This window comes from Streptomyces sp. NPDC096324 (assembly GCF_044763015.1).
In the GTDB taxonomy this organism is placed as follows: Bacteria; Actinomycetota; Actinomycetes; order Streptomycetales; family Streptomycetaceae; genus Streptomyces.
On the sequence record NZ_JBIWFK010000003.1, the window covers coordinates 383,015 to 784,760 of the forward strand.

The 401,746-nt window shown below is 71.2% G+C and carries 316 protein-coding genes, 7 tRNA genes and 2 pseudogenes; 182 read left to right on the plus strand and 143 right to left on the minus strand.

Going from position 1 to position 401,746, the window contains the following annotated elements; translation table 11 throughout:
* Together ACIQ7M_RS09125 and ACIQ7M_RS09130 are read right to left on the minus strand one after the other, a co-directional pair.
* On the minus strand, positions 1-1,545 hold a 1,545-nt coding region (locus tag ACIQ7M_RS09125), incomplete at its 3' end, for an Ig-like domain repeat protein (protein ID WP_403641580.1).
* A 531-nt stretch (positions 1,546-2,076) separates the two neighbouring features.
* Positions 2,077-3,009 (minus strand): hypothetical protein, encoded by a 933-nt coding sequence (locus tag ACIQ7M_RS09130; RefSeq protein WP_403641583.1) that lies wholly within the window; start codon positions 3,007-3,009, stop codon positions 2,077-2,079.
* A gap of 342 nt (positions 3,010-3,351) precedes the next feature.
* Here ACIQ7M_RS09130 and ACIQ7M_RS09135 point away from each other — a divergent pair, with 342 nt between their 5' ends.
* Positions 3,352-3,966: a hypothetical protein gene (locus ACIQ7M_RS09135; RefSeq protein ID WP_403641586.1), complete on the plus strand. Its 615-nt coding sequence runs from the start codon at positions 3,352-3,354 to the stop codon at positions 3,964-3,966.
* 301 nt (positions 3,967-4,267) lie between these two features.
* Here the strand turns inward: ACIQ7M_RS09135 and ACIQ7M_RS09140 are convergent, their stop codons facing one another.
* The 7 genes from ACIQ7M_RS09140 to ACIQ7M_RS09170 form a co-directional block, all read right to left on the minus strand.
* Positions 4,268-5,491 (minus strand): tyrosine-type recombinase/integrase, encoded by a 1,224-nt coding sequence (locus ACIQ7M_RS09140; protein WP_403642213.1) that lies wholly within the window; start codon positions 5,489-5,491, stop codon positions 4,268-4,270.
* 6 nt (positions 5,492-5,497) lie between these two features.
* Positions 5,498-5,692 (minus strand): hypothetical protein, encoded by a 195-nt coding sequence (locus tag ACIQ7M_RS09145; protein WP_403641589.1) that lies wholly within the window; start codon positions 5,690-5,692, stop codon positions 5,498-5,500.
* Between the two features lie 14 nt (positions 5,693-5,706).
* A complete protein-coding gene (locus ACIQ7M_RS09150) occupies positions 5,707-5,898 on the minus strand; it encodes a mobile element transfer protein (protein ID WP_389284958.1) in 192 nt (63 codons plus the stop codon).
* Between the two features lie 266 nt (positions 5,899-6,164).
* Positions 6,165-6,785: a DUF2637 domain-containing protein gene (locus tag ACIQ7M_RS09155; protein WP_403641593.1), complete on the minus strand. Its 621-nt coding sequence runs from the start codon at positions 6,783-6,785 to the stop codon at positions 6,165-6,167.
* A gap of 83 nt (positions 6,786-6,868) precedes the next feature.
* Positions 6,869-8,245, minus strand: a complete 1,377-nt coding sequence (locus ACIQ7M_RS09160; RefSeq protein WP_403641596.1) for an FtsK/SpoIIIE domain-containing protein — start codon at positions 8,243-8,245, stop codon at positions 6,869-6,871.
* Positions 8,245-8,601, minus strand: a complete 357-nt coding sequence (locus ACIQ7M_RS09165) for a hypothetical protein (protein WP_403641599.1) — start codon at positions 8,599-8,601, stop codon at positions 8,245-8,247. Before ACIQ7M_RS09165 ends, ACIQ7M_RS09160 begins: the two co-directional genes overlap by 1 nt.
* 155 nt (positions 8,602-8,756) lie before the next feature.
* Positions 8,757-9,542: a GntR family transcriptional regulator gene (locus tag ACIQ7M_RS09170; protein ID WP_151472681.1), complete on the minus strand. Its 786-nt coding sequence runs from the start codon at positions 9,540-9,542 to the stop codon at positions 8,757-8,759.
* Between the two features lie 107 nt (positions 9,543-9,649).
* On the opposite strand from ACIQ7M_RS09170, the gene ACIQ7M_RS09175 reads away from it, so the two are divergent.
* The 5 genes from ACIQ7M_RS09175 to ACIQ7M_RS09195 all read left to right on the plus strand — a co-directional run bounded on the left by ACIQ7M_RS09175 (position 9,650) and on the right by ACIQ7M_RS09195 (position 16,429).
* Entirely contained in the window at positions 9,650-10,057 is a 408-nt protein-coding gene (locus ACIQ7M_RS09175; protein WP_129813871.1) for an NUDIX hydrolase, read from the plus strand.
* 46 nt (positions 10,058-10,103) lie between these two features.
* On the plus strand, positions 10,104-10,532 hold the full coding sequence (locus ACIQ7M_RS09180; protein WP_403641603.1) for an ATP-binding protein: 429 nt from the start codon (positions 10,104-10,106) through the stop codon (positions 10,530-10,532).
* Positions 10,526-10,909, plus strand: coding sequence for a hypothetical protein (locus ACIQ7M_RS09185; protein ID WP_403641606.1), 384 nt, complete (start codon positions 10,526-10,528; stop codon positions 10,907-10,909). Before ACIQ7M_RS09180 ends, ACIQ7M_RS09185 begins: the two co-directional genes overlap by 7 nt.
* A 547-nt stretch (positions 10,910-11,456) precedes the next feature.
* The gene (locus tag ACIQ7M_RS09190) at positions 11,457-15,719 is read left to right on the plus strand and encodes a tetratricopeptide repeat protein (protein WP_403641609.1); all 4,263 of its coding nucleotides are present in this window, start codon (positions 11,457-11,459) and stop codon (positions 15,717-15,719) included.
* A gap of 179 nt (positions 15,720-15,898) precedes the next feature.
* Positions 15,899-16,429, plus strand: a complete 531-nt coding sequence (locus tag ACIQ7M_RS09195; RefSeq protein WP_403641612.1) for a hypothetical protein — start codon at positions 15,899-15,901, stop codon at positions 16,427-16,429.
* A gap of 553 nt (positions 16,430-16,982) precedes the next feature.
* Here the strand turns inward: ACIQ7M_RS09195 and ACIQ7M_RS09200 are convergent.
* On the minus strand, positions 16,983-17,777 hold the full coding sequence (locus tag ACIQ7M_RS09200) for a DUF1883 domain-containing protein (RefSeq protein ID WP_403641615.1): 795 nt from the start codon (positions 17,775-17,777) through the stop codon (positions 16,983-16,985).
* A gap of 267 nt (positions 17,778-18,044) precedes the next feature.
* Positions 18,045-18,302: a hypothetical protein gene (locus ACIQ7M_RS09205; RefSeq protein ID WP_403641618.1), complete on the minus strand. Its 258-nt coding sequence runs from the start codon at positions 18,300-18,302 to the stop codon at positions 18,045-18,047.
* Positions 18,303-18,734: 432 nt separating this feature from the next.
* On the opposite strand from ACIQ7M_RS09205, the gene ettA reads away from it, so the two are divergent.
* From ettA to ACIQ7M_RS09220, 3 genes are read left to right on the plus strand one after another with little or no spacing between them, the layout of a single operon-like run.
* A complete protein-coding gene (ettA, locus tag ACIQ7M_RS09210; RefSeq protein ID WP_389838702.1) occupies positions 18,735-20,399 on the plus strand; it encodes an energy-dependent translational throttle protein EttA in 1,665 nt (554 codons plus the stop codon).
* Between the two features lie 2 nt (positions 20,400-20,401).
* Complete coding sequence (locus ACIQ7M_RS09215; RefSeq protein WP_355763110.1) at positions 20,402-20,812, plus strand: thioesterase family protein; 411 nt, start codon at positions 20,402-20,404, stop codon at positions 20,810-20,812.
* Positions 20,809-21,552 (plus strand): hypothetical protein, encoded by a 744-nt coding sequence (locus ACIQ7M_RS09220; protein WP_403641621.1) that lies wholly within the window; start codon positions 20,809-20,811, stop codon positions 21,550-21,552. The genes ACIQ7M_RS09215 and ACIQ7M_RS09220 overlap by 4 nt, the downstream gene beginning before the upstream one ends.
* A gap of 58 nt (positions 21,553-21,610) precedes the next feature.
* Here ACIQ7M_RS09220 and ACIQ7M_RS09225 read toward each other — a convergent pair whose 3' ends face one another.
* The gene (locus ACIQ7M_RS09225) at positions 21,611-22,015 is read right to left on the minus strand and encodes a globin (protein ID WP_355763104.1); all 405 of its coding nucleotides are present in this window, start codon (positions 22,013-22,015) and stop codon (positions 21,611-21,613) included.
* A 158-nt stretch (positions 22,016-22,173) separates the two neighbouring features.
* Here ACIQ7M_RS09225 and ACIQ7M_RS09230 point away from each other — a divergent pair, with 158 nt between their 5' ends.
* Positions 22,174-23,169: a methyltransferase domain-containing protein gene (locus tag ACIQ7M_RS09230; protein ID WP_355763101.1), complete on the plus strand. Its 996-nt coding sequence runs from the start codon at positions 22,174-22,176 to the stop codon at positions 23,167-23,169.
* Positions 23,170-23,217: 48 nt separating this feature from the next.
* Here the strand turns inward: ACIQ7M_RS09230 and ACIQ7M_RS09235 are convergent, their stop codons facing one another.
* The 14 genes from ACIQ7M_RS09235 to ACIQ7M_RS09300 form a co-directional block, all read right to left on the minus strand.
* Positions 23,218-24,567 carry an FHA domain-containing protein gene (locus ACIQ7M_RS09235; RefSeq protein WP_403641625.1) on the minus strand — a complete coding sequence of 450 codons (1,350 nt, stop codon included), beginning with the start codon at positions 24,565-24,567 and terminating at the stop codon, positions 23,218-23,220.
* 83 nt (positions 24,568-24,650) lie between these two features.
* Positions 24,651-25,997, minus strand: a complete 1,347-nt coding sequence (locus ACIQ7M_RS09240) for a VWA domain-containing protein (RefSeq protein WP_355763095.1) — start codon at positions 25,995-25,997, stop codon at positions 24,651-24,653.
* Positions 25,998-26,097: 100 nt separating this feature from the next.
* Positions 26,098-27,519: a protein phosphatase 2C domain-containing protein gene (locus tag ACIQ7M_RS09245; RefSeq protein ID WP_403641628.1), complete on the minus strand. Its 1,422-nt coding sequence runs from the start codon at positions 27,517-27,519 to the stop codon at positions 26,098-26,100.
* A 3-nt stretch (positions 27,520-27,522) separates the two neighbouring features.
* On the minus strand, positions 27,523-30,027 hold the full coding sequence (locus ACIQ7M_RS09250; protein ID WP_403642218.1) for a tetratricopeptide repeat protein: 2,505 nt from the start codon (positions 30,025-30,027) through the stop codon (positions 27,523-27,525).
* An 85-nt stretch (positions 30,028-30,112) separates the two neighbouring features.
* Positions 30,113-31,447: a hypothetical protein gene (locus ACIQ7M_RS09255; protein ID WP_403641631.1), complete on the minus strand. Its 1,335-nt coding sequence runs from the start codon at positions 31,445-31,447 to the stop codon at positions 30,113-30,115.
* Positions 31,448-31,515: 68 nt separating this feature from the next.
* Complete coding sequence (locus ACIQ7M_RS09260; RefSeq protein WP_355763086.1) at positions 31,516-32,544, minus strand: glutamate ABC transporter substrate-binding protein; 1,029 nt, start codon at positions 32,542-32,544, stop codon at positions 31,516-31,518.
* 14 nt (positions 32,545-32,558) lie between these two features.
* Entirely contained in the window at positions 32,559-33,995 is a 1,437-nt protein-coding gene (locus ACIQ7M_RS09265) for a hypothetical protein (RefSeq protein WP_403642220.1), read from the minus strand.
* 342 nt (positions 33,996-34,337) lie between these two features.
* Positions 34,338-35,351 (minus strand): N-acetylglucosamine kinase, encoded by a 1,014-nt coding sequence (locus tag ACIQ7M_RS09270; RefSeq protein ID WP_403641634.1) that lies wholly within the window; start codon positions 35,349-35,351, stop codon positions 34,338-34,340.
* On the minus strand, positions 35,348-36,613 hold the full coding sequence (locus ACIQ7M_RS09275; RefSeq protein WP_355763081.1) for a 6-phospho-beta-glucosidase: 1,266 nt from the start codon (positions 36,611-36,613) through the stop codon (positions 35,348-35,350). The genes ACIQ7M_RS09270 and ACIQ7M_RS09275 overlap by 4 nt, the downstream gene beginning before the upstream one ends.
* Before the next feature lie 2 nt (positions 36,614-36,615).
* Entirely contained in the window at positions 36,616-37,509 is an 894-nt protein-coding gene (locus ACIQ7M_RS09280) for a carbohydrate ABC transporter permease (RefSeq protein ID WP_403641638.1), read from the minus strand.
* Between the two features lie 3 nt (positions 37,510-37,512).
* Positions 37,513-38,454: a sugar ABC transporter permease gene (locus tag ACIQ7M_RS09285; protein ID WP_355763075.1), complete on the minus strand. Its 942-nt coding sequence runs from the start codon at positions 38,452-38,454 to the stop codon at positions 37,513-37,515.
* A 10-nt stretch (positions 38,455-38,464) separates the two neighbouring features.
* Complete coding sequence (locus tag ACIQ7M_RS09290; protein ID WP_355763072.1) at positions 38,465-39,802, minus strand: ABC transporter substrate-binding protein; 1,338 nt, start codon at positions 39,800-39,802, stop codon at positions 38,465-38,467.
* A gap of 82 nt (positions 39,803-39,884) precedes the next feature.
* Positions 39,885-41,096 (minus strand): ROK family transcriptional regulator, encoded by a 1,212-nt coding sequence (locus ACIQ7M_RS09295; RefSeq protein WP_403641642.1) that lies wholly within the window; start codon positions 41,094-41,096, stop codon positions 39,885-39,887.
* A 254-nt stretch (positions 41,097-41,350) separates the two neighbouring features.
* The gene (locus tag ACIQ7M_RS09300; RefSeq protein WP_403641645.1) at positions 41,351-42,187 is read right to left on the minus strand and encodes a hypothetical protein; all 837 of its coding nucleotides are present in this window, start codon (positions 42,185-42,187) and stop codon (positions 41,351-41,353) included.
* A gap of 288 nt (positions 42,188-42,475) precedes the next feature.
* Between ACIQ7M_RS09300 and ACIQ7M_RS09305 the strand changes: the two genes are divergently transcribed.
* Positions 42,476-43,084, plus strand: a complete 609-nt coding sequence (locus tag ACIQ7M_RS09305; protein WP_403641648.1) for a hypothetical protein — start codon at positions 42,476-42,478, stop codon at positions 43,082-43,084.
* Between the two features lie 257 nt (positions 43,085-43,341).
* On the opposite strand, the gene ACIQ7M_RS09310 is transcribed toward ACIQ7M_RS09305, so the two are convergent.
* The gene (locus ACIQ7M_RS09310; protein WP_355763061.1) at positions 43,342-44,454 is read right to left on the minus strand and encodes a mechanosensitive ion channel family protein; all 1,113 of its coding nucleotides are present in this window, start codon (positions 44,452-44,454) and stop codon (positions 43,342-43,344) included.
* A 273-nt stretch (positions 44,455-44,727) separates the two neighbouring features.
* Between ACIQ7M_RS09310 and ACIQ7M_RS09315 the strand changes: the two genes are divergently transcribed.
* Positions 44,728-45,264, plus strand: a complete 537-nt coding sequence (locus tag ACIQ7M_RS09315) for an HNH endonuclease (RefSeq protein WP_037618871.1) — start codon at positions 44,728-44,730, stop codon at positions 45,262-45,264.
* 173 nt (positions 45,265-45,437) lie between these two features.
* Here ACIQ7M_RS09315 and ACIQ7M_RS09320 read toward each other — a convergent pair whose 3' ends face one another.
* The 4 genes from ACIQ7M_RS09320 to ACIQ7M_RS09335 all read right to left on the minus strand — a co-directional run bounded on the left by ACIQ7M_RS09320 (position 45,438) and on the right by ACIQ7M_RS09335 (position 51,455).
* Complete coding sequence (locus ACIQ7M_RS09320; protein ID WP_403641653.1) at positions 45,438-46,778, minus strand: FtsX-like permease family protein; 1,341 nt, start codon at positions 46,776-46,778, stop codon at positions 45,438-45,440.
* Complete coding sequence (locus ACIQ7M_RS09325; RefSeq protein WP_403641656.1) at positions 46,775-47,488, minus strand: ABC transporter ATP-binding protein; 714 nt, start codon at positions 47,486-47,488, stop codon at positions 46,775-46,777. The genes ACIQ7M_RS09320 and ACIQ7M_RS09325 overlap by 4 nt, the downstream gene beginning before the upstream one ends.
* The gene (locus ACIQ7M_RS09330) at positions 47,485-48,018 is read right to left on the minus strand and encodes a PadR family transcriptional regulator (protein ID WP_403641659.1); all 534 of its coding nucleotides are present in this window, start codon (positions 48,016-48,018) and stop codon (positions 47,485-47,487) included. The genes ACIQ7M_RS09325 and ACIQ7M_RS09330 overlap by 4 nt, the downstream gene beginning before the upstream one ends.
* 179 nt (positions 48,019-48,197) lie before the next feature.
* Positions 48,198-51,455, minus strand: coding sequence for a beta-N-acetylglucosaminidase domain-containing protein (locus ACIQ7M_RS09335; RefSeq protein WP_403641662.1), 3,258 nt, complete (start codon positions 51,453-51,455; stop codon positions 48,198-48,200).
* A gap of 298 nt (positions 51,456-51,753) precedes the next feature.
* On the opposite strand from ACIQ7M_RS09335, the gene ACIQ7M_RS09340 reads away from it, so the two are divergent.
* Genes ACIQ7M_RS09340 through ACIQ7M_RS09350 form a run of 3 tightly spaced genes read left to right on the plus strand, consistent with a single transcriptional unit; the run spans position 51,754 to position 54,475 of the window.
* On the plus strand, positions 51,754-52,023 hold the full coding sequence (locus ACIQ7M_RS09340; protein ID WP_355773774.1) for a hypothetical protein: 270 nt from the start codon (positions 51,754-51,756) through the stop codon (positions 52,021-52,023).
* Positions 52,023-54,179, plus strand: coding sequence for a 4-alpha-glucanotransferase (malQ, locus tag ACIQ7M_RS09345; protein ID WP_403641665.1), 2,157 nt, complete (start codon positions 52,023-52,025; stop codon positions 54,177-54,179). Before ACIQ7M_RS09340 ends, malQ begins: the two co-directional genes overlap by 1 nt.
* A 56-nt stretch (positions 54,180-54,235) precedes the next feature.
* A complete protein-coding gene (locus ACIQ7M_RS09350; RefSeq protein ID WP_339129379.1) occupies positions 54,236-54,475 on the plus strand; it encodes a hypothetical protein in 240 nt (79 codons plus the stop codon).
* 79 nt (positions 54,476-54,554) lie between these two features.
* Here ACIQ7M_RS09350 and ACIQ7M_RS09355 read toward each other — a convergent pair whose 3' ends face one another.
* Positions 54,555-55,031, minus strand: a complete 477-nt coding sequence (locus tag ACIQ7M_RS09355; protein ID WP_403641668.1) for a DUF1203 domain-containing protein — start codon at positions 55,029-55,031, stop codon at positions 54,555-54,557.
* 112 nt (positions 55,032-55,143) lie between these two features.
* Between ACIQ7M_RS09355 and pepN (ACIQ7M_RS09360) the strand changes: the two genes are divergently transcribed.
* Positions 55,144-57,723, plus strand: a complete 2,580-nt coding sequence (gene pepN / locus ACIQ7M_RS09360) for an aminopeptidase N (RefSeq protein WP_403641671.1) — start codon at positions 55,144-55,146, stop codon at positions 57,721-57,723.
* A 110-nt stretch (positions 57,724-57,833) separates the two neighbouring features.
* Here the strand turns inward: pepN (ACIQ7M_RS09360) and ACIQ7M_RS09365 are convergent, their stop codons facing one another.
* Positions 57,834-58,853, minus strand: a complete 1,020-nt coding sequence (locus ACIQ7M_RS09365) for an aspartate-semialdehyde dehydrogenase (RefSeq protein ID WP_389838765.1) — start codon at positions 58,851-58,853, stop codon at positions 57,834-57,836.
* A 311-nt stretch (positions 58,854-59,164) separates the two neighbouring features.
* Here ACIQ7M_RS09365 and ACIQ7M_RS09370 point away from each other — a divergent pair, with 311 nt between their 5' ends.
* Both ACIQ7M_RS09370 and ACIQ7M_RS09375 read left to right on the plus strand, forming a co-directional pair.
* Complete coding sequence (locus ACIQ7M_RS09370; protein ID WP_403641676.1) at positions 59,165-59,686, plus strand: RNA polymerase sigma factor; 522 nt, start codon at positions 59,165-59,167, stop codon at positions 59,684-59,686.
* 1 nt (position 59,687) lies between these two features.
* Positions 59,688-60,467, plus strand: coding sequence for a hypothetical protein (locus ACIQ7M_RS09375; RefSeq protein ID WP_403641679.1), 780 nt, complete (start codon positions 59,688-59,690; stop codon positions 60,465-60,467).
* A gap of 147 nt (positions 60,468-60,614) precedes the next feature.
* Here ACIQ7M_RS09375 and ACIQ7M_RS09380 read toward each other — a convergent pair whose 3' ends face one another.
* Both ACIQ7M_RS09380 and ACIQ7M_RS09385 read right to left on the minus strand, forming a co-directional pair.
* Positions 60,615-63,923: a S8 family serine peptidase gene (locus tag ACIQ7M_RS09380; RefSeq protein ID WP_403641682.1), complete on the minus strand. Its 3,309-nt coding sequence runs from the start codon at positions 63,921-63,923 to the stop codon at positions 60,615-60,617.
* A 244-nt stretch (positions 63,924-64,167) separates the two neighbouring features.
* Positions 64,168-64,737, minus strand: coding sequence for a CGNR zinc finger domain-containing protein (locus ACIQ7M_RS09385; protein WP_403641685.1), 570 nt, complete (start codon positions 64,735-64,737; stop codon positions 64,168-64,170).
* A gap of 235 nt (positions 64,738-64,972) precedes the next feature.
* Here ACIQ7M_RS09385 and ACIQ7M_RS09390 point away from each other — a divergent pair, with 235 nt between their 5' ends.
* The 3 genes from ACIQ7M_RS09390 (at position 64,973) to ACIQ7M_RS09400 (ending at position 69,287) form a co-directional block, all read left to right on the plus strand.
* Positions 64,973-65,884 (plus strand): pyridoxamine 5'-phosphate oxidase family protein, encoded by a 912-nt coding sequence (locus ACIQ7M_RS09390; protein WP_403641688.1) that lies wholly within the window; start codon positions 64,973-64,975, stop codon positions 65,882-65,884.
* 298 nt (positions 65,885-66,182) lie between these two features.
* Entirely contained in the window at positions 66,183-67,967 is a 1,785-nt protein-coding gene (locus ACIQ7M_RS09395; RefSeq protein WP_403641691.1) for a TIGR03767 family metallophosphoesterase, read from the plus strand.
* A gap of 90 nt (positions 67,968-68,057) precedes the next feature.
* Positions 68,058-69,287 carry a serine hydrolase domain-containing protein gene (locus ACIQ7M_RS09400; protein WP_403641694.1) on the plus strand — a complete coding sequence of 410 codons (1,230 nt, stop codon included), beginning with the start codon at positions 68,058-68,060 and terminating at the stop codon, positions 69,285-69,287.
* On the opposite strand, the gene ACIQ7M_RS09405 is transcribed toward ACIQ7M_RS09400, so the two are convergent.
* The 3 genes from ACIQ7M_RS09405 to pepN (ACIQ7M_RS09415) form a co-directional block, all read right to left on the minus strand.
* Entirely contained in the window at positions 69,284-69,850 is a 567-nt protein-coding gene (locus ACIQ7M_RS09405; RefSeq protein ID WP_386982828.1) for a cysteine hydrolase family protein, read from the minus strand. The two genes, ACIQ7M_RS09400 and ACIQ7M_RS09405, sit on opposite strands and share 4 nt — an antisense overlap.
* 169 nt (positions 69,851-70,019) lie before the next feature.
* Complete coding sequence (locus tag ACIQ7M_RS09410) at positions 70,020-71,078, minus strand: hypothetical protein (RefSeq protein ID WP_403641697.1); 1,059 nt, start codon at positions 71,076-71,078, stop codon at positions 70,020-70,022.
* Between the two features lie 484 nt (positions 71,079-71,562).
* Positions 71,563-74,157, minus strand: coding sequence for an aminopeptidase N (gene pepN / locus ACIQ7M_RS09415; protein WP_403641700.1), 2,595 nt, complete (start codon positions 74,155-74,157; stop codon positions 71,563-71,565).
* A gap of 193 nt (positions 74,158-74,350) precedes the next feature.
* Here pepN (ACIQ7M_RS09415) and ACIQ7M_RS09420 point away from each other — a divergent pair, with 193 nt between their 5' ends.
* On the plus strand, positions 74,351-75,019 hold the full coding sequence (locus ACIQ7M_RS09420; protein WP_355775187.1) for a DsbA family protein: 669 nt from the start codon (positions 74,351-74,353) through the stop codon (positions 75,017-75,019).
* A 115-nt stretch (positions 75,020-75,134) separates the two neighbouring features.
* Positions 75,135-75,761, plus strand: coding sequence for a histidine phosphatase family protein (locus ACIQ7M_RS09425; protein WP_403641703.1), 627 nt, complete (start codon positions 75,135-75,137; stop codon positions 75,759-75,761).
* 84 nt (positions 75,762-75,845) lie between these two features.
* On the opposite strand, the gene ACIQ7M_RS09430 is transcribed toward ACIQ7M_RS09425, so the two are convergent.
* The 6 genes from ACIQ7M_RS09430 to ACIQ7M_RS09455 all read right to left on the minus strand — a co-directional run bounded on the left by ACIQ7M_RS09430 (position 75,846) and on the right by ACIQ7M_RS09455 (position 82,849).
* On the minus strand, positions 75,846-76,739 hold the full coding sequence (locus ACIQ7M_RS09430) for a TauD/TfdA dioxygenase family protein (RefSeq protein WP_403641706.1): 894 nt from the start codon (positions 76,737-76,739) through the stop codon (positions 75,846-75,848).
* A gap of 83 nt (positions 76,740-76,822) precedes the next feature.
* On the minus strand, positions 76,823-78,235 hold the full coding sequence (locus ACIQ7M_RS09435; protein WP_403641709.1) for an LLM class flavin-dependent oxidoreductase: 1,413 nt from the start codon (positions 78,233-78,235) through the stop codon (positions 76,823-76,825).
* Positions 78,232-79,086: an ABC transporter ATP-binding protein gene (locus ACIQ7M_RS09440; protein WP_403641712.1), complete on the minus strand. Its 855-nt coding sequence runs from the start codon at positions 79,084-79,086 to the stop codon at positions 78,232-78,234. Before ACIQ7M_RS09440 ends, ACIQ7M_RS09435 begins: the two co-directional genes overlap by 4 nt.
* Positions 79,062-80,033, minus strand: coding sequence for an ABC transporter permease (locus ACIQ7M_RS09445; protein ID WP_403641715.1), 972 nt, complete (start codon positions 80,031-80,033; stop codon positions 79,062-79,064). Before ACIQ7M_RS09445 ends, ACIQ7M_RS09440 begins: the two co-directional genes overlap by 25 nt.
* Before the next feature lie 5 nt (positions 80,034-80,038).
* Positions 80,039-81,139, minus strand: a complete 1,101-nt coding sequence (locus tag ACIQ7M_RS09450) for an ABC transporter substrate-binding protein (protein ID WP_403641718.1) — start codon at positions 81,137-81,139, stop codon at positions 80,039-80,041.
* 507 nt (positions 81,140-81,646) lie between these two features.
* The gene (locus tag ACIQ7M_RS09455) at positions 81,647-82,849 is read right to left on the minus strand and encodes an ROK family protein (RefSeq protein ID WP_403641721.1); all 1,203 of its coding nucleotides are present in this window, start codon (positions 82,847-82,849) and stop codon (positions 81,647-81,649) included.
* A gap of 562 nt (positions 82,850-83,411) precedes the next feature.
* Here ACIQ7M_RS09455 and ACIQ7M_RS09460 point away from each other — a divergent pair.
* The gene (locus ACIQ7M_RS09460) at positions 83,412-83,996 is read left to right on the plus strand and encodes a biotin transporter BioY (protein ID WP_403641724.1); all 585 of its coding nucleotides are present in this window, start codon (positions 83,412-83,414) and stop codon (positions 83,994-83,996) included.
* A gap of 96 nt (positions 83,997-84,092) precedes the next feature.
* Here the strand turns inward: ACIQ7M_RS09460 and ACIQ7M_RS09465 are convergent, their stop codons facing one another.
* Positions 84,093-84,812: an LPXTG cell wall anchor domain-containing protein gene (locus tag ACIQ7M_RS09465; RefSeq protein ID WP_403641727.1), complete on the minus strand. Its 720-nt coding sequence runs from the start codon at positions 84,810-84,812 to the stop codon at positions 84,093-84,095.
* Positions 84,813-85,044: 232 nt separating this feature from the next.
* On the opposite strand from ACIQ7M_RS09465, the gene ACIQ7M_RS09470 reads away from it, so the two are divergent.
* Positions 85,045-86,736: a protein kinase gene (locus ACIQ7M_RS09470; RefSeq protein ID WP_403642223.1), complete on the plus strand. Its 1,692-nt coding sequence runs from the start codon at positions 85,045-85,047 to the stop codon at positions 86,734-86,736.
* A gap of 61 nt (positions 86,737-86,797) precedes the next feature.
* On the opposite strand, the gene ACIQ7M_RS09475 is transcribed toward ACIQ7M_RS09470, so the two are convergent.
* Positions 86,798-88,285 carry an amino acid permease gene (locus tag ACIQ7M_RS09475; RefSeq protein WP_403641730.1) on the minus strand — a complete coding sequence of 496 codons (1,488 nt, stop codon included), beginning with the start codon at positions 88,283-88,285 and terminating at the stop codon, positions 86,798-86,800.
* A gap of 259 nt (positions 88,286-88,544) precedes the next feature.
* Between ACIQ7M_RS09475 and ACIQ7M_RS09480 the strand changes: the two genes are divergently transcribed.
* Positions 88,545-89,030, plus strand: a complete 486-nt coding sequence (locus tag ACIQ7M_RS09480; RefSeq protein WP_403641733.1) for a ribose-5-phosphate isomerase — start codon at positions 88,545-88,547, stop codon at positions 89,028-89,030.
* Between the two features lie 87 nt (positions 89,031-89,117).
* Positions 89,118-89,927, plus strand: a complete 810-nt coding sequence (locus ACIQ7M_RS09485; RefSeq protein ID WP_386982856.1) for an Fpg/Nei family DNA glycosylase — start codon at positions 89,118-89,120, stop codon at positions 89,925-89,927.
* 54 nt (positions 89,928-89,981) lie between these two features.
* On the opposite strand, the gene ACIQ7M_RS09490 is transcribed toward ACIQ7M_RS09485, so the two are convergent.
* Entirely contained in the window at positions 89,982-91,211 is a 1,230-nt protein-coding gene (locus ACIQ7M_RS09490; RefSeq protein WP_403641737.1) for a GNAT family N-acetyltransferase, read from the minus strand.
* 171 nt (positions 91,212-91,382) lie between these two features.
* Here ACIQ7M_RS09490 and ACIQ7M_RS09495 point away from each other — a divergent pair, with 171 nt between their 5' ends.
* Both ACIQ7M_RS09495 and ACIQ7M_RS09500 read left to right on the plus strand, forming a co-directional pair.
* On the plus strand, positions 91,383-92,555 hold the full coding sequence (locus ACIQ7M_RS09495) for a PP2C family protein-serine/threonine phosphatase (protein ID WP_355770017.1): 1,173 nt from the start codon (positions 91,383-91,385) through the stop codon (positions 92,553-92,555).
* Between the two features lie 49 nt (positions 92,556-92,604).
* On the plus strand, positions 92,605-93,060 hold the full coding sequence (locus ACIQ7M_RS09500; protein WP_355770015.1) for an HD domain-containing protein: 456 nt from the start codon (positions 92,605-92,607) through the stop codon (positions 93,058-93,060).
* 109 nt (positions 93,061-93,169) lie between these two features.
* Here ACIQ7M_RS09500 and ACIQ7M_RS09505 read toward each other — a convergent pair whose 3' ends face one another.
* Entirely contained in the window at positions 93,170-94,342 is a 1,173-nt protein-coding gene (locus ACIQ7M_RS09505) for an acyltransferase family protein (RefSeq protein ID WP_403641741.1), read from the minus strand.
* A 637-nt stretch (positions 94,343-94,979) separates the two neighbouring features.
* On the opposite strand from ACIQ7M_RS09505, the gene ACIQ7M_RS09510 reads away from it, so the two are divergent.
* Entirely contained in the window at positions 94,980-95,174 is a 195-nt protein-coding gene (locus tag ACIQ7M_RS09510) for a hypothetical protein (RefSeq protein WP_189314022.1), read from the plus strand.
* A gap of 214 nt (positions 95,175-95,388) precedes the next feature.
* Here ACIQ7M_RS09510 and ACIQ7M_RS09515 read toward each other — a convergent pair.
* Positions 95,389-95,462, minus strand: a tRNA-Gly gene (locus ACIQ7M_RS09515).
* A gap of 151 nt (positions 95,463-95,613) precedes the next feature.
* On the opposite strand from ACIQ7M_RS09515, the gene ACIQ7M_RS09520 reads away from it, so the two are divergent.
* From ACIQ7M_RS09520 to clpX, 5 genes are all read left to right on the plus strand, one after another.
* A tRNA-Pro gene (locus tag ACIQ7M_RS09520) sits at positions 95,614-95,690 on the plus strand.
* Positions 95,691-95,890: 200 nt separating this feature from the next.
* On the plus strand, positions 95,891-97,264 hold the full coding sequence (gene tig, locus ACIQ7M_RS09525; RefSeq protein WP_355775063.1) for a trigger factor: 1,374 nt from the start codon (positions 95,891-95,893) through the stop codon (positions 97,262-97,264).
* Between the two features lie 479 nt (positions 97,265-97,743).
* Positions 97,744-98,349: an ATP-dependent Clp protease proteolytic subunit gene (locus tag ACIQ7M_RS09530; RefSeq protein WP_037618823.1), complete on the plus strand. Its 606-nt coding sequence runs from the start codon at positions 97,744-97,746 to the stop codon at positions 98,347-98,349.
* A 118-nt stretch (positions 98,350-98,467) separates the two neighbouring features.
* A complete protein-coding gene (locus ACIQ7M_RS09535) occupies positions 98,468-99,148 on the plus strand; it encodes an ATP-dependent Clp protease proteolytic subunit (protein ID WP_339129346.1) in 681 nt (226 codons plus the stop codon).
* A 160-nt stretch (positions 99,149-99,308) separates the two neighbouring features.
* Positions 99,309-100,595 (plus strand): ATP-dependent Clp protease ATP-binding subunit ClpX, encoded by a 1,287-nt coding sequence (clpX, locus tag ACIQ7M_RS09540; protein ID WP_151471405.1) that lies wholly within the window; start codon positions 99,309-99,311, stop codon positions 100,593-100,595.
* A gap of 186 nt (positions 100,596-100,781) precedes the next feature.
* Here clpX and ACIQ7M_RS09545 read toward each other — a convergent pair whose 3' ends face one another.
* The gene (locus ACIQ7M_RS09545; RefSeq protein ID WP_403641747.1) at positions 100,782-101,744 is read right to left on the minus strand and encodes a hypothetical protein; all 963 of its coding nucleotides are present in this window, start codon (positions 101,742-101,744) and stop codon (positions 100,782-100,784) included.
* Between the two features lie 137 nt (positions 101,745-101,881).
* Here ACIQ7M_RS09545 and ACIQ7M_RS09550 point away from each other — a divergent pair, with 137 nt between their 5' ends.
* The 14 genes from ACIQ7M_RS09550 to ACIQ7M_RS09615 all read left to right on the plus strand — a co-directional run bounded on the left by ACIQ7M_RS09550 (position 101,882) and on the right by ACIQ7M_RS09615 (position 121,559).
* Positions 101,882-104,506 (plus strand): valine--tRNA ligase, encoded by a 2,625-nt coding sequence (locus ACIQ7M_RS09550; RefSeq protein WP_403641750.1) that lies wholly within the window; start codon positions 101,882-101,884, stop codon positions 104,504-104,506.
* Between the two features lie 337 nt (positions 104,507-104,843).
* Entirely contained in the window at positions 104,844-106,379 is a 1,536-nt protein-coding gene (locus ACIQ7M_RS09555; RefSeq protein ID WP_355776124.1) for a folylpolyglutamate synthase/dihydrofolate synthase family protein, read from the plus strand.
* A 5-nt stretch (positions 106,380-106,384) separates the two neighbouring features.
* Entirely contained in the window at positions 106,385-106,750 is a 366-nt protein-coding gene (locus ACIQ7M_RS09560) for a DUF4233 domain-containing protein (RefSeq protein WP_355776122.1), read from the plus strand.
* Between the two features lie 187 nt (positions 106,751-106,937).
* Positions 106,938-107,351, plus strand: a complete 414-nt coding sequence (ndk, locus tag ACIQ7M_RS09565) for a nucleoside-diphosphate kinase (protein WP_045557536.1) — start codon at positions 106,938-106,940, stop codon at positions 107,349-107,351.
* 440 nt (positions 107,352-107,791) lie between these two features.
* Entirely contained in the window at positions 107,792-108,811 is a 1,020-nt protein-coding gene (locus tag ACIQ7M_RS09570) for a rod shape-determining protein (protein ID WP_339129341.1), read from the plus strand.
* Between the two features lie 217 nt (positions 108,812-109,028).
* Positions 109,029-109,967: a rod shape-determining protein MreC gene (gene mreC / locus ACIQ7M_RS09575; protein WP_355770168.1), complete on the plus strand. Its 939-nt coding sequence runs from the start codon at positions 109,029-109,031 to the stop codon at positions 109,965-109,967.
* Between the two features lie 19 nt (positions 109,968-109,986).
* On the plus strand, positions 109,987-110,658 hold the full coding sequence (gene mreD / locus ACIQ7M_RS09580; protein WP_389838909.1) for a rod shape-determining protein MreD: 672 nt from the start codon (positions 109,987-109,989) through the stop codon (positions 110,656-110,658).
* A 137-nt stretch (positions 110,659-110,795) separates the two neighbouring features.
* Positions 110,796-113,054: a penicillin-binding protein 2 gene (gene mrdA / locus ACIQ7M_RS09585; protein ID WP_403641757.1), complete on the plus strand. Its 2,259-nt coding sequence runs from the start codon at positions 110,796-110,798 to the stop codon at positions 113,052-113,054.
* Positions 113,055-113,088: 34 nt separating this feature from the next.
* Complete coding sequence (gene rodA, locus ACIQ7M_RS09590; protein ID WP_355770177.1) at positions 113,089-114,285, plus strand: rod shape-determining protein RodA; 1,197 nt, start codon at positions 113,089-113,091, stop codon at positions 114,283-114,285.
* 163 nt (positions 114,286-114,448) lie between these two features.
* Positions 114,449-115,960, plus strand: a complete 1,512-nt coding sequence (locus tag ACIQ7M_RS09595; protein WP_403641760.1) for a CHAD domain-containing protein — start codon at positions 114,449-114,451, stop codon at positions 115,958-115,960.
* Positions 115,961-116,162: 202 nt separating this feature from the next.
* Positions 116,163-118,133 (plus strand): TIGR03960 family B12-binding radical SAM protein, encoded by a 1,971-nt coding sequence (locus ACIQ7M_RS09600; RefSeq protein ID WP_355770183.1) that lies wholly within the window; start codon positions 116,163-116,165, stop codon positions 118,131-118,133.
* 465 nt (positions 118,134-118,598) lie between these two features.
* Positions 118,599-119,018, plus strand: a complete 420-nt coding sequence (locus ACIQ7M_RS09605) for a hypothetical protein (RefSeq protein ID WP_403641764.1) — start codon at positions 118,599-118,601, stop codon at positions 119,016-119,018.
* A gap of 505 nt (positions 119,019-119,523) precedes the next feature.
* Positions 119,524-120,264, plus strand: coding sequence for a hypothetical protein (locus ACIQ7M_RS09610; protein WP_403641767.1), 741 nt, complete (start codon positions 119,524-119,526; stop codon positions 120,262-120,264).
* A gap of 455 nt (positions 120,265-120,719) precedes the next feature.
* Positions 120,720-121,559, plus strand: a complete 840-nt coding sequence (locus ACIQ7M_RS09615; RefSeq protein WP_355770195.1) for an RNA polymerase sigma factor SigF — start codon at positions 120,720-120,722, stop codon at positions 121,557-121,559.
* Between the two features lie 183 nt (positions 121,560-121,742).
* On the opposite strand, the gene ACIQ7M_RS09620 is transcribed toward ACIQ7M_RS09615, so the two are convergent.
* The gene (locus ACIQ7M_RS09620) at positions 121,743-122,423 is read right to left on the minus strand and encodes a DUF4328 domain-containing protein (RefSeq protein WP_403641770.1); all 681 of its coding nucleotides are present in this window, start codon (positions 122,421-122,423) and stop codon (positions 121,743-121,745) included.
* A gap of 269 nt (positions 122,424-122,692) precedes the next feature.
* Between ACIQ7M_RS09620 and ACIQ7M_RS09625 the strand changes: the two genes are divergently transcribed.
* Positions 122,693-123,199, plus strand: a complete 507-nt coding sequence (locus ACIQ7M_RS09625) for a hypothetical protein (RefSeq protein WP_403641773.1) — start codon at positions 122,693-122,695, stop codon at positions 123,197-123,199.
* A 397-nt stretch (positions 123,200-123,596) separates the two neighbouring features.
* Here the strand turns inward: ACIQ7M_RS09625 and ACIQ7M_RS09630 are convergent, their stop codons facing one another.
* Positions 123,597-124,067 carry a VOC family protein gene (locus ACIQ7M_RS09630; RefSeq protein ID WP_403641776.1) on the minus strand — a complete coding sequence of 157 codons (471 nt, stop codon included), beginning with the start codon at positions 124,065-124,067 and terminating at the stop codon, positions 123,597-123,599.
* A 334-nt stretch (positions 124,068-124,401) separates the two neighbouring features.
* On the opposite strand from ACIQ7M_RS09630, the gene ACIQ7M_RS09635 reads away from it, so the two are divergent.
* The gene (locus ACIQ7M_RS09635) at positions 124,402-124,755 is read left to right on the plus strand and encodes a DUF1330 domain-containing protein (RefSeq protein ID WP_355773008.1); all 354 of its coding nucleotides are present in this window, start codon (positions 124,402-124,404) and stop codon (positions 124,753-124,755) included.
* Between the two features lie 160 nt (positions 124,756-124,915).
* On the opposite strand, the gene ACIQ7M_RS09640 is transcribed toward ACIQ7M_RS09635, so the two are convergent.
* Positions 124,916-125,089, minus strand: a complete 174-nt coding sequence (locus ACIQ7M_RS09640; RefSeq protein WP_403641779.1) for a hypothetical protein — start codon at positions 125,087-125,089, stop codon at positions 124,916-124,918.
* A gap of 456 nt (positions 125,090-125,545) precedes the next feature.
* On the opposite strand from ACIQ7M_RS09640, the gene ACIQ7M_RS09645 reads away from it, so the two are divergent.
* Positions 125,546-126,727 carry an APC family permease gene (locus ACIQ7M_RS09645; protein ID WP_403642227.1) on the plus strand — a complete coding sequence of 394 codons (1,182 nt, stop codon included), beginning with the start codon at positions 125,546-125,548 and terminating at the stop codon, positions 126,725-126,727.
* A 388-nt stretch (positions 126,728-127,115) separates the two neighbouring features.
* Here the strand turns inward: ACIQ7M_RS09645 and ACIQ7M_RS09650 are convergent, their stop codons facing one another.
* Positions 127,116-127,877, minus strand: coding sequence for a hypothetical protein (locus ACIQ7M_RS09650; RefSeq protein ID WP_403641782.1), 762 nt, complete (start codon positions 127,875-127,877; stop codon positions 127,116-127,118).
* Between the two features lie 341 nt (positions 127,878-128,218).
* On the opposite strand from ACIQ7M_RS09650, the gene ACIQ7M_RS09655 reads away from it, so the two are divergent.
* The 9 genes from ACIQ7M_RS09655 (at position 128,219) to ACIQ7M_RS09695 (ending at position 143,285) form a co-directional block, all read left to right on the plus strand.
* Entirely contained in the window at positions 128,219-129,472 is a 1,254-nt protein-coding gene (locus ACIQ7M_RS09655) for a hypothetical protein (protein ID WP_403641785.1), read from the plus strand.
* A gap of 48 nt (positions 129,473-129,520) precedes the next feature.
* Positions 129,521-130,309: a TIGR03936 family radical SAM-associated protein gene (locus ACIQ7M_RS09660; protein ID WP_403641787.1), complete on the plus strand. Its 789-nt coding sequence runs from the start codon at positions 129,521-129,523 to the stop codon at positions 130,307-130,309.
* Positions 130,310-130,571: 262 nt separating this feature from the next.
* Positions 130,572-134,627 carry a ribonuclease E/G gene (locus ACIQ7M_RS09665; protein ID WP_403641790.1) on the plus strand — a complete coding sequence of 1,352 codons (4,056 nt, stop codon included), beginning with the start codon at positions 130,572-130,574 and terminating at the stop codon, positions 134,625-134,627.
* A 409-nt stretch (positions 134,628-135,036) separates the two neighbouring features.
* Positions 135,037-136,152, plus strand: a complete 1,116-nt coding sequence (locus ACIQ7M_RS09670) for a DegT/DnrJ/EryC1/StrS family aminotransferase (RefSeq protein WP_355773958.1) — start codon at positions 135,037-135,039, stop codon at positions 136,150-136,152.
* A 44-nt stretch (positions 136,153-136,196) separates the two neighbouring features.
* Positions 136,197-137,174: a Gfo/Idh/MocA family protein gene (locus ACIQ7M_RS09675; RefSeq protein WP_386985440.1), complete on the plus strand. Its 978-nt coding sequence runs from the start codon at positions 136,197-136,199 to the stop codon at positions 137,172-137,174.
* Positions 137,164-138,747, plus strand: coding sequence for a glycosyltransferase family 4 protein (locus ACIQ7M_RS09680; RefSeq protein ID WP_403641794.1), 1,584 nt, complete (start codon positions 137,164-137,166; stop codon positions 138,745-138,747). The genes ACIQ7M_RS09675 and ACIQ7M_RS09680 overlap by 11 nt, the downstream gene beginning before the upstream one ends.
* On the plus strand, positions 138,744-140,423 hold the full coding sequence (locus tag ACIQ7M_RS09685; RefSeq protein ID WP_403641797.1) for a glycosyltransferase family 2 protein: 1,680 nt from the start codon (positions 138,744-138,746) through the stop codon (positions 140,421-140,423). Before ACIQ7M_RS09680 ends, ACIQ7M_RS09685 begins: the two co-directional genes overlap by 4 nt.
* A gap of 9 nt (positions 140,424-140,432) precedes the next feature.
* Positions 140,433-141,716: a nucleotide sugar dehydrogenase gene (locus ACIQ7M_RS09690; protein ID WP_403641799.1), complete on the plus strand. Its 1,284-nt coding sequence runs from the start codon at positions 140,433-140,435 to the stop codon at positions 141,714-141,716.
* 180 nt (positions 141,717-141,896) lie between these two features.
* The gene (locus ACIQ7M_RS09695) at positions 141,897-143,285 is read left to right on the plus strand and encodes a hypothetical protein (RefSeq protein ID WP_403641802.1); all 1,389 of its coding nucleotides are present in this window, start codon (positions 141,897-141,899) and stop codon (positions 143,283-143,285) included.
* A 397-nt stretch (positions 143,286-143,682) separates the two neighbouring features.
* On the opposite strand, the gene ACIQ7M_RS09700 is transcribed toward ACIQ7M_RS09695, so the two are convergent.
* Positions 143,683-144,285 (minus strand): acyltransferase, encoded by a 603-nt coding sequence (locus ACIQ7M_RS09700; RefSeq protein WP_355770442.1) that lies wholly within the window; start codon positions 144,283-144,285, stop codon positions 143,683-143,685.
* A gap of 1,626 nt (positions 144,286-145,911) precedes the next feature.
* On the opposite strand from ACIQ7M_RS09700, the gene ACIQ7M_RS09705 reads away from it, so the two are divergent.
* From ACIQ7M_RS09705 to obgE, 7 genes are all read left to right on the plus strand, one after another.
* Positions 145,912-147,309 (plus strand): integrin alpha, encoded by a 1,398-nt coding sequence (locus ACIQ7M_RS09705; protein ID WP_403641805.1) that lies wholly within the window; start codon positions 145,912-145,914, stop codon positions 147,307-147,309.
* 50 nt (positions 147,310-147,359) lie between these two features.
* Positions 147,360-151,010 carry a LamG-like jellyroll fold domain-containing protein gene (locus ACIQ7M_RS09710; protein ID WP_403641808.1) on the plus strand — a complete coding sequence of 1,217 codons (3,651 nt, stop codon included), beginning with the start codon at positions 147,360-147,362 and terminating at the stop codon, positions 151,008-151,010.
* Positions 151,011-151,344: 334 nt separating this feature from the next.
* On the plus strand, positions 151,345-158,235 hold the full coding sequence (locus ACIQ7M_RS09715) for an RHS repeat-associated core domain-containing protein (protein WP_403641811.1): 6,891 nt from the start codon (positions 151,345-151,347) through the stop codon (positions 158,233-158,235).
* Between the two features lies 1 nt (position 158,236).
* Positions 158,237-158,632, plus strand: a complete 396-nt coding sequence (locus ACIQ7M_RS09720; RefSeq protein ID WP_403641814.1) for a hypothetical protein — start codon at positions 158,237-158,239, stop codon at positions 158,630-158,632.
* Positions 158,633-159,123: 491 nt separating this feature from the next.
* Positions 159,124-159,444 (plus strand): 50S ribosomal protein L21, encoded by a 321-nt coding sequence (gene rplU, locus ACIQ7M_RS09725; protein ID WP_164320786.1) that lies wholly within the window; start codon positions 159,124-159,126, stop codon positions 159,442-159,444.
* A gap of 16 nt (positions 159,445-159,460) precedes the next feature.
* Positions 159,461-159,715, plus strand: a complete 255-nt coding sequence (gene rpmA, locus ACIQ7M_RS09730; RefSeq protein WP_037618784.1) for a 50S ribosomal protein L27 — start codon at positions 159,461-159,463, stop codon at positions 159,713-159,715.
* Between the two features lie 216 nt (positions 159,716-159,931).
* On the plus strand, positions 159,932-161,368 hold the full coding sequence (gene obgE / locus ACIQ7M_RS09735; RefSeq protein WP_386985427.1) for a GTPase ObgE: 1,437 nt from the start codon (positions 159,932-159,934) through the stop codon (positions 161,366-161,368).
* Here the strand turns inward: obgE and ACIQ7M_RS09740 are convergent.
* Complete coding sequence (locus ACIQ7M_RS09740; RefSeq protein WP_403641817.1) at positions 161,365-161,595, minus strand: hypothetical protein; 231 nt, start codon at positions 161,593-161,595, stop codon at positions 161,365-161,367. The genes obgE and ACIQ7M_RS09740 overlap by 4 nt on opposite strands.
* Positions 161,596-161,833: 238 nt before the next feature.
* On the opposite strand from ACIQ7M_RS09740, the gene ACIQ7M_RS09745 reads away from it, so the two are divergent.
* From ACIQ7M_RS09745 to ACIQ7M_RS09765, 5 genes are all read left to right on the plus strand, one after another.
* Positions 161,834-163,384 carry an alkaline phosphatase D family protein gene (locus ACIQ7M_RS09745; RefSeq protein ID WP_403641820.1) on the plus strand — a complete coding sequence of 517 codons (1,551 nt, stop codon included), beginning with the start codon at positions 161,834-161,836 and terminating at the stop codon, positions 163,382-163,384.
* A 107-nt stretch (positions 163,385-163,491) separates the two neighbouring features.
* Positions 163,492-164,700 (plus strand): hypothetical protein, encoded by a 1,209-nt coding sequence (locus tag ACIQ7M_RS09750; protein WP_403641823.1) that lies wholly within the window; start codon positions 163,492-163,494, stop codon positions 164,698-164,700.
* A gap of 192 nt (positions 164,701-164,892) precedes the next feature.
* Entirely contained in the window at positions 164,893-166,392 is a 1,500-nt protein-coding gene (locus tag ACIQ7M_RS09755) for a bifunctional cytidylyltransferase/SDR family oxidoreductase (protein WP_355771240.1), read from the plus strand.
* 167 nt (positions 166,393-166,559) lie between these two features.
* Entirely contained in the window at positions 166,560-168,656 is a 2,097-nt protein-coding gene (locus tag ACIQ7M_RS09760; protein WP_403641826.1) for a hypothetical protein, read from the plus strand.
* A gap of 288 nt (positions 168,657-168,944) precedes the next feature.
* On the plus strand, positions 168,945-170,114 hold the full coding sequence (locus ACIQ7M_RS09765) for a glycosyltransferase family 2 protein (RefSeq protein ID WP_389839702.1): 1,170 nt from the start codon (positions 168,945-168,947) through the stop codon (positions 170,112-170,114).
* 61 nt (positions 170,115-170,175) lie between these two features.
* On the opposite strand, the gene ACIQ7M_RS09770 is transcribed toward ACIQ7M_RS09765, so the two are convergent.
* A complete protein-coding gene (locus tag ACIQ7M_RS09770; protein ID WP_403641829.1) occupies positions 170,176-171,525 on the minus strand; it encodes a polysaccharide pyruvyl transferase family protein in 1,350 nt (449 codons plus the stop codon).
* 307 nt (positions 171,526-171,832) lie between these two features.
* Here ACIQ7M_RS09770 and proB point away from each other — a divergent pair, with 307 nt between their 5' ends.
* From proB to ACIQ7M_RS09795, 5 genes are all read left to right on the plus strand, one after another.
* On the plus strand, positions 171,833-172,939 hold the full coding sequence (gene proB, locus ACIQ7M_RS09775; protein WP_355771260.1) for a glutamate 5-kinase: 1,107 nt from the start codon (positions 171,833-171,835) through the stop codon (positions 172,937-172,939).
* A gap of 285 nt (positions 172,940-173,224) precedes the next feature.
* The gene (locus ACIQ7M_RS09780) at positions 173,225-173,683 is read left to right on the plus strand and encodes a hypothetical protein (RefSeq protein WP_389839706.1); all 459 of its coding nucleotides are present in this window, start codon (positions 173,225-173,227) and stop codon (positions 173,681-173,683) included.
* A gap of 61 nt (positions 173,684-173,744) precedes the next feature.
* The gene (locus tag ACIQ7M_RS09785; RefSeq protein ID WP_355771252.1) at positions 173,745-175,031 is read left to right on the plus strand and encodes a glutamate-5-semialdehyde dehydrogenase; all 1,287 of its coding nucleotides are present in this window, start codon (positions 173,745-173,747) and stop codon (positions 175,029-175,031) included.
* Between the two features lie 210 nt (positions 175,032-175,241).
* On the plus strand, positions 175,242-175,886 hold the full coding sequence (locus ACIQ7M_RS09790; protein WP_403641832.1) for a hypothetical protein: 645 nt from the start codon (positions 175,242-175,244) through the stop codon (positions 175,884-175,886).
* Positions 175,887-176,009: 123 nt separating this feature from the next.
* A complete protein-coding gene (locus tag ACIQ7M_RS09795; protein WP_403641835.1) occupies positions 176,010-177,080 on the plus strand; it encodes a hypothetical protein in 1,071 nt (356 codons plus the stop codon).
* A 163-nt stretch (positions 177,081-177,243) separates the two neighbouring features.
* On the opposite strand, the gene ACIQ7M_RS09800 is transcribed toward ACIQ7M_RS09795, so the two are convergent.
* Positions 177,244-178,413 (minus strand): M48 family metallopeptidase, encoded by a 1,170-nt coding sequence (locus tag ACIQ7M_RS09800; RefSeq protein ID WP_403641838.1) that lies wholly within the window; start codon positions 178,411-178,413, stop codon positions 177,244-177,246.
* Positions 178,414-178,483: 70 nt separating this feature from the next.
* On the opposite strand from ACIQ7M_RS09800, the gene ACIQ7M_RS09805 reads away from it, so the two are divergent.
* The 9 genes from ACIQ7M_RS09805 to ACIQ7M_RS09845 all read left to right on the plus strand — a co-directional run bounded on the left by ACIQ7M_RS09805 (position 178,484) and on the right by ACIQ7M_RS09845 (position 184,498).
* Positions 178,484-178,675 (plus strand): hypothetical protein, encoded by a 192-nt coding sequence (locus ACIQ7M_RS09805; RefSeq protein WP_403642250.1) that lies wholly within the window; start codon positions 178,484-178,486, stop codon positions 178,673-178,675.
* Between the two features lie 186 nt (positions 178,676-178,861).
* Positions 178,862-179,023, plus strand: a complete 162-nt coding sequence (locus ACIQ7M_RS09810; RefSeq protein ID WP_355774590.1) for a hypothetical protein — start codon at positions 178,862-178,864, stop codon at positions 179,021-179,023.
* A 68-nt stretch (positions 179,024-179,091) separates the two neighbouring features.
* Complete coding sequence (nadD, locus tag ACIQ7M_RS09815; RefSeq protein ID WP_386977403.1) at positions 179,092-179,823, plus strand: nicotinate-nucleotide adenylyltransferase; 732 nt, start codon at positions 179,092-179,094, stop codon at positions 179,821-179,823.
* 17 nt (positions 179,824-179,840) lie between these two features.
* Positions 179,841-181,724 carry a LytR C-terminal domain-containing protein gene (locus tag ACIQ7M_RS09820; RefSeq protein WP_403641842.1) on the plus strand — a complete coding sequence of 628 codons (1,884 nt, stop codon included), beginning with the start codon at positions 179,841-179,843 and terminating at the stop codon, positions 181,722-181,724.
* Positions 181,725-181,850: 126 nt separating this feature from the next.
* Complete coding sequence (gene rsfS, locus ACIQ7M_RS09825; RefSeq protein WP_403641845.1) at positions 181,851-182,294, plus strand: ribosome silencing factor; 444 nt, start codon at positions 181,851-181,853, stop codon at positions 182,292-182,294.
* Positions 182,291-182,974, plus strand: a complete 684-nt coding sequence (locus tag ACIQ7M_RS09830; RefSeq protein ID WP_355774601.1) for a histidine phosphatase family protein — start codon at positions 182,291-182,293, stop codon at positions 182,972-182,974. The genes rsfS and ACIQ7M_RS09830 overlap by 4 nt, the downstream gene beginning before the upstream one ends.
* 117 nt (positions 182,975-183,091) lie before the next feature.
* Positions 183,092-183,164: transfer RNA gene (locus ACIQ7M_RS09835), tRNA-Ala, on the plus strand.
* 639 nt (positions 183,165-183,803) lie between these two features.
* A complete protein-coding gene (locus ACIQ7M_RS09840) occupies positions 183,804-184,037 on the plus strand; it encodes a hypothetical protein (protein ID WP_355774604.1) in 234 nt (77 codons plus the stop codon).
* Between the two features lie 388 nt (positions 184,038-184,425).
* A tRNA-Ala gene (locus ACIQ7M_RS09845) sits at positions 184,426-184,498 on the plus strand.
* 141 nt (positions 184,499-184,639) lie between these two features.
* Here ACIQ7M_RS09845 and ACIQ7M_RS09850 read toward each other — a convergent pair.
* Together ACIQ7M_RS09850 and ACIQ7M_RS09855 are read right to left on the minus strand one after the other, a co-directional pair.
* Positions 184,640-186,256: an NADH-ubiquinone oxidoreductase-F iron-sulfur binding region domain-containing protein gene (locus ACIQ7M_RS09850; protein WP_403641850.1), complete on the minus strand. Its 1,617-nt coding sequence runs from the start codon at positions 186,254-186,256 to the stop codon at positions 184,640-184,642.
* Positions 186,253-187,530 (minus strand): cytochrome b/b6 domain-containing protein, encoded by a 1,278-nt coding sequence (locus tag ACIQ7M_RS09855; protein WP_403641853.1) that lies wholly within the window; start codon positions 187,528-187,530, stop codon positions 186,253-186,255. The genes ACIQ7M_RS09850 and ACIQ7M_RS09855 overlap by 4 nt, the downstream gene beginning before the upstream one ends.
* 406 nt (positions 187,531-187,936) lie before the next feature.
* On the opposite strand from ACIQ7M_RS09855, the gene leuS reads away from it, so the two are divergent.
* From leuS to holA, 8 genes are all read left to right on the plus strand, one after another.
* Positions 187,937-190,825, plus strand: coding sequence for a leucine--tRNA ligase (gene leuS / locus ACIQ7M_RS09860; RefSeq protein ID WP_403641855.1), 2,889 nt, complete (start codon positions 187,937-187,939; stop codon positions 190,823-190,825).
* A gap of 143 nt (positions 190,826-190,968) precedes the next feature.
* Positions 190,969-191,700, plus strand: coding sequence for a hypothetical protein (locus tag ACIQ7M_RS09865; RefSeq protein ID WP_355764501.1), 732 nt, complete (start codon positions 190,969-190,971; stop codon positions 191,698-191,700).
* A gap of 72 nt (positions 191,701-191,772) precedes the next feature.
* Complete coding sequence (locus ACIQ7M_RS09870) at positions 191,773-192,618, plus strand: DegV family protein (protein ID WP_355764503.1); 846 nt, start codon at positions 191,773-191,775, stop codon at positions 192,616-192,618.
* A gap of 138 nt (positions 192,619-192,756) precedes the next feature.
* A complete protein-coding gene (locus ACIQ7M_RS09875; RefSeq protein ID WP_403641858.1) occupies positions 192,757-193,851 on the plus strand; it encodes a ComEA family DNA-binding protein in 1,095 nt (364 codons plus the stop codon).
* Positions 193,852-194,048: 197 nt separating this feature from the next.
* Positions 194,049-196,754 carry a ComEC/Rec2 family competence protein gene (locus ACIQ7M_RS09880; protein WP_403641861.1) on the plus strand — a complete coding sequence of 902 codons (2,706 nt, stop codon included), beginning with the start codon at positions 194,049-194,051 and terminating at the stop codon, positions 196,752-196,754.
* Between the two features lie 4 nt (positions 196,755-196,758).
* Positions 196,759-197,589, plus strand: coding sequence for an arylamine N-acetyltransferase (locus ACIQ7M_RS09885; protein ID WP_403641864.1), 831 nt, complete (start codon positions 196,759-196,761; stop codon positions 197,587-197,589).
* An 84-nt stretch (positions 197,590-197,673) separates the two neighbouring features.
* Positions 197,674-197,919 (plus strand): hypothetical protein, encoded by a 246-nt coding sequence (locus ACIQ7M_RS09890; protein WP_386977430.1) that lies wholly within the window; start codon positions 197,674-197,676, stop codon positions 197,917-197,919.
* 187 nt (positions 197,920-198,106) lie between these two features.
* Positions 198,107-199,093 carry a DNA polymerase III subunit delta gene (gene holA, locus ACIQ7M_RS09895; protein WP_386977433.1) on the plus strand — a complete coding sequence of 329 codons (987 nt, stop codon included), beginning with the start codon at positions 198,107-198,109 and terminating at the stop codon, positions 199,091-199,093.
* Between the two features lie 283 nt (positions 199,094-199,376).
* Here the strand turns inward: holA and rpsT are convergent, their stop codons facing one another.
* Entirely contained in the window at positions 199,377-199,643 is a 267-nt protein-coding gene (rpsT, locus tag ACIQ7M_RS09900) for a 30S ribosomal protein S20 (RefSeq protein ID WP_355764513.1), read from the minus strand.
* Between the two features lie 314 nt (positions 199,644-199,957).
* Here rpsT and lepA point away from each other — a divergent pair, with 314 nt between their 5' ends.
* On the plus strand, positions 199,958-201,826 hold the full coding sequence (gene lepA, locus ACIQ7M_RS09905) for a translation elongation factor 4 (RefSeq protein WP_389839029.1): 1,869 nt from the start codon (positions 199,958-199,960) through the stop codon (positions 201,824-201,826).
* A 225-nt stretch (positions 201,827-202,051) separates the two neighbouring features.
* Positions 202,052-203,923, plus strand: a complete 1,872-nt coding sequence (locus ACIQ7M_RS09910) for an AMP-dependent synthetase/ligase (protein ID WP_403641869.1) — start codon at positions 202,052-202,054, stop codon at positions 203,921-203,923.
* 83 nt (positions 203,924-204,006) lie between these two features.
* On the opposite strand, the gene ACIQ7M_RS09915 is transcribed toward ACIQ7M_RS09910, so the two are convergent.
* A complete protein-coding gene (locus ACIQ7M_RS09915; protein WP_403641872.1) occupies positions 204,007-204,600 on the minus strand; it encodes a two-component system response regulator in 594 nt (197 codons plus the stop codon).
* Between the two features lie 294 nt (positions 204,601-204,894).
* On the opposite strand from ACIQ7M_RS09915, the gene ACIQ7M_RS09920 reads away from it, so the two are divergent.
* Positions 204,895-207,051, plus strand: coding sequence for a SpoIIE family protein phosphatase (locus tag ACIQ7M_RS09920; RefSeq protein WP_403641875.1), 2,157 nt, complete (start codon positions 204,895-204,897; stop codon positions 207,049-207,051).
* Between the two features lie 56 nt (positions 207,052-207,107).
* Positions 207,108-208,346 carry a radical SAM family heme chaperone HemW gene (gene hemW / locus ACIQ7M_RS09925; protein WP_355764526.1) on the plus strand — a complete coding sequence of 413 codons (1,239 nt, stop codon included), beginning with the start codon at positions 207,108-207,110 and terminating at the stop codon, positions 208,344-208,346.
* 151 nt (positions 208,347-208,497) lie between these two features.
* On the opposite strand, the gene ACIQ7M_RS09930 is transcribed toward hemW, so the two are convergent.
* Positions 208,498-209,304, minus strand: a complete 807-nt coding sequence (locus ACIQ7M_RS09930; protein WP_403641879.1) for a DUF3097 domain-containing protein — start codon at positions 209,302-209,304, stop codon at positions 208,498-208,500.
* 31 nt (positions 209,305-209,335) lie between these two features.
* On the minus strand, positions 209,336-210,058 hold the full coding sequence (locus tag ACIQ7M_RS09935; RefSeq protein ID WP_403641882.1) for an MBL fold metallo-hydrolase: 723 nt from the start codon (positions 210,056-210,058) through the stop codon (positions 209,336-209,338).
* Positions 210,059-210,234: 176 nt separating this feature from the next.
* Here ACIQ7M_RS09935 and hrcA point away from each other — a divergent pair, with 176 nt between their 5' ends.
* From hrcA to ACIQ7M_RS09985, 10 genes are all read left to right on the plus strand, one after another.
* Entirely contained in the window at positions 210,235-211,251 is a 1,017-nt protein-coding gene (gene hrcA / locus ACIQ7M_RS09940) for a heat-inducible transcriptional repressor HrcA (protein ID WP_355764533.1), read from the plus strand.
* A complete protein-coding gene (gene dnaJ / locus ACIQ7M_RS09945; RefSeq protein ID WP_355764535.1) occupies positions 211,252-212,388 on the plus strand; it encodes a molecular chaperone DnaJ in 1,137 nt (378 codons plus the stop codon). It begins immediately after the preceding gene.
* A gap of 109 nt (positions 212,389-212,497) precedes the next feature.
* On the plus strand, positions 212,498-213,592 hold the full coding sequence (locus ACIQ7M_RS09950; protein ID WP_403641886.1) for a nitronate monooxygenase: 1,095 nt from the start codon (positions 212,498-212,500) through the stop codon (positions 213,590-213,592).
* Positions 213,589-214,338 (plus strand): 16S rRNA (uracil(1498)-N(3))-methyltransferase, encoded by a 750-nt coding sequence (locus ACIQ7M_RS09955; RefSeq protein ID WP_403641889.1) that lies wholly within the window; start codon positions 213,589-213,591, stop codon positions 214,336-214,338. Before ACIQ7M_RS09950 ends, ACIQ7M_RS09955 begins: the two co-directional genes overlap by 4 nt.
* Before the next feature lie 49 nt (positions 214,339-214,387).
* The gene (locus ACIQ7M_RS09960) at positions 214,388-214,780 is read left to right on the plus strand and encodes a VOC family protein (protein WP_386977452.1); all 393 of its coding nucleotides are present in this window, start codon (positions 214,388-214,390) and stop codon (positions 214,778-214,780) included.
* Positions 214,781-214,925: 145 nt separating this feature from the next.
* Positions 214,926-215,483, plus strand: a complete 558-nt coding sequence (locus ACIQ7M_RS09965; RefSeq protein WP_386977455.1) for a hypothetical protein — start codon at positions 214,926-214,928, stop codon at positions 215,481-215,483.
* A gap of 73 nt (positions 215,484-215,556) precedes the next feature.
* Positions 215,557-218,769 (plus strand): S41 family peptidase, encoded by a 3,213-nt coding sequence (locus ACIQ7M_RS09970; RefSeq protein WP_403641893.1) that lies wholly within the window; start codon positions 215,557-215,559, stop codon positions 218,767-218,769.
* 101 nt (positions 218,770-218,870) lie between these two features.
* Positions 218,871-219,248, plus strand: a complete 378-nt coding sequence (locus tag ACIQ7M_RS09975) for a histidine triad nucleotide-binding protein (RefSeq protein WP_403641896.1) — start codon at positions 218,871-218,873, stop codon at positions 219,246-219,248.
* Positions 219,249-219,254: 6 nt separating this feature from the next.
* Complete coding sequence (locus tag ACIQ7M_RS09980) at positions 219,255-220,160, plus strand: ribonuclease Z (RefSeq protein WP_355764551.1); 906 nt, start codon at positions 219,255-219,257, stop codon at positions 220,158-220,160.
* 187 nt (positions 220,161-220,347) lie between these two features.
* On the plus strand, positions 220,348-221,340 hold the full coding sequence (locus ACIQ7M_RS09985; protein ID WP_403641899.1) for an adenosine deaminase: 993 nt from the start codon (positions 220,348-220,350) through the stop codon (positions 221,338-221,340).
* A gap of 83 nt (positions 221,341-221,423) precedes the next feature.
* On the opposite strand, the gene ACIQ7M_RS09990 is transcribed toward ACIQ7M_RS09985, so the two are convergent.
* Complete coding sequence (locus tag ACIQ7M_RS09990; protein WP_403641902.1) at positions 221,424-222,749, minus strand: MFS transporter; 1,326 nt, start codon at positions 222,747-222,749, stop codon at positions 221,424-221,426.
* 880 nt (positions 222,750-223,629) lie between these two features.
* Between ACIQ7M_RS09990 and ACIQ7M_RS09995 the strand changes: the two genes are divergently transcribed.
* The 5 genes from ACIQ7M_RS09995 to ACIQ7M_RS10015 all read left to right on the plus strand — a co-directional run bounded on the left by ACIQ7M_RS09995 (position 223,630) and on the right by ACIQ7M_RS10015 (position 228,135).
* Positions 223,630-224,733 carry a carbohydrate kinase family protein gene (locus tag ACIQ7M_RS09995; RefSeq protein WP_386977467.1) on the plus strand — a complete coding sequence of 368 codons (1,104 nt, stop codon included), beginning with the start codon at positions 223,630-223,632 and terminating at the stop codon, positions 224,731-224,733.
* A 176-nt stretch (positions 224,734-224,909) separates the two neighbouring features.
* The gene (locus ACIQ7M_RS10000) at positions 224,910-225,968 is read left to right on the plus strand and encodes a PhoH family protein (RefSeq protein WP_355764486.1); all 1,059 of its coding nucleotides are present in this window, start codon (positions 224,910-224,912) and stop codon (positions 225,966-225,968) included.
* A gap of 12 nt (positions 225,969-225,980) precedes the next feature.
* Positions 225,981-226,478 carry an rRNA maturation RNase YbeY gene (ybeY, locus tag ACIQ7M_RS10005; protein ID WP_326787904.1) on the plus strand — a complete coding sequence of 166 codons (498 nt, stop codon included), beginning with the start codon at positions 225,981-225,983 and terminating at the stop codon, positions 226,476-226,478.
* On the plus strand, positions 226,475-227,779 hold the full coding sequence (locus ACIQ7M_RS10010) for a hemolysin family protein (protein ID WP_355764433.1): 1,305 nt from the start codon (positions 226,475-226,477) through the stop codon (positions 227,777-227,779). Before ybeY ends, ACIQ7M_RS10010 begins: the two co-directional genes overlap by 4 nt.
* Positions 227,776-228,135 carry an MmcQ/YjbR family DNA-binding protein gene (locus ACIQ7M_RS10015; RefSeq protein WP_355764430.1) on the plus strand — a complete coding sequence of 120 codons (360 nt, stop codon included), beginning with the start codon at positions 227,776-227,778 and terminating at the stop codon, positions 228,133-228,135. Before ACIQ7M_RS10010 ends, ACIQ7M_RS10015 begins: the two co-directional genes overlap by 4 nt.
* Positions 228,136-228,179: 44 nt before the next feature.
* Here the strand turns inward: ACIQ7M_RS10015 and ACIQ7M_RS10020 are convergent, their stop codons facing one another.
* Positions 228,180-229,712 (minus strand): MFS transporter, encoded by a 1,533-nt coding sequence (locus ACIQ7M_RS10020; RefSeq protein ID WP_403641909.1) that lies wholly within the window; start codon positions 229,710-229,712, stop codon positions 228,180-228,182.
* Between the two features lie 141 nt (positions 229,713-229,853).
* On the opposite strand from ACIQ7M_RS10020, the gene ACIQ7M_RS10025 reads away from it, so the two are divergent.
* Both ACIQ7M_RS10025 and ACIQ7M_RS10030 read left to right on the plus strand, forming a co-directional pair.
* Positions 229,854-230,675: a helix-turn-helix transcriptional regulator gene (locus tag ACIQ7M_RS10025; protein WP_386977616.1), complete on the plus strand. Its 822-nt coding sequence runs from the start codon at positions 229,854-229,856 to the stop codon at positions 230,673-230,675.
* Between the two features lie 43 nt (positions 230,676-230,718).
* Complete coding sequence (locus ACIQ7M_RS10030) at positions 230,719-231,072, plus strand: cytidine deaminase (RefSeq protein ID WP_355764421.1); 354 nt, start codon at positions 230,719-230,721, stop codon at positions 231,070-231,072.
* Positions 231,073-231,135: 63 nt separating this feature from the next.
* Here the strand turns inward: ACIQ7M_RS10030 and era are convergent, their stop codons facing one another.
* A complete protein-coding gene (gene era / locus ACIQ7M_RS10035; protein ID WP_403641913.1) occupies positions 231,136-232,128 on the minus strand; it encodes a GTPase Era in 993 nt (330 codons plus the stop codon).
* A gap of 235 nt (positions 232,129-232,363) precedes the next feature.
* Between era and ACIQ7M_RS10040 the strand changes: the two genes are divergently transcribed.
* Both ACIQ7M_RS10040 and ACIQ7M_RS10045 read left to right on the plus strand, forming a co-directional pair.
* Positions 232,364-233,671, plus strand: a complete 1,308-nt coding sequence (locus ACIQ7M_RS10040) for an ammonium transporter (protein ID WP_403641916.1) — start codon at positions 232,364-232,366, stop codon at positions 233,669-233,671.
* A complete protein-coding gene (locus ACIQ7M_RS10045) occupies positions 233,668-234,006 on the plus strand; it encodes a P-II family nitrogen regulator (protein ID WP_355764412.1) in 339 nt (112 codons plus the stop codon). The genes ACIQ7M_RS10040 and ACIQ7M_RS10045 overlap by 4 nt, the downstream gene beginning before the upstream one ends.
* Here the strand turns inward: ACIQ7M_RS10045 and ACIQ7M_RS10050 are convergent.
* From ACIQ7M_RS10050 to ACIQ7M_RS10065, 4 genes and pseudogenes are all read right to left on the minus strand, one after another.
* Positions 233,903-234,925, minus strand: a pseudogene (locus ACIQ7M_RS10050) (WxL protein peptidoglycan domain-containing protein); the annotation flags it as partial. The gene ACIQ7M_RS10045 and the pseudogene ACIQ7M_RS10050 overlap by 104 nt on opposite strands.
* A gap of 127 nt (positions 234,926-235,052) precedes the next feature.
* Positions 235,053-236,381: a beta-xylosidase gene (locus ACIQ7M_RS10055; protein WP_386977479.1), complete on the minus strand. Its 1,329-nt coding sequence runs from the start codon at positions 236,379-236,381 to the stop codon at positions 235,053-235,055.
* A gap of 316 nt (positions 236,382-236,697) precedes the next feature.
* A complete protein-coding gene (locus ACIQ7M_RS10060) occupies positions 236,698-237,174 on the minus strand; it encodes a hypothetical protein (protein ID WP_355764407.1) in 477 nt (158 codons plus the stop codon).
* A 324-nt stretch (positions 237,175-237,498) separates the two neighbouring features.
* On the minus strand, positions 237,499-238,341 hold the full coding sequence (locus ACIQ7M_RS10065) for a helix-turn-helix transcriptional regulator (RefSeq protein WP_403641920.1): 843 nt from the start codon (positions 238,339-238,341) through the stop codon (positions 237,499-237,501).
* Positions 238,342-238,460: 119 nt separating this feature from the next.
* Between ACIQ7M_RS10065 and ACIQ7M_RS10070 the strand changes: the two genes are divergently transcribed.
* Complete coding sequence (locus ACIQ7M_RS10070) at positions 238,461-239,339, plus strand: NAD-dependent epimerase/dehydratase family protein (protein ID WP_403641923.1); 879 nt, start codon at positions 238,461-238,463, stop codon at positions 239,337-239,339.
* Positions 239,340-239,404: 65 nt separating this feature from the next.
* Here ACIQ7M_RS10070 and ACIQ7M_RS10075 read toward each other — a convergent pair whose 3' ends face one another.
* The 4 genes from ACIQ7M_RS10075 to ACIQ7M_RS10090 form a co-directional block, all read right to left on the minus strand.
* Positions 239,405-240,667, minus strand: a complete 1,263-nt coding sequence (locus tag ACIQ7M_RS10075; RefSeq protein ID WP_355764399.1) for an MFS transporter — start codon at positions 240,665-240,667, stop codon at positions 239,405-239,407.
* Positions 240,664-241,968, minus strand: a complete 1,305-nt coding sequence (locus tag ACIQ7M_RS10080; protein WP_355764396.1) for a GH1 family beta-glucosidase — start codon at positions 241,966-241,968, stop codon at positions 240,664-240,666. Before ACIQ7M_RS10080 ends, ACIQ7M_RS10075 begins: the two co-directional genes overlap by 4 nt.
* Before the next feature lie 160 nt (positions 241,969-242,128).
* Positions 242,129-242,395 (minus strand): protealysin inhibitor emfourin, encoded by a 267-nt coding sequence (locus tag ACIQ7M_RS10085; RefSeq protein WP_389839096.1) that lies wholly within the window; start codon positions 242,393-242,395, stop codon positions 242,129-242,131.
* Between the two features lie 55 nt (positions 242,396-242,450).
* Positions 242,451-243,521 (minus strand): M4 family metallopeptidase, encoded by a 1,071-nt coding sequence (locus ACIQ7M_RS10090; RefSeq protein ID WP_403641929.1) that lies wholly within the window; start codon positions 243,519-243,521, stop codon positions 242,451-242,453.
* 320 nt (positions 243,522-243,841) lie between these two features.
* Between ACIQ7M_RS10090 and leuA the strand changes: the two genes are divergently transcribed.
* The 6 genes from leuA (at position 243,842) to ACIQ7M_RS10120 (ending at position 252,332) form a co-directional block, all read left to right on the plus strand.
* Entirely contained in the window at positions 243,842-245,593 is a 1,752-nt protein-coding gene (leuA, locus tag ACIQ7M_RS10095) for a 2-isopropylmalate synthase (protein ID WP_386977493.1), read from the plus strand.
* A 185-nt stretch (positions 245,594-245,778) separates the two neighbouring features.
* Positions 245,779-246,474 carry a TerB family tellurite resistance protein gene (locus ACIQ7M_RS10100; RefSeq protein WP_355763926.1) on the plus strand — a complete coding sequence of 232 codons (696 nt, stop codon included), beginning with the start codon at positions 245,779-245,781 and terminating at the stop codon, positions 246,472-246,474.
* Between the two features lie 166 nt (positions 246,475-246,640).
* Positions 246,641-248,722 carry an MMPL family transporter gene (locus tag ACIQ7M_RS10105; protein WP_403641934.1) on the plus strand — a complete coding sequence of 694 codons (2,082 nt, stop codon included), beginning with the start codon at positions 246,641-246,643 and terminating at the stop codon, positions 248,720-248,722.
* Positions 248,723-248,796: 74 nt separating this feature from the next.
* Positions 248,797-250,245, plus strand: a complete 1,449-nt coding sequence (locus tag ACIQ7M_RS10110) for a sensor histidine kinase (RefSeq protein WP_403641937.1) — start codon at positions 248,797-248,799, stop codon at positions 250,243-250,245.
* Entirely contained in the window at positions 250,242-250,919 is a 678-nt protein-coding gene (locus ACIQ7M_RS10115) for a response regulator (protein WP_403641940.1), read from the plus strand. Before ACIQ7M_RS10110 ends, ACIQ7M_RS10115 begins: the two co-directional genes overlap by 4 nt.
* A gap of 201 nt (positions 250,920-251,120) precedes the next feature.
* Positions 251,121-252,332: an exo-alpha-sialidase gene (locus ACIQ7M_RS10120; RefSeq protein ID WP_403641943.1), complete on the plus strand. Its 1,212-nt coding sequence runs from the start codon at positions 251,121-251,123 to the stop codon at positions 252,330-252,332.
* A 14-nt stretch (positions 252,333-252,346) separates the two neighbouring features.
* On the opposite strand, the gene ACIQ7M_RS10125 is transcribed toward ACIQ7M_RS10120, so the two are convergent.
* The 5 genes from ACIQ7M_RS10125 to ACIQ7M_RS10145 are packed head-to-tail and all read right to left on the minus strand — an operon-like array spanning position 252,347 to position 258,929.
* Positions 252,347-253,282 carry a dihydrodipicolinate synthase family protein gene (locus tag ACIQ7M_RS10125; RefSeq protein ID WP_403641946.1) on the minus strand — a complete coding sequence of 312 codons (936 nt, stop codon included), beginning with the start codon at positions 253,280-253,282 and terminating at the stop codon, positions 252,347-252,349.
* Entirely contained in the window at positions 253,279-254,349 is a 1,071-nt protein-coding gene (locus tag ACIQ7M_RS10130) for an oligopeptide/dipeptide ABC transporter ATP-binding protein (RefSeq protein ID WP_403641949.1), read from the minus strand. The genes ACIQ7M_RS10125 and ACIQ7M_RS10130 overlap by 4 nt, the downstream gene beginning before the upstream one ends.
* Complete coding sequence (locus tag ACIQ7M_RS10135; RefSeq protein WP_403641952.1) at positions 254,346-256,322, minus strand: dipeptide/oligopeptide/nickel ABC transporter permease/ATP-binding protein; 1,977 nt, start codon at positions 256,320-256,322, stop codon at positions 254,346-254,348. Before ACIQ7M_RS10135 ends, ACIQ7M_RS10130 begins: the two co-directional genes overlap by 4 nt.
* Positions 256,319-257,281: an ABC transporter permease gene (locus tag ACIQ7M_RS10140; protein WP_403641955.1), complete on the minus strand. Its 963-nt coding sequence runs from the start codon at positions 257,279-257,281 to the stop codon at positions 256,319-256,321. Before ACIQ7M_RS10140 ends, ACIQ7M_RS10135 begins: the two co-directional genes overlap by 4 nt.
* Positions 257,282-257,300: 19 nt before the next feature.
* Positions 257,301-258,929, minus strand: a complete 1,629-nt coding sequence (locus ACIQ7M_RS10145; RefSeq protein ID WP_403641958.1) for an ABC transporter substrate-binding protein — start codon at positions 258,927-258,929, stop codon at positions 257,301-257,303.
* A 270-nt stretch (positions 258,930-259,199) separates the two neighbouring features.
* Here ACIQ7M_RS10145 and ACIQ7M_RS10150 point away from each other — a divergent pair, with 270 nt between their 5' ends.
* Together ACIQ7M_RS10150 and ACIQ7M_RS10155 are read left to right on the plus strand one after the other, a co-directional pair.
* Positions 259,200-259,940, plus strand: coding sequence for a FadR/GntR family transcriptional regulator (locus ACIQ7M_RS10150; protein ID WP_355764008.1), 741 nt, complete (start codon positions 259,200-259,202; stop codon positions 259,938-259,940).
* A gap of 112 nt (positions 259,941-260,052) precedes the next feature.
* Entirely contained in the window at positions 260,053-260,529 is a 477-nt protein-coding gene (locus ACIQ7M_RS10155) for a protein phosphatase (RefSeq protein ID WP_403642233.1), read from the plus strand.
* Positions 260,530-260,596: 67 nt separating this feature from the next.
* Here the strand turns inward: ACIQ7M_RS10155 and ACIQ7M_RS10160 are convergent, their stop codons facing one another.
* A complete protein-coding gene (locus tag ACIQ7M_RS10160) occupies positions 260,597-260,818 on the minus strand; it encodes a DUF397 domain-containing protein (protein ID WP_355763956.1) in 222 nt (73 codons plus the stop codon).
* Positions 260,800-261,633: a helix-turn-helix domain-containing protein gene (locus ACIQ7M_RS10165; RefSeq protein ID WP_403641961.1), complete on the minus strand. Its 834-nt coding sequence runs from the start codon at positions 261,631-261,633 to the stop codon at positions 260,800-260,802. Before ACIQ7M_RS10165 ends, ACIQ7M_RS10160 begins: the two co-directional genes overlap by 19 nt.
* A gap of 319 nt (positions 261,634-261,952) precedes the next feature.
* Here ACIQ7M_RS10165 and ACIQ7M_RS10170 point away from each other — a divergent pair, with 319 nt between their 5' ends.
* From ACIQ7M_RS10170 to ACIQ7M_RS10185, 4 genes are all read left to right on the plus strand, one after another.
* Positions 261,953-262,177 carry a hypothetical protein gene (locus tag ACIQ7M_RS10170; protein WP_403641964.1) on the plus strand — a complete coding sequence of 75 codons (225 nt, stop codon included), beginning with the start codon at positions 261,953-261,955 and terminating at the stop codon, positions 262,175-262,177.
* Between the two features lie 68 nt (positions 262,178-262,245).
* The gene (recO, locus tag ACIQ7M_RS10175) at positions 262,246-262,992 is read left to right on the plus strand and encodes a DNA repair protein RecO (RefSeq protein WP_339129238.1); all 747 of its coding nucleotides are present in this window, start codon (positions 262,246-262,248) and stop codon (positions 262,990-262,992) included.
* Positions 262,993-263,102: 110 nt separating this feature from the next.
* Positions 263,103-263,948, plus strand: coding sequence for an isoprenyl transferase (locus ACIQ7M_RS10180; RefSeq protein ID WP_355763965.1), 846 nt, complete (start codon positions 263,103-263,105; stop codon positions 263,946-263,948).
* 74 nt (positions 263,949-264,022) lie between these two features.
* On the plus strand, positions 264,023-264,589 hold the full coding sequence (locus ACIQ7M_RS10185) for a hypothetical protein (protein WP_403641968.1): 567 nt from the start codon (positions 264,023-264,025) through the stop codon (positions 264,587-264,589).
* 22 nt (positions 264,590-264,611) lie between these two features.
* Here the strand turns inward: ACIQ7M_RS10185 and ACIQ7M_RS10190 are convergent, their stop codons facing one another.
* Genes ACIQ7M_RS10190 through ACIQ7M_RS10205 form a run of 4 tightly spaced genes read right to left on the minus strand, consistent with a single transcriptional unit; the run spans position 264,612 to position 267,733 of the window.
* On the minus strand, positions 264,612-265,028 hold the full coding sequence (locus tag ACIQ7M_RS10190; RefSeq protein WP_326787939.1) for a transcriptional repressor: 417 nt from the start codon (positions 265,026-265,028) through the stop codon (positions 264,612-264,614).
* A 58-nt stretch (positions 265,029-265,086) separates the two neighbouring features.
* Complete coding sequence (locus tag ACIQ7M_RS10195) at positions 265,087-265,986, minus strand: metal ABC transporter permease (protein ID WP_403641972.1); 900 nt, start codon at positions 265,984-265,986, stop codon at positions 265,087-265,089.
* Entirely contained in the window at positions 265,986-266,771 is a 786-nt protein-coding gene (locus ACIQ7M_RS10200; RefSeq protein WP_403642236.1) for a metal ABC transporter ATP-binding protein, read from the minus strand. Before ACIQ7M_RS10200 ends, ACIQ7M_RS10195 begins: the two co-directional genes overlap by 1 nt.
* Positions 266,771-267,733, minus strand: a complete 963-nt coding sequence (locus ACIQ7M_RS10205) for a metal ABC transporter solute-binding protein, Zn/Mn family (RefSeq protein ID WP_355763977.1) — start codon at positions 267,731-267,733, stop codon at positions 266,771-266,773. Before ACIQ7M_RS10205 ends, ACIQ7M_RS10200 begins: the two co-directional genes overlap by 1 nt.
* 197 nt (positions 267,734-267,930) lie before the next feature.
* Between ACIQ7M_RS10205 and ACIQ7M_RS10210 the strand changes: the two genes are divergently transcribed.
* Positions 267,931-269,313 (plus strand): glycine--tRNA ligase, encoded by a 1,383-nt coding sequence (locus ACIQ7M_RS10210; protein WP_386977530.1) that lies wholly within the window; start codon positions 267,931-267,933, stop codon positions 269,311-269,313.
* A 174-nt stretch (positions 269,314-269,487) separates the two neighbouring features.
* On the opposite strand, the gene ACIQ7M_RS10215 is transcribed toward ACIQ7M_RS10210, so the two are convergent.
* The 4 genes from ACIQ7M_RS10215 to ACIQ7M_RS10230 form a co-directional block, all read right to left on the minus strand.
* Entirely contained in the window at positions 269,488-270,540 is a 1,053-nt protein-coding gene (locus tag ACIQ7M_RS10215; protein ID WP_355763983.1) for a chitinase, read from the minus strand.
* Positions 270,541-270,670: 130 nt separating this feature from the next.
* On the minus strand, positions 270,671-270,877 hold the full coding sequence (locus ACIQ7M_RS10220; RefSeq protein ID WP_355763986.1) for a hypothetical protein: 207 nt from the start codon (positions 270,875-270,877) through the stop codon (positions 270,671-270,673).
* A gap of 116 nt (positions 270,878-270,993) precedes the next feature.
* On the minus strand, positions 270,994-272,268 hold the full coding sequence (locus tag ACIQ7M_RS10225; protein WP_355764010.1) for a M14 family zinc carboxypeptidase: 1,275 nt from the start codon (positions 272,266-272,268) through the stop codon (positions 270,994-270,996).
* 283 nt (positions 272,269-272,551) lie between these two features.
* On the minus strand, positions 272,552-273,982 hold the full coding sequence (locus tag ACIQ7M_RS10230) for an MFS transporter (protein WP_403641977.1): 1,431 nt from the start codon (positions 273,980-273,982) through the stop codon (positions 272,552-272,554).
* Between the two features lie 101 nt (positions 273,983-274,083).
* Between ACIQ7M_RS10230 and ACIQ7M_RS10235 the strand changes: the two genes are divergently transcribed.
* The gene (locus ACIQ7M_RS10235) at positions 274,084-275,091 is read left to right on the plus strand and encodes a helix-turn-helix transcriptional regulator (RefSeq protein WP_403641980.1); all 1,008 of its coding nucleotides are present in this window, start codon (positions 274,084-274,086) and stop codon (positions 275,089-275,091) included.
* A gap of 157 nt (positions 275,092-275,248) precedes the next feature.
* Here the strand turns inward: ACIQ7M_RS10235 and ACIQ7M_RS10240 are convergent, their stop codons facing one another.
* Positions 275,249-276,712 carry an MFS transporter gene (locus ACIQ7M_RS10240; RefSeq protein WP_355763994.1) on the minus strand — a complete coding sequence of 488 codons (1,464 nt, stop codon included), beginning with the start codon at positions 276,710-276,712 and terminating at the stop codon, positions 275,249-275,251.
* A gap of 96 nt (positions 276,713-276,808) precedes the next feature.
* Between ACIQ7M_RS10240 and dusB the strand changes: the two genes are divergently transcribed.
* On the plus strand, positions 276,809-277,975 hold the full coding sequence (dusB, locus tag ACIQ7M_RS10245) for a tRNA dihydrouridine synthase DusB (RefSeq protein ID WP_403641984.1): 1,167 nt from the start codon (positions 276,809-276,811) through the stop codon (positions 277,973-277,975).
* A gap of 92 nt (positions 277,976-278,067) precedes the next feature.
* Here the strand turns inward: dusB and ACIQ7M_RS10250 are convergent, their stop codons facing one another.
* Positions 278,068-280,005: a glycogen debranching N-terminal domain-containing protein gene (locus ACIQ7M_RS10250; RefSeq protein WP_355763999.1), complete on the minus strand. Its 1,938-nt coding sequence runs from the start codon at positions 280,003-280,005 to the stop codon at positions 278,068-278,070.
* Positions 280,002-281,561, minus strand: a complete 1,560-nt coding sequence (locus tag ACIQ7M_RS10255) for an MGH1-like glycoside hydrolase domain-containing protein (RefSeq protein WP_403642240.1) — start codon at positions 281,559-281,561, stop codon at positions 280,002-280,004. Before ACIQ7M_RS10255 ends, ACIQ7M_RS10250 begins: the two co-directional genes overlap by 4 nt.
* A gap of 284 nt (positions 281,562-281,845) precedes the next feature.
* On the opposite strand from ACIQ7M_RS10255, the gene ACIQ7M_RS10260 reads away from it, so the two are divergent.
* The 4 genes from ACIQ7M_RS10260 (at position 281,846) to ACIQ7M_RS10275 (ending at position 289,563) form a co-directional block, all read left to right on the plus strand.
* Positions 281,846-283,072, plus strand: coding sequence for an ROK family protein (locus ACIQ7M_RS10260; protein WP_355764002.1), 1,227 nt, complete (start codon positions 281,846-281,848; stop codon positions 283,070-283,072).
* 700 nt (positions 283,073-283,772) lie between these two features.
* Positions 283,773-286,514 (plus strand): pyruvate, phosphate dikinase, encoded by a 2,742-nt coding sequence (ppdK, locus tag ACIQ7M_RS10265; RefSeq protein WP_386977555.1) that lies wholly within the window; start codon positions 283,773-283,775, stop codon positions 286,512-286,514.
* Between the two features lie 346 nt (positions 286,515-286,860).
* A complete protein-coding gene (locus ACIQ7M_RS10270; protein ID WP_403641989.1) occupies positions 286,861-288,558 on the plus strand; it encodes an LCP family protein in 1,698 nt (565 codons plus the stop codon).
* Positions 288,559-288,633: 75 nt separating this feature from the next.
* Positions 288,634-289,563 carry an oxidoreductase gene (locus ACIQ7M_RS10275; protein ID WP_403641992.1) on the plus strand — a complete coding sequence of 310 codons (930 nt, stop codon included), beginning with the start codon at positions 288,634-288,636 and terminating at the stop codon, positions 289,561-289,563.
* Positions 289,564-289,644: 81 nt separating this feature from the next.
* On the opposite strand, the gene nirD is transcribed toward ACIQ7M_RS10275, so the two are convergent.
* The 3 genes from nirD to ACIQ7M_RS10290 are packed head-to-tail and all read right to left on the minus strand — an operon-like array spanning position 289,645 to position 293,887.
* On the minus strand, positions 289,645-290,007 hold the full coding sequence (gene nirD, locus ACIQ7M_RS10280) for a nitrite reductase small subunit NirD (protein WP_355769088.1): 363 nt from the start codon (positions 290,005-290,007) through the stop codon (positions 289,645-289,647).
* On the minus strand, positions 290,004-292,610 hold the full coding sequence (nirB, locus tag ACIQ7M_RS10285; protein WP_403641996.1) for a nitrite reductase large subunit NirB: 2,607 nt from the start codon (positions 292,608-292,610) through the stop codon (positions 290,004-290,006). Before nirB ends, nirD begins: the two co-directional genes overlap by 4 nt.
* Positions 292,610-293,887, minus strand: a complete 1,278-nt coding sequence (locus ACIQ7M_RS10290) for an NAD(P)/FAD-dependent oxidoreductase (protein WP_403641999.1) — start codon at positions 293,885-293,887, stop codon at positions 292,610-292,612. The genes nirB and ACIQ7M_RS10290 overlap by 1 nt, the downstream gene beginning before the upstream one ends.
* A gap of 455 nt (positions 293,888-294,342) precedes the next feature.
* Here ACIQ7M_RS10290 and ACIQ7M_RS10295 point away from each other — a divergent pair, with 455 nt between their 5' ends.
* The 4 genes from ACIQ7M_RS10295 (at position 294,343) to ACIQ7M_RS10310 (ending at position 297,712) form a co-directional block, all read left to right on the plus strand.
* Complete coding sequence (locus tag ACIQ7M_RS10295) at positions 294,343-294,840, plus strand: hypothetical protein (protein WP_403642002.1); 498 nt, start codon at positions 294,343-294,345, stop codon at positions 294,838-294,840.
* Between the two features lie 30 nt (positions 294,841-294,870).
* Complete coding sequence (locus tag ACIQ7M_RS10300; RefSeq protein WP_403642005.1) at positions 294,871-296,169, plus strand: sensor histidine kinase; 1,299 nt, start codon at positions 294,871-294,873, stop codon at positions 296,167-296,169.
* Positions 296,170-296,189: 20 nt separating this feature from the next.
* Positions 296,190-296,837 (plus strand): response regulator transcription factor, encoded by a 648-nt coding sequence (locus ACIQ7M_RS10305; RefSeq protein ID WP_386977576.1) that lies wholly within the window; start codon positions 296,190-296,192, stop codon positions 296,835-296,837.
* Between the two features lie 92 nt (positions 296,838-296,929).
* Complete coding sequence (locus ACIQ7M_RS10310; RefSeq protein ID WP_403642009.1) at positions 296,930-297,712, plus strand: sulfite exporter TauE/SafE family protein; 783 nt, start codon at positions 296,930-296,932, stop codon at positions 297,710-297,712.
* Positions 297,713-297,776: 64 nt separating this feature from the next.
* On the opposite strand, the gene ACIQ7M_RS10315 is transcribed toward ACIQ7M_RS10310, so the two are convergent.
* Together ACIQ7M_RS10315 and ACIQ7M_RS10320 are read right to left on the minus strand one after the other, a co-directional pair.
* The gene (locus ACIQ7M_RS10315; protein ID WP_403642012.1) at positions 297,777-298,400 is read right to left on the minus strand and encodes a class F sortase; all 624 of its coding nucleotides are present in this window, start codon (positions 298,398-298,400) and stop codon (positions 297,777-297,779) included.
* A gap of 170 nt (positions 298,401-298,570) precedes the next feature.
* Positions 298,571-299,089 carry a hypothetical protein gene (locus ACIQ7M_RS10320; protein ID WP_355769067.1) on the minus strand — a complete coding sequence of 173 codons (519 nt, stop codon included), beginning with the start codon at positions 299,087-299,089 and terminating at the stop codon, positions 298,571-298,573.
* Positions 299,090-299,628: 539 nt separating this feature from the next.
* On the opposite strand from ACIQ7M_RS10320, the gene ACIQ7M_RS10325 reads away from it, so the two are divergent.
* Positions 299,629-300,228 (plus strand): dihydrofolate reductase family protein, encoded by a 600-nt coding sequence (locus tag ACIQ7M_RS10325; protein WP_403642015.1) that lies wholly within the window; start codon positions 299,629-299,631, stop codon positions 300,226-300,228.
* Positions 300,229-300,347: 119 nt separating this feature from the next.
* On the opposite strand, the gene ACIQ7M_RS10330 is transcribed toward ACIQ7M_RS10325, so the two are convergent.
* Positions 300,348-301,991 carry a M4 family metallopeptidase gene (locus tag ACIQ7M_RS10330; RefSeq protein WP_403642018.1) on the minus strand — a complete coding sequence of 548 codons (1,644 nt, stop codon included), beginning with the start codon at positions 301,989-301,991 and terminating at the stop codon, positions 300,348-300,350.
* Positions 301,992-302,176: 185 nt separating this feature from the next.
* Here ACIQ7M_RS10330 and cutA point away from each other — a divergent pair, with 185 nt between their 5' ends.
* Both cutA and ACIQ7M_RS10340 read left to right on the plus strand, forming a co-directional pair.
* On the plus strand, positions 302,177-302,503 hold the full coding sequence (gene cutA, locus ACIQ7M_RS10335) for a divalent-cation tolerance protein CutA (RefSeq protein ID WP_355764984.1): 327 nt from the start codon (positions 302,177-302,179) through the stop codon (positions 302,501-302,503).
* Positions 302,500-302,964 carry a gamma-glutamylcyclotransferase gene (locus ACIQ7M_RS10340; protein ID WP_403642022.1) on the plus strand — a complete coding sequence of 155 codons (465 nt, stop codon included), beginning with the start codon at positions 302,500-302,502 and terminating at the stop codon, positions 302,962-302,964. The genes cutA and ACIQ7M_RS10340 overlap by 4 nt, the downstream gene beginning before the upstream one ends.
* On the opposite strand, the gene ACIQ7M_RS10345 is transcribed toward ACIQ7M_RS10340, so the two are convergent.
* From ACIQ7M_RS10345 to ACIQ7M_RS10355, 3 genes are all read right to left on the minus strand, one after another.
* The gene (locus ACIQ7M_RS10345) at positions 302,949-303,182 is read right to left on the minus strand and encodes a twin-arginine translocation signal domain-containing protein (protein ID WP_355764990.1); all 234 of its coding nucleotides are present in this window, start codon (positions 303,180-303,182) and stop codon (positions 302,949-302,951) included. The two genes, ACIQ7M_RS10340 and ACIQ7M_RS10345, sit on opposite strands and share 16 nt — an antisense overlap.
* Before the next feature lie 364 nt (positions 303,183-303,546).
* Positions 303,547-305,850 carry a molybdopterin oxidoreductase family protein gene (locus ACIQ7M_RS10350; protein WP_403642026.1) on the minus strand — a complete coding sequence of 768 codons (2,304 nt, stop codon included), beginning with the start codon at positions 305,848-305,850 and terminating at the stop codon, positions 303,547-303,549.
* Between the two features lie 118 nt (positions 305,851-305,968).
* Positions 305,969-306,682 (minus strand): vancomycin high temperature exclusion protein, encoded by a 714-nt coding sequence (locus tag ACIQ7M_RS10355; RefSeq protein WP_403642029.1) that lies wholly within the window; start codon positions 306,680-306,682, stop codon positions 305,969-305,971.
* A 210-nt stretch (positions 306,683-306,892) separates the two neighbouring features.
* Between ACIQ7M_RS10355 and ACIQ7M_RS10360 the strand changes: the two genes are divergently transcribed.
* The 5 genes from ACIQ7M_RS10360 (at position 306,893) to ACIQ7M_RS10380 (ending at position 314,300) form a co-directional block, all read left to right on the plus strand.
* Positions 306,893-307,822 carry a sirohydrochlorin chelatase gene (locus ACIQ7M_RS10360; protein WP_403642032.1) on the plus strand — a complete coding sequence of 310 codons (930 nt, stop codon included), beginning with the start codon at positions 306,893-306,895 and terminating at the stop codon, positions 307,820-307,822.
* 82 nt (positions 307,823-307,904) lie between these two features.
* The gene (locus ACIQ7M_RS10365) at positions 307,905-309,359 is read left to right on the plus strand and encodes a deoxyguanosinetriphosphate triphosphohydrolase (protein ID WP_403642035.1); all 1,455 of its coding nucleotides are present in this window, start codon (positions 307,905-307,907) and stop codon (positions 309,357-309,359) included.
* A gap of 93 nt (positions 309,360-309,452) precedes the next feature.
* A complete protein-coding gene (locus ACIQ7M_RS10370) occupies positions 309,453-310,718 on the plus strand; it encodes an FAD-dependent oxidoreductase (protein WP_355765001.1) in 1,266 nt (421 codons plus the stop codon).
* Between the two features lie 135 nt (positions 310,719-310,853).
* On the plus strand, positions 310,854-312,758 hold the full coding sequence (dnaG, locus tag ACIQ7M_RS10375) for a DNA primase (RefSeq protein WP_355765003.1): 1,905 nt from the start codon (positions 310,854-310,856) through the stop codon (positions 312,756-312,758).
* A gap of 237 nt (positions 312,759-312,995) precedes the next feature.
* Positions 312,996-314,300: an RNA polymerase sigma factor gene (locus tag ACIQ7M_RS10380; protein ID WP_403642038.1), complete on the plus strand. Its 1,305-nt coding sequence runs from the start codon at positions 312,996-312,998 to the stop codon at positions 314,298-314,300.
* Positions 314,301-314,447: 147 nt separating this feature from the next.
* Here ACIQ7M_RS10380 and ACIQ7M_RS10385 read toward each other — a convergent pair whose 3' ends face one another.
* The 4 genes from ACIQ7M_RS10385 to ACIQ7M_RS10400 form a co-directional block, all read right to left on the minus strand.
* Positions 314,448-316,376 (minus strand): ABC transporter ATP-binding protein, encoded by a 1,929-nt coding sequence (locus tag ACIQ7M_RS10385; RefSeq protein ID WP_403642041.1) that lies wholly within the window; start codon positions 316,374-316,376, stop codon positions 314,448-314,450.
* A complete protein-coding gene (locus ACIQ7M_RS10390; protein ID WP_403642044.1) occupies positions 316,376-318,109 on the minus strand; it encodes an ABC transporter ATP-binding protein in 1,734 nt (577 codons plus the stop codon). The genes ACIQ7M_RS10385 and ACIQ7M_RS10390 overlap by 1 nt, the downstream gene beginning before the upstream one ends.
* Before the next feature lie 169 nt (positions 318,110-318,278).
* Entirely contained in the window at positions 318,279-319,733 is a 1,455-nt protein-coding gene (locus tag ACIQ7M_RS10395) for an FGGY family carbohydrate kinase (protein ID WP_355765014.1), read from the minus strand.
* A 239-nt stretch (positions 319,734-319,972) separates the two neighbouring features.
* Positions 319,973-320,278 carry a YtxH domain-containing protein gene (locus tag ACIQ7M_RS10400; RefSeq protein ID WP_355765017.1) on the minus strand — a complete coding sequence of 102 codons (306 nt, stop codon included), beginning with the start codon at positions 320,276-320,278 and terminating at the stop codon, positions 319,973-319,975.
* Between the two features lie 144 nt (positions 320,279-320,422).
* Here ACIQ7M_RS10400 and ACIQ7M_RS10405 point away from each other — a divergent pair.
* The 5 genes from ACIQ7M_RS10405 to ACIQ7M_RS10425 all read left to right on the plus strand — a co-directional run bounded on the left by ACIQ7M_RS10405 (position 320,423) and on the right by ACIQ7M_RS10425 (position 323,037).
* Positions 320,423-320,495 (plus strand) — tRNA-Asn (locus tag ACIQ7M_RS10405).
* A 5-nt stretch (positions 320,496-320,500) separates the two neighbouring features.
* Positions 320,501-320,573 (plus strand) — tRNA-Asn (locus ACIQ7M_RS10410).
* Between the two features lie 165 nt (positions 320,574-320,738).
* Positions 320,739-320,815 (plus strand) — tRNA-Ile (locus tag ACIQ7M_RS10415).
* Positions 320,816-320,928: 113 nt separating this feature from the next.
* Positions 320,929-321,678 carry a WD40 repeat domain-containing protein gene (locus ACIQ7M_RS10420; RefSeq protein ID WP_403642048.1) on the plus strand — a complete coding sequence of 250 codons (750 nt, stop codon included), beginning with the start codon at positions 320,929-320,931 and terminating at the stop codon, positions 321,676-321,678.
* Positions 321,679-321,861: 183 nt separating this feature from the next.
* A complete protein-coding gene (locus tag ACIQ7M_RS10425; RefSeq protein WP_403642051.1) occupies positions 321,862-323,037 on the plus strand; it encodes a helix-turn-helix domain-containing protein in 1,176 nt (391 codons plus the stop codon).
* A gap of 161 nt (positions 323,038-323,198) precedes the next feature.
* On the opposite strand, the gene ACIQ7M_RS10430 is transcribed toward ACIQ7M_RS10425, so the two are convergent.
* The 7 genes from ACIQ7M_RS10430 to ACIQ7M_RS10460 all read right to left on the minus strand — a co-directional run bounded on the left by ACIQ7M_RS10430 (position 323,199) and on the right by ACIQ7M_RS10460 (position 329,989).
* Entirely contained in the window at positions 323,199-323,978 is a 780-nt protein-coding gene (locus tag ACIQ7M_RS10430) for a D-Ala-D-Ala carboxypeptidase family metallohydrolase (protein ID WP_403642054.1), read from the minus strand.
* A 44-nt stretch (positions 323,979-324,022) separates the two neighbouring features.
* A complete protein-coding gene (locus tag ACIQ7M_RS10435) occupies positions 324,023-324,436 on the minus strand; it encodes a hypothetical protein (RefSeq protein ID WP_403642057.1) in 414 nt (137 codons plus the stop codon).
* A gap of 33 nt (positions 324,437-324,469) precedes the next feature.
* Complete coding sequence (locus ACIQ7M_RS10440) at positions 324,470-324,853, minus strand: hypothetical protein (protein WP_403642060.1); 384 nt, start codon at positions 324,851-324,853, stop codon at positions 324,470-324,472.
* A 38-nt stretch (positions 324,854-324,891) separates the two neighbouring features.
* Positions 324,892-326,232: a GH25 family lysozyme gene (locus ACIQ7M_RS10445; RefSeq protein ID WP_403642063.1), complete on the minus strand. Its 1,341-nt coding sequence runs from the start codon at positions 326,230-326,232 to the stop codon at positions 324,892-324,894.
* 206 nt (positions 326,233-326,438) lie between these two features.
* Positions 326,439-326,675, minus strand: coding sequence for a hypothetical protein (locus ACIQ7M_RS10450; protein WP_355765037.1), 237 nt, complete (start codon positions 326,673-326,675; stop codon positions 326,439-326,441).
* Positions 326,676-327,221: 546 nt separating this feature from the next.
* Entirely contained in the window at positions 327,222-328,898 is a 1,677-nt protein-coding gene (locus ACIQ7M_RS10455) for a GAF domain-containing protein (protein ID WP_403642067.1), read from the minus strand.
* A gap of 53 nt (positions 328,899-328,951) precedes the next feature.
* Positions 328,952-329,989, minus strand: a complete 1,038-nt coding sequence (locus ACIQ7M_RS10460) for a rod shape-determining protein (RefSeq protein WP_355765043.1) — start codon at positions 329,987-329,989, stop codon at positions 328,952-328,954.
* A gap of 438 nt (positions 329,990-330,427) precedes the next feature.
* On the opposite strand from ACIQ7M_RS10460, the gene ACIQ7M_RS10465 reads away from it, so the two are divergent.
* Positions 330,428-334,054: a S8 family serine peptidase gene (locus tag ACIQ7M_RS10465; RefSeq protein ID WP_403642071.1), complete on the plus strand. Its 3,627-nt coding sequence runs from the start codon at positions 330,428-330,430 to the stop codon at positions 334,052-334,054.
* Between the two features lie 217 nt (positions 334,055-334,271).
* On the opposite strand, the gene ACIQ7M_RS10470 is transcribed toward ACIQ7M_RS10465, so the two are convergent.
* A complete protein-coding gene (locus ACIQ7M_RS10470; protein ID WP_403642074.1) occupies positions 334,272-335,657 on the minus strand; it encodes a carboxyl transferase domain-containing protein in 1,386 nt (461 codons plus the stop codon).
* Positions 335,650-337,239 (minus strand): acyl-CoA synthetase, encoded by a 1,590-nt coding sequence (locus tag ACIQ7M_RS10475; RefSeq protein WP_403642077.1) that lies wholly within the window; start codon positions 337,237-337,239, stop codon positions 335,650-335,652. Before ACIQ7M_RS10475 ends, ACIQ7M_RS10470 begins: the two co-directional genes overlap by 8 nt.
* Positions 337,240-337,537: 298 nt before the next feature.
* Between ACIQ7M_RS10475 and ACIQ7M_RS10480 the strand changes: the two genes are divergently transcribed.
* Positions 337,538-338,182, plus strand: a complete 645-nt coding sequence (locus ACIQ7M_RS10480) for a toxin-antitoxin system, toxin component (RefSeq protein ID WP_355775289.1) — start codon at positions 337,538-337,540, stop codon at positions 338,180-338,182.
* Between the two features lie 54 nt (positions 338,183-338,236).
* Here ACIQ7M_RS10480 and ACIQ7M_RS10485 read toward each other — a convergent pair whose 3' ends face one another.
* Positions 338,237-339,334 carry a MerR family transcriptional regulator gene (locus ACIQ7M_RS10485; protein WP_403642243.1) on the minus strand — a complete coding sequence of 366 codons (1,098 nt, stop codon included), beginning with the start codon at positions 339,332-339,334 and terminating at the stop codon, positions 338,237-338,239.
* Positions 339,335-339,571: 237 nt separating this feature from the next.
* Here ACIQ7M_RS10485 and ACIQ7M_RS10490 point away from each other — a divergent pair, with 237 nt between their 5' ends.
* Positions 339,572-340,459: a RimK family alpha-L-glutamate ligase gene (locus tag ACIQ7M_RS10490; RefSeq protein WP_403642080.1), complete on the plus strand. Its 888-nt coding sequence runs from the start codon at positions 339,572-339,574 to the stop codon at positions 340,457-340,459.
* 34 nt (positions 340,460-340,493) lie between these two features.
* On the opposite strand, the gene ACIQ7M_RS10495 is transcribed toward ACIQ7M_RS10490, so the two are convergent.
* On the minus strand, positions 340,494-341,123 hold the full coding sequence (locus ACIQ7M_RS10495) for a hypothetical protein (RefSeq protein ID WP_386983579.1): 630 nt from the start codon (positions 341,121-341,123) through the stop codon (positions 340,494-340,496).
* A gap of 111 nt (positions 341,124-341,234) precedes the next feature.
* Here ACIQ7M_RS10495 and ACIQ7M_RS10500 point away from each other — a divergent pair, with 111 nt between their 5' ends.
* From ACIQ7M_RS10500 to ACIQ7M_RS10510, 3 genes are all read left to right on the plus strand, one after another.
* The gene (locus tag ACIQ7M_RS10500; RefSeq protein WP_386983581.1) at positions 341,235-342,008 is read left to right on the plus strand and encodes an IclR family transcriptional regulator; all 774 of its coding nucleotides are present in this window, start codon (positions 341,235-341,237) and stop codon (positions 342,006-342,008) included.
* Positions 342,005-342,922, plus strand: a complete 918-nt coding sequence (locus ACIQ7M_RS10505; protein ID WP_403642084.1) for an SMP-30/gluconolactonase/LRE family protein — start codon at positions 342,005-342,007, stop codon at positions 342,920-342,922. Before ACIQ7M_RS10500 ends, ACIQ7M_RS10505 begins: the two co-directional genes overlap by 4 nt.
* Before the next feature lie 314 nt (positions 342,923-343,236).
* On the plus strand, positions 343,237-344,739 hold the full coding sequence (locus ACIQ7M_RS10510) for an alpha-N-arabinofuranosidase (RefSeq protein WP_403642087.1): 1,503 nt from the start codon (positions 343,237-343,239) through the stop codon (positions 344,737-344,739).
* An 11-nt stretch (positions 344,740-344,750) separates the two neighbouring features.
* Here the strand turns inward: ACIQ7M_RS10510 and ACIQ7M_RS10515 are convergent, their stop codons facing one another.
* The 10 genes from ACIQ7M_RS10515 to ACIQ7M_RS10560 form a co-directional block, all read right to left on the minus strand.
* A complete protein-coding gene (locus ACIQ7M_RS10515) occupies positions 344,751-347,732 on the minus strand; it encodes a beta-galactosidase (protein WP_403642090.1) in 2,982 nt (993 codons plus the stop codon).
* A 210-nt stretch (positions 347,733-347,942) separates the two neighbouring features.
* Complete coding sequence (locus ACIQ7M_RS10520; RefSeq protein ID WP_403642093.1) at positions 347,943-348,722, minus strand: intradiol ring-cleavage dioxygenase; 780 nt, start codon at positions 348,720-348,722, stop codon at positions 347,943-347,945.
* A 255-nt stretch (positions 348,723-348,977) separates the two neighbouring features.
* Positions 348,978-350,678, minus strand: coding sequence for an aminotransferase class I/II-fold pyridoxal phosphate-dependent enzyme (locus tag ACIQ7M_RS10525; RefSeq protein WP_355773560.1), 1,701 nt, complete (start codon positions 350,676-350,678; stop codon positions 348,978-348,980).
* Between the two features lie 161 nt (positions 350,679-350,839).
* On the minus strand, positions 350,840-351,985 hold the full coding sequence (locus tag ACIQ7M_RS10530; protein ID WP_403642097.1) for an aldose epimerase family protein: 1,146 nt from the start codon (positions 351,983-351,985) through the stop codon (positions 350,840-350,842).
* 56 nt (positions 351,986-352,041) lie between these two features.
* Positions 352,042-353,286 carry a multiple monosaccharide ABC transporter permease gene (gene mmsB, locus ACIQ7M_RS10535; RefSeq protein ID WP_355770672.1) on the minus strand — a complete coding sequence of 415 codons (1,245 nt, stop codon included), beginning with the start codon at positions 353,284-353,286 and terminating at the stop codon, positions 352,042-352,044.
* Entirely contained in the window at positions 353,283-354,833 is a 1,551-nt protein-coding gene (gene mmsA, locus ACIQ7M_RS10540; RefSeq protein WP_403642101.1) for a multiple monosaccharide ABC transporter ATP-binding protein, read from the minus strand. The genes mmsB and mmsA overlap by 4 nt, the downstream gene beginning before the upstream one ends.
* A 32-nt stretch (positions 354,834-354,865) precedes the next feature.
* On the minus strand, positions 354,866-355,978 hold the full coding sequence (gene chvE, locus ACIQ7M_RS10545; protein ID WP_355770666.1) for a multiple monosaccharide ABC transporter substrate-binding protein: 1,113 nt from the start codon (positions 355,976-355,978) through the stop codon (positions 354,866-354,868).
* Between the two features lie 139 nt (positions 355,979-356,117).
* Positions 356,118-357,119, minus strand: a complete 1,002-nt coding sequence (locus tag ACIQ7M_RS10550) for a hypothetical protein (RefSeq protein ID WP_389839292.1) — start codon at positions 357,117-357,119, stop codon at positions 356,118-356,120.
* An 84-nt stretch (positions 357,120-357,203) separates the two neighbouring features.
* Entirely contained in the window at positions 357,204-358,208 is a 1,005-nt protein-coding gene (locus ACIQ7M_RS10555; RefSeq protein WP_403642106.1) for a zinc-binding dehydrogenase, read from the minus strand.
* Complete coding sequence (locus ACIQ7M_RS10560) at positions 358,205-359,362, minus strand: mandelate racemase/muconate lactonizing enzyme family protein (RefSeq protein WP_384796938.1); 1,158 nt, start codon at positions 359,360-359,362, stop codon at positions 358,205-358,207. Before ACIQ7M_RS10560 ends, ACIQ7M_RS10555 begins: the two co-directional genes overlap by 4 nt.
* A 265-nt stretch (positions 359,363-359,627) precedes the next feature.
* Here ACIQ7M_RS10560 and ACIQ7M_RS10565 point away from each other — a divergent pair, with 265 nt between their 5' ends.
* Positions 359,628-360,389 (plus strand): hypothetical protein, encoded by a 762-nt coding sequence (locus tag ACIQ7M_RS10565; RefSeq protein ID WP_403642110.1) that lies wholly within the window; start codon positions 359,628-359,630, stop codon positions 360,387-360,389.
* Between the two features lie 199 nt (positions 360,390-360,588).
* On the opposite strand, the pseudogene ACIQ7M_RS10570 reads toward ACIQ7M_RS10565, so the two are convergent.
* Positions 360,589-361,017, minus strand: a pseudogene (locus tag ACIQ7M_RS10570) (MarR family winged helix-turn-helix transcriptional regulator); the annotation flags it as partial.
* Between the two features lie 139 nt (positions 361,018-361,156).
* Between ACIQ7M_RS10570 and ACIQ7M_RS10575 the strand changes: the two are divergent.
* The 3 genes from ACIQ7M_RS10575 to ACIQ7M_RS10585 all read left to right on the plus strand — a co-directional run bounded on the left by ACIQ7M_RS10575 (position 361,157) and on the right by ACIQ7M_RS10585 (position 365,759).
* Positions 361,157-362,179 (plus strand): NADP-dependent oxidoreductase, encoded by a 1,023-nt coding sequence (locus tag ACIQ7M_RS10575; protein WP_386983604.1) that lies wholly within the window; start codon positions 361,157-361,159, stop codon positions 362,177-362,179.
* Between the two features lie 123 nt (positions 362,180-362,302).
* Positions 362,303-363,112, plus strand: a complete 810-nt coding sequence (locus ACIQ7M_RS10580; RefSeq protein ID WP_403642113.1) for an EI24 domain-containing protein — start codon at positions 362,303-362,305, stop codon at positions 363,110-363,112.
* A 145-nt stretch (positions 363,113-363,257) separates the two neighbouring features.
* Positions 363,258-365,759, plus strand: coding sequence for a glycoside hydrolase family 3 protein (locus tag ACIQ7M_RS10585; protein ID WP_403642115.1), 2,502 nt, complete (start codon positions 363,258-363,260; stop codon positions 365,757-365,759).
* 169 nt (positions 365,760-365,928) lie between these two features.
* Here ACIQ7M_RS10585 and ACIQ7M_RS10590 read toward each other — a convergent pair whose 3' ends face one another.
* Together ACIQ7M_RS10590 and ACIQ7M_RS10595 are read right to left on the minus strand one after the other, a co-directional pair.
* Positions 365,929-366,903, minus strand: a complete 975-nt coding sequence (locus ACIQ7M_RS10590; RefSeq protein ID WP_403642117.1) for an aldose epimerase family protein — start codon at positions 366,901-366,903, stop codon at positions 365,929-365,931.
* Between the two features lie 10 nt (positions 366,904-366,913).
* Positions 366,914-367,801, minus strand: a complete 888-nt coding sequence (locus ACIQ7M_RS10595) for an SGNH/GDSL hydrolase family protein (protein ID WP_403642120.1) — start codon at positions 367,799-367,801, stop codon at positions 366,914-366,916.
* 309 nt (positions 367,802-368,110) lie between these two features.
* On the opposite strand from ACIQ7M_RS10595, the gene ACIQ7M_RS10600 reads away from it, so the two are divergent.
* On the plus strand, positions 368,111-368,605 hold the full coding sequence (locus tag ACIQ7M_RS10600) for a DUF3145 domain-containing protein (RefSeq protein WP_261702513.1): 495 nt from the start codon (positions 368,111-368,113) through the stop codon (positions 368,603-368,605).
* Between the two features lie 122 nt (positions 368,606-368,727).
* Here the strand turns inward: ACIQ7M_RS10600 and fabF are convergent, their stop codons facing one another.
* The 5 genes from fabF to ACIQ7M_RS10625 all read right to left on the minus strand — a co-directional run bounded on the left by fabF (position 368,728) and on the right by ACIQ7M_RS10625 (position 373,708).
* Complete coding sequence (gene fabF / locus ACIQ7M_RS10605; protein WP_355771956.1) at positions 368,728-369,999, minus strand: beta-ketoacyl-ACP synthase II; 1,272 nt, start codon at positions 369,997-369,999, stop codon at positions 368,728-368,730.
* 127 nt (positions 370,000-370,126) lie between these two features.
* On the minus strand, positions 370,127-370,375 hold the full coding sequence (locus tag ACIQ7M_RS10610; protein WP_028800941.1) for an acyl carrier protein: 249 nt from the start codon (positions 370,373-370,375) through the stop codon (positions 370,127-370,129).
* A 75-nt stretch (positions 370,376-370,450) separates the two neighbouring features.
* Positions 370,451-371,482, minus strand: coding sequence for a ketoacyl-ACP synthase III (locus ACIQ7M_RS10615; protein WP_355771959.1), 1,032 nt, complete (start codon positions 371,480-371,482; stop codon positions 370,451-370,453).
* 13 nt (positions 371,483-371,495) lie between these two features.
* The gene (locus ACIQ7M_RS10620; RefSeq protein ID WP_403642125.1) at positions 371,496-372,413 is read right to left on the minus strand and encodes an ACP S-malonyltransferase; all 918 of its coding nucleotides are present in this window, start codon (positions 372,411-372,413) and stop codon (positions 371,496-371,498) included.
* Positions 372,414-372,502: 89 nt separating this feature from the next.
* Complete coding sequence (locus ACIQ7M_RS10625) at positions 372,503-373,708, minus strand: PucR family transcriptional regulator (RefSeq protein WP_389839319.1); 1,206 nt, start codon at positions 373,706-373,708, stop codon at positions 372,503-372,505.
* A 95-nt stretch (positions 373,709-373,803) separates the two neighbouring features.
* On the opposite strand from ACIQ7M_RS10625, the gene ACIQ7M_RS10630 reads away from it, so the two are divergent.
* On the plus strand, positions 373,804-374,460 hold the full coding sequence (locus ACIQ7M_RS10630) for a pirin family protein (RefSeq protein WP_355771987.1): 657 nt from the start codon (positions 373,804-373,806) through the stop codon (positions 374,458-374,460).
* Between the two features lie 15 nt (positions 374,461-374,475).
* On the opposite strand, the gene ACIQ7M_RS10635 is transcribed toward ACIQ7M_RS10630, so the two are convergent.
* On the minus strand, positions 374,476-375,297 hold the full coding sequence (locus ACIQ7M_RS10635; RefSeq protein ID WP_403642128.1) for a serine hydrolase domain-containing protein: 822 nt from the start codon (positions 375,295-375,297) through the stop codon (positions 374,476-374,478).
* A gap of 161 nt (positions 375,298-375,458) precedes the next feature.
* Here ACIQ7M_RS10635 and ACIQ7M_RS10640 point away from each other — a divergent pair, with 161 nt between their 5' ends.
* Positions 375,459-375,929 carry a MerR family transcriptional regulator gene (locus ACIQ7M_RS10640; RefSeq protein ID WP_386987517.1) on the plus strand — a complete coding sequence of 157 codons (471 nt, stop codon included), beginning with the start codon at positions 375,459-375,461 and terminating at the stop codon, positions 375,927-375,929.
* A gap of 28 nt (positions 375,930-375,957) precedes the next feature.
* On the opposite strand, the gene ACIQ7M_RS10645 is transcribed toward ACIQ7M_RS10640, so the two are convergent.
* From ACIQ7M_RS10645 to ACIQ7M_RS10655, 3 genes are all read right to left on the minus strand, one after another.
* On the minus strand, positions 375,958-376,821 hold the full coding sequence (locus tag ACIQ7M_RS10645; RefSeq protein ID WP_403642247.1) for a DUF4429 domain-containing protein: 864 nt from the start codon (positions 376,819-376,821) through the stop codon (positions 375,958-375,960).
* A 66-nt stretch (positions 376,822-376,887) separates the two neighbouring features.
* Positions 376,888-378,096, minus strand: coding sequence for an alpha/beta hydrolase (locus ACIQ7M_RS10650; protein WP_355771973.1), 1,209 nt, complete (start codon positions 378,094-378,096; stop codon positions 376,888-376,890).
* Between the two features lie 294 nt (positions 378,097-378,390).
* Positions 378,391-379,158: a TetR family transcriptional regulator gene (locus tag ACIQ7M_RS10655; protein ID WP_403642132.1), complete on the minus strand. Its 768-nt coding sequence runs from the start codon at positions 379,156-379,158 to the stop codon at positions 378,391-378,393.
* Positions 379,159-379,279: 121 nt separating this feature from the next.
* Between ACIQ7M_RS10655 and ACIQ7M_RS10660 the strand changes: the two genes are divergently transcribed.
* Together ACIQ7M_RS10660 and ACIQ7M_RS10665 are read left to right on the plus strand one after the other, a co-directional pair.
* Entirely contained in the window at positions 379,280-380,899 is a 1,620-nt protein-coding gene (locus ACIQ7M_RS10660) for an MFS transporter (protein ID WP_355771979.1), read from the plus strand.
* A 117-nt stretch (positions 380,900-381,016) separates the two neighbouring features.
* Positions 381,017-381,319: a small hydrophobic protein gene (locus ACIQ7M_RS10665; RefSeq protein WP_355771982.1), complete on the plus strand. Its 303-nt coding sequence runs from the start codon at positions 381,017-381,019 to the stop codon at positions 381,317-381,319.
* 187 nt (positions 381,320-381,506) lie between these two features.
* Here ACIQ7M_RS10665 and ACIQ7M_RS10670 read toward each other — a convergent pair whose 3' ends face one another.
* Positions 381,507-382,289 carry a potassium channel family protein gene (locus ACIQ7M_RS10670; RefSeq protein ID WP_403642136.1) on the minus strand — a complete coding sequence of 261 codons (783 nt, stop codon included), beginning with the start codon at positions 382,287-382,289 and terminating at the stop codon, positions 381,507-381,509.
* Between the two features lie 83 nt (positions 382,290-382,372).
* A complete protein-coding gene (gene aceE / locus ACIQ7M_RS10675) occupies positions 382,373-385,120 on the minus strand; it encodes a pyruvate dehydrogenase (acetyl-transferring), homodimeric type (RefSeq protein WP_355775746.1) in 2,748 nt (915 codons plus the stop codon).
* Positions 385,121-385,584: 464 nt separating this feature from the next.
* Between aceE and ACIQ7M_RS10680 the strand changes: the two genes are divergently transcribed.
* The 6 genes from ACIQ7M_RS10680 to ACIQ7M_RS10705 all read left to right on the plus strand — a co-directional run bounded on the left by ACIQ7M_RS10680 (position 385,585) and on the right by ACIQ7M_RS10705 (position 390,135).
* On the plus strand, positions 385,585-386,013 hold the full coding sequence (locus ACIQ7M_RS10680; RefSeq protein WP_326788028.1) for a DUF3052 domain-containing protein: 429 nt from the start codon (positions 385,585-385,587) through the stop codon (positions 386,011-386,013).
* 184 nt (positions 386,014-386,197) lie between these two features.
* Positions 386,198-386,656 carry a peroxiredoxin gene (locus tag ACIQ7M_RS10685; protein WP_403642140.1) on the plus strand — a complete coding sequence of 153 codons (459 nt, stop codon included), beginning with the start codon at positions 386,198-386,200 and terminating at the stop codon, positions 386,654-386,656.
* A gap of 114 nt (positions 386,657-386,770) precedes the next feature.
* Positions 386,771-387,346, plus strand: coding sequence for a TerD family protein (locus tag ACIQ7M_RS10690; RefSeq protein WP_386984399.1), 576 nt, complete (start codon positions 386,771-386,773; stop codon positions 387,344-387,346).
* 101 nt (positions 387,347-387,447) lie between these two features.
* Positions 387,448-388,023 (plus strand): TerD family protein, encoded by a 576-nt coding sequence (locus ACIQ7M_RS10695; protein ID WP_355776141.1) that lies wholly within the window; start codon positions 387,448-387,450, stop codon positions 388,021-388,023.
* A gap of 136 nt (positions 388,024-388,159) precedes the next feature.
* Positions 388,160-389,308 (plus strand): DUF475 domain-containing protein, encoded by a 1,149-nt coding sequence (locus ACIQ7M_RS10700; protein ID WP_386984401.1) that lies wholly within the window; start codon positions 388,160-388,162, stop codon positions 389,306-389,308.
* An 89-nt stretch (positions 389,309-389,397) separates the two neighbouring features.
* Complete coding sequence (locus ACIQ7M_RS10705) at positions 389,398-390,135, plus strand: Tellurium resistance (protein ID WP_389839339.1); 738 nt, start codon at positions 389,398-389,400, stop codon at positions 390,133-390,135.
* A 64-nt stretch (positions 390,136-390,199) separates the two neighbouring features.
* Here ACIQ7M_RS10705 and ACIQ7M_RS10710 read toward each other — a convergent pair whose 3' ends face one another.
* Positions 390,200-391,105, minus strand: coding sequence for a TerD family protein (locus ACIQ7M_RS10710; RefSeq protein WP_403642145.1), 906 nt, complete (start codon positions 391,103-391,105; stop codon positions 390,200-390,202).
* Between the two features lie 180 nt (positions 391,106-391,285).
* Here ACIQ7M_RS10710 and ACIQ7M_RS10715 point away from each other — a divergent pair, with 180 nt between their 5' ends.
* From ACIQ7M_RS10715 to ACIQ7M_RS10725, 3 genes are read left to right on the plus strand one after another with little or no spacing between them, the layout of a single operon-like run.
* A complete protein-coding gene (locus ACIQ7M_RS10715; protein ID WP_403642148.1) occupies positions 391,286-392,455 on the plus strand; it encodes an HpcH/HpaI aldolase/citrate lyase family protein in 1,170 nt (389 codons plus the stop codon).
* 44 nt (positions 392,456-392,499) lie between these two features.
* Positions 392,500-395,049: a phosphoribosyltransferase gene (locus ACIQ7M_RS10720; RefSeq protein WP_403642151.1), complete on the plus strand. Its 2,550-nt coding sequence runs from the start codon at positions 392,500-392,502 to the stop codon at positions 395,047-395,049.
* Complete coding sequence (locus ACIQ7M_RS10725) at positions 395,049-395,882, plus strand: HAD family hydrolase (protein WP_403642154.1); 834 nt, start codon at positions 395,049-395,051, stop codon at positions 395,880-395,882. Before ACIQ7M_RS10720 ends, ACIQ7M_RS10725 begins: the two co-directional genes overlap by 1 nt.
* 364 nt (positions 395,883-396,246) lie before the next feature.
* Here the strand turns inward: ACIQ7M_RS10725 and ACIQ7M_RS10730 are convergent, their stop codons facing one another.
* On the minus strand, positions 396,247-396,474 hold the full coding sequence (locus ACIQ7M_RS10730; RefSeq protein WP_355772071.1) for a zinc ribbon domain-containing protein: 228 nt from the start codon (positions 396,472-396,474) through the stop codon (positions 396,247-396,249).
* A 321-nt stretch (positions 396,475-396,795) separates the two neighbouring features.
* On the opposite strand from ACIQ7M_RS10730, the gene ACIQ7M_RS10735 reads away from it, so the two are divergent.
* From ACIQ7M_RS10735 to ACIQ7M_RS10745, 3 genes are all read left to right on the plus strand, one after another.
* A complete protein-coding gene (locus ACIQ7M_RS10735; RefSeq protein ID WP_403642157.1) occupies positions 396,796-398,877 on the plus strand; it encodes a transglycosylase domain-containing protein in 2,082 nt (693 codons plus the stop codon).
* Between the two features lie 92 nt (positions 398,878-398,969).
* Positions 398,970-400,265: a hypothetical protein gene (locus ACIQ7M_RS10740; protein ID WP_403642160.1), complete on the plus strand. Its 1,296-nt coding sequence runs from the start codon at positions 398,970-398,972 to the stop codon at positions 400,263-400,265.
* A gap of 207 nt (positions 400,266-400,472) precedes the next feature.
* Positions 400,473-401,570, plus strand: coding sequence for an amidase domain-containing protein (locus ACIQ7M_RS10745; RefSeq protein WP_403642163.1), 1,098 nt, complete (start codon positions 400,473-400,475; stop codon positions 401,568-401,570).
* The last annotated feature ends 176 nt before the right edge of the window (positions 401,571-401,746 follow it).

Below are 401,746 nucleotides of genomic sequence, written 5' to 3' on the forward strand. Positions count from 1 at the left end.
GGTGGGGGTGTCGGTGAAGGTGAACGTGCCGTCGTCGGTGGTTGTCACGGGGGCGAGTGTCTTGCCTGTCGGCGAGTCCGCGTCGGTGCGGGTGACGGTGAGTGGGGTTCCGGCGGGGAGCGGGTCGCCGCCGGTGATCTTCCCCGTGGCGGTGAGCGGTTTGCCGGGGACGACCGAGGAAGGTGCGGTCACCGTCAGTGTGGTGGTGCTGCGGGAGACGGTCACGGTTCGTGTGGTGGAGGCCGGGGCGTGGCTGGTGTCGCCCGTGTAGGAGACGGTGTATTTCGCGTCGCCTTCGGTGGTGGGGGTGTCGGTGAAGGTGAACGTGCCGTCGTCGGTGGTTGTCACGGGGGCGAGTGTCTTGCCTGTCGGCGAGTCCGCGTCGGTGCGGGTGACCGTCAGCGGGGTTCCGGCCGGGAGCGGGTCGCCGCCGCTGATCTTCCCGGTGACGGTGAGCGGTTTGCCGGGGACGACCGTGGCGGGCGCGGTCACCGTCACCGTGGTGGCGGCCTTGGTCGGCGCGTTCAGCGTGTTGAGGTGGTACGTGCTGCCGCTGCCGGTGACCGCGAAGAGGTGGTCGCTGTCCGGCTCCCAGGCCAGGCCGTCCGGAACGAGAGTGCCGGTACGGGTGTCCGCGAAGTCGTACTTCCGGACCGGCTGGGTGGTGCCGGGCTTGAAAATGTAGACGTCAGGGTCGTACAACCCGTCGATGCCCGCGGCGACGGTGCCGTCCGCGGCGATGTCGACGGCGTTCGGATAGGCGTCGGTCGGGTAACTGCCGACTTCCTTCAGGTCGGTGGTGGACAGGACCTGGTGCCTGTAGGGCGAGCCGCTGGCCGTGACGACCTTGCCGCCGTCGGGCGTCACCGCGATGTCGCGCAGGTTGCTGCCGGCCTCGCCCTGGGCCAGGCGCTGCGGCGCTTCCGGGCCGGAGACGTCGTACGTCGCCACGGCGGCGGGGCTGATGCCCGGCTCGGCGGCGGCCAGCACGCCGGGCGCGGCCGGGTTGGACGCCAGTCGGGGCGCGTAGTACCAGCGGCGGCCGCTGTCCTGGGCCACGGCGAGGACGGGATCCGGGCCCGAGAGGTCGAGGGAGCCGATGTTGCCGTTCGACGCCGTGCCGTAGCCGAACCACAGCTTCCCGCCCGCGCGGGCGAGGGTCGCCGGGGCGTCGGCGGTGCCGGTCGAGTAGCGCGCGGACTCGATGAGGCCCGCCGTGTCGATCGCCGCGATCTCGTCGCTGCCCGCGACGGCCACGTACAACGTCTGCGAGTCGGCCGAGAGTTCCAGGCCGTTGGCCCCCGGCAGCGAGCCGAACGTTCCGACGACGTTGCCGCTGTAGTCGGTGGCGACGACCTTGCCGCCGGCCTGATCGCTGACGAAGACGTGCTGGTGCACGCCGTCCACGACGACATCGGAGACGGAGGCGACGGGCAGGACGGCGTTGCCGTCGGCCTGGGCGGCCGTGGACCCGAGGCCCGTCAGGGCCACAGAACTGAAGAGGACGGCGAGTGCCGTCGCAGTGGAGATTCTGCGGTTGCGCAAGGTGGTTCAAACCCCCGTGAGCCGTGGAAGGCCGCGCGTCACCGGAGCTCGGAAGGCGCCGGGCGCGGCATGCTTCGGATGCCTATGACATGAGTGTGACAACGGAGCCGTCGGAATGGTTGTGCGCCGGAAGGGGGGACTCCGGGGCTTCTCCCACGAGGATGTCCGTTCCTCGCGGGCTCGGACCCAGGGCGTCGCGCCTGACGAAGCGACAGGTCACGCGGCCTGCCCGGCAACACAACCGATGGGAGCCGGGCCTTGTCCGGGCCGCCGTCGACGGGGTCCGGGCGAAGCCGATGGTGTGCGGCGCGGGGACGTGCGGCGTGCACCGCGGCGGCCTGCGGCGTGCACCGCGGGGTGGGGCCCGTGGCGCGCGGCGCGGTCTGGGTTCGCGGCGTACGGCGCGGTGTGGAGTCCGCGACATGAGGCCTGAGGTGCGGTCCGTCGGCGCTGCCGGTCCCACCCCCGGCCGACGCCGGGAGCGGCACCGGAAGCGGCACCGGAAGCGGACCAGGCGGAGCGGCCGCGTCGTCAGCGGGCGCTCGTGGTGCGGATGTCGTTGACGTCTCCCGACACCGGCTCCAGCTCCGCGACGAGGTCGGTCGTGACCGTCGGCGATTCCCCGCCGCCGTAGGTCAGGGTGACGGCGACCTCACGGCTGTTGCGCCCCTCGCTCACCGTCCACTGGACCGGGACGTTCTGGGCCCGCAGGACGCCGTCGGCCTGGTTCTTCTTCTCCCAGGCCGCCAGCTTCTTGGCGAGGGCGGGCGTGAGGTAGTGCGCGCGCAGGGCCTTGGACAGTGCGGTGTCCGGGCCCGCGGGGGCGTCCTTCGCGTCGACGTACGCGCCGTAGAAATCGGCGACCTGGGTCACCGAGTCACCGGTCGTGCCACTGATCGACCGCACCGCCGCGGCCGCCTTCGCGGATGCCTTGACGGGGGCGCCGCTCGTGGTGCGGATGTCGGTGATGTGGCCGGTCGGCTCCTGCGTCACGACGAGCCTTGTCGTCGTAGTCGGCGATTCCCCGCCCCCGTAGGTCAGGGTGACGACGACTTCGAGGCCGTTGCGCCCCTCGCTCACCGTCCACTGCGCCGGGACGTTCTGGGCCCGCAGGACGCCGTCGGCCTGGTTCTTCTTCTCCCAGGCCGCCAGCTTCTTGGCGAGGGCGGGCGTGAGGTAGTGCGCGCGCAGGGCCTTGGACAGCGCGGTGTCCGGGCCCGCCGCGTCGTCCTTCGCGTCGATGTACGCGCCGTAGAAGTCGGCGACCTGGGTGACCACGTCACCGTTGAAGCCATTGACCGACCGCAGCGCGGCGGACGCCTTCGCGGATGCCTTGGCGGGGGCGGGGACGGCGGCCTGTGCCGCCGCCTGCGTCACCACACCGAGCCCGACGGCCAGGACGAGACCGGCGGCGAAGGCCGCGCGGCGGCCCGGACGACGACGTGCGTGGGTGTTCATGGTCATGTCGTGTCTTCCTTCTTCATCAGTGGTCCGTAGGTGGTCGCTCCCGGCCCGCGCCGGCTCTCCCGCCGAACGCGCCCGCCGACGTCTCACCACCCGTCCGCGTCCGATCCGAGGACATGACGGCCTGACCGCCCGAGCGGGCGGACGGATGCCCGGTCCGCGGGGACGAGCAGGAACAGGGGGAGTCGTCACCCGGCTGCTACCGGAGCCTCAACCCACCCCGGCCGGTGCGACACCAACAGCTTCGAAGACACCGAGAACCCACCGCAACCACCACCGCCGAGCCCGCAACGACGCAACCGTCCCACCCACCCTGACCTGCGCGAACAAGCACTGCCTGGGATGCCGTCCTGGGACGCGGAGACGCCCTCGCGCCGTCTCGGGCGCCGCCTGCCGGGCGTTGAGGAATCCTCCCAAGCTCTGCGTGCATCGCCCGTGGTGAGCTCCGCCGGGTTCTTGCGGGCCCACGTACTGACTGTCAAGATCATCGCCATGACCGCTCCAAGAGCTGCCCGGCGTGCCGCCGGTACGCAGAACGTCACCGATGTCCTTCTCGCCATGACCTTCATCAGGCGTCGTACTCCCGAACGGGACGCCGCCGACCTGCTCCGGGGCCAAGTCTTCGAAGTGGCCGCACTCAGCAGAACCATCGGCCGAACAGTTCTGTTGAACATCGGCAGGGGCCGACAGGTGCAGCACCTCAAGATAGGCAGCCTGTTCGTTGCCCAAGGGCAGCCGCTGATGTGGCGGGAGCGCCGTACCGGCCAAGAGACGGTACTCAACGGTCCGTTCACGCTCACGCGGCTCGACAAGAAGGTCCCGCTGAACGGCAGGCTTTCGTTCTACGAGCTGACCACGGTCGACGGAAGCCATGAGGTGGCGCTGCCGAAGAAGGACGCCCCCCTGGTTCTGATCGCGATAGGCCAGGATTCGCTGGAGCCGCAGGCCCTCAGCTGACTCCTTCCGGAGAGCAAGTACGGCAGCACGCCCGGACCGGCGGCGATGCCGGCCGTCACAGCGTGGGGAGCCGAGAGTTTCGGGTCGTCTCCGGGTCGTCCGAGGCCGCTCGGCGGTGACGGGCGGCGACCGTCGGTGACGGATCGGCTATCAGGGCGGTCGGTGAACCGCCAGGTCACAGCCCCCCGACCGAACGCGTTTCCCCCGAGGGGTAGCCGTCAGGCAAGATGGGGTGTTACTTGCCGAACGATGGCATGAAACAGCCCCTCACCAGCGGTTTTCCCGCAGATAAGGGGCCGTGTCAGGCGGCTTGGGCCGTCTCTGGGCCGTCATGGGCGTGACCGGCGGCCCGGTACATCGCGCTGATGGCTTTCCGAGTCCTGGCCTCGCTGCTCGGCATCAGATGCGTGTACACGCGGAGCGTGAAGCCCGGGTCACTGTGGCCGAGGTAGAGGCTCAGCGCCTTGATGTTCTCCCCGGCGTCCAAGAGAACCGAGGCGTAGAAGTGCCTCAGGGCGTGCATTCCGTGCTCACGGGCCGCCGCGTACCGCTGGCCCTTCTCGGGGGCCGGGATGATGCCGGCCGCGGCAAGCGCGGGCTTCCACCGCTCGTCGTTGAAGCCATTGCTCCAGAGGGCCGTGCCGACGCTGCTCGTGAAGAGGAGCCGATGCGTCACCTTGGGCCCCGTGGGCGTCATCCACGGCAAGGTCACCTCGACCGGCGGGAAGCGCTTCATGTGCTCGGTCAACGCCGCGGACACCTCGGGATCGAGCGGAACGTCCCGGAGATTGCCCCGCTTCGGGGGAGCGAAGACGAGGGAGCCGCGGACCTTCTTCACCTGCTGCCGCACGTACAGCCAACCGAGATCCCCAAGGTTGTCGACTGCGAGCCCGAAGATCTCGCCTTGACGCAGTCCGCACCCCGCGCCGACGTCCGTCATGGCCTGGTAGCGCCCGGGCAGTCCCGCACGTACGGCGAAGACCTGCGAGGCCGACCAGGGGTGCACGCGTGACGGCGCGGGACGAGGCGCCTTGACCGAGCGGGCACGGCAGGGATTCGATGCCAGCAGGCGGTCATCCACGGCCGCGGTGAGAACGGAGGAGACCGCGTCGAAGATCAGGCGCCGGTACGAGGCCGACGTAACGGACTCTTCCAGCCGACGGCTCCAGTCCCGGATGTGCTCCGGCTGGAACGAACCGATCGGCCGAGTGCCGAGGTGGGGCAGGGCGTGAAGACGGAGCCGCCCCTCGACCGCGGCCCGGCTCGTGAGGTCGGTCGTCAGCGCCGCGATCCAGCGGTCCGTGTACTCACGGAAGGTCGTCCGTGCGGCGCGAGGATCGATGTACTGGCCGCGCGCCATGTCGGCTTCGATGTTGGTCAGCCAGGCGTCGGCCAAGCGCTTCTGCTTGTCCGGGAAGCTCTTGGACTTCTCGGTCCCGTCAGGGCCGATGTAGCGGGCCCGGTAGCGGAGACCGAGGCCGTACCGGTCGCTCTTCGTCTTGCGAGTCTTGCCATCCGCGCCGATCTCGACTTAGTTGTGTGAGCCGTTTATGACGTCCACGCCGGAGCGCGTGCCGGAGTCGATGGCCGGGGCCATGAAGGTCTGTGAGAGCAGGAAGCCGAAGAGTGCGACCACGACGACGACCCAGGTGCGGACGCCGAGGAACTTGATCGCTCCCCAGGCGATGAGCCCGAGGACGAAGACGAGCGGCAGGCTGACGGTCACGGGGGTGGGTCCTTTCAGCGGACGGGGCAGCGGTGAGTACGGGCGGCCAGTTCGGCGGCGGCGCGGCTGTCGTAGTCGGCGGAGAAGCCGCAGCGCGGAGCGGTGCAAGCGGCGGTGTGCTTCTCTCGGCCACGACCGTCGTACGACGTGCCGACCTGAACGGGGCCGATGCGGGTGACGGAGCGGAAGCGGCGGTTGGCTGGCACAGCTGGATTCCTTTCCTTCGTTTGCTTGCCTGGGGCGCGCAGGCGTGCGTAGATGACCGGCATGTCACAAGGGGCGCGGCAGCTGGCCGCCTTCGGTTCGGCCGCGTTGGTACTTGGGCTCGCGTGCGTCGGGGGAAAGTGGTGGTTGGGCGAGTCCTGGGCCACCGTGATCACCACGTGCTGCCTTGAGGTACTGATCATTTCGGCCGTGGTCGGAACCCGGCGAGTGTTGCGGAAGCCGTAGGGCCTCCCGGCGGAGTCCGCCGTCAGAGCTGAGCAGCGATGGCGTCGGCCATGGGGGCTGGGACGCCGAGTCGGGCGCGGAGGGTCGGGGTGTCGATGGCGGCTCCGGTCCGCGTCTGGTGTTCGGCGGCGACCTTTCGGGCGTGCTCGACCAGGGCGGCCGGGACGGATACGGCGGGAGGAGCCGGGGTCGGTTCGGGCGCCGGTAGTGCAGGGAGCTCCGGTACGACTCCGGGCGCGTCCTCCTGGTCCTCGGCGTCCTCGGTCTCCTCGTGCGGCGCTGGAGTCGAGTGGGCGAGCAGTGTGCCGCCGAGGAAGGCGACCGCGGGCCAGCCCGCGACGAGAATGCGGAGCCAGGCCGGCACCCGGTCCAGGTCGAGGAGTCCCGCGGTGGCCACGTTGGCGCCGAGGGAGGCGACGAGGGCGATGACGAACCAGCACCACCCGGCGGCTTTCGCGTCACCGGTCCGCAGCCGTCGCCACGCGGCGACGAGCAGCAGGTCGACCGAGACGGGATATGCCCAGGCCTTCCACCCGTCCTGACCGGCCGCCGAGGCGACGTCGTGCAGGTGGGCGAAGGACAGCGCGGCGGCGATGACCGCTTGGACGAGGACCGCGTCGATACGGGCCAGTTGGGCGCGCATGCTGCGGTTCCTTCCGGATTCAGGCATGGCAGGGGTAGGGAAGTGGCGCGAGACGGTCACACCGGCCGAGGGAGAAGGAGGGTTCAGTCGGCCACGGGTCGAGGCTGTACGACCGGGGCCGGAATCTCGAGGGGCGGTACGGGCACGTCGGGCCGGAAGGGCTTGAGCGCGGGCAGGTCAGGGACCATGTGCGCCGACTCGCGGCAGATCTCGGCGGCGTCGCCGAGGGAGAGGTAAGGCGTGCGAATGCGGGACCAGCCGCCGGAGGAGTCGCCCGCGACGGCGAGGCCGGGCCGTTCGGGTGCGATGGCGCAGGCGGCGGAGCCCGCTTCGGGGGCGATGTCGCCGAGGGCCATTTTGGCGGAGGCTTCGTCGTTGACGCGGTGGCAGACGCGGCCGGTCAACTGGGCCCGGAGCATGGTCGCTCCCTTGCCGAGTTCGGCGCCGAAGCGCTGGCCGCAGACCTCCAGGTAGATACCGGCGGCGCGGCCGAGCTGGGCGAGGCGGATGAGCTGGGTGACCATCTCGTCGCGCCGTTCCTCGTCCTTGCGGGTGGCGACGAGGAAGAGTTCGGCCACCTCGTCGACGAACAGCACGATGGGGACGGGGCGTTCGTCCTCGGGGAGCCCCCAGACGTCCGAGGTGATCTCCTCGTCGGGTGTCCCCGGGGCGATCCCCTGGCGGGTCTTGATCAGTTCGTACCGGTCCTCCATTTCCTCGATGAGCACGGGCAGCAGTTCGGCCGCCTGCTCGGGGTCGGTGGCGAGAGCGGAGAGCCGTGCGGCGAAGGGCGAGAGCTCCACACCGCGCTTGCAGTCGATACCGACCAGGGCGACGGGCTGAGGGGCGAGTCCGGCGACGAGGTGGCGCAGGTACATGGACTTGCCGGAGAGCGTTGCGCCGAGGGTGAGTTGGTGAGGGATGGCACGGTAGTCGCGTACGAACGGGGTGGCGTCCTCGCGCAGGGCCACGGGCACTTTGAGAAGCCCGGACGCGAGCTTGCGAGGCATCCGCACGCGCCGCAGAACGTCGAAGCCGACAAGCCGCAGTTCGACCACGCCGGGCTTGACCGTGCTGACGTACACGGCGTGAACTCCCCAGGCGTGCCGCAGCCGTTCGGCCGATGCGGCCACGTCGGCCGGCTCCTGCCCCGGTGCGAGCCGAAGCCGGATGCGTAATCCGGTCGACGTGGGGCGGATGATGCCCCGGCGGGGCGGTACCGGCCGAACCTCACGGCGGGTGGTGGCCTTGACCGCCAAGGCCCGCAGCCGGGACGGAGCCACGGTCAGCCCGCACGCTTCCATGACCGAGCCGTACGAGCCGAGCAGCCGTGCCGTGGATAACGGCAGGCCGACCGTGGACCAGTAGACGCCCGGGTGCTTGGCCCGGGCGTAGGCAGCCCCGCCGCCGAGTGCGGCGACAGGACCACCCACCTCCAGGAGCGTTGTCAGGTCGGTCATCAGGCCGTGGCCCCCATGGCGGCCGGGAACGCGGCCGGAGTGACGGCGGCGGAGCGGTAGGCGATGCCGTGCCGCTGCTGACCGTTGAACACGCTCTCCCACGGACGGGCCACCAGTCCCGGCAGCGAGACCGGCGCCCCGAGCGCGAGCCCTTCGGACACTCCGCTCTCCGGGACGGTGACCTTGATCAGGGACGACTCCCCTTCCTCGATGTAGACGACGCCGATCGTCATCAGGGCCTCGCCACTGACGGCGTCCTTCGCGATCTCGCCGGTCTGACGGTCACGGACCTTGGGCTCGGGCGCCTCGGTCAGAAGGATCGTCGCGGCCGAGGTCTCCACACGGATGGTGCGCAAGGTTTCTTCCTATCTACTCGTCTAGACAAGATGCAGTCTTCGAACCCGATGACTTCGGGAACGCCAACCACAGTGCCACACAACTTGCCCACTCGTCTATACGAGTAGGGCTGTTGGGGTGTACGAGTCCGAAAAGAGGCCTCGCGCACCGCCGATCAGGTCGCCGGAAGCTGGTAGTTGAGGACGTACGCGTCCGCCGCCATGACGGTGTCGCAGACCTCCACGGCCCGCTTCTCCGTGTCGAAGGCGGTGCGGATGAGGTGGATCACCGGTACGCCGGAGGCGAGTCGAAGCGTCTTGACCTCGGCGGGCGAGGGCATCCGGGCGCGGATCTCCTCCTCGAAGTGGTCGAGGTGATGGCCCAGCTCCTCAAGACGGGCGTAGATGCCGCCGGGGCCCGGGTTGGGTTCGGCGATCTGCGTACCGCGCGCGATGTCGAGCGGCAGATACGAGGTGGCGAACTCGACCGGCCGGCCATCGAGCAGGTACCGGCGGCGCCGGGCGAGCACGCGCCGTACGGACCCGAGCCGGGTGGAGATGTCCTGGCTGGCCTTCTCCTCCTTGACCTCAAGACTGTCCACCTGCGGGTGACTGCCCGCGGCGTCCGCCTCGACGATGAACGCCGACTTCCCCTGCTCACGGTGACGCCGGGCGAACCGGTCCGAGGCCAGCCGGCGCACGGGCGGACGCGGCCGGACGAAGACGCCCTTGCCGTGCTCGGCAGCGACCAGGCCCTCGCCCTGGAGAATGGAGAAGGAGTTGCGGACGGTCATCCGGGAGACGCCGTAGTGCTCGACGAGTTCGGCCTCCGAGGGGAGCTTTTCGCCCTCCTTGAATCGCCCACGGTCGATGGCCTCGCGCAGCTGGTCAGCGATCTGCCGGAACACCGCACGATCGCTCGTGGGGTCCAGATCGCCGAGCAGGGACGGAAGTGAGGTCACGAGTACTCCTTTAGGTATCTAGACGAGTGGGCGAGTGTTGTTGCTACGGTGGAGAGCCTAGCCAGCCGAGAGGGCCGAGGAACGTGAGCACTGACCGTCCGCACTCCGTGAGCGTTGCCGGAGTCATCGTCGACGACCAGGGCCGGGCCCTCTTGATCCAGCGGCGCGACAACGGCCAGTGGGAACCCCCGGGTGGCGTCGTCGAGCGGGAGGAAACCCTCCCCGAGGCGCTTCAGCGCGAAGTCCTCGAAGAAACCGGCATCAAGATCACGCTTCCCGCGACCCTCACCGGCGTCTACAAGAACATGACGGGCCTGATCGTCTCGCTGGTCTTCCGCTGCGAAGCCGCCGACGGCTCGCCCACCACCGGGGACGAGACCCGCGCACTGCGTTGGGCCACCCGCGAAGAAGTCACCGACCTCGCCGACGAGGCGTACGCGATCCGCGTCCTGGACGCACTCGACGCGGCATCCCCGCCAGCCATCCGCGCCCACGACGGCGTGAAACTCGTCTAGCCCGAACCCGCTGCACATGGCGGCCTACCAGCACGAAGGAACTTGTATGCACGAGTATACGAGCACTGCGCGGGTCTGGGGACTCACTTGCCCAGGTTTTCCGGAAGAGGTGAGCCGGGCCCGCCGCTGGACCCGCGACATCCTGCGCGACTCGCCCTTAGCCGAGGACGCGGAGCTGATCGTGAGCGAGCTGAGCGCGAACGCGATCCTCCACACGGCCAGCGGCAAGGAGTCGGGCAGCTTCCATCTCGCGCTCGCGGTCTCCCCGCAGGTGATCGCACTGTCGGTCACGGACGACGGAGGCGCGGGATCGGCTCCGGCCGTCGAGCACCAGGACCAGGAGGCCGAGCACGGCCGGGGGCTGGGCATGGTCAGCGTGATCGCACACCGCGTCGTCGTCCACGACAGCGACGGCGGCCACACGGTCACCGCGGAACTCTTCACCGGGGGCCGCAGGGGAGGCCACCCGTGCTGACGGACAAGCCGCGGCGCGGCTACTGGTGCGAGTGCTGGACCGAAGAACTCACCGGAGGCGAACCGCCAGAGCTCCGGGCATCCTTCGACGCCTATACGGCACCACAGGCTGACCGATGGGTAGCGGTCGCTCTCCGCACCATCTCCCCGGCACTCGACGCCGACGCATCGGACGAAGCATGGGCCTGGCTGTACGAGGGACGCATCCGGACCCGGAGAGCCCTCGCGCGCATGGAGCCCTGCACAGTCTCAGTGACCCACGCCGGCACACGCATCACCTGGACGATCCGCCCAGTCCTCTTCGTGCCACTCGCCCACCGACAGGGCATTGAACTCCCACCCTGCGCATACGACTTCAAGCCCCAGCAGACCTACTGAGTTACAACTTTCTCTACTGGTTCAAGGCGGCTCGCTCCGCTCCCCGCGTGCGGCACGGCCCCCGGCCGGGCCTGCGCTCCTGTCTCCGCCCCGCTCCAGCCCGGCCGGCGCCCGTGCCGCGCCGTTGGTGATCAGCCGCCAAGGCCGGAGGAAGGGTGCATCGTGGCTGGGGCGGTCGGTTCCGCGGCTTTACGGAGCCACTTTGGCGCGAGCCTCGAAGATCATGGCCCCAACGTCGTGCTTTACCGGGCAGGTCCACAGACTGCCCGACGCGCCGGAAGCTTACGGGGCCATGATCACTCGCGCCAAAGCAGCGCCACCCCAAAGCCGCTGCACCGACCTCGTGTGACCTGCCTGGCGGGTCGTTGCGTTCCGTTCAGGCAGATGGGCAGGGTTGCGGATCTTATCACCGGGTGTCGGTGGGTATGAGGGAACCAGGCCATTACCGGCGTGGGGTCCTGTGGGTTGCCCTACGGTGTGGTCGGCGTGAAGAACAGTTGCGGGGGCGCTCAGGTGCTGCGGGAGTGCCCCGTTCGGGGGGTGCGGTGTGACGGGTGCCGGGCGGTTCGACGTGTTCGTGTCCTATGCACATGAGGACGAGCCGTGGGCCAGAGTGTTGGCGGAGAATCTGCATCGGCTGGGTCTTGATGTGTGGCTGGATCAGTGGGAGGTCGCTGGGGGCGGCCTGGTGGCGTCTCGCTTGCAGGACGGACTGGCGAAGGCCGGGGCTGTGGTGGCGGTCGTCAGCCGGCACTGGGTGGATTCGGGCTGGTGCGGTGAGGAGTTCGCGGCTGCCGTGACGGCTGCGGTGGAGCGGGGACAGCGCCTGATTCCGGTCCTGCTGGGAGAGGTGGCGCTGCCGCCGTTCATCGCCTCACGGCTGTACGTCGACTTCCGTCATGTGGCATCCCCCCAGCAGTACGAAGAGCTGGTCAATAGGCTGGAGCGGGCGGTTCGGGGGCTGTCATCGGGGCAGCGTCCGGAGCGGGGCGGGCCGTTGGTGGTGCCGCCCACGGCCTACCGGCCGGACGGGCCCACGCACGTGGAGTTACGGATCGGCGCGGAATCGGTGGTGTTCTCCACGGCGAACGATGAAACGTCCTGTGCGCCGCAGGGCGTTGACCATGATCTTGAACAGAAGCTGTGGGGGCTGCAACGGGCCCGCGCGCGGGCGGCGGGCGGGATGATCTTGCGGCGGCCAGCGGTGCCGGAGGTGGAGGCCGCTCCCGCAGAGCTGGCGGGGGCATTGGTTGCTGTGGGAGAGGCGCTGGGAAAGCGGTTCGTTCACGGCGATACGGCGCACGGACTGGCCGGGCAGGAAGAGCTGGCCCGGGCGCGGAACGCGTTGTTGCAGATCGGGCTGGCGGTGGATGATCCCAGGTGGGTGGATCTGCCGTGGGAGAGCCTCGCCGTTCCCGGGACGGCGGGTCCGCTGGTGCTGTCGGAGCAGGTGGAGTTGTACCGCACCGTGGGACGGGACAGCGAGCCGGTGGCGGTACAGGTGCCGGGGCCGTTGCGGATCCTGGCGGTGGTGGCTAGCCCTGAATCCGGCGGAGGCGAACTCCTCGACTACGAGCGAGAACTGGGCCGGATCCTGGACGCGGTCTCCCCGGCGCGCTCCGGGCAGGGCGCGTATGTGCGGGTGCTGAACTGGGGCAGCCTGGCCGAGATCCGTGCGGCCCTGGAGCAGGAGCGTTTCCACATCCTGCACCTTTCCTGCCACGCCGCCCCCGGGGTGCTGGTCCTCGAGGACGAACAGGGGCACGCCGACGAGGTCGACGCGCAACGATTCATGGGGGCACTGCCCGCCGACCGGGGCGTCCCGCTGGTGGTGCTGGCTGGCTGCTCCACCGCCCGTACCTGTGCGCCCCATGACACGCAGGCAGCACGGGAGCGGCCCCCGGCCGAGGACGAGGGCGCCCCAAATGCGGGCGGCGCGGGCCCCGACGACACGGCTGATGCCGATGCGGAGGGCAGGATCCGGGCGGGGCTGGCGCGTGCGTTGCTGGAGCGGGGGGTGCCGGCGGTGCTGGCAATGACCGAGGCCGTCACCGACCGCTACGCCACCGAACTGGCCGCGGACATGTACCAGACGCTGGAGCGGGCGGAGCATCCCAACCCGCTGACCGCGCTCTCCAATGCCCGCCGCACTCTGGAACAGCGGCGCCGCAAGCTGCTGAAGGAGCGGGATCCGCGGGCCGGGTGGCCGGAGTGGGCCACCCCGGCCCTGTTCTTGGCAGGCCCCCCACTGCCTCTGTTCGACCGAAACCACTGTGACGAGCGGGTGGCGGTCGTGCCGGAGGCAGTGCTGGAGGAGGGCATGGTGGTGCGCAAGGTCGGCGAGTTCGTCGGCCGCCGCGCGGAGCTGCGCCGGCTGCTGGCCGTGCTGCGGGACCCGAAGCAGGCTGGGGTTTTGGTGCACGGGATCGGCGGGGTCGGTAAGTCCACCCTGGCCGCCGAACTGCTGCATCACTACGGCACCTCGGGCCGGCTGGTCGTGCCAATCGCGGCTGCTACGACCCGGACCGTCGACGCCGTGCTGGAAACCCTGCGGCAGTCTCTGAACGCCCACTGTCTGGACGAGGATCTGCCAGAGACGGACCCGTTGCGGCGGGTCACCGTGGCCTTGGCGGACGCCCGCATGCCATGGCGGGACCGGTGGGAGCTGGTTCGCCGGATCGCGCTGCGCCGCCTGCCAGCCTTGATGATTGTGGACAATGCTGAGGATCTCCTGGCCCCCGCGCCGTCGGGCGAGGGATGGGAACTCGCCGACGGGGACCTTGCCGAGCTACTGGCCGCATGGGTTGGTGCAAGCCCTGACGCCCGACTGCTGGTCACCAGCCGCCACCCCTTCCGTCTCCCCCGACGCACACACAAGCGGCTCACCGCTCACCATCTGGGGCCGCTGTCGCTGGCGGAGACCCGCAAACTCATCTGGCGGCTGCCCGGCTTGGACGCCCTCACCCCGACCGACCAGCGGCGCGCTTACGCCGATGTCGGAGGTCACCCGAGAGCGTTGGAATACCTCGACGCGCTGCTGCGCGGCGGCCAGGCACGCTTCCCCGACATCGCAGACCGTATGGAAACCGCACTGGAGGCCCGCGGGGTCGCCGATCCGGAGCGCTGGATGGCAGGTGTCGAGGGTGATCTGGACACGGCGCTGGCCGAGACCGTCACCCTCGCGGTCGACGACGTCCTCCTCGACACCCTGCTCGGCCAGCTCGACGGCGTGCCAGGAGCGCGGCAGCTGCTGGACGGGATGGCCGTCTACCGCACCCCGGTCGATGCCACCGGGGCCGCCTGGCAGCTGTCGGATCTCACCACACCTCCCGAACCCGACCCCGCCCTCCGCCAGCGCATCCAAGCGGTGAACGCCCAGATCGCGGAAGCCCGCGCGGCCGGAGTAGGGCCGGACAACGGCGAAGGTCTACCGCCCGAGACGATCATCGAATACGCAGCTGTCTCAGAGGAGTTGCGGCAGCCGCCGGTCGTCCTGGACGCCCAGGCCGAAAAGGCGTTGAAGCGGCTGCTGGACCTCGGGCTGCTCTCACCGGCCCCCGCACCCCAGGACGAGCAGGGCAGCCCACCCAGCGGTCTGACCGTGCATCACTGGACCGCCGACGCCCTCCGCAGGCGCGCCCACCCCGACACCCTCCTAGCCGCCCACCAGCGGGCCGCCGCCTACTGGCAGTGGCGTGTCAACCTCTGGCCCCAGCCACGCACCGACGACATCACCCAACTCATCGAGGCACGCCATCACCACCACCAGACGGGCGACCTCGACCAAGCCGCCACCGTCACCCAGCAGGTGTGCCAGCAACTGCATACCTGGGGCGCGTGGGACTGGGAACAACGCCTGATCGAAGAGACCCTCACCTGGCTCCCGGCCCGCTCCCGCCCAGCCGCCGCTCACACCCACCAGCTCGGCATGATCGCCGAGGTGCGGGGGGACTATCAGCAGGCCGAGGAACGCTACCGCGCCTCCCTCACCATCCTGGAGGAACTCGGCGACCGCGCCGGCATCGCCGCCAGCTACCACCAGCTCGGCAGGATCGCGCAGCTGCGGGGGGACTACGCGCAGGCCAAGGAACGCTACCGCGCCGCCCTCACCATCCGGGAGGAACTCGGCGACCGCGCCGGCATCGCCTCCAGCTACCACCAGCTCGGCATGATCGCGCAGGAGCGGGGGGACTACGCGCAGGCCGAGGAACGCTACCGCGCCGCCCTCACCATCAAGGAGGAGCTCGGCGACCGCGCCAGCATCGCCTCCAGCTACCACCAGCTCGGCATCATCGCGCAGCTGCGGGGGGACTATCAGCAGGCCGAGGAACGCTACCGCGCCTCCCTCACCATCCTGGAGGAGATCCGCGACCGCGCCGGCATCGCCTCCAGCTACCACCAGCTCGGCATGATCGCGCAGACGCGGGGGGACTACGCGCAGGCCGAGGAACGCTACCGGGCCTCCCTCACCATCGCTGAGGAGCTCGGCGACCGCGCCGGCATCGCCACCAGCTACGGTCAGTTGGGCATGCTCCGTACCGAGCAGCAACGCCCCGCCGACGGCGTGCCGTACACCCTGCAGGCCCTGGCGCTTGAACTGGAGACCGGAAGGCCGCCTGGCACAAGCCTCTACTGGCTCGGCCGGCAGAGGGCTCTCCTTGGCGACGACGCCTTCCGCTCTCTCCTCGACGAACTGCTGCCGGACGAAGCAGCAGGATCAATCATGGACGTCACGCAACCCCAGGACGAAGCAACGCCACATGACCGGGCAGCCGCCCCAGACGAGCCCACCAGTACAGACGCGACATAGGACGCAGTGCGGCACACCACTGGAGAATCCACGGATCCCTCCGACTCGACACCCCTGCATCGGCCATGCCGTCACAGCACCCCGTAGTCCTCCACATCCCGCGATGTGATCCATCCCAGTAACGTGAGGCAAGGAAACCGAGGACAGGACAAACCGTCGGCAGCCGAAGGGGAACAGTCATGGTGCGTGCACCCAAGAGCGTGGATGTGAAACTGAACCTGCACGTGCTGGAGATCTCCGGCACCTGGGAACCCAACGACGCCGAACGCCGCGCAGCCTGGGAAGTCTACGTAGAACTGGTCACCCGGATCTCCGTCGTCCCCCTGCGCTCCGACGAGGGCCTCCTGCGGGAAGCACTCAGCAGCCTGTACTCCCTGTTCGCCACGACCCGCGACGTCCTGCGCCACCACGGCCCCGACGTGGCCGAGCCCAAACGCAACGGGCAGTACAACTTCGGCTACCTCGCCGTCGCCATGCTCAACTTCGGCATCCGCCCCCTCCTCGCCCGCTGGCACCCGGCACTGGAGGACTGGGAACACCGGCGCCCCGCCGACCGCTCACGCCGCGACCACGAACAACTCTGGCCCCACACCGATGAACTGCGCGCAGCCCTCACCGACACCCGCAGCATCCTCACCGCCTACGCCGACCTCCTCGCCACCGCCTGCGGCGTCCCCAACCTCCTGCAAGCCGTGCCCACCGACAACTGACCCATCGCCGCAATACCGCTCTCGCTGCTTCGACGAGACCGCTGCACCCTTTCGCAATGAAGGGCATGCCGCACAAGAGCGGTTCGCGGCAGCACCGCAGCCGCGGTTGACCAGTCGGAAGAGCAGAGTTGGCCGGCGGCCTGCTCGATGGGACCGCCACGCCTCCACTGGCCCAGCCCGCTCTGGTCACCGCCAAGGCAGCGCGGCTGAGGCCAGTGGGGCACGCCAGACACACGCGCGGGTCGTCGGTCGGCGCACCCGCCATCGTGGCCGACTGTCGTCAGCCGAAGCTCAGAGACTCCAAGCCCTAGCTCCGCCAAGGAACGTCGGAGGCGAAAGGGCCGTGCCGTTCACGTGCCAGATCCTGCGGGGAACCACGGGGAACAGTGGGGACTGGCCACAGGTGCGATCAGGGCTCCAACCCACCCCACCTCAGGTCAGCCCAGCAACCGCCGCCAAGAAAACCGAGCTTCCCAAGCTCAAGGCGCAAGCTAGGCCGGACCATCTGGATCTGTGGGCACCGCTCCCCTTCTACAGCGACACGGGGGCGTGGTCACTCAGCGGCGCCCGCCCCGCCCTGCACCACGTCTGCGATCTGCTCCGCGATCTCATCGATGGAGAAGACCGTGGTACTCACTGCCACCTTGTCAGCGAGGGAGGGGCTGTACCGTCTGACGCCCTCGGCACTCAGGTTGTGCCAGATCGGCAGGAGAGACTGCTCTCCGGCAACGTCGCGGGTCACTAGCCCATCAAGTTCGTGGTTCGTCCAGCCCTTAGCGAAGAAGGATTCCGACAGGACGACGACTCCATACCGACTGGCCCTGATTCCCTCGTCGATCTTGCGGCGAAGACTCTGCCCGATCCGCATCTGCGCCTCATCGAGCCAGACGGTCACGCCAAGCCGAGTCAGCGCATCCCGGAGTGGACGAGCAACGGCAACTTTGTCCTCGGAGGCGTGCGAGATGAAGACATCCCAGGTCTGCCCTCCCAGCGCGTCGCCGTCGGGTTCCTCCGGTTCGTGAACTGCGACGGCTCTGGCCGGATTGCTCTGTGTTTCACGCGCCGGGGGCAGGAAGCCCCTGGGCGGGGGTTGGACGGTGACCGATGCAGCGATCCGCCCGGCGTAGCCTCCGAGGTCGACGGCAACTACCCAATGATCGTTGCTAGGGATGGTCACTTGGAACGGAGTCTGAGTGGCACGGCCACCTAGGTACCGGTATCTCCGGCCTGCCTTGTAGTTGTTGTACTGGCTGCGTGTCATTACCTGAATGTTGGCCTGATTGCGCAATGTAACGCTGACCGTGGAACCCTTCTTGAGGTTGCCAAGGTCCGTGTAGAGGTGTTCCACGGGGTCTCCAGAGCCTCCGTACTGCATGTCCGTCTCAGGGTAAGGAGCACCACTGACAGTCGGGGGGAAGCAGGGAAGTTGACCCTTCATGGCACGCCGGCCGATCGCACCACAAGCGCACCAGACACGGCGGTGAACGGCGGGGAATCACGGTGAAGGCAGCCGGGGCCGTCGGGCCAACGACCCACCCGTTTCGTCCAGGTCAGAGCGCGATCCGGCCCAAGTGCCCGCAGCTTCCCAAGCTGATGGCTCAGCGGTTTGGACAGCTCAGATCGATTGGGACGCCTGTGGCCCCTCGGCGTCCCTGCGGCTGGATACGACATGCCGCGCGATCGTGGACAAGGCCAACTCGTGCTCCTCGTCGACCACAAGCCAACCCTTGTCCAGGAGCGATTGCAGCACTGGGCGAATCTCTTCACCCAGCTCCTTCGCCAGGTCGTCATCGGTGGGGGAGGGGCCATCCTGGACGAGGCTCGCCACGTGGAACACGACGGCTTCTTCTCCCGCGGTGATGTTGAAGTCCATGACGTGAAGGTATGCGAGCTCCTTGGCCGTAACACGCCGAGGGCCCTGTCGTAGCGGGCCGGCCGTCGCGGCTTGCTCTGGTCGACGGCGCCGATGGCGTGGCTGAGGCCAGTGGGGGTGCAGCGAGGCCACGCGTGCGTGGTCCGTCGGCGCGCCCGCCGTCGTGGCTGACTGTCGTCGGCTGAGGTTCAGACGGGGCGGGTCGAAGGTGTCGCCGTCAGCGGGTGCCTCAGGGCTGGGCCGTCTCTGGGCCGTCCGAGGGGCGCCGAGGCCGACCGATGGCGACCGACAGTGACAGGCGATCTACAGACGCCAACAGCAGAACCCCAGGTCACAGGCCCCCCGCCGAACGGGTTTCCCCCAGGGGCTAGCCGTCAGGCAAGATGGGGTGTATCTGCCCACTGCCGATTTCAAGCGTCCGGACGGTTTCTCTTGGCTGAGTTCATTTACACCATGCGCAAGACGCGCAAGGCGCACGGCGACAAGGTGATCCTCGACGACGTCACCTTGAGCTTCCTGCCTGGCGCCAAGATCGGTGTGGTCGGTCCCAACGGTGCCGGTAAGTCCACCGTTCTCAAGATCATGGCGGGCATCGAGCAGCCCTCCAACGGCGACGCGTTCCTGTCGCCCGGCTTCAGCGTCGGCATCCTCATGCAGGAGCCGCAGCTGGACGAGTCCAAGACGGTGCTGGAGAACGTCCAGGACGGTGCCGCCGAGCAGATGAGCAAGCTCAACCGCTTCAACGAGGTCGCCGAGCTGATGGCGACCGACTACTCGGACGCGCTCATGGAGGAGATGGGGAAGCTCCAGGACGACCTGGACCACTCCAACGCCTGGGACCTCGACGCGCAGCTCGAGCAGGCCATGGACGCGCTGGGCTGCCCGCCCGGCGACTGGCCGGTCACCAACCTCTCCGGTGGCGAGAAGCGCCGCGTGGCGCTCTGCAAGCTGCTGATCGAGGCTCCGGACCTGCTCCTCCTCGACGAGCCCACCAACCACCTCGACGCCGAGTCGGTGAACTGGCTGGAGCAGCACCTCCAGAAGTACGCGGGCGCCGTCGTCGCCGTCACGCACGACCGGTACTTCCTGAACAACGTCGCCGAGTGGATCCTCGAACTGGACCGCGGCCGCGCGATCCCCTACGAGGGCAACTACTCCACGTACCTCGACAAGAAGGCCTCCCGCCTCAAGGTCGAGGGCCGCAAGGACGAGAAGCGCGCCAAGCGGCTCAAGGAAGAGCTGGAGTGGGTCCGGTCCAACGCCAAGGGCCGTCAGACCAAGTCCAAGGCCCGCCTCGCCCGTTACGAGGAGATGGCGGCCGAGGCCGACAAGATGCGGAAGCTGGACTTCGAGGAGATCCAGATCCCGCCGGGCCCGCGACTGGGCTCCATCGTCGTCGAGGTCCAGAACCTCTCCAAGGCGTTCGGCGACAAGGTCCTCATCGACGACCTGTCCTTCACCCTGCCGCGCAACGGCATCGTGGGCGTCATCGGCCCGAACGGCGCGGGCAAGACCACGCTGTTCAAGATGATCCAGGGCCTGGAGACGCCGGACACCGGCGCGATCAAGGTCGGCGAGACGGTCAAGATCAGCTACGTCGACCAGAGCCGCGCCAACATCGACCCCAAGAAGACGCTGTGGGCGGTCGTCTCCGACGAGCTCGACTACATCAACGTCGGCCAGGTCGAGATGCCGTCGCGTGCCTACGTGTCCGCCTTCGGCTTCAAGGGCCCGGACCAGCAGAAGCCCGCGGGTGTCCTCTCCGGCGGTGAGCGCAACCGGCTGAACCTGGCGCTGACCCTCAAGGAGGGCGGCAACCTGCTGCTCCTCGACGAGCCCACCAACGACCTCGACGTGGAGACCCTGTCGTCGCTCGAGAACGCGCTCCTGGAGTTCCCCGGCGCGGCCGTGGTCATCTCCCACGACCGCTGGTTCCTGGACCGGGTCGCGACGCACATCCTCGCGTACGAGGGTGAGTCGAAGTGGTACTGGTTCGAGGGCAACTTCGAGTCGTACGAGAAGAACAAGATCGAGCGACTCGGCGCCGACGCCGCGCGCCCGCACCGCGCCACCTACAAGAAGCTGACCCGGGGCTGATCTTGCGGCACATCTACCACTGCCCGCTGCGCTGGGCGGACATGGACGCCTACGGTCACGTCAACAACGTGGTGTTCCTCCGCTACCTGGAGGAGGCCCGTATCGACTTCCTGTTCCGCCCGGAGAAGGATTTCAAGCAGGGGTCCGTGGTGGCGCGCCACGAGATCGACTACAAGCGGCAGCTCGTCCACCGGCACGCGCCGGTGGACATCGAGCTCTGGGTGACGCAGATCCGGGCGGCGTCCTTCACGATCACGTACGAGGTCAAGGACCCCGACCAGGTCTACGTCACCGCCTCGACGGTGATCGTGCCGTTCGACTTCGAGCGGCAGCGCCCTCGCCGGATCACCGCCGAGGAGCGCGACTTCCTGGAGTCGTACCGCGACGACGAGGACGAGGCCGTCGCGGCATGACGGTCCTGCACCTCGCCGACGCGGGGGAGGCGGCGGATCTCGCCGCCTTCCTCTCCCGGCTCGTCCACTACGACCGCGCGGCCGCCGTGCGCCTTCAGGCGCACGGCACCACGCTCGCGGTCTTCGGACGGCCGCCGTCGTTCGAGGTCCTCGCCATCCGTACGGCACGGCTCGCCAAGCCGTACGAGCACGGGCTCGACGTCACCCTGGACGTGACCGTCTCCGCCGGTGAACTCCTGGAGTCCGTCGAGGAGTCGGCGGCCACCGTCGGTGTCCCGGCCGCCGTCACCGGGCCCCCGTGGGCCGGGGTCCTGCCGCCGCGCGGCGGCTGGCGGGTGGAACCGGGTCTGCCGGGACCGGACGCCGTGCGGGCGAAGGTCGCCGAGGCGGTGGCCGAATTCCGGTCGCGCACCGAGGAGTTGGCTCCCGAGCTGCGGACCCGGGCCGAACTCGACCGGGTCGGGCGGGAGATATGGTCCCGGCCGATCGGCGACACCGGGCTTCCCGTGCGGGCCGCGCACGCCGCGCAGGCCCTGGGATTCCTGCGGCCCGCGCCGGTCGCGCCCGTCGCGGTGGACACGTCCGTCTCCGCGGAGGGGCGGGCCGGGGGACAGCTCCCGCCGGGCGACAACCCGTTGGCGCTGTACTCGTCCGGTCCTTGGCTGCGCCTGCGGACACCCTTCGGGTCGGTCGCCGTCCGCCGGGCGGGACTCGGCTCGCTGGGCGTCAGCGTCAACTGACCCCCGCTTCCCGGCCCCCGCCTTCCGACCTCGCGCATCCGCCCCCGCGGGCCGGCGGTCAGCCCGCCGTGTTCACCATCGACGCGGCCGCGTACGCCAGGTAGTTCCACAGCGTGTGCGTGTGCTCCTCGGAGAGGCCGAGCTCGTCGACGGCCACCCGCATGTGCTTCAGCCACGCGTCGTGCGCCGCCTGGTCGACCTTGAACGGGGCGTGCCGCATCCGCAGCCGGGGGTGGCCGCGGTTGTCGCTGTACGTCGTCGGGCCGCCCCAGTACTGGATCAGGAACAGCGTGAGGCGCTCCTCGGCCGGGCCCAGGTCCTCCTCGGGATACATGGGCTTCAGCAGCGGATCCCCGGCGACACCCTCGTAGAAGCGGTGCACGAGGCGTCGGAAGGTCTCCTCGCCGCCGACCTGCTCGTAGAAGGTCTGCTCCTGAAGCGTGCCGCGCCGAATCTCTTTCACGCCCCCATGTTCTCAGACGGGGCGACCGAGGACTCCGGGCTTAGGACCACTCCCGTTCCGGAGGGTGCGGTGAGGGGTCGGGACGGGAGTGGGGGAGGGGCTCGGGGGCGTCCGGTGCGGCGCTCGCCTCGCGGGCCGTTCGGCAGCACAGTGGAGGTATGGGCGCGCACGCTCTCGAAGAATCCGGCCCCGGCCCCGATGACCTCGCCGCCTCGGCGCGGGCGTCCCTGGTGCGCGAGATCGAGCGGAGCGGTGCCTGGGAGGGCGATCCCGTCTGGCGTGCGGCCTTCGAGGCCGTACCGCGCCATCTGTTCGTGCCGTACTACTACCTCGGCGTGATCGGCGGCTACGAGCGCCTGTGGGGCGAGGACCCGGATCCGCGGGTCCGGGACCGCTGGCTGCGCGGCGCGTACGCGGACGCCCCGCTGGCCACCCGGGTACGCGACGGGGAACTGGTCTCCTCCAGCAGCCAGCCGTCGCTGATGGCGAAGATGCTGGCCGAACTGGAGGTACGGGACGGGGACGCCGTCCTGGAGATCGGCGCCGGAACCGGCTACAACGCGGCGCTGCTCGCGTACCGTCTCGGCGACGGTCTGGTCACCACGGTCGACCTCGACGTGGAGATCACGGAGGCGGCGCGGCGGCATCTGGCCGTCGCCGGGTACCACCCGACCGTCGTCACCGGGGACGGAGCACGCGGGGTACCCGGGCGCGCTCCCTTCGACCGGATCATCGCCACCTGCACGCTGACCACGATCCCGCGCTCCTGGCTGGTCCAGTCACGCCCCGGAGCCCGCGTCCTGGCGCCGCTGGCCACCGGCCTGATCACGCTGGAGGTGCGGGACTCCGGTCACGCCGAGGGACGCTTCCTGCACACGTCCGCCTTCTTCGTGCCGCTGCGCGGTGCCACCAGGCCCGGACCGGAGCAGGAGCCCGCCAGGGTCGTCGGGGTGCCGCGCCGGGCCCGCGGTCACGATCTGTTCCGTTTCCTGCTCGCCCTGACGGCGGGCCGCCTGGACCCGCACGACGCCTACGCGCTGTGGGAGCGCGAGGGACAGCCGCAGCGCGAGCGGTACGGGGTCACGGTCGGCGCGGACGGCGCCTGGGCCTGGCTGGACGACCCCGAGGGGCCGTACACCTGGCCGCTGCCCTGAGTACCCTCCGGGCCGCTCCGGACCGCCGAGCGCGTCCCGTGGCGGAGCTCAGCCCCGGCGGATCGTGATCGTCGTCCAGGCGCCCACGTGCACCCGGTCGCCGTCCTGGAGCGGCACCGGCACGAACGGCTGGATGGGCTCCTCGCCGCCGTTGACCGTGGTCCCGTTCGTCGAGTTCTGGTCGACGACCGCCCAGGTGCTGTCCGGCTGCTGGACCAGGACCGCGTGCTGGTGCGAGACGCCCGGGTCCTCCGGCGGCACCGACAGGTCGATGTCCGGGGACTCGCCGGTGGAGTGCCGGCGGCGGCCGATGGTGATCTGGTTGCCGAGGAGCGGACGCTGGAGCTCCGGCGAGTACGCGGGCAGGTTCAGGCCCGCCGCCTCGGGTCCGGAGCGCTGCATCATCGCCATGAAGTACTCGCGGTCCGGCGCGATGGTCGCGCTCCAGGACAGCGACTGTTGTTGCTGCTGCTGAGGCGGCGGCTGCTGCTGGTAGCCGGGACCGGGCGGGGCCTGGGTGGCGCCGGGCTGCGGGTAGCCGTAGCCGGCCTCCTGGGCCGGGCCGCCCTGAGCGCTCGGGCCGCCGGGGCCGCCGTGGCCACCGGGCGCGCCGGACGACGGCGGGGGGATCACCCAGTCGTCGTCAACGCCGCCGAAAGCCTGGCCGCCCTGCTGCGGGCCGCCCTGTCGCGGCGGTCCGCCCTGGGTGTAGGGCGGCGGGGAGGGCTGCTGGGTGTAGGCCTGCTGCGGGGCGCCGGGACCGCCGGGCGCGGACGGCGCCGCCTGCCGCGACGGGTCGCCGAAGCCCTGGTCGCCGAAGCCCTGGGGGCCGCCGTACGGCTGGGCACCCGGGCCCGGCGGGATCGGTTCGGCGGGCCGGTTCATCTGTGAGGGCCGCGAGCTCTGGTACTCGAACGGGTCGTGACCGGGGCCACCGGGACCCGGACCGCCCGGCTGTCCCTGCCCGGGCTGCGGGAAACGCTGCCCCGGATTCTGGCCGCCGGGACCACCAGGACCACCGGGACCGCCGTACGGCGACTGCGCGCCGGGACCGCCGGGAATGCCCGGAACGCCGGGGCCGCCCGTCGCGCCGGCCGGCGGACGCGGTGCCGCCGGTGTGTACGAGGTCGCCGTGTTCGTGAGGAAGTTCCACCGGCACTCCTCGCAGAACGGCGCCGCGCCCTCACGGGGCGTGCGGCACTGCGGGCAGAGCTCGGCCCCCGGGTCCGGCACACCGGAACGGCCGCCGGGCGCGGGCGGCGGCGAACCGGGCGCCGGGTAGCTGTAACCGCCGCCGGGCGGCGGGGGAGGGAGCGGGGGAACACCGGCCATGCGGTGACCGCAGACCTCGCACCAATCGTCGGAATTCGACTGGTGTCCGTTCGGGCATGTCGGCATGTCGGTCCTTCCCCCTTCCCTTTTCCGGTCGTCATGACCGGGTTTCTCCGGATCCCAGCGGGAACCGGGCTCGCTGCTTCCCACTACTTCTTTACACGAACAGTCTTTGTGGACCGTGTCTCGAGGGTCATCTCGTCGGCCTCCGCGACACGCGCTTTCAATCGCACAGTACCTGCCGCGACGTCGACGACGTCCACCACCTTCGCGAGCAGTTTCGCAGTATCGGCGTTTCCGGAGGTTCCGGCGAGTTGAACGGCCCGTCCCAGCTTGGCCGTTGCTCCATCGACATCTCCCGCTTTGCGAAGGTCGAGACCCTGTTGGATGACTTGTGCCAGTTCGGCCTGACCCGTGTAGTGCGCGACCTGCGGATTGATGGTCGTCGAGGCGGCCATGTCGTCGGTCCACACGGCCCGTACGAGCCCCTGCGCCCCGAGGTTCTGCACGCTGCCGTCGCCCTGCGGGATCACCAGCGACACGCGGGCGGCGAGCATCTCCTGGCCGATGCCCGCCGTGGGGACCTGGACGCACACGTGGTAGTCGCGGGACTCGTCGCCCCAGGAGCCGGTCGGATAGTCGCCGGCCCGGGGTCCGGCACCGGTGCGACGGTCCGTCAGTTCCTCGACCGTGGGCGCCACTTGCTTGACGAACTTGATCTCGGTGCCGACCGGCGTCCACACCCGCAGGGCCACGTCGGCGACCTCCTTGCCCATGGCCGTCTCCATCATGTGCGTGAAGTCGGCGGCGAGGGCCGCGGGGTCGGCGACGATGTCGGCGGTGCCGAGCAGCGCCGAGGCGATCCCGGTGACCTCCTTGACCTCCCAGTCGGTGCCGACCCCGCGGGCGTCGCAGGTGAAGCGTCCGGCACAGGAGTCCAGCGCGGCCCGCAGGTCCTCGGGCGACTCGTGCTCGTTGCGGCCGTCGGTCAGCAGGATGCCGTGCCGGATCGCCACCTCAGCGGAGGACAGCAGCCGGTCGGCCAGCCGCAGCCAGGTGCCGATCGCCGTGCCGCCGCCCGCGCTCAGCTTGCGCAGCGCCTGCTTGGCCTGGTCACGGGTGGACGCGTCCGCCACGGCGAGCCGTCCGTTGCCCGGGTAGACCTCCTTGGCGACGTGTGTGCCGCCGATCACGGCGAAGTGGACCCCGTCGCGCAGGGTGTCGATCGCGGCGGCCGTCGCGTCGCGGGCGTTGCGCATCTTGGCCGACGGGTAGTCCATCGAGCCGGAACAGTCGACCATGATCGCCACGGCGGCGTCCGGTCCCTGGCCCGCCGTGTACAGGTGCGGCGCTGTGACCGCGGTTCCGATGGTGCCGCCGCCGGTGGCGCTCACCGTGACGATCGCGTTGACCTCGCGGCCGCCCTCCGGCAGGTACTCGTTCTGGTACACGTCGACCGAGAACTGCGGCGCGTTCGACTTCGAGAAATTGGCCATGCCTTCTCTGTCCCCCTCGGGCCTCCGCCCCCTGCGGAGGTGCTGACTGTGTGCGGACCGGTCCCCTCCGGTCCGCGGCCGCCCCCGTTCGCTTGCGGCCTCAGGCCGATCCTGCCCCCTGGGAGGGGGCGGGGAACGGCAGGACGGCCACTGTTACGTTGTCGTGGCCCCCGCCGTCCAGGGCGTGACCGACCAGGACCCGGGCGCTGTGCAGCGGCCTCTCGGCGGCGTCGAGGGGTACGGCCTCGGCCATCTCCTCCGCCGTCTCCGCGTAGTTCCACAGTCCGTCGGTGCACACCACGACCACACCGGGCCGGTCCGGCTTGAACGAGACGGTGTGCGGCTCCAGTTCGTAGGCGTCGGCGCCGAGCCAGCCGGTGATCGCGTGGGCGCGCTCGTCGGCGTACGCCTCCGCCTCGTTCATCAGGCCCGCGGCGACCATCTGCGCGGCCCACGAGTCGTCCTCGGTGAGCCGCGCGGGCGTCGAGGTGCGGTCCACGGGAACCCAGTAGACGCGGCTGTCGCCGACCCAGCCGACGATCAGCAGGGAGGGCGTCACGAGGGCGCCGACGATGGTGCAGGCGGGCGCGTTCACGTGCGGCGCGTGCTCGCCCTCCGCGGTGGACGGGCCGGCCAGCGCGTTGACGGCCTCCGAGGCCGCGACGATCGCCTCGTGCATGGCCTGCTGCGGATGCGTGCCCAGCGGAAGAGCCGCGAGGAGCGACTCGTTGGCCGCGTGGGAGGCGGCGAGCGACGCCTCGTCGGGGCGGGTCGCGGAGGAGACCCCGTCGCAGACGATCGCGACGACCGCGGGAGAGCCGTCGGGCAGCGCGGTCGAGGAGACCGCGAACGCGTCCTCGTTGCGGTGGTGGCGCAGACCCCGGTCGCTGACCGCGGCGACCGCGCCCAGCTCCTGCTCCATGTGGTCCCGTTCCCGTGGCTGCGCGTGCCCGCAGTTCTCGCAGTAGCCGTCGGTGTCCACCTGGCCCGCACGGCAGGCCACGCACAGCTTGGCGCCCGCCGCGGGCACCGGGAGGTCGCCGGTGCGGGGATCGGCGGGGACCTCACGGTCCGGGCCGTCGGCCGGAGGGGCGAGCGGGTACTCGTCGGGCTCCGAGGGCCGGTCGAACCGTACGCCCGAGGGCTGCCCGGCGGGCCGCTTGGCGCCGGCCGGCCGGACGGCCGCGGGGTCCCCCTGCGGATGTCCGGGGTGCTCCGGGTGCTCAGGATGGGGCAGTTCGGAACCACCCGAATCGGTGCCCGGGATGTCGGCGGCACGGTGCACCGGCGCGGGCGTGTCCGTACTGCCGGTCTGCCGCGGCCGTGGCCAGTCCACGGACGGGGCGGCCGGCGGCAGGTCGGGCGACGTGCCGTTCATGGCGATCGTGGGGTGGTCCTGCGGCGGTGCGGCCGCCGTCGACAGGTCGTAGCCGCACGCACCGCAGAAGCGGTCGGCCGCGTCCAGCGGCTCCTCGCAACTGGGGCACCGCGAAAGGGCCGTCGGCTGGGGCATCTGGGACATCAATCACACCCACGTCCGGGGGCGGTAACGGTTTGCACGTTCCACCAGGTCGATCCTCTCCTCGCCGCCCCGCGCGAGCCGGGCCAGCGTCCGGTACGAACGTTCGAGGCCGAAACGGAGGCCACGTTCGTCCAACTCACTGCCGAGCAGCGCGGTTCCGCCTCCGGAAGCCGGAGCGGAACCCTGGCTACCGGAGAGTACCCAGTCCAGCGCGCAGCCGAGGACCTCCGTCGACAACTGCTCGCGGCGCACCGCGTCCAGACCGAATCCGTCGAGCGCCTCCACCTGCCCGGCCGCGGCCGTCAGATCGTCGAGGAACGGCGCCGCCGTGTCCGTGACCGGCCGCTGCCGCAGCCGCGCCCGCACGGCGGCGACACGCGCCGCCGTGTAGTGGATCGACGACTCCGGCACGGACTCCAGGGTGCGTACGGCACCACGGCGGTCCCCCGCCGCGAGCTGCACCCTGGCCAGCCCGAACGCCGAGCTCACATAGCTGGGGTCGGTCGTCCACACCAGCCGGTAGTACTCGGCGGCGTTGTCGAGCTGACCGAGCACCTCCGCGCACACACCGAGGGCCAGCTTGGGCGCGGGCTCGCCTGGGAAGGCGTCGTAGACCGCGTCGAAGGACAGCGCCGCGGTCTCGTTCTCGCCGGTCGCCAGCGCCGTGACACCGCGGTACCAGACCACCCGCCAGTCGTCCGGGTGATCGGCCTCCAGCGCGTCGACGGCCGAGCCGGCGCCGCCGAGCTCACCCATCTCCAGGCGGGCGCGCAGCTCCCGCAGCCGCAGCTCCGGCGAAGCGGCGGGCGCGGCCCGCAGCGCGGCGATCAGCTCCGCGGGCGCGGACGCCATGAGCCCCGCGAGGAAACCGGCGTTCGGGTCGGCCGGGTCCACCCGCGGCACCGGCAGGGCGAGCGCGGTGGCCGCCGCCGGGACGGGTCTGACCAGGGCGGTGGAGGGCGGCGGACCGGGCGGCAGCGGCCGGCCTCCGTTGACCGCCGCGGGCGGCCGGGACGCGCCCTTCTTCCCCCGTACGGGGACCACGCGGGCCCCCAGCCGTGACACGTCCGCGGCGGCCTTCCCGAACAGCTCGGTGTCGGTGACCCTGGTCTCGGGTCCGAACAGCGTCGACAGCGCGGGCCGCGCCCGCCCCGTCTGGAGCGAGACGACCTCGCGCAGCACGCCCGTGAGCTGCTCGGACATCTCCTGCGCCGAGGAGAACCGGCGGGCCGGGTCGGGATCGGTGGCGCGGACGAGCAGCCGGTAGAACGACTCGTACTGCCGGAAGACCTCGATGTTGTCGGGGTCGGGCAGGGAGTCCACGAAGACGTTCGTGTAGCCCTGGAAGTCGAAGGCGAGGACGGCGAGCGTCCGCGCGACGGTGTAGAGGTCGGAGGCGACCGAGGGGCCCACCTCGGCCACCTCGGGGGCCTGGTAGCCGACCGTGCCGTAGATGGCCGACTCGTCGTCGTCCATCCTGCGCACCGCGCCCATGTCGATCAGCTTGAGCTGGTCCTCGGTCTGGATCGCGTTGTCGACCTTGAAGTCGCAGTACAGCAGGTTGCGGCTGTGCAGATGGCCGAGCGCCTCCAAGGCCTCGATGCCGTACGCGCAGGCCTGCTCCACCGGCAGCGGATCGCGTTTGCCGTCCGGGGTGCGGCGCCCGTTGGCGAGCTCCTTCAGCGACTTGCCGCCCACGTACTCCATGACGATGTACCCGTCCAGCGAACCCGTCCGCTGGTCGAGGTGCTCGACGAAGTTGTAGATCCGCACGATGTTGGCGTGCTCGATCTCCGCGAGGAAGCGCCGCTCGGAGATCGCGGCCGCCATCGCGTCCTGGTCGCCCGTGTCGAGCAGACCCTTGAGGACCACCCAGCGGTCGGACACCGCGCGGTCGACGGCGAGATACACCCAGCCGAGCCCGCCGTGCGCCAGACAGCCCATCACCTCGTACTGGCCGTGCACCACGTCACCGGTGCGCAGCTTCGGCACGAACGAGTACGGGTGGCCGCACTTCGTGCAGAACCCCTCGGTGCGGCCCGGCAGGTCACCGCGCGAACGCCCCACCGGGGCACCGCAGTCGGAGCGCGAACAGAACCGCTTGCGCTCGGGCACCTCCGGGTTCTCCAGCACCATCTCGCGGGGATCGGGCCGCGGGACGCCCGGCACCTCGACGAGCCCGGCGCCGAGCCGGCCCCGCCCCGAGGACGCCGTGGACGAACCGGAGCTGCGCACCGACACCGACCGGCCCGTCGACCGGCCCGACAACGACCGCGACAGCCGTCCGGAGACCGAGCGCCGCGACTGCGAGGAGCGCGACGTACGCGTACTGGAGCGTGAACCGCCGCGCACACTGCCGCTGTCGGAACCGCCCGCGCCACGGGCGGAGGAGCCGGACGACGCCGCACCCGCGCCGGACCCGGGCACGCCGGCGGACCGGGCGGATCCCGGTACGGGTTCGGCGGGGGCGAGGCCGCAGGTGTCGCAGTACAGCTCGCCGCCTCCCATGTCCTCGTACGACCCGTCGCAACCGGGCCGGCCGCACGTCCGCTCACTCACCGGCTGCTCGCTCACACCGCATCCCCTTCAACGCTCACGCGTCGGGCCCCCTCCGGTCCACACGGTCATGAGGACCGCCCTGCTCCGGCACCTGCGGACTCAGCACCTCGGCCGCCGCCCGCTGATAGCGCAGGACCGCCTCCTCCGCCACCCGCAGATCACAGGGCGCGCTCCACAGCATGCGCCGGGCCGCGTCGTAGCGCTCCACGAGGAACGGGTCCTCGGCGAAGCCGAGCCGGGCGGCCTTCGCCTTGTACGCGTCGAGGCGGCCGCGCAGCTCGGCGCGGACCGCCAGTGGCTGGGTGACCGCCGTCAACGACTCGCGGGCGCGCAGGAGTTCGTCCTCGGCCTTCTCCTCCAGCGCCTCCAGCAGCGGCGAGAGGCGGTGCCACTGCGCGTGCCTGCGGTACTCCGCGGCCGTCGCGAGCTGCTCCTGGAGCGCCGTCGGCGGACCGCTGACGGCCGGCACCTCGGACGCGGCGATCTTCGCGAGGACCTCGCCGCGGGCACTGCGCGCCTCGGCGAGCGTGCGGTCCGCGCGGCTGAGCACGTCCCGCAGCTTCACCAGCCGCGCCTCGGCGTCCTGGCGCACCGTCAGGACCGCGTCGATCTCCCGGCGCACCTCTTCCAGGGCACGCGCCTCGCGGTCGTACACCGTCGTGTCCGGGCGGCCGCCGCCCGGCGCCGAACTCCCCTGCGCGGGAACCCAGAAGTCGAGCGGGTCGGAGACCACACGCTCGCGCAGGGCGGTCAGGGTCCGGGTGATGCGCTCCAGGTCGTCGCCCGAGGGGTGCTCGCCGGGGCGCACGCCCACGGAGTGCGCGAGCGCCCGGGTGCGCTGGAGCTCCGCGGCCAGTAAATCTATGCGGGCGGGCAGCGCGGACCACACGGCGTCCGCGGTCACGACCATGTCGAGCGAGGCCGCGTACAGCTCGTTCATCCGGTCCACCAGGCCCGCCAGCGAGAACCGCTCGCTGAGCTTGCCGGTGCCGGCCAGGGTCGGCGCGTTCGCGGTGGCCGTGGTGGAACCGGCGACCGTGATGCCCGAACCGCGCAGCAGCTCGGTCAGCTCGACCAGGTCCTCACGGCTGGACCAGCGCCTGCGGGAGCGGATCTCGCGCGCGGAGCGCAGCGCGTCCGCGTACGCGTCGAAGTACGCCCACAGCAAGGTGATCGACGCCTCCGCGGATGCCCAGCGCTCCTTGGTCGTGCCGGTGAGTTCGGCGCCTTCCAGGAGTCTGCGGCCCGCGTGGTCCTGGAGGGCGAGGAGCGAGGTCTCGATGGCCTCGTGCTCCGCGTCCAGGCGCGCCAGCGCACGGTCCGCCTCGTCCCGGTCCATCACCGGCCCGGGGGGTCCCGTGACGCCCATCGATCACCTCTCGTTCTCGTGCGTTCCCGGCGGCTCGGTGTGTGCCGCCGGACAACTCTCCAGTCGTATCAGGTCGTTTGCTTGTACTGGGCGACCGGCGGGTTCTCCGAGGGGGAGTCGGGCCCGAGGGTCGGAGCGAGCCACTTGTCGTACGACTTCCGCCAGCCGTCCTTGACGTAGTCGGCGAGGATCCGGTTGACCCGGCGTACCAGGTCGTCGTCCGAGCCCTTCTTCATCGCCACGCCGTAGAACTCGGTGGTGAAGGTGCCGCCCTTGAGCGCGACCGTGGGGTCCTGGGCGGCCTGGCTCGCGGCGAGCGCCCCGTCCGTCACCACCGCGTCGGCCTCGCCGAGCTGGAGCCGCACCAGGCAGTCGAGCTGGTTGGGCACGGGAGGGGAGACCTTGGCACCGGAGGCGAGTCGGCCCGCCTTCCGGTCGGCCGTCAGTCGTTCGTAGGCGGTGGAGCCCGACGCCGAGCAGATCCTCTTGTCGGCCAGGCTCTTGTCGTACCCCGTGACGGAGGACCGCGCCGGGGCCAGCACCTGCTGGCCGGTCTTGAAGTAGGGCGCGGAGAACGCGACCTGCTTCAGGCGGTCGCAGTTGATCGTCATGGTGCGCACGACCATGTCGACCTTGCCCTTCTGGATCGCGGGGATGCGCTGGCTGGTCGGAATCGCCCGGAACTGGACGGCGTCCGGATCGCCCAGGATGTCCTTGGCGATCGCGTGGACCAGGTCGATGTCGAAGCCCTCCAGGTTGCTGCCGGCCTCCGGATTGTTCGGATCGCGGTAGCCCCAGTGGTAGCTGTTCTGGTCGACGCCGACGATCAGCCGCCGGTCCGAGCGGTTCTTGATGGCCTCGATCGTCGGCCCGTCCGCGCCCGAGGGGGCGGGACTCAGGTTCTGCGGGTCGGTGCACTCCGCGGCCCTGGCCTGGGTGCCCCGGGCCAGGCCCTGTCCGCCGGCACCCGTGACGCCGTCCCCGTGCGCGGAGTTCGGCAGCAGCAGCGCGAGGACGAGGGCCGTCGCACAGGCGAGCGCCATCGCGCCCACGCCGCCCCAGCCCCTCAGGCTCGCCCGCAGACGTCGTGCGTTCATCGCCGCTCCCCCTCTCACCGGTACTCCGAAAGCCTGCGGCCGATGCCGAGCACCGCGCCCGCGGCGGCCAGCACGGCGAGGACCGCCGCGCCGAGCGGGAGGCCGGTCATGGCGTCCAGGCCGCCGCCCGCGGCCCGCTGGAACTCGTCCTGCTCGTGCGTGAGCGCGATCCCCAGGTTCTTGTCGACGCCGTCGAAGCACTCACCCGTGGGCTTCTTGTCGGGGGAGCCGATGACCCGGTCCAGCGCGAGCTGGTACTCGCCGTTGTTGTCGGCCTCGCGGGCCTCCGCGTGACGCTGCTTCCAGACCTTCATGTTGGCGGTCGCGGCCTCGACGGGCCGCTCGCCCGAGCCGTCGTTCGCGAGGTCCGCCGCCACGGCGAGACCTCGGGTGAGCGTATTCATGTCCTGGTCGAAGTCGTAGTCGTACACGTCGACCGTCGTCTTGTCGGCCAGCGTCTTGGTCTCGGCGCCCCGGCTGACCAGGGTGAGGTTCTCGTTGCCCCGCGCCTTCAGGGACGCGATCTGCGCGTCGTGCAGCACGTTCAGGGAGCGGACCCCGTGGTCGTACGACTCGTTCAGCCCGGACCGGGCGACCGTGTGGCCGACGGTGAGCCACAGCAGCACGGCCAGCGACGCCGCGGTGGCGGCGGCCATGCCCTGGTTCAGCACCCGGTTCGTACGGTGGTAGTTGCGCCGCTGGGCCCAGGCGAGGGCGCCGAGCGCGACGACTCCGAGCGCGATCGCGGCCCACGGGTAGGGCTTCGCGTCGGCGTAGTCGGCGTTCAGCCGCCGGTTCTCACTCTTGTAGAGCTGCTCGGCCTTCGGGAGCATCTCGTGCTGCATCGTGTCGTTCGCGTACCGCAGATACGCGCCGCCCAGCGGGTAGCCCTGCCGGTTGTTGGCGCGGGCCCGCTCGATCAGGCCCTTGTACTCGGGCAGCAGTTCGTTGAGCCGGGAGATCGTCCTGGCCGCGGAGGAGCCCGGCTCGGAGCTGTTGGCCGCGGTGATCAGCTTCGCGGCCGCCGTCCTGATGTCCTCCTCGTAGCGGTCGCGGGTCTCCTGCGACTCCTGACCGCCCGCCAGGAAGCCGCTGGAGGCGGCGGTGTTGGCGTCGGCGAGCGAACGGTAGATGTCCGCGGCGCTCGCGCTCAGCGGCTGGCTGCTGTGCAGCACGTTGTCCGCTGCGGCCGAACGCTCCGTCATCTGCCAGGCGGTGATCGCGCCGAACGCGACGACCAGCAGGGCGAGGAAGGCGCCGATGATCCGCAGCCGCCCCGGCTCCGTCGTCGCCGCGGCGCGCAGCCGGTCCACACCCTCCGCCCACGCCGTGCGCCGCGGTGCGGCTTCGGGAGCCGGCGGGGAACCCGTCGGGGCGCCGAACCCGCCCTGGGCCAGGGGGGATCCACCCGGCGGCCGAGGAGGCCCGGACTGGGCCGGCACGGCCGGCATCGTGGGCGCGCCCCGCCCCGGTGGCGCCGCGCTGCCCTTCGGCGGGTGTGTCACTGTCGACCTCCCCCATGGTCATCCGCTCGGGCACGCTCACCGCGGACGCGGTGGGCGCGCGGCCGACCGGCGTACGTGCACGGCGGCAAGTATCGCCGCCCTTACCGGCATCCGCACAGGCCTTGCCTGGATCTTGTTCGGATCACGGCGCAGCACGATTCCCCCGTGCCACCCCCCTTCTCATGAACACGTGTTCCGGATCGGTTTGGTTCCCGCCCCTCCGCGCCAGGTCATGGCGGTCCCGGAGCCCCGGGCGCCGCCCCCGGCGCCCGGGTCCCGCGGGCCTCCTCAGACCCGTTCGTAGAAGGCCCGCACGCGCGCGTGGATCTCGCCCGCGGCCCGGACGTGGTCCAGACCCAGGAGCGCGGCACCCAGGACCGGCGGGGCGGTGACCACCCGGGGGACCGCCTTGGGCGCGCGGACGGCCAGGAGTTCGCGGACCCGGTCGTCGAGCCGGGGATGGCGGGCGGCGAGGATGCTGCCGCCGAGGAGGACCGGGGTCTCCTCGGTGAGCAGACCGAGGCGGTTCAGGGCGACCGTCGCCATCGCGACCACCTCGTCCGCGAGACGGTCGACGAGCGCGCGGGCCACCGGGTCGCCGTCCGCCGCCGTGGCGAACAGGACCGGGGTCAGCTCGTGGCGCCGCGCGTTCGGGATGTGCTCCAGGTGCAGTGCCTCGATGAGCGCGTACATGGAGTCCAGGCCGAAGTGCGCGGGCAGGGTGCGGGCCAGCGCGGTCTCCCCGCCCCGGCCGTCCTCGGCCCGTGCCGCGTGCCACAGGGCCTCCTCCGCGAGGCCCCAGCCGCCGCCCCAGTCGCCGGAGATGCGGCCGATGGCGGGGAAACGGGCGGTGCGGCCGTCGGGCCGCATGCCGACACAGTTGATGCCGGCCCCGCAGACCACGGCGACACCGCGCGGCTCGGCGATCCCGGCCCGCAGGATCGCGAAGGTGTCGTTGCGCACCTCCACCCCCGCGCCCCACGCGCGCGCGTGCAGCGCGGCGGCCAACTGCTCCTCCTCCACCGGCAGATCGGCGTTGGCGAGACAGGCGGAGACGTGGGCGACGGAGGTGACGCCCGCCTCGTCGAAGGCCCGTCGCACGGCGTCGGCGACGGCGTCCACCGCCGTCTCGACGCCGACGGCGGGGGGCCGGAACCCGCCCCCGCGCGCGGTGCCCGCCACCGTGCCGTCCGCGGCCACCACGGCGACGTCGGTCTTGCTGTTCCCCGCGTCGATGGCCAGTACGAGACCCGCGGGACCGGACCCGGCGGCCGTCCCGGCCCCGGTTTCCGTTGACGTCATGCCCACGCGAGGTGCTCCCGGTTGTGCGCGATCAACTGGTCGGTCAGGGTGTCGGCCAGGGTGTACTGGCCGACCAGGGGGTGGGCGAGCAGTGCCCGGAAGACCCGGTCGCGCCCGCCGCGCAGGGCGGCGTCCAGGGCGAGATCCTCGTACGCGGTCACGTTCGCCATGAGTCCCGCGTAGAGCGGGTCGACGGCCGGCACCGGCAGCGGGGCGGTCCCCTTGGCGCCGACCGCGGCCTGCACCTCGATCACGGCGTCGTCCGGCAGGAACGGCAGGGTTCCCCGGTTGTACGTGTTCACCACCTGGTAGGGGCTGCCGCCCCCGCCGAGCAGCGCGGCGGCGAGGTCGACGGCCGCCTCGGAGTAGTACGCGCCGCCCCGTTTCGCCAGCAGCTCCGGCTTCTCGTCGAGCGCCGGGTCGCCGTACATGGTCAGGAGCTGCCGTTCCATCTCCGCCACCTCGGCGGCGCGGGAGGGCTTGGTGCGCAGTTCCCGGACGACCTCGTCGTGCGCGTAGAAGTAGCGCAGGTAGTACGAGGGGACCACGCCGAGGCGCTCGACCAGGGTGAGGGGCAGACGCAGGTCCGCGGCGACGGAGTCGCCGTGCTCGGCGAGCAGCCGGGGCAGGACGTTCTCGCCCGCGGGGCCGCCCAGGCGCACACCCGTCTCCCAGGTGAGGTGGTTGAGGCCCACATGGTCGAGATGCACATCGGTGGGGGAGACCCCGAGCAGCGCGGCGAACTTCCGCTGGAAGCCGATCGCCACGTTGCACAGGCCGACCGCCTTGTGGCCGGCCTGGAGCAGGGCGCGCGTCACGATGCCGACCGGATTGGTGAAGTCGATGATCCACGCGTCCGGGTTGGTGCGGCGGACCCGCTCGGCGATGTCCAGGACCACCGGAACCGTGCGCAGCGCCTTGGCCAGTCCGCCCGCGCCGGTCGTCTCCTGTCCGACGCAGCCGCACTCCAGCGGCCAGGTCTCGTCCTGCTCGCGGGCCGCCTGGCCGCCGACGCGCAGTTGGAGGAGCACGGCGTCGGCGCCCTCGACCCCCGCGTCCAGGTCGGAGGTGGTGACGATCCTGCCGGGATGGCCCTGCCGGGCGAAGATCCGGCGGGCCAGGCCGCCGACGAGCTCCAGGCGTTCGGCGGCCGGGTCGACGAGGACGAGTTCCTCGACGGGCAGGGTGTCCCTGAGCCGGGCGAAGCCGTCGATGAGTTCGGGGGTGTAGGTCGACCCTCCGCCGACCACGGTGAGTTTCATGGTTAGCCCTTCACTCCGGTGAGCGTGACGCCTTCGACGAACGCCTTCTGCGCGAAGAAGAACACGAGGATCACGGGGGCCATGACCAGGACGGTCGCGGCCATGGTGAGATTCCAGTCGGTGTGGTGCGCGCCCTTGAACGACTCCAGGCCGTAGCTGAGCGTCCAGGCGCCCGGGTTCTCGGACGCGTAGATCTGGGGGCCGAAGTAGTCGTTCCAGGCGTAGAAGAACTGGAAGAGCGCGACGGCCGCGATGCCGGGCTTCGCCATCGGCAGGACGATCCGCAGCAGCGTCCGCAGGTCCCCGCAGCCGTCGACCTTGGCGGCGTCCAGGTACTCGTTCGGGATGGTCATCAGGAACTGGCGCAGCAGGAAGATGGAGAACGCGTCCCCGAACGCCATCGGGATGATCAGCGGCCACAGGGTGCCGGACAGGTCGAGCTGCTTGGCCCAGAACAGGTACATGGGGATGATCACGACCTGCGGCGGCAGCATCATCATCGAGATGACCAGCATCAGCGACAGATTCCGGCCGCGGAAGCGGAACTTGGCCAGGGCGTAGGCGACGGGGATCGACGAGACGACCGTCAGGACCGTGCCGACACCGGCGTACAGCAGTGTGTTCTTCCACCAGGTGAGGAAGCCGGGGGTGTCGAAGACCTTCTTGTAGTTGCCCCACTCCCAGGTGTGCGGGATCAGGTCGCGGCTGAGTGCCTGGGTGTCGCTCATGAGCGAGGTCAGGAACACGAACACGAAGGGCAGCACGAAGAAGAGGGCGGCCGCGACGCCGAGGGAGTGGACCGCGACCCACTCCAGGAGGGCCCTGCGCCGGGCGGTGCGTTCGGCGGGGGAGACGGCCTTCGCCAACTCCACCGGCTTGTCGAGTACTTGGGTCATCGGTCAGTCACCTGCCTGGATGAGACCGCCCCGGCGCCGCATCAGGAACGCGGTGAACACCATGGACAGGGCGAACAGCACGAGCGCGACCACACAGGCGGAGCCGTAGTCGAAGCGCTGGAAGCCGAGGTTGTAGACGAGCTGGGGCAGGGTGAGCGTCGACTTGTCGGGGTAGCCGGGCTCGAACTGCGTGCCGGCGCCCTGGATGACGCCCGAGGCGACCTTCCCGGCGATCAGCGGCTGCGTGTAGTACTGCATGGTCTGGATGACCCCGGTGACCACGGCGAACATCACGATGGGCGAGATGTTCGGCAGCGTGACGTACCGGAAGCGCTGCCAGGCCGAGGCGCCGTCCAGTTCGGCGGCCTCGTACTGCTCGGTGGGCACGTCGAGGAGCGCGGCCATGAAGATGACCATCAGGTCGCCGATGCCCCACAGGGCCAGCAGGGTCAGGGCGGGCTTGGACCAGGAGGGGTCGTTGAACCAGCCGGGGGCGGTGATGCCGGCCTTCTCCAGGATCGAGTTGACGGGTCCCGTACCGGGGTTGAGGAGGAAGGCGAAGGCCATGGTGGCGGCCACCGGCGGGGCGAGGTAGGGCAGATAGAAGAGGGTGCGGAAGACACCCGTGCCCGTCCTGATCTTCGTGATCAGCAGTCCGACGCCGAGCCCGAACAGCACCCGCAGGGTCACCATGACGAGGACCAGCCACAGGGTGTTGCGCAACGCGGGCCAGAACAGTGGGTAGTTCTCGAAGACGTAGCGCCAGTTCTGCGTCCCGCTCCACGTCGGCGCCCTGAAGCCGTCGTAGTGCATGAAGGAGAAGTAGACGGTCGAGATCAGCGGGTAGGCGAAGAAGACCGCGAAGCCGATCAGCCAGGGCGACATGAAGGCGAGGGTCCGCAGCGCCGACCTGCGGCGCTTCGAGGCGAGCGTGACAGTACTCATGTCCGTGCGGCTACTTCGCCTGCGCGATGTCCGTGTCGATCTGCTTGGCCGTGGCCGCGAGGCCCGCCTTCAGATCCTTGGCCCGGCCGCTCTCGTAGTCGTATCCGAACTGCTGGAGCGTCACGAGGTAGGTGCCGCCGTTGATGGACGCCGGGGTCGTCGTCGAGTTCGGGTTCGAGGCGATGTCCAGGAACGTCTTGAAGCGCGGGTCGTACTTCAGCTTCGGCGACTTGAGGGCGGCGAGGGTCGAGGGCACGTTGTGGATGTCGTTGGCGAAGCCGACCACCGCGTCCGTGTTCGTGGTCATGTACTTGACCAGCTCCCAGGCCGCGTTCTGCTTCTTGCTCGTGGACGGGATGCCCGCGATCGTGCCGGTGATGTACCCCTTGCCGTACTGGTCCGCCTGGTCGTCCGGGACGGGCAGCGGGGCGACACCGATCTCGAAGTCCGGCTTGGCCTCCTCGGCCATGCCGAGCCGCCACTCGCCGTCGAGCTGCATGGCCACCTGGCCGGTGTGGAAGGGGTGCTTGGGGCCCCACTCGTCACCGAGCTTGGAGCGGTAGGTCTCCAGCTTCTTGAAGCCGCCGAGTTCGTCGACGAGCTTCTTCTGGAGGGTGAACCCGGCCGTGAAGGCGGGGTCCTTGGCGATGTTCGACTTGCCGTCGGCGTCGAAGTACGTCGGCGAGAACTGCCCGAAGTAGTGCTCGGTGGTGGACTCCCAGCCGTGGTAGTTCGGCATGAAGCCGAGCTGGGAGTACGAGTCGCCCTGGGCGATCGTGAGCTTCTTGGCGTCCTTCGCGAACTCGGACCAGGTCTTCGGCGGGGAGGCGATGCCGGCCTTCTCGAACGCGTCCTTGTTGTAGTAGAGCCCGTACGCGTCACCGAGGAGGGGCACCGTGCAGCGGTTGCCGTCGAACTGGGTGTACTCGTTCATCGCCTTCGGGAAGGCCGTCTCGGGGTCGATGTCCGCCTTCTTGAAGAAGGGGTTCAGATCGACGAACGCGCCGGACGAGCAGAACTTGCCCACGTTGTTGGTGGTGAAGGACGAGACCACGTCGGGGGCCTTGTCGCCGCCCGCGCGCAGCGCCTGGTTGATCTTGTCGTCGGTCATGTTGCCGACGATGTTCACGTGGATGTTGGGGTGCGCCTTCTCGAAGCCGGCGACCATCGTCTTCACGGCCTTGACCTCGTTCGGTGCGCTCCAGCCGTGCCAGAAGTTGATCGTCTGTTCCTTGGAGGCGTCGTCGCCCCCGCCGCTGTCGGACTGGCCGGTACAGGCGGTGGCGAAGAGGGCTATCGAGGCGGAGGCGGCGAGTGCGACAGCCACCTTTCGTGACATTCCGGGCATGACGGGATCTCCCTGCGAAGGACGGGGCGGGACATGACGGGGTGTGGGCTCGGGAAGGGGGAGCGGCGGGGGTGGGGCGGACTCAGCGGGAGGTGTCGAAGACCTCGTCGCGGGTGGCCGCCAGGGCGCTCTCCAGCGCCCCGCGCAGCACGGGGTGTTCGTGGACGTCGCCGACGACGAGACGCGGCCGGGACGCGGCCAGCTCCTCCAGTTCGGCCTGGACCAGGGCGCGCAGCGGTTCGCCGCCCGCGGTGAGCGAGGCTCCGCTGAGGACGACCAGTTCGGGGTCGAGCACGGAGACCAGGGAGGCCAGACCGGTGGCGAGTCCGGTCGCGTACCGCTCCAGGAGCTGCCGGTAGGGGCCCGTGTCGACGGCGGCGGCCCGTTCGACGAGGGTCGCCGCGACCTCGGTGCAGGGGCCGGTGGGCAGGTCCTGGACGCCGAGTTCGCGGGCCAGCGCGGGGAGGGCCTGGGAGCCGGCGAGTTCCTGGTAGCCACCGCTGTTGGCGCGGGTCACCTGGCGCACCAGGGGCGCGCCGGGCACCGGCAGGAAGCCGACCTCGCCCGCGCCGCCGGTCCAGCCGCGGTGCAGCCGGCCGCCGAGGACGAGGGCGGCGCCGAGGCCGCCCTCGTTCCACAGCAGGACGAAGTCCTGGTGTCCCCGGGCGGCGCCGAGCCGCTGCTCGGCGATGGCCACGAGGTTGACGTCGTTCTCGTACTCGACGGGCATCGGCAGGGCCGCGGCCAGTTCGTCGAGGAGGGTGGGGGAGTGCCAGCCGGGCAGGTGGGAGGCGTAGCGCAGCCGGCCGGTGTTGGGGTCGAAGGCGCCGGGGGTCGCGATGACCAGACGGCGGACGTCGTCGCGGGCGAGCCCGGCGGCCTTCACCGCGCCGTCGAGGGCGTCGGTGACCTGTCGCACGACGGGCTGGGACGGACGGCGACCGGGGGTGGGCAGTTCGTACGTGCCGATCGTGCGGCCGGTGATGTCGGCGACGGCGGCGAGGACCCGCTCGGGGGTGACGTCGAGGCCCGCGGCGTGGGCGGCGCCCGGATTGACCTCGTAGAGCTGGGCGCTGGGGCCCGGCCGGCCCTCGCTGGTGCCGGTGGCCAGGACGAGCCCGGCGGCTTCCAGACGGGCGAGGAGCTGGGAGGCGGTGGGCTTGGACAGTCCGGTGAGCTTCCCGATCCGGGTCCGCGAGAGCGGCCCGTGCGCGAGCAGCAGATCGAGGGCGGCGCGGTCGTTCATCGCGCGCAGGACGCGCGGGGTGCCCGGCGTACCGGCGGATCCTGCCATGTCTGTCGCCACCTGCCCTTCGTCGACCGACCAGCTTCCCAGGGGTGCCTCGGGGAAGTCCACCCAAGATCATTGTTAGGAAAGTTTCCTATTGCTGGTGCGAGGAAAGTAGGCCGCAGGTGGTGCGGGCGTCAAGAGCAACCGCCGTCCGGTTCGCGGAGTTGTCGCCGGAACGCGCGAAGCCGCCCCCGCCGCGGACGAGTTCGTCTGCTGCGGGGGCGGCTCGGGTGGGACGGGAGAGGCCCTGGCCTCGGCTACTTCACGTCGACGTAGTCGCCGGTGGCCGTGGCGGTGCCCGTGGTGGACGTGCCCGCGAACGAGTAGCGGTACGAGCCGTCGGCAGAGGCCTTGACCGTGGTGCTCAGGGCGCCCGCGGTGCCGGAGGTCACCGTCTTGACCGTCTTGTAGGCGCCGGCGCCCTTGGCCTTGAACTGGAGGGCGGCCGCCTGGCCCTTGTAACCGGTGTACCTGCCGGACGCCCAGTCGGCGCGGGTCAGCGTGCCCTTGACGGTGAGAGTTGCGCCCTTCTTCACCGGCTCGGGAGTGGCGTTGACGGTGAGCTTCGCTGCGCGCTTGACCTGGGCGGAGCCGGGAACTCCCCACATGTCGTAGCCGAACTGCATGCTGATGTGGTTGTCGGAGTCGTCGTTGTCCGAGGTGCTGCTGCTGTAGAAGCCGGCCACCTTCCAGGTGCCGGCGTCCGCCGCCTCGTACAGGTACTCGTCGGGCTCGACGTAGATGACCTCGGTGCAGGACTGCGTGACCGTCGTGGCGGTCGTGGCCGTCGTGGTGCAGATCGGGGCGTCGTCCGGCCCCAGCTCGTTCTCCTGCCGCGAGAGCGACGCCCCGCGGTACAGGAGGATGCCCGCGACGCTCTTCATGTCGTCGATGACGAGGTCGGCCGGGCGGACGAAGGTGTACGTGACCGGGACCTTCACCGTGTTGGTGGTGCCGACGACGATCGCCTTGCCGTGGTTGACCACCACGTTGGAGAAGGAGAGGTCCGGCGTGGCGGCCGACGCGGACGGCACGGCCAGGGCGGACAGGGCCAGGGCGCCGGACACGGCGGCACCTATGGCGTACTTGCGCATGGTTCCCCACATTCGAGGCGGGCCCCTGGGCGTTGAGCTCCAGAACAAGGGCCCGCTGTTGGGGCGACAGTAGACGGTTGAATCATGTGGCCGGAATGCGGGGGCCTTGTGAAGACGATCAGTCGCATGCCGGTGTGTGCGGTGGGGGCCGCGGGTAGGAATCGCGTGTCGGTGCGTCAGTAGCGTGATCGCCCAGGCCCATGACGGCTTCGTCACGATCGGCCGGCCGCGGACGGGGTGGGGTGCGGGACTTTGTGCCGATGCGCACCTCTCGGGGAGGGGTCGCTCGTGAAGCTGCTGATGGCGTGCTGGCGCGCGGCCGGGGCCAGGTGCGTGCCGGTGGCGCTCCCCCTGATGGCCGTCGAATTCGTGGACGGCGGCTTCGGGCGGGACTCGGTGGCCCTCGTGCTGGTCGGCAGGCCGTCGATATGGGCGGTCCTGGCGCTCGGCTGGGCGGCCGTCGGGGTGCGGTCGCTGCGGCGGCGGGCCGGTACGGCCGGAATCACGCTCTCCGTCGCGGTGCTGGACGACCGGCAGAAGCACGTGCTGCGTCCGGTGCGGAACTCGGAGGGGTGGCAGGAGCGGGTCCGCGGGGAACTGCTGGCCTCGGAGCGGTCGTTCCTCGTGGCCGAGAAGGGCCGCGAGGAGGTCCACTTCCGGTGGCGTCCCGGGCGCAAGGACCGGTCGGTCCGGGGATCGATGACTTTTGACGAGCCCTCGGGAGACGTCGTCCTCGACGTCCGGGGCGGCGAGGAGTTCCCGGGGGTGGCCGCCCTGGGCAACGGGACGGCGTTCACCGCCGTGTGCCAGATAGCCGCGGCGACCGGGCTGGAGGCGGCACCGCTCGCGGAGGAACACCCGAGGAACACGAGCGGCGGACCGGCCGAACAGCGCTGAGGACGACGGGGCGGCCAAGGACGACCCGGCGGCTGGGGATGAAGCAGCGCCTGACGGCGAGGGCGCGCCTGACAGCGAGGGCGTGCCTGACGGCGAAGGTGCGACTGGCGACGAGGGCGCGGCTGGGGATGAAGTAGCGCCTGACGGCGAGGGTGCGACTGGCGGCGAAGGTGCGGCGGAGGACGAAGCAGCGGCTGACGACGAAGGGGCGGCGCCCGGATGTTCCGGGCGCCGCCCCTTCCTCGTACCGCCGCGTCCTACTTCGGCACGCTCGACGGAGCCGGAGCCGCCGGAGCCGGGATGGGCGAGCTCGCCACCGACTGGGGGGACTCCGCGTTGGCGAACACCGACGGGGCCGCCACCGCGGCCGACGGGTCGAGGGGCTCCTCCTCCGCGGGCGCGGTGGGGCCGCCCACGATGCGGATCTCCGCGGCGTCGAAGGCGCGCTTGATGCGCCAGCGCAGCTCGCGCTCCACGGACATGGCCTTGCCGGGCATCGTCTTGGCCGAGACCCGGACCACCATGGAGTCGAGGAGGACGCTGTCCAGGCCCAGGATCTCGATCGGGCCCCACAGCCGCTCGTTCCAGGGCTCTTCCTTGCTGATGGTCTCGGCGACGTCGCCGATGACGGACCGGACGTGGTCCAGGTCCTCCGAGGCGCGGACCGTGACGTCCACACCGGCCGTCGCCCAGCCCTGGGAGAGGTTCCCGATGCGCTTGACCTCGCCGTTGCGGATGTACCAGATCTCACCGTTGTCGCCGCGCAGCTTGGTCACGCGCAGACCCACCTCGATGACCTCGCCGGAGGCCACACCCGCGTCGATCACGTCACCGACGCCGTACTGGTCCTCCAGGATCATGAAGACACCGGAGAGGAAGTCCGTGACCAGGTTGCGGGCGCCGAAACCGATGGCGACACCGGCCACACCCGCGGAGGCGAGCAGCGGGGCCAGATTGATCTCGAACGTGCTGAGGATCATCAGCGCGGCCGTGCCCATGATCAGGAAGGACGCGACGGAGCGCAGCACCGAGCCGATGGCCTGGGAGCGCTGACGGCGGCGTTCCACGTTCACCAGCAGACCGCCGAGCGCCGTGCCGTCGACCGCCTCGGCGGTGCGGCCCATCCGGTCGATGAGCTTGGTGATCGCCCGGCGCACGAACACTCTCAGTATCGCCGCGATCACCAGCACCAGCAGGACGCGCAGACCTATGGCCAGCCAGGTCGACCAGTTCTCCTCGACCCAGCTCGCGGCATGGGTCGCCTTCTCCTGGGCGTCCTGGAGCGTGGGGGTCACCACACCGGTCGTCGTCGAGGGGGACGGCGACGGGGCCGGAGCGGCGGCCAGGGCCGATAGGACGGGCAGGGACACAGCAGGTACCTCCAGGCGTAGCGGTCTGCCCGCGGCGGGGACACGGGAGGGGTTGCCGTCCGGGCAGAACCACCACACTAACGGGGCATCGTGTGTGGATCGTTGTCATCTCCGGGGGAGAGACCGTGCTCACCTGGGGATGTAGGGGGTGTGGTCGAAAACACTCCCAGCCCGTTACCGGGACATGGTGGCGCCACCACCAGGCATGAGGGGAGACTGACTGCAGATCGTCCCGGCGCGAGCCACGCGCCGCCGGCGTACAAGGAGGCATCCGTGCCGCACGTCCTGGTCCTCAACGCGTCGTACGAGCCGCTCGGCGTCGTACCGCTCCACCGCGCGCTCGTCCTCGTCCTTGAGAACAAAGCCGTCTGTCTCGAGGAATCCGGCGCCTTCATGCACAGCGCGACCGTTACTGTCCCCGCACCCAGCGTGGTCCGGCTGAAGAGGTTCGTCCGGGTCCCCTACCGAGGGCCCGTCCCGCTGACCAGGCGAGCTCTGTTCGCCCGCGACGGCGGCCGGTGCATGTACTGCGGTGGCGTCGCAACCAGCGTCGACCACGTCATCCCGCGCTCCCGCGGGGGTCAGCACGCCTGGGACAACGTGGTGGCGTCCTGCCGCCGCTGCAACCACACCAAGGCCGACCGCCACCTGGTCGAGATCGGCTGGCGCCTGCGCCACAAACCCGCCCCGCCGACGGGGCTCGCCTGGCGCATCATCGGAACCGGGCACAGGGACCCGCGCTGGATGCCCTACCTGCAACCGTACGGCGCGGACGACGCCATGGCCCGGATCGACGGCATCTCAGCCTGACGATCCGGGCCTTTGTGATGGTGGCGCCGGCCGCCATCACTTCCGGCGTCGGGAGGACCCCCGTGCTCCCGACCGCCGGCACCCGTGCCGCACGGGCGTCCGGGCCTGCCCGGCACCGCCCGCCCGCGGGCTTCACGGGCGCTCGGGGCTGCCCACGGGCCGGACGCGGGCGGTCACGCCTGACGCAGCTCCGCGGGCCGCACCGAGCGGCGCAGCAGGGGCAGTGACGTGGCCGCGGCCAGCAGAGAGGCCGTGTAGACGGCGACGGGGACGACCAGCGGCAGCACCGGCACGAATCCGCCGCCCGCGAGCTGCCCGTACCAGACACCGATGCCGAGGCCCCCGGCACCGGCGAGCGCGGTCGCGGGGGCGAGCGGCAGGGCCGTCTCCAGCAGCAGGGCACGGCCGAGCACCGCCCGGGGCACCCCTGCGGCGGTCTGCGCGGCGAGGCCGCGGCGGCGGGTCGCCAGCGATTCGGCGGTTCCCACGGCCAGTCCGGACAGGGCGATCGCGAGGGCGAGCAGGATCGCGGCGCCCGCGAGATCGATGCCGGTCGTGTAGAAGGAAAGGTCGGCGGGCAACGAGGCGCGGTCCCGCCCGGCGAGGGCGTCGAGCAGCACCTGACGTACGCCGACGAAGCCCGTCCCCACGACGGTCACCAGCAGGACCGCCGCATGGGTGCGGGCACCCGCCCAGGGGTCGTCCCGCAGTCGCTCGGCCGCGATCAGGACCGCCGGGCTCCCGGTCCGCCCGGCCAGCACGCGGCCCGTCAGCCGGGCACTCGCCCCGGCCGCCCAGACGGCGCCGACGCCCGTGACTATCACCACGCCGAACACGAACGCCGGGGCCGTCTCGAACCCGCCGAAGGTGCGCGGAGCGAGGGCGAGCCCGGTGAGAAGCGTCACGAGAGCCGTCAGGAGGACGGCGGGACCCGGCCCCCGCCCGCGGTCCGGGCGCACCCGGCGCACCCAGCCGAGCGGCGAGGCCACCACCCGGCGCAGGGCCAGCGCGCTCACCAGCGCGCCCAGCACGGGCACGGCGAGCGCGATTCCCGCGAAGCCGGCCCAGACGACGGCCGGCGGGTTGTGCCACTGGCGCAGCAGGACCGGGACACCGACGGCGGTGGCGACGGCCGAGCCGGTCAGGCACGCGAGGCCCGCCTCCAGGGCGGCGATCCGCCGCACCTGCGCCGGGCCGGCCCCCGCCAGGCGCAGCGTGGCCAGCCGCCGGTCGCGGTGCACGGCCCCGACGCGGGCGCACTGGCCGAGGAAACCGAGCACCGGCACCAGTAGGAGCAGCAGGGCGAGCACCACGCCCGCCCGCTCGCCGGGCTGTCGCAGCAGGCCGTGGGCCAGGGGCAGGGAGTACTGCCCCTGGAGCGAGGCGATGGCGACGGCCGCCAGGCAGAGCCCGGTGGCCAGGGCCGCCCCGACGGCCGTCAGCGCGACCCGCCACACCTCGCGCCGGTCGGAACCGCGGGTCAGGAGCAGGGCGATACGGAGATCGGTCCTCACCGGGACACCTCCGTCGTGGCCGCCGGTGCCGTCGCCGGGGTGCCGGAGCCGGTCACGACCCCGTCCCGCAGCGCGACCTCACGGTCCGCGTACGCCGCCACCTGGGCGTCGTGCGTGATCAGCAGGACCGCCGTGCCGGCCTCCCGGGCGGTGTGGATCAGGGCGGTCATCACCCGCTCTCCGGCGAGGGAGTCCAGCGCGCCGGTCGGCTCGTCCGCGAAGACGGCCTTCGGATCCGTGACGAGGGCCCGCGCCAGCGCCACCCGCTGGGCCTGGCCGCCGCTCATCTCGCCGGGCCGCAGCGCCTCCTGACCCCGTACGCCGAACCGCTCCAGCCACTCGCCCGCCCGCTCGCGCGCCGCCGCCCGGGAGGCACCCGCGAGCAGCAGGGGCAGCGCCACGTTGTCGGCGGCGGTCAGTTCGGGGATGAGCTGCCCGAACTGGAACACCACGCCGAAGTCCGTGCGGCGCAGTTCGCCGAGCCGCTTCTCGGGGAGCAGGTCGAGGCGCTCGCCGCCGTACTCCACCGTTCCGCCGTCGGGCCTGACGATGCCCGCCAGGCAGTGGAGCAGGGTGGACTTGCCGCTGCCGCTGGCCCCGGTGACGGCGAGGACCTCGCCCGCGGCCAGGTCCAGTGAGACGCCGCGCAGCGCCCGGGTCGGGCCGTGCGCCTTGACCAGGTCCCTGGCGGTCAGAAGGGGGGTGCTCATACGGGGTCGACCTCCGCGGTCAGGGGGGTGAGCCGGGCCGCTGTCGTCGTCATCCAGCGGAGGTCGGCGTCGAGGTGGTTGAGGGCGTAGTCGGCCGACAGGACGGTCGCGAGATCGGCGCCGGGTGCCGTCTTCACCGCCGTGAGCTCGCGCATCCGCGCCATGTGCGCCGCGCGCTGTGCCCGCAGATAGCCGGCCGGGTCCGCCGAGGCGAGGATCGAGACGACGACCTTGGCGAAGATCTCGTTCGTCACGAAGGGCGCGGGCGGCGCGATCTCGCCCGCCCAGCGGGTCAGTTCGCGCGTTCCGTCGCCGGTCGAGCGGTGCAGGGTCCGCTCGGGGCCTCCGTCCGAGTCGGTGCCGTCGACCGCGGCGAGACCGTCGCGGACCAGCCGCTGCAACGTCGTGTACACCTGCCCGTACGCCAGCGGGCGGGCCTGCGGGAAGCGTTCGTCGTGCCGTCGCTTGAGGTCGTACCCATGGCTGGGTCCTCCGGCGAGCAGCCCCAACAGGATGTGACGGGTACTCATGGAGATCAGTATGCACTCAAGATATGTACTGAGTGAATAGTTGACTGCGAAAAGCTGATCACGCGGGGCCGAGGAGCGCGGGGAAGCGCAGAGGGCGGGGGCGCCGATGAGTGCCTGGGGTGCTTGGGGCGCCGGGGAGCGCAGGAGGGTGCCGAGGGGCGCGAGGAGCGCCGAGGGTCTCAGTCCGCGACCGCGTACGCCTCCGCCGACCACAGCGAGTACCCGTACTCCGTGGCCCGCCGCATCCCCTGGACGCGGACGTACCGGACGTCGCGTTCGTCGAAGCGGAGGGACTCCCGGCCGCCGCGGCCGTCGGTCACGGTCGTCGCCGTGCGCCACACGCGTCCGTCGGTGGAGACCTGGACGCGGTACGCGGACGGGTGCGCGTCCTGCCAGGTCAGCACGAGTCCGCCGAGGCGCACCGGCTCGGCGAACCGCACCTGCCACCAGGCGCCGTCGTCCACCGGGGAGGACCAACGGGTCGCCGGATCGCCGTCGTTGGCCGCCGAGGCGGGGAAGTCGGGGGTCTCGTCGGCGGACGAGGAGGCCGTGCCGGTGCGGGCGAGATCGGGGCCCGCCGTACGCGGGAAGGCGCGGACGGTCAGGGTGCGGGTCCGGGCGCCGAAGGCGACCGTCACCTCGTACGAGCCCGACGGCGTCCCCGGCGGGACCGTGACCTCGACGACGCTGTCGACGACGGCGCCCCGCGCCAGGGTCGGCGAGGGCCGCGAGACCTTGACCCGGATGCCCTCGGGAGCGCGTGCGGTCAGCTCGCCGCTGACGCCGGTGGGCCGCAGGGACGTCAGCCGGGCCGTGATCCGCTCGGTGCCGCCGATCTCCACGTCCGTCGTGGAGCGGGCCAGGTCCAGGGCCGCGGCGGGCGTGTCGGCGAACCACGGCACGAGATAGCGGACCTGGGAACGCTCGGGCCCGACGACCCGCAGCGCGTCCACACGCACGCCCGCCATGCCGATCTCCGTCGCGCCGATCTCCGTCGCGCCGCCGGCGGTGAGGGCGCCGAGGTACCGCCAGCCCTCGCCCGGCACGCGCGCCTCGACGAAGCCCGTCGCGCCGGGGTCGGTGAGCACGCTGACGTCGGTGAGGGTGCGGGGGCGCGGGAGCAGCACGACGCGGCCGTCCTGCCCGCCGCCGTCCCGCGTGGTGCCGTCGTCCGGCGTGGTCCCCGCGCCGTCCGCGCCGCCGCCGCCCCGTCCGCCCGTGTCCGCCGTGCCCGCGCCGCCGGTCCCCGTGCCGCCGTCCCCGGTCGCGCCGGGGTCCTTCGGGGCTCCCCGGCCGGTGGAGGACTCGTTGCCGAGGCCCGCCCACTGCTCGTACGCCGTGCGGGCCCGCGTCAGGAACGGGTCGAGCACGCCCGTGCCGACCTTCACCTGGCTCGCCGCGAGCTCGCCGCGCAGCCGGTTCAGCGCGCGGTACGCCGTCCACGCCGCCGTCGCGTCACCCCTCGACTGGGCGTCGAGGAGCGCGACGGCCGTCTCGCCGGCCTCGCCGTAGCGCGCCAGCTGCCCGGTCCAGGGCTCCACTTCGGTGGCGATCGGCCGGCCCGCCAGCCGTTCCGGCGTCTCGCGCATCACGGTGAAGGCCGCGCGCAGCCGCCCGGCCGCACGCTCGCCCGCGGCGCGGTCCGTGCCCGTCCACGCCTGCCAGAACGCCTCCAGGAGCGGGCGCAGGTACGCCGACTCCTCGCCGCCGAGGACGGAGGACGCCTCGTTCCCGGCCAGCGCGCGCAGCGCCTCCGCGTCCTGGGCGTTCCCGCCCGCGAGATCCTCGATCGCGGCCTCCCAGGACTCCTGGGGCCGGTAGTCCCGCGGGTTCCACGCGTAGTCGGCCGTCGTGAACAGCGGGATGCGGGAGGCCTCCGCCTGGGGCATCGCGTTGGCGAGCAGCGCCGCCGAACCCGTAGCCACCGCCGGGTCGCGCCCCTGGTAGGGGCCGAGGAACACGCGGTCCTGCGCGTAGTCGTTGACGGGGTAGTTGTCCATGGTGACGAGCCGATGGCTGCCGAACACGGCCTGGGTGCGCGCCAGTTCGCCGCCGGTGATGGTCTTCGGCACGACGCCGATGCCCGTCCAGGCGACCTCGACGCGCTTGTCCAGCGCGGCCGCCAGCTTCCGGCGGTAGTCGGTCGAGCCGTCCTCGTAGTACTCCGTCGGCATCAGGGACAGCGCGGCCACCTCCGGGTGGCGGGCGGCGAGATGCCGGGCCACGGCGTTCGCCACCCGCGCCTGCGCCCTCGCCGCCGCCCCGGGGCCGGAGCCGAACGCGACCGCGTCCTCCTCGCAGTGCCACTCGGTGTAGCTGACGTCCTGGAACTGGAGCTGGAAGGACCGGAATCCGAGCGCCCACATGGCGTCGAGCTTGCGTGTCAGGGCCTTCACGTCGGCGTCCGAGGAGAAGCACATCGCCTGTCCCGGGGCCACCGCCCAGGTCAGCGTGACGTGATTGCGGAGCGCCCGTTCCGCCAGGTCCCGGAAGCGGGCGCGCTCCCCGGCCGGGTAGGCCTCACGCCAGCGCGCCTGTCGGAAGAGGTCGTCGCCGGGCGCGTACACATAGCGGTTCTGCTTGGTCCTCCCCATGAAGTCGAGCTGTGCGAGCCGCTGTTCAGGGGTCCACGGGCTGCCGTAGAACCCCTCGGTGACGCCCCGCGCGGCGGTGCCGGGCCAGTCGCGGACGACGGCACCGGCGATCCGGCCGTCGGCGCCGAGGAGTTGGCCCAGGGTCTGCACTCCGTGGAACAGGCCGTCCTCGCCGACCCCCGCGAGCGCGACCGTGTCCCGGCCGTCGGCGCGGCCGACGGCCAGCCGGTAGCCGCCGGAGGGGAGGTCGGCGCGCGGCGCGGCGCCGAGCGCCGTGAGCGCCCGCTCCAGGGAGCCCGACGCGGCGCGCGTGAGGCCGAAGGTCCCCGCGTCCCGCCCGCCGGTGTCCGCGGCGTCCGTCCCCAGGCGCACCACCAGGGCATGCGCCGGGAGCGCGTCACCGTCGCGCGCCGTCGTGATCGTGCGCGCGCCGGCCCGTCGCAGCAGCGCGCGCAGTGCTTCGAGGGCGTACGGGTCGAGATCGCCGGCCGGGGCGTACGCGTCGACGCTCACGCCGGGGGCGTACGAGGTCAGGGGGACGCCCGGGCCGTACGAACCGGCCGGAGAGCCCGGGCCACCGGAGGTGTCCGGCGCCGGGGTGACCAGGACGACCTCGTCCGTGACGGTGACGGCGGCGCCGTTCGCGCGCAGCGACTGGGGGCGGGGCCAGACGGCGGGCACGGTGCTTCCGGTGGGTTCCTGGTCGCTCCCGGCGGGCACGCGGTCGTCCGCGGAGGCCGCCGGGCCGTGGGGCGCCGCGAGGGCCGCGGGGGCCGTGACGAACGTGCTCGCGACCACGGCGAACGCCAGTGCGGTCGCTCCTTTTCCACGCCCGAGTCGCACGGTTCCCCCTCGTAGCCCGCCATCCCGGCTGCGGCTTCGGTGTGCCGTCGAGCCCACCATTCGGGTGGTGAAGGTGTCAACGAGAGTGGCCGAAGTGCCGGGATTACCCCAGCCTGGAGGCGTGGCCCGGCCCCGCGGGACGGCGACGGAATGTGACCAGGAGCACGTTGTCCGTCCGTGAGCGTCTGCCGTCGCGCCCACGGGGTAGGGCTGCGATGACCGCCCGGTGCATCCGTTTCCGGCACGAACCGCCGGAATGCCCCCGGTCGCCGTATCCGACCTCGACAAGGAGGCCCCCGTGGCCGCATCGGCACACCTGCTCCTGACGGCCCTGTCCGAACGCGCGGCCCAGGCGGCCGTCCCCGGCCCGCGCGCCGGCCGGGCGTCCGCCGAGCCCGAGACCGCCCACCTGTGCCCGCTCGGCTCGGAGAGTGCCTGCTCCGCGGCACCCCTGACCAGCGAACCCCCGCTGCCCGACGCCGAGCCGCTGACCAGTGAGCCGCCGCTCGCGGACGCCGCGCACCTCACGAGCGAGCCCACCTCGACCGGCGCCGCGTCGGGGGTCTGATGGCACCCACCGGGCCCGCCGACCCGCCGCGGACGGCCTCGGAGTCGGCGCCGCGGACGCCCCTGTCCCAGCTCGCCGAACTGCACGGTGTCGCCCCCGAGTACAGCCCGTCCCCCGGCCGCACGGTCGCGGCGCCGGACACCGCGCTCGTCGCGATCCTGGCCGCGCTCGGCGTCGACGCGAGCACCCCGGAAGCCGTCCGGGCGGCTCTCGCGCTGCACGAGGCCGAGACGGCGAGGCGACTGCTGCCGCCGACCCTGGTGTGCTGGGGCGGTCTCGTCCCCGCCGAGGTCGCCGCACTGCCGGACGGCACCCGTCTGAGCGTCACCACCGAACAGGGCGAGTCCCGCGCGTCCGCCGAGAACCTTCCGCCCGGTGTCCACACGCTGCACGCCACCGCCCCCGACGGCCGCGCCGCCGAGACCCACCTCGTCGTCGCCCCCACCCGGCTGCCCGCGCCGCCCGGACGCGCCCACGGCCTGCTCGTCCAGCTCTACTCCCTGCTCTCCCGCCACTCCTGGGGCATGGGCGACCTCGGCGACCTCGCCGAGCTGACCGCCTGGGCGGGACGGGCGCTCGGCGCCGGATTCGTCCAGGTCAACCCGCTGCACGCGGCCGTGCCCGGCGACCCCACCGACCCCTCCCCGTACCGGCCCTCCTCCCGCCGCTTCCCCGACCCGGTGCACCTGCGCGTCGAGGACGTCCCCGAATACCCCTACGCCGAGGACCAGGACCGGCTGCGCACCCTGCGGGAGCGCGCCGAACGGCTGCGCGACTCCGTTCTGCGCAAGGGCGCGCTCATCGACCGCGACGCCGTGTGGGAGCTCAAGCGCGAGGCGCTCGCCGCGGTGCGCGCCGTACCGCTCGGGCCCGGACGGCAGGCCGCGTACGCCGACTTCCTCGCCGAGGAGGGCCGGGCGCTGGAGGACCACGCCACCTGGTGCGCGCTCGCCGAGGTGCACGGCTCCGACTGGCGGAACTGGCCCGTGGCCCTGCGCGACCCCCGCTCGCAGGCGACCGCCCGCGCCCGGGGCGAACTGATGGACCGCGTCGACTTCCACAGCCGGCTCGCCTGGCTCACCGAGGCCCAGCTCGCCCGCGCCCAGCGCTCCGCGCGCGACGCGGGCATGTCCATCGGTCTCGTGCACGACCTCGCCGTCGGCGTCCACCCCGACGGAGCCGACGCCTGGGCCCAGCAGGAGTACTTCGCGGCCGGCATGTCCGTCGGCGCGCCCCCCGACGCCTTCAACGCGCGCGGCCAGGACTGGGGCCTGCCGCCCTGGCGGCCCGACCGGCTCGCCGCCTCGGGCTACGCCCCCTACCGCCGGCTGCTGCGCGCGCTCCTGCGTCACGCCGGCGCCCTGCGCATCGACCACGTCATGGGCCTGTTCCGGCTCTGGTGGATCCCCGAGGGGCAGCCGCCCACCGAAGGCTCGTACGTCCGCCACGACGCCGAGGCGATGCTCGCGATCCTCGTCCTGGAGGCCTCGCGGGCCGGAGCCCTGGTCATCGGCGAGGACCTCGGCACCGTCGAACCCGGGGTGCGCGAGAAGCTCCAGGAACGCGGCGTGCTCGGCACCTCGGTGCTGTGGTTCGAACGCGACTGGGACGGGGACGGCCTGCCCCTGCCGCCCGAGGGCTGGCGCGCCGACTGCCTGGCCACCGCCACCACCCACGACCTGCCCTCCACCGCGGCCCGGTTCACCGGCGAGCATGTCGAACTCCGCGACCGCCTCGGCCTGTTGACCGGCTCCCTCGACGAGGAACGGGCGGCCGCCGCCGCGGACGTCCGGGAGTGGCTGGCGCTGCTCTCCCGGCTCGGGCTGCTGCGCGGTCCGAGCGGCGGGGCGCCCGCCTCGGTGGAGGAGGCCGAGATCCAGGCCGTGCACCGCTTCCTGCTGCGCACCCCGGCCCGGCTGATCGGCGTCTGGCTCCCGGACACCGTCGGCGACCGCCGCCCGCAGAACCTTCCGGGCACCTGGGACGAGTACCCCAACTGGCGGCTGCCCGTCGCCGACGCCGAGGGCCGCCCGGTGACCCTGGAGGAGCTGGCCGCGTCACCCAGGCTGCACGCCCTCATCGACGTGGTGCGGGCGGAGAGCGAGCGCACGGGCGCGTCCGGGAGCCCTCCGGAACAGCCGCCCCGTGCCCCGTGACCTCCGTACGGCACCCCGGGCGCGCGTCCCCGTCGGGTGTTCGCTACGTTTGCACCGTGGACAAGAAGAACGCCCTGCGCGCCGGTGCCCTGGCGGCCGGCACGACGCTGATGATGCTGCTCATGTCGTCCCCCGCGCTCGCGCTGACCCGCGACGACGGCGACGACCCCGGCTCCGGCCTGAGCGTGATCGAGACGCTCGGCCTGTATGTCGCGCTGCCGCTCGTGCTGTTCGGGGGCATCACCGCCCTCGTGATGGTCCTGGACAAGTCCCACAAGCAGCCGAAGCAGGGCTGAGCCCCGCGCACCGACTCTGCGCCGAGGGAGTCCGCGTACCCACGGGTGCGCGGACTCCCTCGCCGCGTTTTCCGGGCCCTCAGCCCCGCCGTACCTCGTACAGGAAGCAGCCGTACTCCACCGCCCGAACGTGGACCAGCGCCACCTCCGGGTCCGCGAACGCCTCCGTGAAGGCCTCGCCGATCGCGGAAGGTGTCCCGACCAGCCGCCCGCCCAGGATGCGTCCCCGGGCCGAATAGCGGCGGACCGTGCGGTGGGCGTTCGTGAACGGGAGGGCGTCCGTGGCCGGGCCCGCGCACTCCTCCGCGTGGATGAAGACCGGGCCCGTCTCGTCGTAGGGACCCGGCTCCGCGCCGGTTTGTGCCGCCCAACGGCGCAACGGGGCGTAGGAGACCAGGCGGACGCGCTCTCCGGGCTCGCTGCGGCGCAGACAGCACCGCAAGGGGGACCCGCCCTCCTCGTCGGTCAGCGGCACGGGCCGGCGGCCCGCGTCGTCGGTGTCGCGGAGCTCCTTCAGAGCGGACGCGCCGATGGGCTGTGCGGTGTACGTCGTCATGTCCCAAGGCTCACGCCCGCGACAGCCCGGCACCGGCGGGAAACGGACATCGCGCTGTGCGCGGGTCCCGTGGAAGGATGGCGCAACCCACACATAACGAGGAGATGACCGCGTGCCTGGCACAAACCTGACCCGCGAAGAGGCGCAGCAGCGGGCGAAGCTGCTCACCGTTGACTCGTACGAGGTCGAACTCGACCTCTCCGGCGCGCAGGAGGGCGGCACCTACCGGTCCGTGACCACGGTGCGCTTCGACTCCGCCGAGACCGGCGCGGAGTCCTTCATCGACCTGGTCGCCCCGGCCGTCCACGAAGTCACCCTCAACGGCGACCCGCTCGACCCCGCCGAGGTCTTCGAGGACTCGAGGATCGCGCTGCCGGGCCTCCTGGAGGGGCGCAACGTCGTCCGCGTCGTCGCCGACTGCGCCTACACCAACACCGGTGAGGGCCTGCACCGGTTCGTCGACCCCGTCGACCAGCAGGCCTACCTCTACACCCAGTTCGAGGTGCCGGACGCCCGCCGCGTCTTCGCGTCCTTCGAGCAGCCCGACCTCAAGGCCACCTTCCAGTTCACCGTGAAGGCGCCGACCGGCTGGACGGTCATCTCCAACTCGCCGACCCCGGAGCCCAAGGACGACGTCTGGGTCTTCGAGCCCACACCGCGGATCTCGACGTACATCACCGCGCTGATCGTCGGCCCGTACCACTCCGTGCACAGCGTGTACGAGAAGGACGGCCAGACCGTACCGCTCGGCATCTACTGTCGCCCCTCGCTCGCCGAGTTCCTCGACTCGGACGCGATCTTCGAGGTCACCCGGCAGGGCTTCGACTGGTTCCAGGAGAAGTTCGACTACGCGTACCCCTTCACGAAGTACGACCAGCTCTTCGTGCCCGAGTTCAACGCGGGCGCCATGGAGAACGCGGGCGCGGTCACCATCCGCGACCAGTACGTCTTCCGCTCCAAGGTCACCGACGCCGCGTACGAGCTGCGCGCCGAGACGATCCTGCACGAGCTCGCCCACATGTGGTTCGGCGACCTGGTCACCATGGAGTGGTGGAACGACCTCTGGCTCAACGAGTCGTTCGCCACCTACACCTCCATCGCCTGCCAGGCCTACCACCCCGACAGCCGCTGGCCGCACTCCTGGACCACCTTCGCCAACTCCATGAAGACGTGGGCGTACCGGCAGGACCAGCTGCCCTCCACCCACCCGATCATGGCCGAGATCCGCGACCTCGACGACGTGCTCGTCAACTTCGACGGCATCACGTACGCCAAGGGCGCCTCCGTCCTCAAGCAGCTCGTCGCCTACGTCGGCATGGACGAGTTCTTCCGCGGCGTCCAGGCCTACTTCAAGGCCCACGCCTTCGGGAACACGCGCCTGTCCGACCTGCTCGGCGCCCTGGAGGAGACCTCCGGACGCGACCTCGGCACCTGGTCGCAGAAGTGGCTCCAGACCGCCGGCATCAACATCCTGCGCCCGGAGATCGAGACCGACGCCCAGGGCGTCGTCACCGCGTTCGCCATCCGCCAGGAAGCCCCCGCGCTGCCCGCCGGCGCCCAGGGAGAGCCCACACTGCGCCCGCACCGCATCGCGGTCGGCCTCTACGAGTTCGACGGCGGCAGCGGCAAGCTGGTGCGCGACGAGCGCATCGAGCTGGACGTGGACGGGGAGCTGACCGCCGTACCGCAGCTCCTCGGCAAGCGCCGCCCCGACGTGATCCTGCTCAACGACGACGACCTGTCGTACGCCAAGGTCCGCCTCGACGAGGACTCCCTCGCCTTCGTCACCGAGCACCTCGGCGACTTCGAGTCCTCCCTGCCGCGCGCCCTGTGCTGGGCCTCGGCCTGGGACATGACCCGCGACGCGGAACTCGCCGCCCGCGACTACCTGGCCCTGGTGCTGTCCGGCATCGGCAAGGAGTCCGACATCGGTGTCGTGCAGTCGCTGCACCGCCAGGTCAAGCTCGCGATCGAGCTGTACGCCGACCCGGCCGCCCGCGAGGCGCTGCTCACCCGCTGGACGGACGCGACGCTCGCCCACCTGCGCGCGGCCGAGGCCGGCGGCGACCACCAGCTCGCCTGGGCGCGCGCCTTCGCGGCGACCGCGCGCACGCCGGAGCAGCTCGACCTCCTGGAGGCGCTGCTCGAAGACCGCGAGACCATCGAGGGCCTCGCCGTCGACACCGAGCTGCGCTGGGCGTTCGTCCAGCGGCTCGCGGCCGTCGGACGCTTCGACGAGGCGGAGATCGCCGCCGAGTACGAGCGCGACAAGACCGCCGCCGGCGAGCGGCACGCGGCCACCGCCCGCGCCGCCCGGCCCACCGAGGAGGCGAAGGCCGAGGCGTGGGCCTCGGTCGTCGAGTCCGACAAGCTCCCGAACGCCGTGCAGGAAGCGGTCATCGGCGGCTTCGTGCAGGCCGACCAGCGTGAGCTGCTCGCCCCGTACACGGACAAGTACTTCTCCGTGGTCAAGGAGATCTGGGACGCCCGCTCGCACGAGATCGCGCAGCAGATCGCGACGGGCCTCTACCCGGGCATCCACATCTCCGAGGAGACCCTCGCCAGGACGGACGCGTGGCTGGCCTCGGCCGAGCCCAACGCCGCCCTGCGGCGCCTCGTCTCGGAGTCCCGCTCGGGTGTCGAGCGCGCCCTGAAGGCGCAGGCGGCGGACGCGCGCGCGGCCACCGCCTAGGAACGGACGGGAACGGACAGACCCCGAGGGGGCGGGCACCGGCCGGTGCCCGCCCCCTCGGGCGTGTGGCGGACACGACCGCCCCCTCGGGCGGGTCGTGGACGCGGGTGTCAGCCCTCGTTGAGCTCGGCCGCCACCAGCTCCGCGATCTGGACCGCGTTCAGCGCGGCACCCTTGCGGAGGTTGTCGTTGGAGATGAACAGCGCGAGACCGTTCTCGGCCGTCTCGTCCGTCCGGATGCGGCCGACGTACGAGGCGTCCTTGCCGGCGGCCTGGAGCGGGGTCGGGATGTCCGAGAGGACGACGCCCGGGGCGCCGCCGAGGAGCTCGGTGGCGCGCTCGGCGGAGATCGGGCGGTCGAAGCGGGCGTTCACCTGGAGGGAGTGGCCGGAGAACACCGGGACGCGCACGCAGGTGCCGGAGACCTTGAGGGCGGGGATCTCCAGGATCTTGCGCGACTCGTTGCGCAGCTTCTGCTCCTCGTCCGTCTCGTTCAGACCGTCGTCGACGATCGAACCCGCGAGGGGGAGCACGTTGAAGGCGATGGGGCGCTTGTAGACCTGCGGCTCGGGGAAGTCGACCGCCTCGCCGTCGTGGGTCAGCCCGTCGGCCTCGCCGACGACCTTCAGCGCCTGGCCGTGCAGCTCCGCCACACCGGCGACACCCGAACCGGACACCGCCTGGTAGGTGGCGACGACGAGCGCCTGGAGGCCCGCCTCCTCGTGCAGCGGCTTCAGGACCGGCATCGCGGCCATCGTCGTGCAGTTCGGGTTGGCGATGATGCCCTTGGGACGGTCGGCGATCGCGTGCGGGTTCACCTCGGAGACGACGAGGGGGACCTCGGGGTCCTTGCGCCAGGCGGAGGAGTTGTCGATCACGACGGCGCCCTGGGAGGCGACCTTCTCGGCCAGCGCCTTGGAGGTGGCCCCGCCCGCCGAGAACAGCACGATGTCCAGGCCCGAGTAGTCCGCCGTGGAAGCGTCCTCCACCGTGACCCCGTCGACGACCGTCCCGGCCGAACGGGCCGAGGCGAACAGACGCAGCTCCTCGACCGGGAAGTCCCGCTCGACGAGGATCTTGCGCATGGCTGTGCCGACCATACCGGTGGCTCCGACGATTCCGACCCTCACGGCGACTCCCTTGACGTGCGTTCTTCGTGGTCCAGCGCTTCCATGATGCGTCTCACCCGGGCCCGCGTGTCCAATCCTTTCGTCGCGCGGCTCACAGCGTGGGACACGGACCCACGCGCCCGGGAGCCCGATCCTGCGGCGGCCGGGCGCGTGGGTACGAAGAAATCGCCCGGTGACACGGGGGAACCGCAAGCCGTACGGTGCGTCCCGGTCACGGATCCGGACCCGGTGTGACGTACGACTCGAACGCGGCCGAACGTTTTCACCCGCGCCGGCGTCGTAGAGGGGACGCGGGGAGGGGAGGGGTGGCTGTGCTGCGCAGAAAGCCACGTCGGGCATCGGGGGCGGACGATCCCCTGGACGCGACGCAGGAACGCCGGGTGCGGGCGGTGCTCGCGCTCGGTGGGGTGCCGCAGACGGACCTGCCGGACGGGGTACAGCAGGTCCGGCTGCGGCTGCTGGAGCGGGCCGCCAAGGGGGACGAGGCGCCGCGCGACGTGTCGGCCTGGGCGGCGGTCGTCGCCTCGAACCTTGCGATGGACTGGCACCGGGCCAAGCGCCGGCAGGAGCGGCTGGGCGAGCGGCTCGCCTCGCTGCGCCAGTTGGAGCAGCCCTCCGACGAGGAGTCCAGCGTGCTCTCGCTGGCCGTCGCCCAGGGCCTGGACGAACTGCCCGACGCCCAGCGCCAGGTCCTCGTCCTGCGGTTCTACGCCGACCTGCCGGTGCGGGACATCGCCGACGAGCTCGGCATACCCGAGGGCACGGTCAAGAGCAGGCTGCACACGGCGGTCCGCGCGCTGCGCGCCCGCCTGCACGAGGACGAGGTGGTGTGACGTGGCCGAGTACGAAGGTGTGGACGCGCTGCTGGCCGCGATCACGGACGCCGAACTGCCCGAGGGCGCTCGCGACGACGTCGTGTTCATGGCCGAGCACCGGTCGGCCGCCGCGGACGTGGACGTGCTCCGGGAACAGTTGGTCGTCATCGGTGACGCGCTGGCGGACGCCGGGAGGACCGCCGATCCGGCCCGCGGGGCCCGGAACTCCAGGGGGGCCAGGAGGCCCCGGGGGCCGCGGAGGTCGGGCGACGGGCGTCCGGGCGGCGCCCCGGGGAAGCGCTCCGGGTATCGGCGCGCGCTCGTCGTCGGGGCCGGCGCCCTGGCCGCGGCCGCGGTGGCCTCGATGGTCGTCGGGCTGGGCTGGCTGGTCACGCAGGGCGGAGCGGGCGGGGCGGACAAGACGAACTCCGCGGACGCCAAGGTGCAGGACAGCGGCGGCTCGGGCTCGCTCAGCGCCCCCGGCTACATCGCCTGCTCCCGGCTCATCGCGGAGGGCACGGTCACGAAGGTGGCCGCGGTCCCCGGCACCGCGCGGGACCGGATCACCCTGGACGTCTTCCACTACTACAAGCCGGCCACGGGCGAGAAGGAGGTCACCTTCCTGATGGACCGGGACGTCGACCCGCGGCTGCGCCGGGGCGACGAGGTGCTGGTCGCCATCCAGCGGCACGCCTCGACACCCGACATCTGGACCACGGGGGAGCAGCAGATCGCCCGCGACCGCTCCTGGATCGTCAAGGCGCTGCCCGAGTCCCGGGGCATGACGTGCGAGCAGTGACACCGGGCGCCGGCCGGTCCGGGTGAATGCCCGGCTCCCGGGCCGGCGGCCGGTCCGGCGGGCCGGGGGCACGCGAGAGGGCGGGCGTCCGTCGCCGGACGCCCGCCCCGGGTTCCCGGGCCGCTCGCGCGGCCGGGGGTCACACCGTTACGGCGTGACCTTCTCGATCTTCACGCTGCCGATGCCCGCGGCCGTGCCGCGCGCGTTCACGAGCTGGACCTGACCGAAGAACTCGCGTCCCTCGGGCGCCGCCGCGGCGGCGGTGACCGAGCCGGACACCGTGGCCGAGGCGCCGGTGGCGAGCTTCACCGGGGTGGAGTCGTCGACCGTGACCGTGCCGAGCGCGCTGGAGAAGAACACGTCCCGGTAGTCGTAGGCGGTCGAACCCGACGGGACCGCGTAGCCCGCGACCTCGATGGTGTACGTCCCGGCGGCCGGGTCGGCGATGGAGACGGCCTCCTCCGAGTCACCGTCCGCGGACTGTCCGACGACGGTCCCGGCGGCGTTCTTCACCGTCAGGTCGAGGTCGGCGGCGTTGTCCGAGACGTTGCCGATGGCCACGTCGAGCGACGCGGCGCCCGCGGGCACCTCGACCGTGGTGGTCTGGGTCACGCCCTCGGTGATGGTCGGCCGCGCGTTCTTGGAGGAGCCGAGCGGACCGCCCCGCAGCTTGCCGTCGATCGCGGCGAAGTTGTTCGTCACCTTCCAGGAGGCGGTGGCCGGGGTGCCGACCTTGGCCTCGGGGACGGTCACGACCGCCGGGTCGAAGGCCGCGCCGAGCACGGCGACGTCCAGCTTGTACGGGTTGTCGAGCAGCGGCGAGGTGCGGCGCGCCTCGACCTCGATCTCCCAGACACCGGGCTGCGGGTCGGCGTACGAACGCACGTCGGGCTTGCAGCCGTTGCCGTCGAGGTAGTTGTTGTAGCAGTACGGGGTGCTGGTGTTGTCGACCGGGACGCCGTACGGGTGGATCGCGATGAACCGGGTCTGGCTCTTGTCCTTGAGCCCGCCGATCGCGACCTCCAGGGACGTGGCGCCCTCGGGGACCGTCACGAAGTACGAGGTGGTGCTGTTGCGCTGCACCGAACTCGACTTGGCGTAGGTGTACTTGAGCGGCGACGAGACGACGACGGTCGACAGGATCTGCTTGTCGACGCCCTCGGTGCGCGGGTCGTCGACCTCGAGGATCGCGCTCTTGAGCCCGGCGGACTCCGGCGCGGCCTGGACCTTGACGGTGACCGGCTGGTTCAGCGGGAGGTTCACCTCGTCCTTGCCGAGGATCCGGAAGGTGCCGGAGGCGTTGTTCGCGAAGGACAGCTCGTGCCGGACCGGCCGGTCCGCGCCCGAGGTACGCGTGACGGTGATGTCGTACGTCTTGCGCTGCCCGGCCTTGAGGCCGCCCTCGCGGTCGTACAGGCCGGTGCCGAAGCCCGGCGTCTTCAGCGCGTAGTCGATCGCGGTGTCGACCGGTGCCTTCACGGTGTAGTCGTGGGCGGTGGCGCCGTCCTTGATCGAGTCCCAGGCGTCACCGATGTTGATGAGGCCCGCGCCCTCCTCGTACGCCTGAACGCCCTTGATGTGGTCGGCGGTCGACGTCAGCGCGGTGCGCAGGGTGGCCGGGGTGAGGCTGATGCCCTTCTGCTTCGCCGCGCTCAGCAGCAGCGCCGAGGCGCCCGCGGCCTGCGGGGAGGCCATCGAGGTGCCCTGGAGCATCGAGTAGCCGGCCGGAAGGGTGTAGCCCGCCTCGGCGACCGGGGAGCCCGGCAGCCAGGTCTGGGTGGAGTTGATGGAGGCGCCGGGCGCGCTCAGGGTCGGCGTGAAGCCGCCGTCCTCACGCGGGCCGCGCGAGGAGAAGGGCAGCATCGCGTACTTCTTCTCCACCTGCGAGCCGTAGTTGGCGGCCCACGTCTCCTTGGAGATGGTCGCGCCGACCGAGATGACCTTGTCGGCCAGGCCGGGGTCGCCGATGGTGTTCGCGCCGGGTCCTGAGTTGCCCGCGGAGATCACGAGCTGGACGCCGTAGGTGTCGATGAGACGCGTGTAGAGCTCGGAGCGCGCGTTGTTGCCGTCGTTGAGCGCGGGCAGGCCGCCGATGGACATGTTGACGATGTCCACACCGCGGTTGGCGACGAGGTCGATCATGCCCTCGGTGAGCGCCACGTTGGTGCAGCCGCCGGTCCAGGTGCAGGCACGGGAGGAGACGATCTTCGCGCCGGGCGCGGCGCCGTTCATCTTCCCGCCGAACAGGCCGTTGGCGGAGGTGATGCCCGCGACGTGCGTACCGTGCTCGGACTCGATGACGCCGATGTTGACGAAGTCGGCCTTCTTGCCGACCCAGGTCCCGCCGTACGGGTCCATGGGTACGTCCTTGCGGATCTCCACGACGAACGGCTGCCGCTCGACGACGTCCGTCGCCGGGTTGTCGGTGCCGAAGTAGCCGATCTGGAAACCGTCCTTGTACGGCTTCATCGGCGTGTCGTCGGTGAAGTCGCCGTTGTTGTTCAGGTCGACGGTGACCGTGCCGCCCGCCGGGTCGTAGAGCACGCCCCACACGTCGGTGGTGTCGCCGTCGCGGTTCGCGTCGCCCGCGGCGTCGCCGCCCGCGGTCGCCGACTCCCGGAACGTGCTGATCTCGTACGAGCCCGCCGGCGCCGTCCACGTCCGGCCGCTGTACGTGAAGGTGGGCCCGGCCACGGGGGTGACCATCGGGCGCCAGGTCGCGTCGCTGTCGAGGATCGGGTCGGTCGAGGTGACCCAGTCGACGATCTTGCGCTCTCCGGTGGTGGTCTTCTGGAGGGCGGGGTGGCCCAGGTCGACGCCGGAGTCCAGGATGCCGATGGTGATGCCCCGGCCGTCCGCCTTCGGGTGGTCCTTGACGAAGTCGACCGCGCCCGTCTCGAAGGAGGGGTTGTACGGGTTCTCGGCGGGGGTCTTCTTGCCGGGACCCGAGTAGGTGGCGGCCGTGGAGGTGTTGCTGCCGTGCTTGGCCGTGTCGGCGCTCGGGGTCGGGTCGTCCAGCGCGATCTCCTGGCGCAGGTCGATCCCGTGCACCGAGGACAGCTTCGCGGCGGCGGCGATGGCCGAGTCCGCCCTGCTCGTCGGGACGGTGGCGCGGACGTAGCCGAGCTTGTCGTAACTGCGGCCCACCGAGCCGCCCTTGACCGCGTCCAGCTCCTTGGCGACCTGCTCGGTCTGGCCGGGAGCCGTCGCGATCATCATCGTGACGTTCTTGTCGCCGTTGGCCTTGGCCTCGGCGAGGAGGTCGGCGTCGGTCGAACCGAGTTTGGCGGCGGCGGACTTGGTGCCCGGGTCGGCCGTGGGCGCGCCCGTGTCCGCGGAGAAGGCCATGGGTATCGGCCCGGCCGCGGAGAGCGCGGCCACCAGGCCCGCTGCCATGGCCAGACGGGCCACGCGTCTCGCGCCCGATATAGGTGCGCGCTGAGGGTCGGAGGTCATCTGCATCCCTTGTAGGTAAAGGAACGAGCGTGGAACGGCCGGTTCCGGCGGTTCTTGTGGCACCGGTCGCATCAGTCCGGAATGTGGACCCGGATGACCGCTCAGCTTTGCTCAAGGGGCAGTTGTTTGGGGAGAGTTGACCAAGCAAGGATGGACGCATGGCGTACTCCCGCCATGCGTCATGCCGTCGATGGCGGGCTATGAGGGCATATCCCGGACGGCTCGGATGTCTCTCTTTGTCGATTCAGCTCTCTTTTGTGCGCGCGTAGTGGCGGGACGCCTTCGCGCGGTTACCGCAGGCCGCCATCGAGCACCAGCGGCGGGTGCCGTTGCGCGAGGTGTCGAAGAAGTGCAGGACGCAGGCCTCGTGGGCGCAACGGCGAATGCGGTCCGGGGCGGCCTGGAGCAGCTCCAGGTAGTCGCGCGCGGCGAGCCAGGCCGGGCCCCAGGAGGGGTCGTCGAACTCCGGTGTCCCGCCGGGTCCCCGGCCGGTCAGGGTCAGCCGGACGCGTCCGTGCGCGAGGACGGCGTCGACGCGGGCGACGGCCTCGGCCGGGAAGCGGGAGTCCTCTTCGCCGGCCTGTCCGTGGGGGGTGTCGACGGCGGCGCGCAGGGCGTCGCGGGCTTCGAGCGTGTGCCGCAGGACGGTGTCGTCGGCCGGGAAGTCGAGCCCGTTGCCCGTCAGCCACACCGCGAGACCCCCGGTGTCGGCCAGCAGGTCCCGCACCGCGCCCTCGTGGACCCAGCGGGTGTTGAGCAGGTCGAGCGAGACCGGCTCGCCGGTGAGCGGGCGGGGGTCGGGGCTGGTGGACATGGGGTCTCCCTTCACGGCTAACTACTCAAGGGTAGGTCACCGGTTGACGCGCTCGATTCTAACCTCTAATGTCGATAGCAAGGGTTAGTTTCTCGATGGGGCTGCCAACGGCGGAAGGCACTGCCGTGACGCCGCGCACCGGACTGGAGATCTTCGAGGCGAGCGGCGCCGGGGAGGCGCCGGCACCGAACGCGTCCCCACCGACCTGCGGTTTCTTCCAGTACCTGGAGTCGTCATGACGTATCACTCCGGTTCGCGGGCCGTCCAGGACCGGGTCGGCGTCCGGGACCTCGCCGATCATGTGGGCCGGGCCGTCGGCCAGGGCATCCGGCCCGTGGCCGCCGCGTTCCTGGAACTCCAGCCCATGCTGGTCGTCGGCGCGGCGGCCCCGGAGAGCGGCACACCGCCCGAGCGCGAGGCCGCCCCGGCGGGAGGCGGCGGTGTGTGGGCCTCGCTGCTCACCGGCGAGCCGGGATTCGTGCGGGCCACCGGCGCCCGGCGGATCTCGGTCGTGGGCGGCCTCCCGGCCGGCGATCCGCTCACCGGCGCGCTCGCCACCCCGGGCACCGCCGTCGGCACCATCGCGCTCGACCCGCGCACCCGTCGCCGCTTGCGCCTCAACGGCCGGGTCCGGCCGACCCCGCGCGGCTTCGCCGTCGAGGCCGACCAGGTCTTCGGCAACTGCCCCAAGTACCTCCAGCAGCGGCGGACGTACGAGACGGTGACCGGCCGGGCGCCGGGCGTTCCCCGGCGCGGCAGGGAACTCACCCCCTCCCAGCGGGAGTTCGTCGAGACCGCCGACACCTTCTTCCTCGCCACGGTCCACGCGCACGGCGCCGACGCCAGCCACCGCGGCGGCAACCCCGGCTTCGTACGCGTCGAGGCACCCGGTGAACTGAGCTGGCCCGACTACCCCGGGAACTCCATGTTCCTGACCCTCGGCAACCTCGCCGCCGATCCGCGCGCCGGTCTCCTCTTCCTGGACTGGACCTCGGGAGCGGTGCTCCAGCTCACCGGCACGGCCCGCACCGAATTCGCCCCCGACGGCGAACGGACCGTCCGCTTCACCCTCGCCGAGGCCGTCGAGACGCCCGCCGCCAGCCCGCTGCGCTGGTCCGCGCCCGCCTACTCGCCGGCGAATCCGTGAAGGGGCTTCCGATCCGTTAACGGGCCGACGAATCCGTGAACGGCCGGGCGGAGCCCCCGGATCCACCTCCCCTACCCCGCAGAATGAACACGGAGTGACCGTCCACCGGCCGTTCGGACAGGACTCCATGGACGTCCAGGGTGCGCGCAGATCGACGTACGGCGATCGGCGTCACCCGTTGCCGCCCAGTTAACGCGCAGGTCATCCCCAATGCCAACGATCCAGTACGAGCGGGGAGTTCACCGGTCGAGCCCCCCGCGGCCACTGCCGACGCGTTCGCACTCGGGGAGACCGCGCCATGCCGCGCATACGCTCTGTCGCCACCGTACCCGCCCTCAACCGCCGCACCCTGCTGGCCGCCACCGGAGCGGTGTCCCTCTCCGCCGGGATCGGTCTGGCCCTGCGCCCGCAGTCCCCGGCGCACGCGTCGACGGCCGCCCAGGCGCCCGTCGCCGACTCCGTCGCCCACGCCGAGGGCGGGGCGGCCACCACCGGCCCGAGTGGCCCGGCCGCGCTCGCCCCGTACACCCGCGGCACGACCCTGGGCTCCGTCGCCACCCCGCGCTCCGGCCCGACCGGATACCGCAGACTCGGTGACGGCGCCGGCTGGAAGCGCGTCGTGCGCGACGAACTGGCCGCGCCCAAGACGGGCCGAGCCGACCGTCGCACCGCGCTCGCCGCGTTCGTGCAGCTCACCGACCTGCATCTGATCGACGCCCAGCACCCGCTGCGCCTCGAGTACCTGCGCTCCCAGAACAAGAGCGCCTGGCGTCCGCAGGAGACGCTGACCGTCGCGGGCGCCATCTCCCTGATCGAGCGGGTCAACTCCCTGCACGGAGCCCCCGCCACGGGAACCCCGCTGCACTTCGTCATGACCACCGGGGACAACACCGACAACAACTCCACGACGGAGCTGGAATGGTTCCTGAAGGTCATGAGCGGCGGCCGCGTCACCCCCAACAGCGGTGACCCGCGGCACTACGAGGGCGTCCAGGCCAGCAATCTGAAGACCTACTGGCAGCCCGACGCCGCCCTGCGCGATGCCGACAAGCAGCTCGGCTTCCCGCGCATCCAGGGCTTCCTGGAGGCGGCCATCCGCGAGCTGCGCAGCCCCGGCCTGAAGCTGCCCTGGTACTCCACCGTCGGCAACCACGACGCGCTCCCGCTCGGCTGCTACGGATCGCGCGGCGACTCCTACCTCACCGAGTTCGCCGTCGGCGGCAAGAAGCTGATGTCGCTGGGCTCGGCGGAGGCCACCACGTTCGCCAAGACGATCAAGAACGGCAGCAGCCCCAAGGGCGCCGCCTTCCACGACCTGCTCAGGGCGCACACCCGCGAGATGCGCTCGGTCACGCCCGACGAGAAGCGCGCCCCGTTCACCCCTGCCGAGTACGTCAAGGCGCACCTCGACCCGGCGTACACCGGACCGGGCCCGAACGGCCACGGCTACTCCTCCGCGAACCTCTCCGCGGGCACCCAGTACTACACGTTCCGGATCTCCGGGGACGTCCTCGGGATCAGCCTGGACACCACCGACCCCGGCGGCCACTACGAGGGTTCCATCGGCACGGCGCAACTGCGCTGGCTGGAGCGGACGCTGCGCGAGAACGCGGACTCGTACGTCATCGTCTTCAGCCACCACACCAGCAAGACGATGCGCAACACCCACGCCGACCCCGCCCACCCGACCGAGCGGCGGCACGGCGGTGCCGAGGTCGTCGCCCTGCTCGCCCGCTTCAGCAACACGCTGGCCTGGGTGAACGGACACACCCACAGGAACGAGATCATCCCGCACGCCGCCTCCGGCAACCGTTCCTTCTGGGAGATCTGCACCGCCTCCCACGTCGACTTCCCCCAGCTCGCCCGGGTCGTCGAGCTGGTGGACAACAAGGACGGCACGCTCTCGCTGTTCACCACCCTCATCGAGTCCGCGGCCCCGCACGCCACGGACTTCTCCGACCTCAGCCAGACGGGCCTCGCGGCGCTGTACCGCGAGCTCTCCCTCAACGCCCCCGGCTCCCGCACCGACCTGTCGGGCACCTCACGCGACCGCAACACCGAACTGATCCTGAAGAAGGGCTGAAAAGGGATCAACCCGCACTGTCCGGGCAACCCGCCGGCGTGCCCTCGTGTCCCACCCCCCGACCGAGTCCCACAGCGAGACGGGGAAGACATGAGGGTTCGTACGGCACTGGTGGGGGCGATCGCCGCGGGGATCGCGGTGACGCAGGCGGGCATCGCGGCGGCGGCGCCCGCGAAGGACGGCCACGCGGCGACACGCCAGGCCCTGGAAACGGCCGTGCACGACGGTGTGCCCGGGGTGACGGCGACGGCCGTGGACCCCCGCAGCACCTGGTCGGCCACCGCGGGCATCGGAGATCTGCGGACCGGCGCACCGCGGTCCACGGCCGACCGCTACCGCGTGGGCAGCATCACCAAGACGTTCATCTCCACCGTCCTGCTCCAGCTGGAGGCGGAGGGCCGGCTGTCCCTGGACGACACCGTGGACACCTGGCTGCCCGGCGTGGTGCGCGGCAACGGCAACGACGGCACCGGGATCACCGTCCGCCAACTCCTCAACCACACCAGCGGGATCTTCAACTACACGGCCGACGACGGCTTCGGCGCCACGTATCTCACCAAGGACGGATTCCTGCGGCACCGCTACGACACGCTGACCCCCGAACAACTCGTCGCCGTCGCCCTGTCCCACGAGCCGGACTTCGCGCCGGGCACGTCCTGGAACTACTCCAACACCAACTACGTCCTGGCCGGCATGGTGATCGAGAAGGTCACCGGCCGTTCCTACGCCTCGCAGATCCACGACCGGATCATCAAGCCCCTCAACCTGCACGCCACTTCACTGCCGGGCACCCGGGTGACGGTCCCCGGGGCGCACAGCAGGGCGTACTCCAAACTGGCCGGGACCACGACGGGACCGACCTACGACGTCACCGCCCTGAACCCCTCCTGGGCATCCTCCGCGGGGGAGGTGATCTCCGACAGCGCCGACCTGAACCGCTTTTACACCGCACTCCTGCGCGGCAGGCTCCTGCCGCGCGAGCAGCTCAAGGAGATGAAGTCGACGGTCCGCATCGACGGCGTCCCGGACGGCGGCTACGGCCTCGGCCTCGTGGAGCTGAAACTGAGCTGCGGCGTCCGGGTCTGGGGCCATGACGGCGGCATCCACGGCTCGTCCACCGTGGCCCTCACCACCGCGGACGGCCGCCGTTCCCTCGCCTTCAACTTCAACGGCGACTGGGCGGGCGACAGCCTGGCGATCGTGGAGGCGGAGTTCTGCGGGACACGGCCGACCGGGACGAGCCCGTCCCGGGACCGCTCCGAGAAGGCGCCCCAAAGCCTCTCCCCGGGCCTCTCCCCGGCCCTGTCCGACCGGCTCTAGCCGGCGGCTCCGGCGGCGAAGCTCACGTTCGCCGTCTCGACGGTGTCCCCGCGCCGGCCGGGCGCGCGCTGCTCCCTCCAGTACAGATTGGTGTGGGCGACGACCTCGGCCGGGGTGGGGGCGCCGTACGCGGTGAGGTCCTCCGTGGTGTGGGCGTCGCCGACCAGCGTGACGTCGTACCCCCGGGTGAAGGCGCTGTGGAGCGTGGAGCGGACGCACATGTCGGTCTGGGCGCCGGTGACCACGACATGGCCGACGGCACGCTCGGCGAGCAGGTCCTCCAGACCGGTGGCCTCGAAGGAGTCGCCGTAGTTCTTGTGGACCACGGGCTCCGCCTCCTCGCGGACCAGCTCCGGCACGTACTGCCAGGACTCGCTGCCGTACTTCATGTGATCGTCGGAGTGCTGCACCCAGATCACCGGCACGGCCTCGGCGCGAGCTCTGGCGACGAGCGTGTCGATGTTCGCGATCACCCCCGCGAGGTCGTGGGCGCCGTCCACCGCTCCGTGCTGCATGTCGATCACCAGCAACGCTGTGTTCGGGCGGTCGGGCAGGGTCGTCATCACGCTCTCCTGTCTTCGGTCCGGCTGGGCACGGCAGGCGCGTCCGTCCAGGGAACTCCTGCTCGCCCCACAGTAGATCCGGGCACTGACAACGCCACCGGAAACCGGGAGGGGGCCCGCGAGAACGGCTCGCGGGCCCCTCCCTCCCCTCCGGGCGCGGCCCTGTCCGTCACGACCGGGGCAGCACCACGACATACGCGGCCGGATCACGGTCGTTCGCGGCCATGAGCGCGGTCCTTACGATCGTGGCCTGCTGCTCCATCGCGTCCCTGAGCTTCCGCGGGGTGATGTGGACGACGGTGACGCCGAGCCGCTCCAGATGCTCGCGCCTGCGGGTCCGCTCGGACGCCCGGACGTCGTCCGCTTCCTGGAGGGGGGGCCGGGTCTCCAGCTCGACCGCCACCGCCTGCTCGGGCCAGTACGCGTCGAGCGCACCGAGGTGCGGGCCTCCGGGCAGCCGCAGCTCGACGTTCCAGACCGGGTCGGGCAGCCCGTGTTCGAAGACCATCCGGTACAGCCGGTTCTCCGCGATCGCCCTGCCCTCCGCCACCAGCGAGTCCACGGCGTCCACCACGTACGGGCGGTCGAGCAGCCGGGCGGCCGTCAGCTCCTCCACGACCGAGCGCGGTTCGCAGTAGCCGCGGCGCACCGCCTCCGTCAGCAGCGCGCGCACGGCCTCCGCGTCGGTCAGCTCCGCGACCGCGTCGGCCAGCGCGCGGGGGACGGCGGCCACCGGCACTCCGGCCACGAACACGGGCGCCGGCAGCACGGTCGTCCGCACGATGCGGACACAGCCGGCCGAGCGCAGCCGGCGCAGCCGGGGGACGAGCACGTCGATCGTGCCGAGGGAGGGCAGCGGCGGGGCGCAGGAGAAGCCGTGCAGGGCCAGCGCCGCCAGGCCGGTGATCAGCGCGTCCGCGGAGGGCCGGTGGGCGCGCGGTTCCGGGGAGCCGGGCTGGGCGGGGACGCGGGGCGCCGTGCGGGCGGAGGGGGGACGGGCGGTGTAGAGCAGCGCCGCGTGCAGCCGCTCCTCGGGCGTGGGTGGTCCCGGACGCAGCAGGAAGACGCCGGGAAGGAGCCGCTGCCAGGGCCCGCCGGGCCGGCACCGCTCGTTCGCGTCCGCGGCCGTCACGCCGTTCTCGCGCAGCCGGGCGGTGGTCAGGACCCGCTCCCGTACGGGGGACGAGGGGCGGAGGGCGCGGGGGGAGATGGGGGTGCTGTGACTCATGGTCCGGGGTTTTCCGCCGGGAAGCCGTCTTCTAACGGCTGTTACCCGCCCGTCGGCGAATCGGGACAACCACTCCCGGACGCACGCGCGTTCGGCCGAGGAAAGACGCTGGTCCGGGCGCGTGTTAATAGGGGTTACGGCTCTGAATACCTGCATCTCGTAACCAGTGCGCGGATCGGATCAGTCAACCAATGCGTGGATCGGATGAGTCCACCGAGTCGCGGATCGGATGAGTCCACCGATGCGTGGATCGGACGAGTCCATCGATGTGCGCATCGGGTCAATCGCCCCTGCGCTCTTCGGATCAGTACACCGGGGACGGCCCACCGGGGCGCTTCACCGGGGACGGCACCGGGTCTCATCACCGGTCGACGCGGCGGTCCGGTCCGCCGGAGACGCCACCGTCCGGCCCGGCGCGCCGAGGAGGGCACCGGACGCCCGTGGCGCCGGTGCCCTCCTCGGTCGGGTCCGTTCGGGCGGGTGATCAGCCCGCGGCGGCGATGTCGCGGGCCTGCCCCCGCAGCGCCCGCGCCAGATCGTCCCGCGACTCCAGCACCAGCCGGCGCAGCGCAGGCGGCGCGTCCTCGTGCGCCGCGAGCCAGGCGTCCGTCGCGGCCAGGGTCTCCGGGGAGTCCTGGAGCGAGGGGAACAGCCCCCTGACCACGTCCATGCCGATCTGGATGGACCGCTCCGCCCAGACACGGTCGATGGCGGCGAAGTACTTCGCGGTGTACGGCTCCAGCAGGTCCCGCCGGGACGGCTGGCCGAAGCCGGAGATCGTCGCCTCGACGAGGGCGTTGGACAGCGCGTCGGACTCCACGACGGCCGCCCAGGCCTGCGCCTTGACCGCGGCCGAGGGCCGGGCGGCCAGACAGCGGACCTGGTGCCGCTTCCCGGACGCCGTGTCGTCACGGGCGAGTTCGGCGGCGAGGACCGACTCGTCGGCGGCGCCCCGCGCGGCCAGCGGCTCCAGGAACGCCCAGCGCAGCTCCTGGTCGACGTCGAGACCGTCGATCTTCGCCGTCCCTTCCAGCAGACCCTGGAGGAGCTGGAGATCGGCCTCGGAGGAGGCGACGGCGGCGAAGAAGCGGGCCCAGGCGAGCTGGTGCTCGCCGCCCGGCTCGGCGAGCCTCAGTTCCCTCAGCGCGCCCTCGGCGAGCAGCGCTCCGCCCTCCTCGCGCCAGTCGGGCGCCGCGTAGTTCACGAGCGCGGAGTTCGCCCAGGCCTGCAGCATCTGAAGGACGCCGATGTCGGACTCGCGGCCCGCGAAACGCAGCACCAGGGCGATGAAGTCCCGGGCGGGCACGATCGCGTCGCGCGTGAGGTTCCACAGCGCCGACCAGCACAGCGCCCGCGCGAGCGGGTCGGTGATCTCGCCGAGGGCGTCCCGCAGCGTGGCGAGCGAGCCCTCGTCGAAGCGGATCTTGCAGTACGTGAGGTCGTCGTCGTTGACCAGGACGAGCGCCGGGGCCTCCGCGCCCGCGAGCTCGGCGACGATCGTGCGCGGTCCGTCGACGTCCACCTCGGCGCGCGCGTACCGCACGAGCGGACCGTCGCCGTTCTCACGGTGGTACAGGCCCACGGCCACGCGGTGCGGGCGCAGTTCGGGGTGGGACTCGGGCGCGTCCTGGAGCACGGCCAGCTCGGCGATCCGGCCCTCCGCGCTCAGGATCACCTGCGGGGTGAGGGAGTTGACGCCCGCGGTCTGGAGCCAGGAACGGGACCAGGCGGCCATGTCCCGGCCACTCGTCTCCTCCAGGGCGGACAGCAGATCGCCGAGGCGGGTGTTCCCGTACGCGTTCCGCTTGAAGTAGCGGCGGGCGCCCTCCAGGAAGGCGTCCTGTCCGGCGTACGCCACCAACTGCTTCAGGACGGAGGCGCCCTTGGCGTAGGTGATGCCGTCGAAGTTCAGCTTGGCGTCCTGGAGGTCACGGATGTCGGCCGTGATCGGGTGGGTGGACGGGAGTTGGTCGGCGCGGTAGGCCCAGGCCTTGCGGCGGTTGGCGAAGGTGATCCAGGCGTCGGTGAAGCGGGTCGCGCCGACGTTCGCGAACGTGCCCATGAAGTCCGCGAAGGACTCCTTCAGCCACAGGTCGTCCCACCAGACCATGGTGACGAGGTCGCCGAACCACATGTGCGCCATCTCGTGCAGGATGACGTTCGCCCGCGCCTCGTACGACGTCTGCGTCACCTTGCCGCGGAAGATGTACTCCTCCCGGAACGTGACGAGCCCCGGGTTCTCCATCGCACCGAGGTTGTACTCCGGCACGAACGCCTGGTCGTACTTCCCGAAGGGGTACGGGTAGTCGAAGTGGTCGTGGAAGAAGTCCAGGCCCTGCTTCGTCACCAGGAACACGTCGTCGGCGTCGAAGTGGGGGGCCAGACCCTTGCGGCACATCGCGCCGAGGGGGATCTCCAGCGTCGTACCGTCCTCGAAGACGCGGGAGTAGGAGTCCGTCACATAGTGGTACGGGCCCGCGACGACCGCGGTGATGTACGTCGAGATCGGCTTGGTCTCGGCGAACTTCCACACGCCGTCCGCGAGTTCGCCGACGCCGTTGCTCCAGACGGTCCAGCCCTCCGGGGCCCGCACCTCGAAGCGGAACGGCGCCTTGAGGTCCGGCTGCTCGAAGTTGGCGAAGACGCGCCGCGAGTCGGCGGGCTCGTACTGCGTGTACAGATACACCTCGCCGTCCTCGGGGTCGACGAAGCGGTGCATGCCCTCGCCGGTACGCGAGTAGGCGCACTGGGCGTCCACGACGAGCTCGTTCTCGGCGGCCAGGTCCTCCAGGCGGATCCGGGAGCCGTCGAACACCTCGCCCGGGTCGAGGTCCCGCCCGTTGAGCGAGACGGCCGTCACACTCGGCGCGAGCAGGTCCGCGAAGCTCGCCGCGCCCGGCTCGGCGCAGCGGAAGCGGAGCGTCGTGACCGATCGGAAGGTGCGGGGCTCGGTGCCCGCCCCGCCGGGTTCCGTGTCGCCGACGGCCGAGCGCAGGTCGAGGAAGACGTCGTAGCTGTCGACGGACAGCAGTGCCGCCCGCTCCTGGGCCTCGTCGCGGGACAGATTCTCACCGGGCACGGCTGCACTCCCTCATGGCGTCATAGACATGTGCGAACAGGGCCGATCCTGCCATGTGCTCCTTACGTCGGGCAGCGCGGCGGCGGCGACACAGGGGAATCCCCATGGCGACCCTGGAATCGCACGGATGCGCGGGAATGGGGCGGGCGCGTGCCGGTGTTCCCCCGGGAAACACCGCGTTCCGAGGAGAAGCATGCCCGAGCAGACCGCTCAGACCAGTTCCGGCAAGACCCCCGTCGACTTCTGGTTCGACCCGCTGTGCCCCTGGGCCTGGATGACCTCGCGCTGGGTGCTGGAGGTGGAGAAGGTCCGCGACATCGAGGTCCGCTGGCACATCATGAGCCTCGCCGTACTGAACGAGCCCAAGCTCGACGAGCTTCCCGACCAGTACCGCGAGATGCTCGCGACCACGGCGTGGCAGCCCGTCCGGGTGGTCACCGCGGCCTGGCAGAAGCACGGCGACGACGTCCTCGGCCCGCTGTACACCGCGCTCGGCAACCGCTTCCACAACGACGGCGCGGGCCCGACCAAGGAGGCGATAGCCGGCGCCCTCGAAGAGGTGGGGCTGCCCGCCGATCTGATCGACTACGCCGACCAGGAGGACTTCGAGTTCGACGCAGAGCTGCGCGCCTCCCACAAGGAGGGCATCGACAAGGTCGGCCAGGACGTCGGCACCCCGGTCATCGCCGTCCCCGGCTCCGACGGCGAGCAGCTCGCCTTCTTCGGCCCGGTCGTCACCCCCGCCCCCAAGGGCGAGGACGCCGCCAAACTGTGGGACGGCACGCTCCTGGTCGCCTCGGTGCCCGGCTTCTACGAGATCAAGCGCACGCGTACGGCGGGACCGGACTTCAGCAACCTGTAGGACGTCCGGGTCGTCCGGGATCGGCCCCATCCCGGACGACCCGGATCCGGTTCCGCGCTCCCGGACTTCTCGTGGCGCGCCCACCGGCCCGGCCCGACCTGGATACTGCGGGCTCATGAGTACTAGGAGCCGCAGTACGACCCTCCTCCTGGCCCGGCACGGGCAGACCGTCTGGCACGCGGAGAACCGCTACGCCGGAGTGAGCGACGTCCAGCTCACCGAGGAGGGCCGCGACCAGGCGGAGGCCCTCGGCCGCTGGGCCGCGGCGCACCCCGTCGACGCGATCTGGACCTCGACCATGTCCCGTGCCGTCGCCACCGCCGAGCCCGCGTGCCGCGCCCTCGGGCTGGTCGCCCGGCGTGAACCCGCCCTGCGTGAGTGCGACTTCGGGGTGCTGGAGGGCCGTACGCTCGCCGAGTTCGAGCTGGAGAACCCGGTCCGGGCCAAGGCGTTCCGCGCCGATCCGGTGTCCTACCCCTTCCCGGAGGCGGAGGATCCCCGCACGGCGGCGGCCCGGGGAACGCGCGCCCTGCGCCGCGTCGCCGAGGCCCACCCCGGTGAGCGGGTGCTGGTCGTCGCCCACAACACCCTGCTGCGGCTCGTGCTGTGCGCCGCGCTGTCCATCCCGCTGGGCGAGTACCGCCGCGTCCTGCCGGGCCTGCGCAACGCCGCGATCACCGAACTCCGGATGGAGGACGGGGCGGCCGCCCTGCTCTCACTGAACGTGCCGGTCGGGCCCTGACGGAAGGCCCCCGCGAGGGGGATCCTCGCGGGGGCCGCCCCGTCGTCCGTCCTCGGCCCGTCCGTCACATGGGCCGGTAGGGCGTCACGAGGCCACCGACGTGTAGTGCGAGGCGTCTCCCTCGATCGAGTGACTCGCCTTGCCCTCGACGCCGACCGGCACGTCACCGGCGACCGTCACCCGGTTCAGCCGGCGCGGCAGTCCGTCGTAGTTGTCGATCGCGTAGTGCTGGGTGATCCGGTTGTCGAACAGGACGAGCTGGTTCGGGGACCAGCGCCAGCGCAGGACGTTCTCGGGCCGGGTGACATACGCCTGGAGCAGGTCGAGGATCTTGCGCGACTCGCCCACCGACAGCCCGATGATCCGCTGCGCGAACCCGCCGATGAACAGGCCGCGTTCACCGGTCAGCGGGTGCACCCGGACGACCGGGTGCGCGGTGCGGAACGTGATGGACGTGAACTGGGCGCGCTGCGCGGCCTGTTCCTCGTCGATGGTCTCGTCCGGCACCGCGTAGTCGTAGTCGTTGGTGTGCTCGGCCCACAGGGTGTCGGCGAACGCGCGGAGCGGCTCGGGCAGATCGCGGTAGGCGGCCGCGGAGTTGGCGATGAGCGTCTCACCGCCGTACGGCGGCACGGTGATGCTGCGCAGGGTGCTGGCCTGGGGCGGGTTGAGCACGAAGGTCACGTCGGTGTGCCAGTGGTTGGCGCGGCCCCGCTCGCTGTCCACCGGCAGCACGTTCGGGGCGCCGGCCACGGCGGGCACGGTGGGGTGCGCGGTGGTGAGGTCGCCGAAGTGGCGGGCGAAGGCCTGCTGGCCCTCGTCGTCCAGGTCGACGTCGTCGAAGACCAGCGCCTTGTGCTCGTTGAGGGCGGTGCGCAGGGCGGCGACGGTGATGTCGTCCAGGGGCTTGGAGATGTCGACGCCCAGGACACGGGCACCGATGTGCGCGGTGACCTTCTGGATCTCGATGTCGGACATGGATACGGGTCCTTTCGGTTCGGCCGTTCGGGGATCGGGGTTCCGGGATTCGGGGATGACGGGCCCGGGAAGTACGACCGGGGTCAAGCGAGGGCGGACGCGGTCGCCGGGGCGGCAGTCGGTGCGGGTGCGGACGCGGGTGCGGCTTCGGGGAGCGTGGCCGCCGTCCCCGTCGCGTACCGGTTGGCCGGGCGCGGAAGCCCGTAGCGCTCCCGCAGGGTCTGCCGGGGCCCGTACTCCCGGCGGAGCAGGCCCCGGTCGCGCAGGATCGGCACCACGTGGTCCACGAAGAGGTCGAGGCCGGACGGCAGCACGGCGGGCATGATGTTGAAGCCGTCGGCGGCGCCGCCGCGGAACCACTCCTCGATCGCGTCGGCGACCTGTCCGGGTGTCCCGGCGAAGGTCAGATGGCCCCGCCCGCCGCCTAGCCGGCCGATCAGCTCGCGGACCGTGAGCCGCTCGCGCCGCGCGAGTTCCACGACGAGGGTGTAGCGGCTCTTGGCCCCCTCGATCGCGCTCTCCGGCGGCAGGTCGGCGGGCAGTCGCGCGTCGAGGCGGAGCGTGCCCGGCTCCAGATGGAGCAGGTGCTCCAGACGGTTCACCCCGTGCTCGTACACGATGTGGTCCTCCAGGACCCGCTCGTGGGCGCGCGCCTCCGCCTCGGTCGAGCCGATGACCGGGACGATGCCGGGCAGCACCTTGATGTGGTCCGGGTTCCGGCCGGCCCGCTCGGTACGGGACTTGAGGTCGGCGTAGAAGTCCTGGGCGTCCGCGAGGGTCTGCTGGGCGGTGAACACCGCTTCCGCGTACCGGGCCGCGAAGCGCTTGCCGTCCTCCGAGGACCCCGCCTGCACCAGCAGCGGATGACCCTGCGGTGTGCGGGGCACGTTGAGGGCGCCCTCCACACTGAAGTACGTCCCCCTGTGGCGCGCGGGATGGATCTTGCCGGGGTCGCCCCAGACGCCCGCGGCCTTGTCGGCGACGACGAGGTCGTCCTCCCAGCTGTCCCAGAGCTTGAGCGCCACGTCCAGGAACTCGGCGGCGCGCCGGTAGCGGGTCGCGTGCGCGGGCTCGTCGTCGAGGCCGAAGTTGCGGGCGGCCTCCGCGCCCGCGGTGGTCACGACGTTCCAGCCCGCGCGGCCGCCGCTGATGTGGTCGAGGGTGGCGAGTCTGCGGGCCAGGTTGTAGGGGGAGTTGTAGGACGTGGAGGCGGTGGCGATCAGGCCGATGTGCTCGGTCGCGGTGGCCAGCGCGGTGAGCAGGGTGATGGGTTCGAGCGCTCCGGACGGGCGCTGGCCCACGCTGTTGAACAGCACGGGGCCGTCGGCGAGGAAGAGGGAGTCGAAGGTGCCGCGTTCGGCGATCCGCGCGAGCCGCACGTAGTGGGCCGTGTCGACGTGGGCGTACGGGTCGCTCTCCGGGAGCCGCCAGGAGGCCTCGTGGTGGCCGGTGCTCATGAGGAAGGCGTTGAGGTGGAGCCGGCGCGGGCTGGTCACAGGTGCTTCTCCTTCTGGTGTGCGGACACGCCGTGCCCGGCGCCGCCGTCCGCCGTCGCTTCCGGTGCGGTCGCGGTGCCCGCCGCAGCACCGGGTTCCGTCCTCGCCGCGCCTCCCGTCACGTCCTCGGTCACCCCGAGCGCGTTCAGCAGGCGCTCGCGGTACTCGCCGAGCAGGGGATCGCGGTACGAGCGGGGGTGCGGGCGGTCGATGGTCAGGTCGACGCCGATACGGCCGTGGTCGAGCACGAGCACCCGGTCGGCGAGCACGATCGCCTCGTCCACGTCGTGCGTGACGAGCAGCACGGACGGCCGGTGGCGCTCCCACAGCTCGCGCAGCAGCACATGCATACGGATCCGGGTGAGCGCGTCCAGCGCCCCGAACGGCTCGTCGGCCAGGAGCAGTTCGGGTTCGCGGACGAGTGAGCGGGCCAGCGCGGCGCGCTGTGCCTCGCCGCCGGACAGCTCGTTGGGCCAGGCCCTCTCGCGCCCCGCGAGTCCCACTTCCGCCAGGGCGGAGCGGCCCCTCTCCGCGGCCTCCCGGCCGTCCGTGCCCAGCAGGACGTTGTCGAGGACGCGGCGCCACGGCAGCAGCCGCGAGTCCTGGAAGACGACGGACACCCTTTCCGGGGCGGTGAGTTCGCCGCTCCCGGCGACGCCGTGATCGAGGCCGGCGATGGCGCGCAGCAAGGTGCTCTTGCCGGAGCCGCTGTGGCCCAGCAGGGCGGTGAACTGGCCCGCCGGGAGGTCTAGGTCGACCGCGTCGAGGACCGTGCGGCCCTCGAACGACCGGGTGAGGCCGCGCAGTCGGACCGTGTCGGGGCGGGTCAGCTGCTGAGCGTGCGTCGCCATGACAGCACCTTTCGTTCGACGAGACGAACCGCGCTGTCGGAGACGAGCCCGAAGATGCCGTAGATCAGCAGGCCGACGAGGATGATGTCGGTCCGGCCGTAGTTCTGGGCCTGGAACATCATGTAGCCGAGGCCGCTGGTGGCGTTGATCTGCTCCAGGACGACCAGGGAGAGCCAGGAGCCGGTCACGCCGAGCCGGAGCCCGACGAAGAAGCCGGGCAGCGCGCCGGGGATCACGATCTCCCGGATGAAGCGGAGCCTCGACAGCCCCTGGACCTCGGCGAGTTCCACGAAGCGGTGGTCGATGCCGGACAGCGCGGAGTGCAGGTTCAGATAGATCGGGATGTAGACGACGATGGCGATGATCGCGATCTTGAAGGTCTCGCCGATGCCCAGCCAGAGGATGAACAGCGGGATCAGACCGAGGGTCGGGATGGCCCGGTTGAGCTGCACCGTCCCGTCGATCAGCGCCTCGCCGACGCGGCTGAGACCGGACGCGAGGGCGAGGAGGACGCCGGCGGTCAGGCCGAACGCGAAGCCGTATCCCGCGCGCTCCAGGGAGGTCAGCACATCGGTGGGCAGGGTGCCGTCGGTCCACAGGTACCCGGTGGTCTTCAGCACCGTCCAGGGCGCGGGGATCGCGCCGGGATCGAGCTGTCCGGCGGCGGAGGCGACGGCCCACAGGGCGAAGAACAGCGCCGGACCGATGAGCCGGGAGGCGGGCAGCCGCTTGCCGGGCGCGAGACCACGCCGCCGGGCACGGGGAGCCCGCCGCGACCGACGGCCACCGGCTCCGGCCCCGCCGCCCGCCTGCGCCGCCGTCGGCTCCGTCTCGGCCGCCGCTGTCCCAGGTGTGGCCGTGGCCGTGGCGGCGGACTCGGTGTCGGTTGTGTCCGGTGTCGGTGCCGGTGCCGGTGCTGTGGTCGTCGTCGTGGTCCTGGTCGTCATGGCCGTCACTTCCGGTATTCCGCGGGTACGGACCTGGCGGCGATGGCCTCGAAGCGCCGGTCGAAGAGCGAGCCGACCTTGAACCCCTTCACGAAGCCGCCCTCCGCGAGCAGATCGGCGGTCTCCTGCTCCCACGTGACGGCCTCGTCCCAACTGGGCGGGAACAAGGGCTTGTTGGCCAGGGCGGTGATCGCCTGTGCCTGCGGGAGGGTCAGGTTCTGCGTCTTGACGTAGAACTCCTCGTTCCAGGCGTCGGGGTGCTCGTACGCCCACACCTGGCCCTTCGCCCAGCGCGGGATGTACGCGGCGACCGCGGCCGCCTTCGCGCGGTCGGCCAGCACCGACGACGGCGCCCAGAGCAGGTTGAGCAGGTCCACGACGTCGGTGGTGATGGTGTGGGCGCCCTTGGACCCGTACTGCTTGAGATACGCCGGTGCCTGGCTGTTCGCGAGCGGGGCGATGTCCACCTGGCCCGCCTGGAGCGCCGTGAGGAACTGGTTGCTGGTCAGCGGTACGAGGTTCACGTCGTCGTAGGCGATGCCGGCCTGCTTCAGGGCGCGCAGCAGGACGACGCCCTGCGCCTGCCCCTGGGAGAAGGCCAGCTTCTTGCCCTTGAAGTCCTGGACGACCTTGATGTCGCTGCCGGGCTTCGTGGCGAACAGGTAGTTGGGCCTGCGGGTGAGGTTGATCGCGACGATCTTCGCGTCGAAGCCCTGGAAGTGAGCCTGGATCGGCGGGATACCCGCGTTGTTGCCGAGGTCCAGGGACTTGGCGCGGAAGGCGTTGATGACGTCGGGCCCGGCGCCGATGTTCACCCAGTCGGAGACGGTGAACGGCAGCTCGGACAGTCCCGCCAGCTTGAACTGGAGTTCCTGCACGCCCTGGTACGAGGCGATCGACAGCTTGGTCCCCTGCGGCACCTTGGCGGCCAGGGGTGCCGACAGGTCCCCCTGGGAGCGGCTGCCGGCTGCGTCGGCGTCGGCGCAGCCGCTCAGTCCGGCCGCCGCCGCGGCACCGAGGAGGGTGGAGAGGAACACGCGCCGGTCGACACCGGACGCGGACAGGGGAGAGGCGGAACGCGATGACCGTACGGACAGTGGTGGCATGGAAGGGCTCCGGGTATTCCAAGTGGCGGGACGGCGCGCGGAGTTCCGGGCAGGGCGAAGCCGGAAGGGACGCGGGTGCGCCGAAGGGACACACGCCGGTGGCGTGCCTGAAGAGACGGGCGATCAAGGGCGACGGCGGCCGAACGGCCCGCGCCGCGGAGGGCGTCGGCCGGCCGATGCAGGGGGAGGCGTGACGCGTCCGGGCGTGAGGCGGCCCCCGGGTGAAGGCCGTCGGGCGAGCCCCGCGCTCCGGCGGATCAGCCGGAGAAGGGGCCGACGGGCCGGCGCGTCAGCGGATCGGCGTCTCAGAAGATCGGCGACACGGTGCCGGGGACGAGACGTCAGGGGCGACCGGTCAGCGACAAAGGGTCAGCAACAACGTGTGCGTGCGACCCGCATCAGGTCGACCACACGGCACTTGGTGAGTGGAACCTGCACCCGCGCGCTGCTCATGCCCTCGATGCTCCTGTCCGGGAACGAACCCTGTCAACATTCCGACTTTCTGAATTAATTAGCGCCCGGTGAGCGGCCCGGAGAGCCCAGCGGGTCGCGGTACAGGACGTCGAGCACGACCGATCCGCCCGCCACGGCGAGCACCGCGTCGGGGAAGCTGGTGGGGACGACCGCCGACGCCCGCTCGGGTCCCACCGCCTCGCGCAGCGCGTCCAGGCAGTCCTCCCGGTGGATGGCGCCTATCTCGGTGACGACGACCGTCTCCGGGTTGAGCACGTCGAGCAGCAGCCCCGCCGCCCGCCCGACCATCCGCGAACGCTCCGTCAGCAGCCCCACGGCCAGCGGGTCGCCCGCGGCAGCCGCGGAGACCACGTGCATCGGGTTCGAGCCGTCCGTGACACCCAGCTCCCGGGCCCGCCGGCACAGCGTCCGTTCGCTCAGCTCGGCCTGGAGGCACCCCGTCCGGCCGCAGTCGCACCGCTCCGAACCGCCCGTCAGCGGCAGATGGGCGATCGCGCCGGCCTGCGAGCGAGGTCCGTGGTGCACCTGGTCGTGGGTGGCGAAGGCGGCGTCCACCACGTTGCCGGCGAACAGATGCAGCACGCTGCGGCTGCCCCTGGCCCGCCCGAACAGCCGCTCCCCGTTGACCAGCGCCCGCGCGTGGCCGTCCACATGGACCGGCAGCCCCGTGCGCGCCCCGATGGTCTCCCGGACGGCCACGTCGTGCCAGCCCAGCAGCGGGTGCTCCACGATCGTGCCGGACTCGGCGTCCACCCAGCCGCCGGCCGCCACACCGACGCCGAGGGCGGTACGGCCGGGGACACCGGCGAGGAGCGCGGTGATCGCGTCGGCGGCGTTCGCGAGGACCTGGCCCGGCTCGGTGCGTTCGTGCCGCAGCCGCTTCTCGGTGAGGACCCGGCCGCGCAGGTCGAGCAGCGCGACGGTCGTGTACGGAACGGCCACGTGCACCCCGCAGACCACGAAACGGGAGCGGTCCAGGTCGACCGGGAGATGCGGCCGCCCGACCCCGCCCGACCGGAGGGGTGCGGCGGCCTCCCGGATCAGGCCCCGTTCGGTGAACCGCGCGCAGTAGTCGGTCACCGACGCCGGGGAGAGCCCGGTCAGCCGCGAGATGGTGCTGCGGGCGACCGGCCCGTGCTCCAGCACCGACCGCAGGATCACGCTGGCGCTCGCCCGGCGCCGGTCGAGGACGGGGGAGGGAGGGGACAGGGAAGGGGGTGCCACCGTACTGGCCATGGAGTTCATCCTCGGGAGCTGGTCCGGCCGAGCGCCGTCACGTACGCCACGCCGCGACAGAAGGCGACATGACCTGGTGTGGTCCGCTGTGGTCTCGTCCCGGCGGGCCGGATCCGCTCCGCCCCGCCTCAGGAGGGGTGGCGACAGGTGGCAGTGCCCTGGCGTCGCAGGTCGACATAGCGACGCGACGAGAAGTTCAGGGCCTGGGGAAGCATGGGTGAAGGGTAGGGGCTGGCCGGGGGACCTGCCAGAGGCGCCCAAGGACCGGACACCGCGCCCGCCCGGCTGGGAAACGCCCGACGAGCTCTTTGGTGAGTCTCCACAGTCCCGCCCCCGAACAGCCCCGTAGCGAAAACGACTTCACCTCAGTGACCAGCGTCACCTTCGAGCAGGTGTACCAGGCACTGTTTGTAAGGAGTCCACCAAGTCGTTGATCCGTGCTTTGTCGAGCGCTGACGGTGATCACCCGCGGGCCCCTGGGATAGCGTCGCCGTGTTCCGACCTGTCCTTCCCCCGGGCCCACCATGGGCCGCGGGGTCAACCCCTGTTCGCCGGAGTCCTCATGAGCACCGCTGTCGCCACGCCCTCCCGCCCCGGCGAGGTCCTCGCCGACCTTCTTCCGGCCTCCCGCGTCCGTGACGCCGCCCTCGTGCTCGGCGGTGCCGCGCTCACCGGTCTCGCCGCGCAGATCTCGCTGCCCGTCCCGGGTTCCCCGGTGCCGGTGACCGGCCAGACCTTCGCCGCGCTGCTCGTCGGCACGGCGCTCGGCGCCCGCCGCGGCTTCCTGTCGCTCGCGATGTACGCGCTCGTGGGCATGGCCGGCGTCCCGTGGTTCGCGCAGGGCAGCTCCGGCGCCTCGGCCCCGTCCTTCGGTTACATCCTCGGCATGCTGCTCGCGTCGACCGTCGTGGGCGCCCTCGCCCGCCGCGGCGCCGACCGCTCCGTGCTGCGCATGGCGGGCACGATGCTGCTCGGCGAGGCGATCGTCTACGCGATCGGCGTCCCCTACCTGGCCCTGGCCACCGGCATGTCGGCGAGCGCCGCCGTCGCGGCGGGTCTCACCCCGTTCCTGATCGGCGACGCTCTCAAGGCCGCCCTGGCGATGGGCATCCTGCCCACCGCGTGGAAGCTCGTCGACAAGAAGTGACGCCCACGCCGTCGAGGCGATGACGTCGAGGCCCGCCAGGCCGGTTTCCGGCCCGGCGGGCCTCCGCGCGTTCCCGGCCGGTGCCGTGCCCCGCGCTCAGTGTTCCCGCCGCCGCCTGCGGCCGGCCCACCACAGCCCCGCCGCTCCGGCCGACATCAGCGCCGCGCCCGCCATGCCGAGCGGCACGACCTCTCCCGCGGGCCCCGTCTTCGGCAGCCGGTCGCCGCCCGGTGCCACCGGCTTGTTGTCGGTGCCCAGCAGCAGCGGGGTCGCCGGGGCGTTCGGGGACGGATTCGTCGTACCGAACGGGACCGGGCCCTGCTGCCAGTACGTCTTCTTCCCGTCGCCCGTCTGGACCGGAAGGCAGATCTTTCCGGTCCTGCCCAGATCGAACGTCGCCTCGACGTCGTACGTTTTCGACTCACCCGCGGCGAGATTCCCCGGGGAACAGATGAAACCGCTGTTCGACCCCTCGGGGAGATTCTTCTCGGCCATGGCGGTGCAGCCTTCGACGTTCTTGACCTTCAGGCCGTCGAATCCGACCACCAGCAGCCTGATATCGCCGCTCTCCTTGGTCCCCCCGTTCTTCACCGTGGCGGAAATGGCCGTTTTTTGAGTACTGTTGTCGACCGAGATCCTCTCCGGCAGCAGCGTGGTCACCCGCACGCCCGCCGGGGCTTCGTCCACCGCCTTTCCGCCCTTTCCGCTCCCCGGTCCCCCGTCGTCCGCGACGGCGGAGTGGGAAAGGATCATCACGGTCGAGAAACATGCTGTGAGCAGGGATCCCGTAATGGTGGTCGTCCGACGAGAACTCATGTTCGCCCCCCTTGGCCGCGCCTGAATTCGCGGTACTTGAAGAGGTACCACAAGATTTCTCCGCACTATGCTGGTACGGCCCGAAGTGTGACCATTGTGGTTCGGTCGTGACGGGCGATCGTGGCTGATGTTGAGGGGGGTGCAGAGAATGTCGGCGAATGTACAGGGTGGTGTTCCGGGATTATTGGTGACCGGACGTTATCGGCTGGTCGAGAGTATTGGTCAGGGGGGAATGGGGCGGGTGTGGCGAGCCGCCGACGAAATGCTCGACCGGCAGGTCGCCGTCAAGGAAATGCGCATAGACGGACTCGACCCCGAGGACACCAGGACCCGCCGGGAGCGCACCTTGCGCGAAGCGCGGGCGACGGCCCGGATCGACCATCCCGGCGTCGTCCGCGTCTACGACGTCGTGGACGCGGGGGAGCGGCTGTGGATCGTCATGGAACTCGTCGCCGGCCGCTCGCTCGAACGGATCGTGGCCGAGGGCGGACCGCTGGAGGCGCGCGAGGCGGCCCGTGTCGGGCTCGAACTGGTCGGGGCGCTGCGGCAGGTGCACGCCCAGGGAGTGCTGCACCGCGACATCAAGCCGGGCAACGTCCTGGTCGAGAGCGCCGGACGGAACCGCGTCGTCCTCACCGACTTCGGTATCGCCGCGCTCCAGGACGCCGAGGCCCTCACCATGGTCGGCATGCTGGTCGGTTCCCCCGACTACATGGCGCCCGAGAGGGTCTCCGGCCGCCCGCAGGGCCCGCCCTCCGACGTGTGGTCGCTGGGCGCCACGCTCTGCGCGGCCCTCGGCGGCCGCTCCCCGTTCTCCCGGTCGACCACCCTCGCGACCCTGCACGCCGTTCTCTACGAGGAGCCCGAACTCCCCGCCGAGGTGGGGGACTTGCGGGAGATCCTGGCCGCCCTCCTGGAGAAGGACCCGACCGCACGCCCCGGCCTGGAAGAACTGGAGGCGGCACTCGCGGACCTCGCACCCGTCCCCGCCCCGCGACCCGGATCGGACCCCGTCCCCGCCCCGCGATCCGGCCCGGACCCCATGGCCGAAGCCGGCGCCCGGGAGCCGGGGCCCTTCGGGGTGGCCAACGCCTCCACCGAAGCCGCCTCCGGACCGCGTACGGAGCCCGGCTCCGGGGTCCCCTCCCGGCAGCCCACGCTGCCCGTGCCCGTACCGCCGGAGCCGCACGAACTCCCGGAGCCCGCCGTACCGTCCGGCTCCGCGGGCGGCGGTCTCCGGAGCCACGACCGGAGCCGGAGCGAGAGCGAGAGCCAGGGCCAGGACCAGGACCGGAGCGGGCCGGGTGCCCGGCGGCGCGTGGCATTCGCCGCCGCCGGGGTCGTCGCGGCGGGAGCCGTCGCCTGGGCCGTCGTGGCCCTGACCGGCGGATCGCCCGGCGGCGCGGGTGCCGCCTCGAACTCGTCCGCGTCGACCGCCTCCGGCACCGAAGGCCCCTCGTCCGCGGCGCCCACCGTCGAGGGCACCTCGCGTCCGCCCAGCCTGCCCGCGGGAGCGCGCCGGGAGGCCGGCGGCTACGCCTGGGTGCCCCCCGAGGGCTGGCGGCGCGATCCGCAGACCGGTTCCGAGGTGCACTACACCTCGCCCGACGGCACCCAGGAACTGGCGGCCAAGTCGTCCATCGCCAGGGGGAACCTCCTGGACACCTGGACGACCTCCGAGCGGAACGCCCACCAGGGGCAGGACTACCGGAAGATCCGGCTGGAGCAGACGATGTTCCGCGGCCGGACAGCGGTCGTCTGGGAGTACACCTTCACGCTCAAGGGCGTGAGCTGGCACGCCCGGCTGCTCGGCTTCGACACCGACGGGAAGTCGTACCAGATCAGCACCTGGTACCACCAGGACACCGAGAGCCGGGCCATCGAGGTCTACGACCGGGTCAGGGACGGCTTCACGGTGCTGTGAACAGGGAGGGGCCCGCGGCGGTGTGCCGCGGGCCCCTCCTCACTCGGGCTTCGGGGGCGGGTCAGGCGCCGACCTCGGCCCGGGCCTCCTCGCGCGGGTCGCTCGAGACCGGTCGCGCGGAAGAACGGGTACCCGCGCCGGCCCTCTGCCGGACGAAGGCGATGACCAGCACGATCGCCGCGACGAGCAGCGACAGCAGCACCGTCTCGCGGCCGTCGTGTTCGGTGTCGGTCAGCATGTAGCCGAGCACGAAGACGATCATCGCGGCGGTCGCCCAGGTCAGGTACGGGTAGAGCCACATCTTCACGACGAGCTTCTCCGGCGCCTCGCGCTGGATGATCTTCCGCATCCGGAGCTGCGAGAAGCAGATGACGAGCCACACGAACAGGGCCACCGCACCGGAGGAGTTGACCAGGAAGAGGAAGACCGAGTCCGGGAACTTGTAGTTGAAGAAGACGGCGACGAAGCCGAACACGACCGAGACGACGATGGCGGTCATCGGCACACCGCGCCGGGTGGTCCTGGCGAACGCCTTCGGCGCGTCCCCGCGCTCACCGAGCGAGAAGGCCATGCGGGAGGCGGTGTACAGGCCCGAGTTGAGGCAGGACAGCACGGACGTCAGCACGATGAAGTTCATGATCTGACCGGCGTGCGCGATGCCGAGGGAGTCGAGGGCGGCGACGTACGAGCCCTGCTCCTTGATCGACGGGTCGTTCCACGGCAGCAGCGTGATGACGACGAGGATCGAGCCCAGGTAGAAGACGGCGATACGCCAGATGATGCTGTTCGTCGACTTGGTGACGGCCCGCTGCGGGTCCTCGGACTCGCCGGCGGCGAGGGTCGCGATCTCGCTGCCCATGAAGGAGAAGACGACCAGGAGCACACCGGTGAGGATCGCGCCGGGTCCGTGCGGCAGGAATCCGCCGTGGTCGGTCAGATTGCCCAGTCCCGCCTTCTCGGCGTCGACACCGGGCAGCACCCCGAAGATGGCCAGGCCGCCGACGACGATGAACGCGCCGATCGCCACGACCTTGATCCCGGCGAACCAGAACTCGAACTCGCCGTACGAGCCGACGGAGACCAGGTTGGTGGCGGTCAGCACCACCATCACGATGAGCGCCCAGCCCCACTGCGGTACGGCGGGGATCCAGCCTTCGAGGATGTCCGCGCCGGCGGTGGCCTCCACGGCCAGCACCACGACCCAGAAGAACCAGTACAGCCAGCCGATGGAGAAGCCCGCCCAGCGGCCGAGCGCGCGGTCGGCGTGCGCGGAGAACGAGCCCGAGGTCGGGTTGGCGGCGGACATCTCACCGAGCATCCGCATCACCAGCACCACGAGCGTGCCGACGAGGGCGTACGAGAGAAGGATGCCGGGGCCTGTCGTGGCGATGCCGGCCTTGGAGCCGACGAAGAGCCCGGCGCCGATGACACCGCCGATGGCGATCATCGACAGATGGCGGTTCTTGAGCCCGGCCTGGAGGCCGCCACCGGGTTCTCCGGGGCCTCCAGGGGCCTGTGCGGCCTTCGTGGGGGTCGGCTGCGAGGTCATGAGGGGGATTCCTTTGCGCCGGATGAGCAGATTCCCGTACAGAGCGCCCCACCCGTACGAGCGGTGTACGGGGAGCGCGCCGGTCCGTTGTGGGGACCGGCGTACAAGTTGGTCCAGTGAAACGGAGGCAATCGAATTCGTGAACCTTTGAATCCAGATCGTTACTTGAGGTTTCCTTGAGGTTCTGTAGGCTGGGCCACAGTTTTGCGTTGTGGGACCCGGCGCGACTGCCCCGAAACGGCCGTGTCACACTCGGACCATGCGCGTGTATCTCGGATCCGACCATGCCGGTCTCGAACTGAAGAACCACCTCGTCGAGTGGCTCAAGGCCGCCGGCCACGAGCCCGTCGACTGCGGGCCCCACATCTACGACGCCCAGGACGACTACCCGCCGTTCTGCCTCCGCGCGGCGGAGCGCACGGTGGCCGACCCGGACGGCCTCGGCGTCGTCATCGGCGGCTCCGGCAACGGCGAGCAGATCGCCGCGAACAAGGTCGCCGGTGTACGGGCCGTCCTCGCCTGGAGCGAGGAGACCGCCGCGCTCGGCCGCGAGCACAACAACGCGAACGTCATCTCCGTCGGTGCCCGCATGCACACCCGGGAAGAGGCGACGAAGTTCGTCGAGACCTTCCTCGGCACGCCCTTCACCGGCGAGGAGCGCCACGTCCGGCGCATCGAGATGCTCGCGGACTACGAGAAGACGCGGGAACTCCCGCCGATCCCGGCCCACCACCCGCAGGCGTAACACCGACGGGCCACGTGCCGCGGATCCGAGAGGCCGGCGAACCGCCGGGTCACCGGCCGTCGGACGAGAGAGACAGCAGGAGGAACGGTGCCCGAGGGGCACACCATTCACCGGCTCGCGGAGGACTACCTCGCCGCGTTCGGTGGCCGCGGCGTCCGCGTCACCAGCCCCCAGGGCAGGTTCGGTGACGCCGCGGCCCTCCTCGACGGATCGGTCCTGACCGGGACACAGGCCCACGGCAAGCACCTCTTCCTCGGCTTCCGCCCGGAGCGCTGGATCCACATCCACCTCGGCCTCTTCGGCAAGGTCGCCTTCGGCGGCACTCCCGCCCCGCCCCCCACCGACACCGTCCGCCTGCGACTCGTGAACGAGACCGCGTACGTCGACCTGCGCGGCCCCACCACCTGCGCGCTGATCACGGACGACGAGAAGCAGGCGATACACGACCGCCTCGGCCCGGACCCGCTGCGCCCGGACGCCGATCCCGCCGCGGCCTACCGCCGGGTCTCCCGCAGCCGTACGACGATCGCCGCGCTGCTGATGGACCAGAAGGTCATCGCGGGTGTGGGCAACGTCTACCGCGCGGAGGTCCTCTTCCGGCACGGCATCGACCCGTACCGGGCGGGGAAGGATCTCGGCGCCAGGGAATGGGACGCGATCTGGGCCGACCTCGTGGACCTCATGCGCGAGGGCGTCCGCAACAACCGCATCGATACGGTCCGGCCGGAGCACACCCCCGAGGCGATGGGCCGCCCGCCGCGCGTGGACGACCACGGCGGCGAGGTCTACGTCTACCGCAGGGCCGACCTGCCCTGCCACATCTGTGGCGGCGAGATCAGCACCGCCGATCTCGCCGCCCGCAATCTCTTCTGGTGCCCGGCCTGCCAGAAGGCCTGAGCGCCTCGCGAGGGCGCCGGGTCCTGGAGCCCGAGGCCCTCGGGGACGCCGGGTCTAGAACCCGTGCGGCAGCCAGGGGGCGAGCACCGACGTGAACGCCGTCGACGCCTCCGCCAGCGCCCCTTGCCGCAGTTCACGCACCCTGCCGGCGGCCGCGAGCGAGGCCAGGGACACACCGCCCAGATGGGCGGCCCCCAACTCCCGCACGGTCAGGGCGAGATCGGGAGTGTCCTCGGTCCGGACGCACACCGCGCCCTTGGTGTCGCCGGTGAGCCGCCAACGCCCCTCGTTCCAGGGGCAGAAGGAGTCCTCGACCTCGAACACCACGTCCACCGGGGCCTGATAGGTCCGCGCCTCGAGCGCCGCGCCGACATCGACGAGCCGTACATGCAGCGAGTCCTTCAACCGCAGTTGGCAGCGGCGGATGTCGGAGACCAGGTGCTGCCAGGCGTCGTCCACGGGCCGCCCCCGGGTCCGCAGTGTGGACGTCAGATCGATGTCGAAGAGGAACCGCCACAGTGCGGCCCGCACCGCCGGGTCCAGCCCCTCCAGATCCACCATCGACACCGCGCCGTTGGGCCCGGCCGGGCCCCACTCCGGCTTGACCCGGAAACGCGTGTACCCGACGATCCCGCCGTCCCGCTCGGCGACCACACACTGCAACGGAGAGGCGCCGCCGCGCTCGCTCTCCGGGTCGAGCAGCATGAGCCGCTCCCAGCCGGGCCGGCGCTCCAGCATCCCGGGCCGCCGCGGCACGAGCCGCGCGTACACCGCCTCGCACGCGTCCAGCACCTCGGCCGGCGCCGCGTAGCGCAGCCGTACGTCGTCGGTACCGGGCGGCACGGACAGCCGGACCCGGGCGGTGTCGATCTCCGCGCTCACCGACGAGGTCGCGATGCCGTAGCCGAAGCGCCCGTAGATCACCGGCTCCGACGCGACCAGGACGGCGAGCGCCTCACCCCGGGCACGTACGTCGTCGAGCTGGCGGCGCATCATCGCGGTCAGCACCCCGCGCCGCCGGTGCGTGGCCGCGACGCTCACCATCGTGACCCCGGCCGCCGGCACCGAGGCGCCGCCCGGGACCGTCACACGGAAGGAGAAGGCCCCCGCAGTGCCCACACAGCTCTCCCCGTCCCACACGCCCAGCGAACGGTCGTACTCTGTGAGCGCGTTCCACAGCTCGCGCTCCTCGGACGACTCCGCCACACCCCCGAACGCGCGGATCAGGTTCTCGTACCATTCGTCCCAGTCGGCCTGCCGCAGCACCCGAACGTCAGTCGTCATAGCCCATGCCTACCAGGGCAATGCGGTACGAGCGAGGGAATTTCGCCCGTCCGCGACGGCCCCCGGCACCTCCGTGCCGGTGCGGTTCTCTGTGAAGTTGAGCGCTCGGAGGGGGGACAAGTAGGACCTCCCGTGCCAAGCGCCTGGTCCGATGGATAGGGTCCCGAACTAATGGCAGCAGGACGAGAGCGGCGCGCTGAAGCCGATACGTTCACGGCCCGGTTGAAGATGCAATGGCACCGGGCCCGCACAGGGCTGCGCAGATCCGCCGTCGACTACTTCCGCGGGGACGGTTCCGACTGGATCGCGCTGGCCGGTCTGCTGATCATGATCCCGGTGATCGCCTCCACGACCCTGGTCAACTCGGTGTGGTGCTCACCCGCCGCCCTGGTCCTGCCGATCGTGGCCGGCGGCCTGCTGCTGCGGCCCGCCAGCCTGCTCGGGCTGTACGCGGCCGCCGCCACCGCGCTGATAGTGGAGTCCGTGAAGCTCGGCCCGTACACCGAGGGCCCCTCCCGGGTGACGCCCGGCGTGGTCCTGGTCGTCGCGGCCTGCGGCTTCTTCGGACTGCTGATCGCACAGTTCCGCAGCCGCGTGGGCGTGCCCTGGCGGCGTGGCGGCACCATGCTCTTCGACCTGCGCGAACGCATCCGCGTGCAGAGCAAGCTGCCGAAGCTGCCGGTGGGCTGGCACCGCGAGATGGCGCTGCGCCCGGCGGGCGGCCAGTCCTTCTCCGGGGACTTCGTCGTGGCCGCCCGGACGAACGGCGGCCGGACCCTCGAAGTCGTCCTCACGGACGTCTCCGGCAAGGGCATGGACGCGGGGTCACGCGCCCTGCTGCTGTCCGGGGCCTTCGGCGGCCTCCTCGGCTCCCTGCCGCCGCACGCCTTCCTGCCCGCCGCGAACGGCTATCTGCTGCGCCAGGACTGGGACGAGGGCTTCGCGACCTCGATCCATCTGGTGCTCGACCTCGACTCGGGCGACTACGAGCTCTTCTCCGCCGGACACCCGCCGGGTCTCCAGCTCAGCGCGGGCAGCGGCCGCTGGGAGGAGAAGGCCGCCGAAGGCCCCCTGCTCGGTGTGTACGACGGCGCCCAGTTCGACCCGGTGAAGGGCTCGCTGCGGCCCGGGGACGTGCTCATGCTGTTCACGGACGGTCTGGTAGAGACCGCCGACCGGGACATCGTCGAGGGCATCGACCGGCTCACGGGGGAGGCCGACCGCTATGTCGCCGGCGGCTTCCACGGCGCCGCCTGGCACCTCATCGAGGCCGTGGCCCGGGACGTCAACGACGACCGGGCCCTCCTGCTCATCTGCCGCGACGCGCTGGCCCCGGTACGCTGACGGCCCCCGCGACGCCGGCGGCGGCCCGTACCGAGGAGACACTGATCGCGTGACCCGACCTCTCCTGACCCTGGCCGAAGTCGAAGCGCTCGCCCGCGCGGCGCACGCGGCCCAGACCGACAAGGCCGGCCGGCCGTACGCCGAGCACCTCCAGGCCGTGGCGGACGGCGTCCGCGAGCGCGGCGGCGACGACGACCAGATCGCGGCGGCCTGGCTGCACGACGCCGTCGAGGACGACGCCCTTTCCGAGGAGTGGCTGGACGAAGCCGCGCTGAGCCCTCGTACGAAGGACATCGTGCGGGCGCTCACCAAGGCGGACGGCGAGGCCCCGGAGACGTACGCGCGACGCGTCCGCACCACACGGGGCGCCCTGCTGGTCAAGGCGTCCGACCTGGCGCACAACTCCGACCCGCGCCGCCTCGCGGTCCTCGACGAGCTCACCCGGGCCCGGCTGACGAGGAAGTACGGGACGATGCGCTCCCTGCTGGGGCTGCCGCCGGACTGAACGCCGGCACGCGGAAGGGCGGGCCCGGAGTCTCCCGGGCCCGCCCTTCTCGTCCGCGCCTCGTCCGCCGAGCGGCCACGCGGCCGTCGCCCGGCCGTGTGCCGGACCTCTACGCGGTGGCCTTGACCCGCTCCCGCGCGGTCTCCGCCGGATCCCGCTTGAACGCCCACGCCATCTTCGGCTCCATCGAGAACCGGAAGATCCGCTGGGTGGGCCGGGTGCACAGGGCGGTGACGAGCGCGGCCGCGAGCACCGTCACGAGCACCTCGCCCATCGGCTTGTGCAGCCACCCGTGGTCGAACCAGCCCCAGTACCCGGACGCCTTGACGACGAAGCCGTGCAGCAGATAGCCGTACAGCGTGCCGGCGCCCAGCTTCGTGAACCAGAACGTGCGCCGCGGCACCCAGGCGAAGAAGCAGGCCGTGAGCAGCAGCGAGCAGCCGTAGAGCGCGAGGGTCATGACGACGCCGGCCCACCAGGGGGCACCCATCTCCTGCACGCTGTTGCGGTGGAAGAACCAGTCGGTGCTCATCCGGGGCACCGCCCACCAGCCCACGAGCAGCGCCGCGGCGACGACCGGCACGGACAGGACGCGCACCTCGCGGCGGCGCACGAGCTGGAAGTGCTCGGGCTTCATGAACAGACCGAGGACGAAGAACGGCAGGAACTGCAGCACCCGCTGGAGGTCCAGGTCGTCACCGATCTCGGGCGAGACGGACGCGAGCAGGGCGAGGCACACCGCCACCGGGATCGGCCGGCGGACCAGCTTCCACAGCGGGGTGGTCAGCCGCCAGATGAACAGCGCGACCAGGAACCAGGTGAGGTACCAGGGGTCGAGCAGGCTGATCGGCTGGTCCCGGTCGCCCCCGGCGAAGCGGTCGAAGAGCGAGTACGCCGTCTCGAACAGGACGTACGGGACGACGACGCCGGTGACCAGCCGCTTCAGGCGGTCGGGGCGCATGTCGAAGCTGCGCGAGAAATAGCCGGAGATGATGATGAACGCCGGCATGTGGAAGGTGTACACGACCGTGTACAGCGCCTCCAGGACGCGGCTCTGCCCCTTCAGCGGCTCCCACGCGTGCCCCATGGCCACGAGCACGATCGCCAGGTACTTGGCGTTGTCGAAGAAGGCGTCGCGCTGCTTGGCGGGCCCGGCGCCCGGTGCGGTGTCCGCCGTCGCGGACGTCCGGGGCGGGCGCGGGGTCGGCACTCCGTCCGCCGGCCGCTGTGCCGGGGGGAGTGGTGATCTGTGGTGGCCGTGGGGTCGGAGCGAGTTGGTCACAGGCACTCCCGCCAAGAAATCCGGGGGGCGTTTCTGGACCTCGCTGCGCGTACGGGGGGCGTGGCGGCGTGGAACATCTGAGGCACCCTAGCGTCGTCCGTGCGTTCTCGTGAAACGCCCGATGTCATTTCTGCTTATCGCCTGCGCGTACCCAGGATTCGGAGATGTGTGCCTCCCGATCCGCAAGTGGTTTCACATATCGATTCGCTTACCGGTGAAGGGTGTTCTGTCCTGATTCATGCCGACTTAGCGGCTCATAGCACCCGCGGGCGACTCTGAAGATATGTCCGTTTCGAATGCTTTTGGCGGCCCGTGTGCCGAGGACGCGGTGTGCCGGTGGCAACAATTCGAATTACTTGCGAACGGGATGTGTGGACATGGAAACGATCACCGGGAATTCGCTGGGAGAGGCGCCTTCGAATTGCCCCGCGGGGCAGTGTTCCCGGTGTGCTCCCGTGCGGGGCGGGGCGGCGTGACCCGGGTGGGGCGCGGGCTCGCTCCGGAGTCGGGGCCCGGTCAACGATGCGTCACCTGCCGCATACGAGAGGCCGGTTGGTGGCACGATGGTTCTGGCGGGGGTGTGCGGGGCTGCACCCCCGGGCCGGGAGAGCGGACCGACCGTAGGGTGTGATCAGTTGTGGCCATTTCGCTGTCAGTGGTGCTGCTGTTGGCGATCATCCTCGTGGTGTTGATCCGAGGGGGATCCATCAAGCCGGGGCCCGCCATCGTCGCGGTGCTCTTCGGCTTCTTCCTCGCGTCGACCGGTATGGCTCCCTCCATCAACCGGTTTCTCGACTCGATAGCGGAGACCATCAACTCGATCAGTTTCTGAACGGGACGCGGCGAGAGCGCCCCTCACCGGATCGCGGAGAGGCGCCGCCCGACCCGCGTTGGGCGCACGCCGGCGACCGCGCGCCGCCCACGTACGTCCCCGCGCCCGAAACTCCGGCGGACCGGACCCGAAACTCCGGCGAACCGGAACGTCCCCGGAAACGACGAGAGCCAGGCGGAGAGGAAACAACCCTCCGGCCTGGCTCTACGTCTTTTGGAGCGGGCGACGGGAATCGAACCCGCGTAGCTAGTTTGGAAGACTAGTGCTCTACCATTGAGCTACGCCCGCACAGCACGCGCCGCAGGTCAGCGACCGCGGCACAGAATGCATCGTAGCGGGTCGACGGCCCGCAATGCACACCCCGTTCCCGTCCGCGTCGGCGCTCGCGAAATGCTGCGGCCGCACTGCCTGCGGGCATGTACCCTACGTGTCGCACCGACGGGGTGTGGCGCAGCTTGGTAGCGCGTCCGCTTTGGGAGCGGAAGGCCGTGGGTTCAAATCCCGCCACCCCGACCACCGGCAGGGCCGCGCCGGATCCGCCCGGACAAGATCGCCTTTTGGGGCGTGTACCGCCTGCGGTTACTATGCAAGCTGCGTGCCCGTATGTCTGCACTGTTACGTCTCTCAAGGGCCGCGGAATCCGCCCAGGGCTCTGCCCGGTCGGTAGCGGCACGCAGCAGAACCCCCCAAGAAGTCAGCCACAAGGAGACCGAACCGTGAAGAGCGCCGTGGAGACCCTGAACCCGACTCGGGTTCGGCTCACTGTCGAGGTGCCCTTCGAGGAGCTCAAGGACAGCCTCGACGCGGCGTACAAGAAGATCAACCAGCAGGTCACGGTGAAGGGCTTCCGGAAGGGCAAGATCCCGGCGCGCGTCATCGACCAGCGGTTCGGTCGCGGCGCCGTGCTCGAAGAGGCCGTCAACGACGCGCTCCCGAAGTTCTACACCGAAGCGGTCAACGAGGCTGAGCTGAATGTCCTCGGCCAGCCCGAGGTCGACATCACCGAGCTGAAGGACGGCGAGACGCTGAACTTCACCGCCGAGGTCGACGTCCGCCCGGCCATCGAGATCCCGGACTACTCCGGCATCGAGGTCGAGGTCGACGCCATCGAGGTCAGCGACGAGGACGTCGAGAAGGCCGTCTCCGACCTGCGCGAGCGCTTCGCCTCGACCTCCCCGGTCGAGCGCGCCGCCCAGGACGAGGACGTCGTCACCCTGGACCTCGAGGCCAAGGTCGACGGAGAGATCCTGGAGGACGGTGTCGCCAGCGGCGTCTCGTACACCATCGGCTCCGGCGAGCTGCTCGAAGGCATCGACGAGGCCGTGAAGGGCCTGGAGGCCGGTGGCGAGACCACCTTCACCTCCGAGCTCAAGGGCGGCTCCGCCGCCGGCAAGGAGGCCGAGGTCACCGTCAAGGTCACCCAGGTCGCCGCGCGTGAACTGCCCGAGCTGGACGACGAGTTCGCGCAGCTCGCCTCCGAGTTCGACACCCTCGACGAGCTCAAGGCGGACAGCCGCAAGCGCCTCGAGAACATGAAGCAGTACGACCAGGCCACGCAGGCCCAGGAGCGCGTCCTGGAGAAGCTGCTGGAGCTCGTCGAGGTGCCCGTCCCCGAGAAGCTGCTCGAGGACGAGATCAACACCCGTAAGCACAACCTCGAGCACCACCAGCTCGGCCAGATGGGCCTCGACCTCGCGAAGTACCTGGAGATCCAGGGCAAGACCGAGGAAGAGTTCGACGCTGAGACCAAGGAAGCCGCGGTCAAGGGCATCAAGACGCAGTTCGTCCTCGACGAGCTCGTCAACAAGGAGAAGCTGAACGTCAACCAGGAGGAGCTCACCGAGCACCTCATGCGTCGCGCGGCCTCCTCCGGCATGTCCCCCGACCAGTTCGCCCAGGCCGTCGTCGAGGGCGGCCAGGTTCCGATGCTCGTCGGCGAGGTCGCCCGCGGCAAGGCCCTCGCGGTCGTCGTCGAGGCCTCCACGGTCAAGGACACCAACGGCGAGATCGTCGACCTGGACGACGAGGAGGACGAGACGGCCGAGACCGTCGAGGCCACCACGGAGTCCGAGGAGACCACCGAGGCCTGATCGCCTCAGCCTCAGCAGCAAGCCTTGACGGGCCCCCGGGGACTTCACGTCCCCGGGGGCCCGTCCGCTTACCCGGGTACGCCGGGAACCCCGGGAAGTCCTCTCCGAGGTCCCCGCAGGCTGACCCAGGGGCGCGGGGAACTGCGCGGGCGATCCCCACCGCCCCGCAGCCGCGTCCCGGCCGCGGGGCCCCCACCGGGTGCGGCCTTCCGGGGGCGCCCCGCAACGGCCCCGAGCCGGTCGACGGAGGCCGGCCGGAGCCCTGGTGAAGCCACCACGGCGCATGCGCTCACAGCGAACAGTTCCCTCTGCGGGATTCCCCGGAGGGACCCGCGCGTTAGGGTCCATGAATACGAGGGCAGGGGAGTCTCCGGACGCCGTCGGGAGGCGGCGCGGAACCCGGGGTCCCAGGCCCTGCAGAAGACGTGAGACGGCCCGGCGCCGTCGTAAGACGAGCAGGTGGATACGTGACGAATCTGATGCCCACAGCTGCCGGCGACCCTATCGGCGGTGGCCTCGGCGACCAGGTCTACAACCGACTGCTCGGCGAGCGGATCATCTTCCTCGGCCAGGCGGTCGACGATGACATCGCCAACAAGATCACGGCGCAGCTGCTGCTCCTTGCCGCCGACCCGGACAAGGACATCTACCTCTACATCAACAGCCCCGGCGGATCGATCACGGCCGGCATGGCGATCTACGACACCATGCAGTTCATCAAGAACGACGTGGTGACGATCGCCATGGGCATGGCGGCCTCGATGGGCCAGTTCCTGCTCAGCGCCGGTACGCCCGGCAAGCGCTTCGCCCTGCCGAACGCCGAGATCCTGATCCACCAGCCCTCCGCGGGCCTCGCGGGCTCCGCGTCGGACATCAAGATCCACGCCGAGCGGCTGCTGCACACCAAGAAGCGGATGGCGGAGCTGACCGCTTTCCACACGGGTCAGACCGTCGAGCAGGTCACGCGTGACTCGGACCGCGACCGTTGGTTCGACCCGATCGAGGCCAAGGAGTACGGCCTCATCGACGACATCGTGCCCACCGCTGCCGGAATGCCGGGCGGCGGCGGCACCGGGGCGTCGTAAGCCCCTCCAGCGCCCGCGAGAGCGGCGCGGGGCCCCTTCCCGCCCTTCCAGTGGGGCGAGGCCCCCAGCGTGCCCTCAGCCGACCGCTCAGCCCTTTTCAGGTTTTCCAGGAGACACAGTGAACGACTTCCCCGGCAGCGGCCTCTTCGCCCGCACGCAGGCCGAGTACACCGGTCCTCGCGCGGAGTCCCGCTACGTCATCCCGCGCTTCGTCGAGCGCACCTCTCAGGGCGTGCGTGAGTACGACCCGTACGCGAAGCTGTTCGAGGAGCGCGTGATCTTCCTCGGCGTGCAGATCGACGACGCCTCCGCCAACGACGTCATGGCGCAGCTGCTGTGCCTGGAGTCGATGGACCCCGACCGTGACATCTCGGTCTACATCAACAGCCCCGGTGGCTCGTTCACGGCCCTCACGGCCATTTACGACACCATGCAGTTCGTGAAGCCGGACATCCAGACGGTCTGCATGGGCCAGGCCGCCTCGGCCGCCGCGATCCTGCTGGCCGCCGGTACGCCGGGCAAGCGCATGGCGCTCCCGAACGCCCGTGTGCTGATCCACCAGCCCTACAGCGAGACCGGCCGCGGGCAGGTCTCGGACCTCGAGATCGCCGCGAACGAGATCCTCCGGATGCGCGGCCAGCTCGAAGACATGCTGGCCAAGCACTCGACCACGCCGATCGAGAAGATCCGCGAGGACATCGAGCGCGACAAGATCCTCACGGCCGAGGACGCGCTGGCCTACGGCCTGATCGACCAGATCATTTCCACCCGGAAGATGAACAACTCCGCGGTCGTGTGACGTATCGCTGTATCGTCTGCCGCTCCTTGGCGCGGTTCACGACAAAGTGAACCGCGCCAAGGGGGGCCCGAACGAGGGGCTCGGCAAGGTACCGTCGGACATAAGGCAGCACCAGGAGCCGCTGGATCCAGGCGGCTCCCAGGCGAAGGGGAAGCACACCGTGGCACGCATCGGTGACGGCGGCGATCTGCTCAAGTGCTCGTTCTGCGGCAAGAGCCAGAAGCAGGTCAAGAAGCTCATCGCAGGCCCCGGTGTGTACATCTGCGACGAGTGCATCGACCTCTGCAACGAGATCATCGAGGAAGAACTCGCGGAGACGAGCGAGGTGCGCTGGGAGGAACTCCCCAAGCCCCGCGAGATCTACGAGTTCCTCGAGGGGTACGTGGTCGGGCAGGAGTCGGCCAAGAAGGCCCTCTCCGTCGCGGTGTACAACCACTACAAGCGCGTCCAGGCCGGTGAGAACAGCACGGGCCAGAACCGCGAGGACGCCATCGAGTTGGCGAAGTCCAACATCCTTCTGCTGGGCCCCACGGGCTCCGGCAAGACGCTCCTGGCCCAGACCCTCGCGCGCATGCTGAACGTTCCGTTCGCCATCGCCGACGCGACGGCGCTGACGGAGGCCGGGTACGTCGGCGAGGACGTCGAGAACATCCTGCTGAAGCTGATCCAGGCCGCCGACTACGACGTCAAGAAGGCCGAGACCGGGATCATCTACATCGACGAGATCGACAAGGTCGCCCGTAAGAGCGAAAACCCGTCGATCACGCGCGACGTCTCCGGTGAGGGCGTGCAGCAGGCCCTGCTCAAGATCCTCGAGGGCACGACGGCCTCGGTGCCGCCGCAGGGCGGACGCAAGCACCCGCACCAGGAGTTCATCCAGATCGACACGACGAACGTCCTGTTCATCGTGGGCGGCGCCTTCGCGGGCCTGGAGAAGCTCATCGAGTCCCGGGCCGGCGCGAAGGGCATCGGCTTCGGCGCGACGATCCGCTCGAAGCGCGAGCTGGAGTCCAAGGACCAGTTCGAGGCGGTCATGCCGGAGGACCTGGTCAAGTTCGGCATGATCCCCGAGTTCATCGGCCGTCTCCCGGTCATCACCTCGGTCCACAACCTGGACCGCGAGGCGCTCCTGCAGATCCTGGTCGAGCCGCGCAACGCGCTGGTGAAGCAGTACCAGCGACTCTTCGAACTCGACGGTGTGGAGCTGGACTTCGAGCGTGAGGCCCTGGAGGCCATCGCCGACCAGGCCATCCTGCGCCAGACCGGCGCCCGCGGGCTGCGCGCCATCATGGAGGAAGTCCTCCAGGCCGTGATGTACGAAGTCCCGTCCCGCAAGGACGTGGCCCGCGTCGTCATCACCGCCGACGTGGTCCTGCGCAACGTCAACCCGACCCTGATCCCGAGGGACGCCCGCCGCGGCGGCCCGGGCGAGCAGAAGACAGCGTAGGCACAAGCACCAAGAACGAAGGGGCGCCCGGCGATTGGATCGCCGGGCGCCCCTTCGTTTCGTGCTCGTGCTCGCGGGCGCATCCGTGCCGCCGTGCCGGGCGCCTCACCCGGAGGGGGCGAACGCCCGTGCGGGGCCCGGCCGACCGGCCGGGCCCCGCACGTCGAACCTGTTCCGCGGACGGCGTCAGATCTTCTGACGGACGTCCTTGCGGAGCTTCGCGGCGATCTCGGCCGCGGCCTCGGGCGTGCTGCCCTTGCCGGCCATCATGCTCGCGAAGTCGATCGGCATCACGAAGCCCAGCGTGCTGTGGTCGCCCCAGATGCAGACCGGCATCGTGAACTCCTTCGGCCCGGCGGCAGCGCCGGAGGAGTCACTCTTGACCTTGATCTCCTGGCACTTGAGGACGGCACCGTCGAGCGCGCTCGGCGTGTACGCCTTCGGGCTGCCGACGAGCTCGCCGTCCTTGGTGCCTTCCTTCTCCTGGTTCGTCTTCATGTCGGCGAACATGTTGTCGACGGTCTTCTCCGGGTCGTCGATGGTTCCCCAGACACCGCCGAACGAGATCTGCTTCGCCGCCAGCGGGTTGCTCTTGTCACCCGACTGGTAGGCCGCGTTGACGTCCTTGGGGTTCTTCACACCCCAGCCCTCGGCGTCCTTGAGGTCGTCCTTGGTCATGCCGCCACCGCTGTCGCTGCTGTCGGTGGACTTCTTGTACTCGCCACCGAGGACCGCCGCCGGCGTCGTCAACTTGTGCGGGCCGTCGTTGGCCACGTCGGAGCCGCTGCTGCCCCCGAGCACGAGGTACGCGCCCACCGCGATGGCCGCGACCACGGCCACGCCGCCGATGATCAGGGCCGTCTTCTTCTTGCCGCCGGACGGCTCGGGAGGCATCGGGACCGTGCCGTACGGAGGCTGCTGCCCGTAGGCCGGCTGCTGGCCGTACGGGGGAGTCTGCGGCGGGACACCCGGAGCCTGCTGGGGGTAGCCGTAGCCGGGCTGGGCCGGGGGAGCCTGCTGGGGGTAGCCGTAGCCGGGCTGAGGGGCAGGCGGCTGCTGGCCGTAAGGGCCCGGCTGACCGCCCGGCTGACCGTAGGGTCCGGGCTGCTGGGGCTGCCCGCCGTACGGGCCCGGCTGGTTGTAGCTCATTTCTGGGTTCCCCTCCGCATGCCTTATGTGTTCCTGACATCCTGACGCACAGGTCGGACAGCCAGGTCCGCAGGGGGTGCACCGTTACGAAGTAATCCCGTTTCGGGACCGGGGCGTGACGCCCCTAAACTGATCCCGTGACCGAGAACGCTCAGCAGCAGCCATCCGAGCCCATCACCGAACTGCCGACCCAGTACGCGCCGGCCGATGTGGAGGGGCCGCTGTACGAGCGCTGGGTAGAGCGCGGCTATTTCGAGGCCGACGCGAAGAGCGACAAGCCTCCGTTCACGGTGGTCATCCCGCCGCCGAACGTCACCGGCAGCCTGCACCTCGGGCACGCCTTCGAGCACACCCTCATCGACGCCCTCACGCGCCGCAAGCGCATGCAGGGCTTCGAGACGCTGTGGCAGCCCGGCATGGACCACGCCGGCATCGCCACGCAGAACGTCGTCGAGCGCGAGCTGGGCAAGGAGGGCAAGTCGCGGCACGACCTCGGCCGGGAGGCGTTCGTCGAGCGCGTCTGGCAGTGGAAGGCCGAGTCCGGAGGGCAGATTTCCGGCCAGATGCGCCGCCTCGGTGACGGCGTCGCCTGGTCGCGCGAGCGCTTCACGATGGACGAGGGCCTGTCCCAGTCCGTCCAGACCATCTTCAAGAAGCTGTACGACGACGAGCTGATCTACCGCGCCGAGCGCATCATCAACTGGTGCCCGCGCTGTCTGACGGCCATCTCCGACATCGAGGTCGAGTACCAGGACGACGACGGCGAGCTGGTCTCCATGAAGTACGGGGAGGGGGACGAGTCCATCGTCGTCGCCACCACCCGTGCCGAGACGATGCTCGGTGACACCGCCGTCGCCGTCCACCCGGGCGACGAGCGGTACAAGCACCTCGTCGGCAAGCTCATCAGGCTGCCGCTGACCGACCGTTCCATCCCGGTCGTCGCGGACGAGCACGTCGACCCCGAGTTCGGCACCGGCGCCGTCAAGGTGACGCCCGCCCACGACCCGAACGACTTCGAGATCGGGCAGCGCCACGGCCTGCCCAACATCGCCGTCATGGACGAGCACGCGGTCATCACGGTCCCCGGCCCCTTCCAGGGCCTGGACCGGCTCGAGGCCCGTTCCGCCATCGTCGGCGCCCTGCGCGCCGAAGGCCGGATCGTCGCCGAGAAGCGGCCCTACAGCCACTCCGTCGGCCACTGCTCGCGCTGCAAGACCACCATCGAGCCGCGCCTGTCCATGCAGTGGTGGGTCAAGGTCGGCCCCCTCGCGAAGGCCGCGGGTGACGCCGTCCGCGACGGCCGCGTCAAGATTCACCCGCAGGAGATGGAGAAGCGGTACTTCGACTGGGTCGACAACCTCCACGACTGGTGCATCTCGCGGCAGTTGTGGTGGGGTCACCGCATCCCGGTCTGGTACGGGCCGAACGGCGAGATCGTCTGCGTCGGTCCCGACGACGAGGCCCCGACGGGCGAGGGCTGGCACCAGGACACCGACGTCCTCGACACCTGGTTCTCCTCCGGTCTGTGGCCGTTCTCCACGCTCGGCTGGCCCGAACAGACCGAGAGCCTCGCGAAGTTCTACCCGAACTCCGTCCTGGTCACCGGCTACGACATCCTCTTCTTCTGGGTCGCCCGGATGATGATGTTCGGCCTGTACGCGATGGACGGCACCCCGCCGTTCCACACCATCGCCCTGCACGGCATGGTCCGCGACCAGTTCGGCAAGAAGATGTCCAAGTCCTTCGGGAACGCGGTCAATCCGCTGGACTGGATGGACAAGTACGGCAGTGACGCCCTGCGGTTCACGCTCGCGCGCGGCGCCAACCCGGGCGTCGACGTGCCGATCGGCGAGGACTGGGTCCAGGGCTCGCGCAACTTCGCCAACAAGATCTGGAACGCCACCCGCTTCGCGCTGATGAACGGCGCGACGGTCGAGGGCGAACTCCCGCCCGCCGAGGAGCTGTCGGCCACCGACCGCTGGATCCTGTCCCGGCTGAACGCGACGGTCGCCGAAGTCGACGCCCTGTACGAGGACTTCCAGTTCGCCAAGCTGTCGGACGCGCTGTTCCACTTCGCGTGGGACGAGGTCTTCGACTGGTACGTCGAGCTGTCCAAGACGACGTTCATGGCGGGCGGCGAGCCCGCGAAGGTCTCCGGCCGGGTCCTGGGCGAGGTCCTGGACGTCACCCTCCGCCTCCTCCACCCGATCGTCCCGTTCGTCACGGAGACCCTCTGGACCACCCTCACGGGCGGCGAGTCGGTCGTCGTCGCGGACTGGCCGACCGACTCGGGCTTCCGTGACACCGCGGCCGAGCAGGAGATCGAGAAGCTCCAGCAGGTCATCACGGAGGTCCGCCGCTTCCGTGCCGACCAGGGCCTCCAGCCCGGCCAGCGGGTCCCGGCCCGGCTGACCCTCGACGGGACCGCGCTGGCCCCGCACGAGGCGGCCATCCGTCAGCTCCTGCGGCTCCAGCCGGAGGGCGAGAGCTTCTCGGCCACGGCGACCCTGCCGGTGGCGGGTGCCACGGTCGCGCTCGACCTGTCGGGCACGATCGACGTCGCCGCCGAGCGCAAGCGTCTGGCCAAGGACCTCGCCGCCGCCGAGAAGGAGAAGGCCCAGGCGAACGCCAAGCTCGGCAACGAGGCGTTCCTCGCCAAGGCGCCGGACAACGTCGTGGACAAGATCCGCGGCCGGCTGGCCAAGGCGGACGAGGACATCGCCCGCATCCAGACCCAGCTCGAACGGCTGCCGGAGGCGTAGCCACACCCCAGCCAGGCAGAAGGCCCCCGGAACTCCCCAGTTCCGGGGGCCTTCTGCCCGCACCCGACCTTCTCTCGCCCCCTCCGCCCCTGCCCGTCCCGTACCTGGGGGCTGCCGCCCCCCAGCCCCCGCTTCGGCCTGACGGCCTCGTCCTCAAACGCCGGACGGGCTGGAACTTTCCGGTGCCGGGCAGGAGAACTCAGCCCCTCCGGCGATTGAGGAGCGGGGGGGGCCGGGGGCAGCGTCCCCGTGACGGGACGGGTAGGGGCGGAGGGGGCGAAAAACCCCACACGGCCCCACACGCCCCCACACCCCGCGGCCTCCGTAGACTGGCACCGTGAGCGACCTCCCCCCGCACGACAGCAGCGCGTCCGACGACCCGGAGCGTGATCCGCTCGGTCTCTTCGAGGAGATCGTCGAGGCAGAGACCGACCGCGACCCCGACCTCGCGGTGATCGAGGCCGGCAGCCGCACCCTGCGGACCCAGGGCGCCGGCGGTCACCAGGCCGACGTCCCCGTGAGGCCCTCCGACCCCGAGATCGACAAGGCGCTGCGCGAGGTGGAGGCCGAACTCGCCACCCGCTGGGGCGAGACGAAGCTGGAGCCGTCCGTCGCCCGGATCGCGGCGCTGATGGACGTCCTCGGGGAGCCGCAGCGCGCGTACCCCTCGATCCACATCACGGGCACCAACGGCAAGACCTCCACCGCCCGTATGGTCGAGGCCCTGCTCGGCGCGTTCGACCTGCGCACCGGCCGCTACACCAGCCCCCACGTGCAGTCGATCACCGAGCGGATCAGCCTCGACGGGGCGCCGATGGCCGCCGAGCGCTTCGTGGAGACGTACAACGACATCAAGCCCTACGTCGAGATGGTCGACGGGCAGCAGGAGTACCGGCTGTCCTTCTTCGAGGTGCTCACCGCGATGGCGTACGCCGCCTTCGCCGACGCGCCCGTCGACGTCGCCGTCGTCGAGGTCGGCATGGGCGGAAGCTGGGACGCCACGAACGTGATCGACGGGGACGTCGCCGTGGTGACCCCCATCGACCTCGACCACACCGACCGGCTCGGCGAGACGCACGCCGAGATCGCCACCGAGAAGGCCGGCATCGTCAAGCAGGACGCCACCGTCATCCTCGCCCAGCAGCCGGTCGACGCGGCCCAGGTGCTGCTGAAGAAGGCCGTCGAGGTCGACGCGACGGTGGCCCGCGAGGGCCTCGAATTCGGCGTCGTGTCCCGGCAGATCGCGGTCGGCGGGCAGCTCCTCACGCTGCGCGGCCTCGGCGGGGAGTACGAAGAGGTCTTCCTGCCGCTGCACGGCGCCTACCAGGCGCACAACGCCGCCGTGGCGCTCGCCGCGGTCGAGGCGTTCTTCGGCGTCGGCTCGGCCCACGCCCAGCGGCTCGACATCGACACCGTGCGCAAGGCGTTCGCCTCGGTCACCTCGCCCGGCCGCCTGGAGATCGTGCGCCGCTCGCCCACCGTGGTGCTCGACGCCGCGCACAACCCCGCCGGCGCCCGCGCCACCGCCGAGGCCGTGAGCGAGGTCTTCGACTTCAGCCGGCTGATCGGCGTCGTCGGCGCGAGCGGCGACAAGAACGTACGGGGCGTGCTCGAAGCCTTCGAGCCGATCTTCGCTGAGGTCGTCGTCACCCAGAACTCCAGCCATCGCGCGATGGACGCGGACGAACTCGCCGGGATCGCCGTCGAGGTCTTCGGCGAGGACCGGGTGCAGGTCGAACCGCGCCTGGACGACGCCCTGGAGGCCGCGATCACGCTCGCCGAGGAAGAGGGCGAGTACGCGGGCGGGGGCGTGCTGGTCACCGGTTCCGTCATCACGGTCGGCGAGGCCCGACTGCTCCTGGGGAGGGGCTGACTCTCGTGCGTACGCTCTGTGCTTCCACTCTGATCGGCGAGGTCTTCGTCATCGGCTTCGCCGGGCTCGTCGCCATGAAGGACCCCGATCTGTCCACGGCCACGGTCTGGACGGTCTGCGGGGTCCTGATGGCGCTGAGCGTGCTGCTGTGCGGCATGATCACGCGGCCCGGCGGTGTCCAGCTCGGCTGGGCGCTGCAGATCCTGCTGATCGCCGGCGGCTTCTTCGTGCCGTCGATGTTCGTCCTGGGCGCCGCCTTCGCCGCCCTGTGGTGGGCCTCGGTCCACTACGGCCGGAAGATCGACGAGGCCAAGGCCAGGTTCGCCGCGCAGGCGCAGGCGCAGGCCGAGCCGGAGGGCAACCCGGCCTAGGCAGTCTCCGAGCCCCGGTGCCTGTCCGAGTCGGACAGGCACCGGGGCCCGGCCGGTGGGGCGCGTGGGCGCTCGGTACCGGCGGACGGAGGTGTGGGCCCGTATCACCTGACGCTGTGTGACAGCGACCCGGACACGCCCTGTAGCCTCGGTCATCCGCACCCGTGTGACCCGAAGGAGCTTTCCCGTGAGCCAGCGCACCCTCGTCCTCCTCAAGCCCGACGCCGTCCGTCGCGGCCTGACCGGCGAGATCATCAGCCGCATCGAGCGCAAGGCCGGCTGGCAGATCACCGCGCTGGAACTGCGGACCCTGGACCAGGACACGCTCGAGCAGCACTACGGCGAGCACAAGGGCAAGCCCTTCTACGAGCCGCTGGTGGCGTTCATGGCCTCCGGCCCGGTCGTCGCCCTGATCGTCGAGGGCGAGCGGGTCATCGAGGGCGTGCGTGCCCTGGCCGGCCCGACCGACCCGATCGCCGCCGCCCCCGGTTCCATCCGCGGTGACTACGGCGTGATCGTGCGCGAGAACCTGATCCACGCCTCCGACTCCGAGGAGTCCGCCGAGCGCGAGGTGAAGATCTTCTTCCCCGGCCGCGCCTGAGCGTCCGGACGAAGGCTCCGCGCCGCGTCCGCGCGCACGGACGGTCACCGTCCTGCGTACGGACGGTCGCGCCCGAGGCCGCGGGCGGCCTCGCCGAGGCCGTCCGGACGATCTCCGGAGCCCGCCGAGTCGAACATTTTCAAAGAATTTTCTGAGACTGCGTCAGCACGGCTGCGACAGTCTGACCTGGGACGGCCCTGAAAAATCAGGCCGTCCCGTGGCATATGCGCGCTGATCGGGGGAACGCGTGACCCCGATGGCCCGTCTCCACAAGCGAGTCGCTCCGCCATCTGCCGACAATGGCCAAGACCCTCGCGCAGTGTTCGTGCAGGCGCGTCTACGATGGAAGCGTTCACGTCGCTGCACCAACCTCGCGCCGTCCCTAAAAAGCCGTCAACGTTCGCTTTGGGAAGGCCAGACGAATCCTGATGGGGAACTCAATGTCGTTCATCGGCCGTGACATGGCTGTCGACCTCGGGACCGCCAACACGCTGGTGTACGTCAGGGGCCGAGGGATCGTACTCAACGAGCCGTCCGTCGTCGCGATCAACACCAACACCGGCGGGATCCTCGCGGTGGGCGCGGAAGCCAAGAAGATGATCGGGCGGACCCCGGGCAACATCGTTGCCGTGCGTCCGCTGAGGGACGGCGTCATCGCCGACTTCGAGATCACCGAGCGCATGCTCCGCTACTTCATCCTGAAGATCCACAAGCGGCGCTACCTCGCCCGCCCCCGTGTCGTCGTCTGCGTGCCCTCCGGCATCACGGGCGTCGAGCGCCGTGCCGTCATCGAGGCGTCGTCCCAGGCCGGCGCCCGCCAGGTGCACATCATCGAGGAGCCCATGGCCGCGGCCATCGGCGCCGGCCTGCCGGTCCACGAGGCCACGGGCAACATGGTGGTGGACATCGGCGGCGGCACCACGGAGGTCGCGGTCATCTCGCTCGGCGGCATCGTCACCGCCCAGTCCATCCGCGTCGCGGGCGACGAGCTGGACAACGCGATCATCCAGCACATCAAGAAGGAGTACAGCCTCCTTCTCGGTGAGCGGACGGCCGAGCAGATCAAGATCACGATCGGTTCCGCGTACGACCTCGACAATGACGAACACACCGAAATCCGCGGCCGGGACCTGGTCTCCGGTCTGCCCAAGACGGTCGTCATCTCCGCCGCGGAGGTCCGCAAGGCGATCGAGGAGCCGGTCAACGCGATCATCGACGCCGTGAAGACGACGCTCGACAAGTGTCCGCCCGAGCTCTCCGGCGACGTGATGGACCGGGGCATCGTCCTCACCGGCGGCGGGGCCCTGCTGCGCGGCCTGGACGAGCGGCTGCGCCGCGAGACCGGCATGCCGATCCACATCGCCGAGGACCCGCTCGACAGCGTGGCGCTCGGCTCGGGCAAGTGCGTCGAGGAGTTCGAGGCGCTCCAGCAGGTTCTGGACGCCCAGCCCCGCAGATGACGTAACACTTCGATTCCGCCGTACGAGATCACCCGTTCTCGTGCGGCGGATCGTTGGTATGGAGGCATAAACTCCTGCGACATAGAGTCATAACCTCCCCCATAACAGCCACCCCGTCTCACCCCCCCACCCCAGCCTCATCGCACCGTGGGCATCCTTTTCGCCCAGGGCGCGCCCCTGTTGACCCAATACGACGAGGAAGGCACGGCCGCCGCACGTGAGGGACACACGAGAGAGCCGGCTGCTCCTGGTGCTGCTGATCGCCATCGCGTTCGCACTGATCACGGTGGACATCCGCGGCGGGCAGGACTCACCGGTCGACGGCGCCCGCCAGGCCGCCGCGACGGTCTTCGGCCCGATCGAGAACGGGGTGTCGTCCGCGGTCGACCCCGTCGGCAACGCGATCTCCGCGGTCCGCGACTCGGGCGGACGGCACAGCCGCATCGCCCAACTGGAGCACGACAACGCGGCGTTGAAGGCGAAGCTCGGCAGCGACGACCGCAACCGCAGCCGCCTCAAGCAGCTCGACAGGATGATCAAGGTGGCCGGCGAGGGCCAGTACGGCATCAAGGGCGCCGAGGTGATCGCCATAGGGGCGGCCCAGGGCTTCTCCTGGACCGTCACCATCGACGTCGGCGCCAACGACGGCATCCAGCGCGACATGACCGTCCTGAACGGCGACGGACTGGTCGGCCGGGTCACCACCGTCGGCCCCGACACCGCGACCGTGCTCCTCGCCAACGACCCCGACTTCACCGTCGGCACGCGCATGGAGTCCACCGACGAACTCGGCTTCGCCTCCGGACAGGGCGACCGCCCGCTGCGCGTCGAACTCCTCAACGCCAAGGCGAGGATCAAGAAGGGCGACCGGCTGGTCACCTTCGGCTCGCAGTCCGACAAGCCGTTCGTGCCCGGCGTCCCCGTCGGCGTCGTCTCCCGGGTCGACCCCTCCGGCGGCGACCTCACCCGCACGATCTACGTGACGCCGTTCGTCTCGTTCACCAAGCTCGACATCGTCGGCGTGGTCGTCGCGGCACCCAAGAGCGACCCGCGCGACACCGTGCTGCCCCCGAAACCCAGACCGACGCCCACGCCGACCGTGACCGTGACGGTCACCCCCTCGGCGAGCGCCCCCGACCTCGGCCAGCAGCAGTAAACAGGAGGAGCCGAATCCCATGCGTTTCAACCGGATGCTGCTCTCCGTCACCCTGGTGGTCGTCGCCCTGGTGATCCAGGTGAGCGTTCTCGCCCGACTCCACCTCCCGGGCGCCGTACCCGACCTGGTGCTGCTGACCGTGCTCGCCCTCGCCCTGGTGTACGGCCATGTCGGCGGCGCGCTCATCGGCTTCGGCGCGGGTCTGCTCTCCGACCTCGCCCCGCCCGCCGACCACGCCGCCGGACGCTACGCCCTCGTGCTCTGCGTCGTCGGCTATCTCGCCGGCCTCGCCAAGCCCGAGAACGGCAGACTCAAGTCGGCCACCGGGCCCATGGCCGTGGTCGTCGCCGCCGCGATCGGCTCCACCGTGCTCTACGCGGGCGTCGGCGCCCTCGTCGGCGACACCGCCGCCCGCCATGTGGGCCTCAGCAGCCTGCTCATCACGGCCGCCCTCTACGACCTGCTGCTCGCGCCCTTCGTCGTGCCGGTGCTGATGGCGCTGGCCCGGCGGGCCGAGAACGATCCGCTCGCCGACGGCGGTTCGGCCTCCAAGGCGTCCGACGTCGCATCGGGCTGGCTGTCCTCCGGCACCGGCCTGCGCATCGGCAGCCAGCGCGGCGGACTGCGCGTGAAGGCGGCCAAGGCGCGGGTCGCCCGCGCCGGACGCATCAAGGGGGTCAAGCGGCTGTGACGACAGCGACGCGGCCCGTCCGCCGGCCGGCCCAAGCGTCCCGGACGTCACGGGACTTGACCGGCCTCGATGTCACCACGCACAGGTTCGCCGTGTACTCGTATGACTCGTACACACACTGAGAGGGGGAGGCAGCAGTGACCAACATCCCGGAGACCGGGCGGACCCCACGGGTCCAGATCCGGCTCGTCGTCATCCAGATTCTCGTACTCTCCCTCCTCGGCACCCTGGGCGGACGCCTCTGGTTCCTCCAGATCCGCAACGGCAACGAGTACGCCAAGGAAGCCTCCGGCAACCACGTCCAGCAGGTCGTCCAGCCCGCCGTGCGCGGCTCGATCCTCGACGCGCGGGGCGTGCCGATCGCCGACAACGAGACCCGCCTCGTGGTCTCCGCCTCGCGTACGGACCTGATGAAGATGGCGGACGACGGGAAGGCCGTCCTCACCAAGCTCGCCGGCGTGCTCGGCCTCAAGCCCGAGGACGTCATCCAGAAGGTCCGCCTCTGCGACGCCAAGACGCCGCAGCCGTGCTGGAACGGCTCGCCCTACCAGCCGATCCCCATCACCGACAAGGCCACCGCGCGCCAGGCCCTGCAGATCCGTGAGCGCTCCGAGGACTTCCCCGGTATCACCGCCGAGCCGGAGGCCGTGCGCCGTTACGCGGCCCCCGGCAAGGCCAACACCGCGCAGGTGCTCGGCTACCTCTCGCCCGTCACCGACGACGAGATCACCAAGGCCAAGGACACCGACTCGCCCTACCTGCGCTCCGACCAGGTCGGCCGCTCCGGGCTGGAGCGCCAGTACGACAAGGCACTGCGCGGCAAGGCCGGTGTCACCCGCTACGAGGTCGACAACCTCGGCCGGGTCATCGGCAAGGCCAAGAGCGACAAGGCCGAACCCGGGGCCAACCTCGTCACCAGCATCGACGCCCGCGTCCAGCGCGTCGCCGAGTACGAGCTGGACTACGCGATGAAGGTCGCCCGGACCCAGTTCGACAAGATCACCGGCGAGAACTACAAGGCTGACTCCGGCGCCGTCGTGGTCATGGAGGCCAAGACCGGCCGTGTCGTCGCCATGGCGTCCCAGCCGACGTACGACCCGAACGCCTGGGTCGGCGGCATCTCCGGCAAGGACTACACCGCGCTCACCGGCAAGAAGTCCAACTACCCGCTCCTGAACCGCGCCATACAGGGTCAGTCGGCGCCCGGATCGACGTTCAAGGTGGTCTCCACCGCCGCCGCGGTCCAGGCCGGATACGCCTTCGACGGGCACTACCCGTGCACCAGCTCGTACTCCGTCGGCAGCCAGGTCTTCAAGAACTTCGAGGGAGAGAGCTTCGGCCCGATCTCCCTCGGCCGGGCGCTGGAGGTCTCCTGCGACACCGTCTTCTACGGACTCGCCGACAACGAGTGGAAGAAGGACGGCGGGATCAACCCGAAGAAGAAGCCCAAGGACTACTTCTACAAGACAGCCCACCAGTTCGGACTCGGCCAGACGACCGGCATCGACCTCCCCAACGAGGTCACCGGCCGCGTCCCGGACCGCGACTGGAAGCTGAACTACTGGAAGGCCAACAAGGACGCCTGGTGCAAGACCGGCAAGAAGAACGGCAGCTACGTCCAGCGGATCGAGTACGAGAACTGCCTCGAAGGCAACAAGATGCGCGAGGGCGACTCGATCAACTACTCCATCGGCCAGGGTGACACCCTCGTCACGCCCATCCAGGAAGCCGCCATCTACTCCGCGGTCTCCAACGGCGGCACCCTGTACGAGCCGACCATCGGCAAGGCGATCGTCAGCGCCGACGGCAAGACGGTCCAGGAGATCAAGCCGAAGGCCAACGGAAAGCTGCCGGTCAGCAAGGCCACGCTCAAGGGCATGAACGAGGCCTTCGCGGGCGTCGTCACCCGCGGTACCGCGGCCTGGAAGTTCGGCGGCTGGCCGCAGGACAAGATCCCGCTGCACGCCAAGACCGGTACCGCGGAGGTCTACGGCAAGCAGACGACGTCCTGGCTCGCCACGTACTCCAAGGACTACACGATCATCATGACGATCTCCCAGGCCGGTACGGGTTCGGGAGCGTCCGGTGAGGCCGTGCGCAAGATCTACAACGCGCTCTACGGCGTCTCCGCCGACGGCACCATCAACAAGAAGAACGGCCTCCTGCCGACCCCGCAGAAGGGCCTGCCGAAGGTCCAGACCGACGGCACGATCGAGTCCGGCCGTATCACCAAGGACCCGGCCAAGGACCAGCAGGCCAGCCAGGCCCCCAAGGACGCCACCCCCGACCCGAACCTGCCCGCCGGTACCACCGCCTCGCCCACCGGCGGCAACCGTGTCACCCGACGGCGTACGGCCCGCCCGCCGAAGGGGCGGGGGAAGAGGATCCTGACATGACGAGGGCGGCGACCAAGGTACTGAGGATCCTGACATGACCGGAGCCAACAACTTCTCCGTCTCCCGGTACGGACCCGAGCGCGCGGGCTGGACCCGCCTGCTCGCCCGCGACTCGCTCGCCCGGAGGCTCGACTGGCCGATACTGCTGTCGGCCGTCGCGCTCTCGGCGATCGGCTCGGCCCTCGTCTACTCGGCGACCCGCAACCGCACCGAGATCAACCAGGGCGACCCGTACTACTTCCTGCTCCGCCACATGATGAACACCGGCATCGGCTTCGGCCTGATGATCGGCACGATCTGGCTCGGCCACCGCACCCTGCGCACGGCCGTGCCGATCCTGTACGGCATGTCGGTCTTCATGATCCTGCTCGTGCTGACCCCGCTCGGCGCGACGATCAACGGCCAGCGCAACTGGCTCGTCGCCGGCGGACTGTCGCTCCAGCCCGCCGAGTTCATCAAGATCACGATCATCCTGGGCATGGCGATGCTGCTGGCCACACGGGTCGACGCGGGCGACAAGCAGTACCCGGACCACCGCACGGTGGTGCAGGCGCTGGGGCTCGCGGCCGTCCCGATGCTGATCGTGCTGCTCATGCCCGACCTCGGCACGATCATGGTCGCGGTCGTCATCGTGCTCGGCGTGCTGCTCTCCTCCGGCGCCTCCAACCGCTGGGTGTTCGGCCTCATCGGCGCGGGCGCCCTCGGCGCGGTCGCCGCCTGGCGGCTGCACGTCCTCGACGAGTACCAGATCAACCGCTTCGCGGCCTTCGCCAACCCCGACCTCGACCCGGCGGGCGTCGGCTACAACACCAACCAGGCCCGCATCGCCATCGGTTCCGGCGGCCTCTTCGGCACCGGCCTCGGCCACGGCTCGCAGACGACCGGCCAGTTCGTCCCCGAACAGCAGACGGACTTCGTCTTCACCGTCGCGGGCGAGGAACTGGGCTTCGTGGGCGCGGGCCTGATCCTGCTGCTCCTCGGCGTCATCCTGTGGCGCGCCTGCCGCATCGCCCGCGAGACGACCGAGCTGTACGGCACGATCGTCGCCGCCGGGATCATCGCCTGGTTCGCGTTCCAGTCCTTCGAGAACATCGGCATGACCCTCGGGATCATGCCGGTCGCCGGTCTGCCCCTACCGTTCGTGTCCTATGGAGGCTCCTCCATGTTCGCGGTCTGGGTCGCGATCGGCCTTTTGCAATCGATCAGGGTGCAGCGCCCGATGTCGGCCTAGCGGAGCGACGCGGCGGCGGTGGCAGCGGGCCCTTCGGCCGGAGGCCGGGTGGCGCCTCGGAGAACACGAGGTGACACCCGGCCCAACGGGAAAAGGCGCGCTCCGGCCAACCCGGGCCGATTGGGTACTGCCCACGGCCCGCAAACGCGTCTAGATTCGGTTCATGGCGGACACGAAGCGCGAGATCGAGCGTAAGTACGAAGGTCCGGCCGCCGAGGGCGGCACCGAGATGCCCGACCTGACCGGAGTCCCGGGTGTCGCGGGCGTCGTCGACAAAGGTGTCGCCGAACTCGACGCCACCTACTACGACACGCCCGACCAGCGTCTCGCCGCCGCCTCCCTCACCCTGCGCCGCCGCACCGGCGGCGACGACGCCGGCTGGCACCTGAAACTCCCCGTCTCCGAGGGCGTGCGCGACGAGATCCAGGCCCCCCTCTCCGACACCGTGCCCCGCGCCATCGCCGGACTCGTCCGCTCCCGCGTACGCGACGCCGAACTCGTCCCCCTCGTACGCCTGCGCTCCGCCCGCGACATCCGCCATCTCGTCGACGACTCCGGCGCCCTGCTCGCCGAGGTCAGCCTCGACCGCGTCCGCGCGGAGCGGCTCGGCGGCGGCAAAGGCACCGCCGCGTGGACCGAGATCGAGGTCGAACTCGCCGACGACGGCGACCCCGCCTTCCTCGACAAGGTCGAGAAGAAACTCCGCAAGGCCGGCCTGAGCCGCTCCGCCGCCTCCTCCAAACTCGCGAAGGCGCTCGACACGACCGGCAAACGCGTCAAGAAGCCCGCCCCCCGGAAGGACCCGGCCACCGCGGGCGACCACGTCCTCGGCTACCTCCGCGCCCAGTACGACGCCATCGTCGAACTCGATCCCGCCGTCCGCCGCGACCTCCCCGACTCCGTGCACAGCATGCGCGTCGCCACCCGCCGGATGCGCAGCACCTTCCGCTCGTACGGGAAGATCCTCGACCGCGCCGTCACCGACCCGATCGGCGACGAGCTGAAATGGCTGGCCGGCGAGCTCGGCGTCGACCGCGACCAGGAGGTCCTCACCGAGCGGCTCACCGAATCCCTCGGCCAACTGCCCCGCACCCTGCTCTCCGGACCCGTCCGCACCCGGCTGCGCACCTGGGCACACGCCCGCCACGGCGGCTCCCGACGCCGCCTGATCGCCGTCCTGGACGGAAAGCGGTACCTGGCCCTGCTGACCGCGCTCGACGCGCTCGTGACCGACCCACCGCTGCTCAAGGCGGCCGGCGGCGACCCCGCGAAGGTGATCGCCAAGGCCGTCCGCAAGGACTTCGGAAAGGTCTCCGACCTCGTCGAGCAGGCCCTCGACCGGCCACCGGGCGCCGACCGCGACCACGCCATGCACGAGGCCCGCAAGAAGGCCAAGCGCACCCGCTACGCCGCCGAGGCCGCGGCCCCGGCGTTGGGCGGACCCGCCGCCGGCCTGGTCAAGTCGATGAAGTCGCTGCAGAGCCTCCTCGGCGACCACCAGGACAGCGTGATGACCCGGGAAGCCCTGCGGGAACTGTCCGCACTGGCCCACGCGGCGAGGGAGAGCTCGTTCACGTACGGGGTGCTCTACGGCCGCGAGGAGCAGCGTGCCGCGGCGGCCGAGGCGTCCCTGCCGGGGGCCTGGGAGGCGATCGAGGCGCAGACGGCGGTCTGACCGCGGTCAGACGTCTGACCGACGTCTGGCCGACGTCTGACCGACGTCGGACCGACCGCGGTCTCGCGCCGGCGTCACCGCAGGCGGGAGGGGGTGCCGGGCGGCCATCGGGGCCCGGTGCCCGTCCGGAGGTGCGGCGGGCCCCTCCGGTCGCGTTACGCTAGATGGTCACCCCCACCATCAGCTCACGAAGGTTCGCGAGATGCCTGCCGAAACCGCCGTGTCGGTCTTCCCACAGCTCGAAGCTCTGCTCCCGCATGTGCAGAAGCCGATCCAGTACGTCGGCGGAGAGCTCAATTCCACGGTCAAGCCCTGGGAGTCGTGTGACGTCCGCTGGGCCCTGATGTACCCCGACGCGTACGAGGTCGGCCTGCCCAACCAGGGCGTCATGATCCTGTACGAGGTGCTGAACGAGCGCGAGGGCGTCCTCGCCGAGCGCACGTACAGCGTCTGGCCGGACCTCGAGGAGCTGATGCGCGAGCACCGGGTCCCGCAGTTCACCGTGGACAGCCACCGCCCGGTGAAGGCCTTCGACGTGTTCGGCCTGTCCTTCTCCACGGAGCTGGGCTACACCAACATGCTCACGGCCCTCGACCTGGCGGGCATCCCGCTGGAGTCGAAGAACCGCACGCTGGACGACCCGATCGTCCTCGCGGGCGGCCACGCGGCCTTCAACCCCGAGCCGATCGCCGACTTCATCGACGCGGCGATCATCGGTGACGGCGAGCAGGCCGTGCTCGACATGACGGAGATCATCCGCGCCTGGAAGGCGGAGGGCCGCCCCGGTGGCCGCGAGGAGGTCCTCTTCCGCCTGGCGAAGACGGGCAACGTCTACATCCCGGCGTTCTACGACGTCGAGTACCTCTCCGACGGCCGTATCGCCCGTGTCGTGCCCAACAAGTCGGGCGTCCCGTGGCGCGTGTCCAAGCACACGGTCATGGACCTGGACGAGTGGCCCTACCCGAAGCAGCCCCTCGTCCCCCTGGCCGAGACGGTCCACGAGCGCATGTCCGTGGAGATCTTCCGCGGCTGTACGCGCGGCTGCCGCTTCTGCCAGGCGGGCATGATCACCCGCCCGGTGCGCGAGCGGTCCATCACGGGCATCGGCGAGATGGTCGAGAAGGGCCTGAAGGCGACCGGCTTCGAGGAGGTGGGCCTGCTGTCCCTCTCCTCGGCAGACCACTCGGAGATCGGCGACATCGCCAAGGGGCTGGCCGACCGCTACGAGGAAGACAAGATCGGCCTCTCCCTCCCCTCGACCCGCGTGGACGCCTTCAACGTCGACCTGGCCAACGAGCTGACCCGCAACGGCCGGCGTTCGGGCCTGACCTTCGCCCCCGAGGGCGGCTCCGAGCGCATGCGCAAGGTCATCAACAAGATGGTCTCGGAAGAGGACCTCATCCGGACCGTCTCCACCGCCTACGGCAACGGCTGGCGCCAGGTGAAGCTGTACTTCATGTGCGGCCTGCCGACGGAGACGGACGAGGACGTCATGCAGATCGCCGACATGGCGATGAACGTGATCGCCGAGGGCCGCAAGGTCTCCGGCCAGAACGACATCCGCTGCACGGTGTCCATCGGCGGTTTCGTCCCCAAGCCGCACACCCCCTTCCAGTGGGCGCCGCAGCTCTCCGCCGAGGACACGGACGCCCGCCTCACGAAGCTCCGCGACAAGATCCGCGGCGACAAGAAGTACGGGCGCTCGATCGGCTTCCGGTACCACGACGGCAAGCCCGGCATCGTCGAGGGCCTGCTCTCACGCGGCGACCGCCGCATCGGCTCCGTCATCCGCGCGGTCTACGAGGACGGCGGCCGCTTCGACGGCTGGCGCGAGCACTTCTCGTACGACCGCTGGATGGCCTGCGCCGACAAGGCCCTCGTCCCCTTCGGCGTCGACGTCGACTGGTACACCACCCGCGAGCGCACCTACGAGGAGGTCCTGCCCTGGGACCACCTGGACTCGGGCCTCGACAAGGACTGGCTCTGGGAGGACTGGCAGGACTCCCTCGACGAGACAGAGGTCGAGGACTGCCGCTGGACCCCGTGCTTCGACTGCGGGGTGTGTCCGCAGATGGACACGAGCATCCAAATCGGCCCCACCGGCAAGAAGTTGCTGCCGCTGACGGTCAAGAACGCAGGTTCGACGCCGGCATCGAGCGGTCACTCTCACTGACGTGAGCGGGGCACTCGATCGGGTGGTTGAGGCGCTGGCGGGGGCTGGCGAGGACGAGGTGGCCGCGGTGATGGCTACGGTGGGCGTCCCGCTCCCTCGCCCGTCAGCCGTGGATGTCCTTTCGGACGCCGCTGCCGGCCCCTGAGGCTGCGCCGCGCATCGTTTCCGAGGTGGAGTGGGTCTGAGGCCTGCACCGGCTTGTGCGTGACTGTACGAACCTGCGAGCCCCCTTTCCTGAGTGGGAAGGGGGCTCGTTGGCGTTCGTCGGCGCGTGAGCCCACAGGCTCGCCGCTGGACTGTGCCTTACGCGATTGGCAGCCACTTTGGCGCGAGCCTCGAAGATCATGGCCCCAACGTCGTACTTTGACGGGCAGGTCCACAGGTTGCCCGACTCGCCGGAAGCTTACGGGGCCATGATCACTCGCGCCAAAGCTGCTTCGCCGGCCTCCGCTGTACGGTGCCCCCGTGAACGATGAGAACGAATGGGGGCTGCGACCTCTCACCCCAAGCGAGGCCAACCGTCTTCGGGAGCTCGCGGAGGCGGTGGGGGAGGATCTGGGCCGATTCGGGCTAGCTATGTACAACCGTGAGGCGCCGGATTGGGAGACGGCGGCTGGCGGGCTGGAAATCGAAGTAGACACGTTCGACGATGCCGCGGGCGGGATCTGGCTCCACTGGACGGTACATCCTGCTCTCCGTCTTGCGAGCCGTGAGGCTCATCAGAGTGGGAGGCCGAACGATTCGGTGATCCGGGCTGCGGGGCACGTTCACGAACGGATGGCGTCAGCGATCCTGTCCATGTTGAAAGCGCTCGGATACGTCGCCGAGGACAGTGACGATGACTATCGCCCCTTTGCGATCAAGGTTCTCTCTGGACCCGGCTGATCCCACGGCCGTGCCCCTCGCGTGCTCACCGAGCGGGGAAGCACCGAGGCTGGGACTCCGCAGGTCACGCCGTAGACCGCCTCACCTCGCTCCTGAAGCGGTGGTCGACAGGGCTTGGCGCGGTTGTGGACACCTGGCTGCACTCAGATGGACACGAGCATCCAAATCGGCCCGACCGGCGAGAAGTTGCTGCCTCTGACGGTCAAGAACGCTGGTTCGACGCCGGCCGCGAGTGGTCACAGCCACTGACGTGGGTGACGCACTCGACCGGGTGGCTGAGGCTCTGGTGGGAGTGGGTCTGAGGGTCGTATCGGCTTGTGTGTGACTGTGTGTCGCGAGCCCCCTTTCTCAACGGGAGGGGGGCTCGTTGACGTCTGACGGCCCGTGACTTCGTGGGCCTGACGCTGCGGAGTGGCCCGCCGCGGTGGCCGGTCCGCCGAGACGACGATCCGATGAGGTGACGGTCGGATGAGTGGGTGAAATCCCAGGACTTACGCTTCCGGGCATGACGAAGTTCCACGCCACCGTGTGTCTGCCGCCGACCGCGCCCCGGAAGGTCCCGCGGGTTGTAGCTGCCGCCATGGCGCCCTATGACGCCAACCTCACCGCGGAAGGGAATCCGGTCGGCCACTGGGACTGGTGGGGCATCCACTCCAGCCCGGGCAGTGCCTACCTCGTGTTGCCCCAGCACGACGGTGACCGCAGGCTCGTCACGGCCTCGACCGTGCCGCGCAGGAAGGCCAAGCTCGATGCTCTCGGACCGCTGGAATGCCACGGCGGGCCTCGGGGTCTGCTCGACTTCGACGGTATGCGGGAACGAGCGGCGCGCGCGCATGACGCCCTGCTCACCGCTTGGACCGGGCTGACCGCGATACACCCGCCGGCCCGCCCGTTCGCCGACTTCCTCGCTCGCCACGAGGCCGATCCCGAGGGGTACTCCCCGGCCGACGCCAGGAAGGATCATCTGGCCCAGCCACTGGTGCAGGACGTGGCCCAGAGGGCCGTCGCGGGAGACCCGCACTTCGACATGTCGTTCCTGCTCAACGACCCGGTCACCTACTTCGCGCAGGAACATGAGGAAGCCCGGCTGTGGGCGGTCCGGTCCGCCGTGCCCGGCTTCGCCCTGGTCACCCTTGACGGCACGTGGCTGGACGGGGGGACGGACGGCTACTGGGAGCAGGCCAACCGCTATCTCGACGACCTCGACGCCGAGGCCGTCGTCCTCGACCTGTCCTGTCACTCCTGAGTCGTCGGACCGGCAGCCCCGGAGCGCCCGGGTCGTGTGGGCCAGGTCACGACCCGGCAAAGGGATTACCCCTCGGGGGGCTAGGTGGCGTAGGCGCGGGCACTCGGCACCTTGCGGCACCGATCGGTGCCGTCCCCTCGAACGAAGAGAGAAGTCCGTGTACATAAGCCTGGGTACTGTCGTCCTGATCATCGTCGTTGTCGCCGTCGTCATGATGCTGCGCCGTCGCTGACCCGCGCCGCAGATCCAGCGATCATCAAGCCCGCCCCGATGGACAGTTCTCCGGGCGGGCATGATCACATCCGAGGCCGACGGCGCCGCGAGTGCCGTTCGCTCGCTTCGCGGGGTCCCTCCTGGAAATTGCCTGGCATGCCTTCCCCGAACCCGGGTACGCGCACTGACACCGGCGCCAAGGGTGCCGGCACAGGGGCTACGACATAGGGGAGGGGCCTGACATGACGGCGACCGCGGTGACCGAGGCGCAGACAACGGCGCTGCCGGAGATAGCGGACCCTTCTCAGGTCGCTCCCCGGGACGCACGTCAGATGTCCAGGCTGTTCTTCGACCAGCTTGCCGTTCTCGAAGAGGGCACGGCGGAGTACCAGTACGCCCGCAACACGCTGATCGAGATGAACATCTCGCTGGTCCGCTTCGCCGCGGCCCGCTTCCGTAGCCGCGGCGCGGACGAGATGGAGGACATCGTCCAGGTCGGCACGATCGGACTGATCAAGGCGATCGACCGGTTCGAACTCACCCGCGAGGTCGAGTTCACCTCCTTCGCGGTGCCTTACATCGTCGGCGAGATCAAGCGGTTCTTCCGCGACACCTCCTGGGCCGTGCACGTGCCCCGCCGTCTGCAGGAGGCTCGTGTCCAGCTCGCCAAGGCCACGGAGGAACTGCGGAGCCGGCTCGGCCGTACCCCCACGGTCAAGGAACTGTCCCAGCTGATGTGCCTGACCGAGGAAGAAGTCAACGAGGCACGCCTCGCCTCCAACGGCTACAACTCCAGTTCCCTCGACGCGGCCATCAGCACGGACAACGACGGCGAGAGTGCGCTGGCCGACTTCATCGGCACGGAGGACAGCGCCCTCGAACTCGTCGAGGACTTCCACGCGCTCGCTCCGCTCATCGCACAACTGGACGAGCGTGAACGCCGCATCATCCACATGCGGTTCGTCGACGAGCTCACCCAGGCACAGATCGGTGAACACCTCGGCGTCTCCCAGATGCATGTCTCCCGCCTGCTCTCCCGCACCCTCGCCAAGCTGCGCCAGGGCATGGCGACCACGGGCTGATCGCGTCGGTTGCCCCCGTCTCCGCGGTCGGGGGTCCGGGGCCGAGGTGGTACCGGTGGCGAGTGGTCCCACCTGGGCGCATACGATCCCCGGCCATGAAGCGTTCGATGATCGCGCTGGTCAGCGCGGGAGCCGTCAGCGTCGCGCTGATGCACCGCGTGGGCATCCCCGTGCCCGGGATCTTCAGGACGCCGGCCGGCCCGTCACCCAGGTTTCAGCGGGCACTGTCGCGGCGGCGCGCTCCAACCGGAGAACGAGCTGCCAGAGGACGGCGATCGACAGCGCGGCGGCGCAGATGTACACACCGTCGCCCATGATGATCCGCCGCAGGGCGTGACGTGCCTGGTCCGGAGTGACCGCCTCCTTCAAGTCCTCGGAGGCGTCGTTGAACGCGTACGAATTCGCCGCGGCCAGGACAGACAGCCACCACGCCGTGAGCAGGGGATGTCCGCGGCGGCGTTGCGACGCCGGCTGGCCGGCAGCCCACAGATCGTTGACGAACATCTTGGGCACGAAGAGCTGCGCCACCGGTATCACCCAGCCGAAGACCAGCCACGCCCTGCGCCGACGCTGTCCCTGACGCCAGAGCACATCCGCGACGTCGCGCATGTTGGCGAGCCAGATGCTGAACTGAAGCAGGGCCACGAGGAGCAGCCCGGTTCGCCAGCCCGTCAGGTTCCTGAAGTACGTGTCGACCTCGACCAGCGGGTTGTCGACGTACGGGCCGGGCGTCGTCGGTCCTACGAGCAGTTGGTACTTGTGCCATGCCACCAGCCCGGCCGCGCCGGTCACCAGCGCGAACGCGGTGAGCGCGGCGACGGCGAACCAGGCCTGCCCGCGCGGCAACCTGACCGTTCCGACCACTTCGCACCTCCTGAGGGCCGCCCGTTCGAGCCCCTCGCAGGCCGGCAGCGGATCTTAACTCTCGGGACCGAGCCAGTGAGACCTCAGCGATCTGGGCTTCGTGACATCGCTTCGAAGCCGAGGAAGCCGAGGAAGCCGAGGAAGTTGGTGGAGTTGTCGGACTCTCAAGTTCTCCTCAGAGGATTGATCATGCAACTGTCGCGTGCGTGACCTTCCCGTAGTGTCCCAGTGCCCGACCGCCAGGGGGCGGTCCACCGGAAGGTTGTCGCATGGGGGATCTCGTCGTGACCCGTTCGCGTTCCCGGTCCTACTCGGCCGTGTGGGCCGTGGTGGCGTCGGTGTTCCTGGTCGTCTCGTGCGCCTCCGGCGGCGGTGAGGGGAAAGGTGCCGGCGCTCGGCCGTCGCCCTCCGCGCCCGGCGGGTCTCGGACGACGAACGAGGCGTCCGAGAAGAAGCTCACCGAGCAGGCCCAGGCCGCCCTGGCCGCCGTGCACAGCGGGGAGCTGGTCGAGGCCGGAGTCGAGCGGGTGAACGACGGGATCCACACCGAGCCCACCCTGGTCGAGGGCAGGACGTACCGGCTCGACGTGGTCTGCTTCGGCAGTGGCAGCGCCCGGTTGACCTTCGTACCGGCGAGCGCCGGTACGAAGACCACGGTGCCGTGCGATCAGTCGGTGGTCCGGCAACGGATCACGATGCGCGAGCGCGTGCACATCGACGTCGACGGGGCTGAGGGATCGACCGGCATGATCGCCTGGCAGCTGGACACCATCTGATACGGGCTCTCGCTGGAGCCACGAGCCGGGGGCCCTGGTATCCACGCCCGCTCCGGACGACGCTGGTCAGGGCCGCACGCCGACGACTTCCGGCCGGTGTCCACGGGTCAGGGCGCGGCGGGCGGTCCGGACTGACGAGTCCTGACTGATAGGCGGCGACGAGTTGGGTCGGCCATGATCATCACTTCTCGTTCGCGTGCGGTGAGGGAGCTGATCCGGTCCGGCAGCCCGGTGTCGGACGCCTCCCCGACGGCTTCCAGATCGTCTGCGGAGTTGATCAGGATGCGGAAGGTCCCTGAGAAGGGCGGCCGACCCGAGAAGCCCCCCGTGCGAGTGGGGGCTTCTCGGGTCGGCGGGCGGCGGCCACGACGGCGGCGCGCACGCGGAACGCGGTGGGTCAGGCCGAGGTCCCGGCGTCCTGCGTGGAGGCCGCGAACGCCTCGGGGCCCTGCTCCGCCGCTGCCGGGTCCATCCACATGACCTGCCAGCCGTGGCCGTCGAGGTCGTAGAAGCTGCGCGAGTACATGAAGCCGTAGTCCTCGGCGCCGTCCACCTCGGTGCCGCCCGCCGAGAGCGCGGCGGCGCTGACCGCGTCGACCTCGTCACGGGACGAGGCGCTGAAGCAGTACAGCGCCAGCGTGTGGGTGGTGGGATCGGCCATCGGCAGTTTCGCGAACTCCGCGAACTTCTCGCGGGTGAGCAGCATGACGAAGGCGTGCTCGCCGACCAGCATGCAGGCGGCGGTCTCGTCGGTGAAGTTCGGGTTGAAGCTGAACCCGAGCTTGGCGAAGAACGCCTTGCTGCGCTCGAGGTTCGCCACGGGCATGTTGACGAACAGCATGCGGCCGGGGTGTGCGGGGGTCGTCATGGTGGCTCTCCAGTCGGTGGATCGTCGGCGTACGTCTGGGTAGACCGGGCCGGCCGGCGGAACTCATCGGTGGATCCCACGCGATCGTCGGACGGGCGGCGGACGCCGTTACCTCTGAGGTAATCGCGGCGGGCGACCCTCCTGGCTACGTTTGCGTCGTCCCACCGGAAAGAATTTCCTGCCGGAGCGAAATCGGAACGAACCCCGTGCCAGAACGATTCCGCGCCGGAACGAACCCCGTGCCGGAACGCACTCTGCTCCGGAATGAACTCCGCTCCGGAATGAACTTCCTTCCGTCCCGACCTTCCTGCCGGACCGAACGAAGGAGCCGAACGTGCCCGCATATGGGTTCGCGCACCTGCGCGACCGCCGCCACCACCCGGACATCCTGGAGTACCTCACAAGGATCCAGGGAACCCTCGACCCGTTCCACGGCCGTTTCCTGATCCACGGCCCGCCCGCGGTGGTCGTGGAGGGCGACTGGCCGGGCAGCATGGTGCTGATCGAGTTCCCCGGCATGGCAGAGGCCCGCGCCTGGTACGAGTCTCCCGAATATCAGGAAATCCTGAGGTTGCGCGCCGACCACATCGACGGAGACCTCGTACTGGTCGAGGGCGTCGGCCCCGGGTACGACCCTCGCGAACGCGCGGAGAAACTCCGAAAAGAAACACCCGGGGAGCGCAACTGATACGACGCGAGGGCATGTCGATTCGTCTCCGTGCGATTCCCCGACCGTAGATTTTCCGACGGGTCACCCCAGGTATTCATGGACAGGGAGTTCCGCATGGGTTTCACGGGTTCTACGGGGCTCACGGGCTCCCTCGACGCCAGGCTCCCGCCGGGATCCGTCAGCGCTTGAAGGCGCCCTTGGCCTGTTCCTTCGCGCCGCGCATCCTGCCCCGTGTCTCAAGGGCCGCGCCTTTCGCCGCGAGGGTTTCCTTGTGCATCGCGTGGGCCGCCTTCCGCACGGTCCTTCCGACTATCTGTTCGGCCTTCGCCCTGGCCCGTTCTCCGGCACTCATCGCAGCACCTCCGCGACATCTCACCGCCGGGTTCCCTGGTGGCAGGGGGAAAAACACTGATCCGGCGGGTGCGCGCCCGCCGTACACGGAAGGCGGGTACCGAAGTGGTGGAAGCTGCTTCGCCGAGCTCCGAGGAAACCGAGGACTCCGCTGTCCTCGGGGGTTATCGGCCGGAGCTGAGACGCACGCTCGGATCATTTCAGGTGTTCGCGATCTCGTTCGCGTTCATCTCGGTGGCGGTCGGCATCTTCTCCACCTACGACGACGTACTCCAGAACGCGGGCCCGGTGGGGATCTGGCTGTGGATCGTCGCGACGGTGGGGCAGGTGCTGGTGGCGTTGGTGGTGGCACAACTCGCGGGGCGCATCGCGCTCAGCGGTTCGTCGTACCAGTGGGCCTCGCGAACTCGCGGGGCGCATCGCGCTCAGCGGTTCGTCGTACCAGTGGGCCTCGCGGCTGGCCAACCCCAGGGTCGGGTGGGGATTCGGCTGGCTGACCTTCTGTTACCTGGCGATCGCGGTGGCGGCGATCGCCAACGCGCTCGCGAGCCAGGCACTCATGCCGCTCGTCGGCATGGATCCGGACGAGGGCACCGCTCGTGTGATCACGCTGGTGATCCTGCTGATCCAGACCGTGATCGTCGTGGCGTCCACCCGCATCGTCAGCCTGATCAACTCGGCCGCGGTCGGGCTGGAGCTGACCTTGGTCGTGGTCGTGGCGCTCGTACTCGCCATCGTCGTCGCGGTCACCGGCCGAGGCTCCCTCGGCAACCTCACCTCACGCGGCGTCACCGAGCACGCCCCCCACTACTTCGACCTCGGCGGCGGGTTGATGATCGCGATGATCATGGGTCTCGCCACGCTCGTGGGCTTCGACTCCGCCGCGAATCTCGCCGAGGAGGCGAAGGACCCCTTCCGCAGTGTTCCGCGCGCGATCGTCGCGTCCGTCGTCGCCGCCGGTGTGCTCGGGATGGCGTTCCTGATCTGCCTCACGGTGGCGATCGAGGACATCCCCGGGGTCACCGCGAGCGAGTCCCCGGTCGCGGTGATCATGCGTGAGCGGCTGGGGCCGGAGATGGAGAAAGTGCTGCTGGCGGCGATCGCCATCGCGTTCTTCGGCGCCGGAACGGTGGTGATGGCCTCGTGCTCGCGGATCGTCTTCGCGATGGCGCGCGACGGGCGGTTCCCGGCCCACCAGGTGATGCGCCGGGTCAACCCGCGCACCCGTACGCCGATCCCCGCGAGCGTCCTGATCCTCGTCGTGGGCGTCGCCCTGATGGTCGCGCTGCCGGGCGACGCGCTGCTTCAGCTCATCACGGCGAGCACGATCATTCCGGCGCTCGTCTACGGCGCGACGATCGTCCTCTATCTCGCGGTGCGCCGCCGGCTGGACCGTAACAAGGGCGCCTTCGACCTGGGGCGGTTCGAGCTGCCGGTCGCGATCTGCGCCCTGGTCTGGACGGTGGCGTCCCTGGTCGTGCTGGTCTCGCCGTCCGAGGCACTGGTTCCCTCGCTGATCGTCGTGGGCCTGATCGTGGCGGGCGGGCTGTTCTTCGCCGGCCTGCTGCTGTTCAACCGTCAGGCACTGGACACCGAGCCCGGGGTGTCGGGTTCCTCCTCGGGCACCGACGTGGAGTAGCGCGGAGCGCCGGAAGTCCCGCCAACCGGTCGGCGGACAACTCCCGGAGGAACCGGGGTCGGCGACAGCACGGTGGTCGTGAGGCGCCGGAAGCGGCCCGCTCATATTCGTATGACCGAATCGTTGGCCGGCGCTACGGTTGGGCTCGTTCAGGTGCGCAGGTTGCGGCTACTTCTCCTGTCAAGAGAGCGACGCGGGTTCGAATCCCGCCGCCGGCCCCGGCCGGTGTCGTCCAGCGGCCCAGGACGCTACGTCGCCGCCACCGACTCGGATCTCTGAACGCTTGGACCGAGCCGCCCGTCCCGGGACCTCCGGGAGGGCGGCTTCGTCATGCCGGCCGGACATTCTCGCGACTTGCGGGGCCCCTCGGCACCCCTCCGCGGGCCGGTCACGCGCCGCCGTTGAGGGCGTCGGCCACCGGCTGGCGGGAGACCAGGATCCAGGGCTTGGGACCGCCCGTGCGGTCGGCGCAGTTCAGGGTCGCGGGGTGGGTGGTGGTGAACGCGACGCAGGCCGCCTCCCAGATCTGGCCCGTGGTGGTGACGATGTCGAACTTGATGCGCTTCACCGTGGTGGACCGGTTGTGCGCGTTGACGGTGACGTCGCAGGGCAGCCCGGCCGCGCCGCCCGCTGGATAGTCGGGACGGGCGGTGAGATCGGTCCACAGGAAGGTCTGCTTCTCACCGGCCCGCTGGTCGCGGATGCCCGCGTACGTCCGTCCGCCGATCAGCGCGAGACGGATCTCGAACTCCTCCGATTCCTGCGCGGCGTCGATCCCGACGCACGGGCCGGTCGGTCCCGTCGGGCCGATCTCACCCTGGGGGCCGGTCGCGCCGGTCGGGCCGGTCGGGCCGGGCAGGCCCTGGGGTCCGGCGGGCCCGGTCTCGCCTCGCGGGCCCCGGGGGCCTCGACACCCTCTCCCGTCCTCGGGACGTCCGCCCGCCGGGGCCCGGTCGTCCAGGTGGCGAGGTCGGCATCCGCCGTCCGGGGCGGCGCCCGTACGACCGGACGCGGTCAGGTCCGCCGGTGTCGCGGGGCCGACCACTCCCGACGCCATCACCAGCGCCAGCGAGGTGACCACACCCGCCTTCTTGAACCGGCCGCGGGCCGGCGGGCCCAGCAGGCGGGCGGTCCGGGACTCAGGATTCATACGGGGGTGCTCCTTGACGGTCGGTGGATTTCCCTGAAGCCGATCGCGAGCTTGACCCGTGGACGCCGGTCGGACCGGCGCATTCCATGGAAACGCGCCATACATATCATCAAATCAGCCCAATTAGAGGCCGACTGATGGATCTTGCTCAACTGTCAGCCGGTAGTTCGAAGTTGGACTTGCTGCGCCCGATCGGGGCCGTGAACCACCGCTGCGTCTCGGCGGTCCGGCGGCGCCCGGCGAGGACGCGAGGTGGCCGTCGGCAGGTGGCGGGGCCGGGGCGCGCCACGGAGGTGGGGATGTGTCGCATCCATTGCGGCGGCCGGTGCGTCTACGCAGGTATGGATCTGGAAAAACCGTCCACCGCGCAGCCCGTCACGCAGGCCACCGCCCGGCCCGGCACGCAGGCCGAGGGATGTCTCGCCGTCGCGATCCGACTTCCGGTGCGGATCGTCGTCCTCGTCCTCGTCGTGCCGGTACGGATGGTGTGGGACGCGCTCGTCGTCGGCGGAAGGTTTCTTCGGGACACGCTGTTCCGGCCGCTGGGGCGCGCGCTCGGACTGGTTCTCGGATGGGTGGCGCGGGCGCTGTTCGTGTGGCCCTGGGTGGCGCTGTGGCGCTACGTCCTCCGCCCGGTCGGCGAAGCGCTGGCCCGGCTCGGGCACGTGCTGCTCGTCGTTCCCGCCGTCTGGCTGTACCGCACGGTCCTGACCCCGCTCGGTCACGCCCTCGCCTGGACGGCCCGGAAGGCCGGTGCCCTGCTCGCCGCCGTGTTCGCGGGGGCCCTGGCGGCGTTCATGTGGTCCGTCAAGGGCGTCCTGACCGCTCTCGACTGGATCCTGCGTGGTGTCGAGGCCGTGTGCGGCTGGGTGTACGCGCGGCTGCTCACGCCGGTCGGGCACGCTGTCGCCCGGGTGCTCAAGGGCGTCGGCCTGGTCCTCGGGGCCGTCGCGTTCGGGGTGTACACCGCGTTCGCCTGGCTGGCGCGGTATCTGCTGGTGGTCCCCGCCCTGTGGCTGTACACCTGGGTCCTCACCCCCGTCGGCAGGGCGGTCGCCTTCCTCGCCGACGGGTTCGTGCGGATCGTACGGATGATCTTCGTGGGCATCGGGGCCGCGCTCTACTGGACCGCGCGCGTCCTGCTGGTGCTTCCCGCACTCGCCGTGTGGCGCTGGATCCTCGTGCCCGTCGGGCGTGCGCTCGCCGTCGTGGCCAGGGAGATCGGCGAGGCCCTCGGGCACGCGTGGCGGGTCGCCGGGTACGTCTCGCGCGCCGTCGGACGGTTCCTCGCGCGTCTTTTCCGGTGGACTTTCGTCGAGCCGGCCCGCTGGGCCTACCGGACCGTGCTGACGCCGGTCGGGCACGCCGTGCGGGATCTGGTGCTGAGGCCCGCGGCCGAGGTGGCGCGCGGGATCCGGCGGACGGCACGGCAGGCGCTGGAGTCCGCCCGGGACGGCGCCCGGCAGGCCCGCGCCGACTTCCGGCGGATGCTCTTCGGGGCGCCCCCGGAACCACAGCCGGTCGCCCGGCGGGAACCGGCGGGCGGTGAGACACGTACTCTTGGTAGCAGTACGACCGCACTCATGAAGGACTGAGCGACACTGGGCAAGCGACAGCCCGAAGGCCCGCCGCCCGCACCCGCGGTGCAGCGCATCCGACTGCGCTACACCAAGCGCGGCCGCCTCCGGTTCACCAGCCACCGTGACTTCCAGCGCGCCTTCGAGCGTGCCCTGCGCCGTGCCGCCGTACCCATGGCGTACTCGGCAGGGTTCACGCCGCACCCGAAGGTGTCGTACGCCAATGCCGCACCCACCGGCACGGGCAGCGAGGCGGAGTATCTGGAGATCGCGCTCACCGACTTGCGCGATCCCGAGAAGCTGCGCGAGCTCCTCGACGAGTCGATGCCCCAGGGCCTCGACATCACCGAGGCGGTCGAGGCCCGCGTCTCGGGTCTCGCCGACCGGCTCACCGCTTCCGTGTGGGAGATGCGCCTCGACGGCGTGGACCCGGCGGACGCGGAGCGCGCGGTGGAGGCCTTCAACGCGGCCGAGACCGTGGAGGTCAGCCGCAAGACCAAGAACGGCATGCGGACGTTCGACGCCCGCGGTGCCGTGGCGAGTCTGGGGACGACCCTCGAGACGCACAGTCCACAGGCTGATAGGCCGACCGACCAGCCCTGTGCGATACTGCGGCTGGTTGTTCGGCACGTGACGCCTGCCGTTCGACCCGACGACGTCCTGTCCGGTCTTCGCGCCGTGGCCGACCTGGCGCCGCCGGTCGCCGCTGCGGTGACCAGGCTGGCGCAGGGGCTGTTCGATGAAGAGACCGGCACGGTGACCGACCCGCTCGCGCCCGACCGCGAGGCAGTCGCAGCCGCCCCAGCCGATCGCACAGGGGCCGCCGAAGCTGCCGCCGCGAAGGCGTCGGCGTAAGGAAGGTCCCGCGTAAGGACCGTTGTCGTAGCGCCGCCCTCGTATCCGGGAGCCACCTGGGTCGGGCAGCGCACCGACCTTAAAGACTTTCGCCAGGCCGTACGCACACATGGCGTACGGAACCGGCGAGACAGGACACAGAGAGCTCCCGTGCGGCGCCCGCGCCCCGGACGGCGGCACCGCGCAACGCGCGAGCCGCGGACGTCACCGGCATCGCCGGACCAGGCGCGGCGCCCGGGAGCCTGACGGGAGATCCACCCGCATGCTCGAGCCGACCGAACCCACCGAGGGTTCCGACAACAACAACACTCCCAGCGACACCCTGCCGCCGCGGCGCCGCCGCCGTGCGGCGTCGCGCCCCGCCGGTCCGCCGACCGCCGCCTCCGAGGCCGCGGCCGAGACCACCGCGCCGGCCATACCGGCCGTCGCGTCCGCCGACCTCGCGGCGGAGGAGACCCCCGCCGGGGCCGTGACCTCCGCCGATGTCGAGGCCGAGGAGACGGACGAGACCGAGGAGGCCGCTGAGGCGGCCGCGGTCGAGGAGACCCAGGAAGCCCCCGCAGAGACCGACGACGCCGCCCCGCGCCGTACGCGCCGTCGCGCCACCCGCCGGGCCTCCGCGCCCGCCGGCGCGCCCGGTGCGGCCGAGACCGCGCAGGCCGAGACCCCGAGGCCCGACGAGACCGTCGAGCCCGCCGCCGTTGCCGAGCCCGAGAGCCGGCCCGTCGAGGAGGCCCCGGCCGAGGAGAGCGCGCCCGCCGGGCGTACGCGCCGTCGTGCCACCCGCCGCGCCTCCGCGCCCGCCGGTGCGCCCGCCGAGACCGCCGAGGCCGTGACGACCGCCGCCGAGCCGGTGGCCGCCCCCGCCGAGGCCGAGCCCGAGGCGCCCGCCGCCGAGCCCGTCGCCGACGAAGCCGCCCCGCGCCGCACGACCCGCCGTCGCGCCACCCGCCGGGCCTCCGCTCCCGCCGGCGCGCCCGAGGGCGACACCGCCGACGAGCGTGTGGAGGCGCCCGTGAGCAGCGAGATCAAGCCCGAGGCGGTCGAGGCCGAGACCGCGCCCACCGAGGCCCCGAGGACGGAAGCCGCGCAGACCGAAGCCGCGCAGGCGGAGGAGGGCGGCCCGCGCCGCGGCCGCCGCCGCGCCACCCGCAAGGCCGCCGTCGGTTTCTCCGCGCCCGCGCAGAAGGACACCGAGGAGTCCTCGCGACGCCCCGGCCGTCCGGCCGTCGCCGTGTTCCAGGCGCCGGTGTTCACCGAGCCGATGTTCCAGACGCCCGAGCGGGCCGCCGCCGCGGCCGCCGCCGAGGCGGCCGAGGCCGCTGAGGCCCCCGAGCCGGCCGAGACCGTCCAGGAGCCGGCCGTCGGCCGCAGGCGCCGTCGTCGCCGGGGCTTCGAGGACGAGCCGCAGGTCGTGACCGAGGAGCCGCAGGAGTCCGTCGAGGACGCCGAGTCCGTCGAGGACGTGGAGGACGAGGACGCGGAATCCGCCGAGGAAGCGGAGGACGCCGTCGAGGGTGACGAGGGCGAGGAGGAGTCCGCTGGCTCCCGTCGCCGCCGCCGTCGCGGTGGCCGTCGCCGTCGCCGCGGCGAGTCCGCCGAGTCGGACGCGGACAGCGAGGCCGGCGAGGACGACATCGCCGCCGAGCAGGCCGCGCAGGACGCCGAGGACGCCGCCGAGCAGGCCGAGGAGGACGCCGAGGACGCGGACGAGCGCGAGGAGGCGGGCGGCTCCAGCAGCAGCCGTCGCCGTCGTCGCCGCCGTCGCCGCGCCGGTGACTCCGGCGGCGATGCCGAGCAGCCCGGCGAGAACGACCCCGAGCGCACCGTCGTGAAGGTTCGCGAGCCGCGCGGCAGGCGCGAGGAGCAGCCCTCGGACGAGGTCCAGTCCATCAAGGGCTCGACGCGCCTGGAGGCGAAGAAGCAGCGCCGCCGCGAGGGCCGCGAGCAGGGCCGCCGCCGGGTTCCGATCATCACCGAGGCCGAGTTCCTGGCCCGCCGCGAGGCCGTCGAGCGGGTGATGGTCGTCCGCCAGAGCGGCGAGCGCACCCAGATCGGTGTCCTCGAGGACGACGTGCTCGTCGAGCACTACGTCAACAAGGAGCAGGCGACCTCGTACGTCGGCAACGTCTACCTGGGCAAGGTCCAGAACGTGCTGCCGTCGATGGAGGCGGCCTTCATCGACATCGGCAAGGGCCGCAACGCGGTGCTCTACGCCGGTGAGGTCAACTTCGAGGCGCTCGGCATGGCCCACGGGCCGCGCCGCATCGAGTCCGCCCTCAAGTCCGGCCAGTCGGTCCTCGTGCAGGTCACCAAGGACCCGATCGGTCACAAGGGCGCGCGTCTGACCAGCCAGGTCTCCCTCCCGGGCCGCTACCTCGTGTACGTGCCCGAGGGCTCGATGACCGGCATCAGCCGCAAGCTGCCCGACACCGAGCGCGCGCGTCTGAAGACCATCCTCAAGAAGATCGTCCCCGAGGACGCGGGCGTCATCGTGCGCACCGCCGCCGAGGGCGCGAGCGAGGACGAGCTGAGCCGTGACGTCGAGCGTCTGCAGGCGCAGTGGGAGGACATCCAGAAGAAGGCGAAGAGCGGCAACGCCCCGACCCTGCTGTACGGCGAGCCGGACATGACCGTCCGTGTCGTCCGCGACATCTTCAACGAGGACTTCTCCAAGGTCATCGTCAGCGGTGACGAGGCCTGGGACACCATCCACGGCTACGTCTCCCACGTGGCGCCCGACCTGACCGACCGGCTGTCGAAGTGGACCTCCGAGGTCGACGTCTTCGCCACGTACCGGATCGACGAGCAGCTCATGAAGGCGCTGGACCGCAAGGTCTGGCTGCCCAGCGGCGGCTCGCTGGTGATCGACAAGACCGAGGCCATGATCGTGGTCGACGTCAACACCGGAAAGTTCACCGGCCAGGGCGGCAACCTCGAGGAGACCGTCACCAGGAACAACCTGGAGGCGGCCGAGGAGATCGTGCGCCAGCTCCGGCTGCGCGACCTGGGCGGCATCGTCGTCATCGACTTCATCGACATGGTCCTGGAGTCCAACCGCGACCTGGTGCTGCGGCGCCTGCTCGAATGCCTGGGCCGCGACCGTACGAAGCACCAGGTGGCCGAGGTGACCTCGCTGGGCCTCGTGCAGATGACCCGCAAGCGGGTCGGCCAGGGCCTGCTGGAGTCCTTCTCCGAGACCTGTGTCCACTGCAACGGCCGCGGTGTCATCGTGCACATGGAGCAGCCGACGTCCATCGGTGGCGGCGGCAAGCGCAAGAAGCGCGGCCGTGGCGGTGCCGAGCAGGTCCACGAGCACGAGCACGAGCTCACGCACGAGACGGCCGAGGAGCCGGAGGCGGAGACCGAGGCCGAGGTGGCCGCCGAGGTCGCCGCGCCGGTCTCGCTGGCCGAGACCGAGTTCCAGCCGGACGAGGAGCTGTACGGCAGCGCCGCCGAGGCGGAGGCCGCGGCCACCCGTGGCCGTTCGCGGCGCCGCACCTCCCGCCGCGCGTCCGCTCCGGCCGGTGCGCCGAGGACCGAGGAGCGCGCTCCCCGCACGAGGCGCGAGGAGCGGGCCGAGCGCGCCGCCGCCCGGACCCGTGAGGCCGTCGAGGCCGAGCCGTTCGCGGCGGAGGACCCGGTCGTCGAGGCGCCCGCCGCCGAGCAGCCGGTGGCCGAGCAGCCGGTCGCCGAGGCTCCGGCCGAGACCGTCGAGGCCCCGGTGGCCGCGGTGGCGGAGGCCGAGGCCGCTCCCCAGGGCCGTACGCGCCGTCGTGCGACCCGCAAGGTGTCGGCGCCGGCCGGTTCGCCCAAGTCGGTCGAAGAGGCCGTCGTGACGGTCACGGAGCCGGTCGCGGCGCCCGTCGCCGAGGCTCCCGCGCAGACCGCCGACGAGGCGGAGACGGCGCCCGAGCCGGTGGCCGAGGCCCCCGCCGCGAGTGCGGCGCCGGCCCGTCCGCGCCGCCGTGCCGTGCGCAAGGCCACCGCGCCCACCGCGTCCGCGGAGGCGGCCGTCGTGGTCGTCCCGTCGGCCGCCGCGGAGCCGGTCGTCGCCGAGCCCGAGTCCGGGGACGCCGGGACGGAGGCCGTCGAGGCCGACGCCGAGGCGCCGGCCGCGCAGAAGGCGGCCGCCCGCAAGACGGCCAAGAAGGTGACGGCGAAGAAGGCCGCCGCCAAGAAGACCGTCGCCGCCAAGAAGACGGCCGCGAAGAAGACCACGGCCAAGAAGGCGACCGCGAAGAAGGCGGCCGTCAAGAAGTCCACGGTGGCCGCCGAGCAGACGGCGCCGTCCGTCTCGGCGACGACGGAGGACTGATCTCCGGATCGCCTACCGAAGCGCGGGACACCGGCCGGCCGGTGTCCCGCGCTTCGCCGTTCCGTGTACGCGGCCGGCTGTCCCCACGTGGGCCGGACGGCGAACGCGATCACTCCTGGTAGATCATGTGATGGACGGCACGCCAGCCTAAGGTTTCCTTGTCGTAACCCTGAGGAAAAGCTTTGCACTTCTGCTGGTAATCTGACCGCGGACTCGGCTGCTGGTCACCATGCGGGCCGTAGACCACGCGAGGTACCCCCAGGGGGCAGGGTCTTGCGGGAAACGGATCGCTGTCGCGAGGCGTCGGCGAACTTCCGGGGATGCGGACGTGCCACGCTCGACACCGTTCCTTCCCGACCCCTGCACGAAGTAGTGCGCCCTAGTGGTCGCTGACGAGGAAGGGATGTCGATGACCGACGCCCATGAGTTGATATCCGCCGCAAGGCCCGTGATCGGCGAAGAGGAGATCGAGGCCGCGGTGCGCGTGCTGCGCAGCGGCCGGGTCGTACAGGGCCCCGAGGTTGCCGCCTTCGAGGCGGAGTTCTCGAACGTGGTGGACGGGCGGCACTGCGTCGCCGTCAACTCCGGTACCTCCGCGCTGCACCTGACGCTGCTCGCGCTGGGCGTCGGCCCGGGTGACGAGGTCATCGTGCCGTCGTTCTCCTTCGCGGCCTCCGCCAACGCGGTGCGGCTCGTCGGCGCCGACGTGGTCTTCGTCGACATCGAGGCGGACAGCTTCTGTCTGGACCCGGCGGCGGTCGAGGCGGCGATCACTCCGCGCACCACCGCGATCATGCCCGTCCACCTCTACGGCCACCCCGCCGCGATGGACCGGATCATGGCCATCGCCGAGCGGCACGGACTCGCCGTGGTCGAGGACGCCTGCCAGGCGCACGCGGCCGCCCTGCACGGAACGCCGGTCGGCGCCTTCGGCAACGCGGGCACGTTCAGCTTCTACCCGACCAAGAACATGCACAGCCTCGAGGGCGGCATGGTCACCACCGGTGACGCGGAGGTCGCCCGTACCCTGCGCCTCCTGCGCAACCAGGGTATGGAGCAGCGCTACGCCAACGAGATCGTCGGCGCGAACGTCCGTATGACGGACGTCTCCGCGGCCATCGGCCGGGTGCAGCTCGCCAAGCTCCACGGCTGGACCGAGCAGCGCATCGCCAACGCCGCGTACCTGACGGAGCACATCAGCGCGCCGTCCGTGGTCACGCCGAGCGTCGCCGAGGGCGCGCGTCACGTCTTCCACCAGTACACCGTGCGGATCCGGGGCGACCGCGACGCGGCCATGGCGAGCCTGACCGAGGCCGGCATCGGCAACGCCGTGTACTACCCGACGCCGATCCACCGGCTGAAGCCGTACTGGGAGCCGGACCAGAAGGCCGGTCGCACCTGGGACCTGCCCGAGACGGAGCGCGCGGCCGCCGAGGTCGTCTCGCTGCCCGTCCACCCGGGTCTGTCCGCCGGGGACCTCGAGCGCATCGTGTCCGCCGTGAACGCACTGGGGGCCCAGCTGTGAGCAGCGGGAAGAAGCTGAGGGCCGGGCTCGTCGGTCTCGGTTCCATGGGGCGTCACCACGCCCGCGTCCTGTCCGGGCTGGAGGGCGTCGACTTCGTCGCCGTCGTCGATCCGATGGGCGACAAGTTCGGCGCCGCCCAGGGCGCGCCGGTCCTCGACACCGTCGAGCAGCTCATCGGCCTCGGCATCGACTACGCGGTCGTGGCCTGCCCCACGGCGCTGCACGAGCCGGTCGGCATGCAGCTCGCCGAGGCCGGTGTCTGCGCGCTGATCGAGAAGCCGGTCGCCGACACCGTGGCGGGCGCGCACCGTCTCGTCGAGGCGTTCGAGTCGCGCGGCCTGGTGGCCGGCGTGGGCCACATCGAGCGGTGCAACCCGGCGCTGCGCTCGCTGCGCGCCCGGCTGGAGGCCGGCGAGCTCGGCGACGTGTACCAGGTCGTCACCCGCCGCCAGGGTCCCTTCCCGCACCGCATCGCGGACGTCGGCGTGGTCAAGGACCTCGCCACCCACGACATCGACCTCACCGGCTGGGTGACCGGGCGCGAGTACGTCTCCATCGCCGCGCACACCGTCTCCAAGAGCGGTCGCGAGCACGAGGACATGGTCTCCGCGGTCGGCCGCCTCGACGACGGCACGATGGTCAACCACCTGGTCAACTGGCTGAGCCCGCTCAAGGAGCGCTTCACCTCGGTCACCGGCGAGCGCGGCTGCTTCATCGCCGACACCCTCACCGCCGACCTGACCTTCCACTCCAACGCGGCGATCTCCACGGAGTGGGAGGCCCTCCAGGCCTTCCGCGGTGTCTCCGAGGGCGACATGATCCGTTACGCCATCCCGAAGCGCGAGCCGCTCCTCGTCGAACACGAGCTGTTCCGCGACGCCGTGCTCGGCAAGGAGGCCGACATCTGCACCCTGCGTCAGGGCACGCGGACGGTGGAAGTGGCGGCGGCTGTGCTGGAGTCGGCGTTGAACAACCGCAGCGTTTCGCTTCTTTCGGAGGACCTGGCCATCCATGGCAGCTGAGAACAACAAGTCGACGAACCGGCCCGTGCGCGGGCGGATCGTGATGCTCGTCGACAACGGGGTCAACGGCGATTCTCGCGTGCAGAAGGAGGCCAGGTCGGCCGCCGAGGCGGGCTGGGACGTCGTACTGCTGGGCAAGGCCAAGGGGAAGAAGGAGCAGACCTGGCAGATCGGTGACGCCGAGGTCCGGCTTCTGCCGGTGCCCGGTCCGATGTCCCGCCGACGCCACGAGTACCGGCGTGCCGTGTTGCGTGCCCCGCTGGCGTACCGGCCCGGTCCGCTGGCCGCGTACCGGCGTCAGAAGATCAAGGCCAGGCGTGCCGACCTCAACATCCGGCTGATCCTCGCCAAGCAGGAGGGTTCGGCCCTCGGCCGGCTGAGGCTCCTGGCGCCCCGCTTCCTGGCCCGCTTCCTGTACTCCTGGGTGAAACTGCGTCACCGCAGCACCCTGGCGCTGGAGAAGCGGCGCAAGGACATGGACTCCGCTCTGGACAGGTTCACCACCGCCTTCTGGAAGAAGACCATGGGCACCCGCGCCTGGCGCAGGCTCGACCCCCACCTCTGGGACTACGAGCTCGCGTACGGCAAGGTCATCGACGAGCTGAAGCCCGACCTCGTCCACGCCAACGACTTCCGCATGCTGGGTGTCGGAGCCCGCGCCACGCTGCGCGCCCGCGCCAAGGGCCGGAAGGTCAAGCTCGTCTGGGACGCCCACGAGTTCCTGCCCGGGATCAAGCCGTGGAGCCCGCACCCGCGCTGGCACGTCGCCCAGTGCGCCCACGAGCTGGAGTACTCGCGGCACGCCGACGCCGTGACGACGGTCTCGGACACCCTTGCCGGGATGCTCCAGGAACGGCACAACCTCAAGGCCCGTCCCACCGTCGTCCTCAACGCCCCCGACGCCGAGGTCTCGCCCGAGCAGGCCGCCGAGCCCGTTCCGGACCTGCGGGAGCTGTGCGGCATCGGATACGACGTGCCCCTGACCGTCTACAGCGGTGCCGCCGCTCCGCAGCGCGGCCTCGACATCATGGTCGAGTCGCTGCCGCAGCTTCCGGACGTGCACACCGCGTTCGTCGTGCTCAACCCCGAGTCCGAGTACATGCGGACCCTCCGGGCGCGGGCGGAGGAGCTGGAGGTCGGCGACCGGCTGCACATCGTGCCGTACGTGCCGCACTACCAGGTCGTGCGTTTCCTCGCGGCCGCGGACCTCGGGGTCATTCCGATCCACCACTGGCCGAACCACGAGATCGCGCTCATCACCAAGTTCTTCGAGTACTCCCACGCCAGGCTGCCGTTGGTGGTCAGCGACGTGAAGACCATGGGCTCCATGGTCGAGCAGACCCGCCAGGGCGAGGTGTTCCGGGCCGAGGACGTGGAGGACTACGTCCGCGCGGTGAAGTCCGTTCTGGGCGACGCCGAGCGCTACCGGAGCGTCTACGACGAGCCGGGGCTCCTCGACCAGTGGACCTGGGAGGCCCAGGCCGACGTGCTGGACGAGGTCTACAGCGGGCTGCTGCCCGGCAGCGGGGCCCGGCAGGTGGCCGAGCCGAGACCGGTGGAGGCACGGACATGAGTGGCACACCCGACGTCAGTGTCGTCGTCGCGGTCTACAACACCATGCCCTACCTGACGGAGTGCCTGAACTCCCTGATCGGGCAGAGCATCGGCCTCGACAGGCTCGAGATCGTCGCGGTCGACGACGGCTCCACCGACGACAGCGGTGCCGAACTCGACCGCTTCGCGGAGCGGTACCCGGGCACCGTCAAGGTGCTTCACCAGGCCAACTCCGGTGGCCCGGCCGCCCCCAGCAACCGCGCGCTGGACATCGCCACGGGCCGCTACGTCTACTTCATCGGCTCGGACGACCACCTCGGCGAGGAAGCGCTGGAGCGCATGGTGGCCTGCGCCGACGAGCACGACTCCGACGTCGTCGTCGGCAAGATGGTCGGTACGAACGGCCGGTACGTCCACCAGGAGCTGTACAAGGAGAACAACCCGGACGTCGGCCTCACCGACTCCGCCCTGCCGTGGACTCTCGCCAACACCAAGCTGTTCCGGCGCGACCTGGTCGAACAGCACAAGCTTCGCTTCCCCGAGCACCTGCCGGTGGGCAGTGACCAGCCGTTCACCATCGAGGCCGTCGTGCGTGCGCGGAAGATCTCCGTGGTGGCCGACTACACCTGCTACTACGCGGTGAAGCGGGGCGACGCCAGCAACATCACCTACCGCGCCGACCACCTGGCGCGGCTGCAGTGCGCGGTGGAGATCATGGACTTCACGGCCGGTCTCCTCGAGGCGGGCCCGGAGCGCGACGCCGTCCTGCGCCGGCACTTCACCTGGGAAGTGGCCAAGCTCGTCCAGGACGACTTCCCCGCGCTCGACCGCGAACTCCAGCGCGACCTCTGCGCGGGCGTCGCGCGGCTCGCCGACGCGTACCTCACCGACGGCATCCGCGACGCCATGGATGTCAAGCGCCGGGTGCGCATCTGTCTGGCCCAGGCCGGCGCGGTCGACGAACTGTCCGAGGCGATCGCCTCGGAGAAGGCGAACGGGGCGCCCCCGTTCGTCGTCGAGGGCGAGCGTGCCTACGCCCGCTACCCGGGCTTCCGCGACCCCCGCATCGGACTGTCCGACCGCTGCTACGAGCTCGTCGGGGAGGCGGTTCCCGGCCGCCTCGCCAAGGGCACCGAACTGGTCGCCTCCACCTGGGACCAGGCGGACGACAAGATCACGTACACGGCGACCCTGCGGCTGCAGGTCCTCGGCGACGTCGACGGAGCCGTCCTGCGCCTCGCCCAGGGCGCCATGCCGAAGTCGGCGGACAAGCCCGGAGCCAGAAGGCTCCCGGAGGGACACGAACTCCCCGCTCCCGTGGGCGAGTTCACGACCGAACTCGCCGATGACGGTGCCGCCACGGTGCTGCGCGCGCGCATCCCGCTGGAGCGGGCCACGGTCAAACTCGGCCTCCGGGTCTACCTCGACGTCGCCGGTTCGACGTACGAGATCCCCGTGCGCGGCAAGGGCAAGCCCATGCCGCTGGCCCGCCGCTGGGGTGCTCACGAGGACCCGCGCTACGCGCGGGCGACGGTGAACCCCAAGGGCCGCGTGGTGATCACCACGGGTCCCCTGAACCCGCCGAAGCGATCACTGGTCTCGAAGGCGAAGTCGGCTCTCGCCCGGCGACTGAAAATCCGATCCGCCGGCCCGAAGCCGAGCGGTTCCCCCACGAGCCGTTCGAAAAGGAAGTAGCGACCGTCCATGAACATCTGTGTAGTAGCCCTCGGCAAGATCGGGCTTCCGCTGGCCGTGCAGTTCGCGTCCAAGGGGCACCGGGTCATCGGCGCGGACGTCAACGAGAAGGTCGTCGAGCTGGTCAACGCCGGCACCGAGCCGTTCCCCGGTGAGCACGACCTGGACGTCAAGCTCAAGCAGGCCGTCGACGCCGGGCTCCTGAGCGCGACGACGGACACCGCCGCGGCGGTCGCGCAGTCCGAGGCCGTGGTCGTGGTCGTTCCGCTGTTCGTCGATGCCGAGGGCACGCCGGACTTCGGCTGGATGGACTCCGCGACGAAGGCCATCGCCCAGGGCCTCAAGCCGGGCACGCTCGTCTCCTACGAGACCACGCTGCCGGTCGGCACCACCCGCACCCGGTGGGCGCCGATGCTGGCCGAGGCCTCGGGGCTGACCTCGGGCGAGGACTTCCACGTGGTCTTCTCGCCGGAGCGGGTCCTCACCGGCCGGGTCTTCTCCGACCTGCGCCGCTACCCCAAGCTGGTCGGCGGTGTCGACGAGGCGTCGACCGCCCGGGGTGTGGAGTTCTACGAGCAGGTGCTCGACTTCGACGAGCGCGCCGACCTGCCGCAGCCGAACGGTGTCTGGGATCTCGGTACCGCCGAGGCCTCCGAGCTCGCCAAGCTCGCCGAGACCACCTACCGCGATGTCAACATCGGTCTGGCCAACCAGTTCGCGCGCTTCGCCGACAGCAACGGCATCGACGTCAAGAAGGTCATCGAGGCCTGCAACTCGCAGCCCTACAGCCACATCCACCAGCCGGGCATCGCCGTCGGCGGCCACTGCATCCCGATCTACCCGCGGATGTACCTGTGGAACGACCCGTCCGCGACGGTCGTCCGCTCCGCCCGTGAGGCGAACGCGGCGATGCCGGAGTACGCCGTGGATCTGCTGGCGGCCGCCTACGGCGACCTGACCGGGGTGAACGTCCTCGTGCTGGGCGCGGCCTACCGCGGCGGCGTGAAGGAGACGGCCTTCTCCGGCGTCTTCCCGACCGTCGAGGCGCTCAAGGCGCGCGGGGCCGTCCCGTTCGTCTCGGACCCGATGTACACGGCCGAGGAACTGTCGGCGCACGGTCTGCCCCCGCACGCCGGTGAGAAGGTCACCGCGGCGATCCTGCAGGCCGACCACGCCGAGTACCGGACGCTGACCCCGGCGGACCTGCCTGACGTCACCGTCCTGGTCGACGGACGCCGTACGACCGACGCGGAGGCCTGGAAGGGCGTCCGCCGGGTTGTCATCGGCGGCTGACACCCCACCCGCACCGCAAGGGCCCGTCCGGGCATACTGGACGGGCCCTTGCCATGACACGGAGGGGAAGAGCGGGCGGGACAGGTCCTCGGGCCGACGCCTCGGTCCGCACGGAAGCCGTCGTACGACCCGGCCCGGCCACGCTGCCCGGGCCGGCCGCTCACTGCTCAGGATCCTCACGTGCCCGCTGTCCCCACCGCCGTCACCACGTCCCTCACGCAACGGATCGCCGTCCGTGCGCGCCGCGGCCGGTACGTTCTGCCGTTATCGATCTGCGCCCTGTACGCGGTGTTCCAACTCGTCGCGGCGCCGCAGTGGACGATGTTCCCGGATTCCTACCGGTACGCGCGGGCGGCGGAGCAGCACCTCGGTGTCTCGCGTGAGGAGGCGCATCGCACGGCGCTCGCCGCCTTCTGCGTCAGCCGCGCCGACCGCACGGCGCTCGACGAGCGGCTTCGGCCGATGGAACACGCGAGCCTGCCCGCTCTCAGGACCACCGCCGAACATGCCTGCCTCAAGCGGTGGACCGACGCCCCCGACATCACCACCGGTGACCCGCGCTACCAGGCCATCTTCGCCGGCCGACCGGGCTACCCCCTGCTCGCGGCGCCGTTCGTCGGCGCCTTCGGAGTGCTCGACGGGATGAGGCTGCTGGGACTCGTCCTGGCCGCGGTGGGCTCGCTTCTCGTGTTCGGGCTGCTCGGCCGCGCGGGGCTGAACCGGCGGGCCGCCGCAGTCGGCCAGGTGGCGTTCCTCGCCACACCGCTCGGCTGGTGGAGCGCCCAGGCCCTGAGCGAGGGGCTGTTCACGGTGTGCGTCCTGTGCGTGCTCTGGGGCGGTCTGCTGTTGCTCAGACGCCGGTCCATGGTGAAGGGAACGGCTCTGGTGGCCCTCGGGTACGTGGCCGGCGGGGTCACCCGCTACTCGTCGGCCCTGGTGCTTGCGGTGGTCCTCGGCGTGGCCGCGACGTGGGCCCTGTGCCGCGGCCGCTCCTCGCGTCACCGGGGTACGGCCGTCCTCGCGGTGTCCTCCGTGGTGGCAGCCGGTGGGGTCGTCGCCGCGATACGGATTCTCGGGCTGGCCTCCTCACAGGCCACTCTTCAGGACACCTTCACCCATCACTTCGAAACTCCGGAGATCACCGATCCCTGGAGCGAGCTGATGGGTCTCGCCGGCCGGTTCGCGGGGGACTGGATCGCGCAGCAGGCCGCGCTGCCGTACTTCCTGGTCCTGACGGCGCTCGCCGCCTGGGCGCTGGCTCGTCACGGCAAGGGGCTGGGCCTGCTCGCTCTCGCCGCCGCGCTCACCGGAGCGTGTGCGGTCCTGGCCCATCCGCTCGTCCAGGAGGCCGACCGCCTCGGCGTCCTGATGTGGACGCCCGTCGTTCTGGGCCTGCCCCTCGTCGTCGACCGTCACTGGTCCTCGGGTCCGGTGGCAGGGGTTCCGGCGACGGAGGCTGCGGTGAAAGAGGCTCCGGTGGCGGAGGTTGCGGTGGCGGAGGTTCCGGTGACGGAGGTTGAGGCCACAGGGACGGAACTTCGCCGTGCCGGTGCGGCGGACGCCGGTTGAGGGGTCGATCGGTCGATCGGCCGCTCAACCGATCGGACTCGCCCGGCCGGTGAGTCCCGGTCCGGCGGTCGATCGGACTCGCCGAGCCGGTGAGTTCCGGTCCGGCGGTCGATCGGACTCGCCGAGCCGGTGAGCTCCGGCTCGGCCGGGGCAGGAAACGCCGGTCCCGGGCCCGGCCGCTCAACGCGTCGCGCACGGCGTCCCGGGACGCCCCAGGGCGCGGGCCGAAGGCCGTCCTGCCGGCCGGCGCCGCCGAGCCGGAGGTCCCGAACGTCGCACGCGGCGACTTGGACGGCTCCTGCTCAGCGGCCACAGGAACGGCCGATCATGAGCCGGGAGAGAGCGAGGAGACCCGCACCCCGACGATCAGACCGACGTCCAGCCGGTGCGCCCGGTCTCAGGCGCCGCGTTCGACGAGGGTGCCGTCCTTCTCCTCGTAGAGACTGCCGGTCTGCGGGCACTCCCACACGTCGGCCTCGCCGGTGTGCTCGACCAGCTTGACGCCGGCCCTGCCGACCCAGCCGACCCGTCGGGCGGGAACGCCGACGACCAGGGCGAAGTCCGGCACGTCCTTGGTGACGACGGCACCGGCGGCCACCATGGCCCAGCGCCCGATGCTGATCGGCGCGACGCAGACCGCGCGGGCACCGATCGAGGCGCCGTCGGCGATCTTCACGCCGACGGCCTCCCAGTCGCCGCCCCTCTTCTGCTTGCCCTCGGGGTCGACGGAGCGCGGGTTGTGGTCGTTGGTGAGGACCACGGCCGGGCCGATGAAGACACCGTCACCCAGCTCGGCGGGCTCGTAGACGAGCGCGTAGTTCTGCAGCTTGCAGTTGTCGCCCATCCGGACGCCCGAGCCGACGTACGCGCCACGACCGATCACACAGCCCTCGCCGAGGCGGGCGCCGTCGCGGATCTGCGCGAGGTCCCAGACGCTGCTTCCCGCGCCGATCTCGGCGGTCTCGTCGACCTGGGCGCTGGGCTGGACCCTGTAGTTCACTTCGTTCTCGCTTCCGGGGGAGACAGCTACGCCCGGTGAGCATACGTGCCGGGGCGGACCGTTCGCCTTGCGCCGAACCCCGCCCACCCGGTGGGGGAGATCTCGCGGTTCCGACCCGTGCAGGACGGTTCTCTCTGCCGGCGCCTGAGCCTGTTCCGGCTGCCGGGCCCGACCACTCGGAGGTGGTCACACCGCTCGAGCTCTTCGGCCTTCCGGCACGTTTACAGAAGCGGAGTGACGCGCGCTCGTCGCCCCGACCGGGCTGAAGGCTTACGCCGGATCACCGATTTGCAGATTGGAATTATTCATACGGGCGAACATTCCGTCCCGACATGGTGACCGGAGACTCGAAAACGGCTCGTGTCAGCGGATTCTGCCTCATTTTTCAAGCGGAATCACGCGCCCGTCGAGACAGAAGCGAAGTGAAGGTAACGTCAGGTCGCGGACCTCGCGCTGCTGGTCCGACGCAGTATCGTCGTCCCGTTTCCCGTACTCCGCGACGACCCTTTGCGTCAAGCCTCGACCGTCGACATTTCTCGACGAAAGCCAGGGCCTTTTTCCGCCGTAGACCCATCGGTCTCCGACCGTTCCGCGCTCGCATCCGCATCACGCTTGGTCGCCCTGCGGCGGGGACATGAGGGCTGGAGCCCATTCCCGCGGCCGGCTCGTTCCCGACAGCAAGCCGTGGAGCACCGCGAACGATTCTGTCCGCATGCTCCCGGGCGGACGCGTGACCCGGGCGACCGGAACCGCGTCCGGTCGGACAGCCGACTTATCGTCAGGCACCCTTGGCGTCTTGCCTGATGGGGGCCACGAACCCCTGTTCCGTGCCCACGGACACAGTACAGCGTCACCGATGTGATCAACCAGGACCGGTGAGAGGCCGGCCGTCCCTTCCGCGAAGCCGCCGACTCCATTCGACCCGGCCGGTACCGGGTGGCCGCCCACCCACTGCCCAGCGCCGTGACAGCACCCAGGTTTGCGGGTCGACTCACCAGGCCATCGTTCAACTCGCCGCGATGCGCTGGGGAGTTGAGGTCCTACGCCAGGTCGTAGACGGTGTGTTGGGTGAGTACGCCCCGGAGGCCCGTACCGGGTACGGGCCGGTGGACGTGGCCGCGCAATCCGGGTTTGTGGTCGGCGCGTGGAATGCGCGCGAATCACCTTGTGAAGATGTTGTGGTTTTCTTATCTTCATAAAGTGATGGTCGGGTCAAGAGGGTGGGTCGTGCAGTGAGGTCCATCACGCCTGAAATGCCGTTTTGCCACCTCTTCCTCTCGGGTGGGCTTTTCTTGCTCATTGGAATCGAAAAGCGCCGAGACGTTTCCCGTCGTGCGGAATTTAGGGACGCGAAAGGCTTTTGATCTGTGCTTGACACTCTTTATGCACTCCATATTTAGTCTCCGTTAGCAACATTCACAGAGTGGACGGAGTGTGTCCGCTCGAAGCAGCAGCGAGGGGTGGGGTGTGCGTACGCGTACACGGCTGGCAGGATTGTCGGCTGTACTAGCAAGCGCTTTCTTTACGGTGGGACTGGTCTCCCTGGGGTCGACTCAGGCGGCGGCCGTCGCCTCATGCACGGCGGGAACGTCATCCGACTTCAACGGTGACGGAATCTCCGACACGGTGATCGCGGATCCGAACGCGACCGTGGGCGGGGCCAAGGGTGCCGGACTGGTCCGCGTCGTCCTGGGAGGCGGCAAGGGTGTCTCCGAGATCTCCCAGGCGACCAGCGGTATGGCCGCCACGCCCGAGGCGGGCGATCACTTCGGCTTCTCCAGAACGTCCTACGACGCCGACGGCGACGGGTGCACGGATCTGGTCGTCGGTACCCCGTACGAGGATGTCGCCAAGGACGGGAGCCAACTCGTCGACGCCGGAGCGGTCTACGTCATCCATGGCACGCCCGCCGGGATCGGCGCCGGCTCCGCCATCGAGGGGTACACCCAGACGCAGCTCGACCCGACCACGTCCACCGAGGCGTACGACTGGTTCGGCTACGCGGTGAGGGCGGGCGAAACCTCCACCGGAGCGCCCTACCTGGTCGTCGGTGTGCCCGGCGAGAACGTGACCGAGAGCGGGACCACCTACGGGGACGCGGGCTGCATCGAGTACGTGCAGGGCACCACCCGGGTCCCGGTGAACCAGAACGACGCGGGCGTCCCCGGTGTCGTCGAGTCGAATGACCGCTTCGGCTACTCCCTGACGGGAACCAACCGCTACTTCGCCGTCGGCGCGCCGGGCGAGGCCATCGGCAGTGAGACCTTCGCGGGTGGTGTCACCGTCTTCAGTCACACAATGACAGGTGGGCTGCCCACCCCCCTCGTCGGGCTCGACCAGGATGCCGCGGGCATGTCGGGCGTCGCCGAGGCGGGCGACGGCTTCGGCACCGCGCTCTCCATGACGAACTACCGGCCGAGCGACCAGACGTACAACTCCGATGCCCTGCTGGCGATCGGCGTTTCGAACGAGGACATCGGCACGGTCGCCGACGCGGGCGGCGTGTCGGTCGTGAGGATCCAGCCCTCGGGCGCCTACACGGAGATCGCGGGGATCGACGCCAACGGCCCCGACGTCGAGGGCGACCCGGTCGCCGGGGACTTCTTCGGCCAGCGGGTGACGATCGTCAACACCAACACCAGCGTCGTCACCAGCACAGCGAACGTCCGCCTCGCTGTCGGGGCCCCGGGCAAGGACACGGCCTCGGTGAAGGACTCGGGCGCCATCCAGATCTTCCGCCCGCTGGACGCGTCCGTCGGCACCGCCGACAAGCTCCTCGTCCGTGGTTCAGGTCTGCCGGGCACCGCCACCGCGCGCGACTACAACGGCCTCGCCCTGACCTCGGGTACCGCGAACCTCTATGTCGGAGTGCCGTACAGCAAGGCTTCGGACAGCCCCAAGGGAGCGCTCTACGTCCTCCCGTGGACGGACATCGACGGTACGACGAGCACCGGGGCCACCACGTACAAGCCCGGCTCGGCCGGGCTGCCCGACGAGGGCGTGGCGTTCGGAGTGGTGGGATGACCGGCGGTTCAGGGACTTCGGGGAGTCCGGGGAGAGGGAAACACAGCACGATGAAACTCCGTACGCACGAGAGACCGCGCGGCAGGCGTCGCGCCGTCGCCGTCGGCACGGCCCTCGCGGCCCTGCTGACGACCGGTATGAGCGGCGCGTCCACCCTCGGTGGAGCGACGCAGGCCGATGTGACGAAGGCCGCGAAGGGCTCCGAAGGCCCGGCACTCACCCAGGACGCGGCGCAGGCCAAGGCCGCCAAGTCGGGTTCCTCCGTTGAGGTGATGAGCCTGCGCGACGAGCGAAGCACCACCGTCGCCAACCCGGACGGCACCTTCACCGTCACCCAGTACGTACAGCCCGTCCGCACCCGCAAGGACGGCAAGTGGACGGCGATCGACACGACGTTGGTCAGGCAGCGGAACGGGTCGTACGCGCCGCGGGCCGCGCTCACCGCCATGTCCTTCTCCGGCGGCGGCGATTCGACGTTCGCCGAGATAGACAAGGACGGACGCTCGCTGGCCCTCGACTGGCCGAGCGAACTGCCCAAGCCGAAGATCGACGGTTCGACCGCCACGTACAAGAACGTCATGGACGGCGTCGACCTCAAGGTCACCGCCAGTGCCGAGGGCTTCTCGCACGTCCTGGTGGTCAAGGACGCGAAGGCGGCGGCCAACCCCGAGCTGGCCCGACTCGAACTGCCCATGGAGTCCTCCTCGTCGGTCGAGCTGAAGAAGACCGCGGACGGCGGCCTGACCGCCACCGACAGCGGCTCCGGAGGCACGGTCTTCGAGGCGCCGCAGCCGCTGATGTGGGACTCCAGCCACGGGGATGGGACCGCGGACGGTGCGAAGCCGTCGCCCTCCCCGTCGGCCCAGGCGACCGCGGACACCGAGGCGGTCACACCTCCCGATGGAGCCCAAGTCGCGGATGTGGCCGTCGGCCTGGCGCCGGACACCATGACGCTCACCCCGGACGCCCGGCTGCTCGCCGACGAAGACACGGTGTTCCCGGTCTACATCGACCCCGTCGTCAAGACCGCCAACCGCAGCAGCTGGACCATGGTGTCCTCGCACTGGTCCTCCAACTCGTACTGGAAGTTCGACGACGACGAGGGCGTGGGCCGCTGCCCGTCCGACGTGTCCTTCCGCTGCGCCAGCAGTGACGACGTCAAGCGGCAGTTCTTCGCGATCCCCACGGGGACCTTCGAGGGCAAGGACATCGTCGACGCCGAGTTCGCGGTGACGATGGTGTTCACCTACAGCGACTCCGCGCGTGAGGTCCAGCTGGCTCGGGTCAACAGCAGTGGCGCGAGCGCGATCAGCTCGTCGACGAACTGGTCCAACCAGCCGTCCTCGAAGGCCGCCGTCGCCTCCAAGTCACCGACCAACCCGGCGGGTTCCTGCACGTCGACCAACCAGAACGTGCGGTTCGACGCCAAGAGCGCGATCCAGAAGGCGGCCGACAGCGGCTGGGACACCACCACGTTCCGTCTCAAGGCGGCCAGCGAGTCCGACACCTCGTACTGGAAGCGCTTCTGCGGCAACGGGTACGTCTCGGTGACGTACAACCGGCCGCCGCTCCAGCCGGACACGGACCAGCTGGAGATGGCTCCCGGCGGCGCGTGCGAGTACGGCAAGGCGACCCAGCACTACGTGACCGAAGCGCCGCACGTGACCGCGGTGATCGAGGACTACGACCACCACGACCTTGGCAACAACACCGAGTCCCTGCAGGCGAAGTTCAAGGTCTGGTGGACGAACAGCTCCGGTGTCGAAGTCGACCACTACGCGACGCTCGGCAAACAGAACACCAGCGGCAAGGGCAACACCGGCCAGGTCGTGTTCAAGTACGTCATCGGCAGCGACGTCTCCGGCGACGGCGAGCCGGGCTTCACCATCCCGCCGAACACCACCATCGCCTGGGCGGTCCAGGGCTACGACCAGACGTCGTGGGGTCCCTGGTCCACCGACGGTGACCAGACCCGCTGCGAGTTCATCTTCGACAGCACCAAGCCCAAGGCGGCCGTGATCACCTCGGCCCTGTACCCGGACGACGACGCCTGGCACGCGGGCACCGGTGACTACGGCAACTTCACCATGGACTCGCCGTCCACCGATGTGACGAAGTACAAGTACTACTTCACCGGGCCGCAAGCCGTGAGCACGCCGGTGACGGTGAACGCCGAATCGACCGGTGGCCCGGCCACCATCCGCTGGATGCCGCCGAGTGAAGGCCCGTACTTCCTGCACGTCACGGCGATCGACGGAGCGGGCAACCCGCAGTTGACCTCGACCACCCATACCTTCCTGGTCAGCGACGGCCGTGCCCCGGTCGCGGGCTGGACGCTCGGTGACGCCAAGGGCGCCTCGAAGGCGGCCGGCACCAACGGCGCACCCAGTGCCACCGCCGGTTCCGGGGTGACCTTCGGGGCCCGTGGACCGCTCGGCTCCACCGACACCTCCGCCTCTCTGGACGGCACCGCGAACGCCTACCTGGACGCCGGCGCACCGGCCGTCGACACGGGAAAGACCTTCTCCGTGAGCGCCTGGGTGATGCTGCCCACGCTGCCCACCGAGAACGTCACCGTCGTCAGCCAGGACGGTACGTCCCAGCCCGGATTCGAGCTCGGTTACGACGTCGACACCAAGTCGTGGACGTTCCGGACACCGGTCAGCGACATGGAGTCGCTCGGCACCTGGAAGGTCTCGGGAGCCGCTGCCGTTCCTGAGGTCTGGACCCACCTCATCGGGGTCTACGACGCGGAACTCGGCAAGATGATGCTCTACGTCAACGGCGTCCTGGTCGCCGACGACGTCCAGGCCCGGCGCACCACCTGGAACGCCACCGGGGGCCTGCAGATCGGCCGCAAGCTCTCCCTCGGCGGCTACACCAGCTACCTCAAGGGCAGCGTGGCCGACGTCAAGCTGCACGACCGGGTCATCCCGGAGACCGAGGGTCAGGAACTGGGCGGCATCCAGCCCCACCAGCTCGCCTACTGGCAGCTCGACGAGGCGACTGCTGCCGTCTCGCCCGAGACAGGTGGCGGCACCGGGCTGACGATGGGTGGCGGAGCCTCCATCTACCTGCCCGACGACTCCTGCGATCCCGAGCTCGATCCGGACTGCGTACCCCCGGCCGAGCCCCTGTGGGGTGACGGACACCTGGCGCTGAACGGCACGAACGCCTACGCGTCCAGGGCCGCGGGTCTGCTCTCCGCACAGGACAGCTTCACGCTGACCGCCCGCGCCCGGCTCGCCGCGACGAACCCGGGCACCAACGAGACGGTTCTGTCGCTGTCCGGCACGAACGGCAGCGCGGTCACGGTGAAGTACCTGGCCGCGAGCAACCGCTGGCAGCTGGCGGTGACGGGCGCCGACACGGCCGCCCCGGTCACCACCACCGTCCTGGACAACGGTGACCTGCCCAGTTCGGAGGGCGACGGCGACCATCTGGCCCTCGTCTACAACGCGGTCTTCGGCGATGTGCTCCTGTACGTCAATGGTGTCGCCGCAGCCACGGCGCCCTGGGACAACACGTGGGACTTCGGCAAGACGGGCCTCCAGATCGGCCGGACCCTGACCGGCTCGGCCGGTAGCGAGTACTTCTCCGGCGCCATCGACGAAGTGCGTATGTACCAGGGGCCGCTGGACGCGTCGCTGGTCTCGCTGGTGGCGGTCATGCCGGCCGGCGCGAGCATCGACGAGACGTAGGCGCTCCGTAAGAAGGCGGTTCCGGCGCCGCGGTCCCCGCGGGGCGGAACCGCCGACGGCACAGTCCCGCGCCCCTTCGGGGCGCGGGGTCCGCCCGAACTCCGGACGTGTGGACGGACGGCACACAGCTGCCCGTCCACACGTCCTGTTGCTTCCTGGCGCGGATTTCCTCGGCTCCGGCCGCTTCCTCACGTCGACCCTTCGATTCCGACAGCTTCCGTGGGCCGATTTCCCCCAGTCCCAACTGTTTTCGGCCTCGGGATTTCCCGCTTCTGAACCGCTCCCCGACGCCGCCATCGCCCGATGCCGGCTGTTCGATTCACCTGGAGATGTCATGTCCTCGCCCCCCTGGTTCCGGTCTGCCAGACCGGGCCGGCGCAGCGGCAGTCGCCGCACCGCGCTGGTCCTCGGTCTGGCGCTGTCCATAGGGCTGCTCCCGCAGTACGTCCCGACCGAGGCCGCAGCCGCCACGGGTCAGACCAGGCCCAAGTCCCAGACCGATCTCGACGATCCGGTCCGTGGCAAGAACGCCAAGGCCAAGAAGTACAACAAGGCCGACGCGGCCGAGAAGGCCGCGGTCAAGCACGCCGCCGAGGCCCACTGGCCCAAGGCGGGCGACGCCGAGGTCGCCCTCTCCGGCAGAGCGGCCAAGGCCGCCGGCCTGCCCCTGACGGCCAAGGCCGTCGCAGGGGACAAGAGCGCCGATTCCGTGCGCGTCGAGGTGCTGGGCCGCAAGGCGGCCCAGGCCGCCGGCGTGGACGGAGTCCTGTTCACCGTCGCCCGCACGGACGGCGAGAGCGCCAAGGGTGACGCCCAGGTCACCCTGGACTACTCGGACTTCGCGGACGCCTACGGCGGCGGCTACGGCTCCCGGCTGCGGCTCGCGCAGTACCCCGAGTGTGTGCTGACCACGCCCGAGAAGAAGGGCTGCTCGACTCCGACGTATCTGAAGAGCAGCAACAACGCGGCGCGGCAGACGCTGACGGCGAAGGTCGCCGCGGCCGGTGACACGTCGGGAACCAGTTCCCAGCTGATGACCGCGGTGGCCGGTACTTCCTCGGCGACCGTGCTCGCGGCCACCGCGAGCAGCGGTGGCGGCCAGGGCGACTACAAGGCGACCGGCCTGTCGCCGTCCTCGGAATGGGGCGTCGACACCAACTCGGGCGCGTTCACCTGGTCGTACCCCCTGACCGTCCCGCCCGTACCGGGCGGGACGCAGCCTCCGATCGGCTTCAGTTACAACTCCCAGTCGATCGACGGTCAGACCGCGGCCACGAACAACCAGGGCTCGTGGGTCGGCCAGGGCTTCTCCTACGACCCCGGCTACATCGAGCGCACCTACAAGGGCTGCGCCGACGACGGTCAGGCCGCCAACCTCGGCGACCAGTGCTGGGCGTTCGACAACGCGACGCTCTCCCTCACGGGTGGCACCTCCGGGGAGATCGTCAAGGACGACACCACGGGCAAGTGGCGGATCGGCAATGACGACAACTCCAAGGTCGAACACCTGACCGGTGCCACCAATGGCGACAACGACGGCGAGTACTGGAAGGTCACGACCGGCGACGGCAGCCAGTACTTCTTCGGTCTGAACCGGCTGCCCGGCTACGCCACCGGCAACGAGGAGACCGACTCCACCTGGACAGTCCCCGTCTACGGCGACGATTCGGGCGAGCCCTGCTACAACGCCACCTTCGCCAACGCGTACTGCACGCAGGCCTGGCGATGGAACCTCGACCACGTCATCGACCCGCACGGCAACGTCATGTCGTACTTCTACGGCAAGGAGACGAACTACTACACCCAGGGCCTGAAGACCACCGAGAACGGCAAGCCCTACATCCGCGGTGGCTACCTCAAGCGCGTCGACTACGGCCAGCGCGTGGGCAAGGCGTACTCCACCAAGCCGGCCGCCCAGGTCGTGTTCACCACCGCGGAACGCTGCATCGGTTCCCTGACCGACTGCTCGACCGGCGCGCTCACGGATTCCACGGCGGCGGACTGGCCCGACGTTCCCTGGGACCAGAACTGCAAGGCCGACACCAAGTGTCCCGGCCAGAACTCGCCGACCTTCTGGACCCGCAAGAAACTCACCAAGATCACGACACAGATCCGGACCGGCGACTCCACGTACAGCCCGGTCGACGAGTGGAGCCTCTCCCACATCTTCACCGACAACGGCGACGCTTCCAAGTCGCTGTGGCTGAACGGCATCAGCCACACCGGCAAGGTGGGCACCGACGCCTCCGTGCCGTCGGTCGAGCTCGACGGCAAGCAGCTCGCCAACCGTGTCGACGTGACAGGCGACAACCTGCAGCCCTTCTACCGTTTCCGGCTCTCCGCGGTGAAGAGCGAGTCGGGCGGTGTGCTCAGCGTCAACTATGCCGACACGCAGTGCACGACGAGCAGCCTTCCGGCAGAGGACTCGTCGACCAAGCGCTGCTTCCCGGTGAAGTGGGCTCCTCCGGGTGCCACCGATCCGATCGTGGACTGGTTCCACAAGTACGTGGTCGCGTCGGTCGTCGAGAACGACCTGACCGGCGGCAGCCCCAACCAGGTCACTTCGTACACCTATCTGGGCGACGCCGGCTGGCGCAAGGTCAAGGCCGACGGCATCACCAAGGACGAGTACCGCACGTGGGGCGACTGGCGCGGCTACGGCAAGGTCCGTGTCGAGACCTCCGCCGGCACCAACTCCGCCTCCAACACCAAGACCGAGCACACCTTCTTCAGGGGCCTCGACGGGGACGTCGACAAGAGCGGAGCCACCCGCCCCGCGAGCGTGACCGACTCCAACGGCGTCGAGTACACCGACTCGGACTGGAAGGCCGGCTTCGAGCTGGAGACGGTCACCTACAACGGTGACAAGATCACCGAGAAAGCCGTCACCGAGCCGTGGACCGCGGTCACCGGGACCGAGACCCACGACTGGGGTACCCACAAGTCGCGCTATGTGGCGAAGGGAGCCACCAACTCCTACACGGCCCTCGCCGCGGGCGGCTGGCGCAACGCCCGCTCCACCAACGTGTACGACAGCGCGACCGGCCGTATCACCCAGGTCGACGACGACGGTGAGGTCGGCGTCGCCGACAACCAGTGCACGCGTACCGAGTACGCGGACAACGCGAGTGCCCACCTGTACACGTACGTCTCGCGTACGGAAACGGTCGCCGTGGACTGTGCCACGACACCCAACCGCGCCACCCAGGTCCTCTCCGACGACCTGACCCTGTACGACGGTTCGACCACGCTGGGCGCGGCCCCGACCAAGGGTGACGCGACCCTCGTCAAGCGCCTGACGGCCCATGACGGCACGGCGGCCACTTACCAGACGACCGCCGACACGACGTACGACTCCTACGGACGTCCGCTCACGGTCAAGGACCCGGAAAACCACACCACGACGACCGTCTACGCGGAAAACGCCTACGGTCTGGCCACGAAGTCCACGGTCACCAACACCCTGGGCTGGACGACCTGGACCGAGTACGCCCCCCAGTGGGGCGTGCCGAGCGCCAAGGTAGACGAGAACGGCAAACGCACCGAGCTGGCCTACGACGGCCTGGGCCGCCTGACCTCCGTCTGGCTCTCCGACCGCATCGGCCTGACGCCGTCGGTTAAGTACGACTACCTGATCCGTGGCGACTCCGGCCCGACCGCCGTCCACACCCAGAAGATCGAGAACGACGGCACCTCGTACGGCAGCGAGTGGACGCTGTACGACGGTCTGCTGCGCCCGCGTCAGCAACAGAGCGAGGGTGACGGAGGCGGCCGCATGGTCGCCGACACCGTCTACGACGGCTCCAACCGCGTGGCCAAGGTCAACGACACCTACTACGCCTCCGGTGCCACGTCCTCCACTCTGTTCGTGCCTCGCGACGAGGACCTGGACGCGCAGACGGTCACGGAGTACGACGGCGCGAGCCGCGCCACGGCGTCGATCTTCAAGGTCGCGGGTGCGGAGAAGTACCGCACCACGTACACGTACGGCGGCGACAGGACCACGACGAATCCGCCGGCTGGGCAGCCGACCGTCACGGTCGTGTCCGACGCGCGGGAGCAGGCGACGAAGCAGATCGAGTACCCCGCGGGAGGTGACACGGTCACCACGTCGTACGACTACAAGCCCTCGGGCCAGTTGTCGAAGGTGACGGACGACGCCGGGAACGTCTGGTCGTACGACTACGACCAGATGGGGCGGAAGAAGACGGCTGTCGACCCCGACACCGGTACCTCCACGTTCACCTACGACACGATGGACCGGCCGACCTCGGTCACGCTCAACGGCACCAAGACGTCGATGAAGTACGACGAGCTGGGCCGGGGGATCTCGACCTGGCAGGGCGAGGCGGACACCGGCACCAAGCTGTCGGTGACGAAGTACGACACGATCTTCAAGGGGGAGCTGTACGGCAACTACACGTACAAGGACGGCGCGGTCTACTCGTCGGTGATCTACCCCGTCCTCGACTCGGACAACGACTACAAGCCGACCTCGACGAAGTACACCCTGTCGAAGACGGCCGAGCCGCAACTGGGCGGCACGTACGAGTACACGGCCCAGTACAACGACGACAGTTCGGTGCAGGGGCAGGGGCTGCCCGCAGCCGGTGACGTGCCGGCCGAGGCGCTCAAGTACGGCTACGACGACCTGCAGCGCCCGTCGGGCCTCACCACCTCGCTCGGCGGCCTCAGTTACGTCACGGACGTGACGTACTCGCCCACGTCCAACCTGGAACAGCTCGAGCTGTACACGGGTGCCAGCGGCGACAAGAAGACCTGGCTGTCGTACAACTACGAGGCGGGTACCGACCGGCTCAAGAACTCCAACGTCAGAGTCGAGAGCGGAGCGAGCAAGGCATACAACGCCGACTACACGTACGACGCCAGCGGCAACATCCTCTCCATCGCCGACACCCCGAGTACCGGCGCGAGCGATGTGCAGTGCTTCACCTACGACGGGCTGAGCCGCCTGACGGACGCGTGGACCTCGTCCACGACGCCCGGCGGTGCCTCGGGAACCGGCAGCACGGAAGCGGCCTGCTCCTCGGGCGCGTCTGCCTCGACGGTCGGCGGAGCCTCCCCTTACTGGACGGAGTACGGCTACGACTCCGTCGGCAACCGCAAGAGCGAGGTGCGCCACGGCCTGAACGGTGCCGGCACCTCGACCCGCGACTACACCTATGGCAAGGGCTCCGGTCCGAACGGCACGGACTCCGGTCCGCACACCGTCTCGAAGGTTGTCGAGAAGACAGAGGCCACCGGCACCACGCCGCAGGTCACGTCCCAGGACACCTACACCTATGACAGCTCGGGCAACACCCACACACGGGTCCTGTCCGGTGACACGCAGACCCTCGACTGGGACAAGCAGAACGAGCTGACGCAGGTCACCAACGCGGACGGGACGGTGACGTCGTACAAGTACGACGCTTCGGGTGAGCGCATCCTGCGGGACACGCCCACCGAGAAGACCTTCTACCTGCCCGGCACGGAACTTCACCTGGACAAGGCCACGTCCAAGGTGACCGCGACCCGCTACTACACCTTCGGTGCGACCACGGTGGCGATGCGGGACGCGAGCGGGGTGCACTTCCTCGCCGCGGATCACCAGGGCACGGCGGATCTCTCCATCGACGCCAAGACGGGCGTGACGTCACGCCGACGCACGGACCCGTTCGGCAACACCCGTGACGAGTCGTCCGCTTCCGGAACGTCGTGGGTCAACGACAAGGGCTTCGTGGGCGGCACCGTCCAGGCGTCCACAGGCCTGGTCACCCTCGGGGCACGCGAGTACGACGCCGACACCGGCCGCTTCATCTCCGCCGACCCGATCGTCGACTACGCCGACCCGCAGCAGATCAACGGCTACGCCTACGCCAACAACAGTCCGGTGACGCGTAGTGACCCCTCGGGGCTCGAAAGCTGTGGTCTCTCCAACTACAGCTGCACCAAGGACACCATCGACACCATCAACAAGGACGGGAAAGGCCAGGGCAACGGCAGCGTTTCCACGGGTGGAAGTGGCGGAGGCAACGGAAACGGCGCCGGTTCGGTCGACACAGCTGCAGAGGCCAAGGCAGACCAGGCCCGGGCCAAGGAGGACGCCGCCAAGCGGCGCGCGATCGCCATCGCCAAGGAACTCGGCGAGATCATCGCCGACGAACTCGGCATCACCGACGCCCTCGACTGCTTCACCACAGGCAGCCTCGGCTCCTGCGGCGCCACCGTCGCCAATGTCGTCGGTTCGCTGATCGGCGGTGGCCCCCTCGCACGTCTGGCGACCAAGTACGCGCTCCGTTGGGGCAAGGCCGCCGCCGTAGCCAAGCGGATTGTCGGTCTCGGCAAGAAGCTCTGGAGCGAATTCAAGGGCTGGCGCAAAACCAGAAAGGCGGCGAAGGAAGCCGAGAAGCTGGCCAAGGAGTGCAAGGTCGCCAACAGCTTCACGCCTGACACCAGAGTGCTGATGGCCGATGGCACCACAAAGGCGATCAAGGACGTCGACATCGGCGACAAGGTCCTCGCCGCCGACCCGGAGAACCCGGGGAGCAATAAGGCCGAGACGGTCACTGCCGAGATCAAGGGCACGGGACTCAAGCACCTCGTCAAGGTCACCGTCGACACCGACGGCAAGAAGGGGACCAAGACCGCTTCGGTCACCGCGACCGACGGGCACCCCTTCTGGGTACCGGAACTCGGAGAATGGTTCCAGGCCACCAAGCTCAAGCCGGGTGAGTGGCTGAGCACCAAGGCGGGGACGCGGGTCCGGGTCGCGGGGGTCAAGCGTTGGACGGTGCTGACAGCCACGGTCCACAACCTCACGGTCAGTGATCTGCACACGTACTATGTGCTGGCGGGGGCCACTTCGGTCCTAGTTCACAACTGCAGTTCGGGCGGTCCTGAGTTTGGTCAGCCCTGCACGTGTAGCGCTGATCAAAATTTTGCGCGGCTTGGGACCAGCAAGGAGAGCACGGGGCGAATTTCGGCTCAAGCGCAGAATGCCGAAGAGAACCCCAAGTCATTCGGGCATGGACTTTCGGTCCGTGCGGTCGATGGCCCGGTTGAGGGTGCGTCGGTAGCGACCAGGGGGCAAATAGAGGAAGCAGGATTCTCCTTGATATTCACCCCAACCCGGAACCTTCCAATGCATCACACTTTGATAGTTCCGAAGCCGGTAGATTCGAGAATCCAAAGAGCATTCAATGCCGTTTTTGGGAGGAGGTAAATTGAGTGAGAGTTCGATAGGGAGGCTTGGTCAGCCCGAGGTCATGGTCATCCTCGATTGGCGTGATGGGCCACTCGAAGGGATCCTGAGGCGTCGGGGTGGAAATGTCGGTTGGTATTTCAAGTTGTTCGCGGAGCGACTTGAAACATCCGTTCTCGACGACAGGCTCTTCGCTCTATGGGAAATCCCTGATTCGGATAGCGCAACCCTCTGTGAAGAGTTCGGGGAGATAGGTCGAGGTGTGCAGGTTTGGCCAGTCACTGGTGGGCTCGGCTCGATCGAAGCGCGACGCATCGTTGACGGGATTCTGGCTGTTAAGCCGGGATTGCCGAATCTGATAGTCCGGACCACTGATTTCGCTGAGATACTCGGAGTTTGGGAAGTAGTGCCAGACTGATTGAGAGCGGCGGAATGTGAGAGGCCCCACCGGGATTTTATCTGGTGGGGCCTCTGGAGTTTGACGGCAACGTCAGCGGACGGGGTGCGCAGAGGGTTGAGTGTCGTCGGGTGAGGCTGATTAGCGGTCTCGGCAGGGGAGTGGAGCGTACGGCCGAGGAGGTCCATGGTTCATGCTGGATGTGCAGCCGGTCGCACGGCCTGCGCGGATTCCAGGGCCCTTCGACCTCGACACCCTCGAGTTCGCCGTAGAGCAGAGCGAGCATCCCAAGGCCGGCCAGGGGTCACGCGATCGGCAGGCCCGGCCCGGTTTGACCCCTCAAGCCGGGCCCCGTAACCTTGACCGTCGGCATGTCGAATGACCTGCCGCATCCCCGTAAACCTCTTCCTCCCGGTCGCCTCGGTTGCCGTGGTGGCTGGGAGAGGCTCGCCCGTGTTCGTTCCCGGGTGGCTGGACTGCGGGGTTCCGTTCCGAGCGAAAGAGAGATCCGCGTGTACGCCATCGTGCGCAGCGGTGGTCGCCAGCACAAGGTTGCTGTCGGCGACATCGTTGAGGTTGACAAGATTCCCACCGCCAAGGTTGGCGACACGGTCGAGCTCTCGACCCTGCTCGTTGTCGACGGCGAAGCCGTGACGAGCGACCCCTGGGTCCTCGCGGGCATCAAGGTCCAGGCCGAGATCGTGGACCACCACAAGGGCGTCAAGATCGACATCCTTCGCTACAAGAACAAGACCGGCTACCGCCGTCGTCAGGGCCACCGCCAGCAGTACACGGCGATCAAGGTCACTGAGATCCCCGCGGCTGCGAAGTAAGGGTAGGGACTGAGACATGGCACACAAGAAGGGCGCATCGTCCACTCGGAACGGTCGCGACTCCAACGCTCAGCGGCTCGGCGTGAAGCGCTTCGGCGGTCAGACCGTCAACGCCGGTGAGATCCTGGTCCGCCAGCGTGGCACCCACTTCCACCCCGGCGTCAGCGTCGGCCGTGGCAAGGACGACACGCTGTTCGCGCTGGCCGCCGGTGCGGTCGAGTTCGGCACGCACCGTGGCCGCAAGGTCGTGAACATCGTTCCGGTCGCCTGATCCAGTCCCATCGAGGCTGATCCGGTTCCACGCGGACCGGATCGAAGGCCTCGGGGCCCAGGCTCCGTAGAACCGAAGTTCTTCGCGAGGCGGACCTCACTTCCCCCACGGGAAGAGGGTCCGCCTTTCGCGTGTTACGTAAGAGACATTCCGTACGTACTGAGGTATCCGAAGTGCGTACGTATCGAAGTAACCGAAGTGCTGGAGGCACCCCACATGACCACCTTCGTGGACCGCGTCGATCTGCACGTCGCCGCGGGTAGCGGAGGTCACGGCTGTGCCTCCGTACACCGGGAGAAGTTCAAGCCGCTCGGCGGCCCGGACGGCGGCAACGGCGGCCGTGGCGGTGACGTGATCCTGGTCGTCGACCAGTCCGTCACCACGCTGCTCGACTATCACCACTCACCGCACCGCAAGGCGACCAGCGGCAAGCCCGGCGAGGGCGGCAACCGTTCCGGCAAGGACGGCCAGGACCTCGTCCTGCCCGTGCCGGACGGCACGGTCGTGCTCGACAACGCGGGCAACGTCCTCGCTGACCTCGTCGGCCAGGGCACCACGTACATCGCCGCCGAGGGCGGCCGCGGCGGCCTCGGCAACGCGGCGCTGTCCTCCGCCCGCCGCAAGGCGCCCGGCTTCGCGCTGCTCGGCGTGCCCGGAGGCATGCAGGACATCGTCCTGGAGCTGAAGACCGTCGCCGACGTGGCGCTCGTCGGCTACCCGAGCGCCGGCAAGTCCTCGCTCATCTCGGTCCTCTCCGCCGCCAAGCCGAAGATCGCGGACTACCCCTTCACGACCCTCGTCCCGAACCTGGGCGTGGTGACCGCGGGCGAGACCGTCTACACGATCGCGGACGTGCCCGGCCTCATCCCCGGCGCCAGCCAGGGCAAGGGCCTCGGCCTGGAGTTCCTGCGCCACGTGGAGCGGTGCAGCGTGCTCGTCCACATCCTGGACACGGCCACCCTCGAATCCGAGCGTGACCCGATCTCCGACCTCGACATCATCGAGGAGGAGCTCAAGCAGTACGGCGGTCTGGACAAGCGTCCGCGCATGGTCGTCCTCAACAAGATCGACGTACCGGACGGCAAGGACCTCGCGGAGATGGTCCGCCCGGACCTGGAAAGCCGCGGCTACCGCGTCTTCGAGGTGTCCGCGGTCGCTCACATGGGCCTCAGGGAGCTGTCCTTCGCACTCGCCGAGATGGTCGCCGCCGCGCGTGCCGCGAAGCCCAAGGAGGAGGCGACCCGCATCGTCATCCGCCCGAAGGCCGTCGACGACGCCGGCTTCACCGTGGTGCAGGAGGAGGACGGCCTCTTCCGCGTGCGCGGCGAGAAGCCGGAGCGCTGGGTCCGTCAGACCGACTTCAACAACGACGAGGCCGTCGGCTACCTCGCCGACCGCCTCAACCGTCTCGGTGTCGAGGCGCAGCTGATGAAGGTGGGCGCCCGCTCGGGCGACGGCGTCGCCATCGGACCCGAGGAGAACGCGGTCGTCTTCGACTGGGAGCCGACGGTCATGGCCGGTGCGGAGATGCTCGGCCGCCGTGGCGAGGACCACCGCCTCGAGGAGCCTCGCCCCGCCGCCCAGCGCCGCCGCGACAAGCAGGCCGAGCGGGACGAGTCGCAGAAGGAGTACGACGACTTCGAGCCGTTCTAGGCCGTCGACCGGCCCCGGCCGGGATCTGTGACGGGCGCGGAGAGGATCTTCCTCTCCGCGCCCGTTTCGCGTTCCCGGCCGGAGCCGACCGCCGGAGGCGACGTGCCCGACGTGCCCGACGTGCCCGACGTGCCCGACGTGCCCGGGTTCGCATGGGCGAGGGCGAGGGCGAGGGCGCGCACGCCGGCCGCCGTCGCGATCACCCAGCGCGTCAGCACCGTCAGCACCGTCAGGATCATCGGACGCCGGGACGCCGGGACGCCGGGACGCCGGGACGCCGGGACGCCGGGACGCCGGGAGTCATGACGGAGTCCGCTGAAGGGACGTCAGAGATTCTCGCTGTGGCGAGTCGTTGGTTGCTCGTGCATTTGTCATGCCTATGATGCGTTTTGTTCAAGAGGCGGGCCGCTGCGCAGTGTGAGCTTTTGGGTGTCCAAGAGGCAACCGACGCAAGGGAGTTCGCCGATGTCCGGAGCAGCCTCACGCGATCGACGCCACTTTCTCACCGCCTCGGCCGCCGTGCTCGGCGCCGCCGCCTCCACCCAGATCTGGCTGCCCGGCACCGCGCGTGCGGCCGAACCCCCCTTGCCCGAGAACGTGTTCAGCCTCGGTATCGCCTCCGGCGACCCGCTGCCGGACGCCGTCGTGCTGTGGACCCGGCTCGCTCCCGACCCGTTGCACGGCGGCGGCATGCCCCACCGCGTGGTACCGGTCGGCTGGGAGATCGCCGAGGACGCCCGGTTCCGCAAGCGGGTGCGCCGCGGCACCGCGCAGGCGCGTCCGGAGTACGGCCACAGCGTCCACGTCGACGTCCGCGGGCTGCGCCCGGACCGCCCCTACTGGTACCGCTTCCGCGCCGGCGGCCGCATCTCGCCGACCGGCCGGACCCGTACCGCGCCGCACCCCGACAGCGCGGGCGGCTCGCTGCGCGTCGCGCTCGCCTCCTGCCAGAACTGGCAGAACGGCTACTTCACCCCGTACGCCGACATGCTCGAACAGGACCCCGACGTCGTCCTGTTCGTCGGCGACTACGTCTACGAGTCCTCGCCGTCGGCGACGGCCGTGCGCCGGCACGAGGGCTCCGGGGAGCCGTACACCCTCGTCCAGTACCGCAACCGGTACGCCCAGTACCGCAGCGACCCGCACCTCGCGGCGATGCACGCGAACGCCCCCTGGGTGGTCACCTTCGACGACCACGAGGTCGACAACGACTTCGCCGGGCAGATCCCGCAGGACCCGGACAAGCAGACCCACGCCGCGTTCGTGGTCCGGCTGGCCGCCGCCTACCAGGCGTACTACGAGCACATGCCGGTCCGGGCCACCGCGATCCCGAACGGGCCGCACATCCGGATGTACCGGCGGCTGGACTTCGGACGCCTCGCCCGGCTGAACGTCCTCGACACCCGGCAGTTCCGCAGCGACCAGGCGACCGGCCAGGAGGGCGCCGAGAACCCCTCGCTCACCATGCTCGGCGCGGCGCAGAGGAAGTGGCTGCTCGGCGGCCTGCACCAGTCACCGGCCCGCTGGAACCTCGTCGCCTCGCAGATCATGATGGCCGAGACCGACCTCCAGGTCGGCGAGGGCAAGCTCTGGTACTACGACGCCTGGGACGGCTACCAGGCCGAACGCAACGCCCTCATGAAGGAGTTCGCGGGCATCCGCAACCCCGTCGTCCTCACCGGCGACCGGCACCTCACGATGGTCAGCGACCTCAAGGAGGACTTCGCCGACCCGGACTCCGACGTCGTCGGCGCCGAGTTCGTCGGGACCTCCATCTCCAGCGGCGGCGATCAGGACCAGGTGGCCTTCCACAAGCAGTGGGACCCGCGGATGCCGGACAATCCGCACTGGAAGTTCATCGACGCCCACCGCGGTTACCACCTCTTCGACATCCGACGGGACAGGATCGATGCCCAGGTGCGCGTCCCGGAGACGGTGCTGAAGCCGGACGCCGCCTCCAGCACCCGGGCCCGTCTGCGGGTCGACGCGGGGGAGCCGGGCGTACGGCTCGTGTGACGGACCGGGCGCGAGGCCCGTACGACGGAACAGCCGCCCTGGGACTCACCGGAGTCCCAGGGCATTCTCAGGTCGTGCTCAGCATCCGTCGTTAACGTCCCCTCACCATGGAGACCGACCGTTCGACACCTGCGACGGCACCCGTGAGCGGCGCGCCCCTGCCCGTCGGAACCCGGCTGCTGCACATCGGTCCGCACGCGCCCGGAACCGCCTCGGTCCAGGGCGCGCTGTTCGCCGCGAAGGACGCGATGGCCGCCCGGGGCGTCGACTTCCCCGCGCACGGCGGGCACCCGGTGGAAGCCGCCCTCGCGGTCTGCGGCCGGCCCGGGATGACGGGCGACGCCCGGCCGGACGAGCGGCACTGGCGGCGGCTCCTCGACGCGGTGCACGCCACCGGCGGCCGGACCTCGCTGATCAGCAGCGAGTTCTTCGCGGACGCCCCCGACGACGCGACCGTCGCGCGGATCGTCGACGACCTGGTCCGCGACCGCGACCGTGACGGCGACCGCGACCGCCTCCATGTCCTGGTCACGCTGAGCCCGCTGGCCACGATCATGCCCTCGCAGTGGCAGCAGTACGTCCAGAACGGGCTGCGCACGGGATACGAGGACTGGCTCGACCACATGCTGCGCAGGGCTCCGTACGAGAAGCCCACCCCGAGCTTCTGGCGGCGGCACCGGCACGACCGGCTCGTCGAGCGCTGGGTCCGGGTCGTGGGCGCCGGGAACGTCACGGTCGCGGTGGTCGACGATCGCGACCGCGGTGGCCTGACGCGCACGTTCGAGTCCCTGCTGGCGCTGCCTCGCGGTCTGCTGGCGGAGGTCCCGGACACCTCCCGTCGTTCCCTCACGTCGGCCGAGACCGAAATGCTGCGGATACTCAACAGGGAATTCCGCGGAAATGGACTTCCGGACGAGATCTATTCGAAACTCGTGCGCAACGGCGCCGTCCCACGGATGAGGAAATCCCGCCGCCCGTCGTCGGACGACATCGGGATCAGTACTCCGGTGTGGGCTCTGGAGGCAGCCGCGGTCATCGGTGAGGCGATGGCCGAACGGATCGGCGCCACGGGTGTACGGGTCCTGGGCGACCCGGCTCCGTTGTCCGCCGTGCCGCCGTCGTCGCCGCTCGGCCCCGCGCGGACCACGCCCCGGATCGACCCCGAGGCCGCCGCCCAGGCGCTGTACGGGGCGCTCGCCGTGGTCGCCGCGGAGTCCGTGCGTGCCACCACGATCCGATCGGTTCATCAGACGCCGTCGGGGGAACTCGTCCGTGTCCTGGGTCACCGGATGCTCAAGCGCATGAAGCGAAGGTGAGAATCGCGCGCGAGCCGTGTGCAGTTACTCACAGCAAATCCGGACAATTCGTCCGGGGTCCTCGAAGTAGCCTGCATGCAAGGTGAATAGCCGGTTGCGCGCACATATGCGGCAGGCGGCGCTCACCTTGCATGGCAGTAACCGTAGGTGGGACCATTCCCGGGTTCCCTGTCGTCCCAAGGTAGGTCACCTGTGTCTGAGCACATTGCCAAGCCCCGTACCACCGCAGTGATCCTGGCCGGCGGCACCGGTCAGCGGGTGGGTCTGTCGATTCCGAAGCAACTGCTGAAGATCGCCGGCAAGGCGGTCATCGAGCACACGCTGACCACCTTCGAACAGGCCGACTCGATCGACGACATCATCGTGCTCATGGCCCCCGGCTATGTGCCGGACGTCGAGAAGATCGTCGCGAAGGCGGGCTTCACCAAGGTGACCCGTGTCATCGAGGGCGGCTCGACGCGGAACGAGACGACCGAGCGTGCCATCGCCGCCCTCGGCGAGGGCCTGGCCGAGGGCGAGGACGCCAACGTCCTGTTCCACGACGCCGTGCGCCCGCTGCTGTCCGAGCGCGTCATAGACGACTGCGTCACGGCCCTGGAGCGCTACCAGGCCGTCGACGTCGCCATCCCGTCCGCGGACACGATCATCGTGACCCGCACCCACGGCGAGGACGGCGAGTTCATCACCGAGATCCCGGACCGCTCCCGGCTGCGCCGCGGCCAGACGCCCCAGGCGTTCAAGCTGTCCACCATCCGGCGCGCCTACCAGGTCGCGGCCGACGACCCCAACTTCCAGGCCACGGACGACTGCTCGGTCGTGCTCAAGTACCTGCCGGACGTGCCGATCCACGTCGTGGCGGGCGACGAGTACAACATGAAGGTCACCCAGCCCGTCGACGTCTTCATCGCCGACAAGCTGTTCCAGCTCGCCTCCACCACCGCGCCCGAGCAGGCCGACGAGGCCGCCTACCGCGAGCTGCTCACCGGCAAGACCCTCGTCGTCTTCGGCGGCTCGTACGGCATCGGCAAGGACATAGCCGAGCTCGCCGCGAGCTACGGCGCGAAGACGTACGCGCTCGGCCGCTCCACCACCGGCACGCACGTCGAGAACCCCGAGGAGGTCGACGACGCGCTCTCCACGGCGTACGCGGAGACCGGGCGCATCGACTACGTCATCAACACCGCGGGCGTGCTGCGCATCGGCAAACTGGCCGAGACGGACAACGCGACCATCGAGGAAGCACTGAAGGTCAACTACCTCGCCCCGGTGCAGATCGCCCGCTCCTCGTACAAGTACCTGGCCGAGAGCAAGGGCCAGCTCCTGCTCTACACCTCCAGCAGCTACACCCGTGGCCGTGCCGAGTACAGCCTCTACTCCTCCACCAAGGCCGCCATGGTGAACCTCACCCAGGCGCTGTCCGACGAGTGGGCCGGCGACGGTATCCGCGTCAACTGCATCAACCCCGAGCGCACCGCGACCCCCATGCGCACGAAGGCGTTCGGCCAGGAGCCCGCGGGCTCGCTGCTGTCCTCCGAGGCCGTCGCGCGGACCTCGCTGGACGTCCTGCTCTCCGAACTGACCGGTCACGTCATCGACGTCCGCCAGCAGGATCCGACGGCCGGCGCGGGCCGCGCCACCGGTTTCGAGGCGGCGCTGGCCAGTGTCCTGGACCGCCAGGACGGCGTGGCATAATCACAAAAGAATAGACTTTCGGAATTCAGGCCTTTGTGTCCACGTGTTCACCGCGTATTCACAAGGGCCTGAATCCGTAGAGTTCGCTTTTCGCTTTTAGTTCATATCGATACCAAAAGGACTTTTGGTATCAAACCGGCACTCACCCCTCAAGAGCAGGTTTCTCCGTGATTTCCACCGCTATTCGCGTTGCCCGGGTGGGCAGCGCGGCCGAGCTGGCAGCGGCGGCCCTCATGATGCTGGGCTTCCCCTGCCTGATGCTTGCCGCGCTCCTGCCGAACGTGGGCGCCTTCGCGGCCGCGGCCGCCGTGACGTACCTGGCGGACCACTATCTGCACCGGCGTGGCAGCTACCTGGTCAACCGCCTCAGCAAGGTGCGGGCCGGTCTGTCCATCAGGTTCCTGATCCGGCAGCTGCTGCTCGTCCTGCTCCTGGCGCGACTCGACCTGTCCGACAGCATGGTCTTCAACGCGGCCATCGCGTGCTTCCTGGCCTTCTACGGCTTCCAGGCACCGCACGCCGCGCTGGTCACGTTGATCGATCTGCGCCGCAAGATGCCCATCGCCGCCCGCAACGTCGACCTGGGCCCGCGTGTCCGCATCCCGGACGCGCCGCCGCGCCGGCTGCTCTCCCGGGCCACCGAGAAGATGCTCCACCTCGACCTGGCGGCCGTCGTCGGCCTCCTGGTCTCCGGGGCGACCGACGTCAAGGTCTACGGCTTCGCGGGCATCGCGGTGACGTTGCTCCTGGCCCTCGGCTACGTCGTGGCCATCGTCCCGTTCGTACGCGGCCGGAAGATCCCGCCGAACGCCAACAAGGTCCTCGCGGCCCTCGACGACTGGCTGCGCGCGTACCGTCCGGAGACGGTGCTCTACTTCTCGGGTTCCAAGGACTCCGCCTACCAGGTCAACATGTGGCTGGAGACGATGGAGCAGCTGGACACCCGGCCGCTGATCATCCTTCGCGAGCGGGCGATCCTGGAGTGCATGGCGCCCACCACGGTGCCGGTCATCTGCGTGCCCGGAGGGGTGCACCTGATGAACATGGACCTGTCGACCGTGCGGGTCGCGCTCTACGCGGCGAACGTCGGCAAGAACATCCACATGCTGCGCGTGCCCACCATCAAGCACGTCTTCATCGGCCACGGCGACAGTGACAAGCTCGCCAGCGTCAACCCGTTCAGCAAGGTCTACGACGAGGTGTGGACCGCGGGCCGCGCGGGCCGCGACCGTTACGCGATAGCCGACGTCGGCGTCCGTGACGACGACATCGTCGAGGTCGGCCGCCCGCAGCTGGCCCCGATCAAGACCTGGAAGGGTGTGCCCGAGGGCCGCATCCCGACCGTGCTGTACGCCCCCACCTGGGAGGGCTGGGACGACAACCCCGGCAACACCTCGATCCTGCTCGCGGGCGAGAACATCGTGCGCTCCCTGCTGGAGGCCGAGCCGCCGGTCCGCGTTCTCTACAAGCCGCACCCGTTCACCGGAACCCGCAGCGGGGCGGCGAAGGCCGCGCACCAGCGGATCACCGCGCTGGTCGAGGCCGCGGGCGCCGGGCGCGCCGCCAACCCGCAGTTCGCGCCCGACGTCGCCGGACAGGCGGCGGCGAAGGAGCAACTGGTCCGTGTCGAGGCCCGTATCGCGGTCCTGACCGGTTCCGGGGAGACGGGTGACGAGGCCGAGGCCACGCGCGACGGCCTCATCGACATGGCCCTGCACACCGAGGTCGCCCGGCTGCGTACCGAGTGGAACGACGCCTACTGGCGTTCTTTCGGCACCGCCGAGCACCGCGTCATCACGGGTGCCGAACCGCGCCTGTACGACTGCTTCAACGTCTCCGACGCGATGGTCTCGGACATCTCCAGTGTGGTCTCCGACTTCATCGCGAGCGGCAAGCCGTACGCCGTCACGGACTCCGCGGAGCTCGGTGCCGAGGAGTTCAAGCGCCAGAACACCGCGGTGCGCGGCGCCGTGATCCTGTCCAATTCCGCCGCGGAGCTCGGCGAGTTGCTCGAAGCGGTGATCGACCCGGCCGCGGACGCGCAGGCCACCGGCCGCCAGGAGCTCAAGCGCTACCTGCTCGGACCGGACGAGCCGGCCTCGATCGACCAGTTCAACTCCGCGGTCCGGGAGCTGGCGCGGCAGGCCGAGCGGCGCAACCTCGGCCAGAAGAACGGCACTTCCGCCGCCGCGGTGAACCTCGCGGCCGCGCTGCCCGGCCAGCGGGTGACCGGCGAGACGGACGGAGCCGCGGTCACCGGTTGATCCGGTCCGCACGCACCAGCGGGCATGGCCCCGGGGAGGAATCCCCGGGGCCATGCCCGTTTCTTGCGCGTACCACCATTCTTCTCCGCCTCTTCGCGACTGAGCCACCCACCGTTTCCTGTGATCTGAGTCACGGAATGAGTTGGCGGGGGCAACCGTATTGCCCTTCCAACCGTCTTCTAGGCAGCGATTGAGGTAATAGCGGGAAATGTTCTTGTAACACTTTCCGAGCAAGGGGGGAACGTGTCGCAGCCTGATGTCTCGATCATCATCGGCGCGTACGAAGCGATGCCGTATTTGGTCAAGTGCCTGGAATCCGTGGAGAACCAGACGCTCGGCCCCGAACGCATCGAGGTCATCGCCGTCGACGACGGATCCACGGACGGCACGGGGGAGTATCTGGAGGAGTTCGCCGAGCGGGCGGCCATGTCCGTGACGGTCGTCCGGCAGGCCAACTCGGGCGGCCCCAGCGGTCCGCGCAACGTCGGCCTAGGCAAGGCGCGGGGGCGCTACGTCTTCTTCCTCGACGCCGACGACTACTTCGGCGCCGAAGCCCTGGAGCGCATGGTCGCCATGGCCGACGAACAGGGCACGGACGTCGTGCTCGGCAAGGTCGTCGGGGTCAACAGGACGGCTCCCAAATCGATGTGGGGCAAGAACCAGCCCCGTACCGACGTCTTCTCCTCGAACATCAAGTTCACGCTCAGCGCGCAGAAGCTCTTCCGCCGTGACTTACTGACTCGGCACGGGATGGTCTTCGACGAGTCGCTGAAGACCGGCGAGGACGCGCTGTTCACGATGGAGGCCTATCTCCGCGCCGACGGCGTCTCCGTGGTCGCCGACCACGACTGCTACCACCTGGTCGGCCGTGACGACGGCAAGCACGTGACCAAGAGCGGCAGTTACACCCTGCGCTTCGACTCGGCCCGCGCCCTGATGGGCCTGATAGCCGAGCTGGTACCCGCCGGGCCGCGCCGCGACAGCCTGATGGTCCGACCGTTCCTGATCACGCTGCTCCCGCAGTTCGGCCCGGTCCTGCTGAAGCAGACCGACGAGCAGTGGCGTCACAAACTCGACCTGGCCAAGCCGCTGATGGACGCCCACTGGGGCGAGGGCGTCGCCGCCCGGCTCAAGGTCAACGAGCGGCTGCGACTGCATCTGGTGGCTCAGGGCCGGGGCGATCTCCTCCGGGACGTGGTGGAGTTCGTCAAGGCGAAGAAGGCTCCCACGATGGTGCTGGACTCCCGTGGCCGCAAGGCCTACCTCGCCTACCCGCACTTCCGGGACCCGGCCGCCGGCATCCCGGACAGTTGCTACCTCCCGACGACCCGGGAAACGGCCACCATCGAGGGCTTCAAGCCTGGTCCGGCGCGATTCCCGCGGCTGCGCCGGGTGGCCCGGCGGGTGCTCGGGCCACGGGCCCGTCGGATGCTCGGGACATGGCGTTGGGCAGCCTGAGCCCCTGAGGTACCTCCGGGCGTCCGTCGCGAAGACGGCCGCCCGGAGAGTGCCCTCCTGTCTACTGACGGCCCGACTGCAACGCCTTGCGCAAGGGCCGGCCCACCGCGCGGCGTGCCAGCCGGTAGACCGAGCGTCCGGGCGCGGCCACCGGCTGCGGGACGGGCTTGGACGCCTTGGGTGCCTTCGTCAGCTCCCGCTTCAGACGGACGTTCTCCGTGGACAGTTCGGTGAGACGGCTCTGGAGCCAGCCGAAGCGCGTGGTCAGGGAGGCGATGTCGGCGTCGTTCCAGGGACGGGCGCCGGGCGGGAAGGTGAGGGAGCGGACGCGTTCCTCGTGGGCCGCACCCCCGTCGCCGTGCGTGAAGGTGTTCTCCAGGCCGTTGCGGGTCAGGAACCCGGTGAAACGCTCGAAGCGCTCCTGGTGTCCGCGGAGCAGCGGGCCGAAGTCGGCCTCCGCGTACAGCTCGGCCGGGTCGAGGTCCGCGGGCAGCTTGGTGATCGGCCGGTGCGGGATGTCGAAGTAACGGCACAGTTCCAGCGTGCGGGAGTCGCCGCACAGCACCGTCGCGGGGGTGCCGGCGAGCAGCGCCGCGATGTTCCCGTGGATGCGGGAGCCGAAGGAGAAGTCGAACTCGCGCAGATCGTCGATCCAGGTGACGGGATCGACGTAGACGCGGACCTTGTCCTCCCGGTACATCGGGTGGTCCGGATGCGTGGGCATCGCGGTCACCTTGCCGTTCGGATCCGACAGGTCGCGCCAGTGCAGTTGCCGTGCGTCGGACAGGTTCTGGCCTATGAAGCGCAGGTGCGGGTAGCGCGCGTGGGCGTTCCTGACGATCGGGTCGAGGCCCTGATTCCGCATCGCGCTGTGCGAACCGTTGACCGCGATCCGGGACTCGGGCCCGAGCGCGTCCGCCCGCTTCTGCACGTCGAGTCGGTCGCCGTACATGAACAGGGAGGGGCAGCCGATGACCTCGACGTCGTTGAACCCCATGTCCCGCAGATACTTCTCGGTGAACTCGCCCCGCACCCCGATGGACGCGCTGTGGTCGAGCACCGCGGAGACGAACTCCCGCACGGCGGGCTCGATCGCCTTCAGCCGCGCGGGGTCGTAGTTCAGGCCGGTCTGCGCGCCGACGCCCGGGATGATCACCGGGATCTTCAGCTTGCCGATGAGCCGGGTCAACCGCCTGAGCGGGACCTCGAACGAGGGCCGGAACGCGTTGGCCAGCGGGATGACGAAGGCGTCGAACTCCTCGTTGATGCGGCCTGCCGCGGCTACGTCGGTGCGCATGCCGTTGGAGACCACCTCGGTGCGAGGTGTTTCGAGGATCTTGTGCGCGGCGTCGCTGAAGATCAGATTGCCCGCGTTGGTCGCGATGACGTCCTGGTGGAGGGCTTGCTCCATGGAGACGACGTCGTACGGGCTTTTTCCGGACCTCAGGAGGATGCGCTTCACGGGGGGAACAGTAGATGACACAAGGTTCAAGTTAACTTTGCATGGTCTTTTATTTCTATGTGGAACCCGTACAACCTTTTCACCGTACGCACCTCGTGATCGTGCGACTACGCAGCAGCGTCCGCCTGCTGGAACGACCGGTCGGCCTCTTCCCCCTTCGCGTAGATTGCGGGGTGGGGCACCGGGACCGACGCGAGGGGACACACCGCAGGTGGCAGCGGCAAGGCAGACGGAGACGCACGCCGACAGGGACGCTGTGGCGCGGGCCCACAGGATCATCGTCAAGGTGGGCTCCTCCTCGCTCACCACCGCCTCCGGCGGCCTCGACGCGGACCGGGTCGACGCCCTCGTGGACGTCCTCGCCAAGGCGCGTGACGGAGGCGAGAAGGAGATCGTCCTCGTCTCCTCCGGCGCCATCGCCGCGGGCCTCGCGCCGCTCGGACTGCGCCGCCGACCCAAGGACCTCGCCCGCCAGCAGGCGGCGGCCAGTGTCGGCCAGGGCCTCCTGATGGCCCGCTACACCGCCTCCTTCGCGCGCTACGGCATCCGCGTCGGGCAGGTGCTCCTCACCTCCGACGACACCAGCAGGCGCGCCCACCACCGCAACGCCTCGCGCACCCTGGACGAGCTCCTCGCGATGGGCGCCCTTCCGGTCGTCAACGAGAACGACACGGTGGCCACGGACGAGATCCGCTTCGGCGACAACGACCGCCTCGCCGCCCTCGTCGCCCACCTCGTACGCGCCGACCTCCTGATCCTGCTCTCCGACGTGGACGGGGTCTACGACGGCGACCCCGGCAGGCCCGGCACCTCGCGGATCGCCCAGGTGCGCGAGCCCGCCGACCTCGCCGGCATCGAGATCGGCAGCGCGGGCAAGGCGGGCGTCGGCACCGGCGGCATGGTCACCAAGGTCGAGGCCGCCAGGATCGCCGCCGCGGCCGGCATCCCGGTGGTGCTCACCAGCGCCGTCCACGCCGCCGACGCCTTCGCGGGCCGGGACACCGGCACCTTCTTCCACGCCACCGGCAAGCGGTCGGCCGACCGGCTGCTGTGGCTCCAGCACGCCTCCACCCCGCAGGGCGCGCTCACCCTGGACGACGGCGCCGTGCGCGCGGTCGTCGAGCGGCGCACCTCGCTGCTGCCCGCGGGCATCGCGGGCGTCGAGGGCGAGTTCACCGCGGGCGACCCGGTCGAGCTGCGCGACGGCACGGGCCGGGCCGTCGCACGGGGGCTGGTGAACTTCGACGCCAAGGAGATCCCCCAGCTCATCGGCCGCTCCACCCGGGAGCTGGCGCGCGAACTGGGCCCCGCGTACGAGCGCGAGGTCGTGCACCGCGACGACCTCGTCCTGCTGAACCCGTAGCCCGCCGCACCCGTGGAACGCGCGTCCTGCCGGGCACGCTCGTGAGACACGCGTCCCGGCCGGTGGATGTCACGGCGGCCCCATCCGCCCGGCCCCGGTACCGGCGTCCCAGGCGTCTCGCCGAAACAGCTGTCCACTACATCCGTAAATGGCCGAATCCCCCGCCCCCACCGGTGGACGTTCCGTAAAACCGCCACACGGCGGCTTCTCACCTGCTCAACTTTGTGGCAGGGAGAGTCCGGGATTCGGTACGACCATCGGGTAAAGGAGGCCGTCGTGAGACGAGTGCGCCCTGGGGTGGCGGCGTCCCGCGGTGGTACCGCCTCCCGCGCGCTGGGCGAGGAGCGGGCCCTGACCAGTGTCGCCGCCGGCGACACCTACAGCGGGGAGCAGCCCGCCGACCAGCCCCGGCTCTGGCACGTCACGCTGAGCGTGTCCGGCGGCGAGGCCCCGCTGACCGAGGTGCGACGCGGTCTGGAACAGCTCGCCCACGACCACCCCTTCCTGCTGACCAGCCGGTACGCCAACGACCACGCGGAGATCCGCTACTGGGAGGAGGCCCGCGACCTGCACGACGCGGCGGCCGTCGCGCTGCGCCTGTGGGGCGAGCACCGCCAGACCGCCCAACTCCCGCCCTGGGAGATCGTCGGCCTGGAGGTCATCGACCGCGAGACCTACCACCAGCGGATCGCCGAGGGGTACGGACCGCTGCCCGCGACCCCTGTCGGGGTTCATCCCTTTTGAGCCCGTCTCGCCGAATGGGACGACCGCCGGACCGCCCCACCGGGCGCACTACCCTTCCCCCATGACCACGCTCTCGCCGTACGACTCCATGTCCCCGGTGGCCCAGGCCGCCTATCGCGCGAAGTCCGCCGCCGCCGACCTGGCGCCTCTGCCGCGGGCCGAGAAGGACGACGCGCTGCTCGCGATCGCGGACGCGCTGGAAGTCCGTACGAGCGAAATCGTCGCCGCCAACGCCAAGGACATCGCCAAGGCCCGCGAGGCCGGGACCAGCGAGAGCATCATCGACCGGCTCACGCTCACCCCCGAGCGCGTGCGCGCGATCGCCTCCGACGTCCGCGACGTCGTGGCACTGCCCGACCCGGTCGGCGAGGTCGTCCGCGGCTCCACCCTTCCGAACGGCATCGACCTGCGCCAGGTCCGCGTCCCGCTCGGCGTCGTCGGCATCATCTACGAGGCCCGCCCGAACGTGACCGTCGACGCGGCCGCCCTCTGCCTGAAGTCCGGCAACGCGGTCCTGCTGCGCGGTTCGTCCTCCGCCTACGAGTCGAACACGGCCCTCGTCCGGGTCCTGCGCGACGCCGTGGGCGGCGCCGGACTGCCCGCCGACGCCATCCAGCTCGTCCCCGGGGAGGGCCGGGAGTCGGTCCGTGAGCTGATGCGCGCCCGCGGCCTGGTCGACGTCCTCATCCCGCGCGGCGGCGCCTCCCTGATCCGCACGGTCGTCCAGGAGTCCACCGTCCCGGTCATCGAGACAGGCACCGGCAACTGCCACGTGTACGTCGACGCCCAGGCCGACCTCGACATGGCCGTCGACATCCTGATCAACTCCAAGGCCCAGCGGCCCAGCGTCTGCAACGCCGCCGAGACGCTCCTGGTCCACCAGGACATCGCCGCCGCCTTCCTGCCGCGCGCCCTGGACGCCCTCGCGGACGCCGGGGTCACCGTGCACGCCGACGAGCGGGTCCTCGCCTTCGCCAAGGACTCCAAGGCCACCGTCGTCGAGGCCACGGCCGAGGACTGGGACACCGAGTACCTCTCCTACGACATCGCGGCGGCCGTCGTCGACTCGCTCGACAAGGCCGTGTCGCACATCCGGCTGTGGAGTTCCGGCCACACCGAGGCCATCGTCACCACCTCGCAGCAGGCCGCCCGCCGCTTCACCCAGCTAGTCGACTCCACGACCGTCGCCGTGAACGCCTCGACGCGCTTCACCGACGGCGGCCAGTTCGGCTTCGGCGCCGAGATCGGCATCTCCACGCAGAAGCTCCACGCGCGCGGCCCGATGGGACTGCCGGAGCTGACGAGCACCAAGTACATCGTCACGGGCGACGGCCACATCCGCCGCTGAGACCCGGGTGGGGCCCCGGGCCCCACCCGCAGCCCCCGGACCCGGAAGCGGCCCCGCACGGCCGTACGGGCCCCGTCCCGGCCCGGAGAGCGCCGGGGCGCACGGGTGGCGCGGTGCCGGGCGCCGGGGCGCGCGGTGGACGGTTCACGGCCCGCGGTCCACTGAGGCGCCGCCCCTCCTGCGGACGAATTTCCGTACCGTCTGCCCAAATTGACCCCTCAGGTCTACTCTGGATCCGTGCCGGAGGACGTGGGGGGCACGCCGTTCCCTGACGGCTGGGAGCCCGACGACGACCACGACCGCGGGGGCGCGGACGAAGAGTTCGCCTCCGTGGTCTTCGACGAGGACTTCGTACGGGCGGCGGCGTTCCACGAGCCGACCGCCGTGGAGCGGCTGCTCGCGGCGGCCCAGGCCCGCGCGGAGGCCTCCGAGGCCGAGGCGCGCCGCACGCACGCCCGCGGCGCCCGAGGCGACGACGAGCGCTACGAGGACGGCTTCGGCCCCGACGGCTACGGCGACTTCGCGCACGATCCCGACCTGGACGACCCGGACGACTCCGAGGTCCTGGAGGGCCGCCGCGGCTTCCCGGGACCGTACGGCCGGCCCTACGGCAAGCAGACCCGCTGGCACCGTCCCGTCGCCTGGCTCCTCGCCCTCGTCATGGGCGTCGGCATGGTCGCCCTCGCCTTCACGGCCGTCTACCGAGGCGCTTCCTCCTCCGGCAGCCGGGACCAGATCCCCTCACCCGCCTCCTCCGGCCTCGAACAGGGCCGGGAGAAGCTCACAGGACCGGGCCCGGCCGCCTCGGTCGGCCCTCCCCGGCCGACGGTGTCCGCGGTGCCGCGGACACCCTGACACCGGTCCCGCCGCCGGAGCGCCGACGTCCGTCGCACAGCGTGACGGTCATGGTGGGAACCTGTCAGAACTTGTCGCGCACCACAGCGTTTACCGGAGCCCCGGGAGACCTACTCTGAAGGTATGGGCGGGCCTGGAGACCCACCTGAGGGGACACCCGAGGGTGCTCCCGTCGGTGGCGAGGACGAGTACCGATCCGTCGTCTTCGACGAGTCGTTCGTCCGCGCTGCCCGCCTCCAGGAGTTCTCCGCACAGGAACGCATGGCCGACCACAGCCCGGCCGTACGCCGCCGCGCGCCCCTTCATCGCGGACTGTCCCGGCAGGCGCTGATCCTCGTCCTGCTGATAGCCATGGCCTTCGGCACCGCGATCTACATGGGCGTACGCCACCCGTACCCGACGACCCCCGCCACCCGGTCGGCCGAACCGCTGCGCATGACGGTGATCCCGCTCGCCCCCCGGACCGCCGTCCCCGGCTCGGCCAGTGCCGACGCGCTGTACACGGGCAGCCCCGCCGCCCAGTTCCGTACCGGGGCCGACGGCATCACCCTGCCCGCCGTCCGGCGCACCGCGCACTTCTCCGACAGTCAGGTCGTCACCGCCCTGACCACCGCAAAGGACTACCTCGTCGAGTCGTCCCTCGACCCGAGCGTCCTGACCGGGGGCGCCACCCGGCCCGTACGGATCCTGCTCGACCCGCGGCAGCTCGACCAGTTCGACCGGAGCTTCGAGCACCCGGCCGCCGACGGAAGGCACGCCCCGACCGGCTGGCTGATCCGCTTCGACGCGACCCGGACGCGGCTCGCCGACAAGGGGATCCGGGTGCAGGGCACCCTCCAGGCGGCCGAGACCGACGCGAACACCCTGGAGGTCGTCGCCGACCACACCTTCGTCTACGCGCTGAAGCCGGCCGGCGCGAGTGCCCAGGCCAAGGCCTCCCTGTTCACCGTCCGGCGCGAGCTGACCTTCCGCTTCGACCGTGACGACCTGCGGATGCACCAGGCCGAACTGACGGTGTCCTACGTCCAGGCCGGACCGCTGTCCTGCTCCGACGACTCGGTGAGCCGGCTGCGGCCGCTGCTCGCGGGGGAGACGGCCAAGGCGGGCGGCCCGGCCGGTACCGACCCGTACGCCACCGGCAGCGCCACGGCCGTCTGCGGTTCGCTGGCCGGGAGCGCGCAGCCGAAGCTGTAGCCGGACCGCCGGATGCCGCCGCCCGGCTGGGGGCGGCGGCACCCGGCGGCCTGAGACTGTCCGGTGATCCTGGGCCGTCCGGTGGTGGGCGGCGCGATCCGGCGATCGGGTGGTGTGGCGTCCGGCCGTCCGGTGGTGTCCGGCGTGCCCCGGTGTGGGGCGGTCAGTCCCGGCTGTCGGTGCCCTTGTCCTCGGGGCCGTCCTCACGCGGCGTCTGCCCGGCGCCGTCGGCCCCCGCGTCCCCGGTGTCCCCGCCGGCCGCGCCGTCCTTGGGGCTGCCGCCCGGTGTGCCGCCCGCGAAGCCGCCGAAGCCGCGCCGCACCCGGCCCCCGAGGTCGCCCGCGCCGCCCGCGATGTCGCTGACCAGCTTCATCAGCGGGTCCTTGGAGTTCTTCACGTCGCTGGCGTAGCTGGCCGCCGACTGCCGGAAGGAGTCCGACACCGAGGTGTCCTTGTCCGCGTCGCGCCGCGGGTAGTGGCCGTCCATGATCCGCTGGTGGTCGCGGGACTCCGCCCACTTCTTCAGCTCGGCCGCGCGGACCGCGGTGAAGGGGTGCGTGCGCGGCAGCACGTTCAGGATCTTGAGCACGGAGTCCCGCAGGTCGCCCGCCGACTCGTACTCCTCGGCCTGCGCCAGGAACGCGTCCACGTTCATCTCGTGCAGATGGTTGCCGCCCGCGATCTTCATCAGGCCGCGCATCGAGGCCCGCAGGTCCTGGCCGACCAGCAGCCCGGCCCGGTCCGCGGACAGCTCCGACTTGCGGAACCACTCGCGCAGCGCGGTCACGATCGCCATGATCGCGAGGTTCCCCAGCGGGATCCAGGCGACCCGGACCGCGAGGTTGGTCAGGAACAGCAGGATCGTGCGGTAGACGGCGTGCCCGGACAGCGCGTGGCCGACCTCGTGGCCGATGACCGACCGCATCTCCTCCTCGTCGAGGAGCTCGACGAGCCCGGTGGTCACCACGATGATCGGGTCGTCCAGGCCGATGCACATCGCGTTGGGCTGCGGGTCCTGGTTCACGTACATCGGCGGGACCTTCTCCAGGTCCAGGATGTAACAGGCGTCCCGCAGCATGTCGTTGAGGTGCGCGAACTGGGCGTCCGAGACGCGCACCGAGTCGGACAGGAAGAGCAGCCGCAGACTGCGCTCGGGCAGCAGGCCGCTCAGTGCCTTGAAGACCGTGTCGAAACCGCTGAGCTTGCGCAGGGCCACCAGGGCCGAGCGGTCCGCCGGGTGCTCGTAGGCCCGGGACGAGATCCCCTCGAAGCGCCTGCGCTGCCTGCTCGGCACGTTCTCGTGCCCGTTCCGCTCGTGGTCGCCGTCGGACATGTGTTCCCCCATGTGCGTCTGATTGCCCTCTGTGCCCCCAAGGCAGAGCCCAGCCTAGGCGGAGATACCGTTGACGGGCAGTACAGAGAAGGAGTCGTACGACATGGAGCACATCCCCGCAGCCACGTGGCTCACGGAAGCCGCCGCGGCGGCAGACAAGCAGGGTCCGGGCAATCTGCTCCGCGTCGTGCTGGTCGTCATGGTCATCGGCGTGGTCTTCGCAGCCTGGTTCCTGCTGCGCGGCTACAAGCGCGACGACTGACGCCCGACGACCGGTGGGCGCTGCCGCCGGGGGACGGACGGCCGGAGCGGGACACCGGTGGCCGGAGCGGGAGACCGGCGACCGGGTGGCCTCCCCAACGGCGGAGTCGGCGTGTTCGCTGTGTGGGCGCCCGCATACGATGGGCCGACATCTTTATCCCGCACACACTGGATAGGTCCTGCCGAGATGAGCTTCCAGCACACCGCCGCACAGATGGTCACCGTCGTCGCCGAGGGCGAGAACGGGGGCAACCACGAGAGCCTCAGCCCGTACCTGACCGGCGGCGGGGCCCTGTTCATCCTGCTTCTGCTGCTGTGGATCACCACGCGCTTCAACCGCGACCGCTGAGCCCCGCGGGCCCGCTCGGGGCCCCTGTCGGCCGGAGCCCGTCGACCGGGCCGGTAGGGTCTGCACGCATGGGACAGCAGGACATGCCTACCGGTCCGGCGAGTGACACGGAGAGCGGCGCCGTCGGCGACGCCTCGGGCGGCGCGGGCGCGGTGGCCGGCGGTGCGGCGAAGCGCCCCGTGACCGGCCCCGGCAACGGCCCCTCGAGTCCGGGCAAGCGCAGGCTCGGCGTCATGGGCGGCACCTTCGACCCGATCCACCACGGGCACCTGGTCGCGGCCAGTGAGGTCGCCGCGCAGTTCCACCTCGACGAGGTGGTGTTCGTGCCGACCGGGCAGCCGTGGCAGAAGACCGACCGCGCGGTCACCCCGGCCGAGGACCGCTATCTGATGACGGTCATCGCGACCGCCGAGAACCCCCAGTTCTCGGTCAGCCGGATCGACATCGACCGCGGCGGTCCGACCTACACGACGGACACCCTGCGCGACCTGCGCGCGCTCAACCCCGACGCCGATCTCTTCTTCATCACCGGCGCGGACGCGCTCGGCCAGATCCTCACCTGGCGCTACACGGAAGAACTGTTCTCCCTCGCGCACTTCATCGGGGTCACCCGGCCCGGTCACACCCTGACCGACCCGGGACTCCCGGAGGGCGGTGTCTCGCTGGTCGAGGTTCCCGCGCTCGCCATCTCGTCCACAGACTGCCGTGCGAGAGTCGCCAAGGGCGACCCCGTCTGGTACCTGGTGCCGGACGGTGTGGTGCGCTACATCGACAAGCGTGAGCTGTACCGCGGCCAGTGAGCCGAGAGGGGCACCCGGTGAACGACCGATACGACGGATACGCGGGCGGCGACCAGCCGTACGAGCTCGTCGGCTACGACGAGTACGGGCAGCCTGTGTACCGGCAGGTCCCGCAGCAGCCCGCCCAGGGGTACGACGGCTACGACGCCCGGCAGCAGCAGGGCTACGGCTACGACCCCTACGCGACGGGCCGTCAGGAACCCGTCCAGCCCTACGACACGGGTCGGCAGCAGCCTGTGTCGCCCTATGACACCGGCCAGCAGCCAACGGTGTCGTCCTACGACACAGGCCAGCAGCCAACAGTGCCGTCCTACGACACAGGCCGGCAGCCAACGGTGTCGCCCTACGACACCGGCAGGCAGGAGCCCGTGTCGCCCTACGACACCGGGCAGCAGCCGTCCGTCGCCTCGCGCGACTCCTTCGACCCGTTCGGCACCCACACGCCGCCCCGGCCCGGCGGGAGCGGTACCACCCAGGCGCCGTACGACGGCTACGGGCGCGGTGCCGACACGGCCGGCGCCGCGGGCACCGGCCGGCAGCCCCGGGTCGCCGAGCAGACCGCGCGCATCCCGCAGCAGGCCGGGGCCGCGAGGGACGACGCCCCCGGGGCCGACCGGGACTACCGAACCGAGCAGTTCGCCTTCGTCGAGGACCAGGAGACCGAGTCCGAGGACGTCATCGACTGGCTGAAGTTCACCGAGAACCGCACCGAGCGCCGTGAGGAGGCCAAGCGCCGCGCCCGCAGCCGGATCGTCGCCCTGGTCGTCGTCGTGGCGCTGGTCGTGGCCGGTGGCGCGGGCTACCTCTGGTACGCGGGCAAACTGCCCGGCACCGCCTCGGACGCCAAGCCCGGGGTCACGACGCCCGTCGCCGCGCAGAAGCGTGACGTGATCGTCGTCCACCTGCACAACACCAAGGGCGGCGGCACCTCCACGGCCCTGCTCGTCGACAACACCACCATCAAGCAGGGCACCACCGTCCTGCTCCCCAACTCCCTCGCCCTGACGGACGACGACGGTTCGACGACCACGCTCGCCAAGTCCGTCGACTCGGACGGCTCCTCCGGGACGCGGGACGCCCTCGACACCGTGCTGGGCACCAGCATCCAGGGCACCTGGCGGCTCGACACCCCCTACCTGGACAACCTCGTCGAACTCGTCGGCAACATCGAGGTCACCACCGACACCGACGTGCCGGACCCGGACGCCAAGAAGAAAGGCGAGGCCCCGCTCGTCAAGAAGGGCAAGGACCAGACCCTCACCGGCAAGACGGCCGTCGCCTACGCCACCTACCGCGCCCCGGACGAGGCCCAGAACGCGCAGCTCCAGCGGTTCGGCCAGGTCATGCAGGGCGTGATGCGCAAGCTGTCCTCGGACAAGCAGGCCGCGACCACCACCGTGCAGACCCTGGCCCAGATCCTCGACCCGTCCCTGACCGACCAGGACCTCGGCGCCTTCCTCGCCAAGCTCGCCGACCTCGCCAAGGGCGGCGACTACAAGACCGCGCTGCTGCCCGTGCAGCAGGACGGCACGCTGACCGCGAGCACCTCCAACAGCGTGATCAAGGACGTCCTGGGCGGTACGGCGAAGAGCCCCGAGGCCGGCTCCGCGGTCCGCGTCGGCATCGAGAACGCCACCGGCCAGAAGGCGGCCACCGGCCAGGCCCGAGTCGCCCTGGTCAACGGCGGCTACACGTTCCTGGACTCCGGCACCTCCGCCGCCGCCCGGAGCGTGTCCTCGATCACCTACGGTGACGCCGCGAAGAAGGAGGACGCGGTCGAGGTCGCCAAGACTCTGGGGCTGCCCACCGGCAGCGTGAAGAAGGGCAAGGCCAACGGCAACGCGGACGTGTCCGTCGTCCTCGGCCAGGACTACAAGATCATCAGCAGTCCGAAGGGGTGACCCGCGGGTGACCGGCATCACGCCCCGGGGGCCGTCCCCGGGGCGTGGCCGGAGAAACGCGTGGGGTGTCCTCGGCGGTCCGTGAGACCCTTGAGTCGTAACCGACCGCCGACGGAAAGCCGCGTAGTGACCGCCACGGACCGCTCCATCGAGCTCATTCAGACCGCCGCACAGGCGGCCGCCGACAAGCTCGCGCACGACATCATCGCCTACGACGTGAGCGATGTTCTCTCCATCACCGACGCCTTCCTGCTGGCGTCCGCGCCCAACGACCGTCAGGTCAAGTCGATCGTCGACGAGATCGAGGAGCGCCTGAACAAGGAGCTCGGCGCCAAGCCGGTGCGCCGCGAGGGCGACCGCGAGGCCCGCTGGGTGCTGCTCGACTACGTCGACATCGTCGTGCACGTCCAGCACAGCGAGGAGCGTGTCTTCTACGCCCTGGAGCGGCTGTGGAAGGACTGCCCGGAGCTCGACCTGCCCGAAGAGGCCATGGCGACCCGCGGCAAGGCCGCCGAGCACGCCAAGTTCCAGGCCGAGGAGGACTCCGCCGGCGTGGAGGAGCTGCGGTGACCGCCGAGGCCCGCGGGGCCGCCGGCGCGCGAGAGGCGAAGCCGGGCAGGGGCCGTCGCGTCATCCTGTGGCGGCACGGCCAGACCTCCTGGAACGTGGACCGCCGTTTCCAGGGCTCCACGGACGTCGAGCTGACCGAGACGGGCATCGGGCAGGCCCGGCGCGCCGCCCGGCTGCTCGCCTCCCTGAAGCCCGACGCCATCGTCGCCTCGGACCTCAAGCGCGCCGCGGCCACGGCCGCCGAGCTCGCCGCCCTCACCGGCCTCGACGTCACCCACGACGAGGGCCTGCGTGAGACCTACGCGGGCGTCTGGCAGGGGCTGACGCACGAGGAGATCATCGCCCGCCACGGCGAGCAGTACGCCGCGTGGAAGCGCGGTGAGCCGGTGCGGCGCGGCGGGGGCGAGCTGGAGACCGAGGTCGCCGACCGCGCGGCCCCCGTGGTGCTTCGGCACGCGGACAAGCTCCCGGACGACGGCACCCTCGTCGTCGTCAGCCACGGAGGCACGATCCGCACCACCATCGGCCGGCTGCTCGGTCTGGAGTCACGGCACTGGGAGGGCCTCGGCGGCCTGTCCAACTGCTGCTGGTCCGTCGTCGGCGAGGGCGTGCGCGGCTGGCGGCTCCTGGAGCACAACGCCGGCACGCTGCCGGAACCGGTCCTCGGCGACGACGACTGAGGCGCGCCGGGCGGCTCTCCGTCCGGCCGCGGGGGCCCGGAGGGACCGGATTTCACTTTCCGGCTGGTCGCAGGCTAAAGTTCTTCTTGTTCGGCCCGCAGGGCGGGAAGAACGCAAGGGGCTATAGCTCAGTTGGTAGAGCGCCTGCATGGCATGCAGGAGGTCAGGAGTTCAATTCTCCTTAGCTCCACAGATCGACTCTCTCGAGTTGTCGGACAGAGTGATGAAAGATCCCGTTCCCGTAAGGGGGCGGGATTTTTCGTTGTTCATCGCCGAGTTGGGGCCGTTTCTCCGAAGAATGTGCCGAAGCGGGCGCAGTTGGGCGGATCGATGCCGAAAGCCGCGTCGTGGACCCGCCGGGGGCGTCGCCGCCGGCGGCGACCGTGACACCGTCGAGGACCGCGCACCCTCTCCCGGCCCGTGGGCGCCGTGGTCTTGGGCACACTCTTCTCGAACCCGCTTGAGTCACTTGGGGCCCCTGGGGCGTATACCTTTGCGGACGCGCTCCTGGCGTGCTCGTATGCGCCGGTCGCCGGAGCCGCACCGGGGGCCCGTGTCCGGACTGGTACGCAGGCGTCGCTGACCGTATTGCTCCGGCCGTGGCAGAATCAAACGGCCGGAAGGGGGCGCGGCCCGACGGGAGGGAGTAGCGATGCCTGCCAGCATCCTCGAGGAGGTCCACGATCTCCTCGGAGCGGCACCGAACAGGATGAAAGCCAACCTCCTTGACTGCCCTTCCTGCGGATCGGTCCACGTCGCCCAGGTTCTCGGTGACAACGGTGGAATCTCTTACGTGTGCACGGCCTGCGGCCACTGCTGGAGCTGACTGATGGGTGCGCACAGGCGGAAATGCGATTGGTGCGGCAGTGGTACGCCGATCGTCCGCGACATGGAGCCGGTCAACCACGACTACCAGTACTGGTGCGAGGAATGCGCGCGGGCGCTGATCATAAAAGGCGACCCGATCGAGACGTACCGCGAGCTGGAGGGCGAGCCGATCTACGCACGGCTCCTCGATGAACTCTGCACCCTCAAGCGCTTTTATTCGTTCGTCACGGCCTGACTCCCCGCCACCGCGCGTCCGCGCGAGCGGGGACACCGCGGCCGCGCCCTGGAACGGCCTCCGTGCATCCTCCGCGCCCTTCTTGTGCCCCGGAGGTCCACGAGGCCGCCACGAGGCCGGTGAAGCCCGCCAGGAGCCGCGTCCGGCCGCGTCCAGCCGCACGTTCGGGCATCCCCCGGGCGTGGCATCCCCTGGGCGTTGCGGTCCGGCAGACCCCTGGCCGTCGCCCGCCGGCGACCACACCTCGTAAAAAAATGCGACATGAGGCCCGAATCGGTACACACGGGAAACGATTTGGTGGTTCACCAGGGGAACCGTGTAATGTTGGCGTCGCCGCCGGGGAAACCGGGGGACACGGTGAAAACGCGGTCTAGCCGCGTGGCCACAAGGGGCTATAGCTCAGTTGGTAGAGCGCCTGCATGGCATGCAGGAGGTCAGGAGTTCAATTCTCCTTAGCTCCACAGACGTTGAGAGCGGGCCACCCGATCAGGGTGGTCCGCTTCTTCGTTCTCCCGGTACCGCGCGCGGAACGTGCGGCGGGGTACATCGCGCGGAACATGCCGAAGGCGGGCCACCGGTTCCTGGTGGCCCACTCCTTCGTGTCAGCGGCCGCTGCCGAGCGCGCGGCGCCCACGCCCCTGCGAGAGGACCGGCAGGTTGCGCGAGGGCGCGGAGCCCCGGGTGTCCTCCTCGATGCGCAGGGCGAGCGCCGGGCAGCGGCGCACCGCGCGCAGGGCTTTCGCCTCGGCGAACTGCGGCACCGGAGCCTGCGCGACGGTGGGGAAGCCGTCGGCGCCCAGTTCGAAGACCTCGGGGAGGAGGTCGGCGCACAGGCCGTGCCCGCGGCACAGCGTCCAGTCGACGAAGATCTTCTGGCGGCTCGTGCCCGTGTCCTGCTCACCAGGACCGCTCAGGACGCCCATCGGCACCCGGCCGTCCTCGAAGAGCGGCAGGACGCCCTCCACGGGCCTTCCGCAGCCGTTTCCGAGGACGTGCGCGGCCAGGTCGTCCGTGAACGCCTTCAGGGTCGACTCGATGAACATCGCCGAGCCGTCCGGGTGGGAGCAGGCGCCGCGCCGCTTCACGGACTTGGCGACCTGCTTCACGGCCTCCAGCGCGGCCGGGCCGCCGCCGTTGAGGATGTCCGCCAGGCCGCGCGCGGCGGCGGGCAGACCGAGGTAGCAGGGGCCGCACTGGCCGGCGCTCTCGTCGGCCAGCCACTGCGCCACGCGCAGCGACTCGCCCAGCGGGCAGGTCTCCTGGGTGATGGGCAGGATCGCGCCGGCGCCGAGCGCGCCGCCCACCGCCGCCAGGGAGTCCCGCGAGACGATCGCTTCGTTGACCGTCGCCGCGTCCAGCCACTTGCCGTGGTAACCGCCGGTCAGCACGCCCTGGGGCATCGCCGGGGCCCCGGCGAGCTGGAGCACGTAGCGCAGGGGCACGCCGGTGGGGACCTCGATCACCATGGGGCGCGCGACCGCGCCCGAGACGGTGAGCAGGACGGTGCCGGGCTCGTCGTACAGGCCCGTGTTGCGGTAGCGGTCGGGGCCGATGCGGGCGGCGATGGCGAGCTGCGCGAACGTCTCGGCGTTCGACAGCAGGGTGGGCGCGCCCCCGACGCCCGCCTGGGAGGCGCTGACCTTGCGGCCGGGCGGCACCGCCGGGCCGCCGTCGATCGAGCGGATCAGCGACGCGGCGGCGCCGGTCACCATCCGCACGGGGTTGCGCTGCACGCGCGCGCGAAGGGGCGATCCCCTCCGGTTGCTCAGCCCCCGCTCGGCCAGCGCCGCCTCCATGGAGCGCTGGGTCGACTCGCGGGTCACGCCGATCACGAGCTGGCGGGCGCCCATGGCCTCGGCGACCAGGAGAGCGCCGTCCAGGATGAGGTGCGGGGCACGGTTGATGAGCACCGTGTCCTTGCGGCAGGCCGGTTCGTCCTCGCTTCCGTTGACGACCACCACCGGGCGGATGCCCTTCTTGATGGCCGATTCGGCCACCGAGCGCAGTTTCTTGCCGAACGGGAAGCCCGCCCCGCCGCGACCCTTCAGATTGATGTCCTCGGCGAGGCTTGCGAGCTCTTCTCCGCCCAGCGGTTCGAGCGGACCGTGCACCTTGAGGTGCATGGGTAGATCAAGACGTTCAACCAGGTCGAAACCCGACGTGAGCTGCGGAAGTCCGACGACGCGGACCTCCGGGACGTCGGGCAGGGCCTCGTTCACTTAAAGCCTCCGGAAGGGGCATTCCATGATTCACCGGAGCCAGGAGCGTCGAAGGCGCCCGGCAGTACGTCAGTCGTGGGACCGCTGTCGTACGTGTCGTTGGTGTTGTACGTGCGGTAGGACGCGTTCGTCTCACCGGTGTTGTACACATCACTCGTGCCGTAGCCGCCGGTGGGCTGAGCGCCGTAGACGGGGGTCGTGTATCCGGTGTCGTTGAGCGGGTCGTACGCCGATGCCGGGGCCTCGCCCACGGGGGCCGACTGAGGGACGGGCCAGCTCTGCGCGCCGCCGTTGCCGACGCGGGGAAACGTCTCCGTGGGCTGCGCGTTCACGGGCATCTGGAACTGCTGCGTACCGGGGGCCACGGGTGCGTCGCCGGCGGTCCGGTAGGCCGCCGCGAAGCCGGTCGTGTCCGCACCGGCCTGCGCGCCGCCGAACAGCGTGGACGAGGACTCCTTGCGCTCCGCGCGCGGGGACGGGACGCCGTCGCCGCCCGCGGAACGTCGGTCGCGGCCTCCGGGACCCTGCGGGGACTCCACCGCGGCGGCGCGGGACGCCTCGAGGTCCTCGCGGAACCCGCGGGCGTTGCCGCCGCCGATGAGCGCCAGGACCCTCGCCGCGACCTTGTGCTTGAAGGGGGCCGGCGAGGTCCGCAGGGCCAGGGCACCCATGACCGCGAGCAGGCACAGGCTGTAGAGGATCGTGAAGATCGGCTTCGCCGCGCGACCCGCGTAGAGGCCGTGCACGAGTGCGGCGCACCAGGCCGGGTAGGCCAGCATGTGCATCGCGCGCCAGCGGGCCGCGACCGGTGCCGGCGAGGCGAAGGCGCTGCGCAGGGCGCCGGTGACGGCCGTGAAGATCATGAGCAGGCCGGCCAGGGAGCCGAGGCCGATGAGCCCGCCGATGCCCGTGACGCCGAGGCTGAAGGGGACGAGGGCGGAGAGCAGGCTCGTGTGGTCGAGCGCGATCTTCACCGTGATGTGCAACAACAGGAAGGCGACCGAGGACACGGCGGTCGTCCGGTGCACGGCCTGGGCCACCAGTCGCTGGCGGGTGTTCAGGAAGATCCGGTCGGTCGCGACCAGTCCCCAGATCACCGAGCAGGACAGGGAGACCAGCGACAGGACGCCGGCGCCGAAGTTCAGGAAGTCCTGGACTGCGTTTCCTCCCACCAGCACGAACACGGGTATGAGGACCAGGACGACGGCCGTGGCCGCCCCGTAGGCCGAACGGCCCACCCGGGGAAGCGAGCTGTTGTTACGACGAGGGTTCATGAGGGGTACTCCCTACGGTTCGGGGAAGCGGTCCCGAAGGCGCACTCTAGGTCGAGAAAACGCGCCGAGCTCCACGTTTGAGTTATTGCGTTGTTACCAAAGGGCAATGAGGTCTTTGTGTTGTCCGCAAGCGTCCGTTAAGCGAAGTAAAATTTGAACTTCGGTCAAGAAATTTTTCCCGCGCGCCGGGTGACACCGGGCGCCGACGGGCCCGGAAGTTCGTCGCGGCCCGTGCGGGCGCTGCGGTACCCTGACGCCATGCGTGCCGTACGCCTTCTGCTTAGCGAGCCGCGCTGATCAGCCCCGACCGCTGACGCATCGTGGTCGGCATCAGCGCGGCGTCCCCTCCTGTGCGAGGGGTTTTTTCATTTCTGCTGGCAGAGACGATCGATGGAGCTTTGAGGACATGAGCGAGACGAACACCGCTGCCGCCACCGCCGAGTCGGCCGCGCCGCACCGCTACACGGCCGCCCTGGCCGCCGACATCGAGGCACGCTGGCAGGACTTCTGGGACGCCGAGGGCACGTACGAGGCCCCGAACCCCACCGGCGACCTGGCCGGGGACCCGGAGCTGGCCGCGCGGCCCAAGAAGTTCATCATGGACATGTTCCCGTACCCCTCGGGTGCGGGTCTGCACGTGGGCCACCCCCTGGGCTACATCGCCACCGATGTATACGCCCGGTTCCAGCGGATGACGGGTCACAACGTCCTGCACACCCTGGGCTTCGACGCCTTCGGCCTGCCCGCCGAGCAGTACGCCGTGCAGACCGGCACGCACCCGCGCGTGTCCACCGAGGCCAACATGGAGAACATGAAGGTCCAGCTGCGCGCGCTGGGCCTGGGCCACGACAAGCGCCGGTCGTTCGCCACGATCGACCCGGAGTACTACAAGTGGACCCAGTGGATCTTCCTGCAGATCTTCAACTCCTGGTACGACGACGAGGCGGCGAAGGCACGCCCCATCTCCGCGCTGATCGCCCAGTTCGAGAGCGGTGAGCGTGCCGTCGCCGTCGACGGCACCTCGCGCGCGTGGAACGAACTGAGCGCCACCGAACGCGCCGACGTCCTGAGCGGCTACCGCCTGGCGTACGCCTCTGACGCGCCGGTCAACTGGTGCCCCGGCCTGGGCACCGTCCTGGCCAACGAGGAGGTCACCGCCGACGGCCGTTCCGAGCGCGGCAACTTCCCCGTCTTCAAGTCCAAGCTGCGCCAGTGGAACATGCGCATCACCGCCTACGCGGACCGCCTGCTGGACGACCTGGACGCGCTGGACTGGCCCGAGGCCATCAAGCTGCAGCAGCGCAACTGGATCGGCCGCTCCGAGGGCGCCCGGGTCGACTTCCCGGTCGACGGCGAAGCGATCACGGTCTTCACCACCCGCCAGGACACCCTGTTCGGCGCCACCTACATGGTGCTGGCCCCGGAACACCCGCTGGTCGAGAAGTTCACGCCGGCCGCCTGGCCCGAGGGCACCCACGAGGTGTGGACCGGCGGTCACGCGACGCCCGCCGAGGCCGTCGCCGCCTACCGCGCGCAGGCCGCCTCGAAGTCCGACGTCGAGCGCCAGGCCGAGGCCAAGGACAAGACCGGCGTGTTCACCGGCGTGTTCGCCACCAACCCGGTCAACGGCGAGAAGGTCCCGGTCTTCATCGCCGACTACGTGCTGATGGGCTACGGCACCGGCGCGATCATGGCCGTCCCGGCGCACGACAGCCGCGACTTCGCGTTCGCGCGCGCCTTCGAGCTGCCCATGCGCTGCGTGGTCGAGCCCTCGGACGACCGCGGTACCGACACCTCCACCTGGGACGACGCCTTCGCCTCGTACGACGCGAAGATCGTCAACTCTGCCGGCGACGACGTCTCCCTGGACGGACTGGGCGTCGTCGACGCCAAGGCGCGCATCACGGAGTGGCTGGAGCGCCGCGGCATCGGCGAGGGCACCGTCAACTTCCGTCTGCGCGACTGGCTGTTCAGCCGCCAGCGGTACTGGGGCGAGCCCTTCCCGATCGTCTACGACGAGGACGGCGTCACCCACTCGCTGCCCGAGTCGATGCTGCCCCTGGAGCTGCCGGAGGTCGAGGACTACTCGCCGCGCACCTTCGACCCGGACGACGCGAACACGTCCCCCGAGACCCCGCTGTCCCGCAACGAGGACTGGGTCGACGTCACCCTGGACCTGGAGGACGGCCGCGGCCCGCGCAAGTACCGCCGCGAGACCAACACCATGCCCAACTGGGCCGGTTCCTGCTGGTACGAGCTGCGCTACCTGGACCCGCACAACGACCGCGCGCTGGTCGACCCGGCCATCGAGCAGTACTGGATGGGCCCCCGCGAGGGTCAGCCCACGGGCGGCGTCGACCTGTACGTCGGCGGTGCCGAGCACGCCGTGCTGCACCTGCTGTACGCGCGCTTCTGGTCGAAGGTCCTGTTCGACCTGGGTCACGTCTCGTCGGCCGAGCCGTTCCACAAGCTGTTCAACCAGGGCATGATCCAGGCCTACGTGTACCGCGACGGCCGCGGTATCGCCGTACCGGCCGCCGAGGTGGAGGAGCGCGACGGCGCCTACTACTACCAGGGCGAGAAGGTCTCCCGGCTGCTGGGCAAGATGGGCAAGTCCCTGAAGAACGCCGTCACCCCGGACGAGATCTGCGACGAGTACGGAGCGGACACCCTGCGCCTGTACGAGATGGCGATGGGTCCCCTGGACGTGTCCCGCCCCTGGGACACGCGCGCGGTGGTGGGCCAGTACCGCCTGCTGCAGCGCCTGTGGCGCAACGTCGTCGACGAGACGACCGGCGAGGTCACGGTCGTCGGCTCCGAGCCGGACGAGGACACGCTGCGTGCCCTGCACAAGGCGATCGACGGTGTGCGCCAGGACCTGGAGGGCATGCGCTTCAACACCGCCATCGCCAAGGTCACCGAGCTGAACAACCACCTGACCAAGACGGGCGGCCCCATCGCGCGCCCGGTCGCCGAGGCCCTGGTGCTGATGGTCGCGCCGCTGGCCCCGCACATCGCCGAGGAACTGTGGCGCAAGCTGGGCCACGCCGACTCGGTCGTCCACCAGGACTTCCCCGTCGCCGACCCGGCGTACGTCGTCGACGAGGCCGTGACCTGCGTCGTGCAGATCAAGGGCAAGGTCAAGGCCCGCCTGGAGGTCTCCCCGTCGATCACCGACGCGGAACTGGAGAAGGTGGCGCTGGCCGACGAGAAGGTCGTCGCGGCGCTGGGCGGCGCGGGAATCCGCAAGGTGATCGTGCGCGCGCCGAAGCTGGTCAACATCGTCACGGCGTAGGCGCGCGGGTCCGGGCCGCGCGGCGGCTCGGGGTAGTCCCCTACGGGCAGGTTCGGGGTCCTTCCGGAACCCCGGACCTGCCCGCAGCGTTTACCGTTGAGAGCGCGGAGAAAGCCGCCGCGGCCGGTCGGAGGAGGAGTGTGATGGGTACCGTGATCACTGTGATCGCCTTGCTCTTCCTGCTGTTCGTGGTGTTCGGCGCGTATGCGACGGTGAAGGTGATCGGTGCCGCCAAGCGCGGCGTGGACCGCACCATCTCGCAGGCCCGCCGCACGGTCGAGGACACCACACTGCGGGCGAAGACCTTCGCCCAGCCCGGCCCCCAGGGCGAGCTCGCCCAGCTCAGACTGTCGCTGCGCACCTCGATGCGCGCCACGCAGGACGCGCTGCAGGCGGGCGCCGCGGAGGACGAGTCCCTCAAGGAGTCCCTGAGCCTCTTCGAGCGGCTCAGCACCCACGGGCACGAGCTGGACGCCGAACTGAAGCGTCTGGAGACCGAGCCCGACCGGAACACGCTCGCCACCCGGCTCCCGGGCCTGCGCGACCGCACCCGGCGGATCACGGAGTCGGCGGACTCGCTGCGCTGGGCCGCCCGCGACCGGGCCCACCGCTTCGCCGGCGACGACCTGGACACGCTGAGCGCCCAGATCGACGTCGAGGCCGGCGCCCTGCGCCACTGGACCAAGGAGCCGGGACCGCCCAGGTCCTGGCCCGACGATCCCGCCGCGGACGCGGAGACCTCCGGCGGACCGAGCGCGCCCGGGCCCCGGCGGTCCCGTCCCGACGACGGGGCCGGCCGTTCGGCCATCACGCCGCCCGGCCAACGGCCCACCTATCCTTGGCAGAAGAAGCCCCGCCCCGAGAGCACGACATGATCCAGCCGTTCCGACCGCAGGTGGAAGGGGCCGGGCTGCCGCGCACCGGTCCCGCCAGGTAATCTCCAGCTCATGTCCCGCCATGTCGCGATCGTCACCGATTCAACGGCCTACCTGCCGCCGCGGACGATGGAGCGCCACGGCATCACATCGGTCCCCCTGACCGTGGTCCTCGGGGACCAGGCGCTCGAAGAGGGCACCGAGATCTCGGCCCGCTCCCTGGCCCAGGCGCTCCAGAAGCGGCGCCCCGTCACGACCTCCCGGCCCAGCCCCGAGACCTTCGCCGCGACCTACCGCGAGGTCGCCGAAGCCGGCGCCACCGGCATCGTCTCGCTGCACCTTTCCTCCGAGTTCTCGGGCACCTACGACGCCGCGGTGCTCGCAGCGCGCGACGCCCCGGTGCCGGTGCGCGTCGTCGACACCGGGATGGTCGCGATGGCTCTCGGGTTCTGCGCGCTGGCCGCCGCCGATTCCGCCGAGGCGGGCGGGTCCGTCGACGACGCGGTCACGGCCGCCGAGAAGCGGGCCGCGGGCATGTCCGCCCACTTCTACGTCGACACCCTCGACTACCTCCGCCGGGGCGGCAGGATCGGGGCCGCGCAGGCACTGCTGGGTTCCGCGCTCGCCGTGAAGCCGCTGCTGCAACTCCACGACGGCCGTATCGAACTCCTCGAGAAGGTCCGGACGTCGTCCAAGGCGATCGCGCGGCTGGAGGAGATCGTCGTCGAACGGGCGGGTAGCGCCCAGGTCGACATCGCCGTTCACCATCTGGCCGCCCCCGAGCGGGCGTCGGCCCTCGCGGACCGGTTGCGGGCGCGGGTCCCGGGACTCGCCGAACTGCATGTGAGCGAGGTGGGCGCGGTGATCGGAGCCCACACCGGGCCCGGGCTGCTGGCGGCGGTCGTGTCGCCCCGATGAGAGGGGCCGTGCCCGCATCGCTCGCGTCACCCGCGTGCGTCGCTCGTGCGGGTGATGGAGTTATCCACAACTAGGCGGCTTTCCACCGGAATTGAGCATGATCATCGCGAGGGTGCCGGGTTGCCGCATCCTCGCCGCATGGAACGTCGATCGAGCTCACGCACCGCGACTCCGACCAGTGGTCCGGGGCGCGGCCCCCTCTCCGACGGTCGCAGCCGTCATAGCCGTCGCGACCGGCGCACCCGGACCCGCCGCCACGAGGCGTCGGCCGCGGCCCTCCGCCTCCGCGCCGACGCCCTCTTCACCGAACACGCCCAGGGACGGCGCGAGTCGGGGAACGGGCCACCGTGGGCGGACCGCGATGACGGGGACGAGGGCACGCTGCCCGCGAGTTGGTCGCCCCCGGTCGAACTGACCGTGGATGAGCCGACCGCGAGTGGACCCACCGTCGGCGAAGGGGACTCGCACGGCGCGGACGGGGAAGCGGGTGCCTGGCGGGGCCGGGCCGGGCTCGCGGTGCGGGAGCGGCTGCCGTTGTGGCTGCAGTCGCGGTGCGGTCTGGAGCGCAGGAGTGTGGCCGCGCTGACCGTGCTGCTGGTCGTGGCCGCCGTCTTCGCCGTGCAGCACTTCTGGACGGGCCGGACTCGGCCCGTCCGGGCCCCTGAGGTGATGAGTGCCGCCGCGCCGTACGCCGGGAAGCGCGCTCCGGGCGACCGGCAGGGCGGGGCATCCGGAGCGTCGGCCGGAACTCCGAACGCTCCCGGCGCCGGTGGGGGTGTGGTCGTCGTGGACGTGGGCGGAAAGGTGCGCGCCCCCGGACTCCAGCGGTTGCCCGCCGGGTCCCGTGTCGAGGACGCCCTGCGCGCCGCCGGCGGATTACGGCCCGGTACGGACAGCGACGGCCTCAACCGCGCCCGGGTCCTCGTGGACGGCGAACAGATCATGGTCGGCGCGACCGCGCCCCCGACGGGAGCCGGACCGGGCGGTGCCGGCGGTTCCGGACCGTTCGGCGCCGGATCCGTGGCCGGAGCGGTGCCGTCGGCGCCGATTCCCCTCAACACGGCCACCGTCGACCAGTTCGACAGCCTGCCCGGGGTCGGACCCGTCCTGGCCCGGCACATCGTCGACTACCGCGCGGCGCACGGCGGTTTCCGCTCGGTCGACGAGCTCCGCGAGGTGAACGGGATCGGAGACCGCCGCTTCGCCGATCTCCGGGACCTGGTGCGGCCATGAGCGCCTCCGGCTCCGGCTCAGCTTCCGGTCCCGAGGTGCGGCACCGGCGGGTGGCCCCGGCGTCCAGCGAGGGTTCCGGCGGGCCGGTGAGGATGCCGGAGCCCCATCCCCGTCCCCGGACGGCGACGGAGCCCGGGGATTCGCGGGGGTCCCTGGGGCGTCCCGAGGGTGTCCCCGGTGTCACCGGCCGGAGGCCCGTGCACGCGGCCTCCGGAAGACGGCTCGGGGCCTCGCACCCCAGGACGGAAGGGCCGACCGACCTGCGGCTCGTGGCCCCCGCGGCGGCGGCCTGGCTCACGGCGGCGGTGAGCGTCGGAGCGTCGCCGGGCTGGGTCACGGCCGTCGTGGCCGCGTCCCTGACCGCGGCAGGCGCTCTGCTGGCGGCGGGGCGGAGGGCCGGGAGGGCGGGGCGGGCGGGGCGGAGAGATCCGGACGTCCGCCGGGGAGCCGTCGGCGACGTTCGGCGAGGACACTCGGGTGCGGGTGCGGGTGCGGGTGCGGGTGCGGGTGCCGGTGCCGGTGCCGGTGCCGGTGCCGGTGTGGGTGTGGGTCCGGGTCCGGGTCCGGGTCCGGGACCGGGACCGGACGCCGGGAGGGGATGTTCCGGCGCGGGGCGGGTGCCAGGGTCGGTGCGACCCGGGTTGTGGGTGTCCTTCGCCGCCGTGCTCCTGTGTGCCGGTGCCGCCGCGGCCTCCGCGGGGCTGCACACGGCGGACCTGCGACGCGGCCCTGTCCCCGCGCTCGCGGAGAGGTTCGCCGACGTGACCGCCGAGGTGGAGATCACCTCCGATCCCCGTCTTGCCCGGCCCAGGATCAACGGGGACCACATGGCCCCGACGGCCCTGATGTTCGACGCCGACGTCACGCGGGTCGCCCAGGCGGACGGCACGGTGCTGGCCACCCGGACCCCGGTACTGGTGATCGTCGACGCCCGCTCCCGTCGAGGCGTGCCCCGCCGGACCGGCGACCGCTCGCCCTGGCTGTCGCTGCTGCCGTCGACCCGGCTGCGGGTGGTGGCGCGGGTCGTGCCCGCCCTGTCGGACGGGAAGGACATCGCCGCGGTGCTGCGGGTACGGGGGAGCGCGGCGCCGGAGGTGGTCGGAGCGCCGTCCGGTCCGCAGCGGTTCGCGGGCCGGCTGCGCGAAGGGCTGCGCAAGGCGACCGACGGCCTGGACGCGGACGCGCGGGCGCTGCTGCCAGGGCTGGTGGTCGGGGACACCTCACGTGTCACGCCGGAGCTGGACGACTCCTTCAAGGCCACCGACCTCACGCACCTCCTCGCGGTCAGCGGGGGCAATCTCGTCATCGTCCTCGCCTTGTTCACCGGGCCACCCGGCCTCGCCCAACGGGTGGAGCGCCGGGGCCTCGCCTCGCGGCTCGGGGTTCCGCTGAGGGCGACCGCCCTGCTCGGCGGGGCGCTCACGCTCGCCTTCGTCGTCGTGTGCCGGCCGGACCCGAGCGTGCTGCGGGCGGCGGCCTGCGGAGGGGTCTCGCTGCTCGCCATCGCGACCGGGCGCCGCAGATCGCTCGTCCCGGCGCTGGCCGCCGCGGTTCTGGTCCTGGTGCTGTACGACCCCTGGCTCGCCCGCAGTTACGGGTTCCTGCTCTCCGTCCTCGCGACCGGAGCCCTGCTCACGCTCGCCCCGCGCTGGAGCGCGGCCCTGTGGCGACGCCGGGTGCCCCCGCGCCTGGCCGAGGCGCTGGCCGCGGCCGCCGCCGCGCAGGCGCTGTGCGCGCCCGTGGTCGCCGTGCTGTCGGCCCGGGTGAGTCTGGTGGCGGTGCCGTGCAACCTCCTCGCGGAGTTCGCGGTCACGCCGGCCACGGTGCTGGGATTCGCGACCCTGGCGACCGCACCCTGGGCGATGCCCGTGGCCAAGGTCCTCGCTTGGTGGGCGAGTTGGCCCGCGCGGTGGATCGCGGGCATCGCGCGCACGGGGGCGGCGCAGCCCGGTGGGGGAGTGGACTGGCCGGACAGTTGGACGGGCGCCCTGCTGCTGGCACTCGTCACGGTGGCCGGCGTGGTCGCCGGGCGGCGGCTGCTGAGACATCCGTTGCCGAGTGCCGTGGCCGCGGCGCTGCTTCTGCTGTTCGTGGTGCAGCCGCCGCCGCTCACCCGGGTGATCACGGGATGGCCGCCGCCCGGCTGGAGGTTCGCGATGTGTGATGTGGGGCAAGGGGACGCGGGCGTGCTCGCGGTGGGTGACGGCAGCGCCGTGGTGGTGGACGCGGGGCCCGACCCGGTGCTGGCCGACCGCTGTCTGAGCACGCTCGGGGTCACCAGGATCCCGCTCGTCGTCCTGACGCACTTCCACGCCGACCATGTCGCGGGCCTGCCCGGTGTGCTCCGGGGGCGTTCGGTGGGCGCGATCGAGACCACGGGCTTCGAAGAGCCTCCGGAGCAGGCCGAGTTCGTCCGGCGGGAGGCGCGCGCACGGCACATCCCGCTGACGCGGGCCGTGGCGGGGGAGAGGAGGAGTGCGGGACGCCTGGACTGGCGGGTGCTGTGGCCGCCGCCGGATCCGGTCCCGCCGCCCGACGGCCCGAACGACGCCAGCGTCACCCTGCTCGTGCGGTCCGCTGGGCTGCGGCTGCTGTTGCTCGGCGACCTGGAGCCGCCCGCCCAGCAGGCCCTGGCGAGATCGCCGGCCGCCGAGGGGCTGGACGGTGTGGACGTGCTCAAGGTCGCCCATCACGGATCGGCGTACCAGGATCCGGAGCTCATACGCAGGGTGGCTCCCCGGCTCGCGCTCATCTCGGTCGGCGGAGACAACCCTTACGGCCACCCGGCCCCGAGCACGGTCGCGGCGCTGCGAGCCGGGGGCGCGATGGTGCTGCGGACCGACGAGGACGGTGATCTCGCCGTCACCGGTGAGGGCGAAGGGCTGGGTGTGGCGCGACACTGAAGACATGAACTCCGCACAGGCCGACGCCTACCTTCGCCGCATCGGGGCCCAGCACCCGGCATGGCCCACCTCCGATGTGCTCCGCGAGCTGCAGCTCTGCCATCTGCGGACAGTGCCGTTCGAGAACCTGTCGATCCATCTCGGCGAGGAGATCGTGCTGGAGGAGAAGAGGCTGCTGGACAAGGTGGTGGGCGCGCGCAGAGGGGGCTTCTGCTACGAACTGAACGGCGCGTTCGCGGCGTTGCTGGGGGCGCTGGGCTACGACGTGACGCTGCTCGCGGCGCGGGTGTACGGCGACGACGGGAAGCCCGGGATCCCCTACGACCATCTCGCGCTGCGGGTACGGACGGTGGACGGGGGCGACTGGCTGACCGATGTCGGGTTCGGGGCCCACAGCCACTATCCGCTGTCGTTCACGGAGCGGGGCGAACAGCGGGACCCCGGCGGGATGTTCCGGGTCGTGGAGTCGGCGCCGGACGCGGCGGGGGTGCGGGGAGCGGGCGAATCCCGGGAACTCGAGGACCTCGACGTCCTCCTGGGCGACAAGCGCCAGTACCGGCTGGAGGTACGGCCGCGTGTCCTCGGGGACTTCCGCGTCGGAGCCTGGTGGCACGCCACCTCGCCGCTGTCGCACTTCACCCGGTCGCTGGTGTGTTCACGGCTCACCGAGGACGGGGGCCGGATCACGCTCAGCGGCCGCAAGTTCACCGTGTCGACGGCCGACGGGACCAAGGAGGTGACGGAGCCGGCGACCGACGAGGAGGTGCTGGCCCTGTACCGGGAACGCTTCGGGATCGAGCTGGACCGGGTGCCGGTGGTCAAGGAGTTCGGGTAGCCGCGGCCGGGAAGCCGCGCAGATCACACGCACCGGACCGGGATCCCGGCGTCGGCCGCGCCGGGCGTACCGGAAGATGTTCGGGTGAGCGATGTGAGACATGTACTGGTGCTGCCCGACCGTGACGCCGCGGAGGAGGCGGCGGAGGCCGTCGGTGACCGGTTCGGGCTGCTGGAGGAGCCGCAGCTCGTGCGGGACGCCCTCGCGGGCGAGGACGACGCCGAGGACGCGCAGTGGCTGGTGGTGCTGACGGACCCCGAGGCACGGCTCGACGCGAAGGAGCTGGACGAGTTCGCGGCCGAATGGGACGGCTGGCACGAGGAGCCGTAACCGAGCCCGCCCGAGCCCCGGGCGCCCGGCTCGACCGAGCCCCTGCGCGCCCGGCTCGCCCGGCCCGCGCGGCGCCCGGCCCGAGTGCGTCCCGCGCCTTCGGCTCGACCCGGCGGCGTGAGGCCGGACCTCCGTGGGCAGCGGCGCGCGGCACCCGTTGTCGGTGGCGCGTGGGATGCTTTCCGGGATGGCCAAGAAGACCGCACAAGACGACCCTCTCGCCCCTGTCACGTTGGCGGTGGGCCAGGAGGATCTCCTGCTCGACCGTGCCGTGCAGGAGGTGGTGGCCGCCGCCAGGGCCGCCGACGCCGACACGGACGTCCGGGACCTCACCCCGGACCAGGTGCAGCCGGGCACGCTCGCCGAACTGACGAGCCCGTCGCTCTTCGCCGAGCGCAAGGTCGTGATCGTCCGCAACGCGCAGGATCTGTCGGCCGACACGATCAAGGACGTCAAGGCGTACCTGGGGGCTCCCGCCGAGGAGATCACCCTGGTGCTCCTGCACGCGGGCGGGGCCAAGGGCAAGCCGCTGCTCGACGCCGCGCGCAAGGCGGGAGCGCGGGAGGTGGCGTGCCCCAAGATGACGAAGCCGGCGGACCGGCTGGCGTTCGTCCGGAGCGAGTTCCGTTCGCTGGGCCGGGCGGCAACCCCGGAGGCCTGCCAGGCACTGGTGGACTCCATCGGGAGCGATCTGCGGGAGCTGGCGTCCGCCGTGTCGCAGCTCACGGCGGACGTCGAGGGGACGATCGACGAGGCCGTCGTCGGGAGGTACTACACCGGGCGGGCCGAGGCGTCCAGCTTCACCGTGGCCGACCGGGCCGTCGAGGGGCGGGCCGCGGAGGCGCTGGAGGCGCTGCGGTGGTCGCTGTCGACCGGTGTGGCCCCCGTCCTGATCACCAGCGCGCTCGCGCAGGGGGTGCGGGCGATCGGCAAGCTGTCCTCCGCGCGGGGCGGCAGGCCCGCCGACCTGGCCCGTGAGCTCGGGATGCCGCCGTGGAAGATCGACCGTGTGCGGCAGCAGATGCGGGGCTGGACGCCCGACGGGGTCGCCATGGCGCTCACGGCGGTCGCGGAGGCGGACGCCGGGGTGAAGGGCGGCGGGGACGACCCCGAGTACGCCCTGGAGAAGGCCGTCGTGGCCGTCGCCCGCGCGGCCCGCTCCGGCCGCCGTTAGCCCCGCCGGGTCCGTCGCGGCACCCCGACGACCCGGCGGTACACCGACGACCCAGCCGTACACCGACGGCCCAGCGATACACCGAAGGCCCCGCTCGTTCTCCCGGGGAAGGGAGGAGCGGGGCCTTCGGTTCGAGCCGGTGGATTCACGCCCGCGTGGCGAACGCAGATCGTGCGCGAATCCGGGGGTGTCGGGTCGGGAGCGGAGAGAGAGGGCCCGCTCGGGTCCGGCCGACGGTCACGTCAAGACAAGTCAGGGTCGAGCCCCGGAGAGCTCAGCCGACTCAGGCCTGGAGGGAGGCGACCTTCGAAGCAAGCGCCGACTTCTTGTTGGCGGCCTGGTTCTTGTGGATGACGCCCTTCGAGACGGCCTTGTCGAGCTTGCGCGAAGCCTCGCGCGCCGCGACGGTGGCCTTCTCGACGTCACCCGCGGCAGCAGCCTCGCGGGCCTTGCGGATCGCGGTCTTCAGAGAGGACTTGACGGCCTTGTTGCGCAGCCGGGCCTTCTCATTGGTCTTGATCCGCTTGATCTGGGACTTGATGTTCGCCACTGATGAGCCTTTACAGGTTCAGGCGCGTGAGACAGCACGTCTCACCCGCCGTTTGATTTTCTTGGGTGCGTCTCCTGCTGAGAGGGCATGAGACACAGCCACCCAGGCTACCAGCCCCCACGCGACCGGCTCAAACCGGCCGTGCGCCCCCGGTCGGGGACGGTCCGCCGCCGCCCTGGTCAGAGCCTTCGGGGCGGGCGCGGCCGTCCCTCTCGCGCGGCCCACACCGGTCGCAGCCCGCCGCGCGTGGGACCATGGAATCTACGTATCGATCCGACCCGAGGCGACAGGCGCCTCAAGAGACAGGACCCTGCGTGCCCGCGACCCCTAACAATGTGCCCGAGCCGAGCCGTACCGACCCGGCTCTGATCCGCAATTTCTGCATCATCGCGCACATCGACCACGGCAAGTCCACGCTCGCCGACCGCATGCTCCAGCTGACCGGGGTGGTTGATCAGCGGCAGATGCGCGCTCAGTACCTCGACCGTATGGACATCGAGCGCGAGCGCGGCATCACGATCAAGTCCCAGGCGGTCCGGCTGCCCTGGGCCCCGTCCGAGGATCCGGGACGCACCCACATCCTCAACATGATCGACACCCCCGGGCACGTCGACTTCACGTACGAGGTGTCGCGGTCCCTGGCGGCCTGCGAGGGCACGGTCCTGCTCGTCGACGCCGCCCAGGGGATCGAGGCCCAGACCCTCGCCAACCTCTACCTGGCGATGGAGAACGACCTCAAGATCATCCCCGTACTGAACAAGATCGACCTGCCGGCCGCCCAGCCGGAGAAGTTCTCCGAGGAGCTCGCGAACCTCATCGGCTGTGACCCCGCGGACGTGCTCAAGGTCTCCGCCAAGACGGGCCTGGGTGTCGAGGCGCTGCTCGACAAGGTCGTCGCCGAGATCCCCGCCCCGGTCGGCGTCCAGGACGCCCCCGCGCGCGCGATGATCTTCGACTCGGTCTACGACTCGTACCGCGGTGTCGTGACGTACGTGCGTGTCATCGACGGGCAGCTCAACAAGCGTGAGCGCATCAGGATGATGTCCACCGGCGCCACGCACGAGCTGCTGGAGATCGGCGTCTCGTCCCCCGAGATGAAGGCGTCCGACGGCCTCGGTGTCGGTGAGGTGGGTTACCTCATCACCGGTGTGAAGGACGTCCGCCAGTCCAAGGTCGGTGACACGATCACCACCCTGCACAAGGGCGCCACCGAGGCGCTCGGCGGGTACAAGGATCCCCGGCCCATGGTCTTCTCGGGCCTGTATCCGCTGGACGGCTCCGACTACCCCGAGCTGCGCGACGCCCTGGACAAGCTCCAGCTCAACGACGCGGCGCTGGTGTACGAGCCGGAGACCTCCGCGGCGCTCGGCTTCGGCTTCCGTGTCGGCTTCCTCGGACTGCTGCACCTCGACGTGATCCGTGAGCGGCTGGAGCGCGAGTTCGGGCTCGACCTGATCGCGACCGCCCCGAACGTGGTCTACCGCGTCGAGATGGAGGACCGCAGCGAGCACACGGTCACCAACCCGAGCGAGTTCCCCGAGGGCAAGATCGACAAGGTGTACGAGCCGGTCGTGCGGGCGACCATCCTCGCCCCCTCGGAGTTCATCGGCGCGATCATGGAGCTGTGCCAGACCCGGCGCGGCACCCTGCTCGGCATGGACTACCTCTCCGAGGACCGGGTCGAGATCCGCTACACCCTGCCGCTCGCGGAGATCGTCTTCGACTTCTTCGACCAGCTCAAGTCCAAGACCCGCGGCTACGCCTCGCTCGACTACGAGCCCACCGGCGAGCAGGCCTCCAGCCTGGTCAAGGTCGACATCCTGCTGCACGGCGACAAGGTCGACGCCTTCTCGGCGGTCACGCACAAGGACGCGGCGTACGCGTACGGCGTCCGGCTGGTCGCCAAGCTGCGCGAGCTGATCCCGCGGCAGGCCTTCGAGGTGCCCATCCAGGCGGCCATCGGCTCCCGGGTCATCGCCCGCGAGACCATCCGCGCCATCCGCAAGGACGTCCTCGCCAAGTGCTACGGCGGTGACATCTCCCGTAAGCGGAAGCTGCTGGAGAAGCAGAAGGAGGGCAAGAAGCGGATGAAGATGGTGGGCTCTGTGGAAGTTCCGCAGGAAGCCTTCATCGCCGTGCTGTCCAGCGACGACAGCGGCGGTTCGGCCAAGGGCAAGAAGTAGCCTCGCCGAATCCCGGAAATTCAGGGCCCGTCGCGCTCCGGCGCGGCGGGCTCTGTGCTTGTCTCAGGGGTGTGTCCTGCGGGAAGTGGCCGGGAAGTGACCTGCCGCCGCCTCTTACGCACCGGCCGGACGCGCTCTAGTCTGATCTCTGCTCGGTAGTTACTCGCGAGTTAAACAACAGCCGCAATTGAGCCAGCCGCACTGCCGCGGGCCCCGGAGGATGTCGTGAGCGACACACAGACCCTGATCGAGAACCGTCCGCCGTCCGTCGCCGCCCTCTTCCTGGAGCGCGTGGCGGCCACACCCGACGCCGAGGCATACCGCTACCCGGTACCGGCCCCGGGCGACGGGCCGGACGAGTGGAAGTCGCTGACCTGGGCGCAGTCCGCGGAGAGGGTCTACGCCATCGCGGCCGGCCTCATCGAACTCGGCGTCCAGCCGGAGCAGCGCGTCGCGCTCGCCTCCTCGACCCGGGTCGAATGGATCCTGGCCGACCTCGGCATCCTCTGCGCGGGCGCGGCCACCACGACCGTGTATCCGCAGACCAACGCCGAGGAGTCGGCGTTCATCCTGTCCGACTCCGCGAGCCGGATCCTCATCGCGGAGGACGCCGCCCAGCTCGCCAAGGCCCGCGAGAAGCGCGCGGAGCTCCCCGAGCTCACGCACGTCGTGGTCATCGACGCGGAGGGCGTGGAGAGCGAGGACTGGGTCCTGACGCTCGCCGAGCTGGAGGCGCGCGGTTCCGCGTACCTGGAGAAGCACCCCGAGCTGATCAAGGAGCGCGTCGGCGCGATCACCGCCGACCAGCTCGCGACCCTCATCTACACCTCCGGCACCACGGGCCGTCCCAAGGGCGTCCGGCTGCCGCAGGACAACTGGTCGTACATGGCCAAGGCCATCGCCTCGACCGGCCTGCTCGGCCAGGACGACGTCCAGTACCTGTGGCTGCCGCTCGCGCACGTCTTCGGCAAGGTGCTCACTTCGGGCCAGATCGAGGTCGGACACGTCACCGCCGTCGACGGCCGCGTGGACAAGATCATCACGAATCTCCCGGTGGTGCGGCCGACATACATGGCGGCCGTCCCGCGCATCTTCGAGAAGGTCTACAACGGGGTCGCGGCCAAGGCCCGGGCCGGCGGCGGCGCCAAGTACAAGATCTTCCAGTGGGCCGCCGAGGTCTCCCGCGAGTACGCGAAGGCGAGCCAGGACAACTTCCGCCGCACGGGTTCGGCCTCGGTGCCGTTCGCGCTCGGCGCCAAGCACAAGGTCGCCGACGCGCTCGTCTTCGCCAAGATCCGCGAGGCCTTCGGCGGCAACCTGCGCGCCTGCATCTCCGGCTCCGCAGCGCTCGCGCCCGAGATCGGCTACTTCTTCGCCGGCGCCGGCATTCACATCCTGGAGGGCTACGGACTCACCGAGTCCTCCGCCGCCTCCTTCGTGAACCCGGGCGAGGCCTACCGCACCGGCACGGTCGGCAAGCCGGTGCCCGGCACCGAGGTGCGCATCGCGGACGACGGCGAGATCCTGCTGCGCGGCCCCGGCATCATGGAGGGCTACCACGGGCTGCCCGAGAAGACCGCCGAGGTCCTGGAGGCGGACGGCTGGTTCCACACCGGCGACATCGGCGAGCTGTCCGCGGACGGCTATCTGCGGATCACCGACCGCAAGAAGGACCTCATCAAGACCTCGGGCGGCAAGTACATCGCGCCCGCCGAGGTCGAGGGCCAGTTCAAGGCCGTCTGTCCGTACGTCTCCAACATCCTCGTGCACGGCGCCGACCGGAACTTCTGCACCGCGCTCATCTCCCTCGACGAGCCGTCCATCCTCGACTGGGCCAAGGACAACGGTCTGGAGGGCAAGTCGTACGCCGAGGTCGTCGCGGCGCCCGCCACCGTCGCCCTGGTCGAGGGGTACGTGAAGGAGCTCAACGCGGGCCTTCAGCGCTGGCAGACCATCAAGAAGTTCCGTCTGCTGCCCCGTGACCTGGACGTCGAGCACGGCGAGATCACTCCGAGCCTCAAGCTGAAGCGCCCGGTCGTCGAGAAGGCGTACAAGCACCTGATCGACGAGATGTACGCGGGCTCCCGCGAGGCGTAACCGGCCCCCGGCACCCCGGCTTCCGGCCCGGGCACCCCGGTTTCCGTCCCCGTCCGCGGGGCCGGAAGCCGGGGTGTTCTCTCCTATCCGTCCTGTCCGTCCCGCCTCCGCCGCATCCTGCCCAGCAGTTCGTCCATCCGCCGTATCTGGTCGCGGAGTCCGGGCACGTCGGGGGCGGTGCCCGCCGCCAGGTCCGTGTCCATCCGCCCCAGGCGGGCGGCGAGTTCGTCGAACTGGTCCTGCTCGCGGGCGAGCAGACACTCCAGTTGGCGGTTCTTGCGGTGCAGGTCGAGGAAGACGCTGACCTTGGCGCGCAGGACCCACGGGTCGAACGGTTTCGTCAGATAGTCGGCGGCGCCCGTCGCGTAGCCGCGGAAGGCGTAGCCCGCGTCGGCGTCGGTGCCCGTCAGGAAGATGATGGGCACGTCCTTGGTCCGGTCGAGCCGCTTGATGTTCGCGGCCGTCTCGAATCCGTCCATGCCCGGCATGCGGATGTCGAGCAGGACGACCGCGAACCGCTGCCGCGTCAGCGCCTTCACCGCCTCCTCGCCCGAACGCGCGCGCACCAGCGGCTCGTTGAGGGAGCGCAGGACGGCCTCCAGCGCGACCAGGTTGTCCTCCATGTCGTCGACGAGGAGGATGCTCGCGCCCTCGTCGGTCGTCGTCTCGGCGCTCATGATGACGGTGCCTCACTCGGTCCGTGGTTTTCTCGGTGCCCCGCGGGTCCGGCGGCCGGTCCACGACCTGCCCCGGGCGCCGCGCCGAAGTCGCCGTCCCGCGCCGTCGTCGTCGTGACGCGCGGTGAACGCGGGTCGGATGCTCGATTCTGTCCGTCTTCGAGCACATCCATACCACTGTTCTCACTCATGACGGCCTACTTCGGTGACTCGGCGCTTATGAGCGCCGCCAGTCTGTCACCCTGGCCGCATCGACCGAGGTGTCTTCGTCCGAACTGCCCAGGGAGCCGCACAGTGGGGGCCATTCCGACGCAACGGGAGTCCACGGCGTGCGCACCGGACGTGCTCGCGCACCACCCCACCGGCCGGGACGTCGTGTCACGTACATCGCTGCCGGGTACCCCGCTCGCTCCCGCCGCCGCGCGCCGGTTCCTCCGTGACACGCTCCTGAGCTGGGCCGAACTGGCCCTGCCCGGAGCCGAGATCATCGACGACCGGCTCACGGACGACGCGTCCGTGGTGGTCAGCGAGCTGGTCACCAATGCCGTCGTGCACGCGGGCACCGACGTCGAGCTGCTGTGCCGCCTGGAGTGCCCGGCCGACGGCCCGCCCGGCCCGCTGGTCGTCGAGGTCTCCGACCGGCACCCCTCGCGCGCCATACGGGAGGACAGCGCCGAACCGCCGTACGGGACACCGGAGTACGGGCGGGGCCTGCGCCTCGTCTCCGCGCTCTCCGAGGCCTGGGGGATCACCTACCGTCCGGGCGTCAAGACGGTGTGGTCGAGGCTGCTGGCCGACGGGACCGCCGGGGCCCCGCCCGGGGCGGGCGTCTTCACGGACGCCGACGACCTGCGCCGGCCGGGGCGCTTCGACGACGTGGGCGGTCTCCCAGGACCGGGCGGATTCACGGACGCCGAGGGACTCGTGGGCGGGCTCGCGCGTGCGCTCCCCGACGGGTTCGCCGGACCGGGCGGGTTCGCCGGAGCCGACGGTCTCACCGGTGCGGCGGACGGTCCGGAGCCGACCGGGGTCGGGGCCACCGGGTACGCCGAGGGGCTGGTCCCGGGGTACGGGCCGGGTGCCGGCGGCGAACCGTTTCACGCCGTGTCCGCCCCGGGGGCGGATCCGGGCACCGCGCGGGCCCACGACTGGCTCGACCGGGGCGCCCTCTCCTTCCTCGCCGAGGCCTCGGACCTGCTCGCGGGACAGCTCGACGAGGACCTGGTCGCCGCGCTGGCCGGTCAGCTCCTCGTCCCGCGCCTCGCCGACTGGTGCGCCGTATGGCTGGAGGACGAGGCCACCGACCGGGCGGGCGGGCTCGGCCTGGCCCTCGGTCCCCGCCTCGCCCGGGTCTGGCACGGCAGCGAGAACCTGATCGAGGGCCTGCGCCAGGCTCTGGAGAAGGACCCGCCGCGGCTGCCCGACGCGGTGCGCTCGCGGGCCGTCCCGGTGCCCTGGCCCGGCGGAGCGCTGGGCGCCCGCGGGGCTAGCGGGGCGGCGCTCGCGTACCGGCTGATCGCGGGCGGCCGCCCGCTGGGCACACTGGTCATCGGCCGGGCCGGACCGCCCGACTTCCCCGACGAGGTCACCGGGCTCGTCGAGGACCTCAGCCGCCGTATCGCCCTGGCCATCGGCGCGGCCCGCCAGTACGCGCGCCAGGCCACCATCAGCCGGGTCCTCCAGCGCGGGCTGCTGCCGGGCGCGGTCGCCGAGATCCCCGGGGTGCGCAGCGCCCTCGTCTACGAACCGCTCGACAAGGGCGGGCCGAGCGGTGACTTCTACGACGTGTTCCCGGCGGGCGACGGGCGCTGGTGCTTCGCGGTCGGCGACGTCCAGGGCAAGGGGCCCGAGGCCGCCGTCGTGATCGGCCTGGCCCGGCCCTGGCTGCGGCTCCTCGCCCGTGAGGGCTACGACGTCGCGGACGTCCTCGACCGTCTCAACCAGCTCCTCCTCGACGACGCGACGGAGGCGGCGGACGCGGCCGCCCGAGCGCTCGTGGCCGCGGGCGGACCCGGGCTCGGCACCGACCTCGGCCCGCAGACGCGCTTCCTGTCCATGCTCTACGGCGAGCTGGTCCCCTTCGAGGGCGGAGTGCGCTGCACCCTGGCCTCGGCGGGCCATCCGCTGCCGCTGCTGCTGGGTCCCGACGGCGACGTACGGGAGATGGCCCGGCCACAGACCCTGCTCGGCGTCTTCGAGGACCCCGAGTACACCGCGGAGTCCTTCGAGCTGTACCCCGGGGACACGCTCCTGTGCGTCACCGACGGGGTGACGGAGCGGCGCGACGGGTCCCGTCAGTTCGACGACGAGGACGGTCTCGCGCACGCCCTCGCGGGCTGCGCGGGCCTGAACGCCGAGATGATCGCGGAGCGGATCCGCGCGCTGGTCCACGCCTTCGGCCCCCGCCCGCCCGAGGACGACATGGCCCTGCTGGTGTTACAGGCCGAGTAGCGGGGCCCGCGGCGCACCGGACGCGTCCACCCCGGGCGTGCTGGACAATGGAACGCATGCCTTCCGCACTTCCCGACGGTGAGCCCGTCCCCGACGACGGGGCGCTGCCCGCGCACGCCCTGGCCGGGGCCGCCGAGCGGCCCCTCGGGTTCTACCTCCACGTTCCGTACTGCGCGACCCGCTGCGGCTACTGCGACTTCAACACCTACACGGCGACCGAGCTGCGGGGCAGCGGCGGGGTGCTCGCCTCCCGCGACAACTACGCGGACACCCTGACCGACGAGATCCGGCTCGCCCGCAAGGTCCTCGGCGACGACCCCCGCCCGGTCCGCACGGTCTTCGTCGGAGGCGGCACGCCCACGCTGCTGGCCGCCGACGACCTCGTACGGATGCTGGGCGCGATCCGGGACGAGTTCGGCCTCGCGGACGACGCCGAGATCACGACGGAGGCGAACCCCGAGTCGGTGGATCCCGAGTACCTCGCGACCCTGCGCGCCGGGGGCTTCAACCGGATCTCCTTCGGCATGCAGAGCGCCCGGCAGCACGTCCTGAAGGTGCTCGACCGCACCCACACCCCGGGCCGCCCCGAGGCCTGTGTCGCCGAGGCCCGCGCGGCCGGCTTCGCACATGTGAACCTGGACCTGATCTACGGCACGCCGGGGGAGTCGGACGACGACTGGCGGGCGTCGCTCGAAGCGGCCCTCGGCGCGGGACCCGACCACATCTCCGCGTACGCGCTGATCGTCGAGGAGGGCACGCAGCTCGCGCGCCGCATCCGCCGCGGCGAGGTCCCCATGACGGACGACGACGTGCACGCGGACCGCTATCTCATCGCGGACGAGGTGATGTCGGCGGCGGGCTTCGAGTGGTACGAGGTGTCGAACTGGGCCACCGCCGGCTCGTCGGACAGCCGCTGTCTGCACAACGAGCTGTACTGGCGGGGCGCCGACTGGTGGGGCGCGGGTCCCGGCGCGCACAGCCACGTCGGCGGTGTTCGCTGGTGGAACGTGAAACATCCGGGCGCCTACGCGGCGGCACTGGCCGAGGGCCGCTCCCCGGGGGCCGGCCGTGAGCTCCTCTCCGGCGAGGACCGCCGGGTCGAGCGGATCCTCCTCGAACTGCGGCTGCGCGAGGGCTGCCCGCTCTCCCTGCTCCGCCCCGACGGCCTCGCGGCCTCCCGCCGCGCCCTGTCCGAAGGCCTCCTCGAAGCCGGCCCGTACGACGCGGGCCGCGCCGTCCTCACCCTCCGCGGCCGCCTCCTCGCGGACGCCGTGGTCCGGGACCTGGTGGACTGAACGGCGGGGACCCTGCCCCGGAGGGCACCGCTGACCGCCGTCGGGCCCGCATCACCGCCGTCGGGCCCGGGTCATCACCGCCGGACCCGGGGACCCGGCTGCCGGGCCCCGAGAACCGGCCGCCGCACACGGGTCACCGGCCACCGGTCCGTCACTCCGGGGCCGTGACGAAGTCGATCAGTTCCTCCACCCGGCCCAGCAGGGCCGGTTCCAGGTCCTTGTAGGAGTGGACCCGGGACAGGATGTGCTGCCAGGCCGCGCCGGTGTTCTCCGGCCAGCCCAGGGCCCGGCACACGCCCGTCTTCCAGTCCTGGCCGCGCGGGACCCGGGGCCAGGACGGGATGCCGACGGAGGACGGCTTCACGGCCTCCCAGACGTCGATGTACGGGTGGCCGAGCACCAGGGCGTGCTCGCTCGTGACCGCCTCCGCGATCCGGGACTCCTTCGAACCCGGGACCAGGTGGTCCACGAGGACGCCGAGCCGGGCGTCCGGGCCCGGGGAGAACGCGTCGACGACCGCCGGGAGGTCGTCGACACCCTCCAGGTACTCCACGACCACGCCCTCGACGCGCAGATCGTCACCCCAGACCCGCTCGACCAGTTCGGCGTCGTGACGGCCCTCGACGTAGATGCGCCCGGCGCGCGCGACCCGGGCGCGGGCGCCGGGGACCGCCACCGAGCCGGACGCCGTACGACTGGGGCGCACCGGCGCGGAGGCCGTGGGGCGGACCAGGGTCACCACCCTGCCCTCCAGCAGGAAGCCACGCGGTTCCAGCGGGAACACCCGGTGCTTGCCGAAGCGGTCCTCCAGGGTCACCGTGCCCGCCTCGCAGCGGATCACCGCGCCGCAGAAGCCGGTGCCGGGCTCCTCGACGACCAGACCCGGGTCCGCCGGGACCTCGGGCACGGGCGGGGACTTCTTCCACGGCGGGGTCAGGTCCGGAGAGTACTGGCGCATTCGGATGACGATAGGAGAAGCCCGGCGACGCTCACCGCGACACGCCGAAACGCGCGGCCAGGGCGTCCCGTTGGGACCGTACGAACGCGGCGTCCACCACCGCCCCGTGCCCGGGGACGTACAGCGCCTCCTCGCCGCCCAGCGCGAGCAGCCGGTCCAGAGCCGCCGGCCAGCGCGACGGTACGGCGTCGGGGCCCGCCTGCGGCTCGCCCGACTCCTCGACCAGGTCGCCGCAGAACACCACCGCCGGGTCGCCCGGCACGACGGCCACGAGGTCGTGGGCGGTGTGGCCCTCGCCCGTCCGGACCAGCCGGACCCCGACGCCGCCGAGATCCAGGTCCCAGGTGTCCCGGACGAAGCGGTGGGGCCGTACGAGGGTGTCGGCCGCCTCCTCCGCGGACCGCGGGTCGAGACCGTTGCGCACCGCGTCCGCGCACAGCTCCTCGCGGCCGCGTCCGTACACCTCCGACGAGCCGTCGGCGGCGAGGATCTCCACGCCCGCGAAGGCGGCCGCGCCGAAAACGTGGTCGAAATGCGGGTGGGTGAGCGCGATATGGGTCACACGCGCGCCGGTCAGGACCCGCGCATCGGCGCGCAGCGCGGCGCCCTCCGCGAGGCTCGACCCGGCGTCGATCATCAGCACCGCCTCCTCGCCGACGACGAGCCCCGCCGTGCAGTCCCAGTCCGGAAGCCGCCGTCGCCCCACCCGGGGCGCCACCCTTTCCCACCCGAGCTCTTCCCAAGTCAGCCTCATGCGGCGACGCTAACGGTGACCGGGTGCCGTGCACGACCTCGCAGGCCCGCCCTTGCCCGGGGCGTGCCTCACCGCCGTACACTGGGCCGGGGAACGTTGGCACTCGCGTGCGCTGAGTGCCAGGCGAATGCCACGAAGGCCACGAAGACCATCGAGTCGACTTCTGGAGGTGCGCGATGCTCAGTGAACGCAGGCTCGAGGTGCTGCGCGCCATCGTCCAGGACTACGTGGGCACCGAGGAGCCGGTCGGTTCCAAGGCGCTCACCGAGCGGCACCGTCTCGGCGTCTCGCCGGCGACCGTCCGCAACGACATGGCGGTCCTGGAGGACGAGGGGTACATCGCCCAGCCGCACACCAGCGCCGGGCGCATCCCCACGGACAAGGGGTACCGCCTCTTCGTCGACAAGCTCGCGGGCGTCAAGCCGATGACCGCGCCCGAGCGCCGCGCCATCCAGAACTTCCTGGACGGCGCCGTCGACCTGGACGACGTCGTCGGCCGGACCGTGCGGCTGCTCGCGCAGCTCACCCGGCAGGTGGCCGTCGTGCAGTACCCCTCGCTGACCCGTTCGACCGTGCGCCACGTGGAGCTGCTGTCGATGGCTCCCGCGCGGGTGATGCTCGTGCTGATCACGGACACCGGCCGGGTCGAACAGCGCATGATCAACTGTCCGGCGCCGTTCGGTGAGACGTCGCTGGCGGACCTGCGGGCCCGGCTCAACAGCCGGGTCGCGGGGCGTCCCTTCGCGGACGTCCCGCAGCTCGTCCAGGACCTCCCGGAAGCCTTCGAGGCGGAGGACCGGGGTACGGTCTCGACGGTGCTCTCCACCCTGCTGGAGACACTCGTCGAGGAGACCGAGGAGCGCCTGATGATCGGCGGTACCGCCAATCTCACGCGATTCGGACATGACTTCCCTCTCACCATCCGGCCGGTGCTCGAAGCACTGGAGGAGCAGGTCGTGCTCCTCAAGTTGCTTGGAGAGGCCGGGGATTCGAGCATGACCGTGCGAATCGGGCACGAGAACGCGTATGAGGGACTCAACTCCACGTCCGTGGTCTCCGTCGGCTACGGTTCGGGCGGCGAGGCAGTAGCCAAACTCGGCGTGGTCGGCCCGACCCGCATGGATTACCCGGGAACGATGGGAGCGGTACGAGCGGTGGCACGGTACGTCGGACAGATCCTGGCGGAGTCTTAAGTGGCCACGGACTACTACGCCGTACTCGGCGTGCGCCGCGACGCGTCCCAGGACGAGATCAAGAAGGCGTTCCGGAGGCTCGCTCGCGAGCTGCACCCGGACGTCAATCCCGATCCGAAGACGCAGGAGCGGTTCAAAGAGATCAACGCCGCGTACGAGGTGTTGTCGGACCCGCAGAAGAAGCAGGTCTACGACCTCGGCGGCGACCCGCTGTCCCAGCAGGGCGGCGGTGGCGCCGGTGGCTTCGGCCAGGGCGGCTTCGGGAACTTCTCGGACATCATGGACGCGTTCTTCGGCACGGCGTCGCAGCGCGGACCGCGCTCGCGCACCCGCCGGGGCCAGGACGCCATGATCCGGCTGGAGATCGAGCTCGACGAGGCGGCCTTCGGCACCACGAAGGACATCCAGGTCGACACGGCCGTCGTCTGCGGCACCTGCAACGGCGAGGGCGCGGCCCCCGGCACCGCGGCGCAGACCTGTGACATGTGCCGCGGCCGTGGCGAGGTGTCCCAGGTGACGCGGTCCTTCCTGGGCCAGGTCATGACCTCGCGGCCGTGTCCGCAGTGCCAGGGCTTCGGCACCGTCGTCCCGACCCCGTGCCACGAGTGCGCGGGCGACGGCCGGGTCCGCTCCCGCCGCACCCTCACGGTCAAGATCCCGGCCGGTGTGGACAACGGCACCCGCATCCAGCTCGCGGGCGAGGGCGAGGTCGGCCCCGGCGGCGGTCCCGCCGGCGACCTGTACGTGGAGATCCACGAACTGCCGCACTCGATGTTCCAGCGACGCGGCGACGACCTGCACTGCACGGTCACGCTTCCGATGACCGCGGCGGCCCTCGGCACCAAGGTGCCGCTGGAGACGCTCGACGGCATGGAGGAGGTCGACATCCGCCCGGGCACGCAGTCCGGCCAGTCGATCCCGCTGCACGGCCGGGGTGTCACGCACCTGCGGGGCGGCGGCCGCGGCGACCTCATCGTGCACGTCGAGGTCATGACGCCGACCAAGCTCGACCCGGAGATGGAGCGGGTGCTGCGCGAGCTGGCGCAGATGCGTGGCGAGGAGCGGCCCACCGGTCAGTTCCAGCCCGGTCAGCAGGGGCTCTTCTCCCGGCTGAAGGACGCCTTCAACGGCCGCTGATCCAAGTGGGGCACGGGGCCCGAAGCGCCCCGTGCCCTCCACGTCGGAGGCCGTATCCGGCCGGGCGACCGGATTCGGACTTGTCCGGGGGACGTGACAACATGCCGTCATGTCCACCGCGCTGACCGATCTCTTCCCTCACCCGATCGTGCAGGCCCCCATGGCGGGCGGAGTCTCCGTCCCGCAGCTCGCGGCCGCCGTGTCCGAGGCCGGCGGGCTCGGCTTCCTCGCGGCGGGGTACAAGACCGCCGACGGCATGTACCAGGAGATCAAGCAGCTGCGCGGGCTGACCGGCCGTCCCTTCGGCGTCAACCTGTTCCTCCCGCAGCCCGAGCACGCGGACGCCGCCGCGGTCGAGGTGTACGCGCACCAGCTCGCCGGCGAGGCCGCCTGGTACGAGACCGAGCTCGGGGACCCGGACGGCGGCCGGGACGACGGCTACGACGCCAAACTCGCCGTCCTCCTCGACAACCCGGTGGCGGCGGTCTCCTTCCACTTCGGCGTCCCGAAGCCGGAGGTGCTCGAGTCGCTGCGGCGCGCCGGCACCCTCACGCTGGTCACCGCCACCACGGCCGAGGAAGCCCTCGGTGTGGAGCGGGCCGGCGCCGACGTGGTCGTCGTGCAGGGCATCGAGGCCGGCGGACACCAGGGCACCCACCGGGACAACCCCGAGACGGACGGCACGGGCGTCGGCCTGCTCACGCTGGTCGCGCAGGTCCGCGAGAGGGTGGGGATCCCGGTCGTCGCGGCCGGCGGCATCATGCGCGGCAGCCAGATCGCCGCCGTCCTCGCCGCGGGCGCGGACGCGGCCCAGCTCGGCACCGCCTTCCTCGCCACCCCCGAGTCCGGCGCGAGCGCCGTCCACAAGCAGGCGCTGACCGACCCCCTCTACGTACGGACGGAGCTCACGCGCGCCTTCTCCGGACGCCCGGCGCGGGCGCTGGCCAACCGCTTCATGCGCGAGCACGGCCCGTACGCCCCCGCCGCCTATCCCGAGGTCCACCACCTCACCGTGCCGCTGCGCAAGGCGGCGGCCAAGGCGGGCGACGCGCAGGGCATGGCACTGTGGGCGGGGCAGGGCCACCGCATGGCCCGCGACCTGCCCGCCGGGCAGCTCGTGGAGGTACTGAACGCAGAAATCGCGGCCGCCGAGACAGCGTTGTCGGCCGTCGCCGAGATCCCGGAAGAAGGTGCGGCCCGATGACGGCACCGGTGTTCCTCGTCGAGCACTTCGACACGGACGGAGAGGGACGCCACGTCCTCGACGGACCCGAGGGACGGCACGCCGTCTCCGTGAAACGGCTGCACACCGGTGAGGACGTCGTGCTCACCGACGGGGCCGGGCGCCGGGCGGAGTGCGTGGTCCTCGGCACGGAGGGCAAGGACCGGCTGATCGTGCGGATGGGCACGGTCACCGAGGAGGCGCCCGGGGAGCCGCGCGTCACGGTCGTCCAGGCCCTGCCCAAGGGGGACCGGGGCGAAGTGGCCGTCGAGACCATGACCGAGACCGGCGTCGACGCGATCGTCCCGTGGGCCGCCTCCCGCTGCATCACGCAGTGGAAGGGCGAGCGGGGTCTCAAGGCGCTCGGCAAGTGGCGCGCCACCGCCCGGGAGGCCGGCAAACAGTCCCGGCGGGCACGCTTCCCGGAGGTCGCGGACGCGATGACGACCAAGCAGGTTGCCGCACTTCTCGCCAAAGCCGATCTCGCCGCCGTGCTCCACGAGGACACCGCCCTCGGCACCGAGCCCTTCGCGACCGCAGCGCTCCCCGCCTCCGGTGAGATCGTCCTGGTGGTCGGCCCCGAGGGCGGGATCTCCGCCGACGAGGTCGCCCTCTTCACCGAGGCCGGCGCGAAGACCTTCCACCTGGGGCGCACGGTGCTGCGCACCTCGACGGCCGGGACCGTGGCGACCGCGCTGCTGCTGGCCCGCAGCGGCCGCTGGTCCTGACCCGCCCGCCGTCGGCAGGACCTGACATCCGCGCATCGAACGAGGAGCCATGGAACTCGCTCAGGTACGACTGCTCGTCTCCGACTTCGCCACCTGCTACCGCTTCTACTCCGAAGTCCTCGGCCTCAAGCCCCAGTCGGGCGCGGCCGAGGGACCGTACGAGAAGTTCAGTCCGGTCACCGGGTCCGCGGGCATCGCCCTCCAGGACCGGGCCATGATGACGGAAATACTGGGTGAACTCGGCGACGCCGTGACCGGACACCGGTCGCTGGTGGTGCTGCGGGTCGACGACCTCGACACCTACTGCGAGCAGGTCGTCTCGCGCGGCGCGGACCTCCTGCACGGCCCGGCCCCCATGACGGACCGCATGCGCGTCGCCCACCTCAAGGACCCCGAGGGCAACCTGGTGGAACTCCAGGAGTGGCTGCTGATGCTCGGCTGACGGCCGGCCAGAAGCCGTCCGCAGCCGAGGAAAGCGGGAACCATATGGCCTCCCCGGCCCGCCGGGCAACACCTTCGGGTGGTTGTGCCCCCGATGGCCGCATGCGGTCTACCGCGCGTCGGCCCGCGGTGGCACGCTGCCGTCCATGGGGGCTTCGAGGTATTTCAGACACCGGACGAGGCGCGGGCGGGTCCTGACGGCCGTCGGGCTGGGAGCGGCCGGAGTGTTCGCCGTGACCGGGTGCGAGCCCGTGGACGGACTCAGCACCGCGACCGTGGCCTACACGACCGACCAGAAGGCCACCGGCGAGCTGAAGAACCGGCACGTGGACGTCAGGTGGCTCACCTGCACCGCGAGCCTGGGCAACGCCGGCAAGGCCTACACGCCGGGGAAGTCGCACTCGCCGAGCGAGAACACCGTGGCGACCGTCGACTGCCAGGGCCAGACCGGTGACGGCCGGGCCATCACCGTCAAGGGCAAGGTCACCCGCGCCGTCAACGGCGCCTGTGTACGCGGAGATCTGCGCGCCACCGTCGGCGGACAGCAGATCTTCCACGTCAAGGGCCTCGGCGACTGCGGTGCCGGACCCACCCCGCCGGTCACCTACCACCCCGGGCAGCCCAACCCCACCGTCACCGTCACCGTGACGAAGACGATGTGGTGCAAGGGCGACCCCACCTGCTGGCCCTCGCAGGGCAAGTGACCTGCCGGACCGTACGCCGATCAAGTGATTCGAACCTCTACCCGGGCCACACGCGGCTGCATAGGGTGACCGGGTGACCGATTCCGCAGCCTCCGCGTACATCCGGTTTCCACATCTGCACGGCGAGTTGGTCGTCTTCACAGCCGAGGACGACATCTGGGCCGCCCCGGTCGACGGCGGGGGCCGCGCCTGGCGGGTCAGCGCCGACAACGTCCCGGTCAGCCATCCACGCATCTCCCCGGACGGTAGGACCGTCGCCTGGACGTCGACGCGTGACGGAGCCCCCGAGGTCCACGCGGCCTCCCTGGACGGCGGTCCCGCGAAACGGCTGACCTACTGGGGCAGCGTGAAGACCCAGGTGCGCGGCTGGACCCCCGACGGACAGGTCCTCGCCCTCAGCACCCAGGGACAGGCCAGCCTGCGCCGCACCTGGGCCCGGTCCGTCCCGCTCGACGGCGGCCCCGCGACGACCCTCCCGTACGGGCCCGTCGGCGACGTCGCCCACGGCGAGAACGGTGTCGTCCTGCTGTCCGCCCCGATGGGCCGCGAGGCCGCATGGTGGAAGCGGTACCGGGGCGGCACGGCGGGCAAGCTGTGGATCGACCGGGACGGCGACGGAGAGTTCGTCCGGCTGCACGAGGACATCGACGGCAACATCGAATACCCCTTCTGGGCCGGCGAGCGGATCGCGTTCCTCTCCGACCACGAGGGCGTCGGCGCCCTGTACTCCTCCCTCGCCGACGGATCCGGCCTGAGCCGCCACACCCCCCTCGACTCCTTCTACGCCCGCCACGCCGCCACCGACGGCAGCCGTGTGGTGTACGCGTCCGGCGGCGAACTGTGGCTCCTGGACGGCCTCGACGGCGCCGAGCCGCGCCGCCTCGACCTCCGGCTCGGCGGCCAGCGCGTCGACCAGCAGCCGCACCCCGTGAGCGCCTCGCGCTGGTTCTCCGCCGCCGCGCCCGACCACACCGGACGCGGCAGCGCGGTCTCCGTGCGCGGCGCCGTCCACTGGGTCACCCACCGCTCGGGACCGGCCCGCGCGCTCGCCGCCGAACCCGGCGTCCGCGCCCGGCTGCCCCGCACCTTCCGCGCCGAGGGCGAGGAACACGTCGTGTGGGTGACCGACGCGGAGGGCGACGACGCCCTCGAATTCGCCCCCGCCACCGGAGTCGCCCCCGGCGCCACCCCGCGACGGCTCGCCGCCGGCGCGCTCGGCCGGGTCCTCGGCCTCGCCATGGCGCCCGACGGGAGCCGCGCCGCCGTCGCCTCGCACGACGGGCGCGTGCTGCTCGTCGAGCGCGAGAGCGGCGAGGTCCGCGAGGTCGACCGCAGCGAGGACGGCGACGTCACCGGACTCGTCTTCTCGCCCGACTCCGCCTGGCTCGCCTGGTCGCACCCCGGCCCCCGCCCGCTGCGCCAGCTCAAGCTCGCCAACACCACCGACCTGTCGGTGACCGAGGCGACCCCGCTGCGCTTCCGGGACTACGCGCCGGCGTTCACCCTCGACGGCAAGCACCTCGCCTTCCTGTCGGCCCGCGCCTTCGACCCCGTCTACGACGAGCACGTCTTCGACCTGGCCTTCGTCGGCGGCTCCCGGCCGTATCTGATCACCCTGGCCGCGACGACCCCGTCGCCCTTCGGACCCCAGCGGCACGGCAGGCCCTTCGAGGCGCCCGACAAGGACGAGACGCCCGACAGCGAGGGCACCCCCAGCACCCGCATCGACCTGGACGGACTCGCCGACCGGATCGTGCCCTTCCCCGTCGAGGCCGCCCGCTACTCCACGCTGCGCGCCGCCAAGGACGGACTGCTGTGGCTGCGCCACCCCGTGCGCGGCGTCCTCGGCGCCTCCCGCGCCACCCCGGACGACCCGGACCCCAAGACCGAACTGGAGCGGTACGACCTCGCCCAGCAGCGCATCGAGCATCTCGCCGCCGACGCCGACCACTTCACCGTCACCGGAGACGGCAAGCGGGTCCTGCTGTGGACCGACGGAAAGCTCAAGGTCGTCCCCAGCGACCGGCGTGCCTCGAACGACGACGAGAGCGACACGAACATCACCGTCGACCTGTCACGGGTGCGCCAGTACGTCGACCCGGCCGCCGAGTGGCGCCAGATGTACGACGAGACGGGCCGCCTCATGCGGGACAACTTCTGGCGCCCGGACCTCGGCGGTGTCGACTGGGACGGCGTCCTCGACCGGTACCGGCCGGTCCTGGAGCGGGTCGCCACCCACGACGACCTCGTCGACCTGCTGTGGGAGGTCCAGGGCGAACTCGGCACCTCCCACGCGTACGTCTCCCCACGCGGCGGATGGGGCGGCGGCGACCGGGCCCAAGGGCTCCTCGGCGCGGACATCTCCCGCCACGAGGACGGCAGTTGGCGCATCGACCGGATCCTCCCCTCGGAGACCTCCGACCCCGAGGCGCGTGCCCCGCTCGCCGCGCCCGGCGTCGCGGTGCGCGCCGGGGACGCGATCGTCGCGGTCGGCGGCCGGCCGGTGGACCCGGTGGCCGGGCCCGCGCCCCTGCTCGTCGGCACCGCGGGCAAGCCCGTCGAGCTGACGATCTCGCCCTCCGGCGGCGGCGATCCGCGGCACGCGGTCGTCGTACCGCTCGCCGACGAGGAGCCGCTGCGCTACCACGCGTGGGTGGCCGACCGGCGCGCCTACGTCCACGAGTGGTCCGGCGGGCGCCTCGGCTATCTGCACGTGCCGGACATGGTCGGCGCCGGGTGGGCGCAGCTCCACCGGGATCTGCGGGTCGAGGTGGCCCGTGAGGGTCTGGTCGTGGACGTCCGCGAGAACCGCGGCGGCCACACCTCCCAGCTCGTCGTGGAGAAGCTCGCCCGGCGGATCGTCGGCTGGGACCTGCCCCGCGGGCTGCGCCCCTACAGCTACCCGGAGGACGCGCCGCGCGGTCCCGTCGTCGCGGTCGCCAACGAGTTCTCCGGCTCCGACGGCGACATCGTCAACGCGGCGATCAAGGCGCTCGGCATCGGGCCCGTGGTCGGCACTCGCACCTGGGGCGGTGTCATCGGCATCGACAGCCGTTACCACCTCGTCGACGGCACCGGCGTCACCCAGCCCAAGTACGCCTTCTGGATGGAGGGGTACGAGTGGAACGTCGAGAACCACGGTGTCGATCCCGACGTCGAGGTCGTCCAGGCGCCGCAGGACCACGCGGCCGGCCGTGACACCCAGCTCGACGAGGCGGTCCGGATCGCGCTGGCCGCCCTGGAGGAGACCCCGGCGAAGACCGCGCCCACGCTGCCACCACTGTGACCGGTCGCCCGGCGGGCGGCGCGAGTCGCGTGCGAGCCGTCCGTCCCGCCGGGCCGCTAGCATGCCCAGGTAATGATCGGCTGGCGTGAGGAGGCACACGCATGGCGCAGGAGCCGAGGCGGGACACGGGCGGGGAACCGCGGGACGACTGCCTGTTCTGCAAGATCGTGGCGGGGCAGATCCCGGCGACGCTGGTGCGCGAGAGCGACACGACCGTGGCGTTCCGCGACATCAACCCGCAGGCACCGACCCACATCCTGGTCATCCCCAAGGCGCACTACCCCGACGCCGCGTCCCTGGCCGCCGCCGAGCCCGCGATCGCGGCGGACGTCCTGCGCGAGGCCGGCGAGGTCGCGGCCGAGGAGAAGCTGGAGAGCTACCGCGTCGTGTTCAACACGGGCAGCGGCGCCGGCCAGACCGTCTTCCACGCGCACGCCCACCTCCTGGGCGGCCGTGGCATGCAGTGGCCGCCGGGATAGCCGGCCTTGTCCGCACGCGAACTGGTGGTCCTCGGCACCGCCAGCCAGGTCCCGACCCGGCACCGCAACCACAACGGCTATCTGCTCCGCTGGGACGGCGAGGGTCTCCTCTTCGACCCCGGTGAGGGCACCCAGCGCCAGATGCTGCGTGCCGGGGTCGCCGCGCACGACCTGCACCGCATCTGCGTCACCCACTTCCACGGCGACCACGCGCTCGGCCTCGGCGGGGTGATCCAGCGCATCAACCTCGACCGCGTCCCGCACGAGGTGACCGCGCACTACCCGCTCTCCGGGCAGCACTTCTTCGAGCGGCTGCGGTACGCCACCGCCTACCGCGAGACGGTCCCGCTGACCGAGGCGCCGGTCGCGGACGACGGCGTCCTCGCGACGACCCCCGCGTACACCCTGGAGGCGCGCAGGCTCTCCCACCCCGTCGAGTCCTTCGGGTACCGGCTGGTCGAGCCGGACGGGCGGCGGATGCTGCCGGAGCGGCTCAGGGAGCACGGGATCAAGGGGCCCGACGTCGGGGTCCTGCAACGGGAGGGCACGCTGCGGGGCGTCACGCTGGACGACGTCAGCGAGGTCCGGCGGGGACAGAAGTTCGCGTTCGTCATGGACACCCGCCTGTGCGAGGGCGTGGACGCGCTCGCCGAGGGCTGCGACCTGCTGGTCATCGAGTCGACCTTCCTCGACGGGGACCACCAACTGGCCGCCGACCACGGGCATCTGACGGCGGGGCAGGCGGGCCGGGTGGCCAAGGAGGCCGGGGTGCGGCACCTCGTGCTCACCCACTTCAGCCAGCGCTACCCCGACCCCGGGGCGTTCGAGCACGAGGCCCGCGCGGCGGGGTTCGACGGGGAGCTGACGGTGGCGCACGACCTGGTGCGGGTGCCGGTCCCGAAGCGGCACTGAGGACCGGGGCGGCGCGGGGCCGGGACGTCCGGTGCGCGGCACGGCGGCGAGGGCCGGGTGCCGGTGCGAGGACGCGGAGACGCGGGCGGGGACGCCGGTGCGAGGACGCGGCGGGGCGGGGCCGGACCCCCGGTGCCGGGAAGGCGCTGCTTTCGGTACGTCGGGGGAGGAACCGTACGATGCTTCGATGTCCCTCCCCAAGGCTGAACTGCACCTGCACATCGAAGGCACCCTCGAACCCGAGCTTGCCTTCGCGCTCGCCGCGCGCAACGGCGTCACCCTGCCGTACGCGGACACCGAGGAGCTGCGCCAGGCGTATCTCTTCGACGACCTCCAGACCTTCCTGAACCTGTACTACGAGCTCATGGCCGTCCTGCGGACGGAGGCGGACTTCGCCGACCTGGCCGACGCCTATCTCGCGCGCGCCGCCGCCCAGGGCGTACGGCACGCGGAGATCTTCTTCGACCCGCAGGCGCACATCGCCCGGGGCGTGCCGATGGGGACGGTCGTCGAGGGGCTGTGGCGGGCGCTCGGGCGCAGCGAGGAGACCCACGGCATCTCCACCCAGCTCATCATGTGCTTCCTGCGCGACGAGTCGGCGGAGTCCGCCATGGACACCCTGGAGGCCGCGAAGCCCTACCTCGACCGGATCACCGGCGTCGGCCTCGACTCGGCCGAGGTCGGCCACCCGCCGGTCAAGTTCCGCGCGGTGTACGAGGCCGCCGCCGGGCTCGGGCTGCGGCGCGTCGCGCACGCCGGCGAGGAGGGGCCGCCCGCGTACATCACCGAGGCCCTCGACGTCCTCGGGGTCGAGCGAGTCGACCACGGGCTGCGCTGCATGGAGGACCCCGAGCTCGTCGCGCGACTGGTCCGCGAGCGGGTGCCGCTGACGCTGTGCCCGCTGTCGAACGTACGGCTGCGCGCCGTGGACGTCCTGGCGGAGCACCCGCTGCCCGCCATGATGGACGCCGGGCTGCTCTGCACGGTCAACTCCGACGACCCCGCCTACTTCGGCGGCTACGCCGGGGACAACTTCGGCGCCGTGCGCGAGGCCCTCGGACTCGGCGAGGAGCGGCTGCGGGAGCTGGCGCGCAACTCGTTCGAGGCGTCCTTCCTGGAGCACGACGAGGAGCGGCGGGCCCGGTACATCGCCGAGGTCGAGGCGTACGAGTTCCCGTAGACGAGTTTCCGTGGACGAGTTCCCGGGGCCCGTCGAGTGCCCGCCCACCTCCCCTCCTCGGGGCGGGCGGGCACCCGCGGGAGTCAGGCGCTCACGGGACCGGGTGCGGGCGCGGCGGCCGTGTGCAGGGGTCCCGCCGTGCCGTACGCGCCCCGCTGGGCGGGCACACCGTCCAGCGGGATCTCGACGACGGGGATCTCCATGGCGGGGAGCTCGGCCGGGGGGACCTGCACCACGGGGAGTTCCGGCACGGGGATGTCGACGACGGGGATCTCGACGATCTGGCCGGCGCGGCTCGGGCGCAGGGCCACGAGCGTCATGGGGACGGCGACGATCAGCAGACCGGCGGCCAGGACCGCCCCCATGGCCGGGTAGCCCGCCCGCTCGGACAGCAGGCTGCCGGTGAGCGGGCCGCACGCCGTGCCGAGCGAGGAGGCGGAACCGACGAGGACCGCCCACCGGCCGCGCGGGTCCATGGACGCGGCGAGGCCGATCACGTACGACAGCACGACCGGGTACAGCGTGTTCCAGGCGATCTCGCCCGTCGCGAAGGACGTCAGATCGGTGGCCGCCGCGCTCAGCGCGATGCAGCCGGCGATCAGCGCCGTCCCCAGGCCGATCGGCACCGCCCGGCCGAGCCGCGGGCCGAGGGTGCCCGCGCCGATCGTCCCGAGCAGCCCCGCGCCGAGCGCCACCGCGAAGACCGCGCCCACCTTCACCTCGGTGAGCCCCGCCTGCGTCAGGCCTATGCGGCCGCTCACGCCCCACAGGGAGTTCTGCGCGAGGGACCAGAAGAGCATCGTGGCGGCGAGCAGCAGTCCGGAACGGCGGTGCGGGAGCGGGCCGGTGGCGCGCCGGGCGCGGTCGGCCGGGGTGCGGGCGTGAAGGCGGCCCGTCAGGGACAGCGCGAGCAGCGCGGTGCAGGCGATCGCGGCGAGCGGGTAGCCGTGCCCCGGGCCGAGGTGGGGGATGGTCAGATAGAGGGTGCCCGCGAGGCCGGAGACGCCGAACAGGCCCAGGGTGGTGACCCGGTGGGGATCGGGCCGGCCGGCGATCCCGGTCGCGGCGACCGTGGTGGCCGCACCGGAGCCGAAGCCGCCGACGACCGCGCCGGCGACCACCAGGGGGACGGCCGTCGAGAGCGCGGCGGTGCCGTAGCCGGCGGCCGCGAGGAGCAGCCCGGCGCGGGCCAGCGCGCGCGGGCCGAAACGGTCGACGCGGGAGGCGAGCAGGAAGCCGGCCGAGGCCGAGCTCAGCAGCAGGACACTGCCGACGGCTCCGGCCTGGGTGGCCGTCAGCGGGAGCCCCGCGTCGAGGCGGCCGACGGTGGTGGGGAGGAGATACGCGGCGAGGTACCCGGCCGTGAAAAGGGCGACGAGGGGCCAGGGCGTGGCGGTGCGGGCGGACACGGGCGTTCCCAGGGCGTGCGAGAGCGGCTCAAGAAGAGAGGGGGGAGGGGCGGCTGTCGACGGACAGGAACGCGCGGGCAATTTGTATCAAGGTGGGGGGTCCGCGAAAAAGGCGTAACAGTGTGATCTGGGGCACTCTTTGTTTGCGGTGGCGCGCCCGGGGTACTTGCGCGCCCTTTCGGCCGCCGAGCGGAGGGCGAACCCGGCCGCCGGACCTGTCCCGCCGCCGCACGCGAGGACGGCCACCGGAGCGAACCACGCAGGTGAACGGGGTGGGAGCGGGCTCCGGGCACGGGCGGGAGCGGACTCCGGCCCTGGGCTGGAGCGGCACCCGGATGTCGGCCGGGCGGGCCCCGGTCGTGGGCTGGAGCGGGTGCCCGCCGTGGGCAGAGAGGTGCGGGTTCCCGGACGCGGGACGGGCCGACGACGGGCGGGTCCCTCATGGAGCCAAGCGGTTCCGGACAAGGGCCGGGCCATGGCCGGGCGGGGAGCTTGTCGGGTTGGCGGCGGGCCGGTCCCGTATGCGGGCCGGCTGCCTCCGACGCGGGACGGATGAGGGCCGGGCGGTTCCGGACAAGGGCCGGGCCATGGCCCCGGGCGGGGTGCTTCCCGGGTTGGCGGCGGGCGGTCCCGCATGCGGGTCGGCTGCCCCCGGACACAGGACGGGGCAGGGCCGGAGGTGTGTCCCGGACGTGGGAAGGCCCGCGACGTGCGGGTCCCGCATCGGGCCGGGTGGTTCTGGACGCGGGGTGGGTGGGGGTCGGGTGGGGTGGGCATCGCGCGGCTCGTGGACCGCTGGTGTCACGGCGGTGACCACGGGCCCGGGCGGGCGGTGTGGTGCACACTGGCCAGATCCGTACCACCCTCCAGGGAGCGCACCGTGATCAACGGCGAGGGGCCGTTCCGTCAGGCCCATGTCGACCCGCTCGCCGCGCTGCGCACGGCCGACGACCCGCCCTGGGACGTCTACCTGACGGGCACGGTCTTCCTGGACATCATCTTCACCGGGCTCGACTCCGCCCCCGTGCGGGGCACCGAGTCCTGGGCGCGGGGCATGGGATCGAGCCCCGGCGGCGTCGCGAACATGGCCACCGCCCTCGCCCGTCTCGGCCTGCGGACCTCCCTCGCCGCCGCCTTCGGCGACGACCACTACGGCGAGTACTGCTGGGACGCCCTGGAACAGGGCGAGCACATCGACCTCACGCCGTCGCGGACCGTGCCGGGCTGGCACTCGCCGGTCACCGTGTCGATGGCGTACGAGGGCGAGCGGACCATGGTCAGCCATGGGCACGAGGCACCCCTGGAGGAGCCCGCGCCGGACTTCCCGCCGCACGCGCGGGCCGCCGTCGCCTCGCTGACCCCCGGGGTCCGCGCGCCCTGGATCGAGCAGGCCGCGAGCCGGGGCACCCGGATCTTCGCGGACGTCGGCTGGGACGACACCGGCCGCTGGGACCTGGCGGGCCTCGCCGACCTGGCGCACTGCGAGGCGTTCCTGCCGAACGCCGAGGAGGCCATGCGCTACACCGGCGCCCACTCCCCCCGCGCGGCGGCGCACGCCCTGGCCGAGCACGTGCCGCTGGCGGTCGTCACCCTCGGCTCCGAGGGCGCCTACGCCGTGGACGGGCGCTCCGGCGAGAGCGCCGAGGTCCCGGCGATCGCCGTCGAGGCACTGGACCCCACCGGCGCCGGGGACGTCTTCGTCGCCGGTTTCGTCACCGGGACCCTCGCCGGCTGGCCGCTCGCCGACCGGCTCGCCTTCGCCGGGCTGACCGCCGCGCTCTCGGTCCAGGAGTTCGGCGGATCGCTGTCGGCACCCGGCTGGTCGGAGATCGCCGCCTGGTGGCGCCGGGTCCACTCGGTCGCCGACCAGGACCCGGCGGCCCTGAGCCGGTACGCCTTCCTGGAGGGCCTGCTCCCCGAGGTCACCCGCCCCTGGCCGCTGCGCCGTGCGGTACCGACGATCGGCTTCGGCCGCTCGGTCTGAGGGGCCGAGGGCCTGAGAGTCGGAGGGGCCGAGGGGCCTCCTCAGGTCACGACCTCGTCACCGCGGGAAAAGCCCTACGGGTCCGTGTACGCCGCGACGTACGCTGGGAACCGCAAGGCTGCCCGTGTGGCAAGCGTGCCGACCGAGGAGGATACGCAGGCCTACAGAGCCGGCCCATGACTCAGACACCCATAGCTCAGGGCCCCGCACAGGGGCAGGCGCGCGCGCACTTCACCGTCCCGGCCAAGCACCCCATGGTGACCGTTCTGGGTTCCGGAGACGCCCTGCTGCGCGTGATCGAGAAGGCCTTCCCGGCGGCCGACATCCACGTCCGGGGAAACGAGATCAGCGCGGTGGGCGACGCCGGTGAAGTCGCGCTCGTCCAGCGCCTGTTCGACGAGATGATGCTGGTGCTCCGCACGGGGCAGCCCATGACGGAGGACGCAGTGGAACGCTCGATCGCCATGCTCAGGGCGAGCGAGAACGGGGAGGGCGACGGCCAGGAGACTCCGGCCGAGGTGCTCACGCAGAACATCCTGTCCTCGCGAGGCCGCACCATCCGCCCCAAGACGCTCAACCAGAAGCGCTACGTCGACGCCATCGACAAGCACACGATCGTGTTCGGCATCGGCCCCGCCGGTACGGGCAAGACGTACCTCGCCATGGCGAAGGCCGTCCAGGCGCTCCAGTCCAAGCAGGTCAACCGGATCATCCTGACCCGTCCGGCGGTCGAGGCCGGCGAGCGTCTCGGCTTCCTGCCCGGCACGCTCTACGAGAAGATCGACCCCTACCTGCGCCCGCTGTACGACGCGCTGCACGACATGCTCGACCCGGACTCGATCCCGCGCCTGATGGCCGCGGGCACGATCGAGGTCGCGCCGCTCGCGTACATGCGTGGCCGCACCCTCAACGACGCCTTCATCATCCTGGACGAGGCCCAGAACACGAGCCCCGAACAGATGAAGATGTTCCTCACCCGCCTCGGCTTCGACTCGAAGATCGTGATCACGGGTGACGTGACGCAGGTCGACCTCCCGAGCGGTACGAAGTCGGGTCTGCGCCAGGTCCAGGACATCCTGGAGGGCCTCGACGACGTGCACTTCTCGCGGCTCACGTCCCAGGATGTCGTCCGGCACAAGCTGGTCGGCCGTATCGTCGACGCGTACGAGAAGTACGACAGCGAGAACGGCACCGAGAACGGCTCCCACAAGAGCCGGGGCCACAAGGGGAAGTAGACCAGCACCGCCATGTCGATCGACGTCAACAACGAGTCCGGAACCGAGGTCGACGAGCAGGCGATCCTCGACATCGCCCGCTACGCGCTCGCACGGATGCGCATCCACCCGCTCTCCGAGCTCTCGGTGATCGTCGTGGACACCGACGCCATGGAGCAGCTCCACATCCAGTGGATGGATCTGCCGGGACCGACGGACGTCATGTCCTTCCCGATGGACGAACTGCGCCCGCCGTCGAAGGACGACGACGAGCCGCCGCAGGGACTGCTCGGCGACATCGTGCTCTGCCCCGAGGTCGCCGAGCAGCAGGGCAAGGACGCCCCGACGCAGCACTCCATGGACGAGGAGCTCCAGCTCCTCACCGTCCACGGCGTGCTGCACCTCCTCGGCTACGACCACGAGGAAGCCGACGAGAAGGCCGAGATGTTCGGCCTGCAGGCTGCCATCGTGGACGGCTGGCGCGCGGAGAAGGGCATCACGGGACCGTCTCCGGCCCCGACCGTGTCATGAGTCCTCAGCTTGTCGTCGGTGCCATCGTCCTGGTCGTCGTTGCCTGGCTCGCCGCCTGCGCGGAGGCGGGCCTCGCGCGGGTCTCCAGCTTCCGCGCCGAGGAGGCGGTCCGCGGCGGCCGGCGCGGCAGCGCCAAGCTCGCGCAGGTCACCGCGGACCCGACGCGCTATCTGAACGTGGCGCTGCTGGTCCGCGTGGTCTGCGAGATGGCGGCCGCCGCGCTCGTCGTCTTCGCCTGCCTCAAGGAGTTCGACAAGACCTGGCAGGCGCTGGCCGTCGCCATCACCGTCATGGTCCTCGTGTCGTACGTCGCGGTCGGTGTCTCGCCGCGCACCATCGGCCGCCAGCACCCGCTGAACACCGCGACCGCGGCGGCGTACGTCCTGCTGCCGCTCGCCCGGATCATGGGGCCGATCCCGCCGCTGCTGATCCTGATCGGCAACGCGCTCACCCCCGGCAAGGGCTTCAGGCGCGGCCCGTTCGCCTCCGAGGCGGAACTGCGGGCGATGGTCGACCTCGCCGAGAAGGAGTCGCTCATCGAGGACGAGGAGCGCCGCATGGTGCACTCCGTCTTCGAGCTCGGCGACACCCTCGTGCGCGAGGTCATGGTGCCCCGCACCGACCTCGTCGTCATCGAGCGCTACAAGACCATCCGGCAGGCCCTCACCCTGGCGCTGCGCTCCGGTTTCTCCCGCATACCCGTCACGGGCGAGAACGAGGACGACATCGTCGGGATCGTCTATCTCAAGGACCTGGCCCGCAAGACGCACATCAGCCGGGACGCCGAGTCCGAGCTGGTGTCCACGGCCATGCGGCCCGCCACGTTCGTGCCCGACACCAAGAACGCCGGAGATCTGCTGCGCGAGATGCAGCAGGAGCGCAACCACGTCGCCGTCGTCATCGACGAGTACGGCGGCACCGCCGGCATCGTCACCATCGAGGACATCCTCGAGGAGATCGTCGGCGAGATCACCGACGAGTACGACCGCGAGCTGCCGCCCGTCCAGGAACTCGGCGACGACCGCTTCCGGGTGACGGCCCGCCTCGACATCGGCGACCTCGGTGAGCTGTACGGCTTCGAGGCCTACGACGACGAGGACGTGGAGACCGTCGGCGGGCTGCTCGCCAAGGCCCTGGGACGGGTACCCATCGCCGGTGCCTCGTCGGGGGTCGAACTGCCCGACGGGCGCGAGCTGCGGCTCACCGCCGAGGCCGCCGCCGGCCGCCGGAACAAGATCGTCACCGTGCTCGTCGAGCCCGTCGGCCCGGCCGGGCCCCCTCGGGAGGAGAAGCCGGAGTGACCCCGCAGGAGCTGCGCGCGTTCTGTCTGTCCTTCAACGCCACTGTCGAGGACTTCCCCTTCAACCCCGAGACCTCGGTGTTCAAGGTGCTGGGCAAGCTCTTCGCGCTGACGCACCTGGACGGACGCCCGCTCACGGTCAACCTGAAGTGCGACCCGGACGACGCGCTCCGGCTGCGCGAGCAGCACCCGGGACTGATCGTCCCCGGCTATCACATGAACAAGCGGCACTGGAACACGGTGACCGTCGACGGCGAGCTCCCGGACCGCCTGGTCCGGGAGCTCGTCGAGGATTCGTACGATCTCGTCGTGGCCGGTCTGCCGCGCGCCGAGCGCCTGCGCCTCGACCGCCCCTGACCGGGGCCGACCGCACCTGGCCCGGGACGGTCCGGCGCCGCGCCTCAGCGGGCGCGCGCCGCGCCCCGCCGCCCGAGTCCCACCGCGACCAGCGCCGCCGCTCCGAGCACGATCGCCGCGTCCAGCGCGAGGACCGTGTGCACTCCGCTCAGCAGGTCGCCGGAGGTGGTCGCGAGGACGCCGAGGAGCGGGATGCCGACGGTGATGCCCACCTGCTGGGTGGAGGTCACCAGACCCGTGGCCAGGCCCTGCTCCTCGTCGGGGACGCCCGAGGTGACGGTCAGGCCGTACGAGATGATCGCGCCCAGGTGGCACATGCTGGCCAGCGACACCCCGGCGCCGGCGATCCAGACCGACCAGGTGTGCGCGTTCAGCAGCAGCATCCCCGCCACGAACAGGCCCTGGCCGGCGAGCGAGGCGGCCAGCGTGCGCCGGGCGCCGAAGCGGCCGATGACCTTCGGCGCGTACATCCCGGCGACGGCCGACAGCAGACCCTGCGCGCCGAAGACCAGACCGGTCTCGAAGGCCGAGAGGCCGAGCGTCTCCTGGAGGTACAGGGTCAGCACGAAGACGACCGTCGACATCATCGAGAAGGTGACCAGGCCGCCCAGATTGCCCCACGCCACCGTGGGGCGGCGCAGCATCCGCAGGCTGACGAGCGGTGCGTCGGCGCGGGACTCGATCCGGACGAAGGCGACGAGCAGCAGCACACCCGCGACGAGTGTCGTGACGACGTCCGCCCCGCCGAAACCGCGGTCCGCCGCCGTCGACAGCGCGTAGATCAGGGCCAGCAGGCCGCCGGTGACGGTGACCGCGCCGGGGACGTCCAGGCGGGGGCGGTCGGTGGTGCCCGTGTGCCGCGGGCCGGACGCGGGCAGCAGACCGGTGGCGAGCGGCAGCACGACCAGCGCGAACAGCGACAGCAGCCCCATCGTCGAGCGCCAGCCCAGCACGTCGGTCAGGACACCGCCCGCCACCATGCCGACCGTGAAGCCGAGCGACAGGAGGGTGCCGGAGATGCCGAGCGCGCGGTCCCGGGCGGGGCCCTCGGGGAAGGTCGTGGTCAGCAGCGACATGCCGGTCGGCACGATCGCCGCCGCGGCGAGTCCTTGCAGGGCCCGTCCGGCCAGGAACGACGCCGGGTCCCAGGCGAGGGTCGCGAGGAGCGAGGCCGCCCCGAACACGGTCAGCCCGGCGAGGAAGAGCCGCCGGCGGCCGAACAGGTCACCGATCCGGCCGAAGAGGAGCAGGAAGCCGCCGGACGGCAGCGCGAAGGCGGTGACCGCCCACTGGAGCGCCGACGGGCTCATGCCGAGGTCCCGGCCGAGCACGGGCAGTGCCACGTTCAGGACCGAGAAGTCCAGCGCCACCATGAACTGGGCGGCGCACAGCACGAAGAGCACGAGCGCGTCGCGGCCCGACAGCCGGTCCGGGCGCGGTGGCCTCCCGTCCTTCGCGCGGGCGGGGGAAGCGGTGGAGGTGTCGGCCCGGGGGCCGTTCGTGGTGGACGGATCGATGCCCGGCGTGGCGGTGCCGGGGGTGCGGGTGGTGGACTCGGTGGTGGTCTCCGTGGTCATGGTCAGAGCTTGCGGCGGCCGGAATATCCGTGGGGAGCCGGAACTTATGCTGGTGGCCGCACCACCAGTCACCGAAGGGGGAGACACGTGACGGAGGACGCGCCGAAGACCCAACGACGCCCGGAACTGCGCGAGTTCCTCATGAGCCGCCGGGCGCGGGTGTCACCGGCCGAGGCCGGGCTCCCGGGCGGCGGAGCCCGCCGGCGCACACCGGGGCTGCGCCGCGAGGAGGTCGCCGTCCTCGCCGGTGTGGGCGCCTCCTGGTACCAGTGGCTGGAACAGGGGCGGGACATCTCCGTGTCGCCGCAGGTCCTGGACTCCGTCGCCCGCGTGCTGCGGCTCAGCAACACCGAGCGGCGCCATCTGTACACGCTGGCCGGGCTGAACCCGCCCGCGCCCGAAGTCGCCCCGGGCAACCGGGACATGTGCGACGGGCTGCGGCGGCTGATCGACACGTGGATGCCGTATCCGGCGCACATCATGGACCCCTACTACAACTGCGTGCTGTACAACGACGCCGCCGCGGTGGTCCTCGGCATGCGTCCGGAGAACACCCAGAACTGCGTCGTCGACTTCTTCACCGACCCGCTCTACCGCGGCCGTTCCCGCACCTGGGAGACCAACGCCCAGACCGTCGTGGCCCAGTTCCGCGCCTCGTGCGCCGCGGCCCCCGACGACGAGGGATTCCGTGAACTGCTGGCCGAACTGACCGCGGCCAGCCCCGAGTTCGCGGAACTGTGGGAGCGGCGGGACATCGAGGACGCCGGGCAGATCCGCAAGGAGCTCGACCATCCCCTCGTGGGACTGCTCGCCGTCGAGTCCACCGCGATGAAGGTGCCCGTCAGGCCCGACCTCACGATCGTGCTGCACACCCCGCTCCCGGAGGAGAACACGGCCGCGAAGCTGGAGTGGCTCGCCTCGCCCGAGGGCCGCCGCGGCTCGATGTACCCGGTGGCCGGGTGACCCGTCGGCGGAGGACGGCGCCGGCACTTCGTATGCTCTGGTCATGACCGACAGCAGCGCGCTCGACCCCGAGGACCGCAAGATCGTCACCCTGGCCCGTTCCGCGCGGGCCCGCAACGGTGTGCCCGAGGGCGCGGCCGTACGCGACGAGACGGGACGTACCTACGTCGCCGGGACCGTGGAGCTGGAGTCCCTGCGGCTGAGCGCCCTGCGGACGGCCGTGGCGATGGCCGTGGCGTCCGGGGCGAAGTCCCTGGAGGCGGCGGCCGTGGTGTCCGAGGCCGCCGCCGTCACCGACGCGGACCGCGCGGCCGTACGGGATCTCGGCGGGCCCGCCACACCGGTGCTGCTGGCCGGGCTCGACGGCGCCGTGCACACGACGGTCACCGCCGGCTGAACATGACATCGCCCCGGGGGGAACCGATCCCCCCGGGGCGATGTCGTACGTTTCCGGGCCGCCTCAGAAGCCGAGCTTGCGGAGCTGCCGGGGGTCGCGCTGCCAGTCCTTGGCGACCTTCACATGCAGGTCGAGGAAGACCGGCGTGCCCAGCAGGGCCTCGATCTGCTTGCGCGACTTGATGCCGACGTCCTTCAGGCGCTTGCCCTTGGGGCCGATGATGATGCCCTTCTGGCTGGGGCGCTCGATGTAGACGAAGGCGTGGATGTCGAGGAGCGGCTTGTCGGCCGGACGGTCCTCGCGCGGCAGCATCTCCTCGACCACGACGGCGATGGAGTGCGGAAGCTCGTCGCGGACGCCCTCCAGCGCGGCCTCGCGGATGAGCTCCGCGATCATGACCTGCTCCGGCTCGTCCGTCAGGTCGCCCTCGGGGTAGAGGGCGGGCCCCTCCGGCAGCAGCGGGACGATCAGGTCGGCCAGCAGACCCACCTGCTTGTCCCCGACCGCCGACACCGGGACGATCTCGGCCCACTCGAAGCCGAGCTCCCGGCCGAGCTGGTCGATGGCGATGAGCTGCTCGGCGAGCGTCTTGCTGTCGACGAGGTCGGTCTTCGTGATGATCGCGATCTTCGGCGTCTTCTTGATCGACGCCAGTTCCTTCGCGATGAACCGGTCGCCGGGACCGAGCTTCTCGTTCGCGGGCAGGCAGAAGCCGATCACGTCGACCTCGGCCCAGGTGGTGCGGACGATGTCGTTGAGCCGCTCACCCAGCAGCGTGCGCGGTTTGTGCAGGCCGGGGGTGTCGACCAGGATCAGCTGCGCGTCCGGCCGGTGCACGATGCCGCGCACCGTGTGACGCGTGGTCTGCGGCTGGTTCGCGGTGATCGCGACCTTCTGGCCGACCAGAGCGTTCGTGAGGGTGGACTTGCCCGCGTTGGGGCGGCCCACGAAACAGGCGAAGCCGGCGCGGTGGCTCTCCACCGGGTCGAGGGCGCCGGAGGTGCCCCTGTCCTTCGACGGCTCGGATGACTGGTTGCGAACGCTCATGGCGCCCATTGTCCCTGATCGTCGGGTGCCCGCCGTACCAAGCCGTCCGACGCCCGTGAAGCTGTCGTTCCGCTTCCCGCGCGCGGGGCGGTCCGGGGCCGGGCGCCGATCACCTCCACGGTGAGGATTCGGTAATCACGGCGCAATGAAACACCCCGGAAACGCGGGCGTGCGCAACCGGAAACGCGGGCCCACGACGCTCTGACGACGCCCCGCCCGTGCCCCCCACTCCGTTGGAGAGACCGTGACCCTGGCCGCTTCCCGGATCGACACCGGCGACACCGCCTGGCTGCTCGCCGCCACCGCGCTCGTGCTCCTGATGACCCCAGGGCTCGCCCTGTTCTACGGCGGCATGGTCCGCGCGAAGAGCGTGCTCAACATGCTGATGATGAGCTTCGTGTCGATCGCCCTGGTCACGGTGGTGTGGCTGACCGCCGGATACTCCCTGGCCTTCGGCGAGGACGCGTTCGGCGGGCTCGTCGGCGGTCTGGAGCACGCCGGGATGGCCGGGCTCGGGCCGGACAGCGTGCAGGGGTCCGTCCCCACCCTGCTCTTCGCCACCTTCCAGCTCACCTTCGCGATCATCACCGCCGCGCTCATCAGCGGGGCGGTCGCCGACCGGGCGAAGTTCGGGGCCTGGCTCGTGTTCGTGCCGGTCTGGGCGCTGCTCGTATACGTTCCCGTCGCGCACTGGGTGTGGGGCCCGGGCGGCTGGATCCGTGACGGCCTCGGCGCGCTCGACTTCGCGGGCGGTATGCCGGTCGAGATCACCTCGGGAGCCTCCGGCCTCGCTCTGTGCCTGGTGCTCGGACCGCGGCTCGGCTTCAAGAAGGACGCCATGCGCCCGCACAACCTCCCGATGGTCATGCTCGGCGCCGGTCTGCTGTGGTTCGGCTGGTTCGGCTTCAACGCCGGGTCCGCCCTCGGCGCCAACGGTCTGGCCGCGGCGGCCTTCCTCAACACCCTCGCCGCCGGCTGCACGGGCCTGCTCGGCTGGCTCCTCGTCGAGCAGCGCCGCGACGGCCACCCGACCACGCTGGGCGCGGCCTCGGGCGCGGTCGCCGGTCTGGTCGCCATCACCCCCTCGTGCGGAGTGGTGTCCCTGCTGGGCGCGCTCACGGTCGGGCTCGCCGCCGGTGCCGTCTGCTCGTACGCCGTGGGCTGGAAATTCAAGCTGAACTACGACGACTCGCTGGACGTCGTCGGCGTGCATCTGGTCGGCGGTGTCATCGGCACGCTGCTCATCGGCGTCTTCGCCGTCCACGGGATGACCGGCGGGGCCGAGGGGCTGCTGTACGGCGGGGGTCTCGGGCAGCTCGGCCGGCAGCTCGTCGGCGTGGTGGCCGTCGGGGCGTACGCGTTCGGCGCCACGTACGGCATCGGCCGCGTCATCGACCGGCTCATGGGGCTGCGGGCCGAGGAGGAGCACGAGCGGACCGGCCTGGACCTTACGGTGCACGCCGAGAGCGCCTACGATCACGGGGTCCTGGGCCACGGCGCCCCGGTGTCGTCGTCCCTTCCCGCCGCGCAGAAGGTCAAGCCCCAGGCATGAAGCTCATCACCGCGATCGTCAAGCCCTACCGACTCGACGAGGTCAAGTCCGCCCTGCAGGAGCTCGGTGTGCACGGGATGACCGTCACCGAGGCCAGCGGGTACGGGCGTCAGCGCGGGCACACCGAGGTGTACCGCGGCGCCGAGTACCAGGTCGACCTGGTACCCAAGGTCCGGATCGAGGTCGTCGTCGAGGACGCGGTGGCCGACGCGGTCATCGACGCGGTGGTGAGGGCCGCGCAGACCGGAAAGATCGGAGACGGAAAGGTGTGGTCCGTACCCGTGGAGACGGTCGTACGGGTACGGACGGGCGAACGCGGGCCCGACGCACTCTGAGCGTCACCGCGGCCGCGGCGAACGCGAAGGCCACCAGTACGGCCACGAGCCACGGCAGTGCGAGGAACGACACGCTCGCCGACTCCCGGGTGCCCGGCGCGCTGGCCGTCAACGTCACGTCGCCCCAGTCGAGTTGGGGCGCCCCGTGCCAGGGCGCGGTGAGCCGGACCCGCTGGCCGGGGAGCAGTTCCGAGGGGATGCCCGCGAGCTCGCGGGACAGCAGCGTCCGCCCGAAGAGGCCCTCGGCCCTCAGCCGCACCTTCGGGTTCAGCGTCACGTTGCCCGTGTTGTGGAGGGTGTACGAGACGGTGGCCGAGCCGGATCCGATGCCGGGGATCAGCGGCTGGTGGTGGGTGAGGCGCACCTTCTCCACGGCGAGGGCGGGGACGGTGGGCCCGCCGACGCGGAGGTAGACCCGGGCGGCGACGGCTCGTCGCACCCCGACCGAGAGGGCGCCCGAGCCCTTCTCGATGCGTTCGTCGAGCGCCACCAGCGCGCCCGGGTGGTCGCCGGGTTCGGCCCCCTCCGGGACGTGGAGCGTGAACGGCACGGTGACGTGGCCGTGCGCGGGCACGGTGACCCGGGATCGGGCGGGCTCGGCCCAGGCCCCCACCCCGCGCTGCTTCTCCGCCAGGGTGCGGACGGCGAAACCGCCGTCGCGGGCGGTGTTGTAGGCGTCGGCCGCGTAGAGCCGGAACGTCAGCGGGGAGCCGGTCTTGTTGGTGACGGTGATCTTGTCCCGGAGGGTCTGGCCGGGGTCGGCGGACAGATAGAAGTAGGGCCGCTCGGCGATGCGCGAGGAGACCGGGTAGACCGACCAGCTTCCGTTGTCGGCCGCGTACGAGGGCGTGGCCAGGATGGCCACGAGGGCGGGCAGGACCAGGAACACGCTCAGGAGGAGGGCGTACGGCTTGCGCATGGGTGCGGACCCCCGCGGACGGCATCGGCGGACTGGCGGCTCTCGTCGTGCGTGAACTCCCCTGTGTGGACGGGCGGGTGCGCGCCCGGCCACGGGGGTGCGGACGACCGGTCGAAGGTCGGACCGGTCAGCTCAGCGTCAGCGTGAGCACACCGGAGTAGGAGCCTGGCGGCGTGAACTCCGGCACGTTCAGCGACAGTCCGGCGTCGACGGTGAACTCACCACCGGTGAGGGTCCCGTTGGGGGTGGACGCCAGGGTCGCTCCCGAGGTGCCGACCGTGCCGGACGAACCGGCCTGGCAGGTGCTCGGGCTGCCGGCCTTGGTGGTGCAGGCCGGGGTCCAGCTCAGGGCACCGGCGCCGATCTTCGCGCCGGGTCCGGTGAAGTCGGTGACCTTGCCGGTCAGGGACCAGCCCGCGGGCCCGCCGCGGAAGTCCTTGACCGTCACCGTCTGGAGGGCGCCCGTGGAGGCACCGCCCGTGCCGTAGTCGACCGCCGACAGCGCGACGGCGTCCCCGGCCTGGGTCATCGACAGGGTTCCCGCCCTCACCGTGGTGGTGAGTTTCTGACTGCCGTCGGGGACGGGTGTGTTGTCGATGACGACATAGGCGGCGGGACCGGCTCCGGTGTCCGGGTCCCAGCTTCCTCCCTCGTACGCGACCACGCCGGTCGTCGTCTTGTCGTTGACGACGAGCGAGCCGCTGAAGGAGCCCTGGGCGTTCGCGGTCACGGTCGCCGTGTCGGCGGTCTGGGTCGCCCCGGACCGTCCGGCGAGGGTGACGCTGGCACCCGGGGTGAAGTCGCTGCCGGTGACGGTCACGCTGTCACCGGGGTTGCCGGAGGCCGAACCGAGCTGGATGGCCCGGGTGTTGGTCTGTCCTCCGCCGGTCGCGGTGACCGTCTCCGACACCGGGGCGGGCGGATTGGTGACCGTGCACGGGGTGTCCAGTTCCAGGATGTAACTGGTGTGGATGTTGTAGTCGCCGGGCGAGAGGGTGATCGCGCCGGGAGCGGTGACCGTGAACGTGCCGGTCATGGAGAACGACGGGAAGGCGCCTCGCCCCGGCACCGGGTCGTTCTTCTTGGGCCCCGCGACCGTGACGCTGGCCGTCTGCGCACCGCCGACGGTGACCTTGCCGGTCGGCGTCATGATGTCGGCCGGCAGGGCGAGGTCGGTGGGGTTGCTCGCGGCGGGTGTGACCACCGTGTAGGTCACGGTGACCGTGTCGCCGACCTTGGGGCTGGCGTTGTCCACCGTGATCTTGGCGGTGGTGGTGCCGTCGATCGGGGGGAGGCCCGCGATCGCCGGCGGAATACAGTGCGTGGCGAAGTCCACGTTCACGGCAGCGGCGCCGGCCGGGGCGGCCAGCGCACCTCCCGCGGTGAGCGCGAGTACGGTCGCCCCGAGCAGTGCCGCGAGGCGGCGTCTTCGGGTTGTCGGACCCGTGGTTGACATGGCTGTTGCCCCCTCCTGAGGGATGCGGGCGCAGCGGCTCGTCTGCGCCGACAGGGGGACATTGATGTGCCGGTCGTGTGAGAAGTCAATGGAGACCCGGCGCAGCGACTGATGGACCATCAGTTTCTGTCATGGTCACCAACCAGGTTCCCGCGGAGCGGAGTTGCTGCTCGGCGCGGAGATTGCGGGGCCGCGGGGAGCCGGGCCGGTGTCGCTGCGCGCGGGCGGCACCGGCCCTCTTCGCGTCGTGGAGCGGTGGATCCGCGGCTCAGTGGATCGGTGGATCAGTGGATCGGCGGATCCTTGGATCGGCGGATCAGTCGAACACGAACGGGCCCGGGGACTGCGGTGCGTCCGCCGTACAGGTGATGGTGATGCCGAAGATCGTCATCTTCAGCGAGCCGCCGTAGAGCTCCAGGCTGTCGCCGGAGGCGACGGTGCCGTCGAGGGGGCCCACCGAGACTCCGCTGCCGATCGCCATCGCGGGGTTCTTCTTGCCGCTGAAGGCGGTGGTCCCGCCGCTCGCGTTCACCAGGGAGAGCGTCGAGGTGACCGAGTTCGCGGCGATCGGGATCGGGGCGGTGATGGCGGTCGAGCTGAGGGTGATGGTCGCGGCCGTGCCGTCCTGGGTGGCCGTGAGGGTGGCCGCGCCGCCGCCACCGATGGTGCAGGTCGCGTTGACGGTGGCCGTCTGGGGAGTGACGGCCGCGGCGGCCGGCGCGAAGGCCAGACCGGTCGCGGCGAGGGTGCCGGCGGCTAACGCCGAGACCGTTGCGAGTCGCTTGCCTCTCATCGAAATCCCTTCCCTTGTGGGGGAATTGCCATGTGGGGATGGTCGGGACGGAGCCGTCCGCCCTGGTCCGGGCACACGGGCTCCTCACCTCTGTGCCCGGTGAGGGTGCGGGGAGACGTGTACGCGGACCGTCCGCGTGTGGGGGTGCGGGACGCCGTGCGGAGGCGTGTCCGACGGTCCGTCGGAATGTGCGGTTCCCATTGAGGCGCGGGTGCCTCGCGATTGCAAGGGAAGGGAGCCCTTTCCTTCAACGGTCGATAAAAGTGGCCGAAGTTGGACCCGGGCGGGCGGTCCGCCGATGACCCGGCTCCCCGGACCGGGAGGTCACCGCCGGCCGGCGGTGGGAGCGAGATCCTGCAGGCCCACCACACGCAGCAGCCGCAGCCGCTCGTGGGACTCGGTGCCCGGGCGTGCCGTGTGGACGACGAGGAGCTGGTTGTCGCCGGAACTGAGCAGGATCTCGCAGTCGAGTTCCAGCAGGCCGACCGTGGGGTTCAGGAAACGCTTCGTCGCGGAGCGCCGTACGGCGACCTCGTGGGACTCCCAGAGCTCCGCGAACTCCTCGCTCCTGGCGCGGAGTTCGGCCACCAGGGCGGCCGGGGCCGGGTCGGTGGGGCGGGCCGCGGTGACCGCGCGCAGGTTGGCGACATGGGAGCGGGCGTGCTCGGCGCGGTCCTCGGGCGGGAAGAGCGACCGGGCGGCCGGGTCGGTGAAGAACCGGCGCACGAGATTGCGCCCGGGTTCCGCCTGGCCCGTCAGCGCCGCCGCCATCGCGTTCTGCGCGAGCAGCTCGCCGTAGTCGGTCACGACCTGGGCGGGCGCGTCGTGCAGCCGGTCGAGGATCAGCAGGAGTCCCGGGCGCACGTGCGAGGAGGCGCCCGCGGCACGGGGCGGTTCCTCGCCGGCCAGATGGAACAGATGGTCCCGCTCGTCGCCGGTGAGCCGCAGCGCCCGTGCCAGCGCGCCCAGCATCTGACGGGAGGGGCGCGGCCCGCGGGCCTGTTCGAGCCGGGTGTAGTAGTCCACGGACATGCCCGCGAGCGCCGCCACCTCCTCGCGGCGCAGGCCGGGGGTGCGACGCCGGGAGCCGGCCGGGAGCCCCACGTCGGAGGGCTCCAGACGGGCCCGGCCGCGGCGCAGGAAGTCGGCTGTCTCGGATCGGTCCACCTCTCCAGGGTGACGCAGGCCCCCGGTCTTATCCAGGGATCGCCGGTCCCCGGATCAGGAGGTCTCTCCCGCCCCGCCCGGCACGGGGGGACGGTGGAGGCCGACGAGAGGAACACATCATGCTGACACTGGTGACCGGAACCACCGGCGAGGTCGGACGCCGTTTCGTCCCCCGCCTGCTGCGAGCGGCGCCCGCCGGCGACCGGGTGAGGATCCTGGTCCGCGACGAGTCCCGGGCGACGGCCCTCGCCGGGCTCACCGGCCCGACCGGCCTCGGGCCGGAGATCGCCGTCGGGGACCTGCGCGACCCGGAGACGCTGGGCAAGGCCCTGGTGGGAGTGGAGGCGGTGGTGAACATCGCGGCCGCCTTCCGCGGCGTTCCGGACGACGAGGCCTGGGCGGTCAACCGCGACGCCGCGCTGGAACTGGGCCGGGCCGCCGTCTCCGCGGGGGTGCGCAGGTTCGTGCAGGTCAGCACCAACCTGGTGTACGGGACCGGCCGGGGCCGGCCGCTCACCGAGGACGACCCGAGCGTGCCGGGCGGTGAGATGTGGGGCGCCTACCCGGCCTCCAAGGCGGAGGCGGAGCGGGGTCTGCTCGCCCTGGAGGGCGGCATGGAGGTCCGGATCGGCCGCCTCCCCTTCGTGTACGGGGAGGGCGACCCGCATCTCGCCGCCTCGCTGAGGTGGGCCGGGCGGTGGGCCGCCACCCAGCGGCTTCAGATGGTCCACCACGCCGACGTCGCCCAGGGCCTGCTCCGGCTGCTCCAGGCCCCTGGCGTGGGCGGCACCCCGGTCTACAACATCGCCGACGACGCCCCCGTCACCACCGTCGACCTGCACCGGATCAACGGCGTCGAGGTGCCGCCCGCCCTGTACGAGCGCACCGACCCGGACCCCTGGAACGGCATCGTGTCCACCGACCGCATCCGCCACGACCTGGGCTTCCGCCCGGTGTACCCGTCCCTGTGGACGGCCCGCGACGCCGGCGCCCTGTGACCCGCCCGGCGGACCCCTCCCGGCGCCCGCCCCGGTGAGCGCCGCCGGTTCGGTCCGCCACCGGTTCAGTCCACCCCCTTGATCCGCACCACCAGCACCGCCCCCGCGAGGCCGATCACCGCCGCGACCAGGTACAGGACCCGGTAACCGCCCAGGTAGGTCACGATCGGGGCGGCCAGGACCGGGGCCGCGACCTGGGGAAGGGCGTTGGCGATGTTGATGACGCCGAGGTCCTTGCCGCGGTCGAGGGCCTTGGGCAGCACGTCGGTCATCAGGGCGAAGTCGACGGAGGTGAAGACGCCGAAGCCGACGCCGAGGACGGCCGCGGCGGCGATCGCGCCGGGCCAGGTCTGCCAAGAGGCCAGCGCCGCCGTGGCCACCGCCATCAGCACGCCGGACCAGATCACGAACGGCTTGCGGCGCCCCAGCCGGTCCGACCACACCCCGCCCACCACGACCGTGGCGAGAAGCGTGATCCCGTTCACGGCGGTGAGCACGAGAACCCCCTGCTCGGGGTCGTCGAGGTGGAGCCGGTCGCGCAGGTAGTAGAGCAGGTACAGCAGCACGAGGGCGTTGCTGAGGTTGATCAGGAAGCGGGTCAGCCAGGCCCACGCCAGGTCGGGGTGCTCGCGCGGACTCAGCCGGAAGGAGGCGAGGAACTCCCGCCCCGACCAGGGCGGCCGGGCCGACTCGGGGAGCCGCAGGTCCTCGAAGCGCAGGACGTACGGCAGGACGCCGACCAGCGTGAACACCGCGCACGCCGCATACCCGCCGCCGGTGCCCCCGGCCACCGTCGCGAGCCCCGTGCCGCCGACCACGCCGAGGATCTGTGCCGCGCCCAGCCAGCCGCCCACGCTGCCGCGCTGGAGCCGCGGCACCCGGTCGGGCACGGCCGCCGTGACCGCGGCGAACGCGGCGTTCAGGGTGAGCTGGACCAGACACCAGCCCGCCGCCATCGTCCACACGCCGCCCGCGCCCGCGAGGAGCAGCAGGGACAGCGCGCCCCCGGCCGCTCCGGCCACGATCCACGGCGTCCGGCGGCCCCATCGCGCGGTCGTCCGGTCGGACAGCGCGCCGAAGAGCGGGTTGGCGACCAGCGAGACGACCGCGCCCGCACCCGTCACCCAGGCCAGCATCGTCTCTTTGGACATGCCGGTGCCGGGCGCGAAGTCCTCCGCCTGGGAGGCGAGGAGGATCTGCAGCGGGCCGTACCAGCCCACCCAGATCGCCCCGTTGGCCAGCGAGAGAGCGGACGTCCAGCCCCGGCCCACCCGTTCGACGGGCTCGGCGAGCGCGGACGGCGGTGCGACCCGGTCGGCCGCGGTCATCTCTGTGCCCGCAGGGCGTCCCGCAGCCAGCCGTACGAGGCCTTCGGGGTCCGCTCCAGGGTGTCGTAGTCGACGTGCACGAGCCCGAAGCGGCGCGCGTACCCCTCCGCCCACTCGAAGTTGTCCATCAACGACCAGACGAAATAGCCGCGGACGTCGACGCCCTGCTCCAACGCCCCGTGCAGCGCCCGTATGTGGCCGTCCAGGAAGGTGATCCGCTCCTGGTCGTCGATGCCGTCGTAACTGCACCCGTTCTCGGTGATGACGACGGGCGGGAGCCGGTCGCCGTAGCGCTCGCGGAAGCCGGTGAGCAGCTCGGTGAGCGCCTCCGGCACCACGGGCCAGCCGAAGTCGGTGACCGGATACCCCTCCAGCTCCTTCACGGTGAAGGGCAGTTCGGCGGGCAGGGTGAGGCCGCCGAACTCGATCTCCGCGCCCTCGGGGGCACCCACCCTGGTCGGCTGGTAGTAGTTGATCCCGTACCAGTCGACCGGCTCTCCGATGATTTTCAGGTCGGACTCGACGTCGCCGGGCATCAACGCGTCGATGCCGTCGGGGTAGCGGCCCAGCAGGACGGGGTCGGCGAAGAGCCGGTTGAGCAGGAGGTCGTAGAAGTCGGCCGCCTCGACGTCCTCGGTGCGGTCCGAGGCCGCCCAGGTCGGGCCGTGCGAGTTGGCGATCCCGATGTCGCCCGCCCCGGCCGCGCGCAGTGCCCGTACGGCGAGACCGTGGGCGAGGAGTTGGTGGTGGGCCACCGGCAGGGCGTCGAACATGAGCTGCTTGCCGGGCGCGTGCGCGCCGAGGGCGTGCCCCAGCAGGGTGTGCTCGGCGGGTTCGTTGAGAGTGATCCACTTCTTGACGCGGTCGCCGAGGCGCTCCGCGACGACCGAGGTGTACGCGGCGAACCGCTCGGCGGTGTCCCGGTCCGCCCAGTCCAGCTCCGCCGGCAGGTCCCAGTGGAAGAGGGTCGGCACCGGGCGTACGCCGGCCGCGCACAGCGCGTCGACCAGGCGGTCGTAGAAGTCGAGACCGCCGGGGGAGTTCACCCGGGGCCAGGAGATGGAGAAGCGGTACGCGTCCACGCCGAGGCCGGCCAGGAGCGCCACGTCCTCGGGGTAGCGGCGGACGTGGTCGCAGGCCACCGCCGCCGTGGAGCCGTCCTTGATGTGACCGGGCCCGGCGGTGAAGGTGTCCCACACGGAGGGGGCGCGTTCGTCCACGGCCCCCTCGATCTGATGGGCCGAGGTGGACACGCCCCAGAGGAAGCCGGACGGGAACTGGGGGAGCGGGTTCGTCGCCATGCGCGATCATCTGTACCCGCGGTAACGGAAGTCAACGGGTCGGTGCGAACCCGCGGACGGCCGTGTTCAGGCTCCCCCTGCGTGCAGCCCCTCCGTGCGCCCTGTTCATGCCGCCTCGTTCATGCCGCCCCCTTCATGCGCCCCCGTTCATACGCCGTCCTCAGGCGCCCTCCTTCAAGACCCGGGAGATCAGCTCGCGCTGGTCCTCCGTGAGTGCCGGGTCGGCGGCGTGGACGGTCCTGCCGTCCACGGTGATCTCGTAGTGGAAGCCGTCCGGGACGCCGGCCGGGTGTGTGTCCCGTCCGGCGGCGAGCGCCCGTTCGGCCAGGGCGTGCCACTCGGGGGCGTCGGGCCGTGCCGAGGTGTCCACCTCGGCACGGCGCTCGATGCCCGCGAACCCGCCCGTACGCCGCACTTCGATACGCATGGGGTCCTGTCCAGTAGGAGTCGGGCGCCCGGCGCTACGACACTTTCCGCCGGGCCTACGCGGACGGCACCCCGACCTGTTCCCAGGCCTTGGACACCGCCTGCAGTTCCTCCCCCTCGTTGTACCGGACCCGCGCCGCGGCGAGGGTGAGCCGCGCGAAGTCCGAGAAGAGGGCCCCCTCCGGCAGTTCCCCGCCGGTCAGTACGTCGTACCAGATCTGTCCCGCCCGCTCCCACGCGTGGCCGCCGAGGGCCTGCGCGACGAGGTAGAAGGCGTGGTTGGGGATGCCGGAGTTGATGTGGACGCCGCCGTTGTCCCGGTTGGTGGGGACGTAGCCGTCCATCGTCCCGGGCTGCGGGTCCTTGCCGAGCACGTCGTCGTCGTACGCGGTGCCCGGTGCCTTCATCGAGCGCAGCGCGGTGCCGGTGACCCGCGGGGCGAGCAGCCCGGCGCCGATCAGCCAGTCGGCCTCGCCTGCGGTCTGGCCGAGCGTGTACTGCTTGATCAGCGAGCCGAAGACGTCCGACATGGACTCGTTCAGGGCGCCCGACTGGCCGAAGTAGGCGAGGTTCGCCGTGTACTGGGTGACGCCGTGGGTCAGCTCGTGGCCGATGACGTCGACCGGGAGGGTGAAGTCGAGGAAGATCTCGCCGTCGCCGTCGCCGAACACCATCTGCTCGCCGTTCCAGAAGGCGTTGTTGTAGTCCTTGTCGAAGTGCACGGTGGCGTCGAGCGGCAGGCCGTCGCCGTTGATCGAGGTGCGGCCGTAGGCGTTCAGATAGAGGTCGAAGGTCGCGCCGAGGCCTGCGTACGCGCGGTTGACGGTGGCGTCCTTGCCGGGCTTGTCGCCCTCGCCGCGGACCTTCCTGCCGGGGAGGTCCTGGCGGTGGCGGGCGTCGTAGATCGTGCGGTGCGGCGCGTGGTCGTCGGCCCCCGGCGGCGCGGCGACGGCGGGCGCGCCGATGACGGTGGTCAGCCGGCGGTGGGTGCGCTCGTACGCGTCGCGCTCCAGGGTCTGGCGCGCGGGACCGGAGAGCGCGGGGTCCTCGTGCCGGGCGAGCTTGTCGAGGACATGGGGCGGAACGATGGTGCAGTGGACGGGCTCGAAGCCCCCGTTGGTCGTCATGCCCGGCACCCTTGCACTGAGTGACCTTCATGTCACTACGTGCAACCATGATTGGTGAAATGCGGGGACTGGGACCCGGAGATTCCTGCAGGAAGTGGTATGGCGCACTCTTTGTCCCTTTCCGGGCGAGCGATCCCGCATACTGATACAGCCCTCCGTACGGAGCGAGGCTCCGCTAGGCTGCGGAGCATCATGCGTTTCGGGCTGCTTCTTCTTAGCTGCCGCGGCGAGGGCCTGTAGTCGAGGCCGACCCCCTCCCCGCGGAGTCTGGCGTTGCGCCGTCGGCCGTCCTTTCGGACATCCTGAGGAGCCTACGCATCATGGCGGACAGCCAGATCAGCCAGCACGCCCCCACCAACCGTCAGCGGCCCACGTCGATGCCGGTCCACAAGTACGGCCAGTACGACCAGGTCGACATCCCCGACCGGAGCTGGCCGGACAACCGGATCACCGTCGCCCCCCGCTGGCTCTCCACGGATCTGCGCGACGGCAATCAAGCCCTGATCGACCCCATGTCGCCCGCGCGCAAGCGCGAGATGTTCGACCTGCTGGTCAAGATGGGTTACAAGGAGATCGAGGTCGGCTTCCCGGCGTCGGGCCAGACGGACTTCGACTTCGTCCGCTCGATCATCGAGGACGAGACCGCGATCCCGGACGACGTGACGATCTCCGTACTGACCCAGGCCCGCGAGGACCTGATCGAGCGGACCGTCGAGTCGCTGAAGGGCGCCAAGCGCGCCAACGTGCACCTGTACAACGCCACCGCGCCGGTCTTCCGCCGCGTCGTCTTCCGCGGTTCGAAGGACGACATCAAGCAGATCGCCGTCGACGGCACGCGTCTGGTCGTCGAGTACGCGGAGAAGCTGCTGGACCCCGAGACCGAGTTCGGGTACCAGTACAGCCCCGAGATCTTCACCGACACCGAGCTGGACTTCGCCCTGGAGGTCTGCGAGGCGGTCATGGACGTCTGGCAGCCCGGTCCGGGCCGCGAGATCATCCTCAACCTGCCCGCCACGGTGGAGCGTTCGACCCCCTCCACGCACGCGGACCGCTTCGAGTGGATGGGCCGTCACCTGTCCCGTCGACAGTACGTGTGCCTGTCGATCCACCCGCACAACGACCGCGGCACCGCCGTCGCCGCCGCCGAACTGGCGCTGATGGCCGGCGCCGACCGCGTCGAGGGCTGCCTGTTCGGGCAGGGCGAGCGCACCGGCAACGTCGACCTGGTCACCCTGGGCATGAACCTGTTCTCGCAGGGCGTCGACCCGCAGATCGACTTCTCCGACATCGACGAGATCCGTCGCACGTGGGAGTACTGCAACCAGATGGAGGTCCACGCGCGCCACCCGTACGTGGGCGACCTGGTCTACACGTCCTTCTCCGGCTCCCACCAGGACGCCATCAAGAAGGGCTTCGACGCCATGGAGGCCGAGGCGGCCGCCAAGGGTGTCACCGTCGACGACATCGAGTGGGCCGTCCCGTACCTGCCCATCGACCCCAAGGACGTCGGCCGTTCCTACGAGGCCGTCATCCGGGTCAACTCGCAGTCGGGCAAGGGCGGTATCGCGTACGTCCTGAAGAACGACCACAAGCTGGACCTGCCCCGCCGGATGCAGATCGAGTTCTCGAAGATGATCCAGGCGAAGACCGACGCCGAGGGCGGCGAGGTCACGCCGAAGGACATCTGGGCGACCTTCCAGGACGAGTACCTGCCCAACCCCGAGAACGCGTGGGGTCGTATCCAGGTCAGGACCGGCCAGTCCACCACGGACAAGGACGGCGTCGACACCCTGACCGTCGAGGCCACGGTCGACGGCACCGACACCGTCTTGAGCGGCACCGGCAACGGTCCGATCTCCGCGTTCTTCGACGCCCTGCAGTCCATCGGCGTCGACGTGCGCCTGCTGGACTACCAGGAGCACACGATGAGCGAGGGCGCCTCCGCGCAGGCCGCGTCGTACATCGAGTGCGCGATCGGCGACAAGGTTCTGTGGGGAATCGGCATCGACGCGAACACGACACGCGCCTCGCTGAAGGCCGTCGTCTCCGCCGTCAACCGCGCGGCCCGCTGACCTCGTTCACCTGGTTCTTTCCGGCCCCGTCCGCCTTTCGAGGCGGGCGGGGCCGGGTCGCATCCCGGCCAAATCATGTGCAGGTCACAAGCAGGTCTCGTCCCAGGTACTGACTACACCTCAACAATGTGGCTAACATCACGCCAGCGCGGCGATGTTGCCGTGGCGTTACGGAGGTGTGCGACGTGCTGCCAGGATGGGGACGAAACGGTCGTGCAGTTCAGGTTCCCCGCATCCTGGGCACCCGTACGGCGTGGAGCACCGTGGGCGACGGGGAGTTCTTCTGCCCCGGCTGCGGTGGCGACCGCAACTACCAGCGGCTCACCGGCCGGCGCCGCTTCACTCTTCTGGGTGTTCCCGTCCTTCCGCGCGGCGAGACGGGGCCCGTCGTCGAATGCGCGGCCTGCGGCCGCCACTACGGCGCGGACGTCCTCGACCACCCCACCACCACCCGCTTCTCCGCGATGCTCCGCGACGCCGTCCACACCGTCGCCCTCGCGGTCCTCGCGGCGGGCGGCGGCTGCGCCCGTTCCTCCCTGGAGACCGCCGCCGCGACCGTCCGCTCGGCCGGCTTCGACGACTGCACCGAGGACCAGCTCAGCGCCCTCGTCGAGGCCCTCGCCGCCGACACGGGCCGCTTCTTCGGCGAGCCCTGCGGAGCGAGCCTGGCCATAGAGCTCCACGAGGCGCTGGACCCGCTGGCCCCGCACCTCGCCCCGACGGGCCGCGAGGCGATCCTCCTCCAGGGCGCCCGCATCGCCCTCGCCGACGGCCCCTACACCCCCGCCGAACGCGACGCCCTCGCCACCGTCGGCGCGGCCCTGACGATCTGCTCCGAGGACGTGACCCGCCTCCTGGCCACGGCCCGCACCCCGTCGTAGCGCCCCGTAAGCCCACCGCCGCACTACTCCCCAGGGAGTAACGACGGCCCCGGCACACCCGGCGCAGTAGGGCCCGGCTCGCTCCCGCGAGCGACGAAAGGCGTCCGACGGGCCGGAAGTCTGGAACTCGGTAACCAGACATCCGGACCGAAGGGAGGCCCTGTCCATGGGGGCCGGAGAGACAAGTACGCCGTCGCGACGGCGGGCCGTGCCGTGGGCGGTGCTCGCGCTGTGGATCGGGCTGCTGGCCGTCGTCGGCCCGTTCGCGGCGAAGCTGTCGGACGTGCAGCACGACCGTGCCGTCGACTATCTGCCGTCGAGCGCCGACTCCACGCGGGTCGCGAAGATCGAGGACCGCCTGCCCGGCGGCGAGACCACCGAGCTGGTGCTCGTCTACCACCGCGACGGGGGACTCCGGCCGGCCGACCGGGACACCGCGGCCCGCCGGGTCGCCGCGATCACCCGGGCGAACCCGCTCACCGGCACCCCCCGGGCCGTGCCGTCCTCCGACGGCAGCACCCTGATGTACCCGGTAGCCAGCAACGCGCCCGGCACCGACGAGAAGAAGCGCGACGCGTTCGTGAACGACGTCCGGGACGTGGCCCGGGACACCGGCGGGATGAGCGTCGTCGTCGGCGGGCCCGGCGCCCTGGCCACCGACGCGGGCGAGGTCTACGACTCGCTCGGCGGGCCGCTGCTCTACACCACCGTCGCCGTCGTCGCCGTCCTGCTCGTCCTCATCTACCGCAGCCCGCTGCTGTGGCTCGTGCCGCTCGTCGTCGCGGGCATCGCGGACTATCTGTCGATGGGCGTCGCCTACGGCCTGAACCAGGCGTTCGGCACGGTCGTCTCCGGACAGAGCTCGGGCGTGATGACGATCCTCGTCTTCGGCGCCGGAACCGACTACGCCCTGCTGATCATCTCCCGCTACCGGGAGGAACTGCGGCGCGTGGAGCGGCCCTACGACGCCATGAAGGAGGCCCTGCGCGGCTGCGGGCCCGCCGTGCTCGCCTCCTCCGGGACCGTCGCGGTCGGACTGCTCTGTCTGCTCGCCGCCGACCTCAACAGCAGCCGGGGCATGGGTCCGACCGGCACCGTCGGTGTGCTGTGCGCCCTCGTCGCCATGCTGACCCTGCTGCCCGCCGTGCTCGTCCTGCTCGGCCGCCGGGTGTTCTGGCCGCTCGTCCCCGCATTCGGCAGCGAGCCCCGGCAGCGGCGGAGCCTGTTCGCCGCGATGGGGTCCTCGGCCGGCCGCCGGCCGCTCGTCGTCCTGGCGGGCGGAGCCGCCCTGCTCGGCGCGCTCGCCCTCGGCACCCTGAACCTGCCGGGCGCGCTCAAGCAGGAGGACTCCTTCGTCCACCGGCCCGACTCGGTCACCGCGATGGAGACACTCGCCCGCGCCTACCCCGGTCAGGGCACCCAGCCGATCACCGTGATCACCCCCACCGGACGGGCGGACGCCACGCTGTCCGCCGCACGCGGGCACACCGGCGTCGCGAGCGCCGAGCGCGGACGCAGCGACGGAGGCTGGACCGAGATCTCCGTCATCGCCCGCGGCGCCCCGCAGTCGGCGGCCGAGACCGCCACCATCAAGGCTCTGCGGGCGGACCTCGGCGGGTCGTACGTCGGCGGCCCCAGCGCCGAGCAGCTCGACCTCCAGGACACGAACGCCCGCGACCGGCTCGTCGTCGTCCCGATCGTGCTCGTCTCGGTGCTGCTGATCCTGATCCTGCTGCTGCGCTCGCTCGTCGCGCCGCTGCTGCTCGTCGCCGCCGTCATCGCGGTGTGGGGCGCGGCCCTCGGCATCGGCGGCCTCGTCTTCGGCCCGCTGTTCGGGTTCGAGGGAACCGATCCCGGCCTCGGCCTGCTGTCCTTCGTGTTCCTGGTCGCCCTCGGCGTCGACTACGGCATCTTCCTCATGCACCGGATGCGGGAGGAATCCCTCTCCGGCGCCGAACCGGCCGCCGCCGCGCTCACCGCGCTGCGCACCACCGGCGGTGTGATCGCCTCGGCCGGCCTCGTCCTCGCGGCCACCTTCGCGGTGCTCACGAACATGGGGCTCCTCCAGCTCGTCGAGCTCGGCTTCGTCATCTCCGTCGGCGTGCTGCTCGACACCTTCCTCGTCCGTACGTACCTGGTGACCAGCGCGAGCGTGGCACTGGGGCGGAAGGTGTGGTGGCCGGGCGGCCTCTCCCGCGAGCCGGGCCCCGAGCAGGCCGGACGACAGGAGCCCGTCCCCGTCGGCTGACCCGCACCCACCGGACGACGGACATCGGGCGCCCCCGCCTCCCGCGGGGGCGCCCCCTCACGGAAGATGAAGCGGTGGACGTCAAACGCATGCTGCACCTCACCGGCTTCGGACACCGGGGCACCACCGACCCGGCGCGGGTCCTGCGCCAGGACGCGTTCCTCGCGGGCCTGCTGCTGATCCTCGACAGCACCGTGACGCTCACCGTGCCCATGGACGGCCGGCGGCCGGACGCGCTCGGCTGGACCCTGCTGATCGCCGCGCACCTTCCGATGGTCTTCCGGCGGCGCGCTCCGCTCGCCGCGTTCCTCGGACTCGTCGCCTGCGTCGCCCCGTACCACGCGCTCGACTTCGACCACAGCGCGCCGCTGCTCGTCTCGATGACCGCGCTGTTCACCGTCGCCGTCACCGGCACCCCGCTGCGCTCCCTGGTCGTCGGCAGCGGTGTCATCGGGATCATGCTCGCGGTCGAGTTCGGGCATGGCACCGCCGAGGGCACCGAGGCGCTGCGCGTCACCGGCTGGATCGTCGCGTTCATCGTGCTCGGCGTCTACGTCCGGGTGCACGGGCAGTACTTCGCCTCGATCGTCGAACGCGCGGAGCGCGCCGAGCGCACCCGCGAGGAGGAGGCCCGGCGCCGGGTCGCCGAGGAGCGGCTGCGCATCGCCCGGGACCTGCACGACCTGCTCGCCCACAGCATCACCCTGATCGGGGTGCAGACCTCCGTCGCCGCGCACGTCCTGGCCGCCGACCCCGGCCGGCTGGACCGTACGGCCGTCGCCAAGGCCCTCGACGACATCTCCGAGACCTGCCGGACCGCGCGCGGCGAACTGCGCAGCACGCTGGAGGTGCTGCGCGACACCGAGCACGGCGGCGGCGACGGCCGGGGCCCGCTGCCCGGCCTGGACGGCGTACCCGATCTGGTGGCGGCGGCCCGTTCGGCGGGCACACGGGTGGAGGCGTCGTCCGTGGTGGCGGCCGACGGTGTGCCCACCGCCGTGGGCGCCGCCGCCTATCGCATCGTCCAGGAGGCGCTGACCAACGCGGTACGGCACGCGGGCCCCGGGGCGAGCGTCCGCGTGGCGCTGGACACGGACGGCTGGGCGCTGCGCGTCCGGGTCACCGACGACGGCATCGGGGACGCGGGCGGCCCGCCCGGCTTCGGTCTGGTGGGGATGCGGGAGCGGGCCCGCAGCGTGAGCGGAACCGTGGAGACCGGGACACGGGAGGAGGGCGGATTCGCGGTGCTGGCCGTCCTGCCCCTGCGCACAGCACTCCCGGACCAGCGCCCCGACCCCGACGGCGGATCGGTGCCGGATCAGCGCCCAGACCCCGACCCCGTCCGTGGATCGGTGCCGGACCGGCGTCCCGACCCCGACCCCGACCCCCACCGTCGGTCGGTGCCGGACCGGCGGCCGGTGCCTCTGTCCGTACGGGACGTCGGCGCCGTACGGGACGACCGTCACGCGTCCGGGACCGGTCCCGCGGTCGTGGCCGAGCCGGGAGAGGGCGGGCTCCGATGACCATCCGGGTGGTCCTCGCCGACGACCAGAACCTCGTACGGGCCGCGTTCGCCATGCTCGTGGAGTCGGCCCGGGACATGGAGGTCGTCGGACAGGCGGCCACCGGCCGGGAGGCCGTCGAGCTGGCCCGCGCCGCGCGCGCCGACCTGGTCGTCATGGACATCCGCATGCCCGACCTGGACGGCATCGAGGCCACCCGGCTCATCGCGGCCGACGAGAACCTCGCCAGCGTCAGGGTGCTCGTGCTCACCACGTACGACACCGACGAGCACATCGTGGAGGCGCTGCGCGCGGGCGCCTCCGGCTTCCTGGTGAAGGACACCCGGCCCGCCGAACTCCTCGACGCGATCCGCACCGTGGCCGCCGGGGACGCGCTGCTCTCGCCGGGCCCCACCGCCCGCCTGGTCGCCCGCTTCCTGCGCGCCCCCTCCGTCCCCGCGCTCGCGGCGGGCGGTCCCGAGGGGCTCTCCGAGCGCGAGCGCGAGGTGCTCACCCTCGTCGCACGCGGTCTCAACAACACCGAGATCGCGGCCGCGTTGGGACTGAGTCCGCTCACCGCGAAGACCCACGTCAGCCGCATCATGGGCAAACTGGGCGCCCGCGACCGGACCCAGCTCGTCATCGTGGCGTACGAGTCGGGCCTGGTGACCCCCGGAGACACGGGCCGGCCCTGACCGTCGGCGGCCGGGAGCCGGAGCCGGGGCCCGCCCCGGCGGCAGCGGCCGAAAGCGTGACCGGAACCGACTGACGTCTCATCAGCATGCCCTGAGAACACGGGTATTGCCGCTGCATCCTGGGCACATTGGGTTCACCGGGACATCCCACGTCCCACGTCGTTCCATGTCCGACGCAGCCGACGCAGTCCAGGGAGTGTCATGACCAGCATGAGCCGCATGGTCGCGTTCGCCGCCACCGCCGGACTTCTCACCGCGCTCGCCGCCACCGGCCACGCCGCCTCGGCCGCGCCCCGGGACGCCGGGGACTGCACCTCCTCCGTCCCGTACACCGCGGGCCAGGACGGCTACGACACCTACCGCATCCCGGCGACCGTCACGACCGGAGCAGGCACACTGCTCGCCTTCGCCGAGGGACGGCACAGCGGCGCGGGCGACACCGGGAACATCGACGTCGTCCTCAGGCGCTCCTTCGACGGCGGCTGTTCCTGGAGCCCGCTGCGGGTCGTCGCGTCCGGGGACGGCGACACCCGTGGCAACCCGGCGCCGGTGGTGGACCCGAAATCCGGCCGGATCGTCCTGCTCACCTCCTACAACAGCGGTGCGGTCACCGAGGCGCAGATCATGCGCGGCGAGGTCACGGCGGAGCAGAGCCGGCGCGTCTTCGTCCAGACGAGCCGTGACGACGGGCGCCACTTCACCGCCCCGCGGGACATCACGGACGAGGCCAAGCTGCCGGGCTGGCGCTGGTACGCCACCGGGCCCGGCCATGCGATCGCCCTGCGCCACGGACCGCACGCGGGACGCCTGGTCGTGCCCGCCAACCACTCCGCCGCCCCGCCCGCCGGGTCCACGGACACCGGCCAGGAGGCCAGGTACTACGGGGCGCACGCGCTCTACAGCGACGACGGCGGGCGCACCTGGCGGCTCGGCTTCGTCGACGACTCCTACGACGGGACCGACAACGCCAACGAGAGCTCGGTCGCCGAACTGCCCGACGGCAGGCTCTACTTCACCTCGCGTGATCAGAACGGCACGAGCACCGGCAACCGCCTCGACTCCTACTCCAGTGACGGCGCCGAGACCCTGGACCGCCCCTTCGCCGTCCAGCCCGACCTGAACGACGTCCCCGTCGTCCAGGGCAGTGTCCTCCAGCTCACCGGCCGCTTCGCCCCGCTCCTCTTCTCGGGCCCCTCCGTCCCCACCGTCCGGCAGTCCATGGCCGTCTGGCGCAGCGCGACCGCCGGCGCGGACTTCGACAAGGCGATCACCCTGTCCACACGGCGGGCCGCCTACTCGGACCTCGTCCAGCTCGGCGCCTCCCGGGTCGGCATCCTCTACGAGACCGGTGACGCGGGACCGTACGAGACCATCGAGTTCCGGCGGCTGCCGCTGAAGGGGCTGCTCGGGTGAGGGCGGGCTCCGGCTCAGAGCAGTCCCGCCGAGGCCAGGTACTTCCCGACGCGTTCGACCTCGCCCGGCGACAGCGGCACCTGGGGTTCCGCCGTCGCGGCGCAGTCGATGATGCCCCGCAGGGACAGCGCGGCCTTGAAGGCGCCGAGCGCGGAGGAACTGCCGCCCATCCGGGCCGGGTCACCGACGTCCACCAGGCCGAACAGCTCGCACAGCCGTTCCTGTTCGGCCCTTGCCCGCTGCCAGTCGCCCGCCGCGCACAGCTCGTACAGCCGTACGTAGCCCACCGGGTCCACGTTGGCCAGGCCGGGGACCACGCCGTCCGCGCCGAGGGCCAGCGCCGAGTCCACGACCACCTCGGAGCCGGTGAGCGCGGTGAAGCCCCCGGCGCCCGGGCGGGTACGGGCGCCGGTGACGACCGTACGGAAGGAGCCGAGGTCGCCGCTGGAGTCCTTCAGACCCGCCAGGACACCGTCGGCGGCGAGTTCGAGGACCAGTTCGGGGCTCAGCTTGGTGTGGACGGAGGCGGGGAGGTCGTACGCGAACAGGGGGAGCGAGGCGCGGGCGGCGACGAGGCGGAAGTGCCGGGCGATCTCCGCGGGATGGGTGCGGGTGTAGAAGGGGGCCGTGACGACGATCGCGTCCGCGCCCGCGGCACGGGCGGTGCGCGCGTGGTCCAGGACGCGGGGCGTGGTCATGTCGATGACGCCCGCCAGGACGGGGAGCTGACCGGCCACGTGCGCCACCGTCGTCTCCACCACCCGCTCGCGCTGCGCGTCGGTCAGATAGGCCACCTCGGACGTCGAGCCGAGGACGAACAGACCGTGCACCCCGGCGTTCACGAGGTGGTCGATGAGCCGGGTGAGCGACGGGACGTCCACCTCGCGGTCCGGTGTCAGGGGCGTGCAGACGGGCGGTACGACACCGGTCAGCGGGGCGGGGAAGGTCATGAGGGCTCCCGGATGTGCTGCTGGAACGGAACGTCGGCCAGGGCGGCGGACTCGGCCTGCGCGACGAGGGTGTGCGTCGACCGGCCCTCCTCCACTGGATGGTGGCACCGGAAGCGGTGGCCGGGTGCCGACGCGGCCGTGAACTCCGGCATCCGGGTCGCGCATTCCGTGTCCGCCTTCCAGCAGCGGGTGCGGAAGGGGCAGCCGCTCGGCGGGCGCGTCGCCGAGGGGACGGGTCCGGTCAGCGGGATCGGCTCGACGGGATCCAGCAGGCCGGGGGTCGCCGAGAACAGCGCCCGGGTGTACGGGTGACGCGAGCCGTCGGTGACCTCGCCCGCCGGGGACTCCTCGACGATCCGGCCGAGGTACATCGTGATCACCCGGTCGCTCATCCGGCGCACCGTCTGGATGTCGTGGGACACGAACACCAGGGCCAGGCCGAGGCGTTCCTTCAAGTCCAGCAGGAGATTGAGGATCTGCGCCCGGACCGACACGTCCAGCGCGCTCGTCGGCTCGTCGGCCACCACCAGACCGGGGTCCAGGGCCAGCGCGCGGGCGATCGCCACCCGCTGGCGCTGGCCGCCGGAGAGCTGCCCGGGCAGCGCGTCCGCGAGCGCCCGGGGCAGGCCGACCAGGGACATCAGCTCCCTCACCCGGTCGGCCCGTTCGGCCGCGCCGCCGCGCCGGTGCACATCCAGCGGGTCGCGCAGGATCCGGCGCACGGGCAGCCGGCGGTTCAGGGCCGTCGACGGGTCCTGGAAGATCATGCCCGTGCCTGCGCCGACCACCGTGCGCCGCTCGTCCGGCGCCAGGGACCACAGGTCACGGCCGCCGAACGTCACCGTGCCGGACGTCGGCCGCTGCACCCCCACCAGCACCTTCGCGAGCGTCGACTTCCCGCAGCCCGACTCGCCGACGACGCCGATCGTCTCGCCGGGCGCGACGGTCAGATCGGCGCCCGTCAGCGCGTACACCCGGTCGCGGGTGAACACACCGCCGCTGCGCGCCTTGTGGACGACATGCGTGTCGGTGAGCCGGACGAGCGCGTCCACCGGGGATGAACTCATGTCACGGCCTCGCTCTCCGTCGTCACCAGGTCGACGGCCGGGTGGTGGCAGGCCGCCGTGTGCGTGGGCGTGCCGAGGAGGTCGGGTGCCGTCGCCCGGCACACCTCGTCGGCCATCGGGCACCGGTCGGCGAACCGGCAGCCGGCCGGGAAGTCGGCGGGGGAGGGGACGACCCCCCTGATCTGCGTCATGCGCTCGGCCGCCGACTCCAGGGACAGGACGCTGCCCAGCAGCCCGCGCGTGTAGTGGTGGGCCGGGGACTCCACCAGGTCCGCCGTCACCCCCGTCTCGACGATCTGGCCGCCGTACATCACGACCACCCGGTCGGTCATCGCCGAGATCAGCGCCAGGTCGTGCGAGACGAGGACCAGGGCGAAGTCCAGCTCCGCCCGCAGCCGCAGCAGCAACTCCATGACCTGCGCCTGGACCGTCACGTCCAGGGCCGTCGTCGGTTCGTCCGCGACGATCAGCGCCGGCTCGCGGGACAGCGCCATCGCGATCAGTACCCGCTGGCGCTGGCCGCCGGAGAGCTCGTGGGGGTAACTGCGCAGGGTCCGCTCGGGATCGAGACCGACCAGGGCGAGGAGCTCGGCCGCCGTGCGCCTGCCGCCCCGCCGTATCACCTGCTTGAGCTGCGCGCTGATCGTCATCGCCGGGTTCAGGGACGACAGCGCGTCCTGGTAGACCATCGCCATCTCGTGGCCCAGCAACCGGCGCCGTACCCGCATCGGCTCGCCGACCAACTGCCGCTGCCGGAAACGGACCTGGCCGCGCACCCGGGCGCCCTTGGGCTCCAGGCCCATCACCGTCAGGGCCGTCAGCGACTTCCCGCAGCCGGACTCGCCCACGAGGCCCAGGACCTCGCCGGGGTACACCTCGAAGCTGATGCCGTCGACGATGTCCACACCGCTGTGCCGGTGGTCGAAGCCGATGGCCAGACGTTCGACGGCGAGAATGGGCTGCCCGTCCGTGACGGGCGGGCGGGCCCGCGCGCGCAGCCGGGCCGCGGCCCGCGCCAGACCGGGCAGTTCGACGACCGTGCCGCTGCCCGGCTCCGGGGCTTCCAGCCGGTCCTCGGCGGGCGGGACCGACACCTCCCGGGCGGCCGGCGCGGCCCACGCGTCGGAGACACCCTCGGAGAGGATGTTCAGCGACAGCACGGTGACCAGCATCAGCAGGCCGGGGAAGACGGTGGCCCACCAGCCGCCGGTCAGCACCATGTTCTTGCCGTCGGCGATGACACTGCCCCAGGACGGGTCCGGGGGCCGTACGCCCGCGCCGATGAAGGACAGCGAGGCCTCGAACACGATCGCCTCGGCGACCTGCACGGTGCAGAACACCAGGACCGGGGCCGCGCAGTTGACGGCCACGTGCCGGAGCACGATGTGCGGGGTACGGGCGCCGATCACCTGCTCGGCGGTGACGTAGTCCTCGCCGTACTGGTCGAGCACGTTCGCCCGCACGACCCGGGCCACGGGCGGGGTGAACAGGAACGCGATCGCGCAGATCAGCACGGTGATCCCGCCGCCGAAGACGGCGACGAGCACGGCCGCGAGCGCGATGCCGGGGAACGCCATCACCACGTCCAGGGCGCGCATCAGCGTCTCGTCGACCGCCTTGCGCGAGGTCGCGGCGAGCGCGCCGAGCAGCGCGCCCACGACCAGGGCGAGCGCGGTGGCGCCGAGCCCGATGGCCAGGGACCAGCGGGCCCCGTACATCAGCCGGCTGAGGATGTCCCGGCCGAGGCTGTCCTGCCCCATCCAGTGGTCCGCCGACGGATGTCCGGTGCCGTCCGTCTGCGGCTGCTGGTCGAGCGGGTCGTGCGGTGCGAGCAGCGGGGCGAACACCGCCGTCACGAGGACCACGGCCAGGAAGCCGAGCGCGATCCTCGACAGCGGCGGCAGTCTGCGCAGGCCGCGCAGCCGGATTCCGGGCCGGGCGAGGGCTCCCGCGAGTTCCTTCCGCGTGATCATCGGGTCGCTTCCCTCAGTCGTGGGTTGACCAGCAGATACAGGATGTCGATGACGAGGTTCACGACCACGAAGCCGATGGCCGTGGTCAGCGCCACGCCCTGCACGACCGCCGGGTCCCCGTTCTGCACGGCGTCGATCATCAGCTTGCCCATGCCGGGCAGCGAGAAGATCGTCTCGATGACGACCGCCCCGCCCAGCAGATAGCCGACCCGCAGCCCCAGCACGGTGAGCGGGTTCATCAGGGCGTTGCGCAGGACGTTGCGGCCGACGACCACCCGGGGCGGCAGCCCGCTGCCGATCGCGGTGCGTACGTAGTCCTTGTCGAGCTCCTCGACCACGGACGTCCGGACGATCCGGGTGAGCTGGGCGGCGACCGGCAGGGAGAGCGCGAGTGCCGGGAGCGCCATGGTCTTCAGCCAGCCGGTCAGCGAGTCGGCCGGGTTGATGTAGCCGCCGGTCGGGAACCAGCCCTGGTCGACGGCGAGGTACTGGATCATCAGCAGCGCCAGCCAGAACCCCGGTGCGGCGACCCCGGTCAGGGAGACCACCCGGATGATCTGGTCGGGCAGCCGGTCGCGGTGGATCGCGGCCGTCACCCCGCCGAGAAGCGCCAGCACCACCGCGATGCCGAGCCCCAGGAAGGTGAGCTGGAGGGTGAGCGGCAGCGCGGTGGTGACCTGTTCGACGACCGGCGCCCTGGTCAGCGCGCTGGTGCCCAGGTCGCCGTGCAGCAGGTCCCCCACGAAGTGGACGTACCGCACCGGCAGCGGATCGAGCAGCCCGTTCCGCTCTCGGAAGTCGTGCAGTTGCTGAGGGGTCGGATTGGCGCCCTGGAAGAACGCGGACGCCGGGTCGACGTCCGAGAACCGCATCACCAGGAACACGAACAGGACGATCCCGAGCATCAGCGGTACGAGCAGCGCGACGCGGCGCAGCAGGATCCTGACGATGGCGACCACGTACGAACTCCCCTGTCGCCTAGACCCACTTGGCTTGCAGCAGGTTGATGCCCGGATAGGGCTGCGGCCTTATCCCCGCGAGCCGGCGCGGATTCCACGCCGTCATCAGCTCGTTGTGCACGACCGGGTAGAGCACGGCCTGCTCGGCGACGACGTCGATGTAGTCCTGGATCATCGTCTTCTTCTTGTCGGCGTCCGGCTCCTGGGTGGCCCGGTCCATGTCCTTGAAGAGCTGCCTCGCGACCGGGTCGCCGGCCCAGCGGGCGTAGCCCATCCAGAGGTTCTGGGGGCCGTAGTTGTAGTGCATGATCAGGTCGGCGTCGAGGCCGAACTGGTTGGGGTTCGAGGCGGCGGCGACGACCTGGTAGTCCTGCTTCTGGTCCATCTTGGTGAACACGGCCGTGGTCTCCTGCGGGGACAGCGTCGTCTCCACGCCGATCGCGTCCCAGGACGCCTTGATGGTGGGCAGGCAGTCGACGATCCAGCTCACGTTCACCGACAGGATCTCGATCTTCAACCCCTTGACCCCGGCCGCCTTCAGGAGCTTCTTCGCCTTCTCCGGGTCGTAGGAGTAGACGGTCTTCGCGGGCCGGTAGGAGGGGTTGGCCTCGTTCAGGAAGGAACTCGACGGCTTCCCGTGCCCCTTGAGCGCGACCTCGACCATCTTGCCGGTGTCGATGGCGTAGCGCAGCGCCTGGCGGACGCGGACGTCGTCGAACGGCTTGTGCTTGGTGTTGAACATCAGGAACAGGTTGTTCATGCCGGCGCCGCCCTGGACGGTCATGCCGCCCTTGCGGAGCTGCGCGATGTTGGCGTACGGGATGTTGTCGGCGATCTGGGCCCCCGCGCTCGCCCCGGAGATCTTCGCGACGCGGGGCGCGGCGTCCACTATGGTCAGCCAGTTCATCTTCTTGAAGGCGGCCCTGCGCGGCCCGTTGTAGGCAGCGAACGCCTCGAACGTCGTGTTGGACTTCGGATGGTGCGCGGTCTGCCGGTAGGGGCCCGAACCGATCGCCTTGCCCTTGATCGCGTCGTCCCAGGCGCCCGGCAGGGAGAAGACGTGCTGGGGCATGATCTTCGCCAGGGTGAGCCGGGAGATCCCCTCGGGGAACGGGAACTTGAGGACCAGCTCGACGTTCCGCGCGTCGATCTTGCGCACTTCCTTCAGCCAGGGGGCGAAGAAGCCCTTGGCGAGCGTCTGGGTCTTCGGATCGAGTATCCGGTCGAAGACGAAGACCACGTCGTCGGCGGTCACCGGCTTCCCGTCGTGGAAGGTGGCACCGGCGCGCAGGGTGAACTTCCAGGAGGTGCCGGTGAGGTCGGCGGGCACCTGGGTGGCGAGCGCGGCGTAGGGCTCGCGGGAGATCGGGTCGGTGTCGAGCAGGCCCTCGTAGACATGGTTGTTGGCGGCCATGCAGAAGGCGGACGCGGTCTGTGTCGGATCCCAGCTTCCGTCGTTCCCGTAGCCGACCACGGCCGTGAGCGTGGCGTTCTGTCCGCTGCCCGAACCGCCGGTGTCGTTCGTCGACTCGGGCCCGGACGAGCAGGCGCCGAGCGTCGAGGAGAGGGCGGCGGCCGCGCCCAGGGCCCCGGTGTACTTCAGGAACGACCGGCGGTGCGGCGCCGGAGTGGGGTTCACGTCGCGCACGGTTCCTCCAGCAAGGAGTGGTCCAGTTGAGCGGTCCGGTGAGGCGGTGGAGCGGTCGGTGCGGCCGGCCCGGGACACAGGAGATACGACGTCCTACGTCATGGGGGGCAGCGCGACCATAGGAAAGGGCGCGGAGGGGGTCAAGGGCCCGCACACGAATGGCGTATCTTCCACAGGCACGACCAATGGCGGTAGGAAACAGGGGCAGTTGGCCGAACTTGGCGTTTAATCAGCCCGGAGGTGGGACGTCCGATGTCCAGCGAGCGTACGATGCGGCGCATGCCTGAGGAGACCGGGAACCGGCGCCGGCCCGAGCGCCGGGTGAGCAGCCAGATCCAGCGCGAGGTCATGCAACTGATCCTCGACCAGGGGCTTCCGGCCGGTGCGCCGCTGCCCACCGAGACCGAGTTGATGAGTGATCTGGGCGTGAGCCGCAACTCGGTCCGCGAGGCGCTCAAGGCACTTCAGGCGCTCGACATAGTCGAGATCCGGCACGGCTACGGCACCTATGTGGGTGAGGCGTCCATGACGCCGTTCGTCGACGGACTGACCTTCCGCACACTCGCCCGTCCGGACGATCCGACCGCGGCGCTGGCCGAGATCCTCCAGGTCCGCGAGGTGCTGGAGGAGGGGCTGATAAGCCGGGTGGCCCAGGTGCTGACCGAGGAGGAACTGGACCGGCTCGAAGCCGTCGTCACCGAGATGGAGACGGCGGGCGACGACGGCCGCCCCTTCCCCGAACTCGACAGCGAGTTCCACGAGTTGCTGTACGCCTCGCTCGGCAACCCGCTCGTTCCCCAGTTGCTCGGCGCGTTCTGGACCGTCTTCCGGCGGGTCGCCGCGGTACGCGGCTGGAGCGACGACATCGCCCCGGAGGTCACGGCCCGCCGCCACCGCGACATCCTCAGCGCCCTGCGGGTACGGGACGTCGAGGGCGCCCAGCGCGCGATGGCCGACCACTTCCGGGGCATCGAGGCCCGCGCCGCCCAGGGCTCCCGCGGCGTGAGCTGAAGCGGGCCGACACTCCGGGCCCGCTCTGCCCGGGTCCCGTCGGCCCCGGTACCGACCGGCCCGCCTCGGGTTCCGCACCCCCGGCGCGCCCTAGGCTGGTCCCGTGCCCGACATCCGACCCGACTCCTCGACCGGCTCCCCCGTCGGCAGCGGTCTCTGGGACGCGGACGGCGCGGGGGTGCTGTCCCTGCCCTCCGGCCGGCTGATCCGGGGCCGTGCGCTGCGCCGACCGCTGCCGGCCGACGGCGGTCCCGTACCGACGTACGCCGTGTACCTGCTCGGCGGACAGCCGCCCCCGGTCCCCTGGGAGGCCCACCGGCTGCGCTGGCCCGACTTCCGGCTGCCCGCCGACCGGGCGGAGGCCCGCGCGGTGCTCACGGAGGCCTGGCGGCGGGCCGCGGGCGAGCGCGTCGAGATCGCCTGCCACGGCGGCCGTGGCCGCACCGGCACGGCCCTGGCCTGCGTCGCCGTCCTCGACGGCGTACCGTCCCGGGAGGCCGTGGCGTACGTACGCCGGCACTACGACCGGCACGCCGTGGAGACACCATGGCAGCGCGCGTACGTACGCCGCTTCGGCACCCGGGACTGATACCCGCCCGGCCTCCGCGAGGACGTGGTCCTGGTGTGCGGTGGTGGGCTCGTGGTGCGGGTGGGCGTCACGCCCCGCCGGTACTTCCCGCCCGGGCCGTGAACGGCCCGCCGAGGAAGGCGGTCCAGGCGTCCGCGCCGATCAGCAGCACGGGTCCGTCCGGCAGCTTGCTGTCCCGGACGGGGACGAGCCCGGTGACTCCGTCGGCGACTTCGAGGCAACTGCCGCCGTTGTCGTCGCTGTAGGTGCTTTTGCGCCACTGAATGAGGCTCAGGTCGTACTCGCGCATCGTCTGTGGTCCTCCGACGCCGATTCGATCAGAGACAGGGACGCGTCCGGCGGCAGCGCGACGGCCCTGAGCAGATCGTATGCGTCCTGCACCCGCTGAACCAGGGCTGGTTCGTCCAGCAGGTTGCCCGAATACACCGCCTCTGTATAGGCGGTCGGCGGGGCGTCGGCGAACTCCATGAGCTGGACCATCCGTCCTATGAGCGGATACGCCCCGACCGAGTACGGCAGCACCTGCACGAGGACCCGCCGCCCTTGTGCAAGTCCGATGACGTGGTCCAGTTGCTCCGCCATCGTCGCGGGCCCGCCGACCGGGATGCGCAGCACCTGCTCGTGCAGGATCACCCAGTAGACGGGCGCCTTCGTTCCGTCCAGGATGCGTGCCCTTTCGCGGCGGGCGCTCACCTTCTCCTCGACGTACTCGTCGCTGGAGAACGGGTTCCCCGCCACCATGACGGCCCGCGCATACCCCGCCGTCTGCAAAAGACCCGGTACCAGCGCGGGCGCGAACTCCGCGATCTTCGTTGCCGTCCGCTCCAGTTCGACCACCGCCGCGAAATACCCCGCGTAGCGCTTGTCGTCGATGAGCTTGTGCCACATCCGCTCGAAGAAGCCGTCGCCGCCCAGCAGCGTGTCGATGCGCTGGGCCACGTCCAACTGGGGCCTGCGGACGGCCTGTTCGAACAACCCGATATAGCCACCGGAGACGAAGACCCGAGCCCCCAGTTCCACTTGCGTGAAACCTGCGTCCTCCCTGCGTCGTTTCAGTTCTGAACCGAAAAACTCCCAGGCGGCCTGCCGCGAACCGTTGGCCATGGGCCAACCCCCTTGCACTGCACCGCGCTTGCAGCGGACGGAACCCCGCCGATTCTAGATGCGGAGCGTCACGATCCCGACGCGAAGCGTGAAATCGACAAGGGCCGGTGGGCCGGGTGAAGGAAGAGCACGCACGAGGACAAGCGCCGACGCACGGACGACAGCACGGACGAACGCACGGACAGACCCACGTACACACGCCGCCCGACGGGCGGCGGGACTCGGCGCACCGCGTCGAAGAGGCGGAGGAAACTGTGCAGGACTTACGGACGGTGCTCGCAGGGGCCGAGGTCGTGGCCCGGCTCGCGGCGGCCCCGCGATGAAGGCGGCTCCGCCGCCGACCGGCTCCTGCGCCGTCGACACCCGCACGGGGAGGGTCGGCGTGGTCATGGGGTACGAGGGGCCGTACGTACAGCTCAGACCGCTCGGCGGCGGCAGGGAGTGGGACTGCCTTCCGGAGGCCGTCCGGGAGGCGACCCCGACGGAGAGGATCGGCGCGGCTACCGCGTACGCCAACGCCCGCAGCCGCGGCGAGGTGCCGTGACGAGGGTCCCAGGGGCAATGCGGCCCGACCGGGCCGGGTGGCGTGTGCCGTAGGCGAGAATGGGCCGCATGAGTCTGTTCCGCGACGACGGCATCGTGCTGCGCACCCAGAAGCTGGGTGAGGCGGACCGGATCATCACGCTGCTCACACGCGGTCACGGCCGAGTACGGGCGGTGGCGCGCGGTGTCCGGCGGACCAAGTCGAAGTTCGGGGCGCGCCTCGAACCCTTCTCCCACGTGGACGTGCAGTTCTTCGCGCGGGGCAGTGAACTCATCGGCCGCGGGCTGCCCTTGTGCACACAGAGCGAGACGATCGCTCCGTACGGTGGCGGGATCGTCACCGACTACCCGCGCTACACCGCGGGGACCGCGATGCTGGAGACCGCCGAGCGGTTCACCGATCACGAGGGGGAGCCCGCGGTGCAGCAGTATCTGCTGCTCGTCGGCGGGCTCCGCACCCTCGCCCGGGGCGAGCACGAACCGCACCTCGTCCTCGACGCCTTCCTGCTGCGCTCCCTCGCGGTCAACGGCTACGCGCCCAGCTTCAGCGACTGTGCCAAATGCGGCATGCCGGGACCGAACCGCTTCTTCTCGGTCGCGGCGGGAGGAACCGTCTGCGTCGACTGCCGGGTGCCCGGCAGCGTCGTACCCTCGCCTCAGGCCCTCGAACTCCTCGGCGCGCTGCTCACGGGAGACTGGGAGACCGCGGACGCGTGCGAGCCGCGGCACGTCCGGGAGGGCAGCGGGCTGGTGTCGGCCTATCTCCACTGGCATCTGGAGCGCGGACTGCGCTCCTTGCGGTACGTGGAGAAGTAGGCGCCACCCGGGCGGTCCGGGGCGGCACAGGCGCACGAGCGCGGCAGAGAACAGCACGCAGAACGAGACGGGCGCCCGGCGCACGCGAGCAAGAAGGAGACGAGAAGCACATGGTCGTACGCGGGATCCTGGGCGGCCGGCGCCGCGAGTACAAGGCACCGGAGCCGCACCCCTCCGGTGCCCGCGCGCCCAAACTCCCCGGTGAGCTCATCCCGAACCATGTGGCGATCGTCATGGACGGGAACGGCCGCTGGGCCAAGGAGCGCGGGCTGCCGCGCACCGAGGGTCACAAGGTCGGTGCCGAGCGCGTCCTCGACGTCCTCCAGGGCGCGGTCGAGGTCGGCGTCGGCAGCATCTCCCTGTACGCCTTCTCCACCGAGAACTGGAAGCGCTCGCCCGACGAGGTGCGCTTCCTGATGAACTTCAACCGCGACTTCATCCGCAAGACCCGCGACACCCTCGACGGCCTCGGCATCCGGGTGCGCTGGGTGGGCCGGATGCCCAAGCTGTGGAAGTCGGTCGCCAAGGAGCTCCAGATCGCCCAGGAGCAGACCAAGGACAACGACGCGCTCACGCTGTACTTCTGCATGAACTACGGAGGCCGCGCCGAGATCGCCGACGCGGCGCAGGCGCTGGCCGAGGACGTGAAGGCCGGCCGCCTCGACCCGTCCAAGGTCACCGAGAAGACGCTGCAGAAGTACATGTACTTCCCGGACATGCCGGACGTGGACCTGTTCCTGCGTCCGAGCGGCGAGCAGCGCACCTCCAACTACCTGCTCTGGCAGAGCGCCTACGCCGAGATGGTCTTCCAGGACGTGCTGTGGCCCGACTTCGACCGGCGTGACCTGTGGCGGGCCTGCGTCGAGTACGCGCAGCGCGACCGCCGCTTCGGCGGCGCCGTCCCGAACGAGCAACTGCTCGCGATGGAGCAGGCCATGCGGGGCGACGGCTCTTAACCCCCGCCGCCCGCAGGGTTGTTCGAATCCGGCGTTACGATCACGGCTCATCACCACCGAACTGGGGAGGGGCCGTGGTCGAGGACCAGGGCGCTGCGCAGCAGCAGGAGTCGCCGGAACAGACTCAGAGGGCCGGGGCGGACGTCGTCGAGCTGGAGTACCGGCCGGTCGTCGCGGACTTCACGTCGGCGCTGAAGGCGCGCCGAGCTATCAGCAAGGCTGGCCGAAGGCAGTACGCGGTGCTGGGCGGCGTGGTCGTCGTGGCCGCTCTGCAAGGACAGCGGGCGCTGAACGGTCATGGAGAGTCGCTGATTCTGACGATCTGGCTCGTCGTCTGCATGCCGCTCATCCTGCTGTCGCCCTGGCTCATGGCCCGCCAGTTCCAGCGGCTCGGGGAGCGGCAGGGCACCTTCCGCGTGACCGTCACCGACGCCGGGGTGACCGTGGCCACGGACAACTCCACCACGGAACTCAACTGGGTCGCGCAGCCCCGCTACCGGGAGACGAAGGACGTCTTCGCCATGTTCAGCCCCGACAAGAAGGCCACCAGCTTCACCTCGCTGCCCAAGCGGGCCGTGCGCGCCCCCGAGGACGTGGACCGGCTGCGGGCGATCCTCGACCGCCACCTGACCCGCGTCTGAGCGTCCGGGGCCCGGAAGGGGCTCAGCCCTTCGCCGCCGCGCACTCCGCGCACGTACCGAAGATCTCCACCGTGTGCGCCACGTTCACGTAGCCGTGCTCCGCGGCGATGGCCTCCGCCCACTTCTCGACCGCCGGGCCCTCCACCTCCACGGCCTTGCCGCAGACGCGGCAGACGAGGTGGTGGTGGTGCTCGCCGGTGGAGCAGCGCCGGTAGACGGACTCGCCCTCCGAGGTGCGCAGGACGTCGACCTCGCCGGCGTCGGCGAGGGACTGGAGCGTGCGGTAGACGGTGGTGAGCCCGACCGAGTCGCCCTTGTGCTTGAGCATGTCGTGGAGCTCCTGCGCGCTGCGGAACTCGGTCACCTCGTCGAGCGCCGCCGCCACGGCGGCACGCTGCCGGGTGGAACGGCCCCGGACGGGCGATCCAGCGGTTGTCACCGTTGCCTCCTCGCGTCTGCGCTTGCCCGGCCATTGTGCCAGCCCGGGCAGTGCCCGGTCAGACGCCGACCGTGCTCTCCGGTCCGCGGGTGGCCGGAATCGCGCACTCCGCGGGATCCCCGGCGGCCTGCGCCGCGGCCACGGCCCGGGCCCGGCGCCGTGCCAGTGGTGTCGCGAGCGCCGTCAGGGCGATGAACGCGCCGATCGTCAGCAGCACGATCGTGGAGCCGGGCGGCACATCCTGGTAGAACGACGTCACCGTGCCGCCGATCGTCACGCTCACCCCGATCGCCACCGCGACGGCGAACGTCGCCGCGAAGCTCCGGGTGAGCTGCTGGGCCGCCGCCACCGGCACCACCATCAGCGCGCTCACCAGCAGCAGGCCGACCACGCGCATCGCGACGGTCACCGTGACGGCCGCCGTGACGGCCGTCAGCAGGTTCAGGGCCCGCACCGGCAGACCGGTCACCCGCGCGAACTCCTCGTCCTGGCTGACCGCGAACAACTGCCGGCGCAGCCCGAGCGTGACCACCAGGACGAAGGCGGCCAGCAGGAAGATCGCCGTCACGTCGGACGCGCTCACCGTCGACAGCGAGCCGAAGAGGTACGAGGTCAGGTTGGCGGTCGAGCCGCCCGCGAGGCTGGTGAACATCACGCCGCCCGCCATGCCCCCGTAGAAGAGCATGGCCAGCGCGATGTCCCCGCGCGTCTTTCCGTACCAGCGGATCAGCTCCATGAGCACGGCGCCCAGCACGGACACGGCCGTCGCCATCCACACCGGTGACGTGTTGAGCAGGAAGCCGAGGCCGACGCCCGTCATCGCCACATGGCCGATGCCGTCGCCCATCAGGGCCTGACGGCGCTGGACGAGGTAGATGCCGACGGCGGGCGCGATGACGCCCACCAGGACGGCGGCGAGCAGCGCCCGCTGCATGAAGGCGTAGTCGAGGATGTCCATCAGCTGAGCAGTCCCGTCCGGAGGGGTTCGGCGTCGTGGGCCGCGTGCGGGTGTACGTGGTCGTGGCCGGGCAGGGCGTGCTGGCCGACCGCTCTCGGCGGCGGGCCGTCGTGCAGGACGCAGCCGTCCCGCAGCACGACCGCGCGGTCGATCAGCGGCTCCAGGGGGCCCAGCTCGTGCAGGACGAGCAGCACGGACGTGCCCTGGGCGACCTGGTCGCGCAGGGTGTCGGCCAGCACCTCCTGGCTGGCGAGGTCCACGCCCGCCATCGGCTCGTCCATGATCAGCAGTTCGGGTTCGGAGGCCAGCGCGCGGGCGATGAGGACCCGCTGGTGCTGTCCGCCCGACAGGGCGTTCACGGAGTCCTTGGCGCGGTCCGCCATCCCGACGAGCTCCAGGGCCCGTCGTACGGCCGCGTGATCGGCCTTGCGCAGGATGCCGAGGCGGGTGCGGGACAGCCGGCCCGAGGCGACGATCTCGGTGACCGTCGCCGGCACGCCGCCCGCGGCCGTGGTCCGCTGCGGGACGTAGCCCACCCGGTGCCAGTCGCGGAAGCGGCGGCGCGGAACGCCGAAGATCTCGATCTCACCGGCGCTGACGGCGACCTGGCCGATGACGCTGCGCACGGCGGTCGACTTGCCGGAGCCGTTCGCGCCCAGCAGGGCGACGACCTCTCCGCGGCGCACGGTCAGGTCCATGCCGCGCAGGACCGGGCGCGAACCCAGCTCCGCGCGGACACCGCGCAGGGATACGACGGACTCGTTCACGGCGTCCTCCACAGTGATCACTTCGTTCCCAGAGCCGTCTGGAGTGCCTTCAGGTTCGACCGCATGACCTGCATGTAGTCGCTGCCCTTGGACTTGTCGGTGATGCCTTCGAGGGGGTCGAGGACATCCGTCCGCAGCCCCACGTCCCGGGCGATCGTGCCGGCGGTCCGGTCGCTGACGAGCGTCTCGTAGAACACCGTCGTGACGCCGTCGGCCTTCGCCAGGTTCTCCAGGGCCTTCACCCGGTTCGCGCTGGGCTCCGACTCGGGGTCGAGGCCGTTGACGGCCTCCTCGGTGAGCCCGTAGCGCTCGGCGAGGTAGCCGAACGCGGCGTGGGTGGTGATGAAGGTCTTGGTCTTCGTGTTCGCGAGCCCGTCGCGGAAGTCCTCGTCCAGTGCGGTGAACTTCTTCCGCAGCGCGGCCATGTTCTTGTCGTAGTCCGCGGCGTGCTTCGGATCGGCCTTCTTCAGCGCGGCCGACACGCCCTCGGCCACCTGGCCGAAGCGCACGGGGTCGAGCCAGACGTGCGGGTCGGCGGCTCCGGAGTCCTCGCCCTCGCTGTGGTCGTGCGCGGCGGCGTGCCCGCCGACCTCGTTGCCGTGCTTCTCCAGCGTGGTCAGCGAGGCGGCGTCGACCTTGGTCCTCACGCCGGACTGGGCGACCGCGTCGTCGACGGCCGGCTGGAGGTTCTTGAGGTAGAACACCGCGTCGGCCTCCTGGAGCCGCGCGGTCTCGCGGGCGCTGATCTCCAGGTCGTGCGGTTCCTGACCGGGCCGGGTCAGATTCGTGACGCTCACGTGCGAGCCGCCGATCTCCTCGGCGAGGTACTGGAGCGGGTAGAACGACGCGACCACGTCGAGTCTGCCGTCGTTCCGGGCGTCGGCCGCCGCGGATCCCGAGCAGGCCGTGAGGGCGCCGAGGCCGAGGGCGATGGCCGCCGCGGCGGCGGACCCCGATATGAGGCGTCGTCGTACGTTCATGACAGTCATTTTCAACAAATCTGGAAACGATTGTCAACAAGCCCTCGTGAGGGTGCCCGCGCGCGCTCCGGCAACGGGTATCAAGTGGATCCAACCGGCAGGAAGCGGCCTACCGCGGGAACCGATTTGATGCGGGGGTGGGCGACGCCGGTAACCTGAAGCATTCGCTGCCGTCCGTTCGTAATGAAGAGAGCACCGTGGCCGCCGACAAGATCGATTCCATCGTCAGCCTGAGCAAGCGCCGTGGCTTCGTTTTCCCCTGTAGTGAGATCTACGGCGGACAGCGTGCCGCTTGGGACTACGGCCCGCTCGGCGTCGAACTCAAGGAGAACCTGAAGCGCCAGTGGTGGCGCTACATGGTCACGTCGCGCGAGGACGTGGTCGGTCTCGACTCGTCCGTGATCCTGGCCCCCGAGGTGTGGGTCGCCTCCGGTCACGTCGCCACCTTCACGGACCCGCTGACCGAGTGCACCTCGTGCCACAAGCGCTTCCGCGCCGACCACCTGGAGGAGCACTACGAGGCCAAGCACGGCCGCCTCCCGGAGAACGGCCTCGCCGACCTCAACTGCCCCAACTGCGGCAACAAGGGCACGTTCACCGAGCCCAAGCAGTTCTCGGGCCTGCTCTCCACCCACCTCGGCCCGACCCAGGACAGCGGCTCCGTCGCCTACCTGCGTCCCGAGACCGCCCAGGGCATCTTCACCAACTTCGCCCAGGTGCAGACCACCTCGCGCAAGAAGCCCCCGTTCGGCATCGCGCAGATGGGCAAGTCCTTCCGCAACGAGATCACGCCCGGCAACTTCATCTTCCGCACGCGCGAGTTCGAGCAGATGGAGATGGAGTTCTTCGTCAAGCCGGGCGAGGACGAGCAGTGGCAGGAGTACTGGATGGAGCAGCGCTGGAACTGGTACACCGGTCTCGGCCTGCGCGAGGAGAACATGCGGTGGTACGACCACCCGAAGGAGAAGCTCTCCCACTACTCCAAGCGCACCGCCGACATCGAGTACCGCTTCCAGTTCGGCGGCAACGAGTGGGGTGAGCTGGAGGGCGTCGCCAACCGCACCGACTACGACCTCGGCGCGCACTCCAAGGCCTCCGGCCAGGACCTCTCCTACTTCGACCAGGAGGCCCAGGAGCGCTGGACCCCCTACGTCATCGAGCCCGCCGCCGGTGTCGGCCGCGCCATGCTCGCCTTCCTGCTCGACGCCTACGTCGAGGACGAGGCCCCCAACGCCAAGGGCAAGCTGGAGAAGCGCACGGTGCTGCGCCTCGACCACCGTCTCGCCCCGGTGAAGGTCGCGGTCCTGCCGCTGTCCCGCAACGCGGACCTGTCCCCGAAGGCCAAGGGTCTCGCCGCGGCGCTGCGCCAGCACTGGAACATCGAGTTCGACGACGCCGGCGCCATCGGCCGCCGCTACCGTCGTCAGGACGAGATCGGCACGCCGTTCTGCGTCACCGTCGACTTCGACACCCTCGACGACAACGCCGTCACGGTGCGCGAGCGCGACTCGATGAAGCAGGAGCGTGTCTCGCTCGACCAGATCGAGGGCTACCTGGCCGCCCGTCTCGTCGGCTGCTGACCCACGCGCTGCGCGAAGCCCCCGTTTCCCGGGCAGGGAAGCGGGGGCTTCGCGGTGTCCCGGACCATGGGGTGTCCGGGCGTCCTCATCCGGGCCGTTCCTCGCCCCGGTGTCCTCGGGTCTGGTGTGCTCCGCCCGGCGTGCTCCGGACCGGCGCGCTCAGCCCCGGCGCGCTCAGCGGCCCTGGAGCGCCTTCACGTTGTCGCCGAAGGTCCAGTTCTTCGAGCCGTCCCAGTTGACCGACCACGTCATCAGGCCCTTGAGGGAGGTGCCGTAGTGGCGCCAGGCCTGGGAGACGAGGCCCGGTGCCATGTAGCCGCCGCCCGCCCCGGCCTGGGCCGGCAGCCCCGGGACCTGCTTGTCGTAGGGGACCTTGATGGTGGTCCCCTGCACTACGAGCCCCTTGTCGAGACAGTCGGTCTGGGCGGTGAAGCCCTGTACGGTGCCCGCGGAGTAGGAGTCACCGGAGCAGCCGTACATGCTGCCGTTGTAGTACTGCATGTTCAGCCACCACAGCCGCCCGTTGTCCGCGTACTTCTTCACGACGGGCAGGTAGGCGCCCCAGATCGAGCCGTACGCGACGCTGCCGCCCGTGACGTAGGCGGTCTCCGGCGCCATCGTCAGCCCGAAGTTCGACGGCATCCGGGACAGCACCCCGTCGATGATCCGGATCAGGTTGGCCTGCGACGCGGAGAGCCGGCCGATGCTGCCGCTGCCGACGAGTCCGGTCTCGATGTCGATGTCGATGCCGTCGAAGTTGTACTTCTTCAGGATCGGCACGATCGTCGCGACGAAACGGTCGGCGACCGCGGACGAACTCAGGTCGATGCCGGCGGCCGCCCCGCCGATGGACAGCAGGATCGTCTGCCCCGACGCCTTGGCCGCGCACATCTCGGCGGGCGTGGCGACCTTCACGCCCGTGTCCATCCCGTCCTCCCACAGCGCGGTGCCGTCCGAGCGGATGACGGGGAACGCCGCGTCGATGACGTTGTAGCCGTGCGCGGCGATGCGGGAGTCGGTGATCGGTGTCCACCCGAAGGGCGGGTGCACACCGTTGGCCGCGCCGTCCCAGTTCTCCCAGTAGCCCTGGAGAACCTTTCCGGCGGGACGGGACTTCACGGCGCAGGTGTCCGCGGCGAAGGCGCCGGGCGCACCCGCGCCGTACAACGGGACGAGAACGGCCGCGGCCAGTGCCACGACGAGCAGACGCAGTCTCCGGCGCATCATGCGAGGCCTCCCGGTGGGGGTGCGGTGAGGTGTCGTAGGCATGACAGTCGCGCGGTCCAGACCTTTCGTCAATAGGTCTGGACCAAAGTGGCCGGAGGGTCGCCCTCGGTGTCGCGGTTCAGGCCGCGGTTCAGGCCTCTTTCGGGTCGACCGTCGCCTGGTGTTCCTCGGCCAGATGTTCCTCCGCCTTCAGCCAGGGGAGGAACTGGGTGTTTTTGCGCCAGCCGCACGTCTCGCATCGGATGGTGCGCTGGACGCCCGCCCGTTGCACGTGGACGGTGTGTTCGCGGCCGTGCTGGTCCCAGCGGCTCACTTTGCTCGCGTTGATCTGAAGCATGACACCTCCTGGTTCTCCCGCTTCGTCTGCGCAGCAAGGAGTGTGCAGCATGGTGAAGATCAACGGGGGTTCTTCGGAGGTGACTTCGGTGAGTCCGGGTGCGATCGCGCCCGCGGTCACGACGGGGCGAGGTGCCCCTCGGCGGCCTCGACGGCGGCCGTGGTGACATTGACCTGGTGCTCTATCTGCCGCTCCACCGGTACCCAGGTCGCCGCGAAGCTCGCCGAGTAGGCGGCGCACCAGCGTGCCACGAGGGCTTCCAGCTCGGTGCGTTGGGCCACGGTCCCCGGCGCGGGCGCGTACTCCTCGAGGAGGCGCAGCAGCATGGCGGCGGCCCGGAGCGGGGTGCGCCGGGCGAAGCCCTCGATGCTGGCCGTGCGGGCGCGGGAGAGTCCGGGGAGCGGGGTGAACGACGGGTGCGCGGGGTCCCAGCTGTCGGCCAGCGGGCCGCACACACGCAGCGTTTCGGCCACGGCCCGGCGCATGCTGAAGGCCGGATCGGGACTGGGGGCCGGGAGATGGGGACGGGCCCGTTCGTAGTGGCCGCGCACGGTGTGGGCGTAGTCCCGCAGCCGGTCCGCCCAGTGCCGCAGCCGTTGTTCCGGGGCGGGATGGGGTGCGAGGTCGGCGAATGAGGCGGCGGCCCAGACCGGTACCTCGAGCACCGCGGTGACACCGCCGTGGGCGTGCGGGGCGAGCCAGGTGGAGCGGTGGGCGTTCTCCGGGAAGGCGGTGGGGCGTTCGGGCGCTCCGGGCGGCGGCAGGACGAAGACGCCGGGCGCGCTGGTGGGCCAGTGCAGGGCGTCCAGTGGAGCCCTCTCGACCGGGATGCCGAGCCGTTCGGCGGAGGCGGCTAGGGTCTGGTCGAGGCCGGGGACGTCCCGGGTGAGCTGGGCGAAGGTGCCGCCGATGTCCGTGCTGTGCAGGGAGATCTGGATGTAGGGCCGCAGCCTGCGGATGACGTCGAGCAGGGCGCGGCTCTCCGGCAGGGACCGGGGGCGGGGAAGCGCGGGTGCCCATTCGGGCTGTTCGTCGGCGGTCGGGCGGAAGAAGGACCGGTAGTGGCCGAACAGGGTGTCGGCCCGGTGTCCGCCTTCGTTGAGGCGCGCTCCGTCCGGGTCGAGACACAGCACCAAGTGCCATACGGTGCCGGGCCGTTCGCCGCCCAGCGCGCGGTGGGCCAGCGCCAGGAGGGTGCCCCCGCCGACGTACTCGTTGGGGTGTGCGCCCGCGACCACGAGGGCGTGCCGTGGCCCCTTTCCGACGCTCAGCATCCGCAGGGGGAGGCCGTGCCGGGAGTGGCCGATGGTGCTCAGCCGGCACAGGCCGGGATGCCGGGCGGTCAGGGCCTCGGCGGTGCGGGTGACGTCGGCGGGCGTGGGATAGCTCAGTGTCCGGAATTGCTGTCGTCCTGGGCCTTCCTCCGGTCCGGTCTCCGGTCCGGCGCGCTGATCTTGATCTCGGCCACGGAGTCTCCTCGGATCGTGGAGCGCGGTAGGCCGGACGGAACACCCCGGCCATCGCCGGGCATGCTCCGTTCGCCTTCGGTGCGACTCAGTACGACATGACGCACCACTGGTGTCAACAGCCCCTGAGGGGAAGGCGACAGCCTCATGGCCTGGGCATATGCCGGTGGCCGCACGGGGGTTGAGGGCCGGCGGGCCGGCCGGTCCCTCAGCTGATCCTGCGGGGCAGGCGCAGGCTCAGGGCCGTGGTCAGGGCCACGCCGGCCAACTGGACCAGGAGGGTCGTCACCAGGGCGTCGCGCATGCCGTGGGACGGGGCGAGGGACAGGAACAGGGTGCCCAGGGTGGCGACCCCGACGGCGAGTGCCGCCTGCTGGGTGGTGGCCATCACACCGCTGCCCACACCGGCCCGAGCGGGCGGCACCTCGGAGAGGATGATCCGGATCAGGACGGGGAGCTGGAGTGCCTGGCCCGCCCCGGCGACGGCCGCTCCGGGCAGCAGTTCCACCATCCCGAGGTCCGGCCACGAGCGCCAGGCGGCCAGGGTGATGAGCCCCAGGCCCACTCCCTGGATCAGTCCGCCCGCGGTCACGACCCGCGTCCCGTAGCGGGCGATCAGCCGGGGCCCGCACAGCGAGGTGACGAAGAAGACGACCGCCATGGGCGCGAGGGCCAGCCCCGCAGGGACCGGACCGAGCCCCTCGCCGCGTTGCAGCGCCACCGCGATCACGAACATGAAGCCGCTGAAGCCGATGGAGAACGGCACGATCATGATCAGGCCCCGGCGCAGCGAGGTCAGCTCGAACAGACTCGGCGGGACCAGAGGGGTGCGGCCGAGCCGGTCCGCACGGCGTTCGACGAGGTAGAAGGCGGCGGCGGCGAGCGGGAACAGGGCCAGGGACACCCAGGTCCACAGCGGCCAGCCCGCGGCCCGGCCCTCGGTGAGCGGGGCGAGCAGGGCCAGCAGCGCGACCGCGAGCAGGATCGTGCCCGGGGCGTCGACCGGCTCCGGGCGCTGCGAGCGGGTCTCGGGGACGGCACGGCGGGCCAGGACCAGCCCGAGCACGACGACGGGCACGTTCACGAGGAACACCGAGCGCCAGCCGGTGCCCGCGATGTCGGCCGCGACCAGCAGTCCGCCGAGGATCTGCCCGGCGACCATGGACAGCCCGGCCGTGGCGCCGTACAGGCCCATCGCCTTGGCGCGGCGGGGCCCGGAGGTCGCCGACTGGATGGTGGCGAGGACCTGCGGCAGCATCGCCGCGGAGGCCGCGCCCTGGGCGACCCGCGCCGCCACCAGGGTCCACGCCGTGGGCGCGAGCCCGCAGGCGAGCGAGGTCAGGCCGAAGGCCGCCATGCCGCCGACGAAGAGCCGACGGCGCCCGAACAGGTCGCCGAGACGTCCGCCGAGGACGAGCAGGACGGCGTACGCGACCCCGTAGCCGGCGACGACGAGTTCGAGGACGGCCTCGCTCGCGTTCAGGTCCTGCCCGATGGTCGGAAGGGCCACGTTGACGATGAAGAAGTCGATCAGGGGCAGTGCCGCGCCGAGCAGCACCGTGAAGAGTCCGAGGCCGCCGAGGTCGGGTGGCGCGGCGGGGGCGCGGACGGAGGTCGTGAGAGTTCCGGTTTCGGTCACGTGCTCCAGACTTCTCCCGTCCTCAGGCGGGTACCAGAGTCTCCTTATCCTGGTACAAGCACTACCTGGCAACAGGCTGAGCCGAGCGGCAGGCTGGAGGCATGACGACGATGACCCGGGAGACGCCCCCCGTCCAGGCCCCGCCGCGACCGGGTTCGCCCGGCCCGGAAGAGGCCGGGTCCCGCGCCGGTGAGATCCGGCGGCACGAACTGGCCACCTTCCTGCGCAGCCGCCGCGAACGCATCACCCCCGAGCAGGTCCAGCTCCCCCGTGGCCGTCGGCGGCGCACGCCGGGCCTGCGCCGCGAGGAGGTCGCCCAGCTCTCCGCGGTCGGGGTCACCTGGTACACCTGGTTGGAACAGGCCCGCGACATCCAGGTCTCGGAACAGGTCCTCGACGCGCTGGCCCGCACCCTGCTGCTGGACACCAGCGAGCGGGCCCATCTCTTCCAGCTCGCCGGAGCGGTCGACCCCACGCCCGCGGCGCAGTGCGCGGTGATCACCCCGGCGCTGCGCCAGATCCTGACGAAGCTGGAGCCGGTCCCGGCCTGCATCCAGAACAGCCGGTACGACATCCTGGCGTACAACCGCACCTACGCACGGCTGATGATGCGCGACCTCGGCACGGTCCCGCCCGCCGACCGCAACTGCGTGCTCCTCGCCTACACCAACGCGGAGTGGCGCGCGTCGATCGTCCTGCTCGACGAGACCACGCGGCTGATGGCCGCGAAGCTGCGCGCGTCGATGGCCGGGCACCTGGGGGAGCCCGCCTGGAAGACCCTGCTGAAGCGGCTGCGGGCCGAGTCGGCCGAGTTCCGTGAGAACTGGGACCGGTACGAGGTGGCCGCCACCCGCGTGAAGACGAAGAAGTTCCTGAATCCGTACGTCGGTCTGGTCACCGTCGATCACACGGACCTGTGGCTGGCCCCCGACCTGGGCGCCCGGATGGTGACGTACCCGCCCCAGGACGAGGAGAGCCGCGAACGGCTGGAGCGGCTGCACGCCATCGCGCTGGAGGCCGAGGCGGAGGCGGACGCCCGGGACCGGGACCAGGTCGGGGACCGTGCCGAAGCGTGGCCCCGGGCGAAGGCGGTGGCGGGAGCGACCTGAGCGGGCCCCGCGACCCGTCCGGGTCACGCGATCCGTCCGGGCCCGCGATCCGTCCGGGTCCCGCGACCCGTTCGGCCCCGACCCTGCTCGGCCCGACCCCGCTCTGGGTCGACCCGCACGGGCCCGCCCCGTAGCGGCCCCCGAGCCGCCCCTCCCGTCAGGCTGCGGACGCGTCCCGCGCCCGCACCCCGGCCGCCTCCCGGATCTCCGGGGACTCCAGCAGACGGGCCGTCTGCTCGGCCGACGCGCGGGCCCGGCGTCCGCTGCTGAGCCAGCCGAGGACGAGGACGGCGACACCGCAGCCGGTGATGATCCACCAGCCGGGGAGCGAGGCCGAGACGAAGGTCTCCCGGTAGGCGGAGGCCTGGACGCCGGAGGCGAGGGCCGCGCCGATGACCGCGACCCCGAGGGTGCCGCCGATCTGCCGGCTGGTCGAGGCGACGGCGGCGGCGACGCCCGCCTGCGAGCGGGGCATGCCGGAGACGGCGGTGTTGGTGATGGGCGCGTTCACGAAGCCGAAGCCGATGCCGAAGAAGGCGTAAGCGATCACGAGCGTGACGTTCGACGTCTCCGCCTCGAACGCCGCGAAGAGCACGCCGCTCACGGTCATCGCGGCACCCGCGATCAGCAGCGACGGCCGGGGACCGCGGTTGCCGACCAGGCGCCCCGACACGGGAGCGCAGACGAAGCACAGGAACGCCATGGGCAGCATCCACAGACCCGCGTGCAGGGCGTTCAGACCGCGCACGTTCTGCAGGTACAGCGTCGACAGGAACAGGAAGCCACTGAGGGCGGCGAACGCGCTCACCGCGATGACGGTGGCACCGCTGAACGGCACCGAGCGGAAGAAGCGCAGGTCGATGAGGGGTTCGTCGCGCCGCGGCTCGTACCACAGGAGGCCGAGCAGCGCGGCGAGCGCGATCACGCCGAAGGACAGGGTGGGGACGATCCCGGAGGTGGGCGCCTCGATGATCGCGTACGTGAGGGAGCCGAGCAGCGCTATGACGAGGAGCTGGCCGACCGGGTCGGGACGGCGGGCCTTCGGGGCGCGGGACTCGGGGACGAAGCGCAGCGTCAGCAGGAGCGCGGCGAGGCCGACGGGGAGGTTGATCCAGAAGATGGACCGCCAGCCCACGGTGTCGACGAGCAGTCCGCCCACCAGCGGCCCCGCGGCCATGGAGATACCGACCACGGCACCCCAGACGCCTATCGCGCGGGCCCGCTCGCGCGGGTCGGTGAAGGTGTTGGTGATGATCGACATCGCCACCGGGTTCAGCATCGAACCGCCGACGGCCTGGACCATACGGAAGACGATGAGGGTGTCGAGGTTCGGGGCGAGGGAGCAGAGCACCGAGCCGATGGTGAACAGGACCAGGCCCGTCATGAACACCTTGCGCCGGCCGATGCGGTCGGCGGTGGAGCCCGCGAGCATCAGCAGGGAGGCCAGTACCAGGGTGTACGCGTCGATGGTCCACTGCATGCCCGCGACGCTCGCGTGCAGTTCCTGCTGCATCGAGGGCAGGGCGACGTTCAGGATCGTCACGTCGAGGCTCACGATCAGCAGACTCATGCAGCAGATCGCGAGCACCAGCATCCGGCGGCGGTGGCTGAGCTCAGGCATGGGCTCAGCGTACGGCGTTGTCGATAGTGTGTCTAACTAATGACCACTACATGATCTTCCGCGCGAGCATCCGGCCCCGTACGCCACAATGGGGGAATGCCCACGCCCACGTCCACGGTGGACTCCCCGCTGAACACCTCGCTCTCGATCGGCCCCCACACGGCGCGGCCGCCCGTCGTCCTGGCCCCCATGGCCGGGATCACGAACGCCCCGTTCCGCACGCTGTGCCGCGAGTTCAGCGGCGGCAAGGGCCTATTCGTCAGCGAGATGATCACCACGCGGGCGCTGGTCGAGCGCAACGAGAAGACCATGCAGCTCATCCACTTCGACGCGACCGAGACGCCGCGCTCGATCCAGCTCTACGGTGTCGACCCGGCCACCGTCGGCAAGGCCGTCCGCATGATCGCGGAAGAGGACCTCGCCGACCACATCGACCTGAACTTCGGCTGCCCGGTCCCCAAGGTCACCCGCAAGGGCGGCGGCTCCGCCCTCCCGTACAAGCGCCACCTGCTGCGCGCGATCCTGCGTGAGGCCGTCAGCGGCGCCGGGGACCTGCCCGTCACCATGAAGATGCGCAAGGGCATCGACGACGACCACATCACCTTCCTGGACGCGGGCCGGATCGCGGTCGAGGAGGGTGTGACGGCCATCGCGCTGCACGGCCGTACCGCCGCCCAGCACTACGGCGGCACCGCCGACTGGGACGCCATCGCCCGGCTCAAGGAGCACGTGCCGGAGATCCCCGTCCTCGGCAACGGCGACATCTGGTCGGCGGACGACGCGCTGCGGATGGTGCGCGAGACCGGGTGCGACGGGGTCGTCGTCGGGCGCGGCTGCCTCGGCCGGCCCTGGCTGTTCGGCGACCTGGTGGCCGCCTTCGAGGGCCGCCCCGACGCCTACGCGCGCCCGACGCTCCGCGAGGTCGCGACTGTCATGGTCCGCCACGCCACGCTCCTCGGCGAGTGGATCGGCGACGAGGCGCGCGGCGTCATCGACTTCCGCAAGCACGTCGCCTGGTACCTCAAGGGCTTCTCGGTGGGATCGGAGATGCGCAAGCGTCTCGCGATCACCTCGTCGCTCGCCGAGCTCTCCGACGGGCTGGCCGAGCTGGACCAGGACCAGCCGTGGCCGACCGGCGCCGACGGACCGCGCGGCCGTACCTCGGGCAACAACCGGGTCGTCCTGCCGGACGGCTGGCTGAAGGACCCCTACGACTGCGCGGGCGTGTCCGAGGACGCCGAACTGGACACCTCCGGCGGCTGACCCGCCGGTGGCCCGGTGCGCGTGCCGCCCGCACGCGCACCGGACCTGCTCCCGGGCTCCGGGCCGGGCCTCTCGGCGCCGGACCGGAACGGCTAGGCGCCGCCCACCGCCGCCAGCAGGGCCAGTGGTGCCGCCGCCGAACGGGACTCCCGTACGCAGGCGTGCGGGTAGGGCACCGGCTGGGCATGGGTGTCACGGCCGTAGCCCGCGATGACCTCCGGGAGGCGGTGCCCCGCGGCCGTGGCCGCGTCCACGAGTCCGTGCGCCACCGTACGGGCCTCGTCGTGCAGTCCGTACCGCGCCAGACCCAGGGTGATCAGGGCGTTGTCGTGCGGCCAGACGGAACCGCGGTGGTACGACAGCGGGTGGTACGCGGGCTGGCCCGCGGCGAGCGTGCGCACACCCCAGCCGGAGAAGAAGTCCGGTTCGAGGAGCCGCCGGCCGACCAGTTCGCCGTACTCCTTGTCCAGCAGGCCGGACCACAGCAGATGTCCAGCGTCCGAGGCGAGCGCGTCGACATGCCGGCCGTCGCCGTCCAACGCCAGGGCGGGGAAGGCGTGTTCGCTCATCCAGAAGTCCCGCTGGAATCGGTCGCGCAGGTCGGCGGCGGCCTGTTCCAGGAGCGCCGCGTAGACCTCGTCGTCCCAGACCGTGCGGGCCAGTTGGGCGGTGCGGCGCAGCGCGTCGTACGCGTATCCCTGCGCGCCCGCCGCCATCACCGGCCCGCTGGGACGGCTGCCGTCGGCCGAACAGATGGCGCCGGGGGAGTCCTTCCAGTTCTGGTTCGCGAGACCGCCGCCGTCCGCGCGGTACACGAGATAGCCGCGTGAGGTCAGCCCGCCGTGGTCCAGCATCCAGCCGATCGCCGCACGGGCGTTGGGCTCCAGCCGGCGGGCCAGGGTCACATCGCCGGTCCGCTCGGTGTAGGCGCCGAGCAGCACCAGGAACAGCGGTGTCGCGTCCACCGAACCGTAGTAACGCCCGTACGGCACCTGCCCGAAGTGCGCCAGCTCGCCGTGCCGTACCTCGTGCACGATCTTGCCGGGCTGGGCGACCGCGCCCGCCCCCACCTCGACCGCCTGGGTGGCGGCCAGCGCGGGCAGCGTGGCGGCGGCGAGCTGCGGCCGGTAGGGCAGGGCGAAGAGAGAGGTGAGCAGGGCGTCGCGGCCCAGCAGGGTGAGGAACCAGGGGACCCCGGCCGCGGGCACCCGCAGCTCCTCGCCGTCCGGGCCCGTCGCCGGCACCTGGAGGACGGCCAGGTCGGACAGGCCGCGCGCGCAGGCCGCGGCCAGCTCCGGCCAGCCGGTCGGGAACGGCACCCCCTGCGCGAACTCGTCCTCCAGGGCGAGGAGTCGCGCGCCCGCCGCGGCGGGCGAGGAGGGAACGCGCGGCTCGTGCGCGGCGCCGTGCGGACGCGCCGCGACGCGCAGGGCCAGTTCCGCCGAACCGTGCGGTTCGAGGTCGAGGGTCCAGACGAGCCGCCGCGCGCCGGTGCCCGTCTCCTCCACGCCGTCCGGCGCGGGCTCGGAGGTGACCGTCGTACGGGAGCGCCACTCCCCGCGCCGGTAGCTGAACTCGACGCCGTCGTCCAGGACCTGCCGCTGGCGCACGACGCCCGTCTTGGCGTACGTGCGGTGGTCGGAACGCAGTTCGAACTGATCGGTGAAGTCGGCGTCGGCGGTGACCGCGATCCGGACCGTGGTGGCGGTCGGACGGTTGCTGGTGACGCGCAGCGCCTCCACGAACGAGCCCTCGGCGACGGCTTGTTCACGGAAGAGCGTGTAGGCGGGCGGTTCGTTGCGGCCGCCGCGCGGCACCAGGACGCAGCGTGCCGTGTCGCCGTCCGCGACCGGCGTGAGCGCCTCGGGCACCGCGCCGTCCACCGTGAGCTGCCAGCGGCTGAGATGCCGGGCGTCCCGTACGAACAACCCGTCCGGAGAGCTGCCGCCCCGCACTCCGCTGATGTCCCCACCGTCGCCCACGGCGGCGAACGTTCCACCGTGCACGAGCAGATGATGCCGGTCCGTCATCCCCGGTCCCCTCCCTTGGCGTCCGCCCCGAAATCGAATGCGCGCTGTCCCGCACCGCCGGCGCCGGTGCCCGGTGCCGTGTCGGTCAACGCGTCGCGCCCCTGCGGGGACACGACCGGTGCCGCCCCGGAGGACTCGTGCAGCAGATCGAGCGTCAGCGCCGCCGTCCAGCTGAAACCGAGTGCTCCGCAGGCCTCGCCGGTGAACGGGTCCACGTACTCCGCGAACCCGGACTCACCGGCGGTGTCCAGCAGGGCGGCCCGCAACGCGTCCGCCCGTCCGTGCTCCCCGTGCAGCCGCAGCCCGCGCTCCAGCAGCCAGTTGGTGTTGAACCAGGCGGGCCCCCGCCAGTAGCGGTGCGGATCGAACGCCTCGCCGGTCAGGTCGTAGCTCGGCACGAGCCGTGCCGCCCCGCCGAGGCCGAAACGCGGCCCGCACGCCGTCCGTACGAGCGTGGCGGCGATGTCCCGCGGCAGCGCGGGCAGGATGAGCGGCAGCAGCCCGGCGACACTGCGCTCCCGGATCAGCGCACCACCGCGCCCGCCGCCGCTTCCACGGCCCCCCGAACCTCCGGTCCCGCCGCCGCTTCCACCGGCCCCGCCGTTTCCACCGGCCGCGCTGCTTCCGCCGACCCCGCCGCTTCCACCGGCCCCGCCGTTTCCGTCGGTGGTGCCGGGGCTCCGCTCGTCGCGGCAGAAGAACATGCCCTCCGCCGGGTCCCACAGCCGCTCCACCAGCGCCGCCGTCAGCCGTTCCGCGCGCGCGTGCCGGGCCGTCCCCGTCGCGCCCAGTTCCCGCGCGATCTCGGCCAGCGCGTGCTCCGAGGCGATCAGCAGGGCGTTGAACAGTGGGTCCTCGACCGCGAACTCACCGCCGCCGTCGGCGTATCCACGGTCCCGGTAGTCCGCGGCCAGCCGTACGTACCGCCCGTAGTCGAGATCCGTCGGCCGGCCCTCGGGAGCGCCGTGGTCGAGGTCGGCGCGCCGGAAGGAGCGGGCCGACGCCGGGGTCACGCGACCGAGCGGGGCGTCCCAGCAGGGACTGTTGTCCATGCCCTGCTCCCAGGGGTGGACCACACTGGCCAGACCCCCGCCGCCCAAGTCCCGGCGGTGCAGGAGATAGCGGTGCCAGGCCGCCAGGCGGGGATACATCCGGGAGAGGAACGAACGGGCCCTGGACAGTCCCGGGTCCGCCCGGTGCACCAGCCACACCGCGAGCGCGTGCACCGGTGGCTGCACGATGCCCGACGTCTGTACCGTGCGCGGGGCGCCCGCGGCGCGCCCGGCGGTGGAGGAGCGCCAGAAGTCGGGACTCGGGAAGTACGCGTCGAGCGGGACGGAGGGGTTGAACACGATGTGCGGCACACGCCCGTCGGCCCACTGCGCGCCGAGCAGGGTCTCCAGCTCCGTCTGCGCCCGCACGGGGGACAGATGCCGGAGGCCGATCGCGATGAACGCGGAGTCCCAGGACCACTGGTGCGGATACAGGCCGCGCGAGGGCACCGTGGACGTTCCGGTCCAGTTGCCCTCCAGCACCCGGGAGGCCCTGAGGTGCAGCGATCCTGACGGTCCGCCGGGATCGTATACGGGTGGTCCGCTCCGGACGACGCCGTCCGCGCGGGGCGGGGAGGGCGGTCCGGAGGCGTGCGCCGGAGTGCCGGAGCTGCGCACGGGGGTGACGGGTCCCCTGTGCAGGGCGGTGAGCTGGGTTGTGCTGTCCACTCAGGTCTCCCCGAAGACGTCCGGCCGGCCGGTTCGGCAGTGTCTGCCGTAGGGTTACGTCTATTTAACACGCAAAACTCAATATGTAATGCAGAGTTGGGGAACGCAAGAGGGTGCGCATGACGGAAAGGCGGGGAGTGACCGTGAAGACCGGGAACCAGGCAAGCGCCGGAGAACTGCTCGAACTGGTGCGCAGTGGGCGGGCCACCACGCGCGGAGCGCTCCAGCGGGCCACCGGTCTGTCGCGGGCCACGGTCGGCCATCGCCTGGACCGGCTGTTCCGTGCGGGCTGGCTCCGTGAGGGTGCGGGCGGCCCCGTCGACTCGCCGCTCGGCGGACGTCCCTCCATCACCCTGGAGTTCGACGACGAGCACGCCGTCGTCCTCGCCGCCGACCTCGACACCCGGCACGGCCGCGCCGCCGTCCTCACCCTGACCGGCGAGATCCTCGCCGAGCACGCGGGTCCCCTGATCGTCGACGACGGGCCCGAGGCGGTCCTCGGCGAACTCGGCCGCTGGTTCGCCGAGCTGGTCGGGAAGTCCGGCCGGAGCGCCGACGCCGTGTGCGGCATCGGGCTCGCGGTGCCGGGCCCCGTCGACAGCGAGACCGGCCGCGTGGTCCAGCCGCCGATCATGCCCGGCTGGGACGGCTACGACATACGGGGACGGCTGGGCCGCGCCTTCGCCGAGCACGCGGGCACCGGCGCCGCGCGCGTCCCCGTGCTCGTCGACAACGACGCCAACCTCATGGCGTACGGGGAGCAGCGCGCCGGCTATCCGGACTGCTCGGCGTTCGCGCTGGTCAAGGTCTCCACCGGTATCGGCGCGGGCATGGTCGTCGGCGGCACCGTCTACCGGGGCATCGACGGCGGCGCCGGCGACATCGGGCACATCCGGGTGGGCGCCGACGCGCTGTGCCGGTGCGGCTCGTACGGCTGTCTGGCCGCCGTCGCCAGTGGTGGCGCGGTGGCGCGCCGGCTCGCGGAGTCCGGGGTCCCGGCCGCGTCCGGCTCGGACGTGCGCGAGCTGCTGGCGGCCGGGCACCCGGAGGCGACGGCGCTCGCGCGGGAGGCGGGGCGGCGGGTCGGGGACGTCCTGGCCACGGTGGTGACCCTGCTCAACCCGGGGGTGCTGATGATCGCCGGGGATCTGGCCGGCACCGCTTTCCTCACGGGCGTCCGGGAGCTGCTGTACCAGCGGGCGCTGCCGCGTTCCACCGCTCATCTGGACGTGGTGACCTCCCGGCTCGGCGAGCGGGCCGGGCTCGTGGGCGCGGGCGCGCTGGTCGTGGAGCACCTGTACGCGCCGGAGCGGGCCGAGGAGCGGCTGGCGGCGCTCGGCGTGTGACCGGCGTCCGTGGTGCCGGGCGTCCCTGTGTCCTGGAGTCCTTGTGTCCTGGAGTCCCTGTGTCCGGGCATCCGCGAGATCAGGCATCAGCGAGGTTGGGCATCGGTGAGACCGGCCTTCCGTGAGACCGGCCTTCCGTGAGACCGGCCTTCCGTGAGACCGGCCTTCCGTGAGACCGGCCTTCCGTGAGACCGGCCTTCCGCGAGATCGGCCTTCCGTGAGACCGGCCTTCCGCGAGATCGGGCATCCGCGAGATCGGGCATCCGTGTGAGCCATCCGTGTGTCGTGCCCGTATCCCCGTGTGTCGTGCCCGGATCGTGGTCCGCATCATGAAATCTGACCCCTCCGGGTGGCGTGATTCTCGCCACCCTTGATAGGGGTCACGCTCAGATGAGCGGATCATGCACGGCTGCACTTCCCTAAGGGGTGGCACTCAGTGCCACCCGCTGATCGTTCATCGATTAAACTCAGACGTGCTGAACGGTGCTCACCTGAGCGGTATAGACGCCTTGTGGGGCCTGATTCGTTCAAGAAGTGAAAACATCGTGGCCCGATGACTTGCCAACCCTTGACTTTGGATCTGGTGGCGGACGAGTGGTTACAGGCGCATGACGCGCAAGTGGACGTACCCAGACGCCTTCGATCTGGGTATGTTCCCCGTCGTCAGGGCAGCCACCGCGACGTCGAGGAGTCGAGACTCGTGTCGGAAAACAAAGATCCCCACGTAGCCGAAAGCGGCGTTGGTGGAGCGAAGTTCGTTTATGACTTCACCGAGGGCAACAGGGACCTCAAGGACCTGCTCGGGGGCAAGGGCGCCAACCTCGCCGAAATGACCAACCTGGGTCTCCCCGTCCCGCCCGGCTTCACCATCACCACCGAGGCGTGCAAGACGTACCTCGACAGTGGCGAGGAGCCGGCGGCACTGCGTGACGAGGTGAGTGCGCACCTCGAGGCCCTCGAAGCCAAGATGGGCAAGAAGCTCGGCCAGGCGGACGACCCCCTGCTCGTCTCCGTCCGCTCCGGGGCCAAGTTCTCCATGCCCGGCATGATGGACACCGTCCTGAACATCGGGCTCTCCGACAAGTCCGTGCTGGGCCTGTCCCGGCAGGCCGGCGACGACCGCTTCGCGTGGGACTCCTACCGCCGCCTCATCCAGATGTTCGGCAAGACGGTCCTCGGGGTCGACGGCGAACTCTTCGAGGAGGCCCTGGACGCGGCGAAGGACCTCAAGAAGGTCGCCGTCGACACGGACCTGGAGGCGGCCGACCTCAAGAAGCTCGTCACCAAGTTCAAGAAGATCGTCAAGACCGAGGCCGGCCGGGACTTCCCGCAGGACCCGCGCGAGCAGATGGACCTCGCCATCAAGGCGGTCTTCGACTCCTGGAACACCGACCGCGCCAAGCTCTACCGCCGCCAGGAGCGCATCCCCGGCGACCTCGGCACGGCCGTCAACATCTGTTCGATGGTCTTCGGCAACCTCGGCCCCGACTCCGGCACCGGCGTCGCCTTCACCCGCGACCCCGCCTCCGGCCACCAGGGCGTCTACGGCGACTACCTCCAGAACGCCCAGGGCGAGGACGTCGTCGCCGGTATCCGCAACACGGTCCCGCTCGCCGAGCTGGAGTCGATCGACAAGAAGTCGTACGACCAGCTCATGCAGATCATGGAGACCCTGGAGAACCACTACAAGGATCTCTGCGACATCGAGTTCACCATCGAGCGCGGCCAGCTCTGGATGCTCCAGACGCGTGTCGGCAAGCGCACGGCGGGCGCGGCCTTCCGTATCGCCACGCAGCTCGTGGACCAGGGCCTGATCGACGAGGCCGAGGCGCTCCAGCGGGTGACGGGCGCCCAGCTCGCGCAGCTCATGTTCCCGCGCTTCGACGAGGACGCGAAGGTCCAGCAGGTCGGCCGGGGCATCGCCGCGTCGCCGGGTGCCGCGGTCGGCAAGGCGGTCTTCGACTCGTACACCGCGGTGAAGTGGTCCCGCTCCGGCGAGAAGGTCATCCTCGTCCGCCGGGAGACGAACCCCGACGACCTCGACGGCATGATCGCGGCCGAGGGCATCCTCACCTCCCGCGGCGGCAAGACCTCCCACGCGGCCGTCGTCGCGCGCGGCATGGGCAAGACCTGTGTCTGCGGCGCCGAGGAGCTGGAGGTCGACACCAAGCGCCGCCGGATGACCGTGCCCGGCGGGCACGTCGTCGAGGAGGGCGACCTCATCTCGATCGACGGCTCCAGCGGCAAGGTGTACCTCGGTGAGGTCCCCGTCGTCCCGTCCCCGGTCGTCGAGTACTTCGAGGGCCGGATGCACGCCGGAGCGGACGACGCCGACGAACTGGTCGAGGCCGTCCACCGGATCATGGCCTTCGCCGACCGCAAGCGCAGCCTGCGTGTACGCGCCAACGCCGACAATGCCGAGGACGCGCTGCGCGCCCGCCGCTTCGGCGCCCAGGGCATCGGCCTGTGCCGCACCGAGCACATGTTCCTGGGCGACCGCCGGGAGCTGGTCGAGCGGCTGATCCTCGCGGACACCGACACCGAGCGCGAGGAGTCGCTCAAGGCGCTCCTGCCGCTCCAGAAGAAGGACTTCGTGGAGCTGTTCTCGGCGATGGACGGCCTCCCGGTCACCGTCCGTCTGCTGGACCCGCCGCTGCACGAGTTCCTGCCGGACATCACCGAGCTGTCGGTGCGCGTCGCGCTCGCGGAGTCCCGCAAGGACGCCAACGAGAACGACCTGCGCCTGCTCCAGGCGGTGCACCGCCTGCACGAGTCGAACCCGATGCTGGGTCTGCGCGGCGTGCGCCTCGGCCTCGTCATCCCCGGTCTGTTCACCATGCAGGTACGGGCCATCGCGGAGGCGGCCGCCGAGCGCAAGAACGCCAAGGGCGACCCGCGCGCGGAGATCATGATCCCGCTCGTCGGCACGGTCCAGGAGCTGGAGATCGTCCGCGAGGAGGCCGACCAGGTCATCGCGGAGGTCGAGGCGGCCACCGGTGTGCGGTTGAAGCTGGCGATCGGCACGATGATCGAGCTGCCGCGTGCCGCGCTGACGGCCGGCCAGATCGCCGAGGCGGCGGAGTTCTTCTCCTTCGGCACGAACGACCTGACCCAGACGGTGTGGGGCTTCAGCCGCGACGACGTGGAGGCCTCCTTCTTCACGGCGTACCTGGAGAAGGGCATCTTCGGCGTCAGCCCGTTCGAGACGATCGACAAGGACGGCGTCGGTTCCCTGGTGAAGTCCGCGGTCCAGGCCGGCCGCGAGACCCGCCCCGACCTGAAGCTCGGCGTCTGCGGCGAGCACGGCGGCGACCCCGAGTCCGTCCACTTCTTCCACGAGGTGGGACTCGACTACGTCTCCTGCTCCCCGTTCCGCATCCCGGTCGCCCGCCTGGAAGCGGGCCGCGCGGCCTCCAGCTCGCAGGGCAGCGACCACCGCTAGCCCCCGGGCACCGGACCCCGGGTCCGCCGTCCGTCCCCGACCCTCACCACCGATGGGCGGCGGCCCCGGCCCACGAGAAAGGGCGACACCCTGTGCGGGGGTGCCGCCCTTTCGGGCGTTTTCAGCCCCTGGGGCCGGTGTGCCCTCCTTATGCCCGCCTTGTGCCCTCCGGGGCGGACGAGTTCCGTCAAGGCCTGCTTCCTGTAGGGCTGTTGTGCGTCGCCTGAGGGCAACCATCGGCCGCGTTCGAATGTCTGAACGGGCATCCCGGGGTCGGCCGCGGGGCGGATCCGGCAGGGGCCGGGTTCAGGACCCCGTGGGGGCGGGGCAGCACAGACGGAGGACCGTGGACACGCAAGGCGGCAGCGACATCGACCCCGCGGACCAGTGGGTCCTCGACCCGGAGAGCGGTGAGTACCGGCTGCGGGCAGGAGCCGGTGACGCGCCGGCCGCGACGGTGCCGACGCAGAGACGGAGCCGCACGCGCCGCGAGGGGGAGCGGCAGGCCGAGCCGGAGCGGCGGTCCGTTCCGGAGCCGGGCCGCGCCACTCGTCGTCGCGGCGCGGTGAGGTCCCGGAAGGCCAAGCGGTCCACGAAACGGAAGGTCCTGATGTGGACCGCGGGGACGCTGGGCTTCGTGCTGCTGGCGGGCAGTACCGGGGCCTATCTGCTGTACCGGCACTTCAACGGCAACATCAGCACGGTGGACGTCGGCACGGCGGGAAGCAAGAACGCGACCAGTAAGGACGCGGTGAACATCCTGGTCATCGGCACCGACAGCCGCGTGGGCCTGGGCGGGAAGTACGGAGACGCGGGGAGCCTGGGGCACGCCGACACCACGATCCTCTTCCACGTGGCGAAGGACCGGTCGAACGCGACGGCCATGAGCATCCCGCGCGACATGGTCACCGGCATACCCGACTGCCCGACCAAGCAGAAGGACGGCTCCACGAAGACGATCCACGGGACGCCCGAAGCGAGGTTCAGTCCGCGGTTCAACGAGAGTCTCGGCCAGGCGGGCCGCGACCCGGGCTGCACGATGCGGACCGTCACCGAGCTCACCGGCCTGCCGGTCGACCACTTCATCCTGGTCAACTTCGAGGCCGTGAAGACCCTCTCGACGGCCGTCGGAGGAGTTCCGATCTGCCTCGCCCACGCCATCGACGACACGGACCGCCTGGGCCAGGGCTCCCATCTGCGCCTGGCCGCCGGCCCGCACACGGTCCAGGGCGAACAGGCCCTCCAGTTCGTCAGGACCCGTCACTCGCTGAAGAACGGCAGCGACCTCGACCGCATCGACCTTCAGAAGCAGTTCCTGGGTTCGATGATCCGCCGGATGAAGTCCGGCAACACCCTCACCGATCCCGGGAAGCTGTTCAAGCTGGCGAACGCGGCCACCAAGTCGCTCACGGTGGACACCGGGATCGGCGGTGTCGGCAAGCTCACCGCCCTCGCCAAGGATCTCAACCGGGTCGATCCCGAGCACATCACCTTCACGACGTTCCCGGTCGTCGACAATCCGGCCGAGGGGACACACCACAGGACCGTGGTGGTCGACAGGACCAAGGCGCCCGCGCTCCTGGCGGCGATCAAGAACGACGTCTCGCTGACCGAGGTCACGAAGAAGCCCAAGGCCTCCGACGCCAAGCTCCGGGGCTCCAAGGCGGACCCCTCGCAGGTGCGCGTCACCGTCTACAACGGCGGTGGCCCCCAGGGCGCGGCGCAGACCGTCCTGCAGTGGCTGCAGAACACCAAGGGCGTGGCCCATTCCACCAACGGCGGCAACGCCCCCGGGGCGCCGCAGGACCGTACGACCCTGGCCTACGGTCCCGACCAGGCGGACCAGGCCCGGTCCCTCGCCGCGATGATGGGCCTGCCCGCCTCGGCGCTCCACCCCGGCAAGGACGACTCGGGACCGGGCACCGACATGATCCTCACCCTCGGACACGACTTCCAGGGCGCCGGAGTGCCTCTCACCGGCCGGGCCGAGCCCCCGGCCGGCGTCCCGCAGTCACACGCCGACAAGAACGAGTGCGTCGGCTGATCCGGAGGGGTGTGAGCCGGGCCGGGCGGCGTCCGTAGGCTGGGGACGACGGCGGGGCACTGGGAGGAGCGGGGCATGGGTGGCTGGGGCGCGAAGGACATACCCGGGCAGCGGGGGAGGGTCGCCGTTGTCACCGGGGCCAACAGCGGGCTCGGCCTCGTCACCGCGCGCGAACTGGCACGCCACGGGGCCCGGGTGGTGCTCGCCTGTCGCGGCGAGGCGCGCGGCAGGGCGGCGGTCGAGCGGATCGCCGCCGAAGTGCCCGGCGCCGAGGTGGAGTTCGGCCGGCTCGACCTCGGGGACCTCGCGTCCGTGAGGGAGTTCGCGGACTCCTTCTCCTACGACCGCCTCGACCTGCTCGTGAACAACGCGGGCGTGATGGCGCTGCCGTACGGGACGACGGCGGACGGGTTCGAGACGCAGATCGGGGTCAATCACCTCGGGCACTTCGCGCTCACCGGGCTGCTGTTCCCGACGATCGCGACGACCCCCGGCGCGCGGATCGTCACCGTGTCGAGCATGCTGCACGTCCTGGCCGACCTCGATCCCGACGACCTCGGCGGAGAGAAGGGGACCTACCGCAGGTGGATCGCCTACGGCCGGTCCAAGAGCGCCAATCTCCTGTTCACGCACGAGCTCGCGCGGCGGCTGTCCGTCACCGGGTCCGATGTCGTCGCGGCCGCGGCGCACCCCGGGTACGCCTCCACCAACCTGCAGACCGCAGGGCCCCGGCTCGAGGGGCGCAGGGGCGCCGAGCGGCTGATGGAGATCGGCAACCGCGTCCTCGGGCAGAGCGCCGAGGCCGGGGCGCTGCCGACGCTGTACGCGGCCACCGCACCCGGCGTACGGCCCGACACCTTCGTCGGGCCGTCCTTCGCGATGTGGCGCGGCTCGCCCTCGACGTCCTGGCGGGCCGGCCGGACCCGTGACGACACCCGCGCGGAGCGGCTCTGGGCCGCCTCGGAGCGGCTCACGGGTGTCGTCCACGAGGGCCTCAAGGGCTGACGGCAGCGCACCCCGGGTCCGGGTCCGGGTGCGCGTCGCGGGCCCGGCCCGTACTCCGGGGCGAGGTCCCGGACCGGCCGGTCAGGCGGCCCGCACCTCGTACGTCGCCACCCGCACGTCCTCGTCGTCCAGGCACCGCCCGGACTCCAGGTCGAAGCGCTGCTTGAGCAGCGGGGAGGCGACGAAGGGGCGGCCCCGGTGGGTGCCGGTCAGGCCGCGGGAGAGCACCGTCGCCCCGCTGAACGGATCACGGTTGTCGATCGCGTACGCCCGTCCCGCCCGGTCGGTGAACAGTGCGACCTGGCGGCCGTCCGGGAGGAGGGCGGCGACTCCCCGGCCCGGTGTCAGCAGGGACAGCTCGCAGACCGTGAACCAGTCGTCCTCCAGCAGGAGCTGGAGCGTGAGGGCCGTCGCCGGCCGGGTCGTCTCGGGGGCCAGGGTCATCGCTGGGCACTTCCTTCCAGAGCCTCAAGGGGGCGGTGTCCGATGGTCAGCAGGGGCAGGTCGGGCTTGATCTGGTCGCGCTCGGGGACGAAGCCGACGACCGGGTCCGGGGTGTCGGGGGCGTTCACGAACGACACGAACCGGCCCAGCTTCTCCGGGTCGTTGATGGTCTCGGCCCACTCGTCCCGGTAGTTCGCGACGTGCGCGGTCATCAGGGACTCCAGTTCCTCGCAGATGCCGAGCGAGTCCTCCACGACCACCTCGCGGACGTGGTCGAGGCCGCCGGGAATCCGCTCCAGCCAGGTCGAGGTGCGCTCCAGACGGTCCGCGGTGCGGATGTAGAACATCAGGAACCGGTCGATGAGACGGACCAGTTCGGCGTCGGACAGGTCCTGGGCCAGCAGGTCCGCGTGGCGCGGGGTCGCGCCGCCGTTGCCGCCGACGTACAGGTTCCAGCCGTTGGAGGTGGCGATGATGCCGAAGTCCTTCGACTGGGCCTCGGCGCACTCGCGGGCACAGCCCGACACCGCCGACTTCAGCTTGTGCGGGGACCGCAGACCCCGGTAGCGCAGCTCCAGGTCGATCGCCATCCGGACCGAGTCCTGCACCCCGTACCGGCACCAGGTCTGCCCGACACAGGACTTCACCGTCCGCAGCGACTTCCCGTACGCGTGCCCGGACTCGAAGCCGGCGTCCACCAGTCGCGCCCAGATCAGCGGGAGTTGCTCCACCCGCGCACCGAACAGGTCGATCCGCTGACCGCCGGTGATCTTCGTGTAGAGCCCGAAGTCCCGTGCCACCTCACCGATCACGATGAGCTTCTCGGGGGTGATCTCGCCGCCGGGGATGCGCGGCACGATCGAGTACGAGCCGTTCTTCTGGAGGTTGGCGAGGAAGTGGTCGTTGGTGTCCTGGAGCGCGGCCTGTTCGCCCTCCAGGACGTAGCCGTCGGCGCCGATCGTGGGCGCGAGGGAGGCGAAGATCGAGCCGACGGCGGGCTTGCAGACCTCGCAGCCGTCACCGCCCCGGGCGCCCTCACGGCCGTACCGGTCCAGCAGCGTCCGGTACGAGGTGATCCTGAGCGCCAGGACGATCTCGTACAGCTCCTCGCGGGTCTGCCCGAAGCAGCCGCACAGGCCCTTGTCGACCTCGACGCCGCCCGCCTCCAGCTCGGCGGTGACGAGCTGGCCGAGCACCTTGACGCAACTGCCGCAGCCCGTACCGGCCTTGGTGCACTTCTTGACCTCGGGCACGGTGGTGCAGGAGTGCTCGGTCACCGCGCCGCGGATCGCGCCCTTGGTGACGTTGTGGCAGGAACAGATGACCGCCTCGTCCGGCAGCGCGGAGGGGCCGAGCTGCACCGGGGCGCCCGCGCCCGCCGGCAGGACCAGGGACTCGGGGGACACCGGCGGGACCGAGCCGGTGAACGCGCGCAGCGTGCCGTACGCCTCCGCGTCGCCGATCAGGATGCCGCCGAGCAGCGTGCCGTCCCGGCCGATGACCAGCTTCTTGTACAGGCCCGCGCGGGAGTCGGAGTAGACGACGTCCAGGCAGTCCTCGGTGGTGCCGTGCGCGTCGCCGAAGGACGCCACGTCGACACCCAGCAGCTTGAGCTTGGTGGACAGGTCCGCGCCCGTGAACGCCTTCTCGTCCTCGGCGATGGTCGCCGCGGCCGTCTCCGCCTGCTCGTAGCCCGGCGCCACCAGGCCGTACACCCGGCCGTCCGCCGCCAGCGCGCACTCGCCGATCGCGAACACCCGCGGGTCGGCGACGGTGCGGCACTGCTCGTCGACGGTGATGCCGCCGCGCTCGCCGACCGTCAGACCGCAGTCGCGGGCCAGTTGGTCGCGGGGGCGGACACCGGCGGAGAACACCACCAGGTCGGTGGCGAGTTCGGAGCCGTCGGAGAGCTTCATGCCGGTGACCGCGCCGTCCTCGCCGACCACGATCTCCTGTGTGCCCACACCCGTGTGGACGGACAGGCCCATCTCCTCGATCGTGCGCAGGAGCGCGGCCCCGCCGCCCTCGTCGACCTGGACCGGCATCAGCCGGGGCGCGAACTCCACGATGTGGCTGGTGAGTCCGAGGCCGTTGAGCGCGCCCGCGGCCTCCAGGCCCAGCAGACCGCCGCCGACGACGGCTCCGGTCGTCGCCCGCGATGTCGCGTACGCCTCGATGGCGAGCAGGTCCTCGATCGTGCGGTAGACGAAACAGCCCTCGGCGTCCTTGCCGGGGACCGGCGGCACGAAGGGGAAGGAACCGGTGGCCAGCACGAGCGTGTCGTAGCCGACCGTCAGACCGGACCTGGACGTCACGGTGCGCGCGTCCCGGTCGACCGACTCCGCCGGGTCGCCGACGTGCAGCTCGATGCCGTGCTCGCGGATGAACTCCATGTCGGTCATGGAGAGGTCCTCGGGGGTCTTCCCCGAGAAGTACGAGGTGAGGGCGACGCGGTCGTAGGCGGGGCGCGGTTCCTCGCACAGCACGACCACGCGGTGCGTGGCGGTCAGGCCGCGTTCGGCGAGCGCTTCGAGGAAGCGCTGGCCGACCATGCCGTGGCCGACGAGCACGATCGTGGGGATGGCCCCCGGGGTGGCAGTCATCAGGAGCCTCCATCGTTGGTGAGCAGGTGGAGCAGAGGGGCGCCGCCGGCGGGGAGCGGCTCCGCTCCCTCCCAGGCGCGGGCGAGCGCGCCGACGGTGCCGAGTTCGCCGACGAGAACCCCGCCGACGAGGCGGTCGTCGCGGACGACGACCTTGCGGTAGGTGCCGCGGGTGGCGTCCGCGAGCTGGACGACGTCGTCGCCGGGGCGTGGTTCGGTCTCGCCGAACACCGCCAGGTCGAACGGCGCGAGCCCGGAGCGGGTGAGACCGGCGGCGGCGAGCTCGGCGGGGGCGAGACCGGCGGAGGTGTTCCGTCCGGTCAGGGTGAGCCGGGTCAGGGAACGGGTGCCGGTGTAGCGGGCGTTCCCGTTCCCCGCGAGCGATTCGGCCAGGGTGTCCGCCTGTTCGAGGGCGGGGGCGGCGAGCCCGTAGAGGGTCCCGTCGTGCTGGGCGCAGTCGCCGACGGCGCGGATGTGCGGGTCGCTGGTGCGCAGTTCGTCGTCGACGAGGACACCCTTGTGGACGGCGAGCCCGGCCGCCTTGGCCAGGCCCGCCCGCGGGCGGACTCCGCAGGCCAGCACCACCAGGTCGGCGTCGAGCGCGTATCCGTCGGCCAGTTCCACCGAACGGACCGCGCCGCCCGGGCAGCGCACGTCCCGCACCCGACACTCGGTGTGCACCTCGACACCGAGGTCCAGCAGATGCCGCAGCACCAGTTTCGAGGCGTTCGGGTCGAGCTGGCGCTCCATGAGCCGCTCGGCCTGCTGGGCGAGGACCACCTGGGCGCCGCGCACGGCGAGCGCGCGGGCCGCGGAGACGCCCAGCAGACCGCCGCCGACGACGACCGCCCGTACCCCCGGCCGCAGCGCCTTCGACAGGCCCAGGCAGTCGTCCATGGTGCGGAACGCGTGGACGCCCTCGGGCAGTTCGTGGTCGTCCGTGAACAGGCCGCGCAGCGGGGGCAGTACCGGGTTGGAGCCGGTGGCCAGGACCAGCGTGTCGTATGCGATCTCCGTGTCGTCCGCGCAGCGCACGGTCCGCGCGAGGCGGTCGATGCCGGTGACCCGGGCGCGGACCAGCTCCGGCGGGGCCGGGAGCGAGATCACCTCCGGCTCGTAGCGTCCGGCCAGCACCTCGGCGAGCAGCACCCGGTTGTAGGGCCGGTGCTCCTCCTCGCCGACGACCAGCGCGGACCCGCCGAGCTCACCGATCCGCCGGGCGAGCCGGACGCCCGCGAGGCCGGCGCCGATCACCACCACACGCGTATTCGAGGTCATGACCACACCGTGCGGTGCCGGTGTTACCCGGTGGCATCACCCCTGTTTCCCGGGAGGAACGCTGCCCTCAGCGTGGGCGGGGCGGTGGTGTGAGGGCCGGGGGAGGGCCGCGGGGAGCGCGGGGTGGGGCTGACCGAACCCCCGGTCCACGTGCGGGCACGATCGATCGGGGCACCGCCCGGCGGAATCCTTGTCAGGGCCGGACCCCGTCAGGCAAAGGCAGGCCGGCTCCCGTCCGGGAAGGTCCCGGCTCCCGTCCGAGAAGTCCCCGGACCCTGTCCGTGGAGCCATCGGACCCCGTCCGGGAAGGCCCCGGATCCCGTCCGTGAAGCCATCGGACCCTGTCCGTGAAGCCATCGGACCCCGTCCCGGGAACGCCGGCCCAGTCCGGGGAACGCAGCCCTCCTGTCCGGGAAACCTCGGCCCCCCACCCGCCCACGACCAGGGAACCCACCATGGCGACCATCCGCACACCCCAGTCCGAGCGACGCCTGCCGCGGTTCGTTCGCGAGCCGTTCAGGGCCGACACCTGGCGGCGGGTCGCGTACGCGCTGCTGGCGCCACCCGTGGGACTGGCTTGCGTCCCCTTGTCGCTGCTCGGGGCGCCGACCGGCCGGTGGCAGCGCGCGCTCGCCCACCGCTTCCTCGGCCTTCCGGTGGGCGCGGACCCGCGGGCGCCCCTGAAGGGTCTCGCCCACGGGCTCCTCGCGGCGCCCCTCAACCTTCTGGTCCTGGTGGGCACCGGCTTCGGCTGGCTCGTCGTGCCGATGAACCTCGGCTGGCCCCTGCGCGCGGGCTCCGACCACGCGGACTCCTGGGGCGGCCCCACGTTCGCCGGAGCCTGGGCCTTCCACGCCCTCGTCGGCGGCGTCGGCTTCCTGCTGATCATGCCGTGGGTCGGCCGCGCCATGGCCGCCGTCCAGCTCCGCCTCGCCGCGGCACTCCTCTCCTAGTCCGCCCAAGATGAACCTAGGTTGGGGTCCATGAACCGCCTCCGCGCCGTACCGGGACGCCTTCGCGTCGTACTGGGCTTCCCCTTCGGGCGGCGAGCCCTGGCGGTCCTCCTCTACGCACTGATCGCCTTCCCGCTCGCCCTGACCGGCTTCGTCCTCACGCTCGTGGGTCTGCTGGTCGGCGGCGCGCTGTCCGTGACCACCCTCGGGCTGTGGCTGATCGCCGTCACCGTGCGCGGGGCACTCGCCCTCGGCAAGCTCCAACGCGCTCTGGCGCGAGGGCTGTTGGGGATGGGCATCGAAGAACCCGAGCGCCGCCCCGGCACCGGGGCACTCGGCTGGCGGCGGTCGTTGCTGGCCGACCGGAGCGGCTGGCGCGCCGTCGCCTGCGCGCTGGCCACCCCCTTCACCGCCGTCTTCGGCTACGTCGCCGTGGTCGTCGGCTACGTCTGGGGCGTCCTGCTCACCCTCCACCCCGTCCTCGAACACTGGAACTACGACACCCGGCGGGCGGCCGACGGCACGGAGCGCCGGGTGTCGCTGGAGTTCTTCGGATTCCAGGTCGACACCTGGCCGCGCTGGATCGTCCCGGTGGCCCTCGGACTGCTGCTCCTCGCGAGCGCCGCCTGGCTGCTGCGCCAGGCGCTCGCCCCGCACCGGTCCTGGATCGCCACGCTGCTCGGCCCCGACCCCGCCGACCGGCGGATCCGCACCCTGGAGGAGACCCGCGCCCAGGCCGTCGACGACGCCGCCGCGACCTTGCGCCGCATCGAACGCGACCTGCACGACGGCACGCAGGCCCGGCTCGTGGGCCTGGCGATGCACCTCACCATGATCAGGGAGCTGATCGGAGCCGGCGCCCCCGCCGACCGGCTGCTCGCCGTCGTCGACACCGCGCAGGGCAACGCCCGGCAGGCGATCGCCGACCTGCGCCATCTCGTCAAGGGCATCCATCCGCCCGTACTGGACCAGGGTCTGGACACGGCACTGGCCACCCTCGCCGCCGACAGCGCGCTGCCCGTCGAGGTGAGCGCCGCCATCGAGACGCGGCCGGTTCCGGCACTGGAGTCGATCGCCTACTTCTGCGCCGCCGAACTCCTCGCCAACGCCACCAAGCACGGCATGGCCACGCGGGCGAGCGTCACGGTCACGGCCCGGGACGGATTCCTGCGGCTGAGCGTGCGCGACGACGGCCGCGGGGGAGCGGTGATCGGCGCGGGCTCGGGCCTGACCGGTCTGCTGGCCCGGGTGCGGACCGTCGACGGCACGCTGGCCTGCGACAGCCCGCCGGGAGGGCCTACGGTGGTCACCGTCGAACTGCCCTGCTGACCCCGGTGGACAGGAGCCCCATGCGCGTCGTCATCGCCGAGGACTCGGCCCTGCTGCGGGACGGCCTGGCCCAGCTCCTCCAGTTGCGCGGCGTCGAGGTCGCGGCGGCCGTGGGCGACGCGGAGTCCCTGCTGGCCCGGGTCGCCGAGCACCGGCCGGACGTGGCCGTCGTCGACATCCGGCTGCCGCCGACCCAGACCGACGAGGGCATCCGGGCGGCCGTGCGGCTGCGCGCGGAGCACCCCGGCACCGGGGTGCTGGTCTTCTCGCAGTACGTGGAGACGACGTACGCCAGTCAACTGCTCGGCAATCCGGCCGGGTTCGGGTATCTCCTCAAGGAACGCGTCGTCGACATCGGTGAGTTCGTCGACGCCATGGAGCGGGTCGCCTCGGGCGGTACGGCCCTCGACCCCGAGGTCGTCTCCCAGTTGTTCGGCGCGAGCCGCCGGGCCCGTGCCCTCGACGCCCTCACACCGCGCGAGCGCGAGGTCCTCGCCCTGATGGCCGAGGGCCGTACCAACCACGCGATCGCCGCCGCGCTCACCGTCTCGGAGCGCGCCGTCGAGAAGCACATCGCCAACATCTTCCTGAAGCTCGACCTGCCCCCGTCGGACACCGGCCACCGGCGGGTCCTCGCGGTCCTGCGGTATCTGGACTCGGTGAACTGACCCGGCGGAACCGACGCGGCGAACCTCTGGAATCGCTCAAGCCTTCCGGGGTCCGTGCAGCGCGCACGCATCCGTCCCATAGGGTCGCGATCATGCCCGACATATCGCTGACCATGATGCTTGTGCTCTGTGCCGCCGCCCTGGCGGCCGGCTGGATCGACGCGGTGGTCGGCGGCGGAGGGCTGCTCCTGCTGCCCGCCATGCTGCTCGGGCTGCCCGCCGGCACCCCGGCGGCGTACGCGCTCGGCACGAACAAGGCGGTCGCGATCGTCGGCACCACGGGCGCCGCCGTGACGTACGCGCGCAAGGCACCCGTGGACGTGCGCCTGGCGGTACGGATCGGCCTCGCGGCCCTCGCCGGTTCGACGGCGGGCGCGTTCGTCGCGGCCGGGATGAGCACCGCCGTGCTCAAGCCGGTCGTCATGGTCGTCCTGCTCGCCGTCGGCACCTTCGTGATCCTGCGGCCCGCCTTCGGCACGGCGCCGCCGACCACTCCGGTCAGCGCGCGCCGCGTCCTCGCCGCGATCGGTCTCGCGGGCCTCGGTATCGGCTTCTACGACGGGCTCATCGGCCCCGGCACGGGCACGTTCCTCGTGCTCGCGCTCACCGCGCTGCTCCACCTCGACCTGGTGACCGCCTCCGCCACCGCCAAGATCGTCAACTGCTGCACCAACGCGGGCGCCCTCGCGACCTTCGCGTGGAAGGGCACGGTGTTCTGGGAACTGGCCGCCCTGATGGCCGTGTTCAACCTGGCGGGCGGCATGGTCGGGGCGCGGACCGCGCTCAAGCAGGGCAGCGGCTTCGTCCGGGCGGTCCTGCTGACGGTGGTGTTCGCGCTCGTGGCGAACCTGGCGTACCAGCAGTGGCTCGCCTGAACCCGGGGCGCCCGAGCCGGTGCTGTCCGCCCTCGGCCGTGCTCCGGCCCGTTCCGGACAGGCCCTAGTGACTGGTGCCCGTCAGGTGGGCGAAGACGACCACGTTCCCCTGGTAGCCCGTCGTCCGCGAGTAGCCGCCGCCGCAGGTGATGACCCGCAGCTCGGGCCGGTTCGCGGCGCCGTACACCTTCGCGTCGGGGAAGGAACGGGAGTCGTACACCGCCACGGCGTCGACGGTGAAGACGGCCGTCCTGCCGTCGAGCCGGTCCACCTCGACCGTGCTGCCCTTGCGGAGCGAGCCCAAGTCGTAGAAGACGGCGGGACCCTCCGCGTTGTCGACGTGCCCCGCCACGATCGCGGTGCCGCGTTCACCGGGGCTGGTCCCCGCCTCGTACCAGCCGGCCAGGTTCTTCTTCTCCGCGGGCGGCACGTCCAGGCTGCCCTGCGGGGTGAGGCCGAGGCCGATCAGCGGGGCGTCCACGCCGATGGCGGGGATGCGGATGCGGTCCGCCGGGGAGTGCGGCATCGAGGGGGCCGCGGACCGCGCCGGTTTCCCGGAGGCCGCCGCCTGCGCCGCGGACGGCTGGGGCGGCGGGTGCGCCTCGGTGCCGCGGCTCAGCAGCCAGGCACCCGAGCAGAGGGCGCCGACCGTGACCGACGCTATGACGGCATTGCTGACCCGGCGCACGCGAGCCTCCTCACGGGGGTTCCCTTCCGGAGCGGGTCCGGCCGGCGCCCGCGACGCGGCCGGGGGTGTGCTGACAGTGCCGGTCCCTTCCCCCTCCGGGCCGCGAGGGGCGTCGGGCCACGGAGGGGGAGGGACGGCGGTACCGGCGGACGGACAGCGGAGGGTGTCCGTCAGATCCCGTCGCCTCTCGCCCGGCGATGCAGGAGCCAGGTACCGCCCGCGGCGGCGACGGCCAGCGCCGCCACTCCCGCCGCGGTCTGTACGGGGTCGGGGCCCAGCGCGCCGCCGACACCCGTGTCCACATGCCCGCGCGGCCGGACCTGCTCGCGCGCGGCTTCCAGCGTCACCAGGAGGTCGCCGGTGACGCGCCGGCCGTGGGAGCACGTCGCGACGATCTCGTACGTCCCCGGCTGCGCGCTCGGCGGAACCTGGAACTGGCCGATCGCGTCGTGCTCGTGCGCGCTGGCGGCGAGCGTGAAGGTACCGCCGCCCACCGCGTCGGCGTCCCCGCTCGCGGTGCCGTCCGAGCCGCACGCGGCCGTGTTGACGGTGACGTCGGCGCCCGGGACGACGCTGGAGGGGAACACCTCCAGACTTCCGGTGTCCCCGCCGTACACGGGCGCGGCGGCGAGCCCCGCGACGGCGACGGCGAGCGCGGTACCGGTCAGCAGACGGGCCGTACGTCGCATCGTGCCAGCTCCTCCGAGGGGGTGCGGCCCGCGGCACCCTCAAGTGCCGCAGCGTCGGTCGCACCCCTGCCCTTCCGAGGTAAGTGGCACATGACCGAGGCCGCTCTCTGATGATGTGTCAGAAATGATGTGAACGGGTGTCAGGCGGGCGGCCGGAAGGGGGAGGGGGGTCCGGCATTCCGGCAGGTCACCGGTCTGTGCCCGGTGTACCGCGCACGGGAATCGGAAGGGGGCGGGGCGCGGGTGTGAATGGGTGACCGGGTGCGCCCGCCCGTCCGCTCGTCCGCCCGTCGGTCCGTCCGTCTTGCCCGGCGGTCGGGTGCTCGGGTGCTCGGGTGGAGAGTGCGTGACCGGTCGCGGCCGTCGACTCGGAGGTGTGCCGGAATGTGCGGCGCGTCACACCACGGCGTCCGGGAGGCGCGATGATTCCCGGGCGGGCCGCCGGTCTTCATCGGTGTGGTCCGGACGTGTGCCGCGGTCGGGCGCGACACGGCCGCGAACGCGTGACGTGGTCGAGACAGCGACGAGGAGCGAGTCCCATGCGCATCGTGATCAGTGAGTTCATCAGCCTGGACGGCGTCGTGCAGGCGCCGGGCGGTCCCGAGGAGGACACCGACGGAGGCTTCGCGCACGGCGGCTGGTCCCACCCGTACTTCGACCCGGAGGTCGTGGGCGGCGCGTTCGCGGCCGGGCTCTCCGGTGCCGAGGGGCTGCTGTTCGGGCGCCGCACCTGGCAGACGATGGCAGGGGCGTGGCCCGAGCGCTCGGGCGACCCGTTCGCCGACCGTATGAACTCCCTGCCCAAGTACGTGGTCTCGGGCACCCTCGGCGAGGCGGAGGTGGCGGCCTGGGACAACACCACGCTCATCCCGGCCGACGAGGCGGTCGCCCGGATCCGTGAGCTGCGCGCGGCCGACGGCGGCGACCTCGCGATGATGGGCAGCCCCACCCTCGTCCGCACCCTGCTGGCGGAGGGCCTGGTCGACGAGCTCCAGCTCATCCGGATGCCGGTGATCCTCGGCGGCGGAAAGACGATCTTCCCCGAGGGCGGGATGAAACGCGCGCTCGAACACGTTTCCACCGTCACCGCGAAGACGGGTGCGGAGGTGAGCGTGTACCGGCCGGTGCGGGAGGACTAGGACCCGCCGGAGACGGACATGCTCATGGCGAGCCGTGGGCAGGCGAACCTGACGGCGCCTGCCCACGGCGACCGGGAACTCCCCGTGGCCGGAGAGGCCGGAAGGCGTCGGGCGCGGGGTCAGCCCACGGAGACCGCCGACCAGGCCGCGGCCACGGCGGCGTACTCGGCGCTGCCCGCCCCGTAGAGGTCCTTGGCCGCGTTCAGCGTGGCGGTGCGCGCTCCCGCGTACTTCGTGGACGAGGTCATGTAGACCGTCAGCGCGCGGTACCAGATCCTGCCGACCTTGTCGTGGCCGATGCCGGTGACGGTGGCCCCGTTGCACGTGGGGGAGTCGTAGGCGACGCCGCCCACGGTCTTCGCCCCGCTGCCCTCCGAGAGCAGATAGGCGAAGTGGTTGGCGACGCCGGACGAGTAGTGGACGTCGAGGTTGCCGACCGAACTGCTCCAGCAGTCGGCCGAGTTGCCGTCCTTGGAGGGCTTGTCCATGAAGCGGAGGGCGGGTTTGCCGAAGCCCGGGCGGACGATCTTCTCGCCGATCAGATAGTCCCCGGGGTCCGAGGCGTTGCCCGCGTACCACTCCACCATGGTCCCGAAGATGTCCGAGGTCGCCTCGTTCAGACCGCCGGACTCGCCGGAGTACGTCAGCGCGGCCGTCTTCGAGGTCACCCCGTGCGACATCTCGTGCCCGGCGACGTCCAGCGCGACCAGCGGTCCGAACGTCGAGCCGTCACCGTCGCCGTACGTCATGCAGAAGCAACTGTCGTCCCAGAAGGCGTTGTTGTAGTTCTTGCCGTAGTGGACGCGGTTGTACGAGCCCTTGCCGTCGCCCGCGATGCCGTTGCGGCCGTGGACGTTCTTGTAGTAGTCCCAGGTCGCGTCGGTACCGTACTGCGCGTCCACCGCCGCGGAGGAGCGGTCTGAGGCCGTGCCCGTGCCCCAGTGGTTGTCGGCGTCGGTGAAGAGCGTCGCGGGCGCACGGCTGATGCAGATCCCGAAGATGCACAGGTCCGTCTTGTTCGCCGCGTCGCCCGTGTACGTGTTCCCGCGCGTCGGATCCTTGAGCTGGTACGCCGATCCGGACGCGGTCGTCTCCAGCGGAACCGTGCCGCCGTAGAGGGAGTTGCCGTCGCCCGTCGCCGTCTCGACGCTGTCCCACGCGTCGATCCGCGCGCCGGTGCGGGCGTCGGTCAGGACCGTGCGCGCGACCGGGTTGCCGAGCCCGTCCTGGCCCACCGCGTCGGTGCGCCAGGCGAGCCGCGGAGTGCCGTGCAGGGCGTCGACGACCAGTCGCGGCTTGGCCGTGACCTTCTTCAGCGTCTCGCCGGGGTTGGCGGCGCGCAGCGCGTTCACCGCGAGGGCGGCCGCCTTCGCGCCGGAGAGCTCCGGGGTGACGCCGGCCAGCGAGATCGCCTTCGGTGTCGCGCGGTCGGCCCCGCGGTACGAACCGTCCCGTGTCAGGTGGACCACGAAGTCGCCGCCGAGCACGGGGAGTTCGCGGTAGGTCCGGTCGTAGCGCACGTGCTGGGTGCCGTCCTTGTCGACGACGACGTCCCGGACGGTGGTGTCCTGGGCCGAGGTGAGACCCAGGTTCGCGGCGTGGGCCGCGAGCACCGAGGCCGCGTTCTCGATCGCGGTCGCCCGGGTCGGCGCGCTGTCGGCGTTCGCGGCCGGGGCGAGCGCGGCGGCCAGCAGGGTGGCCGTGGTCACGGCGGCGCCTGCGGTGGCGAGAGAGGAACCGCGGATGTGCCGTATTCGACTCATCGGTCTCCTTGGGGAGGTGCCTCGGGGGAGGCGCGTGGGGGAGGGCGTGGGGGAGAGGGCCTGTGGGGAGGCACGGAAATCCGCTCCGATTTAAAGGTGCATGACATGTCATGTCCATAGAGGCGACCGGGTGCGTGCGGGATGCGGCGAGAATCGTTTCCGTACCCTCACGAATGGAGGCACTCATGGAACTGCCGGCCTGCCTGGCCGTCCTGACCACGACGGACGCGGCGGAGAAGGCGGAAGCGCTGGCCCGGGGCGCGGTGGCGGCGCGGGTCGCGGCCTGTGCCCAGATCTCGGGGCCGGTCACATCCGTCTACCGCTGGCAGGGCGCCGTGGAGACGGCCGCCGAGTGGAGGGTCCAGTTCAAGACGACCGCCGCGCGTTACCCGGCGCTGGAGGAGTACCTCCTGGGCGCCCACGACTACGACACACCCGAGATCATCGCCACCCCGGTCGTGGCGGGAAGCCCGGACTACCTGCGCTGGCTGGAGGAGGAGACGGCCCCTTGAACCCCGTCGACCCCTTCGGCGCGGGGTCGCCGCCGGGCGAAGGGGAGCTGCCCTTCTTCGTCTACGGCACCCTGCGGCCCGGCGAACACAACCACGACCTGTTCCTGCGTGGCCGCACCCGCTCCGAGGAGCCCGGACGGATGTGCGGGCTCGTGCTGTACGCCGGGCCCGGATACCCGTACGCCGTCGACGAGCCCGGTGGCGCGGTGCGCGGCGAGATCGTGACCGCGCGGCCCGGGGCGTACGAGGAACTCCTCGCGGAGCTGGACGAGTTGGAGGAGTACGTGCCGGGCGACGCGACCAGCCTGTACGAGCGGGTCGCCCGGGACGCCGTGCGCGCGGACGGCGTCACGGTCGTGCGGACGTGGGTGTACGTCGCGGCGCCCGCGGTGGCGGCCCGTCTGCGCTCGGGCGGCGAGCTGATCGAGGACGGCGACTGGCGCGGTCAGCGGGCGTCCTGACCCTCCGGCCCGGACCGCCCGGCGGGTCCGGGACCTTCCGTCGAGCCGGAGCCCGACTTCCGGGCGGGTCCGGGTGCGTCCGTCGACCCCGAGCCGGGGTGCGCGCCCGGCTCGGGGGCCTTCGTCGAGCAGGAACTGAGTCCGATGCCCAGGGCGGCGCCGACGGCCGCCCCGCTGAGCGCGAGGACACGTCGTCGGGTCAAGTCGCGGTCGGCCATGGCCGCACCCTAGGGGCGGAAACGGTCCCACCTCCGGGGGCGCACGGAACGGCCACCCGCACGGGTGCACACCGGGCGCGGCGAGGGCCGGGGCGGGTGTCCGCCCCGGCCGCGGCGGGGACGACGGCGTGTCCACCCCGGCCGTGGCGGGGACGACGGCGAGTTCACCCCGGGCGCGGCAAGGATCGCGATACGCCCGCCCCGAGACGAGGGGAACCGCGGTGCCCCCGCCCCGGGCACGACGGGGAACCGAGGTGCGCCCGCCTCGGGCACGACGGGGAACCGAGGTGCGCCCGCCCCGGGCACGACGGGGAACCATGGCGCGCCCGGTGGGAACCGGGGCGCCCCCGTGCCGGGTGAGGCGTCAGGCCTCGGGTGCCGTCTCCACCCGTACCGCGCACGCCTTGAACTCCGGCATCCGGGAGACCGGGTCCAGCGCCGGGTTGGTGAGCGTGTTGGCGCGGCCCTCCCCGGGCCAGTGGAAGGGCATGAACACGGTGTCGGGGCGGATGGCGGTCGTGAGCCGGGCCGGCGCCACGGCCCGGCCGCGCCGCGACACCACCGTCACGGCGTCCCCGTCCGCCGCGCCGAGCCGTTCCGCCAGCCGCGGATGCATCTCCACGAACGGGCCGGGCGCGGCGGCGTTCAGTTCGTCGACGCGCCGTGTCTGCGCCCCCGACTGGTACTGGGCCACCACCCGTCCGGTGGTCAGCAGCACCGGGTACTCGTCGTCCGGCTCCTCGGCGACGGGCCGGTGCGACACGGGAACGAACCGCGCCCGGCCGTCCTCGGTGGCGAACCGGTCGAGGAAGAGGCGGGGCGTGCCCGGATGGACCCCACCACCGGAGCCGGCGCCGCCGTCCATGGGGTCGCCCACCAAGGGGCCGGCGGCCACCCGATCCGGGTGCGGGAGCGCCGGATCCGCGTCCGGGCGGGTGCCCTCGGGGCCCGCCCCGCCCTGTCCGGGACCCCGGGCCGGGGCCGTCGGCCCGCCCCGGCCCGGCGCGGTCTCCGGGGCCACCGGGCCCGCGTCCGGGGTCTCCTCGGCACGGCCGGGGGCCTCCTGGGCCGGGCAGGGCCAGAACACCCCGTTCTCCTTCGCCAGTCGGTGGTAGGTGATCCCCGAGTAGTCCGCCGGGCCCCCCGCGCTCGCCCGGCGCAGTTCCTCGAAGACCTCCTCCGGGTCGGTCGGGAAACCCTTCTCCACGCCGAGGAGCGCGGCGAGTTCGTGCAGCACCTCGAGGTCGCTGCGGACCCCCTCGGGAGGGCTGAGCGCGCGCCGGCGCAGCAGCACGCGGCCCTCCAGACTCGTCGTCGTGCCCGTCTCCTCCGCCCACTGGGCGACCGGCAGGACGACGTCCGCGAGCGCGGCGGTCTCGGAGAGGACGACATCGGCGACCGCGAGGAAGTCCAGCGACTTCAGGCGTCCCTCGATGTGCGCCGCGCGGGGCGCGGACACCACCGGGTTCGACCCCATCAGCAGCAGGGAGCGGATGTCCGTCCCCATCGCGTCAAGGAGTTCGTACGCGCTGCGCCCGGGTCCGGGCAGGGTGGCGGGGTCGATGCCCCACACCTCGGCCACGTGCCGCCGCGCCGCCGGGTCGGTGAGCTTGCGGTAGCCGGGCAACTGGTCGGCCTTCTGGCCGTGTTCGCGCCCGCCCTGCCCGTTGCCCTGTCCGGTGAGACAGCCGTATCCGGACAACGGCCGCCCCGAACGCCCGGTGGCCAGACAGAGGTTGATCCACGCGCTCACGGTGTCGGTGCCCTTGGACTGCTGCTCGGGCCCGCGCGCGGTCAGGACCATGGCGTTCTCGGGCTCGCAGAACATCCGCACGGCGGCGCGGAGTTCGGGAACGGACACCCCCGTGATCCGTTCCACGTACTCCGGCCAGTGCGCCATCGCCGCGGCCCGCGCCTCCTCCCAGCCGCTCGTACGGTCCCGGATGTACTCCGCGTCCGTACGCCCCTCGGCGACGACCAGGTGCAGCATCCCGAGCGCGAGCGCCAGATCCGTCCCCGGACGCGGTGCCAGGTGCAGGTCCGCCTGCTCGGCCGTGCGGGTGCGGCGCGGGTCGACGACGATCAGGGTGCCGCCGTTCTCCCTCAGCTCGGTGACGAACCGCAGCGCGGGCGGCATCGTCTCGGCGAGATTGGAGCCGACGAGGACCACACAGCCGGTCCGCGGGACGTCCTCCAGCGGAAAGGGCAGCCCCCGGTCGAGACCGAAGGCCCTGACACCGGCCGCCGCCGCGGACGACATGCAGAAGCGTCCGTTGTAGTCGATCTGCGAGGTACCGAGGACGACACGGGCGAACTTCCCGAGCGTGTAGGCCTTCTCGTTCGTCAGTCCGCCTCCGCCGAACACCCCGCAGGCGTCCGGCCCGTGGTCCGCGCGTGCACGGGCGAGCCCCTCGGCGGTCCGGGACAGGGCCTCGTCCCAGCCCGCGGGCCGCAGGACGCCTCCGGTGCGGACGAGGGGCGAGGTGAGCCGCACCCGGGACGACAGCAGCGCGGGCGCCGTCCGCCCCTTGCCGCACAGCGCGCCCCGGTTGACCGGGAAGTCCGCGCGCTCGGTCACCGCGACGCCGCCGCCCGGAGCGGGCGTCAGGTTCATCCCGCACTGCAGGGCGCAGTACGGGCAGTGGGTGGGCGTCACGGGGGCCGTCATGGCCCCAGCCTGCGGCGGGCGTGTTACACGCCGGGGAGGCGGGCGTTACGCCACCGGGGCGGACATCTCCCGCCCACGCCGGGCCCGCGGTGAGATCTCCCGGAGGGGACCTCCTCGGCTAGCGGGCCGCCGCCAGGGCCCGGCTCACCCCGTGCTCCTTCGGGCCGAGGAAATGCGGGTCCGGCTCGAACACCGCGTCCAGCGCGGCCTTGCCCGCCGCGAAGATCTCCCGGGTGTTGCCGTAGTACCAGGTGACGTCGTGCTTCGCGGCCACGCCGATTCCGTACGAGCGCACGCCCGCCGTCCGGCACAGGGCGAGAGCGCGGCGGATGTGGAAGTCCTGGCTGATCAGGACGGCCTCGTGCACGCCGAAGATCTTCCGGGCGCGGACGCAGGAGTCCCAGGTGTCGAAGCCGGCGTAGTCGCTGACGATCCGCCGGGCGGGCACCCCGTGCGCGGTGAGGTAGGCGCGCATCGCGTCCGGCTCGTCGTAGTCCTCGCGGCTGTTGTCGCCGGTGACCAGGACCACCTCGATCCGGCCGGCCCGGTACAGCTTCGCCGCGGCGTCCAGGCGGTGGGCGAGATACGGGGACGGCTCGCCGTCCCACAGCCCCGCGCCGAAGACGATCGCGACCTCGGTGCGCGGGGCGTCCGCCGTCGTCCGCAGCCGGTCGCCCGTCGACACGTGCAGCCAGGTCGCCGGGAGCAGCGCAAGCACGCACAGCACCATCAGCGTCTGCACGGCCCGCCGTTGGGCGCGGCGCGTGCGCGGCAGCGACGGCAGACGGAGCCGTCGCGGTCCGCGCGGGCTCGGACGCTTCAGACGCGGCATGGTCGATGTCCCCCAGAGATCGTCACACGGACGAAGACGCATCGTAGGGCCGTCCGGTTCACCCCGACGCGCCGACCTCCGGCCGGCGGGCAGGAGAGAGCCGCAGGTGAGGGCCCCTCACACCGTGCCTCCACCGGTCCGTGAACCACTGGAAAACACCCGTGACGCCCACGCAACGGCCCGGCAACCTGCCGCCGTCAGGATCGACCCATGACGGCCTCGAACCCCGCTCGCGACGCGTTCCCCCACCGCTTCGGCGGCCCGCCGCCCCGCGGCGCCCACGTCGAAGGCCCCATCGAAGGTCTCGGCACCGCGGCGCAGCTCATGAACCGGATCGCCGGCCAGCTCGGCAGCCGGCTCGCCCTCGTCGCGCCCGACGGCACCCGCCGTCCGGAACCGCCCGCCCTCGTTCTGGTCGCCCACGGCAGCCGCGACCCGCGCGCGCTCGCCACCGTGCGGACCCTGATCGAACGTGTCCGTGAGCTGCGCCCGCACCTGGACGTGCACCTCGGACACATCGAGCTGAACGAGCCCCTCCTCGCCGACACGCTCGCCTCCCTCGCCGGCCGGCAGGACACGGTCCTCGTGCCGCTGCTGCTCGGCCGCGGCTACCACGTCCGGCGCGACATCCCCGAGACCGCCGCCGCCGTCCCCGGCCTGCACGCCCGTGTCGCCGGCCCGCTCGGCCCCCACCCGCTGCTCGTGGAAACCCTCTACGCCCGCCTGATCGAGGCCGGATGGCGCACCCGGATGAGCGACGCGGGCCGCCGCGCGAGCGCCGTCGTCCTCGCCTCCGCCGGGTCCCGTGCCCCGGACTCGGCCGCCGACACCCGCCGCACCGCCCAGATGCTCGCCGAACGCCTCGGCGTCCCGGTCGTCCCGGCGTACGCCTCCGCCGCCGCGCCCACCGTCACCGCCGCGGTGCGCTCGCTGGCCGCCCGGGGCCGCCACCGGATCGCCGTCGCCTCGTACTTCACCGCCCCCGGCCGCTTCGCCACGCAGGTCGCCGAGGAGGCCCCCTGGATCTGCGCCGAACCGCTGGGCGACCACCCGGCGATGGCCCGCCTCGTCCTGCACCGCTACGACCAGGCCGTGGCCGCCCCCGAGTCCGCCCCCGAGCGCACCCTGATCCCGGCCTGAACCCGGCGCGTCTCCCCGCGCCCGGCACCGTGCCGCCCCCGCCCCCGCCCCGATTGTCACCGCCTGCGTCTACTGTCGGTGCATGGAAGGCATGGCACCGAGGACCGAAGACACCGCACCGCAGGCACACGAGAACCACACGGCCCACGAGAACCACACGCCACACGGGAACCACACGGCCCATGACGTGTACGACCCGTCCGCCGTCGAGCGCTGGGCCGCCGAGCCCGACAAACGGCCGGGCCGCACCGCCTTCCAACGCGACCGCGCCCGCGTGCTGCACTCCGCGGCCCTGCGCCGCCTCGCGGGCAAGACACAGGTCGTCACCCCCGGCACCCTTCCCCAGGTGCTCGGCGCGGCCGGGTCCGGCGGCGCGCCCATCCAGGTGTGGGACGCCAGTCCGCGCACCCGGCTGACCCACTCCCTGGAGTGCGCCCAGGTGGGCCGAGAGCTGGGCGCCGCCCTCGGCTGCGACCCGGACCTGGTCGAGGCGGCCTGCCTCTCGCACGACCTGGGCCACCCGCCCTTCGGGCACAACGGCGAGCAGGCGCTGAACGAATTCGCCGAGGACTGCGGCGGGTTCGAGGGCAACGCCCAGTCGCTGCGCCTGCTCACCCGGATCGAGCCGAAGCGCTTCGTGCGCAGCGACATGGTGACCCCGGCCTCCGCCGCCGCGGGCGACGACCTCGTCAGCGTCGGCCTCAACCTCACCCGCGCCGCCCTCGACGCCGCCACCAAGTACCCGTGGCCGAGAGGCGCCCGTCCCGACGATCCGAAGTCGCCGAAATTCGGGGTCTACGAGGACGACCGCCCGGTGTTCGACTGGATCCGCCAGGGCGCCCCCGGCACGCGGACCTGCTTCGAGGCCCAGGTGATGGACTGGGCCGACGACGTGGCGTATTCGGTGCACGACGTCGAGGACGGCCTGCACGCGGGCCACATCGACCCCGCCAGCCTGCACGCCGGACCCGAACGCGACGCGGTCTTCGCCGTGGCCGTGGGGCGGTACGTGCCCGAGGACACCGATCCGGCCGAGCTGGCCGAGGCCCTCGACCGGCTCCTCGGCCAGGAGTGGTGGCCGCACGGCTACGACGGATCGGCCGTCGCGCAGGCCCGCCTGAAGGACGCCACCAGCCAGCTCATCGGCCGTTTCTGCCTGGCCGCGGAGGGCGCCACCCGCGCGCGGTACGGCAGCGGACGCCTCACCCGGTACGCGGCGGAACTGGTCGTGCCGCGCGCCGCCAGGCTGGAGTGCGCCGTCCTCAAGGCGGTCGCCGACCGGTACGTGATGCAGCGCGCCGAACAGGAGCGGCTCCGCGCCGACCAGCGGATCGTCGTCGCCGAACTGGCCGAGGCGCTCACCGCCCGCGCACCCGAGATCCTGGATCCGCAGTTCCGGGCGCTGTTCGACCAGGCGGCCGACGACCGTGCCCGCAAGCGCGTGATCGTGGACCAGATCGCATCTCTCACCGACGCCTCGGCGCGTTCCCTGCACCTCGGACTCACCACGCGTTCCCATGGGGGCGGACAAGTGTGACCCTGCGTGGCCTGATCGGGCCACTACCCCTTCCCGCATCACGCTCCGTGCGGGAGGCTCGCATATGGCGACATCCTTACGAGGAGGCATCAAGTGGTCGACGCGGATCAGACATTCGTCATCGTCGGAGGAGGCCTGGCAGGAGCCAAGGCGGCCGAGACGCTCCGAGCGGAGGGCTTCACCGGCCGCGTGATACTGATCTGCGACGAACGCGACCACCCCTACGAACGGCCGCCGCTCTCCAAGGGCTACCTCCTCGGCAAGGAGGGGCGCGACAGCGTCTTCGTGCACGAACCCGCGTGGTACGCGCAGAACGACGTCGAGCTGCACCTCGGTCAGACCGTGGACAGGATCGACCGCGCGGCCAAGACCGTCCGCTTCGGTGACGACGGCACCCTTGTCCACTACGACAAGCTGCTCATCGTGACCGGCGCCGAGCCGCGCCGCCTCGACGTCCCGGGCACCGACCTCGCCGGCGTGCACCACCTGCGCCGCCTCGCCCACGCCGAGCGCCTCAAGGGCGTCCTCACCGCGCTGGGCCGGGACAACGGCCACCTCGTCATCGCCGGAGCCGGCTGGATCGGCCTGGAGGTCGCCGCCGCGGCCCGCGAGTACGGCGCGGAGGTCACCGTCGTCGAACCCGCGCCGACCCCGCTGCACAACGTGCTCGGCCCCGAACTGGGCGAGATCTTCGCCGAACTGCACCGCGAGCACGGGGTGCGCTTCCACTTCGGCGCCCAGCTCACGGAGATCGTCGGCCAGGACGGCATGGTGCTGGCCGCCCGCACCGACGACGGCGAGGAGCACCCCGCCCACGACGTCCTCGCGGCCATCGGCGCCGCCCCCCGCACCGGCCTCGCCGAGGCCGCCGGCCTCACCATGGCCGACCGGGCGGACGGCGGCGGCATCGCGGTCGACGAGCAGCTCCGCACCTCCGACCCCGACGTGTACGCCGCCGGCGACGTCGCCTCCTTCCACCACGGTCTCTTCGACACCCGGCTGCGCGTGGAGCACTGGGCGAACGCCCTCAACGGCGGACCGGCCGCCGCCCGCTCGATGCTGGGCCGCGGGGCGGCGTACGACCGGGTGCCCTACTTCTTCTCCGACCAGTACGACCTGGGCCTGGAGTACTCGGGCTGGGCGCCCCCGGGGACGTACGACCAGGTGGTGATCCGCGGCGACGCCGCCAAGCGGGAGTTCATCGCCTTCTGGGTGAAGGACGGCAGGCTCCTGGCCGGGATGAACGTGAACGTGTGGGATGTCACGGACCCGATCCAGCGGCTGATCCGCTCCCGGGCCCAGGTGGACACCGAGGCGCTCGCCGACCCGCACGTCCCGTTGGAGAGCCTGGCCCCCTGACCGTCTCGCGGGAGCCGCTCGGGCCGGCTCCCGCACCGTCCGCCGTGCCGGGATTTCCGGGGTGTGCCCCCGGACCCGGGGCGGTGGGGGTCCACCTGCCCCGGGAGTGTCGGTGCGGCCCCGTAGAATCACCTCGTGGCAGGCAGGATCAATGACGAGGACGTGAAGGCGGTTCGGGACGCGGTCCCGATCGACGCCGTGGTGTCCGAGTATCTCCAGCTTCGCAACGCGGGCGGCGGAAACCTCAAGGGCCTCTGCCCCTTCCACGACGAGAAGTCACCCTCCTTCCAGGTCAGCCCCAGCAAGGGCCTCTTCCACTGCTTCGGCTGCCAGGAGGGCGGCGACACCATCACGTTCGTGATGAAGGTCGACCACCTCACCTTCTCCGAGTCGGTCGAGCGCCTCGCCGCCCAGGCCGGCATCACCCTGCGCTACGAGGAGGGCGGGTACAACCCCGCCCACCAGCGCGGCGAGCGCATCCGTCTGGTCGAGGCGCACAAGGCGGCGGCCCGCTTCTACACCGAGCAGCTCGACACCAGCCCCGAGGCCGACACGGGCCGCGCCTTCCTCGCCGACCGCGGCTTCGACCAGGCCGCCGCCGCCCACTTCGGCGTCGGCTACAGCCCCCAGGGCTGGGACCACCTCACCCGCCATCTGCGCGGCAAGGGCTTCACCGACAAGGAACTCGTCCTCTCCGGCCTCGCCCAGGAGGGCCGCCGCGGCCCCATCGACCGCTTCCGCGGCCGCCTCATGTGGCCCATCCGCGACATCGGCGGCGAGGTCGTCGGCTTCGGCGCCCGCAAGCTCTACGAGTCCGACAACGGCCCGAAGTACCTGAACACGCCCGACACCGCGATCTACCGGAAGTCCCAGGTCCTGTACGGCATCGACCTCGCCAAGAAGGACATCGCCAAGAGCAGCCGGGCGGTCGTCGTCGAGGGCTACACCGACGTCATGGCCTGCCACCTGGCCGGGATCACCACGGCCATCGCGACCTGCGGCACGGCGTTCGGCGGCGACCACATCAAGATCCTCCGCCGGCTGCTGATGGACAACGGCTCGGCCCGGGTGATCTTCACCTTCGACGGCGACGCGGCCGGCCAGAAGGCCGCCCTGCGCGCCTTCGAGGACGACCAGAAGTTCGCCGCCGAGACCTACATCGCCATCGCGCCCGACGGCATGGACCCCTGCGAACTGCGTCTGGCCAAGGGGGACGAAGCCGTCGCCGACCTGGTCGAACCCCGCACCCCGCTCTTCGAGTTCGCGCTGCGCCAGATCGTCCTGCGCTACGACCTGGAGACCCCGGCGGGACGCGCGGCCGCGCTCGACGAGGCCGCCCCGGTCGTCGCCCGCATCAAGAACAGCGGTGCCCAGCACGAGGTCGCCGTGCAGCTCGCCGGCATGCTCGGCATCCTCGACACCCAGTTCGTCGTCAAGAGGGTCGCCCAGCTGGCCCGTTGGGCCCGCGACCGCGGCGGCATGGGCCCCGCGCCGGCCACCGGCCGCCCCCAGCAGACCTACGCCGCCGCCCAGGGACCCACCGGCGGCGGCCCCGCCCTCACCCTGCGCAACCCCGTCTTCGCCACCGAGCGCGAACTGCTCAAACTCGCCCTCCAGCGGCCGGAGTTGGTCGCCCCGGCGTTCGACGCCTACGGCATGGACGAGTTCACCGCACCGCCGTACGCCGCCGTGCGCCAGGCCGTCATGGACGCGGGCGGCACGGAGTACGGCGTCGAGGACCCCCAGGAGTTCCTGATCCGGGTCCGCGACGCCGCCCCGGACGACGCCGTGCGCGCGATGGTCACCGAGCTGGCCGTCGAGGCGATCCTGCGCAAGACCGTCGACGAGACGTACGCGGGCGACCAGCTCGTCATGGTCCGCCGCCGCGCCGTCGACCGCCGCATCCGGGACGTCCAGGGCTCCCTGTCCCGCCTCAGCGCGGGCGGCGACCCCGCCCAGCTCGCCGCCGTGCAGAACGAGCTGTGGGTGCTCCAGCAGTACGGCCAGGCACTGCGCGAGCGGGGCGCCGAAGCCCTCTGAGGCGCGGCGACGGTCCTTCCGGTGCCTGTTCCGGGAGGGGCCCCGCGCAGCCGCCGGGGCGCGACGGGCGGTGGAAGCGGCCCGGCACATGCCAATCCCGCGACCGGATCCGCAGGTTTCGTCTCCGCTGAGCTGCGCACTCGTCCGGAGCGGTAACCAGGCGGTCACGGACCGGACGCAAAAAGTCACCGCACGCCCCTCGTGGCGGCGATGTGTCGTACTCCACACTGGGTTCCGGTGCCTGAGTCCTCGGAGCGCGGCCGACCCGCACGCGACGGGTTCCCCATCCCCGCGGTTCCGCCAAACGACTGTGGGATGGACCGCGGCGAGACCGTCGACCCCATCCCCGACACACCGCTGCCGCACGACTCAGCAGCGACATTCCTGGAGGTCGCCCCCGTGCAGACCCAGACCCTCGCCCAGACCGACAACACCACCGACACGGACGCGGATCCCGGCGTCGTCGGGGCGGTCCCCGCGCAGCGGCGTGCCGCGCACCACCCCGAGGGCGGGCCGGAGAGCCCTCCCGAGAACCTCGAAGAGGCTCCCGGGGCGGAGGTCGAGGTGGAAGTGGAGACCGAGGCCCCCGAACCGGTGGAGCCGGCCCGGGCCCGCGCCGCCGACACCGGTGGCCCCTCGTCCGACCTGTTCCGCCAGTATCTGCGCGAGATCGGGCGGATCCCGCTGCTCACGGCGGCCGAGGAGGTCGACCTCGCCCGCCGGGTCGAGGCCGGGCTGTTCGCCGAGGAGAAGCTCCGGCTCACGCCCGACCTGGACAGCCAGCTCGCCATGGACCTGGACAAGATCGTCGTCATGGGCCGGATGGCGAAGCGCCGGCTCATCGAGGCGAACCTGCGGCTCGTCGTCTCCGTGGCCAAGCGGTACGTGGGCCGCGGTCTGACCATGCTCGACCTGGTCCAGGAGGGCAACCTCGGCCTGATCCGGGCCGTCGAGAAGTTCGACTACGCCCGCGGCTACAAGTTCTCCACCTACGCCACCTGGTGGATCCGGCAGGCCATGTCGCGCGCGCTCGCCGACCAGGCACGCACCATCCGCGTCCCCGTGCACGTGGTCGAGCTGATCAACCGGGTGGTCCGCGTCCAGCGGCGGATGCTCCAGGAGCGCGGCTACGAGCCCACGCCCGAAGAGGTCGCGGCGCAGCTCGACCTGACCGGCGAGCGGGTGAGCGAGGTCCTGCGGCTGGCCCAGGAGCCGGTGTCGCTGCACGCCCCCGTGGGCGAGGAGGACGACGTGGCCCTCGGTGACCTCATCGAGGACGGCGACGCGACGTCTCCGGTGGAGTCCGCAGCGTTCCTGCTGCTCCGGCAGCATCTGGAGGCGGTGCTGTCCACGCTCGGGGAGCGGGAGCGGAAGGTGGTCCAGCTTCGGTACGGGCTCGCGGACGGGCGTCCGCGGACCCTGGAGGAGATCGGGCGCATCTTCGGCGTCACGCGTGAGCGCATCCGGCAGATCGAGTCCAAGACGCTCAACAAGCTGCGGGACCATGCCTTCGCCGACCAGCTCCGGGGTTATCTGGACTGAGGGGTCCGCTGTGGACAACGGCCTCTTTCGCCCCCTCCGCCCCTTCCCTTCCCGTACCCGGAGGCTCCGCCCCCGGACCCCCGCTCCTCGAACGCCGGAGGGGCTGAATTCTCCGGCGTCTTCAGCGGGGGCCCGGAAGCGCGGGCCCTAGTCGACCTCGGCCACCGCCTGGGCGAACTGTGCCTGGTAGAGGCGGGCGTAGGCTCCGCCGGACTCCAGCAGGTCCGTGTGGGTGCCCTGTTCCACGATGGCGCCGTCCTCCATCACGAGGATGGTGTCCGCGTCCCGGATGGTCGACAGACGGTGGGCGATCACGAACGACGTACGCCCGTGCGCCAGCTTCGCCATCGCCTTCTGGATCAGCACCTCGGTCCGGGTGTCCACGGAGCTGGTCGCCTCGTCGAGCACCAGGATCACCGGGTCCGACAGGAAGGCCCGGGCGATCGTGATGAGCTGCTTCTCGCCCGCGCTGACCCCCGTCCCCTCGTCGTCGATCACCGTGTCGTAGCCGTCGGGCAGGGTGCGGATGAACCGGTCGGCGTGCGCGGCGCGCGCCGCCTCCTCGATCTCCCCGCGCGTGACGTCCCGCGAGGCCCCGTACGCGATGTTGTCGGCGATCGAACCGCCGAACAGCCAGGTGTCCTGGAGCACCATCCCTATCCCGGACCTCAGCTCGTCACGGGACATGGAGGTCACGTCGACCCCGTCGAGGGTGATCCGGCCGCCCGTGACGTCGTAGAACCGCATGAGCAGGTTCACCAGGGTCGTCTTGCCGGCACCGGTCGGGCCGACGATGGCCACCGTGTGGCCCGGTTCCACCTTCAGCGAGAGATCCTCGATGAGCGGCTTCTCCGGGTCGTACCGGAAGGAGACGTTCTCCAGGGCCACCCGGCCGCGCAGCTCCTCGGGACGGGCCGACACCGTCGGGTCCGCCTCCTGCTCGTCCGCGTCCAGGACCTCGAAGACCCGCTCCGCCGAGGCGACACCCGACTGCACCAGGTTCGCCATCGACGCGACCTGCGTCAGCGGCATGGAGAACTGGCGGGAGTACTGGATGAAGGCCTGCACGTCACCGATCGACAGCGAGCCCGAGGCCACCCGCAGCCCGCCGACCACCGCCACCAGCACGTAGTTCAGGTTCGACACGAACATCATCAGCGGCTGCATGACGCCACTGTTGAACTGCGCCCGGAAACCGGCCTCGTACAGCTTCTCGTTCTGCTCGGCGAACTGCGCCGCCGACTCGTCCGCCCGCCCGAACACCTTCACCAGGGTGTGGCCGGTGTACATCTCCTCGATGTGGGCGTTGAGCTTGCCGGTGGTGCGCCACTGCTGCACGAAGTGCGGCTGCGAGCGCTTGCCGATCCGGGTGGCCACGACGAAGGACAGCGGCACCGTGACCAGCGCGACGAGCGCGAGCAGCGGCGACACCCAGAACATCATCGCGAGCACACCCACGATGGTCAGCAGCGAGTTGACGAGCTGGCCCATCGACTGCTGGAGCGTCTGCTGGATGTTGTCCATGTCGTTCGTCGCGCGGCTGAGCACCTCACCGCGCTGGCGCTTGTCGAAGTACGACAGCGGCAGCCGCGACAGCTTCGCCTGCAGGTCCTCGCGCATGCGGAAGACGGTCTTGTTCACGGCCCGGTTCACGAGCCGTGTCGCCACCGCCATCAGCAGGCCGGCCAGTAGGAACGTACCGAGCGCGAGCAGCAGCACGTGACCGACGGCGGTGAAGTCGATGCCCTGGCCGGGGGTGAAGTCCGTCCCCGAGAGCATGTCGGCGACGCCGCCCTTGCCGCTCGCGCGCAGCGAGTCGAGGGCCTGCTCCTTGGTGGCCCCGGCCGGCATCTGGCGCCCGACGATCCCCGCGAAGACCAGGTCGGTGGCCCGGCCGAGGATCTTCGGGCCGACCACCGAGAGGCCCACGCTGAGCACGACGGCGGCGAGCATCACGTACAGCGTGGCGCGCTCGGGCTTGAAGTGGGTGAGGAGCCGTCGGCCCGACACCTTGAAGTCCATCGAGCGCTGGTCGGGGCCGCCCCCGGCCATCATGCGTCCCATAGGCCCTGCCATCAGGCGGCCTCCGCTTCCGTGAGCTGGGAGAGCACGATCTCCCGGTAGGTCTCGTTGTCCGCCATCAGTTCGTGATGCCGTCCGGTGCCGACGACGCGGCCCTCGTCGAGGACCACGATCCGGTCGGCCTCCCTGATGGTCGACACCCGCTGGGCGACGATCACCACGGTCGCCTCCGCGGTCTCCTCGGTGAGCGCCGCGCGCAGCGCCGCGTCGGTCGCGTAGTCGAGGGCCGAGAAGGAGTCGTCGAACAGGTAGATCTCGGGGCGCTGCACCAGCGTGCGGGCGATGGCCAGGCGCTGGCGCTGGCCGCCGGACACGTTCGTCCCGCCCTGCGCGATCGGCGAGTCGAGACCGTTCTCGAGCTGCTCCACGAAGCCCTTGGCCTGCGCCACCTCCAGCGCGTGCCACAGCTCCTCGTCGGTCGCCTCCGGGTTGCCGTACCGCAGGTTCGTGGCGACCGTCCCCGCGAACAGGTAGGGCTTCTGCGGGACCAGTCCGACCGTTCTCGCCAGCAGCTTCGGGTCGATGGTCGCGACGTCCACGCCGTCGACGAGCACCTGGCCGTCGGTGGCGTCGAACAGGCGGGGGATCATGCCGAGCAGCGTCGACTTGCCGCTGCCGGTCGACCCGATGACCGCGGTGACCTCACCGGGGCGGGCGACCAGGCCGACGGCCTTCAGGACCGGCTCCTCGGCGCCCGGGTAGCGGAATCCGGCCTCGCGGATCTCCAGGTGGCCGTGCCGGCGCAGTTCCAGGACCGGCGCGACGGGCGGGACCACGCTGCTCTCGGTGGCCAGGACCTCCTGGATGCGCTCGGCGCAGACCTCCGCGCGCGGCACCATCATGAACATGAAGGTGGCCATCATCACGGACATCACGATCTGCATCAGGTAGGCGAGGAACGCGGTCAGATCGCCGATCTGCATGCCGCCGCTGTCGATGCGGTGGGCGCCGAACCAGACCACCGCGATGGACGACAGGTTCACCACCGTCATGACGATCGGGAACATCAGGGCCAGCATCCGGCCGGTGGCCAGCGACGTCTCCGTGAGCTCGGTGTTGGCGCCCTTGAAGCGGTCCTTCTCGTAGCCGTCGCGCACGAACGCGCGGATCACGCGGTTGCCGGTGATCTGTTCGCGCAGCACCCGGTTCACGGTGTCGAGGCGGACCTGCATGGTGCGGAACAGCGGGCGCAGCCGGCGCACGATGAGCGTCACGCAGATGCCGAGGGTCGGCACCACGGCGATGAGCACCGCGGACAGCGGCACGTCCAGGCCGAGGGCCAGGATGATCCCGCCCACACACATGATCGGCGCCGACACCAGCAGGGTGAACGTCATCAGCGCGAGCATCTGCACCTGCTGGACGTCATTGGTCGTGCGGGTGATCAGAGACGGCGCTCCGAAATGGCCGATCTCACGCGCCGAGAAGGACTGGACGCGGTCGAAGACGGCGGCGCGGATGTCCCGGCCCACCGCGGACGCCGTACGGGCGCCGTAGTAGACGGCTCCCATGTTGCAGACGACCTGGGCCAGCGAGATGCCGATCATCAGGGCGCCGAAGGACAGGATGTAGCCCGTGTCGCCCTTCACGACACCGTTGTCGATGATGTGCGCGTTGAGGGTGGGCAGGTAGAGCGTGGCGCAGGTCTGCAGGAACTGCAGCAGCACCAGCAGGGCGATGGGTTTCTTGTACGGACTGAGGTGGGTCCGCAGGAGTCGTATGAGCACGCGGGGTCTCTCGGAATCGTGGACGGCGGGGGTGACCGGCGGGTTGTGCATGATGCACGCCCCACCCCCTATCGTCGGACACTCCCCCCGCGTTACCTCAACCGATTAACCCAAGTGCGGACCAAAAATGGACTCCGCCTCCGTCTTCGGACGTACGTCCGTCAAGGCGTTACGCCCGGAATGCCCCGGGGTGCGTCTGTTCGCGTACGGATACGTACTGCTGCCGTACGGCCTGCCCCACGGCGAGTTCGTCGCCGGGCTCCAGCACCTGGGCGACCGGCCCCTGCCACATCGGCGGGGTCCGCGGGTCGAGCGTGCCCCGGGAGACGCCGAGGGCCCAGGCCGCCTGACGGGCCGCGCCGAGCGCCGCGTAGTCCGCGGGCTGCGGTACGACGACCTGAGCGCCGAACAGCGCGGGCGCCACGGCCTGGACGGCGGGCAGCTCGGCGGCCTGGCCGAGCAGGAAGATCCGGCGCACGTCGACACCCCGGCCGCGCAGCACGTCCAGCGCGTCCGCGAGCCCGCAGAGCATGCCCTCGAAGGCCGCTCGCGCCAGGTGTTCGGGCTTCATCGACTCCCGGCGCAGCCCGGCCAGCGTCCCCGCCGTGTGCGGCAGGTTCGGGGTCCGTTCGCCCTCCAGGTACGGCAGCAGGACGAGTCCGTGCGAGCCCGGCGTCGACTTCATCGCCAGCTCGGACAGTCCCTCCAGGTCGGACACGCCGAGCAGCTCCGCCGTCCCGCGCAGGGCCCGTACGGCGTTGAGCGTGGTCACGACCGGAAGGTGCATGCCGGTCGCGTCGGCCAAAGAGGTGATCATGCCGCTGGAGTCGGCCAGCGCCTCGGGGTGGACGGCCATCACGGAGCCGGAGGCGCCCAGCGACACCACCGCGTCGCCGAGCCCGATGCCGAGCCCGAACGCCGCGGCCATGGTCTCGCCGGTACCGGCGGATATCAGGAGCCCCTCGGGCGTGGTCCCCGCGGCCTCGTAGGGGCCGAGCACATCCGGCAGCCCGGCCTGGTGGCCGAGCGCCAGTTCGACGAGGTCCTGCCGGTACGCGCCGGTCGCCGCCGACCAGTACCCGGTCGCCGAGGCCCCGCCGCGGTCCGTGGTCCTGCGTACGGGGCGTCCGAGAAGCTGCCAGACCAGCCAGTCGTGGGCCTGGAGCAGCATGCTGGTGCGCCGCGCGGCCTCGGGCTCGGTCTTGCTCAGCCAGCGCAGCTTGGTGACCGGCTGCGCGGCCTGCGGGACGCTGCCCACCGCCTGCGCCCAGGCCTCGCGCCCGCCGAGCGCGTCGATCAGGTCGGCCGCGGCGACCTGCGCCCGCTTGTCGCCGCCGACCATCGCGGGGCGCACTGTGTTGCCCTGCGGGTCGAGCGGGACCAGCCCGTTCTGCTGGGCGGACACGCCGATGGCCTGGACGCCTTCGAGGAGCCCGCCGCCCGCCGCCTCGCCCAGGGACAGCAGCCAGGCCTGCGGATCCACGTCGGAGGGACGGCCGCCACCCTCGCCGCCGTCGATCGGATGTGGCGCATACCCCTGCCTGAGCACGGCGCCCGTGTCCGTGTCGCAGACGACGATGCGAGTGAAATCGGGCGCACTGTCCAGCCCGGCGACTATCCCCATGGCGGAAATTCTGCCGTACGGCGCGAGTCCGTGGCGCCGGGCCGGTGCACAGGACTCCGCCGTACGGGGAATCGGCGGCTCCGGGCGGTCACGCGGGGCTCCGCCGCAGCGGGGGAACCGGTGGCGACGCGCCGGTGCGCGGGGCTCGTCGTACGGGTGCCCGGCCGGCGCGTGGGACGCGCCGGCCGGGGGAGTCGGTGGCGCCGGGCCGGGGCACAGGACCGGCGCGCACCCCGTCCCTAGGTATTGCTGGTGCCCCAGTCGTCCTCGCCGGCGCCGGTCCCGTTCCGCTCGCGCAGGGAACGGACCCGGTCCGTGACCGAGTCGGGGACGCGGTCGCCGACCTTCTCGCTCACGGTGTGCAGCGCCTTGCCCGCGATCTCGCGGCTCTGCTGGGCCGCGGTCTCGGCGGTGTTGCGCACCGCGGGGTTCTGCGCGACCTGGCGCATGGACTTCTTCAGCTGTTCGTAGCGCTCGCGCCCGGCCCGCGTGCCGAGCACGTAACCCAGGGCCAGTCCGGCGACGAACGTGAGCCGGTAGCGCATGACGGCCACCCTTCCCTTGCGTCGGCATCGGTGTGGAGGGAACCGATTGGCGGAGCACCCCCCTGCTTGCGCTAATGTATGTGTCGCAGCAAGCGCACGCCCCCTGGCGAATACCCAGGTGGGTGCGTTCGATGCAAAGATCAATCCCCTGTAGCTCAATTGGCAGAGCAGCCGGCTGTTAACCGGCAGGTTACTGGTTCGAGTCCAGTCGGGGGAGCTCGATCTCCTGTAGCTCAATTGGCAGAGCAGCCGGCTGTTAACCGGCAGGTTACTGGTTCGAGTCCAGTCGGGAGAGCAACGAAAGAGGGCCCTTCGGGGTCCTTTTTCATGTCCGCAGGAACCGCCCAGGGCATGCCGAAGGCGTCATGGTCGCGTGAAGCCGACCAGCTGGAGCAGGAGATCGTATGAGCGGCTATGCTGCGGCAGACGGCGCGCACAAATGTGCGCGGCGCGCCGTAACGGGGCGGTAGCTCAGCCGGTTAGAGCAGCGGACTCATAATCCGTCGGCCGTGGGTTCGAGTCCCACCCGCCCCACCACTCGCCATGCGAGGAGAGGCCGTCAGGCCCACGGCAGGCGTCGACGGCCGCCGGAGGCGCACGGAGTCCGTCCGACTCCTTCCCCGGGATTCCCAGGCGCGCGAGACTGCGACATGGCATCAGCGGGACGACCGTCTCCACCCCCTCCGCGCGGACCGGTCATCGACCTCACGGGCCATCGCAGGGCCGTGAACACGGTGGCGTTCAGCCCCGACGGGCGGCTGCTGGCGTCCGGGAGCGACGACCGGGCCGGGATCCTCTGGGACTTCGCCGACGCGGCTCGTCCGGCCCCCGTCACCGAACTCACCGGCCATCGCAGGGCGGTGAACGCGGTGGCGTTCAGCCCGGACGGACGGCTGCTGGCGTCCGGAGCGGGCGACTGGACCGTCGTCCTCTGGGACGTCGGCGACCCGGCCCGTCCGGCCCGGCGGGCGACGCTCGTCCATCCACGCCCCGGCCCGCTGACGCGTGACGGCTGGCGGCAAGGCGGTGTCCACGCTGTGGCGTTCGCTCCGGACGGGCGGTCACTCGTCTGCGGAGTCGACCGGACCGTGGTCCTCTGGGACCTCGGCGACGCTGCGCGACCGGTGAGGACGGGCACGGGGATCGTCCCCCTGGCCCGCGGTGGGGACACGGCGCAGGTGTTCGCGGTGGCGTTCCGCCCCGACGGGCGGTCGCTGGCCTCCGGGGGCGAGAACGCGACCGTCACCCTGTGGGACGTCACCGACCCCGCGCACCTGGCCACGAGCGCCGCCCTCGTCGGCCACCGCGGCGCCGTGCGGGCTCTGGCCTTCCGCCCCGACGGACGGCTGCTGGCCGGCTGCGGAGCCGGCAGGAATATCACCTTGTGGGACACGAGCTGACGCGTTTTCCGCCACGGTGACATCCCCACCCATGGACGATCCGCCGATGACGTCTGCTGACAGTCTTTCAAATAACGTCATTTCAGGGGGTGTTGACGATCGCATTCCGGCACTCAAAGAGCGCGCACAGTTTCCGCGGTGTAGCTTCTACCCGTCAGTAGAGGCTTCAGCAAGGGTGGATACGTGGCTGCCCCTTCGCAAACCGAGAAGTTCGCCGCCTGCCTTCGGATGCTGAAGGACCGCAGTGGCCGGGGTTACGACCGCCTAGGCAAGGAAGCGGGCGTCAGCGGCTCCAGTCTGCATCGCTACTGCTCCGGCCTCGGCGTCCCGAGCGACTACCGGGTCGTGCACTCCTTCGGCAAGGTGTGCGGGGCCAGTCCGGAGGAGCTCCGCGAACTGCACCGGCTGTGGGCGCTGGCGGACACCGACCGGAACGTACCGGCCGTGAGCACGGCGACCGAACCGACCGACCCGAACGTCGAGGGCGAACCGGAACCGAATCCGGAACGGGTGCCGGCGGAGGACGCTCCGGCCGTGTCCGCCGGGACGGACCCCGGACCGGGCGTCGCCGTCCCCCCGGTGGCCCTCCCCGCCGGGGCCGGGCAGCCGCGACGGCCCCGGCTGCCCGAGAAGCTGTCCTCGCGTTTCGCGGTCCTGGCCGGCGCGGTCGTGGTCGTGATGGGGCTGGTGGCCGGCTTCGTATGGATGCCCGCCGATGCCCCGCCGCCGTCCGAGGAGGGGCTGCTGTACTCCTCCGCGTGCAAGTCGGTGAGCATGGGCCAGCACGACGAGTGCGTGCGGGAGGTCCAGACGCTGCTGGTGCGGGCCAAGGGCAGGCTCGCCGTCGACGGCGACTTCGGGCCCGAGACCCTGCGCAGACTCACCGCGTTCCAGGTGCTGGCGGGCATGCCGGCCAGCAGCGTGGTCGACGAGGGGACGAAGAAGGCGCTCTACGAGCGGAAGGTCAGCATGGCCACCTGGTCGCCGGACCGCGTGGCGAAGCGGATCCGTGAGGTGTTCGCCGAGGACCCCGGCACCGCCGTGGCCATCGCCCGCTGCGCCTCCTTCCTCGACCCGCTGTGGGTGCTGCCCAACACCAACGGCAGCCGCAACTGGGGCGTGTTCCAGATCTCCGACGTCCGCCTGCGGGAGCTCGGGGGCACCCCGCGGCGGGCGTTCGACCCCGAGTGGAACATCCGGGCGGCCCACCGGTTGTGGAGCGTCCGGCACGACTTCCACGACTGGCCCTCCTGCGAGGCGGCGCTCAAGGACTCGAAGGACTCGAAGAACTCCAAGGACTCGAAGAACTCCAAGAACTCCAAGAACTCCAAGGACTCCGAGGACACGGCGAAGAGCTGATCGGGAAGCCGCACCGAAGAGATGGAGCACGGAGGTCCCGGGTACTGCCCCGCGACACCCGGGACCTCCGCGTTCTGGATCCCCGGGACCTCCGTGCTCCCGATCACCGGGACCCTCGGCCCGGGGTCACCGGGGCCTCCGGCTCCGGCTCACCGGGAGCGTCAGACCGTCCCGCTCTCCCACCACCAGTCGCGGCCGAGGTCGGCCCGGCTGTCGACGTGCTGGTGGTCGACGGTGTACCGCTCCAGGCCGGAGAACCCGCAGGTCTCCGCCTTCTGGTAGACGGTCTTGGTGGCCACGCCGGGAACGTCGAGGTCGGCCGCGGTGCCGTACAGGTGCATGCTGTCGCTGGCCCCGCCGATGTCGGCGTTGTGCGCGATGCTGCGGAAGCCGGAGTTGACCGTGATCGGCTTGTCGCCGAGCTTCTTGCGCAGCGCCTCCAGCTTGTACATGCAGCGGCGGGCGTTCTCCTTCACCTGCGCCGCGCTCACCTTGCCGCCGTTGAAGTTGCCGCTCGCCTGGTCGTAGAACTCGCTCCAGTTGAAGTGGGCCGTGGAGCCGTCCGACTGCTCCAGGGCGTTGAGCTTCGCATGCGTGTTGGGACCGGCTATTCCGTCGTCGTCGAGGCCGTAGGCCGCCTGGAAGCGCTTGACGGCCGCGGCCGTGCCGGGGCCGAAGTCGCCGTCGAGGCCGACCCGGGTGTGACTGGCGCTGTCGGCCGCCCAGCCCGCGACCCGGATCTGGAGCTCCAGCACGTCGGCGCCGCTGTCGCCCTGCTTCATGGTGCGCGACCACGAGTAGGCCTGCGCGGTACCGGAGAGCAGCAGCGGGCTCAACGCGAGGCCGGCGCCGACGGCCAGCGTGCCGCGCAGCATGCTGCGGCGGTCGAGCGGGCGGCTGCCGACGGAACGGCCGGCGGCGGAACGGAAGAGGAAGGTCATCGTCGTCCTTTCGGAACGGTGGTGCGAGAAGGCGCGGAAAGAGGTCAGTAGGCGAGCTGGAAGTTCATGTTCTGCGCGTCCGTGTCATAGGGGCCGACGCGCAGGACGAAGCGGGTGCCGTCTTTGACGTCGGTGGCGACGGTCGCCCACGGGGTGCCGTGGAGGGAGTACGTGTTGTCGTTGTTGCACTTGGTGGTGTGGTCGACGAACACCACACACGCGTACAGGAACGCCCCGTTGTCCGTGGTGAGCCGCATGTTGATGTCACCGCACCGCGAGGACGTGGTGAAGGGGCCGAATTCCTTGGGTCCCACCTGGTAGCGGTAGTTCAGGTTCTTCGCGCCGCCGTAGCAGCTGGTCGCCGCGGCCGAGGACTGTGCGGCGGCGGGCGCGGCACCCGCTCCCAGCAGTGCGGCCACGGTGACGAGAGCCGAGGCGAGCGCCCTGGTCCTGATCATGGTGGTCTCCGTTCGGTGAAGTGGGTGAGAGGGTCAGAAGGCGATCTGGAAGGTGGCGGAACTGCCTTCCAGATCGACGCCGTTGGGCACGGTGAACCTGGTTCCGTTCAGGACGTCGGTGGCGATGGTCGTCCAGCTCCGGCCGATCTTGGTCCAGTAGTTGCAGGAGCCGGCCCTCGCGAACTGCACGCAGCCCCAGCCGAACTCGGCGTCGCCGCCGGTCATCCGCATGTTGATGTCCGTGCAGCGGCTCGTGGTCACGTACGGGCCGAAGTCACGCACCTCCCCGTAGTGCACCGTGACCGCTCCGCCGTAACAGCTCGTGGCGGCTGTGGCGGCCGAGGCGGGCGCCGGGACGCTGAGGCCCAGGGTGACGAGCAGGGCGACGAGGGACGCGCGGGCGAACCGGGCGGTCATGGGGACGCTCCTCGGTACGGCGACCGTGGCGGCCGGGGTCACCGGTTGGCCAGCCGGTCGAGGTCGGCCTGGGTGCCGTTGAACACGTCGCCGGTCGCCGGCGCCCGCAGGCCCGGGAAGATCGCGGCGTCGGTGTACTGCCACATCGTCCAGGTCGACGAGCCGTTCGGCACCGGCGGCTGGGTGATCGACTGGCGGTAGTCCGCGAGTTGGAGCGGATACCGGGCGAAGGCGGTGGTCGACCCCATGCAGTCGTCCAGGAAGGACTTCTGGGTGTAGATCATCGGAACGCGGCCGAAGGCGTTCTCCACCCGGTCGAGCCAGGCCTTGGCGTCGGCCACCGTGCCGTAGGTGGGACAGCGTCCGCTGCCGTCGTCCATGCGCTCCAGGTCGAAGATCGGCGGAAGGTCGCCCGCCCGCTTCCCCGTGTAGCCGGTCGCCCGCACGGCGGCGATGAACCGGTCGGCCTGCGCGGCACCCGTGTCGGTCGCCGTGCCCGTGTAGAAGTGGTACGGCGCCACGGCCAGCCCCGCCGTCCTGGCCCCTTCGAGGTCGGTGGCGAGGTATTCGTCGGTGACGTTCATGCCGCGGGTGGCCTTGACCGTCGCGAACTCGGCGCCCGAGGCCCGTACGGCCTTCCAGTCGATGGGCGCGCCGCCGGGGTGCTGGTACTTGGCCGTGTCCAGGCCGTCGATCGGGTGGCCGGCGGGGTGGGGCGGCGTGCAGTACGCGTTACGGCTGGACCAGTCCACCAGCTTCGCCCAGGTGTTGGGGCCCACGGCGCCGTCGGCACTGAGGTTGGCGCAGTGCTGGAGCTCGATGACCCGGTCCTCGGTGCCGCCCCCGAAGTCGCCGTCGATGGTCAGCGGCGGATAGTGGAACGGCTCCATGGCCAGGTTCAGCCGGCACTGGACCTCCTTGACCTCCTCGCTCTTCGCGCCCTTCTTCAGGGTCGGGCGCGCGTCGGTGTGGCCGCACACCGTCGCCTGCGCCGTCCCCGCCGTGCCCTGGGTCGCGCAGGTGTGCGGCTGGGCGGCCCAGGAGTTCAGCGCCGCCCAGGTGTTCGGGCCGAGCACGCCGTCCGCGCTCAGCCCGGCGCACCGCTGGAACTCCTTGACCCGCGTCTCGGTCGCCGCGCCGAACGAACCGTCCGCCGCGATCGGCGTGTACCGGCTCGGCTTCGTCGCCAGGTCGAGTTCGCACTGCGCCTCGACCGTCGCGTCCCCCGTGGATCCCTGCTTCAGCGTGGGCTGTTCGCTCGTGTGCCCGCAGACCGCGACCGCGGCGGCCGGGGCCGCCTGCACCGCCGCCGGCCCGCACAGGGGCAGGACCGCTGCCACGGCGAGGGTCAGACCCCGCAGTAGCGTCCTTGTTCCCATCTGGTGTTCCCCCTCTGATCAGTGGCCGGGAAACCTCCGGCCGCCGACCAGGCTGGCAGCGCCCGTCCCGCGGCGGATCCTCTCGATCCGGATCGGGACGACGGGACAGTCCCACCCACGTGACCTGCGGGAACGCAACACCTCTGGGACGGGCATGGGACACGGGCGGCGATGCCGGGGCGCGATCCGGCCCGCGGGAGGCTCGGTCAGCCGCTCGCGGACCGCTTCCCGGCGAGGAATCCCACCACCTCCCCGGGCACGATGTGCCCGGCCTCCGGTTCGTCCCACTGGACGGGATGGATGCCGTGGTCCGCGAGACTCCGTACGAACCGCTCGGGCAGCCTGTCGCCCTCGACCAGGTGGAGATCGAGGACCGCCTTCCGCGCCGAAGGCTCCAGTGCTTCCCACCACTGCGTGAGGCGCGCGCTGTGTGTGCTGTTCATGAGCCCAGGTGAACACGGACGATCAGCCGCGAACAACCGACAGCGCCGTTCGCGTGTCGGGCCCGGCCGGGCAGGGGGTCACCGCGGCGGAGCCGTGACGGAACATGCTGCTCGGAGGGTAGGAGGGGCGCATCCGTGGGCACCATGCGTCTATGCGCGTCGACGAGGACGCCGGTCTCATCAGTCATGAGGAGGGGTCATGAACCGTCAGATCCGGATTCGCGTCAACCGTCGGCCCGCCGCTCCGCGCGAGATGCCGATCGACCGCAGGACGCCGTCGGGCCGCCTGCTGCCGTACTGACGCACGCGCCCCGACTCACCCGCACCGACTCGTCCGCCGGTGCCGACGGAGCGGCCCGCCGGGTGGATTCCCGGCGGGCCGTGTCCTGTCCGGACGGTGTGTCCGGCCGTCACCGCCGGGCCGCGCTGCTGCGTACGACGGGGATCGCGCCCGCGCCGGACGGTTGTACGCCCCCGCCGGAGACCGGGGCCCGCCCTCCACCGCCATCGCCGGAGACCGGGGCCGCCCTTCACCGCTCCTGGCTGTCACAGCGGTGACTGCCAGGTGACGTCCGGGTCTGCCGAGGCGCCGTTCGGAGTGCCGTCGGCGCGGACGGTCAGGCGGACGCCGGGACGGCCGTCCGGCAGGGTCACCGTCACATCGACGGCGACCTCGATGCGCGACACCCCGGATCGTCGCGAGGCGGCGGCCAGGGCGCGCCGCAGCACGGAGAGCAGCCGGCCCGCCACCGGGTCCGTGATCCTGTTCTCCACCGGGCCCGTGAACCGGGTGGACGGCTGGACGCCGAGGACCGCCGCCGCGCCGGCGGTCTCGCGCAGGACCTTGCCGCGGAACGTGGTGGGGGCGTCGGCCGGCGGCTGCTGCAGCGCGAAGATGGCGGTGCGTACCTCCTGGACCGTGGCCTCGAGTTCGTCGACCGCCCGGCCGAGGGTCGCCGACACCTCCTCCGCCTCCCCGTCGCCGCCCTCGTTCGCGGCGTTCCTGCGCTGGGTCGACTCCAGCATCATGCCGGTCGCGAAGAGACGCTGTACGACGAGATCGTGCAGGTCACGGGCGATACGGTCGCGGTCCTCGTAGACCGCGAGGAGTTCACGGCCGTGCCGGGCGTCGGCCAGGACCAGGGCGAGCGCGGCCTGCGAGGCGAACTGGGTGGCCAGCAGGCGTTCGACCTCGGTGTACGGGCGGTCGCCCCGCCCGCGCGGCAGGGCCAGCGTGCCGATGAGCCGGCCCTCGGTCTGCAGGGGCAGCATCATGCTCGGCCCGAACCGGGACCGTACGGGGGTCGTCATCCGCGGGTCGGTCGCCGAGTCCTCGATGAACACCGGCTCCCCGCCGAGGAGTTGTTCGAGACCGGGGCTGCCGGGTGCGATGGTGGTGCCCACGAGGCCGGCGGGGTCCCCGGGGGTGGAGGCGACCACGATCTCCATGCCGCCCTCGGCCGTGGGCTCGAGGATGATCCCCGCCGAGGCTTCCGCGAGGATCCTGGCGCGTTCGGCGACCGTGGTCAGCGCGTCGGCCGCGGTCCCGCCGCTGAGCAGGGTCGTGGTGACGGCGGCGGCGCCCTCGATCCAGCGCTCCCGCTGGCGGGCCGTCTCGTACAGCCGGGCGTTGGCGATCGCGATACCGGCCTGCGTGGCGAGCAGGCGCACCACCTGCTCGTCCTCGCGGGTCACGGGCCCGGTGGACTTGTCCGCGAGACAGAGGTTGCCGAACACCTCGTCGTCGACCCGGATGGGAACGTCCAGACAGATGTCGACTTCCCACGGCTCACGGTGACCGGGGGAGGGGGGCTCCTCGGAGGCCGGGGACTCCTCCGACGGCAAGGCTTCCGCGGAGGCCCTGGACTCCTCGGACACCCCGGGTTCCTCGGGTTCCTTGGGCTCCCCGGACTCCCCGGACTCCCCGGACACCTCAGACTCTCCGGGCTCCTCGGACGCCCCGGACGCCCCGGACACCCCGGGCTCCCCCGACCCCCTGGACGTCCGGGGCTCCCCCGACGGAGGGTCCGTCCCCGGGAGGTGCGGACTCGCCGTGCGGATGCGTACCAGCCCGTCCCGCGCGGGGTCCCGCATGCCCAGCACCGCGTACCGGGCCCCGGTCAGCTCGGCGGCGGCGTCCACGATCCGCTGGAGGGTCGCGCGCAGTTCGAGTTCGGTGCCGACGCTGAGGACCGCCTCCAGCAGGGGCGGGAGTCCGGGCACCGGGTCGGTCGTACGAGGCCCCTCGGACACCGGTTCGCCGGTCCGCCGGTGCGTCAGTTGGCCAGGGGGTTCAGGATCATCGGCTCGATCTTGCCCTCCAGCATGTAGCCGAGGCCCTGCACGGCACAGAGTTCGGGCCGCTCGGCGATGTGGACGGGCACACCGGTCGCCTGCCGGAGCATCTGGTCGAGCCCGGGGAGCAGCGCGCTGCCGCCGACCATCATGATCCCGCGGTCGGCGACGTCCGCCACCAGATCGGGCGGGCAGGACCGCAGCACCTTGCCGATTCCGTCCAGTACGGCGGTCAGCGGCGTCTCGATCGCCATGCGGACGGCGGCGGTGTCGACCTTCACCGAACGCGCCAGCCCGGTCGCCACGTCCCGCCCGTGGATCTCGGTCAGGGCCGGCCCGTGCGGGGTCAGCCCGTTCCCGGAGAGGGCGAGCTGCAGGGGCCGTACGGCCTGACTCGGCAGCATCAGCTCGTGCTGGTGGCGCAGGTGCTGCACGATCGCGTGGTCGACGGCCTCACCGCCGACCGGGATGCGCTCGGCGGTGACGATCGAGCCCAGTGACAGCACGGCGAGCTGGGTCGCGGCGGCCCCGCACACCATGATCATGGTGGCCTCGGGACGTTCGACGGGCAGCCCGCAGCCGACCGCCGCCGCGATGAGGGTGTCGACGAGCTCGACCCGCCGCGCCCCGAGCCCGACCAGCGTCTCGATCGTGGCGCGCTGGGCCAGCGGGCCCGCGTCGTGCGGGGTGCAGGCCGCGGCCCGCAGCCGGGGCTTGCGGCGCAGGGTGCGCCGGACCTTGTCCCCCAGGAGCTGTCGCAGCATCCGCTGGGCCATGTCGATGTCGACGACGGTGCCGCCGGACACCGGGCGCACCACCCGGATGTACTCGGGGGTGCGGCCCGTCATCCGCTCCGCGAACTCCCCGACCGCGATCAGCGCGCCCGTCTTCGTGTTGATCGCCGCGACACTCGGCTGGTCGACGACCAGGCCCGCGCCCCGCACCCATACACGGGTCCGCGCCGCGCCCAGGTCGACGGCGAAGTGACAGCGGCGAAGCTGCTCCAGACTGGCGGTCATGGCAGGCCCTCCCGAGAGCGCAGACCGTGGGGCTCCGCCGGGCGGCGGTCCTTGACTCGCATCCTGCGGGCGCGACCGGGCCCGCGCCCCTTTTGGGCCGCCGGGCGAGGTACCGCCGTACGGGTGGTTGGAGGGAGCCAGGACGCGCCCGCGAGCCGCTCGCCGGGTCGAACCCACGGAGCCCGGCCCCGGGCCTCCGTCGCCGGGCGCCGGGAGCGCCCGGACGGTTCCCTGACGCAACGGCGTTGCCGCACAAGCCATTTGACGCTGTCCCAGTTTCTGCGGCTCCTACCGGCATGTCCTGGCGGGAAGCCGCCAGGGCGCCTTCCCGCCAGGCTCCGTCAATGTCACGGCAACACAAGCCCCCCGACACTCTTCGCAAGTACCGGGCGCCACCCCCTGCCCGGTGCGCGCACGGCCGACGAAGAGAGGCCATGAATGACCAGAGGACCACTGATACGACCGGCGGCGCTGCTGTCGGCCGGGCTCGTGTTCGCGCTGCTGCCCGCGGGCCGGGCCGGCGCGCAGGCCGCGGCCGGCACCACCGCCGCCCCGGCCGCGGCGAAGGCCGCCATCGCCGCGCACACCGTCACCCTCGTGACCGGGGACAAGGTCACCGTCACCGACGTCGGCGGCGGGAAGAGGACCGTCTCCGTCGTACGTCCCCGAGGGGCCACGGGGGCCGTGCGCACCCAGGTCGCGAACGGCACCGTCACCGTCGTACCGGACGAGGCGCTGCCGTACCTGAAGGCCGGCACCCTCGACCGGCGGCTGTTCGACGTCAGCGAGCTGATACGGCAGGGGCTCACCGACGGGCAGACCGGTGAGCTGCCGCTGATCGTGACGTACGACCCGAAGGCACGCACCACGGTCCCGGGCGGAGCCGAGCGGACGCGGTCCCTGCCGAGCATCCGCGGCGCGGCCGTCGACGCGGACAAGGGGCGGACCTTCTGGAAGGCGATGACCCGGCAGGCCGGGATCGGCAAGGTCTGGCTCGACGGACGCGTCAAGGCCGACATGGCCGAGAGCAACGCGCAGATCGGCACCCCGAAGGCATGGGAGACCGGGCTCACCGGCAAGGGCGTGACCGTCGCCGTCCTCGACACCGGCGTCGACACGAGCCACCCCGACCTCGCCGGCCGGGTCGCGCAGACCAAGAGCTTCATCGACGGGGAGGAGGTCGCCGACCGCAACGGGCACGGCACGCACGTCACCTCCACCGTCGGCGGCAGCGGCGCCGCCTCCGACGGCCAGGAGAAGGGCGTCGCCCCCGAGGCCACGCTCGCCGTCGGCAAGGTGCTCAGCGACGAGGGCTCGGGCAGCGAGTCGCAGATCATCGCCGGCATGGAGTGGGCCGCGCGCGACGTGCACGCCAAGGTCGTCTCGATGAGCCTCGGTTCGACCGAGCCGAGCGACGGCACCGACCCCATGGCCGCGGCCGTCGACACCCTCTCGAAGGAGACCGGCGCCCTCTTCGTCATCGCCGCGGGAAACACCGGCGCCCCCTCCTCCATCGGCTCGCCCGGCGCCGCCGACTCCGCCCTGACCATCGGCGCGGTCGACTCCGCCGACGAGGCCGCCTACTTCACCAGCGCCGGACCCCGCTACGGCGACAACGCGCTCAAGCCCGACCTCTCCGCCCCCGGCGTCGACATCCTCGCCGCCCGCTCCCAACTCGTGAGCGGCAGCGGCTACTACACCTCCATGAGCGGTACGTCGATGGCGACCCCGCACGTCGCCGGTGCGGCCGCGCTGCTCGCCCAGGAACACCCCGACTGGACCGGCGCGCGGCTCAAGGACGCGCTGATGTCCACCTCCGAGGAACTCGACGCCTCCGCCTACCGGTTGGGCGCCGGCCGGGTGAGCGTCCCGGACGTCGTCGACGCGAAGGTCACCGCCACGGGCAGCGTCGACCTCGGCTTCGTCGGCTGGCCCTACGAGGACGACAAGCCCGTCACCAGGACGATCACCTACTCCAACTCCTCCGACGCGGCGGTGGAGTTGACGCTCGCCGCGGAGGGGGCCGGCGAGGGTGTCGCCACCCTCGCCGACACCACGCTCACGGTGCCCGCGCACGGCACCGCCTCCACCACGCTCACCGGCGACGGCCGGAAGGCGCCCGTGGGCCAGACCTCGGGGCGGATCGTGGCGTCGGTGGACGGCACCCCCGTCGCGCACACCGCCTTCGGGCTGGTCAAGGAGGAGGAGCGGTACACGCTCACCGTCCATGTGAAGGACCGGGACGGCGGCCCGAGCGCGGCCTACCTCGTCGTGCAGCAGCTCGCGAAGGACGTCGACGCGTACTCGACGGCCGTCGACGACTCCGGCACGCTGAAGCTGCGGCTGCGCCCCGGCACGTACAGCCTCACGTCCTTCCTCGACGTGCGCGGCAGCCACGGCGCAGACTCCCTCGGCCTCGGCTTCCTCGCCGCACCCCAGATCGCCCTCGACCAGGACCGCGAAGTCACCCTGGACGGAAGGGCGTTGCGGGAGATCAGCGCCAAGGTCGGCCGGCGTACCGAGACCCGGCAACTGATCATGGAGTACGACCGCGCCGGCGGCGGCTCCGACCTGTTCGACGCGGTCCAACTCCCCATCAAGTACGACAGCGTCTTCGCCGCCCCGACCAAGAAGGTCACCGAGGGCACCTTCGCCTACCGGACCGTGTGGCGGCTGGGGAAGCCGCTCCTCGAGGTCGAGGGCGTCAAGGAGACGGTCGTCCAGCCGGGAACCACGCTGACCGAGGGCCGCACCAGGCTGCCGCTGGTCGACGTCGGAAGCGGACCGTTCACCGGCGTGAGCGGCAAGGCCGCGCTCGCGAGACTCACCGACGGCGTCTCGCCGGCCGCGCTCGCCCAGGCGGCCCAGGACGCGGGCGCCAAAGCCCTGTTCGTCACCGACGACTCGCCGGGACGCCTCAACGCCTGGTTCGGTACGGACGCCTACGAGGACCGGCCGCTTCAGGTCGCCACGGTCGACACGGCGGACGCGGCACGGCTGCGCGCGAAGCGGACCGTCGACATGACCGGCACCCGCAACTCGCCGTACGTGTACGACCTTTCGCACGGCTACACGGGAGCCGTCCCGGACCGGAGCCTCACCTACGAGCCCGGCAACAATGAACTGGCCGTGCTGGACACGAAGTTCCACGCGGTGAAGCCCGTCTCGGGCAGCGAGTACCGCTACTCGATCGTCGACCCCTTCCCCATCGGACTCGGCTTCCAGGAGCGGATCGACTACCCGGCCGAGCGCACCGACTACGTCTCCACCGGCACCGGACAGACCTGGATGGAGTCCGTGAACGTCGGGACGGGCGCGCTGGAGGAACGCAGCGGCCTGGTCGCCTACCGGGGCGGCGCCCACCGGACCCTGAACTGGTTCAAGCCCGTCTGGCACCCCTGGCTCGGCACCGGACTCGGCTGGGGCCAGCAGCGCGCGGGCAACGTCATCCAGTTCAACACGCCCGGCTGGGGCGACTCCGGGCCCGACCACACCGGCTTCGGCGACGTGTGGAGCGAAGACACCGGGATGACGCAGTTCACCGCGGTCTACCAGGACGGTGTCCTGCTCGCCCGGCGACAGAGCTCCGCGGGATACGTCTGGGACGCGCCCGCCGACGAGCACACCTACAAGGTCGTCACGGACACGACCCTCGACCCCGAGCGCTGGAAGCTCTCCACCAAGGGCCACACCGAGTGGACCGTCCGCTCGGCGGCCACCCCCGACGACCGCTGGACCTTCCTCCCGCTCGTCAACCTCGGCTACGACATCGACACCGACCTCGCGGGCGACGTGCGCGGCGGCCGGGTGCCGGTCGGCATCCACGCCGAGTACGTGAAGGGCGCGCCGGACACCGGCACCCTCGGCGGCGGAAAGCTGGAGGTGTCCTACGACGACGGGGCCACCTGGAAGACCGTCCCGCTGAGCGGCGGCGGCACGGCGCGCTGGAAGGGCACGCTGAACGTCCCGCGCGGCGCCGCGTTCGTGTCGCTGCGGGCCTCCGCCCACGACGACCGGGGCGGCTCGGTCAGCCAGGAGATCATCCGGGCGGTGGGTGTCCGGTGACCGGTCGCCGGGTGGCGGGCCGCCCGGGGCGGGAGCCCGCCGCCCGGTCCCTTCCCTCCGGCACGCCGCCACGGCGGCGGCACGGAGAGCGGGCGGCCACCGCCGTGGTGCCGTGGTGCCCGTGTGAGCGGGCGCCCACCCTCGTGGCGCCCGCGTGAGCAGGCGGCCGTCGGGTCCTCCCGGGAGTGAGGAGCCGGCGGCCGCCGTCCGTTCGCCGTCAGGGGCGGTGCGGCGAGATGCCCCGGATCACTCCCAGGTCCAGCAGGTCCTGCGGCCGTACCCGGAGCTGGGCGGCCGTCGCCCGGACCTCGTCGGCGGGCCGCTTGAGGATCGCGGCCGCCGACTCCGGCGCGATGACGGAGAAGTAACTGTCCGGCGTGGCCCAGGTGTTGCCGGGAGCGGCCAGCGCCAGCGCACCGCCCGAGCCGCCCTCACCGATCACCAGGGTGGTGACGGGCGTCCGGGCGGTGGCGACCGCCGCGAACAGGTCCGCGATCGCCGAACCGGCCCCCTGCCGCTCGGCGAGGGCGTCGTTCGCGGCGCCCGGGGTGTCCACCAGCGTCAGGACCGGGATGCCGAGCCGTCCCGCCATCCGCACCAGCCGGGCCGCCGTGCGGTATCCGGCGGGACGGGTGGGGGTCCCGCGCTGGGCGGCGTATGCGACGGTCCGCCCGTCGCGCGCGCGGCCGAAGCCGCACAGCACGCCGTCGTCGGTGCCGCCGCATCGGTCGCCGCCGATCGCCGCCCGGCGGGTGAAGTACGCGTCCAAGTAGGCCTCGGCGCGCGGGCGTCCGGCGGACCGGGCCCGCCGCACCGCCTCCCAGCCCGTCGCGGGCGGGTCGGTCGCGTCACCCAGCGCCGCCGGGACGGGCGCCGCCCCGACGGCGGGCAGGGTCAGCAGGTCCAGCCACAGGGCGAGCGCCTCCCGCAGCCCGTCCTTCGGCACGAGGGCGTCGACCGAGCCCGCCGCGACCTGCGCCTCGGCGGTGTACGCGGCCGGGTCCGCGTCGGGCGGGCGGACCCGGGAGCCCGCGAAGGCGACCTGGGCGCCCGGCAGCGCCAGGGTCACATCGGCGCCCGCGCCGAGCGTGGCCCAGCCCCCTCCCGTCGTCGGGTCCCGCAGCACCGCGATCTGCGCGAGCCCCGCCTCCCTGACCAGCGCCGACTGCCGTGCCACCCGCTGGAGCTGGGTCAGCGCGAGCATGCCCTCCTGCATCCGGCTGCCGCCCGTGGCGACGAGCGAGACGACCGGCAGCCGGTGCGTACGGGCGTGGTCGTAGGCCGCCTCCAGACGGTCCCCGGTGCGTTCGCCGAGGGAACCGCCGAGGAAGCCGAACTCGAAGGCGACGAGGACGGCGGTGACCGGACCGAGCGGATCCCTGCCGTCAATCGTGGTGCCGAAACTCGCCGTCCCGAACGTCGCGGTACCGCAGACGACGGACTCCTCCTCGCCGGTACGGGCCGCCGCACGCGCCCGCGCGTCGCCGTACCCCTTCCAGGAGAGCGGACCATCGTGCGGGAACTCGCCTTCGGGGGAAGGGAGTTCGGCGAAACTGTCGGTGACCAGGGCGATGGCCTCTCGGGCCGAGATCCGTTCAGTCACGCGGCAGCTCCCGCTTCAGGATCTTGCCCATGTCGTTGCGCGGCAGCTCCGCCAGGAAGCGCACGGTGCGCGGCCGTTTGTGCGGGGCGAGCCGCCGGGCCACGTGGTCGGCCAGCTCGTCCGCGGACGGCGGCGCCTGGGGGTCGAGCGGGACGATCCAGGCGGCGACGCGCTCACCGAGGTCGGCGTCCGGCTCCCCGGCGACGGCGGCCTCACGCACCCCGGGGTGTTCGAGGAGCGCGTTCTCGATCTCGCCCGCGCCGATCTTGTAACCGCCGCTCTTGATCAGGTCGGTGGCCTTGCGGCCGACGATGCGGACCGAGCCGTCGGGGTCGAGGACCGCCATGTCGCCGGTGCGGAACCAGCCGTCGGCGGTGTACGCGGCGGCCGTGGCGTCGGGCCGGTTCAGGTACTCGGTGAAGAGGTTCGGCCCGCGCACCTGGATCTCGCCCACACGCTCGCCGGCGTACGCCCCGGCCGGTGTGCCGTCGGCCTCGTACCAGGCGATCGCCGTCCCGTCCTCCTCGACGAGCCGCAGACCGACGCCGGGCAGCGGCACGCCCACCGTGCCGGGGCGGACCTCCCCGTCGGCGCGGACGCTCGTGTTCATCAGGGTCTCCGTCATGCCGTACCGCTCGACGACCCCCCGCCCGGTCGCGGCACTGATCCGCTCGTGGTCGTGCAGGGGCAGCGCGGCGGAGCCCGACACCAGCAGCCGCGCCCCGCCCAGCGCCTTGGCGAGCGCGGGGTCCTCGCCGAGCGCCTCGGCGAGCCGGTGGTACATCGTCGGCACCCCGAACAGCATGGTCGCCCCGGCGCCCAGTTCCCGTGCCACGCCCTCCGCGCTGAACCGGCCCAGATGCCGCACGGACCCGCCGCGCCGCAGCGGGCCCAGGACGCCGATGATCAGCCCGTGCACGTGGAACAGCGGCAGGCCGTGCACCAGCACGTCGTCGCCGGTCCACTGCCAGGCGTCGGCCAGGGCGTCCAGGGTCGCGGCGATCGCCCGGCGCGGGATGACCGCGCCCTTGGGCGGGCCGGTGGTGCCGGACGTGTAGACGATCAGGGCGGGGGCGGCGGGGTCGGTGACCGCGCCGGAGCCGACGACGCCCGCATCCCCGGGGCTCCCGGCCTCTGCACCCGCGGGGCTCCCGGCCCGTGCGCCCGCGGGGCCCCCGGCCCCCGTGGCTGCCGCCGACTCCGCTCGGGTCGGCGCCGCCTCGGCGTTCACCTCGACATCCACGCGCTCCAGCCCCCCGAGCGGCGCGGGCAGCCGGTCACCCGGGGCCGCGAGCACCAGGGACGGCGTGCTGTCGCGCAGGATGTGGCCGAGTTCCGTCTCCCCCGACCTCGGGTTCAGCGGCACGGCCGGCACCCCGGCGAGCAGCGCCGCGACGACACCCACGGCCGTCTCCAGGGCCGGCGTGGCCCAGACGGCGACCCTCCCGGCGCCGTCGAGCCGCGCGGCCAGCGCTTGCGCCGAGGCGGCCAGTTCCGCGTACGTCAGGGACCGATCGCCGAAGCGCAGCGCGGACCGGTCCGCGACCGAGCCGCTCACCAGGGCCGGGAAGAGGGAGAACACGAGGACTCCTTGCCGAGAGGACTTCACCGGGAGGGACACGCTCTTCCTACACGATCGGAATCCCGGACCGGGCGGTCGGCCGCGCGATCGCGCCGAGGACGTGGAGGGGGAGCGCAGGCTCCGTAAGGATCGCCGCGAAACGGGGAACGATCGCCGGGGAACCGTGGCGTGGACGGACCCGGACACGTAGTGTCGGGCTCGCGTCACAACTTGACGAGTCAACTGCCGGGAGACCTTTGGTGAGTGAGTCCCCGCCGCACCTTCCCGCGGTCCTGCCGGACGGTGAGGAGGCGGAGCGATGACGACGAGGCCTGCCGGCTCCGTCGGAAGGTTCGTGGCGGCGCTGCGGCCGCGCGGAGCCCGCTCCGAGATGCGGGCGCTGGCGGTGGAGCTCGGCCGGGTACTGCGGAGAAGGATCGATACGCCCGTCGACATGCGGGAGCTGGCGCAGGCCCTCTGCGAGGAGATGAGCCGGCGCCGCGGCGGCCGTCCGGTCCAGCTCCGTTTCGAGCGCTTCCCCGACGAGATCGAAGTCACCGGTCTATGGATGGAGTTCAGCGACTTCGACCTCGTCGTCGTCGAGGAGCGCGCCGAGACGGTGCAGCAACTCGTCATCCTCGGGCACGAGTTGTGGCACATGAGGGAAGGCCACCGCGACCACCACGTGGACGGGGCGACGGCCGTGGCACGGGCCGCTCTCTCGGACCGTTCCCGCTGGCACGAACAGGGGCCGCGGGCGACGCCGTTCCGGCAGGAGGTCGCGCGTGCCGTCGCCGCCCGCGACGGTTCGCGTCAGGCGGACGAGGCGCAGGCCGAGGCCTTCGGCCTGCAACTGGCGAGTGTCTTCCGTTCCTGGGTGACCGGCCCCGGCGACCACGCCCCCGTCGACCCGGTGAGCCGCGCCATCGAGGCCTCCCTCGGCTACCGCAGGCCCCAGGACTGACCCGCGGGCCCGCCCGGACGGGCCTAGCCGACCCGGAGTGCGGCCGGACAGGCCCTAGCCGACCCGGAGTCCGGCCGGACGGGTCGCCTCGACCACGTCCGCGACCACGCAACTGACGTTGTCCGGCCCGCCCGCGTCGTTCGCCGCCCCGACCAGGGCCCGGACGGCCGTGTCCGGATCGGGCGCCGACGCGAGAAGCCGCTCGATCCCCTCCTCCGGCACGACGGTGGACAGGCCGTCGGAGCACAGCAGATAGCGGTCGCCCGGCCGGACGTCCTGAAGCCGCAGATCCGGTACGGACGCGGCGCTGCCCAGGGCCTTGAGCAGCAGGGCGCGCTGCGGATGCGTGGCCGCCTCCTCCGGGGCGAGGCGGCCCTCGTCGATCATCGACTGGACCACCGTGTGGTCGTGGGTGATCCGGAACAGCCCGCCGTCGCGGAGCACATAGGCCCGGGAGTCCCCGATGTGGACGAGCGCGAGCTGGGAGCCGGTCCACACCAGGGCCGTGAGCGTGCTGCCGGTGCCGCCGCCGTCCGGGGCCCCCGCCGGGGCGTGCCGCGGCACCAGGTCCGCCACCGCCCGCGCCGCGCCCTCCACGGCGTCCTCCAGCAGGTTGAGCACGCCACCGGCCGACAGCGGTTCGTCGTCCAGGAACGTCAGGGCCCGTACGGCCGCCGTGCTCGCGGGTCCACCGCCCGGCCCGCAGCCGTCGGCGACCGCGAGGACGCGGGCGCCCGCGTGGACGCTGTCCTGGTTCGCCTCGCGGACCAGACCGGTGTCGGTGAGAGCGGAGCAACGGAGTTCCAGCATGGTGGTGTCCTTCCCTGGGGACGGTGACAGTTGGTCCACGAGGAACGCCGCCAGATCCCGGCGGGCGGCCGTCTCGGCCTCGACCCCGGCCCAGTACGCGCCGATCTCCCGCGCGGCCGGCCCCGGTTCCAGGGCGCACACCAGCCGGATCCTGGCGAGCGGCATGCCGAGCCGCCGCAGCCACGCCACCAGCCGGGCCCGGCCGAGCTGTTCGGTCGCGTAGTAGCGGTACCCGGTCCCGGGGTCCACCCGGGCGGGGCGCAGCAGCTCCAGTTCGTCGTAGAGCCGCAGCGCCTTGGGCGACAGCCGGGAGGCCTTCGCGAAGGCCCCGATCGTCAGCATGTCCACGTGTCCACCCCGTCGCTCCCGTGCCCGGGCCGCACCCGGGCCGCACGCGGCTCGGATCCGGTCCCGGTTCCTCGTTCCGTCATCGATGCTGGGCCCTGCCCCTTGGTGAAGGTCAAGTGTGGCCCGGCCCGGGAGCGGGGGAGGTTGTTAGCCTGCGGCGGGGCCCGGGACGGCGCACCGATGGGGCGCGTCCGGGACCGTGTGCCGGTGCCGTGCCGGTGCCGTACGAGGATGGAGTCCGTTGTGGCCCGTATCGCGCTCGTCACCTACGACCCGGGCGAGGAGCCCGGCGCGGACCGGGACCTGCCCGTGGTGAGGGGAGCCCTGGAGGACGCCGGGGCGGTGGCGGAGATCGTGCACTGGGACGATCCCTCGATCGACTGGGCGGGTTTCGACCTGGCACTGATCCGGTCGACCTGGGACTACAGCCGGCGCGTGGCCGAGTTCGTGGGGTGGGCCGAGCGGTGCGCGGGGCTCACCCGGCTGATGAATCCGGCGGCGGTCGTGCGGTGGAACACGGACAAGCGGTATCTCGGTGACCTGGCGGACGCGGGGGTGCCGGTGGTGCCGACCCGGTATCTCGCGCCCGGGGACCCGGTCGACCTGCCCGGCGGGCACGAGTTCGTCGTGAAGCCCACGGCGGGGGCGGGGGCGCGCTACGCCGCCCGGTACACGCCGAAGGAGCGGGAGACGGCGCTCGCGCAGCTCGCCCGGATGCACGCCGAAGGGCTGACCGCCATGGTCCAGCCCTATGTGACCGGCATCGACGTCCGGGGCGAGCGGGCGCTCCAGTTCTTCGGCGGACGGCTGCTGCACGCCAGCCGCAAGGGAGCCGTGCTGGAGCCCGGGACACCCTACGACGCGGACAAGACGCCCCACCCGCGCCTGGAGGTCTGGGAGCCGACCGCGGCCGAACTGGCCGTCGCCGAAAAGGCGTTGGCCGCCGTTCCGGGCGGCGCGGACCGTGTGCTCTACGCCCGTGTCGACCTCGTCGACGGCGAGGACGGCGAGCCCCGGCTGATGGAGCTGGAACTCGTCGAGCCGAACCTCTTCCTGTGGCTGCACCCCGGGTCGCTGCCCGTCGTCGTGGACCGGATCATCGAGGCCGCCGCCCGCTGAGCGTCCTTGCGCCGGCGGCCGGGATCCCGAGGCCCTACCGGCCGGAAGCCTCGGGTTCCTCCGGTACGGGCCCCTTGACCCCCACCCGTTGCAGCAGCCCCCAGGTGAACTCCGCCGCGCACGCGTGCGGCACGCCCGACGCGTCGGGCGCCGTGAAGGCCAGACCCCACCGGGTCGGGGCCGTGCCCTCCAGGGGCCGGGCGGGGGCGAAGGCGCGGGCCACCTCGTCGACCGTGCAGCTCCAGGGGGTCAGATCCTCCAGGGTCTCCAGCGTCGGGGCGGGGGCGCCAGGGGCCCGTACCAGCCATTCGTTCCAGACGACGCCGTTCGGGGCGAGCAGGACCTCGAAGCGCAGGCCGGGCCACAACGGCACAGGCCAGCGCAGGGCCTCGCAGGTCAGGTCGCCGATCCGGCGCTCGGACACCGACTCGGGGGCGCCGAGGACCGAACGGTGGCGTGAGGCGGCGGAGCGGCCCCGCGGGGTGCGCAGCATCGCCTGCCAGCGCCGGTTGGCCTCGCGCATGTCCGCGACGGACACGCCCAGCTCGTGACGGGCGTCCTCGACCGGGCCGGGGTTGTGGTCGGCCATGCGGCGCAGCAGGACGAGCTGGAAGTCGAGCGGGGTGAAGGGCGTGGCGGGGCGTCTGGCCGGCATGGGCTCCATGGTCGCGCACCCGGCCCCCGCAAACCATTGCCCGCCCCCGGGCGAATGACTAGCCTGTGTTCGTCATCCCGATCGTCTGTTGAAATTTCGAACAAAAGGGAGGGGTCGGCTGTGGGACGCCTCGTACCTGCCGTGACCCGGGCTCTGGACATACTGGAGCTCTTTCTCGACGGGGACGGGACGCTCTCCGCCCCCGACATCGTGCGCAGGCTCCAGCTTCCGCGCACCACCGTGCACGAGCTGGTGACCACGCTCGCCGCCCGGTCGTACATCGTGCAGGTGCCCGGCCAGCCGGGACGCTACCGGCTCGGCGTGCGCCCGTACCAGCTCGGCAGCCGCTACGCCGAGCAGCTCGACCTCGCGGCCGAGGGCCAGCAGGTCGCCCGTTCCGTCGCCGAGACCTGCGACGAGACCGTACACGTCGCGATCCTCGAAGGCACCGATGTCATCTACATCGCGAAGGTCGACTCCACGCACGCCGTGCGCATGGTCTCGGCCGCCGGCCGCCGCCTTCCCGCGCACTGCACCTCCGTCGGCAAGATGCTGCTGGCCTCCCTCTCCGAGCCGGAGCTCACCTCACGCGTCCCGGACGACGCCGACCTCGTGGCGATGACCCCGAACAGCATCACCGAGCCGGGCGCCCTGCGCGAGGCCCTCGCCGAGATCCGCCGGCGCGGGATCGCCGTCGAGAGCCGTGAGTCCAACCCGGACGTGAGCTGTGTCGCCGCCCCCGTGCGCGACCGGGCGGGGCACGTCGTCGCCGCGCTCTCCATCTCCGTACCGATGATCCGCTGGAGCGACGAGCGCCGCGCCGAACTGGAGCAGCTCGCGGTCAAGGGTGCCGAGGAGCTGTCCGAGCGGCTCGGCCACCGGAACGTGCGGTGACCGCCGTCGAGGTCGCGGTCCGGGCGCACGCGGCGCTCGGCGAGGGCCCGACCTGGGACGCCCGGGCGGGGCGGCTCGTCTGGGTCGACATCCTCGGCTCCCGGATCCACACGTACGACCCCGCCTCCGGCCGCCGCACGGTGCTCGCCACCGAGCAGCACGTGGGCGCGGCCAAGCCCCGCGCGGGCGGCGGCCTGGTCGTCAACCTCCGTGACGGCGTGGGTCTTTACGGTCCCGCCGGGCCCGGCGATTTCGGCACCGGGCCGGAGGGAGCCTCGGAGGCGGCGGGATCCGGGGCCGCCGCACCGGCCGGCGGCTCGTTCCGCTGGCTGCACCGGGAGCCCGTGCCCGGCCGGCGCGCCAACGACGCCGCCGTCGCGCCCGACGGCTCGCTGTGGTGCGGCACGATGCGCTACGACGAGGCGCCCGGCGGGGGCACGCTGTCGCGGATCGCCCCCGACGGCACGGTCCGCCCGATCCTCGACGACGTGAGCGTCAGCAACGGCACGGGCTGGAGCCCCGACGGCAGCCGCGTCTACTACATCGACTCACCGACCCGCCGCATCGACGTGTTCGACATCGGGGACGATCGACTGCCCGTCGGCAGGCGTCCGTTCGCCACCGTGGAGGACGGCTTCCCCGACGGTCTGACGGTGGACGCGGAGGGCGGCGTCTGGGTGGCCCTCTGGGACGGCGGGGCGGTCCGCCGCTACACGCCGGACGGCACGCTGGACCGGGTGCTCGAACTGCCCGTCCGGCGCCCCACCGCCTGCGCGTTCGGCGGCGCCGACCTCACCGACCTGTACATCACCACCGCGCGTACGGGCCTCACGGCGCCGCACCCGATGTCCGGCTCCCTGCTCGTCGTCCCGGGCGCGGGCAAGGGCCTGCCGCAGCCGGAGTTCGCCGGATAGCCGAACACCCCCGCGTTCCCGCCCGGTTGACGACCGCCGGGCGGGGACGCGCACGTCTCGGCCCCCGACCCACCTCGCGGCCACCGCCGTTCACGCGAACCGCCGTTCCGTGAACCCCCTTTGACGCGAACCCCTTTCACGCGAACCCCTTTCACGCGAACCCCTTTCACGCGAACCCTTGACGGGTAAGCGCTTCCTGTCTACGGTCCCGTTCGCCCTCACGATCGGCGTCCGGCATGTCGAACGGCGTGTCGAACGGCGTGTCGAACGGCGAGGGAAGTGCATCCCGTCCCCAGGCGCCCCGAAAGGACACCATGCGCACCGCCCGCTTCGTTCTCGATCCCGCCTTCACCGTCGGCGAGGTCGCCCCCCGTCTCTTCGGCTCCTTCGTCGAGCACCTCGGCCGCTGCGTCTACACCGGCGTCTTCGAGCCGGACCATCCGACGGCCGACGCCGACGGCCTGCGCGCCGACGTGCTGGAGCTCGTCCGCGAGCTCGGTGTCACCGCCGTCCGCTACCCCGGCGGCAACTTCGTCTCCGGCTACGACTGGGAGGACTCGGTGGGCCCCGCCGAGGAGCGGCCCCGACGGCTGGACCTCGCCTGGCGCTCCACCGAGACCAACCGCTTCGGGATCGGCGAGTTCATCGGCTTCGTGCGGAAGATCGGCCCGCGCGCCGAGCCGATGATGGCCGTCAACCTCGGCACCCGCGGGGTCGCCGAGGCCCTGGCACTCCTGGAGTACGCCAACCACCCCTCGGGGACCGCCCGTTCCGAACTGCGGATCGCGCACGGCGACAAGGCCCCCTTCGGCATCCGGCTGTGGTGCCTCGGCAACGAGATGGACGGCCCCTGGCAGACCGGCCACAAGAGCGCGGAGGAATACGGCCGGCTCGCCGCGGAGACGGCCCGCGCGATGCGGCAGATCGAGCCCGGCCTCGAACTCGTCGCCTGTGGCTCGTCCGGCCAGGGCATGGCCACCTTCGCCGCGTGGGAGGCGACGGTCCTCGCCGAGACGTACGACCTCGTCGACCACATCTCCCTGCACGCCTACTACGAGGAGACCGACGGCGACCGGGACTCGTTCCTGGCCTCCGCCGTCGACACAGAGTCGTTCATCGAGAACGTGGTCGCGACCTGCGACCACGTGGGCGCCCGACTGAAGTCCAAGAAGAAGATCAACCTGTCCTTCGACGAGTGGAACGTCTGGTACCAGAGCCGGCCGAACCCACACCCGGTCGAGGACTGGCAGGAGGCCCCGCGCCTGCTGGAGGACGTCTACACCGTCACGGACGCGGTCGTCCTCGGCTCGCTGCTCATCGCGCTGCTGCGGCACGCGGACCGGGTGGCCGTCGCCTGCCTCGCCCAGCTCGTCAACGTCATCGCGCCGATCATGACCGAACCGGGCGGCCCGGCCTGGCGGCAGACGACGTTCCACCCGTTCGCCCAGGCCTCCGCCCACGGGCGCGGTCGGGTCCTCGACGTCCGGGTGGACTCGCCGACGTACGCGACCCGCAAGTACGGAGAGGTGGACCTGCTGCACGCCACCGCGGTACGCGCCGAGGACGGCTCGGTCACCGTCTTCGCCGTCAACCGCGGCCGGACCGAGCCGCTGCCGCTGGAGGTCGCCCTGGGGCGGACGGGGCTGACGGCGGTCGTCGAGCACAGCGCGCTCGCCGACGCCGACCCGGACGCCGTCAACAGCCGGCACGACCAGGAGCGGGTCACCCCGCACCCGGTCGAGGGGACCACGCTCCGGGACGGCACGCTCAGCGCCGTCCTGGAGCCGCTGTCCTGGAACGTGATCAGGCTCGCCTAGGGTCCTCTTCCCTACGTGCTCCCGGGGCCGGGGGAGGCGACCGGTGTCACCGGTACCCCTCCGGCCGCGCTGCCCAGCAGCGTCAGTTCCACCCGGCCGGGACCCGCGGGCGTGGTCCCGTCGGACAGCACCGCGAGGGCAAGTGTGTTGTGCCCCCGGGTGCGAAGCACCCCGTTGGGCAGGATGAACGTGTGCTGCGGGCCCACGTCGTTGATGTACTGGCCCATGTTCCAGCCGTTCAGGAAGATCTGCACACGATAGGCGCGGGCCGGATCGTCCGTGAGGGTGAGCCCGATCGACGCGTCCACGCCGCCGTCCACACCGAGCCGGAAGCCGGTGCGGTACCAGGTGACGCCCTGGCGCCGCTCGGCGCGCGGGAAGCCGACGGTCTTCCAGCCGCCGTCCGCGAATCCCGGCAGATGCCAGCCGTGGCGTTCGCCGTGCAGGCCTCCGGTGTTGAGCGGTCCGCGCACGGGGTCGGGGGCCGCCTCGCCCTGGATGCGCCAGCGGACCGCGGGGGAGGCCCCGGCGAAGGTGACGGCCGTCAGGCCCCGGGCCGCCTTGTGTGTGTCGTCGGCCCGGCCGTCCTCGTCGTGCTGCATCCGCCGGACCAGGACGGACAGCACATGGGAACGCCGCTCCCGCGGCCGGACGGGGAAGGTGGCGGTGGCCGCCCAGGTGCCCTTGCGCACGGTCTTCCTGTCCGGCACCGGCATCCGGTGCGTACCGAGCGGCTCGCCGTCCAGCCAGGCCATCAACAGCCCCTGGGTACCGGTGACATAGGACAGGGAGACCGAGTCCGCGTCGCCCGCGTCCGCGAAGTGCCCCCGGTACCAGACGTCTCCGTAGTGGAAGCCGTAGTCGTCGGCGAACAGCACGGGTTGCCCGGCGGGTACCGGCGTGACGCCGTACGAGGTCGTCCGGTCCGCCGGCCGCCACGCCGTGTCGTCGTGATCGGGAGCCGCCTCGGGATTCTCCTCGGCCCGGCGCCAGCCGGTGAGCGCGGGCAGCCGCACCGGGCCCGGTCCGGCCAGCGGCCGCTCGGCCCGCAGACTCCCGGAGGAGGTGGCGTGTGCGGTCAAAGCGCTCTCGTTCCAGACGAGTTCGGCCATCCCGCGCGGCCCCCACACCTCCAGGTCCGCCGTCCCCGCGGTGTCACCGGTGAGACGAGCGGTCGTGCCGCGCAGGACCGCCGTGCGCAGCAGGGCCGGGCCGCGCACCAGCACCGGACCCGACGGGGTGTCGTGGCGCCACAGCAGGCGGGAGCTCTCGTCGTCGGCGAACAGCAGCAGGAGGGGAGCCGTGACCCCGCCGCCCTCCACCCGGACCCGGGTGATGCCGCCGAGCACGGCGTCGACGCGCAGGATCCCGTCCTCGTAGCCGTATCCGGCGTCCCCGTCGAGCACGGTGACCCTCGGCTCGCTCGTGGCCTCCAGACAGGTGCGCGTCGACTCGCCCGTCCGGCCCGTGAACACGGCGATGTCCTGGCGTCCCGCGGTCAGCCACAGCATCGGCTGGGCGGTGGACCAGTTCAGCTTCCGGCGCCCCAGGGCGATCCCGGCGGCGAGCAGTCGCGCGTCGAGGCCGGGCACCGGCACCTCGACGCTCGCTCCGGCGAGCGCCACGGTCGCGACGGCGTCGGAGGAGGAGTCGTTGCGCAGCACGTGGAAGCGCGCCTGGGTGTCCGGATTGACCAGGTGGTACGCCTTGATGCCGGGGCCCGCCCCCATGTCGTCGCCGGGGAGCGGTTCGGCGCGGTCGAGCTTGGCCAGATCGGGCACCGACTGGAGCAGCCGGCCGATCTGGTGCATCGGGACGAGCTTGCCGGTCGGCTGCCGCGCCTCGTCGATGGCGGCCCCGTAGTCGTACGACGTGTAGACGATCGGCGCGGGCAGCCAGCCCCAGGAGGTGCCGCCGAAGGTCATGTAGACGTTGTGGAGCGTGATGCCGTTGGCGAGGTTGGTGAGGTAGAAGCGCCGCTCGTAGGCCGCGTCGCGGGTACGGCGGGACTCGGCGTATCCGCGGCCGTCGAACTCGGCGCCGCCCCACGGGTCGAACCAGCCGCCGCCGAACTCCGGGATGAACCCGGGGGTGTCCGGGCTGGCGGTCGAGCCGCCCTTCATGCCGCCGGGGCCGAAGTACCCCCAGTCCGGTGGTGTCTTGAAGGGGGAGGGGTAGCCGTCGAAGCCGTACAGGTAACGCCCGCGCTCGCCGCCCGTGTCGAAGGTGCCGGGGGCCCAGTGACCGTTCCTGCCCTTGTCGTTGTGGAAGAGGGGGACGTCGATGCCGTCGGCCCGCACCTTGGCGTACAGGTGCGCCATGTAGTCGCGGCCCGCGGGCTCGGTCACATGGTTGTCGTACTCGTTCTCGAGCTGGTAGAGGACGATCGTGCCGCCGCCGTCGGTGTGGAGGTGGCGGACGGCGATGCGGTCGACGGCGGTCAGCCAGGCGTCGACGTGCCGGAGATAGACGGGGTCGGAGGTGCGGGCGACGCCGGGGGTGGCCGTCAGCCAGCCGGGGAAGCCGCCCGCGTCGACCTCGGCGTTGATGTACGGGCCGGGGCGCAGGATGACGTACAGCCCGGTCTCGGCGGCGGTGCGCAGGAACAGGTCGAGGTCGCGGACCCCGGTGAAGTCGTGCTGCCCGGGTGCGGGGGAGTGGTAGTTCCAGGCGACGTAGATACTGACCGCGTTGTAGCCGTGGGCGCGCATCTTCTGCAGGACGTCCCGCCACAGCGACGGGCTGGGCAGCCGGAACGGGTGGAACTCGCCCGCCCAGATCACCAGGCGCCGGCCGTCGATCAGCATCGAGTAGCGGTCGAAGCCGACCGTGTGTCTCCGGCCGTCGGCCGTGGGCGGCGCGGGTGCCGGTCCGGTGGGTGCGAGGGGCGCCCTTCCGGCCGCGCAGGCCTCGTCGCTCCCGCTGCCGCTCAGCGAGAGGCCGAGGGCGGCGGTACCGGCGAGTGCGCTGAAGGTACGTCTGCTCAACACCATGCGGGTTCTCCCGGGGGACGGCGACGGAGGTCCCCCCGCCGCCCGGTGGGCGCCGGGAGCCGGGGGAAGGTGCGGCCATTGTCCACACGAGCAGGTCATTCGATGGTCGTACGACGACCCCGGCGCGGGGGGATTACCCGGTATGGCCGTGGCCGGGGCGGCCCGTGGTCGCGCGGACCGCCCCCGGCCTCCGTGGGGGGAAGGTGTGGGTCAGCTCGTCTCGACGCCGAGCGTCAGCGTGCCGGTGTAGCCGGCGGACGTGCCGCTGCCGAGGGCCGTCAGGGTCAGGAGGCCGGAGGAGGCGCCCCCGTCGTCATAGATGGAGTCCTGGGCGAGGGTGGTGCGAGTGACCTTGTTGGTGGAGTAGGGGGACACCTTGGCCATCGCCGTGGTGATCGTCTCGTTGAAGAAGAGCTGACCGGTGTGCAGTTCCCGGCCGCCGGTGAAGGAGCCGTCGGAGGTGAGGGTGACGTCGGTGTGCACCTTGACGTGGATGTGCACGCAGCGGCCCCGGTACCAGCCGGGGTAGACAGTGGTGAGGTTCGCGACGCCGGAGGCGTTCGTCAGGACGCCGCCGCGCAGGAACGTGCCGTCGTCCGGCTCGCTGTGGCCGTTGTTGCCGACGAAGCCGGAGTACTCGCCGAGGGCGTCGCAGTGCCAGATCTCGACGAGGGCGTTGCTGATCGGCACGCAGGTGTCGTCGTCGACGACGGTGAGCACCAGCTTGAGCGGGGCGCCCGCCTTGCCTTCGGTGACGTCGGCGCGGACGAGCTGGCCGTCGAGGTAGTAGGGGCCTTCGGTCATCTCCTTGGTGAGGGTGCAGACGGCCGCCGCCGCGGGGGCCGCGTCGGCCGTGACGGGGGCGGGGGTGGGGGCGACGGGTGCCGCGGCGGCCACGGCGAGTGCCGCGGCCGAGGCGCCCGCGGCGATCAGTACGGTCCGGCGCCCGACAGGGGTCTCTGACGAGTCTTTCGTGGGGGTGTCTGTCATGAACACGGCACCGTAGGGAGGGATGCTGTCGGCGGACTGTGTGTTCCGCAAAGTGGCAGCCCGTCAAGTTCCTTGTCGGACACGCTGCCGACCCGCCGTGCTGCGCCATCGGCACCGGGCGCCTGGAAACCGGGCCTCGGGTCGTGGGCGGATCCCCGCGGCCGGCCCGTGGGGAGGCCGATTCCGCGGGGGTCCCGCCCGGCCCGTGGGGAGGCCGGCCGCGCGGGGTAGGCGCGCGGCGGTATGAGAGGTGGCCTAGCCGGCCTGGTTGTACAGCATGGCGCCGACGGCGCCCCAGCCGTTGCCGTTGCTCGACGACTGAGGTGGGGGTGGTTCCGGCTGGGTCCTGCCGCGGACCTGGGCCGCCGTCAGGCCGCCCTGCGCGCCCATGGAGGCGGCGCCCGCCATGCCGGGCATGCCGGTCTGGCCGGCCGGCTGGAGGGCGGGCGACGGGGCCTGCATGGCGGCGGGCGGCATCTGGGCCGGCATCGCACCCGGGCCCTGGGCCGCGGCCGGCCAGTTGGCGGGCTGCGGGGCGGCGGGGTAGGCCTGCGCCGCCGCGGGCTGCTGCGGGGCCGGATAGCCGGGGGCGGCGGCGGGCTGCTGGGCCGGGTAGGGCGACGCGGCGGCGGGCCGCGGCTGCTGAGCGGCCGGCAGGCTGGGCTGCGGGGCGGCGGCGGCCACCGGCTGGGGCATCGGGGCGGGCTGTCCGGGCCACGCGTTCGCCTGCGCGGCCAGCCCCTGCATGCCCGCCCCGTTGGTCGAGCCGACGAGGCGGTCCACCATGGCCGTACCCGAGCCGTAGCCGGTCCCATTGCTCAGCTCGGGTACGGCGGCTTCCTTCCTGGCCCCGTAGAGCACCTGCTCCAGGCCGGCGACCAGGCGGCGTACATCCGTCTGGGGACGTACGACGAGTCTCAGGAAGCGGCTGGACGAACCGACCTTGTTGCCGCACTCGCGGACCAGGATGCGGTGCTCGGTGAGCAGCCGGTCCCGGACCACGGTGCCCTCGGCACCGACGGGAAGGCGGACGAACAGGAAGTTGCCCTGTGAGGGGTAGATCGTCAGACCGGGCAGCGCGGAGAGCTGGCGGGCCATGTCGAGCCGGTCGCGGCGGACCATGTGCAGGCTCTCCATGTACTCCTTGCCGTGGTTCTTGAGCATGAACACCACGGTCTCCGCGAAGGAGTTGAGGTTCCACTTCGGCAGCATCGAGCGGACCCTGCCCGCGAGCGAGGGGTTGGCGACCATGTAGCCGAAGCGGATGCCGTGCAGGCCGAAGTTCTTGCCGAGGCTGCGCAGCACGATGACGTTGGGTCTCATGACCGCGTCCTCGACCACGCTCGGCTCCGACTCGGCGTCGGCGAACTCCAGGAAGGACTCGTCGATGACGACCAGGTCCAGATCGGCCATCGCGTCCATGAACTGGATGACCGACTGGCGCGGCAGGAAGCCGCCGTCGGGGTTGTTCGGGTTGCAGATCACGGCGACCTTGGTGCCGCGCGAGCGGATGAACTTGGCGTAGGCGGCGAGGTCGAGCGCGAAGCCGTTGGACTCCTGGAGCGGGAACATGTCGACCCGCTTGCCGGTCTCCATCGGCTGGTCGGTCCAGCGGCCGAACGTGGGGACGGGTATCGCGAGGGACTCACGGACCAGCAAGTGATCGATCCATGTGATGAGTTCGGTCGAGCCGTTGCCCATCGCGACGCACTGCGGCGGAAGTTGGAGCAGCGAGCACAGCTCGCTGGTGATCGTGTCGGCGCTGCTCGGGTAGTAGGTGATGATCTCGCGCAGCCGGCCGGCGAGTTCGTCGAACATCGCCGGGGTGGGGAAGTACGGGTTGCAGGGGATGCAGAAGTCAACCGGGCCGGCTCCGTCGCCCTCCCGCGTCAGTGCGGCCATCGACGGACTGTGCGCCGCGGTGCCGCGAAAGAGCGAGGTGACATTGCCGGCCATGGAACCTCCGTATAGGGCGAGCCCGTTGGGGAGGACGGGCCCCCGTTCTCTGGGTGGCCCGCGCGGGGGAGCACGGGCCGCCCTCTCATACGGATACGGATGGGGCGCTGTTCAATCGTTGTGAGGTCGTGCGGATTTTGTGAACCGGCTGTGAGGTACGGTCACACACCGAACGAGTGGACCGTGCTGGTCCGGTACGTCTGCCCGGGCCGCAGCACCGTCGACGGGAACGACGGGTGGTTCGGGGAGTCCGGGAAGTGCTGGGTCTCCAGGCACAGCGCGTCGCCCTGACGGTAGATGTGACCGCCGGTGCCGACGAGGGTGCCGTCCAGGAAGTTGCCCGAGTAGAACTGCAGGCCGGGCTCGTTCGACGCGATCGTCAGGGTGCGGCCGGAGGACGGGTCGCGGAGCGTCGCGACATGCTCGGGCTTCGCCGTGATCCCCTTGTCGAGGACCCAGTTGTGGTCGATGCCCTTGCCGTACAGGAGCTGCTGGTGGGCCACCCGGATGTCCCGGCCGACGGTCTTGGTCCGGCGGAAGTCGAAGGGGGTGCCGGCGACCTTCGCGAGTTCCCCGGTGGGGATCAGGCCCGAGTCGACGGGGGTGTAGCGGGAGGCCGCGATCTCGAGTTCGTGGTCGTAGATCGAGCCGCTGCCCTCACCGGCGAGGTTCCAGTACACATGGCTGGTGAGGTTGACGACGGTGGCCTTGTCGGTGGTGGCCTCGTAGTCGATGCGCCAGTCGCCGTGCCGGGTCAGGGTGTAGGTGACCTTCGCCCGGAGCGTGCCGGGGTAGCCCATCTCGCCGTCGATGCTGGTGTAGTGCAGGACGAGTCCGACGTCGGAGCCCGAGGCGAAGCCCTCCACGTCCCAGACCCGCTTGTCGAAGCCCTTGGCGCCGCCGTGCAGGCTGTTGACGCCGTCGTTGACGGAGAGCTGGTGGCTCGTGCCGTCGAGGGTGAACTGCCCCTTGCCTATGCGGTTTCCGTACCGGCCGATCAGGGCGCCGAAGTACGGGGTCTTGGCGACGTAGTCGTCGATGTTGTCGAAGCCCAGCGAGACGTTCCTGTACCGGCCGTGCCGGTCGGGGATCTCCAGGGACTGGACGATTCCGCCGTAGGACAGGACCTTGAGCCGTGTCCCGCCGTTCGCCAGCGACCACCGGTGGATCTTGGTGCCGTCGGCGAGCCTGCCGAAGAGTTCCCTCACGGGCTTGCTGCCGCCCGCTGCGTGCGCCGTGCCGATGGTGGCCGCGGTTAACCCCGCTGCCGCCGCCGCTGCTATGACCGTACGTCTGCTCGTTTCCATTTTGCGGCTCCTGCCCAATGGAGGGGGCCCCGCCTTCTGGCGGGGCCCCGGCTGACTTACGAACCGACCTTGCGCTTGTTCCACACGTCGAACCCGACCGCGGCCAGCAGGGCCAGGCCCTTGATGACCTGTTGCCAGTCGGTGCCGACACTGAGGAGGTTCATACCGTTGTTCAGCACGCCGAGGACCAGACCGCCGATGATCGCGCCGAGGACGGTACCGACACCGCCGCTCATGGACGCGCCACCGATGAACGACGAGGCGATCGCTTCCAGTTCGAAGCTCAGGCCGGCCTTCGGAGAGGCCGCGTTCAGGCGGGCGGCTACCACCAGACCCGCCAGGGCCGCGAGCATGCCCATGTTCAGGAAGACATAGAAGACGACCTTCTTGTCCTTGACGCCCGACAGCTTCGCCGCCGGGAGGTTGCCGCCGATCGCGTAGATGTGGCGGCCGAAGACGGCGTTGCGCATCATGTAGCCGTAGCCGACGACCAGCGCGCCGAGGATCAGCAGCACGATCGGCGCGCCCTTGTAGCTGGCGAGCATCAGCGTGACGGTGAGCACCGCGGAGACCAGCGCCACCAGCTTGAGCAGGAACAGCTTGGCCGGCAGCACCTCCAGCGAGAACTCCTGCTGGCGCCTGCGGTCACGGACCTCCTGAAGGACCACGAAGACGATCACGGCCAGGCCCAGCAGCAGGGTGATGTTGTGGTAGTTGGTGCTCGGGCCGACCTCCGGCAGGAAGCCGTTGCCCATCTTCTGCAGGCCGCCCGGGAACGGGCTGAGGGTCTGCCCCTTGAGCAGGATCTCCGTCATACCGCGGAAGATCAGCATTCCGGCGAGGGTGACGATGAAGGACGGTATGCCGAGATAGGCGATCAGGAATCCCTGGACCGAGCCCGCCACGGCGCCCACCACGAGGCTCAGCACCAGGGCGAGGGGCCACGACACACCGTGCTGGACCGTCAGCACGGCCGCGAACGCGCCCACGAACGCCGTCAGCGAACCGACCGACAGGTCGATGTGGCCCGCGATGATCACCAGCATCATGCCGATCGCGAGGATCAGGATGTAGCTGTTCTGGAGGACCAGGTTGGAGATGTTGTGCGGCAGCAGCGTGCTTCCGTCGGTCCAGACCGCGAAGAGGGCGACGATCAGGCCGAGCGCGATCAGCATGCCGTACTGGCGCATGTTGCGGCGCATGCCGTCGAGCATCAGCCGCACCAGGTTCTCCCCGGTGTCGCCGCTGCCGCCCTTGCCGGGCGGTGCCTCGGCCGGGGTGTTGGTCACATCGGTGCTCATCGCGTTACCTCTTTGTCCTTCGTCATCTGACGCATCAGCACTTCCTGCGTGGCCTCGGCCCGCGAGAACTCACCGGTCAGCCGCCCCGCCGCCATGGTGTAGATGCGGTCGCACATGCCGAGCAGTTCGGGCAGCTCGGAGGAGATGAAGACGATCGCCTTGCCCTCGGCCGCCAGCTTGTCGATGACCGTGTAGATCTCGAACTTGGCCCCCACGTCGATGCCGCGGGTCGGCTCGTCCAGGATCAGCACGTCCGGACCCGCGAAGATCCACTTGCTGAGGACGACCTTCTGCTGGTTGCCGCCGGAGAGTTTGCCCACCGGCTCGAAGACGGTCGGCGCCTTGATGTTCATCGACGTGCGGTAGCGCTCGGCGACCTGGCGCTCCTCGTGCTCGTCGACGATCCCGCGCCTGGCCACCTTGCCGAGAGCGGACAACGAGATGTTGCGGTTGATCGTGTCGATGAGGTTGAGGCCGTAGTGCTTGCGGTCCTCGGTGACGTACGCGATGCCGTGGCCGACCGCCTCGGCGACGGTTTTGGTACGGATCTCCTTGCCGTCCTTGAGGACCGTCCCGCCCGCGTAGCGGCCGTACGACCGCCCGAAGACGCTCATCGCGAGCTCGGTGCGGCCGGCGCCCATGAGGCCCGCGATGCCGACGATCTCCCCGCGCCGCACGTGCAGCGACACGTCGTCGGCCACCTTGCGCTGCTGGTCGATCGGGTGGTGCACGGTCCAGTCGCGGATCTCCAGCGCCGGGGCCGCACCCTCCTCCGGGTGGTGCGGGGTGCGCTCGGGGAAGCGGTGGTCGAGGTCCCGGCCGACCATTCCGCTGATGATCCGGTCCTCGGTCGTCTCCGGCGCCTTCACATCGAGCGTCTCGATGGTCCGGCCGTCCCGCAGGATCGTCACCGAGTCGGCGACCTTGCGGATCTCGTTGAGCTTGTGGGAGATGATGATCGAGGTGATGCCCTGCTTCTTCAGCTCCAGGATCAGGTCCAGGAGCTTGTCGCTGTCCTCGTCGTTGAGCGCCGCGGTCGGCTCGTCGAGGATGAGCAGCTTCACCTTCTTCGAGAGCGCCTTGGCTATCTCCACGAGCTGCTGCTTGCCCACGCCGATGTCGGCGACGCGGGTCTCGGGGTGATCGCTCAGACCGACCCGGCGCAGCAGCTCGGTGGCGTGCCGCAGGGTCGTGTTCCAGTTGATGAAACCGCGCTTGGCGTGCTCGTTGCCGAGGAAGATGTTCTCCGCGAGGGAGAGGTAGGGCGACAGCGCCAGTTCCTGGTGGATGATGACGATGCCGTGGTGCTCGCTCGCCCGGATGTCCTTGAAGCCGCAGGCCTCTCCCTCGAAGAGGACCTCGCCCTCGTAACTCCCGTGCGGGTGGACGCCGGAGAGGACCTTCATCAAGGTCGACTTGCCGGCGCCGTTCTCACCGCAGATGGCGTGGACCTCGCCCTGCTGGACGGTCAGGGTGACGTCCGACAGCGCCTTGACGCCGGGAAAGGTCTTGACGATCGAGCGCATTTCCAGGACGGGTCCCGCCATGGTCGTGCCTTCCAATCCGTGAGGTTCGACGCTTACTTGAGCTGGTCCGCCGTGTAGTAGCCGCCGTCGACCAGGACCGACTGGTAGTTCGACTTGTCGACGCTCACCGGCTGGAGCAGGTAGGCCGGGACGACCTTCGCGCCGTTGTCGTAGGTCGTGGTGTCGTTGGTCTGCGGCTTCTTGCCCTTGAGGGCGTCGTCGACCATGGTCGAGGCGATCTTGGCCAGCTCGCGGGTGTCCTTGTAGACGGTCTGCGTCTGCTCGCCCGCGATGATCGACTTCACCGACGCCAGCTCGGCGTCCTGGCCCGTGAGGACCGGCAGCGGCTTGCTCTTGGAGCCGTAGTCGTCCGACTTCAGCGCCGACAGGATGCCGATGGAGATGCCGTCGTACGGGGAGAGGACCGCGTCGACCTTCTTGCTGGCGTACGACTTGGTGAGGATGTCGTCCATGCGCTTCTGGGCGGTGGCGCCGTCCCAGCGCAGGGTGGTGACCTGGTTGAGCGCGGTCTGGCCGGACTGGACGACGAGCTGCTTCTTGTCGATGTAGGGCTGCAGCGCCTTCATCGCGCCGCCGAAGAAGTACTTCGTGTTGTTGTCGTCGTTCGAGCCGGCGAAGAGCTCGATGTTGAACGGGCCCTTCTTGGAGCCGTCCGCGAGACCGAGCTTCTGCAGGATGTAGTTGCCCTGGAGCTCGCCGACCTTCGAGTTGTCGAAGGACGCGTAGTAGTCGACGTTCTTCGAGCCGAGGATCAGACGGTCGTAGGCGATGACCGGGATGTGGGCGTCCGCGGCCTCCTGGAGAACGTTGTCCAGGGACTTGTTGTCGATGGCCGCGACGATCAGCGCCTTGACGTTCTGCGTGATCAGGTTCTCGATCTGGGAGACCTGCTGCTGGGGGTCGTCCTCGCCGTAGACCAGCTTGGTCTTGTAGCCCTTGGACTCCAGGTTCTTGACGACGTTGTTGCCGTCGGCGATCCAGCGCTCGGACGACTTGGTCGGCATCGCGATGCCGATCGTCCCGCCCTTGCTGCTTCCCTTGTCCTCCTTGCTGCCGCCTTCGCCGCTCTGGCCACAGGCGGTGAGGGTGAGGGCGAGGGAGGCGGCTCCGGCTATGGCGGCGAGTGCGGCTCTGCGGTTACGCATGATCATCATCCTTGATGTCTGGGACCGGGCTGAGTCTCACGGAGCTGGGACGTTCCGGGAGTGTTACAGGTGAGGCTGAGAAGGTGTGTTGGATTGTGCGCGACTGTGTCTGCTTGTGTGAAGGGGGTTTGTGCGAACGTTATGAGGGAGTGTCGAACCGCGAGAGCGCCCCGGGCAGACGGGAGCCGAGCGGGGCCATGTCGCCGTCCGCGCCGTGCCGTGCCAGCAGGTCGAGGGCGAGACGGCCCCGCCGCACCCGCTCCCGGGCCGTGCTCAGGGTGAGGTCCCGCAGATGGTGTCCGTACGGGTAGATCCCGGGGGTCTTGGACAGCCCGAACTTCAGATAGAGCGGTGCGCCGCGCCGGATCAGCTCGGCGACCTCGTACATCCGGATGTACCCGCCGAGATCGTCGGGGGCCTCGATGTACATGTCCATGGGGGCGGCGGAGACCCGCCGGATCTCGGTGAGGTGATCGAGCGTCAGGTCGCTCGGCACGTTCAGCGAGTCGGCGCCGAGGTTCTCGTACACGGCGTACGAGGCCGGGTTGACCGGACCGATCAGCGCCGAGACCTTGAACGTCGTGTCGGCCGGGAGGATCCCGGCGACGCGCGCCCGGTGCAGCGTCCACAGGACGCCCTCGTCGGCGACGAGCAGGCACTTGACGCCCAGCTCCGTCGCCCGGACGGCGTCCTCGACACAGCCGGCCATCGCGTCGTGGCCGCGGGCGCGCAGCCCGCCGCCGCGCGAGTCGGAGCGCGTCGAGGCGCCGATGTCCCAGGTGCCGCGCGGTCCGGTGAACAGGCAGAGTTCGATGTCGCGTTCACCGGTGGCCTCGACCATCTCGGTGATCTCGGCGTCGGTCAGCATCCAGATGCCGCTGCCCTGGCTGATCCGGTGGATCGGCACGTCGAGCCGCGAGGCCTCCTTGAGGACCACGGCGAGAGCCTCGGGCCCCTCCACGGAGGGGACCTCGGTGCGCCAGCGGCCGCCTCCGGGGAAGGTGTGCGGCGAGGCGTCGTCGGGGGAGAGAGCGGGCGCGGCCAGGCCGAGCGCGGCCAGGGCCGGCTCACCGGGTCGACGGGGCGCCGTGGGAGAGGCGTCGGTCACAAGCTGTCCTTCATCGTTCGATATTTCGGTCATGGTTCGCGACCTTGGGCGCGCGAGGCCCGGTGTACGCCGGTACGGGGCCGTCAGGAACCCCGTACCGGCGTACGGTTCGGGTGGTCACGGCTTCAGCAGGACCTTGCCGACCTTGGGATCACCGGAACCCACCAGTTCGATGGCCTCCGGGAACGCGGCGAGCGGCAGCTCGTGCGTCACCAGCGGGGTCGGGTTCAGCAGACCCGCGCCGAAGACCCGAACCGTGTGCGCCCAGGCCTGAGGCGGAGCCCCGAACACGGTGTGCACCTCCAGCTGCCGTACGACGAGATCGGTCGGGTCGAGACCCTCGGCACCCGGCGCCGGGATCCCCGTGAGGACCAGGCGCCCGCCGCGCCGCAGCAGGGAAGCGGCGGTGCGCGCGGCGGACGCGGACCCGGCGGTCTCGATCACGACGTCGAAGTCGTCGGGGAGCTCCTGGTCCCTGGTGCGGAACTCCGTGGCACCGAACTCCCGTGACAGCGCCGCCCGGTCGGGGCGGGTGCCCACCACGAGCAGCTCGGCCGGGGAGCCCGCCCTCAGGAACTGCACGGCGAACATCCCGAGCGTTCCGGTGCCCACCACGGCCACGCGCTCACCGGGCCGCGCGTTCGCCTTGAGCGCGGCGGCCGCGATGCAGGCGGCCGGCTCCAGCAGGGCGGCGGCGCTCAGATCGGCGTCGTCGGGCAGGACGTGCAACAGCCGCGCCGGCAGTGTCAGCGTGGCCGCCATCGCGCCCGGCCGGGTGAAACCCGTCTCCTCGTACCCGGCCGTGCACAACGTCGTCTCGCCCGCGTGGCAACGGTCGCAGACCTGGCAGTTGCGGAAGCCCTCGCCGACGACCTTGCGGCCGACGAGCGTCGCCGGGACACCGGCGCCGACCTCCTCGACGGTCCCGGACCACTCGTGACCCGGGGTCAGGGGATAGCGGACGTAGCCCTCGGGCCGGTTGCCCTGGTAGACCTCGCGGTCGCTGCCGCAGATGCCGACCGCGTGCACCCGCACGAGCGCCTCGCCCGCCGACGGGCGGACCGGCTCGTGCGGGACCAGCCGGTGCTCGCCCGGACCCTCGACGAGGACCGCGGTGCTCACTTCGCCCCCTTGGGCTTGCGCTGCTCCCAGCCGTCGGCCCACAGGTCGAACCGGGCCTGCTGCTGCGGGAACTCGGCCGCCGCGTCGACGTCCAGCTCGACGCCGAGTCCCGGCTCGTGGGACAGCTCGAAGTAGCCGTCCACGACCTGCGGGGCGCCCTTGACGACCTTCTTGATCTCCGCGTCGGCGAAGTCGTTGAAGTGCTCCAGGATCTTGAAGTTCGGCGAGGTGAAGCCGACCTGGAGGGAGGCGGCGGTCAGGACCGGCCCGCCGACGTTGTGCGGCGCCACCAGGACGTAGTGCGCCTCCGCGGTGGCGGCCAGCTTGCGGGTCTCCCAGATGCCGCCGATGTGGCCGACGTCGGGCTGGATGATGTCGACCGCCTGGCTCTCGAAGAGCTCGCGGAACTCGATGCGGTCGTGGATGCGTTCACCGGTGGCGAGGGGCATGTCGACCTTGGCGGCCACCTTCTCCAGCGCCTTGAGGTTCTCCGGCGGCACCGGCTCCTCCAGCCACGCGGGCTTGAAGGGGGCGAGCTCGCGGGCGAGGCGGACCGCGGTGGACGGCGAGAAGCGGCCGTGCATCTCCAGCATCAGCTCGGTCTCGGGCCCGATCGCGTCGCGCACCGCCTCGATGAGCGACACCGAGTACAGCGTGGCCTCGTGGTCCAGCTCGAAGTGCCCCGTGCCGAAGGGGTCGATCTTGAGGGCCCGGTAGCCCCGCGCGACGACCTCCTGAGCGGCCTTGTGATAGGCCTCCGGGGTGCGTTCGGTGGTGTACCAGCCGTTGGCGTAGGCCTTGACCCTGTCGGTGACCTTGCCGCCGAGGAGCTGCCAGACCGGCACCCCGAGCGCCTTGCCCTTGATGTCCCAGCAGGCCATCTCGATGACCGCGATGCCGGACATCACGATCTCGCCGGCGCGCCCGTAGTCGCCGTACTTCATCCGGCGGACCAGGTCCTCGACGGCGAACGGGTCGGAGCCGAGAATATGGTTGGCCTGCGCCTCGTGCAGATAGCCGATCAGCGCGTCGGTGTGGCCCAGCATGCGGGTCTCGCCGACTCCGGTGATGCCCTCGTCGGTGTGCACCTGGACGTAGGTCAGGTTCCGCCAGGGTGTCCCGACCACGTGTGTGGTGATTCCCGTGATGCGCACGGCAGATGCCCCCTGTGCTTTCAGCTCTGTTCGAAATTTCGTCACACGTTCGAAATGCTGGCGTGACAGTAAGGACGCGGCCCGGGGGGTGTCAATGGGTCGCGCACATAACGGTTTCGACGCGATGGGCGTCTGATGGGCGTCAGGATGGCGGGGAATGGTCGGGGATGCCTGGGTCCGCCGGACCGGAATACTTGATTCCGCACAACATCTTCACAACTGCGCCTAGGAACGTTACCGGCGGTGACCCTAGTCTTCCCGCGTCATGGACTACTGCCACGTGTGCCGCAGGCACCTCAACGGCGCCTTCGCCTGTCCCGGGTGCGGCACCCCGGTCGACGAACTCGGCGCGGACGCCGAGGAGACCGGCGCGCGCCCGTCGACGGGTGCGGACGCCGACGCGCACCGGGGCGAGGACGGCGACGTCGAGTGGCGCTCCCGGCGTGCCGCGCGCCGGCGTGACGGTCTCGTCGTGGACACGGAGGCCGGGAGCGAGGGTGACCGGCGGGGTCCGAAGGCTCCGGCCGGCACCAGTCGGCGCGACCGCAAGGCCGCCGCGCACCGCCGCCGGCGCCGCCGCACCCTGTACATAGCCGTCGGCTTCGTCATGGCGGCCGGCGGTCTGAGCCTCGCCGAACTCGGCGTCGACGCGCCCGGGCTCGGCCCCAGCCCCGCCGCGGCGGAGTCGCCCGACGGCTCGGCCTCGCCGGCGGCGTCCTTGCTCAAGAAGGGCTCCCCCTCCAAGTCCCCCTCGGCCGGGCGTACGTCCACCTCCTCGCCGTCGGCCTCCGGATCGACCTCCGCCTCGCCCTCCGCGTCCGCGTCCGCGACGAGCGAGAAGAGTGCCGGGAGCGACGGGTCCTCGGCCGCCGGCACCCTTCCGGGCCGGTCCACCTCGGCCCCGGCGACCGCCTCCTCGGCCCCGGGCGCATCGGCCCCCGCCACCACGGGCCCGACGACGGCGGCACCCACCCCGGCGCCCTCGTCCTCGGGCGACTGCAACCGCTTCCTGTGGTGGTGCACGTAGCCGCAGGGGTGCCTTCCGGTACGGGCTGACCTCTTCCCGGCCCTCCGCCCTCCCGGTTCCGGGCCCTCCCGTTTCGGGGCTCTCCGGCACCCGGTCTCTCCGGTTACGGGTCCTGCGGGTCCTCCGGACGACCCCGGCGCTCGCGCCCTCGGGCGCCGTCGCCCGCGCCGCCCGCGCCGCCCGCGTCGCCCGGGGTCCCGCCCAGCATGCGGCGCAGCAGGTCGCGCAGGGCCAGTCGTTCCTGGTCCGAGAGCTCCGCCAGGGGTTCGCGGGCGAAGTCGAGCGAGTCGCGCAGCCCGCCGGCGATTCTGCGGCCCTCGGCCGTCGCCGCCGCCAGTTTCACGCGGCGGTCCGCGGGGTCCGGGCGGCGCTCCACCAGCCCCCGCGTCTCCAGTCGGTCCACGATCCCCGTGACGTTGGACGGCTCGCACCTCAGCTTCTGCGCCAGGCGGCGCATCGGCAGCGGCTCCAGCGAGAGCAGGCTCAGCATCCGCGCCTGCGCGCCGGTGAGGGCGTGTTCGGCGGCCGCGTCCTCGTACTCCTCGTGGTAGCGGGCCACGACCGTACCGATCAGTTCGACGACCTCCACGGTCAAAGGGTCGATCCGTGGTCTCTTGTGGGTGGCCATGCCCTCGATCGTACCGCGTTACTTGACATCATGAAATATTCATGAGCATCGTTGTTTCAGGTACTCATTGTTTGAGGTAGTGAAGCATTAGGTACCGAAGCACTGTCCGCCCACCGGTCACCGTGAAAGGCGCACCCTCATGTCCGAGACCCCCCAGCTTCCCTCCACCGGCCGTGAATGGCACCTGGTCAGCCGTCCGGTCGGCTGGCCCCAGCCCACCGACTTCGCCCTGGTCGAGGCCGAGGTCCGGCAGCCGGGTCCGGGCGAGGTCCTGGTCCGGAACGCCTACGTCTCCGTCGACCCGTACATGCGCGGCCGCATGAGCGCCGCCAAGTCCTACGTCGCCCCCTTCGAGCTCGGCAAGACCATGCAGGGCGGCGCGGTCGGCGAGGTCATCGCCTCGAACGCCGAGGGCATCGAGCCCGGCGACCACGTGCTGCACTTCCTCGGCTGGCGCGAGTACGCCGTCGTGGACGCCAAGCAGGCCGTCAAGGTGGACCCGGAGGCCGCGCCGCTGTCGACGTACCTCGGCGTCCTCGGCATGACCGGCCTCACCGCGTACGCCGGGCTCCTGCGCACCGCCTCCTTCAAGGAGGGCGACTCCGTCTTCGTGTCCGGCGCCGCCGGCGCCGTCGGCAGCCAGGTGGGCCAGATCGCCCGCCTCAAGGGCGCCTCCCGCGTCATCGGTTCCGCCGGGTCCGACGAGAAGGTCAAACTGCTCGTCGACGAGTACGGCTTCGACGCGGCCTTCAACTACAAGAGCGGCCCGGTCTCCCAGCAGCTCCGCGAGGCCGCGCCCGACGGCGTCGACGTCTACTTCGACAACGTGGGCGGCGACCACCTGGAGGCCGCCATCGGCTCCCTGAACCGGGACGGCCGCATCGCGGTCTGCGGCATGATCTCCGTCTACAACAGCACCGAGCCCGCCCCGGGTCCGCGGAACCTGGCCCGGCTGATCCAGACCCGCGGCCGCATCCAGGGCTTCCTCGTCGGCGACCACTACGACCTCCAGCAGGAGTTCGTGCGGGAGGTCGGCGGCTGGATCCGCTCCGGCGAGCTGAAGTACGCCGAGACGATCGTCGAGGGCATCGAGAACAACGTGGAGGCGTTCTTCGGCGTCCTGCGCGGCGACAACATCGGAAAGATGATCGTCAAGCTCTGACCCCGGCGGGGGCGGCGGCGGACCGGGGACGGCGACCGCCACCGAGGCGGCGGCGGACCGGGTGAGGACGGCCGCCGCCACCACGGACTGTGGCCCGGCGCGGCACCCCGATAGGGTCTCCCCATGCGCGATCTTGGGGTGGGTTTCGGCTATCTGCTGCGCGGCCAGCGGTGGGTGGCCCGGCACGGGAAGAGTTTCGGGTTCGGGCTGCTGCCCGGACTCGTCACGCTCGTCCTGTACGCGGCGGCGCTCGTCGCCCTCGGTGTGTACGGGGAGGACTTCGTCACCTGGGCGACGCCGTTCGCGGACGACTGGAGCAGCCCCTGGGACGGTCTCTTCCGCGGCTTCCTCACCGCCGTCCTGTTCGCCCTGGCGCTCCTCCTCGCCGTCCTCACCTTCACCGCGGTCACCCTGCTCATAGGCCAGCCCTTCTACGAGAGCCTCTCGGAGAAGGTCGACCGCGACGTCTCCCCGGACGGCACCGCCCCCGAGTCCGGACTGCCGCTCTGGCGCGAGCTGTGGATCTCCGCCCGCGACAGCCTCCGTGTCCTCGTGCGGGCCCTCGTCTGGGCGGTCCTCCTCTTCGCGCTCGGCTTCGTCCCGTTCATCGGCCAGACCGTCGTACCGGTGCTCGGCTTCTTCGTCACGGGCTTCTTCCTCACCGAGGAACTCGTCGCCGTCGCCCTGCAACGCCGCGACGTCGACCTGCGGGCGCGCCTCGCGCTGCTCCGCTCCCGCAAGACGCTGATCTGGGGCTTCGGCACCCCGCTGGGTCTCGCCTTCCTCGTCCCGTTCGTCGCGGTGTTCCTGATGCCGGGAGCGGTCGCGGGCGCCACCCTGATGGCCCGGGACCTGCTCGGCGAGGAGATCCGCGAGGGCGGCGCCGACGAGGACGCCGAGGAGGCGTCCGAGGAGCAGAGCACCGCCCCCTGACCGGGACGCTGCCCGTCGCCCGCCAGACCGCCTCCCGTCGCCCCCCCGGACCGCCCAGGCCTGCTGTCCCGCCGTCAGGCTCTCGCCCGGCGGGGCCGAATGCGCGAAGTTGGGGACCGACGGTTTTCGACGAGGAGGTGCCGGTATGGCGGACGCTGCGGTGGAAACGGCGAAGGACCCGGAGGACGTGGGGGCGGACGCGGCCCGGGAGGCCGTCGTCGAGGCGGCGCTCGGCCGGCTCGGCCTGGACGCGAAGGCCCGGCTGCTGTCCGGGCGGAACATGTGGACGCTGCCCGAGCTCCCCGAGATCGGGCTGAGGTCCCTCGTCATGTCCGACGGCCCGATCGGCGTCCGCGGTGTCCGCTGGACCGCCGACGACCCCTCCGTCGCGCTCCCCTCGCCCACCGCCCTCGCCGCCTCCTGGGACCCGGAGCTGGCCCGCCGCGTCGGCACGCTGCTCGCCCAGGAGGCGCGCCGCAAGGGCGTCCAGGTGCTGCTCGCCCCCACCGTCAACCTCCACCGCTCACCGCTCGGCGGCCGCCACTTCGAGGCCTACAGCGAGGACCCGCTCCTGACCGGCGCGATCGGCGGCGGCTACGTCCGCGGCGTGCAGTCCGGCGGGGTCGCCACCACCGTCAAGCACTTCGTCGCCAACGACGCCGAGACCGACCGCTTCACGGTGAACAACCTCGTCTCGGAACGCGCCCTGCGCGAGCTGTACCTGGCGCCCTTCGAGACCATCGTCGAGAAGGCCCGCCCGTGGGGCGTCATGACCGCCTACAACGCGGTCAACGGCACGACCATGAGCGAGCACAGCCGTCTTGTGAACGACGTCCTGCGCGGCGAATGGGGCTTCGACGGGTTCAACGTCTCCGACTGGATGGCGGCCCGCGACACCAGGGCCGCGATCGAGGGCGGCCTCGACGTCGCCATGCCCGGCCCCCGGACCGTCTACGGAGAACCGCTCGCCGCCGCCGTGCGCGCCGGGGAGGTGGCGGAGGCCACGGTCGACGCGGCCGTCCGCAACGTGCTCCGGCTCGCCGCCCGTGTCGGCGCGCTGGAGGGCGCCGACCCCGTCGTGAGCGAGGTGCCCACGGCCGTCGACGGACCGGCGCTGGCCCGCGAGGTGGCCCGCCGCGGCTTCGTCCTCGTCCGCAACGAAGGCGCCCTGCCGCTCCCCGCGGGGCACCGGGTCGCCCTCATCGGCGCCGCCGCCCGTGACGCCCGCGTCCTCGGCGGCGGCTCGGCCACCGTCTTCCCCGCCCGGATCGTCTCGCCCCTCGACGGCCTCACCGCCGCTCTTCCCGAGGGCACGGTGACCTACGCCGTGGGCGCCGACCTCGCCGTCGAACTCCCCGTCGCGGACAAGGGGTTCGAGCTGCGCGCGGTGTGCCGTGACACCGCCGGCGAGGTCATCGCCACCGCCTCCGCCCCGAACGGCCAGATCCAGTGGATGGGCGACGACCTGCCCGAGGGAGTCACGCTCCCCCAAGCTCTCGACTCCGCTCGAGCAGGGGGTACCCCCACGAACCTGCACAGTGTCGAACTCACCGGCACCTTCACCCCGCGCGAGTCCGGCGCGCACACCTTCGGCATCAAGGGCCTCGGCGCGTTCACCCTCATCGTCGACGGCACGACGCACTTCGACGGCGTCCAGGGTGCCGCGAAGGACGACCCGTTCGTGACGTTCTTCGGCGCGCCCGTTCCGCGCGGCCGGGCCGAACTCGCCGCGGGCGAACCGGTGGAGGTCTCCCTCACCCACACCGTCGTGTTCCCCGAGGACGTCCCGATGAAGGTCGTCGGCTTCTCCCTCGCCCACCAGGAGCCCGTGCGCGACGCCGACGAACTGATCGCCGAGGCGGTCGAGGCGGCCCGCGCCGCCGACACCGCCGTCGTCGTGGTCGCCACCACCGACCGCGTCGAGTCCGAGGGCTTCGACCGCGCGGACCTCGGGCTCCCCGGCCGCCAGGACGAACTGGTCCACGCCGTGGCCGCCGCCAACCCGAACACCGTCGTGGTCGTCAACTCCGGCTCCCCGGTGGAACTCCCGTGGCGCGACGAGGTCGCCGCCGTGCTCCTGAGCTGGTTCCCTGGCCAGGAGGGCGGTGCCGCCCTCGCCGACGTCCTCACCGGCGCCCACGAGCCGGGCGGCCGCCTCCCCACCACCTGGGGCTCCCTGGCCGACGCCCCGGTCACCCGGGTCCGCCCGGCGGACGGCGAACTCCCGTACTCCGAGGACGTCTTCATCGGCTACCGCGCCTGGGAGAAGGCGGGCAGGACCCCCTCGTACCCCTTCGGACACGGTCTCGGCTACACCGACTGGACGTACGAGTCCATCGAGGTCGAGGGCACCACCGTCACCGTCCGGGTCCGCAACTCCGGCCGGCGGGCCGGGCGCGAGGTCGTGCAGGTCTACCTCGCCCCGGTGGAACCCGGCGCCGACCGGCCCGCGCGGGCGCTCGCCGGATTCGCCGGAATCGAGGCCGCCCCGGGCGAGATCGCCGAGGCCGTCGTGGAGCTCCCGCACCGCGCCTTCGAGGTCTGGGACACCGCGACGGACACGTGGGCGTTCGTGAAGGGTTTGTACGAGGTTCAGGCAGGTCGTTCCCTTCTGGACCGCCGTCTGAGCACGATCATCGAGGCGTAACCATCGCGCCCCCCTTCGGCCGGCCCCGGCCCGGAACCTGACATCCGGACCGGGGCCCGCCGTTTTCTCCCGCGGCGCCCTCCGGGACGGCAATCCGGGACGGCCTTCGGGGCCACCTCAGGGACATGCCTTCGGGAACCACCTCCGGGATGCCTCCGGGCCGGTCTCCCTAGGGCCGTACGGAGAACTCGTACACCGTCTGTGACCGGTACACCGCGCCCGGCCGCAGCTCAGTGCTCGGGAAGTCCGGCCGGTTCGGGGAGTCGGGGAAGTGCTGGGTCTCCAGCGCGATGCCGTCGTTGGGGGCGAAGGGCTCGCTCAGGTGGTCCGCCGTGTAGAGCTGGAGACCGGGTTCGGTGGTCGCGACCGTGAGCACCCGCCCGGACGCCGGGTCGTACAGCTCGGCCACCTCCACCGGATCGGCGGTGAGCCCCTTGTCGAGCACGTAGTTGTGGTCGTATCCCGCGCCGGTCTTGCGGGGCTCGCGGAAGTCGAAGCGGGTGCCCTCGACCGGGTCGAACTCCCCGGTCGGGATGAGGGTGTCGTCCACCCTGGTCAACCGTGAGGCGTCGAGCCGGAGTTCGTGCCCCAGCGCACTGCCGGAGCCGGCGAGGTTCCAGTACGTGTGGTTCGTCAGGTTCACCACGGTCGGCGCGTCGGTGACCGCCTCGTAGGCGATCCGCAGCGCGCCCCGCTCGTCCAGCGTGTACGTCGCCGAGACCTCCAGGTGCCCCGGGAAGCCCTCCTCGCCGTCCGGGCTGACCCGGGAGAGCCGGACCCCGTGGTCGAGCGGCTCCGCGTCCCAGACGCGCTTGTCGAAACCGCCGTCGCCGCCGTGCAGCGAGTTGGGCCCGTTGTTCGGCTCCAGGCGGTGGGTCACCCCCTCCAGGGTGAAGCGGGCGCCCCCGATCCGGTTCGCGTACCGCCCGACCAGCGCGCCGAGATACGGCGCGGGATGGGCGATGTACCCCTCCAGGGCGGGAAAGCCCAGGGTCACGTCCACGGCCCGCCCGTCCCGGTCCGGCACCTCGGCCGACTGCACGATCCCGCCGTACGTGAGCACACGCACCCGGACCCCGGCGCGCTCCAGCGTCCATCGGTGGACCGGTGTGCCGTCGGAAAGTGTGCCGAAAAGTTCACTCATGAGGGAAACCCTAGGTCACGGGCTCGCGTGCCGTGACGGTCCGGTAGGCGATCTCCGCGAGTCGCGCCTGACCGTCCCTGCTCGGATGGAACCAGTCCCAGTGGCTCAACTGGTCCGCGCCGAAGCGGTAGCCGAAGACGGCGTTCCCGTCGAAACGGCAGCGCCGGTCCTTGGCGCACACCTCGCGCAGCACCTGGTTGTACGCCTTCACCCGGTCCAGCACCTGGCCCCGCCGCAGGGTCGCCGCCGCGTTCAGCGAGTCCGCGTCCCCGAGCATCGAGGGGCAGATGCCCAGCTTCCACACCTGCTTGCCCAGCGCGCTGCCGCGCCCCTCGGACCAGAGCCGCTTCAGGTCCGGCACGCTCGACACGTACACCTGCGTCTTGGGCAGAGCCCGCCGCAGGGTGTCCAGCGCGTCCTGGAACTCGGCGCGGAAGTCGGCGATGGACGTCATCGCCGAGGCGGAGGACCGGCAGGCGTCGTTGGCACCCGCCATCACCGTGACCAGCTCCGGCCCACGGGTCGCCGCCTCGGCCATCTGACCGGGGAGGTCCGCCATCCGCGCCCCGGTCACCGCGTAGTTCCAGCTCCGCTCGGCCGCCCCGGTCGTGCCGAGCAGCCGTACGGCGAGGGAGTCGACCCGCGGATCGCTGCCCGTCGCCCACGACACCTCGGGGCAGTCGGACAGCACACTGCACGCGTCGAAGCCACGCGTGATCGAGTCGCCGACCGCGGCCATGGAGTCCGGGCTGCGGTCCCAGACCGGCGTGGGCTTCGCCGACGGCCGAGGCTTCGTGGTCCCGCCGGGCGCCGAGGAGTCGCAGGCGGCGGTGCCCAGGAGAGCCGCCGCCGCGGCGGCGGCGAGGACGGCCCGCCAACGGTGGCTGCGATTCCGCATCCCCTGGTCTCCTCGTTCGTTGTACAGGGTTGGTCGGCACCCGCTCCGCGCGGTCGGTCGCACCACGTCGTACACGGTCGGTCGCGCCACGATTCCGCGGTGTGCCCGGCTCCGCCCGGAAGGCGGGCCCGGAGTCCCGGCAGGGGAGTCCGGACACGTCCCGCCGGGTGAAACCTCGGAGGTTCACGGCGCTTGGACCGACGGTACGTCACACTCCTTGCGCCGCCGCAGGGTAGCCTCGCCACGTGGCCGCCCTGCCACTGCCGTTCCGCTAAGTTACAAGATGTCTCGCTCTGTCCGGAGGCCCCAGTGACGACACGTGGAGTTCTCTACGTGCACTCCGCGCCCCGCGCGTTGTGTCCGCATGTCGAGTGGGCGGTCGCGGGGGTGCTCGGCACGCGCGTCAACCTCGACTGGATCCGGCAGCCCGCCGCGCCGGGCACCTGGAGATCCGAGTTCTCCTGGAAGGGCGAGGTCGGCACCGCCTCCAAGCTGGCCTCCGCGCTGCGCGGCTGGCACCTGCTGCGCTTCGAGGTCACCGCCGAACCCTGCCCCACCGCCGAGGGCGAGCGCTACAGCTGCACCCCCGAGCTCGGCATCTTCCACGCCGTCACCGGCATCCACGGCGACATCCTCATCCCCGAGGACCGGCTGCGCGCCGCGCTCCTGCGCTCCCAGCGCGGCGAGAGCGACCTGGAGGCCGACCTCGCCAAACTCCTCGGCAAGCCCTGGGACGACGAGCTGGAGCCCTTCCGCTACGCGGGCGAGGGCGCCCCGGTCCGCTGGCTGCACCAGGTAGTGTGACGCGCGCGGTGGTGTGACGCTCCGTCAGGGGCGGTGACGCCACCGGACAACGTACGGCGTGTGGCCCGTACCCCTGGGACCAGGGGTACGGGCCACACGCCGTACGGAAGAGGAAACCGGCGTCAGACCGAACGGAACGCCAGCACCACGTTGTGCCCGCCGAAGCCGAACGAGTCGTTCAGCGCGGCGATACGGCCCTCGACGGGCAGCTTGCGGGCCTCGCCGCGCACGATGTCGGCGGCGGCCTCGGCCTCGGGGTCGAGGTTCTCCACGTTGATGGTCGGCGGCGCGAGACGGTGGTACAGCGCGAGCACGGTCGCGACCGACTCGACGCCACCGGCGCCACCGAGGAGGTGACCGGTCATCGACTTCGTCGCCGAGACCGCGAAGTGGTCGGCCTCGTCGCCGAACACCTTGCGCAGCGCCTTCAGCTCGGCCACGTCACCGGCCGGCGTCGAGGTGGCGTGCGCGTTCACGTGCACGATCTCGGCCGGGTTCAGGTCGGTGTTGTCGAGCAGGTTCTGCAGGGCGTGCGCGATGCCGCGGCCCTCCGGCTCCGGCTGCACGATGTCGTGGCCGTCGGCCGAGATGCCCTGGCCGACCGCTTCCGCGTAGACGCGGGCACCGCGCTTGGCGGCGTGCTCGGCGGACTCCAGGACGACGACGCCGGCGCCCTCGCCGAGGACGAAACCGTCACGGCCGACGTCGTAGGGGCGCGAGGCACCCTCGGGGTCGTCGTTGTTCTTGGACATCGCCATCATGTTGCCGAACGCGGCGATGGGAAGCGGGTGGATGGCCGCCTCGGTGCCACCGGCGACGACGACGTCGGCGCGGCCCGTGCGGATCATCTCGATGGCGTAGCCGATGGCCTCGGCGCCGGAGGCGCAGGCGGAGACCGGGGTGTGCACACCGGCGCGGGCGCCCACGGCGAGGCCCACGTTGGCGGACGGACCGTTCGGCATCAGCATCGGAACGGTGTGCGGGGAGACGCGGCGTACGCCCTTCTCCTTCAGCACGTCGTACTGGTCGAGCAGGGTCGTCACACCACCGATGCCGGAGGCGATGACGGTGCCCAGCCGGTCGGGGTCGACGCTCTGGTCCTCGCCCGCCCTGTCGGTGAAACCGGCGTCGGCCCAGGCCTCCTTGGCCGCGATCAGCGCGAACTGCGCCGAGCGGTCCAGTCGGCGGGCCTGCGGGCGGGGAATGACCTCGCCCGGCTCCACGGCGATCTGTGCCGCGATACGGACAGCCTGGTCGGCGGCCCACTCCTGCTCGAGGGGGCGGACGCCGGAACGTCCGGCGACCAGGCCCTCCCAGGTAGAGGCTGCGTCGCCACCCAGCGGTGTGGTTGCGCCGATACCGGTGACGACCACGGTGCGATTGGTCGGGCTCACGGGAATTCTTTCTCCAACGGATACGAGGATTCAGCGGCGCCACCGCCGGGTGGCGGGGCATCAGCCCGGGGGAACCAGGGCACGCGGCCCCGGCGGCCCCGGACGGTAGGCCCAGGTGACCGGAAGATCAGGCCTGGTGCTTGAGGATGTAGTCGGTCGCGTCGCCGACGGTCTTGAGGTTCTTGACGTCGTCGTCCGGGATCTTGACGTCGAAGCGCTCTTCGGCGGCGACGACGACCTCGACCATGGACAGCGAGTCGACGTCCAGGTCGTCGGTGAAGGACTTGTCCAGCTGGACGTCCTCGGTGGGGATCCCGGCGATCTCGTTGACGATCTCGGCGAGACCTTCGACGATCTCTTCCTGAGTGGCGGCCATGTCAGGCGCTCCTTCGGTGTGTTTCCAGAGGGGTGGCGATTTTCCGTACGGACCGGATGATCCGGTACGGAGTGCCTAGGGGAGGGTAACGACCGTCGCGGCGTACACGAGACCCGCCCCGAAGCCGATGACGAGCGCGGTGTCGCCGCTCTTCGCCTCACCGGTCGCCAGGAGCCGCTCCATCGCGAGCGGGATCGAGGCGGCCGAGGTGTTGCCGGTGGTGCGCACGTCACGCGCGACCGTGACGTGTCCCGGCAGTTTCAGCGTCTTCACCATCGAGTCGATGATCCGCTCGTTGGCCTGGTGGGGAATGAAGACATCCAGGTCGTCCGGGCTGATCCCGGCCGCGTCCAGCGCCTGCTGTGCGACCTTCGCCATCTCGAACACGGCCCAGCGGAACACCGCCTGGCCCTCCTGCGTGATGGCAGGGAACTTGATCTCGCCCTTGGAGTCGAGCGGGAGATTGGAGACGTCGCCGACCTTGAAGCGGTCCCACGTCACGGTCTGCTTGATCGTGCCGGCCTTGTCGCCCTCGCTGCCCCAGACGGTCGGGCCGATGTGCGGCTCCTCGGAGGGACCCACGACCACGGCGCCCGCGCCGTCGCCGAACAGGAAGGCCGTCGCGCGGTCCTCCAGGTCGGTGAGGTCGGACAGCCGCTCCACGCCGATGACGAGGACGTACTCGGCCGAACCCTCGACGATCATGCCCTTGGCGAGGGTCAGGGCGTAGCCGAAGCCCGCGCAGCCGGCCGAGATGTCGAAGGCCGCGGCCTTGTTCGTGCCGAGCTTGTCGGCGATCTCGGTGGCGATGGCCGGGGTCTGCGCGAAGTGCGACACGGTGGAGACCACCACGGCGCCGATCTGGTCGGCGTTGATCCCGGCGTCGGCGATGGCCTTGCCGGACGCCTCGACCGACATCGCGGCCACGGTCTCCTCGTCCGAGGCCCAGTGCCGGGTCTCGATGCCGGAGCGCGAACGGATCCACTCGTCGGACGAGTCGATCGTCTCCAGGATCACCTCGTTGGGCACCACCCGGACGGGACGGTAACCGCCGACGCCGAGGATGCGCGCGAACGGAGCGCCCTTGGGTGCCTTGATCTTCGTCATGCTCTCGGGCTCCTCAGGCGGCGCCGTGCTCGGCGATGAGCTCGCGAGCCGCGTCCAGGTCGTCGGGGGTCTTCAGGGCCAGCGTCGTGACACCGGGCAGCGCGCGCTTGGCCAGACCGGTCAGCGTGCCACCGGGGCACACCTCGATCAGCGCGGTCGCGCCGAGTTCCTGGAAGGTCTCCATGCACAGGTCCCAGCGGACCGGGTTGGCGACCTGGCCGACCAGGCGGGAGACGACCTCGGCACCGGAGGCGACGATCCGCCCGTCGCGGTTCGAGACGTACGTGACCCGCGGGTCGCCGGGAGCCAGGTCCTCGGCGGCCTTCGCCAGCGCGTCGACCGCGGGAGCCATGTGGTGCGTGTGGAACGCGCCCGCCACCTTCAGGGCCACGACCCGTCGGACACCCTCGGGCTTGTCCGCCTCCAGGGCGGCGAGCTGCTCCAGCGTGCCGGCGGCCACGATCTGGCCGGCGCCGTTCACGTTCGCCGGGGTCAGCCCGAGCTTCTCCAGGTGCGCGACCGTCGTGTCGGGGTCGCCGCCGAGCAGCGCCGACATGCCGGTCTGCGTGATGGCGGCGGCGTCGGCCATCGCGAGGCCGCGCTTGCGTACGAGGTCCAGTGCGGCGGTGTCGTCGAGCACTCCCGCGAACGCGGCCGCGGTGATCTCGCCGACGCTGTGGCCGGCGACGGCACCGGGGGTCACGTCACCGAGGGCCGCGGCGGACAGGAGACCGGCGGCGACCAGGAGCGGCTGCGCGACGGCCGTGTCACGGATCGCGTCCGCGTCGGCCTGGGTGCCGTAGTGGGCAAGGTCCAGCCCGATGGCGTCCGACCACGCGGCGAGGCGTTCGGCGGCGCCGGGGAGGTCGAGCCAAGGAGTCAGGAAGCCGGGCGTCTGAGCGCCCTGGCCGGGAGCGACGAGTACGAGCACTCTCACACTCTCTCTTGTGGACGGCCACGGCCGCCCGTGGGGACAGGGACGAAGAACACGAGGGGGAATTGTAGGGGCCCGACAAAAGCCTAGGTTTGCGGATCTCCAGCGGCCAGACGCCCCAGGATCAGCGCGATCCTCAGCGTGAACGCCGACCGAACATCCGAGGGCGACCAACCGGTGACGTCAGTCACACGTCGGAGCCGGTAGCGCACGGTGTTGGGATGGACGAACAGCATCCGGGCCGCGCCTTCGAGGCTGCTCGCCTGTTCCAGATAGACGCTGAGCGTCTCCAGGAGAGCCGAGCCCGCCTCCTCGAGCGGTCTGTAGATCTCCTCCACCAACTGCTCGCGGGCCGCCGGGTCTCCGGCGATCGCGCGCTCCGGCAGCAGATCGTCCGCCAGTACCGGGCGAGGGGCGTCCTGCCAGGCGAAACACGCCTTGAGCCCGGCCGCCGCGGCCTGTGCCGACCGGGTCGCGGCCAGCAGATCGGGCACGATCGGGCCCGCGACCACCGATCCGGCGGCGTACGGACCGATCAGCGACTTGGCGACGGCGAGCGGATTGTCGCTGCCGCCCGCGATGACGACCAGCCGGTCCCCGAGCACCCCTGTCAGCACCTGGAGCTTGGCGTGCCGGGCCGCCCGCCGGATCGCCTCGACGGTCAGCTCACTGTCACCGTCGGGTGCCGTGCCCAGCACCACGCAGACATGTTCGGGCGAGTTCCAGCCGAGCGCGGCGGCCCGGGAGACGGCGCCCTCGTCGGCCTCGCCGGAGAGCACCGCGTTCACGACGAGCGACTCGAGCCGGGCGTCCCAGGCGCCGCGCGCCTCCGCCGCCTGCGCGTACACCTGGGCGGTGGCGAAGGCGATCTCACGGGCGTACACGAGGAGCGCCTCACGCAGCACGGACTCGTCGCCGGGTGCCGCCACCTCGTCGATGGCCGATTCCATGACCTCGATTGTCGTCCGCACCATCTCCACCGTCTGGCGCAGCGTGATGGCCCTGGTCAGCTCGCGTGGCGCGGTGCCGAAGACGTCCGTGGAGATGGCCTGCGGGGCGTCCGGGTGCCGGAACCACTCCGTGAAGGCCGCGATACCGGCCTGGGCGACCAGCCCGATCCACGACCGGTTCTCCGGTGGCATGGCCCGGTACCACGGCAGCGTCTCGTCCATCCGCGTGATGGCCTGGGCGGCGAGACTGCCGGCCGACTTCTCCAGCCGCTTGAGGGTCGCGGTGTGCGAGTCGACGTCGTGCGCTGGGCGCTCGGTGTTGCTGGCTTCGGGTTCGGGCACGGGACAAGACTGCCTTATCCGGACGCAGCCGTGCGGCGGCGGGTCGCAAGTATGCGAGGGGCGGTCGCCGGGCCGGAGCTACGGTGGTGGATGTGATGGACGTCCGCCGCGCCGACGAGCGCTACCGCGGAGGGGACCCGGCGGCCGGGATCTCCTCGCTCCACGCCTTTTCCTTCGGCCCGCACTACGACCCCGACAACCTCCGCTTCGGCGCGGTCATCGCCTGCAACGAGGAGCGGCTCGCCCCCGGCGCCGGCTTCGACGAGCATCCGCACAGCCACACCGAGATCGTCACCTGGGTGGTGGAGGGCGAGCTGACCCACCGCGACTCGGGCGGGAACGAGTCGGTGCTGCGGCACGGCGACGTCCAGCGGCTGAGCTCGGCGGGCGGAGTGCGGCACGTCGAGCGCAACGACGGCGAGCTGCCGCTGGTCTTCGTCCAGATGTGGCTGGCCCCGCTGGAGCCGGGCGGCGACCCCGCGTACGAGACCGTCCGCGGCATCGCCGACTCCACCCCGTACGCCGTCCCCGAGGCCGGCGCCATGCTCCATGTGCGCCGGCTGACGGCGGGCGAGCGCACGGCGGTCCCGGACGGGTCCTACGTGTACATCCACGTCGTGCGCGGCGAGGTCCGGCTGGACGGTGTGGAGCTGGGGGAGGGGGACGCGGCCCGGATCACGGACGCGAAGGATCTGGAGCTGGTCGCGGGAGCCCCGGCGGAGCTGCTGGTGTGGGAGATGGCCGTCGGCTGACGCGGCCGGCCCGCGTCAGGAGGCGAGGTCGGCCAGCACCGCGTCCGTGAACGGCGTCCACGCCTCGATCGCCCAGGCACCGAAGGGGCGGTCGGTCAGCGCGACACAGGCGGCGCCCACGGCGGGGTCGACCCACAGGAACGTACCGGCCTGCCCGAAGTGGCCGAAGGTGCCCGGCGAGGACGCGGTCCCCGTCCAGTGCGGCGACTTGGAGTCGCGGATCTCGAAGCCGAGCCCCCAGTCGTTGGGGTTCTGGTGGCCGTACCCCGGAAGGACGCCCTTGGTGCCGGGGTACTGGACGGTCATCGCCTCCGCGACCGTGCGCGGGTCCAGCAGCCGGGGCGCCTGGAGCTCGGCGGCGAAGCGCACGAGGTCGTCCACCGTCGAGACACCGTCCCTCGCGGGCGAACCGTCCAGCGTGGTCGCGGTCATGCCGAGCGGTTCGAGGACCGCCTGACGCAGATACTCCGCGAAGGGCATGTCCGCCGCCTTGGCGATGTGGTCCCCGAGCACCTCGAAGCCGACGTTGGAGTACAGCCGCCGCTCCCCGGGCGTGAAGGTCGCCCGGTGCTCGTCGAAGGCCAGACCCGAGGTGTGCGCGAGCAGATGGCGGACCGTGGAACCGGCGGGCCCGGCGGGTTCGTCGAGCTCGATCGCCCCCTCCTCGTACGCGACGAGCGCGGCGTACGCGGCGAGCGGCTTGGTCACGGACGCCAGCGCGAACCGGTGCCCGCCGGGACCGTGCGCCCCGACCACAGTGCCGTCCGCCCGGACGACCGCGGCCGCGGCGGTGGGAACGGGCCAGCCGGAGATCAACGCCACACTCTGCAAGGACATGCCCACGAGCCTATGCGGCTCACCGGCCCCGCCGCATCGAGGGGCGGGGCCGCCCACCGGAGGACGATCCGCACGGAAACCGTCGTCTCCCGGCCATGTGCTGCGGATTTCGGCCGGTTCGGGTTGCCTGGAGTGCACTCCAAGGTTTTAGCGTGGAGGGCATGACGGTGATGGAGACCACAGCCGAGGCCACCGGGACCGACACCTGCGTCGAGACCCCCGAACAAGAGCCGCGGCGCCCGGACGGCCGGGACAACTACACGATCAGCGAGGTCGTCGCCTTCACCGGCCTCAGCGCGCACACCCTGCGCTGGTACGAGCGCATCGGGCTGATGCCGCACATCGACCGTTCGCACACCGGCCAGCGCCGCTACAGCAACCGCGACCTGGACTGGCTGGGCCTCGTCGGCAAGCTCCGGCTCACCGGGATGCCGGTCGCCGACATGGTCCGCTACGCGGAGATGGTGCGCGCCGGCGACCACACGTACAGCGAGCGCTACGAACTCCTGGAGGCGACCCGCCGGGACGTCCGGGCCCGGATCGCCGAGCTCCAGGACACCCTGGCCGTACTCGACCGGAAGATCGGCTTCTACGGGGACGCGGGCCGCGCCCTCGCGTCGGAACGCTCCTGACACGAGGGACCTGATCCCCGGACACGGCCTAGAGCTGGGCGAGCAGTTCCGCCTTCTTCACGGAGAACTCCTCGTCCGTGACGAGCCCCGCCTCGTGGAGCTCCCCGAGATGCCGGATCCGGTCGGCGATGTCGGCCGGGTCGCGGTGCCGCGCCGGGACCGCGTCCACCGGAGCGGGACTCCCGGAGCGCGCGGCGGCGAGCACGGCCGCCGCGAACGGCAGCGACTCGTGGACGGGCCCGTACCCGAGCCCGAAGACGACCGCCGCCGGGTCCTGGTCCGCCTGCGCGGGATGAGCCGGGGCGGGCTCCCGCCGCAGCAGCCGCAGATGCCCCTCGAACACCTCGGGGGAGCGCCACTCGACCCCGCACAGCGAGGAGACCGGGAAGGTCTGGTCGCCGGCCTTCCACTTCGCCGAGGACGCGCCCGTCCAGAACCACCGGAAGGACACCGTCTTGCCGTCGAAGGTGGCCTTTCCGTCATAGGCCTTGAAGGTCAGCGGCCCCTCGGGCGGCTTCACGAGAAAGCGCTCGGCCGGCTCCTCGTCGGTGGTGAGCTGTCCGCGCAGCTCGTCCGCGTAGTACTCGGCGAGCGTCTCGCGGTCGGCGGGCAGCACCAGCCGATAGGGGTCGCACCCCTCCTTGAGCTGTCCCGCGGCCGCTTCCATCAGCGGATCGGCGCCGGGCCTCGGCACCGCACGCAGAACGACCGTGCCTCGCTTCCCGGGCGTCAGCGTCACCGCCGCGATCGCCTCCAGGGGGATACGGCGTTCACCGAGCGCCTGGAACAGCTTCGGTGTGCGGATCCCCCGTTCGAAGCGGATGAGCACGGAGTCGGACTCGAACTCCCAGGCGGCATGAAATCCGGCCAGTACGTCACCCATGCGGGCCATCGTATGCGGCACGCAAGCCTCCGTCGCCTCTCTGGGCGGACCGCAGTTTTTCGTCCTCTACGCGCGTCAGGCCGACGCACCGGCGGACAAACCCGTCCGGCAGGCGTCATCATCACGTGCGCAGCTGACGGCGCGGTACGCACCGATCCCGATCTCCGCGAAGTTGCGGAGACTCTCCGTACCCGGCTCGAAGTAGCCGGCGTGCCCCTTCGCCCCCTCGGCCGACAGCACACGCGCCCCGAACCCCTTGGACACCGGGTCCGCACCGTGCCCGAGGCCGCCGACCTCCATGTGCGGCACGTCCTGGATCCAGTCGTCCGCGTCGCGCATCGCCCAGACCCGGGCGGTGGTGTGCAGGTTCGCCGCCTTCGCCGCCCGCATGCCGGGACTGCCCGCCACCGCTATGTCGGAGACCCGGGCGGGCAGCGACGAGGCGGCCACCCCGCACAGCACCGAGCCGTAGCTGTGGCAGTACAGCGCCACCTCGGAACTGCCCGGCAGCGCCCGCAGCAGCGCGTTCAGCCGTACCGCGCCGTCCTCGGCCCGCATGGCGGTGGCCGAGTCGATGCCCAGTCCGCTGGGCGTCGTGTAGTCGGCCCACGCGATCACGGCCGTCCGCGCGCCCGGATCCGCCGCGCGCTCCGCCTCGTACAGCGAACCCGCCATGCCGACCGGCGCCGAGTACTGCTTGTACGTGCGCTGGAAGCTCAGCAGGTCGGTGTCGACACCGGGGACCACGACCGAGACGCGGCTCGCTCTGTCGAGGTCGCCGAAGACCTCGGCGACGCGGCCCGAGCCGTTGGGGTCGAAGGCGAGGATCTTGCGGCCCTTGTGCAGCAGCGCCTCGTAGCGGTGCATGCGGCGGCCCGCGTCGTACTGGCCGACCGAGGAGAGCCGGTTGTCGTGCATGCGCCCGCGCTCGACCGTGCGCTCGTGCTTGAGCGCGAGACGGTTCGCCGTGTAGCGCAGGGTCACCGGCGCCCCGTTCATGTTGCCGACCGCGAGCGGGTAGCGGTGCGCGAGCTCCGAGCGCTGCTGCGTGTCGAGCGTGGTGAAGAAATGCGTCAGCACTCCCGGAGCGGAGTCCGGGTCGGGCAGCTTGTGCCCGGCCATGCTGCCGCGCTCCCACGCGGAGCGGGACGACTGGAGCGGAGAGGCTGCCCGATGGCTGTGGAGCGCGGTCCAGCCACTGGTGGCCAGCATCACGAACACCACGGCCAGCGCGAGCAGAGCGCGCCAGACGTTGAGTTGGGGGGTGGTGTCGAAGGAAGTCACTGAGAGGACACCCTAGGAGAAGTGAAGAGCCTCCCGTTAAACGAGTGACTGGGATCACGTTTCTGATGGGGTGATTGGGGCAAACCGGGTTCAGTTTGAGTTAAATGGTGACACTGTGTACGTGCATTTCTGCTATGTGTGTGCGATATGTGACGCTCCGTACGGGGGTGTTGTGAAGATCCGGAAGCTCTCGCGGCGCATCGCGCGCGGGCGTCACGCGGACAACGGGCACGGGTGTGCGCGAGGTTTCCGTACGCGGGAATGCGTCGATCGGCGTAGGCGAAGGGCGCCGGATCACGTAGGCGGACCACACCGCGGCGCGGGGCCCCACTTCTCCGCCAACGCGGGCCCCACATGGTCGAGATAGGCCGCGGTCATCTCGCGGATCGCCTCGACGCTGGTGTCCTCACCCGCCCCCCACCGCCGGCCCGTGACCCGCATCACCCCGCCGAACACCGCGACCGCGATCCGCGGGCGGGGGTCCGTGTCGACGTCGAGGCCCTCGCGCTCGGCGATGAGCCGCGCGATCTCCTCCTCGATCTCCTCCGACCGGCGCAGATGCGCCGCGAGCAGCGCGGGAGTCGATTCGATCAATCGGTAGGTGCGCATGTGCAGTTCGATGGGCACCACCTCCTCGATCGCCTCGCCGATGGTGTCCCAGCTCTCCAGCACGGCGCGGCGCAGTGCCTCCAACGGCGCCTCGTGGGGCGGCCGTTCGCGCACCGCCGCGATGAAATGCGACTCCGAGAGCCGCTGGAGGAACAGGGCCGCGTCCTCCTTGCCCGCGAAGTAGCGGAAGAAGGTGCGCTGGGAGACGTCGACGGCCTCGGCGATCTCGTCGACCGTGGTCCGCTCGTAACCCTGGGTGGTGAACAGTTCGAGGGCGGCCCGCAGCAGCGCGTCCCGGGTGCGCTGCTTCTTGCGCTCCCGCAGCCCCGGGCGCGGCGCCACCGGCTCCGCCCCGTCCGCCGGCTCGGCCCGCTCCGCCGTCCCGGCCGCGTCAGCCGTCCCGGCCACGTCCGCCGTGTCACCCGTCCCGGCCGTGTCCACCGTCTCCGTCATGGTGTCGCGTTCTCTCCCAACCGAACTGTTCGCCCAGTTCAGCCTATCTGTGGGTGACGTGACAGTTACCGACTTGTGAATCGGTTTGTCAATTGTCAGCGGCTGTCACTAGCCTCGAAAAATGACTAGTCAGACCACCATCGACAAGACGGGCCCGGAGGACAAGACTCCGGTCCCGCCGTTGGACCAGGCCCCGTCCACGGGCCTGCGCGGCCATCCGTGGTTCACCCTCATCACCGTGGCCGTCGGGGTCATGATGGTGGCCCTGGACGGCACCATCGTGGCCATCGCCAACCCCGCGATCGCCAAGGACCTCGGCGCGACCTTCGCCGACGTCCAGTGGATCACCAACGCCTACTTCCTCGCCCTCGCGGTCTCCCTCATCACCGCGGGCAAGCTCGGCGACCGCTTCGGCCACCGGCAGACCTTCCTGATCGGCGTGACCGGCTTCGCCGCCGCGTCCGGCGCGATCGGCCTGTCGCACAGCATCGCCTTCGTGGTCACCTTCCGCGTCTTCCAGGGTCTGTTCGGCGCGCTGCTCATGCCGGCCGCCCTCGGCCTGCTCCGCGCGACCTTCCCGGCCGAGAAGCTGAACATGGCGATCGGAATCTGGGGCATGGTCATCGGCGCCTCCACCGCGGGCGGCCCGATCCTCGGCGGTCTGCTCGTCCAGCACGTGAGCTGGCAGTCGGTGTTCTTCATCAACGTGCCCGTCGGCGCCATCGCGCTCGTCCTCGGCGTGCTGATCCTGAAGGACCACAGGGCCGAGAACGCCCCGCGCTCCTTCGACCTGCCCGGCATCGCGCTGCTCTCCGGCGCCATGTTCTGCCTGGTCTGGGCACTCATCAAGGCCCCGGCCTGGGGCTGGGGCGACGTCAAGACCTGGTCCTTCCTCGGCGCCTCGGTCCTCGGCTTCGTGCTCTTCGCCCTGTGGGAGAAGCGCGTCAAGGAACCGCTGATCCCGCTCGGCCTCTTCCGCTCCGTCCCGCTCTCGGCGGGTGTGGTGCTGATGGTGCTCATGGCCATCGCGTTCATGGGCGGCCTGTTCTTCGTGACGTTCTACCTCCAGAACGTGCACGGCATGAGCCCGGTCGACGCGGGCCTGCACCTGCTGCCGCTCACCGGCATGATGATCGTCGGCTCCCCGCTCGCGGGTCTGGCCATCACCAAGCTCGGCCCGCGCATCCCGCTCGCGGGCGGCATGGCGGCCACCGCGATCGCCATGTACGGCATGTCGACGCTGGAGGCCGACACCTCCAGCGGCCTCATGTCCATCTGGTTCGCCCTGCTCGGCTTCGGCCTCGCGCCGGTCATGGTCGGCGCCACCGAGGTCATCGTCGGCAACGCCCCGATGGAGCTCTCCGGCGTCGCCGGCGGTCTCCAGCAGGCCGCCATGCAGATCGGCGGCAGCCTCGGTACGGCCGTGCTCGGTGCCGTGATGGCGTCGAAGGTCGACAACGACCTCGCGGGCAACTGGGCCGGGGCCGGTCTGCCCAAGCTCACCGACGCGCAGCAGGCCCTGGCCTCGCAGTCCGTGCAGCAGGGCCTGGCGCCGGTGGCCAAGGGCACGCCGGAGGCCATCGCGGCGAAGATCTCGGCGGTCGCGCACGACACGTTCATCTCCGGCATGAGCCTCGCGTGCCTCGTGGCCGCCGTGGTCGCCGTCGTGGCCGTCTTCGTCGCGCTGCTCACCAAGCGCGGCGAGAACGCGGACGCCGGCGCGGGCGTCGGTCACATCTGAGGGTTCCGCCCACGCACACGGGCCCGCCCGGGATTCGGGCGGGCCTGTCGGCGTGAAACGGGGGTACCCGGTCCATCGACCCGAACCGACCGACAGGTCACGGGAGTTCAGGAGTTGATGATGGCGGGCTTCGGTAACGGTACGCGCAGGCACCCCCGTTCACGTGGCCGTACAGGCTCACGGACCGGGCCGGACAGCGCGACCCTGGGGATCGTCGGCACCGTGTGCGCGGTGGCCGGCTTCTTCACCCTGGGGATCCTTCTCGGGCCGGCCGCGATGGTCTGCGGATGGCTCGCGATGGGCCGCCGCTGGACCGGTTCGGGGCCGGTGCCGGCGCTGATCGCCCTGGTGCTGGGAGCGATCGACACACTCCTGGCGGTCATCTGGCTGGGCGGCGGACCGGGCAACGGCCTGCTCTGACGCCGGCCGGGACCGGACCGGACACGGGCCCGCGCGCCGCCGAGCGGCACGCGGGCCCATCGGCTCGTCCGGGCCGGCTCATCGGTGCGTACGTACGGGCGACGGCTGTTCGGGCGGCAGCCCCACCGGCTCGGCCGGACGGCGCCGCGCCCCCGGACTGTGCGCGGTCCCGCGGGCGGCCGTCCGGCTATGTGGGGGAGTGCTCCTCCGAGCCCGTCGCCGCCAAGGGATGCGGCAGGATTCCCGGGCCGCCGGTCAGGGCGGCGACCTCGGCCCGCAGCGCCCGCACCTCGGCCGTGAGCGCCTCGATCGCCGCGGTCTGCCGCCGCTCCTCCACGTCGTCCTTCTCGAACCGCGAGATGAACCAGGCGGCGATGTTCGCGGTGACCACACCGAGGAGCGCGATCCCGGAGAGCATCAGGCCGACCGCGAGGACACGGCCCATCCCCGTCGTCGGGGCGTGATCGCCGTACCCGACGGTCGTCATCGTGGTGAACGACCACCACACCGCGTCACCCAGCGTCTTGATGTTCCCGTTCGGCGAGTCCCGCTCCACCGACAGCACGGCCAGCGAGCCGAACATCAGCAGCCCGACGACCGCGCCCCCGACGTACGTCGTCAGCCGTATCTGGGAGGCCATCCGGGCGCGCCGCCCGACCAGCGTCAGGGTGGAGACGAGCCGCAGCAGCCGCAGCGGCTGAAGCATCGGCAGGATCACGGCGCACAGGTCCATCCAGTGGCCGCGGACGAACGCCCGCCGCCGCGGGGCGAGAGCGCGCCGCACGAGGTAGTCGGCCGCGAAGGCCCCCCACACCACCCACTCCACGACCGTGCAGGTGAACGTGACGGTGCGGCCGGCGTCGCTGTCCACGATCGGCACGGCGTAGGCGAGGGCGAACGCCACCGCGAGGACGAGCAGGGGCCGCTGGGTGCGCAGCTCCCAACGGGCCTGCGCCGATTCTTCGTTCATGCCCGCATCGTAGAAAGAAAACGGGTGAGGGGCGGCGGGCCACCGGCCCGCCGCCCCTGGTCGGCCCTGTCGGCCGTCACGCCCTACGCGTCGCCGCCCGCCGCGCCCGGGTCGGCCGCCCGCACGTCGAGAAGCTGGTAGCGGTCGACCGCCTGCTTCAGCACCGACCGGTCCACCTTGCCCTCACGGGCCAGCTCGGTCAGCACGGCGACCACGATCGACTGCGCGTCGATGTGGAAGAAGCGCCGGGCCGCGCCGCGCGTGTCCGCGAAGCCGAAGCCGTCCGCGCCGAGGGACTGGTAGGTGCCCGGCACCCACCGGGAGATCTGGTCGGGAACCGAGCGCATCCAGTCGGAGACGGCCACGAACGGGCCCTGGGCGGAGGACAGCTTCCGCGTCACGTACGGGACGCGCTGCTCCTCCTCGGGGTGCAGCAGGTTGTGCCGCTCGACGTCGACCGCCTCGCGCCGCAGCTCGTTCCAGGAGGTCGCCGACCAGACGTCGGCCCTGACGTTCCACTCCTCGGCGAGGATCCGCTGCGCCTCCAGCGCCCAGGTGACGCCGATGCCGGACGCCATGATCTGCGCGGGGATGGTGCCCGAGGTGCCCTCGCTGAAGCGGTAGAGGCCCTTCAGGATGCCCTCGGCGTCCACGTTCTCCGGCTCGGCCGGGTGCTGGAGCGGCTCGTTGTAGACGGTGAGGTAGTAGAAGACGTCCTCGCCGTGCGGGTGCTCCTCGGACGAGCCGTACATGCGGCGCAGACCGTCCTGGACGATGTGCGCGATCTCGAAGCCGAACGCCGGGTCGTAGGCGACACAGCCGGGGTTCGTCGAGGCCAGGAGCTGCGAGTGGCCGTCCGCGTGCTGGAGACCCTCACCGGTCAGCGTGGTCCGCCCGGCGGTCGCGCCCAGGACGAATCCGCGCGCCAACTGGTCGGCCATCTGCCAGAACTGGTCACCCGTGCGCTGGAAACCGAACATCGAGTAGAAGACGTACACCGGGATGAGCGGCTCGCCGTGCGTGGCGTACGCCGAACCCGCCGCGATCAGCGAGGCCGTGCAGCCCGCCTCGGAGATGCCGTCGTGCAGCATCTGGCCGGTCGGCGACTCCTTGTAGGCGAGCAGCAGTTCGCGGTCCACCGACTCGTACTGCTGGCCCAGCGGGTTGTAGATCTTCGCGCTCGGGAAGAACGAGTCCATGCCGAACGTGCGGTACTCGTCGGGCGCGATCAGCACGAACCGCTTGCCGATCTCCTTGTCCCGCATGAGGTCCTTGAGCAGCCGCACGAACGCCATGGTCGTGGCGATGGACTGCTGACCCGAGCCCTTCTTCACGCTCGCGTACGTCTTGTCCTCGGGCAGGACCAGAGGCTTCGACCGCACGATCCGCGTCGGCACGTAACCGCCGAGGCCCTTGCGGCGGTCGTGCATGTACTGGATCTCCTCCGAGTTCCGGCCCGGGTGGTAGTACGGCGGCGCGCCGTCCTCCAGCTCCTTGTCGGAGATCGGCAGGTGCAGCCGGTCGCGGAAGCCCTTGAGGTCGGCGACCGTCAGCTTCTTCATCTGGTGCGTGGCGTTGCGGCCCTCGAAGTTCGGGCCGAGCGTCCAGCCCTTCACCGTCTGCGCCAGGATCACCGTCGGCTGGCCCGCGTGCGCCTTGGCCGCCGAGAACGCCGCGAAGATCTTCTTGTGGTCGTGACCGCCGCGCCCCAGGTGCAGGATCTGGTCGTCGCTCATGTTCTCGACCATCGCGCGCAGCCGGTGGTCGTCACCGAAGAAGTGGTCGCGGATGTACGCGCCCGTCTCCGTGGCGTACGTCTGGAACTGACCGTCCGGCGTGGTGTTCAGCCGGTTGACGAGCACCCCGTCGCGGTCCTGCGCGAGCAGCGGATCCCAGGTGCGGTCCCAGACCAGCTTGATGACGTTCCAGCCGGCGCCCCGGAACTGCGACTCCAGCTCCTGGATGATCTTGCCGTTGCCGCGCACCGGGCCGTCGAGGCGCTGGAGGTTGCAGTTCACGACGAAGGTCAGGTTGTCCAGGCCCTCCCGCGCGGCGATCGAGAGCTGGCCCAGCGACTCCGGCTCGTCCATCTCGCCGTCGCCGAGGAACGCCCAGACGTGGGACTTGGAGGTGTCCGCGATACCGCGCGCCTCCATGTAGCGGTTCATCCGCGCCTGGAAGATCGCGCCGAGCGGGCCGAGGCCCATCGACACGGTCGGGAACTCCCAGAAGTCCGGCATCAGCCGCGGGTGCGGGTACGAGGACAGTCCGAAGGGCGCCTTCGACTTCTCCTGGCGGAACGCGTCGAGCTGCTGCTCGGAGAGCCGGTCGAGAAGGAACGCGCGGGCGTAGATGCCGGGGGAGGCGTGCCCCTGGAAGAAGATCTGGTCGCCGCCGTCGCCCTCGTCCTTGCCGCGGAAGAAGTGGTTGAAGCCGACGTCGTAGAGCGAGGCGGAGGAGGCGAAGGTCGCGATGTGGCCGCCCACGCCGATGCCGGGGCGCTGCGCCCTGGAGACCATCACGGCGGCGTTCCAGCGGGTCGCGTTGAGGACCTTGCGCTCGATCTCCTCGTTGCCCGGGAAGAACGGCTCGTCCTTGGTCGCGATCGTGTTGACGTAGTCCGTGCTGCGCATCTCGGGCACGGCCACGCGCTTCTCGCGGGCTCGCTCGATCAGCCGCAGCATCAGATAGCGGGCCCGCTCGCGGCCGCGCTCGTCGACGGCGGCGTCGAGGGAGTCGAGCCACTCCTGAGTCTCCTCAGGGTCGAAGTCCGGGACCTGGCTGGGAAGGCCGCCAATGATGATCGGGTTGCGATCGGATCCGGAAGCCACGCTGTTCCTTCGCTGTCAGAGGGCTGTCTTCGTGGGTTTTCCCTGCATCTGCACCGATCCCCATCGTGTACCCCGCGAACGCCTACGTCATCTCTACCAGGGGGTAACCGAGACGCTCGAGCGGACCGTTGGGACGGTCTCGACCAAAACGTAACGATACGCTCAGGGGGTGACGCGTTCCGCAAAGCCGTTCGGCTTTCGCACGCACCGAGGGTTCCGAAGGGAATAAATGGGGCAGAAGTGTGTGGTGCCCGTCACGTGGCGTCATGATGGCCCGTCGGGAATCGCGTCGGCACTGCCAGGATCGTCACCGTTTCGGCGGTCTCGGCGGCCGGGTACTTGCGCGATCCGCTCCGCCCGTGTGGACTACGGCCAACGCTTCGCGTACGCGCGTGGCTGAGATCCCCCCGCTCTGGACGAGCAGAGGGAGACCCCCATTCCGAAACATGATCAGGAGGCAAGCCGTGAGCGCGACCGCGGACCACGCGGAGGAGCGGACCAACCCGGCCGCCAGGCTGGGGTTCGAGCCCGGACAGGTGGTCCAGGAGATCGGCTTCGACGACGACGTTGACCACGAGCTCCGTGAAGGCATCGAATCGCTGATCGGCCAGGATCTGGTCGACGAGGACTACGACGACGTCGCCGATGTGGTGCTGTTGTGGTTCCGGGACGAGGACGGCGATCTCACGGACGCACTGGTGGACGTCATCGGTCTCCTTGAGGACGGCGGCCAGATCTGGCTGCTGACCCCGAAGACCGGCAGGGACGGTTACGTCGAGCCCAGCGACATCAGCGATGCCGCACAGACAGCCGGCCTCTCCCAGACGAAGAGCATCTCCGTCGGCAAGGAGTGGTCGGGCACCCGCCTGGCCACCCCCAAGTCGAAGCGCTGAGCTGCAGCCCCGTCTGCAAGCAGAGCATCCGTGAGGCCCCCGCCGAGCCACCTCGGCGGGGGCCTCACGCATACCCGGAACCGGCATCCGGGGGATCCGGCGGGGGCCGCGCCGCCGGCGCGGGCCGATCACTGCGTACGCTGGTCGTCACCCGAACGGACCCTTGGAAGGGAAGCGAGTGACTATGGCCGTCGAGGTCGGCACCAAGGCCCCGGACTTCGAGCTGAAGGACAACCACGGCGCCACCGTGAGGCTCTCCGACTTCCGGGGCGAGAAGAACGTCGTACTGCTCTTCTACCCCTTCGCCTTCACCGGCATGTGCACCGGCGAGCTGTGCTCCCTGCGCGACAACCTGCCGCAGTTCACGGACCGCGACACCCAGCTCCTCGCGGTCTCCAACGACTCCATCCACACCCTGCGCGTCTTCGCCGAGCAGGAGGGCCTGGAGTACCCGCTGCTCTCCGACTTCTGGCCGCACGGCAACACTTCGCGCGCGTACGGCGTCTTCGACGAGGACAAGGGCTGTGCCGTGCGCGGCACGTTCATCATCGACAAGGAGGGCGTCGTCCGCTGGACCGTCGTCAACGCGCTGCCGGACGCGCGTGACCTGAACGAGTACGTCAAGGCGCTCGACACCCTGTGATTCTTCGGTTCCAAGCCCTGCGGGGCACGGGAACCCGTCACTAGGATCGAACCGTTGATCCGATACCAACGCACCTACGGGGCTCCCCGCCCCTGAACACCATTGGGAGGACTCGTGGGAGTCAGCCTCAGCAAGGGCGGCAACGTTTCGCTGTCGAAGGAGGCCCCGGGACTGACCGCGGTCATCGTCGGCCTGGGATGGGACGCCCGGACCACCACCGGCGTGGACTTCGACCTCGATGCCAGTGCCATCCTCACGAACGCGGACGGCAAGGTCAGCAGCGACCAGAACTTCGTGTTCTTCAACAACCTGAAGAGCCCGGACGGCTCGGTCGAGCACACCGGTGACAACACCACTGGCGAGGGCGAGGGCGACGACGAGGAGATCAAGGTCAACCTCGCGACCGTTCCGGCCGACGTCCAGAAGGTCGTGTTCCCGGTCTCGATCTACGACGCCGAGAACCGCCAGCAGTCCTTCGGCCAGGTCCGCAACGCGTACATCCGCGTGGTGAACCAGGCGGGCGGCGCGGAGATCGCCCGCTACGACCTCTCCGAGGACGCCTCGACGGAGACCGCCATGGTCTTCGGCGAGCTCTACCGCAACGGCGCCGAGTGGAAGTTCCGCGCCATCGGCCAGGGCTACGCCTCGGGCCTGCGCGGCATCGCGCAGGACTTCGGCGTCAACGTCTGAGTCCGCAGGCCTCGGGCATCCCGGTCCGGTGCCGCACCGTCTCGGTGCGGCACCGGACCGGCCGTACCAACAGAAGATCGCACCTCGGGAGGACCAGCATCATGGGCGTCACGCTCGCCAAGGGGGGCAATGTCTCCCTCTCGAAGGCCGCACCGAACCTCACACACGTGATGATCGGGCTCGGCTGGGACGCGCGCTCCACCACCGGAGCCGACTTCGACCTCGACGCGAGCGCGCTGCTGTGCAGCAGCGGCCGTGTGCTCGGGGACGAGTGGTTCATCTTCTACAACCAGCTCAAGAGCCCGGACGGCTCCGTCGAGCACACCGGCGACAACCTCACGGGTGAGGGCGAGGGCGACGACGAGTCGATCCTGATCGACCTCGCCAAGGTCCCCGCCGTGGTCGACAAGATCGTCTTCCCCGTGTCCATCCATGACGCGGACAACCGCGGCCAGACCTTCGGCCAGGTCGGCAACGCGTACATCCGCGTCGTCAACCAGGCGGACGGCCAGGAACTCGCACGCTACGACCTCTCCGAGGACGCCTCCACCGAAACGGCGATGATCTTCGGCGAGGTCTACCGCTACAACGCGGAATGGAAGTTCCGCGCCGTCGGCCAGGGGTACGCGTCGGGACTGCGGGGCATCGCACTCGACTTCGGGGTCAATGTTTCCTAGACCCACCTGTATCAGCCGAAGGCGGCCCCTTAGACTTCGTGGTCAAAGGTAGGTAAAGCCGAGTACGGCACGGGGGCTGTGCACTCCCTGAGCCACCGCTTGGGGGTGCCCCCACCACACGATGATTGGGTAGCCAGTGCTTCTGAAAACCTTCGGCTGGTCGTTCGCGATCACCGCGCTCGGTCTGGCCGCGGCGGCCGTCTACGGGGGGTGGACCGCCTTCGGCATCGTGGCGATCCTGGCCGTCCTGGAGATCTCGCTGTCCTTCGACAACGCGGTGGTCAACGCCGGGATCCTGAAGAAGATGAATGCCTTCTGGCAGAAGATCTTCCTCACGGTCGGTGTCCTGATCGCCGTCTTCGGCATGCGTCTGGTCTTCCCCGTCGTGATCGTCGCGATCAGCGCCAAGATCGGCCCGATCGACGCGGTCGATCTCGCGCTGAACGACAAGGACCAGTACCAGCAGCTCGTCACCGACGCCCACCCGTCGATCGCCGCCTTCGGTGGCATGTTCCTGCTCATGATCTTCCTCGACTTCATCTTCGAGGACCGGGACATCCAGTGGCTGCGCTGGATCGAGCGGCCGCTGGCCAAGCTCGGCAAGGTCGACATGCTGTCGGTCTGCATCGCCCTGATCGTCCTGCTCATCACCTCCATGACCTTCGCCGTCCACGCCCACCAGCACGGCGGCGGACACGTCGACAAGGCACAGACCGTACTGATCTCCGGCATCGCGGGCCTGATCACGTACATGATCGTCGGCGGTCTCTCCGGCTACTTCGAGGACAAGCTCGAAGAGGAGGAGGAGCGCGAACACGAGGAAGAGGAGGAGGCCGAGCGGACCGGCAAGAAGAAGCCGGCCATCGTCCTCGCCGGCCAGGCCGCGTTCTTCATGTTCCTCTACCTGGAAGTCCTGGACGCCTCCTTCTCCTTCGACGGCGTCATCGGCGCCTTCGCCATCACCAACGACATCGTCCTGATGGCGCTCGGCCTCGGCATCGGCGCCATGTACGTCCGGTCGCTCACCGTCTACCTGGTCCGCCAGGGCACCCTCGACGACTACGTCTACCTGGAGCACGGCGCGCACTACGCCATCGGCGCCCTCGCCGGGATCCTCCTCGTGACCATCCAGTACGAGATCAACGAGGTCATCACCGGCCTCGTCGGCGTCGTCCTGATCGGCTGGTCCTTCTGGTCCTCGGTGCGCCGCAACAAGGCGCTCGCCGAGGCCGAGGGAAAAGCCCCGACCTCGGACGAGAAGGCTGAGGTCTCGTCCGGGGTGTGACACCCCTTCGGCTGAGGAACGCTCTGAGCGGGGCGGTCGACGAGTCCTCGTCGACCGCCCCGCCGCATACCGGACACGTGGGGGGCCGAATGGGCATCTGGCAGGACCTGTGGCGCGGCCGCTCGGCGGACTTCGACTCCGGCAGCGCGGCCTCCAACTCCATCGAAATGACCAAGCGCAACCACACGGTCTCGCTCACCAGGCAGGGCGCGGCCAGCGGCAACCTCCGCATCAACCTGTCCTGGCGGATGCGCACGTCCGACATCGGCGGACCGCAGCGCGGCAGTCTGCTGCGCCATCCCTTCCGCACCTTCAAGCCGGAAGTGGTGCAGGCGCACACCCAGAGCATGGTCAACGTCGACCTCGACCTCGGCGTCATGTACGAGCTGACGGACGGCACCAAGGGCGTCGTCCAGCCGCTCGGCAGCTTCTTCGGCGAACTCAACGCCCCGCCGTTCGTGAAGCTCAGCGGCGACGACCGCTTCGGTTCCGGCTCGGGCGAGACGGCCTACGTCAACCTCGACCACCGCGACGACATCAAACGCCTGCTGGTCTTCGTCTACATCTACGACAGCACCCCGGCCTTCGACCGCACGCACGCCGTCATCACGCTCTTTCCGAGCAACGGCCCGCGCATCGAGATCGGCCTGGAGGAGCGCCATCCGCAGGCCCGGTCCTGCGCCGTCGTCATGATCGAGTGCAACAAGGGCGAGGTGACCGTGCGCCGCGAGGTCCGGTTCGTGTACGGCTTCCAGGCCGAACTCGACCGCCTCTACGGCTGGGGGCTCCAGTGGGGCCGCGGCTACAAGTCGAAGGCCGACCGTTAGGGCGTGTCCGGCCGGCCCGCGGTGCTCCCGCACGGCCGGCCCCGGGCGCCCGCCCCCGCCGGACTCAGCGGGAGAGGAACTGCGGCCCCTGCGGCGGCAGCCGGAAGTCCGGGTCGGCACCCGCGCCCACCGCCTGCGGGAACCCGTACGCGGGCTGCGTGGCCGGGGCGCTCTGCGGCTGCGGATAGCCGTAGGCGGAAGGATCCTCCTGCCGTCCGGCGGGCTGCGGGTAGCCGTACGCCGGACCGTTTGAGGCCGCCGCGGCGGGCCCCGGATAGCCGTACGCGGGCTGCTGCGGGACGGGGGCCGGCTGCTGCGTGACCGGGGCCGCGTGCTCGGGCGGCAGCGGCTGCGAGGTCTCGGGAGCCGCGGCGGGCGCGGCCCAGGCGGCCGTCTCCGGCGCCGACCCGGCCGCCGCGGCGGCCTCCGACTCGTCCACCGAGATCCCGAAATCGGTCGCGAGCCCCACCAGACCGTTGGAGTAGCCCTCACCGAGCGCCCGGAACTTCCACCCGTCACCGCGCCGGTACAGCTCGCCGCAGATCAGCGCGGTCTCCGCACCGGTCTCCGGCTTGATGTCGAAGTACGCCAGAGGTTCACCGTCCGCGATGGCCGCGTCGTACAGCAGAATGCGCAGATCGCGTACGTGGTCGAAGGTGACGTCGTCCGCCGATGCGACCAGGAGAATCTGTCCGACGCCGGGCTCGACACCCGTCAGATCCGTCTGGATCGTGTCGGTGAGGCCCTCGGCGCCGCGCTTCTTGCCGAGCCGCCAGACCTTGCCCGACGGATGCCGGGGCTGGTTGTAGAAGACGAAGTCCTCGTCGGATCGCACACGACCGTCGGGGCCGAGGAGCAGCGCGGAGGCATCGACATCGGGGACGTCCTGGCCGGGCGTCCAGCGCAGGACGGCGCGCACCGCCGTGGCGTCCAGCGGGACGTTCGACCCTTTCAGCATCGCGTGCGTCATGCGGTCATCCTGCCCTGTCGGTCCTGGTCACGACAATGTGGGGTCGTTCCGGAACCGGCCGGTATTGGACATGGTGGAGTTACCTGAACTTCACGCCCGGTGGGAATCTCTGACATGGAAACGTACGTACCATTACCGGCCACATCAGATTCGGCCACCTAGCCGCCGCGGGGGAGTCCCATGCGTCATTTCGGTCACGTCACCCCGGAGGAGCGGCAGCGGCTCTTCCACCAGGAGCCCGGCGTCTTCACGTCCGGCTCCCCGGCCAGAGTGCTCGCCGCCGCCCTCGGCGCGACGCTGTACAGCCCGGCCACCCGGCCGACGCTCGCCGACGACATCCTCAAGCAGGCCGCACGCGGGGTCGTCTCCATGGTGCTGTGCCTGGAGGACTCGATCGACGACTCCGAGGTCGTGGGCGCCGAGGAGAACCTGGTCCGCCAGTTCACCGACCTCGCGGCCCGCCCGGACACCGGCGAGCCGCCCCTGCTGTTCATCCGCGTCCGCTTCCCCGAGCAGATCCCCGACCTCGTACGCCGCCTCGGCCCCGCGGTCCGGCTGCTGTCCGGCTTCGTGATGCCGAAATTCACCGAGGAACGCGGCACACCCTTCCTGGAGGCCCTCGCCGCCGCCGAGGCGGAGAGCGGCAGGCGGCTCTTCGCCATGCCCGTCCTGGAGTCGCCCGAGCTGCTCTACCGCGAATCGCGCGTGGAGACCCTGGAGGGCATCTTCCGCGCCGTCGACAAGTACCGCGACCGGGTGCTCGCGCTGCGGCTCGGCGTGACCGACTTCTGCTCCTCCTACGGGCTGCGCCGCGCCCCCGACATGACCGCCTACGACGTCCAGGTCGTCGCCTCCGTGATCGCCGACGTGGTGAACATGCTGGGGCGGGCCGACGGCAGCGGCTTCACCGTCACCGGGCCCGTCTGGGAGTACTTCCGCGTCCCGGAACGCATGTTCAAGCCGCAGCTCCGCCGCAGCCCCTTCCTGGAGGGCGAGGCGGAGGAACTGCGCGAGCGGCTGCTCGAACACGCCATGGACGGACTGCTGCGCGAGATCGCCCTCGACCAGGCCAACGGCCTCATGGGCAAGACCTGCATCCACCCCTCGCACGTGCCGCCCGTCCACGCACTCTCCGTGGTCAGCCACGAGGAATTCAGTGACGCCCAGGACATCCTCAGGCCGGAGCGCGGCGGCGGGGGTGTACTGAGATCGGCGTACACGAACAAAATGAACGAGGTGAAGCCGCATCGCGCCTGGGCCGAGCGCACCCTGCTGCGCGCGGAGGTCTTCGGGGTCGCCCGCGAGGACATCGGCTTCGTCGAACTGCTCACCGCCGGACTCCCGGCGTGAGCCGGTCCGGCCGAGCCACGCGCACCCCCGACAGCAAGGAACAGATGAACACCCCAGCGCACGACCCGCACCACCCCGACGGCGGAGACGGCCCGGACGGCGTGCACGGCCCGGACGGCGTGCAGGGCCCGGACCCCACGCCCGCCACGGACCCCGCGGACGACGCGGTGTGGACGGGGACCTGGGTCGCCGAGCGGCTCGGCGTCGAGCTCGTCGGCGACGAGGGCCTGAGCGGCCTGCTGGGGCTCGCGCTGCGCCGCAACCCCAAGCGCGCCCACCTGCTCGTCTCGAACGTCCTCGGCAAGCACGTGCCGCGGTCCCCGGCCGCGGTCCACGGGTACGGCGTCGAGCTCGGCCGGCGCGTGCGCGAGCTGCTGGGCACCGAGGACGCCCGCGCGGCCGTCGTCCTCGGATACGCCGAGACGGCCACCGGGCTCGGCCACTCCGTCGCGGACGGGATCGGCGTCGCCCCCTACCTCCACTCCACCCGCCGCCCGGTCCGCGGAGTCCGGCCGGCGGGCGGCTTCGAGGAGTCCCACTCGCACGCCACCTCGCACCTCCTCCTGCCCGAGGACCCGGGCCTGCTCGCCGGCTCCGGACCGCTGGTCCTCGTCGACGACGAGTTCTCCACCGGCAACACCGTCCTCAACACGATCCGCGACCTGCACGGGCGCTACCCGCGCGAGCGGTATGTCGTCGTGGCGCTCGTCGACATGCGCTCGGCCGCCGACCACGCGCGCTTCGAGAAGTTCGCCGGAGACATCGGCGCCCGCGTGGACCTGATCGCGGCCGCGTCCGGCACGGTGCGCCTGCCCGAGGACGTCCTGGCCAAGGGGACCGCCCTGGTCGCCCGCCACGAGACGGCGGCCCCCGGCACCCCCGCCGCCCCGGACACCGGCCCGGCCGTCCGCGTCGACCTCGGCTGGCCCCACGGCCTCCCCGACGGCGGACGGCACGGATTCACCCCCGGACACCGAATACGCCTGGAGGCCGCCCTGCCCGCCATGGCGGCACGGCTCGCCGACGCCCTGCCCGACGGCGCGGAGCGCGTCCTGGTCCTCGGCTTCGAGGAACTGATGTACGCGCCGCTGCGACTGGCCCACGAGCTGGAGCGGTCCGTCCCCGCCGAGGTGCGCTTCTCCACCACGACCCGCTCCCCGGTCCTCGCCCTCGACGACCCCGGCTACGCCATCCGCAGCCGCATCGCCTTCCCGGCCCACGACGACCCGGACGACGGACCCGGCGAGCGCTACGCCTACAACGTCGCCGGCGCCGGCTTCGACGCCGTCGTCGCGGTCGTCGACTCGGCCGCCGACACCCCCGAACTGCACGCGCCCGACGGTCTGTTGGCACAGTTGGCGGCGCACACCCCGCACGTCCTGCTCGCCGTCGTGCCCTCGTACACGCCCGCACGGCCGTCCACCGAAAGGCCCTCCATGCTGCCCGAGCCCCTCCGCGGCCCCGCCTTCTCCTCGTACGCCCCCGACGAGGTCGGCTGGCTGCTGCGGGACCTGTCGGACGTGACGCTGGAGGCGCCGACCGAGGAGCGCGAGGAGGCCATCCAGAGCGGCGGCGCCCACTACGCCGAGTCGCTGCCGGTCGAGTACCAGCCGAGCACCGCGTACCAGGAGCTCTTCCACGCCGCCCTCGACGCCTCCGCCGCCCGGATCGCCGAGGCCGTCGGCGCCGTGACCGAACTCGTGCTCGCCGACCGGTCCCCGCGCCCCGTCCTGGTGTCCCTGGCCCGCGCCGGCACCCCCGTCGGCATCCTGATGCGCCGCTGGGCCCAGCACCAGCACGGCCTCGACCTGCCGCACTACGCCGTCTCCATCGTCCGCGGCCGCGGCATCGACGCCAACGCGCTGCGCTGGCTCGCCGCCCACCACGACCCCGCCGACGTCGTCTTCGTCGACGGCTGGACCGGCAAGGGCGCCATCACCCGCGAACTCGCCGACGCCATCGAGGAGTTCGAGGAGGCCGAGGGCATCACCGGCTTCGACCCGGAGATAGCGGTCCTCGCCGACCCCGGCTCCTGCGTGCGCACGTACGGCACCCGCGAGGACTTCCTCATCCCCTCCGCCTGCCTCAACTCGACCGTCTCCGGGCTGATCTCCCGCACCGTCCTGCGCTCCGACCTGGTCGGCGAACACGACTTCCACGGCGCGAAGTTCTACCGCGAGCTCGCCGGCTCCGACGTCTCCGTCGCCTTCCTGGACGCCGTCGCCGCCCACTTCCCCGACGTCGCCGAATCCGCCCGCGACCGGGCGAAGGAACTCCTCGCCGCCGACCGCGAACCCACCTGGGAGGGCTGGGCGGCGGTCGAACGGATCAGCGAGGAGTACGGCATCCACGACGTGAACCTCGTCAAGCCGGGCGTCGGCGAGACCACCCGGGTACTGCTGCGCCGGGTCCCCTGGAAGATCCTCGCCCGCGCCGGAGCGGGCGCCGACCTCGACCACGTCCGGCTGCTCGCCGGACAGCGCGGGGTGCCCGTCGAGGAGGTCGACGAACTCCCGTACACCTGTGTGGGGTTGATCCACCCGAAGTACACGCGTGGCGCCACCGGTGCCGACGGCAAGGCGGTCACCCTCTGATGTCCACGCCCAAGGTGCTCGTCGCCAGCGACCTCGACCGCACACTCATCTACTCCTCCGCCGCGCTCGCGCTCACCATGCCCGACGTCCGCGCGCCCCGGCTGCTCTGCGTCGAGGTGCACGAGAACAAGCCCCTCTCCTACATGACGGAGACGGCCGCCGGGCTGCTCACCGAACTCGGCGACGTCGCGCACTTCGTGCCCACCACGACCCGCACCCGCAAGCAGTACCAGCGCATCAACCTGCCCGGCCCGGAGCCCGAGTACGCGATCTGCGCCAATGGCGGACACCTGCTCGTCGACGGCGTCTCCGACCTCGACTGGCACAGGGCCGTGCAGGAGCGGCTCGCCGCCGAGTGCGCGCCGCTCGACGAGGTCCGGGACCACCTGATGGCGACCGCGGACCCGCACTGGGTGCGCAAGCACCGGATCGCCGAGGACCTGTTCGCCTATCTCGTGGTCGAGCGGGAGCTGTTGCCCGAGCAGTGGGTCAAGGACCTGGCCGTGTGGGCGGAGAGCCGCGGCTGGACGGTCTCGTTGCAGGGCCGCAAGATCTACGCCGTGCCCGGGCCGCTCACCAAGAGCGCGGCCGTGCGCGAGGTCGCCCGCCGCACCGGCGCCCCGCTCACCCTCGCCGCCGGGGACTCGCTGCTCGACGCCGACCTCCTGCTCGCCGCCGACCGCGGCTGGCGTCCGGGCCACGGTGAACTCGCAGAGGCCGACTGGACGGCACCGGCGATCACCGCGCTGCCGGAGCGGGGTGTCCTGGCCGGGGAGCGCATCCTGCGCGAGTTCACGGGCGCCTGCGCCGAGGCCGCCCGGGGACTTGTCTGAACTCAATACGGAATGCTGAATTCCGATTCTTGATCCGGTCCCGTGGTGAGGGGTGTGCCGGGGGCGATCAGCCCCTCGGCGCCCCCGCCCGGGACCGGAGTCGTTTCGACCGGCATGCCGAGCCGTGTTCGGAGGCGAGCGCTCGGACTCCCTGACTCCGGCGCTTTTCCGTCGAGCCGGGACTCCGCCGGGCTCCGGTCCCTCCACGCGTCCGGTCCGCGACGCGTCCGGTTCGGGTCGGCTTGAGGGATGTGTCGAACTTGCCCCCGGCGCGGTCCCGTTGGTGTGACCGATTCCATGCCGCCGCGACACGCCGGGGTCCGATTCGGGACGAGACTGAAGAGTTGGTAAGAAATCCCCGCGGTCAGCCGCAGCAGCCGCCGCCGCAGCAACCGCCACCGCCGCCGCTCGAACGCGGCTGGGGCGCCGGCGCGGACGCCGAACCGCCCCGCGCGACGGCGACCGCCGACAGCAGTTTGACGGTGTCGTCGTGCCCGGCGGGGCAGGCCGCGGGGGCGGCCGACTCGGCCATGGGACGGCTCAGTTCGAAGGTGTCGCCGCAGGTCCGGCAGCGGTACTCGTAGCGAGGCATGCGCACAGGTTAGCCGGAACGGGCCGCCGTTCGGAGGGCTCGGCGGCTCTCGTCGTGCGTGGCGGAACGAGCCTTCCGGGGCGGGAGTTACGACTGCTCGCACTGGGTGAAGCAGTGGAACTAGTTGAGCTCTGAGCTTTTTTGTCTCGTTGCTGATCGAAGGGATTGGATTGGTCGCTGATAATTTAATAGGGCCGCGACGAGCCGCAAGGTCGGGGAGGGGGGCTCGCAGCCGCGAAAGCGGCCGCTGCAACTACCCGCGCGCGCAGATCCGGAGTGCGGAGGGAGACGCAGTCGTGACCAGGACATGGCATCACAACGATGCCTCGAATCCCCTGTCTTTGGGCCGCCAGGGCGCGGGAGGGCGCCGTGGCTGACATATCCGGACCGCAGCGCGGTCGCGGCAGCCGTCGCAAGCCCTCGCAGCCCTCCGCGCCGGCCCGACTGGCCGCAGGCCTCAAGCCGTACGCGCGGCGCCTCAAACCCGCCTATCCGCGCCCCGGTCGCACCGGACTGCGGCGCTGGCTGCCCTCCTGGCGGCAGTGGCTCGGCGCCTTCGCGCTGTCCATGGGTCTGAGCGGTTCGCTGCTCGTCATTGCCTATGCGGCAACCGACATACCCCAGAACCTGAACACATATGCCACCCAGCAGGACAATCTCTACTTCTGGTCGGACGGCACGCCGATGGCCCGTACCGGCTGGGTGCGACGCCAGGACATGCCGCTGAAGGACATACCGAAGGACGTGCGCTCGGCGGTCCTCGCGGCGGAGAACGAGAGCTTCTACAGCGACCCCGGCATCTCCGCCAAGGGCCTGGCCCGCGCGCTGGTCAGGACGGTCGGCCAGGGGGACACCCAGGGCGGCTCCACCATCACCCAGCAGTACGTCAAGAACGTCTATCTGACCCAGAACCGTTCGGTGACCCGCAAGTTCACCGAGGCCATGATCGCCCTCAAGCTCGACAACAAGATGAGCAAGGACAAGATCCTCGAGGGATACCTCAACACGAGCTGGTTCGGGCGCGGCACCTACGGCCTCCAGCGGGCCTCGCAGGCCTACTACGGCAAGGACGTGAGCCACCTCAACGCCAGCGAGGGCGCGTTCCTCGCCTCGCTCCTCAAGGGCGCCGGCCTCTACGACCCCACCCTGAGCGAGGCCAACCACCAGCGCGCCGTGGAACGCTGGTCCTGGATCCTCGACCGCATGGTCAAGACCGGCAAGCTCTCGGCCGCCGAGCGGGCCACGTACACGAAGTTCCCCGAGCCGATCAAGCAGAGCGGGAGCTACGACACCGGTAAGCAGAGCGACTACCTGGTCGAACTGGCGACCCAGTACGCCAAGAAGGCCGGGCACATCTCCGACCGGGACTTCGACCTCGGCGGCTACCAGATCTACACGACCTTCGACCGCAAGCGCGAGACCGCGCTCACCGACGCCGTGGCCAAGGCCCGCAAGCAGGCGAAGAAGGACGACCCGGACAACGCGAAGGCCGCCCACTACGGTGCCGCCTCGATCGCCGACGACGGCCGGATCCTCGCCGTCTACGGCGGCCCCGACCACCGCAAGCAGGGCTACAACGAGTCCAACGCGACCACGGTCCCCGCCGGTTCGGCGTTCCTGCCCTTCGTCTACGCCGCCGCCCTGGAGAACGGCGTCCACAAGACCCGTGAGGGCGCGGCCGCACCGGTCACCCCCGAGACGCTGTACGACGGCAACGACGGCGTCCCGGTCAGCACACCCGAGGGCCCCTACTGGGACCGCGGCGGCAAGAAGGTCGCCGCCCACAACGAGGGCAACAAGAACTACGGCCAGATCTCGCTGCGTTCGGCGCTCGCCCAGAACGTGAACACCCCGTTCATGCAGCTCGGCATGGACGCCGGCCTGGACAAGGTGCGCGAGACCGCCGAGGCCTCGGGCCTGCTGTCCTCCAGCATCGGACCGCAGGTGCCGGGCATGTCCCTCGGCGCCGCCACCCCGAGCGCCATCCGCATGGCCAGCGCCTACGCCACCTTCGCCGCCGACGGAACGCACTACGCGCCGTACTCGGTCAAGCGCATCACCCGCAACGGCTCCCGCGTGCGGCTGGACATGCCCGCGCCCCACCGCGCCATGCGCGCCGAGGTGGCCCGCCAGGTCACCGACGCGCTCGCGGACTCCTTCCGCATCGGCCACCCGGGCGCGGCCCCCCTCTCGGTGAAGGTGGCCGGCAAGCGGGGCGCCACGCTGGACGACAAGTCCGCCTGGTACGTGGGCTCGAACGCCTCCGTGTCGACGGCCGTGGTCCTGTACCGCATCGACCTGACCAAGAGCCTCGAACCGCTGCCGCTCAAGGGGATCGCCGGCGCACCCGTCGCCGACGTGCCGTACGGCATCTGGTCCGGTGCGATGAGCCCGCTTCGCTGATCCCGTCGGCCGACCGTCCGGCTCGGCCCCGCCGACGGCCACCCGGTGGCCGCGCCACGCTCCTTCCGTCCCCCTCGCAGAATGTGCCCCGTATGAACTCGAAGCACAGCCGGCGCCGGCGCCGTGAGTCCGATCCCGCTTCCGCCGCGGCCTCCGCACGCCAGGGCTTCGCGGCCATGACGGCCTTCCTCGTCGTCACGTCCACGGCCGCCACCTACCTGGCCCTCAACACCGACCACACCACCCCGGCCGCCTCCGCCCGCGCGCACGGCCCGGCCACCAAGGTGAAGAAGGAACCGCCGTGGGACGGCAAGGTCCGCGTGCTGGGCGACGGCTCCACGGCCTACACCGGCCCGCAGAAGGGCGAGTTGAAGGCCGTACCGCTCAAGCCCGGTGAGAAGCCTCCCCAGTTCGTCGTCTTCTCCTGGGACGGCGCCCTCCAGGGCGACGACGAGCTCTTCTCCCACTACCGGGAGATGGCCGAGCAGTACAACGCCCACATGACGTTCTTCCTGACCGGCATCTATCTGCTGCCCAAGGACAAGAAGACGCTCTACGAACCGCCGATGCACTCGCCCGGATCGGCGGCCATCAGCTACGCCACCGACGACCACATACGCACCACGCTGGAGGAGCTCGGCAAGGCGTGGAAGGCCGGCAACGAGATCGGCACCCACTTCAACGGCCACTTCTGCGGCGACAAGGGCGGCGGGGACTGGAGCGTCGAGGAGTGGGAGAGCGAGATCAACCAGTTCTTCTCCTTCGTGGAGAAGTGGAGGACCAACACCGGCTACGCCGACGTGCCGTCGCTCCCCTTCGACCCGGCCAAGGCCATCAGCGGGGGACGCGCGCCGTGCCTCGAAGGGCAGAAGAACCTGCTCAAGGCCATGAAGGCCACGTCGAAGAAGTACAACTGGCGCTACGACGCCAGCTCCGCGGGCGACTTCCAGATATGGCCCACGAAGAAGGAGGGCATGTGGGACTTCCCGCTCCAGATGCTCCCCTACGAGAACGGCAAGTACCAAGGCCTGTCCATGGACTTCAACTTCCTCTACAACCAGTCCGACGGTGAGACCGAGGGGAACCCGGCCCAGTACCCGCAGTGGGAGCAGGAGACGGTCAACTCCTACATGGCCGGTTTCAACCGCGTCTACTACGGCAGCCGGGCACCGCTGTTCATCGGCAACCACTTCGAGGACTGGAACGGCGGCATCTACATGAAGTCCATCGACCAGGTCATCAAGAACGTGTGCACGAAGAAGGGCGTGAAATGTGTGTCCTTCCAGGAGCTGTCCGACTGGCTCGACGTGCAGAAGCCGGAGACCCTCGAACGCCTGCGCGGCCTGGACCCCGCCCAGTCGCCGGACTGGTCGACCGTGGTGAAGTAGGGCCCGCCATCCGGACGGCGATCCCGATCCCGCTCACTGAGATCAACTTACCCGCGACATAAGGGACTTGGTTGCACTGGACGCGAACTCCCCCCGGAGTCGGCACAGTTGAGTGGGACATGTAAAGATTCCCTTCCCTGGAGTCCGACCGGGGATCAAGGAGAATCTTCAGTGACACCGAAGAACTTAAGCCGCAGTTGTTCCGTCGTGGGGGCGCTCACCCTCTCCGCCCTCCTGCTGCCCCTGTCCGCCGCCCACGCGGCGGCCCCCACCCCCCGGGTGACCGCGTCGACGGCCGATGCCTTCGGCCGCGTGGGCGACGCCGTGTTCACCGACCGCACGGCCGCCCTGCTGGACACGGCCCCGAAGGCCCCTACGGCCCTGAAGGCGACCACCTCCGGCATCCGGGTCCCCGGCACCCTCGCGCGCACCGAGACCACCGCCGTCTCCGCACTGCACGGCACCCGCTCCCGCCTCGCCGCCCTCGGCGAGGCCTACAGCGCCGCCGACACCGAGGTCGCCGTGAACCGGACCCGGGTCACCGGCCGTCTCGCCACCGCCTGGGTCACCGAGACCACCACCCTCACCTACCGGAGGATCCGCGGAGACGAGCCCGCCACCACGGGCTTCCGCGCCCACCACGTCCTGACCTTCGCGGCCCAGGCCGACGGCACCTGGAAGCTGACGGGCGAGCGCTCGACCGACAAGGGCCCCCGGCAGATCAACCAGCCCGTCACGACGAAGCTCACGAAGACCACGATGGCCGCTGTCGACGCCCCCCGGGCAGCGACCACGTACCCCGCGCCCGCCAACCCCAAGACGCTCACCGGCGGCCCGTACGACTACGCGGCCATGGCGACGTACGCCGAGACGTACTGGAAGAACTACAACCCCGCCTACCGCAGCTTCAACTCCGTCGGCGGCGACTGCACCAACTACGTCAGCCAGTCCCTGAAGGCGGGCGGCTGGGCGACGGTCGCGAGCTCCGGTGAGGAGTACGGCACCTGGAACTACACGGCGTCCACCCAGACCGACACCTGGGTCGGCGTCAACGAGTTGTCCTGGTTCACCCAGACCGCCCACCGCTCCACGCCCCTGGCGAACGTGTACCAGATGGACGTCGGCGACGTGATGCAGATGGACTTCGACAAGGACGGGTCCAAGGACCACTCCATGATCACGTCGTACCGCAGCGGCGGCGGGGTGCCGTACCTGACGTACCACGACACCGACACCTACCGCCGCTCGCTGTCGAGCCTGCTCGCGGCGTATCCGAACGCGGCGTACTACGGGTACCGCACCTGACCGGTCAGGGTCCTCTCCCCGGCGAAGCTGCCGGGGAGAGGGCTCCTCGGCGCGCAGCCGGAAGGAGACTTCTCGGCGGGCAGCCGGGGAATCCTCTTCGGCGGGGCAGCCGGGGAGCCTTTCGGCGGGGCAGCCGGGGAGCCTTTCGGCGAGGCCGCCGGGGAGACCATTCGGCG

Bases quoted from the DNA above. Each gene is read 5' to 3' on its own strand.
- ACIQ7M_RS09130 (WP_403641583.1), bottom strand. From the start codon at position 3,009: ATGACCATGAACACCCACGCACGTCGTCGTCCGGGCCGCCGCGCGGCC.
- ACIQ7M_RS09135 (WP_403641586.1), top strand. From the start codon at position 3,352: ATGCCGTCCTGGGACGCGGAGACGCCCTCGCGCCGTCTCGGGCGCCGC.
- ACIQ7M_RS09155 (WP_403641593.1), bottom strand. From the start codon at position 6,785: ATGCGCGCCCAACTGGCCCGTATCGACGCGGTCCTCGTCCAAGCGGTC.
- ACIQ7M_RS09160 (WP_403641596.1), bottom strand. From the start codon at position 8,245: ATGACCGACCTGACAACGCTCCTGGAGGTGGGTGGTCCTGTCGCCGCA.
- ACIQ7M_RS09180 (WP_403641603.1), top strand. From the start codon at position 10,104: ATGCACGAGTATACGAGCACTGCGCGGGTCTGGGGACTCACTTGCCCA.
- ACIQ7M_RS09195 (WP_403641612.1), top strand. From the start codon at position 15,899: ATGGTGCGTGCACCCAAGAGCGTGGATGTGAAACTGAACCTGCACGTG.
- ACIQ7M_RS09205 (WP_403641618.1), bottom strand. From the start codon at position 18,302: ATGGACTTCAACATCACCGCGGGAGAAGAAGCCGTCGTGTTCCACGTG.
- ACIQ7M_RS09220 (WP_403641621.1), top strand. From the start codon at position 20,809: ATGACGGTCCTGCACCTCGCCGACGCGGGGGAGGCGGCGGATCTCGCC.
- ACIQ7M_RS09230 (WP_355763101.1), top strand. From the start codon at position 22,174: ATGGGCGCGCACGCTCTCGAAGAATCCGGCCCCGGCCCCGATGACCTC.
- ACIQ7M_RS09235 (WP_403641625.1), bottom strand. From the start codon at position 24,567: ATGCCGACATGCCCGAACGGACACCAGTCGAATTCCGACGATTGGTGC.
- ACIQ7M_RS09240 (WP_355763095.1), bottom strand. From the start codon at position 25,997: ATGGCCAATTTCTCGAAGTCGAACGCGCCGCAGTTCTCGGTCGACGTG.
- ACIQ7M_RS09245 (WP_403641628.1), bottom strand. From the start codon at position 27,519: ATGTCCCAGATGCCCCAGCCGACGGCCCTTTCGCGGTGCCCCAGTTGC.
- ACIQ7M_RS09250 (WP_403642218.1), bottom strand. From the start codon at position 30,027: ATGGGAGGCGGCGAGCTGTACTGCGACACCTGCGGCCTCGCCCCCGCC.
- ACIQ7M_RS09255 (WP_403641631.1), bottom strand. From the start codon at position 31,447: ATGGGCGTCACGGGACCCCCCGGGCCGGTGATGGACCGGGACGAGGCG.
- ACIQ7M_RS09260 (WP_355763086.1), bottom strand. From the start codon at position 32,544: ATGAACGCACGACGTCTGCGGGCGAGCCTGAGGGGCTGGGGCGGCGTG.
- ACIQ7M_RS09265 (WP_403642220.1), bottom strand. From the start codon at position 33,995: ATGCCGGCCGTGCCGGCCCAGTCCGGGCCTCCTCGGCCGCCGGGTGGA.
- ACIQ7M_RS09270 (WP_403641634.1), bottom strand. From the start codon at position 35,351: ATGACGTCAACGGAAACCGGGGCCGGGACGGCCGCCGGGTCCGGTCCC.
- ACIQ7M_RS09275 (WP_355763081.1), bottom strand. From the start codon at position 36,613: ATGAAACTCACCGTGGTCGGCGGAGGGTCGACCTACACCCCCGAACTC.
- ACIQ7M_RS09280 (WP_403641638.1), bottom strand. From the start codon at position 37,509: ATGACCCAAGTACTCGACAAGCCGGTGGAGTTGGCGAAGGCCGTCTCC.
- ACIQ7M_RS09285 (WP_355763075.1), bottom strand. From the start codon at position 38,454: ATGAGTACTGTCACGCTCGCCTCGAAGCGCCGCAGGTCGGCGCTGCGG.
- ACIQ7M_RS09290 (WP_355763072.1), bottom strand. From the start codon at position 39,802: ATGCCCGGAATGTCACGAAAGGTGGCTGTCGCACTCGCCGCCTCCGCC.
- ACIQ7M_RS09295 (WP_403641642.1), bottom strand. From the start codon at position 41,096: ATGGCAGGATCCGCCGGTACGCCGGGCACCCCGCGCGTCCTGCGCGCG.
- ACIQ7M_RS09300 (WP_403641645.1), bottom strand. From the start codon at position 42,187: ATGCGCAAGTACGCCATAGGTGCCGCCGTGTCCGGCGCCCTGGCCCTG.
- ACIQ7M_RS09325 (WP_403641656.1), bottom strand. From the start codon at position 47,488: ATGAGCACCCCCCTTCTGACCGCCAGGGACCTGGTCAAGGCGCACGGC.
- ACIQ7M_RS09330 (WP_403641659.1), bottom strand. From the start codon at position 48,018: ATGAGTACCCGTCACATCCTGTTGGGGCTGCTCGCCGGAGGACCCAGC.
- malQ (WP_403641665.1), top strand. From the start codon at position 52,023: ATGGCACCCACCGGGCCCGCCGACCCGCCGCGGACGGCCTCGGAGTCG.
- ACIQ7M_RS09355 (WP_403641668.1), bottom strand. From the start codon at position 55,031: ATGACGACGTACACCGCACAGCCCATCGGCGCGTCCGCTCTGAAGGAG.
- ACIQ7M_RS09380 (WP_403641682.1), bottom strand. From the start codon at position 63,923: ATGACCTCCGACCCTCAGCGCGCACCTATATCGGGCGCGAGACGCGTG.
- ACIQ7M_RS09385 (WP_403641685.1), bottom strand. From the start codon at position 64,737: ATGTCCACCAGCCCCGACCCCCGCCCGCTCACCGGCGAGCCGGTCTCG.
- ACIQ7M_RS09390 (WP_403641688.1), top strand. From the start codon at position 64,973: ATGACGTATCACTCCGGTTCGCGGGCCGTCCAGGACCGGGTCGGCGTC.
- ACIQ7M_RS09395 (WP_403641691.1), top strand. From the start codon at position 66,183: ATGCCGCGCATACGCTCTGTCGCCACCGTACCCGCCCTCAACCGCCGC.
- ACIQ7M_RS09400 (WP_403641694.1), top strand. From the start codon at position 68,058: ATGAGGGTTCGTACGGCACTGGTGGGGGCGATCGCCGCGGGGATCGCG.
- ACIQ7M_RS09405 (WP_386982828.1), bottom strand. From the start codon at position 69,850: ATGACGACCCTGCCCGACCGCCCGAACACAGCGTTGCTGGTGATCGAC.
- ACIQ7M_RS09410 (WP_403641697.1), bottom strand. From the start codon at position 71,078: ATGAGTCACAGCACCCCCATCTCCCCCCGCGCCCTCCGCCCCTCGTCC.
- ACIQ7M_RS09420 (WP_355775187.1), top strand. From the start codon at position 74,351: ATGCCCGAGCAGACCGCTCAGACCAGTTCCGGCAAGACCCCCGTCGAC.
- ACIQ7M_RS09425 (WP_403641703.1), top strand. From the start codon at position 75,135: ATGAGTACTAGGAGCCGCAGTACGACCCTCCTCCTGGCCCGGCACGGG.
- ACIQ7M_RS09430 (WP_403641706.1), bottom strand. From the start codon at position 76,739: ATGTCCGACATCGAGATCCAGAAGGTCACCGCGCACATCGGTGCCCGT.
- ACIQ7M_RS09440 (WP_403641712.1), bottom strand. From the start codon at position 79,086: ATGGCGACGCACGCTCAGCAGCTGACCCGCCCCGACACGGTCCGACTG.
- ACIQ7M_RS09445 (WP_403641715.1), bottom strand. From the start codon at position 80,033: ATGACGACCAGGACCACGACGACGACCACAGCACCGGCACCGGCACCG.
- ACIQ7M_RS09450 (WP_403641718.1), bottom strand. From the start codon at position 81,139: ATGCCACCACTGTCCGTACGGTCATCGCGTTCCGCCTCTCCCCTGTCC.
- ACIQ7M_RS09455 (WP_403641721.1), bottom strand. From the start codon at position 82,849: ATGGCCAGTACGGTGGCACCCCCTTCCCTGTCCCCTCCCTCCCCCGTC.
- ACIQ7M_RS09460 (WP_403641724.1), top strand. From the start codon at position 83,412: ATGAGCACCGCTGTCGCCACGCCCTCCCGCCCCGGCGAGGTCCTCGCC.
- ACIQ7M_RS09465 (WP_403641727.1), bottom strand. From the start codon at position 84,812: ATGAGTTCTCGTCGGACGACCACCATTACGGGATCCCTGCTCACAGCA.
- ACIQ7M_RS09470 (WP_403642223.1), top strand. From the start codon at position 85,045: ATGGGGCGGGTGTGGCGAGCCGCCGACGAAATGCTCGACCGGCAGGTC.
- ACIQ7M_RS09475 (WP_403641730.1), bottom strand. From the start codon at position 88,285: ATGACCTCGCAGCCGACCCCCACGAAGGCCGCACAGGCCCCTGGAGGC.
- ACIQ7M_RS09480 (WP_403641733.1), top strand. From the start codon at position 88,545: ATGCGCGTGTATCTCGGATCCGACCATGCCGGTCTCGAACTGAAGAAC.
- ACIQ7M_RS09490 (WP_403641737.1), bottom strand. From the start codon at position 91,211: ATGACGACTGACGTTCGGGTGCTGCGGCAGGCCGACTGGGACGAATGG.
- ACIQ7M_RS09495 (WP_355770017.1), top strand. From the start codon at position 91,383: ATGGCAGCAGGACGAGAGCGGCGCGCTGAAGCCGATACGTTCACGGCC.
- ACIQ7M_RS09530 (WP_037618823.1), top strand. From the start codon at position 97,744: ATGCCCACAGCTGCCGGCGACCCTATCGGCGGTGGCCTCGGCGACCAG.
- ACIQ7M_RS09545 (WP_403641747.1), bottom strand. From the start codon at position 101,744: ATGAGCTACAACCAGCCGGGCCCGTACGGCGGGCAGCCCCAGCAGCCC.
- ACIQ7M_RS09570 (WP_339129341.1), top strand. From the start codon at position 107,792: ATGTCGTTCATCGGCCGTGACATGGCTGTCGACCTCGGGACCGCCAAC.
- mreD (WP_389838909.1), top strand. From the start codon at position 109,987: ATGCGTTTCAACCGGATGCTGCTCTCCGTCACCCTGGTGGTCGTCGCC.
- rodA (WP_355770177.1), top strand. From the start codon at position 113,089: ATGACCGGAGCCAACAACTTCTCCGTCTCCCGGTACGGACCCGAGCGC.
- ACIQ7M_RS09595 (WP_403641760.1), top strand. From the start codon at position 114,449: ATGGCGGACACGAAGCGCGAGATCGAGCGTAAGTACGAAGGTCCGGCC.
- ACIQ7M_RS09600 (WP_355770183.1), top strand. From the start codon at position 116,163: ATGCCTGCCGAAACCGCCGTGTCGGTCTTCCCACAGCTCGAAGCTCTG.
- ACIQ7M_RS09610 (WP_403641767.1), top strand. From the start codon at position 119,524: ATGACGAAGTTCCACGCCACCGTGTGTCTGCCGCCGACCGCGCCCCGG.
- ACIQ7M_RS09615 (WP_355770195.1), top strand. From the start codon at position 120,720: ATGACGGCGACCGCGGTGACCGAGGCGCAGACAACGGCGCTGCCGGAG.
- ACIQ7M_RS09625 (WP_403641773.1), top strand. From the start codon at position 122,693: ATGGGGGATCTCGTCGTGACCCGTTCGCGTTCCCGGTCCTACTCGGCC.
- ACIQ7M_RS09630 (WP_403641776.1), bottom strand. From the start codon at position 124,067: ATGACGACCCCCGCACACCCCGGCCGCATGCTGTTCGTCAACATGCCC.
- ACIQ7M_RS09640 (WP_403641779.1), bottom strand. From the start codon at position 125,089: ATGAGTGCCGGAGAACGGGCCAGGGCGAAGGCCGAACAGATAGTCGGA.
- ACIQ7M_RS09650 (WP_403641782.1), bottom strand. From the start codon at position 127,877: ATGAATCCTGAGTCCCGGACCGCCCGCCTGCTGGGCCCGCCGGCCCGC.
- ACIQ7M_RS09655 (WP_403641785.1), top strand. From the start codon at position 128,219: ATGGATCTGGAAAAACCGTCCACCGCGCAGCCCGTCACGCAGGCCACC.
- ACIQ7M_RS09665 (WP_403641790.1), top strand. From the start codon at position 130,572: ATGCTCGAGCCGACCGAACCCACCGAGGGTTCCGACAACAACAACACT.
- ACIQ7M_RS09670 (WP_355773958.1), top strand. From the start codon at position 135,037: ATGACCGACGCCCATGAGTTGATATCCGCCGCAAGGCCCGTGATCGGC.
- ACIQ7M_RS09675 (WP_386985440.1), top strand. From the start codon at position 136,197: ATGGGGCGTCACCACGCCCGCGTCCTGTCCGGGCTGGAGGGCGTCGAC.
- ACIQ7M_RS09680 (WP_403641794.1), top strand. From the start codon at position 137,164: ATGGCAGCTGAGAACAACAAGTCGACGAACCGGCCCGTGCGCGGGCGG.
- ACIQ7M_RS09685 (WP_403641797.1), top strand. From the start codon at position 138,744: ATGAGTGGCACACCCGACGTCAGTGTCGTCGTCGCGGTCTACAACACC.
- ACIQ7M_RS09690 (WP_403641799.1), top strand. From the start codon at position 140,433: ATGAACATCTGTGTAGTAGCCCTCGGCAAGATCGGGCTTCCGCTGGCC.
- ACIQ7M_RS09710 (WP_403641808.1), top strand. From the start codon at position 147,360: ATGAAACTCCGTACGCACGAGAGACCGCGCGGCAGGCGTCGCGCCGTC.
- ACIQ7M_RS09715 (WP_403641811.1), top strand. From the start codon at position 151,345: ATGTCCTCGCCCCCCTGGTTCCGGTCTGCCAGACCGGGCCGGCGCAGC.
- rpmA (WP_037618784.1), top strand. From the start codon at position 159,461: ATGGCACACAAGAAGGGCGCATCGTCCACTCGGAACGGTCGCGACTCC.
- obgE (WP_386985427.1), top strand. From the start codon at position 159,932: ATGACCACCTTCGTGGACCGCGTCGATCTGCACGTCGCCGCGGGTAGC.
- ACIQ7M_RS09745 (WP_403641820.1), top strand. From the start codon at position 161,834: ATGTCCGGAGCAGCCTCACGCGATCGACGCCACTTTCTCACCGCCTCG.
- ACIQ7M_RS09750 (WP_403641823.1), top strand. From the start codon at position 163,492: ATGGAGACCGACCGTTCGACACCTGCGACGGCACCCGTGAGCGGCGCG.
- ACIQ7M_RS09765 (WP_389839702.1), top strand. From the start codon at position 168,945: ATGCCGTATTTGGTCAAGTGCCTGGAATCCGTGGAGAACCAGACGCTC.
- ACIQ7M_RS09770 (WP_403641829.1), bottom strand. From the start codon at position 171,525: ATGGAGCAAGCCCTCCACCAGGACGTCATCGCGACCAACGCGGGCAAT.
- ACIQ7M_RS09785 (WP_355771252.1), top strand. From the start codon at position 173,745: ATGACCACGCTCTCGCCGTACGACTCCATGTCCCCGGTGGCCCAGGCC.
- ACIQ7M_RS09795 (WP_403641835.1), top strand. From the start codon at position 176,010: ATGGGCGGGCCTGGAGACCCACCTGAGGGGACACCCGAGGGTGCTCCC.
- ACIQ7M_RS09800 (WP_403641838.1), bottom strand. From the start codon at position 178,413: ATGTCCGACGGCGACCACGAGCGGAACGGGCACGAGAACGTGCCGAGC.
- ACIQ7M_RS09810 (WP_355774590.1), top strand. From the start codon at position 178,862: ATGAGCTTCCAGCACACCGCCGCACAGATGGTCACCGTCGTCGCCGAG.
- nadD (WP_386977403.1), top strand. From the start codon at position 179,092: ATGGGACAGCAGGACATGCCTACCGGTCCGGCGAGTGACACGGAGAGC.
- ACIQ7M_RS09840 (WP_355774604.1), top strand. From the start codon at position 183,804: ATGGGTGCGCACAGGCGGAAATGCGATTGGTGCGGCAGTGGTACGCCG.
- ACIQ7M_RS09855 (WP_403641853.1), bottom strand. From the start codon at position 187,530: ATGAACCCTCGTCGTAACAACAGCTCGCTTCCCCGGGTGGGCCGTTCG.
- leuS (WP_403641855.1), top strand. From the start codon at position 187,937: ATGAGCGAGACGAACACCGCTGCCGCCACCGCCGAGTCGGCCGCGCCG.
- ACIQ7M_RS09865 (WP_355764501.1), top strand. From the start codon at position 190,969: ATGGGTACCGTGATCACTGTGATCGCCTTGCTCTTCCTGCTGTTCGTG.
- ACIQ7M_RS09870 (WP_355764503.1), top strand. From the start codon at position 191,773: ATGTCCCGCCATGTCGCGATCGTCACCGATTCAACGGCCTACCTGCCG.
- ACIQ7M_RS09875 (WP_403641858.1), top strand. From the start codon at position 192,757: ATGGAACGTCGATCGAGCTCACGCACCGCGACTCCGACCAGTGGTCCG.
- ACIQ7M_RS09885 (WP_403641864.1), top strand. From the start codon at position 196,759: ATGAACTCCGCACAGGCCGACGCCTACCTTCGCCGCATCGGGGCCCAG.
- holA (WP_386977433.1), top strand. From the start codon at position 198,107: ATGGCCAAGAAGACCGCACAAGACGACCCTCTCGCCCCTGTCACGTTG.
- ACIQ7M_RS09915 (WP_403641872.1), bottom strand. From the start codon at position 204,600: ATGAGCGCCGAGACGACGACCGACGAGGGCGCGAGCATCCTCCTCGTC.
- hemW (WP_355764526.1), top strand. From the start codon at position 207,108: ATGCCTTCCGCACTTCCCGACGGTGAGCCCGTCCCCGACGACGGGGCG.
- ACIQ7M_RS09930 (WP_403641879.1), bottom strand. From the start codon at position 209,304: ATGCGCCAGTACTCTCCGGACCTGACCCCGCCGTGGAAGAAGTCCCCG.
- ACIQ7M_RS09935 (WP_403641882.1), bottom strand. From the start codon at position 210,058: ATGAGGCTGACTTGGGAAGAGCTCGGGTGGGAAAGGGTGGCGCCCCGG.
- hrcA (WP_355764533.1), top strand. From the start codon at position 210,235: ATGCTCAGTGAACGCAGGCTCGAGGTGCTGCGCGCCATCGTCCAGGAC.
- ACIQ7M_RS09950 (WP_403641886.1), top strand. From the start codon at position 212,498: ATGTCCACCGCGCTGACCGATCTCTTCCCTCACCCGATCGTGCAGGCC.
- ACIQ7M_RS09955 (WP_403641889.1), top strand. From the start codon at position 213,589: ATGACGGCACCGGTGTTCCTCGTCGAGCACTTCGACACGGACGGAGAG.
- ACIQ7M_RS09960 (WP_386977452.1), top strand. From the start codon at position 214,388: ATGGAACTCGCTCAGGTACGACTGCTCGTCTCCGACTTCGCCACCTGC.
- ACIQ7M_RS09965 (WP_386977455.1), top strand. From the start codon at position 214,926: ATGGGGGCTTCGAGGTATTTCAGACACCGGACGAGGCGCGGGCGGGTC.
- ACIQ7M_RS09975 (WP_403641896.1), top strand. From the start codon at position 218,871: ATGGCGCAGGAGCCGAGGCGGGACACGGGCGGGGAACCGCGGGACGAC.
- ACIQ7M_RS09985 (WP_403641899.1), top strand. From the start codon at position 220,348: ATGTCCCTCCCCAAGGCTGAACTGCACCTGCACATCGAAGGCACCCTC.
- ACIQ7M_RS10000 (WP_355764486.1), top strand. From the start codon at position 224,910: ATGACTCAGACACCCATAGCTCAGGGCCCCGCACAGGGGCAGGCGCGC.
- ybeY (WP_326787904.1), top strand. From the start codon at position 225,981: ATGTCGATCGACGTCAACAACGAGTCCGGAACCGAGGTCGACGAGCAG.
- ACIQ7M_RS10010 (WP_355764433.1), top strand. From the start codon at position 226,475: ATGAGTCCTCAGCTTGTCGTCGGTGCCATCGTCCTGGTCGTCGTTGCC.
- ACIQ7M_RS10020 (WP_403641909.1), bottom strand. From the start codon at position 229,712: ATGACCACGGAGACCACCACCGAGTCCACCACCCGCACCCCCGGCACC.
- ACIQ7M_RS10025 (WP_386977616.1), top strand. From the start codon at position 229,854: ATGAGCCGCCGGGCGCGGGTGTCACCGGCCGAGGCCGGGCTCCCGGGC.
- ACIQ7M_RS10030 (WP_355764421.1), top strand. From the start codon at position 230,719: ATGACCGACAGCAGCGCGCTCGACCCCGAGGACCGCAAGATCGTCACC.
- era (WP_403641913.1), bottom strand. From the start codon at position 232,128: ATGGGCGCCATGAGCGTTCGCAACCAGTCATCCGAGCCGTCGAAGGAC.
- ACIQ7M_RS10045 (WP_355764412.1), top strand. From the start codon at position 233,668: ATGAAGCTCATCACCGCGATCGTCAAGCCCTACCGACTCGACGAGGTC.
- ACIQ7M_RS10055 (WP_386977479.1), bottom strand. From the start codon at position 236,381: ATGTCAACCACGGGTCCGACAACCCGAAGACGCCGCCTCGCGGCACTG.
- ACIQ7M_RS10060 (WP_355764407.1), bottom strand. From the start codon at position 237,174: ATGAGAGGCAAGCGACTCGCAACGGTCTCGGCGTTAGCCGCCGGCACC.
- ACIQ7M_RS10070 (WP_403641923.1), top strand. From the start codon at position 238,461: ATGCTGACACTGGTGACCGGAACCACCGGCGAGGTCGGACGCCGTTTC.
- ACIQ7M_RS10075 (WP_355764399.1), bottom strand. From the start codon at position 240,667: ATGACCGCGGCCGACCGGGTCGCACCGCCGTCCGCGCTCGCCGAGCCC.
- ACIQ7M_RS10080 (WP_355764396.1), bottom strand. From the start codon at position 241,968: ATGGCGACGAACCCGCTCCCCCAGTTCCCGTCCGGCTTCCTCTGGGGC.
- ACIQ7M_RS10085 (WP_389839096.1), bottom strand. From the start codon at position 242,395: ATGCGTATCGAAGTGCGGCGTACGGGCGGGTTCGCGGGCATCGAGCGC.
- ACIQ7M_RS10090 (WP_403641929.1), bottom strand. From the start codon at position 243,521: ATGACGACCAACGGGGGCTTCGAGCCCGTCCACTGCACCATCGTTCCG.
- leuA (WP_386977493.1), top strand. From the start codon at position 243,842: ATGGCGGACAGCCAGATCAGCCAGCACGCCCCCACCAACCGTCAGCGG.
- ACIQ7M_RS10105 (WP_403641934.1), top strand. From the start codon at position 246,641: ATGGGGGCCGGAGAGACAAGTACGCCGTCGCGACGGCGGGCCGTGCCG.
- ACIQ7M_RS10115 (WP_403641940.1), top strand. From the start codon at position 250,242: ATGACCATCCGGGTGGTCCTCGCCGACGACCAGAACCTCGTACGGGCC.
- ACIQ7M_RS10120 (WP_403641943.1), top strand. From the start codon at position 251,121: ATGACCAGCATGAGCCGCATGGTCGCGTTCGCCGCCACCGCCGGACTT.
- ACIQ7M_RS10125 (WP_403641946.1), bottom strand. From the start codon at position 253,282: ATGACCTTCCCCGCCCCGCTGACCGGTGTCGTACCGCCCGTCTGCACG.
- ACIQ7M_RS10130 (WP_403641949.1), bottom strand. From the start codon at position 254,349: ATGAGTTCATCCCCGGTGGACGCGCTCGTCCGGCTCACCGACACGCAT.
- ACIQ7M_RS10135 (WP_403641952.1), bottom strand. From the start codon at position 256,322: ATGATCACGCGGAAGGAACTCGCGGGAGCCCTCGCCCGGCCCGGAATC.
- ACIQ7M_RS10150 (WP_355764008.1), top strand. From the start codon at position 259,200: ATGCGGCGCATGCCTGAGGAGACCGGGAACCGGCGCCGGCCCGAGCGC.
- ACIQ7M_RS10160 (WP_355763956.1), bottom strand. From the start codon at position 260,818: ATGCGCGAGTACGACCTGAGCCTCATTCAGTGGCGCAAAAGCACCTAC.
- ACIQ7M_RS10165 (WP_403641961.1), bottom strand. From the start codon at position 261,633: ATGGCCAACGGTTCGCGGCAGGCCGCCTGGGAGTTTTTCGGTTCAGAA.
- ACIQ7M_RS10170 (WP_403641964.1), top strand. From the start codon at position 261,953: ATGAAGGCGGCTCCGCCGCCGACCGGCTCCTGCGCCGTCGACACCCGC.
- recO (WP_339129238.1), top strand. From the start codon at position 262,246: ATGAGTCTGTTCCGCGACGACGGCATCGTGCTGCGCACCCAGAAGCTG.
- ACIQ7M_RS10180 (WP_355763965.1), top strand. From the start codon at position 263,103: ATGGTCGTACGCGGGATCCTGGGCGGCCGGCGCCGCGAGTACAAGGCA.
- ACIQ7M_RS10195 (WP_403641972.1), bottom strand. From the start codon at position 265,986: ATGGACATCCTCGACTACGCCTTCATGCAGCGGGCGCTGCTCGCCGCC.
- ACIQ7M_RS10205 (WP_355763977.1), bottom strand. From the start codon at position 267,733: ATGAACGTACGACGACGCCTCATATCGGGGTCCGCCGCCGCGGCGGCC.
- ACIQ7M_RS10215 (WP_355763983.1), bottom strand. From the start codon at position 270,540: ATGATGCGCCGGAGACTGCGTCTGCTCGTCGTGGCACTGGCCGCGGCC.
- ACIQ7M_RS10220 (WP_355763986.1), bottom strand. From the start codon at position 270,877: ATGCTTCAGATCAACGCGAGCAAAGTGAGCCGCTGGGACCAGCACGGC.
- ACIQ7M_RS10235 (WP_403641980.1), top strand. From the start codon at position 274,084: ATGACGACGATGACCCGGGAGACGCCCCCCGTCCAGGCCCCGCCGCGA.
- ACIQ7M_RS10240 (WP_355763994.1), bottom strand. From the start codon at position 276,712: ATGCCTGAGCTCAGCCACCGCCGCCGGATGCTGGTGCTCGCGATCTGC.
- dusB (WP_403641984.1), top strand. From the start codon at position 276,809: ATGCCCACGCCCACGTCCACGGTGGACTCCCCGCTGAACACCTCGCTC.
- ACIQ7M_RS10250 (WP_355763999.1), bottom strand. From the start codon at position 280,005: ATGACGGACCGGCATCATCTGCTCGTGCACGGTGGAACGTTCGCCGCC.
- ACIQ7M_RS10260 (WP_355764002.1), top strand. From the start codon at position 281,846: ATGACGGAAAGGCGGGGAGTGACCGTGAAGACCGGGAACCAGGCAAGC.
- ACIQ7M_RS10275 (WP_403641992.1), top strand. From the start codon at position 288,634: ATGGGTGGCTGGGGCGCGAAGGACATACCCGGGCAGCGGGGGAGGGTC.
- nirD (WP_355769088.1), bottom strand. From the start codon at position 290,007: ATGACCCTGGCCCCCGAGACGACCCGGCCGGCGACGGCCCTCACGCTC.
- nirB (WP_403641996.1), bottom strand. From the start codon at position 292,610: ATGACTGCCACCCCGGGGGCCATCCCCACGATCGTGCTCGTCGGCCAC.
- ACIQ7M_RS10290 (WP_403641999.1), bottom strand. From the start codon at position 293,887: ATGACCTCGAATACGCGTGTGGTGGTGATCGGCGCCGGCCTCGCGGGC.
- ACIQ7M_RS10295 (WP_403642002.1), top strand. From the start codon at position 294,343: ATGGCGACCATCCGCACACCCCAGTCCGAGCGACGCCTGCCGCGGTTC.
- ACIQ7M_RS10300 (WP_403642005.1), top strand. From the start codon at position 294,871: ATGAACCGCCTCCGCGCCGTACCGGGACGCCTTCGCGTCGTACTGGGC.
- ACIQ7M_RS10305 (WP_386977576.1), top strand. From the start codon at position 296,190: ATGCGCGTCGTCATCGCCGAGGACTCGGCCCTGCTGCGGGACGGCCTG.
- ACIQ7M_RS10310 (WP_403642009.1), top strand. From the start codon at position 296,930: ATGCCCGACATATCGCTGACCATGATGCTTGTGCTCTGTGCCGCCGCC.
- ACIQ7M_RS10320 (WP_355769067.1), bottom strand. From the start codon at position 299,089: ATGCGACGTACGGCCCGTCTGCTGACCGGTACCGCGCTCGCCGTCGCC.
- ACIQ7M_RS10325 (WP_403642015.1), top strand. From the start codon at position 299,629: ATGCGCATCGTGATCAGTGAGTTCATCAGCCTGGACGGCGTCGTGCAG.
- ACIQ7M_RS10330 (WP_403642018.1), bottom strand. From the start codon at position 301,991: ATGAGTCGAATACGGCACATCCGCGGTTCCTCTCTCGCCACCGCAGGC.
- cutA (WP_355764984.1), top strand. From the start codon at position 302,177: ATGGAACTGCCGGCCTGCCTGGCCGTCCTGACCACGACGGACGCGGCG.
- ACIQ7M_RS10345 (WP_355764990.1), bottom strand. From the start codon at position 303,182: ATGGCCGACCGCGACTTGACCCGACGACGTGTCCTCGCGCTCAGCGGG.
- ACIQ7M_RS10350 (WP_403642026.1), bottom strand. From the start codon at position 305,850: ATGACGGCCCCCGTGACGCCCACCCACTGCCCGTACTGCGCCCTGCAG.
- ACIQ7M_RS10355 (WP_403642029.1), bottom strand. From the start codon at position 306,682: ATGCCGCGTCTGAAGCGTCCGAGCCCGCGCGGACCGCGACGGCTCCGT.
- ACIQ7M_RS10360 (WP_403642032.1), top strand. From the start codon at position 306,893: ATGACGGCCTCGAACCCCGCTCGCGACGCGTTCCCCCACCGCTTCGGC.
- ACIQ7M_RS10365 (WP_403642035.1), top strand. From the start codon at position 307,905: ATGGAAGGCATGGCACCGAGGACCGAAGACACCGCACCGCAGGCACAC.
- ACIQ7M_RS10385 (WP_403642041.1), bottom strand. From the start codon at position 316,376: ATGGCAGGGCCTATGGGACGCATGATGGCCGGGGGCGGCCCCGACCAG.
- ACIQ7M_RS10395 (WP_355765014.1), bottom strand. From the start codon at position 319,733: ATGGGGATAGTCGCCGGGCTGGACAGTGCGCCCGATTTCACTCGCATC.
- ACIQ7M_RS10400 (WP_355765017.1), bottom strand. From the start codon at position 320,278: ATGCGCTACCGGCTCACGTTCGTCGCCGGACTGGCCCTGGGTTACGTG.
- ACIQ7M_RS10420 (WP_403642048.1), top strand. From the start codon at position 320,929: ATGGCATCAGCGGGACGACCGTCTCCACCCCCTCCGCGCGGACCGGTC.
- ACIQ7M_RS10430 (WP_403642054.1), bottom strand. From the start codon at position 323,978: ATGACCTTCCTCTTCCGTTCCGCCGCCGGCCGTTCCGTCGGCAGCCGC.
- ACIQ7M_RS10435 (WP_403642057.1), bottom strand. From the start codon at position 324,436: ATGATCAGGACCAGGGCGCTCGCCTCGGCTCTCGTCACCGTGGCCGCA.
- ACIQ7M_RS10440 (WP_403642060.1), bottom strand. From the start codon at position 324,853: ATGACCGCCCGGTTCGCCCGCGCGTCCCTCGTCGCCCTGCTCGTCACC.
- ACIQ7M_RS10445 (WP_403642063.1), bottom strand. From the start codon at position 326,232: ATGGGAACAAGGACGCTACTGCGGGGTCTGACCCTCGCCGTGGCAGCG.
- ACIQ7M_RS10450 (WP_355765037.1), bottom strand. From the start codon at position 326,675: ATGAACAGCACACACAGCGCGCGCCTCACGCAGTGGTGGGAAGCACTG.
- ACIQ7M_RS10460 (WP_355765043.1), bottom strand. From the start codon at position 329,989: ATGACCGCCAGTCTGGAGCAGCTTCGCCGCTGTCACTTCGCCGTCGAC.
- ACIQ7M_RS10465 (WP_403642071.1), top strand. From the start codon at position 330,428: ATGACCAGAGGACCACTGATACGACCGGCGGCGCTGCTGTCGGCCGGG.
- ACIQ7M_RS10480 (WP_355775289.1), top strand. From the start codon at position 337,538: ATGACGACGAGGCCTGCCGGCTCCGTCGGAAGGTTCGTGGCGGCGCTG.
- ACIQ7M_RS10485 (WP_403642243.1), bottom strand. From the start codon at position 339,334: ATGCTGACGATCGGGGCCTTCGCGAAGGCCTCCCGGCTGTCGCCCAAG.
- ACIQ7M_RS10490 (WP_403642080.1), top strand. From the start codon at position 339,572: ATGGAGTCCGTTGTGGCCCGTATCGCGCTCGTCACCTACGACCCGGGC.
- ACIQ7M_RS10495 (WP_386983579.1), bottom strand. From the start codon at position 341,123: ATGGAGCCCATGCCGGCCAGACGCCCCGCCACGCCCTTCACCCCGCTC.
- ACIQ7M_RS10510 (WP_403642087.1), top strand. From the start codon at position 343,237: ATGCGCACCGCCCGCTTCGTTCTCGATCCCGCCTTCACCGTCGGCGAG.
- ACIQ7M_RS10515 (WP_403642090.1), bottom strand. From the start codon at position 347,732: ATGGTGTTGAGCAGACGTACCTTCAGCGCACTCGCCGGTACCGCCGCC.
- ACIQ7M_RS10520 (WP_403642093.1), bottom strand. From the start codon at position 348,722: ATGACAGACACCCCCACGAAAGACTCGTCAGAGACCCCTGTCGGGCGC.
- ACIQ7M_RS10525 (WP_355773560.1), bottom strand. From the start codon at position 350,678: ATGGCCGGCAATGTCACCTCGCTCTTTCGCGGCACCGCGGCGCACAGT.
- ACIQ7M_RS10530 (WP_403642097.1), bottom strand. From the start codon at position 351,985: ATGGAAACGAGCAGACGTACGGTCATAGCAGCGGCGGCGGCAGCGGGG.
- mmsB (WP_355770672.1), bottom strand. From the start codon at position 353,286: ATGAGCACCGATGTGACCAACACCCCGGCCGAGGCACCGCCCGGCAAG.
- mmsA (WP_403642101.1), bottom strand. From the start codon at position 354,833: ATGGCGGGACCCGTCCTGGAAATGCGCTCGATCGTCAAGACCTTTCCC.
- chvE (WP_355770666.1), bottom strand. From the start codon at position 355,978: ATGCGTAACCGCAGAGCCGCACTCGCCGCCATAGCCGGAGCCGCCTCC.
- ACIQ7M_RS10550 (WP_389839292.1), bottom strand. From the start codon at position 357,119: ATGACCGAAATATCGAACGATGAAGGACAGCTTGTGACCGACGCCTCT.
- ACIQ7M_RS10565 (WP_403642110.1), top strand. From the start codon at position 359,628: ATGGACTACTGCCACGTGTGCCGCAGGCACCTCAACGGCGCCTTCGCC.
- ACIQ7M_RS10575 (WP_386983604.1), top strand. From the start codon at position 361,157: ATGTCCGAGACCCCCCAGCTTCCCTCCACCGGCCGTGAATGGCACCTG.
- ACIQ7M_RS10580 (WP_403642113.1), top strand. From the start codon at position 362,303: ATGCGCGATCTTGGGGTGGGTTTCGGCTATCTGCTGCGCGGCCAGCGG.
- ACIQ7M_RS10585 (WP_403642115.1), top strand. From the start codon at position 363,258: ATGGCGGACGCTGCGGTGGAAACGGCGAAGGACCCGGAGGACGTGGGG.
- ACIQ7M_RS10590 (WP_403642117.1), bottom strand. From the start codon at position 366,903: ATGAGTGAACTTTTCGGCACACTTTCCGACGGCACACCGGTCCACCGA.
- ACIQ7M_RS10595 (WP_403642120.1), bottom strand. From the start codon at position 367,801: ATGCGGAATCGCAGCCACCGTTGGCGGGCCGTCCTCGCCGCCGCCGCG.
- ACIQ7M_RS10610 (WP_028800941.1), bottom strand. From the start codon at position 370,375: ATGGCCGCCACTCAGGAAGAGATCGTCGAAGGTCTCGCCGAGATCGTC.
- ACIQ7M_RS10615 (WP_355771959.1), bottom strand. From the start codon at position 371,482: ATGACGAAGATCAAGGCACCCAAGGGCGCTCCGTTCGCGCGCATCCTC.
- ACIQ7M_RS10630 (WP_355771987.1), top strand. From the start codon at position 373,804: ATGGACGTCCGCCGCGCCGACGAGCGCTACCGCGGAGGGGACCCGGCG.
- ACIQ7M_RS10635 (WP_403642128.1), bottom strand. From the start codon at position 375,297: ATGTCCTTGCAGAGTGTGGCGTTGATCTCCGGCTGGCCCGTTCCCACC.
- ACIQ7M_RS10640 (WP_386987517.1), top strand. From the start codon at position 375,459: ATGACGGTGATGGAGACCACAGCCGAGGCCACCGGGACCGACACCTGC.
- ACIQ7M_RS10645 (WP_403642247.1), bottom strand. From the start codon at position 376,821: ATGGCCCGCATGGGTGACGTACTGGCCGGATTTCATGCCGCCTGGGAG.
- ACIQ7M_RS10655 (WP_403642132.1), bottom strand. From the start codon at position 379,158: ATGACGGAGACGGTGGACACGGCCGGGACGGGTGACACGGCGGACGTG.
- ACIQ7M_RS10660 (WP_355771979.1), top strand. From the start codon at position 379,280: ATGACTAGTCAGACCACCATCGACAAGACGGGCCCGGAGGACAAGACT.
- ACIQ7M_RS10665 (WP_355771982.1), top strand. From the start codon at position 381,017: ATGATGGCGGGCTTCGGTAACGGTACGCGCAGGCACCCCCGTTCACGT.
- ACIQ7M_RS10670 (WP_403642136.1), bottom strand. From the start codon at position 382,289: ATGAACGAAGAATCGGCGCAGGCCCGTTGGGAGCTGCGCACCCAGCGG.
- ACIQ7M_RS10685 (WP_403642140.1), top strand. From the start codon at position 386,198: ATGGCCGTCGAGGTCGGCACCAAGGCCCCGGACTTCGAGCTGAAGGAC.
- ACIQ7M_RS10695 (WP_355776141.1), top strand. From the start codon at position 387,448: ATGGGCGTCACGCTCGCCAAGGGGGGCAATGTCTCCCTCTCGAAGGCC.
- ACIQ7M_RS10705 (WP_389839339.1), top strand. From the start codon at position 389,398: ATGGGCATCTGGCAGGACCTGTGGCGCGGCCGCTCGGCGGACTTCGAC.
- ACIQ7M_RS10710 (WP_403642145.1), bottom strand. From the start codon at position 391,105: ATGACGCACGCGATGCTGAAAGGGTCGAACGTCCCGCTGGACGCCACG.
- ACIQ7M_RS10715 (WP_403642148.1), top strand. From the start codon at position 391,286: ATGCGTCATTTCGGTCACGTCACCCCGGAGGAGCGGCAGCGGCTCTTC.
- ACIQ7M_RS10720 (WP_403642151.1), top strand. From the start codon at position 392,500: ATGAACACCCCAGCGCACGACCCGCACCACCCCGACGGCGGAGACGGC.
- ACIQ7M_RS10725 (WP_403642154.1), top strand. From the start codon at position 395,049: ATGTCCACGCCCAAGGTGCTCGTCGCCAGCGACCTCGACCGCACACTC.
- ACIQ7M_RS10730 (WP_355772071.1), bottom strand. From the start codon at position 396,474: ATGCCTCGCTACGAGTACCGCTGCCGGACCTGCGGCGACACCTTCGAA.
- ACIQ7M_RS10735 (WP_403642157.1), top strand. From the start codon at position 396,796: ATGCCTCGAATCCCCTGTCTTTGGGCCGCCAGGGCGCGGGAGGGCGCC.
- ACIQ7M_RS10740 (WP_403642160.1), top strand. From the start codon at position 398,970: ATGAACTCGAAGCACAGCCGGCGCCGGCGCCGTGAGTCCGATCCCGCT.